General features: G+C 68.8%; 423 protein-coding genes, 6 tRNA genes, 8 pseudogenes and 2 riboswitches (1 of these 439 only partly in view). Of the genes and pseudogenes, 266 read left to right on the forward strand and 171 right to left on the reverse strand.

Translation table 11 applies throughout. The annotated features are described in order from the left end of the window. From ACQ5DX_RS07370 to ACQ5DX_RS07400, 7 genes are all read right to left on the reverse strand, one after another. Positions 1-125 carry the 5' portion of a nuclear transport factor 2 family protein gene (locus ACQ5DX_RS07370; protein WP_430332009.1) on the reverse strand. Its footprint begins 676 nt before the window's first position, so only the first 125 of its 801 coding nucleotides appear in the window; it begins with the start codon at positions 123-125; its stop codon lies off the left edge, out of view. A gap of 132 nt (positions 126-257) precedes the next feature. Further along, positions 258-1,055: an ABC transporter permease gene (locus tag ACQ5DX_RS07375; RefSeq protein WP_430332010.1), complete on the reverse strand. Its 798-nt coding sequence runs from the start codon at positions 1,053-1,055 to the stop codon at positions 258-260. Then, positions 1,030-1,935 (reverse strand): 2-aminoethylphosphonate ABC transporter permease subunit, encoded by a 906-nt coding sequence (locus tag ACQ5DX_RS07380; protein WP_430332011.1) that lies wholly within the window; start codon positions 1,933-1,935, stop codon positions 1,030-1,032. Before ACQ5DX_RS07380 ends, ACQ5DX_RS07375 begins: the two co-directional genes overlap by 26 nt. Beyond that, positions 1,932-3,125 carry an ABC transporter ATP-binding protein gene (locus ACQ5DX_RS07385; RefSeq protein WP_430332012.1) on the reverse strand — a complete coding sequence of 398 codons (1,194 nt, stop codon included), beginning with the start codon at positions 3,123-3,125 and terminating at the stop codon, positions 1,932-1,934. The genes ACQ5DX_RS07380 and ACQ5DX_RS07385 overlap by 4 nt, the downstream gene beginning before the upstream one ends. A 1-nt stretch (position 3,126) precedes the next feature. After that, entirely contained in the window at positions 3,127-4,188 is a 1,062-nt protein-coding gene (locus tag ACQ5DX_RS07390; protein ID WP_430332013.1) for a 2-aminoethylphosphonate ABC transporter substrate-binding protein, read from the reverse strand. A 46-nt stretch (positions 4,189-4,234) separates the two neighbouring features. Further along, positions 4,235-4,912, reverse strand: coding sequence for a phosphonatase-like hydrolase (locus ACQ5DX_RS07395; RefSeq protein WP_430332014.1), 678 nt, complete (start codon positions 4,910-4,912; stop codon positions 4,235-4,237). Positions 4,913-4,934: 22 nt separating this feature from the next. Further along, entirely contained in the window at positions 4,935-6,062 is a 1,128-nt protein-coding gene (locus ACQ5DX_RS07400) for a TIGR03364 family FAD-dependent oxidoreductase (protein ID WP_430332015.1), read from the reverse strand. 99 nt (positions 6,063-6,161) lie between these two features. Between ACQ5DX_RS07400 and ACQ5DX_RS07405 the strand changes: the two genes are divergently transcribed. Together ACQ5DX_RS07405 and ACQ5DX_RS07410 are read left to right on the forward strand one after the other, a co-directional pair. Further along, positions 6,162-6,692, forward strand: coding sequence for an HD domain-containing protein (locus ACQ5DX_RS07405; protein ID WP_430332016.1), 531 nt, complete (start codon positions 6,162-6,164; stop codon positions 6,690-6,692). After that, positions 6,689-7,390, forward strand: coding sequence for a GntR family transcriptional regulator (locus tag ACQ5DX_RS07410; RefSeq protein ID WP_430332017.1), 702 nt, complete (start codon positions 6,689-6,691; stop codon positions 7,388-7,390). The genes ACQ5DX_RS07405 and ACQ5DX_RS07410 overlap by 4 nt, the downstream gene beginning before the upstream one ends. 19 nt (positions 7,391-7,409) lie before the next feature. Here the strand turns inward: ACQ5DX_RS07410 and ACQ5DX_RS07415 are convergent, their stop codons facing one another. Next, on the reverse strand, positions 7,410-8,249 hold the full coding sequence (locus ACQ5DX_RS07415; protein ID WP_430332018.1) for an IclR family transcriptional regulator: 840 nt from the start codon (positions 8,247-8,249) through the stop codon (positions 7,410-7,412). After that, positions 8,246-9,421, reverse strand: coding sequence for an acyl-CoA dehydrogenase family protein (locus ACQ5DX_RS07420; protein ID WP_430332019.1), 1,176 nt, complete (start codon positions 9,419-9,421; stop codon positions 8,246-8,248). The genes ACQ5DX_RS07415 and ACQ5DX_RS07420 overlap by 4 nt, the downstream gene beginning before the upstream one ends. Before the next feature lie 369 nt (positions 9,422-9,790). Between ACQ5DX_RS07420 and ACQ5DX_RS07425 the strand changes: the two genes are divergently transcribed. The 3 genes from ACQ5DX_RS07425 to ACQ5DX_RS07435 are packed head-to-tail and all read left to right on the forward strand — an operon-like array spanning position 9,791 to position 11,504. Next, positions 9,791-10,249: a nuclear transport factor 2 family protein gene (locus ACQ5DX_RS07425; RefSeq protein ID WP_430332020.1), complete on the forward strand. Its 459-nt coding sequence runs from the start codon at positions 9,791-9,793 to the stop codon at positions 10,247-10,249. 56 nt (positions 10,250-10,305) lie between these two features. Next, entirely contained in the window at positions 10,306-11,079 is a 774-nt protein-coding gene (locus tag ACQ5DX_RS07430; RefSeq protein WP_430332021.1) for an SDR family NAD(P)-dependent oxidoreductase, read from the forward strand. Positions 11,080-11,135: 56 nt separating this feature from the next. Continuing rightward, complete coding sequence (locus tag ACQ5DX_RS07435; protein ID WP_430332022.1) at positions 11,136-11,504, forward strand: nuclear transport factor 2 family protein; 369 nt, start codon at positions 11,136-11,138, stop codon at positions 11,502-11,504. A gap of 1,359 nt (positions 11,505-12,863) precedes the next feature. On the opposite strand, the gene ACQ5DX_RS07440 is transcribed toward ACQ5DX_RS07435, so the two are convergent. After that, a complete protein-coding gene (locus ACQ5DX_RS07440; RefSeq protein ID WP_430332023.1) occupies positions 12,864-13,307 on the reverse strand; it encodes a hypothetical protein in 444 nt (147 codons plus the stop codon). 676 nt (positions 13,308-13,983) lie between these two features. On the opposite strand from ACQ5DX_RS07440, the gene ACQ5DX_RS07445 reads away from it, so the two are divergent. After that, complete coding sequence (locus tag ACQ5DX_RS07445; RefSeq protein ID WP_430332024.1) at positions 13,984-14,136, forward strand: hypothetical protein; 153 nt, start codon at positions 13,984-13,986, stop codon at positions 14,134-14,136. A 7-nt stretch (positions 14,137-14,143) separates the two neighbouring features. After that, complete coding sequence (locus ACQ5DX_RS07450) at positions 14,144-14,584, forward strand: transposase (protein ID WP_430335573.1); 441 nt, start codon at positions 14,144-14,146, stop codon at positions 14,582-14,584. A 29-nt stretch (positions 14,585-14,613) separates the two neighbouring features. Here the strand turns inward: ACQ5DX_RS07450 and ACQ5DX_RS07455 are convergent, their stop codons facing one another. Continuing rightward, the gene (locus ACQ5DX_RS07455; protein ID WP_430332025.1) at positions 14,614-14,931 is read right to left on the reverse strand and encodes a hypothetical protein; all 318 of its coding nucleotides are present in this window, start codon (positions 14,929-14,931) and stop codon (positions 14,614-14,616) included. 112 nt (positions 14,932-15,043) lie between these two features. On the opposite strand from ACQ5DX_RS07455, the gene murJ reads away from it, so the two are divergent. Beyond that, the gene (gene murJ / locus ACQ5DX_RS07460; RefSeq protein WP_430332026.1) at positions 15,044-16,630 is read left to right on the forward strand and encodes a murein biosynthesis integral membrane protein MurJ; all 1,587 of its coding nucleotides are present in this window, start codon (positions 15,044-15,046) and stop codon (positions 16,628-16,630) included. Positions 16,631-16,661: 31 nt separating this feature from the next. Here the strand turns inward: murJ and ACQ5DX_RS07465 are convergent, their stop codons facing one another. Next, entirely contained in the window at positions 16,662-17,678 is a 1,017-nt protein-coding gene (locus ACQ5DX_RS07465) for a zinc-dependent alcohol dehydrogenase family protein (RefSeq protein WP_430332027.1), read from the reverse strand. Positions 17,679-17,810: 132 nt separating this feature from the next. Between ACQ5DX_RS07465 and map the strand changes: the two genes are divergently transcribed. Beyond that, the gene (gene map / locus ACQ5DX_RS07470; protein ID WP_430332028.1) at positions 17,811-18,668 is read left to right on the forward strand and encodes a type I methionyl aminopeptidase; all 858 of its coding nucleotides are present in this window, start codon (positions 17,811-17,813) and stop codon (positions 18,666-18,668) included. Positions 18,669-18,676: 8 nt separating this feature from the next. Next, positions 18,677-20,197 carry a cobyric acid synthase gene (locus tag ACQ5DX_RS07475; protein WP_430335574.1) on the forward strand — a complete coding sequence of 507 codons (1,521 nt, stop codon included), beginning with the start codon at positions 18,677-18,679 and terminating at the stop codon, positions 20,195-20,197. Here ACQ5DX_RS07475 and ACQ5DX_RS07480 read toward each other — a convergent pair. From ACQ5DX_RS07480 to ACQ5DX_RS07490, 3 genes are read right to left on the reverse strand one after another with little or no spacing between them, the layout of a single operon-like run. Further along, the gene (locus ACQ5DX_RS07480; protein WP_430332029.1) at positions 20,178-20,921 is read right to left on the reverse strand and encodes an ABC transporter permease; all 744 of its coding nucleotides are present in this window, start codon (positions 20,919-20,921) and stop codon (positions 20,178-20,180) included. The genes ACQ5DX_RS07475 and ACQ5DX_RS07480 overlap by 20 nt on opposite strands. 2 nt (positions 20,922-20,923) lie before the next feature. Next, positions 20,924-21,853 carry an ABC transporter ATP-binding protein gene (locus ACQ5DX_RS07485; RefSeq protein ID WP_430332030.1) on the reverse strand — a complete coding sequence of 310 codons (930 nt, stop codon included), beginning with the start codon at positions 21,851-21,853 and terminating at the stop codon, positions 20,924-20,926. Further along, on the reverse strand, positions 21,835-22,200 hold the full coding sequence (locus ACQ5DX_RS07490) for a GntR family transcriptional regulator (RefSeq protein WP_430332031.1): 366 nt from the start codon (positions 22,198-22,200) through the stop codon (positions 21,835-21,837). The genes ACQ5DX_RS07485 and ACQ5DX_RS07490 overlap by 19 nt, the downstream gene beginning before the upstream one ends. 242 nt (positions 22,201-22,442) lie before the next feature. Here ACQ5DX_RS07490 and ACQ5DX_RS07495 point away from each other — a divergent pair, with 242 nt between their 5' ends. From ACQ5DX_RS07495 to ACQ5DX_RS07530, 8 genes are all read left to right on the forward strand, one after another. Next, positions 22,443-23,636 (forward strand): serine hydrolase domain-containing protein, encoded by a 1,194-nt coding sequence (locus ACQ5DX_RS07495; protein ID WP_430332032.1) that lies wholly within the window; start codon positions 22,443-22,445, stop codon positions 23,634-23,636. 41 nt (positions 23,637-23,677) lie between these two features. Continuing rightward, entirely contained in the window at positions 23,678-24,244 is a 567-nt protein-coding gene (locus tag ACQ5DX_RS07500; RefSeq protein ID WP_430332033.1) for an alpha/beta fold hydrolase, read from the forward strand. A 55-nt stretch (positions 24,245-24,299) separates the two neighbouring features. Beyond that, positions 24,300-25,796, forward strand: a complete 1,497-nt coding sequence (locus ACQ5DX_RS07505) for a SulP family inorganic anion transporter (protein WP_430332034.1) — start codon at positions 24,300-24,302, stop codon at positions 25,794-25,796. Positions 25,797-25,910: 114 nt separating this feature from the next. Next, entirely contained in the window at positions 25,911-28,649 is a 2,739-nt protein-coding gene (locus tag ACQ5DX_RS07510) for an aminotransferase class I/II-fold pyridoxal phosphate-dependent enzyme (RefSeq protein ID WP_430332035.1), read from the forward strand. A gap of 366 nt (positions 28,650-29,015) precedes the next feature. Next, positions 29,016-30,014 carry an isopenicillin N synthase family dioxygenase gene (locus ACQ5DX_RS07515; RefSeq protein WP_430332036.1) on the forward strand — a complete coding sequence of 333 codons (999 nt, stop codon included), beginning with the start codon at positions 29,016-29,018 and terminating at the stop codon, positions 30,012-30,014. Positions 30,015-30,043: 29 nt separating this feature from the next. Then, positions 30,044-30,877: a MetQ/NlpA family ABC transporter substrate-binding protein gene (locus tag ACQ5DX_RS07520; RefSeq protein ID WP_430332037.1), complete on the forward strand. Its 834-nt coding sequence runs from the start codon at positions 30,044-30,046 to the stop codon at positions 30,875-30,877. Then, entirely contained in the window at positions 30,877-31,911 is a 1,035-nt protein-coding gene (locus ACQ5DX_RS07525) for a methionine ABC transporter ATP-binding protein (RefSeq protein ID WP_430332038.1), read from the forward strand. Before ACQ5DX_RS07520 ends, ACQ5DX_RS07525 begins: the two co-directional genes overlap by 1 nt. Continuing rightward, positions 31,908-32,576 (forward strand): methionine ABC transporter permease, encoded by a 669-nt coding sequence (locus ACQ5DX_RS07530; RefSeq protein ID WP_430332039.1) that lies wholly within the window; start codon positions 31,908-31,910, stop codon positions 32,574-32,576. The genes ACQ5DX_RS07525 and ACQ5DX_RS07530 overlap by 4 nt, the downstream gene beginning before the upstream one ends. A gap of 78 nt (positions 32,577-32,654) precedes the next feature. On the opposite strand, the gene ACQ5DX_RS07535 is transcribed toward ACQ5DX_RS07530, so the two are convergent. After that, positions 32,655-33,929, reverse strand: a complete 1,275-nt coding sequence (locus ACQ5DX_RS07535; protein ID WP_430332040.1) for a lipase family protein — start codon at positions 33,927-33,929, stop codon at positions 32,655-32,657. A 214-nt stretch (positions 33,930-34,143) separates the two neighbouring features. On the opposite strand from ACQ5DX_RS07535, the gene ACQ5DX_RS07540 reads away from it, so the two are divergent. Next, a complete protein-coding gene (locus ACQ5DX_RS07540) occupies positions 34,144-34,563 on the forward strand; it encodes a hypothetical protein (RefSeq protein ID WP_430332041.1) in 420 nt (139 codons plus the stop codon). Positions 34,564-34,579: 16 nt separating this feature from the next. Here ACQ5DX_RS07540 and mtr read toward each other — a convergent pair whose 3' ends face one another. Beyond that, a complete protein-coding gene (gene mtr / locus ACQ5DX_RS07545; protein WP_430332042.1) occupies positions 34,580-35,968 on the reverse strand; it encodes a mycothione reductase in 1,389 nt (462 codons plus the stop codon). Then, complete coding sequence (locus ACQ5DX_RS07550; protein ID WP_430332043.1) at positions 35,965-36,990, reverse strand: alpha/beta hydrolase; 1,026 nt, start codon at positions 36,988-36,990, stop codon at positions 35,965-35,967. The genes mtr and ACQ5DX_RS07550 overlap by 4 nt, the downstream gene beginning before the upstream one ends. Before the next feature lie 221 nt (positions 36,991-37,211). Here ACQ5DX_RS07550 and mqo point away from each other — a divergent pair, with 221 nt between their 5' ends. The 9 genes from mqo (at position 37,212) to ACQ5DX_RS07595 (ending at position 50,150) form a co-directional block, all read left to right on the forward strand. Further along, positions 37,212-38,747, forward strand: coding sequence for a malate dehydrogenase (quinone) (mqo, locus tag ACQ5DX_RS07555; RefSeq protein ID WP_430332044.1), 1,536 nt, complete (start codon positions 37,212-37,214; stop codon positions 38,745-38,747). 128 nt (positions 38,748-38,875) lie between these two features. Continuing rightward, a riboswitch (cobalamin riboswitch) is annotated at positions 38,876-38,948 on the forward strand. Between the two features lie 60 nt (positions 38,949-39,008). Beyond that, positions 39,009-40,931: a VWA domain-containing protein gene (locus tag ACQ5DX_RS07560; RefSeq protein ID WP_430332045.1), complete on the forward strand. Its 1,923-nt coding sequence runs from the start codon at positions 39,009-39,011 to the stop codon at positions 40,929-40,931. Between the two features lie 39 nt (positions 40,932-40,970). Then, a complete protein-coding gene (cobO, locus tag ACQ5DX_RS07565) occupies positions 40,971-41,585 on the forward strand; it encodes a cob(I)yrinic acid a,c-diamide adenosyltransferase (RefSeq protein WP_430332046.1) in 615 nt (204 codons plus the stop codon). Then, entirely contained in the window at positions 41,579-42,970 is a 1,392-nt protein-coding gene (locus ACQ5DX_RS07570; RefSeq protein WP_430332047.1) for a cobyrinate a,c-diamide synthase, read from the forward strand. The genes cobO and ACQ5DX_RS07570 overlap by 7 nt, the downstream gene beginning before the upstream one ends. Further along, positions 42,963-43,409 (forward strand): cobalamin biosynthesis protein, encoded by a 447-nt coding sequence (locus ACQ5DX_RS07575; protein WP_430332048.1) that lies wholly within the window; start codon positions 42,963-42,965, stop codon positions 43,407-43,409. The genes ACQ5DX_RS07570 and ACQ5DX_RS07575 overlap by 8 nt, the downstream gene beginning before the upstream one ends. Positions 43,410-43,442: 33 nt before the next feature. Then, positions 43,443-44,669, forward strand: coding sequence for a uroporphyrinogen-III C-methyltransferase (gene cobA / locus ACQ5DX_RS07580; RefSeq protein ID WP_430332049.1), 1,227 nt, complete (start codon positions 43,443-43,445; stop codon positions 44,667-44,669). An 86-nt stretch (positions 44,670-44,755) separates the two neighbouring features. Beyond that, entirely contained in the window at positions 44,756-46,162 is a 1,407-nt protein-coding gene (locus ACQ5DX_RS07585) for an MFS transporter (protein ID WP_430335575.1), read from the forward strand. A gap of 47 nt (positions 46,163-46,209) precedes the next feature. After that, positions 46,210-47,610: a 3' terminal RNA ribose 2'-O-methyltransferase Hen1 gene (locus ACQ5DX_RS07590; protein ID WP_430332050.1), complete on the forward strand. Its 1,401-nt coding sequence runs from the start codon at positions 46,210-46,212 to the stop codon at positions 47,608-47,610. Beyond that, on the forward strand, positions 47,607-50,150 hold the full coding sequence (locus ACQ5DX_RS07595; protein WP_430332051.1) for a polynucleotide kinase-phosphatase: 2,544 nt from the start codon (positions 47,607-47,609) through the stop codon (positions 50,148-50,150). The genes ACQ5DX_RS07590 and ACQ5DX_RS07595 overlap by 4 nt, the downstream gene beginning before the upstream one ends. A 15-nt stretch (positions 50,151-50,165) precedes the next feature. Here ACQ5DX_RS07595 and ACQ5DX_RS07600 read toward each other — a convergent pair whose 3' ends face one another. Continuing rightward, positions 50,166-51,398, reverse strand: coding sequence for an FAD-dependent oxidoreductase (locus ACQ5DX_RS07600; RefSeq protein ID WP_430332052.1), 1,233 nt, complete (start codon positions 51,396-51,398; stop codon positions 50,166-50,168). A 123-nt stretch (positions 51,399-51,521) separates the two neighbouring features. Between ACQ5DX_RS07600 and ACQ5DX_RS07605 the strand changes: the two genes are divergently transcribed. Together ACQ5DX_RS07605 and ACQ5DX_RS07610 are read left to right on the forward strand one after the other, a co-directional pair. Next, positions 51,522-53,138, forward strand: coding sequence for an FAD-dependent oxidoreductase (locus ACQ5DX_RS07605; RefSeq protein ID WP_430332053.1), 1,617 nt, complete (start codon positions 51,522-51,524; stop codon positions 53,136-53,138). Between the two features lie 23 nt (positions 53,139-53,161). Continuing rightward, positions 53,162-54,400 carry a cytochrome P450 gene (locus tag ACQ5DX_RS07610; RefSeq protein WP_430332054.1) on the forward strand — a complete coding sequence of 413 codons (1,239 nt, stop codon included), beginning with the start codon at positions 53,162-53,164 and terminating at the stop codon, positions 54,398-54,400. A gap of 22 nt (positions 54,401-54,422) precedes the next feature. Here the strand turns inward: ACQ5DX_RS07610 and ACQ5DX_RS07615 are convergent, their stop codons facing one another. The 5 genes from ACQ5DX_RS07615 to ACQ5DX_RS07635 all read right to left on the reverse strand — a co-directional run bounded on the left by ACQ5DX_RS07615 (position 54,423) and on the right by ACQ5DX_RS07635 (position 60,954). Further along, positions 54,423-55,031 (reverse strand): hypothetical protein, encoded by a 609-nt coding sequence (locus ACQ5DX_RS07615; protein WP_430332055.1) that lies wholly within the window; start codon positions 55,029-55,031, stop codon positions 54,423-54,425. Positions 55,032-55,073: 42 nt separating this feature from the next. Further along, positions 55,074-55,817: a peroxide stress protein YaaA gene (gene yaaA / locus ACQ5DX_RS07620; RefSeq protein ID WP_430332056.1), complete on the reverse strand. Its 744-nt coding sequence runs from the start codon at positions 55,815-55,817 to the stop codon at positions 55,074-55,076. Between the two features lie 85 nt (positions 55,818-55,902). Beyond that, positions 55,903-57,270, reverse strand: a complete 1,368-nt coding sequence (locus ACQ5DX_RS07625; RefSeq protein WP_430332057.1) for a hypothetical protein — start codon at positions 57,268-57,270, stop codon at positions 55,903-55,905. A 191-nt stretch (positions 57,271-57,461) separates the two neighbouring features. Next, entirely contained in the window at positions 57,462-59,543 is a 2,082-nt protein-coding gene (locus tag ACQ5DX_RS07630; RefSeq protein WP_430332058.1) for a hypothetical protein, read from the reverse strand. Positions 59,544-59,712: 169 nt separating this feature from the next. Beyond that, positions 59,713-60,954 carry an alpha/beta hydrolase-fold protein gene (locus ACQ5DX_RS07635; RefSeq protein WP_430335576.1) on the reverse strand — a complete coding sequence of 414 codons (1,242 nt, stop codon included), beginning with the start codon at positions 60,952-60,954 and terminating at the stop codon, positions 59,713-59,715. Between the two features lie 323 nt (positions 60,955-61,277). Here ACQ5DX_RS07635 and ACQ5DX_RS07640 point away from each other — a divergent pair, with 323 nt between their 5' ends. From ACQ5DX_RS07640 to ACQ5DX_RS07655, 4 genes are all read left to right on the forward strand, one after another. Continuing rightward, the gene (locus tag ACQ5DX_RS07640; RefSeq protein ID WP_430332059.1) at positions 61,278-63,023 is read left to right on the forward strand and encodes a proline--tRNA ligase; all 1,746 of its coding nucleotides are present in this window, start codon (positions 61,278-61,280) and stop codon (positions 63,021-63,023) included. 162 nt (positions 63,024-63,185) lie between these two features. After that, a complete protein-coding gene (locus ACQ5DX_RS07645; protein WP_430332060.1) occupies positions 63,186-64,910 on the forward strand; it encodes an acyl-CoA dehydrogenase family protein in 1,725 nt (574 codons plus the stop codon). A gap of 8 nt (positions 64,911-64,918) precedes the next feature. Further along, positions 64,919-65,602, forward strand: a complete 684-nt coding sequence (locus tag ACQ5DX_RS07650; RefSeq protein WP_430332061.1) for an O-methyltransferase — start codon at positions 64,919-64,921, stop codon at positions 65,600-65,602. 166 nt (positions 65,603-65,768) lie between these two features. Further along, positions 65,769-66,386: a YdcF family protein gene (locus ACQ5DX_RS07655; protein ID WP_430332062.1), complete on the forward strand. Its 618-nt coding sequence runs from the start codon at positions 65,769-65,771 to the stop codon at positions 66,384-66,386. A 38-nt stretch (positions 66,387-66,424) separates the two neighbouring features. On the opposite strand, the gene ACQ5DX_RS07660 is transcribed toward ACQ5DX_RS07655, so the two are convergent. After that, positions 66,425-66,973: a hypothetical protein gene (locus tag ACQ5DX_RS07660; RefSeq protein WP_430332063.1), complete on the reverse strand. Its 549-nt coding sequence runs from the start codon at positions 66,971-66,973 to the stop codon at positions 66,425-66,427. 69 nt (positions 66,974-67,042) lie between these two features. Between ACQ5DX_RS07660 and ACQ5DX_RS07665 the strand changes: the two genes are divergently transcribed. The 15 genes from ACQ5DX_RS07665 to ACQ5DX_RS07735 all read left to right on the forward strand — a co-directional run bounded on the left by ACQ5DX_RS07665 (position 67,043) and on the right by ACQ5DX_RS07735 (position 85,205). Further along, positions 67,043-67,456, forward strand: coding sequence for a hypothetical protein (locus ACQ5DX_RS07665; RefSeq protein WP_430332064.1), 414 nt, complete (start codon positions 67,043-67,045; stop codon positions 67,454-67,456). 207 nt (positions 67,457-67,663) lie between these two features. Then, positions 67,664-68,035 (forward strand): NADH-quinone oxidoreductase subunit A, encoded by a 372-nt coding sequence (locus tag ACQ5DX_RS07670; protein ID WP_430332065.1) that lies wholly within the window; start codon positions 67,664-67,666, stop codon positions 68,033-68,035. Positions 68,036-68,065: 30 nt separating this feature from the next. Beyond that, complete coding sequence (locus ACQ5DX_RS07675) at positions 68,066-68,650, forward strand: NuoB/complex I 20 kDa subunit family protein (RefSeq protein WP_430332066.1); 585 nt, start codon at positions 68,066-68,068, stop codon at positions 68,648-68,650. Further along, a complete protein-coding gene (locus ACQ5DX_RS07680; RefSeq protein ID WP_430332067.1) occupies positions 68,647-69,408 on the forward strand; it encodes an NADH-quinone oxidoreductase subunit C in 762 nt (253 codons plus the stop codon). Before ACQ5DX_RS07675 ends, ACQ5DX_RS07680 begins: the two co-directional genes overlap by 4 nt. Next, positions 69,405-70,739, forward strand: coding sequence for an NADH dehydrogenase (quinone) subunit D (gene nuoD, locus ACQ5DX_RS07685; protein ID WP_430332068.1), 1,335 nt, complete (start codon positions 69,405-69,407; stop codon positions 70,737-70,739). The genes ACQ5DX_RS07680 and nuoD overlap by 4 nt, the downstream gene beginning before the upstream one ends. Next, positions 70,736-72,841, forward strand: a complete 2,106-nt coding sequence (nuoF, locus tag ACQ5DX_RS07690; protein ID WP_430332069.1) for an NADH-quinone oxidoreductase subunit NuoF — start codon at positions 70,736-70,738, stop codon at positions 72,839-72,841. Before nuoD ends, nuoF begins: the two co-directional genes overlap by 4 nt. Continuing rightward, positions 72,838-75,294: an NADH-quinone oxidoreductase subunit G gene (locus tag ACQ5DX_RS07695; protein ID WP_430332070.1), complete on the forward strand. Its 2,457-nt coding sequence runs from the start codon at positions 72,838-72,840 to the stop codon at positions 75,292-75,294. The genes nuoF and ACQ5DX_RS07695 overlap by 4 nt, the downstream gene beginning before the upstream one ends. Then, the gene (nuoH, locus tag ACQ5DX_RS07700; RefSeq protein ID WP_430332071.1) at positions 75,291-76,592 is read left to right on the forward strand and encodes an NADH-quinone oxidoreductase subunit NuoH; all 1,302 of its coding nucleotides are present in this window, start codon (positions 75,291-75,293) and stop codon (positions 76,590-76,592) included. Before ACQ5DX_RS07695 ends, nuoH begins: the two co-directional genes overlap by 4 nt. Next, positions 76,585-77,130, forward strand: coding sequence for an NADH-quinone oxidoreductase subunit NuoI (gene nuoI, locus ACQ5DX_RS07705; RefSeq protein ID WP_430332072.1), 546 nt, complete (start codon positions 76,585-76,587; stop codon positions 77,128-77,130). The genes nuoH and nuoI overlap by 8 nt, the downstream gene beginning before the upstream one ends. Then, positions 77,130-77,963, forward strand: a complete 834-nt coding sequence (locus tag ACQ5DX_RS07710) for an NADH-quinone oxidoreductase subunit J (protein WP_430332073.1) — start codon at positions 77,130-77,132, stop codon at positions 77,961-77,963. Before nuoI ends, ACQ5DX_RS07710 begins: the two co-directional genes overlap by 1 nt. Continuing rightward, entirely contained in the window at positions 77,960-78,259 is a 300-nt protein-coding gene (gene nuoK, locus ACQ5DX_RS07715) for an NADH-quinone oxidoreductase subunit NuoK (RefSeq protein ID WP_430332074.1), read from the forward strand. Before ACQ5DX_RS07710 ends, nuoK begins: the two co-directional genes overlap by 4 nt. Position 78,260: 1 nt before the next feature. Beyond that, positions 78,261-80,207 (forward strand): NADH-quinone oxidoreductase subunit L, encoded by a 1,947-nt coding sequence (gene nuoL / locus ACQ5DX_RS07720; protein ID WP_430332075.1) that lies wholly within the window; start codon positions 78,261-78,263, stop codon positions 80,205-80,207. After that, the gene (locus ACQ5DX_RS07725) at positions 80,207-81,793 is read left to right on the forward strand and encodes an NADH-quinone oxidoreductase subunit M (protein WP_430332076.1); all 1,587 of its coding nucleotides are present in this window, start codon (positions 80,207-80,209) and stop codon (positions 81,791-81,793) included. The genes nuoL and ACQ5DX_RS07725 overlap by 1 nt, the downstream gene beginning before the upstream one ends. Continuing rightward, complete coding sequence (gene nuoN / locus ACQ5DX_RS07730; RefSeq protein ID WP_430332077.1) at positions 81,790-83,376, forward strand: NADH-quinone oxidoreductase subunit NuoN; 1,587 nt, start codon at positions 81,790-81,792, stop codon at positions 83,374-83,376. The genes ACQ5DX_RS07725 and nuoN overlap by 4 nt, the downstream gene beginning before the upstream one ends. Positions 83,377-83,489: 113 nt before the next feature. Further along, a complete protein-coding gene (locus tag ACQ5DX_RS07735) occupies positions 83,490-85,205 on the forward strand; it encodes an alkaline phosphatase D family protein (protein WP_430332078.1) in 1,716 nt (571 codons plus the stop codon). Between the two features lie 96 nt (positions 85,206-85,301). Here the strand turns inward: ACQ5DX_RS07735 and ACQ5DX_RS07740 are convergent, their stop codons facing one another. The 3 genes from ACQ5DX_RS07740 to ACQ5DX_RS07750 form a co-directional block, all read right to left on the reverse strand. Further along, the gene (locus ACQ5DX_RS07740; RefSeq protein ID WP_430332079.1) at positions 85,302-85,454 is read right to left on the reverse strand and encodes a hypothetical protein; all 153 of its coding nucleotides are present in this window, start codon (positions 85,452-85,454) and stop codon (positions 85,302-85,304) included. Positions 85,455-85,606: 152 nt separating this feature from the next. Next, a complete protein-coding gene (locus ACQ5DX_RS07745) occupies positions 85,607-86,317 on the reverse strand; it encodes a hypothetical protein (RefSeq protein ID WP_430332080.1) in 711 nt (236 codons plus the stop codon). A gap of 29 nt (positions 86,318-86,346) precedes the next feature. After that, positions 86,347-86,958 carry a TetR/AcrR family transcriptional regulator gene (locus ACQ5DX_RS07750; protein WP_430332081.1) on the reverse strand — a complete coding sequence of 204 codons (612 nt, stop codon included), beginning with the start codon at positions 86,956-86,958 and terminating at the stop codon, positions 86,347-86,349. 108 nt (positions 86,959-87,066) lie between these two features. On the opposite strand from ACQ5DX_RS07750, the gene ACQ5DX_RS07755 reads away from it, so the two are divergent. Beyond that, complete coding sequence (locus ACQ5DX_RS07755) at positions 87,067-88,632, forward strand: MFS transporter (RefSeq protein ID WP_430332082.1); 1,566 nt, start codon at positions 87,067-87,069, stop codon at positions 88,630-88,632. On the opposite strand, the gene ACQ5DX_RS07760 is transcribed toward ACQ5DX_RS07755, so the two are convergent. The 3 genes from ACQ5DX_RS07760 to ACQ5DX_RS07770 form a co-directional block, all read right to left on the reverse strand. Then, positions 88,566-89,054, reverse strand: a complete 489-nt coding sequence (locus ACQ5DX_RS07760; protein ID WP_430332083.1) for a nuclear transport factor 2 family protein — start codon at positions 89,052-89,054, stop codon at positions 88,566-88,568. The genes ACQ5DX_RS07755 and ACQ5DX_RS07760 overlap by 67 nt on opposite strands. A gap of 106 nt (positions 89,055-89,160) precedes the next feature. Continuing rightward, complete coding sequence (locus ACQ5DX_RS07765) at positions 89,161-89,607, reverse strand: ferritin-like domain-containing protein (RefSeq protein WP_430332084.1); 447 nt, start codon at positions 89,605-89,607, stop codon at positions 89,161-89,163. Next, entirely contained in the window at positions 89,604-90,101 is a 498-nt protein-coding gene (locus ACQ5DX_RS07770) for a hypothetical protein (protein ID WP_430332085.1), read from the reverse strand. Before ACQ5DX_RS07770 ends, ACQ5DX_RS07765 begins: the two co-directional genes overlap by 4 nt. A gap of 232 nt (positions 90,102-90,333) precedes the next feature. Between ACQ5DX_RS07770 and rimP the strand changes: the two genes are divergently transcribed. The 11 genes from rimP (at position 90,334) to truB (ending at position 101,299) form a co-directional block, all read left to right on the forward strand. Beyond that, positions 90,334-90,903 carry a ribosome maturation factor RimP gene (gene rimP, locus ACQ5DX_RS07775; RefSeq protein ID WP_430332086.1) on the forward strand — a complete coding sequence of 190 codons (570 nt, stop codon included), beginning with the start codon at positions 90,334-90,336 and terminating at the stop codon, positions 90,901-90,903. Continuing rightward, the gene (nusA, locus tag ACQ5DX_RS07780) at positions 90,900-91,931 is read left to right on the forward strand and encodes a transcription termination factor NusA (RefSeq protein ID WP_430332087.1); all 1,032 of its coding nucleotides are present in this window, start codon (positions 90,900-90,902) and stop codon (positions 91,929-91,931) included. Before rimP ends, nusA begins: the two co-directional genes overlap by 4 nt. Positions 91,932-91,975: 44 nt before the next feature. Further along, positions 91,976-92,320 (forward strand): YlxR family protein, encoded by a 345-nt coding sequence (locus tag ACQ5DX_RS07785; protein WP_430332088.1) that lies wholly within the window; start codon positions 91,976-91,978, stop codon positions 92,318-92,320. Between the two features lie 204 nt (positions 92,321-92,524). Beyond that, a complete protein-coding gene (gene infB / locus ACQ5DX_RS07790; protein ID WP_430332089.1) occupies positions 92,525-95,413 on the forward strand; it encodes a translation initiation factor IF-2 in 2,889 nt (962 codons plus the stop codon). 99 nt (positions 95,414-95,512) lie between these two features. Further along, the gene (locus ACQ5DX_RS07795; protein WP_430332090.1) at positions 95,513-95,803 is read left to right on the forward strand and encodes a DUF503 domain-containing protein; all 291 of its coding nucleotides are present in this window, start codon (positions 95,513-95,515) and stop codon (positions 95,801-95,803) included. A 65-nt stretch (positions 95,804-95,868) separates the two neighbouring features. After that, on the forward strand, positions 95,869-96,333 hold the full coding sequence (gene rbfA, locus ACQ5DX_RS07800) for a 30S ribosome-binding factor RbfA (protein ID WP_430332091.1): 465 nt from the start codon (positions 95,869-95,871) through the stop codon (positions 96,331-96,333). 12 nt (positions 96,334-96,345) lie between these two features. Next, positions 96,346-97,347: a DHH family phosphoesterase gene (locus tag ACQ5DX_RS07805; RefSeq protein ID WP_430332092.1), complete on the forward strand. Its 1,002-nt coding sequence runs from the start codon at positions 96,346-96,348 to the stop codon at positions 97,345-97,347. 64 nt (positions 97,348-97,411) lie between these two features. After that, complete coding sequence (locus ACQ5DX_RS07810; RefSeq protein ID WP_430335577.1) at positions 97,412-98,722, forward strand: MATE family efflux transporter; 1,311 nt, start codon at positions 97,412-97,414, stop codon at positions 98,720-98,722. Positions 98,723-98,726: 4 nt separating this feature from the next. Further along, entirely contained in the window at positions 98,727-99,650 is a 924-nt protein-coding gene (locus ACQ5DX_RS07815; protein WP_430332093.1) for a metallophosphoesterase family protein, read from the forward strand. A 13-nt stretch (positions 99,651-99,663) separates the two neighbouring features. Continuing rightward, positions 99,664-100,335: a 4'-phosphopantetheinyl transferase Npt gene (npt, locus tag ACQ5DX_RS07820; protein ID WP_430332094.1), complete on the forward strand. Its 672-nt coding sequence runs from the start codon at positions 99,664-99,666 to the stop codon at positions 100,333-100,335. 25 nt (positions 100,336-100,360) lie between these two features. Next, positions 100,361-101,299, forward strand: a complete 939-nt coding sequence (gene truB, locus ACQ5DX_RS07825; protein WP_430332095.1) for a tRNA pseudouridine(55) synthase TruB — start codon at positions 100,361-100,363, stop codon at positions 101,297-101,299. A 4-nt stretch (positions 101,300-101,303) separates the two neighbouring features. Here truB and ACQ5DX_RS07830 read toward each other — a convergent pair whose 3' ends face one another. Continuing rightward, positions 101,304-101,714: a hypothetical protein gene (locus ACQ5DX_RS07830; protein WP_430332096.1), complete on the reverse strand. Its 411-nt coding sequence runs from the start codon at positions 101,712-101,714 to the stop codon at positions 101,304-101,306. 47 nt (positions 101,715-101,761) lie between these two features. Then, positions 101,762-102,478, reverse strand: a complete 717-nt coding sequence (locus tag ACQ5DX_RS07835; protein WP_430332097.1) for a metal-dependent transcriptional regulator — start codon at positions 102,476-102,478, stop codon at positions 101,762-101,764. Between the two features lie 164 nt (positions 102,479-102,642). On the opposite strand from ACQ5DX_RS07835, the gene ACQ5DX_RS07840 reads away from it, so the two are divergent. The 4 genes from ACQ5DX_RS07840 to ACQ5DX_RS07855 all read left to right on the forward strand — a co-directional run bounded on the left by ACQ5DX_RS07840 (position 102,643) and on the right by ACQ5DX_RS07855 (position 108,012). Continuing rightward, positions 102,643-103,623 (forward strand): bifunctional riboflavin kinase/FAD synthetase, encoded by a 981-nt coding sequence (locus ACQ5DX_RS07840; protein WP_430332098.1) that lies wholly within the window; start codon positions 102,643-102,645, stop codon positions 103,621-103,623. A gap of 132 nt (positions 103,624-103,755) precedes the next feature. Next, complete coding sequence (rpsO, locus tag ACQ5DX_RS07845) at positions 103,756-104,025, forward strand: 30S ribosomal protein S15 (RefSeq protein ID WP_127915894.1); 270 nt, start codon at positions 103,756-103,758, stop codon at positions 104,023-104,025. 272 nt (positions 104,026-104,297) lie between these two features. Further along, positions 104,298-106,556 carry a polyribonucleotide nucleotidyltransferase gene (locus tag ACQ5DX_RS07850; RefSeq protein WP_430332099.1) on the forward strand — a complete coding sequence of 753 codons (2,259 nt, stop codon included), beginning with the start codon at positions 104,298-104,300 and terminating at the stop codon, positions 106,554-106,556. Between the two features lie 115 nt (positions 106,557-106,671). After that, positions 106,672-108,012: a M16 family metallopeptidase gene (locus ACQ5DX_RS07855; RefSeq protein ID WP_430332100.1), complete on the forward strand. Its 1,341-nt coding sequence runs from the start codon at positions 106,672-106,674 to the stop codon at positions 108,010-108,012. Positions 108,013-108,029: 17 nt separating this feature from the next. Here the strand turns inward: ACQ5DX_RS07855 and ACQ5DX_RS07860 are convergent, their stop codons facing one another. Beyond that, the gene (locus ACQ5DX_RS07860; RefSeq protein ID WP_430332101.1) at positions 108,030-110,435 is read right to left on the reverse strand and encodes an arylsulfatase; all 2,406 of its coding nucleotides are present in this window, start codon (positions 110,433-110,435) and stop codon (positions 108,030-108,032) included. 263 nt (positions 110,436-110,698) lie between these two features. Between ACQ5DX_RS07860 and ACQ5DX_RS07865 the strand changes: the two genes are divergently transcribed. The 4 genes from ACQ5DX_RS07865 (at position 110,699) to ACQ5DX_RS07880 (ending at position 113,369) form a co-directional block, all read left to right on the forward strand. Then, positions 110,699-111,571 carry a class I SAM-dependent methyltransferase gene (locus tag ACQ5DX_RS07865; protein ID WP_430332102.1) on the forward strand — a complete coding sequence of 291 codons (873 nt, stop codon included), beginning with the start codon at positions 110,699-110,701 and terminating at the stop codon, positions 111,569-111,571. 84 nt (positions 111,572-111,655) lie between these two features. Next, positions 111,656-112,414, forward strand: a complete 759-nt coding sequence (gene dapB, locus ACQ5DX_RS07870; RefSeq protein WP_430332103.1) for a 4-hydroxy-tetrahydrodipicolinate reductase — start codon at positions 111,656-111,658, stop codon at positions 112,412-112,414. Next, positions 112,411-112,878, forward strand: a complete 468-nt coding sequence (locus ACQ5DX_RS07875) for a hypothetical protein (protein WP_430332104.1) — start codon at positions 112,411-112,413, stop codon at positions 112,876-112,878. The genes dapB and ACQ5DX_RS07875 overlap by 4 nt, the downstream gene beginning before the upstream one ends. A 5-nt stretch (positions 112,879-112,883) precedes the next feature. Then, the gene (locus ACQ5DX_RS07880; RefSeq protein ID WP_430332105.1) at positions 112,884-113,369 is read left to right on the forward strand and encodes a flavodoxin family protein; all 486 of its coding nucleotides are present in this window, start codon (positions 112,884-112,886) and stop codon (positions 113,367-113,369) included. Here the strand turns inward: ACQ5DX_RS07880 and ACQ5DX_RS07885 are convergent, their stop codons facing one another. The 3 genes from ACQ5DX_RS07885 to ACQ5DX_RS07895 form a co-directional block, all read right to left on the reverse strand. Beyond that, the gene (locus ACQ5DX_RS07885; protein WP_430332106.1) at positions 113,370-114,029 is read right to left on the reverse strand and encodes a DUF3105 domain-containing protein; all 660 of its coding nucleotides are present in this window, start codon (positions 114,027-114,029) and stop codon (positions 113,370-113,372) included. Between the two features lie 7 nt (positions 114,030-114,036). Further along, on the reverse strand, positions 114,037-114,471 hold the full coding sequence (locus ACQ5DX_RS07890; RefSeq protein WP_430332107.1) for an SRPBCC family protein: 435 nt from the start codon (positions 114,469-114,471) through the stop codon (positions 114,037-114,039). A 107-nt stretch (positions 114,472-114,578) separates the two neighbouring features. After that, entirely contained in the window at positions 114,579-115,055 is a 477-nt protein-coding gene (locus ACQ5DX_RS07895; protein ID WP_430332108.1) for a hypothetical protein, read from the reverse strand. Positions 115,056-115,312: 257 nt separating this feature from the next. Between ACQ5DX_RS07895 and ftsW (ACQ5DX_RS07900) the strand changes: the two genes are divergently transcribed. Beyond that, entirely contained in the window at positions 115,313-116,626 is a 1,314-nt protein-coding gene (gene ftsW, locus ACQ5DX_RS07900; RefSeq protein WP_430335578.1) for a putative lipid II flippase FtsW, read from the forward strand. A gap of 38 nt (positions 116,627-116,664) precedes the next feature. Further along, the gene (locus tag ACQ5DX_RS07905) at positions 116,665-117,369 is read left to right on the forward strand and encodes a hypothetical protein (protein ID WP_430332109.1); all 705 of its coding nucleotides are present in this window, start codon (positions 116,665-116,667) and stop codon (positions 117,367-117,369) included. An 86-nt stretch (positions 117,370-117,455) separates the two neighbouring features. On the opposite strand, the pseudogene ACQ5DX_RS07910 reads toward ACQ5DX_RS07905, so the two are convergent. From ACQ5DX_RS07910 to ACQ5DX_RS07950, 9 genes and pseudogenes are all read right to left on the reverse strand, one after another. Then, positions 117,456-117,656 (reverse strand): annotated as a pseudogene (locus tag ACQ5DX_RS07910) (HIT family protein); the annotation flags it as partial. 10 nt (positions 117,657-117,666) lie between these two features. Beyond that, positions 117,667-118,573, reverse strand: a pseudogene (locus tag ACQ5DX_RS07915) (IS5 family transposase). Positions 118,574-118,605: 32 nt separating this feature from the next. Beyond that, positions 118,606-118,743: a hypothetical protein gene (locus ACQ5DX_RS07920; protein ID WP_430332110.1), complete on the reverse strand. Its 138-nt coding sequence runs from the start codon at positions 118,741-118,743 to the stop codon at positions 118,606-118,608. An 82-nt stretch (positions 118,744-118,825) separates the two neighbouring features. Further along, the gene (locus ACQ5DX_RS07925; protein ID WP_430332111.1) at positions 118,826-119,176 is read right to left on the reverse strand and encodes a histone-like nucleoid-structuring protein Lsr2; all 351 of its coding nucleotides are present in this window, start codon (positions 119,174-119,176) and stop codon (positions 118,826-118,828) included. 126 nt (positions 119,177-119,302) lie between these two features. Then, positions 119,303-119,437 (reverse strand): hypothetical protein, encoded by a 135-nt coding sequence (locus ACQ5DX_RS07930; RefSeq protein ID WP_430332112.1) that lies wholly within the window; start codon positions 119,435-119,437, stop codon positions 119,303-119,305. Positions 119,438-119,589: 152 nt separating this feature from the next. Further along, entirely contained in the window at positions 119,590-119,712 is a 123-nt protein-coding gene (locus ACQ5DX_RS07935; protein ID WP_430332113.1) for a hypothetical protein, read from the reverse strand. Then, a complete protein-coding gene (locus tag ACQ5DX_RS07940) occupies positions 119,712-119,963 on the reverse strand; it encodes a hypothetical protein (protein WP_430332114.1) in 252 nt (83 codons plus the stop codon). Before ACQ5DX_RS07940 ends, ACQ5DX_RS07935 begins: the two co-directional genes overlap by 1 nt. A 625-nt stretch (positions 119,964-120,588) precedes the next feature. Further along, on the reverse strand, positions 120,589-121,575 hold the full coding sequence (locus ACQ5DX_RS07945) for an NYN domain-containing protein (RefSeq protein WP_430332115.1): 987 nt from the start codon (positions 121,573-121,575) through the stop codon (positions 120,589-120,591). Between the two features lie 254 nt (positions 121,576-121,829). Then, positions 121,830-122,059 (reverse strand): annotated as a pseudogene (locus ACQ5DX_RS07950) (HIT domain-containing protein); the annotation flags it as partial. Between the two features lie 79 nt (positions 122,060-122,138). On the opposite strand from ACQ5DX_RS07950, the gene ACQ5DX_RS07955 reads away from it, so the two are divergent. The 3 genes from ACQ5DX_RS07955 to ACQ5DX_RS07965 all read left to right on the forward strand — a co-directional run bounded on the left by ACQ5DX_RS07955 (position 122,139) and on the right by ACQ5DX_RS07965 (position 124,716). Continuing rightward, complete coding sequence (locus tag ACQ5DX_RS07955) at positions 122,139-122,999, forward strand: alpha/beta fold hydrolase (protein ID WP_430332116.1); 861 nt, start codon at positions 122,139-122,141, stop codon at positions 122,997-122,999. A gap of 100 nt (positions 123,000-123,099) precedes the next feature. Next, entirely contained in the window at positions 123,100-123,786 is a 687-nt protein-coding gene (locus ACQ5DX_RS07960) for a DUF1707 SHOCT-like domain-containing protein (RefSeq protein WP_430332117.1), read from the forward strand. 9 nt (positions 123,787-123,795) lie between these two features. Continuing rightward, positions 123,796-124,716: an alpha/beta hydrolase gene (locus tag ACQ5DX_RS07965; RefSeq protein ID WP_430332118.1), complete on the forward strand. Its 921-nt coding sequence runs from the start codon at positions 123,796-123,798 to the stop codon at positions 124,714-124,716. A 60-nt stretch (positions 124,717-124,776) separates the two neighbouring features. Here ACQ5DX_RS07965 and ACQ5DX_RS07970 read toward each other — a convergent pair whose 3' ends face one another. The 3 genes from ACQ5DX_RS07970 to ACQ5DX_RS07980 form a co-directional block, all read right to left on the reverse strand. Next, positions 124,777-127,095: an ATP-binding protein gene (locus ACQ5DX_RS07970; protein WP_430332119.1), complete on the reverse strand. Its 2,319-nt coding sequence runs from the start codon at positions 127,093-127,095 to the stop codon at positions 124,777-124,779. 153 nt (positions 127,096-127,248) lie between these two features. After that, positions 127,249-128,073, reverse strand: a complete 825-nt coding sequence (locus ACQ5DX_RS07975) for an aldo/keto reductase (protein ID WP_430332120.1) — start codon at positions 128,071-128,073, stop codon at positions 127,249-127,251. Between the two features lie 80 nt (positions 128,074-128,153). Continuing rightward, positions 128,154-129,356 (reverse strand): MFS transporter, encoded by a 1,203-nt coding sequence (locus tag ACQ5DX_RS07980; protein WP_430332121.1) that lies wholly within the window; start codon positions 129,354-129,356, stop codon positions 128,154-128,156. A 165-nt stretch (positions 129,357-129,521) separates the two neighbouring features. Here ACQ5DX_RS07980 and ACQ5DX_RS07985 point away from each other — a divergent pair, with 165 nt between their 5' ends. From ACQ5DX_RS07985 to ACQ5DX_RS08005, 5 genes are all read left to right on the forward strand, one after another. Further along, entirely contained in the window at positions 129,522-129,989 is a 468-nt protein-coding gene (locus tag ACQ5DX_RS07985) for a MarR family winged helix-turn-helix transcriptional regulator (RefSeq protein ID WP_430332122.1), read from the forward strand. Between the two features lie 84 nt (positions 129,990-130,073). Further along, positions 130,074-130,826, forward strand: a complete 753-nt coding sequence (gene thyX, locus ACQ5DX_RS07990) for an FAD-dependent thymidylate synthase (RefSeq protein ID WP_430332123.1) — start codon at positions 130,074-130,076, stop codon at positions 130,824-130,826. Positions 130,827-130,916: 90 nt separating this feature from the next. Beyond that, entirely contained in the window at positions 130,917-131,825 is a 909-nt protein-coding gene (gene dapA / locus ACQ5DX_RS07995) for a 4-hydroxy-tetrahydrodipicolinate synthase (RefSeq protein WP_430332124.1), read from the forward strand. Continuing rightward, positions 131,822-133,723, forward strand: coding sequence for a ribonuclease J (locus tag ACQ5DX_RS08000; protein ID WP_430332125.1), 1,902 nt, complete (start codon positions 131,822-131,824; stop codon positions 133,721-133,723). Before dapA (ACQ5DX_RS07995) ends, ACQ5DX_RS08000 begins: the two co-directional genes overlap by 4 nt. 47 nt (positions 133,724-133,770) lie before the next feature. Beyond that, positions 133,771-134,340, forward strand: a complete 570-nt coding sequence (locus ACQ5DX_RS08005) for a DUF1992 domain-containing protein (RefSeq protein ID WP_430332126.1) — start codon at positions 133,771-133,773, stop codon at positions 134,338-134,340. A gap of 3 nt (positions 134,341-134,343) precedes the next feature. On the opposite strand, the gene ACQ5DX_RS08010 is transcribed toward ACQ5DX_RS08005, so the two are convergent. After that, positions 134,344-134,775: a pyridoxamine 5'-phosphate oxidase family protein gene (locus ACQ5DX_RS08010; RefSeq protein WP_430332127.1), complete on the reverse strand. Its 432-nt coding sequence runs from the start codon at positions 134,773-134,775 to the stop codon at positions 134,344-134,346. Positions 134,776-134,864: 89 nt separating this feature from the next. On the opposite strand from ACQ5DX_RS08010, the gene ACQ5DX_RS08015 reads away from it, so the two are divergent. The 3 genes from ACQ5DX_RS08015 (at position 134,865) to ACQ5DX_RS08025 (ending at position 139,532) form a co-directional block, all read left to right on the forward strand. Beyond that, on the forward strand, positions 134,865-135,488 hold the full coding sequence (locus ACQ5DX_RS08015; RefSeq protein ID WP_430332128.1) for a TIGR03085 family metal-binding protein: 624 nt from the start codon (positions 134,865-134,867) through the stop codon (positions 135,486-135,488). 93 nt (positions 135,489-135,581) lie between these two features. Further along, positions 135,582-138,311, forward strand: coding sequence for a DNA translocase FtsK (locus ACQ5DX_RS08020; protein WP_430332129.1), 2,730 nt, complete (start codon positions 135,582-135,584; stop codon positions 138,309-138,311). A 204-nt stretch (positions 138,312-138,515) separates the two neighbouring features. After that, complete coding sequence (locus ACQ5DX_RS08025) at positions 138,516-139,532, forward strand: TerC family protein (RefSeq protein WP_430332130.1); 1,017 nt, start codon at positions 138,516-138,518, stop codon at positions 139,530-139,532. Between the two features lie 62 nt (positions 139,533-139,594). Here ACQ5DX_RS08025 and ACQ5DX_RS08030 read toward each other — a convergent pair whose 3' ends face one another. Together ACQ5DX_RS08030 and ACQ5DX_RS08035 are read right to left on the reverse strand one after the other, a co-directional pair. Further along, positions 139,595-139,879 carry a YciI family protein gene (locus ACQ5DX_RS08030; RefSeq protein WP_430332131.1) on the reverse strand — a complete coding sequence of 95 codons (285 nt, stop codon included), beginning with the start codon at positions 139,877-139,879 and terminating at the stop codon, positions 139,595-139,597. A 28-nt stretch (positions 139,880-139,907) separates the two neighbouring features. Further along, positions 139,908-140,396, reverse strand: a complete 489-nt coding sequence (locus tag ACQ5DX_RS08035) for an amino-acid N-acetyltransferase (protein ID WP_430335579.1) — start codon at positions 140,394-140,396, stop codon at positions 139,908-139,910. Positions 140,397-140,564: 168 nt separating this feature from the next. Here ACQ5DX_RS08035 and pgsA (ACQ5DX_RS08040) point away from each other — a divergent pair, with 168 nt between their 5' ends. From pgsA (ACQ5DX_RS08040) to pspM, 5 genes are all read left to right on the forward strand, one after another. Next, a complete protein-coding gene (gene pgsA / locus ACQ5DX_RS08040) occupies positions 140,565-141,200 on the forward strand; it encodes a CDP-diacylglycerol--glycerol-3-phosphate 3-phosphatidyltransferase (protein ID WP_430332132.1) in 636 nt (211 codons plus the stop codon). Further along, positions 141,197-141,685, forward strand: a complete 489-nt coding sequence (locus tag ACQ5DX_RS08045; protein ID WP_430332133.1) for a CinA family protein — start codon at positions 141,197-141,199, stop codon at positions 141,683-141,685. The genes pgsA (ACQ5DX_RS08040) and ACQ5DX_RS08045 overlap by 4 nt, the downstream gene beginning before the upstream one ends. A gap of 74 nt (positions 141,686-141,759) precedes the next feature. Further along, positions 141,760-142,134, forward strand: a complete 375-nt coding sequence (locus tag ACQ5DX_RS08050; protein WP_430332134.1) for a helix-turn-helix domain-containing protein — start codon at positions 141,760-141,762, stop codon at positions 142,132-142,134. A gap of 183 nt (positions 142,135-142,317) precedes the next feature. After that, on the forward strand, positions 142,318-143,142 hold the full coding sequence (gene pspA, locus ACQ5DX_RS08055) for a phage shock protein PspA (protein ID WP_430332135.1): 825 nt from the start codon (positions 142,318-142,320) through the stop codon (positions 143,140-143,142). Between the two features lie 127 nt (positions 143,143-143,269). Further along, the gene (gene pspM, locus ACQ5DX_RS08060; protein ID WP_430335580.1) at positions 143,270-144,040 is read left to right on the forward strand and encodes a phage shock envelope stress response protein PspM; all 771 of its coding nucleotides are present in this window, start codon (positions 143,270-143,272) and stop codon (positions 144,038-144,040) included. Positions 144,041-144,043: 3 nt separating this feature from the next. Here pspM and ACQ5DX_RS08065 read toward each other — a convergent pair whose 3' ends face one another. The 3 genes from ACQ5DX_RS08065 to ACQ5DX_RS08075 are packed head-to-tail and all read right to left on the reverse strand — an operon-like array spanning position 144,044 to position 145,953. Continuing rightward, positions 144,044-144,649, reverse strand: coding sequence for an energy-coupling factor transporter transmembrane component T family protein (locus tag ACQ5DX_RS08065; protein ID WP_430332136.1), 606 nt, complete (start codon positions 144,647-144,649; stop codon positions 144,044-144,046). Next, on the reverse strand, positions 144,646-145,326 hold the full coding sequence (locus ACQ5DX_RS08070; protein ID WP_430332137.1) for an energy-coupling factor ABC transporter ATP-binding protein: 681 nt from the start codon (positions 145,324-145,326) through the stop codon (positions 144,646-144,648). The genes ACQ5DX_RS08065 and ACQ5DX_RS08070 overlap by 4 nt, the downstream gene beginning before the upstream one ends. A gap of 15 nt (positions 145,327-145,341) precedes the next feature. Beyond that, the gene (locus ACQ5DX_RS08075; RefSeq protein WP_430335581.1) at positions 145,342-145,953 is read right to left on the reverse strand and encodes a biotin transporter BioY; all 612 of its coding nucleotides are present in this window, start codon (positions 145,951-145,953) and stop codon (positions 145,342-145,344) included. Positions 145,954-146,182: 229 nt separating this feature from the next. Between ACQ5DX_RS08075 and ACQ5DX_RS08080 the strand changes: the two genes are divergently transcribed. Then, positions 146,183-146,359, forward strand: coding sequence for a hypothetical protein (locus tag ACQ5DX_RS08080; protein WP_430332138.1), 177 nt, complete (start codon positions 146,183-146,185; stop codon positions 146,357-146,359). On the opposite strand, the gene ACQ5DX_RS08085 is transcribed toward ACQ5DX_RS08080, so the two are convergent. Then, positions 146,360-147,241, reverse strand: coding sequence for a LysR family transcriptional regulator (locus ACQ5DX_RS08085; RefSeq protein ID WP_430332139.1), 882 nt, complete (start codon positions 147,239-147,241; stop codon positions 146,360-146,362). A gap of 85 nt (positions 147,242-147,326) precedes the next feature. On the opposite strand from ACQ5DX_RS08085, the gene ACQ5DX_RS08090 reads away from it, so the two are divergent. Both ACQ5DX_RS08090 and ACQ5DX_RS08095 read left to right on the forward strand, forming a co-directional pair. Continuing rightward, on the forward strand, positions 147,327-148,559 hold the full coding sequence (locus ACQ5DX_RS08090; RefSeq protein ID WP_430332140.1) for an MFS transporter: 1,233 nt from the start codon (positions 147,327-147,329) through the stop codon (positions 148,557-148,559). A 4-nt stretch (positions 148,560-148,563) separates the two neighbouring features. Beyond that, on the forward strand, positions 148,564-149,277 hold the full coding sequence (locus ACQ5DX_RS08095) for a PIG-L deacetylase family protein (RefSeq protein WP_430332141.1): 714 nt from the start codon (positions 148,564-148,566) through the stop codon (positions 149,275-149,277). 11 nt (positions 149,278-149,288) lie between these two features. On the opposite strand, the gene ACQ5DX_RS08100 is transcribed toward ACQ5DX_RS08095, so the two are convergent. Then, positions 149,289-150,179, reverse strand: coding sequence for a diacylglycerol kinase (locus tag ACQ5DX_RS08100; RefSeq protein WP_430332142.1), 891 nt, complete (start codon positions 150,177-150,179; stop codon positions 149,289-149,291). Then, positions 150,176-151,804, reverse strand: coding sequence for an FAD-binding oxidoreductase (locus ACQ5DX_RS08105; RefSeq protein WP_430332143.1), 1,629 nt, complete (start codon positions 151,802-151,804; stop codon positions 150,176-150,178). The genes ACQ5DX_RS08100 and ACQ5DX_RS08105 overlap by 4 nt, the downstream gene beginning before the upstream one ends. Positions 151,805-151,824: 20 nt before the next feature. Between ACQ5DX_RS08105 and ACQ5DX_RS08110 the strand changes: the two genes are divergently transcribed. Next, positions 151,825-152,412, forward strand: a complete 588-nt coding sequence (locus ACQ5DX_RS08110; RefSeq protein WP_430332144.1) for a TetR/AcrR family transcriptional regulator — start codon at positions 151,825-151,827, stop codon at positions 152,410-152,412. Between the two features lie 24 nt (positions 152,413-152,436). Further along, complete coding sequence (locus ACQ5DX_RS08115) at positions 152,437-153,948, forward strand: glycerol-3-phosphate dehydrogenase/oxidase (RefSeq protein ID WP_430332145.1); 1,512 nt, start codon at positions 152,437-152,439, stop codon at positions 153,946-153,948. A 27-nt stretch (positions 153,949-153,975) separates the two neighbouring features. Here the strand turns inward: ACQ5DX_RS08115 and ACQ5DX_RS08120 are convergent, their stop codons facing one another. Together ACQ5DX_RS08120 and ACQ5DX_RS08125 are read right to left on the reverse strand one after the other, a co-directional pair. Further along, entirely contained in the window at positions 153,976-154,254 is a 279-nt protein-coding gene (locus ACQ5DX_RS08120) for a DUF2804 domain-containing protein (protein WP_430335582.1), read from the reverse strand. Further along, positions 154,146-154,994, reverse strand: a complete 849-nt coding sequence (locus ACQ5DX_RS08125; RefSeq protein ID WP_430332146.1) for an MFS transporter — start codon at positions 154,992-154,994, stop codon at positions 154,146-154,148. The genes ACQ5DX_RS08120 and ACQ5DX_RS08125 overlap by 109 nt, the downstream gene beginning before the upstream one ends. A gap of 106 nt (positions 154,995-155,100) precedes the next feature. Here ACQ5DX_RS08125 and ACQ5DX_RS08130 point away from each other — a divergent pair, with 106 nt between their 5' ends. From ACQ5DX_RS08130 to recX, 5 genes are all read left to right on the forward strand, one after another. Further along, positions 155,101-156,084 carry an LLM class F420-dependent oxidoreductase gene (locus ACQ5DX_RS08130; RefSeq protein WP_430332147.1) on the forward strand — a complete coding sequence of 328 codons (984 nt, stop codon included), beginning with the start codon at positions 155,101-155,103 and terminating at the stop codon, positions 156,082-156,084. A gap of 71 nt (positions 156,085-156,155) precedes the next feature. After that, positions 156,156-157,304: a glycosyltransferase gene (locus ACQ5DX_RS08135; protein ID WP_430332148.1), complete on the forward strand. Its 1,149-nt coding sequence runs from the start codon at positions 156,156-156,158 to the stop codon at positions 157,302-157,304. A gap of 40 nt (positions 157,305-157,344) precedes the next feature. After that, positions 157,345-157,539 carry a DUF3046 domain-containing protein gene (locus ACQ5DX_RS08140; RefSeq protein ID WP_430332149.1) on the forward strand — a complete coding sequence of 65 codons (195 nt, stop codon included), beginning with the start codon at positions 157,345-157,347 and terminating at the stop codon, positions 157,537-157,539. A 185-nt stretch (positions 157,540-157,724) separates the two neighbouring features. After that, positions 157,725-158,762 (forward strand): recombinase RecA, encoded by a 1,038-nt coding sequence (gene recA, locus ACQ5DX_RS08145; protein ID WP_430332150.1) that lies wholly within the window; start codon positions 157,725-157,727, stop codon positions 158,760-158,762. 65 nt (positions 158,763-158,827) lie between these two features. Further along, positions 158,828-159,496 carry a recombination regulator RecX gene (gene recX / locus ACQ5DX_RS08150; protein ID WP_430332151.1) on the forward strand — a complete coding sequence of 223 codons (669 nt, stop codon included), beginning with the start codon at positions 158,828-158,830 and terminating at the stop codon, positions 159,494-159,496. Positions 159,497-159,530: 34 nt separating this feature from the next. On the opposite strand, the gene ACQ5DX_RS08155 is transcribed toward recX, so the two are convergent. The 4 genes from ACQ5DX_RS08155 to ACQ5DX_RS08170 are packed head-to-tail and all read right to left on the reverse strand — an operon-like array spanning position 159,531 to position 162,741. After that, the gene (locus ACQ5DX_RS08155; protein ID WP_430332152.1) at positions 159,531-160,454 is read right to left on the reverse strand and encodes an amino acid ABC transporter permease; all 924 of its coding nucleotides are present in this window, start codon (positions 160,452-160,454) and stop codon (positions 159,531-159,533) included. Beyond that, positions 160,451-161,134 (reverse strand): amino acid ABC transporter permease, encoded by a 684-nt coding sequence (locus ACQ5DX_RS08160; protein WP_430332153.1) that lies wholly within the window; start codon positions 161,132-161,134, stop codon positions 160,451-160,453. Before ACQ5DX_RS08160 ends, ACQ5DX_RS08155 begins: the two co-directional genes overlap by 4 nt. 15 nt (positions 161,135-161,149) lie before the next feature. Beyond that, on the reverse strand, positions 161,150-161,995 hold the full coding sequence (locus ACQ5DX_RS08165) for a glutamate ABC transporter substrate-binding protein (protein WP_430332154.1): 846 nt from the start codon (positions 161,993-161,995) through the stop codon (positions 161,150-161,152). 17 nt (positions 161,996-162,012) lie between these two features. Further along, on the reverse strand, positions 162,013-162,741 hold the full coding sequence (locus ACQ5DX_RS08170; RefSeq protein ID WP_430335583.1) for an amino acid ABC transporter ATP-binding protein: 729 nt from the start codon (positions 162,739-162,741) through the stop codon (positions 162,013-162,015). Between the two features lie 188 nt (positions 162,742-162,929). Here ACQ5DX_RS08170 and miaB point away from each other — a divergent pair, with 188 nt between their 5' ends. Together miaB and ACQ5DX_RS08180 are read left to right on the forward strand one after the other, a co-directional pair. Next, the gene (miaB, locus tag ACQ5DX_RS08175) at positions 162,930-164,447 is read left to right on the forward strand and encodes a tRNA (N6-isopentenyl adenosine(37)-C2)-methylthiotransferase MiaB (protein ID WP_430332155.1); all 1,518 of its coding nucleotides are present in this window, start codon (positions 162,930-162,932) and stop codon (positions 164,445-164,447) included. Further along, complete coding sequence (locus ACQ5DX_RS08180; RefSeq protein WP_430332156.1) at positions 164,435-165,046, forward strand: Rv2732c family membrane protein; 612 nt, start codon at positions 164,435-164,437, stop codon at positions 165,044-165,046. Before miaB ends, ACQ5DX_RS08180 begins: the two co-directional genes overlap by 13 nt. Positions 165,047-165,113: 67 nt before the next feature. On the opposite strand, the gene ACQ5DX_RS08185 is transcribed toward ACQ5DX_RS08180, so the two are convergent. Beyond that, the gene (locus tag ACQ5DX_RS08185; RefSeq protein WP_430332157.1) at positions 165,114-166,466 is read right to left on the reverse strand and encodes a DUF349 domain-containing protein; all 1,353 of its coding nucleotides are present in this window, start codon (positions 166,464-166,466) and stop codon (positions 165,114-165,116) included. Between the two features lie 166 nt (positions 166,467-166,632). On the opposite strand from ACQ5DX_RS08185, the gene ACQ5DX_RS08190 reads away from it, so the two are divergent. From ACQ5DX_RS08190 to ACQ5DX_RS08225, 8 genes are all read left to right on the forward strand, one after another. Then, positions 166,633-167,373: a hypothetical protein gene (locus ACQ5DX_RS08190; protein WP_430332158.1), complete on the forward strand. Its 741-nt coding sequence runs from the start codon at positions 166,633-166,635 to the stop codon at positions 167,371-167,373. Further along, positions 167,370-168,281 carry a tRNA (adenosine(37)-N6)-dimethylallyltransferase MiaA gene (gene miaA, locus ACQ5DX_RS08195; RefSeq protein ID WP_430332159.1) on the forward strand — a complete coding sequence of 304 codons (912 nt, stop codon included), beginning with the start codon at positions 167,370-167,372 and terminating at the stop codon, positions 168,279-168,281. Before ACQ5DX_RS08190 ends, miaA begins: the two co-directional genes overlap by 4 nt. Before the next feature lie 39 nt (positions 168,282-168,320). Further along, entirely contained in the window at positions 168,321-169,190 is an 870-nt protein-coding gene (gene dapF / locus ACQ5DX_RS08200; RefSeq protein WP_430332160.1) for a diaminopimelate epimerase, read from the forward strand. 77 nt (positions 169,191-169,267) lie between these two features. Continuing rightward, positions 169,268-170,758 carry a GTPase HflX gene (gene hflX, locus ACQ5DX_RS08205; protein ID WP_430332161.1) on the forward strand — a complete coding sequence of 497 codons (1,491 nt, stop codon included), beginning with the start codon at positions 169,268-169,270 and terminating at the stop codon, positions 170,756-170,758. Positions 170,759-170,783: 25 nt separating this feature from the next. Then, positions 170,784-171,887 (forward strand): hypothetical protein, encoded by a 1,104-nt coding sequence (locus ACQ5DX_RS08210; protein WP_430335584.1) that lies wholly within the window; start codon positions 170,784-170,786, stop codon positions 171,885-171,887. Positions 171,888-172,078: 191 nt separating this feature from the next. Next, the gene (locus tag ACQ5DX_RS08215; protein ID WP_430332162.1) at positions 172,079-173,677 is read left to right on the forward strand and encodes a hypothetical protein; all 1,599 of its coding nucleotides are present in this window, start codon (positions 172,079-172,081) and stop codon (positions 173,675-173,677) included. A 222-nt stretch (positions 173,678-173,899) separates the two neighbouring features. Next, positions 173,900-175,156 carry a uracil-xanthine permease family protein gene (locus ACQ5DX_RS08220; RefSeq protein ID WP_430335585.1) on the forward strand — a complete coding sequence of 419 codons (1,257 nt, stop codon included), beginning with the start codon at positions 173,900-173,902 and terminating at the stop codon, positions 175,154-175,156. 156 nt (positions 175,157-175,312) lie between these two features. Then, entirely contained in the window at positions 175,313-176,458 is a 1,146-nt protein-coding gene (locus ACQ5DX_RS08225) for an acyl-CoA dehydrogenase family protein (RefSeq protein ID WP_430332163.1), read from the forward strand. Positions 176,459-176,535: 77 nt separating this feature from the next. On the opposite strand, the gene lexA is transcribed toward ACQ5DX_RS08225, so the two are convergent. Continuing rightward, a complete protein-coding gene (lexA, locus tag ACQ5DX_RS08230; RefSeq protein WP_430332164.1) occupies positions 176,536-177,249 on the reverse strand; it encodes a transcriptional repressor LexA in 714 nt (237 codons plus the stop codon). A 280-nt stretch (positions 177,250-177,529) separates the two neighbouring features. On the opposite strand from lexA, the gene ACQ5DX_RS08235 reads away from it, so the two are divergent. Together ACQ5DX_RS08235 and nrdR are read left to right on the forward strand one after the other, a co-directional pair. Then, the gene (locus ACQ5DX_RS08235; RefSeq protein WP_430332165.1) at positions 177,530-178,027 is read left to right on the forward strand and encodes a LysM peptidoglycan-binding domain-containing protein; all 498 of its coding nucleotides are present in this window, start codon (positions 177,530-177,532) and stop codon (positions 178,025-178,027) included. A 252-nt stretch (positions 178,028-178,279) separates the two neighbouring features. Then, on the forward strand, positions 178,280-178,771 hold the full coding sequence (gene nrdR / locus ACQ5DX_RS08240) for a transcriptional regulator NrdR (RefSeq protein WP_430335586.1): 492 nt from the start codon (positions 178,280-178,282) through the stop codon (positions 178,769-178,771). A 40-nt stretch (positions 178,772-178,811) separates the two neighbouring features. On the opposite strand, the gene hrpA is transcribed toward nrdR, so the two are convergent. Further along, positions 178,812-182,759: an ATP-dependent RNA helicase HrpA gene (hrpA, locus tag ACQ5DX_RS08245; protein ID WP_430332166.1), complete on the reverse strand. Its 3,948-nt coding sequence runs from the start codon at positions 182,757-182,759 to the stop codon at positions 178,812-178,814. Positions 182,760-182,912: 153 nt separating this feature from the next. On the opposite strand from hrpA, the gene ACQ5DX_RS08250 reads away from it, so the two are divergent. Then, positions 182,913-184,139, forward strand: a complete 1,227-nt coding sequence (locus ACQ5DX_RS08250) for an aspartate aminotransferase family protein (protein WP_430332167.1) — start codon at positions 182,913-182,915, stop codon at positions 184,137-184,139. Between the two features lie 19 nt (positions 184,140-184,158). On the opposite strand, the gene ACQ5DX_RS08255 is transcribed toward ACQ5DX_RS08250, so the two are convergent. Then, positions 184,159-184,410, reverse strand: a complete 252-nt coding sequence (locus ACQ5DX_RS08255; RefSeq protein ID WP_430332168.1) for a hypothetical protein — start codon at positions 184,408-184,410, stop codon at positions 184,159-184,161. A gap of 17 nt (positions 184,411-184,427) precedes the next feature. On the opposite strand from ACQ5DX_RS08255, the gene ACQ5DX_RS08260 reads away from it, so the two are divergent. Further along, positions 184,428-185,126: a hypothetical protein gene (locus ACQ5DX_RS08260; RefSeq protein WP_430332169.1), complete on the forward strand. Its 699-nt coding sequence runs from the start codon at positions 184,428-184,430 to the stop codon at positions 185,124-185,126. Positions 185,127-185,480: 354 nt separating this feature from the next. After that, a complete protein-coding gene (locus tag ACQ5DX_RS08265) occupies positions 185,481-186,068 on the forward strand; it encodes a transglycosylase family protein (RefSeq protein ID WP_430332170.1) in 588 nt (195 codons plus the stop codon). 80 nt (positions 186,069-186,148) lie between these two features. On the opposite strand, the gene ACQ5DX_RS08270 is transcribed toward ACQ5DX_RS08265, so the two are convergent. Then, a complete protein-coding gene (locus ACQ5DX_RS08270; protein ID WP_430332171.1) occupies positions 186,149-186,730 on the reverse strand; it encodes a dihydrofolate reductase family protein in 582 nt (193 codons plus the stop codon). Between the two features lie 71 nt (positions 186,731-186,801). On the opposite strand from ACQ5DX_RS08270, the gene ACQ5DX_RS08275 reads away from it, so the two are divergent. From ACQ5DX_RS08275 to ACQ5DX_RS08290, 4 genes are all read left to right on the forward strand, one after another. Beyond that, positions 186,802-187,374, forward strand: coding sequence for a TetR/AcrR family transcriptional regulator (locus ACQ5DX_RS08275; protein ID WP_430332172.1), 573 nt, complete (start codon positions 186,802-186,804; stop codon positions 187,372-187,374). Positions 187,375-187,432: 58 nt separating this feature from the next. After that, positions 187,433-188,365 carry a LysR substrate-binding domain-containing protein gene (locus tag ACQ5DX_RS08280; RefSeq protein ID WP_430332173.1) on the forward strand — a complete coding sequence of 311 codons (933 nt, stop codon included), beginning with the start codon at positions 187,433-187,435 and terminating at the stop codon, positions 188,363-188,365. A 67-nt stretch (positions 188,366-188,432) separates the two neighbouring features. Further along, positions 188,433-189,212, forward strand: a complete 780-nt coding sequence (locus ACQ5DX_RS08285) for a lipase family protein (RefSeq protein ID WP_430332174.1) — start codon at positions 188,433-188,435, stop codon at positions 189,210-189,212. 155 nt (positions 189,213-189,367) lie between these two features. Then, on the forward strand, positions 189,368-190,546 hold the full coding sequence (locus tag ACQ5DX_RS08290) for an acetyl-CoA C-acyltransferase (RefSeq protein ID WP_430332175.1): 1,179 nt from the start codon (positions 189,368-189,370) through the stop codon (positions 190,544-190,546). Positions 190,547-190,610: 64 nt separating this feature from the next. On the opposite strand, the gene ACQ5DX_RS08295 is transcribed toward ACQ5DX_RS08290, so the two are convergent. Further along, on the reverse strand, positions 190,611-191,342 hold the full coding sequence (locus tag ACQ5DX_RS08295) for a LysR substrate-binding domain-containing protein (RefSeq protein WP_430332176.1): 732 nt from the start codon (positions 191,340-191,342) through the stop codon (positions 190,611-190,613). 73 nt (positions 191,343-191,415) lie between these two features. On the opposite strand from ACQ5DX_RS08295, the gene ACQ5DX_RS08300 reads away from it, so the two are divergent. After that, positions 191,416-191,847 carry a DUF5997 family protein gene (locus ACQ5DX_RS08300; RefSeq protein ID WP_430332177.1) on the forward strand — a complete coding sequence of 144 codons (432 nt, stop codon included), beginning with the start codon at positions 191,416-191,418 and terminating at the stop codon, positions 191,845-191,847. Positions 191,848-191,925: 78 nt separating this feature from the next. On the opposite strand, the gene ACQ5DX_RS08305 is transcribed toward ACQ5DX_RS08300, so the two are convergent. The 3 genes from ACQ5DX_RS08305 to ACQ5DX_RS08315 form a co-directional block, all read right to left on the reverse strand. Next, positions 191,926-194,445, reverse strand: a complete 2,520-nt coding sequence (locus ACQ5DX_RS08305) for a DEAD/DEAH box helicase (RefSeq protein WP_430332178.1) — start codon at positions 194,443-194,445, stop codon at positions 191,926-191,928. A 61-nt stretch (positions 194,446-194,506) separates the two neighbouring features. Beyond that, positions 194,507-195,544, reverse strand: coding sequence for an alpha/beta fold hydrolase (locus ACQ5DX_RS08310; RefSeq protein WP_430332179.1), 1,038 nt, complete (start codon positions 195,542-195,544; stop codon positions 194,507-194,509). Positions 195,545-195,724: 180 nt separating this feature from the next. After that, complete coding sequence (locus ACQ5DX_RS08315; protein ID WP_430332180.1) at positions 195,725-196,672, reverse strand: proteasome assembly chaperone family protein; 948 nt, start codon at positions 196,670-196,672, stop codon at positions 195,725-195,727. Positions 196,673-196,964: 292 nt separating this feature from the next. On the opposite strand from ACQ5DX_RS08315, the gene ACQ5DX_RS08320 reads away from it, so the two are divergent. Both ACQ5DX_RS08320 and ACQ5DX_RS08325 read left to right on the forward strand, forming a co-directional pair. Next, the gene (locus ACQ5DX_RS08320; protein WP_430332181.1) at positions 196,965-197,654 is read left to right on the forward strand and encodes a sensor domain-containing protein; all 690 of its coding nucleotides are present in this window, start codon (positions 196,965-196,967) and stop codon (positions 197,652-197,654) included. Positions 197,655-197,807: 153 nt separating this feature from the next. Further along, positions 197,808-198,971 (forward strand): DUF4192 domain-containing protein, encoded by a 1,164-nt coding sequence (locus ACQ5DX_RS08325; RefSeq protein ID WP_430332182.1) that lies wholly within the window; start codon positions 197,808-197,810, stop codon positions 198,969-198,971. On the opposite strand, the gene galE is transcribed toward ACQ5DX_RS08325, so the two are convergent. Both galE and ACQ5DX_RS08335 read right to left on the reverse strand, forming a co-directional pair. Beyond that, the gene (gene galE / locus ACQ5DX_RS08330) at positions 198,951-199,946 is read right to left on the reverse strand and encodes a UDP-glucose 4-epimerase GalE (protein WP_430332183.1); all 996 of its coding nucleotides are present in this window, start codon (positions 199,944-199,946) and stop codon (positions 198,951-198,953) included. The two genes, ACQ5DX_RS08325 and galE, sit on opposite strands and share 21 nt — an antisense overlap. Positions 199,947-199,985: 39 nt before the next feature. Next, positions 199,986-200,672 carry an iron dependent repressor, metal binding and dimerization domain protein gene (locus tag ACQ5DX_RS08335; RefSeq protein ID WP_430332184.1) on the reverse strand — a complete coding sequence of 229 codons (687 nt, stop codon included), beginning with the start codon at positions 200,670-200,672 and terminating at the stop codon, positions 199,986-199,988. 210 nt (positions 200,673-200,882) lie between these two features. Between ACQ5DX_RS08335 and ACQ5DX_RS08340 the strand changes: the two genes are divergently transcribed. Then, on the forward strand, positions 200,883-202,169 hold the full coding sequence (locus tag ACQ5DX_RS08340) for an acetoin utilization protein AcuC (RefSeq protein ID WP_430332185.1): 1,287 nt from the start codon (positions 200,883-200,885) through the stop codon (positions 202,167-202,169). Beyond that, positions 202,162-204,849, forward strand: coding sequence for a GNAT family N-acetyltransferase (locus ACQ5DX_RS08345; RefSeq protein WP_430332186.1), 2,688 nt, complete (start codon positions 202,162-202,164; stop codon positions 204,847-204,849). Before ACQ5DX_RS08340 ends, ACQ5DX_RS08345 begins: the two co-directional genes overlap by 8 nt. 95 nt (positions 204,850-204,944) lie before the next feature. Here the strand turns inward: ACQ5DX_RS08345 and ACQ5DX_RS08350 are convergent, their stop codons facing one another. The 3 genes and pseudogenes from ACQ5DX_RS08350 to ACQ5DX_RS08360 form a co-directional block, all read right to left on the reverse strand. Continuing rightward, on the reverse strand, positions 204,945-205,913 hold the full coding sequence (locus tag ACQ5DX_RS08350) for a sigma-70 family RNA polymerase sigma factor (RefSeq protein WP_430332187.1): 969 nt from the start codon (positions 205,911-205,913) through the stop codon (positions 204,945-204,947). Between the two features lie 152 nt (positions 205,914-206,065). Further along, positions 206,066-207,545, reverse strand: a pseudogene (locus ACQ5DX_RS08355) (DUF7059 domain-containing protein). A gap of 46 nt (positions 207,546-207,591) precedes the next feature. Further along, positions 207,592-207,948 (reverse strand): DUF3099 domain-containing protein, encoded by a 357-nt coding sequence (locus ACQ5DX_RS08360; RefSeq protein ID WP_430332188.1) that lies wholly within the window; start codon positions 207,946-207,948, stop codon positions 207,592-207,594. A gap of 59 nt (positions 207,949-208,007) precedes the next feature. Here ACQ5DX_RS08360 and ACQ5DX_RS08365 point away from each other — a divergent pair, with 59 nt between their 5' ends. Continuing rightward, entirely contained in the window at positions 208,008-208,244 is a 237-nt protein-coding gene (locus ACQ5DX_RS08365) for a DUF3039 domain-containing protein (RefSeq protein WP_430332189.1), read from the forward strand. Here the strand turns inward: ACQ5DX_RS08365 and ACQ5DX_RS08370 are convergent. Then, on the reverse strand, positions 208,217-209,344 hold the full coding sequence (locus tag ACQ5DX_RS08370; protein WP_430332190.1) for a YihY/virulence factor BrkB family protein: 1,128 nt from the start codon (positions 209,342-209,344) through the stop codon (positions 208,217-208,219). The two genes, ACQ5DX_RS08365 and ACQ5DX_RS08370, sit on opposite strands and share 28 nt — an antisense overlap. A 274-nt stretch (positions 209,345-209,618) precedes the next feature. On the opposite strand from ACQ5DX_RS08370, the gene ACQ5DX_RS08375 reads away from it, so the two are divergent. Continuing rightward, complete coding sequence (locus ACQ5DX_RS08375; protein ID WP_430332191.1) at positions 209,619-211,355, forward strand: DEAD/DEAH box helicase; 1,737 nt, start codon at positions 209,619-209,621, stop codon at positions 211,353-211,355. Positions 211,356-211,478: 123 nt separating this feature from the next. Here ACQ5DX_RS08375 and ACQ5DX_RS08380 read toward each other — a convergent pair whose 3' ends face one another. Then, on the reverse strand, positions 211,479-211,682 hold the full coding sequence (locus tag ACQ5DX_RS08380) for a DUF7455 domain-containing protein (RefSeq protein WP_430332192.1): 204 nt from the start codon (positions 211,680-211,682) through the stop codon (positions 211,479-211,481). Positions 211,683-211,931: 249 nt separating this feature from the next. On the opposite strand from ACQ5DX_RS08380, the gene ACQ5DX_RS08385 reads away from it, so the two are divergent. The 3 genes from ACQ5DX_RS08385 (at position 211,932) to ACQ5DX_RS08395 (ending at position 214,065) form a co-directional block, all read left to right on the forward strand. After that, positions 211,932-212,288, forward strand: a complete 357-nt coding sequence (locus ACQ5DX_RS08385) for a DUF952 domain-containing protein (RefSeq protein WP_430332193.1) — start codon at positions 211,932-211,934, stop codon at positions 212,286-212,288. A 64-nt stretch (positions 212,289-212,352) separates the two neighbouring features. Next, entirely contained in the window at positions 212,353-212,835 is a 483-nt protein-coding gene (locus ACQ5DX_RS08390; protein ID WP_430332194.1) for a cation:proton antiporter regulatory subunit, read from the forward strand. 24 nt (positions 212,836-212,859) lie between these two features. Further along, on the forward strand, positions 212,860-214,065 hold the full coding sequence (locus ACQ5DX_RS08395) for a cation:proton antiporter (protein WP_430332195.1): 1,206 nt from the start codon (positions 212,860-212,862) through the stop codon (positions 214,063-214,065). Between the two features lie 44 nt (positions 214,066-214,109). Here ACQ5DX_RS08395 and ACQ5DX_RS08400 read toward each other — a convergent pair whose 3' ends face one another. Both ACQ5DX_RS08400 and ppgK read right to left on the reverse strand, forming a co-directional pair. Continuing rightward, a complete protein-coding gene (locus ACQ5DX_RS08400) occupies positions 214,110-215,492 on the reverse strand; it encodes an RNA polymerase sigma factor (protein WP_430332196.1) in 1,383 nt (460 codons plus the stop codon). A 124-nt stretch (positions 215,493-215,616) separates the two neighbouring features. Beyond that, positions 215,617-216,381, reverse strand: a complete 765-nt coding sequence (gene ppgK / locus ACQ5DX_RS08405) for a polyphosphate--glucose phosphotransferase (protein ID WP_430332197.1) — start codon at positions 216,379-216,381, stop codon at positions 215,617-215,619. 113 nt (positions 216,382-216,494) lie between these two features. Here ppgK and ACQ5DX_RS08410 point away from each other — a divergent pair, with 113 nt between their 5' ends. Next, positions 216,495-217,391, forward strand: coding sequence for an inositol monophosphatase family protein (locus ACQ5DX_RS08410; RefSeq protein WP_430332198.1), 897 nt, complete (start codon positions 216,495-216,497; stop codon positions 217,389-217,391). A 15-nt stretch (positions 217,392-217,406) separates the two neighbouring features. Here ACQ5DX_RS08410 and cei read toward each other — a convergent pair whose 3' ends face one another. After that, positions 217,407-218,090: an envelope integrity protein Cei gene (gene cei, locus ACQ5DX_RS08415; RefSeq protein WP_430332199.1), complete on the reverse strand. Its 684-nt coding sequence runs from the start codon at positions 218,088-218,090 to the stop codon at positions 217,407-217,409. Between the two features lie 481 nt (positions 218,091-218,571). On the opposite strand from cei, the gene ACQ5DX_RS08420 reads away from it, so the two are divergent. Beyond that, positions 218,572-218,874, forward strand: a complete 303-nt coding sequence (locus ACQ5DX_RS08420) for a DUF4193 domain-containing protein (RefSeq protein WP_031939713.1) — start codon at positions 218,572-218,574, stop codon at positions 218,872-218,874. A 20-nt stretch (positions 218,875-218,894) separates the two neighbouring features. Here the strand turns inward: ACQ5DX_RS08420 and ACQ5DX_RS08425 are convergent, their stop codons facing one another. Further along, a complete protein-coding gene (locus ACQ5DX_RS08425; RefSeq protein WP_430332200.1) occupies positions 218,895-219,407 on the reverse strand; it encodes a DUF3093 domain-containing protein in 513 nt (170 codons plus the stop codon). Positions 219,408-219,426: 19 nt separating this feature from the next. Here ACQ5DX_RS08425 and dut point away from each other — a divergent pair, with 19 nt between their 5' ends. Beyond that, positions 219,427-219,969: a dUTP diphosphatase gene (gene dut, locus ACQ5DX_RS08430; RefSeq protein WP_430332201.1), complete on the forward strand. Its 543-nt coding sequence runs from the start codon at positions 219,427-219,429 to the stop codon at positions 219,967-219,969. A gap of 4 nt (positions 219,970-219,973) precedes the next feature. After that, positions 219,974-220,813 (forward strand): DUF3710 domain-containing protein, encoded by an 840-nt coding sequence (locus tag ACQ5DX_RS08435; RefSeq protein ID WP_430332202.1) that lies wholly within the window; start codon positions 219,974-219,976, stop codon positions 220,811-220,813. A 13-nt stretch (positions 220,814-220,826) separates the two neighbouring features. On the opposite strand, the gene ACQ5DX_RS08440 is transcribed toward ACQ5DX_RS08435, so the two are convergent. Further along, positions 220,827-221,531, reverse strand: coding sequence for an alpha/beta fold hydrolase (locus ACQ5DX_RS08440; RefSeq protein WP_430332203.1), 705 nt, complete (start codon positions 221,529-221,531; stop codon positions 220,827-220,829). Positions 221,532-221,702: 171 nt separating this feature from the next. On the opposite strand from ACQ5DX_RS08440, the gene ACQ5DX_RS08445 reads away from it, so the two are divergent. Both ACQ5DX_RS08445 and ACQ5DX_RS08450 read left to right on the forward strand, forming a co-directional pair. Next, on the forward strand, positions 221,703-222,080 hold the full coding sequence (locus tag ACQ5DX_RS08445; RefSeq protein ID WP_430332204.1) for an OB-fold nucleic acid binding domain-containing protein: 378 nt from the start codon (positions 221,703-221,705) through the stop codon (positions 222,078-222,080). Between the two features lie 82 nt (positions 222,081-222,162). Beyond that, entirely contained in the window at positions 222,163-222,849 is a 687-nt protein-coding gene (locus ACQ5DX_RS08450) for a DUF3159 domain-containing protein (RefSeq protein WP_430332205.1), read from the forward strand. On the opposite strand, the gene ACQ5DX_RS08455 is transcribed toward ACQ5DX_RS08450, so the two are convergent. Next, positions 222,826-223,482 carry a potassium channel family protein gene (locus ACQ5DX_RS08455; protein ID WP_430332206.1) on the reverse strand — a complete coding sequence of 219 codons (657 nt, stop codon included), beginning with the start codon at positions 223,480-223,482 and terminating at the stop codon, positions 222,826-222,828. The genes ACQ5DX_RS08450 and ACQ5DX_RS08455 overlap by 24 nt on opposite strands. A gap of 54 nt (positions 223,483-223,536) precedes the next feature. Beyond that, entirely contained in the window at positions 223,537-224,202 is a 666-nt protein-coding gene (locus ACQ5DX_RS08460) for a potassium channel family protein (protein ID WP_430332207.1), read from the reverse strand. A gap of 192 nt (positions 224,203-224,394) precedes the next feature. On the opposite strand from ACQ5DX_RS08460, the gene ACQ5DX_RS08465 reads away from it, so the two are divergent. The 4 genes from ACQ5DX_RS08465 (at position 224,395) to ACQ5DX_RS08480 (ending at position 229,926) form a co-directional block, all read left to right on the forward strand. Then, complete coding sequence (locus ACQ5DX_RS08465) at positions 224,395-226,389, forward strand: APC family permease (RefSeq protein WP_430332208.1); 1,995 nt, start codon at positions 224,395-224,397, stop codon at positions 226,387-226,389. Between the two features lie 7 nt (positions 226,390-226,396). Further along, positions 226,397-227,662: a class I SAM-dependent RNA methyltransferase gene (locus tag ACQ5DX_RS08470; RefSeq protein ID WP_430332209.1), complete on the forward strand. Its 1,266-nt coding sequence runs from the start codon at positions 226,397-226,399 to the stop codon at positions 227,660-227,662. Positions 227,663-227,842: 180 nt separating this feature from the next. Continuing rightward, entirely contained in the window at positions 227,843-228,325 is a 483-nt protein-coding gene (locus tag ACQ5DX_RS08475) for a MarR family winged helix-turn-helix transcriptional regulator (RefSeq protein ID WP_430332210.1), read from the forward strand. A gap of 44 nt (positions 228,326-228,369) precedes the next feature. Next, positions 228,370-229,926 carry an MDR family MFS transporter gene (locus tag ACQ5DX_RS08480; RefSeq protein WP_430335587.1) on the forward strand — a complete coding sequence of 519 codons (1,557 nt, stop codon included), beginning with the start codon at positions 228,370-228,372 and terminating at the stop codon, positions 229,924-229,926. A gap of 66 nt (positions 229,927-229,992) precedes the next feature. Here ACQ5DX_RS08480 and ACQ5DX_RS08485 read toward each other — a convergent pair whose 3' ends face one another. The 3 genes from ACQ5DX_RS08485 to glsA all read right to left on the reverse strand — a co-directional run bounded on the left by ACQ5DX_RS08485 (position 229,993) and on the right by glsA (position 233,776). Further along, on the reverse strand, positions 229,993-230,823 hold the full coding sequence (locus tag ACQ5DX_RS08485) for an ABC transporter permease (protein WP_430332211.1): 831 nt from the start codon (positions 230,821-230,823) through the stop codon (positions 229,993-229,995). Then, positions 230,820-231,809: an ATP-binding cassette domain-containing protein gene (locus ACQ5DX_RS08490; protein ID WP_430332212.1), complete on the reverse strand. Its 990-nt coding sequence runs from the start codon at positions 231,807-231,809 to the stop codon at positions 230,820-230,822. Before ACQ5DX_RS08490 ends, ACQ5DX_RS08485 begins: the two co-directional genes overlap by 4 nt. Positions 231,810-231,952: 143 nt before the next feature. Next, positions 231,953-233,776 carry a glutaminase A gene (glsA, locus tag ACQ5DX_RS08495; protein ID WP_430332213.1) on the reverse strand — a complete coding sequence of 608 codons (1,824 nt, stop codon included), beginning with the start codon at positions 233,774-233,776 and terminating at the stop codon, positions 231,953-231,955. A gap of 157 nt (positions 233,777-233,933) precedes the next feature. Between glsA and dxs the strand changes: the two genes are divergently transcribed. Continuing rightward, the gene (dxs, locus tag ACQ5DX_RS08500) at positions 233,934-235,877 is read left to right on the forward strand and encodes a 1-deoxy-D-xylulose-5-phosphate synthase (RefSeq protein ID WP_430335588.1); all 1,944 of its coding nucleotides are present in this window, start codon (positions 233,934-233,936) and stop codon (positions 235,875-235,877) included. A gap of 6 nt (positions 235,878-235,883) precedes the next feature. Here dxs and ACQ5DX_RS08505 read toward each other — a convergent pair whose 3' ends face one another. Next, positions 235,884-237,479 (reverse strand): oleate hydratase, encoded by a 1,596-nt coding sequence (locus ACQ5DX_RS08505; RefSeq protein ID WP_430332214.1) that lies wholly within the window; start codon positions 237,477-237,479, stop codon positions 235,884-235,886. 232 nt (positions 237,480-237,711) lie between these two features. Here ACQ5DX_RS08505 and ACQ5DX_RS08510 point away from each other — a divergent pair, with 232 nt between their 5' ends. Then, a complete protein-coding gene (locus ACQ5DX_RS08510; protein ID WP_430332215.1) occupies positions 237,712-238,533 on the forward strand; it encodes a pentapeptide repeat-containing protein in 822 nt (273 codons plus the stop codon). Between the two features lie 129 nt (positions 238,534-238,662). Here the strand turns inward: ACQ5DX_RS08510 and ACQ5DX_RS08515 are convergent, their stop codons facing one another. After that, complete coding sequence (locus tag ACQ5DX_RS08515) at positions 238,663-238,983, reverse strand: hypothetical protein (protein WP_430332216.1); 321 nt, start codon at positions 238,981-238,983, stop codon at positions 238,663-238,665. A 138-nt stretch (positions 238,984-239,121) separates the two neighbouring features. Then, on the reverse strand, positions 239,122-240,138 hold the full coding sequence (locus ACQ5DX_RS08520) for an iron-siderophore ABC transporter substrate-binding protein (RefSeq protein ID WP_430332217.1): 1,017 nt from the start codon (positions 240,136-240,138) through the stop codon (positions 239,122-239,124). 240 nt (positions 240,139-240,378) lie between these two features. Here ACQ5DX_RS08520 and ACQ5DX_RS08525 point away from each other — a divergent pair, with 240 nt between their 5' ends. The 3 genes from ACQ5DX_RS08525 (at position 240,379) to ACQ5DX_RS08535 (ending at position 245,575) form a co-directional block, all read left to right on the forward strand. Then, positions 240,379-241,662, forward strand: coding sequence for a hypothetical protein (locus ACQ5DX_RS08525; protein ID WP_430332218.1), 1,284 nt, complete (start codon positions 240,379-240,381; stop codon positions 241,660-241,662). Next, positions 241,662-243,056 carry a lipase family protein gene (locus ACQ5DX_RS08530; RefSeq protein WP_430332219.1) on the forward strand — a complete coding sequence of 465 codons (1,395 nt, stop codon included), beginning with the start codon at positions 241,662-241,664 and terminating at the stop codon, positions 243,054-243,056. Before ACQ5DX_RS08525 ends, ACQ5DX_RS08530 begins: the two co-directional genes overlap by 1 nt. A gap of 251 nt (positions 243,057-243,307) precedes the next feature. Next, complete coding sequence (locus ACQ5DX_RS08535) at positions 243,308-245,575, forward strand: MMPL family transporter (RefSeq protein ID WP_430332220.1); 2,268 nt, start codon at positions 243,308-243,310, stop codon at positions 245,573-245,575. 91 nt (positions 245,576-245,666) lie between these two features. Here the strand turns inward: ACQ5DX_RS08535 and ACQ5DX_RS08540 are convergent, their stop codons facing one another. The 3 genes from ACQ5DX_RS08540 to ACQ5DX_RS08550 form a co-directional block, all read right to left on the reverse strand. After that, positions 245,667-247,772 (reverse strand): 3-hydroxyacyl-CoA dehydrogenase NAD-binding domain-containing protein, encoded by a 2,106-nt coding sequence (locus ACQ5DX_RS08540; RefSeq protein ID WP_430332221.1) that lies wholly within the window; start codon positions 247,770-247,772, stop codon positions 245,667-245,669. After that, entirely contained in the window at positions 247,773-248,999 is a 1,227-nt protein-coding gene (locus tag ACQ5DX_RS08545; RefSeq protein WP_430332222.1) for a thiolase family protein, read from the reverse strand. A gap of 121 nt (positions 249,000-249,120) precedes the next feature. After that, positions 249,121-250,365 (reverse strand): HRDC domain-containing protein, encoded by a 1,245-nt coding sequence (locus tag ACQ5DX_RS08550; RefSeq protein WP_430332223.1) that lies wholly within the window; start codon positions 250,363-250,365, stop codon positions 249,121-249,123. 161 nt (positions 250,366-250,526) lie between these two features. Between ACQ5DX_RS08550 and ACQ5DX_RS08555 the strand changes: the two genes are divergently transcribed. Then, entirely contained in the window at positions 250,527-251,378 is an 852-nt protein-coding gene (locus tag ACQ5DX_RS08555) for an alpha/beta fold hydrolase (RefSeq protein WP_430332224.1), read from the forward strand. Here ACQ5DX_RS08555 and ACQ5DX_RS08560 read toward each other — a convergent pair. Next, positions 251,323-252,750, reverse strand: a complete 1,428-nt coding sequence (locus ACQ5DX_RS08560) for a WS/DGAT/MGAT family O-acyltransferase (protein ID WP_430332225.1) — start codon at positions 252,748-252,750, stop codon at positions 251,323-251,325. The two genes, ACQ5DX_RS08555 and ACQ5DX_RS08560, sit on opposite strands and share 56 nt — an antisense overlap. A gap of 68 nt (positions 252,751-252,818) precedes the next feature. On the opposite strand from ACQ5DX_RS08560, the gene ACQ5DX_RS08565 reads away from it, so the two are divergent. After that, on the forward strand, positions 252,819-254,093 hold the full coding sequence (locus ACQ5DX_RS08565) for an alpha/beta hydrolase fold domain-containing protein (protein WP_430332226.1): 1,275 nt from the start codon (positions 252,819-252,821) through the stop codon (positions 254,091-254,093). On the opposite strand, the gene ACQ5DX_RS08570 is transcribed toward ACQ5DX_RS08565, so the two are convergent. After that, positions 254,090-254,683 carry a DUF3000 domain-containing protein gene (locus tag ACQ5DX_RS08570; protein WP_430332227.1) on the reverse strand — a complete coding sequence of 198 codons (594 nt, stop codon included), beginning with the start codon at positions 254,681-254,683 and terminating at the stop codon, positions 254,090-254,092. The genes ACQ5DX_RS08565 and ACQ5DX_RS08570 overlap by 4 nt on opposite strands. 117 nt (positions 254,684-254,800) lie before the next feature. Here ACQ5DX_RS08570 and hemE point away from each other — a divergent pair, with 117 nt between their 5' ends. From hemE to ACQ5DX_RS08595, 5 genes are all read left to right on the forward strand, one after another. After that, positions 254,801-255,868, forward strand: a complete 1,068-nt coding sequence (gene hemE / locus ACQ5DX_RS08575) for a uroporphyrinogen decarboxylase (protein WP_430335589.1) — start codon at positions 254,801-254,803, stop codon at positions 255,866-255,868. Next, on the forward strand, positions 255,865-257,229 hold the full coding sequence (locus ACQ5DX_RS08580) for a protoporphyrinogen oxidase (protein ID WP_430332228.1): 1,365 nt from the start codon (positions 255,865-255,867) through the stop codon (positions 257,227-257,229). Before hemE ends, ACQ5DX_RS08580 begins: the two co-directional genes overlap by 4 nt. Positions 257,230-257,233: 4 nt before the next feature. Beyond that, positions 257,234-257,929 (forward strand): hydrogen peroxide-dependent heme synthase, encoded by a 696-nt coding sequence (gene hemQ / locus ACQ5DX_RS08585; RefSeq protein WP_430332229.1) that lies wholly within the window; start codon positions 257,234-257,236, stop codon positions 257,927-257,929. A gap of 122 nt (positions 257,930-258,051) precedes the next feature. Beyond that, on the forward strand, positions 258,052-258,471 hold the full coding sequence (locus ACQ5DX_RS08590; protein WP_430332230.1) for a hypothetical protein: 420 nt from the start codon (positions 258,052-258,054) through the stop codon (positions 258,469-258,471). A 49-nt stretch (positions 258,472-258,520) separates the two neighbouring features. Further along, positions 258,521-260,785, forward strand: coding sequence for a molybdopterin guanine dinucleotide-containing S/N-oxide reductase (locus ACQ5DX_RS08595; RefSeq protein ID WP_430335590.1), 2,265 nt, complete (start codon positions 258,521-258,523; stop codon positions 260,783-260,785). A 56-nt stretch (positions 260,786-260,841) separates the two neighbouring features. Here the strand turns inward: ACQ5DX_RS08595 and ACQ5DX_RS08600 are convergent, their stop codons facing one another. Further along, the gene (locus ACQ5DX_RS08600; protein WP_430332231.1) at positions 260,842-261,444 is read right to left on the reverse strand and encodes a hypothetical protein; all 603 of its coding nucleotides are present in this window, start codon (positions 261,442-261,444) and stop codon (positions 260,842-260,844) included. Positions 261,445-261,591: 147 nt separating this feature from the next. On the opposite strand from ACQ5DX_RS08600, the gene ACQ5DX_RS08605 reads away from it, so the two are divergent. Together ACQ5DX_RS08605 and ACQ5DX_RS08610 are read left to right on the forward strand one after the other, a co-directional pair. Then, entirely contained in the window at positions 261,592-261,942 is a 351-nt protein-coding gene (locus ACQ5DX_RS08605) for a GntR family transcriptional regulator (protein WP_430332232.1), read from the forward strand. Beyond that, positions 261,939-262,943, forward strand: a complete 1,005-nt coding sequence (locus tag ACQ5DX_RS08610; protein WP_430332233.1) for a DUF1648 domain-containing protein — start codon at positions 261,939-261,941, stop codon at positions 262,941-262,943. The genes ACQ5DX_RS08605 and ACQ5DX_RS08610 overlap by 4 nt, the downstream gene beginning before the upstream one ends. Here the strand turns inward: ACQ5DX_RS08610 and ACQ5DX_RS08615 are convergent. The 6 genes from ACQ5DX_RS08615 to ACQ5DX_RS08640 all read right to left on the reverse strand — a co-directional run bounded on the left by ACQ5DX_RS08615 (position 262,889) and on the right by ACQ5DX_RS08640 (position 268,307). After that, positions 262,889-263,590 carry a hypothetical protein gene (locus ACQ5DX_RS08615; RefSeq protein ID WP_430332234.1) on the reverse strand — a complete coding sequence of 234 codons (702 nt, stop codon included), beginning with the start codon at positions 263,588-263,590 and terminating at the stop codon, positions 262,889-262,891. The genes ACQ5DX_RS08610 and ACQ5DX_RS08615 overlap by 55 nt on opposite strands. After that, entirely contained in the window at positions 263,587-263,949 is a 363-nt protein-coding gene (locus tag ACQ5DX_RS08620; RefSeq protein ID WP_430332235.1) for a PadR family transcriptional regulator, read from the reverse strand. Before ACQ5DX_RS08620 ends, ACQ5DX_RS08615 begins: the two co-directional genes overlap by 4 nt. 222 nt (positions 263,950-264,171) lie before the next feature. Beyond that, complete coding sequence (msrB, locus tag ACQ5DX_RS08625; protein WP_430332236.1) at positions 264,172-264,609, reverse strand: peptide-methionine (R)-S-oxide reductase MsrB; 438 nt, start codon at positions 264,607-264,609, stop codon at positions 264,172-264,174. A gap of 34 nt (positions 264,610-264,643) precedes the next feature. Beyond that, positions 264,644-265,894, reverse strand: coding sequence for a glycosyltransferase family 87 protein (locus tag ACQ5DX_RS08630; RefSeq protein WP_430332237.1), 1,251 nt, complete (start codon positions 265,892-265,894; stop codon positions 264,644-264,646). Between the two features lie 51 nt (positions 265,895-265,945). After that, positions 265,946-267,490 (reverse strand): alpha/beta fold hydrolase, encoded by a 1,545-nt coding sequence (locus ACQ5DX_RS08635; RefSeq protein WP_430332238.1) that lies wholly within the window; start codon positions 267,488-267,490, stop codon positions 265,946-265,948. A 22-nt stretch (positions 267,491-267,512) separates the two neighbouring features. Beyond that, positions 267,513-268,307, reverse strand: coding sequence for a pyrimidine reductase family protein (locus ACQ5DX_RS08640; RefSeq protein ID WP_430332239.1), 795 nt, complete (start codon positions 268,305-268,307; stop codon positions 267,513-267,515). A gap of 22 nt (positions 268,308-268,329) precedes the next feature. On the opposite strand from ACQ5DX_RS08640, the gene zapE reads away from it, so the two are divergent. Beyond that, positions 268,330-269,343, forward strand: coding sequence for a cell division protein ZapE (gene zapE, locus ACQ5DX_RS08645; protein WP_430332240.1), 1,014 nt, complete (start codon positions 268,330-268,332; stop codon positions 269,341-269,343). A 28-nt stretch (positions 269,344-269,371) separates the two neighbouring features. Here zapE and ACQ5DX_RS08650 read toward each other — a convergent pair whose 3' ends face one another. Both ACQ5DX_RS08650 and ACQ5DX_RS08655 read right to left on the reverse strand, forming a co-directional pair. After that, positions 269,372-269,902: an N-acetyltransferase family protein gene (locus tag ACQ5DX_RS08650; RefSeq protein ID WP_430332241.1), complete on the reverse strand. Its 531-nt coding sequence runs from the start codon at positions 269,900-269,902 to the stop codon at positions 269,372-269,374. A 62-nt stretch (positions 269,903-269,964) separates the two neighbouring features. Then, positions 269,965-271,185, reverse strand: a complete 1,221-nt coding sequence (locus tag ACQ5DX_RS08655) for an MFS transporter (protein ID WP_430332242.1) — start codon at positions 271,183-271,185, stop codon at positions 269,965-269,967. A gap of 40 nt (positions 271,186-271,225) precedes the next feature. Here ACQ5DX_RS08655 and ACQ5DX_RS08660 point away from each other — a divergent pair, with 40 nt between their 5' ends. Further along, positions 271,226-272,626, forward strand: coding sequence for a GH1 family beta-glucosidase (locus ACQ5DX_RS08660; protein ID WP_430335591.1), 1,401 nt, complete (start codon positions 271,226-271,228; stop codon positions 272,624-272,626). Between the two features lie 173 nt (positions 272,627-272,799). Here the strand turns inward: ACQ5DX_RS08660 and ACQ5DX_RS08665 are convergent. The 5 genes from ACQ5DX_RS08665 to ACQ5DX_RS08685 form a co-directional block, all read right to left on the reverse strand. Further along, a tRNA-Val gene (locus tag ACQ5DX_RS08665) sits at positions 272,800-272,874 on the reverse strand. Between the two features lie 64 nt (positions 272,875-272,938). Further along, positions 272,939-273,014: transfer RNA gene (locus ACQ5DX_RS08670), tRNA-Gly, on the reverse strand. A gap of 45 nt (positions 273,015-273,059) precedes the next feature. Continuing rightward, positions 273,060-273,134, reverse strand: a tRNA-Val gene (locus tag ACQ5DX_RS08675). A gap of 1 nt (position 273,135) precedes the next feature. Further along, positions 273,136-273,206 (reverse strand) — tRNA-Cys (locus ACQ5DX_RS08680). Positions 273,207-273,231: 25 nt separating this feature from the next. Further along, positions 273,232-273,304 (reverse strand) — tRNA-Gly (locus ACQ5DX_RS08685). A gap of 565 nt (positions 273,305-273,869) precedes the next feature. Between ACQ5DX_RS08685 and ACQ5DX_RS08690 the strand changes: the two genes are divergently transcribed. Next, a tRNA-Val gene (locus ACQ5DX_RS08690) sits at positions 273,870-273,941 on the forward strand. A 69-nt stretch (positions 273,942-274,010) separates the two neighbouring features. Here ACQ5DX_RS08690 and ACQ5DX_RS08695 read toward each other — a convergent pair. Further along, positions 274,011-274,748 (reverse strand): SIMPL domain-containing protein, encoded by a 738-nt coding sequence (locus tag ACQ5DX_RS08695; protein WP_430332243.1) that lies wholly within the window; start codon positions 274,746-274,748, stop codon positions 274,011-274,013. Between the two features lie 327 nt (positions 274,749-275,075). Here ACQ5DX_RS08695 and thrS point away from each other — a divergent pair, with 327 nt between their 5' ends. From thrS to ACQ5DX_RS08735, 8 genes are all read left to right on the forward strand, one after another. After that, a complete protein-coding gene (gene thrS / locus ACQ5DX_RS08700; RefSeq protein ID WP_430332244.1) occupies positions 275,076-277,127 on the forward strand; it encodes a threonine--tRNA ligase in 2,052 nt (683 codons plus the stop codon). Next, on the forward strand, positions 277,124-277,684 hold the full coding sequence (locus ACQ5DX_RS08705) for an HIT family protein (RefSeq protein WP_430332245.1): 561 nt from the start codon (positions 277,124-277,126) through the stop codon (positions 277,682-277,684). Before thrS ends, ACQ5DX_RS08705 begins: the two co-directional genes overlap by 4 nt. Positions 277,685-277,778: 94 nt before the next feature. Continuing rightward, positions 277,779-278,462, forward strand: a complete 684-nt coding sequence (pgsA, locus tag ACQ5DX_RS08710) for a phosphatidylinositol phosphate synthase (protein WP_430332246.1) — start codon at positions 277,779-277,781, stop codon at positions 278,460-278,462. Then, positions 278,459-279,364 carry a phosphatidylinositol mannoside acyltransferase gene (locus ACQ5DX_RS08715; protein WP_430332247.1) on the forward strand — a complete coding sequence of 302 codons (906 nt, stop codon included), beginning with the start codon at positions 278,459-278,461 and terminating at the stop codon, positions 279,362-279,364. Before pgsA (ACQ5DX_RS08710) ends, ACQ5DX_RS08715 begins: the two co-directional genes overlap by 4 nt. Next, entirely contained in the window at positions 279,361-280,488 is a 1,128-nt protein-coding gene (locus ACQ5DX_RS08720; protein WP_430332248.1) for a glycosyltransferase family 4 protein, read from the forward strand. The genes ACQ5DX_RS08715 and ACQ5DX_RS08720 overlap by 4 nt, the downstream gene beginning before the upstream one ends. After that, entirely contained in the window at positions 280,485-281,501 is a 1,017-nt protein-coding gene (locus tag ACQ5DX_RS08725) for an NUDIX hydrolase (RefSeq protein WP_430332249.1), read from the forward strand. The genes ACQ5DX_RS08720 and ACQ5DX_RS08725 overlap by 4 nt, the downstream gene beginning before the upstream one ends. 147 nt (positions 281,502-281,648) lie before the next feature. Continuing rightward, the gene (gene pdxS, locus ACQ5DX_RS08730; RefSeq protein ID WP_430332250.1) at positions 281,649-282,551 is read left to right on the forward strand and encodes a pyridoxal 5'-phosphate synthase lyase subunit PdxS; all 903 of its coding nucleotides are present in this window, start codon (positions 281,649-281,651) and stop codon (positions 282,549-282,551) included. Positions 282,552-282,677: 126 nt separating this feature from the next. After that, on the forward strand, positions 282,678-283,499 hold the full coding sequence (locus ACQ5DX_RS08735) for an acyl-CoA thioesterase (protein ID WP_430332251.1): 822 nt from the start codon (positions 282,678-282,680) through the stop codon (positions 283,497-283,499). Positions 283,500-283,633: 134 nt separating this feature from the next. Here the strand turns inward: ACQ5DX_RS08735 and ACQ5DX_RS08740 are convergent, their stop codons facing one another. Beyond that, positions 283,634-285,175, reverse strand: a complete 1,542-nt coding sequence (locus tag ACQ5DX_RS08740) for an APC family permease (RefSeq protein ID WP_430332252.1) — start codon at positions 285,173-285,175, stop codon at positions 283,634-283,636. A gap of 175 nt (positions 285,176-285,350) precedes the next feature. Here ACQ5DX_RS08740 and pdxT point away from each other — a divergent pair, with 175 nt between their 5' ends. Continuing rightward, positions 285,351-285,956, forward strand: coding sequence for a pyridoxal 5'-phosphate synthase glutaminase subunit PdxT (gene pdxT / locus ACQ5DX_RS08745; protein WP_430332253.1), 606 nt, complete (start codon positions 285,351-285,353; stop codon positions 285,954-285,956). 27 nt (positions 285,957-285,983) lie between these two features. Here the strand turns inward: pdxT and ACQ5DX_RS08750 are convergent, their stop codons facing one another. After that, positions 285,984-286,964, reverse strand: coding sequence for an alpha/beta hydrolase (locus ACQ5DX_RS08750; protein ID WP_430332254.1), 981 nt, complete (start codon positions 286,962-286,964; stop codon positions 285,984-285,986). 293 nt (positions 286,965-287,257) lie between these two features. On the opposite strand from ACQ5DX_RS08750, the gene ACQ5DX_RS08755 reads away from it, so the two are divergent. The 13 genes from ACQ5DX_RS08755 to ACQ5DX_RS08815 all read left to right on the forward strand — a co-directional run bounded on the left by ACQ5DX_RS08755 (position 287,258) and on the right by ACQ5DX_RS08815 (position 302,928). Beyond that, complete coding sequence (locus ACQ5DX_RS08755) at positions 287,258-288,010, forward strand: YebC/PmpR family DNA-binding transcriptional regulator (protein ID WP_430332255.1); 753 nt, start codon at positions 287,258-287,260, stop codon at positions 288,008-288,010. Between the two features lie 220 nt (positions 288,011-288,230). Further along, a complete protein-coding gene (locus ACQ5DX_RS08760; RefSeq protein ID WP_430332256.1) occupies positions 288,231-289,931 on the forward strand; it encodes a 3-ketosteroid-delta-1-dehydrogenase in 1,701 nt (566 codons plus the stop codon). 197 nt (positions 289,932-290,128) lie between these two features. Then, positions 290,129-290,755, forward strand: a complete 627-nt coding sequence (locus ACQ5DX_RS08765) for a TetR/AcrR family transcriptional regulator (RefSeq protein WP_430332257.1) — start codon at positions 290,129-290,131, stop codon at positions 290,753-290,755. A 117-nt stretch (positions 290,756-290,872) separates the two neighbouring features. Next, positions 290,873-292,360 (forward strand): DUF1254 domain-containing protein, encoded by a 1,488-nt coding sequence (locus ACQ5DX_RS08770; RefSeq protein ID WP_430332258.1) that lies wholly within the window; start codon positions 290,873-290,875, stop codon positions 292,358-292,360. Positions 292,361-292,457: 97 nt separating this feature from the next. Next, positions 292,458-293,057 (forward strand): crossover junction endodeoxyribonuclease RuvC, encoded by a 600-nt coding sequence (gene ruvC / locus ACQ5DX_RS08775; protein ID WP_430332259.1) that lies wholly within the window; start codon positions 292,458-292,460, stop codon positions 293,055-293,057. Beyond that, positions 293,054-293,656 (forward strand): Holliday junction branch migration protein RuvA, encoded by a 603-nt coding sequence (ruvA, locus tag ACQ5DX_RS08780; protein ID WP_430332260.1) that lies wholly within the window; start codon positions 293,054-293,056, stop codon positions 293,654-293,656. Before ruvC ends, ruvA begins: the two co-directional genes overlap by 4 nt. Continuing rightward, complete coding sequence (gene ruvB, locus ACQ5DX_RS08785; RefSeq protein ID WP_430332261.1) at positions 293,653-294,798, forward strand: Holliday junction branch migration DNA helicase RuvB; 1,146 nt, start codon at positions 293,653-293,655, stop codon at positions 294,796-294,798. Before ruvA ends, ruvB begins: the two co-directional genes overlap by 4 nt. A gap of 172 nt (positions 294,799-294,970) precedes the next feature. Next, the gene (yajC, locus tag ACQ5DX_RS08790) at positions 294,971-295,303 is read left to right on the forward strand and encodes a preprotein translocase subunit YajC (protein WP_430332262.1); all 333 of its coding nucleotides are present in this window, start codon (positions 294,971-294,973) and stop codon (positions 295,301-295,303) included. Positions 295,304-295,434: 131 nt separating this feature from the next. Further along, complete coding sequence (secD, locus tag ACQ5DX_RS08795) at positions 295,435-296,991, forward strand: protein translocase subunit SecD (protein WP_430332263.1); 1,557 nt, start codon at positions 295,435-295,437, stop codon at positions 296,989-296,991. A 2-nt stretch (positions 296,992-296,993) separates the two neighbouring features. Next, positions 296,994-298,184, forward strand: a complete 1,191-nt coding sequence (secF, locus tag ACQ5DX_RS08800; protein WP_430332264.1) for a protein translocase subunit SecF — start codon at positions 296,994-296,996, stop codon at positions 298,182-298,184. A 1-nt stretch (position 298,185) separates the two neighbouring features. Further along, the gene (locus tag ACQ5DX_RS08805) at positions 298,186-299,934 is read left to right on the forward strand and encodes an ABC transporter substrate-binding protein (RefSeq protein WP_430332265.1); all 1,749 of its coding nucleotides are present in this window, start codon (positions 298,186-298,188) and stop codon (positions 299,932-299,934) included. An 8-nt stretch (positions 299,935-299,942) separates the two neighbouring features. Continuing rightward, entirely contained in the window at positions 299,943-300,509 is a 567-nt protein-coding gene (locus ACQ5DX_RS08810) for an adenine phosphoribosyltransferase (protein WP_430332266.1), read from the forward strand. Positions 300,510-300,591: 82 nt separating this feature from the next. Continuing rightward, the gene (locus tag ACQ5DX_RS08815) at positions 300,592-302,928 is read left to right on the forward strand and encodes a RelA/SpoT family protein (protein ID WP_430332267.1); all 2,337 of its coding nucleotides are present in this window, start codon (positions 300,592-300,594) and stop codon (positions 302,926-302,928) included. Between the two features lie 93 nt (positions 302,929-303,021). Here ACQ5DX_RS08815 and ACQ5DX_RS08820 read toward each other — a convergent pair whose 3' ends face one another. Beyond that, positions 303,022-303,822 carry a peptidylprolyl isomerase gene (locus ACQ5DX_RS08820; protein WP_430332268.1) on the reverse strand — a complete coding sequence of 267 codons (801 nt, stop codon included), beginning with the start codon at positions 303,820-303,822 and terminating at the stop codon, positions 303,022-303,024. Further along, positions 303,822-304,679: a peptidylprolyl isomerase gene (locus tag ACQ5DX_RS08825; protein ID WP_430332269.1), complete on the reverse strand. Its 858-nt coding sequence runs from the start codon at positions 304,677-304,679 to the stop codon at positions 303,822-303,824. The genes ACQ5DX_RS08820 and ACQ5DX_RS08825 overlap by 1 nt, the downstream gene beginning before the upstream one ends. A 194-nt stretch (positions 304,680-304,873) precedes the next feature. On the opposite strand from ACQ5DX_RS08825, the gene ACQ5DX_RS08830 reads away from it, so the two are divergent. The 5 genes from ACQ5DX_RS08830 to ACQ5DX_RS08850 all read left to right on the forward strand — a co-directional run bounded on the left by ACQ5DX_RS08830 (position 304,874) and on the right by ACQ5DX_RS08850 (position 311,118). Beyond that, positions 304,874-305,554 (forward strand): MBL fold metallo-hydrolase, encoded by a 681-nt coding sequence (locus tag ACQ5DX_RS08830; RefSeq protein ID WP_430332270.1) that lies wholly within the window; start codon positions 304,874-304,876, stop codon positions 305,552-305,554. A gap of 15 nt (positions 305,555-305,569) precedes the next feature. Beyond that, positions 305,570-306,850, forward strand: coding sequence for a histidine--tRNA ligase (gene hisS / locus ACQ5DX_RS08835; RefSeq protein WP_430332271.1), 1,281 nt, complete (start codon positions 305,570-305,572; stop codon positions 306,848-306,850). Positions 306,851-306,890: 40 nt separating this feature from the next. Continuing rightward, positions 306,891-307,472, forward strand: coding sequence for a hypothetical protein (locus ACQ5DX_RS08840; protein WP_430335592.1), 582 nt, complete (start codon positions 306,891-306,893; stop codon positions 307,470-307,472). 84 nt (positions 307,473-307,556) lie between these two features. Continuing rightward, a complete protein-coding gene (locus tag ACQ5DX_RS08845) occupies positions 307,557-310,160 on the forward strand; it encodes a LuxR C-terminal-related transcriptional regulator (protein ID WP_430332272.1) in 2,604 nt (867 codons plus the stop codon). 106 nt (positions 310,161-310,266) lie between these two features. Further along, positions 310,267-311,118, forward strand: coding sequence for a malate dehydrogenase (locus ACQ5DX_RS08850; protein ID WP_430332273.1), 852 nt, complete (start codon positions 310,267-310,269; stop codon positions 311,116-311,118). A gap of 46 nt (positions 311,119-311,164) precedes the next feature. Here ACQ5DX_RS08850 and ACQ5DX_RS08855 read toward each other — a convergent pair whose 3' ends face one another. The 3 genes from ACQ5DX_RS08855 to ACQ5DX_RS08865 all read right to left on the reverse strand — a co-directional run bounded on the left by ACQ5DX_RS08855 (position 311,165) and on the right by ACQ5DX_RS08865 (position 313,613). After that, positions 311,165-312,511 (reverse strand): hypothetical protein, encoded by a 1,347-nt coding sequence (locus ACQ5DX_RS08855; protein WP_430332274.1) that lies wholly within the window; start codon positions 312,509-312,511, stop codon positions 311,165-311,167. Then, positions 312,508-312,837, reverse strand: a complete 330-nt coding sequence (locus tag ACQ5DX_RS08860) for an ESX-1 secretion-associated protein (RefSeq protein WP_430332275.1) — start codon at positions 312,835-312,837, stop codon at positions 312,508-312,510. Before ACQ5DX_RS08860 ends, ACQ5DX_RS08855 begins: the two co-directional genes overlap by 4 nt. Positions 312,838-312,914: 77 nt before the next feature. Further along, complete coding sequence (locus tag ACQ5DX_RS08865; RefSeq protein ID WP_430332276.1) at positions 312,915-313,613, reverse strand: TetR/AcrR family transcriptional regulator; 699 nt, start codon at positions 313,611-313,613, stop codon at positions 312,915-312,917. A 239-nt stretch (positions 313,614-313,852) separates the two neighbouring features. On the opposite strand from ACQ5DX_RS08865, the gene ACQ5DX_RS08870 reads away from it, so the two are divergent. From ACQ5DX_RS08870 to ACQ5DX_RS08905, 8 genes and pseudogenes are all read left to right on the forward strand, one after another. Beyond that, positions 313,853-315,172 (forward strand): amino acid permease, encoded by a 1,320-nt coding sequence (locus tag ACQ5DX_RS08870; protein WP_430332277.1) that lies wholly within the window; start codon positions 313,853-313,855, stop codon positions 315,170-315,172. A 1-nt stretch (position 315,173) separates the two neighbouring features. Beyond that, positions 315,174-316,084: pseudogene (locus tag ACQ5DX_RS08875) on the forward strand (urea amidolyase associated protein UAAP1). Further along, positions 316,081-316,746 (forward strand): urea amidolyase associated protein UAAP2, encoded by a 666-nt coding sequence (locus ACQ5DX_RS08880; protein WP_430332278.1) that lies wholly within the window; start codon positions 316,081-316,083, stop codon positions 316,744-316,746. The pseudogene ACQ5DX_RS08875 and the gene ACQ5DX_RS08880 overlap by 4 nt, the downstream one beginning before the upstream one ends. Continuing rightward, positions 316,743-318,729: pseudogene (locus ACQ5DX_RS08885) on the forward strand (5-oxoprolinase/urea amidolyase family protein). Before ACQ5DX_RS08880 ends, ACQ5DX_RS08885 begins: the two are co-directional and overlap by 4 nt. 131 nt (positions 318,730-318,860) lie before the next feature. Then, complete coding sequence (locus ACQ5DX_RS08890; protein ID WP_430335593.1) at positions 318,861-320,363, forward strand: MFS transporter; 1,503 nt, start codon at positions 318,861-318,863, stop codon at positions 320,361-320,363. Between the two features lie 23 nt (positions 320,364-320,386). Next, positions 320,387-320,944, forward strand: a complete 558-nt coding sequence (locus ACQ5DX_RS08895; RefSeq protein WP_430332279.1) for a TetR family transcriptional regulator — start codon at positions 320,387-320,389, stop codon at positions 320,942-320,944. A gap of 142 nt (positions 320,945-321,086) precedes the next feature. Then, a complete protein-coding gene (locus ACQ5DX_RS08900; RefSeq protein WP_430335594.1) occupies positions 321,087-321,506 on the forward strand; it encodes a hypothetical protein in 420 nt (139 codons plus the stop codon). 236 nt (positions 321,507-321,742) lie between these two features. Further along, the gene (locus tag ACQ5DX_RS08905) at positions 321,743-322,687 is read left to right on the forward strand and encodes a LysR substrate-binding domain-containing protein (RefSeq protein ID WP_430332280.1); all 945 of its coding nucleotides are present in this window, start codon (positions 321,743-321,745) and stop codon (positions 322,685-322,687) included. On the opposite strand, the gene ACQ5DX_RS08910 is transcribed toward ACQ5DX_RS08905, so the two are convergent. The 7 genes from ACQ5DX_RS08910 to ACQ5DX_RS08940 form a co-directional block, all read right to left on the reverse strand. Then, entirely contained in the window at positions 322,663-323,502 is an 840-nt protein-coding gene (locus ACQ5DX_RS08910; protein ID WP_430332281.1) for an MBL fold metallo-hydrolase, read from the reverse strand. The genes ACQ5DX_RS08905 and ACQ5DX_RS08910 overlap by 25 nt on opposite strands. Before the next feature lie 21 nt (positions 323,503-323,523). Continuing rightward, positions 323,524-323,850 carry a hypothetical protein gene (locus ACQ5DX_RS08915; protein ID WP_430332282.1) on the reverse strand — a complete coding sequence of 109 codons (327 nt, stop codon included), beginning with the start codon at positions 323,848-323,850 and terminating at the stop codon, positions 323,524-323,526. A gap of 6 nt (positions 323,851-323,856) precedes the next feature. Further along, the gene (locus ACQ5DX_RS08920; RefSeq protein ID WP_430332283.1) at positions 323,857-324,402 is read right to left on the reverse strand and encodes a hypothetical protein; all 546 of its coding nucleotides are present in this window, start codon (positions 324,400-324,402) and stop codon (positions 323,857-323,859) included. A 265-nt stretch (positions 324,403-324,667) separates the two neighbouring features. Beyond that, the gene (locus ACQ5DX_RS08925; RefSeq protein ID WP_430332284.1) at positions 324,668-325,501 is read right to left on the reverse strand and encodes a F510_1955 family glycosylhydrolase; all 834 of its coding nucleotides are present in this window, start codon (positions 325,499-325,501) and stop codon (positions 324,668-324,670) included. A 179-nt stretch (positions 325,502-325,680) separates the two neighbouring features. Further along, a complete protein-coding gene (locus tag ACQ5DX_RS08930) occupies positions 325,681-326,007 on the reverse strand; it encodes a hypothetical protein (RefSeq protein WP_430332285.1) in 327 nt (108 codons plus the stop codon). 96 nt (positions 326,008-326,103) lie between these two features. Continuing rightward, positions 326,104-326,634 carry a hypothetical protein gene (locus ACQ5DX_RS08935; RefSeq protein WP_430332286.1) on the reverse strand — a complete coding sequence of 177 codons (531 nt, stop codon included), beginning with the start codon at positions 326,632-326,634 and terminating at the stop codon, positions 326,104-326,106. After that, positions 326,631-327,008, reverse strand: coding sequence for a BlaI/MecI/CopY family transcriptional regulator (locus tag ACQ5DX_RS08940; protein ID WP_430332287.1), 378 nt, complete (start codon positions 327,006-327,008; stop codon positions 326,631-326,633). The genes ACQ5DX_RS08935 and ACQ5DX_RS08940 overlap by 4 nt, the downstream gene beginning before the upstream one ends. 765 nt (positions 327,009-327,773) lie before the next feature. On the opposite strand from ACQ5DX_RS08940, the pseudogene ACQ5DX_RS08945 reads away from it, so the two are divergent. Then, a pseudogene (locus tag ACQ5DX_RS08945) lies at positions 327,774-328,142 on the forward strand (M23 family metallopeptidase); the annotation flags it as partial. Between the two features lie 675 nt (positions 328,143-328,817). Continuing rightward, positions 328,818-329,159, forward strand: coding sequence for a hypothetical protein (locus ACQ5DX_RS08950; RefSeq protein ID WP_430332288.1), 342 nt, complete (start codon positions 328,818-328,820; stop codon positions 329,157-329,159). A 271-nt stretch (positions 329,160-329,430) separates the two neighbouring features. Here ACQ5DX_RS08950 and ACQ5DX_RS08955 read toward each other — a convergent pair whose 3' ends face one another. From ACQ5DX_RS08955 to ACQ5DX_RS08965, 3 genes are all read right to left on the reverse strand, one after another. Then, the gene (locus tag ACQ5DX_RS08955; protein WP_430332289.1) at positions 329,431-329,796 is read right to left on the reverse strand and encodes a hypothetical protein; all 366 of its coding nucleotides are present in this window, start codon (positions 329,794-329,796) and stop codon (positions 329,431-329,433) included. A 66-nt stretch (positions 329,797-329,862) separates the two neighbouring features. Beyond that, positions 329,863-330,618 (reverse strand): hypothetical protein, encoded by a 756-nt coding sequence (locus tag ACQ5DX_RS08960; protein WP_430332290.1) that lies wholly within the window; start codon positions 330,616-330,618, stop codon positions 329,863-329,865. Positions 330,619-330,649: 31 nt separating this feature from the next. Further along, positions 330,650-331,015 carry a RidA family protein gene (locus ACQ5DX_RS08965; protein WP_430332291.1) on the reverse strand — a complete coding sequence of 122 codons (366 nt, stop codon included), beginning with the start codon at positions 331,013-331,015 and terminating at the stop codon, positions 330,650-330,652. Positions 331,016-331,120: 105 nt separating this feature from the next. On the opposite strand from ACQ5DX_RS08965, the gene ACQ5DX_RS08970 reads away from it, so the two are divergent. Next, positions 331,121-332,146: an Rv2578c family radical SAM protein gene (locus ACQ5DX_RS08970; protein WP_430332292.1), complete on the forward strand. Its 1,026-nt coding sequence runs from the start codon at positions 331,121-331,123 to the stop codon at positions 332,144-332,146. A 6-nt stretch (positions 332,147-332,152) separates the two neighbouring features. Here the strand turns inward: ACQ5DX_RS08970 and ACQ5DX_RS08975 are convergent, their stop codons facing one another. Beyond that, on the reverse strand, positions 332,153-333,304 hold the full coding sequence (locus ACQ5DX_RS08975) for an acetyl-CoA C-acetyltransferase (protein WP_430332293.1): 1,152 nt from the start codon (positions 333,302-333,304) through the stop codon (positions 332,153-332,155). A gap of 174 nt (positions 333,305-333,478) precedes the next feature. Between ACQ5DX_RS08975 and ACQ5DX_RS08980 the strand changes: the two genes are divergently transcribed. Beyond that, positions 333,479-334,621 (forward strand): AI-2E family transporter, encoded by a 1,143-nt coding sequence (locus ACQ5DX_RS08980; RefSeq protein WP_430332294.1) that lies wholly within the window; start codon positions 333,479-333,481, stop codon positions 334,619-334,621. Positions 334,622-334,681: 60 nt separating this feature from the next. Here the strand turns inward: ACQ5DX_RS08980 and ACQ5DX_RS08985 are convergent, their stop codons facing one another. Next, positions 334,682-336,214 carry an AMP-binding protein gene (locus tag ACQ5DX_RS08985; RefSeq protein WP_430335595.1) on the reverse strand — a complete coding sequence of 511 codons (1,533 nt, stop codon included), beginning with the start codon at positions 336,212-336,214 and terminating at the stop codon, positions 334,682-334,684. A gap of 79 nt (positions 336,215-336,293) precedes the next feature. Further along, positions 336,294-337,235 (reverse strand): KPN_02809 family neutral zinc metallopeptidase, encoded by a 942-nt coding sequence (gene ypfJ, locus ACQ5DX_RS08990; RefSeq protein WP_430332295.1) that lies wholly within the window; start codon positions 337,233-337,235, stop codon positions 336,294-336,296. A 168-nt stretch (positions 337,236-337,403) separates the two neighbouring features. Here ypfJ and aspS point away from each other — a divergent pair, with 168 nt between their 5' ends. Genes aspS through ACQ5DX_RS09005 form a run of 3 tightly spaced genes read left to right on the forward strand, consistent with a single transcriptional unit; the run spans position 337,404 to position 341,424 of the window. After that, the gene (aspS, locus tag ACQ5DX_RS08995; protein WP_430332296.1) at positions 337,404-339,182 is read left to right on the forward strand and encodes an aspartate--tRNA ligase; all 1,779 of its coding nucleotides are present in this window, start codon (positions 337,404-337,406) and stop codon (positions 339,180-339,182) included. Positions 339,183-339,234: 52 nt separating this feature from the next. Then, entirely contained in the window at positions 339,235-340,200 is a 966-nt protein-coding gene (locus ACQ5DX_RS09000) for a DUF389 domain-containing protein (protein WP_430332297.1), read from the forward strand. A 48-nt stretch (positions 340,201-340,248) separates the two neighbouring features. Next, on the forward strand, positions 340,249-341,424 hold the full coding sequence (locus ACQ5DX_RS09005) for a kinase (RefSeq protein WP_430332298.1): 1,176 nt from the start codon (positions 340,249-340,251) through the stop codon (positions 341,422-341,424). 7 nt (positions 341,425-341,431) lie between these two features. Here ACQ5DX_RS09005 and ACQ5DX_RS09010 read toward each other — a convergent pair whose 3' ends face one another. Further along, on the reverse strand, positions 341,432-342,214 hold the full coding sequence (locus tag ACQ5DX_RS09010; protein WP_430332299.1) for a TetR/AcrR family transcriptional regulator: 783 nt from the start codon (positions 342,212-342,214) through the stop codon (positions 341,432-341,434). A 168-nt stretch (positions 342,215-342,382) separates the two neighbouring features. Here ACQ5DX_RS09010 and ACQ5DX_RS09015 point away from each other — a divergent pair, with 168 nt between their 5' ends. The 12 genes from ACQ5DX_RS09015 (at position 342,383) to aroQ (ending at position 354,632) form a co-directional block, all read left to right on the forward strand. After that, entirely contained in the window at positions 342,383-343,039 is a 657-nt protein-coding gene (locus ACQ5DX_RS09015; RefSeq protein ID WP_430335596.1) for a PIG-L family deacetylase, read from the forward strand. A gap of 96 nt (positions 343,040-343,135) precedes the next feature. Continuing rightward, positions 343,136-343,294 carry a hypothetical protein gene (locus tag ACQ5DX_RS09020; RefSeq protein WP_430332300.1) on the forward strand — a complete coding sequence of 53 codons (159 nt, stop codon included), beginning with the start codon at positions 343,136-343,138 and terminating at the stop codon, positions 343,292-343,294. A gap of 52 nt (positions 343,295-343,346) precedes the next feature. Next, complete coding sequence (locus ACQ5DX_RS09025) at positions 343,347-344,756, forward strand: replication-associated recombination protein A (protein WP_430332301.1); 1,410 nt, start codon at positions 343,347-343,349, stop codon at positions 344,754-344,756. Positions 344,757-344,948: 192 nt separating this feature from the next. Continuing rightward, positions 344,949-347,633, forward strand: coding sequence for an alanine--tRNA ligase (gene alaS, locus ACQ5DX_RS09030; protein ID WP_430332302.1), 2,685 nt, complete (start codon positions 344,949-344,951; stop codon positions 347,631-347,633). A gap of 2 nt (positions 347,634-347,635) precedes the next feature. Further along, positions 347,636-348,175, forward strand: coding sequence for a Holliday junction resolvase RuvX (gene ruvX / locus ACQ5DX_RS09035; RefSeq protein WP_430332303.1), 540 nt, complete (start codon positions 347,636-347,638; stop codon positions 348,173-348,175). Further along, positions 348,172-349,743, forward strand: coding sequence for an endolytic transglycosylase MltG (mltG, locus tag ACQ5DX_RS09040; RefSeq protein ID WP_430332304.1), 1,572 nt, complete (start codon positions 348,172-348,174; stop codon positions 349,741-349,743). The genes ruvX and mltG overlap by 4 nt, the downstream gene beginning before the upstream one ends. Then, on the forward strand, positions 349,740-350,570 hold the full coding sequence (locus ACQ5DX_RS09045; protein WP_430332305.1) for a shikimate dehydrogenase: 831 nt from the start codon (positions 349,740-349,742) through the stop codon (positions 350,568-350,570). The genes mltG and ACQ5DX_RS09045 overlap by 4 nt, the downstream gene beginning before the upstream one ends. 93 nt (positions 350,571-350,663) lie before the next feature. Then, positions 350,664-351,260 carry a prepilin peptidase gene (locus ACQ5DX_RS09050; protein WP_430332306.1) on the forward strand — a complete coding sequence of 199 codons (597 nt, stop codon included), beginning with the start codon at positions 350,664-350,666 and terminating at the stop codon, positions 351,258-351,260. A gap of 71 nt (positions 351,261-351,331) precedes the next feature. Beyond that, the gene (aroC, locus tag ACQ5DX_RS09055) at positions 351,332-352,519 is read left to right on the forward strand and encodes a chorismate synthase (RefSeq protein ID WP_430335597.1); all 1,188 of its coding nucleotides are present in this window, start codon (positions 351,332-351,334) and stop codon (positions 352,517-352,519) included. A gap of 4 nt (positions 352,520-352,523) precedes the next feature. Further along, entirely contained in the window at positions 352,524-353,093 is a 570-nt protein-coding gene (locus ACQ5DX_RS09060) for a shikimate kinase (protein WP_430332307.1), read from the forward strand. A 4-nt stretch (positions 353,094-353,097) separates the two neighbouring features. Further along, on the forward strand, positions 353,098-354,207 hold the full coding sequence (gene aroB / locus ACQ5DX_RS09065; RefSeq protein WP_430332308.1) for a 3-dehydroquinate synthase: 1,110 nt from the start codon (positions 353,098-353,100) through the stop codon (positions 354,205-354,207). Then, positions 354,204-354,632, forward strand: a complete 429-nt coding sequence (gene aroQ, locus ACQ5DX_RS09070; protein WP_430332309.1) for a type II 3-dehydroquinate dehydratase — start codon at positions 354,204-354,206, stop codon at positions 354,630-354,632. The genes aroB and aroQ overlap by 4 nt, the downstream gene beginning before the upstream one ends. Before the next feature lie 101 nt (positions 354,633-354,733). Here aroQ and ACQ5DX_RS09075 read toward each other — a convergent pair whose 3' ends face one another. Continuing rightward, on the reverse strand, positions 354,734-355,381 hold the full coding sequence (locus ACQ5DX_RS09075) for a B-4DMT family transporter (RefSeq protein WP_430332310.1): 648 nt from the start codon (positions 355,379-355,381) through the stop codon (positions 354,734-354,736). A gap of 147 nt (positions 355,382-355,528) precedes the next feature. Between ACQ5DX_RS09075 and ACQ5DX_RS09080 the strand changes: the two genes are divergently transcribed. From ACQ5DX_RS09080 to ACQ5DX_RS09155, 16 genes are all read left to right on the forward strand, one after another. Beyond that, the gene (locus ACQ5DX_RS09080; protein ID WP_430332311.1) at positions 355,529-356,647 is read left to right on the forward strand and encodes a M24 family metallopeptidase; all 1,119 of its coding nucleotides are present in this window, start codon (positions 355,529-355,531) and stop codon (positions 356,645-356,647) included. 17 nt (positions 356,648-356,664) lie between these two features. Further along, positions 356,665-357,228, forward strand: a complete 564-nt coding sequence (gene efp / locus ACQ5DX_RS09085; RefSeq protein WP_430332312.1) for an elongation factor P — start codon at positions 356,665-356,667, stop codon at positions 357,226-357,228. Then, positions 357,229-357,759, forward strand: a complete 531-nt coding sequence (gene nusB / locus ACQ5DX_RS09090) for a transcription antitermination factor NusB (protein ID WP_430332313.1) — start codon at positions 357,229-357,231, stop codon at positions 357,757-357,759. A gap of 170 nt (positions 357,760-357,929) precedes the next feature. Continuing rightward, positions 357,930-358,562 carry a bifunctional pyr operon transcriptional regulator/uracil phosphoribosyltransferase PyrR gene (pyrR, locus tag ACQ5DX_RS09095; protein WP_430332314.1) on the forward strand — a complete coding sequence of 211 codons (633 nt, stop codon included), beginning with the start codon at positions 357,930-357,932 and terminating at the stop codon, positions 358,560-358,562. Continuing rightward, on the forward strand, positions 358,559-359,500 hold the full coding sequence (locus ACQ5DX_RS09100) for an aspartate carbamoyltransferase catalytic subunit (RefSeq protein WP_430332315.1): 942 nt from the start codon (positions 358,559-358,561) through the stop codon (positions 359,498-359,500). The genes pyrR and ACQ5DX_RS09100 overlap by 4 nt, the downstream gene beginning before the upstream one ends. 41 nt (positions 359,501-359,541) lie before the next feature. Continuing rightward, positions 359,542-360,861: a dihydroorotase gene (locus tag ACQ5DX_RS09105; protein WP_430332316.1), complete on the forward strand. Its 1,320-nt coding sequence runs from the start codon at positions 359,542-359,544 to the stop codon at positions 360,859-360,861. A gap of 2 nt (positions 360,862-360,863) precedes the next feature. Further along, positions 360,864-361,415 carry a transporter gene (locus tag ACQ5DX_RS09110; RefSeq protein ID WP_430332317.1) on the forward strand — a complete coding sequence of 184 codons (552 nt, stop codon included), beginning with the start codon at positions 360,864-360,866 and terminating at the stop codon, positions 361,413-361,415. Then, positions 361,412-362,572: a glutamine-hydrolyzing carbamoyl-phosphate synthase small subunit gene (gene carA, locus ACQ5DX_RS09115; RefSeq protein ID WP_430332318.1), complete on the forward strand. Its 1,161-nt coding sequence runs from the start codon at positions 361,412-361,414 to the stop codon at positions 362,570-362,572. The genes ACQ5DX_RS09110 and carA overlap by 4 nt, the downstream gene beginning before the upstream one ends. Continuing rightward, a complete protein-coding gene (gene carB / locus ACQ5DX_RS09120) occupies positions 362,572-365,907 on the forward strand; it encodes a carbamoyl-phosphate synthase large subunit (RefSeq protein WP_430332319.1) in 3,336 nt (1,111 codons plus the stop codon). The genes carA and carB overlap by 1 nt, the downstream gene beginning before the upstream one ends. Further along, positions 365,904-366,737 carry an orotidine-5'-phosphate decarboxylase gene (pyrF, locus tag ACQ5DX_RS09125; RefSeq protein WP_430332320.1) on the forward strand — a complete coding sequence of 278 codons (834 nt, stop codon included), beginning with the start codon at positions 365,904-365,906 and terminating at the stop codon, positions 366,735-366,737. Before carB ends, pyrF begins: the two co-directional genes overlap by 4 nt. A gap of 494 nt (positions 366,738-367,231) precedes the next feature. Continuing rightward, on the forward strand, positions 367,232-367,552 hold the full coding sequence (gene mihF, locus ACQ5DX_RS09130) for an integration host factor, actinobacterial type (RefSeq protein ID WP_007535578.1): 321 nt from the start codon (positions 367,232-367,234) through the stop codon (positions 367,550-367,552). Positions 367,553-367,630: 78 nt separating this feature from the next. Continuing rightward, positions 367,631-368,197 carry a guanylate kinase gene (gene gmk, locus ACQ5DX_RS09135; RefSeq protein WP_430335598.1) on the forward strand — a complete coding sequence of 189 codons (567 nt, stop codon included), beginning with the start codon at positions 367,631-367,633 and terminating at the stop codon, positions 368,195-368,197. A gap of 86 nt (positions 368,198-368,283) precedes the next feature. Continuing rightward, complete coding sequence (rpoZ, locus tag ACQ5DX_RS09140; RefSeq protein ID WP_207390550.1) at positions 368,284-368,568, forward strand: DNA-directed RNA polymerase subunit omega; 285 nt, start codon at positions 368,284-368,286, stop codon at positions 368,566-368,568. A gap of 14 nt (positions 368,569-368,582) precedes the next feature. Beyond that, entirely contained in the window at positions 368,583-369,875 is a 1,293-nt protein-coding gene (coaBC, locus tag ACQ5DX_RS09145; protein WP_430332321.1) for a bifunctional phosphopantothenoylcysteine decarboxylase/phosphopantothenate--cysteine ligase CoaBC, read from the forward strand. Between the two features lie 174 nt (positions 369,876-370,049). After that, the gene (gene metK / locus ACQ5DX_RS09150) at positions 370,050-371,261 is read left to right on the forward strand and encodes a methionine adenosyltransferase (RefSeq protein WP_430332322.1); all 1,212 of its coding nucleotides are present in this window, start codon (positions 370,050-370,052) and stop codon (positions 371,259-371,261) included. A 22-nt stretch (positions 371,262-371,283) separates the two neighbouring features. Continuing rightward, entirely contained in the window at positions 371,284-373,305 is a 2,022-nt protein-coding gene (locus tag ACQ5DX_RS09155) for a primosomal protein N' (RefSeq protein WP_430335599.1), read from the forward strand. 35 nt (positions 373,306-373,340) lie between these two features. Here ACQ5DX_RS09155 and ACQ5DX_RS09160 read toward each other — a convergent pair whose 3' ends face one another. The 5 genes from ACQ5DX_RS09160 to corA all read right to left on the reverse strand — a co-directional run bounded on the left by ACQ5DX_RS09160 (position 373,341) and on the right by corA (position 378,132). Beyond that, a complete protein-coding gene (locus ACQ5DX_RS09160) occupies positions 373,341-373,961 on the reverse strand; it encodes a DJ-1/PfpI family protein (RefSeq protein ID WP_430332323.1) in 621 nt (206 codons plus the stop codon). Between the two features lie 160 nt (positions 373,962-374,121). Continuing rightward, entirely contained in the window at positions 374,122-374,469 is a 348-nt protein-coding gene (locus ACQ5DX_RS09165) for an EthD domain-containing protein (protein ID WP_430332324.1), read from the reverse strand. Beyond that, a complete protein-coding gene (gene ftsW, locus ACQ5DX_RS09170; RefSeq protein WP_430332325.1) occupies positions 374,466-375,884 on the reverse strand; it encodes a putative lipid II flippase FtsW in 1,419 nt (472 codons plus the stop codon). The genes ACQ5DX_RS09165 and ftsW (ACQ5DX_RS09170) overlap by 4 nt, the downstream gene beginning before the upstream one ends. Further along, positions 375,881-376,612 carry an MgtC/SapB family protein gene (locus ACQ5DX_RS09175; protein ID WP_430332326.1) on the reverse strand — a complete coding sequence of 244 codons (732 nt, stop codon included), beginning with the start codon at positions 376,610-376,612 and terminating at the stop codon, positions 375,881-375,883. The genes ftsW (ACQ5DX_RS09170) and ACQ5DX_RS09175 overlap by 4 nt, the downstream gene beginning before the upstream one ends. Positions 376,613-376,895: 283 nt before the next feature. After that, positions 376,896-377,067, reverse strand: a riboswitch (M-box (ykoK) riboswitch). Positions 377,068-377,115: 48 nt separating this feature from the next. Continuing rightward, a complete protein-coding gene (corA, locus tag ACQ5DX_RS09180; RefSeq protein ID WP_430332327.1) occupies positions 377,116-378,132 on the reverse strand; it encodes a magnesium/cobalt transporter CorA in 1,017 nt (338 codons plus the stop codon). 176 nt (positions 378,133-378,308) lie between these two features. Between corA and ACQ5DX_RS09185 the strand changes: the two genes are divergently transcribed. The 3 genes from ACQ5DX_RS09185 to ACQ5DX_RS09195 all read left to right on the forward strand — a co-directional run bounded on the left by ACQ5DX_RS09185 (position 378,309) and on the right by ACQ5DX_RS09195 (position 381,062). After that, positions 378,309-378,761, forward strand: coding sequence for a hypothetical protein (locus ACQ5DX_RS09185; RefSeq protein ID WP_430332328.1), 453 nt, complete (start codon positions 378,309-378,311; stop codon positions 378,759-378,761). Positions 378,762-378,912: 151 nt separating this feature from the next. Next, complete coding sequence (locus ACQ5DX_RS09190) at positions 378,913-379,875, forward strand: esterase/lipase family protein (protein WP_430335600.1); 963 nt, start codon at positions 378,913-378,915, stop codon at positions 379,873-379,875. A 515-nt stretch (positions 379,876-380,390) separates the two neighbouring features. Next, positions 380,391-381,062, forward strand: a complete 672-nt coding sequence (locus ACQ5DX_RS09195; RefSeq protein ID WP_430332329.1) for a GAF and ANTAR domain-containing protein — start codon at positions 380,391-380,393, stop codon at positions 381,060-381,062. 98 nt (positions 381,063-381,160) lie between these two features. On the opposite strand, the gene ACQ5DX_RS09200 is transcribed toward ACQ5DX_RS09195, so the two are convergent. From ACQ5DX_RS09200 to ACQ5DX_RS09245, 10 genes are all read right to left on the reverse strand, one after another. Beyond that, positions 381,161-381,799, reverse strand: a complete 639-nt coding sequence (locus ACQ5DX_RS09200) for an MspA family porin (protein WP_430332330.1) — start codon at positions 381,797-381,799, stop codon at positions 381,161-381,163. A gap of 11 nt (positions 381,800-381,810) precedes the next feature. Further along, complete coding sequence (locus ACQ5DX_RS09205) at positions 381,811-383,166, reverse strand: glycosyltransferase (protein ID WP_430332331.1); 1,356 nt, start codon at positions 383,164-383,166, stop codon at positions 381,811-381,813. 49 nt (positions 383,167-383,215) lie between these two features. Continuing rightward, the gene (locus ACQ5DX_RS09210) at positions 383,216-383,968 is read right to left on the reverse strand and encodes a hypothetical protein (RefSeq protein ID WP_430332332.1); all 753 of its coding nucleotides are present in this window, start codon (positions 383,966-383,968) and stop codon (positions 383,216-383,218) included. 104 nt (positions 383,969-384,072) lie between these two features. Continuing rightward, the gene (locus ACQ5DX_RS09215) at positions 384,073-385,605 is read right to left on the reverse strand and encodes a polysaccharide deacetylase family protein (protein WP_430332333.1); all 1,533 of its coding nucleotides are present in this window, start codon (positions 385,603-385,605) and stop codon (positions 384,073-384,075) included. 143 nt (positions 385,606-385,748) lie between these two features. Further along, positions 385,749-387,536 carry a glutamine--fructose-6-phosphate transaminase (isomerizing) gene (glmS, locus tag ACQ5DX_RS09220; protein WP_430332334.1) on the reverse strand — a complete coding sequence of 596 codons (1,788 nt, stop codon included), beginning with the start codon at positions 387,534-387,536 and terminating at the stop codon, positions 385,749-385,751. Between the two features lie 61 nt (positions 387,537-387,597). Then, a complete protein-coding gene (locus tag ACQ5DX_RS09225; protein WP_430332335.1) occupies positions 387,598-388,620 on the reverse strand; it encodes a glycosyl hydrolase family 18 protein in 1,023 nt (340 codons plus the stop codon). A 38-nt stretch (positions 388,621-388,658) separates the two neighbouring features. Then, positions 388,659-389,660 (reverse strand): NAD-dependent epimerase/dehydratase family protein, encoded by a 1,002-nt coding sequence (locus ACQ5DX_RS09230; protein ID WP_430332336.1) that lies wholly within the window; start codon positions 389,658-389,660, stop codon positions 388,659-388,661. Positions 389,661-389,709: 49 nt separating this feature from the next. Next, positions 389,710-391,047, reverse strand: a complete 1,338-nt coding sequence (locus ACQ5DX_RS09235; RefSeq protein WP_430332337.1) for a nucleotide sugar dehydrogenase — start codon at positions 391,045-391,047, stop codon at positions 389,710-389,712. A gap of 485 nt (positions 391,048-391,532) precedes the next feature. Next, the gene (locus ACQ5DX_RS09240; RefSeq protein ID WP_430332338.1) at positions 391,533-391,739 is read right to left on the reverse strand and encodes a hypothetical protein; all 207 of its coding nucleotides are present in this window, start codon (positions 391,737-391,739) and stop codon (positions 391,533-391,535) included. Positions 391,740-391,881: 142 nt separating this feature from the next. Then, positions 391,882-392,259 (reverse strand): cupin domain-containing protein, encoded by a 378-nt coding sequence (locus ACQ5DX_RS09245; protein WP_430332339.1) that lies wholly within the window; start codon positions 392,257-392,259, stop codon positions 391,882-391,884. A gap of 75 nt (positions 392,260-392,334) precedes the next feature. On the opposite strand from ACQ5DX_RS09245, the gene ACQ5DX_RS09250 reads away from it, so the two are divergent. The 5 genes from ACQ5DX_RS09250 (at position 392,335) to ACQ5DX_RS09270 (ending at position 398,086) form a co-directional block, all read left to right on the forward strand. Next, positions 392,335-392,790 (forward strand): MarR family winged helix-turn-helix transcriptional regulator, encoded by a 456-nt coding sequence (locus ACQ5DX_RS09250; protein WP_430332340.1) that lies wholly within the window; start codon positions 392,335-392,337, stop codon positions 392,788-392,790. Positions 392,791-392,880: 90 nt separating this feature from the next. Continuing rightward, positions 392,881-394,596: an alpha/beta hydrolase gene (locus ACQ5DX_RS09255; protein ID WP_430332341.1), complete on the forward strand. Its 1,716-nt coding sequence runs from the start codon at positions 392,881-392,883 to the stop codon at positions 394,594-394,596. A 119-nt stretch (positions 394,597-394,715) separates the two neighbouring features. Then, positions 394,716-395,639, forward strand: coding sequence for a methionyl-tRNA formyltransferase (fmt, locus tag ACQ5DX_RS09260; RefSeq protein WP_430332342.1), 924 nt, complete (start codon positions 394,716-394,718; stop codon positions 395,637-395,639). Next, complete coding sequence (locus ACQ5DX_RS09265) at positions 395,636-397,126, forward strand: RsmB/NOP family class I SAM-dependent RNA methyltransferase (RefSeq protein ID WP_430332343.1); 1,491 nt, start codon at positions 395,636-395,638, stop codon at positions 397,124-397,126. The genes fmt and ACQ5DX_RS09265 overlap by 4 nt, the downstream gene beginning before the upstream one ends. Before the next feature lie 102 nt (positions 397,127-397,228). After that, positions 397,229-398,086, forward strand: coding sequence for a mycofactocin-coupled SDR family oxidoreductase (locus tag ACQ5DX_RS09270; protein ID WP_430332344.1), 858 nt, complete (start codon positions 397,229-397,231; stop codon positions 398,084-398,086). 31 nt (positions 398,087-398,117) lie between these two features. Here ACQ5DX_RS09270 and ACQ5DX_RS09275 read toward each other — a convergent pair whose 3' ends face one another. Next, on the reverse strand, positions 398,118-400,481 hold the full coding sequence (locus tag ACQ5DX_RS09275; protein ID WP_430335601.1) for a phosphoketolase family protein: 2,364 nt from the start codon (positions 400,479-400,481) through the stop codon (positions 398,118-398,120). 245 nt (positions 400,482-400,726) lie between these two features. Here ACQ5DX_RS09275 and ACQ5DX_RS09280 point away from each other — a divergent pair, with 245 nt between their 5' ends. The 15 genes from ACQ5DX_RS09280 (at position 400,727) to tpiA (ending at position 417,258) form a co-directional block, all read left to right on the forward strand. Continuing rightward, positions 400,727-401,737 carry a zinc-binding alcohol dehydrogenase family protein gene (locus tag ACQ5DX_RS09280; RefSeq protein ID WP_430335602.1) on the forward strand — a complete coding sequence of 337 codons (1,011 nt, stop codon included), beginning with the start codon at positions 400,727-400,729 and terminating at the stop codon, positions 401,735-401,737. A gap of 73 nt (positions 401,738-401,810) precedes the next feature. Beyond that, positions 401,811-404,186, forward strand: coding sequence for a glycoside hydrolase family 65 protein (locus ACQ5DX_RS09285; RefSeq protein ID WP_430332345.1), 2,376 nt, complete (start codon positions 401,811-401,813; stop codon positions 404,184-404,186). 10 nt (positions 404,187-404,196) lie between these two features. Then, positions 404,197-404,880, forward strand: coding sequence for a ribulose-phosphate 3-epimerase (rpe, locus tag ACQ5DX_RS09290; protein WP_430332346.1), 684 nt, complete (start codon positions 404,197-404,199; stop codon positions 404,878-404,880). 43 nt (positions 404,881-404,923) lie between these two features. Beyond that, positions 404,924-405,940 carry a bifunctional diaminohydroxyphosphoribosylaminopyrimidine deaminase/5-amino-6-(5-phosphoribosylamino)uracil reductase RibD gene (gene ribD, locus ACQ5DX_RS09295; protein ID WP_430335603.1) on the forward strand — a complete coding sequence of 339 codons (1,017 nt, stop codon included), beginning with the start codon at positions 404,924-404,926 and terminating at the stop codon, positions 405,938-405,940. A gap of 64 nt (positions 405,941-406,004) precedes the next feature. After that, positions 406,005-406,625, forward strand: a complete 621-nt coding sequence (locus tag ACQ5DX_RS09300) for a riboflavin synthase (protein ID WP_430332347.1) — start codon at positions 406,005-406,007, stop codon at positions 406,623-406,625. Between the two features lie 98 nt (positions 406,626-406,723). Then, positions 406,724-407,971, forward strand: a complete 1,248-nt coding sequence (locus ACQ5DX_RS09305) for a bifunctional 3,4-dihydroxy-2-butanone-4-phosphate synthase/GTP cyclohydrolase II (protein ID WP_430332348.1) — start codon at positions 406,724-406,726, stop codon at positions 407,969-407,971. Further along, entirely contained in the window at positions 407,968-408,465 is a 498-nt protein-coding gene (ribH, locus tag ACQ5DX_RS09310; protein ID WP_430332349.1) for a 6,7-dimethyl-8-ribityllumazine synthase, read from the forward strand. The genes ACQ5DX_RS09305 and ribH overlap by 4 nt, the downstream gene beginning before the upstream one ends. Further along, entirely contained in the window at positions 408,462-408,920 is a 459-nt protein-coding gene (locus ACQ5DX_RS09315; RefSeq protein WP_430332350.1) for a PH domain-containing protein, read from the forward strand. Before ribH ends, ACQ5DX_RS09315 begins: the two co-directional genes overlap by 4 nt. Before the next feature lie 45 nt (positions 408,921-408,965). Then, positions 408,966-411,086 carry an excinuclease ABC subunit UvrC gene (gene uvrC, locus ACQ5DX_RS09320; protein WP_430332351.1) on the forward strand — a complete coding sequence of 707 codons (2,121 nt, stop codon included), beginning with the start codon at positions 408,966-408,968 and terminating at the stop codon, positions 411,084-411,086. Further along, positions 411,083-411,982: an RNase adapter RapZ gene (gene rapZ / locus ACQ5DX_RS09325; protein WP_430332352.1), complete on the forward strand. Its 900-nt coding sequence runs from the start codon at positions 411,083-411,085 to the stop codon at positions 411,980-411,982. The genes uvrC and rapZ overlap by 4 nt, the downstream gene beginning before the upstream one ends. Beyond that, positions 411,979-413,043: a gluconeogenesis factor YvcK family protein gene (locus ACQ5DX_RS09330; protein ID WP_430332353.1), complete on the forward strand. Its 1,065-nt coding sequence runs from the start codon at positions 411,979-411,981 to the stop codon at positions 413,041-413,043. Before rapZ ends, ACQ5DX_RS09330 begins: the two co-directional genes overlap by 4 nt. After that, complete coding sequence (gene whiA, locus ACQ5DX_RS09335) at positions 413,040-414,017, forward strand: DNA-binding protein WhiA (protein ID WP_430335604.1); 978 nt, start codon at positions 413,040-413,042, stop codon at positions 414,015-414,017. Before ACQ5DX_RS09330 ends, whiA begins: the two co-directional genes overlap by 4 nt. A 216-nt stretch (positions 414,018-414,233) precedes the next feature. Continuing rightward, positions 414,234-415,253, forward strand: a complete 1,020-nt coding sequence (gene gap, locus ACQ5DX_RS09340; RefSeq protein WP_430332354.1) for a type I glyceraldehyde-3-phosphate dehydrogenase — start codon at positions 414,234-414,236, stop codon at positions 415,251-415,253. 4 nt (positions 415,254-415,257) lie between these two features. Further along, the gene (locus tag ACQ5DX_RS09345) at positions 415,258-416,469 is read left to right on the forward strand and encodes a phosphoglycerate kinase (protein ID WP_430332355.1); all 1,212 of its coding nucleotides are present in this window, start codon (positions 415,258-415,260) and stop codon (positions 416,467-416,469) included. A gap of 3 nt (positions 416,470-416,472) precedes the next feature. Then, positions 416,473-417,258 carry a triose-phosphate isomerase gene (gene tpiA, locus ACQ5DX_RS09350; RefSeq protein WP_430332356.1) on the forward strand — a complete coding sequence of 262 codons (786 nt, stop codon included), beginning with the start codon at positions 416,473-416,475 and terminating at the stop codon, positions 417,256-417,258. A gap of 75 nt (positions 417,259-417,333) precedes the next feature. On the opposite strand, the gene ACQ5DX_RS09355 is transcribed toward tpiA, so the two are convergent. Both ACQ5DX_RS09355 and ACQ5DX_RS09360 read right to left on the reverse strand, forming a co-directional pair. Next, entirely contained in the window at positions 417,334-418,242 is a 909-nt protein-coding gene (locus tag ACQ5DX_RS09355; RefSeq protein ID WP_430335605.1) for a tyrosine-protein phosphatase, read from the reverse strand. Between the two features lie 168 nt (positions 418,243-418,410). After that, positions 418,411-419,331 (reverse strand): tyrosine-protein phosphatase, encoded by a 921-nt coding sequence (locus ACQ5DX_RS09360; RefSeq protein ID WP_430332357.1) that lies wholly within the window; start codon positions 419,329-419,331, stop codon positions 418,411-418,413. A 409-nt stretch (positions 419,332-419,740) separates the two neighbouring features. On the opposite strand from ACQ5DX_RS09360, the gene secG reads away from it, so the two are divergent. The 6 genes and pseudogenes from secG (at position 419,741) to ACQ5DX_RS09390 (ending at position 424,534) form a co-directional block, all read left to right on the forward strand. After that, positions 419,741-419,974: a preprotein translocase subunit SecG gene (secG, locus tag ACQ5DX_RS09365; protein WP_430332358.1), complete on the forward strand. Its 234-nt coding sequence runs from the start codon at positions 419,741-419,743 to the stop codon at positions 419,972-419,974. Between the two features lie 2 nt (positions 419,975-419,976). Beyond that, positions 419,977-420,387 (forward strand): PPOX class F420-dependent oxidoreductase, encoded by a 411-nt coding sequence (locus ACQ5DX_RS09370; protein WP_430332359.1) that lies wholly within the window; start codon positions 419,977-419,979, stop codon positions 420,385-420,387. A 52-nt stretch (positions 420,388-420,439) separates the two neighbouring features. Continuing rightward, on the forward strand, positions 420,440-423,244 hold the full coding sequence (gene ppc / locus ACQ5DX_RS09375) for a phosphoenolpyruvate carboxylase (RefSeq protein ID WP_430332360.1): 2,805 nt from the start codon (positions 420,440-420,442) through the stop codon (positions 423,242-423,244). Positions 423,245-423,280: 36 nt separating this feature from the next. After that, positions 423,281-423,757, forward strand: coding sequence for a DUF1772 domain-containing protein (locus ACQ5DX_RS09380; protein WP_430332361.1), 477 nt, complete (start codon positions 423,281-423,283; stop codon positions 423,755-423,757). Positions 423,758-423,814: 57 nt separating this feature from the next. Further along, a complete protein-coding gene (locus tag ACQ5DX_RS09385; protein WP_430332362.1) occupies positions 423,815-424,132 on the forward strand; it encodes an NIPSNAP family protein in 318 nt (105 codons plus the stop codon). Positions 424,133-424,154: 22 nt separating this feature from the next. Further along, a pseudogene (locus tag ACQ5DX_RS09390) lies at positions 424,155-424,534 on the forward strand (DUF4267 domain-containing protein). Positions 424,535-424,597: 63 nt separating this feature from the next. Here ACQ5DX_RS09390 and ACQ5DX_RS09395 read toward each other — a convergent pair. Further along, positions 424,598-425,509, reverse strand: a complete 912-nt coding sequence (locus ACQ5DX_RS09395) for a LysR family transcriptional regulator (RefSeq protein ID WP_430332363.1) — start codon at positions 425,507-425,509, stop codon at positions 424,598-424,600. Positions 425,510-425,579: 70 nt separating this feature from the next. Here ACQ5DX_RS09395 and dapA (ACQ5DX_RS09400) point away from each other — a divergent pair, with 70 nt between their 5' ends. Next, positions 425,580-426,491 carry a 4-hydroxy-tetrahydrodipicolinate synthase gene (gene dapA / locus ACQ5DX_RS09400; RefSeq protein ID WP_430332364.1) on the forward strand — a complete coding sequence of 304 codons (912 nt, stop codon included), beginning with the start codon at positions 425,580-425,582 and terminating at the stop codon, positions 426,489-426,491. 91 nt (positions 426,492-426,582) lie between these two features. Beyond that, positions 426,583-426,897: a YciI family protein gene (locus ACQ5DX_RS09405; protein WP_430332365.1), complete on the forward strand. Its 315-nt coding sequence runs from the start codon at positions 426,583-426,585 to the stop codon at positions 426,895-426,897. Between the two features lie 51 nt (positions 426,898-426,948). On the opposite strand, the gene ACQ5DX_RS09410 is transcribed toward ACQ5DX_RS09405, so the two are convergent. The 3 genes from ACQ5DX_RS09410 to ACQ5DX_RS09420 form a co-directional block, all read right to left on the reverse strand. Next, complete coding sequence (locus ACQ5DX_RS09410; protein ID WP_430332366.1) at positions 426,949-427,473, reverse strand: hypothetical protein; 525 nt, start codon at positions 427,471-427,473, stop codon at positions 426,949-426,951. A 4-nt stretch (positions 427,474-427,477) separates the two neighbouring features. After that, the gene (locus tag ACQ5DX_RS09415) at positions 427,478-427,792 is read right to left on the reverse strand and encodes a hypothetical protein (RefSeq protein ID WP_430332367.1); all 315 of its coding nucleotides are present in this window, start codon (positions 427,790-427,792) and stop codon (positions 427,478-427,480) included. A 367-nt stretch (positions 427,793-428,159) separates the two neighbouring features. After that, on the reverse strand, positions 428,160-428,636 hold the full coding sequence (locus ACQ5DX_RS09420; RefSeq protein WP_430332368.1) for a MarR family winged helix-turn-helix transcriptional regulator: 477 nt from the start codon (positions 428,634-428,636) through the stop codon (positions 428,160-428,162). 75 nt (positions 428,637-428,711) lie between these two features. Between ACQ5DX_RS09420 and ACQ5DX_RS09425 the strand changes: the two genes are divergently transcribed. Continuing rightward, on the forward strand, positions 428,712-429,584 hold the full coding sequence (locus tag ACQ5DX_RS09425) for an alpha/beta fold hydrolase (protein ID WP_430332369.1): 873 nt from the start codon (positions 428,712-428,714) through the stop codon (positions 429,582-429,584). 19 nt (positions 429,585-429,603) lie between these two features. On the opposite strand, the gene ACQ5DX_RS09430 is transcribed toward ACQ5DX_RS09425, so the two are convergent. From ACQ5DX_RS09430 to tkt, 6 genes are all read right to left on the reverse strand, one after another. Then, complete coding sequence (locus ACQ5DX_RS09430) at positions 429,604-430,062, reverse strand: DUF6389 family protein (RefSeq protein ID WP_430332370.1); 459 nt, start codon at positions 430,060-430,062, stop codon at positions 429,604-429,606. Positions 430,063-430,354: 292 nt separating this feature from the next. Further along, entirely contained in the window at positions 430,355-431,113 is a 759-nt protein-coding gene (gene pgl, locus ACQ5DX_RS09435; RefSeq protein WP_430332371.1) for a 6-phosphogluconolactonase, read from the reverse strand. Next, the gene (opcA, locus tag ACQ5DX_RS09440; protein ID WP_430332372.1) at positions 431,106-432,017 is read right to left on the reverse strand and encodes a glucose-6-phosphate dehydrogenase assembly protein OpcA; all 912 of its coding nucleotides are present in this window, start codon (positions 432,015-432,017) and stop codon (positions 431,106-431,108) included. Before opcA ends, pgl begins: the two co-directional genes overlap by 8 nt. Then, positions 432,014-433,555 carry a glucose-6-phosphate dehydrogenase gene (gene zwf / locus ACQ5DX_RS09445; protein WP_430332373.1) on the reverse strand — a complete coding sequence of 514 codons (1,542 nt, stop codon included), beginning with the start codon at positions 433,553-433,555 and terminating at the stop codon, positions 432,014-432,016. The genes opcA and zwf overlap by 4 nt, the downstream gene beginning before the upstream one ends. 3 nt (positions 433,556-433,558) lie before the next feature. Further along, positions 433,559-434,692, reverse strand: coding sequence for a transaldolase (tal, locus tag ACQ5DX_RS09450; protein ID WP_430332374.1), 1,134 nt, complete (start codon positions 434,690-434,692; stop codon positions 433,559-433,561). Between the two features lie 6 nt (positions 434,693-434,698). Continuing rightward, entirely contained in the window at positions 434,699-436,801 is a 2,103-nt protein-coding gene (gene tkt, locus ACQ5DX_RS09455; RefSeq protein ID WP_430332375.1) for a transketolase, read from the reverse strand. A gap of 195 nt (positions 436,802-436,996) precedes the next feature. Here tkt and ACQ5DX_RS09460 point away from each other — a divergent pair, with 195 nt between their 5' ends. Beyond that, complete coding sequence (locus tag ACQ5DX_RS09460) at positions 436,997-437,992, forward strand: heme o synthase (protein WP_430332376.1); 996 nt, start codon at positions 436,997-436,999, stop codon at positions 437,990-437,992. A gap of 58 nt (positions 437,993-438,050) precedes the next feature. Here the strand turns inward: ACQ5DX_RS09460 and ACQ5DX_RS09465 are convergent, their stop codons facing one another. Continuing rightward, positions 438,051-439,463, reverse strand: coding sequence for a PLP-dependent aminotransferase family protein (locus tag ACQ5DX_RS09465; RefSeq protein ID WP_430332377.1), 1,413 nt, complete (start codon positions 439,461-439,463; stop codon positions 438,051-438,053). On the opposite strand from ACQ5DX_RS09465, the gene ACQ5DX_RS09470 reads away from it, so the two are divergent. Continuing rightward, complete coding sequence (locus ACQ5DX_RS09470; RefSeq protein ID WP_430332378.1) at positions 439,462-440,418, forward strand: DMT family transporter; 957 nt, start codon at positions 439,462-439,464, stop codon at positions 440,416-440,418. The two genes, ACQ5DX_RS09465 and ACQ5DX_RS09470, sit on opposite strands and share 2 nt — an antisense overlap. A gap of 57 nt (positions 440,419-440,475) precedes the next feature. Here the strand turns inward: ACQ5DX_RS09470 and ACQ5DX_RS09475 are convergent, their stop codons facing one another. Beyond that, positions 440,476-441,441, reverse strand: coding sequence for a quinone oxidoreductase family protein (locus ACQ5DX_RS09475; RefSeq protein ID WP_430332379.1), 966 nt, complete (start codon positions 441,439-441,441; stop codon positions 440,476-440,478). Positions 441,442-441,511: 70 nt separating this feature from the next. On the opposite strand from ACQ5DX_RS09475, the gene ACQ5DX_RS09480 reads away from it, so the two are divergent. Further along, positions 441,512-441,865, forward strand: coding sequence for a hypothetical protein (locus tag ACQ5DX_RS09480; protein ID WP_430332380.1), 354 nt, complete (start codon positions 441,512-441,514; stop codon positions 441,863-441,865). A 72-nt stretch (positions 441,866-441,937) separates the two neighbouring features. Here the strand turns inward: ACQ5DX_RS09480 and ACQ5DX_RS09485 are convergent, their stop codons facing one another. The 5 genes from ACQ5DX_RS09485 to mptB form a co-directional block, all read right to left on the reverse strand. Further along, entirely contained in the window at positions 441,938-442,906 is a 969-nt protein-coding gene (locus ACQ5DX_RS09485; protein ID WP_430332381.1) for a COX15/CtaA family protein, read from the reverse strand. A 128-nt stretch (positions 442,907-443,034) separates the two neighbouring features. Beyond that, positions 443,035-444,627 (reverse strand): hypothetical protein, encoded by a 1,593-nt coding sequence (locus ACQ5DX_RS09490; RefSeq protein WP_430332382.1) that lies wholly within the window; start codon positions 444,625-444,627, stop codon positions 443,035-443,037. Positions 444,628-444,694: 67 nt separating this feature from the next. After that, positions 444,695-445,492, reverse strand: coding sequence for an ABC transporter permease (locus ACQ5DX_RS09495; RefSeq protein WP_430332383.1), 798 nt, complete (start codon positions 445,490-445,492; stop codon positions 444,695-444,697). Further along, on the reverse strand, positions 445,489-446,379 hold the full coding sequence (locus ACQ5DX_RS09500) for an ABC transporter ATP-binding protein (protein ID WP_430332384.1): 891 nt from the start codon (positions 446,377-446,379) through the stop codon (positions 445,489-445,491). Before ACQ5DX_RS09500 ends, ACQ5DX_RS09495 begins: the two co-directional genes overlap by 4 nt. Positions 446,380-446,456: 77 nt before the next feature. Continuing rightward, positions 446,457-448,145, reverse strand: a complete 1,689-nt coding sequence (gene mptB, locus ACQ5DX_RS09505) for a polyprenol phosphomannose-dependent alpha 1,6 mannosyltransferase MptB (protein WP_430335606.1) — start codon at positions 448,143-448,145, stop codon at positions 446,457-446,459. Positions 448,146-448,291: 146 nt separating this feature from the next. Here mptB and ACQ5DX_RS09510 point away from each other — a divergent pair, with 146 nt between their 5' ends. Genes ACQ5DX_RS09510 through ACQ5DX_RS09545 form a run of 8 tightly spaced genes read left to right on the forward strand, consistent with a single transcriptional unit; the run spans position 448,292 to position 455,214 of the window. After that, positions 448,292-449,038 carry a helix-turn-helix transcriptional regulator gene (locus ACQ5DX_RS09510; protein ID WP_430332385.1) on the forward strand — a complete coding sequence of 249 codons (747 nt, stop codon included), beginning with the start codon at positions 448,292-448,294 and terminating at the stop codon, positions 449,036-449,038. 59 nt (positions 449,039-449,097) lie between these two features. Next, positions 449,098-450,543, forward strand: a complete 1,446-nt coding sequence (sufB, locus tag ACQ5DX_RS09515) for a Fe-S cluster assembly protein SufB (protein WP_430332386.1) — start codon at positions 449,098-449,100, stop codon at positions 450,541-450,543. Then, a complete protein-coding gene (gene sufD, locus ACQ5DX_RS09520; protein WP_430332387.1) occupies positions 450,543-451,727 on the forward strand; it encodes a Fe-S cluster assembly protein SufD in 1,185 nt (394 codons plus the stop codon). Before sufB ends, sufD begins: the two co-directional genes overlap by 1 nt. Positions 451,728-451,781: 54 nt before the next feature. Beyond that, positions 451,782-452,558, forward strand: a complete 777-nt coding sequence (gene sufC, locus ACQ5DX_RS09525) for a Fe-S cluster assembly ATPase SufC (protein WP_430332388.1) — start codon at positions 451,782-451,784, stop codon at positions 452,556-452,558. Positions 452,559-452,563: 5 nt separating this feature from the next. Then, positions 452,564-453,826: a cysteine desulfurase gene (locus ACQ5DX_RS09530; protein WP_430332389.1), complete on the forward strand. Its 1,263-nt coding sequence runs from the start codon at positions 452,564-452,566 to the stop codon at positions 453,824-453,826. A gap of 2 nt (positions 453,827-453,828) precedes the next feature. Next, complete coding sequence (gene sufU, locus ACQ5DX_RS09535) at positions 453,829-454,317, forward strand: Fe-S cluster assembly sulfur transfer protein SufU (RefSeq protein WP_430332390.1); 489 nt, start codon at positions 453,829-453,831, stop codon at positions 454,315-454,317. Beyond that, on the forward strand, positions 454,314-454,718 hold the full coding sequence (locus ACQ5DX_RS09540; RefSeq protein ID WP_430332391.1) for a metal-sulfur cluster assembly factor: 405 nt from the start codon (positions 454,314-454,316) through the stop codon (positions 454,716-454,718). Before sufU ends, ACQ5DX_RS09540 begins: the two co-directional genes overlap by 4 nt. A 1-nt stretch (position 454,719) precedes the next feature. Beyond that, positions 454,720-455,214, forward strand: a complete 495-nt coding sequence (locus ACQ5DX_RS09545; RefSeq protein WP_430332392.1) for a DUF1990 domain-containing protein — start codon at positions 454,720-454,722, stop codon at positions 455,212-455,214. A gap of 3 nt (positions 455,215-455,217) precedes the next feature. Here ACQ5DX_RS09545 and ACQ5DX_RS09550 read toward each other — a convergent pair whose 3' ends face one another. Continuing rightward, a complete protein-coding gene (locus ACQ5DX_RS09550) occupies positions 455,218-456,048 on the reverse strand; it encodes a Ku protein (protein WP_430332393.1) in 831 nt (276 codons plus the stop codon). Positions 456,049-456,076: the final 28 nt, after the last annotated feature.

Below are 456,076 nucleotides of genomic sequence, written 5' to 3' on the forward strand. Positions count from 1 at the left end.
AGCCCCAGCCAGGCCTGTTTGTCGTGGACCGCGACCGCCGCGGGGGATCCGAGGACGAGATCGAGCAGTTCGCGGGCGGTGGCCGTGCGGGTCACAGCGGCCGCGTCGGTCGGTGTCACTGACATGGCCGCGAGTATGGCACACAGGTGGAACGTGTTCCAGAAGTTCCGCGGCATCGGCCTGAGCGCCCATTCCTTGCCGGTGTCGGCGGATTCCCGCGCGTGGGCGTGAGGAACGGGCGCTCAGGCCGACATGAGTCAGCGCGCGGCGCCGCGCCCGCGGATGCGTCCGAGCACCAGCAGGGCCAGCAGGGTGACGAGCATCAGCAGGGTGGTGTTCGCGGCGGCCTGGAACACCTGGCCGCGGTCGGTGAGCCCGAAGATGGCCACCGGCAACGTCTTCCATGTCGCCGGGTACACCATGACGGTGGCTCCCAGCTCACCCATCGACAGTGCGACGGAGAGGCCGGCCGCGGCGCCGAGGGCGGGGACCAGCAGCGGCAGGGTGATCCGGAGCAGCACCCGCACCGGTCCGGCGCCGAGCGATTCGGCGGCCTGCCGGTAGGCGGGATCGAGGCGGTCGAGCGCCGCGGACACCGAACTGAACGCGAACGCCAGCACCAGCACCGTGTGGGCGAGGATCACAATCCACTTGGTGCCGCCGAGCAGCAACGGCCGCTCGTTGAACGCGATGAGCAGGCCCAGACCGATCGCGACCGACGGCAATGCGACCGGGAGATGGAACACCGCGTCGGTGACCTTGCGCAGCCAGGCCGGAGCCTCGCGGGCGGCCAGCGCCGCCCACGTCCCGACGATCAGCGCGAGGCCGCCGGCGATGATCGCGGTCTGCAGGCTGACGATCATGCTGGCGAGATTGTCGTCGGACAGCGCGGTTACGAGATTCTTCGTTCCGAGGTGCGACGGCAACGGCCCGTTCCATGCGCCCGCGAGGGCGGCGGCGATCACGGTCGTGATCGGTGCGACGAACACGACCGCGACCACCGCGGCGAAGACGGCGAGCGTCAGGTATCTAGCGCGTCGGGTCCACAGCAGCACGGCTGCCTCCCATCAGTCGGACGAACACGAATCGGTAGCCGCCGTACAGCGCGAGCGACAGCGCCACCTGCACGGTGGCGATCACCGCGGCGCCGGGCAGGTCGAACGTGACGATGCCGTGGGTGTAGATCAGCACCGGCAGCGTCAGGACGTCCTTGGCGCCGGTGAAGAGCACGATGCCGAACTCGTTGAGCGTCAACAGCAGTACGAGCGATCCGCCGGCCATCATCGCCGGCCACGCCTCGGGCAGTACCACCTGGCGCAGCACCCGCAGCGGTGACGCACCCAGGCTGGCGGCGACGTCGAGTTGGTCACGCGGGATCTGCGAGAACGCCGCAAGCAGGGGCCGCACGACGAACGGGGTGAAGAACGTGATCTCGGCGGCGATCACGCCGAGCGGGGTGTTGAGGAAGTTCAGCGGGCCCTGCTCGGCGCCGGTGATGCGGGTGATGAGCGCATTGACGGCGCCGGCCGTGCCGTAGAGGAACGTGAACGCGAGTGTGACGAGGAACGACGGCAGCGACAGGATCGTGTCGATCAACCGGCCCACGATCCTCGAGCCTGGGAACGGGACGAACGCGAGCACGAGGGCAAGGAAGGTGCCGAGGACGAGGCAGCCGCCGGTGGACGCCACTGCTATTTCTATGGTGCGCCACAGCGCGTTGCGGAACGAGGCCGAGCCGAGCACCTCGGTCCAGGTGGACCAGCCGCGGCCGGTATCGGTGACCGTCGACTCGGCGAGCACGCGGGCCATGGGATACACCGCGAACCCGACGACGAGCAGCAGCGGCGGCAGCACCCACAACCCGGACCTCCAGCGGGAACGCGGCGCACGGGCGGGGGCCTCGTCGACGACGGGAGGTTCGAGAACCGCGGTCACGACGCAGCCCTCGGAACCGGCACCAGCACCGCGCCGCGCTCGGGGAACCGCATGCCCACCTCGGTGCCGACCGGGCGTTCGTCGTGGCCCGGGACGTCGACGTCGATCGGTGTCTCGGGCAGGCTCGGCAGCGCGATGGTCACGCGGGTCGACGAGCCCCGCCACACGCTGGCGACGATCCGGCCGGGGAGCACCCCGCGCTCGGCGGGAGAGGCGAGGGTGATCGCGTGCGGGCGCAGGCACAGCAGCGCGCCGGCGTCGGATTCCCACTCGGTGCGCCCGATCTCGGGTTGCGGCGCGTGTGCGGTGACGGGCGTGCCGCCCACCGACACCAGTGCCGACGTCCCGATCACGCGGGTCACCGTGCACGGCAACAGGTTCGCTCCGCCCAGGAACGCGGCGGTGAAGCTGCTGGGCGGCCGCTTCCACAGGTTCTCGGTGGTGTCGACGTCCACCAGGCGGGCGTCACGCATGACGGCGATCCGGTCGGCGAGCGCGAGGGCCTCGGACTGGTCGTGGGTCACGTAGAGCATCGCGGTGTCGGGCAGGGCTGCGCGCAGTTCCTGCAGCTCGGTGAGCATGTTCTGACGGAGCTGCGCGTCGAGGGCCGCGAGCGGCTCGTCGAGCAGCAGTACCTTGGGCCGGATCGCCAGCGCGCGGGCGATCGCGACGCGCTGCTGCTGACCGCCCGACAGCTCGCGCGGGAAGCGCTTGCCGTATGCGGACATCCCGACCATCGCGAGGGCGTCGGAGACGCGGCCGCCGATCTCCGACCGCGGAACCCGGTGCGCCCGAAGCCCGAACGCGACGTTCTCGGCGACCCGCATGTGGGGGAACAGCGCGTACGACTGCACGACGACGCCGATGCCGCGCTTGGCGGGCGGCAGGTCGGTGACGTCGTCGGCCCCCAGGCGGACGGTGCCCGACGTCGGTCGGGTGAAGCCGGCCAGGGCCTTGAGCGCGGTCGACTTGCCCGACCCGCTGGGGCCGAGCAGGGCGACGGTCTCCCCGCGGGCGACGCGGAGATTGAAGTCGATCAGGGCCCGGGTGGCCCCGCGGCCGCGTCCGTACGCGACGTTGACCCGGTCGAAGGTGATGGCCGGAAGGGACGAGTCGGCGTCGCGGGGCGCGCGGTCGCGCACCCTGCCGATCGTGGTGCGGAGGGACCGCCCGGGCTCGAATCGAGGCATGTCAGTTACCGGTTGCCTTCTGGTAGGCGGCGACGTCGGCGTCCAGGGACGCTAGGACGTCGTTCCAGTTGGGGGTCCACACCTCGACGCCGTTGACCAGGCCCGTGGGCGTCGACGGGTCGGTCGAGGTGCCGGCGGCCGCGCGGACATCGGTGCGCACCGAGACTCCGAGAGCGTCGGTGGCCACCGTCTGCTGGGCCTTCTCGGACAGCAGGTACTCCAAAAGCTTCTTGGCCTCGTCGGAGTGCGGGGCGCCCTTGGCCAGACCCATCACGTACGGCAGTGCGACGGTGGTGCGCTTGCCGTCGGCCTCGGCGGGGAAGAAGATCTGGAACTTCGACCCGTCGTCCTTGATCGACGCGAGATTCATCTGGACGTCACCGTTGGCGACGAGCAGTTCGCCGTTGCTGACCTTGGGCTGCAGCTTGCCGGTGGACGACGACGGTCCGACGTTGTTGGCCTGCAGCTTGGTGAGGTAGTCGAGCGCGCCGGCGTCGCCCTTGAGGTGCTGGAGCAGCAGCAGGACGGCGGTGCCGTCACCGGCCTGGCCGGGGGTGGAGTACTGCAACTTGCCCTTGAACTGGTCGGAGAGCAGGTCTTCCCAGGTCTTGGGGGCCGGGTTCGCGCCGGGATTCGCGATGAACGACAGGTAGTTGTCGACGACTGGGACGTACTTGCCGGCCGGGTCCTGGACGTCGGCGGGCACGGCGGAGGTGTCGATGCCGCTGGGCTGCAGCAGGCCCTGCGCGTCGGCCTTCTGGATGAACGGCGGCAGGGTGACGACGACGTCGGCCTGCGGGTTGGACTGCTCCTTCTCCACGCGGGAGACCACCTCGCCGGAGCCGGCCTCGACGAGGTTGACGGCGATGCCGGTCTCCTCGGTGAACGCCGCGAACTGGGTCTTGTACCAGCCGGCCAGGCCGTCGGCGCTGTATACGGTGACGGTCTCGCCGCCGGTGCCGGCCGCCGAGCCGGTGCCACCGCACGCGGTGAGGGTGAGGGCCGCGGTGGTCATGGCGAGCGCCGCGATGCCGGCGCGGAAACGCTTGGTGTTCCTGCTCATTCGGATGTCCTGTCTGGGTGAGGGATTCGAACGGTGACGGAAGAACTCAGTGGGAGAGAACAAGATCGGTGAACTCGCGAACCGACGGCACCACGTGCGTCGGGTCGGCGGCGCGCAGTTGCTGCTCGTCGTGTGCGCCGGTGAGGGCGCCGGCGACGACGCTCGCGCCGGCCCGCCGGCCGCTGGTGATGTCGTTTGCGGTATCACCCAGGACGGCAACGTCTTTCACGTCGTCGACGCCCAGTCGCATGAGGGCGGTGAGGATCAGGTCGGGGTAGGGACGTCCGCGCCCGGCCTCGGCGGGGGAGAGCGTGAGGTCGGCGAGGGTCTGCCAGCCGAGCGCGGCCAGCAGCTTGTCTTGCGTGGTGCGGCTGAATCCGGTGGTCAGCGCCACCCGGATGCCGGCGTCGCGCAGCGCGGTGATCGACTCCGCCGCACCGGGAATCACGGTGGCGCCGCCGTCGTCGACGAGGCGGTCGTACTCGGTCTCGAACGCGCGGTTGGCGGCCTGGGCGCGGTCCTCGTCGCCGAACAGTGCACGGAACACGACGATCTTGGACTGCCCCATGGTGTCGAGGACGTACTGACGGGCGGCGTCGGCCTCCGGCCCGGTCGCCGGGAGCCCGGCGGCGGCACCGGCGGCGTCGAACGCGCGCAGCACGAGTCCGTCGTCGGCGACGGTGGTGCCGGCCATGTCGAGGACGGCGAGCTTGATGGTGGTCACGATGTCTCCTCGGGGATCGGGGCTACAGGCCCAGCTGGTCGGCGGTCTGCTCGGCGAGGGCGGGGCCCAGGGTCATGCCGCGTCCGCCCGGACCGGCGACGACCCACACGCCGTCGGCGGCCTGGGCGCGGTGCACGAGCTGGGCGGGATCGAGGCACTGGCTGTAGACGCCGGCCCAGCGCTTGACGATCGGCGGCAGGTGGCGGCCGAGGAGTTCCTCGACGACGCTGGTCAGGTGCCGGTACGGGGCCTCATCGACGTCGAAGTCGAACGGCTCGTCGTACTCGTGGGTGTCGCCGATGGTCAGGCCGCCGTGCAAGCGCTGCACGCACAGCAGCTGCATGCGGTGCTCGGCCGCGGTGGGCTCCTGCGGCAGGGCGTCGCGCAGCGCATCGAGGGCGGACCCGGCGAACGCGGGGTAGTAGCGCATGCTGTCGCCGTCGGCGATCGCGGTGGTCAGGGCCTCGCCCAGCGGTGCGGTCTGCATCATCTGCAGGCGCACCCGGCGCAGCGGGAGGTCCCCGGCCAGATCCCGCGCGAGCCCGCCGAGCGTCGCGCCGGGGCACACGATGACCAGGTCGGCGTCGAACATGCGGTCGTGGTCGTCGCGGACGTGGACGCCCGTTGCGGTGGTGGTGATCTCGCGCGCCTCGGTCCCGGCGTGGAAGGTGTAGCGACCGGTCGCCTCGAGGTGGCGGCGGATCGCGGGCAGTGCGACCCGGGACTCGACCGCGCCGTCACGGGTGCAGTGCAGGCCGGCCAGGTACTTGCCGCGCAGGGCGGGGTTGACGGCGCGCACCGCCTCGGGCTCGAGGAGGTGGAAGCCGCGGACGTCGGCGTCGGCGCGGGAGGCCATGTCCTCGGCGACCGCGACCTCCTCGGGGGTGCGCAGCAGGGTCATCGATCCGGCGGCGCGGAATCCGATCTCGGGGATGCGTCGGGCCAGGTCGGCCCACAGTTCCCGGGAGCGCAGAGAGGCGTCTAGTTCGTGCGGGGCACGCCCGGAGACCCAGACCAATCCGAAGTTGCGTACGGTGGCACCGCGCGCTTCGAGCTCGCGTTCGAGATGGATGACGTCGTGTCCGCGTCGGATGGCCTCGTCGGCGTGCGCCGTGCCGAGGATTCCTCCGCCCACAATTGCAATTCGCATGGGACACAGCTTGCGCATTGGTCTAGACCAACTGGGGGACGTTCGGGAAACGCTGGATGAACAATTGGTATAGACCGAAATCTGTGTACGCTGAGCGTCATGAACGACGACTCGGCCGTGCTCGAAGAGGCTGCTGCGCTGTTGAATTCGCTTCGTGGAGTGTTCGACGGCGAGGCGGTGGACGAACTCGATCACGCGCTGCAGACGGCCGGTCACGCGATCGCGGACGGGGCCGACGACGAACTGGTGCTCGCGTCCGCGCTGCACGACCTCGCGCGCAGTCCGCTGATCGGGGAGGGGGTCGACGCTGCGCACGATCGTGTCGCCCGGGAGTGGCTCGCGCCGCGTTTCGGGAAGCGGGTCGGCTGGCTGGCCGGCGCCCACGTTGCCGCCAAGCGCTACCTCGTGGCCACCGACCCGACGTACGACGGGAACCTGTCGTCGGAATCGGTTGCGACCCTGCGGCGCCAGGGTGGCCCGGCGGTCGACGAGGCGTGGGTGTCGCACCCGTGGTGGGCGGACGCCATCCGGCTGCGTCGCTACGACGATCGCGCGAAAGTTCCGGGCGCGCAGGCGCCGTCGATCGACGACGTCCTTGCTGTCGCACGTCGCGTGGTGATCTCGCAATGACCGCCGAGAGCCTGCCCAAGCACTACGTCGTGCGGACGCACGTCGAGGACCTGCTCGCGGACCTGTCGGAGGGCGATCCGGTGCCGGCCGAGCGTGAACTCGCGGCGCGCTGCGGCGTCTCCCGCGAGACGGTGCGCCAGGCGTTGCACGAACTGCTGGTCGCGGGGCGCGTCGAACGCCGGGGGAGGGGCACCGTGGTCGCCCGGCCGAAGCTGGTGCAGCCGCTCTCGCTCGGCTCGTACACGGAGGGCGCGCTCAGTCAGGGCCGCGAACCGGGTCGAATCCTGGTGCGGTGGGAGGAGATCGACGCGCACGAGAAGCTCGCGGAGATCCTGGAGATCAGGGTCGGCGACCCCGTGATCCACCTCGAGCGTGTGCTGCTGGCCGACGGCGAACGCATCGGCCTGGAGAGCACGTACCTGCCGCGGGACCGGTTTCCGGACCTGGCGGACACCTTCGATCCCGAGACGTCGCTGTACGCGGCGATCCGCTCCCAGGGCATCGTGTTCACCACCGCCACCGAGCGGATCGAGACGGCGCTGCCCACCCCGCGGGAGGCGGGGTTGGTCGAGTCGAGCACCGCGATGCCGATGCTGAAGCTGCACCGCGTCTCCCGCGACGCCGACGGGGTTCCGATCGAGCGTGTGCGGTCGCTGTACCGGGGCGACCGGATGGCGTTCGTGACCGAACTGCGCTGATCGCCGGCAGGTTCCGGGTTCAGAGCCAGTCGTGCGCGTCGACGGTGTTGAGCACGCGCAGCATCGTCAGGTCGGCCCCGACGTCGGACTCCACGAAGTCGGACGGAGGGTGCGACAGTCGGTGTCGGCCCAGGCGCAGTTCGACGCGCCGCGCTGCCGCCCGCAGCAAGGGGGCCATTCTGACCAAGGCCTCGGGCGACGTGCGGCCGCTGAGCGAGAGGGCGCAGTGTCCCGCGCTCGGGGACCGAATGGGAACTCCGACGCAGTTGACCGCCAACGAGTACTCCTCGTTGTCGTAGGAAACACCTTGGCGTGACCGAACATTGGCGAGTTCGGCGTGCAGCGTCGTTCTGCTGGTGATCGTTCTGGCGGTCCGGTGGCCCAACGTCGCCGGGACGAGTGCGTCGGCGTCCTCAGGCGTCACCGTCGCCAGGATCGCTTTCCCGATTGCCGTTGCATGGACGGGCAGGCGATCTCCGACGTTGGTCGGAACCGCCGTGGCATGTCGGCTCGATACCTTGTCGAGAATCTGAACGTGGTCGCCGCGGAGGACGCCGAGGTGCGCCACGGCGCCGGTCTCGTCGTGCAGGGCCTGGAGCAGCGGAGCGGCGGCGGTGCGTAGGGTCAGGTGATCGGGTTCGACCGACGTGCGTGCCACCTGCGGACCGAGGCCGTAGCCGTGCTGTGTCCGCACGATCCACCCCAACTGGATGAGTTGATCGACCAGTCGGTGCGCGGTCGAGCGGGGCAGACCGGACCGGTCGGCGATCGTTCCGATCTGGAGATATGATGCCTGGCCGTCGAAGGCGGCGATGATCGCCGTCGCGCGCTCGAGGATCGAGGACCGTCCGGTGGTCATATCACCGGCCGCGCTTCGGAGTGTTCGATGTCGAAACCGAGGGCTGCACGGGTCGAGATCGCAACGGCATCGACTTCCCGGTTCGCCCGATTGGATGCGCCGGTGTGGATGTCCCGCCACACCCGCTGGACCGGGTGGTCCATGGTCACGCCTTCCCGCCCGGCGACCTTGACCAGTCGATCGACGGCTACCTCGGCGAGGCGGACGGAGAGCACCTGGTTTCTGCGCACTCGCGTGAATGTTTCGATCGGCACCCTCTTGGCGCTCCTCGCCAAACTCTGGAGTTCTGCGAAGTCTCGCTCGAGGTGCAGTACGGCCGTGTCGATCTCGAAGGCCGCGCGGCCGATCTCGGCGTGAACAGCCTCGGCCTCGATCATCATTCGGCCCGATTGGGTGAGCTGGTTTGCGACATTCCACTGGTCCAGCACGGCGCGATAAGCCCCCTGTGCGGCTCCGATGAGGGGGACCGCGGCGGCTGCGCAGTACATCGTGGTGACGGAGTGTCGGTACACCGTCGGAATCGAGCGCAGGTGTCGCGCTTGTTCGGTCGCGGATCGGTGGCGCTGGGAGGAGACCCGCCAGGGTGGTATCAGCACATCCTCGACGGCGACGTCGTGGCACCCGACCGCGGCGAGACCGACCGTCCGCGAGCTGTCCGCGAATCGGACGTCGTTGCGTGGCACCAGAACCTGTGCGTGTTCCACCGGCACGCCGTCGGCGTTGAGAACCAAGGCGCCGAGGATGAGCCACTCGCACTGTGTGCAGCCGGTTACCGATCGCCACTGGCCGGACAGGCGCAGTCCCGTCCGGTCCTGCCGCAGTTGGCCTGTCGGCATGACCGCCGCGGCGACGAGGGCGTCGGGTGTCGCCTCCCAGACATCGCGGGCTGCGGCGTCGCCGAATCCGACGAGCAGCCACGCACTCACGTTCGTCGCTGCGACGATCCATCCCGTCGAGGTGCACGCCGAGGAGATCTCCCGAACTGTGGAGAACAACTCGAGCGGTGTCGACTCGCTGCCGCCGAATGCCCGCGGTTGCATCATGCGAAAGACGCCGGCGTCGACCAGGGATGTAATCACGGTGCCCGACGGGGTCCGCGTCCGCTCGGTCTCCACCGCGGCACCCGCGATGTCGGGCATCAGGTGGGCGACGGTCAGCGGGGTCGACGGCACTTTCGCGGCCTCCGTTCGACGATGGTGGTGATGTCATCCCTGTCGCGTCGCCGGGTCGGAACGCGCGGAACGAGGCTATCGGCCGGGTCGCGCCTGCTCGGACGCGGATCCCGCGGAGGGGGAAATGATGATCCGAGTGTCCCGAGGAATGAGAGAGGGGGTCGATTGAACTGCGTCGATGTGGCGGCACTCCTTGCGGTCGAGCCGGACGCGTCGGCCACGGGTCTGTGGTGTCTCGAAAATTGAGACAGCGCGCCGTCCCGCGGATTGCCGTGAACCACTATGAGGCGTGTCACACGGGCGGCCGAGACGCGGCAGTTCGGCCTCCTGTCAGCCGCCTACCAACGAGATTCCGAGGGAGAACTTCGAATGCCTACGATTCACGACGACGAACGCGAGATCTATCGGAGCATTGTGCGATTCGCGCGTGCCATGGACGAACGTGACTGGGCGGAGATCGAGACGATCGCCGCTGAGGACATGGAAGCCGACCTCGGCACCGGCATGCTGAGGAGCCGCAGCGAGATGATCGCGCTCACGCGCACCTTCCTCGACGACTGCGGGCCCACTCAGCACATGGTCGGGAACGTGCTGATCGACGTCGACGGCGACACCGCTCGCAGTCGCGCTTACGTGGCCGACATGCATCTCGGTACCGGCGAGCTCGAGGGCAGGTTCTTCCGGACGATCGGCGACTACCACGACGAGTGGCGCCGCACCGTCGACGGATGGCGGATGGTCCGCCGGTCCAAGCACAATCGCGGGCATCTCGGCGACTACGCCGTTCTCGGTCCGGGGCCGTCCGATTGGTCTGCGCCGCAGGACTAGTCGCGTCCCGCAACCGGATGGCAACCGTGATCGAACGAACCGAAGAAGGGGTCAGGATGGGCAGGCTGCAAGGCAAGGTGGCGATCGTCACCGGCGGCGCACAGGGAATGGGTGCCGCGACCGCACGGGTCATGGCCGCCGAGGGTGCTCGAGTGGTGGTGGCTGACGTTGCCGACGACCAGGGGAGATCTGTTGCCTCGGACATAGGTGAAGCGGCGCGCTACAAGAGACTCGACGTCACCAGCGAAGGTGACTGGCGCGAGGTGGTGTCGGCGACGGTACGGGAGCTCGGCACCGTCGACATCCTGGTCAACAATGCGGGGATCCAGTACTTTGCCGGCGTGGAGGACGTCGAATCCGATCGGATCGCCACGATTCTCGCCGTCAACGTGATGGGCCCGATGCTCGGCGTCAAGGCTGTGGCACCGGTCATGAGGGATGCGGGCTCCGGCGTGGTCGTGAACATTTCGTCGGTCGACGGGCTGCGCGGTGTCAACGGGCTCAGCGCATACGTCGCCAGCAAGTGGGCGATTCGTGGCATCACGAAGGCGCAGGCTCTCGAGCTCGGGCCGACCATTCGGGTGTGTTCGGTCCACCCGGGAGGTGTCGACACCCGACTCGGCAACCCGGCGGGTGAGACCGGTGCGGACCTCGAGCGCCACTACCACAACGTCCCACTGCGGCGGATCGGGTTGCCCGACGAAATCGCCCGCGTGACCGCCTTTGTCGCGAGCGACGAGGCCAGCTACATGACCGGTGCGGAGCTAGCGGTGGACGGCGGTTGGGCGTCGGGCATCTACCACGCAGGTCTGCCGGGAGCGCCCGTGTAGGCGGAGCCTGGTGCTCGCTGGTTCCGACGTTCACCCACCATCGAAAGGACGCCAGAATGACTCCGGACGACATCGCGCGAGCGGTCCACCGATACATCGAACTTGCTTCTGCCGCTGAAGGAGCCGACGTCGCCGCGCTGTATGCAGAGGATGCGACGGTCGAGGACCCCGTCGGTTCGACGCCGCACGTCGGGATCGCCGCGATCGCTGCGTTCTACGACTCGGTGAGATCCCCGAACCGAACCATCGACCTGATCACACTGCGGGTATCCGGTGATACCGCGGCTTTCCACTTCCGGGTGGTCACGGCCGTTGACGGTCGGACGATCACCGTCGAACCCATCGACGTCATGTCGTTCGATCGCCGCGGACGGATTACCAGTATGCGTGCGATCTGGGCTCCTGAGGACCTCGTCGTCGGTTAGGGCGTGTCTGACAAATGTCGGGTCCAGGCGATGACGGCGTTCAAGATCACCGCGGCTCGGTAGACGATGACGAGCTTGTCGAAGCGGGTCGCGATTGCGCGCCACGGTTTGAGGTGACAGAACCGGCGTTCGACCACATTGCGGCCGCGGTAGTCGACCGGGTCGGACGCCGGCGGTCGGCCGCGACGCGAGCTGCTGCGGCGCCGATGTCCGGCCTGATCGTCTGTTCGGCGGTCACCGCGCCGAACCCGCGGCGCTGCAGCGACTCCCGGCGAGCGCAGGAGGAATTGGACTTGTCACCGCGGACCCGATCCGGGCGGGTGCGTCGTCGCCCACCGTCGGCGCGCGGAACCCTCAGATGGTCAAGCAGATGCGGGAATGCGGGTGAATCGCCCGACTGGCCCGGGCTGACGAGCACCACCACTGGTAGTCGGTGTCTCTCACCAGATTCGATTCGATCTCCATCAAGATCATCTATGAAAGATGCTGGATGCAACATAGATCCGGCTGTGGCTGATTACCCAGAAGTGCACTTCCGAGTCAAGCCGCCATCTCGTGACTGCTGCACGGATAGATGACACTTGCCAACCCCCGCCCCGCTGCCACCCCCCCGTCGGTTCCTCGACCCGACGGGGCGCAGCAGTTGACCGTCCTGAACGCACACCAGCGTTGGCCCACAGGACCCAATCATCCTGCGTGCCAACGCTGACGAGCGACTCAGAGACTTTGGAGGCCGCCCCCCTCGGACGACGCCGTGTAGAGGCCTAGCATGAGGACGTTGCCCAAGCCCTTGAACATGTCGAGCGAGCCAGCGAAGTAGTTTCCGAGCATGTGTCGTCTCCTTACGAGAGTGCCTTGAGGAAGTCCGGAAGCAACGAGTTGCTCCCCGTGTAGTCGTCACCGAACCATGACCCGACCCCGACCAGGAGCAGGTCCATCAGGAATTTCTTGATATCCATGGACATCCTTTCTGTTGTGCGTGGCGGTCAGACCCGGACGCCGAGGGATAAGGACACGGCCGGCGCGATCAGCGCGCCGTAAAGCGTCGGAAGCATCTGTTCGACAGTCTGACCGAGCGAGCTGGTCACATTCTGAATCGAGAGCATAGGAACTCCATTCCTGCGGGTTGAACCACTACGAGTAGTCGGTGCCGGACATCGTGTTCAGTCCGGTCAGCGAACCTCCCAGAACCGGGGCAAGCCCGTTCACGAGGACCCTGAGGGCCTTGAAGAAATCGACAGACATTCGCGATCCTCTCAGTTGAGCTTTGACTTACGTGGGGAGTCAGGAATATGCGCTCTGAACGTCACGTCACCCTGGCGGCGACACCGCCAAGGGTGACGTTCATCAGACGTCAGATCACACAGTGCCGTTGAACTTGTTTGCGGACTGAGTGATTGACGGAAGCTTTATGTAGATGTGGTTGAAGAAGTCGCTCTCGTGGATGCCCGACGTCTCCCACGTGCCGAAGCTGCCACCGGCCGCGTGCAGCTTGACGTAGCCGCCACCGGTGACGGTGGAAACCATCCCGCTCGTTCCCTGGAGGCAGTAGCCGCCGTCGGCGTTCGTCGTGGTCAAAGCAATGGCACCGGGCACCAGGTTGTTGCCCACGTCGTAGAGCTCTCCGCTCACAGTCACACCCGAGACACCAGCGCTCGAGCTGTTGAGGACGTTTCCACACACCTGGTAGTTCCCGGTGGGCAATTCCGGATTGCCGGCCTGAGCGATGCCGGTACCGAGGTAGGCCATGGCCGCAACGCCGGCGAGTGCACCAGTGACCGAGAGCGTGTTCCGAACGCGCATACAGATTCCCCTTTTCCATATGGCAGCCCCTATGCGCAGAGAAGTCGCGGGGCCGGGACCGTCGGAAGAACCCCATGACGCTAATCACCATAGGAGGCGGGCGATTGACGTGTTTTCGTTTTCGCCCAATTGCGAAAACTGTGTTTGTCCGCACCTTAGTGGAAGGGCAGCCCCCATGGCCTCAACCAGGAGAAACGGCCAATCCAGCCTGTACCACCCCTGAGGCTCGCGTGCCATCCTGAGCAGTTTCGGACCATCGCGGGAAACCTTGCAAAGTTTGAACTGGAGTACAATTAGAAACTGATGGTCGACAACCTTCTGAACGTTTGCCTAACATCATCAAATAAGTGCATGAAAATGTGCTACATAGAGCGAGTGTTCTCGACACTGAGGGTGTTCGGGTCGACGTGCGCCAAGTCGGGCCACGGTCCCCCCGCCTCCTTTGCAGGTTTCGCAAAGGCCTCATATGGGCCCAGTCTCCGTCTTATGGCACCTCACCGCCCGCGTTCGTCGCCGTTAGATCACCATCCAAGACGATGGCTCCAGTTCAACACGTCACCTTCGTGTACCGGTACCGGTGTGGAGTCGCGTGGCGGGACGTGCCGGGGTGTTTGGCCGGTGGCAGACGATCTGGACCTGGCGCCGGCGATTGGCTGGCGACGGTACGTGAGATCGGATGCTGCAGCGTCTGCTGACGGTTGCGGACGCGGCCAGAATGATCGACTGGGCGGTGTCCGTGGACTCGACCATCGCCCGCGCCCACCAGTACGCCACCCGCCACACAGGGGGCTGGGTCGAACTACACGAATCCACCGATCGAGCCGCCTGACCACGCGATCGGCCGCTCCCGCGGCGGGCTGCCGACGAAGATCCATCACCTCGTCGACGGACGCCGACTACCAGGCGTGGTGCTCGTCAGCCCGGGCCAGTCGGGCGATTCACCCGCATTCCCGCATCTGCTTGACCATCTGAGGGTTCCGCGCGCCGACGGTGGGCGACGACGCACCCGCCCGGATCGGGTCCGCGGTGACAAGTCCAATTCCTCCTGCGCTCACCGGGAGTCGCTGCGGCGCCGCAGCAGCTCGCGTCGCGGCCGACCGCCGGCGTCCGACCCGGTCGACTACCGCGGCCGCAATGTGGTCGAACGCCGGTTCTGTCACCTCAAACCGTGGCGCGCAATCGCGACCCGCTTCGACAAGCTCGTCATCGTCTACCGAGCCGCGGTGGTCTTGAACGCCGTCATCGTCTGGACCCGACATTTGTCAGACACGCCCTAGGTGGAGCTGGGCCTGCGGGTACGACATGTTCAGGTGCCGACGAGCTCGAGCGTGAGTCGCACGTACAGGTTCACTTCCTCGACCGCGTACAGGACGACGATCTCGGCGGTGTCGCCGTGGTCGCTCCTGGCTGTGAGTGTGATGCGTGGTGGTTGGGCGTCGGCGTGAAGCGTCAGGCTGCTCTGCCGGCTCCTGCTCATTCGTTCGAACGCCTGAGCCCACTCCGGGCGGACATCGCCGTCGAGTTCGGCGTCGATGTGGACGACGTCGCCGGAACGGGTCGAGACGACCTTGCTGACCTTGACCGGAGCCCACCGACGTTCGGTGGCCCGCGACTGCTGGCCCATTGTCACCCTCGCTTCTGACCAGGTTGACCGCTCACCATACCCATTTCGGCGGAAAGCGCATCCGTGCCGTCGAAGGAGCTACTGCATAGTCGATCTGAGGCACCATGGTCGGATGGGGGATTTTCGGAACACGCTCGCACGGTCGACCGGTGCTGTTGCCTTGGCGACAGCGACGAGTCGCGTGACGGGCTTTGCCCGCAGCATTACGTTGGCCGCGGTATTGGGTGCCGCGGCCGTCGGAGACGCGTACAACGGCGCGAACAGCCTGCCGAACATGGTCTACGAGTTGCTGATCGGTGGCGTCATGGCGAGCGTCCTCGTGCCGGTCCTGGTGCGGGCCCGGCTGCGGGGCCGCGACCACTCGGTACTCTTCACCCAGCGGTTGCTGCTCGCGATGGCCATCGTCAGCGCGCTCGCCACCGTCGTCGCGGTGCTCAGCGCGCCCTTGTTCGTCGCCGTTCTGGTTCCCGACGCCGACCAGTCGCGGCTGGCAACGTTTCTGGCCTACCTGCTGTTGCCCGAAATCTTCTTCTATGCGGTCACGGCGACGGCCACGGCCGTTCTGAACATCCGCGAGAGCTATGCGCCCGCGGCGTGGGGACCGGTCGTGAACAACGTCGTCGTGCTGGCGACGGTCGGCGTCTTCGTGCTGGTCCCGGGACCGGTGACGTTGACGCCGTCGTCGATGACCACCGCGCAGGTGCTCGTGCTCGGTCTCGGCACCACAGTGGGGATCGTCCTGCAGGCGGTGTGGACCATCGGGGCATTGCGCCGGACGGGATTCCGCTGGAGTTGGCGTGTCCGTCCGGTCCCGTACACGTTGAGGCCGGTCCGGTCCGGCGCCCGCATGCTCGCGTGGATCGGTCTGTACGTCGCGGTGAGCCAGTTGGGTGTGATGTTCGTCCTCCGGGTCGCATTCAGCCACGGCGGGGTATCGACCTACATGTATGCCGACCTGTTGTTCCAGGTTCCGTACGGCATCCTCGGAGTCTCGCTGCTGACCGTGCTCATGCCCCGGGTTGCGAGTGCGGTGGCCTCGGGCGATCGGACCGCGCTGGTCTCGGACATGGGCCGCGCCGCGCGGTATTCGGTGGTCGCGCTGGTCCCGGCGTCGGTGGCAATGATGCTGTTGGGGCCGATGCTCACGACCGTCGTCTTCGTCGGGCGAGTCGACGTCGACGCCGCCCGACTCATCGGAGAGGCATTGGCGCTCGCGGCGTTCGGGCTCGCGCCGTTCGCGCTGGTGATGCTCCAACTGCGAGTGTTCTACGCCGGCAACGACATGCGCACCCCCGCCCTGATCAATGTCGTGATGGTGTCCACCAAGGTCGTGGTGGTAGCAGCCTGCGCCGCGGTGCTTCCGGGTGAGATGGTGGTGGCCACGCTGCCGGCCGCGGGTTCGCTGTCCTACGTCGTCGGGGCCGCGTGCGGGCACCTGGTCCTCCGGAGGCGCTACGGGCTGCTCGGATTCCACGCGGTCCTCGAGACACTCTCTCGCGTGCTGTGGGCGTCGGTGATCGCCGGAGTGTTCTGTGTGGCGGCGGTGGGCGGCGCGTACCTGCTTCTCGACGATCCGCGTGAGGCTGCCGCGGCTGCGCTGTTGCTGGCAGCGGCGGCAGGTGTGCCGGCGTTCCTGCTCGCGGCACGGACGATCGAGATACCCGAGATCGGACACGCCAGGACGCTGATTCGCTCCTGACGCCCTCTGACCGCTCGGGGTCAGCGAGGGATCACGGCCACAGCAGCGCCTTGATCGCGCGCCGCTCGTCCATGGCCCGGTATGCCTCGGCAACCTGATCGAGCGGCAGCACCAGGTCGAAGACCTTGCCCGGTTCGATGCGGCCGTCCAGCACGCGATCGACGAGGTCGGGCAGGAAGCGGCGCACCGGTGCCGAGCCGCCGCGGACACCGATGTGTGATTCGAACAACTCCCGGGTGGGTAGTTCCGCGCCGTGCGGCACACCGACGAAGCCGACATTTCCGCCAGGGCGGGTGCAGCGCAGTGCCTGCGACATCGACTCGTTCGTGCCGACGCATTCGAGGACGGCGTCGGCGCCGACACCCCCGGTGAGCTCGGCGATTCGGGCGATGCCCTCCTCGCCGCGTTCGGTGACGATGTCGGTGGCGCCGAACTCGAGCGCAAGCTTCTGCCGGGGAGCGTGCCGGCTCATCGCGATGATCCGCTCGGCGCCGAGTTCTCGGGCGGCGAGGACGCCGGACAGCCCGACGGCGCCGTCACCGACGACGGCCACGGTCGAGCCGGGACGGACTTCGGCGGCCACGGCCGCGTACCAGCCCGTGCCCATGACGTCGGAGAGCGCGAGCAGGCTGGGGATCAGCGACTCGTCGGGTCGGTCCGGCATCGCGACCAGGGTGCCGTCGGCCAGCGGTACGCGGACGAATTCGGCCTGGCAACCGTTGACGAATTCGCCTTTCCGGCAAGATGATTGGTATCCGTAGCTGCAGTGTGGACACGTGTTGTCGGAGGCGAGGAAGGACCCGATGACGAACTGTCCGGGCCGGACGGTGGAGACCGCGCCGCCGATCTCCTCGACGATGCCGACGTACTCGTGCCCGATCGGGCGGGGTTCGGGAACGGGCGTGATGCCGCGGTAGCGCCACAGATCCGACCCGCACACGCACGTGGCGACGGTGCGGACGACCGCATCGGTGGGCTCGACGATCTCGGGGTCGGGCAGGTCCTCGAACCGGATGTCGCGCGGCGCGTGGATGACGGTTCCTCGCATGGGGATGCTCCTTCGGCGGTCGTCGGGCACGCGGGGGACAGGCGGTGTCGAGCGCGGTCACCGGACGGTGCTGTCACCCTATGCCCGCACACACGCGGACATCGCGGCGGTGCGGCGGTCTACCCTGGACCCATGTCTGTTCGCACCGCTCTCGTTCCCGGAACCGTCTCGCCCACCCTCGCCGTCCCGAAGGACATCGAGCGCCCCGAGTACGTGTGGAAGGCGACGGCCCGTGAGGGCAAGGAGCCCTGGGTGCAGACGCCGGAGACCATCGAGAAGATGCGGGTGGCAAGCAAGATCGCCGCGCAGGCGCTGCAGGAAGCCGGCAAGGCCGTCGCTCCCGGCGTCACCACCGACGAGTTGGACCGCATCGCCCACGAGTACATGTGCGACCACGGCGCCTACCCGTCGACGCTCGGCTACCGCGGGTTCCCGAAGTCCTGCTGCACGTCGCTCAACGAGGTCATCTGCCATGGCATCCCCGACTCGACCGTCATCCAGGACGGCGACATCGTCAACATCGACGTCACCGCCTACATCGACGGCGTGCACGGCGACACCAACGCGACGTTCCTCGCCGGCGACGTCTCCGAGGAGAACCTCCTGCTGGTCGAGCGCACCCGCGAGGCCACGATGCGCGCGATCAAGGCCGTCAAGCCGGGCCGCGAACTCAACGTCATCGGCCGCGTCATCGAGTCGTACGCGAACCGCTTCGGCTACGGCGTGGTGCGCGACTTCACCGGCCACGGCATCGGCGAGACCTTCCACAACGGCCTGGTGATCCTGCACTACGACCAGCCGAACGTCGACACCGTCATCGAGCCGGGCATGGTGTTCACGATCGAGCCGATGATCAACCTGGGCACCGTCGACTACGACATCTGGGAGGACGGCTGGACGGTCGTCACCAAGGACCGCAAGTGGACCGCCCAGTTCGAGCACACCATCGTCGTCACCGACGAGGGCAACGAGATCCTCACGCTGCCGTGACGGCCGCGCTGACTGGCGCGCTGCTGGTCGCCGGCACCACGTCCGACGCCGGCAAGAGCGTTCTCGTCGCCGGTCTGTGCCGGATGCTTGCGCGCCGCGGGGTGCGGGTGGCGCCGTTCAAGGCGCAGAACATGTCCAACAACTCCGTCGTCACGCTCGACGGCGGGGAGATCGGCCGCGCGCAGGCCCTGCAGGCGCGCGCGTGCGGGCTCGAGCCGAGCGTGCGTTTCAACCCGGTGCTGCTCAAGCCCGGTGGCGACCGCACGTCGCAACTCGTGGTCCGCGGCAAGGCCGTCACCAATGTGGGCGCCCGCGACTACATCACCCACCGCGAGTGGCTGCGCGAGCTCGTCGCCGACGAGTTGGCGGCGCTGCGCGACGAGTTCGACGTCGTGATCTGCGAGGGCGCCGGCTCGCCCGCGGAGATCAACCTGCGGGCCACCGATCTGGCGAACATGGGCCTCGCGCAGGCGGCGCAGCTGCCGGTGCTCGTGGTCGGAGACATCGACCGCGGGGGAGTGCTGGCCCACCTCTTCGGCACCGTCGCCGTCCTCTCGCCCGAGGACCAGGCCCTGATCGCCGGATTCGTCATCAACAAGTTCCGCGGCGACGTCAGCCTCCTCGAACCCGGACTGGACCAGCTGCAGGCGCTCACCAGACGCCCCACCCTCGGCGTGATCCCGTTCGCCGAGGACCTGTGGCTCGACGCGGAGGACTCGCTCGGCGTCGTCGGCGACGCGCCCGTCGGCCGGCCCGCGACGCCCGTCGGCGACGAGTGGCTGCGCGTCGCGGCGATCCGGTTGCCGCGCATTTCCAATTCCACCGACGTCGAGGCCCTCGCGTGCGAGCCCGGGGTATCGGTGCACTGGGTGAGCGAGCCGTCCCGCCTGGCCGATGCCGACCTGGTCGTGCTGCCGGGCAGCAAATCCACCGTGACCGACCTGGAGTGGTTGCGGCGCAGCGGAATCGCCGACGCCCTCGCCCGCCGAGCCGCGAATGGGGGCGCAATCCTCGGCGTCTGCGGTGGCTACCAGATGCTCGGCACCGTGATCGACGACGGCGTCGAGTCCGCCGCCGGCGAGGTCGCCGGGCTGGGCCTGCTGGACCTCGAGATCGAGTTCGCCCCCGACAAGGTGCTCGCGCAGGTGGACGGCGACGCTGACGGAATCCCGGTGCGCGGCTACGAGATCCACCACGGGCGGGTCCGCCGCACTGGCGACGCTCCGCTGCTGACGGCGTCGGACGGCGTCAAGGAGGGCAGTGTCCGCGGGAGTGTGCGCGGCACTCATTGGCACGGGCTGCTCGAGAACGACGAGTACCGCCGACGGTTGCTCACCGACATCGCGGACGCGTCCGGGCGCCGAGGCTTCCGTGTGGCCCCCGACACCGCCGTCGCGCAGGTCCGGGAGGCCCAATTGGATCTGCTCGCCGACCTGGTGGAACGGCACCTCGACGTGGACGCGATCGGCGCGCTGCTGAGCGGCGGCGCGCCGACCGGGCTTCCCACGATCAGGTCGTCGCTCGCCTGAGGACCGCCCACGTCAGGGCCAGCATGGCTGCCGCGACCCCGGCCGGAAGTGCCGCGATCACCAGCACCCGAGGCGCATCGACGAGCCATGTGGCGATCGCCGGCCACCACCGGGCCCACGCCGCGAGGATCGACGCGCCGCCGAGCACCGTGACCGCGCCGATGCCCGCGATCAGGAAGCCCGGGGTCCTCCAGCGCTGGTACACCGCGCCCAACAGCATCGAGATCGATGTGGTGAGCATGAGGCTCACGAACAGGGTGACGAACTGCAGCGCCGACGAATCCGTCACGTAGCGCAGGATTCCGAACATGCGCATGCCGACACCCCAGCCGCCGGTCGCCTCCTCGATCACCGACAACGCCTGGAGGACCACCGCGAACCCGAGGGACTGTAGGAGCGCGACGACGACCGTCGAGGCCAAGAACTGGCGCCGCGTCACCCCGAGTCCCAGTGCGAACGGGAAGGTCTGCGTCATCGCCTGCGCATAGAAGGCGACGACGAAACCGAACAGCGAGAGGACCGAACCGGTGCCGCGGGTCTCGCCGCCCGAGTCGACCAGCGCGAAGATCGTGAAGTTGATCGCGAAAGTGAGGGCGAGGATGGCCGCGGGCGCGGCCAGCAGCAGGGGCCAGGCCACGACATGAAGGCGGCACACCGCGAAGATTCGCCGGATCCCGTTGTGTGATGGACGCGCTACGGCGACGGTCGGATCGATGACGGTCATGACTACGCCTCCTCGCCCTGACGGGCCTTGCTGTCGAGTGCACTGCTGATCGTGATCTGCTGCAGGGAAACCGGTGACAGATCGAGGCCGAGGCGCGACGCCTCTGCGCGGTCCGACTCGGTGACGGCGCCCAGCACGGTCGCCCGCGCGAAGGCGCCCATGTCGTCCCGGTGCAGGACCGTCCGGCCCGCGACGAAGGCGTCCACGGCGTCGGATCGGCCGCTGGCCACGACGTGTCGGCTGCGCAGTGAGTCCGAGTCCTCGTCGGTCACCACCCGACCGCCGTCGATCACGATGACGTGTTCGAGGAGATCGGCGACCTCGTCGATGAGGTGCGTGGACAGCACGACAGTGCGCGGATGCTCAACGTAGTCGGCGAGCAGTCGGTCGTAGAACAAGTGCCGGGCCACCGCGTCGAGACCCAGATAGGGCTCGTCGAAGAGCGTCAGGGGTGCGCGGGACGCCAGGCCGATGACGATGCCCAGAGCCGAGGTCATTCCGCGCGAGAGCTTCTTGACGCGCCGGCAGTCGGGGAGTTGGAAGTCGTCGAGCAGACGCCCGGCGAACTCGGTATCCCATTCCGGCAGAAGAAGTTCCGCGGCCGTAACCACGTGCTTGACCCGCAGGTCGTCCGGATACTTCTGCGACTCCTTCACGAAGCAGAGGTTCCGAAGGACATCGGGATTCTCGAACGGGGCGCCACCGAATACGTCGACCTCGCCGACGGTGGGCAGTTCCTGACCGGTCAGGATCTTCATCAACGTTGTCTTTCCGGCACCGTTGCGTCCGAGCAGTCCGTAGATCTTCCCGGCCGCGAGGTCGAACGAGACGTCGTCGAGCGCGGCGACGTTCCCGTACCGCCTTCCGACGCCGCGCACCGACGCGATCGTGTCCCGGCCGATATCGGTGATGGTCATGGACGTTCCTCCCATTGGTCCAGCATGGATTTGAGTTCGGCGACGCTCATCCCGAGCTTGTCGGCCTCACGGACGAGCGGGGCGAGGTACTGCGCGGCGAACTGCTCGCGTCTCCGGAACCGGAGCGCGTCGCGCGCGCCCGTCGTGACGAACATTCCGATACCCCTTCTCTTGTAGAGGATTCCGTCGGCGACGAGCTGATTGAGCCCCTTCGCTGCGGTCGCCGGGTTGATCCGGTGGAAGGCGGCCAGTTCGTTGGTCGACGGCGCCTGTGACTCCTCCGGCAGTGAGCCGTCGATGATCGCGTTCTCCACGAGCTCGGCGATCTGCTGGAAGAGGGGCTTGCCCTCTTCGCTCAGCATCACGGCACCTCGACCGCAAGGCTGGTTGGTTCATTACTCATGTAATGAACCATAGAAGCCGGGCCCGGATTCGGTCAACCCCACCGCCGGTTCCGGTTTCACGGATCGCCCCCGGCGTGTGTTCGGCGCGCCTAGGCTGCGGAACGACGTGAGAGGTTCCGAAACCGCGATGGTGAGGAAGTGTCGACGTGCGAAGAAGCCTCGGTATCGGGACGACCATTCGGATCGCGTGTGGAGCACTCGTGGCCGCGCTGGTTCTCGCCGGATGCTCCTCGAACGAGTCCGCCACGGAATCCTCGACATCGACCACGACCACCGGCGCGGCGTCGTCGACGGCACTGCGGAAGATCGATGCCGCCACGCTGAACGACGTCGTGGCGGGTGTCGCGCAGGAGCTGCAGGTTCCCGGGGCCGTCGCGATTCTCCAGACTCCGGACGGCGTTCTCACGGTCGAGTACGGCACCGGGACTCGCGGGCAGAACGACCCCGTCGACACCGTCGAGCACATCCGCATCGGCTCCAACACCAAGACCATGACCGGGACCGTGATCCTCCAGCTCGCGCAGGAAGGCAAGCTCGCACTGACGGATCCGGTGTCGAAGTACCGCCCGGACGTGCCGAACGGCGACAACATCACCATCGAGCAGCTGCTGGACATGCGCAGCGGCCTGTTCAACTACACCGAGACGCCGCAGCTCAACGAGGCGCTCGACAACGATCCGCAGAAGCAGTGGAAGTCCGACGAACTGCTCGCCCTCGGGTTCGCCAATCCGCCGTACTTCCCTCCGGGACAGGGCTACCACTACTCCAACACCAACATCGTGCTGCTCGGCCTCATCGCCGAGAGCCTGGACGGCAAGCCGCTGCAGCAGATCTTCCAGTCACGGTTGTTCGGTCCGCTGGGGCTGACCGGTACGTCGTTCCCCGACATCGCCGACAACACGATCGCGGCACCGCACCCGCAGGGCTACGTGTACGGGACCAACATGGAGACGCTGACCGATCCGGCACTGCCGCCGGACAGCCAGGCCGCGGCGAAGGACGGCACTCTCCAGCCGAACGACGTCACCGACGTCAACCCGTCGTGGGCATGGGCGGCCGGCGCCGGCATCTCCACCGCGAACGATCTCGTCACCTGGGTGCAGGCACTCGTCGGCGGACACTTGCTGGACCCCGACATGCAGGCCCACCGGCTCGCCAGCGTGCAACCCACGAGCCCGGACCCCGGATCCGCCCAATACGGTTGGGGCATAGCGAAAATGGGCCCGATGTTCGGGCACACCGGAGAGCTGCCCGGTTTCAATTCGTTCATGGGGCACGATCCCGTCGACAAGGTGACTCTGGTGGTGTGGGCCAACCTCGCGCCCGCCGCGAACGGGCAGGACCCGGCGACCACCATGGCCAAGGAGATCATCGGCAAGGTCTACCCCGCATAGGCGTCCAGTTCTGTGATCTGGATCGCGTACCGTTTTCATTCATGGAGTCGACGAGCGTTGCCGTGGGAAGTGGGACCGTGACGGTCCGTATCGGGGGACCGGAGAGCCGGCACACGGTGTTGCTGTTGCCCGATGCTGGCGCCCCCGTCGACGTCTTCGACGCGGTCTGCGCACGCCTGCACGATTCGGATCTGCGGACCGTGGTTCCCGAGAGCATCGCCGGGCTCGACGAGCCCTCCGTGATCGCGATGCTCGACGAGTTGAAGCTGCCGTGGGTCAACCTCGTCGGCGCCGGTGCGGGAGCCGAACTCGCGTGGCGGCTGGCCGCCAAGACGTTCGGGCGCTTCGCGAGCCTCATCGTGGCCGACCGCGGACATCCGGCCGTGCCGGGCGTGGACGGGGCCGTGCTCGACGCCGCCTGCCCCGCCGTCGAGTTGCCGACCACCGTCGTCGTCGGCAGCTCGCTCGGCCGCGCGTGCGCCGACGCGAGCGGGCGGTACGCGTACTCGGAGTTCCGGATCGTCCAGCTCGACGGCGTCGACGACGTTCCGGCGAAGGCGTCCGCCGAACTGGCGAGCGAGATCGTGCTGCGCACCGGGTCCTGGTAGGCGGGCTCCACTTCCGGGATTACAGCTCCGGTGCGGGGGTCTCTAGAATCCTGCGGTGCACGACACTCTCTCCACCCCGGCCGCCGGCTCGTCCGTGCGGGCCGCATTCCGTTCTCCCCGGCTGCTCACGACCGAGGTCCTCGCCGGACTCGTGACCTCGCTGGCGCTGATCCCCGAGGTCATCTCGTTCGCGGTCATCGCGGGCGTCGATCCCAAGGTCGCGCTCTACACGTCGTGCATCATGGCCATCACCATCGCGTTCGTCGGCGGTCGCCCTGCGATGGTCTCGGCGGCGGCGGGCGCGACGGCGCTCGTGATTGCCCCACTGGTGGCGTCACATGGCATCGACTACCTCATCGCGGCGGTGTGGCTGGCCGGTGCGCTGCAGATCCTGTTCGCCGTCGCCGGTCTGGCGCGGCTGGTGCGGTTCATCCCGCGGTCCGTGATGATCGGCTTCGTCAACGCGCTCGCCGTGCTGATCTTCAGCGCGCAGATCCGGCACCTGGTCGACGTCCCGTGGCTGGTGTACCCGCTCGTGGCGGCGGGCCTCGCGATGATCGTCCTCGTACCGAAACTCACCACGTCGGTGCCGGCGCCGCTGATCGCGATCGTCGTGCTCACCGCCGCGGTCGCGCTGTTCCACCTCGACGTGCCCGACGTCGCCGACCAGGGCGAACTGCCGTCGGGCCTGCCGACCTGGATGATCCCGGACGTGCCCCTCACGTGGGAGACGTTGACGATCATCGCGCCGTTCGCGGTGGGGCTCGCGCTCGTGGGCCTGCTCGAATCGCTGCTCACCGCGAAACTCGTCGACGACATCACCGACACCCCGTCCGACAAGACCCGTGAGGCGTGGGGCCAGGGCGTCGCCAACATCGCGGGCGCGGTCTTCGGTGGCATGGGCGGCTGCGCCATGATCGGCCAGACGATGATCAACGTGAAGGAGGGTCGCGCCCGCACCCGCATCTCCACGTTCCTCGCCGGAGCGTTCCTGCTCGTGCTGTGCGTGACGGTCGGCGACGTCGTCGGCGCCATCCCGATGGCCGCGCTGGTCGCGGTGATGCTCGTGATCGCGGTGACGACCTTCGACTGGCGCAGCATCGCCCCGCGCACCCTGCGGTTGATGCCGCGCAGCGAGACCCTCGTCATGGTGGTCACCGTCGTCGGCACCCTCGCGACCCACAACCTCGCCGTCGGTGTCGTGCTCGGCGTGCTGACCGCGATGGTCGCGTTCGCGCGCCGCGTCGCCCACATGACGCGGATCGACGTCGTCGACGGTGAGTGCGACGGCGTCGCCGAACGCACCTACCGGGTGTCGGGGGAACTGTTCTGGGCGTCGAGCAACGACCTGATCCACCGGTTCGACTACGCCGACGACCCGGACTCGGTGGTGATCGACCTGTCGGGCGCCGACGTGTGGGACGCGTCCACCGTCGCGACCCTCGATGCGGTGCAACACAAGTACGCGGTGCGCGGGAAGGACGTTCGTATCGTCGGCCTCGACGGCTCGAGCCTGAACCGACTGGAGAGGCTGTCCGGGCGGCTCGGCTGAGCAGCGGCCGCTTGCCTGTCCGGACGTGTGGGGGCAGGCTGAAATTGCTCGGCACGACGGCGCCGTCGTCGACCGACCTCGGTTGTCGGTCGTGACCGTGCGCTGGAGGCTGTGATGGCTGAGGTCAATCCGCGGGCCTACAACAGTATGTGGCAGTTCCGCGCGGACTCGTGGTGCCGATTGGAAGGGACCAGTGCGCACCTGGCGGGTGCGGCCGCGCGCGGGGCGTCGATCGGTCCGCTGCTCGAAAATGTCGAGGAGTTGCTCGACCAGCTGCGCCCGCTCGAGCGGTACTGGGCCTTCCCGGGGCCGCAGGTGTTCGCGCAGACGCAGCGGCTGTTCACGACCGGCGTGTACGACAAGTTCTTCCGCACCGTCGCCCGGATCAACCGGGCGCTGGTCACCGGCTCCTACCGAAGTGGCACGCCGGTCTCCCCGCTCGACGGCGACGTCGAGGCCATCGGCGCCGACTCGTCTCGCCGCGACGAGGCCGGTGCGGACCGATCCCGGCCCCACTACTTCGAGGTGCTGGTGGTCGAGGCCATGACCGAAGCGCAGGAGCGTGCGCTGCGCCGGGAACTGCGCGCCTGGCGTCGACCGGACGACCAATTTATCTACGAACTGGTCGTCGTGGCCAGCGGCGACGACGCGGTCATCGCGGCGCGCCTGAACGTGAACCTGCAGGCGTGCGTGATCCGCCGCCGGTTCTCCCACAAGTCCCGGCGGGACCTGTCGACCCTGGAGGACTTCATCTACACGGGTGTCGCCGACAGGCTTGCCGGGCACACGCCGGAGGAGCGGACGCGGATCCTGGCCGACGAACTCACCGACACCCGCCCGGAGCTCGACCTGTACCTGATGACCGAGATTGCGGTCGAGGACCTCGCCGGCCAGCTCGGCCAGTACTTCCGCCGCGTCTTCCACGCCGGGGAAGGCTCACTCGATCTGCACCTGAGCCTGATCGAGGGGATCGCGGCCCGGTACCGGACCCCGTTCTTCAGCGCACTGCGCGAATACAGCCACCGCCCGACCGGTGTGTTCCACGCGTTGCCGATCTCGCAGGGCAAGTCGATCGTCAACTCGCACTGGATTTCCGACATGGTCGACTTCTACGGCCTGGACGTGTTCCTGGCGGAGACGTCGGCCACGTGTGGCGGACTGGACTCGCTGCTCGAGCCGACCGGTCCGCTGCGTGAGGCGCAGCAATTGGCGGCGAAGACGTTCGGGGCGCGGCAGACCTACTTCGTGACCAACGGCACCTCCACGGCCAACAAGATCGTCGTCCAGGCGCTCATCGCGCCGGGCGACATCGTCCTGGTCGACCGCAACTGTCACCAGTCTCATCACTACGGTCTGATGCTCGCCGGTGCCCAGGTCACCTACCTGGACGCGTATCCGCTCAACCAGTACTCGATGTACGGCGCGGTGCCGCTGCGGGAGATCAAGTCGAAGCTGCTCGAGCTGCGCGCGGCCGGCAAGCTCGACCGCGTCAAGCTGTTGATGCTGACGAACTGCACCTTCGACGGGGTCATCTACGACGTCGAGCGTGTCGTCGAGGAATGCCTGGCGATCAAGCCGGACCTGGTGTTCCTGTGGGACGAGGCGTGGTTCGCCTTCGCCCGGTTCCACCCAGTCTATCGCACCCGCACGGCGATGCATGCAGCGCATGCGGTGCGCGAGCGGTTGCGCGATCCCGAGTACCGGGCCGACTACGCCGACTACGCCGAGAAGTTGCACGGCGCCGACGACGAGACACTGCTCGAGCGGCGACTGATGCCCGACCCCGTCCGCGCCAAGGTGCGGGTCTACGCCACCCAGTCCACCCACAAGACTCTGACCGCGCTGCGTCAGGGTTCGATGATCCACGTCTTCGACCAGGAGTTCGACCAGAAGGTCGAGGAGACCTTCCACGAGGCCTACATGGCCCACACGTCCACCTCGCCCAACTATCAGATCCTCGCCTCTCTCGACATCGGCCGGCGGCAGGCCGAACTCGAGGGCGCCGAGTTGGTCCAGAAGCAGGTCGAGAACGCGATGCGGTTGCGCGACGCGGTCGACCACCACCCGCTGCTGAGCAAGTACATGCACTGCCTGTCGACGGCGGAGATGATTCCCGAGGAGTTCCGGCCGACACACATCGATCAGCCGCTGCGCGGCGGTCTGCGCGCCATGGTCGCGGCGTGGGGGCGCGACGAGTTCGTGCTCGACCCGTCGCGGGTCACGCTCTACATCGGGTCGACCGGTATCGACGGGGACACCTTCAAACGGGCCGAGCTGATGGACCGCTACGGCGTCCAGATCAACAAGACCTCCCGCAACACGGTCCTGTTCATGACCAACATCGGCACCACCCGTAGCTCGGTCGCCTACCTCGTCGAGGTGCTGGTCAAGTTCGCCCACCAGCTCGACGACCGGCTCACCGACATGAGCACCACCGAACGCGCGTACCACGAGGCGGCGGTGACTCGGCTGACGAGCCCCACCGCGCCGCTCCCGGACTTCAGTGGATTCCATCCGATCTTCCTCGAAAAGGACGGTGCTCCAACGACGCCCGACGGGGATGTACGACGGGCCTTCTTCCTCGCCTACGACGACACCCGCTGCGAATACCTCACGGCAGACGAGGTCGAGGAGGCGATCGAGTCCGGACGGCCGGTGGTCTCGGCGACCTTCGTCACCCCGTATCCGCCGGGCTTTCCGGTGCTCGTCCCCGGGCAGGAGTTCAGCCGACAGATCCTCTCGTTCATCCGCAGCCTCGACACACCCGAGATCCACGGCTACCGCCCGCATCGCGGCTACCGCGTGTTCACCACCAAGGCCCTCGAGATGGCCGACACGTCGACGGGGGAGTGATCGCGGGTTCGGACGGGTTGGTTCCGACCGTTCGTCTCACAAATGTCGCCGTTCGTCGCCGTGCGTATACGGTCGATTTGAACTGTCCGCCGTGGTCGCGTTAGCCTCCTGTGACGGCACGCTCGAACGGGCGCGCCGATTCACGATCTCGTCCGGGAAGGACTCCGATGCGCGGCCCTGCAGCAACTGTCGCCACGACGCTCATGCGTGGTGGTTGTTGTTGCATGCGCCAGCGCTGAGACGAGAAATCCTGCGCGACGGCACTTTTCGTACCGTCTCGCCTTCCCGCGCAATGTCCTCCCATCGGGCACCCACTCGTCGCAGCGCCGATCTTCCGCAGGTGCCCGTGGGGAAAGGACCAGTTCCATGCCCGCACAGTCGCTCCCGATCATCGATCTGGAGAACCTCGACGTCGACGCGCTGCGTGAGGTCACGCACGAGATCGGGTTCTTCTACCTGACCGGTCACGGCATCGACCAGCAGCTCACCGACGACCTGATCGCCGCGGCGCGCGAGTTCTTCGCGCTGCCCGAGGCCGACAAGCTCGAGATCGAGAACAGCAACTCGCCGCACTTCCGCGGCTACACCCGTGTCGGCGGCGAGCGCACCCAGGGCTACATCGACTGGCGTGAGCAGCTCGACATCGGCCCCGAGCGCGCTGCTGTCGACCCGATCGACCCGGCCCGCCCGTGGGACGTGCTGCACGGACCCAACCTGTGGCCGTCCGCCGTCCCGCGGCTGCGTGACCTGGCGCTCGAGTGGTCGAGTCAGGCTCAGGACGCGGGCCTGCGTCTGATCCGTGGCTGGGCGCAGTCCCTCGGCGCGCCGTCCGACTTCTTCGACACCGCCTTCGCCGATCCCGACCCGCTGCTCAAGATCGCGCGCTATCCCGGCCACGACGGCTCGGTCACCGACCAGGGCGTGGGCAGCCACAAGGACGTCGGCGCGCTGACCCTGCTCTATCCCGAGCCGACCAGCGGCGGCTTCCAGGTCGAGACCGCCGACGGCTGGCTGGACGTCGACCCGATCCCCGGCCACTTCCTGGTCAACATCGGCGAACTGCTCGAGGTCGCCACCGGTGGCTACCTCAAGGCCACCGTGCACCGCGTCCTGCCGCCGGCCGCGGGCGCCGACCGGGTCTCGCTGCCGTTCTTCCTCAACCCCGGCTACGACCAGGCGCTGCCCACCGTGGCGCTGCCGCCCGAACTCGCCGCCGAGGCCGCGGGCGTCGGGCCCGACCAGCACGGCGGCACCCTGCACGCCCGCTACGGGCTCAACGCCCTCAAGTCGCGCCTGCGTGCGCATCCCAACGTCACCGAGCGGTACCACCGCGACCTGCTCGACCTGCCCGCCCTGCGCGGCTGACCATCTCCACACCCGGAAGGTACTTCTCAATGTTCTTGCGCCGCACCGCTGTTCTCTCTGCTGCCGCCCTGCTCACCGTGGGTCTGGCCGCCTGCTCGTCGGGCAACGACGGGGAGAAGCTGGTGGTCTCCGCCTCCAGCACCCCGCACGTGGAGATCCTCGAGCACATCGCCGACTCCGGCGTCCTCGGTGACGTCAAGCTCGACATCAAGCCGGTCACCGGCGAGATCGACCCCAACGAGCTGCTCGTCGCCGGCGACGTGAAGGCCAACTACTTCCAGCACGCCCCGTACCTCGCCGACTGGCAGAAGCAGAAGGGCGTGGACGACCTCGTCTCCGTCGCCGACGTGCACCTCGAGCCGATGGGCCTGTACTCGCAGAAGATCACCGCCGTCGACCAGCTCGCCGACGGTTCGACCATCGCGCTGCCCAAGGACACCACCAACTTCGCGCGCGGCCTCTACCTGCTCGAGTCGGCCGGGCTGATCCAGATGGACAAGCCGTTCACCGAGGCCGACCTGTCCATCGTCACGCAGAAGAACATCAAGGCCAACCCGAAGAACCTGAAGTTCGTCGAGATCGAGCGCTCGCAGATCGCCCGCAACCTCGGTGACCCGCAGATCACCGCCGCGGTCATCAACTCCAACTACGCGATCGAGGCCGGTCTGAGCCCGGCGAAGGACGCCCTGCTGTCGGAGAAGGTCGAGAACAACCCGTTCGCGAACCTGCTCGTCGTCCGTGCCGCCGACGCGAACGATCCCGGCGTCCAGGCGCTCGCTGCTGCGCTCGAGTCGCCGGAGACCGCCAACTGGATCCAGGAGAACTACTCCGGCTCCGTCGTCCCGGTCCACGCGGCCAGCTGATGATCACCGTCGAGAACCTGGTCAAGACCTTCCCCGCTGCCGGTGGCGCGGGGGAGGTCTCGGCCCTGCGTGGCATCGACCTCGAGATCGCCGAGGGCGAGATCTTCGGCATCGTCGGTCCGTCGGGCGCCGGTAAGTCGACGCTCCTGCGCTGCCTGAACCTGCTCGAGCAGCCCACGAGCGGCCGCATCGTGCTCCACGGCGACGACCTGTCGAAGCTCTCCGGTGCGGGGCTGCGTAAGGCTCGCCGTCGCATCGGCACCGTGTTCCAGCAGTTCAACCTGCTGCACTCGCGGACCGTGCGGGCCAATGTCGAGTTCCCGCTCGAGCTCGCCGGGCTGGACCGCAAGCAGCGTCGGGCCCGCGCCGACGAGCTGATCGAGCTCGTCGGACTCGGTGGCAAGGAGAAGGCGTTCCCGTCGCAGCTGTCGGGCGGTCAGCAGCAGCGCGTCGGCATCGCCCGCGCACTCGCGTCCGAGCCGGACGTGCTGCTGTGCGACGAGGCGACCAGCGCGCTCGATCCCGACACCACCGACCAGGTGCTCGACCTGCTGGCAGAGCTCAACCGCTCGATCGGGGTCACCGTCGTGCTCATCACGCACGAGCTGGGCGTGCTGCGACGCATCTGCACGTCCGCGGCCCGCCTCGAGGACGGACGGATCGCCGAGAGCGGCCGGATCCTCGATCTGGTCGGCACCCCCGGCTCGGTGCTGGGCGGGGCGATCGTCCCGGTGGGGGACGACCCGTCCACCGGCGACGGCGCCGACACCGCGCTCGTCACCACGATCGGCGACGAGGCTCACGGGCCGTGGCTCGCACAGCTCGTCCGCAAGCTCGACGTCGACATCTCCGTGGTCGGCGGCAGCGTCGAACAGGTCGCCGGCGTCACCGTGGGTCGCCTGCGGCTGCGGTTCGGGCCCGATGTGAACCGAGCCGACGTCGAGGCGTTCGTGGACGCGCAGCCCGGCACCACCCTGGCCTGGGGTGGAGGACCTGAACAGACCGGCGCACTGGCGCAGGGGGTAACCGCATGAACAAGCTGTCCTGGAAGGACTCGCTCCCCGAGGTGTGGGAGGCGACGCAGGAAACCCTCTACATGGTGGGAATCTCGTTCGTGCTCACCGTGATCGGCGGTGTGCTGCTCGGCGTGGTGCTCCACGTCACCTCGCCGAACGGGTTGTGGCCGCAGCGCGCCGTCAACTCGGTGCTGGGCGCGATCGTCAACGTCTTCCGGTCGCTGCCGTTCCTCATCCTGATGATCGCGCTGATCGGTGTGACCCGGATGATCGTCGGCACCGCGATCGGCCCGACGGCCGCGATCGTGCCGTTGACGATCGGTGCGATCCCGTTCTACGCGCGCGTGGTCGAGTCCGCGCTGCGTGAGGTACCGGTCGGCCGTGTCGAGGCCGCACAGGCGATGGGTGCGAGCAACGGCCAGATCGTCCGGAAGGTGCTGCTGCCCGAATCGGTCTCGGCGCTGGTCGCGGGTGCGACGCTGACCGTGGTGCTGCTGGTCGGCTACTCGGCGATGGCCGGCGTGATCGGCGGCGGGGGACTGGGCGACTTCGCGATCGTCTACGGCTACCAGCGGTTCAACACACCGGTGCTGTTGGTCGCGGTCGTCGTGCTCATCGTCCTGGTGCAGATCCTGCAGTCGATCGGTGACGGCGTCGTCCGGGCGCTGAAGCATCGGAAGTAGTATCGCGGCCCAATCGTGCAGGATTCCTCCCGGGTTCCGAGAGGAATCCTGCATGAGTCGGCAGTCCCGGCGCGGCAATCAGGACCCGAGCAGCCCGAGCGACCCGAGCAATTCGAGCGACCCGACCGGCCCGATCGACGCGAGTGAGCCTCCCGAGGTCGGCCCGCATGCACGTTCGTCCGATCCGGGGTCGCACTGGAACACCTTGTCGACGAAGGTGACCGCGTCAGACTCGTTGGCGTACATGCTGCCGATGTGATCGGCGGGATAGACCTTGAACTCCGGGAAGGTACCGGACAGGTTCATCTCCGCGATGAGTTCGAGCGTCAACGGCATCGGCACAGTCGGGTCCTCGGACCCCTGCGCAATCATCAGTGGCCGGTCGTATCCGGACGTCGGCACCTGCAAGTAGTTGCGCAACGCAGCCTGCAGGGCCGGATCGTTCAGCGACCGCGACAGCATCTGGGCCACAGAGACATTCGCGGCAAGTGGGGCGAACTCCCGGTAGGGCAGCTCCGGCGCCGCATCGACGAGCGTCCGGCCGATCGGCGTCAGGTAGCTGTTGACGTCGAGCTCGGGATGGACGTCGCGGAGCCCGGCGATCACGAAGGTCATGAAGTTCGTCAGCCCGGCCAGGCCCTGCGGCGGGAAGTTCGGTCCGGCCAGCGGGGCGAGCGTCTCGATGTTCGACGGCACACCGACGGCGACCGCGCCGCGGTAGTCCAATTCGGGCGCGTACCCGGTGGCGGCGTGCGCGGTGAACACCGAGGCCTGCCCGCCCTCGGACAGGCCGACGACCGCCCACCGCGGCGAGAGGCTGGCATCGACGGAGCGGGCCGCACGCACCGAGTCGATCACGCTGTGCGCAGCGGCCTTTCCGTCCAGATACGGCGGGACACCGGGGGTGCCCAGGCCGATGTAGTCGGTGGCTGCGATCGCGTAGCCGCGAGCCAACCAGTTCGCCACGTAGCGGCTGGTATCGGCGTCGACGCCGTTGCGCGACGGGGCATCCGCGTCGGAGTCACCGATGGTTCCGTGGGCCCAGGCTATGACCGGCCAGCCACCCGGCGGCGGTGAGCCGGTCGGGACGAACACCATGCCGGTGCAGGGGGTGCGGCCGTTCGGACCCGTGGTCACATAGGTGATCCGATACGCCGCACCGGTGCCCGGCAGCCAGAACGCTTGGGGCAGCGGGGCGGACTCGAGAACGACCCCAGGCTCGTCCGCGGTCGGCGTGACGACCGGTGCGACGGGGGCAGCTTGCGCTGCGGGAGTGAGGATCTGCGGTGCGCCCATGAGTAGGGCGACGGCGATCGCGGTGACGATCCGGCGGCCGAGTCGGGTACCCGTCATCCGCCGAATCTAGCTCAGCGCCAACGCTCGTCGTGGTGGTTTGCGAAACCCGTCCCGTGGGAGGGAGTTGCCCGGCGCGGAAAACGATGTGTCGCAATGACGTTCCACGGTGATCCGCACTGGACGGGGACATCCGGCGAGCGGAGTGTCGTAACCGGTCATTCCACCCGCGCCTCGTACCGTCGTCGTACACGTGGATCGAGGAGGGGTAAGCGTGCTGAACGCGATTCGGGCGGGGTGGATCGTGCTGGCGTGGATCTGCGCCGGGCTGGGGGTTCTCGCCGCGACGAGTCCGATGCTCCAGATCACCTCGTGTGAGCTGGGGTATCCCGACGCCGGTGTCATGCCAGGCGAGCAATGCGAGATGTCGATCGCGCGGTACTACGGACCACCGATCGTGGCCGCGCTGATCGTGCCGGCGCTGCTGTGCCTGCTTCCCGCGGTGATCGCTCGGCGCTGGGCCGCGGGAGTCGTCGCCGCCGTCCTCACGCTCGGCTCGTTCGGGGTCTTCTTCCGGCCCGCCCCGCAGTTCACATTCGTCTACTTCGTCCCCGCGGCGGTGCTCGCGGTGCTCCTGGCGGGATGGCCGGCCTGGCTGCCGGATTCGGCCGAGCGACGCGCGCCGGTCGGGTGACCGGCGCGCGCACGACTCAGATGTCGAGACCGAGCAGCGCGTTCTCGACCACTTCGGGCAGCGCCGGGTGGATCCAATACTGCCCGGTGGCCATGTCCTGCGCCGACAGCCCGAAGCTCATCGCCTGGATCAGCGGCTGGATCACCGTGGGTGCCTGGGCGCCGATGACGTGCGCGCCCAGCAGGCGTCCGGTGCCGCGTTCGGCGATCACCTTGCAGAAGCCCTCGTCGTCCTCCATGGCCCAGCCGTAGGCGACGTCACAGTAGTTCTGCATCTTGACGGTGATGTCGAGGCCGGCCTCGCGGGCCTGTTCCTCGGTCATCCCGACACTGGCGATCTGCGGGTCGGTGAACACTGCGGCCGGCACGAACCGGTGGTCCGTGCGCCGCAACTTGGCGATGGACTTCTCGCTGGCATTCCAGGCGTCCTGCAGCAGGTTGTGCTGCACCACGCGCATCTCGTGGTTCGCGACGTGCTTGAGCTGGTACGGCGACGAGACGTCCCCGAGCGCGAACACGCCCTCCGCCGTGGTGCGCTGAAACTCGTCGACGATCACCCGTCCCGACTCGTCGACCGCGACCCCACCGAGTGCGGCGTCGAGCCGGTCGCCGTTCGGGGTGCGGCCGACCGCAACCAGCAATTCGTCGCCGGCGACGACCGTCCCGTCGGACAGCTCGATCTCGATGCCGTTGCCTGCCGAGCGGGCCGCGACCATCGGGTGGCACAGGTGCACGTCCCACTTGCGCCCAGCCAGCTCGGTGAACCAATCGGAGACGCCGCGGTCGAGGTGACGAAGCAGGCGGTCGCTGCGGCCGATGATCGACACGTGCACGCCCAGCGCCGAGAACACGTGCGCGAACTCGGCGGCGATGAAGCCCGAGCCGAGGATGACGAGACGCTCGGGCAGCTCCGGTAGCCGCATGATGTCGTCGTTGGTGTGGAAGCGGACGCCGCCGTCGAGGATCTCGTCCGGGATCGTCGGGCGCGAACCGGCCGCGATCACCACCTGGTCCGCGGTGATCACCTCACCGGTTCCGGTGTCGATCGTCCTGGGGCCGACGAACCGGGCGTGACCGCGGAAGACCGTGACGTTCGCGCAGTCCTCGGTACGGTACCGCTCGCCGCCCGCCGAGATCGGGTCGATCCGGCCGAACACCCGCTTGACGATGTCGTGCCAGCGCACGTCGTCGAGCGTCGCGTCGATGCCGAGCTTCGACGCCTCCTCGATCGTGCGGGCCACCTCGGCCGTGTAGACGAACATCTTGGTGGGAATGCAGCCGACGTTGAGGCAGGTGCCACCGAAGGTGCCCTCCTCGAGGATCGCGACCTTCTTGCCGTCGTAACGCTGGTCGAGGATCGAATTGCCCGATCCGGTACCGATGATCGCGATGTCGAAATGGGTCACGCGGGGGCTCCAGTCTCTCGATCCGTCGAGGTGAGGTGGTGTGCGTCGAGCCATGCCAGCCACAGGTCCACCTCGTGGAAAGCGGTGGCGAGCGGCGTCGCGGTGGACAGGAACACGTCGTGCCGGGCGCCCTCGATCGGGACGATCGTGGTGCGGTTGCCCAGGCAGCCGGCCCACTTGGCGATCTGGTCGACGTCGAGGACGGCGTCCGCGGCGTCCACGCTGGGGTTGTAGCGGGACGCGAACACGGTGACCTTCGAGCGCAGGATCAGCGACGGCACCCCGATGTCGAGTCCGCGGTGCAGTCGCGCGTGACCGCGGCGGACGGCGCGCAGCCAGCCGAACGTGACCGGGAACCCGGTGAGCGGCTTCCAGCCGAGGTCGTACTCCCACTCGCCGTTCGCGCCGATGTGCAGGCTCGACCCGTACGTGTCGAGCTTCTGCCCGGGAATCGGGGTCTTGCTCGACACCCGGCCGAGAGCGTCGATCGCGGCGGTGGTCCCGGCGCTGCGCAGCATGGCAGGGCCCTGCAAGTCGAACCACGGGCTGTTGAGGATGAGACCCACGACACCCGCGCCCGCGGATCCGCCCGGCCGCCGCTCGACCCGGTCGAGCCACAGCGGCACGATCAGTCCGCCGGTCGAGTGGGCGACCAGGAGGACCTGCCCGCCGCCGACCTGTTCACGTACCAGGCGCAGCGCCTCGTCCAGTTCTTGGTCGTAGTACTTCAGGTCGGTCACGTAGTGCGGCGTCTGCCCCGGGCGCCGCGACCGGCCGCATTTACGCAGGTCGAGGGCGAAGAACGCGTACCCTTCCGCGGCGAAGTGCTCGGCAAGATGGCGCTGGAAGAAGTAGTCGGTGAACCCGTGGACGTACAGCACCGCCCGCGTGCCGGGCGTCGTCGACGGCTGATAGCGGACCAATGTGGCCTCTACTTCGCCCTCTCCGTCCGGATCCGCACCCAAAGGGATTGTCAGCTGCTGGTATCCGTCGCCCAGAATGTCGGGAGCCCAAGTAGTCACGATCACACTCTATTGGCACAACAGAGTCGTTTGCGAGGGGCACAATTGGGGAAGGTGACGCACAGGTAACCTAAGCGCCACAGGCGCGCGAAATGCGGTCTGTGCACGTAATGTCTCGAATGGATGCGGCTGGTGTCGCAAGGCCGGTGAACTCGTGGGATCCGGGCGGGCGATGCGTGCAGAACAGGTCGCGTGTAACAGACAAGGAAGTCGATTCTCCAGTGTCAGACCAGAACGTAGTGGCGAAGACCGATGTAGTGCTCGTGGGTGCGGGCATCATGAGCGCAACGCTCGGCGCGATCCTGCGTCAGCTGCAGCCCGACTGGTCGATCACCACCTTCGAACGCCTTGATGCGGCTGCCGCCGAGAGCAGCGACCCGTGGAACAACGCCGGCACCGGCCACTCCGCCCTGTGTGAGCTGAACTACACGCCCGCCAAGGGCGACGGCGTCGATATCAGCAAGGCAGTCAACGTCAACGAGCAGTTCCAGGTCTCCCGGCAGTTCTGGGCGTACGCCGTCGACAACGGGATCCTCACCGATCCCAAGGAGTTCATCAACCCCATCCCGCACGTGAGCTTCGTGCACGGCGCCGACAACGTGAAGTACCTGCGCGCCCGGTACGACGCCCTCGCCGGCCACCCCCTGTTCGCCGGCATGGAGTACTCGGAGTCCGAGGACTTCTTCACCGACCGCCTGCCGCTCATGGCCAAGGGCCGCGACTTCGCCGACCCGGTCGCGCTCAACTGGACCGACTCGGGCACCGACGTCGACTTCGGCGCCCTCACCAAGCAGCTGCTGAGCTACGTCGGCTCCTCCGGCGGCCAGGTGTACTTCGGCCACGAGGTCCGCAACCTCACCAAGCAGTCGGACGGCAGCTGGCTGGTCAAGGTCGAGAACCTGCGCACCGGTGCCAAGAAGACCGTGAACGCCAAGTTCGTGTTCATCGGCGCCGGCGGCGGTGCGCTGCATCTGCTGCAGAAGTCCGGCATCAAGGAGGCCAAGGGCTTCGGCGGCTTCCCGGTCAGCGGTCAGTTCCTGCGCTGCACCAACCCCGAGCTCATCGCGCAGCATCGCGCCAAGGTGTACGGCAAGGCCGCCGTCGGTGCGCCCCCGATGTCGGTTCCCCACCTCGACACCCGCGTCATCAACGGCCAGCAGGGCCTGCTGTTCGGCCCCTACGCCGGCTGGTCGCCCAAGTTCCTCAAGAACGGCAAGGTCACCGACCTGCCCGGTTCGGTCAAGCCCAACAACCTTTCCTCGATGCTCGGCGTCGGCCTCACGGAGATGGGCCTCACCAAGTACCTCATCGGTGAGCTGATGCAGGGGCCGTCCGACCGTATCCAGACGCTGCGCGAGTTCGTGCCCCGCGCCACGGGCGGCGATTGGGAGCTCATCACCGCCGGCCAGCGTGTCCAGGTCATCCGCAAGAAGGGTAAGGGCGGCGTCCTCGAGTTCGGCACCGCCGTCGTCAACGCCGAGGACGGCACCGTCGCCGGCCTGCTGGGTGCCTCCCCGGGCGCGTCGACCGCCGTGCCGGCGATGCTCGACGTCCTGGAGCGCTGCTTCCCGCGCGAGTTCGAGTCCTGGAAGCCGAAGCTGCAGCAGATGGTCCCGTCGCTGGGCCAGAAGCTCTCGGACAACACGGCCCTGTTCCAGCAGGTGTGGGACTGGAGCACTCGCGCGCTCGAGCTCGGCGACACCGCCGACACCGCGGTGCCCGAGGTGGACCAGGTGATCGAGTCCGCCTCGGTCTGAGCTTCGTTCGCTGTTCGCACTGCCGCGGCCAGGGGATCTTCCCCGGGCCGCGGCAGTGTGCTGTCGGGGCGCCGGAGGGTGCCGCCGACGCAGCACGGTAGGGTGCTGAAACTGAAGGAACGTCTGCGGGGAAGCCTGTGCGAATCAGGCGCGGTCCCGCCACTGTGAGGGTCGATTCGATCGGCCCTGAGCCAGAATGCCGCGACGTTCCGTACCGCCAAGCTCTCGGCGCGGAAACCGAGGCGTGAAGGGATTCGATCGTTGCGTCACAGTCATCAGGCCGGCTCGGAACCGTCGGGGTTCCCGTTCAGTGCAATCGTCGGGCAGGACCGGCTGCGTCTGGCGTTGATCCTGTGCGCCGTGCATCCCGGGATCGGTGGTGTGCTGGTGCGAGGCGAGAAGGGCACCGCGAAGTCCACGGTCGTGCGGGCGCTCACCGCGCTGCTGCCCGAGGTGGGTGAGGGGCGCCGCGCCCGGCTCGTCGAGCTGCCGGTCGGCGCGACCGAGGACCGCGTCGTCGGCTCGATCGATCTCGAGAAGGTGCTCCGCGACGGCGAGCGCGCCTTCCAGCCCGGACTCCTCGCCGACGCGCACGACGGCGTGCTCTACGTCGACGAGGTCAACCTCCTGCACGACCACCTGGTGGACGTGCTGCTCGACGCCGCCGCCATGGGCCGCGTCCACATCGAGCGGGACGGCGTCTCCCATTCGCACCCGGCGCGGTTCGTGCTGGTGGGCACCATGAACCCGGAGGAGGGCGAGCTGCGTCCGCAGCTGCTCGACCGGTTCGGTCTGGCCGTCGACGTCGCTGCGTCCCGCGACGTCGACGTGCGCATGCAGGTCGTCCGGCGCCGCCTCGACTACGAGCGCGACCCCGACGCCTTCGCGGCACGCTACGCCGACGCGGACGCCGACCTCGCGCAGCGGATCGTCGAAGCCCGCGCCGTGGTCGATGCGGTCGAGCTGTCCGACACCGAACTGCGGCGGATCGCGTCGGTGTGCGCGTCGTTCGACGTCGAGGGCATGCGTGCCGATCTGGTCCTTGCCCGCACCGCGACCGCACACGCGGCGTGGCGTGGGGCCGACGCCGTCACGGAAGAGGATGTGCGCGTGGCGGCGGAACTGACACTGCCGCACCGTCGTCGGCGCGATCCGTTCGACGAGCCCGGACTCGATCCGCAGCAGCTCGACGACGCGATGGACAAGGCCGACGCCGACGCCCGCGCCCACGAGGAACCCGAGCCCGAGCCCGATCCGGACGGGCCGGACACGGACGGGCCCGGCGGTGGTGAGTCGCCCGCCGATTCGGCCGGTGACGCGCCGACGAGCGAATCGGGGGAACGGGATTCACCGACGGCGGGTGGGGGATCGGAACGTCGCGCCGACGCTCCCGGCCCCCAGTTCCGGGCGCGGCTGCTCGAGATCCCCGGCGTCGGCGACGGTGCCCCCGGTCGGCGGTCGCGCTCGCGCTCGACCCGTGGACGTACCGTGCGGTCGACCACCGAACCGGGCAGCGGCCTGCACCTGGTGGGCACGCTGTTCGCCGCCGCCGAACATCAGGCGGACCGCGGGCGGGTGAGTGGCCGGATGCGGCTGGCGCCCAGCGACATTCGCGGCGCGGTCCGTGAGGGGCGCGAGGGCAACCTGGTGCTGTTCGTGGTGGACGCCTCCGGCTCGATGGCCGCACGGGACCGGCTCTCCGCCGTGACCGGCGCCGTCGTGTCGCTGCTGCGCGACGCCTACCAGCGCCGGGACAAGGTCGCGGTCATCACGGTGCGCGGTCGCGACGCGGAACTCGTGCTGCCGCCCACGTCGTCGGTGGATGTCGCGGTGCGGCGCCTGCGGGCGATGAAGACCGGCGGGCGTACGCCGCTGGCCGAGGGGTTCCTGCGCGCCCACGACGTCGTGCTGCGCGAGCGGGTGCGGGACCCGCGGCGCCGGGCACTGGTGGTGGCCCTCACCGACGGCCGCGCCACCGGCGGCAAGGACGCCGTCGCGCGCGCCAAGCGGGCCGCCGGCATGCTCGCCGACACAGGGGCGGCTGCGATCGTCGTGGACTGCGAGACCGGCATGGTCCGGCTCGGCCTGGCCGCCGAACTGGCCCGGGACCTGCGCGGCGCCAGCGTGCGCCTCTCGGAGTTGTCCGCCCAGCAGGTCGCCGGCGTCGTCCGCGCAGCTGCCTGACCGTCGAACGAAAAGACAAGCCCGAGAAAGGGATTGCACATGCCTCAGGGCGTACCCGAGAACGTGCCCGCCGACGGGCTCACCACCCGCCAGCGCCGCAACCAGCCGGTCCTCGCCGTCCACACCGGCCCCGGGAAGGGCAAGTCGACGGCCGCCTTCGGGATGGCGCTGCGCGCCTGGAACCAGGGCTTCGACATCGGCGTCTTCCAGTTCGTCAAGAGCGCGAAGTGGAAGGTGGGCGAGGAGGCCGCGTTCCGCGCGCTCGGCGAACTGCACGCGACCAGCGGCGTCGGTGGCGCGGTGGAGTGGCACAAGATGGGCGAGGGCTGGTCCTGGACTCGCAAGCACGGCACCGAGGAGGACCACGCCGCGGCCGCGGCGGAGGGCTGGCAGGAGATCGCCCGTCGGCTCGCTGCCGAGACGCACCGCTTCTACGTCCTCGACGAGTTCACCTACCCCCTCAAGTGGGGCTGGGTGGATGTCGACGAGGTGGTCGAGGTGCTCCGCAACCGGCCCGGCAACCAGCACGTGGTCATCACCGGCCGCGACGCGCCGCAGGCGCTGATCGACGCCGCCGACCTGGTCACCGAGATGACCAAGATCAAGCACCCGATGGACGCCGGCCGCAAGGGTCAGCGCGGAATCGAGTGGTGAGCACCCCCAGTACACCGGCGGTCGTCGTCGCGGCGCCCGCGTCGGGCAGTGGGAAGACGACCGTTGCCACCGGGCTCGTCGGCGCGCTGCGCGCCGCCGGTGACCGGGTGGCGCCGTTCAAGGTGGGCCCCGACTACATCGACCCCGGCTACCACGCGCTCGCCGCGGGCCGACCGGGACGCAATCTCGACACCGTGCTGGTCGGCGCCGACCGGATCGGCCCGCTGTTCCGGCACGGCAGCGACGGCTGCGACATCGCCGTCGTCGAGGGCGTCATGGGCTTGTTCGACGGCAGGATCGACCCCGGATCGACGGCACCGTCGGCGGAGGGGTCGACCGCGCAGATCGCCGCGACACTCGGGGCGCCGGTAGTCCTCGTCGTCGACGCGCGCGGCCACAGCCAGAGCCTCGCCGCCGTCCTGCACGGCTTCTCGACCTACGACTCGGCCGTGCGCATCGGCGGGGTGATCCTCAACCGGGTCGGCAGCGCGCGCCACGAGCAGGTCCTGCGGCAGGCGTGCGAGCGGGTGGGGTTGCCCGTGCTCGGGTCGGTGCCGCGTCTGGCCGAACTCGAGGTGCCGTCCCGGCACCTCGGTCTGGTGCCGGCTGTCGAGCACGGCCGCGCGGCCACCGACGCCGTCAGCGCGATGACCGAACTGGCCGCCGCGCACCTGGACCTGCCGGCGATTCGAGCGCTCGCAGCGTCCGCCGTGGACCCCGCCGCCTGGGATCCGGTCGCCGAGGTCGGCCCCGCACCGACCGGACCGCGGCCGGTGATCGCGCTCGCCGGCGGCGTGGCGTTCACGTTCGGATACGCCGAGCACCGCGAACTTCTCGAGGCCGCGGGCGCCGACGTCGTCGCGTTCGATCCGTTGCAGGACGAGTTGCCTGCCGGCACAACGGGGCTGGTGTTGCCCGGCGGGTTCCCGGAGGAACATGCCGTGGCACTGTCGTCGAACAACGCTCTGCTGCAGCAGGTTCGACAGCTCGCTGCCGACGGCGCCCCCATCCACGCCGAGTGCGCCGGACTGCTGTACCTCACCCGCAGCCTCGACGGGCACCCGATGGCCGGCGTGATCGACGTCGACGCCCGCTTCGGCTCACGGCTGACCCTGGGATACCGGGACGCCGTCGCGGTGTCCGACTCGGTGCTGTTCGACGCCGGAACCCGTGTGACCGGCCACGAATTCCACCGCACCGCCGTGCTCGCCGACACCGCCGACGGCCATGCGCCCGCATGGGGATGGCGGGCCTGGGACGCCGGCGCCACCCGCGAGGGCTTCGTCGGCGGAAGCGACGGATCGGTGCACGCGTCGTACCTGCACACCCACCCGGCCGGGAACCCGGAGTCCGTACGACGTTTCGTGGATGCCGCCCGTGGGTGAACTGTGCGTGGGGGTGGGCGCGGGTAGCCGCGTGCGCGCCGGCGAGATCGTCGCCGCGGTCCGCGCGGTGTGCGGCGACGCGCCGGTGAGCATCCTGGCGACGCTGGACCGGAAGGTGTCCCAGCCGGCGTTCGTGGAGGCGGCCGAGATCCTCGGCACCCGCGTCGTCGGATACACGCCTCGAGAACTGGCCGCGGTGCCGGTGCCCAATCCGGCCGGCGCGATCACCGCCGCGGTCGGGACCCCCAGCGTCGCCGAGGCCGCCGCGATCCTCGCCGCCGGCGGCGCACCGCTGGTCGTGGCCAAGACGGTCACGAACGGCGTCACCGCCGCTGCCTCCATTGGCGGCACCGCCGCTGCCTCCATTGGCGGCACCGCCGCCGACTCCATTGGCGGCACCGCCGCCGTCGCCCGTAGTGTTTCGGAATCTGTCGAGTGAGTATCCGCATGGATAGGGAGAACGGGGAGACGAGTGTCTGCTTCCGCCGGTGACGAGACCAGCTACCTGGTCGGACTCAACCTGACGGACCGTCGTGTCGTGGTGATCGGTGGCGGCACCGTCGCGCAGCGCCGGCTCGGCCTGCTGGTCGCGTCCGGCGCCCAGGTCCACCTGATCGCCCGCGAGGTGACCCCCGCCGTCGAGGGCATGGCCACGTCCGGGCAGATCACGCTGGAACTGCGCGACTACCGCGACGGCGACCTGGACGGCGCCTGGTACGCGATCGCCTGCACCGACGAACCCGGCACCAACGCGGCGATCGTCGCCGAGGCCGAGCGCAACCGGATCTTCTGCGTCCGCGCCGACAGCGCCCGCGAGGGCACCGCCGTCACCCCGGCCACCGGCACCTACGAGGGCCTGAGCATCGGCGTGCTCGCGGGCGGTGCGCACCGCCGCTCCGCCACCGTCCGCACCGCACTGCTCGAGGCGTTGCAGTCCGGCGCCGTCACCGACACCGACGAGGCGCCCGCACCCGGTGTCGCGCTCGTCGGCGGCGGCCCGGGCGACCCGGACCTCATCACCGTCCGCGGTCGACGCCTGCTGGCCCGAGCCGACGTCGTCGTCGCCGACCGCCTCGCGCCCCCGGAACTGCTGGCCGAACTCGGCCCGCACGTCGAGGTGATCGACGCCGCGAAGATCCCGTACGGCCGCGCGATGGCGCAGGAGGCGATCAACGCCGCGCTCATCGACGGCGCGAAGGCAGGCAAGTTCGTCGTCCGCCTCAAGGGCGGCGACCCGTACGTGTTCGGTCGCGGCTTCGAGGAACTCGAGGCGTGCGCGGCCGCCGGCGTCCCGGTGACCGTTGTGCCCGGCATCACCAGCGCGATCTCGGTGCCGTCGGCCGCCGGGATCCCCGTCACCCATCGCGGCGTGACGCACGAGTTCGTGGTCGTCAGCGGACACGTGGCGCCCGACCACCCGGACTCGCTCGTCGACTGGGCCGCCCTGGCGAAGCTGCGCGGCACCATCGTGCTCCTCATGGCCGTGGAACGGATCGAGCAGTTCGCGGCCGTCCTCGCCGAGGGCGGACGCCCCGCGGACACCCCCGTCACCGTGATCCAGGAGGGCACGCTGCGGACGCAGCGGGTGCTGCGGGCCGACCTCGCGACCGTCGCGGCCCGCGTGCGGGAGGAGAACATCCGCCCGCCCGCGATCGTCGTGATCGGCAGTGTGGCCGGATTCTCCGCGGACTCTCGGTAACGTGAACTCTCGTGTCTGACTCCACCGCCGTGAAGTACCCCGTGACCACGCGGGCGTTCGGCCTCGCGATCATCGTCCTCAGCGGCATGCAGCTGATGATGGTGCTCGACGGCACCGTCGCCTCGCTCGCGCTCGCCAAGATCCAGGAGGACCTGGGACTCAGCGATTCCGGCCGCAACTGGGTGATCACGTCGTACGCCCTCACGTTCGGTGGCCTGATGCTGCTCGGCGGTCGCGTCGGCGACGCGTTCGGGCGCAAACGGGTCTTCATCGGGGGCGTGGCACTGTTCACGATCGCGTCGCTGCTGTGCGGGCTCGCGGTCAACGAAGCCACCCTCGTCGCGGCGCGGGCGCTGCAGGGCGTCGGTGCGGCGATCGCGTCGCCGACCGCGCTCGCTCTCGTCGCGACGACGTTCGCGCCCGGCCCGGTGCGCAACCAGGCCATCGCGATCTTCGCGGCCATGACCGGCATCGGCTCGGTGACCGGCCTGATCATCGGCGGTGCGCTCACCGAGGTGTCGTGGCGGTGGATATTCCTCATCAACGTGCCGATCGGCCTGGTCATCCTGCTGCTCGCATTCGCCGCGCTGACGGAGACCGGTGCCGAACGGCTCAAGCTCGACGTGCCGGGCGCGATCCTGGCGACGCTCGGCTGCACCGGCGTCGTCTTCGGATTCACCGAGGGGCCGGAGAAGGGCTGGGGCAGCCCACTCGTGCTCGCCGGACTCATCGGCGGCTTCGTGCTGCTGGCAGCGTTCCTGGCGGTCGAGCGCCGCGCCGAGAATCCGCTGTTGCCGTTCTCGCTGTTCCGCAACCGCAGCCGCGTCGCGACGTTCATCTCACTGGCCCTCGTCGGCATGGTGATGTTCTCGCTCGCCCCGTTCGTGGCGCTGTTCGTCCAGGACATCCTCGAGTACACGCCGCTGCGCGCCGGCCTGGCGTTCGTGCCGTTCGCGTTCGGTCTCGGCACGGCCGCATTTGTGGCGTCCAAGGTCGCGGTGAAGGTCCAGCCCCGATGGCTCGTCGTGACCGGCACGCTGATCACGTTCGTGGGCCTGCTGTACGGGTCAACGCTCGATGCGTCCGCGACTTACGTCGGAAACCTGTTCATGCTCGTCGTCGGTGTCGGGTTCGGTGTCGGACTCGCCGTCGTTCCGCTGCCGCTGTGCGCCATCGCCGGTGTCGGGCCGCAGGAGATCGGTCCGCTCGCGGCGATCGCACAGGTGGCGCAGACGCTGTTCGGGCCCGTCGGCCTCGCGGTCGTCGGCGCCATGGCGACGTCGAAGACGCTGTCGCTCGGCGGCGTGTCGGGTGTTGCCGCGTCGGACATGACCCCGTCCCAGCTCGACGCCCTGTCCAGCGGATACACGTTCGCGCTGCTCGGCTGCGCGATCCTCGCGGCGCTCGCAGCGCTGGCGGCCCTGTTCATCCGGTTCACGCCGGAGCAGGTCGCGCAGGCCCAGGCCGCGGAGAAGGCCGCACAGCAGGCCTGAGCCGAAAATGTCGTGATTGGTCCGGGACGCCCTGATACGTTCCGGGAATGCTGCTCACACTGACAGCGGAGGCCGGGGGGAACTGGTCCGACGCGTCCGATCTCGGATACCTGCTGCACAAGCACCCGGACAAGGTGCAGGAGTTCGACCTTTCCGTCGGAACGGCGACGGTGATGTACCCCGAGGTCGCCGAGGCGCGATGCACCGTCGCGCTGATGCTCGACGTCGATCCCATCGAGCTGGTCCGCAGCCGGATGCGGAGGGGCCGGGACGGATTCGCGCTAGGGCAGTACGTCAACGATCGTCCGTACGCCGCGTCGTCGATGCTCGCGGTTGCGCTCGGACGCGTGTTCACCACGGCACTCGCCGGGACCTGTCGGTCACATCCGGAACTGGTCGATCGTCCCGCGAGGCTGACGATCCGGGTCCCCGTGCTGCCGTCGCGAGGTGGACCGGACCTGCCCGCTCGGCTGTTCGGGCCGTTGGGGTGGACTGTGACCGCGGTGCCCGTTCCGCTCGACGTGGAACTGCCGGAATGGGGTGCCTCCGAGTACGTCGACCTCACGATGTTGGCGACCCTGACGGTGTCGGAGGCACTCCGGCACCTGTACGTCCTCCTGCCGGTGCTCGACGACGTGAAGCACTACTGGGTCGGCGTAGAGGAGACCGAGAAACTCGTCCGGACGGCGGGCGAGTGGCTGCCCGAGCACCCGGAGGCGGAGCTGATCAGCGCGCGCTACCTGGCGCATCAGCGTGAACTGGTCCAGACCGTCGCGGATTTGCTGTCGGACGGCACCGACGCCGGCCGCGACGACCCGGTCCGGCCGCGCGACCCGCGGCTCGCCGACCTCCGAGCCGATGCGGTGCTGGCCGTGCTCGCCGAGGCCGGTGCGGCGCGCGTCGTCGACGTCGGCTGCGGAGACGGCCGGCTGCTGCGCGAACTGCTCGCCAGACCGCAGTTCACCAGGATCGTCGGCGTCGACGTCAGCGAAGGGGAACTCCAGCGTGCTCGGCGCCGGCTGCGCGCCGACGAGCTCTCCGACGCGGGGCGGGAACGTCTCTCGCTGCTGCAGTCGTCGGTCCTCTACCGCGACAGCCGTCTGACCGGGTTCGACGCGGCCGTATTGATGGAGGTGATCGAGCACGTCGACCTCGCGCGGCTGCCCGCGCTCGAGCGGTCCGTCTTCGGTGAGATCCGTCCCCGGACCGTCGTGGTGACGACGCCGAACTCCGAGTACAACGGCCTGTATCCGACTCTGGCGGTGGGTGAGTTCCGGCACTCCGACCACCGGTTCGAGTTCGATCGCAGCCAGTTCCGCGAGTGGGCCGAGACTGCCGCGTCCACATATGGGTACACGGTCGAGCTTGCCGGCGTCGGACCCCTCGACGAGAGCGTCGGAGCGCCAACGCAACTGGCCGCATTCACGCGCGAAGGAGCGAACGAATGAGCGTGCTGGAGATTCCGGACCCGAGTCTCGTCGTGCTGATCGGGGTCAGCGGATCGGGCAAGTCCACCTTCGCGGCCGACCACTTCGGCCCGTTCGAGACCATCTCCAGTGACTTCTGTCGCGGACTGGTCAGCAACGACCCGAACTCCCAGGAAGCCACCACCGACGCGTTCGAGGTACTGAACCTGGTGGTGAGCAAGCGACTCCGCGCCGGCCGCCTCACCGTGGTCGACGCCACCAACGTGCAGCCGGCCGCCCGGAAGGCTCTGATCGAACTCGCGCGGCGCAGCGATCTGCTGCCGGTTGCCATCGTGCTCGACGTGCCCGAATCGGTCTGTGCCGAACGCACTCTGGCGCGGCCCGACCGCTCCTTCGGTCGCGACGTGGTGCGCCGGCAGCATCGCGTTCTATCGCGGTCGCTGAAAGGCCTGGCGCGCGAGGGCTTCCGGTCCGTGCATGTGCTGCGCGGTGTCGAGGAGGTCCGTGACGCCGTCGTCGAACGCGTGCCACTGCGGAGCGACCGCCGGGACCTGACCGGACCGTTCGATGTGATCGGCGACATCCACGGCTGCCGCCGAGAGCTCGAAACACTGCTCGGCCGAATGGGATACGTGATCGAGCGGGACGACCAGGGGAAGGCGGTCGATGCCCGCCACCCGGACGGCCGGACGGTGGTGTTCCTCGGCGACTACGTCGACCGCGGGCCCGACGCACCCGGCGTGCTGAGACTGGTGATGGGCATGGTCGCCGCCGGTCACGCTCTCGCGATACCGGGCAACCACGAGAACAAGCTGGTGAAGGCGCTGCGTGGTCACAAGGTCACGACATCGCACGGTCTGGCGGAGACACTCGACCAGTTGGCGGGGGAGAGCGAGGAGTTCCGGAAGCAGGTCGCGTCCTTCTGCGACGGTCTCGTCGCGCACCTGGTGCTCGACGGTGGCCGCCTGGTCGTCGCGCACGCCGGGCTGAAGGAGGAGTACCACAACCGCGCATCCGGGCGAGTGCGGTCGTTCGCGTTGTACGGCGAGACCACCGGGGAGACCGACGAATTCGGCCTCCCGGTCCGGTACCCGTGGGCGCAGGACTACCGCGGTGCGGCGATGGTCCTGTACGGCCACACGCCCACGCCGGAGCTGCGTTGGGTCAACAACACGTTGTGCCTGGACACGGGGTGCGTGTTCGGCGGCGAACTGTCCGCGCTGCGGTACCCGGAGAAGGAAGCGGTGTCGGTGCCGGCCGAACGTGTCCACTACGAGCCGGTAGTCCCGCTGCATCGTCGGAACCCTGACCCGCACGACCTGGACCTGGATGACGTCGTCGGGGTCGGCGGCGTGGAGACGGCTCTGCGTGGGCGTGTGTCGGTGCGCCCCGAGAATGCGGCCGGCGCGCTCGAGGTGATGAGCCGGTTCGCGGTCCCGCCGCAGTGGCTGTTCTACCTGCCGCCCACGATGTCGCCGTGCGCGACGTCCGCGCTGCCGGGCATGCTCGAGCATGCGGCGGAGGCGTTCGCCGACTACCGGCGCGTCGGGCTCGAGACGGTCATCTGCGAGGAGAAGCACATGGGCTCGCGGGCGGTGGCGCTCGTGTGCCGGGACGCGGAGGCCGCGCAGAAGCGATTCGGCGTCGGAGACGAACTCTCCGGCATCGTCCACACCCGGACCGGGCGGCGCGTGTTCGACGAGGGACTGACTGAGAAGCTGGTGCGCAAGCTCGCCGACGCGGTGGACCGGGCCGGGCTGTGGGACGACCTCGGCACCGACTGGATCCTGTTCGATGCCGAGTTGTTGCCATGGTCGGCGAAGGCCGAGCCGTTGCTCAAATCCCAGTACGCGGCGGTAGGGGCCGCTGCGACAACGGATCTGACGGCACGGGCCGCGGTGTTGGCGCAGGCGGCGGGGCGTGGCCTCGATGTCGGCGACGCGGAGCGGCGGACGCGCTCGAGGCGCTCGGACGTCGACGGCTACGTCGCGGCCTACCGCCGGTACGTGTGGCCGACCGACGGGCTGGACGGTGTGCGGTTGGCGCCGTTCCAGATCCTCGCCACCGAGGGACGCACGTACGGGGAACATGACCACGAATGGCACCTGGGCGTGGCCGATCGACTCGCGCAGGCGGCGCCCGAGCTGGTGACCACGACTCGTCGTCTGCAGGTGGACCTGAACTCCGAGACGTCGACGGCGGCAGCGACGGCATGGTGGGAGGACCTCACGGCGTCGGGTGGTGAAGGGATGGTGGTGAAGCCGGCCGGGAATCAGGTGCACGGATCCGGTGGTGTCGACCGTCGAGTGCAGCCCGGCATCAAGGTGCGCGGACGCGAGTACCTGCGGCTCATCTACGGACCGCACTACACCGAACCCGCGAACCTGGAGCGCCTGCGCGCGCGTTCCCTCGACCGCAAGCGTTCGATGGCCCTGCGGGAGTACGCCCTCGGGGTCGAGGCCCTCGATCGCCTGGTGAAGGCAGAGCCGTTGTGGAGGATCCATCAGGCGGTGTTCGCGGTGCTGGCGCTCGAATCCGAGCCGGTCGATCCGAGGCTGTAGTGCCGGGAGCGGAGGTCAACGCCTCGCGGCGGCCGGTGGACGCTCGCGGACCGCGCCGTACGCGAGGAAGTACGCCGGCAGTCGCCGGACACCCCGCGTCGAGACGATCCGCCGAGCCACCATCGAGACGTTCGTGCGTGGGGCGCCTGCCAGCGCGGGGGTGATGACCCGGTCCTGGGCGAGTCGCTGTAGTGCCTGCGCGGCCGCTGCGGTCGGCCAACGTCGGTACTGGATCCGGCGCAGTACGTGTTCGGGAAGGGCGTCGGACGGGAGACGGTCGGCGAGGTGCCGGGCGGCGGCGACGGCGTCCTGCACGGCCAGATTGATCCCGATCCCGAAGATCGGCGACATGGCGTGCGCGGCGTCCCCGATGCACAGCAGCCCCGGTCGGTGCCACCGCCGCAGCCGGTCGAGCCGGACGTCGAGCAGCTTCACCTGGTCCCACGACCGCAGGGTGTGCACGCGGTCACCGAGCCACGGTGCGGTGGCGAGGAATTGCTGCGCGAACCGATCCACGCCGGCCGCACGCCGCTCGGCGTCCGACCCCTTGGGGATCATCGCCCCGCACTGCCAGTAGTCACCCCGGTCGATCATCGCCGACAGGAAGCGGTCGCCGACGTTGCCGACCAACCCGACCGGGTCCCCGGGCCGGCGGGGAAGCCGGAACCACCAGGCGTCCATCGGACACGGGAAGGTCCGCAGCCCCAGCTCCGGGAGCTCGCGAGCGAGGGACGTGCGACCGTCGCACGCCACCGTGAGCGTTGCGCGCAGCGTGCCGGTCCCGCCGTCCGCCGTCCGGTACCGGACCCCGCAGATGCGGCGACCGTCGTCGAGGAACGACACGGCCTCGGTGTTCATCCGGAGCGTGAACGTCGGCTCGGTCCCCGCCTCGTCCGCCAGCAGATCGAGCAGATCCCACTGCGGCACCATCGCGATGTAGTTGAACTTCACCGGTAGCGCCTCGAGATGCCCGATGGTCAGGGGGGTGCCGCCCGGGCCGATCGGCAGCTGAACGGACGAGACGTGGCGTTGCGGAAGCTGTGCGAACCGCGCACCGAGGCCGAGATCGTCGAGCAGAGCCAACGTCGACGGGTGGACGGTGTCGCCACGGAAATCGCGCAGAAAGTCGCCGTGCTTCTCGAGGACCGTCACCGGTACACCGCACCGCGCCAGCAGCAGCCCGAGCACCATTCCCGCGGGGCCGCCACCCACGATGCAGCACGAGGTGTGTTCCGAGGTCTGTTCCATTGGCAGCGCTCCCTGTCCTCAGTGTGCGCCCACCGACCGGCCGGTGCGAGTGATGGTGGTCGGCCCACCTACGGCGGTAGGCTCGGACCATCCCCACGGGCGTCGAAACCCCGAGGAGCGCATATGCGAGTGGTTGTCGATCTGACGCGCTGCCAGGGATACGCGCAGTGTGCATTTCTCGCCCCGGATGTCTTCGAGATCCGCGGCGACGAGGCCCTCCTGTACGACCCCGAACCCGACGACGGGCAACGCCGGAACGTGTTGCGCGCCGCGGCGGCCTGCCCGGTGCAGGCGCTTCTCGTCGAGGGCGCCGACGGCGACCGTCCCCAGCGGGTGACCGTGCCGTCCATCGACCGCCCGGAATCCGCGGCTGTCGAGGACTTTCGGCGACACGGCCGCATCGTCGTCGTGGGCTGTTCGCTCGCGGGCCTGCGCGCTGCGGAGGCATTGCGGGCCGGGGGATTCACGGGTTCGCTGACGATGATCGGCGACGAACCGTACGAACCCTACGATCGACCGCCGCTGTCCAAACAGGTCCTCTCCGGCAAAGCCGGCGCCGACCGCACGCGCTTGCCCCGCTGCGGCGAGACCGACGCGCAGTGGCGGCTGGGAATCGCCGCGACCGGGTTGGATCTGGCCGGTCGCGCCGTCGAACTCGCCGACGGCGACCGCGTCCCGTTCGACAAAGTGCTGATCAGCACGGGTGTTCGCGCCCGTGTGTGGCCGGAACCGGAGGAAGCGGCGCTGGACGGCGTCTGCGTGCTGCATTCCCGGGACGACGCCGCCGAACTGCGGCGAAGGCTCGAGGCGCGGCCACGACGCGTGCTGGTGATCGGAGCGGGATTCACCGGGTCCGAGGTCGCGTCGGTGTGCCGGGACCTCGACCTCGCGGTCACCGTCGTGGCACCCAGTCCGGCGCCGCTGTCGGGGGTGTTGGGCACCGTGATCGGCGACGTGGCGGCGCAGATCCAGCGCGACCACGGTGTCGATCTGCGCTGTGGGACATCGGTGGTCGAGCTCGAAGGAGACGACCGGGGGCGGCTACGCGCGGCCCGGTTGTCGACCGGCGAGGTCGTCGAGGCCGACGTCGCGGTGGTGGCGATCGGCGGGCTGCGCAACGTCGACTGGCTCGAGGGGGCCGGCCTCGCCTGCAACAAGTGGGGAATTGCGTGCGATGCGGGATGCCGGGCATTCGACGCGAACGGCCTGGTCACCGATCGCGTGTTCGTCGCCGGAGATGTCGCGCGTGCACCGCACCCGATGTTCGGGTACCAGTTCCTCGCGCTCGAACACTGGAGCAGCGCGGTCGCGGAGGCGGAGATCGCGGCCCACAACATGATCAGCGATGAAACTCACCGCTGGCCGAACCTGCATGTCCCGTCGTTCTGGTCCATCCAGTTCGACCACGACATCCGATCGGTCGGCGTCCCGCCGATGGCCGATCAGGTGATGGTGGTCGACGGCTCCGTCGAGGAGCGGCGGTTCGTCGCCGCGTACGGGTACAAGGGACGTCTGGTGGCGGCGGTGGCGTTCGATGCCGCCAAGTGGCTCGACTTCTACCGCGAGGGCATCGAGGCCGCGGCGCCGTTCCCGCCGCAGCGCCGCGCGACGGCGACGGGCGACCCCGCGGTGCCGGTGACGCCGGGACTTCCACCCCAGCAGTTCCCGGCTCGCGACGCGACGGTCGTGGTGACCGGTCACGACCCGAGTGAGCGTCGCGCGACGCTGATCGACCGCTGACGCGCGGGTGAGGAGATCCGAAGATGGCCGACGCGAGCCTCTTTCAGCAGATTCTCGATTACCGCAACCGCGCCGACCCGTACCCGCTCTATGCCCGGATGCGCGCGGAACCCGTCATCACTGAAGCAGACGGCTCGTTCGTGGTCACCACGTACCGGGAGATCGTCTCCCTGCTGCACGACCCCCGGATGAGTTCGGACATGAGCAACCGCGCGGACCGGTTCGCGACCGGCCAGGACCAGGAGTCCGACGAGGTGCCGGGCCTGCCCCCGGCGTTCCTTCGCAGCGATCCGCCCAGCCACGATCGGGTGCGGCGGCTGGCGATGCGGCGGTTCGGTCCACCGCACGCACCCGGACTGGTCTCGGGGCTGGAACCCCAGCTGCGCGGTATCGCGGCGGCCCTCGTGGACGGGGTCGTCGGGCGTGACCGCATCGATGTGGTCGACGACATCGCCTACCCGCTTCCCGTTGCGGTCATCTGCAAGCTGCTGGGTGTGCCGCGGGAGGACGAGCCCCGCTTCCGGGGATGGGTGGACGCCATCGTGGGCACCATGATGATCACGTCACCCGAGCAGCACCGGGTCCGCCACGACGCCGGCGTCGCCCTGCGCGAGTACCTGGGAGCGCTGGTCGAGACACGGCGCGAGACGCCCGGCACCGACCTGCTGTCGGGGCTCGCCGCCGACGACGGCCCCGACCACTGGGCGGGGGACGACGAACTGCTCGCGACGGCGGCGCTGCTGCTGGTCGCCGGGCACGAGACGACGGTCAACCTGATCGCGAACGGAATGCTCACCCTGCTCCGGCATCCGGACGCGCTCGAGAGACTGCGGTCGGAGCCGGACTTCGCGATTCGCATGGTCGAGGAGCTACTGCGCTACGAACCTCCGGTGCAACTGGTGTCCTGGCGCACGTCGCTCGAGGATCTGGAGGTCGCGGGCGTGCCGATACCCGCGGGGGTGCCGGTGACGTTGCTGCTCGCGTCCGGTAACCGCGACCCCGCGCACATCGACGACCCGGATCGATTCGTCCCGGACCGTCCGACGATCGAGCACCTCGGCTTCGGTGGCGGCATCCACTACTGCCTCGGTGCGCCGCTCGCGCGGCTCGAGGCCCAGATCGCGCTCACCGAGATGGCACGCCGGTTCGACCGTCCGCGGCTGGTCGTCGATCCACCGCCGTACCGGCCCAGCCCTGTGCTGCGCGGTCCGTTGCACCTGCTCGTCGACGTCGATGGCGTCGGACCGCCCGTGGACGTGTGAGCTTCGGCCGGACGGGGTTGCGCTACAGCGGTGGAACCCGGCTCGTCAGGCCGAACGGAGTAACGTCGGCGCCGGTGGCGTCGACGATCGGTGCCGTTGTGATGACCTTGTCGGAGTGGAGTGCGACTCCGGTGTCGTACTCGGCGAATGTCGGCGCATTCGGCCCGGAGACATCGTCGATGTAGCGGTCCCGGTCGCAGCCCGGCCCTCCGGGCGTGTCCCGGAGGGCTGCGGTGACGAGTACATCCTGGATTCCCGACACACGGACCGCGACCTGGCACCTCTCCTCGTAGTCACTCGAACTGGCAATGCGGTAGTGGACGACGAGGGTGCCGGCGGGGGAGACGGTGTAACCGAGGACGGGCAATGACTTGTCGGCGGTCGCCCGGGCAGGCGCAACCGCCGGGGACTCGTTCCGGGGTGGTAACTCTCCGGCCGCCACCAGGCCGACGCCAGCCGTCGCGATCCCGGCCAGGAACAGTGCGACGCCACGTCGGACCGCCCGCCTCTCGGCGGGGGCCGCGGGAATGCTGCGCCGGGCGGGCGAGTGCAAGCGGTCGAAGGTGCGGAGCGTCGAGGCACCGAAGACTGCCGCCAAGGCGCCGATGACTATAAGAATCTTGCCGAACACGTTTCCCCCCGTTGTTCGATTTGCGGACCGACTTGATCCGCGTCAGGTCAGGATGATCAACTCCGAGTCCGATGCCGTTTCCACCCGCAGGCCCGCCTTGGCCGCGACGCGGGCGACTCCCTTGATGTCGGTGGGCTCGGCGCGGGTCACTGTGAGTGCACGCGCGAGCAGGCCCTTGTGGTGCTTGTTGAAGTGGCTGACGACTTTTCGCGAGCCGTCGGGCTGCTCGGTGAGGACCGTGGCGATCATTGCGCCCGGCACCGGACCCAGTTGCTGGTAGGTGCCCGAGCGCAGGTCCACCACCAGACCGCCGTCGGCCTCGGCGACCAGCGCGTCGGTCAGCTCCGGCCTCCACAGTGCCTGTAGTGTGCCGAATCCGGGCAGCTTGGAGCCGCCGGAAAGCCGGTACGCGGGGATCGGATCGCCGGCCCGTACCGCCCCGAACAGGGCCGAACCCATCGCGAGTCGACGAAAGGCCTTCTCCCGCTGCACCTTCGTGAACGACTTGGCGTCCAGCGCGTCGAACAGCACCCCGGTGTAGCGCTCGAGCGCGGGGCGCGTCGGGGAGACCCACAGCTTCGCGTTGCGTTCGATCTCGTCGGCCTGCTTGGGGCCGAGGCCGAGCGCGAGGTTCGACGCCTCGGTGTCCTCGGCGAGGTCGACGAGCGCCTGGACGAGCATCTCCCGGGTCTCGGTCAGCTGCGGCATCGACAGCTCGCCCAGATCCAGCGGCGTCCCCTTGCCGCCGTCGGACTTCGTTTCGGAGGGAGGAAGCAGCACCAGCACGGTAGGTAACCGTACCGGGGTCGTACCCGGAAACAGGTCCGGCCTCCGCCCCTGGGGCGAAGGTCGGACCGTTACGGATTTCGGATCAGGCGCGGCGACGCAGCGCCAGCGCGGTCAGGCCGAGCGCGATGACGCCTCCGACCGCGAGCGGAGCGATCGGCAGGCTCTTACCGGCGTCGGACTCGACACTGGCGACGTTCTGGATCTCCGGAGCGTCGATCACTGCGTTGGCCGCAACGACCGGGGCGAAGGTGATCGGGGTCTGGGTGTCCTGGCTGCGGTCGGCGGAGCCGTGAGCCATGACGGTGTAGATCGAGCACGCGTTGGCGGCACAGTCCGCGCCGCCCTGGATTGCCTTGATGTTCAGCGTGGTGCTCCAGGCGCCGCCGACGATCTGGGTCGGGCGGACGAAGGTCTGTGCGCCCCATGCGCCGGCGTTGGTGGGCGACCACTCGTCGTCCTGGATGACGCCGACGTAGAGGCCGGTGCCGGCCGCGGCGCCTTCGAAGCCGGTGCCCGAAATGGTGATGTCCTCACCGGCGGCGGCGATGTTCGCGGTCTTCGACGCGGTCACTGCGGGCCCGGTGGGCACGACGACCGGCGGGGCGAACGTGACCGGCGTCTGGGTGTCCTGGCTGCGATCGCTCAGCGAGTAGTGGTCGGCGAGAGTGTAGATCGCGCACGCGTTCTCGAAGCAGTTCCCGTCGCCCTTGATCGCGGTGGCCTTCAGCGTGGTGGTGAAGCCGCCGTCGACGATCTGTGCGGCCTTGATCCACGCGGTGGAGTTGAAGGCGCTGCTGTTGCTCGGGGAGTACTTGTCGACCTGGGCGAGGCCGACGTAGATGCCCTGGCCGCCCAGCCCGAACCCGGTACCGGTGATGGTGAGGGTCTCGTCGTTCGTCAGGCCGGTGGTCTTCGAGACGGTCACCGCAGGCCCGGCCGGCACGACGACGGGCGGCGCAAAGGTGATGGGCGTCTTGGTGTCCTGGCTGCGGTCGGTGGAGCCGTGTGCCATGACGGTGTAGATCGAGCACGCGTTGGCGGCACAGTCCGCGCCACCCTCGATGGCCTTGATGTCGAGCGCGGTGCTCCAGGCGCCGCCGACGATCTGGGCCGGGCGGACGAAAGCCTGTGCGCCCCAAGCGCTGGCGTCGGAGTAGGACCACTTGTTGTCCTGGATGACGCCGACGTACAGGCCGGTGCCCGTCGCGGCGCCGCCGAAGCCGGTTCCCGAGATGGTGATGCTCTCGCCGGCGGCGGCGATGCCCGTCGACTTCGACAGCGTGACCTGGGGTGTGTCGGGGTTTTCGGTGCCGGGGTCGCTGGAGCCGAGGCTACCCAGTGAGCCCAATGAACCGAACGGGCTGGTCTGCGCAGCCGCGACGCCCAGCGGGAGCGTGCAGGCGATTGTGGCGGCAACCGCCACGATCGCGGACTTGGTGAACGCGCGCATGTTCCTACTTTCTGGTGTGGGTCGCCGCAATGTGAGGCGATGTATTAGGTAAAGCTAACCTTAGTTGCGTGGGACGTAAAGACGTTGGCGCGAGTGGTCTTGCGACCGAAATGCAGTGCACGACAGCTGATGTGCGCATGTCGAGGTGAGGGGCATCCGATTCGGATGCCCCTCACCTGTAGCCGGTGGTGTTAGTTGCTGCGACGAAGGGCGAAGGTGGTTCCCACCGCGAATCCGGCACCGATCACACAGCCGATGAGCAGCGGAATGATCCACGCGGTCCCGTCGGCGATGGCGTCGGACAGGTTGCGGAACGCGGAGGCGACCGACTTCGTGTCGCCCGCCGTCGACCCGCCGTCGCCGTTGGATCCGTCGGCCGCCGCCAACGCCACGTCCTCGGCCTTGTCTGCGTTGGGCGCGTTCGGGTCGTCGCCGAAGCTGACCGGCGTCTGGGTGTCCTGACTGCGGTCACTCGAGCCGTGTGCGGCGATGGTGTAGATCGAGCAGGCGTTCTTGGTGCAGTCCGAGTCGCCCTTGACCGCCTGGACCTTCATGGTCGTCGACCACGCGCCGTCCTTGATCCTGGCCGGAGTGATGAAGGCAGTGGTCATCCACGCGCCCGCGTCGGTGGTGGAGAACTTGTTCTCCTGGATGAGGCCGACGTAGATGCCGGGCTGCTCACCCGAGAAGCCGGTGCCCGAGATCGTGATCTCGTCGCCGTCGACCTTCAGCCCCTTCGCCTTCGAGAGGGTCACGGCCGCGGTCTTCGCCGCGCCCGGGGCACCGGCACCGGCCAACGCGGGCGGGGCCGTGACCGTGCCCGGAGCGACACCGCCGACGAAGCTCACCGGCGTCTTGGTGTCCTGGCTGCGGTCCGAGGAGCCGTGCGCCATGACGGTGTAGATCGAGCACGCGTTCTTGACGCAGTCGAAGGCACCCGACGTGGCGACGAGTTCCGCCGAGATCGACCAGTTGCCACCGGAGATCTGCTCCGGCTTGACGAACGCGGAGGTCATCCACACCGACGCGTCCGCGGAGGAGAAGACGTTGTCCTGCACGAGGCCGACGTAGAGGCCGGGTGCGGCGCCGGAGAAGCCCGACCCCGAAATCGTGACGGTCTCGCCGGATGGGTTGATATCGCTCGCCTTCGACAACGACACCGACAGGCTGCTGTTCGCCGTGAACGTGGTGCCGGGTGCAGCGCCGGCCGCGCCTTCGCCCGTCGTCGTGCCGCCGCCGGTGGTCCCGCCGCCACCCTGAGTGACCGGGGGCGCGGTGCCGACGAAGCTGATGGGCGTGACGGTGTCCTGGCTGCGGTCGGACGAGCCGTGGGCCGCGAAGGTATAGATCGCACACTTGTTGGCGACGCAGTCGCCGGCGGCGAAGGCGCCGACGACCTCGATGGTCGTCGAGAAGGAGCCGCCGGGCATCTCGGTCGGCTTGATGAACGTCGGGTTGTGGAAGACCGAGGCGTCGGTGTATGAGTAGCGATTCATCTGCGCGACGCCGACGTAGATGCCCGGGCCCGCTGTCGAGAAGCCGCTGCCGCGCACGGTGATCCTGTCGCCGGCCGCGTTGAGTCCACTGGTCTTGCTCACGTTGATCTTCGGGCCGTTACTCGTCGCAGGCGGTGTCGTGGTGGTGGTCGTCGGCGGTGTCGTGGTCGGCTTGGTCGTGGGCGGCTTGGTGGTGGTCGTGGTCGGCGGCGCGGTGGTGGTCGTGGGCGGTGCCGTGGTGGTTGTGGGCGGTGCGGTCGTCGTGGTCGTCGGCGGTGTGGTCGTCGGTACCGTGGCCGCGAACGTCACCGGGGTCTTGGTGTCCTGGGTGCGGTCCGACGAACCGTGTGCCGCGACGGTGTAGATCGAGCAGGCGTTCGCCGCGCAGTCCGAGTCACCCGCGACTGCCATGACGTCGACGGTGGTCGACCACGCACCGCCGGTGATCTGACTCGGCCGGACGAACACGGTCGATATCCAGGCGTCGGCGTTGGTGGTCGAGAATTTGTCGTCCTGGACGAGGCCGACGTAGATGCCGGGGCCGCTGCTGGAGAAGCCGGTGCCCGAGACGGTGACGGTCTCGCCCGCGGCCTTCAGCCCCGTCGTCTTGGAGACGGTCGTGACCGGAGTGGCGGAAACGGCTGCGGTAGCAGCCTGGACGGCCCCCATTCCGTCGCCTGACGAGGTGTCGGGGTTGGCAATGGCGACGCCCACCGGTGTCGTCAATGCGACGGCGACCGCCACGGTCGCGATAGCAGCCCTGCTGAACGCGCGCATCTTCCTTCTTCTTCCTGGTCACAGCCGGCGGTCGCGGCATCCTGCGGAAACCGCGACCGTCGAATGAGGTGAGCCTAAACAAGCTCAGGTGAGCCTAAGCTACAGCAATGCCAGTCGGTTTTGGGAAGTTTCGGATGCGCTGTCCGACAGCGAGGCGCGCTCGGCGCGGTCAGGGTGCTGCGGGCGTGTGAATCTGCGCGGCCAGCCACGGCAGTGCGTCGGCGAATCCCTGTGCGGCGAACTGCCAGGTGTGACGGCCGTTGGACGTGTGCACGCTGCACGTGATCCCGACCGATTGCGCCGTCGCGCACAACTGTTCCGCAGCGCCGGTCTCGCCCGTGTCGTGTGTGCCGTCCTGCCCGCCGAGACCGTCGCGACCCGAACTCGGCGGCGGCGTGGACGTCGACGGACCACCGGGTCGGGGCGGGACGTCACTGTCCTGGAACCAGCCCGTCACGCCCTGGTACGGGTCGTGCCCGATCATCACCTTCGTCGGGTCGAACCGGTCGCGCAGCGCGGCGTCGCCGCCGTAGAGCCGGTCGAGCGTCTGCTCGTCCGTACCCGCCGTGGGTCCGATGTCGCCGGCGATGTCCTCGAACGTCGTGAACAAGTCGGGGTGCATGACCGTCAGATCGACCGCGCACGTGCCGCCCATGGACCAGCCGACCACACCCCAGTTCGTGGGATCGGCGGACGCCCCGAACGTCGAGACCACGTACGGGCGGACGTCGTCGACGAGATGGGACGCCGAGTTGCCGCGAGGCCCGTCCACACACTCGGTGTCGTTGTTGAAACTGCCGCCGGCGTCGACGAACACCAGGATCGGGGCCTGCCCGCCGTGCGCCTGCGCGTAGTCGTCGACGGTCTGGATTGCGTTGCCGGTGCGCAGCCAGTCCGCGGCCGTATTGAACTCGCCACCGACCATCATCAGGGCCGGCAGCTTCGGTGGGGTGTCCCCGGCGAACCATGCCGGCGGCAGGTACACGTACTCGGTGCGGTGCTTGAAGCCGCTCGCGTTGTCGGGGACATCGACCGCGACGACCTTGCCGGTCGACATCTCCGTGCCCCGCAGGCCGGGCAGGTCCGACGCATCCACCTGGTCCGGAACCGGTCCGGCCGTCGCGGCGGCCCACGCCACCTGCACGGTGGGGTAGTAGCCGACCCACTGGTTCAGCGTCAGGGCCACGCAGGTGAACGTCAGCGGGACCAGCACGATCGACAGGACGCGCCGCCACCAGCGGGTGCCCCGCCATCCCAGGACCGCGACGGCGAGCGACCCGACGAACACCGCCGACCACAGCCACAGCTGGACAGGTGCCGGATCCGACGCCAGGCCCTGCTGATTCACGAACCAGTGCGCGATCACCGCGGCAGCCACCCCGAGTGCCGCCGCCACCGGCACCCACAACATCCACCAGCGTCGACTGCCCCGCACGAGCACCGCGATCAACACCACGACCGTGACGATCTCGATCGTCAACGGCAGCCACCCGCCCAGCAGCGAGATCCCGGAGGGGCCGCCGTGGTAGCCGCCCGCAGGCGCCGCGAGCGGGGTCAGTGACGAAGTGATCGCAGCCACGCCTCCAGTGTGGTGCGCGAACCTGACACTCCGCTGTGAACTTCCTCCCCGATCGGTCTCGCACGCTCGACCACTGCGCCCTCGATCGGTCTCGCGAGCTCGACCACTGCGCCCTCGATCGGTCTCGCGAGCTCGACCGACTAGGCTGCTACAACGTGATCACCCGCATGTCGCACCTGTTCCTCCGAACCCTCCGCGACGACCCGGCCGACGCCGAGGTCGCCAGCCACAAGCTGCTGGTCCGTGCCGGCTACGTGCGGCGCATCGCGCCAGGCGTCTACTCGTGGCTGCCACTGGGCCTGCGGGTGCTGCGCGAGGTGGAGCGGGTGGTCCGCGAGGAGATGAACGCGATGGGCGCGCAGGAGATCCTGCTGCCCGCACTGCTGCCGCGCGAGCCGTACGAGACATCGAACCGCTGGACCGAGTACGGCGCCGGCCTGTTCCGCCTCAAGGACCGCAAGGGCAACGACATGATGCTCGGTCCGACGCACGAGGAGCTGTTCGCGCTCACCGTCAAGGGTGAGTACAACTCGTACAAGGACTTCCCGGTCACCCTGTACCAGGTGCAGACCAAGTACCGCGACGAGGAGCGGCCCCGCGCGGGCATCCTGCGCGGCCGCGAGTTCGTGATGAAGGACTCGTACTCGTTCGACCTCACCGACGAGGGTCTGACGGCGTCCTACCAGGCGCACCGCGACACCTACGAGCGGATCCTCGCTCGTCTCGGCGTCAAGTACGTCATCGTGTCCGCGACGTCGGGTGCGATGGGCGGCAGCGCGTCCGAGGAGTTCCTGGCCGAGAGCGAGATCGGTGAGGACACCTACGTCCGTTGCCTCGAGTCCGGCTACGCCGCCAACGTCGAGGCCGTAAAGACGCTCGCCCCCGAACCGATCCCGTTCGACGGGCTGCCGGCCGCCGAGGTGCGCGACACTCCCGGCACCGAGACGATCGACACCCTCGTCGACTGGGCCAACGGCGCAGACCTGGGCAAGACCGTCACCGCCGCGGACACGCTGAAGAACATCATGGTGAAGACCCGCGTGCCCGGCGGCGAGTGGGAGCTGCTCGCGATCGGTATCCCCGGCGACCGTGAGGTGGACGAGAAGCGCCTCGAGGCCGCGCTCGAGCCGGCCGAATACGTGCTCATCACCGAGACCGATTTCAAGAACAATCCGTTCCTCGTCAAGGGCTACATCGGTCCGAGGGCGCTGCAGGAGAACGGTATCCGCTACCTCGTCGACCCGCGCGTCGTGGACGGCACGAGCTGGATCACCGGCGCCGACGAGGAAGGCAAGCACTACGTGGGTCTGGTCGCGGGACGCGACTTCACCCCGGACGGCACCATCGAGGCAGCCGAGGTGCGCGACGGTGATCCGTCGCCCGACGGTGCCGGCGCCCTGGTCGCCGCCCGCGGCATCGAGGTCGGTCACGTGTTCCAGCTGGGCCGCAAGTACACCGACGTGTTCGACGTCGACGTACTCGGCGAGAACGGCAAGCCGGTGCGCCCGACCATGGGCTCGTACGGCATCGGCGTCTCCCGCCTGGTCGCGGTCATCGCCGAGCAGCACCACGACGACAAGGGCCTGCGCTGGCCGTCCGAGGTCGCCCCGTTCGACGTGCACCTGGTGATCGCGAACAAGGACGACGCCGCCCGCGAGGGAGCCGAGGCCCTGGCCGCCGAGCTCGACAAGGCCGGCATCGAGGTCCTGTTCGACGACCGCAAGGCGTCGCCGGGCGTCAAGTTCAAGGACTCCGAGCTGATCGGTGTCCCGCTGGTCGTGGTCGTCGGCCGCGGCTACTCCGAGGGCAAGGTGGAGCTGCGCGACCGCTTCAGCGGCGAATCGCGCGAGGTCGTCGTCGACGGCGCGCTCTCCGAGATCCTCACGGCCGTCCGGGGCTGAGCAATCTCCTGACCCCGCGTTTTGCGCACTTTCGGTTCCGATCGGGTGACCGGGACCGCGGCAAGTGCGCAAAACGCGGGGTAGCCCGATTCGATCCGGAGGACAGTGGAGGCCAAGACCCGTAGATCGGGTGCCCCATAGCCACTGTGGAGGTCGAGGACATTGGGCGAGCTCCTGCTGAACCCGCACGACTACGACCCGACGGTGTTCGACCCGAACACTCGCCGGTTGCTGCGCGCGACGATCGACTGGTTCGAGGCTCGCGGCAAGCTTCGACTCCTGCAGGACGACCTGCATGCGGTGTGGACGCGCGACTTCCTGGACTTCGTCGGGCGCGAGAAGCTGTTCGCGACGTTCCTGACTCCCGCCGCCGAATCCTGCGGTGACCCCCACAAGCGATGGGACGCGGCCCGCAACGCGGCGCTCAGCGAGATCCTCGGCTTCTACGGCCTCGCCTACTGGTACGTGTGGCAGGTGACGGTGCTCGGGCTCGGCCCGATCTGGATGAGCTCCAACGCGGCGGCCCGCGCGCGGGCCGCCGAGCAACTCGACGCCGGCGGCGTCATGGCGTTCGGGTTGTCCGAGCGCGAGCACGGCGCGGACGTGTACTCCACCGACATGCTGCTGACGCCGACCGAGGACGGCACCGCGGCATTCCGCGCGAACGGCACGAAGTACTACATCGGCAACGGCAACGTGGCCGGCATGGTGTCGGTGTTCGGTCGCCGCACCGACGTCGAGGGTGCCGACGGGTACGTATTCTTCGTCGTCGACAGCCGGCACCTGCACTACCGGCTGATCGACAACGTCGTGCACGGGCAGATGTACGTGAGCACGTTCGCGCTGCGCGACTACCCGGTGCACGAGGAGGACATCCTGCACACCGGTGCGGACGCGTTCTCGGCGGCCCTCAACACGGTCAACGTCGGCAAGTTCAACTTGTGTACGGCCTCGATCGGCATGTGCGAGCACGCCTTCTTCGAAGCGATCACGCACGCGCACAACAGGATTCTCTACGGCAAGCGGGTCACCGACTTCCCGCACGTGCGCTCGAACTTCGTCGACGCCTATGCCCGCCTGGTCGCGATGAAACTGTTCAGCGCCCGCGCCGTCGACTACTTCCGCAGCGCCGGTCCGGAGGACCGCCGCTACCTCCTGTTCAACCCGATGACCAAGGCGAAGGTCACTTCCGAGGGCGAGGCCGTGGTGGCGCTGCTGCACGACGTGATCGCCGCGAAGGGATACGAGAAGGACACCTACTTCCGGGAGGCCGCCGAGCTGATCGGCACGCTGCCCAAGCTCGAAGGCACGGTGCACGTCAATGTGGGACTGATCCTCAAGTTCATGCCGAACTACCTGTTCAACCCCGTCGACTACCCGGCGGTCGGCACCCGCGACGACGCCACCGACGACGGATTCTTCTGGGAGCAGGGACCCGCCCGCGGCGCGGCCAAGGTGCAGTTCCACGACTGGACCCGCGTCTACACCGAGCACTCCGACATCCCCAACGTCGCGCGTTTCCTCGAACAGGCGCTGGCGCTGCGCGAACTGTTGGCGACGGCGGGACCCGACGACGCGCAGCGCGAGGACCTCGATTTCCTGCTCACCGTCGGGCACCTGTTCGAACTGGTGGTGTACGGGCAGCTCATCCTCGAACAGGCCGACGAGGTGGGCCTGGACCGCGACCTGCTCGAGCAGATCTTCGACGTCCAGATCCGCGACTTCTCACGGTATGCCGTTGCGCTGCACGGAAAACCGTCGTCCACGGACGCGCAGCAGCAGTGGGCGCTCGACGCGATCCGCAAGCCTGTTGTCGACCCGGAGCGCTTCGTGCGGGTGTGGGAGCAGGTCGCCGGTTACGACGGCGCCTACGAGATGCACGGTTAGGTGGGGGTATGGCCGACGAACGAGGCGAGCAGGCACGCTGGGCCGCGGTCGACGACTATCTCGTCGAGACGATGGTCGGGGTGGACGACGACCTCTCTGCTGCACTGAGCGCGAATGCCGCGGCCGAACTACCTCCGATCGACGTGTCTCCACCGCAGGGCAAGTTGCTGAACCTGTTGGCGCGCATTGTCGGCGCGACCCGGGTGCTCGAGATCGGCACCCTCGGCGGCTACAGCACCATCTGGCTCGCGCGCGCCGTCGGCGAGTCCGGCCGCGTCGTGACGCTCGAGTTCGAACCGAAACATGCCGCGGTCGCCCGGGAGAATCTCGACCGCGCCGGCGTCGGGAGCCGGGTGGACATCCGGATCGGGGCCGCACTCGACACCCTGCCGGGCGTCGAGGCCGACGGCATGGGGCCGTTCGACCTCGTCTTCATCGACGCCGACAAGGTCAACAACTCCAACTACGTGCGCTGGGCGCTGCGGCTGTCCCGGCCCGGCACCGTGATCGTGGTCGACAACGTCGTCCGTGGCGGCGCGGTGTCGAACCCCGATCCGGACGACGAGGCGGTGCGGGCCAGCCGTGAGGTGCTGGGTTTGCTCGCCGCAGAACCCAGACTCGATGCGACCGCGCTACAGACCGTCGGGTCCAAAGGGTGGGACGGGTTCGCCCTCGCGCTCGTCGTCAACTGACGCGGGAATCCCCGCGAAATGCCTGGTCTCCGCCGGTGCGGGCCGTCGGCCCCGACGTCGGACCGGTTCCCGCGCCGCCGTATCCCCTGACGCGCGGGCGTTCCCCACGTAGGGTGTGACGCGCGTTACTGGACATCGACCGCCGAACCTGGAGAGACACAGGCGAATGCAGAAGTTGAGAACCACAGTTGTCGCGGCCGGCTTGGCCCTCCTCCCGGTCCTCGCGGCGGCTCCCGCCGGGGCCGCCTCGCTCAACATTCCGGGCCTCATCGATCAGGGGATCGACACCGTCGTACACACCGCGGCCGGCGGAATCGGTGACACCGTCGCGTCGTTGGGGCAGTACGGCGCGGCGCACGCCTACCTCACCGGCGATCCGGCCTCCCGGTACATCGTGGTGCTCGGTGCCCGCCTGAATCCCGACGGACTGCTGCCCGGCGTCCTCAACGCGCGCCTCGACGCCGCGGCCGCGATCGCACGTCTGCATCCGCAGAACAAGGTGATCGTCTCGGGCGGGCCGACTCAGCCGCTGCCGTACACCGAGGCGCAGGCGATGCTCGTCGGGCTCACGCTGCGGGGTGTCAATCCCGCCAACATCATTCTCGAGAACGACTCGTACTCGACGGTCGACAACGCCCGCAACACCACCCAGATCCTGTCCGGCGCCGGCGCGGACGGAGCTGTGCTGGTCACCTCGGCGTCCCATATCGATCGTGCGCTCGCGACCTTCCAATCCGCGTCCGGGCGGTTCCACTACGTGCCGGTGTCCGTCCCGGGCTGGTGACGACTCGCAGCGGGCTCGCACCGGCTGTGGAGTGACGATCAGTCCCACCACGGCGACAGTGAGGCCTGCGGTGCGACGGCGAGTCGGGTGCCGTTCGACGATTGGCCGCACGGCTCCCACGACTCGATGGTCACCGACGGCCGGTCCGCGTATTCGAACGTGGCGTAGACGATCGACGTGGGCGGGAATCCGAGGCCGCACGCTCTCGGATTTGCCGGCTCGCCTGCGTTGAGGGCTGAGACGACGCGCGCGAGGTCGTCTCCCTCCAGCCGGCCTGATCGGGTCAGCGGTGGCATCACCGGTTCGGTCGGTGCGGGATCCGCCTCCTGTCCGGCCGGGGCGTCGTACCTGCAGATGGTTGCGCTCACTGGCGTGCCGGGAACCATTTCGTCTGCCGGACCGGCATGCGCCGGATCGAATTCGATCCCCGTGGTCGGGCAGTCGACCCCATCTGTCGCTGCGGCCGCGGTCGCGGTTTCCGGCGCGGACGTGGATCCGGCGTCGGTGGAGTCGGCGCCGCAAGCCGACAGTGTCGCGGTCACGAGTAGTGCGGCGGCGACTACCGCCGCGTTCGATGTTTCCCCCATCCGGCGGACGATACATGTCGGCCGCGTCGATCCGGGCCTCGATGCACGTGCGGCCGTAGCATCGGCCCCGTGGCCAATCCGACCGTCCGCTCCGAGGATTCCGTTCCGCTGCGTGTGCTCGTCTACAGCAGCGACGCGGCGACACGAGATCAGGTGATGCGCGCCCTGGGCACGCGTCCGCACCCCGACGTGGCCGAGATCGAGTACGTGGAGGTCGCGACGGAGCCCGTGGTGATCCGCACGATGGACGCGGGCGGCATCGATCTGGCGATCCTCGACGGCGAGGCGACCCCGGCCGGCGGCATGGGAATTGCCAAGCAGCTCAAGGACGAGCTCGACGCGTGCCCGCCGATCGTGGTCCTCGTCGGGCGCGCCGACGATCGGTGGCTCGCGGACTGGTCGCGGGCGGAGGCGGTGGTGGAGCATCCGATCGAGCCGTTCCGCCTGGCAGAGGCCGTCGTCTCGCTCCTGCGACGGGCGTGATCGAGCCGCATCACCGTCGATGCTCGCTCGGAATCCGAAAGACTTGCGGGTAAAACCGAAGCCAAGCGTGGGGACTGGACCGGTACGCTGAGCTGTAGATCACATTCGGCGGGTGGGTTTTCCTGATTGCGTGATTGTGCGTCTCTCGTGGCTACCCGCCGCGCGTGGTCACCCTGGTGGGCTCGCGTGGAGAGGAGCTGAGGCGCAGTGAACGCGTACGTGCCGATTCTCGTGCTCGGGGCCATCGCGGTGGCGTTCGCGTTGTTCTCGGTCTTCGTCGCCTCCGCGGTCGGGCCCCGGCGGCTCAACCGCGCCAAGCTCGAGGCCTACGAGTGCGGCATCGAGCCCAGCCCGCAGTCGCCGACCGGTCGGGCCGGTGGGCAACGGATCCCGGTGAAGTACTACCTGACGGCGATGCTGTTCATCATCTTCGACATCGAGATCGTGTTCCTGTACCCGTGGGCGGTGCACTTCGACGCCCTCGGGCTGTTCGGGCTGGCCGCGATGGCCGTGTTCGTGTTCAACGTGTCCGTCGCCTACGTGTACGAGTGGCGGCGTGGGGGATTGAGCTGGGACTAGGCGGTACCGCGAGGAGGAGGTGAACCTGGCATGGGTCTCGAGGAGAAAGTCCCGAGCGGCTTCCTGCTGAGCACTGTCGAGACCGTCGCCGGCTACGCCCGCAAGGGTTCCCTGTGGCCGGCCACGTTCGGTCTCGCGTGCTGCGCGATCGAGATGATGGCGGCCACGTCGGGCCGCTACGATCTCGCCCGGTTCGGCATGGAGGCCTTCCGCGCGTCTCCGCGGCAGGCGGACCTCATGATCGTGGCCGGTCGGGTGAGCCAGAAGATGGCACCGGTGCTGCGGCAGGTGTACGACCAGATGGTCGAGCCCAAGTGGGTGCTGGCGATGGGGGTGTGCGCGTCCTCCGGTGGGATGTTCAACAACTACGCGATCGTGCAGGGCGTCGACCACGTCGTCCCGGTCGACATCTACCTGCCCGGCTGCCCGCCCCGGCCGGAGATGCTCCTCAACGCAATCCTGGAGCTGCACGCGAAGATTCAACAGATGCCGCTGGGCGTCAACCGCGAACAGGCGGTCCGGGCGGCGGAGGCGGCGGCGCTCGCGGCACGACCGGCGCAGCCCACGATCGACCTGGGGATGCCCGGGCGAGATGCCGGCAGGGCGTTGCGATGACGAACGACCGCGACCGGAATCCGCACGGAACCGACCCGGAGGCCACGGCCGGTCCGGAGGGCACGGTGCCGCCGGAACGCGTCGCGGGTGGCGAGATGATCGGCCTGCGCCAGGGCATGTTCGGCGTCGCCGGAACCGGTGACACCTCCGGCTACGGGCGACTGGTGCGACCGGTCACGTTGCCGGGCGGCACCCCGCGGCCGTACGGCGGCTGGTTCGACGAGGTGGTGGACGCTCTCGCCGGCGCGCTCGACGCGTCGGACGACGCGGGCGTCCTGTTCGACGACGCGGTCGAGAAGGTCGTCGTCTTCCGCGGCGAGCTCACCCTCCACGTGCGCCGCGAGTACCTGCCGCTGCTCGCCCGCCTGCTGCGTGACGTCCCGGAACTGCGGTTCGAACTGTGCCTCGGGGTGAGCGGGGTGCACTACCCGCAGGACTCGGGGCGGGAACTGCATGCGGTGTACCCGCTGATGTCGATCACCCACGGCCGTCGGCTGCGTCTGGAGGTGGCCGTACCGGACGCCGATTCGCGTATCCCGTCGCTGTGCCGGGTGTACCCGACCACCGACTGGCACGAGCGCGAAACCTTCGACTTCTTCGGGATCGTGTTCGACGGCCACCCGGCGCTCACCCGGATCGAGATGCCCGACGACTGGGTGGGTCATCCGCAGCGCAAGGACTACCCGCTCGGTGGCGTCCCCGTCGAGTACAAGGGGGCGAAGATCCCGCCACCGGACGAGAGGAGGGCCTACCAGTGAACCATCCTCGCGACCTCGACGACGGGAACGGCGGTGGCGGTACGGAGTTCACCGTCTCCGGTCAGGATTGGGACGAGATCGCCGACGCGGCCACCGCGGCCCGCGAGTCCGGTGCCGAACGCATCGTCGTCAACATGGGCCCGCAGCACCCGTCCACCCACGGGGTGCTGCGGTTGATCCTGGAGATCGAGGGCGAGACGGTCACCGAGGCCCGATGCGGTATCGGCTACCTGCACACCGGGATCGAGAAGAACCTCGAGTACCGCAACTGGACGCAGGGCGTCACGTTCGTCACCCGCATGGACTACCTGGCACCGTTCTTCAACGAGGTGGCGTACTGCCTGGGCGTCGAGAGATTGCTCGACATCACCGACCAGATCCCCGAGCGCGCCACCGTCGTGCGGGTATTGCTGATGGAGCTCAACCGGATCTCCTCGCACCTCGTGGCGCTCGCGACCGGCGGCATGGAACTGGGCGCGATCACGCCGATGCTCTTCGGGTTCCGCGAACGCGAACTGGTCCTCGACATCTTCGAGATGGTCACGGGCCTGCGCATGAACCACGCGTACATCCGGCCGGGCGGCATCTCGCAGGACCTGCCGGACGGCACAGACGGCAAGGTCCGCGAACTGCTCGACCTGATGCCGCGCCGACTGCGGGACCTCGAGAACCTCTTGAACGAGAACCCGATCTGGAAGGCCCGCACGCAGGGGATCGGCTACCTCGACCTGACCGGCTGCATGGCGCTCGGCGTCACCGGCCCGATCCTGCGCGCGACTGGACTGCCGCACGACGTGCGCCGATCGGACCCCTACTGCGGCTACGAGACCTACGACTTCGACGTCGTCACTGCCACCGGATCGGACTGCTACGGGCGCTATCTCATCCGCGTCCGGGAGATGGCGGAGTCGCTGAAGATCGTCGAACAGTGCCTGGACCGGCTGCGGCCCGGCCCGGTCATGGTCGCGGATCGCAAGATCGCCTGGCCCGCCGATCTCGCGCTCGGGCCGGACGGTCTCGGTAACTCCCTCGAACACATCCGCCGGATCATGGGCACCTCGATGGAGGAGCTGATCCACCACTTCAAGCTCGTCACCGAGGGGTTCCGCGTACCTCCCGGCCAGGTGTACGTGGCGGTCGAATCGCCGCGCGGTGAGTTGGGAGTGCACATGGTGAGCGACGGCGGGACGCGACCGTTCCGCGTGCACTACCGCGATCCGTCGTTCACGAATCTCCAGGCGGTGTCGGCGATGTGCGAGGGCGGGATGGTGGCCGACGTGATCGCGTCGGTGGCCAGCATCGACCCCGTCATGGGGGGAGTGGACCGATGACCGAACCACGAAGCACGCGACCGGTGTTCGTGGCGCTGGGGCCACGCCCGCAGGAGCGGCCGTCGTATCCGCCCGACGTCGCGGCCCGGCTCGCCGCCGACGCCGAGGAGATCGTGGCCCGCTACCACAGTCGCGCGGACGAGCCCGAGCCCGCGGGCACCGCGCGGTCGGCGCTGCTGCCGCTGCTGCACCTCGTCCAGGCAGAGGACGGATACGTCTCGCCCGCCGGAATCGAGTTCTGTGCGCGGCAACTCGGGCTGACCACCGCCGAGGTCACCGCGGTCGCCACCTTCTACACGATGTACCGCCGTGACCCGACCGGCAGATACCACGTGGGCGTGTGCACCAACAGCCTGTGCGCGGTGATGGGCGGCGACGCGATCTACGCGGCCCTGCGTGAGCACCTCGGAATCGAGAACGGGGAGACCACCGCGGACGGCGCCCTCACGCTCGAGCACATCGAGTGCAACGCGGCCTGCGACTTCGCGCCCGTGATGATGGTGAACTGGGAGTTCTTCGACAACCAGACACCGGCGTCGGCCACCGAGGTGGTCGACGCGTTGCGCGCCGGGCAACCCGTGACGCCGACCCGCGGCGCGCCGCTGTGCTCGTTCCGTGAGACCGCCCGCATCCTCGCCGGTTTCCCCGATCGACGACCCGGTGCGCTCGAGGCGGGCGGCGGCGCGGGACCGGCCACGCTCGCCGGGCTGCGAGTGTCCCGCGAGGACGGCGCCGACACCGCCGACGGCCCCGCACTGACGCCGGTCCTGAGCCGGCACTGGGACGACGCCCGATCGTGGACCCTCGACACCTACGAGCGCCACGACGGGTACACCGCACTGCGCAAGGCGTTGCGAATGAACCCCGACGAGGTGATCCAGACCGTCAAGGACGCGGGGCTGCGTGGCCGGGGCGGGGCCGGATTCCCGACCGGCATGAAGTGGTCGTACATCCCGCAGGACCCGGTCAGCAGCACTGCCACCGGAACCGCGAAGCCGCACTATCTGGTGGTCAACGCCGACGAGTCGGAACCGGGCACCTGCAAGGACATTCCGCTGATGCTCGCCACGCCGCACGCCCTCATCGAAGGCGTGGTCATCGCGGCCTTCGCGATCCGGGCGTCGCGGGCGTTCATCTACCTGCGCGGCGAGGTGGTGCCGGTGCTGCGGCGCCTGCAGGCCGCGGTCGCCGAAGCCTACGACGCCGGCTACCTGGGGCGGGACATCCTCGGATCGGGCTTCGATCTCGACATCGTGGTCCACGCCGGGGCCGGCGCCTACATCTGCGGCGAGGAGACCGCACTGCTGGACTCGCTCGAGGGCCGACGCGGACAGCCGCGGCTGCGGCCGCCGTTCCCGGCGGTCGAGGGTCTGTACGCGTGCCCCACCGTGGTCAACAACGTCGAATCGATCGCGAGTGTCCCGCCGATCATCCTGCGTGGGCCGGAGTGGTTCCGGAGCATGGGCAGCGAGGCGTCGCCGGGATTCACCCTGTTTTCGATCTCGGGCCACGTCGTGCGACCCGGTCAGTACGAGGCGCCGCTGGGAATCACGTTGCGGCAGTTGCTCGATCGTGCCGGTGGAGTCCGCACCGGCCATCGGCTCAAGTTCTGGACCCCGGGCGGTTCGTCGACGCCGATCTTCACCGACGAACATCTCGACGTGCCGCTGGACTACGAGGCCGTGGCGGGGGCGGGGTCGATGCTCGGCACCAAGGCGCTGCAGATCTTCGACGAGACCACGTGCGTCGTGCGAGTGGTGTTGCGGTGGACGGAGTTCTACGCCCACGAGTCGTGCGGCAAGTGCACCCCGTGCCGGGAGGGCACGTACTGGCTGGTGCAGATCCTCGAGCGGCTCGAGCGCGGGGAGGGCACCGAGGAGGACCTCACCAAGCTGCTCGACATCTCCGACACCGTCCTGGGCAAGTCCTTCTGTGCGCTCGGGGACGGCGCGACGAGTCCGATCACGTCCTCGCTGCAGTACTTCCGCGACGAGTACCTCGCACACTTCGAGCACGGCGGTTGTCCCTTCGACCCGGACGAGTCGGCGCTGGTCGCGCCGGTGTCCGGGGTGACGGCCCGACCGGAAGGGAGGAACACATGACCGTGATCGCAGGCGCGGACGCGTCGGGTCAGCCGGTTCCGTCGGACCGCGTCACCCTCACGATCGACGGCGTCGAGGTGACCGTGCCCAAGGGGACGCTGGTGATCCGTGCGGCCGAGGGCATCGGCATCCAGATTCCCCGGTTCTGCGACCATCCGCTGCTCGACCCGGTCGGTGCCTGCCGGCAGTGCATCGTCGAGGTCGAGGGGCAGCGCAAGCCGTTGGCGTCGTGTACGACCGTCGCGACCGACGGCATGGTGGTCCACACGCAGGTCACCTCCGAGGTGGCGGACCGGGCGCAGAAGGGCGTCATGGAGCTGCTGCTCATCAACCACCCGCTGGACTGCCCGGTCTGCGACAAGGGCGGCGAGTGCCCGCTGCAGAACCAGGCGATGTCCAGCGGCCGCTCCGAATCCCGCTTCGGCGGCGTCAAACGCACCTTCCCCAAACCGATTCCGCTGTCCAGTGAGGTGCTGCTCGACCGCGAACGCTGCGTGCTGTGTGCGCGGTGCACCCGCTTCTCGCGGCAGATCGCGGGCGACCCGATGATCGAACTCCTCGAACGCGGCGCCCTGCAGCAGGTCGGCATCGGCGAGGGGGAGCCGTTCGACTCCTACTTCTCCGGCAACACCGTGCAGATCTGTCCGGTCGGCGCGCTCACCGGCGCCGCGTACCGGTTCCGGGCCCGGCCGTTCGACCTGGTGTCGAGCCCGAGCGTGTGCGAGCACTGCGCGAGCGGCTGCGCACAACGCACCGACCACCGCCGCGGCGTGGTGATGCGCCGCCTCGCCGGCGACGACCCACAGGTCAACGAGGAATGGAACTGCGACAAGGGACGCTGGGCGTTCACCTACGCCACCCAGCCGGACCGGATCGAGACCCCGCTGGTGCGGGACGACTCCGGCGACCTGGTGCCGGCATCGTGGCCGCAGGCCGTCGCGGTCGCCGCGCGCGGACTCGCGGCCGCTGCCGGCGGTGCGGGTGTCCTGGTGGGCGGCCGGGCCACCGTGGAGGACGCGTACGCGTACGCGAAGTTCGCCCGAATGGTGCTCGGTACCAACGACATCGACTTCCGATCCCGGGTGCACTCCGCCGAGGAGGCCGGGTTCCTGACGGCCCGGGTCGTCGGCCGTGTCCTCGGCGCCGATCCCGCCGCGGTCAAGTACGAAGACGTCGAGCGTGCGCCGGCGGTCCTGCTCGTCGCGTTCGAGCCGGAGGAGGAGTCACCGATGGTGTTCCTCCGGCTGCGCAAGGCCGTGCGAACCCGCGGGGCCGTCGTGATGTCGGTCGCGCCGTACGCGACCCGCGGCCTCGAGAAGATGTCCGGCCGGTTGCTACGGGCGGTCCCCGGTGACGAACCGGCGATCCTCGACGAGCTGACCACATCGGAGTTCCTACGCGGCGCCGGTTCGGTGATCCTGGTCGGGGAGCGGGCCGCCGGCATTCCGGGAACCCTGTCGGCCGTCGCGCGTCTGGCCGACGCGACGGGCGCACGGATCGCATGGATCCCGCGGCGGGCCGGTGAACGCGGTGCGCTGGAGGTCGGGGCGACCCCGGTGGTGCTGCCGGGCGGGCGGCCCGCCGCCGACCCCGTCGCGCGGCGGGAGATCGCGACACTCTGGGGAACCGGCAGCCTGCCCGCCGGACCGGGGCGCGACACCTCGCTGATGCTCTCGGCGGCCGCGACCGGCGCAGTGGGGGCGCTCGTGGTGGGTGGCGTCGAACTCGACGACCTCCCCGATCCCGCGGGCGCGACGGCGGCCCTCGACGCCGCCGGTTTCGTCGTCAGCCTGGAGCTGCGCCGCAGTGCCGTCACCGATCGCGCGGACGTCGTGTTCCCGGTCGCGCCGGTCGCGGAGAAGCCCGGCGCCTTCGTCGACTGGGAAGGCCGGGTGCGGCCGTTCGAGGCCGCGCTGCGCGACACCGGGGCGGTACCGGACCAGAAGGTGCTCCACGCGCTGGCCGCCGAGATGGGCGTCGCGCTCGGGTTGCCCGACGTCGCGGCCGCGCGCATCGAGATCGCGCGGCTGGGCACGTGGTACGGCGTCCGGCCGCCGTCCTGGGAGGTCGCGCCGCAGCCGGTGCCAGAGCCCGGACCCGGAGAAGCCGTCCTGGCCAGCTGGCGGACGCTCCTCGACGCCGGACGCATGCAGGACGGCGAACCGTACCTCGCCGGGACGGCCCGCCCACCCGTCGTCCGTCTGTCGGCCGACTGCGCCGCGGAGATCGGTGTGCGCGACGGGGATCCGGTGACCGTCGAGACCGAACGAGGAGCGGTCACGCTGCCGCTCGCGATCACCGATCTGCCCTACCGGGTGGTGTGGCTGCCGATGAACTCGCCGGGGTCGGCGGTGCACCGACAACTCGGCCGACCCGGTGACGTGGTGCGCGTTCGACGTGCCGAGCCGGACGGCGTCGCGGGGTCGGCCGCCCGAGGGGAGGTCGTGCGATGACACCCCTTGCCGCCGCCGACCTGTCGATGTTCGGCCACGACCCGTGGTGGCTCGTGATCGTGAAGGCGTTGGCCATCTTCGTGTTCCTGGTGCTGACGGTCCTCATAGCGATCTACGCCGAACGGAAGGTGCTGGCGTGGATGCAGATGCGCGTCGGACCGGACCGCGTCGGGCCCCGCGGCATTCTGCAGACCCTCGCCGACGGCATCAAACTCGCGCTCAAGGAGGGGATCGTCCCGGCGGGCGTGGACAAGCCCGTCTACCTGCTCGCGCCGATCATCGCCACCGTCCCGGCGTTCATGGCGTTCGCGGTCATCCCCTTCGGCCCCGAGGTCTCGATCCTCGGCCATCGAACTCCGTTGCAGCTGACCGACCTTCCGGTGGCGGTGCTCTACATCCTCGCGGTGACGTCGGTGGGTGTCTACGGCATCGTGCTGGCCGGTTGGGCGTCGGGTTCGACGTATCCGCTGCTCGGCGGGCTCCGGTCCACCGCGCAGGTCATCTCGTACGAGGTCGCGATGGGGCTGACGTTCGCCGCGGTCTTCCTCGACGCCGGCACCATGTCGACGTCGGGAATCGTTGCCGCGCAGGAGGGCACGTGGTACGTCTTCCTGCTGCTGCCGTCGTTCCTGATCTACGTCACGTCGATGGTCGGCGAGACCAACCGGGCGCCGTTCGACCTGCCCGAGGCCGAGGGCGAACTCGTCGGCGGCTTCCACACCGAATACTCGTCGCTGCGGTTCGCGATGTTCATGCTGTCCGAGTACGTGAACATGGTGACCGTCTCGGCGCTGGCGGCGACCATGTTCCTCGGCGGCTGGCACGCGCCGTGGCCGCTGAACATGTGGTCGGGTGCGAACTCGGGGTGGTGGCCGCTGCTGTGGTTCGTCGCGAAGGTGTGGGCGTTCCTGTTCGTGTTCATCTGGCTGCGGGGCACCCTGCCACGGTTGCGCTACGACCAGTTCATGAACCTGGGCTGGAAGATTCTGATCCCCGTCGCGCTCGTGTGGGTCATGGTGGTCGCGACGGTTCGGGTACTGCGCAACGAAGGGCACGACACGCGCTGGATCGTCCTGGTTGTCGGCGGCGTGATCGTGGCACTGGCGCTGCTCGTCCTGCTGTGGCGCCGCCTCTCGGCCGCGCGAGTGGCACCGCCCGGTGCTCCGCCGGTCGCCGCCGACCAGTTCGACCCGATGGCCGGTGGCTTCCCCGTCCCGCCGCTACCGACGCCCGCACAGCGGACCGAGCCGGCGCTCGCGGCGTCGCGGCACTCCGGAAAGGAGGAGTTCGATGCCTGAATTCCTGGACTCCATCGCGGGTTTCGGCGTGACCTTCTCGACGATGTTCAAGAAACCCGTCACCGAGTTCTATCCCGAAGAGAAGGCGCCGACAGCCCAGCGCTTCCACGGCCGGCACCAACTCAACCGGCACCCCGACGGGCTCGAGAAGTGCATCGGCTGCGAGTTGTGTGCGTGGGCGTGCCCGGCCGACGCGATCTACGTCGTGGGAGCCGACAACACCGACGAGGAGCGGTATTCGCCGGGGGAGCGGTACGGCCGGACCTACCAGATCAACTACCTGCGGTGCATCGGCTGCGGACTGTGCGTCGAGGCGTGCCCCACCCGGGCGCTGACGATGATCAACGACTACGAGATGGCCGACGACAACCGCACCGATCTGATCTACGAGAAGGACCGCCTGCTGGCCCCGCTGGAACCGGGGATGGAGGCGCCGCCGCACCCGATGGCGCCGGGTACCACCGACGAGGACTACTACCGCGGAACGGTGTCCGGCACGGTGACCGAGCCTTCGCCGCGATCCGGGGAGGTGACCTAGTGGAACCCGGGACCCTGCACGCGACGACACTGCTGGCCGCGGAGACCTTCACCCGCACCTCCACCGGGGAGGGCGTGCAGTTCTGGATCCTCGGCACTGTCGCCGTGCTCGGCGCGCTCGGGGTGGTGTGCGCACCGAAGGCCGTGTACTCGGCGGTCTTCCTGGCGATGACGATGATCGTCCTCGCGGTGTTCTACATCGCGCAGGGCGCGCTGTTCCTCGGCGTCGTGCAGGTGGTGGTCTACACGGGGGCGGTGATGATGCTGTTCCTGTTCGTGCTGATGCTCGTCGGTGTCGACTCGTCGGACTCCCTCGTGGAAACCCTGCGTGGACAGCGCATTGCGGCGGTGGTGGCCGGACTCGGCTTCGGACTGCTGCTGATCGGTGCCCTCGGCAACGCCACCATCGGCGTCGCGCGCACCGGCGAGGTCGGGTTCGTCGGACTCGACCAGGCCAACGCCGGCGGCAACGTCGAGGGCATCGCCGAGATCGTCTTCATCCGCTACGTGTGGGTGTTCGAACTCACCGGCGCCCTGCTCATCACCGCGACGATCGGTGCGATGGTGCTCGCCCACCGCGAACGTTTCGAGCGTCGCCTCAGTCAGCGGGAGATGTCGCAGCAGCGTTTCCGCGACTGGGGTGCGGGCGAGCCCGACGCCACCGCCCGCGTCACACCGCTGCCCAGTCCCGGCGTCTACGCGCGCAGCAACGCGGTCGACATGCCGGCCCGGTTGCCCGACGGGTCGTACTCGCGCGAATCGGTTGCCCGCGTTCTCGATCCACGTGGGATCCCGCCGTCGTCCGCGGCACCGAACGGGGAGGAAGCGCCGTGAATCCCGACAACTACCTGTACCTGGCCGCGCTGCTGTTCACCATCGGTGCCGCCGGGGTGCTGCTGCGGCGCAACGCGATCGTCGTGTTCATGTGCATCGAGTTGATGCTCAACGCCTCCAACCTCGCGTTCGTCACGTTCGCCCGGATGCACGGCAACCTCGACGGTCAGGTGTTCGCGTTCTTCACGATGGTCGTCGCCGCGGCCGAGGTCGTCGTCGGCCTCGCGATCATCATGACCATCTTCCGCACCCGTCGCTCGGCCTCCGTCGACGACGCCGACCTGCTCAAGTACTGACATGAACGGGGGGAATGGGATCAACGCGCTCATCTGGCTGCTGCCGGTACTTCCGCTCGCCGGTGCGGCCATCCTCCTGCTGGCCGGGCGGCGCAGCGACCCGTGGGGGCATCTGCTCGGCTGCGCCGCGGCGCTCGCGTCCTTCGTGCTCGCGGCGGCGCTGTTCGTCGACATGGTCGGACGCGATCCGGCCGACCGGGTAGCGGTCCAGGACCTGTTCACGTGGTTGCCGGTGGCAGGGCTCCAGGTGGACGTCGGGCTCAGGCTCGACCCGCTGTCGATGTGCTTCGCGCTGCTGATCACCGGCGTCGGGTCGCTCATCCACATCTACTCGGTCGGGTACATGCGCGAGGATCCCGATCGCAGGCGCTTCTTCGCCTACCTCAACCTGTTCCTCGCCGCGATGCTGCTGCTGGTCCTCGCCGACAACTACCTCGGGTTGTACGTCGGCTGGGAAGGCGTCGGCCTCGCCTCGTACCTGCTGATCGGGTTCTGGCAGTACAAGCCGACAGCGGCGACCGCCGCGAAGAAGGCGTTCGTCGTCAACCGCGTCGGCGACATGGGGTTGGTCGTCGCGCTGATGATCATGTTTGCGACGTTCGGTTCCGTCTCGTTCTCCGACGTCCTCGGCGGCGCCGACGCCGCCGGCGAGGGCACGCTCACCGCGATCGGCCTGGCGTTGCTGCTCGCGGCGTGCGGCAAGTCGGCGCAGGTACCGCTCCAGTCGTGGCTCGGGGACGCGATGGAGGGTCCGACGCCGGTGTCCGCGCTCATCCACGCCGCGACGATGGTCACCGCCGGCGTCTACCTGATCGTCCGATCGGGCCCGATCTTCGAGGCGGCCCCAGGTGCGCAGGTCGTGGTCGTGACCGTCGGTGCGGTGACGCTGCTGTTCGGCGCGATCATCGGTTGCGCGAAGGACGACATCAAGAAGGCGCTCGCCGCGTCGACGATGAGCCAGATCGGCTACATGGTGATGGCCGCCGGACTCGGCCCTGCCGGCTACGCGTTCGCGATCATGTTGCTGCTCGCACACGGTTTCTTCAAGGCCGGGCTGTTCCTCGGCGCCGGGTCGGTCATGCACGGGATGGACGACGAGACCGACATGCGGCGGTACGGCGGGCTGCGCACCTTCATGCCGGTCACCTTCGCGACGTTCGGTCTCGGCTACCTCGCGATCATCGGGATCCCGCCGTTCTCCGGGTTCTTCTCGAAGGACAAGATCATCGAGGCCGCGTTCGGTTCCGGAGGGGCCGGGGGCGCCGTCCTCGGCACCGTCGCGGTGCTCGGCGCCGGCATCACCGCGTTCTACATGACCCGCGTGATGCTGATGACGTTCTTCGGCGAGCGCCGGTGGGGGACAGGAGCGGAGCCTGCGGAGCGACCGGAGGACACCGGACCGCGCCCGCACGAGGCGCCGGGTGTGATGACGGTGCCGATGATCCTGCTGGCCATCGGATCGGTCGCGGCGGGCGGACTGCTGGCGATCGGCGGCACCCTCGAGCACTGGCTCGCTCCCGTCTGGACCGAATTCGGCGCCGGGGCCGAGATCGCCGAGACCGCAGTGCCGGTGTGGGCGATCACCGTCGCGACACTGGTCGTGGTGCTCGTCGGTGTCGGGATCGCGTGGCGGCAGTACGGCACGCGTCCGGTCCCGGTCGTCGCGCCCGCCGATGTCTCCGGCCTCACCGTCGCCGCCCGCCGTGACCTGTACGGCGACGACGTCGACGAGGCGGTGTTCATGCGGCCCGGGCAACGGCTGGTCGCGGGTCTGAAGGTGCTCGAGGACAAGGGAATCGACGGCGTCGTGCGGGCAGTCCCCGCGCTGCTCGGTGCGGCGTCCGTGGGACTGCGCCGACTGCAGACCGGATTCGTCCGCTCGTACGCGCTGTACATGTTCGTCGGCGCGGTCGTCGTGGTCGCGGCTGTCCTGGCGGGGAGGGTGTGATGACCGGCTTTCCCTGGTTGACGGTGCTGTGGCTGCTGCCGCTGGCGGGCGCGGTGGCGGCGGTGGCCGTCCCGGCCCGCCGACGTGCTGCCGCCCGGTGGGTCGCGCTGACGGCGGCGGTGGCGACGCTCGCGGTGGCCGTCGTCCTCGCGATCCGTTTCGACCCCGCGGGCGCGCAGTACCAGTTCGTCGAATCGCATTCGTGGATACCGTCGTTCGGTACCCGCTACGAACTCGGTGTCGACGGCATCGCGTTGGCGCTGATCCTGCTGACCGTCGTTCTCGTGCCGCTGTTGCTGCTCGCCGGCTGGCGGGACGTCGCGGCCGACGAGCCACGGCCGCGCGCGACGCAGTCGTACGTCGCGCTGATCCTGGTGGTCGAGTCGATGGTGCTGATGTCGTTCCTCGCGCTCGACATCCTGCTGTTCTACGTGTTCTTCGAGGCGATGCTGATCCCGATGTACTTCCTCATCGGCGGGTTCGGGCAACCCGGACCGGATCGGTCGCGGGCCGCGGTGAAGTTCCTGCTGTACAACCTCTTCGGCGGTCTGATCATGCTCGCCGCCGTCATCGGCCTCTACGTCGTCACGGCCGGCTCGAGCGGCCCGGACAGCCCCTTCACCTCCGGGACGTTCGACTTCCAGGCGATCGTCGCGGCCGTGTCGTCCGGGGACCTGGCGATCGACGCGCCGGTGGCGAACGCGCTCTTCCTCGGGTTCATGTTCGCGTTCGCAGTCAAGGCTCCGCTGTGGCCGCTGCACAGTTGGCTGCCGGATGCCGCGGTGCAGGCCACCCCGGTGAGCGCGGTGCTGATGATGGCGGTGGTCGACAAGGTCGGCACGTTCGCGATGCTGCGGTACTGCCTGCAGTTGTTCCCCGACGCGGCACAGTATTTCGCGCCGCTCGTGATCACGTTGTCGGTGATCAGCATCGTGTACGGCGCGCTGCTCGCGATCGCCCAGACCGACGTCATGCGGCTCATCGCGTACACCTCGATCTCGCACTTCGGGTTCATCGTGCTGGGCGTGTTCGCGATGACCAGCCAGGGGCAGAGCGGCGGGGTGCTGTACATGGTCAACCACGGGATCTCGACGGCGGCGCTGATGCTGATCGCCGGATTCCTGGTGTCGCGGCGCGGAACCCGTGCGATCACCGACTACGGCGGCGTCCAGAAGGTGGCGCCGGTGCTGGCCGGGACCTTCCTGATCGCGGGCCTGGCGACGCTGTCGCTGCCGGGGTTGGCGCCTTTCGTCAGCGAGTTCCTGGTCCTGGTCGGGGCCTACACGCGCTACCCGGTCGCGGCGGTGCTCGCGACGATCGCACTGGTCCTGGCCGCGCTGTACGTGCTGTGGCTCTACCAGCGGATGATGACCGGCCCGGTCGTGGCCGGCAACGAGCACGTCCGTGATCTCCGGCGCCGCGAACTGGTGGTCGTGGCGCCGCTCATCGCGCTGCTGCTGGTGCTCGGGCTGTACCCCAAGCCGATCCTCGACGTCATCACGCCGGCCGTCACCGGGACGCTCACGACCATCGACCGGCCCGATCCCGCACCGACGGTCGCCGAGCAGGACGGGGGCACCCGATGAACGCCGACACGGTTCTGCAGGCCCCGAGCATCGAGTACAGCCAACTGGCGCCGATGCTCATCGTGTTCGCGGTCGCGGTCGTGGGTGTGCTGGTCGAGGCGTTCGCGCCGCGGCGGGCCCGGTACACGACCCACGTGGTCCTGGCGCTCGGCGGCCTCGCCGCGGCGTTCGTCGCGGTCCTGCTGCTGGCCGGGACCCGCAACCTCGCCGCGGTCGGAGCCGTCGCGATCGACGGGCCGACGCTGTTTCTGCAGGGCACGATCCTGCTCGTGTCGATCCTGGCGGTGCTGCTGATGGCCGATCGTGGCCTCGACCGCGCGGCGGTCACCGCGGAGACGGTCGCGGCCGGAGCCCGGGTGGTGAACGCGTTCACTCCGCGGGCATCGGCGGTGCCGGGCAGTGCCGCCGAGAAGGAGGCGGCGAAGGCGGGCGTGACGCAGACCGAGGTCTTTCCGCTGGCGCTGTTCGCGGTCGGCGGGATGCTGCTGTTCCCGGCGGCCGACGATCTGCTGACGATGTTCGTCGCGCTCGAGGTCCTGTCGCTGCCGCTGTACCTGCTGTGCGGCCTCGCTCGTCGGCGCCGTCTGCTCTCCCAGGAAGCGGCGCTCAAGTACTTCCTGCTCGGCGCGTTCTCGTCGGCGTTCTTCCTGTTCGGGGTGGCCATGCTGTACGGCTACGCCGGCACCGTGCAGCTCCCCGGAATCGGTCAGTCGATCGAACGGGGTTCCGGCGATATCGTTCTCGCGCAGATCGGTCTGGCGATGCTGTCGGTCGGGCTGCTCTTCAAGGTCGGTGCGGTGCCGTTCCATTCCTGGATCCCGGACGTCTACCAGGGCGCCCCGACCCCGATCACCGCGTTCATGGCGTCCGCCACCAAGATCGCCGCCTTCGGTGCGGCGCTGCGCGTCTTCTATGTCGCGGTGCCCGGGCTCAGCGTCGACTGGCGGCCGGTGCTGTGGGCGGTCGCCATCGCGACGATGCTCGTCGGCGCGGTCCTCGCGATCACACAGACCGACGTCAAGCGCATGCTCGCGTACTCGTCGGTGGCGCATGCCGGGTTCATCCTCACCGGGGTGATCGCCGGCAACGACGCCGGTGTCTCCTCGACGCTGTTCTATCTGCTCGCCTACGGGTTCAGCACCCTCGGCGCGTTCGCGGTCGTGAGTCTCGTGCGCGATCCCACGGGGACCGAGGTGACGGAGCTGGCGCGGTGGGCGGGCCTGGGGCGCACTTCTCCGATCGTCGGTGCGGCGTTCGCCCTGTTTCTGCTGGCGTTCGCCGGAATCCCGCTCACCAGCGGTTTCGTCAGCAAGTTCGCGGTGTTCCAGGCGGCCGCGGCCGGGGGTGCGGTGCCACTGGTGATCGTCGGCGTGATCAGTAGCGCGATCGCCGCGATCTTCTACGTACGGGTGATCGTGCTGATGTTCTTCGCGGACCCGCCGGAGGGCACGCCCACCGTGGTGGTCACGAGCGCGCCGACGGTCGTGGCCGTCGTCGTCGCGGCCGTCGTGACCGTGGTGTTGGGCGTGGTGCCGCAGCCGGTGCTCGATCTCGCGGACCGGGCGGCGAGCTTCCTGACCTGACGGTCAGCGGGCCGGACACCGGGGGTTCACCCAGGTTACGCAAAACCGGTACATGGGTGAACGGACGCCGTATGGTCATCGCCACCCGTGTCCCGACGCACCCGAGGTGGCCCATGCCCTTTCCGTACCGGAACGTCTCTCGCCGCGCCTTTCTCACCGGCCTGTCGGTGGTCGGCGCCGCCGCGGTGCTGCCCGCCGCGGCGCACGCGACGCCGGTCCTGCGCCAGGCCCCGGATGTGGGACCGGGGCTGATCCGGAACCCGGAGTTCGCGAACGGCGTCATGGCCGGTGTGCCGCGCACCGACGGCGCGACGTTGTGGACGCGGGTCGGTGCGGCGGGCGGTACCGGCAGTCTCGGCGGGAGTCTCGGCGGGAGTCTCGGCGGGAGCCTCGGCGGGAGCCTCGGCGGGAGCCTCGGCGGGAGCCTCGGCGGCGCCGCGGGCGGCGACCTGGCGCTGATCGTGTCGACCCGTGAGGACCTGTCCGCGCCGGTGCTGGCCGAGCGTGTCCCGGTGCGCGAGGATGCCGACGGCACAGCGCATTTCGATGCGACCGGGCTGGCTCCCGGTGAGACGTACTACTACCAGTTCCGTGGCGACGGGGGAGAGTCGCCGGTGGGCCGGTTCCGCACACTGCGCCCGGCCGACTCCAACGAACCGGTCCGCATCGGTTGGTTCACGTGCCAGGGCTTCGAGGAGGGCTATTACGCGGCGCATCGCCACCTCGCCGACGAGGACTTGGACTTCGTCGTGTGCCTCGGCGACTACGTGTACGAATTCACCATGCCCGGGGTTCGGGGCATCGAGACCAACCCGTTCCCGCAAGCACTCGACGCCATGCGGGACAAGTACCGCCGGTACCGGTCGGATGCCGACCTGCGACTGATGCACAGCCGGCACGCCTTCCTCCCGCTCTGGGACGACCACGAGTTCCGCAACAACTACAGCAAGGACGGGTGGACGTTCCCGGTGATCTCGCCGGTGGACACCGCGATCGGGTTCCAGCAGAAGAAGCAGTGGGCGTGGCAGGCGTGGTTCGAGCACATGCCGGTGCCGCGATTCGCCGACGACCCGCTGCGCACGTACCGGTCGCTGCGGGTGGGACGGACCGTGGAGTTGTTCGCACCGGACACCCGGCAGTACCGCGACCGGCAGGCGTGCGGCGACTCGCTCGATCACATCGTGTGCGCCGACGCCGATGCGCCGGGTCGCACGATGCTGGGGGCGCCGCAGAAGCAGTGGCTCCTGGACGGTCTGACCCGGTCGGACGCGACGTGGAAGGTGGTCGCGAACCCGAACATGATGATGGGCATGGTGGTGGCGGACAACGGCACCCGGGCCTACATGGACACCTGGGACGGATACGGCGCCGAGCGGGCCGAGATCCTGTCGACCGCGGCGCAGTCGGTCGAGAACATGGTCCTGGTGACCGGCGACGACCACGACGGGTGGGCGGGCGAGTTGTGGGATACCGGCTTCGCGCCGGGCACGTCGACCGGTGAGCAGTCGAACGTGCCCGGCACCCGGCGGGCCGGCGTCGAGTTCGTGGTCCCCTCTGTCACGTCCACGAACACGGGCGACGGCGGGTACACCGGCAGCAGCGGCGATCCGGTCGGTGATGCACGGGCCGAGGAAGTCAACCGGCGCGCGCACAACCCGCACGTCAAGCACGTCGACATGGTCAGCCACGGCTACGGGTTGCTCGACGTCGATGCGGGGGAGGCCCGTTTCCGGTTCCGCGCGGTCGACAAGTTGAACCCGAATTCCGATGTGACGACGTCGAAGTCGTTCCGCACGCCCGCCGGTCAGTCGGTGATCGAGCCGACCTGACGGTGGTCGTCCCGCACCGTACGGGTCGCCCGGCAGCACCGCCGACCGGAGGCCCCACTGTGCCAGCGGGGCCTCCGGCAGTTCCCGGGTCGGGCGTCAGGATCCGAAGTTGAACCCGCCGGTGCCACCGCCGTTGGCGCCGCCGTTCGCCCCTGCAGTGGAGCCGGCCGAACCGCCGTCCGAACCGAAGCCGAAGTTGCCGCCGAACATGGCGGACATCAGGGCCGAGAAGATCGCGGAGATGGACATGTGTGCTCCTGTGTGTCACTCGATCCAGGTCGACACCGGTTGGTGTCAGGAGTAATTGGACCGTGCAGACGGTGGCGACGGAACGGATCGGCGGCAGGTTAGGGGGCAGATAGGGGGAACTCCCGCATCCCCTATGTCGCCGGCGAATCCCCCTATCCGTGGCCCTGATTCGCTCCGTCGAAGCCCGTGTCGACCATCCGCACCCACCCGCTCGATCGGTCCGGGAGAGCGGCGATCGGGTCGTTCCAGCCGACCCAGTGGGTGCCGGCGATCTCGGCGAGCAGGAATGGGCCGGATCGCCAGAAGCTGTGGGTGGGCTCGTCGAAGACGTACCAACCCTGCAGCCACAACGGCGTGGCGCGAGCGACCATGGCAGATGCCGCCGGCGCGACCCTGTCGTCGACGACTCCGAGGTGGCGGCACCCCATCACCGTCTCCTGCAGGACGAACGACGTCAGGAAATGCTCCAGCGGCGGGGCGAGCTCGACATGGTCGTCGGTGCCGGCGTCGTCCCACATCCAGTGCGCATTGCCGAACACCGCGGACGAATCGGCACTCGCCGGGACCCGGCACGTCCAGCCGTCCTGGTTCTCGCGGAGGAACTCGATCGTCCCTTCGCTCACGGAGAGATCGCTCGCGCGTAGGAGGGCGTCCTGGCGCTGGAGTATCGCGGGCGACTCGGGCAGATGCTGCTCGGCATCCCAGCTCGGCCAGCGACCGGCGAACGTGTACAACTCCCGCAACGCCGACGGGAGCGCCACCGGAAGTTCATCGTCGGGGACGCCATACTCGGGCTTCCAATCTCCGTGCCAGTCGGTGAGGAAGTCCCTCAGCCACGCTACCGTCCCGTCCGAAATGTGCATCCTCCCAGCCTATTCGGTGGTCCGCGATCTCAGTCCGTGTCGGCGGCGGCCGCGGTCAGGCTGTTCCCGAATGCGCAAACCGCGAGTTCGGCGAGCGCGGGATCGGTTTCGGCGTGCTGGGGTGCCTCCATCGCGAGGAGCGTGTTCAGCAGCATGCCGTTCGCGATGAACGTCCGCGCATGTTCTGGCGTGCACCCCGTGCGCGTGCGGATCTGGGTGTAGATCTTCGACATCCAGTCGCGGGCCTGCGCACCGATCTCGGGCGTCGAACCGGCCGCGAAGCCGTGCATCATCACCAGCAGCAGGTCCCGGTCGGCCAGCAGGTCGCTGTACGCCGCGCCCATCTGCGCCCAGAGTTCCTCGTTCTCGGGATCCTCGGCGACCTCGTCGAGTGCGGGTTCGAAGGCGTCCATGATCCGGCCCACCGCGTGCGCGAACACCTCGCGGAACAGATTCGCCTTCGATCCGAACATTCGCACCACGTACGGCTGTGAGACCCCGGCTTCCTTCGCGACGGCGTCGGTGCTGGTGCCGTGGAATCCGCCTCGTGCAAACGCCTTGGTCGCGGCGGTGAGGACGAGTTCGCGGCGAGCCTCCGCGCTCATACGCGTCTGCTTCTCCGATTTTTCTGCCGTCGACATGTTGACAGGTTATCACTCGATAACTAGCGTCGGACCGCATAAGTAATCATTCGATGCTTACAAGTGGGTAGTTCCCGACATTTCCGTCCTCAGGCCTCAGGAGCCGACATGACGAGCCTTACCGATCAACTCGATCCGCAATCCTCGGAAGCGACATCCGGGCCGCCGCCCGGGCGCTCCGTGCCGGTCTGGCTGGCCATCGTGGCCGCCTCGATTCCGATGTTCATGGCCACGCTCGACAACCTCGTGATGACCAGCGCGCTCCCGGTCATCCGTGCCGACCTGAACGCGTCGGTGGGGCAGCTGCAGTGGTTCATGAATGCGTACACGCTCGCGTTCGCGACGCTCATGCTGTCCCTGTCGACGCTCGGTGACCGGCTCGGCCGTCGGCGCGTATTCCTCTGGGGCATAGCGGTGTTCACCGCCGCATCGATCGCCTCCGCGCTGTCGACGACCCCGGCGATGCTGATCGGCGCCCGCGCGGTCCAGGGTGTGGGTGCGGCGGCGATCATGCCGCTCTCGCTGACCTTGCTGGCCGGCGCGGTTCCGCTCGCCAAGCGCGCCCTCGCGATCGGCATCTGGGGTGGCGTGTCCGGACTCGGCGTCGCTCTCGGGCCCGTCGTCGGCGGCGCGGTGGTCGACGGAGTGTCGTGGCAGGCGGTGTTCTGGCTGAACGTGCCGGTGGCGGCCCTCGCGGTGCCGTTGGTGCTGTATGCGCTGCGCGAATCCACCGGTCGACGTCAGCCGCTCGATCCCATCGGTGTGCTGTTCTCCGGCGGTGCTGTGTTCCTCGGCGTGTGGGGGATCGTGCACGGCAACGACGACGGCTGGACCAGTGTGTCCGTGCTCGGCGCGCTGGGCGCCGCGGTGCTTCTGCTGATCGCGTTCCTGATCCGCGAGTCGCGTGCCGATTTCCCGGTGATGCCGCTGCGGCTGTTCCGGTCCCGGCAGTTCACGCTCGCGAACGTCATCGCGTTGACGTTCACGCTCGGCATGATGGGTGCGGTGTTCCTGCTGTCCCAGTACCTGCAGATCGTGTCCGGGTACAGCCCGTTCGCGGCGGGGGTGCGGACGCTGCCGTGGACGGCGGCGCCGATGATCGTCGCGCCCATCGCCGGCCTCCTCGCCCCGCGGGTGGGGCTGCGGGCGCTGCTCGTGAGCGGCCTGGTGCTCCAGGGTCTGTCGCTGGTGTGGATGGCGTCGCTGATCCAGCCCGACGTCGAGTACTCGAGTCTCGTGCCGTCGTTCGTGATGGCCGGTGTCGGAATGGGATTGACGTTCGCGCCCAACGCGACCGCGGTGCTCGCCGACATGAAGGAGGCCGACCACGCGACGGCCAGTTCGATCAATGCGACGCTGCGTGAGATCGGTGTCGCGCTCGGTATCGCGGTGTTGACGGCCGTGTTCCTCGGCGCGGGCGGCAGCCTCACCCCGACCGGGTACACGGACGCGCTGGCGCCGGCGCTGTATGTGGGGGCCGGGTTCGTGGCCGTGGCGGTCGCCGCGGCGGCACTGATGCCACCGCGGCGAGCCGCGAAATCGTCACCGCGGCGAGCCGCGAAGAGTGCCCCGCGGCGACTCGTGAAGGCGAAGTCCGAAGCGGCGGATCAGCCCTCGGTGACGACGGTGCCCTCGGCGAGCGGCCGGGTCATCGACCACAGCGTGATCGACTGACACTTCGACATCTTCCATTCGCCGTTCTCGATGACGTATTCGTCGACGTACTCGATGGAGCGAACGGTCTCGGTGTTGTCGATGAGGTTGACCTGGCGGAAGGCGAGTGTCCACTGGCCCGACGCCAGGTCTTCGCCGTGAAGGGTGATGCTGGGGTGGAAGGCGTGGTGCATGTCGAGGATGACGTGCTTGCCGTCGACCTTCTGCAGGGCGATGTTCCGGAAGACCTCGGCGATCGGGTCGGCGTCGTCGAACTTGCCGAGCGGGCCGTAGTCGATCTCGGCGCCGCGGTCGATGAAGCAGGCGCGGAAGGTGTCGGCGTCCTTGGCGTCGCACGCGCGCAGGTACCGATGCTTGAGCGCCTTGATCGCCTCGATCCGCTCGATGTCGGCGATGCGCTGCTCGATGGTGCGTTCGGTCATGGGTGGTCCTCTCGGTCTGGCGAGCATCACGGGATGTCGTGGATGTTGTCGAAGAACTTAGGTCCCGCAACACATTCCGTGAGAGGCTTTCCCATTCAATGGGTGATCAGGGCTGCCCCGGGAAGGCGGTCGTCGGCGGTGCGACGCCGAGGATTGCGTGCCAGTTCGCTGCCCGCACGGCCGCTTCGGTGAGGGCGGTCATGCCGACTTCGCGGGTGTGTTCGGACTGGCTGCGTTCGATCACCGACCGCCATGCGACGGCCGTGTCCGCCTCCACCTGGGCTGCCAGCTGCGCCGCGGACGTCGGATCGGTCACCGGGAACGGCACCGAGTATCCGGCCTCCGGTTGCGGCGGCTCGACGCTCGCGGCGGTGAGCGCGTCGATCGTCGCGTCGCGGCGGGCGCGATGGGCCGCGGTGTTCGTGGAGACGAGGTCGGCTCGGCTCGGGTTGGAGAACGCCGCCACCAATCCGTACGCGAAGATCGCGGCGTACTCGGCGCGGAGCGCGTCGATCAACGCCTGCTGCTCGGGACCGGGAGTCTGATTGCTCATGTCAGCAACACCGCCTGCTGCGCGGCACATGCCGCGCTGATCGAACCGAGCAGACCTGCGCGGTAACCGGATTGGGTGCGTGCCAGGCGCGCGGCTTCCTTCTGGGAGTCGGCGAGATCGGCGCGCAGTTGGTCGAGCGTCGGCGGTGCCGTCGCCGGTGTCGTGGTCGGCGTGGTGCTCGACGGCGTGGCGGTCGCGGCCCGGGCGATCTCGGCGTCGAGGGCATCGGCGTGCGCGGTCCGTTCGGCCGCGACGACTCCGAGCGCCCCCGCCCGATCCGGGAGGACGGCGATCGCTGCGGTGGCGCTCGCCGCGTCTCGTCGGGCACGCTCCGCCTGGGCGGTGAGCGCGTCGATCTCGGCCGGGGCATCGGCCTGCCCGGAATCCGAGCACGCGGCCGTCAGCGCCAGTGCGGATGCGCCGAGTACTGCGCTGCCCGCGACCCGCAGCGCAGCGCGGCGGGAGAGTGGATGGGTGAGGAAGGGCGTTCGCACGTGATCATGGTGCCAGGAGTGTGCCGAATCCTCGGCACCGAGCGGTCCGTGGCGGGGCCCGCCGGCGGCCGGAGGGGACCGGTTGGTCACGGTCGGTCGCGATCCGCGATACCCTGAAGGCTCCACAGTCCACCTCGTGGTGCGTCGAGTCCTGCGTCGATGAAGTCGGCGGAGCGGGACCGCGGCAGCCACACGTCAGTCTTGACCACAACTGAAGCGAGGAGCGTCCCAGATGCCGGTGCCGTCGAGGGAGAGGGTGATCGAGCTTCTCGCCGATCCCATCGAGCGCGAGGGCTACGACCTCGAAGACGTGACCATCACGCTCGCGGGTCGCCACAGTTCGGTGCGCGTCATGGTCGACAGTAACAACGGTCTCGAACTGGACGAGGTGGCTCGGCTGAGCCATGTCATCTCGGACGTCTTCGATTCGGTGTCCGATTTCGGTGAGTCCCCGTACACGCTCGAGGTGACGTCGCCGGGGATCGACCGTCCGCTGACCGAGGATCGCCACTGGCGTCGCGCGCAGGGCCGCAAGGCGCTGATCGAGCTCGAGGCCGAGTCGCTCACGGGGCGCATCGGCCGCCTCGCCGACGGTGCGGTCGACGTGGTCGTCAAGGCCAAGGGTGGTCCGGTGGTACGCCGGGTGGAACTGAAGGATGTCAGGAAAGCTGTTGTGCAGGTCGAGTTCTCGCGCCCTGACGCGAAAGAACTCGAACTCGCGGGAGGAATCCCGGAGGGCCGTGTGGCTCCTGCGGACGCGGAAGCGTCGAACGAAGAAGATGTAGAAGGGTCGGACAAGTGAATATCGACATCGCAGCGCTGCGCGCAATCGAAGCGGACAAGGGAATCTCCGCGGGGACGATCATCGCGGCGATCGAGACCGCTCTGCTGACGGCCTACCGGCACACCGAGGGACATCAGCCCCACGCGCGGATCGACGTGGACACCAAGACCGGTGTCGTCCGGGTCATGGCGCACGAGGTCGACGCCGACGGCAATCGGGTCGGCGAGGAGTGGGACGACACCCCCGAGGGGTTCGGCCGGATCGCGGCGACGACCGCCCGTCAGGTGATCCTCCAGCGCCTGCGCGATGCCGAGCACGAGCGCAGCTTCGGTGAGTTCGCGACCCACGAGGGCGAGATCGTCGGCGGCGTCATCCAGCGGGACACCCGCGCCAACGCGCGCGGCATGGTGGTCGTGCGCATCGGTAGCGAGGCCAACGGTGCCGAGGGACTGATCCCGCCGGCCGAGCAGGTGCCGGGGGAGACCTACGAGCACGGCGACCGGATCAAGTGCTTCGTCGTGGGTGTGTCCCGCGGCCAGCGTGGCCCGCAGATCACGCTTTCGCGTACCCACCCGAACCTCGTACGCAAGCTGTTCGCGCTCGAGGTTCCGGAGATCGCCGACGGGTCGGTCGAGATCGTCGCGGTGGCGCGCGAGGCCGGACACCGCTCGAAGATCGCGGTCCACTCCCGGGTTCCGGGCCTGAACGCGAAGGGCGCGTGCATCGGTCCGATGGGGCAGCGCGTGCGCAACGTCATGAGCGAGTTGGCCGGCGAGAAGATCGACATCATCGATTACGACGACGATCCGGCGAAGTTCGTGGGCAATGCCCTGTCGCCTTCCAAAGTGGTGTCGGTCACTGTCGTGGACCCCGAAGCTCGTGCGGCGCGGGTCGTCGTCCCGGACTTCCAGTTGTCGCTGGCTATCGGCAAGGAAGGGCAAAATGCCCGTCTGGCTGCGCGGTTGACCGGGTGGCGTATCGACATCCGCAGCGATGCCGCGCCCGGTCCGGAGTCACAGGTCGGTCGCGAAACGACAGGTGCTTAGGAACGGAATGCGGAGATCACGGCGATACAGCGGTAGAGTGGTCGATGGTTCAGCGTGAACTGTCTGTGTCGACGCGTGCCCGGGCCGGTGAACCGGTGCGAACATGCGTCGGTTGCAGGCAGAAAGGGCTGGCCGCCGACCTGCTCAGGGTCGTAGCGTACGAGGCGGAATCCGGTGGGTTCGTCCTCACGCCCGATCCGAAGCGAAGGCTCCCCGGGCGAGGTGCGTGGTTGCACCTCGATCGGAAGTGTCTGAGCGAGGCGGGCCGGCGCCGAGCATTCGGTAGAGCACTGCGGGTGTCCGGAAGTCTGGATTCCTCGGAACTCGACCGGCTGATCGAAGCGGCCGAGATGTCCGAGACATCGAAGGCGGATCGCTCGAACCTGTGAGAACAGGACAGTGATCACGCGTGACGCAGTACCACTCGAGACCTCTCGGGTTGCACCAAACTCGGGAACGACGAGCAGTACCTCAGAGAACAGGCACAAGCACTCATGAGCACACCGTGAAGCACCAGCGATGAACGTCCATCGGAGATAACCGAGGTCGTGCGGGCATCAGTCGCTCGCTCGACCTCTCAGTAGAGGAGAGCAGTGGCAGGCAAAGCCCGCGTGCACGAGTTGGCGAAAGAACTCGGTGTCACAAGCAAGGAACTACTCGCGCGGCTCAAGGAGCAGGGCGAGTTCGTGAAGTCGGCGTCCTCGACGGTCGAGGCGCCCGTTGCGCGTCGTCTGCGGGAGTCGTTCCCGTCGGCGAAGACGAAGTCCGAAGGCAAGCCGGAAGGTGCGGAGACCGCTCCGCGTCCGGCTGCGAAGCCCGGTGTCCCCGGCGCCTCCGCGCCGAAGCCCGGTGCTCCGCGCCCCGGCCCCAAGCCCGCTCCGGCCGCACCCGCGGCTCCTGCGGCAGCGGCACCCGCTGCGCCGGCCGCGCCCAGCGCTCCGGCTGCACCCAGCGCTCCGGCTGCGCCCAGCGCACCGGCCGCCGCGGGTCCGCGTCCCGGCCCGGCACCCGTGCCCGGCCCGAAGCCGGCGCCGCAGGCACCTGCAGCGCCGGCTGCCAAGGCCCCGTCCGCACCCGCGGCACCGGGACCGAAGCCCGGTGGCCCGCGCCCCGGCCCGAAGCCGCCGCGCGTCGGTAACAACCCGTACTCGACGGCTCCGGCTGAGCGTCCCGCGCCGCGACCGGCACCCGGTGCCCCGCGTCCGGGTGCCCCGCGTCCCGGCCCGCAGGGCGGCGCTCCGCGTCCCGGTGCGCCGCGTCCGGCCGCCGGCCCCGGCGGTCCGCGTCCGGCTCCCGGCCAAGGCGGACCTCGTCCCAGCCCCGGCTCGATGCCCCCGCGCCCGAGCCCGGGTGCGATGCCGCAGCGTGCGGCGCGCCCCGCGCCCGGCGCAGGTCGTCCGGGTCGCCCCGGTGCACCCGGCGGTCGTCCCGGCGGCGGTGGCGGCGGCTACCGCGGTGGCGGCGCTCCCGGTGCCGGTGCAGGCGCAGGCGGCGGAGCGGGCGCGCCCGGTGGATTCCGCGGTCGCCCGGGTGGCGGCGGTGGCGGCGGACGTGGTCGCGGCGGTGCCGCGGGTGCATTCGGTCGTCCCGGTGGTGCTCCGCGTCGCGGTCGCAAGTCGAAGCGGCAGAAGCGTCAGGAATACGATTCGATGCAGGCGCCCGCCGTCGGCGGCGTGCGGTTGCCTCGTGGCAACGGTGAGACCATCCGTCTCGCTCGTGGTGCATCGCTCTCCGACTTCGCGGAGAAGATCGACGCGAACCCGTCGGCACTGGTCCAGGCGCTGTTCAACCTCGGCGAGATGGTCACGGCCACTCAGTCGGTGAACGACGAGACCCTCGAGCTGCTCGGCGGCGAGATGAACTACGTCGTCCAGGTCGTCAGCCCGGAGGACGAGGACCGCGAGCTGCTCGAGTCGTTCGACCTCACCTACGGCGAGGACGCCGGCGACGAGGAGGACCTCGAGTCGCGTCCGCCGGTGGTCACCGTCATGGGTCACGTCGACCACGGCAAGACCCGCCTGCTCGACACGATCCGCAAGGCCAACGTCCGCGAGGGCGAGGCCGGCGGCATCACGCAGCACATCGGTGCCTACCAGGTGCTGACCGAGCTGGACGGCAACGAGCGCCTGGTGACGTTCATCGACACCCCGGGTCACGAGGCCTTCACGGCCATGCGTGCGCGCGGTGCCAAGGCCACCGACCTCGCGATTCTGGTGGTCGCAGCCGACGACGGCGTCATGCCGCAGACGGTGGAAGCGATCAACCACGCTCAGGCGGCCGACGTGCCGATCGTGGTCGCGGTGAACAAGATCGACAAGGAAGGCGCGAACCCGGACAAGATCCGTCAGCAGCTGACCGAGTACGGGCTGGTCACCGAGGAGTACGGCGGCGACACCATGTTCGTCGACATCTCTGCCAAGCAGGGCACCAACATCGATGCCCTCCTGGAAGCGGTGCTGTTGACCGCGGATGCCTCCCTGGATCTGCGCGCCAACCCGGACATGGACGCCCAGGGTGTCGCGATCGAGGCGCACCTCGACCGTGGCCGTGGCCCCGTCGCGACCGTGCTAATCCAGCGCGGAACGCTGCGGGTCGGCGACTCGATCGTCGCGGGCGATGCCTATGGCCGCGTCCGTCGCATGATCGACGAGCACGGCGACGATGTCGAGGAGGCTCTGCCTTCGCGTCCCGTCCAGGTCGTCGGCTTCACGTCGGTCCCCGGCGCAGGCGACAACCTGCTCGTGGTCGACGAGGACCGGATCGCCCGCCAGATCGCGGACCGGCGTAACGCACGCAAGCGCAATGCGCTCGCTGCCCGCAGCCGCAAGCGCATCAGCCTGGAAGATCTGGATGCCGCGCTCAAGGAGCACAACGAGCTCAACCTCATCCTCAAGGGCGACAACTCCGGCACCGTCGAGGCGCTGGAAGAGGCCCTCATGGGGATCGAGATCGACGACGAGGTGCAGCTGCGCGTGATCGACCGCGGTGTCGGTGGCATCACCGAGACCAACGTCAACCTGGCGTCCGCGTCCAACGCGATCATCATCGGCTTCAACGTCCGTGCTGAGGGCAAGGCGACGGAGCTGGCGAACCGCGAGGGTGTCGACATCCGGTACTACTCGGTGATCTACCAGGCCATCGACGAGGTCGAGAAGGCCCTCAAGGGCATGCTCAAGCCGGTCTACGAGGAGGTCGTTCTCGGCAAGGCGGAGATCCGTGCCATGTTCCGCTCCTCGAAGGTCGGAAACATCGCGGGCTGCCTCGTCACGGACGGCATCGTTCGCCGCAACGCGAAGGCTCGCCTGATCCGCGACAACGCGGTGATTGCGGAGACGATGACCATCTCGTCGCTCAAGCGCGAGAAGGACGACGCGACCGAGGTCCGCGAGGGCTACGAGTGCGGTCTGACCGTCACGTACTCCGACATCAAGGTCGGCGACGTGATCGAGGCGTACGAGCTGCGCGAGAAGCCGCGCGACTGAGTCGCACCGCTTCAGTCCCTCCCCGGCGGCTTCGGCCGCCGGGGAGGGACAACCCGGCTGTGCCGGGAATCGACTCGTCTCACACCGGAGGGAGGACTGGTGTATCTCGGCGCGCTCGAGATGGACATCCTGTTCGGCGATGTGCGGTCACTGAAGGAAAAGCGGTCGCTGGTGCGGCCGATTCTGACAGAACTGCGTCGATACGGTGTGTCCGCTGCTGAGACAGGCGAACACGACCGCTACCGGCGGACCCTGCTGGGAGTCGCGGTGGCGAGTTCGGGGGTCGACCACGTCCACGAGGTGCTCGATCAGTGCGAGCGGCACGTCGCTGGACGACCAGAACTGCAGTTGCTTGCAGTTCGACGAAGAATTTTCGGCCCCGAGGACTAGCACCGACTAGCACCGAGCTAGCGCGGGCTGACGCTGGAGACATCCCAGAGAGGAGACTGATTGCCATGGCAGATCCTGCACGCGCACGCAGGCTCGCGAAGCGCATCAGCACGATCGTCGCGACGGCGATCGACCACGAGATCAAGGACCCGCGTCTGGCCTTCGTGACCATCACCGACGCCAAGGTGACGGCCGACCTGCACGACGCCACCGTCTACTACACGGTGATGGGTTCGGACCTCGAGTCCGAACCGGACCTGGCCGGTGCTGCGGCAGGCCTCGAGAAGGCCAAGGGTGTGCTGCGCTCCAAGGTGGGCGCGGGAACCGGCGTCCGCTTCACCCCGACGCTGACGTTCGTGGCCGACACCGTGCCCGACACGGCACGGCACATGGAGGAGCTGCTGGCGCGGGCGCGCGCCGCGGACGATGCGGTTGCCCGGGCGCGGGAGAGCGCGACGCCGGCGGGCGACGCGGATCCCTACAAGGAGCCGCGGGTGGCGTCCGACGACGCCTCGCCCGAGGACGACTGACTCGGTGCGCGCATGACTCACTGTCCGGACACCGCGCGGCAGGTGCTCGCGCAGCAGGACCTGCAGCTGCAGGATGCGGTCGACATGCTGGACGCAGCCACATCGGTGACGATCCTGTGCCACGTCCAGCCCGACGCCGACACCGTCGGTAGCGGACTTGCACTCGGAATCGTATTCGCGCGCAAGGGGATTCCGGTGCAGGTCGCATTCGCTTCGCCGGCCGAGTTGCCGGTGTCGATGGATGGCCTGCCGGGGACGGATCTGCTGACGCGGGTCGACGACGTCGCCGACGAGGTGGACCTGCTCGTCACGGTGGACTGCGGTAGCGCCGGGCGGCTCGGCTCGCTGGCGTCCCGGCTCGACGGGGCACGGCAGTCGCTGGTGATCGACCATCATCGATCGAACACCCGCTACGGCATGCTCAACGTGATCGACGACTCGGCCGAGTCGACGACCGCGGTGCTGGCGAAGATGTTCGACCTGTGGGGCGTGACGATCGACGCGGATCTGGCGCACTGCCTCTACGCGGGACTGGTCACCGACACCGGATCGTTCCGGTGGGGGCAGGCGGGCACCCATACGCTCGCCGAACGCCTGTTGGGCACCGGTATCGACGGTGCCGCGATCACGCGGCGTCTGCTCGACACCCACCCGTTCGGGTGGTTGCCGATGCTCGGATCGGTGCTCAGCTCCGCGGTCCTCGTTCCCGACGCGGTCGGTGGTCGGGGCCTGGTCCACGCCGTGATCCGGTGCTCCGACTCGGCCGGCCTCGGTGCCGAGGAAGTCGAGAGCGTCATCGACATCGTCCGCACCACCGCCGAGGCGGAGGTGGCCGCGGTGTTCAAGGAGTCGACGCCGGATTCGTGGTCGGTGTCGCTGCGCTCGAAGCAAGCGGTGGACGTCGCCGCGGTCGCCGAACGCCTCGGGGGCGGTGGGCACCGCTTCGCGGCGGGATACACGGCGTGCGGCCCGAGTGACGCCGTCGTCGCCGCGCTGCGCGAGGTTCTCGGCTGAGTTGACGGAAACCGCCGCCGACGAGGAATTCCGGGCAGCAGAGGCCGACGCGGGTCCGCGCCGGATCCTCGGGCTGGCGCTGCCGGCGCTCGGGGTCCTGGCCGCCGAACCGCTATACCTCCTGCTCGACATCGCCGTGGTCGGACATCTGGGCGCGCTCGCCCTGGCAGGGCTCGCGGTCGGTGGGCTGATTCTCGCTCAGGTCAGCACGCAGCTCACGTTCCTGTCGTACGGCACCACCGCGCGCGCGTCGCGGATGTTCGGCGCCGGACGGAAGCGTGACGCGGTGGGCGAGGGGGTGCAGGCGACGTGGCTCGCGCTGGGGATCGGTGTGCTGCTCGTCGTCGCGGTCCAATTGCTCGCCGGCCCGATCACGCGGCTGATCGCCGGATCCGGCGACATCGCCGCCGAGGCGGAACGCTGGCTGCGGATCGCCGTGTTCGGCGCGCCGCTGATCCTGGTGGCGATGGCCGGCAACGGCTGGATGCGGGGCGTGCAAAACACGCTGAGGCCGCTGCAGTTCGTGCTCGTCGGTCAGGTGCTCTCGGCGGTGCTGTGCGTGCTCCTCGTGCACGGCGTGGCCGGTGCACCGCGCTGGGAACTCGCGGGTTCGGCGGTGGCAAACGTCGCGGGCCAGACGACGTCGGCAGTGCTGTTCGTGGCCGCGCTGCTGCGCTCGGGTGTGCCGCTGCGTCCGCGTCCGGCGGTCATGCGCGCGCAGCTGGTTCTGGGACGAGACCTGATCCTGCGCAGCCTGGCGTTCCAGGCCTGTTTCCTGTCCGCCGCTGCCGTCGCCTCGCGTTTCGGTGCGGCGTCCGTCGCCGCGCACCAGGTGGTGCTTCAGCTGTGGAACTTCGTCGCGCTCACCCTCGATTCGCTCGCGATCGCCGCGCAGACCCTGGTCGGGGCCGCGCTCGGTCGCGGCCAGGTCCGTGGGGCCAACCGACTCGCGTGGCGTCTGACGCGGTGGTCCGCGGTGTTCGCGACCGTGCTGGCGCTCGTCTTCGCCGCCGCTCACGCGCTGGTCCCGTCGGTGTTCACCGACGATCCGGCGGTGCTCGGGCAGGTGTCGATCGCGTGGTGGTTCTTCGTCTGCATCATGCCGGTCGCCGGGGTGGTGTTCGCGCTCGACGGCGTCCTGCTCGGGGCCGGCGACGCGGCGTTCCTGCGGACCGCGACGCTGGGGTGTGCGCTGGTCGGTTTCCTCCCGCTGATCTGGTCGTCGCTCGTGTGGTACTGGGGGCTGGCCGGAATCTGGGCGGGGCTTACCGTGTTCATGGCTCTGCGGATGTTGGCCGTGCTGTGGCGCACGGTGTCGGGTCGGTGGGCGATCGCCGGGTCCGATCTCCAGGCGTGGTGGGAGACGAAAGGGTAGGGGTGTGGCAGGCAAGTTGATGGCGGTGAGCGACACGCACGTCGGGCACCGGGGTAATCGCCCGATCACGGAGGAGATCTTCCCGGACTCGCCCGACGACTGGCTGATCGTCGCGGGTGACGTGTCTGAGAAGACCGACGACATCCGCTGGGCGCTGACGCTGCTGAAGAGTCGCTTCGCGAAGGTGATCTGGGTGCCGGGCAACCACGAGTTGTGGACCACGGCGAAGGATCCCGTGCAGATGCACGGCAAGGCCCGCTACGACTACCTGGTCGACATGTGTCGCGAGATCGGCGTGCTCACCCCCGAGGACCCGTACCCGGTGTGGGAGGGCGAGGGCGGTCCCGCCACGATCGTCCCGATGTTCCTGCTCTACGACTACAGCTTCCTGCCCGCCGGGGCGGTCGACAAGGCCGACGGGCTGCGGATTGCGCGGGACCGGAACGTCGTCGCCACCGACGAGTTCCTGCTGTCGTCGGAGCCGTACGCGACCCGGGAGGCGTGGTGCCGGGCGCGCGTCGAGCAGACCCGGAGCCGCCTGGACGCACTCGACCTGTCGATACCGACGGTCCTGATCAACCACTTCCCGCTGGTGCGCCAGCCCACCGAGGTGCTGTACTACCCCGAGTTCGCACTGTGGTGCGGAACCGTGGAGACCGCGGACTGGCACACCCGCTACAACGCCGCGTGCTGCGTCTACGGGCATCTGCACATTCCGCGCACCACCTACTACGACGGTGTGCGGTTCGAGGAGGTCTCGATCGGCTACCCGCGGGAGTGGCAGCGGCGCGGGCTCCCCGACAAGCTGTTGCGGCAGATCCTGCCGGTGCCCGAGTACGCACCGGGGACGCTGAACAAGTTCGGTGGGCACTTCCGGATCACGGCGGAGCAGGAAGCGGAGTACGAGCGCATGCGAGCGCAGCGATGACAGGGGAATCGGTTTGATCGAGCGCATTCTGCCCACCGGTGTGGCTTCGGCCGAGCTGTTCGAGGACCCGCCGGGGCTGCAGCCGCACCCGCAGGAGGAGTCGCTGATCGCCCGCGCGGTCGAGAAGCGCCGCCGCGAGTTCATCGGGGCCCGCCACTGCGCGCGAGTGGCGATGGCCGATCTCGGTGTGGAGCCGGGCCCGATTCTGCGGGGCGACAAGGGATCTCCCGTCTGGCCGCGGGGCGTTGTGGGGAGCCTGACGCACTGCGACGGCTACCGGGCCGCGGTGCTCGGATATGCGATGCAGGTGCGGTCGCTCGGCATCGACGCCGAACCGAACGGCCCACTCCCCGACGGTGTGCTCGACGCCGTCAGCCTGCCGGAGGAGCGTGCCTGGCTGGCCGCGGTCGAGCCGTCGCCGGTGCACCGGGACCGACTGCTGTTCTGCGCCAAGGAAACGACCTACAAGGCGTGGTTCCCGCTGACCGGGCGCTGGCTCGGCTTCGAGGACGCCCACATCACGTTCGACGACGGCGTCGAGACCGACGACGGAATCATCGGGTCGTTTCACTCGCGCTTGCTCGTGCCCGGTGACACCACCGACGGTGGCGCGCCGCTGGCGAGCTTCGACGGCCGCTGGATCGTCTCGGACGGCCTGATCGTCACGGCCATTTCCATGAGCTGAGCAGCGACTGGCAGAATCGGACCACGTGCCCAAGTCTGAGAAACCGTCCTCCGGCCTCGTCGGCGCCGGTCTGCTGATCGTCGACAAGGATCCCGGGATGACCAGCCACGACGTCGTCGCTCGGTGCCGGAAACTGCTGAACACCCGAAAGGTGGGGCACGCAGGCACTCTCGATCCGATGGCGACCGGGGTACTGATTCTCGGTGTGGAGCGGGCGACCAAGCTGCTCGGCCTGCTGGCGCTGACCACCAAGTCGTACAGCGCCACCATTCGGCTCGGGCAGAGCACGACGACCGACGACGCCGAGGGTGAGACGCTGGCGGTGGTGGACGCCTCCGCGGTGACCGACGAGCAGATCGCGGCCGAGATCGCCGCGCTCACCGGCGACATCCAGCAGGTGCCGGCGACGGTGAGTGCGATCAAGGTCGACGGCAAGCGGGCCCACGCGATGGTTAGGGACGGGGAGGAAGTGAAGCTGGCCGCGCGGCCGGTCACCGTCTCCCGCTTCGACGTCCTGGCGCGGCGCGACGTGCCCGGCGGTGTCGGCGCGGATGCCGGAGCCTTCGTGGACCTCGACGTGGAGGTGGACTGCTCGTCGGGCACGTACATCCGCGCGCTTGCCCGAGACCTCGGCGCGGCGCTCGGCGTCGGGGGACATCTGACTGCGCTGCGGCGCACCGCCGTCGGTCCGTTCACGCTCGAGCACGCCCGCACCCTGGAGCAGCTCGCCGAGAATCCCGGCGTCAGCCTCGACATCGACGAGGCCGCTCAGACCGCGTTCCCACACCGGCAGATCAGCGCCGACGAGGCCGAATCGATCAGCCAGGGTCGCTGGCTCGAACCGATCGGCCGTAAGGAGATCTACGCGGCGATCGACCCGAGCGGGCACACGATCGCGCTGATCCAGGAACGCGGCAAGCGGGCCAGTTCGGTGATGGTGGTGCGGCCGGCGACGCTGCGGTAGCGCGTCAGCTCCCGGGGACGAGGTCCGGATAGACGAAGTGGCCGGGCCCGCCGCCGGGCATATTCGAGCCCATCGAGCCTGGAAAGTCGAGCGGTAGCTGCACCAGCTTGTGCGGATTGCCCTGCAGATCCGCCTGCCAGCATTCGAGTAGCACGCCGTGGAACCCGGTGCACACGATGCGGGTGCTGGTGCCGAACGGTGACGTCAGGCGGTTGCTGCTGACGAACGGGTTCCAGTAGTCCAGGTCGGTGGGCGTGAGGAAGCCGTTGTAATCGAACGGCGCCACGGGACTGGGGTAGGGCGGCGGTGTGGGCCACTCGTCCGCCGCCGCGACTCCCGCGCCGGCGACGGCGACGGTGGCTGCGGCGCACACCGCCGCCGCGAATCGTGTGACACGTCGAACGGTCGTGTTCATCGCGGGCCTCGTCTCGTCGGAGCGGAAGGGTGCGCTGAATCCAGAGCCTAGACGAGCCAGATGGCTTGTGCTGCAGGGTTGCCGAGGTCGACGGCCCCGGCGTTCGGATCGGTGCCGAGCCGGATCGAGACGGTGCCGGCGTAGTCGCGGCGTTCGACGACCGTGATCTCGGTGTCGAGCGCGATGCCGACCGAATCGAAGTAGCGCAGCATCGCCGGATCAGAGTCGGAGATCCGGGCGACCCGGCCGGACTCCCCGTCCTGGAAGTCGCTGAGCTGCCGGGCCGGCGGGGTGGGAATGGAGCCGTCCGCCGCCGGGATGGGGTCGCCGTGCGGATCGCGTTCGGGGAACCCGAGCTTGGCATCCATGCGGTCGATCATGCGGTCGGAGACCGCGTGCTCGAGCACCTCGGCCTCGTCGTGCACCTCGTCCCACCCGTAGCCGAGCTCGTTCACCAGGAACGTCTCGATCAGCCGGTGGCGACGCACCATCGACACCGCGGCCGCCCGACCGGCGTCGGTGAGCGCGATCGACCCGTACCGGGCGTGATCGACGAGTCCCTGGTCGGACAGCTTGCGGATCGCCTCGGAGACGGTGGACGCCGAGACGCCGATGCGCTCGGAGAGCAGCTTGGTGGAGACGCGTTCGCGCGACCACTCCTGGACGGTCCAGATGACCTTGAGATAGTCCTGCGCCACCGACGACAAGGTGTCCGGGCGGGGCACCTCGGTCGGAGGGTTCACGTCTGACTTCTGAGTGGCCACGGTTACGAGCTTAGGCAACCATCACCCAGTACACACATCAACTCCCGGTGTGCAGACCGCACTCCTCGTCCGTCCAGGCACGTCACATCTCGTCCGTCCCGGACAGTGACACCTTGTCCGTCCCGAACGTGACCGGTGTCGGTCGTGGCCGTAGGCTGCCACCTGTGCAGAGATGGCGAGGTCTGGACGATGTGCCGGCGGACTGGGGGCGTTGCGTCCTGACGATCGGCGTTTTCGACGGCGTGCATCGCGGGCACGCGCAGCTGATCTCGCGGGCGGTCGACGCCGCCCGCGAGCGTGGAATCCCCAGTGTTCTCATGACATTCGATCCGCATCCGGCGGAGGTGGTGCGCCCGGGCAGCCACCCCGCCCAGCTGACGACGTTGCCGCGGCGGGCCGAGTTGGTCGAGGAGTTGGGTATCGACGTCTTCTGCGTCATCCCGTTCACTGCCGAATTCATGAGGCTCTCCCCGGAGCGTTACGTCCACGAGATCCTGGTCGAGCGACTCCACGTCGCTGAGGTCGTGGTCGGTGAGAACTTCACATTCGGACGCAAGGCGGCCGGCAACGTCGATCTGCTGCGCGAGACGGGGGCTCGGTTCGGATTCGCGGTCGACGGCGTCAGCCTGCTCGCCGAGCATGCGGTGACGTTCTCGTCGACGTACATCCGTTCGTGCGTGGACGCCGGCGACGTCGCCGCGGCCGCGGAGGCGCTCGGCCGACCGCACCGGGTCGAGGGCGTCGTGGTCCACGGCGACGGGCGCGGCCGCGGACTGGGCTTCCCGACCGCGAACATCGCCCCGCCGATCTACTCGGCGATTCCCGCCGACGGGGTCTACGCGGCCTGGTTCACGGTGCTCGGTCCGGGACCGGTGGAGGGCACGGTCGAACCGGGGCAGCGTTACAAGGCGGCGGTGTCGGTGGGAACCAACCCGACGTTCTCCGGGCGTGCCCGCACCGTCGAGGCGTTCGTGCTCGACCGGGAGGCGGACCTGTACGGCCAGCACGTCGCGGTGGATTTCGTCGAGCGCGTCCGGGGCATGGAGAAGTTCGATTCGGTCGAGGCGCTCATCGAGGAGATGGGCCGCGACGCGGAGAAGGCGCGGAAGATCCTCACCGAGGACGCCCGGACCGCCCCGAGCTGAGCGGTGCAGGGCACCTGGTAGGATTTCCTGCTGGTGTGCGCTGCGGTTCGCGGCGGCCGCACCGTCGGACGTCCGGCTTCGGCCGGGTTCCGGTTTCCTTTCACGCGGACGTCAGTTACAGGAGTGCACCAAGTGGCATTGACCACCGAGCAGAAGAAGCAGATCCTCGGCGAGTACGGACTGCACGAGACCGACACCGGTTCGCCGGAGGCGCAGGTGGCCATGCTCACCAAGCGCATCGTCGATCTCACCGAGCACCTGAAGCAGCACAAGCACGACCACCACTCGCGTCGTGGCCTGCTGCTGCTGGTCGGACGCCGTCGTCGTCTGCTGAAGTACGTCCAGAAGGTCGACATCGCCCGCTACCGCTCGCTCATCGAGCGTCTGGGCCTGCGCCGATAAGACGCGCTCACGGCGAGTCACTTCGCCGACATCATCGATAGCCAGCGAGGCAATGCTTAGACTGAGCCTCGTTGGCTATCGGTGTTTGCAACACCACCGCCGCCCGCCCCGACAGTTGTGGCGTCGGTCTTCGGTAGTGGCCCTCCGGATGTAGTCCGGCAGGCTTCGATCGACGGCCGCCTCCGCCCTGTGAGGGGAGCGCAGCCGCGACCAGGAGGGTCGTGGCGCCCGTGCGGGTACGGCAAAAGACGAGAGGGAAGAGAAGAAAAGCAATGACAGTCAATTCTGCGATCGAGGTCGAAGAGGGCGTGTTCGAGTCCTCCGCCGTCATCGACAACGGGAGCTACGGCACCCGCACCATTCGTTTCGAGACCGGTCGCCTCGCGCAGCAGGCCGCCGGCTCCGTCGTCGCCTACCTGGACGACGAGACCATGCTGCTGTCGGCCACCACGGCCAGCAAGCAGCCCAAGGAGCACTTCGACTTCTTCCCGCTGACGGTGGACGTCGAGGAGCGCATGTACGCCGCGGGCCGCATCCCCGGCTCGTTCTTCCGTCGTGAGGGCCGCCCGTCCACCGACGCGATCCTCACCTGCCGTCTGATCGACCGGCCGCTGCGCCCGTCGTTCGTCGACGGTCTCCGCAACGAGATCCAGGTCGTCGTGACGGTCCTGAGCCTCGACCCCAAGGATCTGTACGACGTCGTCGCGATCAACGCCGCGTCCGCGTCCACCCAGATCGCGGGCCTGCCGTTCTCCGGTCCCGTCGGTGGCGTGCGCGTCGCGCTCATCACGTCGGAGGAGAACAAGAAGGGCCAGTGGGTCGCGTTCCCGACCGTCGAGCAGCTCGAGGGCGCCGTCTTCGACATGGTCGTCGCGGGTCGCGTCGTCGAGTCCGGTGACGTCGCCATCATGATGGTCGAGGCCGAGGCCACCGAGAACGTCATCAGCCTGATCGACGGCGGCGCGCAGGCTCCGACCGAGGCGATCGTGGCCGAGGGCCTCGAGGCTGCCAAGCCGTTCATCGCGAGCCTGTGCGCCGCGCAGCAGTCGCTCGCCGAGAAGGCTGCCAAGCCCACCGGTGAGTACCCGGTCTTCCCGGCCTACCAGGGCGACGTGTACGCCGCGGTCGAGGCCGCCGCCACCGAGAAGCTGTCGGCCGCGCTGTCGATCGCCGGCAAGCAGGAGCGCGACGACAAGACCGACGAGGTCAAGGTCGAGGTGCTCGAGCAGGTCGCCCCGCAGTTCGAGGGTCGCGAGAAGGAGATCGGCGCAGCTTTCCGCTCGCTGACGAAGAAGCTTGTGCGCCAGCGCATCCTGCGCGACCAGTTCCGCATCGACGGCCGTGGCATCACCGACATCCGGTCGCTGTCCGCCGAGGTCGCCGTGATCCCGCGCGCACACGGTTCGGCACTGTTCGAGCGTGGCGAGACCCAGATCATGGGCGTCACCACCCTCGACATGGTCAAGATGGCGCAGCAGATCGATTCGCTGGGCCCCGAGACCAGCAAGCGCTACATGCATCACTACAACTTCCCGCCGTACTCCACCGGTGAGACGGGCCGCGTCGGTTCGCCGAAGCGTCGCGAGATCGGCCACGGCGCTCTCGCCGAGCGCGCCCTCGTGCCGGTGCTGCCGAGCCAGGAAGAGTTCCCCTACGCGATCCGTCAGGTCTCGGAGGCGTTGGGCTCCAACGGTTCCACCTCGATGGGCTCGGTGTGCGCCTCGACCCTGTCGCTGCTGAACGCCGGTGTGCCGCTGAAGGCTCCGGTCGCCGGCATCGCCATGGGCCTGGTCTCCGACGAGGTCGACGGCGAGACCCGCTACGTCGCGCTGACCGACATCCTCGGCGCCGAGGATGCCTTCGGTGACATGGACTTCAAGGTCGCCGGCACGAAGAACTTCGTGACGGCCCTGCAGCTCGACACCAAGCTCGACGGCATTCCGTCGCAGGTGCTGGCCGGCGCGCTGAGCCAGGCACACGACGCCCGCACCACGATCCTCGAGGTCATGGCCGAGGCGATCGAGAGCCCGGACGAGATGAGCCCGTACGCACCGCGCATCACGACCATCAAGGTCCCCGTGGACAAGATCGGCGAGGTCATCGGCCCCAAGGGCAAGATGATCAACTCGATCACCGAGGAGACCGGTGCCAACATCTCCATCGAGGATGACGGCACGGTGTACGTCGGTGCAGCGGACGGCCCGTCCGCGCAGGCCGCGATCGACAAGATCAACGCCATCGCCAACCCGCAGCTGCCCAAGGTGGGCGAGCGTTTCCTCGGCACGGTCGTCAAGACCACGGCCTTCGGTGCGTTCGTCTCGCTGCTCCCGGGCCGCGACGGACTGGTGCACATCTCGAAGCTGGGCAACGGCAAGCGCATCGCCAAGGTCGAGGACGTCGTCAACGTCGGCAGCAAGATCCGCGTCGAGATCGCGGACATCGACAACCGCGGCAAGATCTCGCTGATCCCGGTCGAGGACGACGCGGCGGGCGCTTCCGCCGAGTCGGGCTCGGAGCCCGCAGCGGAGTAGTCCGCCGCTCGGTACCACCCGCTTCCGGCCCCGCACGGTTCGTCCGTGCGGGGCCGGAGCATTGTCCCGGTGTATCGTGGATCGACGTTCAACGCAAGGAAAAACGAACCGCCACATGGCTCAATCCCTCCGCGAGAAGCCGCAACGCGGCTCCGCACTCGATACGCATCCCCGGACCGGTGTGCAACGCGCCACGCTGCCAGGCGGCCTCCGGGTGGTGACCGAACACGTCCCCGGCGTCCGCTCGGCCTCGGTCGGCATCTGGGTGGGCGTCGGTTCGCGCGACGAGCAGCCCACCGTCGCGGGCGCCGCACACTTTCTCGAGCACCTGCTGTTCAAGTCCACCCCGACGCGATCCGCGCTCGACATCGCGCAGGTGATGGACGGCGTCGGAGGCGAACTCAACGCCTTCACGTCGAAGGAGCACACGTGCTTCTACGCGCACGTCCTCGACGAGGACCTACCGCTCGCCGTTGACCTGGTCAGCGACGTCGTCCTGCGCGGCCGCTGCCGATCCGTCGACGTCGACGTCGAACGCCAGGTGGTGCTCGAGGAGATCTCGATGCGCGACGACGATCCGGAGGATCTCCTGGGCGACGCGTTCCTGACCGCGCTGTTCGGTGATCATCCCGTGGGTCGTCCGGTGATCGGGAGCATCGACTCGATCGAGGCGATGACCCGCACCCAGCTGCACTCCTTCCACGTGCGCCGCTACACCCCGGACCGGATGGTGGTCGCGGTGGCCGGCAACGTCGAGCACGAGCACACGGTGGAGTTGGTCCGGCGGGCGTTCGCCGGGCACCTCGACCGCGTCGCCGATCCGGCACCGCGGCGTGAGGGCGCGATCCGGGTGCGGACGGCGCCGACGCTGAGCCTGACCAAGCGCGACAGTGAGCAGGCGCACCTCGCGCTGGGCGTGCGGGCGTTCGGTCGGCACGAGGGTCATCGTTGGCCGTTGTCGGTCCTCAACGCGGCGGTCGGTGGTGGGCTGAGTTCCCGCCTGTTCCAGGAGATCCGGGAGGAACGGGGACTGGCGTACTCGGTCTATTCGGGGGTGGACACCTTCGCCGACACCGGTGCGTTCTCCGTCTACGCGGGATGCCAGCCCGAGAATCTCGGCGAGGTCGCGACGCTGGTCCGTGAGGTGCTCGCCAACGTCGCGTCCGACGGCATCACGGACGCCGAGTGCGCCCGCGCGAAGGGATCGCTGCGCGGAGCGCTCGTGCTCGGTCTCGAGGACTCCGGCTCACGGATGAACCGGATCGGTCGCAGCGAGCTCAATTACGGCGACCATCAGTCGATTTCGGAGACGCTCGCACGCATCGACGAGGTCACCACCGAGGAGGTGCGGGAAGTGGCGCGGGTGCTCCTGCAGCGACCGTTCGCGGCCGCCGTCGTCGGCCCGTACCGGCGCAAGCGCGACCTGCCGGCCTCGGTGCGGGGAATCGTCCGGTAACAGTCGCCTACGCGCGTTCACTGCCGGTACATCGCCACCCGCACGACATCGGCGGGATCGACCAGGTGGCCGTGGTCGTCGTCGCCGACGTCGATCTGCACCCAGTCGATCCGCCCGGTGAAGGCGTTGTCGCCGCGCGGATAGTCGGGCGTGACGGTCGACTGGGCGTCCCGGCCGACGTCGGTGAACTCGTATCCGAAGCCGATGGGTTCGGTCCGCTCGAGCCGACCCGAGCCCACCGGCTGCCCGTCGCAGAACAGCGTGACGGTCCCGCCCTTGCCGAGTCCGCCGCCGTCGTACGCGAACTCGACCCGGACCTGCCGCGTGCCGGAAAGCACCGGAAGGTCGGCACGCACGTGGGTGCGCTCGAGACCGAAGAGGTTGTAGCAGAACGTGGGTCGACCGTCCTTGAAGTAGAAGGCCCAGCCGCCGGCGTGACCACCGAGGGTGAGGATCACCCCGTTCGTGCCCACCGCGTCTCCGGCGCCGGCTCCGTCTTCTTCCGGGATGCCGACCTGCGCGGTCAGTGACCACGATCGGTTGCGCCAGTTGACGATGTGCATCTCGAGCAGGCCGCCCGTCCCGGGCAGCAGGACCTGCCGGTTGCCCGGGGCGAGACTCGGTTTGCCCGAGATCTGCGGCAGCACCCGTTCGAATACGCGGTCGTCGAGGGGGAAGACGCGGTTGCGCGCGGCCTCGATCAGGAACAGCCGTTGCAACTCGTGCAGTCGATCGGGGTGCTGCGCCGACAGGTCGCGCGACTGCGTCCAGTCGGACGTGCAGTCGTACAACTCCCACACGTCGTCGTCGAACGCGACCCCGGCGCTGCCGACGGTCTGCCACGGAGTCCGGTGCCTGGTGACGGCCGTCCAACCGCGGTGGTAGATCCCGCGGTTGCCGAACATCTCGAAGTACTGCGTGACGTGGCGGTCGGGTGCGGCGGCGTCGTCGAAGGAGTACGTCATGTCGACGCCGTCGAACGTGTCCTGCTGGACTCCCTTCACCGTCGTCGGCGCCGGGAGGTGCGCGGCCTCGAGGACGGTGGGGAGGATGTCGATGACGTGATGGAATTGGTGCCGCAGCTCGCCGCGCGCGTCGAACCCGTGCGGCCAGTGCACGATGGTCCCGTTGCGGGTGCCGCCCCAGTGCGACGCGACCTGCTTGGTCCACTGGTACGGGGTGTCCATCGCGTGCGCCCATCCGACCGCGTAGTGCGGGGAGGAGTCGGGACCGCCGAGCTCGTCGAGCTTGCCGGCGAGGAACTCGGGGGTCTCGAGCGCGGACATCCCGTTGAGGTTGATCAGCTCGTTGAACGTGCCCTGCAGCGTCCCCTCCGCGGAGGCGCCGTTGTCGCCGATGATGTAGAAGACCAGCGTGTCGTCCAGCGCGCCGAGGTCGCCGATCGCGTCGACGACCCGGCCGACCTGGTGGTCGGTGTGCTCGAGGAAACCGGCGTAGTTCTCCATCTGCCGGCGCAGCACCGGCAACAGCGCTTCGTCCATGTCCTCCCAGGCCGGGATGACGGCGTGGCGAGGGGTGAGCTCGGCGTCCGCCGGCACCACCCCGAGCTGCTTCTGCCGCGCGAACGTCCGCTCCCGCAACGCGTCCCACCCGTCGTCGAACCGGCCGCGGTACTTGTCGGCCCACTCCTTCGGCACGTGGTGCGGGGCGTGGGTCGCACCCGGCGCGAAGTACAGGAAGAAGGGCTTGTCGGGCGTGAGTGCCTTCTGCTGCCGCACCCAGGAGATCGCCCGGTCCGCGAGATCCTCGGTCAGGTGATAGCCCTCCTCCGGAGTGCCCCACGGTTCGACACGGCGGGTGCCCTCGTGCAGCGTCGGGAACCACTGGTCGGTCTCGCCGCCGACGAAACCGTAGAAGTACTCGAACCCGTTCCCGGGAGAGGGCCACCGGTCGAACGGACCGGCCGGACTGGTCTCCCAGATCGGGACCTCGTGGCACTTGCCGACATGCGCTGACGCGTAGCCGTTGAGGGTGAGGATCTGCGCGAGCGGCGCGCACGTGTCCGGCCGGACCGACGTGTACCCGGGCGCGGAGGTCGCCATCTCGGTGATCCCGCCCATTCCGACCCGGTGGTGGTTGCGGCCGGTGAGCAGCGCGGCGCGGGTAGGGGAGCACAACGCGGTGGTGTGGAAACGGGTGTACTTCAGGCCGCCACCGGCCAACCGCTCCGCGGTCGGCGTGTCGACGGGGCCGCCGAAGGCGCTGGACGCCCCGAACCCGACGTCGTCGAGCAGGACGATCAGCACGTTCGGCGCACCGGTGGGTGGCCGCAGCGGGCGGATCGGGGGGAACGACGCGTCCGGGTCCTTCGCGTCGTACAGGATCGTGCCCGGGAACGCCTCCGGGGGAATCGGAAGGATCTGCCGACCGGTCTCCCGGCGGTAACGGTCGTTCGAATCCATTGCCGACGACCTCCCTCGTGACCCGCACGCTGTCGGCGTCCGGCGCCGAGCGAAGGGCCCACCTGGTTCGACGGTACGTTCCCGGCGAGCGCTTTCGCAGGGAAATTTCAGCTTCGCGTACGCGGCCGGGAGTAGCCTGGAACTGGCGTCGGTCGGGGCGGCGAGTTCGGAACCCGGCCCGCGCGTCGGTGCCGGAACGGGATCGAATCACGTTGCACGGCAACCTTCTCCATTCGGATGATCGCGTCCCTGTGAGGTGCGAAATGAACGAACTGGCGGAATGGGACATCGTCACCGGTGTCGGGATCACGGCGCTTGGTGTGGCCGCCGGGCGGGCCATGGAGACCCATCGGGAGGACGGCCTGGTCTCGGACCCGTACGCGGAAGCGTTCGTGGAGGCGGCGGCCCCGCCGGTGCCGATGCCGACACGGCTCGATGCTGCGGACGACATCGAGATCCCGTGGGGGTCGATGGCGGACTACATGGGGGTGCGTTCGCGGTACTTCGACGACTACTTCGCCGAGGCCGGCCGGGCGGGAATCGACCAGGTGGTGCTGCTCGCGGCGGGGCTCGACGTCCGGGCCTACCGGTTGGACTGGCCGGCGGGGACCACGGTGTACGAACTGGATGCGCCCAAGGTGCTGGCGTTCAAGGACGGCGTCCTGACCGCCCAGGATGCGCACCCGCGCGCCGATCGCCGCGTGGTGGCGGTGGATCTGCGCGAGGATTGGCAGGTTCCGTTGCGGGGTAAGGGGTTCGACCCCACCCGGCCGACCGCGTGGCTGGCCGAGGGGTTGCTCCCGTTCCTTCCGAATGTGGCTAAGGAACGTCTGTTCCGGTTCGTCACCGATCTGTCGGCGCCCGGCAGCCGCATCGAGGTCGAGCACGTCGACGACGTCCGCAGCATGTTGCAGGAGGACCAGTTCCGCCACATGAGTGAACGCTTCGGCATCGACATGGCAGCACTGTGGCCCGACGAGGACGACTTCGGGCCGGCCGCGTGGCTGGCCGAGCACGGTTGGGACGTCGAGGTGGTGCGTTCCGCGGAAGTGGCCGAGGGCCTCGGGCGCACGCTCGAGAACCCGGACCAGGACCCCATGCGGTCGAGTGTGTTCATCACCGCCGTCCGTCCCTGACCACGAGCGTCGGATGCGTGCGGAGAAGGCGCGCACCGTAGGCTTACGTCGAGCACATTCAGGGATCTCGGACGGAGCGTGTACGTGACTTCAGCAGCACCCATCAGGGTCGGTGTTCTCGGTGCGAAGGGCAAGGTGGGCCGCGCGATGTGCGAGGCCGTCGAGCAGGCCGACGACCTCGAACTGGTGGCCGGCGTCGACCAGGGTGAGCGCATCGAGCACTTCGTCGATCAGCGCACGCAGGTCGTCATCGACTTCACGCACCCCGACGTGGTGATGGACAACCTCCGGTTCCTCATCTCGAACGGCATCCACGCGGTCGTGGGCACCACCGGCTTCGACGACGCCCGCCTCGCCCAGGTTCAGGCCTGGCTCGACGAGAAGCCGGGCGTCGGTGTGCTGATCGCGCCCAACTTCGCGATCGGCGCCGTCCTGTCGATGCGTTTCGCCGCGGCCGCGGCCCGCTTCTTCGACTCGGTCGAGGTCATCGAGCTGCATCACCCGAACAAGGCCGATGCGCCGTCGGGCACCGCGTACCGGACCGCGGCGCTGATCGCGGAGGCGCGCGAGAAGGCCGGTCGTGGACCGAGCCCCGACGCGACCACCACCGAACTCGAGGGCGCGCGCGGTGCGGACGTGAACGGCGTGCGGGTGCACTCGGTGCGCCTCGCCGGCCTGGTCGCGCACCAGGAGGTGCTTCTCGGCACGCAGGGCGAGACCCTCACCATCCGGCACGACTCGATCGACCGGAACTCCTTCGCGCCCGGCGTGCTGCTGGGCGTGCGCGAGATCGGGCAGCGCCCGGGCCTCACTGTTGGCATCGACCCCCTGCTGGACCTGTGAAGAACCAGTCCACCCGCGTCGTCGTCGCGATCGCGGCGATCGTCGTCGCGCTAGCGTTCTACTTCGTGCTCCTCGGCCAGCGCGGCATCGCGCTGATCCAGGACGGCCGCGCCGTCCCGGTCGTGCTGGGAATCGCGGTCCTGGTGCTGCCGTTGCTGGGCGTGTGGATGGTCGTCGCGACCATCCGGTCCGGCCTGGCACACCAGCACCTCGCGCACCGCATCCACGACGAGGGTCTCGAACTCGACGTGTCCGACCTGCCGCGCCGTCCGTCCGGTCGCATCGAACGTGACGCCGCCGACGCGTTGTTCGCACAGGTCAAGCAGGAGTGGGAGGCCGATCCCGACAACTGGCGCAACTCCTACCGGCTCGCGCGCGCGTACGACTACGCGGGCGACCGCGGGCGAGCCCGCGAGACCATGCGCCGCGCCGTCGCGCTCGAGAAGGTCGAGCGGGAGGGCTGACCACGATGGCCGACGGGTCGCCGGAGACGGATGTGAAGACGCTGCTGGTGGTGCACCACACGTCGTCACCGGCGACCCGCGAGCTACTCGAAGCCGTGCTGGCCGGCGCACACGACCCCGAAATCACCGGTGTCGCAGTGCGTTCCGTTCCCGCCCTGCATGCAACCCCGGTCGACGTCCTCGGTGCCGACGGCTATCTGTTCGGGACGTCGGCGAACTTCGGATACATGTCCGGGGCCCTCAAGCACTTCTTCGACACGGTCTACTACCCGTGCCTCGACGCCGTGGCCGGACGGCCGTTCGGGCTGTGGGTGCACGGCAACAACGACACCGCCGGCGCGGTGAAGTCGGTCCAGAAGATCGTCACGGGTATGGAACTGGTGCAGTCGGCGCAGATCGTCGAGGTCACCGGTCCGATCGACGCGGCCGTGCGCGAGAGCTGCTACGAGCTCGGTGCCACGATCGCAGTCACCGTCGCGGGCGACATCTGATCAGTTCATCGGGACCGTGTCGGGCGAACGCGGATCCGGCGGACCGGCCTGGAACGGCGGCGGATGTGCGGTGTCGAATGCGCCGGGCAGCGTCGAACACGTCGCGCCCGGTTCCGGAAACGTGTTGCGGTTCAGGCGAAGCGCCTCGATGAAGTGTTCCACCCGGGGGTCCTCCGGGCCGTCGACCGCCAGCTGGTGCCCCCACGACTGCAGCGACACCGGAGCCGACAGGCCCGGATACGGCGACATCAGCAGGTAGGGCTGCCCCTCGACGATCTGGACCAGGAGATCCAGGTCACTGCCGGTGACGAGCTTGGGGTCGTAGGTGATCCAGACGGCGCCGTGCTCGAGCGAATGCACCGCGTTCTCGCTGCGAATCGGCTGGTCGTACACCGTTCCCGTGCATGTCGCCCACGCCGCATCGTGTGGCCCTCCGAACGGGGGAGTGCGGTCGTAGGCGACGCGCTGGGTCGGGCTGACATGCCGACCCGCCGGGTACTCGACGACGGTGATGCCCTCGATCCGGCGCGCCGGATCCGGTTCTGCGGTGGTCGGGGCGAACGGATCGGCCACCGCCGCACCGTCGATGCTGTCACTGCAGGCGGCGGCCGCCAGCACGATCACCGCGGCCGCCCCCGCGACCCGAACCAATCCCCCCACCTGTCGGCTACTTCCCGTCGACGAACTTGGTCAGGCCCTTGCTGGCGGTGTCGAGCGCCATGTTGCGCGCCTTCTTCAGCATGAATCCGGGCAACGGGATCTTCGGGTCCACGGTCAGTTCGAACCGGACAAGCGTGCCGTCGCCCTTGGGAGTGAGGGTGTACGACCCGTCCTGGCTGTTCTGCTGGGTGCTCTCGACCAGCGTCCACGACATGTGGTTGTCACCGTCCCACGAGTAGTCGACGACCTGCTCGTCGTTGATCCCCATGATGGACACCGTCATTCGCACGCGGCTGGCGCGGCCGTCCGGATGGGTGCTCTCGACGATGACCTTCTTGTGGGCGGACGACCACTCCGGCAGGCGGTCGACGGCGGCGATCGCCGCCATCACGTCGGCCGGTGCGGCCTTGACCTCGAACTCCTTCGCCCCGGAAACCGCCATGCTCTCCACTCCTCTTCCCCACGAACGATGAGACGCAATTAGACCATTTCGCGGCCGGGGATTTCGGTAAGTGGACAACCACCGGTGTGGAGCGAGGGTGCGGCCGGTCAGAGGTCGTCGGATCGGCTCTGGCGCATCTGGTCGCGCAGGGCGCCCTGAACCGCTTGCGACACCCACGAATTGAGCGACATTCCGTCCTGCATCGCCGCCTCCTCCGCGCGCGACTTGATCTGGTCGACCAGACGCAACGTCACCCGACTGATGTCGCCGGTGACGTCCTCGATGGTGCGGTACGGATCGGTGGTATCGCGCTGGTGCCCCGACGCGGAGTCGGACTCGCGTCGGCGCCGCGTCGCCTCGACGGCCACGTCGGTGCCATCGAACCGGACGTGGAGGGTGCGATCGCCCAATTCCTCGGACGCTTGGTGGGCCAGGTCGGACAGCGCGGACACGAGCATGAGCTGTGCCGAACGCTCGACAGCCCCGGCCAGGGCCTCGGCGATTCGTTGGGTGTCCGCGTCGCCGAGGGCCGCCGCCGCGGCCAGGTCGTCGCGCAGTCGGGCTGTGTACTCGGTGAGATCCATGACGCCATTGTGACGCCATCGTGGCGTCAGTTCAAGGTGGATCTGACGTCGGGCTCTGTTCGAGCGGCGCCATGCCCTGTGATTCCTGGGGCTCATGGGAACATCGGGGTGTGAGAGCACAGTCGGAGACGGATCTGGCGGGGGAGCGGGCTCGAACCCGTCCACGTGACTCGGTGTTCGAGTCGTCGCGCACCGCGAACACGAGCCGAGGGGCAGCGCGCCGTGGGGTGTCGACGTCGCCGAGAACTCGGTTCGGGGTGTGGTCGTCACGACCGTTGTTCGATTTCCACGTGATCCTCAGCGTGACCGCGCTGCTGGTGACCGTCGGGCTCGTCATGGTGTTGTCGTCGTCGAGTGTGGAGTCCTTCGTCTCGTCGGGCTCGCCGTATGCGCGCTTCCTCCCGCAGGCGATGTACGCGGCCATCGGTGCCGTCGTCTTCGTCGCGACAGTGCGGGTGAGCACGCAGACGATGCGCGCGCTTGCGCCGTGGCTCCTCGGGATTGCCGGTGTGCTGCTGGTGCTGGTGCTCATCCCGGGGATCGGCGTCGAGCAGATGGGCGCCCGCAGCTGGTTCGTCGTTGCCGGAATCTCCTTCCAGCCATCGGAGTTCGCGAAGGTCGCGCTCGTCGTCTGGTGCGCGCATCTGTTGGCGACGTATCTGTCGGCCGGTGTCGATGTGAACAACGCACTCAAACCGCTGGCGTTGGTGAGCGTGATCGTCATGGCGCTGGTCGTCCTTCAGCGCGACCTGGGGACGATGATCACGATCGGCATCATCGTGATGTCGGTGCTGTGGTTCGGCGGCTTCCGTGGTCGGTACGTCGCGGCGATCACGATCACAGGTGTCGTCGCCTCGCTCGTGCTCGGCCTGACCGCGGGGTATCGCTCGGACCGGATCAAGGCGTTCATGAATCCGGAGCTGGACCCGCAGGGCCTGAACTACCAGACCATCCAAGCCAAGTACGCCCTCGCGAACGGTGGAGTGTTCGGCACCGGGCTGGGGCAGTCGGATGCGAAATGGAGCTATCTGCCGCAGTCGCACAACGACTTCATCTTCGCCGTCATCGGCGAGGAGCTGGGGTTCGTCGGGGCGTTCCTGCTGATCGCCCTTTTCGCGATTGTGCTGCTGATCGGTATGCGGATCTCGCAGCGCTCGACCGACCCGTTCCTGCGCATCCTCGCGGCCACGTCGACCACGTGGATCGTGCTCCAGGCCTTCATCAACATGGCCTACGTTGTCGGGCTGATCCCCGTCACCGGTCTTCAGCTGCCGCTCATTTCTGCGGGTGGCACCTCGATGATCACCACGATGATGATGTTCGGCTTCATCGCTCATGCCGCGCTTCGCGAGCCGGAAGCGCTCGCCTCCCTCCACAGTGGCGCCGGCCGCTGGATGCGAACGCTATTCGGCCGACCGGCAGAGCACCGTCCGGCGCCGCGTGCCCGCGCCGAGCGACGCCCGGCCGACTCCCGACAGGCCACGCGACGGCCCTCGCGAGAACCGGCCCGCACCAGCCGGCGTACCGCCGAGCAGAAGATGCACTCGTCGTCGCGGCGAGCGCGACGGTAGAGCTCGTCGAAAACACCGGATGGACGACAGGGGGAGAAATGCACAAGGTGACCGTGAACCGGGACGGCTCGATCGGCCCGTTCGCAGACACCACGGCGGCCGAGGAATGGCTCGCGAATCGGCTCGACCTGTTGTGCATGCACACCCGCCAGAAGGGCGCACCGGAAGCGCGGATCCTCGCCGTCGATACCAGCGGCCACGAATGCGTATATCCGGCCGTCTACGACAGCAGCACCGACAGCGTGCGCCTGCACTACACCCCAACCGAGAACGACGTTTTCGACGTCGCCGCCGTCGACGGCATGCTCTTGCACGCGCTCGGCCACCGCGCCCGCCGCGCGCGGTCGCGGGCGCTGCGTTGGTGTGGATGGGCCCTCGCGGCCGCAGCCCTCGCGTTCGCATGCGTGGCCGCGTTCCGGGAAGACCTCACCCCGGCACTGGCGACCGTGCTCGCCGCGCTCGCCGTGCTGGCAGTGCTCCACATCGCCGCGCTGGCTCATGCCCATTGGACAGCGGAAGCGGCAGCGGACGACTACGCGCTCGACCACGGGGGACCGCGACCGATACTGGCGTTCCTGCGCCGCATGGACGGCGACCCGGTCTCCGAATCGGCGATTCCCCGAGCCCGGCCGGGGCGCCGCATCATGCGCCTCCAATCCCGGATGTGGGCGTACTCGACCCTCGACACCGACCAACCCGTCCTGCGGCCGATAGCCGAGCCTGGTTTCGGGCGGCCCCAGTGAGTGCAGAAGTCAGCGGCCGGTGGCGCCGTCGATCAGTTCGCGGAGGATGTCGGCGTGGGCTCACCGGTCCCGGCTCGGGCGTGCAATCAATCCAGGGCGACCGAGAGTCGATGCCCCAGTGCAGTGATCGTGTCCACACTGCCCGCGACGCCTGGTTGCCAAGGCAGGACCAGTCGATCCTTCGCCTCGTCGACGTACCGCGGCACCACATGCAGGTGAAAGTGGAACACCGTCTGCCACGCATCGGCGCCGCAGCAGTTCAGGAGATTCACCCCCTCGGCCCCTAGAGCATGTCTCCTATTTGGTGAGGTGTCTCAGCCAGGTGCATATTGCTGAAAGAACTACTCCGGCCCGGTACGTGAGCGCGAGTTTGTCGTAGCGGGTGGCCAGTCCGCGCCACTGTTTGAGGGTCACGAAGGATCGTTCGACGACGTTGCGGCGCTTGTACTTCTCGGCGTCGAACCCGGCGGGGCGACCACCGCGGCTGCCCCGCCGGAAGCGGTGGCGCTTCTGATCGTCCGGTTCGGCGATGACCGCTTCGATCCCTCGCGATCGGAGGTGGGTGCGGATCGCTCTCGACGAGTAGGCCTTGTCACCGAGAACGGCGTCCGGTCGGGTCCGAGGCCTTCCCGGTCCGATCCGGGGCACCGACAACGCGTTCATGAGGATGGGGAACATCGGCGAGTCGCCAGCCTGGCCGGGCCCGATCAGCAGGACGAGAGGGCGGCCGTGGCCGTCGGCGAGCTGGTGGATCTTCGTGCCGAGCCCACCCCGTGAACGTCCGAGAGCATGGTCGGCCGGTTCGAGGAGGAGGTTCGTGTAATTCGACAGATCCCCCTGTGTGACGTGCGAGGTTGGTGCCGTGCTGGTGGGCCCGGCAGATGGTCGAGTCCACGGACACCGTCCAGTCGACCATCCCATTCGCGTCGGCGTGCGCCAGCAGGGACTCGAGGATCTTGTCCCAGGTCCCGTCGCCGGCGTAGCGGCGGTGACGTTTCCAGATCGTCTGCCACGGACCGAAATCCGTGGGCACGTCCCTCCACGCGACTCCGGCTCGGTAGCGGTAGATGATGCCCTCGACGACTCGACGATTGTCCCGGAACGGACGGCCCCGGCATCCGTCGGAGGAGGGAAGTAGCGGCTCGATCAGCGACCACTGCTCATCGGTCAGGTACTCGGTGCGCGACACACCGAACAGTGTCACGCACCGACTACACGGGTTGGGGAGACCGTCCCTCAGCGGCCTCGGTTGACGCCGTCGCCGTGCCGTCGTGCCGATCGACCGGACGCGCCCAGTGTGCGCGAGTTGATCCGCTGGTTGTCGCGTCCGGTGAGTAGCTCGGTGATCGTGTAATGCTGCTGGACTACGCGCACGGGTTCGTGAGAACGCCGCCGTTCAGATCCGTGCCATACATCTCGAAACCGGCAACGCCCAGCAGGTGACGCACGCGGGGCCTCATACCTTTTTTTGGGCGGGGTGTGCGGCGGCGTAGTCCGCGAGGATGGCGTGGGGGACGCGGGCAGTGTGTGGTGCGATGGGGTAGCCGTGAGTGCAGGCCCATTCACGGACGTCGTGCATCCCGTTGTCGGATGCCGCGATCATCCCTGTCCACCGCTTGTGCCCGCCGACACGGCGGGCATGGCGGATGTAGTTGCCGAATAGGCGGCGGAACTGTGCTGCGTTCTCGTCACGCAGGTCGATCGAATACTCGACACCATCGATCGAGAAGTCGATCGTTTCTCCTCCGGATTCGATCGTCTTCCCGTCGAGATCGTCGAGGGTCTCCACGACCACCTTGAACATCATGCCCCCTGCACGTGTCGTTGGACGCGAAAACCGCCCCCGCGCAGTGTTCGGGGACGGTGACGGGCGGTGGAGCCCACGGCGCCGTGGTCGATCGGCTCCACCGCCCACTCTGGCAGCACCCGAAGGTCAGCTGCCCGAGGTCATCGATTCGAGGCTTGCCCAGCCTCCACCCTGTTGTGAGGCGGTGTACAGCCCCATGGACCCGACGGTGGTGAAGGCCGTTAACAGGTTCACCAAGGCGTGCCAGTAGTTGGACGACATACGTTTGATCTCCTTCTAGGAAAGTCCGCTAAGGAACGCATTAAGCGGTCCTGCCAGATTCAGCCATAGTTGAAACAGCGTGACGTGGAGCAGGTCGGTGCTGATCGCGTTGAGTGACATTCACAGACTCCTTGGGGCGGTCAGGGGCGTCATCACGGGTAGGTGTTCCCGAAAGACAGCTGTATGGGCAAGTCGATCAGAAAGGCGAACAGCATGGGGAGCATCTGTGTGACGGTCTGTCCGAGCGACGCGGTCTCTGCCTGAATCGATCCCATCAGCTTGCTCCTCCGCTCGAGTAGGCAGTGGTCGACATGGCGTTGAGCCCGTCGAGGGAACCGCCCAAGGCGGTGGCAAATGCCGGGACGAAATCCCGCAGCAGGGCCATGAACTGACCTAGCATTATTGACTCCATTTTCGGTCGATGGTTGTATTGCGGCCACGTGTCTTGCTGATTGGCAATGTCGTACAGCTGACCAGTGATCTTGACACCTCCGACGGCCTTGGCGTCAGCCGGCGGCGCGCTCACGTGGGTGTCGGCGCCGACGTAGGCGGTGCCACATACCTGCATTCTTCAGGAAATGCGGTGACGGCCCGAGGGCAAGTTTTCTTTCATCGAGATAGCTGATTCGATTTTCCGAATCGCATGCGCGGATCGGACCCGTGAAGGTCCAGTTTGCGCCCCCCCTCGAGCTCGAACGAAGGGCCACCAGGGGGCCCTCGCCTCCATGCTCGAGGCCAGCACCAGGCACGCTATTACGAACCGATTGCGGCCGTTAACGGTTTCGCATACCTACCCACCAGTAACTTGTCGGGCGGTGAGCTTAGGGAGAATCCGGCCCGAGTGTTCACCTTGACTAAATCCGAGATTATGATAATTTTGAACTGCAGTGCAATTCAGTCGATACCGAGGAATGCGTATTGTACGTTTGTTCAACATTGGTCGGTATGCGCAGGCAGTGACCTGGGGTCGGATTGTCACCTGAGCAACCGGGATCTTTCCGGGCAGGCACCGGAGGCCGCAGGCAGCAGCACTCCTGCTCTTAGCAGGCTTCGCACAGTCCGATGCGGACCGCCTGTGGACCAATGACTTTCAGTGGCAGATGGCACGGGATTCGGCACTCGAATCCGCACCCCTCGTCCACGTCGTTGGTTCAGGCCTGGTCGTACTTGTCCCAGAAGCGTGCCCGCAACCGATACCGGATCCCCTCGTCCAGGTCGTACCTCTCCATCACGTCGGAGGCGTCGAGCAGCAGGGCACGGTCGATGTCGCGGGGGATCGACGGCCTCGCGCGCTGGAGTTCCAGTCTGTCGTCGGGTGTAGCGCTCTCCTGGAACGATGCGAGGACGCGCGCCACGACCTCGTCGATCAGTTGATCCTGCTCGCCGCCTTCGTCGTATCCGGGTAGCACACGGCCTGGGGAGCCAGTCGAGACGCTGTACGCAAGCACGCTCGTCGAGCGTGGAGCGGCCGGGCCGTGCGGAATGGACGCGAGGTCGAGAGGGGTCCGGACGGCCGGCCGCGCCGCCGCGGCTGGGGGCCGAGCAGGCTCCGGTGTCGGTTCCTGGGTGATCGGCTCGAGCGCCGGCTGTCGGTCGACCTTCATCACGGCAGCATCGACCGCCGCTCCATCGATGCTGTCGAGTTCGTCGGCGGCCCGGATCAGGTGCCGGCTCACGCCATGAGGTTTGCCGTCGACGGTCGGCACGGCGAGCAGCACGACCTGGACCCCGTGGACCTGAGCCTCTTCGACTGCTTCGGTGAGGTCGTCGTCGCCCGAGACGAGGAAGAACACGTCCGATGCACGGTTGCGGGCGTGGGCGACGAGGTCGAGGCCGATGCGAAGGTCGACCCCCTTCTGGTCGCCATTGACACCGAACCGGCCGAGCCGGAGCTTGACCTTGGACAGCTCGCCGATGCGCTCCTGTCGCGCATCGGGGACACCGTTGCGGGCAGAGTCGTACCAGTGCACCCGCAGCACCGGCAGGCCCGACCTGGCTTCCGCGGTGTCCACCAATGAGCTGATCAACGTGGCGTAGTCGACGTAGATACCGCTCCGCAGCGAAGTGCCGGTCACGCGGGTCGCAGCCGCAGCGAGCAAGTACCCCGCATCGACATACAGAGAACAGGTCGACCGCATGCGCTCACTATGGCATGGCACGGTTGACAGTAATGGGCGCTTGACCAGCAACCACTCTGTCGGCGAGCCACACCCTGGTGTAGTAGAAGCGGGCGGCGTACCGACACGGAATACACGGCTTCAGCCCCGCCATCCTCAAGCAATGGCGCGGGCTGGCCACCCGCGAGGACTCACTCGCCCTCGCATACCGCGCGCGCGTGGTCCCATCGGCGGCCCGCACCTGGTGAGTCCCTCACCAAATAGGAGACACGCTCTAGGTCCTCCATGGCCACCTTGGCGATCCGCTGGGCAGACAGCGTGACGGCGGTGAGGTCATCCGCCGGTATCTCCAACAGATCTTTGCTGTGCCGCTTGGGAATGACGAGCAGTGGCCGTCGGAAACAGGATTGATGTCCATGAAGGCGTACGTGGTGTCGTCCTCGGACACCTTGGTGTGCGGAACCTCGCCGGCGACGATTCCGCAGAACAGGCGCTGATCGGTCATAGCCGGCGACGCTAGTCGGTGTTCCGGGGCCGAGAAAACAGGTCGAAGGTCGGTTCGTCCTCGGACTACTCTTCGCCGGGTGACGTCGAACCCGCGTACGCAGTTGTCCGTGCCGCTTCCCTCTGGGCGAGTGCTCACGGGAGCGTCGTTCGGTCCACCGGAAGGCCGTCCCGTCCTCTTCGTCGCGGGGGCCGCCACGGGCAAGAGCATGTCCTTCGGGGACGACTGCCTGGAACGCCTGGGGATCCGTCTGCTGACGATGGATCGCCCTGGCATGGGCGGCTCGTCACCCGACCCGGATCGCACCGTCGCCTCGACGGCGGAGGACTACCGCGCGTTCGTCTCCGCCGCGATTCGCGACGAGTCCCCGGTCGTTGCAGTCGTGGCGAATTCGCAGGGCGCCCTCTTCGGCCTGGCGATCGCCGCGGCCGGATGGGCTTCGTCGCTCGTCCTCGTGTCACCAGCTGACGAGATCGCCCATCCGGTGATTCACGACATGTTGCCGCCGCAGGCAACTCAACTGGCCGACATGGTGCGCGATGCCCCGGAGGCGGCACGAAAGATGCTCTCCTCGTTCACGCCGGAGGCCATGGAGGAGATGGTCCTGTCCGGTTCCGGTGAGGAGGATCGGGCGTTCTACAGCGCGGCGCCGTTCTTGGCGAGGTACCGCACGGCACTGGAAGAGGGGTTCGCCAACGGCGCGGCCGGATACGTTCAAGACACCCTCATGGCCATGCGCACGTGGCCGATCGACCCGACGAGCGTGACCTGTCCCGTACGGATTCTCTTCGGGGAGAAGGACCGGACACACTCCCCGGACCTCGGCGCGACATTGACATCGCGTTTCCCGTCGGCGACTCGCGACGTCATCGTGGGCGCCGGCGGCGCGCTCCTCTGGACGCACTCGGCGCACATCCTGTCATCTTTGTTGCCGCACTGAAGGATTGGCGGACTACCGGTGCGGGCGCATGCGGGCCGAGGGGACAATTTACGTCGAGCGGCAACCGTCGGGTGAAGCTGGGGTTTCCTAGGATTGGCGGGTGCCCAACCTGAGATCACCCGCGACCCGCGCACGAGACGTCGACCGTGCGCAGAGCTGCACGTTGCTCGACGCCGCATACAGCGACGGCCAGCTCGGCGTCGACGAGTACGAGGCCCGCACCGCGACCGCAATGCGCGCGGCCATGCTCGGTGATCTGAACAACCTGACCGCCGACCTGCAGATCCCCGCACACTTTGTCGGGTCCGCGAGCACCCCGGACGCACCGGCTCGCCGCCCGGGCCTGCGTACTCGCGCACGGACCGCCGCGGCGATGGTCCGCGGCGGCGCCAACTATCTGCTGTTCGGCCGCGGCGCCGACGGCGATCAGTCCGGCGCGTCGGAATCGCTTCCCGCCCAACCTACGACGTGCGGTGAGCCGGCCGAGCCCATCGACACCCACACCGCCGACGGTATCCGTGTGTTCGTGCGTCGATTCCAGCAGAAGTTCCGTGATGCGATCGCCGACGACGTCGACCTGTACCGCAACGATGCCGTCGTCACCAGAATGGTTCCCGGACAGCCGCACCGCTCGCATCGGTATCCGCGCCTCGGACGCCGGCCCTCGCGTCACGGTGTACGTCGAAGACAGCGACGCCAACAAGGGGAACGCGACAGCGACGTTCGCCGGCGAGATCATCGACGTCCAGACCGCCTGACACGGTGGCGATCCGCGAATGCTGGGTAGGGTGCCTTCGTGACGTTACGACGACCTCTGCCGCCCGCCACCCGACGCACCCGGACACTGCTCCTCGCCGCGATCATCGCGATGCCGATTGCGACCGGAGTCTCGGCACCGGCCCTCGCATCGGTTCCCGCATCAGGCCCCACGGCGCAGGCCGCGCCCGATATTCCGGAACGGCAATCCGTCAGCGAGCGCTATGCCGCCACCGGCATCCACGCCGTCACATCGGTTGCGATGCCCGGATACCAGCTGTTCTACCCCGCCGACATCGACACGAGCCCCGACCGCCATCCGGTGGTCACCTTCGGTAACGGAAGCTACGCGACCTACGAGCAGTACGAGGAGTTGCTGCGGCACCTGGCCTCGTGGGGCTTCGTCGTCGTGGTCGCCGACAGCAGCGTCACCGGCGACGGGACCGAGATCCTGGCAGCAGCGCGCTACGTCGTGGCGCGGAACGACAACCCGGAGAGCGTCTTTCACGATCGCATCGACGTCGCTCACGTCGCTGCAGTCGGGCATTCGCAGGGTGCCGGGGGATCGATCAACGCCAGCACCCAATCCGACGGCCTCATCACGTCGACCGCCGTGCTCGACCTGCCCGATCCCTGGTGGGCCAGTCGGCCCGTCGACGTGATCGACGTGACCCGATTGACAGGTCCGGTGTTCTACCTGACCGGGGCCGAGGATCCGGTCTCGACGGCCATACCGCAGGCCGCCTATCACGCCGTGAGCCCGGGGCCCGCGGCCCGCGGCCGCCTGCTGGGGGTGGGCCACAACTGGCCCACCGACGGAGGTGGATTCCGCGGATACCTCACCGCGTGGCTGCGCTTCACCCTCGAGGGCGACACCGACGCCGCACGCGCCTTCGTCGGTCCGGCACCTGAGTTGTTGGCCGATCCAGGGTGGGACGGGACTGCGGTCAAGGGCTGGTGAATCGACGGCTCCGGGGGTGAGGCGCCACCGCGTCTCCGAACCGGGTGTACTCCCGCGCGGTCAGCCCCGGTTCTGTTCGACCACCCACGCGGCGATCTGCGTCCGTTTGGTGAAGCCGAGCTTGGTGAGCACATGCTGGACGTGCCCCTGCACCGTACGGGGCGAGACGACCAATTTGGCCGCGACCGCCTTGTCCGTCAGACCCTCCGCCACCAGGTCCGCGACCTGCCGTTCGCGGGGGGTGAGAATGTCGGTGGGTGAGGGCGGACCCGACGGCACCACCCGTTCCTCGCCGAGTGCATATCCGGCGGCTTCTTCGAAGGACAGGTTGGCGCCGCGCTGAAAATCGGTGGTGAAGGCGCGATCGCCGAGTGCGCGGCGGGCTCGCTGTTCGGCCTCGCGGTGGTACCCCTGCAGCGTCGGGGCCACGACACCGGTGCTGCCCACAGCCAGCCACCGCGTCTGCACCGCCCCCAACAGCACCGCCGCGCGGTGATCGCGGTGGTCGGCGGCCGCAATCCACGCCAGTGCTTCCACACACATGGCGGCGGACAACTTGTCGTCCACCTGATCGGCCAGCCTCAGGGCTTCTTCGAGCAATCCGGTCGCGCGGTGCGGCTCGGCCTTCCACAGCCCCAACCCGAGCGCGCAGTGGGCGTAGCCCTTGTACATGGATTCGCCGCTGGCTTCGGTGATTTCGAGTCCCTGCCGGTAGTAGTCCTCGGCCTCCGCCGTATGCCCGAGAAACCCATGGGCCAGCGAGAGACCGAGCACCGTCGAGATCTGCCGAACAACGCTGCGTTCGGACCGGAACACCTCGAGGGCGCGCTCGAGACAATCGACGGCGCGCGGGATGTCGCCCGCGAACGCGGCCAGGTATCCCATGGCGTGCAGGACCAGGGCCTCCGATGTTGCGTCCCCGAGGCGTTCTGCGAGGTCGCGCCCTCGTGCGGCGAATTCCTCTCCCGCCGCGACGTCGCCCTGGTACCCGGCGAGCAGGCACGCCCCGGACAGCGCCTTGACCTTCCCGACGGTGGGTATTCCTCCCTGTAGGTTCAGTGTTCGGTCGAGCCAGTACCGACCCTCTCCGAGCAGCCCGTCGGAGAGCCAGAACGGGAAAAGGGCGACGGCGAGCCGCAGCCCGTGGTCGGCTTCGCCGGGGGTGGACAGGCAGAACTCGATCGCCTCGCGCAGGTTCGGCTGCTCCCGTTCCAGCCGGACCTTGGCCTCCGCCTGCTGAGGGCTGATCCAGTTGCGGCGCAGCTCCGACACCAGCTGCTCGTACCAGTCCCGATGCCGTCGACGCATCACGGCGTACTCGTCCATCTCCTGCAGGCGGTCGAGTCCGTACTCGCGCAGCGTGTCGAGTAGCCGGTACCGGACCACCCCTCCCACGTCTTCGCAGGTCAGGATGGACTTGTCGACCAAGGAGGTCGCCACCTCGAGCAGGTCGATCGTGTCCGTGCCGCAGATGCCTTCGGCGGCACCGAGTTCGAATGCGCCGGCGAACACCGCCAGCCGAGCCCACGTCTGCCGTTCCTCGTGCGTGCACAGCTCGTAGCTCCAGTCGATGCACAGCCGCATGGTCTGCTGCCTGGTGGGAACGTTCCGGGTGCTGGCGGTCAGCAGCGCATACCGGTCGATCAGGCGCTCGAGGACCTGGTGCACGGACATCGCCCGCAGCCGCGCTGCCGCCAGCTCGATCGGCAGCGGTAGACCGTCCACCCGCCGACAGATCTGGACGATCTCGCCCTCGTTCGCCGCGGTGAGCTCGAAACCGGGCACCGCCGCGCGGGCCCGCTCCACGAAGAGCGCTACCCCGTCGTATCGGCTCGGTTCGCGCCCCGGCTCCCGACCGTCCGGCTCGGGCAGTTCCAGGGGCGGCACCCGCAGCAGGTATTCGCCCTGAATGCGCAGCGGTTGACGGCTCGTGGCGAGGATGTGCAGTTGTGCGCACGACCTGAGCAGCATCGCGACGAGCCGCGCAACTGCCCCGACCAGGTGCGCACAGTTGTCGAGCACCAGGAGCAGATGGCGGTCCGCCAGGTGCTCGATCAGCAGATCTGTCACCGGCCGGCTCGAGAGCACCTGGATGCCGAGCGCGGCCGCCACCGTGTCCGGCACCAGATCGGGATCCTGCAGTTCAGCCAGGTCCACGAGCCAGACCCCGGCGCTGAAGGCCCGCTGCGAGTCCCCGGCAACGCGCAGCGCGAGCCGGGTCTTGCCGACGCCACCGACCCCCGTCAGTGTCACCAGACGCGAGACGCTCAGCAGTCCCTTCACCTCCGCGACGTCGTCGCGGCGGCCGACGAAGCTCGTCAGATCGAGGGGAAGGTTCCCCGCTCGCGCGGTGGGCATCAGGCCTGTCTTCTCGTTCACCCGGGTGAGCCGTCCCGGCGGCACCGGCTGCCGGGTCGGGATGGGACGTGGCACAGTATCCCGCGCCGTGGACGGCCTCGTCCATGCTCGAGGAGCAGTTTCCTGCCGGCGCCGGGGTGCCCGTCATCCGTCGACGGGCACCCCGGGATGGCGTCAGCTGAAGACGTCGGGATCCGGGCCGGTGCGCAGGCCCCGGTCGAGGCCCGTCAGGGTGGACATGTCGGCGTCGGTGAGCTCGAATCCGAAGACGTCGAGGTTTGCCCGGATGCGGCCGGGGGTGACCGACTTGGGGATCACGATGTTGCCGGTCTGAATATGCCAGCGCAGCACCACCTGTGCGGGAGTGACCCCGTGCGCGGCCGCGATCGCGCCGATCGCTTCATCCCCGAGGACCGCGCCCTGGGCCAGCGGGCTCCACGCCTCCGTGGCGATACCGTGCGCGGCGTGGAAGGCGCGCAGCTCGGTCTGCTGCAGGGCGGGATGCAACTCGACCTGATTGACCGCCGGGGTGATGCCGGTGTGCTCCAGGAGTTGCTCCAGATGGGAGATCTGGAAGTTGGACACACCGATGGCGCGCACACGCCCGTCGGCGAGGATCTTCTCGAGTGCCCGGTAGCTCTCCACGAACGAATTCCGGGCGGGGGCCGGCCAGTGGACGAGGTAGAGGTCGACGTAGTCGAGTCCCAGGTTGTCGAGAGAGGTGTCGAACGCGGCCAGGGTCCGGTCGTACCCCTGATCCTCGTTCCACAGCTTGGTCGTGACGAACAGCTCGTCGCGGGTGAGGCCGGAGGCGGCGATCGCCCTGCCGACACCACGCTCGTTACCGTAGATCGCGGCGGTGTCGATGCTGCGATAGCCGGCCTCCAAGGCGCTGGTGACCGCGGCGGCGGTCTCGTCGTCCGGGACCTGGAAAACGCCGAAGCCCAACTGCGGCATGGTTACACCGTTGTCGAGTGTCACGTTCGGTACGGAAGTCATCAGGGTTCCTTTCATGGTGCTTACGTCGTGGGAGAAACGGAGAAACGGAGAAACGGGGGCTGTTGCGCGACCGAGATCGGTCAGGCGTGGACGGAAGCGGTCGCGGAGTTCGGGTCGGCCGTGACGACGGTGGTGCGCGTCGGGTGCTTCTCGAGTCGATGTGAGACGACTGCCAGCGCCAGCGCGGCGGCAGCCAGGACGGCACCGATCGCATTGGGCGCGGTGTAGCCGAGGCCGGCGGAGATCACCAGGCCGCCGAGCCAGGCGGACAGCGCGTTGCCCAGGTTGAAGGCGCCGATGTTTGCGGCCGAGGCCAGCGTCGGAGCGCCGTGGGCGTGGTCCAGGACGCGCTTCTGCAGCGGTGGGACGGTGGCGAAACCGAGCGCGCCGATGAGGAAGACGGCGACGACGGAGAAGACCTTGTCGGAGGCCAGGAAGGTGAAGAGTCCCAGGACCAGCGCGAGGCCTCCCAGCGCGGTGTAGAGCATCGGCATGAGCCTGCGGTCGGCGTAACGGCCGCCAACGAGGTTGCCGATCACCATGCCCAGGCCGAAAACGACCATCAGCCAGGTGACGGAGGATTCGGCGAACCCGCTCACCTCGGTCACCATCGGCGCGATGTAGGTGATTGCCGCGAACACGCCACCGAATCCGAGAACCGTCATGGCCATGGCCAGAACGACCTGGGTGTTCTTGAAGGCGGCGAGCTCGTGTCGCAGCTGGACACCGTCCGGCTTCGGCACGTCGGGTACGAGCTTGGCGACGCCGGCCAGGCCGAGGACGCCGAGGGCGGCGACGATCAGGAAGGTCACGCGCCAGCCGGCGGTCTGGCCCACGAAGGTGCCCATGGGCACGCCGACGACGTTGGCCACGGTCAGGCCGGTGAACATCATGGCGATGGCGCCGGCCTTCTTCTCGGGAGCGACCAGTTCGGCGGCGACGACGGAGCCGATGCCGAAGAAGGCGCCATGGGCCAACGAGGCCACGACGCGCCCGATCAGCACGACGGCGAAGACCGGGGCGACGGCGGTGACCAGGTTGCCGAGGATGAACAGGCCCATGAGCAGCATGAGCATGTTCTTGCGAGAGATCTTGGTGCCGAGGATGGTCATGAGTGGTGCGCCGATCATGACGCCCAGGGCGTAGCCGGTGACCAGGAAGCCGGCCGTCGGCACGGACACACCCAGGTCGTCGCCCATCTGGGGCAGCAGGCCCATGACGACGAATTCTGTGGTGCCGATTCCGAAGGCTCCCATTGCCAGTGCCAGGAGTGCGAGCGGCATGAGGACGATCCTTTGTGCAAGGTGAAAGTACGCGAACGCGTCTTACAAGCGACGACAATAATTGCAGACGCCGACTATTCGCAAGCGCGGGTATAGTGAGGTATGCAATAGCCGGGCTTCTGCCGGCGCCAACCGTTCGCACCGTCCGACCGAGGGAGCTCGACCATGACCGCCACCGATCCAGCGATGACCGCACTCGCGCACAGTTGGTCGGCGCTCTCGTTGCTGCACGGGCGTATCGAGGGTCGGGTCGAACGCGCACTGCAGGCCGGTCACCAGTTGAGTGCGCGCGAGTACGCGCTCCTGGACGTCCTGAGTCGCCAGCACGACGGCGACGGCGGACATCTGCAGATGCGGCAGGTCGCGGACTCCGTCGTCCTCAGTCAGAGCGCCACCACACGCCTGGTGACCCGACTGGAAGACCGCGGGCTGCTCTCGCGTTACCTGTGTCCTACCGACCGTCGAGGCATCTACACCGACGTCACCGACGAGGGGCGGCGTTTGCTCGACGAGGCGCGTCCCACCCACAACAGCGCCCTGCGCGAGGCGCTCGACCAGGCAGCGGCCGAACCCGAGCTCGCCCCGCTGGTCCGAGCCGTCGAACAGTTGCAGGGCAGCGTCGAGCCGGCATGACGGGATGTGTTGCACCGGTGACCGCGACTGTGTGGCGATAGGGTCGGTCGAGGTGAATCGACGACCATCCCGGGAGGGTGAGCGGTGCGGAATGCGGTGTCCCTGAAGGTGCAGCTCGTCGCGAAGACGGAGTTCGTCCCGCCCTCCGACGTGCCGTGGGAGACCGACGCCGACGGTGGCGAGGCGCTCGCGGAATTCGCCGGGCGCGCGTGCTACCAGAGTTGGTCCAAGCCGAACCCGCGCACCGCGACGAACGCCGGGTACCTGCGCCACCTGCTCGAGGTGGGTCACCTGTCGGTTCTCGAACACGGCAGCGTCAGCTTCTACATCACCGGCATCTCGCGCTCGTGCACGCACGAGCTGATCCGGCACCGGCACTTCTCGTACTCGCAACTGTCGCAGCGATTCGTCCGCGAGAACGACGCCAACGTCGTGATCCCACCCGCGATCGCCGGCGACGCGCACCTCGAGGCGCTGTTCGCCAAGGCCACCGAGGCGAGCCGCGACGCCTACGCGGAACTGCTCGACGCTCTCGAGGAAAAGCTCGCCGACGTGCCGAGCGGCCCAGTCCGTAACAAGCAGGCGCGCCAGGCCGCCCGCGCGGTGCTGCCCAACGCCACAGAGACCCGAGTCGTCGTCACCGGCAACTACCGAGCGTGGCGGCATTTCGTCGAGATGCGGGCCACCGAACACGCCGACGTCGAGATCCGTCAGGTCGCCGTCGAGTGCCTGCGGCAACTGCGCCGCGCCGCGCCGAATGTGTTCGGGGACTTCGAAATCGTTGCTCTACCGGACGGTTCCGAGGTCGCGACGAGCGAGTTCGGTACTGTCGGCTGAGCGGACGGAGGCTGCCGCTCGGTGCAGGCTACGCCCGCAGGGGTGCCGTCGTGTTCAGGTCTGCAGCGCCGACCGGGTAGCCTTCTGACCATGACCTACGGTGATTCAGCTGCTTCCGTCGAGCGTCCGTTCGGCACCGTCCTCACTGCGATGGTGACCCCGTTCACCAAGGACGGAAAGCTGGACGTAGACGCCGGCGTTCGGCTGGCCACCCACCTCGTCGACAACGGTTGTGACGGACTGGTGCTGGCCGGCACGACGGGTGAGTCGCCCACCACCACCGAGAACGAGAAGCTCGAACTCCTGCGTGCCGTCGTCGAGGCCGTCGGCGACCGCGCCCGGATCGTCGCCGGCGCCGGCAGCAACGACACCGCGCACAGCGTCGAGCTCGCGCGCGACGCCGCCCGCGCCGGTGCACACGGACTGCTCGTCGTGACGCCGTACTACTCGCGTCCGCCGCAGGCCGGTCTGTACGCACACTTCACCGCCGTCGCCGACGCCACCGACCTGCCGGTGATGCTTTACGACATTCCGCCACGCTCCGTGGTCCCGATCGAGACCGAGACCATCCGGCGCCTCGCCGACCATCCGCGCATTCTCGCGGTCAAGGACGCCAAGGGCGATCTGAATGCCGGCGCCGAGCTGATCGGCACCACCGACCTCGACTTCTTCTCGGGTGACGACCCGCTGAACCTGCCCTGGCTGTCCGTCGGCGCGATCGGCTTCGTCAGCGTCATCGGACACCTCGTCCCGCAGCGCCTGCGCGCGCTGCACACCGCCTTCATGGAGGGCGACCTCGCGAAGGCCCGCGAGATCAACCTCAGCCTCGTGCCGGTCAATCGTTCGGTGGCGCGCCTCGGTGGCGTCAGCGCCTCCAAGGCCGGACTGCGGCTCATGGGCCTCGACGTCGGCGAGCCCCGCCTGCCGCAGGTCGCCCCCACCACCGAGCAGATCGACATCCTGGCGGCGGATCTGCACGCCGCGGGGGTGCTCGCATGACCCGTCCCGCACGTCGCCGCAGCGCCTCCCGCCAGGCGGGCCCGCCGACCACCGCCGCCGAGCGCGCGGAGCGAGTCGAAGCACCCGCACCGGCCGCGGAGGCCGGTGAGCGCCGCGCTGCGACACAGCCGGAGTCGGCTCCCAAGAGCGGCACCAGAAGGTCCCAGTCGCGTCGGTCCGGACGGTCGAAGCCGCCCGCACCTGCAGTGGTCGATCCGACCGATCGGCTCGGACTTCCGCCCAAGGCGCCCGCGAAGGGTCTGCGGGTGGTCGCGCTCGGCGGCATCGGTGAGATCGGTCGCAACATGACCGTCTTCGAACACCAGGGCAAGCTGCTCATTGTCGACTGCGGCGTGCTCTTCCCCGAGGACCAGCAGCCCGGCGTCGACCTGATCCTCCCGGACTTCCGGCACATCGAGGACCGGATGGACGACGTCGAGGCGATCATCCTCACGCACGGCCACGAGGACCACATCGGTGCCGTGCCGTTCCTGCTGCGGCTGCGCCCGGACATCCCGGTCGTCGGCGCCAAGTTCACGCTCGCGCTCGTCGCCGCCAAGTGCCGTGAGCACCGTCAGCGCCCCAACCTCGTCGAGGTCGTCGAGGGCGACAAGACCAGCCACGGCCCGTTCGACTGCGAGTACTTCGCGGTCAACCACTCGATCCCCGACGCGATCGCCGTCGCGATCCGCACGTCGGCCGGTCTGGTGCTGCACACCGGCGACATCAAGCTCGACCAGCTGCCGCTCGACGGCCGCCTCACCGACCTCGCCGGGTTCTCCCGGCTCGGCGACGAGGGCGTCGACCTGTTCCTCGTCGACTCCACCAACGCCGAGGTGCCGGGCTTCGTCACCCCCGAACGCGAGATCGGCGGCGTGCTCGACAACGTCATCGGCAAGGCCACCCAGCGGGTGATCGTCGCGTCGTTCGCGAGCCACGTGCACCGCATCCAGCAGGTCGTCGACGTCGCGGTGCGCTACAACCGCCGCGTCGCGTTCGTGGGCCGCTCCATGGTCCGCAACATGCAGATCGCGCAGGACCTCGGCTACCTGTCGGTGCCCGACGGCCTCGTCGTCGACATCGACACCGCCGCGAACCTGCCCGACGACAAGCTCGTGCTGGTGTCCACCGGTTCGCAGGGCGAGCCGCTGTCGGCGCTGTCGCGGATGGCGCGCGGCGAGCACCGCCAGATCAACATCCGGGCCAACGACCTCGTCGTGCTGGCGTCGTCGCTGATCCCCGGCAACGAGAACTCGGTGTTCGCGGTGGTCAACGGTCTCGCCAAGCGCGGCGCCACCGTCGTCACGCAGCAGAACGCCAAGGTGCACGTCTCCGGGCACGCGTCTGCCGGCGAGCTGCTGTACCTGTACAACGCGGTCCGGCCCACCAACGCCATGCCCGTGCACGGCGAGTGGCGGCACCTGCGCGCCAACGCCGCGCTGGCCAGGGCCACCGGTGTCCCGGAGGACCGGATCGTGCTCGCCGAGGACGGTGTGGTGGTCGACATGGTCGACGGGCTCGCCGAGATCGTCGGCCGCGTCCCGGTCGGACACGTGTACGTCGACGGCAACTCGGTCGGCGACGTCGGCGACTCGACGCTGTCGGACCGTCTCATCCTCGGTGAGGGCGGCTTCATCTCGATCTCGCTGGCGGTGGACTCCGCGACCGGCCGCGCCGTGAGCACGCCAGAGGTGTCGGGCCGCGGCTTCTCCGACGACCCGGCCGCGCTCAAGGAAGCGGCGAAGCTGGTCGAGTCGGAACTCGTGCGGCTGGCCGGCGAGGGTATCAACGACACCCACCGGATCGCGCAGGCCGTGCGCCGGGTCGTGGGCCGCTGGGTGGCGGAGAAGTACCGCCGTCGGCCGATGATCGTGCCGACCGTCATCGGGGTGCCGTAGCCCGAACCGGAACGGTCGCACGCGACGGGTGAGGAGGTTGTCCCGTCATGACCGAGCGCAAGCCGCCCCGTGCCACGTTCGAGTCGTGGGTCGAGACGCAGATCCGCTGCGCGTACGAGCGCGGTGAGTTCGAGAACCTCGCGGGAGCCGGCAAACCGATTCCCGGGTACGGCGGTGACGACTGGTGGGTGCGCGGTTACCTCGAGCGCGAAGGGCTGTCCGCGGACGACCTGCTGCCCGAACCGCTGCGGCTGCGCAAGGACATCGAACGGTTGCCCGAGACGGTGCGCTCGGCCCGCACCGAACGTGAGGTGCGGGACGAGGTCGCCCGCCTCAACCGGCGGGTCGCCGTGTGGCTGCGCAACCCGACCGGCCCACAGGTGCCGATCCGCCGGGTCGACCCGGACGAGGTGGTGGAACGGTGGCGGACCGACCGGGCCTCGGCACCGATCATGGACCCGGTCGTCCGCGATCAGGAACAGTGCCGGGCCCGTCGGGCACTCGCCAGTGCAGCGCTCGCGGAGGCCGGCTACGCCGAGATCCGTCGGGGCGAGGTGCGTTTCGAACGGCGACGCCGGTTCACATGGCCGTTCCGTAGACGGCGCTCGCCGGCGTGACCGTCACGACTCGAGCTTCCCGTAGTCGACCGTGAACCACCGTTCCGGGCGCATGCGGATGACGACGGCGGCATCGTTGAACGACTCGCCGACGAATGCCTCCGCCTCGGCGTCGGGCAGGTACCGGCGCACCAGGGGCCGCACGTCGTCGGCGGTGACGTCGTCCTGGAACGTCGCCGGGCCCTCGACGCTGACATAGCGGTATGGCGGCGCCTCCTGTTGTGCGCACAGACTGAATCGGCCGCTGGCCCGGATCAACCGCTCCTTGACCGTCCCGCGTTCGGTCCACACCATGACCTCGCCGCCGGGGGAGTAGGCGTACCAGACCGGGACCGCCAGCGGAGCCCGGCCGTCGCGTTCGGCGGCGATCACACCGACGTGCAGGTCGGCGAGGAACTCCTCGCGTTCGCTTTCGGACATCGTGGTCTTCGACATGCGTCGCTCCTCTCCGGTGTCTTCTCTCACGGTAGAAGTCCGGAGCGACAACTTCACGTGCTCGAGTCCCGCTCCGGTTACCGTGTGGTGTGCCTTACGCCCGTGACGAACGCCACGCCCTGGTCGAGACGATGCGCACCGTCGGACCGGACGCGCCCACGCTGTGCGGTGACTGGACGGCCCGTGACCTCGCCGCACACTTGGTGCTGCGCGAGCGTCGGATGGACGCGTCGCCCGGGATCCTGGTCCCGGCGCTGGCCGGCCATACCGAACGCGTCCAGCGCGGCATTGCTCGCAAGGAGTGGAACTCCCTGCTCGACGACGTGCGATCGGGCCCACCCGTCTGGTCCCCGTTCCGCCTGGTGGACGAGCAGGCGAACCTGTCCGAGATGTTCATCCATCACGAGGACGTCCGGCGGGCACAGTCCGACTGGACGGTGCGGACGCTGCCGGACGGTATGCAGGACAAGCTCTGGCGGATGGCGACCGGAATCGGGCGTCGCAGCTACCGCAAGTCCCCGGTCGGCGTGATCCTGGAACGCCCCGACGGCATGCGCGCGACGGTGCGCAAGGCGGGATCGAGGTCGGTGACGTTGCGCGGCGAGCCCGGCGAGCTGCTGATGCATGCGTTCGGGCGCGACGAAGTACGCGTCGCATTCGACGGAACCGCGGAGGACATCGCGGCGGTGACTGCCCTCGATCGCAGCATGTGACCCACTGCCCGGTCGTGGTGGCGAGGCACACACACGGGTGAGGCGTGTGTTGCGGATGGTCCGGATGGGGCCGTAGCGACTAACCTGACCCGTATGGCAGGTAAGACGAGCGCCCGCGGATCGAGTTCGACAGCATCGACATCGCGGACCCGTGCGCGCTCGACCTCTGCTGCCCGGGGCTCGGCCACGTCGGGAAACCGGACGTCGGCCACGCGTAAACCCGCAGGTCAGCGCAAGCCCGCGGCGTCCCGTGGATCCTCGGCCCGTAAGCCGGCGTCCCGTGGCGGCACCGGTGGGCGTCGCCCCGCAGCGAAGTCCTCGCGCGGCACCAGTGCGTTGTCCTCGGTTGGCCGGGGCATCGGCGCCGGCTGGTCGATGGTGGCCAAGGGTGTGGGTGCGACTACTCGGACGATGAGCAAGGCCACCGAGATCGAACACGGTCACCGGCGCGACGGCATCGCCCTCGGGCTGATCGCGGTCAGTGTCGTCATCGCCGGCGGCATGTGGTTCTCGGCCGGCGGACCGGTTGGGGAGTGGATCGAGTCGGCGGTGCGCGCGGTCGTGGGCGCCGTCGCGGCGGTGCTGCCGATCGTGGGCGTGGCGATCGCCGTCGTGCTGATGCGCACCGAACCCAAGCCGGAGATCCGCCCGCGCCTGATCCTGGGCTCGCTGCTGGTCGGGCTGCCCGCCGTCGGTCTGTGGCACATCGCCTCCGGATCGCCGGCCACCTCGAATGGATGGCCCGCGGGTGCCGGCGTCGTCGGATACGTCGTCGCCGGTCCGCTCACCGACGGTGTGACCGAGTGGCTGTCGGTTCCGCTGCTGCTCATGGCGATGTTCTTCGGCATCCTGCTGCTCACGGGGACCACCGTGCGCGAGGTGCCCGAGCGGCTGCGGTCGTACTTCGGCACCTCGTACGACGACGACTACGCGTACGACCACGCCGACGACCCCGACTTCCACGACGATGACGACGGTTACGGGGCCGACGACAACGACCCGAGCCTGTTCGACGCGGACGGTTACCCGGTCGACGGCGGCGCCCCGACCAAGCCGTCGCGGCGTACGCCCCGCGGCCGGCGCGGTACTCCGGAGCAGAACTACCCGACCGACGAGGTCCACGTCGACACCGCCACCGAGGTGCTCGGGCTGTGGGACCCGGGCGATCCGGACCACGCGCCTGCCGCGCCGGAACCCGCCCCCGAACCGGAACCGGAGCCCGCTCCGCCCGCCCGGCCGAAGCCCCGCGCGCGCGTCGCGCCGAAGCCCGCGCCCGAACCGGCCCCGGCTGTCGAGGAGGACGCGTTCGTCCCCGACCGGGTCGTCGAGGGCGACTATGCGCTCCCGCCGCTGTCGTTGCTGATCGAGGGCGATCCGCCCAAGCTCGGCAGCAAGGCCAACGACGCGATGATCGAGGCGATCACCGAGGTCCTGCAGCAGTTCAAGATCGACGCTGCCGTCACCGGCTACACCCGCGGCCCGACGGTCACCCGCTACGAGGTGGAACTCGGTCCGGGTGTGAAGGTCGAGAAGATCACCGCGCTGGCCCGCAACATCGCCTATGCGGTCGCGACAGACAACGTCCGGTTGCTTGCACCGATCCCCGGCAAGTCGGCCGTCGGCATCGAGGTGCCGAACTCCGACCGCGAAATGGTGCGGCTGTCGGACGTCCTCGGGGCGCCGTCCACCCGCAAGGACCACCACCCGCTGGTGATCGGGCTCGGCAAGGACATCGAGGGCGACTTCGTGAGCGCCAACCTCGCGAAGATGCCGCACCTTCTGGTCGCCGGTTCCACCGGTTCCGGTAAGTCGAGCTTCGTCAACTCGATGCTCGTGTCGCTGCTCACCCGCGCGACGCCGGACGAGGTGCGGATGATCCTGATCGACCCGAAGATGGTCGAACTCACCCCGTACGAGGGCATCCCGCACCTGATCACGCCGATCATCACGCAGCCCAAGAAGGCCGCTGCGGCGCTCGCCTGGCTCGTCGAAGAGATGGAGCAGCGCTACCAGGACATGCAGGCCAGCCGTGTCCGGCACATCGACGACTTCAACGCGAAGGTCAAGTCGGGGGAGATCACCGCTCCGCTCGGCAGCGAGCGCGTGTACCGGCCGTACCCGTACATCCTCGCGATCGTCGACGAGCTCGCCGACCTGATGATGACCGCGCCGCGCGACGTCGAGGAGGCGATCGTCCGGATCACGCAGAAGGCGCGTGCGGCGGGCATCCACCTCGTGCTGGCGACGCAGCGGCCGTCGGTCGACGTCGTCACCGGTCTGATCAAGACCAACGTGCCGTCGCGCCTCGCGTTCGCGACGTCGTCGCTCACCGACTCCCGGGTCATCCTCGACCAGCCGGGCGCCGAGAAGCTCATCGGTATGGGCGATGGACTCTTCCTGCCGATGGGCGCCGGCAAGCCCATCCGCATGCAGGGCGCCTTCATCACCGACGAGGAGATCGCGGGCGTCGTCGACTTCACCAAGAACCAGGCCGAGCCGGAGTACACCGAGGGCGTCACGGCCGCGAAGGCGGGCGAGAAGAAGGACGTCGATCCGGACATCGGCGACGACATGGACGTGTTCCTGCAGGCTGTCGAGCTCGTCGTCTCGAGCCAGTTCGGGTCGACGTCGATGCTCCAGCGCAAGCTGCGCGTCGGATTCGCGAAGGCGGGACGCCTGATGGACCTGATGGAGACCCGCGAGATCGTCGGGCCCAGTGAGGGGTCGAAGGCCCGCGAGGTGCTGGTGAAGCCGGACGAGCTCGACGGGCTGCTGTGGACGATCCGGGGCGGCGACCCGAACGCGGAGCCGTCGTCGGACTGACCGTTTTGTCCGGCCCGTTCGGGCCGAGGCGCGCTCATGTGGTTGAATGGGAAGCGCTTTGGAGGGGAGTATCCCCATTCCTGCGACAGACTCGTCAACACGAGCGGCACCGTTGCCGCTCCGGTTCTGTCGACCGGCCAGCCTCGGCGGATCGGTGGGAGAGACCTCCGGTAGTGAAACGTACCTACCGGAGGATTATCGCCGATGCATGTCTCCCCGCTCGTCTGGATCATCACGTGTCTGGTGATTCTCGGACTGTTCATCTTCGACTTCTTCGCACACGTGCGTACCCCGCATGCGCCGACGTTCCGTGAATCGGCGTTCTGGTCGGTGGTCTACATCGGTCTCGCGATCGTCTTCGGCATCTTCGTGATGGCGGTCTGGGGAACCACGTTCGGCGGCGAGTACTTCGCCGGCTTCGTCACGGAGAAGGCACTGTCGGTAGACAACCTGTTCGTCTTCGTGATCGTCATGTCGACGTTCTCGGTGCCTCGTGAGTACCAGCAGAAGGTGCTGTTGATCGGCATCGTTCTCGCGCTCGTGATGCGCGGCGCGTTCATCGCGGTCGGCGCCGCGGCGATCAACACCTACAGCTGGGTGTTCTACCTGTTCGGCGCGTTCCTCATCTACACCGCGGCCAAGCTCATCAAGGACGCCGGCCACGGACCGGAATCCGAGCAGGAACGCGAGAACAAACTGGTCCGTGCGGTCAAGCGATTCCTGCCGACGACAGAGGAATACGACGGCGACAAGCTGGTCACCAAGGTCGACGGCAAGCGGATGGTGACGCCGCTGCTGCTCGCGCTGGTCGTCATCGGGTTCACCGATGTGCTGTTCGCGCTCGACTCGATCCCCGCGATCTACGGGCTCACGCAGGAGCCCTACCTGGTGTTCACCGCAAACGCGTTCGCCCTCATGGGCCTGCGGCAGCTGTTCTTCCTGATCGGTGGCCTGCTCGAGCGCCTGGTCTACCTGTCGTACGGGCTGTCGATCATCCTCGCGTTCATCGGCGTGAAGCTGGTGCTGCACGCCCTGCACGAGAACACCCTGCCGTTCATCAACGGTGGTGAGCACGTCTCGGTGCCCGAGATCTCGACGGTGATGTCGCTGAGCGTCATCATCGGTGTCCTCGTGGTGACGGCGGTTGCGAGCCTGATCAAGACCCGAAACAGCACGCACGACAAGGACGCCGCCGACGCCGAGGCGCTCGTGGAGAAGTAGGCGGAAGACGACGGAACCCGCGGCACCGGCGTCATCGTCGATGCCGCGGGTTCGCGGGTTCGTTACTTGACGAAGACCCCGAAGACCGGGATCCACTCGCGAACGGTACGGTGCTCGACCAGGTCGCGCTTGGCGAACGGATCCTGGTCGAACAGATCGTGCACCTCGGCGGCGGTGGCCGCCTCGACCATCATGAGCGCACCGCCGCCGTCGGCGAACGGCCCGGACGAGTGGACGATGCCGCGGCGGACCAGATCGGCCAGCCACGCCCGGTGGTCGGTCCGGTGGTCGTCACGAAGTGCGGACTTCTCGGGAACGTAGGTGTACTGGACGGCGAAGAGCGGCATGATTCCTCGATCCCGGGTCTGTAAGTCGTCAGAGCGTCAGCAGCATACGGGTATTACCCAGCGTATTCGGCTTCACGTAGCTCAGGTCGAGGAACTCGGCGACACCGGTGTCGTAGGAGCGGCACATCTCGGCGTACACCTCGGCGGTGACGGGCGTGCCCTCGATCTCGGCGAAACCGTGCTTGGCGAAGAAGTTCACCTCGAAGGTGAGGACGAACAGCCGCTCGAGTTCGAGTTCGCGGGCCACCTCGACGAGCTTCGCGACAACCAGGTGGCCGGCGCCGCGGCCCTTGACCTGAGGGTCCACCGCGACGGTGCGGACCTCGCCCAGGTCGGACCACAGCACGTGCATGGCACCGCATCCGATCACCGCGCCGGCCTCTTCGACGACCCAGAACTCCTGCACCGCTTCGTACAGCGTGACGAGGTTCTTCTCGAGCAGGATCTTGCCGGAGTAGATGTCGATCAGCCGCTTGATCTCCGGTACGTCCGAGGTGCGCGCACGGCGCACCTTCATCCCTTCAGCCTTGTCCGTGCCAGCTGTCGGAGTCCCAGATGTCATGTGGTGCACAGTAGTCATAGGCGCAACGGATATTGTGAGCAGTGTGCCGCCCCGATCCATCGCCCCACGCCACGTCCCGTTCGTCTCGGGTGTGCCTGGGCGTACCGCCGGATCGGTTCGGTCATGAGCGCGCCGCGCCGCGATGTGGCCGCCGCCGCTGACACCCGTCCCGGCGAGGGGGTCGCGCCGCACACTCCGGTTCCCCTGGTCAATATCGCCAATATCCTCACGGTTCTGCGCATCGTGCTGGTGCCGGTGTTCCTCGTTGCGCTGTTCGCCGACGGCGGCCACTCGACGGTATGGCGGATCGTGGCGGCGTCGATCTTCGCGATCGCGGCGGTGACCGATCGCATCGACGGACAGTTGGCCCGCAAACACGGCCTCGTCACCGACTTCGGGAAGATGGCCGATCCGATCGCCGACAAGGCTCTCATCGGGGCCGCGCTGGTCGGCCTGTCGATGCTGGGCGACCTGTCGTGGTGGGTGACCGGCATCATCGCGGCCCGCGAACTGGGCATCACGCTGATGCGTTTCGCGGTGCTGCGGCACGGTGTCATACCTGCGGGTCGCGGCGGCAAGCTCAAGACCCTCGTCCAGACGTTGGCGATCGGCCTCTACCTGATCCCGCTCCCGGACGGTTTCGCGCCGTTCAGCGCGACCCTGATGGGCATCGCGGTGGTGCTCACCGTGGCGACCGGCCTCGACTACGTGGTCCAGGCGGTGCGGCTGCGGGCCGGGGTGAGGCGTGCGGGCGCATGACCGACCCGTTGACGGCTGCGGTTCCCGCCCGTGACGTCATCGAGGCGCTGACGCGGCGCGGCGAGACGGTCGCGACCGCCGAATCCCTCACCGCCGGGCTGCTCGCCGCGACACTGGCCGGTGTACCCGGGGCGAGTGTCGTACTGCGCGGTGGGTTGATCGTCTACGCGACCGACCTCAAGGGCACCCTGGGCGACGTCGACGCCGACGTCCTGGCCGCCGACGGCCCGGTGGCGCGCCGGACCGCGGCGCAACTGGCGGAGGGCGCGGCGCGGCGATGCGGCGCGGACTGGGGCGTCGGGCTCACCGGCGTGGCCGGACCGGATTCGCAGGACGGACATCCTCCGGGGACGGTGTTCCTGGGCGTGGCCGGACCCGACGGGACCGAGGTCACGCGCCTGGAGTTGAGTGGTGATCGGTGGGAAATTCGACTCGGCAGCGTCCGTGCGGCGGTGTCGAGTTTGCTCGAACGTCTAGCGCGATAGGGTTTCGGGAACCAGGAACATGCATTCGTGCGTTTGTAATCACGAGTGGGGTTATCGGATGAAGGAGGAGCGAGATGGCGCTGCTATTGCGTGAGGCAATCGGTGACAGTCTTCGGCGCACACGCGTTTCGCAAAGCCGAACCCTGCGCGAGGTGTCGAACAGCGCCCGGGTCAGTCTCGGATATCTGTCCGAGATCGAACGGGGACGCAAGGAAGCATCGAGTGAACTGCTGGCGGCGATCTGCGACGCGCTCGACGTCCCCCTGTCCGAGGTGTTGGTCGACGTGAGCGAGTCGCTGGCCGTCGGTGGTGTGCCGGCCGTCGGGTCGCGCGCGACCACCGATCGCGCGAGCGCCGGCGGCGACGCGTCGCCGGTGAGCGGACGCATCGCGCAGGACACGCGGGTCGTCATCCCGGCACCCTCCGCGCAGGCGCTGGCGGCCGCGTAAGCGGTGTCGGCGGTCCGCGGAAACCGATAGATTCGAAAGAAGCGATCACGAATGCACCGAACATGCCGATCGGTGACGGCGTGATCGGGCGAGCAGGTAGGGGTAGTACCCCAATTCGGTGCGTGACGGTCGCGCACCGGGTCGCGCGTCGCGCGGCGCAGCAGATGGAGGCAGGATCAACCCATGGCTAATCCTTTCGTCAAGGGATGGAAGTACCTGATGGCGCTCTTCAATTCCAAGATTGATGAGAAGGCCGACCCCAAGGTTCAGATTCAGCAGGCGATCGAGGACGCTCAGCGTCAGCACCAGGCCCTGTCCCAGCAGGCTGCGTCGGTCATCGGCAACCAGCGTCAGCTCGAGATGAAGCTGAGCCGCCAGCTCGACGAGGTCGAGAAGCTAAACGCCAACGCGCGTCAGGCCGTCACGCTCGCCGACCAGGCCGCCGCCGCCGGCGACAACGAGAAGGCGATCCAGTACACCAACGCTGCCGAGGCGTTCGCGGCGCAGCTGGTGACGGCCGAGCAGTCGGTCGAGGACCTGAAGGTGCTGCACGATCAGGCGCTGCAGGCCGCGGCTCAGGCCAAGAAGGCCGTCGAGCAGAACGCGATGACGCTCCAGTCGAAGGTCGCCGAGCGCACCAAGCTGCTGAGCCAGCTCGAGCAGGCCAAGATGCAGGAGCGCGTCTCCGACTCGCTGCGCTCGATGGACCAGACGCTCGCGGCGCCGGGCAACACGCCCAGCCTCGACGCGGTGCGCGAGAAGATCGAGCAGCGCTACGCCAACGCCCTCGGCGCTGCGGAGCTCGCCCAGAACTCCGTTCAGGGCCGCATGATGGAGGTCCAGCAGGCCAGCGTCCAGATGGCCGGTCACAGCCGTCTCGAGCAGATCCGCGCCTCGATGAAGGGCGACGCCCTGCCGTCCGGCGGAGCGGCTGCAGCCCCGGCGAAGCCCGTTGCCGCGCCGGAGACCCCTGCGGCCTCGCCGAACGGCGAGACCTCCGCGCAGTAGCACGCTCCGCGGCGAACACGAAGACGGTTCGATGAGCAACACGAGAGACGGCCGGCCCGGGAGGAAGTCCCGGCCGGCCGGCTCCGTTTTCGGTGACGGCGGGCTCTCCGCGAGCGCGGCGTCGGCCATCGACACCGCGCAGAGCGTGCTGCGGGATGTCGGCGGAACCGTCGCCGACACGATGCGGCGCCTGTCCGACCCGCGTGAGCGGATGCTCCGCAAGCGTCGTCGCGCCCGCAAGCGCGCCACTCGCTTCGGGATCGCGTCGGGGGCGGGTGTCGTGGGCACGGCGTCACTGGCGGTCGCGTCGGCACCCGACTGGACGATGGTCGCGACCGGAGGGGCCGCGGCCCTGTTCGCGATCCCCGCCGTCGTGGCGGTCGACTCCTACCGCCGACTCAAGGCCACTCCACTGCCGCCCGCCGCCGTGTCGCGGCGACCGCTCCCACCTGTGGGTTCGGCAGCGCGGGCGCCGATGGAGCGTCTGGCGCGGGCCGAGGGCAGCCTGCAGCAACTGCTGGGCGTGCTGGGCAAATCCGCGGTCGTCGACGTCGAGGAACTCGATCACACCGGGGAAACCGCCCGATCCGCGTCCGAGGCGCTGCGGTCGGTCGCGGCCGACGTCGTCGCGATGGAGAGCGCCGGTCGGTCGACGGCCGCTGCGGCCGCTCATCTGGAACAGTCGATCCGATCGGCCGCCGGGCAACTCGACGTCGGCGTCGCGCAGTACGAGGGTCTCGTCACGGCCGCGGCGAAGATGACCGCGCCGGCGCAGTCGGCGTCCTACACGGTGCTGGGACAGCAGCGCGAGGAACTGCTGTCGGCGTCCGAGCGGCTGGAGGGCTGGGCCGAGGCGCTCGGCGAGGTCGACGAGATCGACCGTCGCTTCCGCTCCTGACGTTCAGTCGTCGACACCGCGGGCGGCAAGTGCGTCGCCCATCGCCTCGGCCGTCATCAGCGCCGACACCACCACCGGGACCGCCAGCGCGCGCAGCGAGAACCCCAGTCCGCGGGCCTTCCGGGCGTCGGACACCTGCTGGACGATGCCGGTCAGGAGCGGAATGCACCGCAGCGTCATGGCGAGCACCAGACCCGCGCGTTCCGGGTTCACCCCCACGCGCCGCAGCGGGCGCAGGGCGCGACTGATCGTGTCGAGCATGTCGGTCACCCGCGTGGTGAGCGTGACGAGTGAGGCCAATGCGACCGCGATCACGATCGTGCCGCACACCACCACCGCGCGCGCCCAGCCGGTGAAGATCACCTGGAAGGCGCCGATGAACAGCAGCGCCCACAGCAGGGGCCGCAGCTGCGACAGCGCGACCCGGGCGGGGATGCGGGCGGCGGCGTAGCACGCAGCGACCATCGCGAGCGCGACGAGGAGCTGCCACGGCTGACGAACCAGGACCGTCACGGCGACGATGGCGGCCACCATCGCGAGCAGTTTCGGCCCCGGCGACATCCGGTGCAGCAGCGACGAACCGGGGGTGTAGAGGCCGAGCGTCGTCATCCGATCAGCTCGCGGTACCGGCCGATCGCGTCGGCCGGCGTGCCGTCCGCGGCGACGCGTCCGCCGTCGATCACGATCACGCGATCGAAGTCGTCGAGCAGGTCCAGGTGGTGTGTGACGACGACGAGCTGCTGCGGCAGGCCCGCCAGCGTCGAGCGCATCAACCGTGCGTTGCGCAGGTCCAGGAGCGTCGTGGGCTCGTCGGCGACGATGACGTCGGGTTCGGTCACCATGACGGCCGCGAGCGCCAGCAGCTGCTTCTGGCCGCCCGAGAGCAGATGGGTGGGATGGTCCGCGTGCCCCGACAGCCCGAAGTCGGCGAGCACCTGGGCGACGCGGTCGGCGCGTTCGGCCTTGCCCAGTGAGCTGCGGCGCAACGAGAAGGCGATGTCCTCCGACACCGTCGGCATCACGATCTGATGATCCGGGTCGGTGAAGACGAACCCGACCTGCCGGCGCACCTGTCGGCCCTTGCGGGCGGTGTCGAGGCCGTCCACGGTCACCGTCCCGGACGTCGGGGTGACCAGGCCGTTGATCATCCGGGCCAGGGTCGACTTGCCGCTGCCGTTGGCGCCGATGATGCCGACGCGGGCTTCGGTGAGCGCGAGATCGATCCCGGCGAGCACCGTGCGCTCACCGTACGAATGGTGGACGGCCTCGAACCGGATCTCGCTCATCGTGCGGGGAGGGGTCTACGCGGCGTCGACGCGGATCGGGACCGCGGGAATCCGGGATGCTGCGAGAGCGGGGTAGGCGCGGTGCACCTGGGCCGCGACCGCGGCGGCGACGACCGCCTTGAGGACGTCGCCGGGCAGGAAGGTGACGTTGGCCGCGAACGCCGCCGACACCGTCATGTCGGTCTTGATCAGCATGCCGGCGATGCCGAATGCGTACAGCACGACGATGCCGCCGAGCAGATTGATCGCGACGCCCGCCAGCACGTTGTACTTGGGCAGCATCCGGTAGCTGAGCCAGCCGATGAGCGCGGCGGTCGGCAGCCAGCCGATCAGGAAGCCGGCGGTCGGGCTGGACAGGGACACCAGCGACGTACGCCCACCGGCCAGGACCGGCAGCGCCAGGCCGAGGACGATGACCGTCAGCACCGCGAGCGTGCCCTTGCGCGGGCCGAGGAGCGCGCCCGCCAGCATGACGCCGAGGGTCTGGAGCGTGATCGGAACGGCGGAGCCGCCGATGTTGATCGTGCCGGGAAGTCCCAGTGCAATGATGAGGGCTGCGAATACCGCGATCTGGGCAAGATCGCGAGCGGTATTGCGGGGAGTGCCCTTGGGGGATGTCGGCGGCACGGCTATCGACTTCTCCTCGTGTGTCGCGGAGGGGACGGGTTTGTCCAACCTGCCGAGCTTATGTCAACCGGACTCCGGGGACCTATCCCCGTCCCACTCGGCGTATCAGGGTGAACCCCCATCTTTCCCTGATCTTGCCGATGAGCTGGTGATTTCCGAATCCGCGCATGCCACGATCTAGGGGCCGCGATCGTAGGATCGACGGTGAAGAACAAGCAGGAGGCACATCGTGTTCTGGAAGATTGTCGGCATCGTGGCGCTGGTCTGGATCGCGTTCGCGTTGATCGGAGCGGTGGTCAAGGGGCTGTTCTGGATCCTCGCGGTGAGCGCAATCGTCTTCGGGCTCTACATGCTGTTCAAGGCCATGTCGGGCAGCTCGGACACCGCCGGTAAGACCAGGCTGTAGTCAGTGGCCGCGCAGGTGGTGCTCGACGAGGTCCGCGAAAGCGCGGCCGGGTGGCGTCACCAGGCTCGGCTTACTGATCATGTGCACCGTCCGGATCGGGGCGTCGGCGATCCGGAGCATGTGCAGCGAGGGTCTGGTGACGGCGTCGGACTCGGGTAGGAATCCGACGCCGACGCCGGCCGCGGCGAGTTCGGCGACCAGCGTTGCGGACCCGGCGCGGGCGACGACCGTTCGGGGGAGACCGGCCATCGCGAAGGCGTCGTCGCTCTGCCGGCGGGCGCCGGTCCCCTCGGGGAAGTCGACGGTGGGCACCTCCGCGAGGTCGCGCAGGGTCACCGTGGTGCGACCGGCCCAGAGGTGGTCGTGGCCGACGACGGCGACGAGCTGCTCGGTCCCCAGGACGCGGGCCGTCAGATCCGCGTGGGGGCGGGTGTGCCACAGGCCGATGAATCCGAGGTCGAGGTCCCCGTTCTCGACCTGTTCGACGATCGTTTCGCTCATCGACGACGCGACGTGGACGTCGACGCCGGGGTGGGCGTCCAGGAACGCCCGGATCAGGGCGGCGAGGTCGATCTGGGTGAGGGTCGTGATCGTCCCGATCCGCAGGGTGCCGGTGACGGCGCGGCCGGTCTCCGACACCTCGCCGCGCAGTCGGTCGGCCGCCGCGAGGACCTCCCGGGCGTGGAGGACGAACGATTCGCCCGCTGCGGTGAGTTCGACCCGTCGACTGGTCCGGGTGAACAGGGGAGTGCCGAGTTCGTGCTCGAGTTGCTGAACCTGGTGGCTGAGCGCCGACTGCGCGACGTGCAGCCGGGCGGCGGCCCGCGTGAAGTGCCGTTCTTCGGCCACGGTGAGCGCGTAGCGCAGTTGTCGCAGTTCCATGCACCATCCTTGATCGTGAATCACGATTGGTTCGATCGTATTCATATGTTGGACAGATGATTAGTCGGGGTAAAGAATTTGCCGGGTGAGAGTCACCGAAACCCGAACACCGTCGTCCCCTCCCGCTCGTCCGGCACTGTCACCCGGGCTGCTTCTCGTCATGGCCGTCGCCACGGGGTTGTGCGTCGGCGGCAACTACTTCAATCAGCCACTGCTGGATTCGATCGCCACAGCGCTCGGCGTCGACCAGTCGACGGCCGCGGTGACGGTGACGCTCTCGCAGGTGTTCTACGGCCTCGGTCTCCTGTTCCTGGTCCCGCTGGGTGACCTCGTCGACCGCCGGGTCCTCAGCGTCGGGCTGATGGTGCTCGCGGCGGTCGGGCAGGCGGTGTGCGGCCTCGCGCCGTCGATCGGATGGCTGATGGTCGGCACGGCGATGGCGGGTCTGTTCTCGGTGGCCGCCCAGGTGCTCGTGCCGTTCGCGGCCGCGCTGGCCGAACCCGGACGGGCTGCGACCGCCGTCGGCACGGTGATGAGCGGTCTCATGGTCGGAATCCTGCTGGCCCGCAGCGTCGCCGGACTGCTCACGCCGTTCGGCGGGTGGCAGACCGTCTACCGCGTCAACGCGGTCCTGATGCTCCTCATCGCCGTCGTGCTGTGGCGGGCCCTGCCGAGTTCTCGGGACCGGCACGGCCTCGGCTACGGCGCGATCCTCGCCTCGATGGGTGGGCTGCTGCGCGATCAGCCGCGGTTGCGCACCGCGACGGCGATGAGCGCCCTCAGTTTCGCGGCGGCCAGCACCGTCTTCGCGGCCATGGCATTCGTGCTCGCGGCCGAGCCCTTCAACCTCGACGACGTCGCGATCGGGCTCGTCGGACTCGCGGGTGTCGCGGGCGCCGTCATGGCGAACGTCGCAGGACGCCTCGCCGACCGGGGCCTCGCAAGGGCCACCGCGGGCGTCGGCGCCCTCGTGCTGCTGGCGTCGTGGGCGCTGTTCGGGCTGGGTGCGCACAGTCTGATCGCGTTCGTCCTGGCTGTCCTGATCTCGGACGTCGCACTCAAGTGTGTCCACGTGAGCAACCAGGGGGTCATCTACGCCCTTGCGCCGCAGGCGCGTTCGCGTGTGACCGCCGTGTACATGACCGGGTACTTCGTCGGCGGGGCCGCGGGATCCGCGCTCGGATCCCTCGTGTGGGCCACGCACGGCTGGGCCGGAGTGTGCTGGGCGGGCGCGGCCCTGTCGGCGGCCGTGCTGGTGGTGTGGTGGATCGATATCCGCGTTTCGGGGCGCGCGACCGCGGCGGCCGGGGCATCCTGATTTCATGGAGCCGATTCCCGAGGACTGGCAGCGCGGGTTGGTGATCGTCGCCCACCCCGACGATATCGAGTACGGCGCCGCCGCTGCGGTGGCGCGGTGGACGGACCAGGGCAAGGACATCAGATACGTCCTGGTCACCAGTGGTGAGGCAGGGATCGAGGGGCTGCACCCGCAACGATGCGGTCCGCTGCGGGAGGAAGAGGAGCGGCGGTCGGCCGCCGTGGTGGGGGTGACCAAGGTCGAGTTCCTCGGCTACCCCGACGGCCGGATCGAGTACGGGCCCGATCTGCGCCGCGACCTCGCGCGGGCCATCCGCCTGCACCGGCCCGAGATGGTTGTCACGGCGAACCACCGCGAGACGTGGGGGCCGGGGTTCCTCAACAGTGCCGATCACCGTGCGGTCGGACTCGCGGCGCTCGACGCCGTCGCGGACGCCGCGAACGAGTGGATCTTCCCGGAACTCACCGAGCCGCAGTGGACGGGTGTGCGGTGGGCGGCCGTGAACGCGATGGTCGGCATCACGCACGCCGTCGACGTAACCGCGACCGTCGAGCGGGCCGTCGCGTCGCTGTGCGAGCACCACGCCTACCTCGAAGCGCTCAGCGTCGAACCCGTCCTGGACCAGGCGGCGCGGCAGATCGAGATGTCCACCGGGCCCAAGCCGGGATTCGACGCCGAGCGTGCCGTCGGCTTCGAGTTGTACGTCTTCGGCGGCTGACCGCCCGGTCGTCAGTGCAGCGGCGCCCCGACGATGACGCGGCCCGCGCCCGGCACCGCCTCGATGTCGATCGGCAACTGTCCGACGAACTCGCCGTCGGCGTACGACGTCACCGGGATGCCCGTCTCCAGCCGGAGCTTGCGGGTGCGGAACGTCTGGACCTCGTCGAGGTCGACGTGGGTGCCCTTGTAGACGGTGGGGAACAGCCGGACCAGCCTGAAGCGTCCGCCGGCCGCGACGACCGTGACGTCGAGCAGTCCGTCGTCGAGCACCGCATGCGGCGTGATGAGCATGCCGCCGCCGTAGGAGGTTCCGTTGCCCACCGACACCATGGTGGCGTCGAGCTCGACGGTGCGGTCGTCGAGGACGATCCGGTAGGGGATCGGCTTCAGCTGCGCCAACTCGACCAGCATCGCGAGGTTGTAGCGCATCGGACCGCGGGGCCAGCGCATCCGGTTGGCGCGGTCGGTGACGAGCGCGTCGAAACCGCTCGACAGCACCGTGCCGAACCAGCGCTCGCCGACCCTGGCCAGGTCGATGGTGGCCACCTCGCCGTCGGCGACGATGTCGGCGGCGGCGACCGCGTCGTCGACCGGCACGTGGAACAGGCGCGCGTGGTCGTTGCCGGTGCCGCCGGGAATGATGCCGAGCGGAGTTCCGGTCTGCGCCAACGCCTGCCAGGCGATGCTGACGAGCCCGTCGCCGCCGGCCGCGACGAGCGCGTCGGTGCCGTCGGCCACGGCCTTGCGGGCCAACTCGAGTGCCTCGTCGGCGGTCCGGCCCTCGATCTCGGTGACGGTGATGCCGCGTTCCCGCAGTCGGCTCACCGCGGCGGCCGCCGCCAAGGGGGCGTGACCGCCGCCGGCGGTGGGATTCGTCAGGACGGTGACCGACCTCGTCATGGGATCAGCTTGCCAGGGTTGAGGATTCCGGCGGGGTCGATTGCGTCCTTGACCGCGCGCAGAATCTGCGCCCCGAGCGGGCCCACCTCGCTGCCCATCCACGCGAGGTGGTCGCGGCCGACGGCGTGGTGGTGCGTGATCGTGCCTCCGGCGGCGACGATCGCGTCACCCGCGGTGCGCTTGGCTGCCGCCCACTGCGACAGCGGATCGGCGGCCTGTGCGCACACGACCGTGAAGTACAGCGATGCGCCGGTCGGGTAGGTGTGCGAGATGTGGCACATCACGAGCGCCGGAGTGCCCTGGGCGGCAAGCGATTCGGTGAGAGCGGTGGTGACAGCGGTCCGCAGGTTCGCGAGATTGGACCAGCGCGTGGCGGTTTCGAGCGTCTCGGCGATGGCACCGGCGTTGAGCAGGGCGTCACGCAGGTACGGGGCGTCGAATCGGCCGTGCTCCCAGGACTGCGCGGGACCCTCGCCCAACGCGGTGCCACCGGCTGCGGCGAGCAGCGCGGTCGCCTCGGTGTAGCGCGCGTCGACGTGGGCGTCGGTGCCCTCGAACGTGGTGATCGCCAGGCACCCGGACGTCGGGCTGTCGCCGCCGATGTCGCCGGAGAGGGCCAGGTTGATGCCGGTCTCCGCCTCGTCCGACAGCCGCATCACGGTGGGCGCGGACCCGGACTGCGCGACGGTGCGCAGCGCGGCCGCGCCGGTCTCGAAGTCGGGGAACGACCAGGCCTGGTACGCGGTCCGCTGCGGGACCGGGTGCACCCGCAGGCCTACCTCGGTGATGATGCCGAGCGTGCCCTCGGAGCCGACGAACAGCTCGCGCAGGTCCGGCCCGGCAGCCGACGCGGGACCGCGGCCGAGGTCGAGCGTGCCCGACGGGGTCGCCACACGCATCCACTCGACCATGTCGTCGAAGCGGCCGTAGCCGGCCGACGCCTGGCCGGACGACCTCGTGGCCGCGAATCCGCCGATGGTCGCGTACTGGAAGCTCTGCGGGAAGTGTCCGAGCGAGAAGCCGTGCTTGCCGAGGAGCTGCTCGGCCTGCGGGCCCGTCACGCCCGCCTGGAGCGTCGCGACACCGGAGACCGGGTCGAGGTCGACGAGGGCGTCCAGCCGGCGCAGGTCCAGCGCGACGACCGAGCCGAAGCGGCCGCGGGTGGGGTCGACGCCGCCGACGACGCTGGTGCCGCCGCCGAACGGCACCACCGCGACGCCCTCGGCCGCGCAGAACCGCAGCAGCGCCAGCACCTCGTCGTGCGTGCCGGGTAGCAGCACCGCGTCGGGTGCGTCCTGCTCGCCGGTGGACTTGCGGCGCAACAGGTCCGGGGTGCTCTTGCCGCCCGCGTGGCGCAACCGCGTCGCGGTGTCGGTGCGCACGTTGTCGGGGCCGAGAAGGTCCTCGAGGGCGTGGAGGAGCGCGGTGCCGAGCGCGGACTCGCGCACGGTCGCGTCGGTCTCGGCGGGCGGCGGGGACTGCTCGGCGGACACCCCGAGTGCCTGCTGCAGCAGGGCCGTGATCTGCGGCGACAGGTGGCGGCGGGATTCGGCGACGCCCCAGGCGTCCCACTCCATGGTGGGCGCTGCGGTCGCGGGGAACTCGGGGACGAAGTCTTCGGGCATGCGTTACAGTGTTACACACGATGTCTATCTGTAACGAGGTTTCCGAGTCGCCCACCGTCGAGGACCAGATCCTGGACGCGACGCGCTCGTGCGTGCTCGACTTCGGGCTGCGGCGCACCACGCTCGCCGAGGTGGCGCGCCGCGCCGGCGTCAGCCGACCGACCGTGTACCGGCGCTGGCCCGACACCCGGGCGGTCGTCGCCGACCTGCTGACCCGTGAGATTCGCGTCGTGATCCCGGACATGGACGGTGACGAACCGGCGCGCGTCCAGTTGGTGCGGGCGGTGGTCGATGTGGCGACCGGGATGCGTCAGCACCCGCTGTTCGTGAAGATCCTGCGGTCGGACCCCGATTTGTTGATGACCTACATCGTCGACCGGCTCGGCACGAGCCAGCGGGCGATCGTCGAGCGTGTGTCGCAGGCGGTCGCGGCGGGACAGGTCGACGGTTCCGTCCGCGTCGGCGACCCCGTCCACATCGCGACGATGGTGCTGCTGATCGCGCAGTCGGCGGTCCAGTCGGCCGGCATGGTCGCCGAGGTGCTGCCCGCGGACGAGCTCACCGCCGAACTGCAGAGCGCCGTCGACGCGTACCTCGCGCCCCGCTGACGGCCGAACAACCCAGGAGGAACAGTGCAGGACAATCCGCAGTCGGCGCTCAACGCGGACCGGCGTCGTCGCGAACTCTCGGACCTCGGCGAGCGCCCGGAGATCGACGTCCTCGTGATCGGTGGCGGCATCACCGGCGTCGGCACGGCGCTCGACGCGGCGTCGCGCGGCTTGCGGACCGTCCTTGTCGACAAACACGACCTCGCGTTCGGGACCAGCCGCTGGAGCTCCAAGCTGGCGCACGGCGGGCTGCGCTACCTGGCCTCGGGGAATGTCGGCATCGCGCGCGAGAGCGCGGTCGAACGCGGCATCCTGATGACCCGAACGGCCCCGCATCTCGTGCGTGCGCTGCCGCAGCTGGTCCCGCTGCTGCCTTCGGTGAGCCTGTTCGAGAAGACGCTGGTCCGGATCGGATTCCTCGCTGGCGACGCGCTGCGCGCGACGGCGCGGACACCGTCGTCGGTGCTGCCGCGCTCACGGCGAATCGGGGCCGGCAAGACCACCGAACTCGCGCCCACCGTCCGTCGCGCAGGGCTGCGCGGCGGTCTGCTCGCGTACGACGGTCAACTCGTGGACGACGCGCGCCTGGTGGTCGCGCTCGCCCGCACGGCGGCCGCGCACGGCGCCTCGGTCCTCACCCGCGTCGGCGCGTACGACGTGACCGGGGATTCGGCCCGGCTGCGCGACGAGCTGACCGGCGAGGAGATGACGATCCGGGCCCGCGCCGTCGTGAACGCCGCCGGTGTCTGGGCCGGTCAGGTCGACCCAGACATCCGGCTCAAGCCGAGCCGCGGCACCCACCTGGTGCTGCCCGCGCAGCTGCTCGGCAACCCGACGGCGGCGTTGACCGTGCCGATCCCGGGGGAGACCAACCGCTTCGTGTTCGCGCTACCGGCGCAGCTCGGCCGTGTCTACCTGGGGCTGACCGACGAGGCCGTCGACGGACCCGTCCCGGACGTACCGGTGGCGTCGGACGGCGAGATCGACTTCCTGCTCGACACCGTCAACACCGCGCTCGCGACCCCGCTCACGCGCTCCGACGTGCTCGGCACCTTCGCGGGCCTGCGCCCGCTGCTCGACACCGGTGAGGGCAAGACCGCCGACCTGTCCCGCAATCACGCGGTGCTGCGTTCGTCGAATGGGGTCGTCAGTGTGGTGGGCGGCAAGCTCACCACCTATCGGAAGATGGCGCAGGACGCCGTCGACGCCGCCGTCGAGGCCGGCGGGCTGACCGCCCGGGCGTGTACGACGACGAATCTGCCGGCGGTCGGAGCGTCTACGGTCGCGCCGCGCAATCTGCCGGCGTCGCTGGTCGCGCGCTACGGCAGCGAGGCCGGGCTGGTTGCCGAGGCCGGTGAGCTGACGCCGATCGCGGACGGCATCGACGTCACCCACGCCGAGCTGGCGTTCGCGGTCAGCCACGAGGGCGCGCTCGACGTCGACGACCTGCTCGACCGGCGCACCCGGATCGGCCTCGTGCCCGCCGACCGGGCGTCGGCGGTCGCGGCAGCCGAACGGGCGTTGAGCGGGCGGTGATCGGCCGGAGTCGCAGGGCGGCTCCGCTCACCACCGGTTGTGGACGTCCTCGGCCCAGCCGACGACGTCCTCGACCCGCACCCAGGCGCCGCTGTCGTCCTGCACCTTCCCGGACCAGTGACCGAAGCACTGGTGGGTCTTCGAGGCGAAGACCTTGACGTCGGTGACGGACTTCTTCAGGTGGAACGGCGTGAAGGTCAGATCGACGGTGTCGCCGGTGATCCGCCACGGCGCCATCCAGTTGTCGCGGTCGTAGTCCCAGACCAGTTCCTCGCTGATCTTCGACAGGTGCCCGTCGACGAGCAGTGAGTTCTCCACCGATCCGGTGCCGTCGGTCCACTGTACAGCCGCGGGTGCTCGCGCACGGTGCTCGGCCGCAGCCCGTGCACGACCGAGGACAGGTAGGTGCCACCCGGCCGCGGCCGGCGCGGCTCGCGGAGTCCGAACCACGCGACGATGCCGACCAGCGCGGTGACGCCACCGATGATCGAGAAGAACAGGGTCCAGTGGCCGTCCTTGGTGAGCGGGTCGAGTGCGCCGAAGACCAGCAGCATCGCGAGCAGTGGCATCGTGGCGAGCACGCCGTCGACACGGCCGCGGTTTCCGGGGTGAGTCGAGTCGGTGACCCACGCGTTGAACGCGGCGTCGTTGGCGGAGGAGCCGAAGACACTCATCACGCAGTCGAGTACGACGATGGCGACGACGGCGATCGTGACCGCATCGAGCATCGGCAGCGCCGACGCAGCGGTGTCGACACTGACCAGGCCGAACCCGGCCGTGCAGGCGCCCCACAGCACATACCCGGCGGCGATGAACTCGCGTCGCCGCCCGGTGCGGTCCGACGCGGCTCCGGCGAGCAGCGTGGCGATCGTGGCGGCTGCGGCACTCGTCGCGACAAGGGTCGCCAGCGCCGTCGGCGAGTCCGTGATCGTGTCGTAGACGAACACGTTGAGGTACATGTTCTCGACCGTCCAGGCCAACTGGCCCGTCAGGCCGAGGATGACCACCCAGGTCCAGAGGCGTCTGTCCGCCGGTCGCTCACGCATGACGAGAAGATAACGGCCGCAACGACATGGCGGGTCCGGATTTCGTCGTGCGTGCGGTGAACATTTGCGCGCCGCGACCGAGTGCATCGGCGTAGCGTCGGGGGCCATGAGTATTCGACTGGGCTACCAGATTCCGAATTTCAGCTACTCGACTCCCGTGCGTGACCTGTTTCCAACTGTCATCGCCCAAGCTCGGGAGGCGGAGGCGGCCGGTTTCGACGCCGTCTTCGTGATGGACCACTTCTATCAGTTGCCCGGCATCGGCAAACCCGACGAGCCGATGCTCGAGTCCTACACGGCGCTCGCCGGGATCGCCTCGGCCACCGAGTCGATCCAGCTGTCGGCACTCGTCACCGGCAACACGTACCGCAATCCGGCGATGCTCGCCAAGACCGTGTCCACGCTCGACGTCGTGAGCGGCGGCCGCGCGGTACTAGGTATCGGCGCCGGCTGGTTCGAGCTCGAACACCGGCAGCTCGGGTTCGATTTCGGCACGTTCACCGAACGGTTCGAGCGGCTCACCGAGGCCCTGCAGATCATTGCCCCGATGCTGCACGGCGAGCGGCCCACGTTCGACGGCAAGTGGTACCACGTCGAGAACGCCATCAACGAGCCGCGGTTCCGCGACGATCTGCCGATCATGCTCGGCGGCGGCGGTGAGAAGAAGACGTTCGGGCTGGCGGCCCGCTATGCCGACCATCTCAACGTGATCGCCAACGCCGTCGAACTGCCGCGCAAGCTCGAGGCGCTGGCGCAGCGCTGCGAAGAGGTCGGCCGCGACCGGTCGACTCTCGAGACGAGCTTCCTCGCATCGGTCATCCTCGACGAGGACGGTGACAAGGCGCGCGAGTTGCAACGCGAGTTCCTGTTGTCGCAGGGCGTCGACCTGTCGGCGCTGTCGCCGGCCGAGCGGACGGCCGCGACGGACCGCCAGTTCGTCGGGAGCCCCGACGAGGTGGCCGAGCAGATCAAGACCCGCGTCCTCGACCCCGGAATCGACGGCGTCATCGTCAACCTCGTCCTGAACGGACATCAGCCGGGAATCGTCGAACTCGCCGGACGCACCCTCGGGCCGCTCGTGCGCAGCTGAGAACGCCGGGCGGCGCCGTGATCGGTACCGGTGCGGCGTGACGGCTCGCCGCCGTATGGCACGCTGTCCGGATGCGAGTAGCTGTCGTCGCCGGGCCCGAGGCCGGTCACGCCGTCCCGGCCCTGGCGTTGTGTCGGAAACTCGTTGCCGCGGGCGACGATCCGGTGTTCTTCTCCGACGGGCGCTGGCTCGACGTCGCCCGCGACATCGGGATCGAGGCGCGCAAGCTCGGCGGGCTCGCGCCGCGGGCTACCGACGACGACGACGACACCGGCGCCAAGATCCACGGGCGGGCCGCGCACGTCTCCACGGCGCTGCTGCCCGACATGCGTGCCATCGCACCGGATCTCGTGGTGTCCGACGTCATCACCGTCGGCGGTGGCATGGCGGCCGAGCGACTCGGGGTGCCGTGGGTCGAGTTGTCGCCACACCCGCTGTATCTGCCGTCGAAGGGGTTGCCGCCCATAGGATCCGGACTCGCGTCCGGGACCGGTGTGCGAGGACGCATGCGGGACGCGGTGCTGCGTGCCATGACCGCGCCGGCAATCCGGAAGGGCAAGGCGCAGCGCGGTGAGGCGCGTGTGAGCATCGGCCTCCCGGCCGACGATCCCGGCCCTGCGGCCCGGCTTATCGCGACACTGCCGGCGCTCGAGGTGCCGCGGCCGGACTGGCCGTCGAACGCGCACGTCGTCGGCCCGCTCGTGTGGGAACCCGCCGACAACGTGCTGGCGCCGCCACCGGGGGACGACCCGCTGATCGTGCTGGCGCCGTCCACCGCGGCCATCGGCGCCGGCGGCATGCTCGACACCGTGATCCGTGCGCTCGACGGCCTGGGCGTGCGACTGCTCGTGACGCTGTTCGAGACGCCCGACATCGACCTGCCCGACTGGGTGCGCGCCGGATACGGACGCCAGGACGAGATGCTGCGGGGCGCGTCGGCTCTGGTGTGCGGTGCCGGACACGGTGTGCTCGCGAAGGGCCTGCTCGCCGGGGTGCCGCTGGTGACCGTGCCCGGCGGCGGCGATCAGTGGGAGGTGGCGAACCGCGTCGCCCGGCAGGGCAGTGGCGTGCTGATCCGGCCGCTGACGGTGGACGCCCTGCGCGACGGGGTGCGACGCGTCCTCGACGATCCGTCGTTCGCTGCGGCCGCGCGGAAGGCCGCCGACGGCGTCGCCGACGTCGAGGATCCGGTCGCGGTGTGCCGCGCGGTGCTGGGATGAGGGTCCGGGCCGGGTGCCGGGCTCCGCTACCGTGGCAGATGTGCGACTGACCGAATTCCATGATCTCGTCCGGGAAGAGTTCGGACAGGTCCGTGGCGACTCCCTGCTCGTCGACCACGTGATCCCCAGCCTGGGCGGAAAGACCGCCGTCGACGCGATCGAGGCCGGCATCGACCCCCGCGCCGTCTGGCGGGCGCTGTGCGACGAATTCGACGTCCCGCCGCAGCGGAGATAGTGGTCACGGACACCGCTCGCTGATCGACTTCGAACACATGTTCGCCTATGCTGGGGCTATCCGTTGCTGTCCATGAGTTACCGCTGGGTGCGGCAGTGTCGGGTCGTTCGGGTCGGCGAAGTTGTCGGTACCGGGCTCTAACCTGAACCTCAGATCGCTGACGAGACTTCGAAAAGGGGACCACGATGGCACCACAGGCACACGACCGCGACAAGGCGCTCGAGCTCGCCCTTGCCCAGATCGACAAGAGCTTCGGCAAGGGCTCGGTGATGCGTCTCGGCGAGGAGGCTCGTCAGCCCATCGCCGTGATCCCCACCGGCTCGATTGCGCTGGACGTGGCCCTGGGCATCGGCGGTCTGCCGCGCGGCCGTGTCGTCGAGATCTACGGTCCGGAGTCCTCGGGTAAGACGACGGTCGCGCTGCACGCGGTGGCGAACGCGCAGGCTGCGGGCGGCGTCGCTGCCTTCATCGATGCCGAGCACGCGCTCGATCCCGAGTACGCCCGCAAGCTGGGCGTCGACACCGACGCGCTGCTGGTCTCCCAGCCGGACACCGGTGAGCAGGCCCTCGAGATCGCCGACATGCTGATCCGTTCCGGTGCGCTCGACATCATCGTGGTCGACTCGGTCGCGGCCCTGGTGCCCCGCGCCGAGATCGAGGGCGAGATGGGCGACAGTCACGTCGGTCTGCAGGCGCGCCTGATGAGCCAGGCGCTGCGCAAGATGACCGGTGCCCTCAACAACTCCGGCACCACCGCGATCTTCATCAACCAGCTGCGCGAGAAGATCGGCGTGATGTTCGGCTCGCCCGAGACCACGACCGGTGGTAAGGCACTCAAGTTCTACTCCTCGGTCCGCCTGGACGTCCGGCGCATCGAGACCCTCAAGGACGGCACCGACGCGGTCGGCAACCGCACCCGCGTCAAGGTCGTCAAGAACAAGGTGTCGCCGCCGTTCAAGCAGGCCGAGTTCGACATCCTCTACGGCCAGGGCATCAGCAAGGAGGGCTCGCTGATCGACATGGGTGTCGAGCACGGGTTCATCCGCAAGTCCGGCTCCTGGTACACGTACGAGGGCGATCAGCTGGGCCAGGGCAAGGAGAACGCCCGCAAGTTCCTGCTCGAGAACACCGACATCCGCGACGAGATCGAGAAGAAGATCAAGGAGAAGCTCGGCATCGGCGCGGTCCTCACCGCCGAGGACACCGAACAGGCCGACTTCTAGGTCCGACGAGCATCGCGTCCGGCTCGGTCCGACACCCGGTCCGGGCCGGACGCGACTGATCGACCATGAGCGACGACAACAGTCACGACGACAACAGCCACTACGACCGCTACGGCAGCGACGACGTCGCAACCGGCTGGCGCCGTACCTCTAACCGGGGGCAGGGTAGGGGCAGGCCCGGCGGTGAGGACGGCAAACCGTTCGAGCTGAAGGGCAGCCCGGAGACGCTCGCGGCGCGGGCCAAGGACGTGTGCCTGCGCCTGCTGACCGACCGTGCCCGCAGTCGGGCGGAACTCGAGCAGAAGCTGGCGCAGAAGGGCTATCCGCAGGCCGTGGTCGAGGGTGTCCTCGACCGGCTCGCCGAGGTGGGGCTCGTCGACGATGCCGCCTTCGCGGAGCAGTGGGTGCATTCACGGCACACCTACTCCGGACGGGGTCGGCGCGCCCTCGCGACCGAACTGCGCCGCAAGGGAATCGACCAGCAGACGTCCTCCGAGGCGCTGTCGCAGATCAGTTCCGACGATGAGCGCGAGCGGGCGGCCGAACTGGTCCGCAGGAAGCTGGCGCGGACGACGGCCGACGACATCGCGGACCGTGACGACCGGGAACGGTTGATGCGACGGCTCGTCGGCATGCTTGCGCGGCGGGGTTATCCGTCGTCGCTGTCGTTCAGTGTCGTGAAGACCGAACTGGCGAACCTGGGCGCAGACACCGACGGGCTCGCGGAGGACTGAGGTCCGCCGCGAGCCCGTCGGCTCACTCGTGTCGTCAGCGAGGCGGCTGCGGTTCCATTGTGGTGCCGAAGTCGTCGATGCCCGGGGCGCCGTCGAGTTCGTTGGTGTCGATCGGGACCACATCCGGGCGCCGGCCCTTCTTGCCGCCGGTGCGCAGGCGCTTCTCCAGCCACGTCGCGAACGACGTCAGCGCGAAGTTGATGACCACCATGATCACACCGACCACGACCAACGCCGCGAAGAAGTTGCGGTAGTACGACGCCGCCTGCTGGCCGCTGCGGATCAACTCGACGTAGCCGATCTGGTAGCCGAGCGCCGAATCCTTCAGCGCGACAACCATCTGCGACACCAGTGCCGGCAGCATCGTGGTGATCGCCTGCGGAAGCAGGATCAGTCGCATCATCTGGCTCTTGCGCATGCCGAGCGCCGACGCCGCCTCCGTCTGCCCCTTCGGCAGCGACAGGATGCCCGCCCGGAGGATCTCGGCGATCACTGAGCCGTTGTACAGCGTCAGGCCCACCACGACCGCAGCGAGTGCCAACTGGCTCGACGGGAAGATGCCGTACTGCGCGAAGGCCTGGTAGGCGAAGATCATCAGGATCAGCACCGGAATCGCGCGGAAGAACTCGACGAACGCTCCACTGAGCCAGCGGACCCAGCGGTGATCCGACAGGCGGCCGATACCGAGAACGGCGCCGAGGATCAGCGCGAACACGATCGACAGGGACGCCGCCAGCAGCGTGCCCTTCAGGCCGGGGAGCAGGTAGGTGGTCCACGTGAAGTGATCCAGGAACGGTGACCACTTGGCGGCCTCGAGCTGACCGTTGTCGGCCAGCACGTTGATCACGTAGACCGCGATTGCGACCAGGACGATGCCGAACACGATCGCGATCAGCCGGTTGCGCAGCCGGGCGCGGGGCCCGGGGGCGTCGAAGAGAACGCTCGCCTGCTGGGTCATCGCTTCACCGCCAACCGCTTGCCGAGATAACCGAACAGGAAGCCGACCGGCAGCGTCAGGATCATGAAGCCGATCGCGAAGATTCCGAAGACGAGGAACAGCTTGTCCGCCTCGTTCTCGATCATCGTCTTCATGAGGAGCGATGCCTCGGCCACGCCGATCGCGGATGCGATCGTCGTGTTCTTCGTCAGCGCGATCAGCACACTGCCCAGCGGTGCGATGACCGCGCGGAAGGCCTGGGGGAGCACGATCATTCGGAGGCTCTGGCCGAACGTGAGCCCCAGCGACCGGGCCGCCTCGGCCTGTCCCATCGGGACGGTGTTGATGCCCGACCGCAACGACTCGCACACGAAAGCGGCCGTGTAGACGATGAACCCGAGCACCGCGAGGCGGAAGTTGTTCTGGTCGATGAACTGTGAGGAATTCTCGGGTGCGAAGTGCACGCCGAGGTTCTGGTACAGACCCACCGAGCAGAACACGATGATGAGGGTCAGCGGCGTGTTCCGGAAGATGTTGACGTACCAGGTCGCGAAGACCCGCAGGATCGGTACGGGGGAGACCCGCATGCCCGCCAGGATCGTGCCCCAGATCAGGGCGCCGAGCGCGGACCAGAACGTCAGCTGCACCGTCGTCCAGAATGCGCTGACGAGTTGGTTGCCGTAGGTGTCGATCAGTCCCATGTCACCTCCTCCGCATCAGTACCGGTCGACGGTCGGCGGCGCGGGCAGTGCGTAGCCGGATTCGCCCATGGTCTCTTCGAGTGCGCGCTGCCACGCGCCGGTGGCGATCATGTCCTCGATCGCGTCGTTGATCTTCATGCGTGCCGCGGTATCGCCTTTCGGTAGGCCGACCCCGTACAGCTCGGTGGTGAACGGCTGGCCGGCCAGCTTGAATTCGCCCGGGTACTGGGCTGCGTAGCCCGCCAGGATGATGTCGTCGGTGGTGAGGGCGTCGACCTTGCCGCGGTGCAGCGCCTCGACGCACGACGAGTAGCTGTCGAACTGCTGCAGCTGGACGCCCGGGTACGACTTCTTGATCTTCTGTGCGGGAGTCGAGCCCGACACCGAGCACAGCTTCTTGCCGCCCTCGAGCGACTCGGCTCCGGTGATCGAGTCGTCGTCGGCGCGCACCAGCAGCGACTGTCCTGCGACGTAGTACGGACCCGCGAAGTCGACGACCTTCTTGCGGTTGTCGGTGATCGAGTACGTGCCCACCACGAAGTCGACCTCGCCGTTCTTGATCAGGTTCTCGCGCTGGGCCGACGGCGCCTCGCGCCACGTGATGCCGCTCGCGGGCACACCCAGGTAGTTGGCGATGTACTTGGCGACCTCGACGTCGAAGCCGGTCATCGTCTTGTCCGGCTCGCGCAACGCCAGCCCGGGCTGGTCGTACTTGGTGCCGATCGTGAGGTGCCCGTCGGCGGCGTCGGCGAGGACGTCACGTGGCTCGCTGCTGCCGCACGCGGACGCGGTGAGCACCACCGTGGTCAACGCCGCGACGACGCCCAGCAGTCGGGTCGATCTGATTCGAATGCGTCTCATGATGTTTGCGCCCCCGCTCAGTGGCCGAGGATCTTGCCGAGGAAGTCCTTGGCGCGATCGGACTTCGGGGCGGTGAAGAAGGTGTCCGGTGCGGTGTCCTCGAGGATCTGGCCGTCGGCCATGAAGATGATCCGATCGGCAGCCTTGCGGGCGAACCCCATCTCGTGGGTCACGACGATCATCGTCATGCCCTCCTTGGCGAGGTTCACCATGACGTCGAGGACCTCGTTGACCATCTCGGGGTCGAGCGCGGACGTCGGCTCGTCGAACAGCATGACCTTGGGGTCCATCGCGAGCGAGCGGGCGATGGCCACGCGCTGCTGCTGGCCGCCGGACAGCTGGGCCGGGTACTTGTCGGCCTGGGTCCGGATGCCGACGCGGTCGAGCAGCGCCAGCGCGCGCTCCTTGGCCTGAGCCTTGTCGATCCGACGCACCTTGACCGGCGCGAGCATGACGTTCTCGAGCACCGTCTTGTGGGCGAAGAGATTGAAGCTCTGGAACACCATCCCGACGTCGGAACGCAGACGCGCGAGCGCGCGCCCCTCGGCCGGGACCGGCACGCCGTCGATCGTGATGGTGCCCTGATCGATGGGTTCGAGGCGGTTGATGGTCCGGCAGAGGGTCGACTTTCCCGACCCGGAAGGGCCGAGCATCACGACGACCTGTCCGGCGGGGATCTCCAGGTCGATGTTCTTGAGAACGTGCAGGTCGCCGTAGTGCTTGTCGACCGCCTTCATGGAGATCATCGACTTGGTTCCGGTAGCCGCTCCGGTGGTCTCAGGCTGGGTCATATCGGGTAACCCTAGCTGGACTTATTCCGTACCTCGCGGTCCAGCACGCCATGATCTTGAACGATACAGATCAGGGGCTTCGCGCCGATCGGGTGATGCGTGGCCCCGACAGGCGGTTTTGCAAGGGGCCGTACCCTGGATGCGTGGAGACGATCGACCAGAACGCGGGACGCAGTTACGAGGTCCGCACGTACGGCTGCCAGATGAACGTGCACGACTCCGAGCGGCTCTCGGGCCTGCTCGAGGACGCCGGCTACACCAAGGCCGAGCCGGGGGCGCAAGCGGACCTGGTCGTCTTCAACACGTGCGCGGTGCGCGAGAACGCGGACAACAAGCTGTACGGCAACCTCAGCCACCTGGCCCCCGTCAAGGAGGACCGCCCCGGCATGCAGATCGCCGTCGGCGGTTGTCTGGCCCAGAAGGACCGCGACACCGTCGTGAAGAAGGCGCCGTGGGTCGACGTCGTGTTCGGCACCCATAACATCGGGTCGCTGCCCGCGCTGCTCGAACGCGCCCGCCACAACAAGAAGGCCGAGGTCGAGATCCTCGAATCGCTCGAGGCGTTCCCGTCGACGCTGCCGGCCAAGCGCGAGTCCGCCTACGCGGGCTGGGTGTCGATCTCGGTCGGCTGCAACAACACGTGCACGTTCTGCATCGTGCCGTCGCTGCGCGGCAAGGAGGTCGACCGCCGGCCCGGTGACATCCTCGCCGAGGTGCAGGCGCTCGTGGACGAGGGTGTGCTCGAGGTGACGCTGCTGGGTCAGAACGTCAACTCGTACGGCGTCTCGTTCGCCGACCCGGAGCTTCCGCGTGATCGCGGTGCCTTCGCGAAGCTGCTCGAGGCGTGCGGTCGGATCGAGGGACTCGAGCGCGTGCGGTTCACCTCGCCGCACCCGGCCGAGTTCACCGACGACGTGATCGAGGCGATGGCGGCCACTCCGAACGTGTGCCCGCAGCTGCACATGCCGCTGCAGTCCGGTTCGGATCGCGTCCTCAAGGCGATGCGCCGCTCGTACCGCAGCGCCAAGTTCCTCGGCATCATCGAGAAGGTGCGCGCCGCGATGCCGCACGCCGCCATCACCACCGACATCATCGTCGGCTTCCCCGGCGAGACCGAGGAGGACTTCCAGGCCACGCTCGACGTCGTCCGGCAGGCCCGTTTCACGAGCGCGTTCACGTTCCAGTACTCCAAGCGTCCCGGAACGCCCGCCGCCGAGATGGAGGGCCAGCTTCCGAAAGCCGTTGTGCAGGAACGCTACGACCGTCTGATCGCGCTCCAGGAGGAGATCACCCTCGCGGAGAATCGCAAGCTGGTCGGGACCGAGGTGGAGTTGCTGATCACCGCCGGTGACGGTCGCAAGAACGCCGAGACCGCACGCATGAGCGGCCGCGCACGCGACGGCCGGCTCGTCCACTTCCGACCCGAGGGCAACGTCGACGGCGACCTGCGCCCCGGTGACGTGATCACTGTCGTGGTCACCGGCGCCGCGCCGCACCACCTCGTCGCCGACGACCCGATCCTCACCCACCGGCGCACCCGCGCCGGGGACTCGTTCGAACGCGGGATTACCCCCAAGACCCCGCCGATCGGTGTGGGACTGGGACTGCCCCAGGTGGGTGTCCCCGCTCCGCTGCCAGTACAGATGGGATGCAACGCATGAGCGCGCGCGGCGACGCTGACGGTGACGAGAACCGGCAGGCCGACAACACTCCGGACCCGATAACGGAGTACCAGAAGGACTTCGAGGCCGCCGAGAAGAAGATCGCCGGCGAGATCGACCCCGGCATCCGGGCGGTCGTGGTCGCGGTGTGCGTGCTGGTGCTGCTGCTGTCGTTCACGCTGCCGCACGCCGGATCGGCGAACGGCTGGGACGTCCTGGTCTACGCCCAGCCCGCGGTCGACGAGCACATCAAGATCACGTCGCGGATCTTCGTGTGGCTCGCGCTCGTCTTCGGTGGTGTCTTCTCGATCCTCGCGCTCGTCACCCGCCGCTGGGTGCTCGCGTGGATCGCGTTGGCCGGCACGGCGGTGTCCGCGGTGTTCGGCATGCTTGCGATCTGGTCGCGGCAGACCCTTCCGCTGGGGGAGCACGGAGCCGGACCGGGGATCGGTCTGATCCTGGGCTGGATCACCGTCATGGTCCTGACGTTCCACTGGCTCAAGGTGGTGTGGAGCAGGACGGCGATGCAGCTTGCGGCGGAGGAGGAGCGGCGCCGGGCGGCGGAGGACCACCCCGAGCGTGGCGACTGGACCGTCTGAGTCGTTCATACGAATGAGGGGTGCGACGCCTTGTGGCGTCGCACCCCTCATTCGTATGCGGGTCGAATCAGCGTTCGTTCACGGCGCCCTCGGCGGCATCGGCCCACTCGCGCCACTGCTTCGCCTGGGCGAGGGCCTTCTCGGCATCCTTGGTGCGGCCGGCGGCGCTTGCCTTCGCGGCCTGCTCCTCGAACTGGGCGACGCGCTCGCGGAACTGAGCGGCACGCGCCAGTGCCTCGGGATCGCTTCGGCGCCACTCGGAGTCCGCCGCGTCGCGAACCCGCTTCTCGATCGTGCGCAGCTTGCCCTCGAGGTCGTGCATGCGCTCGCGGGGGACCTTGCCGATCTCGTCCCACTTCTCCTGCAGGTCGCGCAGCGCCGCGCGCGCCGCGTCGAGATCCTTCTCGGGATCGATACCCTCGGCGCCCTTGAGCAACTCCTCCTTGGCGAGCGCGTGCTGCGCGAACTCGGCGTCGCGTTCGGAGGCCGCGGCGTTGCGGGCCGCGAAGAAGACGTCCTGCGCCTCCTTGAACTGCCGCCACAGTGCGTCGTCCGCCTCGCGGGGTGCGCGTCCGGCAGCCTTCCACTCGGCCAGCAGATCCCGGAACTGCGCCGCGGTCGGCCCCCAGTCGGTGGCGGTGGACAGTGCCTGCGCCTGGGCGACCAGTTCCTCCTTGCGGGACTTGGCGGTCGCGCGTTCGCGGTCCAGCTCGGCGAAGTGCGTGCCGCGGCGGCGGTTGAACGCCTCACGCGCCTTCGCGAACCGGCGCCACAGTGCGTCGTCGGTCTTGCGGTCGAGACCGCGGATGGTCTTCCACTCGTCGAGGATCTCGCGCAGTCGATCGCCGGCGGCCTTCCACTGCGTGGACTCGGTGCCGATCTGCTCGGCCTCCGCCGCCAGCGCCTCCTTGCGGGCGGTCTGCTCCTTGCGGCTCTGTTCCTTGTCGTGTCGGGCCTGCTCCTCGGCCTGCTCCGACCCCTCGATGATCGCGGTCAGCCGGATGCTGAGGGCGTCGATGTCGCCGATCACCGTGGCGGTCGGAAGCGAATCCGCGATCGCGCGGGCGGCCGCCCGGGTCTTCTTCGCGTCGCCCGCGCCGGACGCCAGGCGGGTCTCGAGGAGTGTCACCTCGGTCGCGAGATCGTCGTAGCGTCGCCCGAAGTGGGCCAGCCCCTCGGCCGCGTCGCCGGCCTGCCACGAACCGATCTGACGCTCACCCTCGGCGGTCTTCACCCACGCGGTGCCGTCCTCGTCGACCCGGCCGAACAGGCTCGGGTCGCTGGCGGCGACGGCTGGAACGGCGTGGCTCGGAGCCGGACCGGGCTTGGGTGAGCCGGATTTCACAGCACCGGGCTTGGCGCCGGGCTTCGGGACACCCGGCTTGGGGGTACCCGGCTTGGGTGCGTTGCTCTCGGTCATAGCTCCTCGTCTCTGCCGCGCGTCACGGCTGCCTGTTCGCACTGTCGCCTCCCGTTCGTGCCCGACCGGTCGTTCGGTTCGGGCGGGAGCCTGCGACTGTTCACCACTATTGAAACAGGTATGACCCCGGGAAGGCGTCACCTCGGGTCGACTACCGTTGCCCAGTGTGTTGACCGCCGCCGCTTTCGTGCCCTCGCCGCCGCTGCTCGTGCCCCAGTTGGCCGGTGCCGCAGCACCGGAAACCGACCGGTTGCGCAGAGCCGCGCTCGATGTGGCGACACGCCTGGGGGGCTCGTGCGCGGAGTGGACGGTAGTCGGTGTCGCCGAACCCGGGATGCCGCTCGTCGCCGACATCGACCCCGAAACGTGCGGCACGTTCGCGGGATTCGGTGTGGACGTGCGAGTCTGCTTGTCGCCGGACGCATCCGACCACGACGTCGACCGGTCGATGCCCCTCGCGGCGCTGATCGCGGGCTGGTTGCGCGGACAGTCCGCACCCGAATCCCGGTTGCGGGTGCGGATGCTGGCCTCCGACACTCCGGCCGACGAGTGTGCGCGGCTGGGGGAGTCGCTGCGGCGTGAACTCGACGCACGTCCCACCCCGCAGGCGCTCCTGGTCGTCGCCGACGGGGCGAACACTCTGACCGACAAGGCGCCCGGCGCGTTCGACGCACGGTCCGCCGAGGTGCAGGCGGCACTGGACGCGGCGCTCGCCGACGGCGACTGCGGCGTGCTGGGCCGGCTGGACCCCGCGCTGTGCAGCTCGATCGGGTTACCGGGGCGTGCTGCGTGGCAGACGCTTTCGGCCGTCTTCGGCGGCGGGGACGGTGGCCCGAGCAAGTCCGAATCGCTCTACACGGGCGCGCCGTACGGCGTCGGGTACCACGTCGGGATGTGGCTGCCGTGACGGCACGGACCCCGATCGCCGTCGTCGGACCCACCGCCACCGGCAAGTCGGATCTCGGCCTCGACCTCGCGGAGCGACTCGGCGGCGAGATCGTCAACATCGACGCGATGCAGCTGTACCGCGGGATGGACGTCGGTACCGCCAAGCTGTCGATGGTGGAGCGGCGCGGCATCGTCCACCACCAGCTCGACGTGCTCGACGTGACCGAGACCGCCACCGTGGCCCGGTACCAGGAATCGGCCTCGCGCGACGTCGAGGACATCCGGGCGCGCGGCGCGGTGCCGATCATCGTCGGCGGCTCGATGATGTACGTGCAGTCGCTGCTCGACGAGTGGTCGTTCCCGGCAACCGATCCGCAGATCCGGGCGCGCTGGGAATCCGTGCTCGCCGAACGGGGCGTCGCGGCCGTGCACGCCGAACTCGCGCGCGTCGACCCCGATGCGGCGGCCTCGATCCTGCCGACCGACGGCCGTCGCATCGTGCGAGCGCTCGAGGTCGTCGAGCTCACCGGACGGCCGTTCGCGGCGTCGGCGCCGAAGATCGGCGAGCCCCGTTGGGGCACAGTCATCATCGGTGTCGATCGGGAGACCGAGGCGCTCGACGCGCGGATCCGGCTACGGACGGAGCTGATGTTCGACAAGGGACTCGTCGGCGAGGTTCGGGGACTGGTGGACGTCGGGCTGCGAGAGGGCGTGACGGCGCAGCGGGCCATCGGCTACGCACAGGTGCTGGCGTTGTTCGACGGCGAATACGACCGCGCGGAAGCGCTCGAGCGCACGTTCATCGGCACCCGACGCTACGTGCGTCGACAGCGGTCCTGGTTCCGCCGCGATCCTCGGGTGCACTGGCTCGACGGGGCCGACCCGAACCTCGTCGAGGCGGCACTGCGGATGGTCGCGGGCGACTGACGAATCGGGTCGCGGGCGCCCCTCGCTAGAGTGGGCGCCATGGAATTCAGCAAGGGCCACGGCACCGAGAACGACTTCGTGATCCTCCCGGATCCCGACGCCGACCTTGCCCTCCCCGAACACCGAATCGCGGCCCTGTGCGACCGCCGTCGAGGACTCGGCGCCGACGGCCTTCTGCGGGTCGCGCGGGCCGGCGCGCTGATGGCCGTCGGCGTGCTCCGCGATCTTCCCGAGGGTGTCGCCGCCGACGACTGGTTCATGGACTACCGCAACGCCGACGGATCCATTGCGGAGATGTGCGGCAACGGCGTTCGGGTGTTCGCGCACTACCTGCGCGCCACCGGCCTGGAACTGCACGACGAGTTCGTCGTCGGCAGCCGGGCCGGCGCCCGTCCGGTCACCGTCCACGCCGCCGACCACGTGAACGGCGACGTCACCGTCGACATGGGAGTCGTCCGCGAACTCGGCACCTCGACGGCGACCGTCGGCGGCCGGGTCCTCGAGGGCATCGGTATCGACGTCGGCAACCCGCACCTCGCGTGCGTGGACCCGGACCTGACGGCGGCCGCGCTCGCCGGGCTGGACCTCACCGTCTCGCCGGGATTCGATCCCGGGTTCTTCCCCGAGGGCGTCAACATCGAGATCCTCACCGCCCTCGACGGTGGATCGGTCGACATGCGCGTCCACGAACGCGGCGTCGGCGAGACCCGCTCGTGCGGCACCGGCACCGTCGCCGCGGCCGCCGCCGCGCTGCGCGCCCACGGCGACACCGACGGCAAGGTCGAGGTGCGGGTGCCCGGAGGCCGGGTGCACGTCTCGGTCGACGGCGGACGCGCGGCGCTGCGGGGGCCGTCCGTGCTGGTCGCGGCCGGCCGGATCGACGATCGCTGGTGGACCGAGCTGGGGTGAATGCCCGGCACGGGTCCTGTTCGCCCTGGGGAAATCCGTGTGCACGCCCGTCGCGCTTCGTGGGACCATGAACGTGTATGACGAAATCACATCGCACCAAGTTCCCGTCCGCCCCGGAGTCCGCCGACTTCGCCGGCGAATCGACAGCGTCCGATTCGGCTGACCGCTACGAGGACTCCGCCGCGCCGTCCGTCGGCGAGATGCAGCTCGACGAACGCAGCGCACTGCGCCGAATCGCGGGGCTGTCCACCGAACTCACCGACGTCACCGAGGTCGAATACCGGCAGCTGCGACTCGAGCGCGTGGTCCTGGTCGGTGTGTGGACCTCCGGTACCGCCGCGCAGGCCGACGCCAGCCTCGCCGAGCTGGCCGCCCTCGCCGAGACCGCCGGTTCGGAGGTTCTCGAGGGCCTCGTCCAGCGCCGCGACAAGCCGGACGCGGCAACCTACATCGGCTCCGGCAAGGCCGACGAGCTCCGCCAGGTCGTCCTCGCGACCGGCGCCGACACCGTCATCTGCGACGGTGAGCTCACCCCCGCGCAGCTGACCGCGCTGGAGAAGGTCGTCAAGGTCAAGGTCATCGACCGGACGGCGCTGATCCTCGACATCTTCGCCCAGCACGCCACCTCCCGGGAAGGTAAGGCGCAGGTGGCGCTCGCGCAGATGGAGTACATGCTGCCGCGCCTGCGTGGCTGGGGTGAGTCGATGTCCCGGCAGGCCGGTGGCCGTGCGGGCAGCAACGGCGGCGTCGGTCTTCGCGGTCCCGGTGAGACCAAGATCGAGACGGACCGTCGCCGGATCCGCGAGCGGATGGCGAAGCTGCGTCGCGAGATCAAGGAGATGAAGTCGGCCCGCGACACCAAGCGCAGCCACCGCCTCCGCAGCGAGATCCCGTCGGTCGCCATCGTGGGCTACACCAACGCCGGCAAGTCGAGCCTGCTCAACGCCCTCACCGGGTCGGGCGTGCTCGTACAGAACGCGCTGTTCGCGACTCTCGACCCGACCACCCGGCGCGCGACGTTCGAGGACGGTCGCGAGTTCGTCCTCACCGACACCGTGGGATTCGTCCGGCACCTGCCGACCCAGCTGGTCGAGGCATTCCGCTCGACGCTCGAGGAAGTGACCGACGCCGACCTCCTGCTCCACGTCGTCGACGGATCCGATCCGCTGCCGACCGACCAGATCAAGGCTGTGCGCGAGGTCATCACCGAGGTGATCCGCGAGAACGATACGGCCGCGCCGCCCGAATTGATCGTGGTAAACAAGATCGATGCGGCGGACCCGGTGGTCCTGACTCAGCTGCGCGGGCTCCTGCCCGGTGCGGTGTTCGTGTCCGCCCGAACCGGGGAGGGCATCGATGAACTGCGTGCACGGCTGTCCGAGATCGTCCGACGTCCGGAGGTCGAGGTAGATGTCCTCGTGCCGTACACCCGAGGCGACCTCGTCGCGCGGATCCACTCGGACGGTCAGATCCTCGATTCGACGCACGAGGAGACCGGAACCCGGATGCGCGTCCGTGTACCGGAGTCCCTGGCGTCGGCTCTCGTCGACTACGCGGGGCGTGCGTAACGTCCGCGGTTCGGCCGGGTTGGCGTTGGCCGGTGTCGTAGCGCTCGGGCCGGCACTGCTCGCCGGAGTTCCCGCGACCGCCCAGAGCGCGGGCTCGAGTGGTTCGAGTGGGTCGGGTGTCCTGCTGACCGGTGCGCAGTTCGAGCATCTGTGCACGCCCACCGATCCGGCGCTCGAGGAACTTTCCGGCCTCGCGGTCCTCGGCGGCAAGATGTACGGCATCGGCGACAGCGGCACCGACGATTTCGTCACCGTCATGGGCGACGACTGCGCGACGGTCGGCACACTGCCCGTCCCGGTGGAGCCGTACGACATCGAGGACATGGGCGTCGGAGCCGACGGCCGACTGTGGCTGTCCGACACCGGCGACAATCTGCGGGAGCGGCAGACGGTCGCCCTGATCAGCCTCGATCCGGCGTCCGGTGACGGGCAGTTGCACCGCCTCACGTATCCGGACGGACCGCACGACGCCGAGACTCTGCTGATCCAGCGCGACGGGGTGCCGCTGATCGTGACCAAGGAAGTGCTCGTCGCCAACGGGATCTACCGCCCCGCCGGCGGGGCTTCGCTCGACGGGCTGGCGTCACCCGGGCCGACCGCGCTCGAGCGGGTCGGCCAGGTGCGCCTCGGGCCCACCGGCACGCCGGGCGGTCCGGTGCCGATCGGCGGATCCACCTTGGTGACCGGCGGCGCGGTCAGCGCCGACGGAACGGTTGCCGCGGTCCGCACCTACACCGACGTCTACCTGTTCTCGGCCCCGGACGGAGACCTGGGCCGCGCGCTGACCACGACCACCCCGGTGCGGGTGGCTCTGCCGAACGAGCCGCAGGGCGAGGCGCTCGCGTTCACGCCGGACGGCGACCTGCTCGCCGGATCGGAATCCGCCGGCGGACCGTTGCCACCGCTGCAGGTGCTGCACGGTGCAGTCGATCTGGCCCGCGACGCTTCGTGGGCCGGTGGATCGGTATCGCTGTCGGCGTCGGTGGGAGAGTCCGTCACCACGGACGCGTCCGGCGAGGACGCCGGTGTCTCGCGGTGGTCGACGCCGGCCCTTCTCGGCGGCGCGCTCGTGGCCGGACTCGCGACGTTCGGCCTGGTGCTGCGGCGGTCGCGGTCGCGCGGGCACTGACCGAGTTCGCCGTCACCCGACTCTCTCGGCGCTGAGCCCTCTTCGGGGACAGCGCGTCTCGCGACACCGGAGGTGCCGCGACCCGTCCTGGAGTGAACCGGATTATCACCTGAATTCGGGCACCGATCCGCTAGTGTCGCCTGATGCTGGATTCGATTGTCCAGCACCGAAAATGACATAGGGGAGGTACGGTGCGTCGGGGCTACCTATCGGTTTTCATCGCTCTGCTTCTGTTGGCGTTCTCTGCGCCTGCGGGCGCAGCGCCACTGTCGGAGTTTCTCGGGTCGAGTGGTTCGCTGGGTTCATCCGGCGACGAGGAGTCGTACGTCGCGGTCGATCCGACGTCGGGCACGCTGATCGCGACCAGCGGATTCGAGGTGAAGCGTGACGGGTTCTCGTTCGAGAACTGGGGCGAGTCCTCACAGGAGCACCGGCGGGGACTGACCCCCGCCGTGATGCGGTCTCTGTACGGAGATCGGATCTGCGCTCGAATCGTCGACGGTGGGTGCGTCCTCACCGCGACCGGCCAGGCACTCCAGGCGGATCTGAACGACACATGGAGCGGTGGGCACTGCTTCGGCTTTGCGGCGCTCTCCGGTCTCTTCTCCACAGACCAACTCGACAGGACAGCGAATCTTCCATCGGGAGGCGACGTCTACGCGGAGCCGCCATCGGACCGACTCGACGGGCTGATCTCGCGGTACGCCAGCACCCAGATTTCCCTTCCGACGAGCGGTACGATCTCGGAATCCTCGGTTGCCGACACGCTCGGCACACTCTCGGCCGGATGGGCCCGGGGTGACAACTACGTCCTGTCGATCTTCGGGGATATCGGCGGCCACGCGATAACGCCGATCGCGTTGCGCGACCTTGGCAACGGCAAGACCGGAATCGTCGTGTACGACAACAACTACCCCGGCGTCGAGAAGATGGTCGTGGCCGACGCCGCCGCCGACCGCTGGTACTACACAACGGCTTTGAACCCGGCCGACAAGAGCTACCTGTTCGTCGGTTCGCCGCGCAATCGGATGCACTTGACCGAGCTGTCGCAGACGACGGAGGTGCACGAGTGCCCGACCTGCCGCGACTCGGGCGACGATTCTGTCCTCGTCCTGGTCAAGGACAAGGCCGAGAATCCCGATGGAACGATCCTCGACTGGCTTATGAAGGTCACCGCGCCCGGCGGCGGTGACGTCGCGGGAATCGAGATGCTCCCGGTCATCAACGACCAGCAGTCCCAGCTGTTCAGCGTTCCCGCCGGCGTCGCTTTCGAGATGACGATCGGCGACGTTCCTGTGGGTCGGGCCGCGGACATCGACATCTCGCTCTACGGTGACGGCTGGATCAACGAATTCGACGGCATCAAACTGTTGCCGGGCGCCACCACCTCGGTGAAGGTCGATCAGAGTCAGCGCAAACTTGGCCTCAGCAGCAACTTCCCGGTCGCGCCGACCGTGATGCTCGCCAGCGAGGAGGCGGATTGGTCGGTGTCGACCCGAGGAACCGGATTGCGATTGTTGCCGGGTAGCTCCCTCTCGGTGGAACGCGACACCGACGGTGACTACGTGTATGCCCTCGCCGGCATCGGGGTTCCCGGATCGATGACCCTCGACGTCCGGCGCCGGGACGGCGTGGGCGATCAGAACGTGACCACCGGCTCTCCGGTGAGCATCCCGGTCAACTCGTCCGCATCGGTGGCCGCGCATGCGTGGAACGGAGCGACGCCGCTCACCGTCCGGGTTGTGGGCACCGGGGTGGATCGGGTCTACCCGATGATTCCCACGAGTTAGCGGACCTGATCGAAGGCTGCGGCCACCCACCGTCCGGTGGGTGGCCGCAGCCGTTCGGGTTCGGCCACTCGATCGAACCAGGTGCCCGGTATCTACGTGATTCGGGCAGCGAGTCCCGGTGCGGTGGTGTATCGCTGCAGGCGGTGGCCCTAGTATTGGCCAACTGTGACGAGTACAGAGGACCACGCGCAGCGCGCGCCCGAACGGGAAGCCGGCACCGGGATGTTCGGATGGGCGCTGCACGGCGACGGTCGACGCATCAGCGACGGCGCGGTGGTTGCGCCGCACGAGCGGCTCTCGTGGCCGCGGACTGTCGGCATCGGTATGCAGCACGTGATCGCGATGTTCGGCGCGACGTTGCTGGTTCCGACCATCACCGGGTTCCCGGTCACCACCACGCTGTTGTTCTCCGGAATCGGCACCGCGCTGTTCCTCATCATCACTCGCGGTCGAATCCCCAGCTACCTCGGCTCGTCCTTCGCGTTCATCGCGCCGTTGAGTGCCTCCGCCGGCGAGGGGCCCGCAGCCCAGCTCGGCGGCGTCGTCGCGGCGGGCGTGGTGCTCATGCTGGTCGGTGCGCTGGTCAAGGCAATCGGCGCCCGCGTGATCGACGCCGTGATGCCTCCGGTGGTCACCGGCGCCGTGGTCGCGCTGATCGGCCTCAACCTCGCCCCTGCGGCCGTGGGGTCCTTCGAGGCGCAGCCGCTGATCGCCGCCGTGACGCTGCTGGGCATCCTGCTCGCCACCGTGATCGGCCCGGGCATCATGGGCCGGCTCGGCATCCTGGTCGGTGTCGTCGTCGGCTGGGTGTTCGCCGCGCTGACCGGCGGCCTCGCCGACGAGCGCGTCGACGCCCTGCGGGAGGCGGCGTGGTTCGGCGTGCCCCACCTGCGCGCGCCGACGTTCGAACTATCGGTGATCCTGCTGGCGCTGCCGGTCGTCATCGTGCTCATCGCCGAGAACGTCGGACACGTCAAGGCTGTGTCCGCCATGACCGGGCGTCCGCTCGACGACCTCGCCGGCAACGCGCTGTTCGCCGACGGTCTCGCGACCACAATCGCGGGCATCGGCGGTGGCTCCGGCACCACGACCTACGCCGAGAACATCGGCGTCATGGCCGCGACCCGCGTCTACTCGACCGCGGCCTACTGGGTCGCCGCGGCCACCGCGATCGTGCTGTCCTTCTCTCCGAAGTTCGGGGCACTTGTGTTCACGGTGCCCGACGGCGTGATCGGCGGCGCGACGCTCGTGCTGTACGGCCTCATCGGTGTGCTGGGTGTACGGATCTGGATGGAGGCCAAGGTCGACTTCACCGATCCCGTCAACCTCACCGTGGTGGCGACCGCACTCGTCGCCGGTATCGGCAACCTCACCCTGTCGATCGGTTCCGTCGAACTGGGCGGCATCGCCTGGGGCTCGGTCGGCATCCTGGTCGCCTACCCGGTGATGCGCTGGCTCGATACCCTGCGTCGCCGCTGACCACCGCTCGAGCACGGTTCGTGATCCGCCCCAAACGGTCACGAATCGTGCTCGTCTCGGTCATGGATCGGTCCTGATCCGCGTCCTACGGTCGAATCGAGGCAGCACGTCCGCCGCGCGGGCGGCTGTCGATCTGTGGAGACAAGAGGAGACGGCGTGGAGCGCACCCTGTTCGAACCGGAACACGATCTCTTCCGGGAGTCCTACCGCAAGTTCCTCGACCAGCACGTCGCGCCCTTCCACGATCAGTGGGAAGAGCAGAACATCGTCGATCGATCGGTGTGGGTCGAAGCCGGTAAGCAGGGCTTCCTCGGAATGGCCGTCCCGGAGGAGTACGGCGGCGGGGGAGTCGACGACTTCCGCTACAACATGATCGTCACCGAGGAGACGACCCGCGGCGGCTACAGCGGCATCGGGTTCATGCTGCACAACGACGTTGTCGCGCCGTACCTGATCAAGCTCGCCAACGAGGAGCAGGAGCAGCGCTGGCTGCCGGGCTTCTGTTCGGGTGAGCTCATCACCGCGATCGCGATGACCGAGCCCGGCACCGGCAGCGACCTGCAGAACATCAAGACCCGCGCCGTGCGGGACGGCGATCACTGGATCCTCAACGGCGCCAAGACCTTCATCACCAACGGCATCAACGCCGATCTCGTGATCGTCGTCGCGTGCACGGACCCGGACAAGGGTGCCCAGGGCTTCTCGCTGTTCGCAGTCGAGCGCGGCATGGAGGGCTTCGAGCGGGGACGCAACCTCGACAAGATCGGCCTCAAGGCCCAGGACACCGCGGAGCTCAGCTTCACGGACGTCCGGGTGCCGGCCGAGAACCTCCTCGGCGAGGAGGGGATGGGCTTCATCTACCTGATGCAGAACCTGCCGCAGGAGCGCATGTCGATCGCCGTCGTCGCCGCGGCCGCCATGGAGTCGTGCCTGGACATTACGATCCAGTACTGCCGCGACCGCAAGGCGTTCGGCAAGTCGATCGGCAGTTTCCAGAACACCCGATTCGTCCTCGCGGAACTGGCGACCGAGACAACCGCGGTGCGGGTGCTGGTCGACCGGTTCGTTGAGCAGCTGAACGCCGGCAAGCTCACGGTGCAGGACGCCGCGATGGCCAAGTGGTGGACGACGGAGGCACAGGTCAAGCTCATCGACCGCTGCCTGCAGTTGCACGGCGGCTACGGCTACATGCGCGAGTACCCGATCGCCAAGGCGTACATGGACTCCCGCGTCCAGACCCTCTACGGCGGCACCACGGAGATCATGAAGGAGATCATCGGTCGAGGCCTCGACCTGAGCTGATCACCCTCGGTCGATCACCCGGAATCGGAAGGGCGGGCCCGCGGCAACGTGCCGCGGGCCCGCCCTTCGCGTTCGTGTCAGAGCTTGCGCATGACCGTGACGACCTTGCCCAGGATCGCCGCGTCGTTGCCGGGAATCGGGTCGAACAGCGGGTTGTGCGGCATGAGCCAGACGTCCTTGCCGGTGCGCTTGAACGTCTTCACCGTGGCCTCGCCGTCGATCATGGCCGCGACGATGTCGCCGTTCTCGGCGACGTTCTGCTGGCGCACCACCACCCAGTCGCCGTCGCAGATCGCGGCGTCGATCATCGACTCGCCCACGACCTTGAGTAGGAACAGCGAACCCTGCCCGACCAGCTCACGCGGCAGCGGGAACACGTCCTCGACCGCCTCCTCGGCGAGGATCGGTCCACCGGCCGCGATCCGGCCGAGGACCGGCACGAACGTCGGGGGCGGCAGCTCGTCGGCCGGCGTGAATGCCGCCGACGCGGCCTCGGTGCGACTCCGGCTCGCCGGCGTGTCGAGCCCGCGCACGTCCACGGCGCGGGGGCGGTTCGGGTCGCGCCGCAGGAAACCCTTGCGTTCGAGCGTGCGCAGCTGGTGTGCGACCGACGACGTCGAGGTCAGGCCCACCGCGTCGCCGATCTCGCGGATGCTCGGCGGATAGCCACGATCGGCGACGGACGCGCGGATGACTTCGAGGACCTTGCGCTGCCGATCCGTGAGCTTCCCGGCGTCGACGGACGGCTCGCGTCCGCCCTCGCTGGAGGTACCCGAGTTGTCGTCCTTCATGCCGTTCGCCTCCCTGACAGCCCTTGACGACACAGCCGCGTTCGCCGCGGTGTCGTCGGTGCCGGTCTTCCGCCCGCCTGTATGTACTGCCACAAATCTATCCCGATCACTCCTCGACTTCAAACATCTGTTCGAGATTTGTCGGAGAAGGTGCTGACTTTGTCGTGGCCGCGTGGTAGAAATCGAATATGTGTTCTATCGAACACGTGATCGAACAACTTGGGTTCGGACGACTCGTGATGTGTCCGACGAGCGAATACGACTCGCTGGGAGGGTTCGGATGGGGACTGCACTTTCGGGAGATGGCTCGGCCGGTCTGATCGGTGACGGCACGGTGCGGCGGGTCCGGCCGACGCGCGCCCGTCGCGCGGAATCGGTGGGACCGCGTGCGGGAACCGTGCGCTTCGACGCCGTCCCGCGCCACGGATCTCGCGGTTCGCGCGTGTCGAGGGCGTCGTCTCCATCGCACGACCAGGTGCGGCCGCAGGCGCGGTTCGCGGGCCTGCGGAACGTGGCTGCCGCGGTCGTCGTCACGGCGTGTGCCGTCCTCGGCCTGGGTGCCCTCGCGAATCTGACCGGGGCCGCGGGAGCGGTGCCGACGGAGACCGCGGCCGTGCGGGTGCAGAGCGGCGAGACGCTCAGTGACGTCGCGTCGCGTGTCGCTCCCGGCGCGCCGGTGGGCCAGGTGGTCGATCGGATCATGAAGCTGAACGAGATGTCGAGCGCGGCCGTGCAGGCGGGGCAGACTCTGCTCGCGCCGGTAGCGCTCGACCGCTGAACCCCGTCGCACGACGGGGGATGGAGGAGGCGTTCGAGCATGACGTCGGGAAGGGCTGGCCACGCGCCCATCCGCCTCGGTACCCGGGAGTCGCTGCCGGTCTGGGAGAGGCGGGTATCCTCGAATCCTGTCAGTCACACCACATCGCGTGGTCGCGTCGATTTCGTTCCTGTTCTGCGTGCGCCGGTCCTGCTGGAACCGGCATCGGTCGAGATGCGGCGCAGCGGCCACGATGGCTACGAAGGATTCACCATGCACTGCCCGTTCTGTAGGCACCCTGATTCGCGCGTGGTCGATTCCCGTGAGGCCGACGAGGGCGCGGCGATCCGCCGTCGACGCTCGTGTCCCGAGTGCGGTCGCCGGTTCACGACCGTCGAGACCGCCGTCCTCGCGGTGGTCAAGCGTAGCGGTGTCACCGAGCCGTTCAGCCGCGAGAAGGTCGTGCGCGGTGTCCAGCGTGCGTGCCAGGGCCGGCAGGTCGACAACGATGCGCTGTACAAGCTGGCCCAGCAGGTCGAGGACACCGTGCGCGCGTCGGGGTCCCCCGAGATCCCCAGCCACGAGGTGGGGTTGGCGATCCTCGGGCCGTTGCGCGACCTGGACGAGGTGGCCTACCTGCGATTCGCGTCGGTGTACCGGTCGTTCAGTTCTGCGGAGGACTTCGAGCGGGAGATCAAGGATCTGCGGGCGCACCGCGAGAGCCGCACGGCCGAACTCGCCGAGGCCGACACGGCGGCCGAGTAGGCCGGCCACCCCGACACGCGACCGACGGCGCCCCTGGGGACTACCGCCGGATCGCGTCGATCGTCTTGAGGACGCGCTTCTCCGACACCGGGATCGCGGTCCCGAGGGTCTGCGCGAACAGGCTCACGCGCAGCTCCTCGATCTTCCAGAGGATCTCGTTGACGTCGTCGTCACCGCGACGCTCCTCCGGTAGGGCCGAGAGCATGCGATCGTAGGCGGCGTATACGCGGTCCAGTGAGTCCATCCCGACCTGGTCGCGCTGCGCGCTGGCGGGCAACGATTCGAGTCGCATCGACGCTGCCGCCAGATAGCGCGGCAGGTCCTTCAGGCGCTTCGAACCGAGTTCGGTCACGAACCCAGGGAACAGCAACGACTCCCGCTGCTCGCGCACGTCGTCGGCGGCCTCGCCGCTCGCCCGATCGAGGAGCACGGCCAGCCGGTGCGCTTCCGCGAGCGCCGGCAGCAGCAGGCGCAGCAGCCGTGCCACCCGCGTGGCGAGCTGTGCGCGCACCGTGGCGGTCAGCTTCTCGAACTCGGCCGGATCCTGCACCGGGCCACCGTTGTCGGCGATCAGCTCGTCGACGGCACAGGCCCGGCAGTCTTCGAGTAGTGCGTCGAAGCTGCCGTCCGGGTTCTGCCCGAGCGCCAGCCGGTCGGCGTTGCTCATGCCGTTGGTCACCGACTTGGCCTGGGTGGGAACCGCGTTCAGCAGCAGCTGGCGGGTGCCGGCCCGCATCGCGGCGCGCTGGGCGGCGGGGGTGGTGAGCACCCGCACCGCGACGCCGGAATCCTCGGCGACCAGCGCCGGATAGCCGGTGACCTTCTGGCCGCCGATCGTGCGGGTGACCGACTCGGGCAGCGTGCCGAGGGTCTGCGCGGTCCACACCAGCGCGGGCTTTCGCTCGGTGTTCGAGGTCGCCTTGGCGACCTCGACCTCGACCCGCGGTGCGAGCGTGCGGCGCAGCGCGGTCAGGCTCTTGTCCTTACCGAGGACCTTGCCCTTCTCGTCCACCGCGGCGAACGTCATCCGCAGGTGTGGGGGGAGTGAGGCGACGTCGAAGTCGGTCGGCTCGATCCGGCAGTTCCCCAGCCGGGACAGTTCCCGGGCCATCGCGTGGACGAGTGACTCCGAGCGCGGCTTCACGGCGGACAGCGCCGCGGCGGCGAAGTCCGGCGCCGGAACCACCTGTCGTCGAAGTTGCTTCGGCAGCGTCTTGATCAGCGCGGTCACCAGTTCGGTGCGTATGCCCGGCACCAGCCAGTCGAAGCCGACCGGGCGCACCGCGGCGAGCAGCGCGACGGGGATCCTGGCGGTAACGCCGTCGTCCTCCTTGCCGGGCTCGAATTGGTAGGTGAGCGGGAACTGGACGTCGCCCTGACGCCAGGCGTCCGGGTAGTCGCCCTCGAGCACGGCGGCCGAATCGGCGTTGACGACCGTGGAGGTCGTGAAGTTCAGCAGATTCGGGTTCTCTCGCCGCGCCTTCTTCCACCACGTGTCGAAGTGCTTGGCGGACACGGCCTCCGGACCGACGCGCTGGTCGTAGAACTCGAACAGTGTCTCGTCGTCGACGAGGATGTCGCGGCGGCGTGCGCGGTGCTCGAGTTCCTCGACATCGTCGAGCAGCACCCGGTTCGCGTGGAAGAACTTGTGCTGGGTCTGCCATTCGCCCTGCACCAGTGCGTGCCGGATGAACAGGTCGCGCGAGGCCTCCGGGTCGATCGAGCTGTAGGTGACGGGTCGGTCGGCGACGAGCGGGACGCCGTAGAGCGTCACGCGCTCGTACGCCATCGCGCACGCGCGCTTCGTCGACCAGTGCGGCTCGGAATAAGTGCGCTTGACCAGGTGCGGCGCCAACTTCTCGGCCCATTCGGGCTCGATGCGGGCAGCCATGCGGGCCCACAGCCGCGAGGTCTCGACCAGTTCGGCGGCCATCACCCAGCGCGGTGGCTTCTTGAACAAACCCGAGCCGGGGAAGATCGCGAACCGGCTCCCGCGGGCGCCGAGGAAGTCCCGCTTCTCGCCCTCACGCAGGCCGATGTGCGAGAGCAGCCCCGCCAGCAGCGACTGGTGGATCAGGGACTCGGCCGACTCCGACGCTTTGGCATCGGAATCGGACGTCTCCCACCCGAGCCCCCGGGTGATCTGGCGGAGCTGGCCGTGCAGGTCCTGCCATTCGCGGATGCGCAACCAGTGCAGGAACTCGTTGCGACACATCTTGCGGAACTGGTTGGAGCTGAGCTCCTTTCGCTGCTCGCGCAGGTACTCCCACAGCTTCAGATAAGCGAGGAAGTCGGAGTTCTCCACGTTGAAGCGGGCGTGCTTCTCGTCAGCGGCCTGCTGAAACTCGGCCGGACGCTCGCGCACGTCCTGGATCGACAGTGCCGCGACGATGACCAGGACCTCACGCAGACAGCCGTTGCGGTGTGCCTCCACCAGCATGCGTGCCATGCGCGGATCGACCGGAAGTTGCGCGAGTTCGCGTCCGGTTGCCGTGAGTTGCGGGCCCGCGGGAGCCTGGCCGTCACCCTTCGGAACCTGCTTAACCGATGCGATCGCGCCGAGTTCCTCGAGTAGCGCGACGCCGTCACGGATGGCGCGCGGATCGGGTACCTCGACGAACGGGAACGCCTCGATGTCACCGAGCCCGAGGGCCGTCATCTGCAGGACCACCGACGCGAGGTTGGTGCGCAGGATCTCGGGTTCGGTGAACTGCGGCCGCGCCTCGAAGTCGTCCTCCGCGTACAGCCGGATGCAGATGCCGTCGGCGACACGGCCGCATCGACCGGCGCGCTGACGCGCCGACGCCTGCGAGATCGGTTCGATCGGCAGTCGCTGCACCTTCGTCCGCACCGAGTAGCGCGAGATGCGTGCGGTACCGGGGTCGATGACGTAGCGGATACCCGGCACCGTCAGCGACGTCTCGGCGACGTTGGTGGACAGCACGACGCGGCGACCGGTGTGCGGGGTGAAGACCTTGTGCTGCTCGGCCGCCGACAGCCGCGCGTACAGCGGCACGATCTCGGTGTTCCGGAGTTTGCGGTCGCGCAGTGCGTCGGCGGTGTCGCGGATCTCACGCTCGCCCGACAGGAAGACGAGGATGTCGCCGTTGCCCTCCGCGCACAACTCGTCGACGGCCTCACACACCGCGTCCACCGGGTCGCGGTCGAAGGTCTGCTCGCCGACCTCGACGGTGAGTGGCCGGTACCGCATCTCGACGGGGAACGTGCGCCCGGACACCTCGACGATCGGGGCGGGCACGCCGTCGACCGCGAAGTGCTCCGCGAAGCGCTCGGGGTCGATGGTCGCCGACGTGATGATGACCTTGAGGTCGGGTCGGCGCGGCAGCAGCTGCTTGAGGTATCCGAGGATGAAGTCGATGTTGAGGCTGCGCTCATGGGCCTCGTCGATGATCAGCGTGTCGTAACGGCGCAGCATCCGGTCGCGCTGGATCTCCGCGAGGAGGATGCCGTCGGTCATCAGCTTGACCAGCGTGGAGTCGGAGACCTGGTCGGTGAACCGGACGGTGTACCCGACGGTGTCACCGAGTTCGCGTCCCACCTCCTCGGCGATGCGCTCGGCGACGGTGCGGGCGGCGAGCCGGCGGGGCTGGGTGTGCCCGATCATGCCGCGGATGCCGCGTCCGAGGTCGAGGCAGATCTTGGGGATCTGGGTGGTCTTTCCCGAGCCGGTCTCACCCGCGACGATCACCACCTGATGGGATTCGATCGCGGCGGCGATGTCGTCTCGGCGCTGCGTGACCGGGAGCGATTCCGGGTACGTGATCGACGGGACCTGGGCCCGGCGTCCCGCGATCCGCAACTCGGCCGCGGTGATCTCCTCGCCCAACGCGGCGAACGCGGACGGAGACTTGGCGCGGTCGAGGCGTCGGCGCAGACGGTGCTCGTCACGGAGGGTGAGTGCGCCGAGTCGCTTCCTCGCCTCGCGGCGATCGAGCCCGACGTCGGCTGCTGATGGTGGTGTCGACATGCTCCGGACAGCCTATCGAAGCGCGCAACGACAATTCCGGCTCGGCCGGTGCTGCGCGGAGCCGGACATCGACCGCGGCGGCGGCGAGGAGGGTGACGACATTTCCGTGGCATAGTCGCGGGGGAGACAACTCGACTGGACGAGGGGATTTCCATGGGTGCAGCGCTTTGGCACGGGTTCGCGGATATGGGTGCGGTGCAGCGCGACGGCGCGTTCGTCGTCACGCGCGGTGACGGCGCGTACATCTGGGACGACGGCGGCAAGCGCTACCTCGATGCGACGGCCGGACTGTGGTTCACCAACGTCGGGCACGGACGCACCGAGATCGCCGACGCGGTCGCCGCGCAACTGTCGAAGATTGCGCACTACTCGAACTTCGGCGACCTCACCTCCGACGTCACGGTCGCGCTCGCCGAGCGGCTGGCCGAGATCGCCCCGGTGCCCGGATCGAAGGTCTTCTTCACGTCGGGTGGGTCCGACTCGGTCGACTCCGCCGCGAAGCTCGCCCGCCGCTACTGGATGGAGGTCGGACGCCCGTCGAAGAAACTCGTCGTCGCGCGCGAGAAGGCGTATCACGGCATGCACGTCGGCGGCACCGCCCTCGCCGGCATCCCCGCCAACCGCGAGGGCTACGGCGAACTGATGGCCGACACCCGCACCGTTGCGTGGGACGACGCAAAGAGCCTGCTCGCGCTGATCGAGAAGGAGGGCGCAGACGCGATCGCTGCCTTCTTCTGCGAGCCGATCATCGGTGCCGGCGGCGTCTATCTGCCGCCGGAGGGCTACCTGACCGAGGTGCGCGACATCTGCCGCGAGCACGACATCCTGTTCGTGGTCGACGAGGTCGTCACCGGCTTCGGCCGGATCGGTGGTTCGTGGTTCGCGTCGACCCGCTTCGACCTGCAACCCGACATGGTGACCACCGCGAAGGGCCTCACCTCGGGCTACGTTCCGATGGGGGCGGTCTTCGTCGCCCCGCGCGTCGCCGAGCCGTTCTTCTCCACGGGCGTGTGGTGGCGGCACGGCTACACCTACGGCGGTCATGCCGGCGCCGCGGCAGCGGCGATGGCGAACCTCGACATCATCGAGCGCGAGAACCTGCTCGCGGACTCCAAGCGGCTCGAGGCGTCGCTGCACGAGCACCTGTCCCCGCTCGCCGCACACCCGCGGGTCGCCGAGGTACGCAGCGGCCTCGGTGCGGTCGCGGCGTTGCAGTTGGTCGATCCGGCGGAGGCGCTGCCGTTCGTGAAGACGTTGCGCGTGTTCGGGATCTCGGGTCGTGCCGCCGGCCAGGGCGCGATGCAGTTCTCGCCGGCGTTCGTCATGACCGACGAGCAGGTCGCCGAGATGGCGGCGGGAGTGGCCGCGGCACTGGGGTGATCCCCGCGCCGGTGGCCGGTCAGCGGCGTCGGCGCAGGCGACGTGACAGGCATTGCCACAGGGACCGTTTCACCTCGACGAGTTCGACGGTGGTCCGGTCGGCCGCGGCGGACGCCTGCGCGTAGCGGGTGTGAAGGCGGTCGCGGACCTCGTCGGGTGTGTAGGCGCGGCGCTGCCGCTCGGCCCGCGCCACGAGGACGCCACCGGCCGCCACCCCGACCGCACCGGCCAGGCCGAGGGCCTTCCACACATGTCTACCGTTCCACCGCATCGCTCTAGGCTAAGTGGATGATTCGGCGACCGCATCCATCGCAGATCGACCTGGACGAGGCGGTGGATGTCACCCGCACGGGTGACATCTGGATCTTCCGGGGCCACACCGGGGCGGATCGCGCCATCCAGACCTTGACGAACAGCCCCGTCAACCACGTCGGCATGTCGGTGGTGCTCGAGGACATGCCACCGCTGATGTGGCATGCCGAGCTGGGGCGCTCGCTGCCGGACATGTGGACCGGCAAGTTCCAGCGCGGCGTCCAGTTGCACGACCTGCGCGCGGCGGTCCAGGTGTGGGGTGCGCGCTACGGCCAGCGGGCCTGGCTGCGGCAACTCGTCGAGCCGGTGACCCGCGAGCAGGAGGACGCACTGATGCGCACGATCGCGCGTCTGGACGGGACGCCGTTTCCTTCGACCGCGACGCTCGCGTCCCGGTGGTTCGGTGGGCGCCTGCCGGCGTGGCGGGGCCGTCGGCGCCGGGACGACGGCGGGGAGCGCGCCAGTGTCGAGAGCGCGTACTGCGCGGAGGTGGTCGCGTCGACGTATGCGGCCATGGGGCTGTTGACGTCGGAGCGTAAGACCAACTGGTACGACCCGGGTCGCTTCTGGAGTGGGGATCGCCTGCCCCTCGCTCGGGGTGTCGCGTTGGGGGACGAGATCGCCGTCCTCCTCGGCCCCGAGGATCTGGCCGCGGGCGCCGCTCCGCGCCCGTGAACGAGTGACCCACGCCACTGAAATTGTGTGTTGGTTGTCACATAACGGGTAGATAACAACCGGTATGGCGGCTTGCGGACACGCCGAACGCAACTGCGTAAACATGATCGAGTCGCGCCGAATCTCGTACGTCCGTGCCGAAAATTCGCGTCGTGACCTTTCCGTGACCGTCGCCTACGGTCATTCCCGGCCCGAGACGAGCGGGCCACGCCGGATCGCCGCTGCACCGACCTGCCCCGCGAACCGGACACCCGAATCTTCGAGGGGGCAGCGGTGAGGCGGATGGGAACTCCGCCCGACACGGTCGGCGCGTGAGCGCCGTCTCGCCGGCAGGAGTGGAGAGGATCTACCCGAATGACCAGCTTCACCATCAAGCGCGCCCTGGGCGCAGTCGTTGCCACCGGCGCCGTCATCGCGATCCCGCTGACCGTCGGCACCGCCACCGCCTCCGCCGCCGGCGGCCATGACTGGTCCGGCGTCGCCGAGTGCGAGTCGTCCGGCAACTGGGCGGCCAACACCGGCAACGGTTTCTACGGTGGCCTGCAGTTCACGCAGAGCACGTGGGAGGCCTACGGCGGCACCGGCAGCGCCAACAATGCGAGCCAGGCCGAGCAGATCCGTGTCGCCGAGAACGTCCTCGACGGACAGGGTGTCGGCGCGTGGCCGGTGTGCGGCCAGTACCTGAAGGGTGGCAGCACCCCCGGCGCTGCGGCATCCGTCGCTCAGCCGGTCGTCGAGTCGGCTCCGGTCGCGCAGGATTCCGTCTACCCGGAGGCGGCCGCGCCGGCGCAGGCCGTCGCCGCCGGCATCGGCACCTACGTCGTCCAGCTCGGTGACACCCTCTCGGAGATTGCCGAGGCGCACGGTGTCTCGCTCACGAATCTCGTTGCCCAGGTCCAGAACCCTGACCTGATCTTCCCCGGGCAGACCCTGTCCCTCTGATTCGGTTCACGACCGACACAGCTCACAGCCCCGCCGGTGATCCGCTCCCGGCGGGGCTGTGTCGTGTCGGGTCGTCGCGCTCAGGAGTCCGCGGCGCGGGCGAACCACGTGACCGTGGCTCCGCTGTCGAACGACGTGGCGTCGGTGCGTTCGAACCGGCTCGGCTCGAACGCGCCGTCGAACACGGGCCGTCCGGTCCCCGCGACCACGGGGTAGCTCTTGATGATCAGTTCGTCGATCTCCGGCAGAAGTGCGCCGGCGAGCCGACCGCCACCGGCCAGCCAGATGTCGAGGCCGTCCTCCTCCTTGAGCTTTCGGACCGCCTCGAGCGGATCGGCGGTGATCAGTTCGACGTCCGGGTCCGGGCTGGTCCCGAGCGTCGACGACACCACCAACTGGCGTAGGTGCGTGTAGGGGCTGGTGATGCCGACGGTGAGCGCGGGCTCGTAGGTGCCGCGGCCCATCACGATCGTGTCGAAGGATCGGTTCGGTTGATCGCCGAGTCCGAGTGCGGGACGGAGGTGCGTCGGCACCGTCTCCGGGTACCGCTCGTTGATCCATGCCGCCATGGCGTCGGACAGGGGATAGAAGTCGACCTCGCCGCCGGGGCCGGCGATGTAGCCGTCCACGGTGAGTCCCACGTAGTACACGAGCTTTCGCATTTACCACTCCGTTCGTAGTACTCTGCATGAAGTGGTTTGGAAGTTAGTACTACGGATGGAGTGGTGTCAAGGTGCGGCGGAATGCTGAGAGGCGCGTGGCGCTCGTCGACGGTGCGATCGAGGTGCTGGCGCGCGAGGGGGCGCGCGGTCTCACCTTCCGGGCGGTCGACACCGAGGCTGCGGTACCGCCTGGGACCGCGTCGAACTACTTCGTCAACCGCGACGACCTGCTGACGCAGGCGGGCATGCGCGTGTACGAGCGGCTGAAGCCCGACGACGCGACGCTGGACCTCAGCCTGAGCGGCGCGCACGACAGGGAGCACCTCGCCGCGGTGATGCGCGAGACCGTCGGCCGCGTCGCCGCATTCCGCACCGGATATCTCGCGCTGCTCGAGCTCCGACTCGAAGCGACCCGGCGGCCCGAACTGCGGGCTGTCCTGACCGAGCGGGTGCGGCAGGATCTGGACTTCAACATCACCAATCACGTGCAGTCGGGGATGCCGGGGGATCCGACCACCGTGACGCTTCTCTACATGGCGATGAACTGGCTGATCGTCGACCGCCTGACGCTGCCCGGCCTGTTCGCGGACGAGGAGATCGACGCGCTCGTCGACGCCGCGGTCGAGCGCGTCCTGCCGGGCTGACCTGCCGCCCACGGCCATCCGAAAGGTAAAGGTGATAGGTGGCACTATACTGATAGGCATGGCTGATGGGACCTATCAACCGACGCTGTCGCAGCTGCGCGCCTTCGTTGCGGTGGCCGAATATCGCCACTTCGGAACCGCCGCCGCGCGTTTGAGTGTGAGCCAACCTACGCTCTCGCAGGCGCTCGCGTCGCTCGAGAACGGCCTGGGTGTGCAGTTGATCGAACGCAGTACCCGGCGCGTCCTGGTCACGGCGGCCGGTGAGCAACTGCTCACGCAGGCCAAGCTGATCCTCGACGCCGCAGACGGTTTCGTCGCCGCCGCGGCCGGGGTGGGTGACAAGCTCGTCGGACCGCTGCGTATCGGATTGATCCCGACCGTCGCGCCCTACGTGCTGCCGGCGCTGCTGCCCGCGTTGCGACGGGAGATGCCCGCGCTGGTTCCGCAGGTCATCGAGGACCAGACGGCGCGCCTGCTGGAGTCGCTGCGGACCGGTGCGATCGACGTCGCGGTCATCGCATTGCCCTCCGAGGCGCCCGGACTCATCGAGATGCCCTTGTACAAAGAGGACTTCGTGGTCGTACTGCCGAAGGATCATGCGTTCGCCGGCCGAAACGACCTGCCGCTCGACGCGCTCGACGAGCTGCCCCTGCTGCTGCTCGACGAGGGGCACTGTCTGCGCGACCAGACATTGGATCTGTGCCGGTCGGTCGACGCGCACCCGCTGTCCGGCGACACCCGGGCCACCTCGTTGGCGACCGTCGTGCAGTGCGTCGCAGGGGGGTTGGGGGTGACCCTGGTTCCGGATTCCGCGGTGCCGGTCGAGACCCGGCGCGGCGATCTGGCCACCGCCCGGTTCTCGGATCCCGCGCCGGGGCGCACGATCGGATTGGTGTTCCGGGCGTCGAGTGGTCGAGCCGAGGGGTACGGGCAGCTCGCCGACCTGCTGCGTGGGGTCGCGCCGGGGAGAGTCGTCGCGGAACGAACCTGACCGTTCAGGTCTCGGGACACGGTGAGGCGGGGGACAATCGGACGGGTCACGAGGAGGCGAGATTCCGATGGACACCACTGTCGCCGCTGGCTGGGGGCCTTTCGTGCAGGCTGCCTACGACCAGTTCTACGCTGCCCCGGGCGTGGTCGATCCGACCTCGGTGGCACTTCCGGCCGGCTTCTCGCTCGTTCGCACCATCCAGATGACCGACCTGTCCGGAACGGCCCCGGTGTTCTTCGGCTACCTGGCGGCGGGCGGATCCCCGAGGGTTCAGGTGGTCGCGCTCCGCGGAACCGCCACCGCCTCCGAATGGGTGGACGACCTGCATTGGGCGCCCGTCCCATTCACGCAGGTAAGCGGCGGGGGGAGGGTAGCCGAAGGCTTCCTCGATCTCTACGAGACCTTCGCCACGATGGTGCCGGGGCAGTCCGGGGCCTTCACCGGCACAGGTGGCCTCGTGTCGGCGATCGATCCGGCGGTACCGCTCGTCGTGACCGGACACAGCCTCGGCAGCGCCCTCTCGACGCTCCTGGTTGCCGATCTCGCGGCCAACTCCGCGCTGAAGCCCCAGGCGTGGACGTTCGCGTCGCCGAAGGTGGGCGACGCGAACTTCGCGGCACGCTACGGGCAGCTCAGCACCGTGTCGTGGCGGATCTACAACATCGTCGATCCGGTTCCGTACTTTCCGCTCGACCCGCTCGACGACTTCCAACACGTCAACACCGGCTATGCGATCGATTCGCTGAGCTATGCCAGGTGGAGCCTGGGCTGCGCGCATTCGCTCAATACGTACCTGTACGGGCTCTCGCCCGCGACCGTCACGCTGGACATCGCCTGCCGCAAGTGACTCGGCCTCCGCGGACGCTGCGGGGATGGTGCTGACGGCCGGTGCTGACCGAGACGTCGGCGGGCGCGGGTGCGAGGATTCACAGGTGCGAGCCGCGTCACGATTCGGTGGGCGTGCTCGCACGGGATCCAAGAGAGACGAAGGAGTGAGCTGGCTTGAGCACCAGTGTCATCATTGCGGGGGCCCGGACCCCGATCGGCAAGCTGTCGGGGGCGTTCGCCTCCCTGACCGCGGTAGACCTCGGCGCGCACGCCATCGCGGCGGCGGTCGAGCGGGCCGGGGTGGGTACCGACGGCGTCGACGCCGTGGTGATGGGGACCGTCGTGCAGGCCGGCGTCGGCCCGAACCCGGCCCGCCAGGCCGCGGTCGCGGCGGGTCTGCCGATGACCGTGCCGGCGACCACCGTCAACAACCTGTGCCTGTCCGGCCTCGAAGCGATCATGCAAGCCGACCGGTTGATCGCCACCGGCGCCGCCGACGTCGTGGTTGCGGGCGGTATGGAGTCGATGACGGCAGCGCCCTACGTGGTGCGCGGCGCCCGCCAGGGTCTGAAGTACGGTTCGACCGGCTTCGAGGACGCTCTCGATCGCGACGCGCTGACGTGTGCGTTCGACGGCATCTCGATGGGTGCCTCCACCGAGCGCTACCAGGCCGGGGAGAACATCACCCGCGCCGAACAGGACGAGTTCGCCGCCCGCTCGCACCGCCTGGCGGCTGCTGCGACCGAGTCCGGCGCGTTTGCCGCGGAGATCGCACCCGTCGAAATCTCTTCCCGCAAGGGCACTGCCACCGTGTCCGAGGACGAGGGGATCCGCGCGCAGACCACCGTGGAGTCGCTCGGAAAGCTACGTCCCGCGTTCGCCAAGGACGGCACCATCACCGCGGGCGCGTCCTCGCAGCTGTCGGACGGTGGGGCTGCGGTCGTCGTGATGCGCAAGGACCTCGCGATCGAGCGTGGCATCGAGTGGATCGCCGAGATCCGGTCGCACGCACTCGTTGCGGGACCGGACACCTCGCTGCTGCACCAGCCCGCGAACGCGATCGAGGCCGCGCTGAAGCGCGACGGCGACACCACCGTTGCCGATCTCGACCTGCTGGAGATCAACGAGGCGTTCGCCGGTGTCGCGATCGCGTCGGTGCGTCAGCTCGGTGTCGACGCGGAGAAGGTCAACATCAACGGCGGCGCGATCGCGGTCGGCCATCCGGTCGGCATGTCCGGCGCGCGGATCGTGCTGTCGCTGGCGCATTCGCTCAAGGCGCGTTGCGGCGGCAAGGGTGCGGCCGCGCTGTGCGGCGGCGGCGGTCAGGGCATCGCCATGATCCTCGAGGTGTGACGACAGCTGCGTCGTCCGTGCGCGGTGGTCGAGTCAGCGGACTCGGCGACCGCGCACGGGCGTGTCAGCGCTTGCCGCGCCGGGGTTTCCGCGGTGGCGGCGGCACCTTGCCTGCCTCCACGCGGGCCGCACGTTTGGCCGCCGCCTTCTGAGAAGCGGTGCGCTTGGGCGCCGGTTCGGGCGCACCGCGCCCGCGCGAGCTGTTGACGCTGCGCCCCCGCACGATGCCGACGAACTCCTCCACCAGATCGGTGGTCGTCCCGGCCGGCCAGGCGAGGGCGACGGGGGAGAGCGGGCCGTCGGTGACGGTCCGGTAGGTCAGGTCCTTGCGGTGGTGCAATCGTGCAAGGGATTGCGGCACCACCAGCACCCCCACCCCGGCCGCGACGAGTTCGACGGCGTCGCCGGTGGTGTCGGGGCGGTGCAATGCCGGCTTGCCCGGTCGGGTCGACCACTCGAGGGTGTCGTCGTGCGGGTCCAGCACGATCTCGTCCGCCAGATCGGCAGCGGACACGTCGTCGGCGGCGGTGACAACGTGGTCCTTCGGCACCACCACCACCGGAATTTCCTCGTACAGCGCGATGACGCTCAGCTCGTCGCGTTCGATCGGCAGCCGCACCAGTCCGGCGTCCGCGCCGCCCGTGCGCAACAGCCCGGGGGCCTCGGCCGCGGTGGTGCTGACGAGCTCGAGTGGGACGTCCGGCATGCGTTCGCCCCAGATCCGCACCCACTTGGCGGGCGTCACGCCGGGAACGTACGCGAGCCGGAACGGTCGGGATTCGGGCGCCTCGGTCACCCGGTCAGGCTACCCGCCGCCCGTCGGGAGCCGCCGATGCGGCCGCTCGGGGCACGCTCGTTACCCTTGACGTATGACGTCGCAGAAGACCCCCCAGACGATGAAGCCGGCCACCGCCGCGAAGAAGCTGGGTGTGTACCTCCAGGCCACCCCCGCCGAGTTCCAGGACGGTGTGGTCTCGCGCGACGAGCTGAACGAATGGCAGACCAACCCGCCGGAGTGGCTCGTTGCGCTCCGCAAGGACGGTCCGCACCCGAAGGACGTCGTCGCCGCCAAGCTTGGTGTGTCGATCTCGGGTCTCGCCCGCGGCGGCGTGGAAGAGGCGCTCACCACGGCACAGATCGAGGCGCTGCTCGCCGACCAGCCCGACTGGCTCGTCGCCGAGCGCGCCAACCTCGTCGAGGTCCGCAAGGAGGAGAAGCGGATTCGCGAGATGCAGGCGACCAAGCGAGAGGAGTCCAACCGCAAGCCGCGCAACGCCGGTCCGTTCAAGCCGTCGGCGTAGGACCCCCTGGCTCGGGCGGTTGCTGCCTTCGGTTCTCCACCGATCCCGCAGTAACCGCCCGCGCCGGCGGCCGTGGGCTCAGCCCTCGGCCACCTCGAACTCGTCGAAGATCACCTCGCCGGCCGCGTCGGACTCGGCGAGGTTGACCTCGCCGAGCAGGGCCCAGCCGTGGTCGCCCGCGGGGTCGTCGAGGACCTGCCGGACGCGCCACAGGGTCGGCTCGACCGTGACCTGGAACAGTAGCGGGCCTCGGGCGGCCGGGCCGGTGCCGATCTCGTCGTACTCGTCGAAGTACAGCTCCATCAGGTCGGCCCAGTCGTCGGCGTCGAGGCCGTCGCCCAGTTCGGCGAGCTCGACCCAGCGCTGCCTGGAGGCCAGGTCGACGCGCCGGAACATCGCGTTGCGGACCATCACCTTGAACGCGCGGGTGTTCGCGGTGATCGGCCGCGGCGTGTCGGCGCCGAACGCGACCTGCTGGTCGTCGGACTCCACGCCCGGGTTCGTCAACTGCTCCCACTCGTCGAGCAGGCTCGAGTCCACCTGGCGGATGAGCTCACCCAGCCATTCGATGAGGTCCTCGAGTTCCTCGGTACGCGCCTCGGCCGGAACCGTCTGCCGCAGAGCGCGGTACGCGTCGGCCAGGTAGCGCAGGACCAACCCTTCCGACCGGGCGAGGCCGTAGTGGCTGACCAGCTCGGCGAACGTCATGGACCGCTCCACCATGTCGCGCACGACCGACTTGGGGGAGAGCGCGAACTCGTTCATCCACGGGTGGCCGGCGCGGTAGGTCTCGAATGCGGGGAACAGAATGTCCGCCAGCGGCTTCGGCCACGTGATCTCTTCGAGGAGCTCCATGCGCTCCTCGTACTCGATGCCGTCGGCCTTCATCTCGGCCACCGCTTCGCCGCGCGCCGCGTGCTGCTGCGCCATGAGGATCTGCCGCGGATCGTCGAGCGTGGACTCGATCACCGACACGACGTCGAGTGCGTAGCTGGGGGATTCGGGGTCGAGCAGTTCGAGCGAGGCCAGCGCGAACGGCGACAACGGCTGGTTGAGCGCGAAGTCGCGCTGCAGGTCCACCGTCAGGCGCGCCATGCGGCCGTACTCGTCGGGCTCGTCGAGCTGCTGGACGATGCCGGCCTGCAACAGGCCGCGGTACAGCCGGATTGCCTTGAGGATGTGTCGGCGCTGCGCGGGCCGCGGTTCGTGGTTGTCCTCGAGCAGGTGCCGCATGGCCTGGAAGCAGTTGCCGGGTCGGGCGATCACGTTGAGCAGCATCGAGTTGCTCACCGAGAACCGGGAGACCAGCGGCTCCGGGGAGGCCGCGATCAGTTTGTCGAACGTCCCCTCACCCCACGACACGAAGCCCTCGGGCGCCTTCTTGCGCTGCACCTTCCGTCGCTTCTTCGGGTCGTCGCCCGCCTTCGCCAGGGCCCGCACGTTCTCGATCTCGTGCTCGGGTGCCTGCACGACGACCGTGCCCATCGTGTCGTAGCCGGCCCGGCCCGCACGCCCGGCGATCTGGTGGAACTCGCGGGCCCGCAACTGGCGGGTGCGGGTGCCGTCGAACTTCGTCAGACCCGTCAGCAGCACGGTGCGGATCGGCACGTTGATGCCGACGCCGAGGGTGTCGGTGCCGCAGATGACCTTGAGCAGTCCGTCCTGCGCCAACCGCTCGATGAGACGCCGGTACTTGGGCAGCATGCCGGCGTGGTGGACGCCGATGCCGTGCCGGACCAGGCGCGACAACGTCTTTCCGAAGCCGGTGGTGAAGCGGAAGGCGCCGATGGCCTCGGCGATCGCGTCCTTCTCGGCGCGGCTGCACAGATTGACGCTGGTCAGCGCCTGCGCGCGTTCGAGCGCGGCGGCCTGCGTGAAATGCACGACGTACACCGGCGCCTGGTGGGTCGTGACGAGTTCCTCGATCTCCTCGCCGATCGGGGTCTGCGAGTACGAGAAGTGCAGCGGCACCGGACGTTCGGACCCGGAGACCTCGGTCGTCGGGCGTCCGGTCCGGCGGGTGATGTCGTCGCGAAGATGCGTGACGTCGCCGAGCGTCGCCGACATCAACAGGAACTGCGCCTGCGGCAATTCGATCAGCGGCACCTGCCACGCCCACCCGCGGTCGGGCTCGGAGTAGAAGTGGAACTCGTCCATCACGACCTGGCCGATGTCGGAGCCTGCACCCTCGCGCAGCGCGAGATTCGCGACGATCTCGGCTGTCGCGCAGATGATCGGCGCCGACGAGTTCACCGACGCGTCGCCGGTCATCATGCCGACGTTGTCGGCCCCGAACACGTCGCACAGTGCGAAGAACTTCTCGCTGACCAGTGCCTTGATCGGCGCGGTGTAGAACGTGCGCCGGCCCTCCGCCATGGCGAAGAAGTGCGCGCCGAGGGCCACCATCGACTTCCCGGACCCGGTGGGTGTGGCCAGGATGACATTCGCCCCGGAGACCAGCTCCATGAGCGCCTCCTCCTGCGCCGGATACAGCTGCAGGCCACGATCGCTCGTCCACGACGCGAACGCGTCGAAGAGGGCGTCGGCATCGGCGCCGTCGGGGTCGACGGACTCGGGAAGCAGATCGGGAAGCAGCACCGTTACAGGCTAGAGCCTCGCTGGGAAACTCCGGCATCCCGCACCCGCGGCGCGGCGGTCCTCAGGTGGCGCTGCGTTCGTCCGAGCCCATCGCGTCGAGCACCGCCATGCGGGTCTCGGGCGCACCCGAGATGGTGCCCTCGCCGACACCGTTCATCAGCAGGTTGCGCCACCGACTCTCGTCGAACTCGAGAGGGGCCGTCGACGAGAAGAAGTTCTCGAGGACGGTGAGGAAGCGCAGCGGGTCGTCGCGGAAGGGGAAGTGGCCGGCGTGCTCGAAGATCTCGAGTCGCGAGCCCGGCATCGCGGAGTGCGCGAGGTGGGCGTGGCTGACCGGGATCACCGAGTCGCGCTCACCCCAGATCAACTGCACCGGGAGATTCTCGGTGAGATAACAGCGGTCGAGCATGGTCACCACCTGGCCGCGCCAGTCGACGACGGAGCGCAGCGTCCGCAAGTAGGCCTCGTACGCGGTGGGATCGGGCAGCGCGCCGAGGACGCGCACCAGGTCCGGGGTGTCGTGCAGCATCGTGCCCGGCCGCAGCGGCGACCCGTGGACCCGCGAGACCACCTCGCCGACGGCGCGGACCGCCGTCATCGCGCCGGGAATCCGCAGCAGCTTGAGCGCCTCGTTGACCACCGGCATCGAGATGAGCCGGAGAAGCGGGTGGACGTCCTTGGTCACCCCGCCCGCGGACACCAACACCAGTCGATCGACCATGTGCGGGAACTGGTAGGCGAACTGCATCGCGACGCCGCCGCCGAGCGAATGCCCGACCACCGTGACCTCGTCGATGTCGAGCACCGACAGCAGATCGCGCATGCCGTTCGCGTAGGCGGCTACCGAGTAGTCGGCGCGCGGCTTGTCCGAGCGGCCGTGCCCGAGCAGATCCGGAGCGATCACCGTGTAGTTCTGCGCGAGGTGCGGAATGATCTCGTTCCACGTCGACGAGTTGTCGCCGATGCCGTGCAGCAGCAGGACGGCCGGGCCCTCGCCTGCCATGCGGAACGCCCGCCGGTATCCGTGGATCGTGCGGAACAGTAGCCGCGGCTCGGTGTCGGGCACCGGTCGGAGCATCCGCGTGCGCGAGTCGCTCATATCGCCTCCTGAAGCCGCCGCCCTGGAATCGGGCACCGCTCAGATATCGATCGTCCGAGTATATCCGTGCACCGCGATGGTAAGCGTCCAACTTGTCGTGGGAATGACCTCGGGTGACGAACAGGTTTCGTCGTCGACCATACCTGGACAGACGACCAAACGACCGGCCGATTCGCTAACTCAATTGTCCTTTTCGTCCCCGTGCTCGTCGTCGAGGCGCGCCTGCTCGGCCAGGAACCGCTCGAACTCCGCGCCCAGTTCCTCGCCGCTCGGCAGGTCGTCGTCGGTGGCGAGGAGCGTCGACTGCTGCTCCTGAGCTGCCACGTACGAGTCGTACTGGTTTTCGAGCGCACGCACCACGGCCTGGACTTCCTCGTTGGCCGCGATGTGCTCGTCGATCTGCTCGCGCACCCGCGCCGACGCCTCGCCGAGGGCGGCCAGCGGCAGCTCGAGGTCGGCGATCTCCATGACGTTCTCGAGCAGCGTCTCCGCAGCGGCGGGGTAGTCGGTCTGTGCCAGGTAGTGCGGAACGTGGACGGAGAAGCCCACCGATTCGTGCCCGTGCTGGCTCATCCGAAGTTCGAGCAGCGACGAGGCACTGCCCGGCACCTGGAGCTCACCCGACCAGCGGTGGTGATCCTTGATCAAGTCCTTGTTCGTCGAGTGCGCGGTCACACTCAGCGGGCGGGTGTGTGGGATCGCCATGGGAATGGCGTTGATCCCGACGGTCCGGCGCACGCCGAGTTGCTCGGCGAGCAGTCGCACGGCGGTCGTGAAGCGCTCCCAGCGCAGATCCGGCTCCATGCCTGCGAGCAGCAGGAACGGGGTCCCGGCGGTGTCCCGAAGCGCATACAGATTGAGCTCCGGCGTCTCGAAGTCCGAGAAGTGGTCGGCCTTGAACGTCATGGTGGGCCGGCGCGACCGGTAGTCGATCAGCTCGTCGACGGCGAAGGAGGCGACGAGCTCGGTTTCGAGGCTCTCGCGCAGGTGCTTGGTGGCCAGTTTCACGGCGTGCCCGGCGTCGGAGAAGCCCTCGAGGCCGTGAACCAGAACCGGCCCCAGGCCGTCGGCGGAGGACAGATGCGGTGCCGGGAACTCCAGCTCGTACATCTTCGACTGCTCGTCCATGACGGCTCCTTTTCCTTCGAACGTCTGCTTCCAGTGTCCCTCACCACCTCCCGCGTATCGAAACGGGAGGGCGGGGCGGGTCGATCGGCACCGATCAAGATCACCGGACGTCGCCCTGAGCAGTCCAACGCCCGGCGGGCATGGTCGATTCCCGATGCCTCAGCAGATTTTCGGCGGCAGTCTCACGGATGCTGCGTGATCGCGGCGGATCCCGCGGCCCGTGTGACAGGCTGTGCGGGCAGGTGGGAACGCCCGGCGGCGATACGGATTTCGGATGGCGGGAGGCTCGAGCATGCGGATACGCAACAGTGCTGCCCTGGTGCTGGGGTCGTCGCTGCTCGGTGCCGCCACGTTCGTGTCGGGATGCTCGACGTCGGTAACTGGATCCGCGCAGTCGATCGGAGGTTCCGGGGACGGGAGCCGACCCTTGGCCGAGTTGCTCCTCGATCCCGCCGAGTTCCCGGCGAACTATCCGGCGGTCGTGCTTCCCCCGCAGGCGGTTTCGCAGGCAGCCCCCGACCTGACCGGCATCGCGCCGGGCGCCAGGGTCGATCCCGCAGGATGCAAGCCCCCACCCCAGGACTACGGCCCCGACGGCACCGCCATGGTCGTGGGCACCGACGGCACGGACCGATCGACGATCACCGTCGAACTGGTCCGGGTGAGCACGCCGTTGTCGGAGTTCGGCTCAGAGGTCGTCGACTGCCCCGAGGTGACCGCGACCCGGAACGGGGTAAACGCCGTCGTGCGAACCACGCTCACCCCGCCGCCCCGGCTCGATGCCGACGAGACGCTCGCCCTGTCGCGAACGGTGAGTTCGGGGCAGGGGGATCAGGCCGTAACGCAGACGATGATTACGCTCGTCGCGCAGATCGACGCGGTGCGGGTGCAGGCGACGTCGATGTCGTTCGGGGACATCACCAACACCGCGGCGCTCGCCGCCCTCTTCACGTCGGCGGTGGAGAAGGTACGGACGGCGTGAAGCGCCGAACCTAGCACGGGATAACGACACCGATCCGCGCCGTCCGGTCCCGGCCGGGGTGGTTGTGCACAGTCACATACGCCATCCACAGGGCCAGGAAGACACCTGGTCGCGCCCAGTTCGGTGGTCGCGCCGCGCGGCAAGGTCGAACGCATGACGACATCAGCCTTCTCGCACGACCCGCACCTTCCCTCGGGAGCGCACGGCACGGGCCCCGACTTCGGCCCCGGCCACGCCGTACGGATCTCCGACCCCGGCACGCTCATCAGCGCGGTGCCCGCCCTGCTCGGGTTCCATCCCCGCCGCTCCCTCGTCGCGATCTGTCTCACCGGAACGAGTGTCGGCGCCGTGATGCGACACGACCTGGTCCTCGACGAGGGGCACCCCGGCGGGGTCATGAACTTGGTTCTCGACCAGTTCGCCGCGGTCGCCGTCCGCGAGGGTGCCGACCGGATGCTGGTGGTCGTCGTCGACGACCGGATCCCGCCCCGCGCCCGGGCTGCGGACCTGGCCGGGCATACGGCCATCGTGGGGCGATTCCGGGAGTTGTTGCGTCGCAGTGGAATCGAACTGTCCGCAGTCCACGTGTGCGCGCGGATCCAGGTCGGGGCGCCGTGGCAGGATCTGACCGGGACAAAGCACGGGGTTCTGCCCGACCCCACCTCGTCGGCGGTCGCGGCCGCCCAGGTTCTCGGGGGGCGGGCGATCCGTGGCTCTCGGGAGGAACTCGAGGCAGTGCTCGACCCTGCCCCGGCGGACGTGCAGGCGCGGATCGCCGACCTGATCGACACCGCGCGGGAGGACGGCACGCGCGGCGCCGCGCTCACCCGCGCCGCCGCCGATCCGGCGCGAGCCGACCGCGAGGGCCTCGAATACGTACTGACGCGGATCGCGCAGTACGACTCGGGCGACGAGATCGCCCCTGAGGAATGCGCCGACCTGGCCCTCGCGCTCGAAAACCTCGCGGTCCGGGACTCGCTCCTCGCCCTGTCTGCAGGTGCGCAGGCCGATGCCGCCGAGCAGCTGTGGGTGCTTCTCGGCCGCACCCTGCCCGATCCCGAACGCGCCGAGCCGCTCGCCCTGCTCGGATACAGCGCGTATCTACGTGGCGACGGGCCGATGGCAGGTGTCGCGCTGTGCGCCGCACTCGCGGCCGACCCCTGTCACCGGCTGGCCGGGCTGCTCGATGACGCCTTGCAGGCCGGCGTGCGGCCCGCCGCACTTCGAGACCTCGCGGCCGTGGGCCACCGGATCGCGCAGGACCTCGGGGTGCTGTTGCCTCCGCTCGGCCCGCTGCTACCGCCTGGCGGCGTGTGACCGATCGCCCAGAGCTTGCAGGTACGTCCACGCATCGGCGACGATCTCGTCGAGATCGGTGTGGGCCGGCCGCCAACCGAGTTCGGCGATCGCGCGCTCACTCGACGCGATGAGGACGGCCGGGTCGCCCGCCCGGCGCGGCGCATCCTCGGCCGCGATCGGCAGCCCCGTCACCCGCTCGCAGGCTGAAATGACCTCACGGACAGTGAATCCGGCGCCGCTTCCCAGGTTGTAGATCTTGTGCCGACCCGGCTCGGACGATTCGAGGGCCAGCAGGTGGGCCTCGGCGAGATCGAGCACATGGATGTAGTCGCGGACCGCGGTGCCGTCCTTGGTCGGCCAGTCGGTTCCGAACACGGAGATCTTCTCGCGCTGACCGAGCGCGACCTGGAGCACGAGGGGGATGAGGTGCGTTTCCACGACACGGTTCTCGCCGGCGCCCTTGTACGCGCCCGCGACGTTGAAGTAGCGCAGACTGGTCGCCGCGAGGGAATGCGCGTTCGCGTACGACGTGATGGCGTGATCGATCGCCAGCTTGGTGGCGCCGTACGGATTGGTGGGTCGAGTGGGATCGTCCTCGGTGATCGGAGTCCGTTCGGGCTCACCGTAGGTCGCGGCCGTCGACGAGAACACCAGGCGCGGCGTGCCGGACACCCGCATCGCCTCGAGCAGTGACAGCGTCGTGACCACGTTGCCCTGCCAGTACTGCTCAGGCTTCTCGACCGACTCGCCGACGAGAGATTGTGCGGCGAAGTGCAGCACACCGTCGAAACGTGGTGCGCCGTCGCCGGACCCGAGAACGGATCCGGCGACGGCGGCGATGTCACCCTCGATGAACTCCGCGCCGGCGGGCACCGCGTCGGCGTTACCGGTCGACAGGTCGTCGACGACGACGACATCGTGGCCACGCTCGAGCAGGACAGTGCTGCACACGCTGCCGACGTAGCCGGCGCCGCCGGTAACCAGAAGTTTCACCGCTTGTCTCCTCACCCGCCGAACCCGGCGAAGCGAGGATCAGACCTGCTTCACCTGGACGGCGTGGGCCATTTCCTCGGGAAGTTCGAATTCGTCGTGACCGGAAACGGTGATCGTCACCGAGCCGGGCCTGGTCTCGACTGTAACCCGAGCGTCCGGGACCACGCCCGCCTCGCGAAGCTGTCCGATCAGTTCGGGATCGGACTGCACGTGCTCGGCCAGTCGGCGGACGACGACAGCCGTCGGCTTGCCCGACGGAACGTCGGTGAGCCGGATCAGCGTCTCCGCGTTTGCCGACGGCCGATCCAGACCGAGCTCGGCGAGGCCCGGGATGGGGTTGCCGTACGGCGACGTCGTCGGATTGTTCAGCACCTCGACGAGGCGCCGCTCCACGTCCTCGCTCATCACGTGCTCCCACCGGCAGGCCTCGGCATGCACCTGGTCCCAGTCGAGCCCGATGATGTCGACGAGCAGACGCTCGGCGAGTCGATGCTTCCGCATCACCGAGACCGCGAGGTTGCGGCCCTTGTCGGTGAGCTCCAGGTGGCGGTCGCCGGCCACCTGCAGCAGGCCGTCGCGCTCCATCCGAGCAACCGTCTGGCTCACCGTCGGCCCGCTCTGATCGAGCCGCTCGGCGATCCGTGCACGGAGCGGGACGACGCCCTCTTCTTCCAAGTCGTAGATCGTCCGGAGATACATCTCCGTGGTGTCGACCAGATCCTTCACTCTCACACCCCTTCGTCTGAAGAGATTCTACCGGGCAAACCGCATTCCAGGTTCCGGTCCGCGCTCGCGCGCGTTCGGGCCCCGACCGCCCGGACGACCGCCCCGCGACAACCACGCCGTGGCGCCCCGCGACAGCCACACCGCGGCGCCTCGCGGCAGCCACACCGCGGCGCCTCGCGCCGGGTGCCCCGTGGGAAGTAACTTGAGTCCATGACCGCGCCGACAGGTCCCGCCCCGGGCACCCGAGCTTCCGGAACCGAACACGTCGTGGTGTGGAGCCCGGACTATCTCAGCTACCGGTGGAGTCCGCAGCACCCGATGAACCCCACCCGGCTCGAGCTGACCATGGACCTCGCACGGGGACTCGGGCTCGTCGAGGGCGCGGAACTGATCCGGCCCGACGCGGCGCCCGACGCCGAGCTGCTCCGGATCCACACCCCGGCCTACATCGACGCGGTCAAGCGCGCCGGCTCCACGCCGAGTGACGGACCGGGCAGCGGCCTGTCGCCCGAGATCGAGACCCGACACGGACTGGGAACCGACGACAACCCGGTGTTCCCGCGCATGCACGAGGCCAGCGCGATCCTCGCCGGGGGCACCCTCGCCGCGGCAAAGGAGATCGCGTCCGGTCGGGCGCGCCGTGCCGTCAGCATCGGTGGCGGGATGCACCACGCGATGGCGGACTGGGCTTCGGGCTTCTGTGTCTACAACGACGCCGCGATCGCGATCTCCTGGTTGCTCGACAACGGATTCGACCGCATCGCCTACATCGACATCGACGCCCACCACGGCGACGGTGTGCAGCACGCCTTCATCGGTGACCCACGCGTACTGACGATCTCGATCCACCAGCATCCGGCGACGCTCTGGCCGAACACCGGATGGTCGAGCGAGGTCGGCGCCGGTGCCGCCGAGGGCACAGCGGTCAACCTCCCGGTGCTCCCCGGTACGTCCGATGCCTTGTGGCTGAGGGGATTCCACGCGGTGGTGCCCGCCGCCGTCGCGGCGTTCCGTCCGCAGATCGTCGTCAGCCAGTGCGGTGCCGACAACCATCGCGAGGACCCTCTCGCCGACCTCGCGCTCACCGTCGACGGACAGCGTGCGGCATACCTGGCGATGCGCGACCTCGCGGACCGGTACGCGGAGGGCCGCTGGCTCGCCGTCGGTGGCGGCGGGTACGGGCTGGTACGGGTGGTGCCGCGGTCGTGGACGCACTTGATCGCGACAGCCCTCGATCGCGAGATCGACCCCGCCACTGCAACACCCGAGCCGTGGCGTGAGAAGGCACACAGTATCGCTCCCAGCGTCGATCTCCCGACGACGATGGGGGAGGGCGGCGACACGTCGTACCTGCCGTGGGACGGCCCCGGCGGCACGCCGGAGACCGGGGTCGCGTCGATGGATCGGGCGTTGACCCGGATCGACTCGGCGATCATCGCGACCCGCCGCGCCACGTTCCCACTGCTCGGACTCGATCCGGAGGACCCCCGTGACTGACGGCAGCTCGAAGGAAGCCGATCTCGATCGCGCGCGTAACTTCCCGCGCCACTGGCTCGCCGACGTGCTCGCCTCCGACGGTGGGGTCGTGCACCTGAGGCCGATCGTGCCGGAGGACGCCGAGAAACTCGTCGCGTTCCACGGCAAGCTGTCCGAGCGCACGCGCTACCTGCGCTACTTCGGCCCCTACCCGACGATGTCGAAGCGCGACATCGTCAACTTCACCACTGTCGACCACCGCAATCGGGTCGCGTTCGTGGCCGTCCTCGGTGACGAGATCATCGCTGTCGGACGGTACGAGCGACTTCTCGACGTCGGGGACGGGCGGTCGGCCGAGGTCGCATTCGTCGTCGCCGACGCGCACCAGGGCCGGGGTCTGGGGCCGATCCTGCTCGAGCATCTCGCCGGCGCGGCCGCCGAGAACGGGCTGAACATGTTCGTCGCCGAGGTGCTCGCCGAGAACCGCAACATGGTGTCGGTGTTCCGGGAGGCCGGGTACCAGGTCAGCCGCAGCTTCGACGGCGGCGTGCTCCGGCTGGAGTTCGCGATCGATCCCACCGAGGCGCTTCTGACCGTTCGGAATTCGCGGGAGCGGGCGGCGGAGGCGCGCAGCGTGCGCAACGTGCTCAGCCCGCGTTCGGTCGCGGTGATCGGCGCGTCTACCGACAGCTCCAAGGTCGGCAACGCGGTCCTGGTGAACCTGCTGCGCGGCAACTTCTCCGGGCCGGTGTACCCGGTCAACGCGGAGCACCGCTCGGTTCGCGGTGTGCGCGCCTACTCCACCGTGCGGGACATCCCCGACGACGTCGACCTCGCGGTGGTCGCGGTGCCGGCCGAGTCGATCGACGCGGTTCTCGACGACTGCCTCGCCAAGGGCGTCAAGGCGCTGGTCGTGGTGTCCGCCGGATTCAGCGAGACGGGCCCGCACGGCCGCGATTCCGAGCGCCGTCTCGTCCACGCGGCCCGCGCGCACGGGATGCGGCTCATCGGCCCCAACGCGCTCGGTGTCGCGAACAACGACGTCGCCGTGTCGCTCAACGCCACCCTGGCTCCGGTACTGCCGACGCCCGGCAAGGTGGGGTTCTTCTGCCAGTCGGGCGCGCTCGGCATCGCGATTCTCGACCAGGCCGCGAAGCGCAAGCTGGGGCTGTCGACGTTCGTCTCCGCCGGTAACCGCGCCGACGTGTCCGGCAACGACCTGCTCCAGTACTGGGACACCGACCCGGACACCGAGGTCGTCCTGCTCTACCTCGAGAGTTTCGGCAATCCCCGCAAGTTCTCCCGCATCGCCCGGCGCGTGGCCCGCAACAAGCCGATCGTCGCCGTCAAGAGCGGTCGACACGCGGTGCCGCCGGCGCTCGCCGCGACCGGAGTCGAGATGGACGACTCGATCGTGCGCGCACTGTTCGAGCAGGCCGGCGTGGTGCAGGTCGGGTCGATCTCGCAGCTCTTCGACTGCGCGATGCTGTTCGGGTACCAGCCGCTGCCGGCCGGTCCGCGCGTGGCGGTGGTCGGCAACTCGACCGCCCTCGGCGTGCTGGCCGCCGACGCGGCGCGCCGCGAGGGGCTGCAGGTGGGGGAGCCGGTCGATCTCGGGGCGCAGGCGACCCCCGAGGTGTTCGCGGACGCGGTGTCGACCGCGCTCGCATCGTTCGACGTGGACGCCGTGATCGCGGTGTTCGCGCCGCCGGTCGCCGTCCCCGTCGAACCGTACGCGCAGGCCCTGCGGGAGGCGGTGCTCGACGCCGACAAGCCGATCCTGACGACGTTCCTCGCGACCGAGGGCATCCCCGACGTCCTGGCGGTGCGCGGGCCCGACGGGCATCCCACGCGCGGGTCGGTGCCGTCGTTCCCGGGACCGGAACGCGCCGCGCTGGCCCTCGCGCGTGCCTGGCGGTACGCGGCGTGGCGCGGGCGTCCGGTGTCGAAGGTGGTGCGTCCCAACGGAATCGACCCGGATCGGGCGCGACAGCTCGTCGAAGGTTGGCTGGGTGAGTCGAACGGGCGCTGGCTCTCGGACTTCGAGGCGGCGCAGCTGCTCGAGTGCTACGGAGTCCATGTCGTCGAGTTCCGCGCGGCCACCACCGAGGAGGAGGCCGTCGAGGCCGCGAACGAGCTGGGCTATCCGGTGGCGGTGAAGGCGACCGGCGAGTCGTGGCGGCACCGACCCGATCTCAGTGGGGTCCGCCTCGACCTGCTCGGACCCGACGCGGTGCGCGTCGCCTACCGCGACCTGGCCGCCGCTTCGGGGGAGCCGCTGCTGCACGTGCAGAAGATGGCGACCAAGGGCATCGGGTGTGTCGTCGGAGTCCAGGACGACCCGTCGTTCGGTTCGCTGATCTCCTTCGGCCTGGCCGGGGTGATCTCGGACCTACTCGGCGACCGGGCCTACCGGGTGTTGCCGCTGACCGAGGACGAGGCGGCCGAGCTGATCGACGCGCCGAAGGCGGCCCCACTGCTGTCCGGATACCGCAGCGCGGTCCCGGTCAACAAGAAGGCCCTCGTCGACCTGGTACAGAGGGTGTCGGCGCTGGCCGACGACCTGCCCGAGGTGCGCAACCTCGCGTGCGAGCCGGTCCTGGCGTCGTCGGAAGGGGCGCAGATCACCGACGCTCGGGTGCGGATCGGACCGGAGCCGAGCATGGCCGACCTGGGGCCGCGGCGGCTCCGGGAGTGGTGACCACGGCAGATCGGGTCCCGAAAGACGAAAACCCGGCCGGAAGCGGATCCCGAGGGGGAGGAATCCGCTTCCGGCCGGGGGCCGGGGGGCGTTCGTCAGCTGGCGTACGCGCGCAGGCGGTCGGCGCGCTCGCCCTGACGGAGCTTGCCCATGACCTCGCGTTCGATCTGGCGGACGCGCTCGCGCGAGAGACCGAACAGCTTGCCGATCTGATCGAGGGTGCGCGGCTGACCGTCGTCGAGCCCGTAGCGCAGGCGGATCACCTGCTGCTCGCGCTCGTCGAGCGTCGCGAGCACGCTGCGCACGTCGCTGTGCAGCAGACCCGCGATGACGGCGTTCTCCGCCGAAGTGGCCTCCGAGTCCTCGATGAAGTCGCCGAGCGGAGCTTCCTCGTCGTTGCCCACGGGCATGTCCAGACTCACCGGATCACGGCTGTGGTCCAGCAGATCCGCGATCTTGTGCTCCGGGATGCCCGACTCCTGCGACAGCTCCTCGTCGGTCGCCTCGCGGCCCAACTGCTGATGCAGTTCGCGCTTGATCCGGGCCAGCTTGTTGACCTGCTCGACGAGGTGGACGGGCAGCCGGATCGTGCGGCTCTGGTCCGCCATGCCGCGGGTGATGGCCTGACGGATCCACCACGTCGCGTAGGTCGAGAACTTGAAGCCCTTCGCGTAATCGAACTTCTCCATCGCGCGGATCAGGCCGAGGTTGCCCTCCTGGATGAGATCCAGCAGCGGCATACCGCGCCCGGTGTAGCGCTTGGCCAGCGACACCACGAGGCGCAGGTTGGCCTCGAGGAGGTGACGCCTCGCGGCCTCGCCGTCGCGGACGATCGTCGCGAGGTCGCGCTTCTTCACGGCCGAGAGACGCTTCTTCGTCTCCAGCACGTGAGCCGCGTACAGCCCAGCCTCGATCCGCCGCGCCAGATCCACCTCGTCAGCTGCGGTCAGCAGGGCGGTGCGGCCGATCCCGTTCAGGTAGACGCGAACGAGATCCGCAGCCGGGCTCTGGCCATCCAGATCGGAGTCGGCGGTGCGGGGTCGAGTAGTGCTGGGGCTTGTCATGACGGGCCTCCTCGTCGGGGTGTCTCATATGCCTCAACGCTCCGACGACCCGGGAAAGTTCCCGAGTTGTTTCGACCCGATGGTCCGTGACCTGCGGATTCCCGTCGGCACCCCTGAGAAGTTCCTGAGAAGCCGCGAAACGGGAACACGCCTCAAATCGGTGCGATCAAACCGTGGCGCATCAACGAATGGACCAGGGGCACTGCTGTCGCCGCGAGCGCATCCTCGTCCTCGTCGTGCGCGAACGCGAGGAGCGTGACGAGTTCTTCCAACGGCAACCCGTCCTCGCGCATTCCCGCGAGCAGCGCCGCGGCGAGGTCGTCGACCTCGTGCTGCCACTGCGGCCCGTCGCCGCGGTGCACCCGCGCCACCACCTGACGCCAGCCGTCCTCGCCCGGCAGGTACACCCGCTCCAGCGCGGTCTCCGGGCGCACCGTGAACCGCGCCGACAGCACGTCGTGCTCGCGCAGCCAGGCCAGGCGCTCGAAGTAGTCCAGCGCCTCGTCGCCCAGCGGATCGTCGAAGCCGTGGCGCAGGTCCTCGCACAGGATGTCCGACGGTGCGTCCGTCCGCCGCAGGTACACGAACCCGAACCCGACGCCCTCGACCTCGGCCTGCTCGAGGTGATCGAGCCACGCGTGCGCGCGGGCCGAGGTGGCCGGATCACGGGGGTCGGCGCCGCCGTCCCGCAGCCACGTCCCGACGTACAGCGCGGGATCGGCGACGTCCCGTTGGACGATCCACGCGTCGATGCCGTGCGCCGGCCAGCCACGACGCCACCCGGTGACGCCAGTCCTCGCCCTCGACGTGCAGCCACGACGCGAGCAGCGCCGCCGTCCCGCCCGGATTCAGGTAGTCGGCGGAGTTGGAGATCATCAACTGGCTGGCACCGTCCAGGTCGAGCCCGGAGTCCCGGTAGCTGTTCGTGACGCGGGCCTCGCCGACGACGAACGGGGGATTGGCCACCACCTGGTCGAACCGGCGTCCCTCGACCGGTTCGAACCACGAGCCGTCGAGGATCTCGAAGTCGAGTCCGTTGAGCGCCGCGGTGGCCGCGGTCAGCATCAGTGCGCGCGGGTTGATGTCGGTCACCGTGACCTTGCCCGCGTAGTCGGCGGCGCGGATCGCCTGGACGCCGCAGCCGGTGCCGACGTCGAGGACCGTGCCGACGGGGCGCGTCGGCGTGCCGCGCAGCAGCGACAGCGACGCCTGCCCGACACCGATGACATGGTCGTCGGCGGTGGCGCGCGGACGCATCGAACCGTCGAGGTCGGATACGACCCACCGGTTGCCGGTGCCGAGGTCGAGGGGGCGGAGGTCGATTTCGGCGCGCACCGTGTCACCGGTGCGCAAGAGCAAGCCGGCGGCGACGGCGTCGTCGAGGCTCACGGGCTTCAGTGCCGCCGCGATCTCGCCGGCGGGGCAGTCGTCGCCCAACAGGAACAGGCGGATCAACCAGCCGAGATCCCCGCCGTTCTCGGTCGCCCGACGGGCCGGAACGGGCTCGTGCCGTCCGAGCGCGGCGTGCGCATCGACGCCGAGCAGGTCGACGATCGAGTCGATGTCGTACTGGGCGCGGATGAGCGCCTCGCGCAGCGGGCCACAGACGGACAGCAGGAGATCTCGATTCACCCCAGCATTGTTGCAGCCTTCGGCGCCGGATCACCTGCGGCGCGGGTCACTCCTCGATGGTGCGGTGCTGCTGGGCTTCGAGCTGGCGGGCGGCGTCGCGGTGGTCGTACCTGCTGGGCTCGTCCTTCGACCGCGGCGGCCGGTCGTTCGCGATGAGCACGGCGATCCACGGCAGCGGAATGGACAGGGCGATGATGCCCACCGAGATCCAGGCGTTGCTGAACGCTGCGTACGCGATCGCCGCGAGAACCAGCGCCGGGACTCGGAACGACATGATGGTCAGGTACTTCCTGACACGCGCCCGGTGCTGATCGTCGATCGACTGTGCTGCCTCGGTGATCAGTGCCGGGTTGCGGGGCGTACCGCTCTCGGCATGCTCGCCGAACCCCGATGTTCTTGCCATAGGTCCACTGTTGCACTCTCGAGCGGCAAATGCACACGCGTGTGCGGCATCATTGACCTGTGAGCACTTTGACCAAGGAACGCCCCGACACCACCACCGACGAGACCACCGACGACGACACACCCAAGTTCTTCCACTATGTGAAAAAGAACAAGATCGCGGAGAGTGCCGTGATGGGCACCCACGTCGTCGCGCTGTGCGGCGAGGTCTTCCCGGTCACGCGGTCCGCGAAGCCCGGCTCGCCGGTGTGCCCGGAGTGCAAGAAGGTCTACGACGGGTTGCGCAAGGGCGACTGAACCGGGCGGTCTTCGTCTCCGTCGGTGGACGTGGTGCACTCGCACGCGTCCACCTCGTCGTCCCAGTCGTCGTTCGCCGACTGTGACCGATCAGACGTGAAGCGGATCGGTCCGGTCGCCAACCGGCGTGTGAGGCTCGTCATCGGTCCCGCGTCCTCGGACGCATCGACCGCCGCCTGCGCGGCGATCCAGTCGCGGACCTGTTCGATGCGGGTGGCGCGGGCCGGCCAGAACTCCTGGATGGTCGCGTTGAACTCGGCACCGAGCACGATCGCGAATCCGAGGAAGAACGTGAACAGCAGGAACGCGATCGGTGTGGCCAGCGCGCCGTAGGTATAGCCGGTGCCGGTCACCCAGCTCAGGTACCAGCGCAGAACAGTGCTGGCCGCCATGAAGAAGACGCCGGCGACCAGCGCCCCGCCCAGCAGACGGTGCCACGGCAGCGACTTGGGCAGCGCCGCCTTGTACAGCGTGGTCAGGCCGACGATGAGCAACAGGCCGACGGCGGGGTAGTAGAAGGCGTCGATCATCTCGGTCCCGATCGTGTGCCAGGACTCCGGCAGCGCCCGTCCGATCATCGTCGGACCCAGTGCGACCAGCGGGAGCGTGAACACCGCGAGCACGAGGAAAGTGACGTAGAGCAGGAGCGCGAAGACCCGCTGCCACACCGGGTGGCGGGCATCCTTCTGGCCGTGCGCCTCGACGATCGAGTCCACGAACGTCGAGATCGCCGACGACCCCGCCCACAGCGACAACAGGAAGCCGGCAGACACGATCTCGGGTCGCCCCCGTCCGAGGACGTCGCTCACGGTCGGCTGGATGATCTGGTCGACGACGTTCTCGCTGAACGCGGTGTGGCTGAAGGTGATGATCTTCGACTGGATGATCTCCACGGTGTTCGGGCCGAACCATCCGCCGACGTAGCCGAGACTGCCGAGCAGCCCGAGCAGCAGCGGCGGCAGCGACAACGTCTGCCAGAACGCCGCGGTGGCCGATTTCCCGAAGATCGAGTCGTTCCATGCCTTGACCGCCGTGCGGCCGATCACCTGCCCGCACCGGCGGAACGGGCGGGCTCTCGTGACGGTCGGCGTCTTACTCATGGTTCTTCCAGGATTCCTGACGATGCGCCGGGACGCGCGGTGGGGCGCCCGCCGTGTCGCGACCGATTCTGCCATCACGGGCGTCTCGCACTCGGGCGGGCGGTCGGCCCAGGACACCCCGGCGTGTCCGCGGCTGATGCGGAGCCGGTCGGTCCCGGGCGCTAGGCTCCTCGGGGGTCGTCGCCGGAGATGGTGCCGGATTCGAGCGGCCGAGTGCCCCGTCAGCGAAGCAAGGAGTGGGACCGACTGTGCGAAGCCTGTGGCGAGGTGCGATGTGAGCGCTGAACCCGGAAGTGTCGAACGTGCACCTGCTCCCACCGGCTCCCTCCGAGCGTGGCAGCGCCGTGCGCTGACCAAGTACCTGGCGACCAAGCCGCGGGACTTCCTGGCCGTCGCGACGCCTGGTGCCGGCAAGACCACGTTCGCACTGCGCGTTGCGTACGAGCTGTTGCAGGACCGCACGGTGGACCAGGTCACCGTGGTTGCTCCGACCGAGCACCTCAAGCACCAGTGGGCCGAGTCGGCGGCGCGCAACGGCATCGCGCTCGACTCGAACTTCTCCAACTCGACGGGGCAGACGTCGTCGGACTACCACGGCGTGGTCGTCACGTACGCCCAGATCGCGTCGCACCCGTTCAAGCACCGCGCCCGCACCGAGGCGCGTCGCACGCTGGTCATCCTCGACGAGATCCACCACGGCGGCGACGCCAAGAGCTGGGGCGACGCGATCCGTGAGGCGTACGGCGACGCCACCCGCCGCCTGGCGCTGACCGGTACGCCGTTCCGCAGCGACGACAGCCCCATTCCGTTCGTGACATACGAACCGGACAACGAGGGGCACCAGCGGTCGAAGGCCGATCACACCTACGGCTACTCCGACGCGCTCGCCGACGGCGTCGTCCGGCCCGTCGTGTTCCTCGCGTACTCGGGCGAGGCACGGTGGCGCAACAGCGCCGGTGAGGAGTTCTCCGCCCGGCTCGGTGAGCCGCTCAGCGCCGAGCAGACGGCCCGGGCGTGGCGCACCGCCCTCGATCCCGCGGGCGACTGGATCCCATCGGTGCTCACGGCGGCGAACACCCGTCTGGGCCAGCTGCGCAACGGCGGCATGCCGGACGCCGGCGGACTCGTCATCGCGACCGACCAGACCGTGGCCCGGGCCTACGCCAAGCAACTTCAGGCGATCACCGGTGAGGCGCCCGCGCTGATCCTCTCCGACGACCCCACCGCGTCGAAGCGGATCGCCGAGTTCTCCAAGAGCAATCAGGCCTGGATGGTCGCGGTGCGCATGGTGTCCGAGGGCGTCGACGTGCCCAGGCTCGCCGTCGGCGTCTACGCCACGAGCGCGTCGACCCCGCTGTTCTTCGCGCAGGCGATCGGGCGTTTCGTGCGTTCGCGGACCAAGGGGGAGACGGCGAGCGTGTTCCTGCCGTCGGTGCCCGTCCTGCTCGACCTCGCGAGCCAGCTCGAGGCGCAGCGCGACCACATCCTCGGCAAGCCGCACCGCGAGAAGGACGGGCTCGACGACGACCTTCTCGCCGACGCGAACAAGCAGAAGGACGAGCCCGGCGAGGAGGAGAAGGCGTTCACCTCGCTCGGCGCGGACGCCGAGCTCGACCAGGTGATCTACGACGGCTCGTCCTTCGGGACCGCGACGTTCTCCGGCTCCGACGAGGAGGCCGACTACCTCGGCCTGCCCGGGCTGCTCGACGCCGAACAGATGCGTGCCCTGCTGCGCCAGCGGCAACAGAAGCAGCTCGACAAGGGCGGAGCCGAGCCGGAACCCGTGCCCGCGCCCGCGCCGCAGGTGGTCACCGAGCGCGTCGCTGCAGCCGGCCAGCTGGCGAATCTTCGCCGCGAACTCAACTCCCTCGTCGCGATGCACCACCATCGCACCGGCAAGCCGCACGGCGTCATCCACGGCGAGCTGCGCCGCACCTGCGGTGGTCCGCCGACGGCGATCGCCACCGTCGAGCAGCTCACCGACCGGATCGCGACGCTGCGACAGTGGTAGCCCCCGCTGGCAGCCGATCGCGTGCTCGGAGTGGTCCGGAAACGCCGAAGCGGGTGACCACCGTGGTGGTCACCCGCTTCGGAAACGGTGGACGGATGTGTGTCCGCCCGGAGGGCTGACGCGTCAGATTGTCGCCGCAGATGATTCGGAGTCGCTCACGATGGTCGCGTTCATCTCACGAAGACGATCCGCATGCTCGTTGGCGTGATGCTGGCAGAAGAGAAGCTCTCCTCCGCTCGCGAGCACGGCGCGCACGCGGGCTCCTGCGCTGCACCGGTCGCACCGGTCGGCAGCGGTCAACGGGGGGCTGGTCAGTGTTCCGGGCATGACTCCTCCGAACTGGCTGTGGGCTTGCACCCACTGCCTGGGGTCTTCCGCCGCGTCGGGGGTGACGCGGTAGGTCCACTCTGTCAGACGTTCGACTTGATCGGGTTGTTCCCGATGGACCTTCGGTGTGTCCTCTCTAACACCGACCACCCTGAGCTCGGACAATGCGCTCCGGGGCGGTTCGGCGTTCGCTGACAGCTGAGCGTCGGCCTAGGGTTCGGGGGTGACGCGCGGCCGAAAGGAGCATCGATGACGGACGCCGAGCAGGTGTTGGTGCACATGTGCACCCGCGACGAGTGGGCGATTGCGCAGCGCGATGGGCAGCGCGTCCCGGACGGGTTCGCCGCCGACGGCTTCGTGCATCTGTCCACGCCCGAACAGGTTCATCTGCCCGCCAACCGGCTGTTCGCGGGCCGCCGCGACCTCGTGCTGCTGCGCCTCGACCCGCGCAGTCTCGGTGCCGAGGTCCGGTGGGAGCCGGGCGTCCCGTCGGACCCTGCATCGATGCTGTTCCCGCATCTGTACGGCCCGTTGCCGGCGGCGGCCGTCGTCGAGGTGACCGAGTACCTGCCGGACGCGAGCGGGTCGTTTCCACCGATCGCGTGACACGACGAGCGCGAGCGGCGGAGCTTCGTGGTCGTCCGTCGGTACGTGGCGCTACCGTTGACCCATGAACGTGGAAGTGACGCCGCTGCCGGGTATCGGAGTCCGCAAGGACTTCGCACTCGCGACGGGTCGACGTATCGGGGTGGTCACCCACCGCGACGGACGCACCGATCTCATCGTCTCCAAGCTCGACGATCCCGACGCCTGCATGGCGTCGATTCCGCTCGAGTCGGACGAGGCGTCGGTGCTCGCGAATCTCCTGGGCGCGCCGCAACTCGTCGCGCAGCTGCAGGAGGAACACCGGGATCTGCCCGGGATCAGTACCCGCCAGCTTCCGATCACCGAGAATTCGCCGTGGGACGGCCGCACACTCGGTGAGACCGCGCTGCGCACCCGCACCGGCGTCTCGGTGGTCGCCGTGATGCGAGCCGGGCAGGTCGCCGCCTCACCCAATCCGGACTTCACCTTCACCGAGGGCGATCTCCTGGTCGCGGTCGGGACCCAGGAAGGCCTCGACCACGCCGCCAAGATCCTTGCCCACGGCTGATCCCCGCCCGGCGAATACGTGACGATGACCGGCACTGCACTGGCACTCGTCGAACTCGGCGCTGTCTTCTTCGCGCTCGGCGTGCTCGGCCGACTTGCCGGACGCATCGGCATGTCACCGATCCCGCTGTATCTGATCGGTGGCCTCTGCTTCGGCAAGGGCGGCATCTTCCAGCTCGGCGACATCGGAGAGTTCAGCCACCTCGCGAGCGAGATCGGCGTCGTCCTGCTGCTGTTGCTGCTCGGCCTGGAGTACACGGCGTCCGAACTCGTCACGGGCCTGCGACGGTCGTGGTTCGCGGGCGTCGTCGACATCGTGCTCAACGCGGCGCCGGGCGCGATCATGGCGCTCATGCTCGGGTGGGGTCCGGTGGGCGCGCTCACGCTCGGCGGCGTGACGTACATCTCGTCGTCCGGCATCATCGCGAAGGTGCTCGGCGACCTCGGCCGCCTGGGTAACCGCGAAACGCCGGTGATCCTGTCGATCCTGGTGTTCGAGGATCTCGCGATGGCGGTGTACCTGCCGATCCTCACCGCCGTCCTCGCGGGAGTGAGCTTCCTCGGTGGGCTCCAGGCCGTCGCGATCTCGTTCGCCGTCATCACCGTCGTGCTCGTCGTCGCACTGCGCTACGGCAGCGTCGTCTCGGCGATCGTCGACAGCACCGACCGCGAGGTGTTCCTGCTGAAGCTGCTCGGGGCGGCGCTGTTGGTCGCCGGCCTCGCCTCGTCGCTGCAGGTCTCCGCGGCGGTGGGCGCGTTCCTGCTGGGCATCGCGATCTCCGGCTCCACCGCCCGGAACGCGACGCGGATGCTCGAGCCGCTGCGCGACCTGTTCGCCGCGATGTTCTTCGTAGTCTTCGGGCTCAACACCGATCCGACGACCATCCCGCCGGTGCTGCTGCCGGCGATCGCGCTGGCGGTCGTCACGACAGCCACCAAGGTGCTCACGGGATGGTGGGCCGCGGGCCGGCAGGGTATGGGTCTGATGGGCCGCGCCCGCGCGGGAGCCGCGCTCATCGCGCGCGGAGAGTTCTCGATCGTCATCGCCGGACTGGCCGTCTCCGCCGGTGCCGTCGAAGGCGAGCTCGCGGCGCTGGCCACCGCGTACGTGCTGCTGATGGCCGTGCTGGGCCCGGTCGGGGCCCGCGTCGCCGAACCGCTCGTCCGGCTGTTCCAGCGGTCCCGACCAAATGAGGAAGGGGCCCCGAAGGACCCCTTCCTCACCAGCTGACCGGACCGGCCGGTCGTATGCAGTTCAGGTAGTGCTGGACCGTGTTAGTCCAGGTAGTCGCGCAGCACCTGCGAACGCGACGGGTGACGCAGCTTGGACATCGTCTTCGATTCGATCTGGCGGATACGCTCGCGCGTGACGCCGTAGACCTGGCCGATTTCGTCTAAAGTGCGCGGCTGGCCGTCGGTCAGACCGAAGCGCAGACGCACGACGCCGGCTTCGCGCTCGGACAGCGTCTCGAGCACCGACTGCAGCTGATCCTGCAGCAGAGTGAAGCTCACGGCGTCCACGGCCACGACGGCCTCGGAGTCCTCGATGAAGTCGCCGAGCTGGCTGTCGCCCTCGTCGCCGATCGTCTGGTCGAGGGAGATGGGCTCACGCGCGTACTGCTGGATCTCCAGCACCTTCTCCGGCGTGATGTCCATTTCCTTCGCGAGCTCCTCCGGGGTGGGCTCGCGGCCCAGGTCCTGCAGCAGCTCACGCTGGATACGACCCAGCTTGTTGATGACCTCGACCATGTGGACCGGGATACGGATGGTGCGGGCCTGGTCGGCCATCGCGCGAGTGATCGCCTGGCGGATCCACCACGTGGCGTACGTCGAGAACTTGTAGCCCTTGGTGTAGTCGAACTTCTCGACCGCGCGGATGAGGCCCAGGTTGCCTTCCTGGATCAGGTCCAGGAACGCCATGCCGCGGCCGGTGTAGCGCTTGGCGAGCGAGACGACGAGGCGGAGATTGGCCTCGAGGAGGTGGTTCTTGGCGCGGTTGCCGTCGCGAGTGATCCAGTTCAGGTTCCGGCGATCGGCGGGGGAGGGCTTCTCGCCCTTCTCGGCCATCTCCGTCATCTTGAAGGTCGCGAACAGGCCGGCTTCGATGCGCTTGGCGAGCTCGACCTCCTCCTCGGCGTTGAGGAGCGCGACCTTGCCGATCTGCTTGAGGTACGCGCGCACCGAGTCGGCGGACGCGGTGAGCTCAGCGTCCTTGCGGGCCTGACGGAGAGCCTCGGACTCCTCTTCGTCCCAGACGAAGTCGCCCGACGCCTTGTCCTTCTCGGACGGCTCGGCGGTCTCCTCCTCGTCCTCCTCGACCTCCTCGACGACGACTTCCTCTTCGACGAGGTCGCCGTCCGCGACGTCGAGATCGGCCATGTCGATGTCTTCGTCCTCGCCGATGTCATCGCCGGCCTTGGCCGCCTTGGTGGTGGCCTTCTTGGTGGTCTTCTTCGCGGCCGTCTTCTTGGCGGCGGCCTTCTTCGCCGGTGCCTTCTTGGCCACGGCCTTCTTGGCGGGTGCCTTCTTGGCGGCGGCCTTCTTCGCAGGGGCCTTCTTGGCGGCGGGCGCGCTACCGGTAGTCGCCTCGGCAGTGGGTGCAGCGGTCGCTGACTCGGGTGTGGAATCGGCGGTCTGACGCGTATCGGTGGCTGCCACGTACGCCCTTTCGTGACGGTGTCGTGCGGCGTCACGCCAGAGTGGATTTCCGGCGGAGAGGTCTGTCGGGTTTTCGCCGACTCACAGTCGGCCGCCATCCATTGTAACGACAGCTTCGAAATTGTTACGGAGCGATGCCCGTTTCCTGCCGCTTCGTGGCGCACAGGGCGGCGCCGACGATGCCCGCGGTGTTGAGCAGTGCTGCGGGAACGACCGGGGTGCGGTTCTCCAGTCGGGGAATCCATTTCTCGTGCTTGCGGCTGATTCCGCCGCCCGCGATGAACAGGTCGGGCCACAGCAGATCCTCGAAGCGGCACAGGACTTTCGTCACCTCGGCCGCCCACTCCTTGTACGACAGGCCCTTCGTGTCCTTCACCGACGACGCCGCCCGGTGCTCGGCCTCCATGGCGTCGACCTCCATGTGCCCGAACTCGGTGTTCGGGAGCAGGACGCCGTTGTGGATGACCGCGGACCCGATCCCCGTGCCGAACGTGAGCAGCACGACGACGCCGTCGACGTCCTTGCCCGCCCCGTAGCGGTCCTCGGCCAGTCCCGCGGCGTCGGCGTCGTTGAGAACGGTGACGTCCCGGCCGCCGAGGGCCTGCGAGAACGCCGCCCGGGCGTCGGTCCCGATCCACGACTTGTCGATGTTCGCGGCGGTGCGCGCGATTCCCGACGTGACCACACTCGGGAGCGTGATGCCGACCGGGCCCTCCCACTCCGCCTGGGAGACGATCTCCGCGACTGTCGCTGCGATCGCGTCGGGAGTCGCGGGGCGTGGCGTCTCGATCTTGATCCGATCCACGACGAGTTCACCGGTGTCGAGGTCGACGATGGCACCTTTGACGCCGCTGCCGCCGACGTCCACACCGAATCCGAGTGCACCCACAATCGGCTCCTTCCACGAGATGACCGCCTGCGCCGAAACAGTAGTGGGTTTCGGGCCGCTCAGCTTTGCGATACCGGTGGTGTGGGGTCGTCCGGTTGTGGTGCGATACACACATGCGCGCCACTGACATCCCCGCCTCCGACCCTTCCACCTCCACCGACCCGCGTGTGCTCCGCGACATCGCGGTCACCGTCGCGGAAGCGGCCGCCGCCCTCGTTCGGGCGCGGCGCCCGGAGGTGTTCGGAGTCATGGGTGCCGAGGTGCACGCCGCGGACGGCGGGTCCGTGCAGGCCAAGAGCACCCCAACCGACCCGGTGACCGTCGTCGACACGGAGGCCGAGCACCTCATCCGGGCTCGGCTGGCCGGATTACGTCCGCACGACGCCGTGCTGGGCGAGGAGGGTGGCGGGGAGGCCGGCGTCGCGGGGATCCGCTGGATCGTCGATCCGATCGACGGAACCGTGAACTTCCTGTACGGGATCCCCGCCTACTCGGTCTCGGTGGCCGCCCAGATCGACGGTGTCTCGGTCGCGGGGGCAGTCGTCGACGTCGCCGCGGGCGTCACCTACTCGGCCGTCCAGGGCGGCGGCGCCGGCTTCACCGACGCGGAGGGCAACACCGGTGTGCTGTCGTGCAATCCGGTGACCGACGCGTCCTTCACGCTGCTCGCGACCGGCTTCGGCTACAGCGCACAGCGTCGCCGCGCGCAGGGACGGCTCATCGGCGAATTGCTGCCGCACGTGCGGGACATCCGACGGGTCGGTTCGGCGGCGCTGGACCTGTGCATGGTCGCATCGGGGCGAGTGGACGCGCATTTCGAGCACGGCCTCAATCCGTGGGACTGGGCGGCGGGCGCGCTCATCGCGACGGAGGCAGGCGCTCGCGTGCACCTGCCCGCGCCCGACACGCGCAGTGCCGCAGGAGAGGTCGTGATCGCGATGGCACCGGGAATCGCCGACGAACTCGATGCCGTGTTCCGGGCCGCGGGTGTGTTCGACCCGGTTCCGTGAGAACCGACCGCGCGCTCAGCAGCGCGCAGTGCGGGCGGCGCTCAGCAGGCCGGGGTCGAGGGGCGCCGGGGTAGTCCCCGGAACGGGGTCCTTGAGCGCGTTGAGGACCTCTTCGGCGTCCGCGTTGGGCGTGATGCTCTTCGCGAAGTAGGTGCCCAGCGCGAGGTCGACGGTGTCGTCGGTCCGGCCGTCCTGGATGAGTTCGGCGCAGGGCGCCACCAGCCACAGCGCGCTGGCGGCGGACAGCCCGTTCGGTCCGAAACGGATCTGGCCGTGGCACTGCAGGTTCTGGTCGACGTAGACCGGGTCGTTGCCGACCTGGACGTCGGGTGCGCTCGCGAAGCCGTAGTCGCGCAGTTCGTTCGCGACATCGGCCGCCTGCCCGCGTTCGCCGTTCGCGTTGAACACGCGGATTTGGGTCGCCGACAGCGGCGCGGGCTCGACGTCGAGGAGGGTGCTGCGGCCCACCTTCTGGCCGAGCGGTTGCGGAGCGGGGGCGTCGGGAGCCTTCGGCTTCACCGGCGGATTGCAGTCCACGGTGGTCGCGTAGACCTCGGGCTCGGTGAGGATGCGCGTCCACAGCACGATCCCGAGCAGCGCCAGGACGGAGATCAGGGCGATCACCGGGACGGCGCGGCGGCGGCGGAAGGGCCGGCCTTGCTCGTCGGTCGATTTGCCATCGGTGATCAGTGAAACCACGGTGTGTCGACCTCTCCGTTGCCGGGCGTGCGGCGGTGATCCGCTGGAAAAGAGTTGGTGTGGTTCCGGCCACGTGCGCGTGCCCGCCGCCGTTCCGATGCCAACTGTAGATCGCTGCCCTGTCACCGTCCCGCACATGCCCGTCGAGGAATGTCTCGGCTTGCTGTGTGGTTGGTGACGATTGGCGGACAGTTTCCGACTGTGTCCGGTTCGGTTGCCACTTTTCCTGACGCGTCGGCTATTGTCTGGCGGCCCCAGTCGTGAGAACACACGATTTCGACAGGGTCCGAAGGGAATCGAAAGTGAGGTGTAGGTCATGTTTTCCGGAGGGTGTTTCGGGCACTTCCGGGCCACCTACGGCGTTGTTACAGCCACAGGAATGGATCTACATCACTGACGGTTTCCCATGGATCGCCGTAACCGAGGGGTTTCGGCGGCCCGGGCACCGGGGATACACGCAAGAGGACGAGGGGAAGAGGAAATGGCAACCGACTACGACGCACCGAGGCGATCGGAAACCGACGAGGTTTCCGAGGATTCGCTCGAAGAACTGAAGGCACGACGTAACGAGGCGCAGTCGGCGGTCGTCGACGTGGACGAGTCCGACACCGCGGAGTCGTTCGAACTCCCCGGAGCGGACCTTTCCGGCGAGGAACTGTCGGTGCGGGTGGTGCCCAAGCAGGCGGACGAGTTCACCTGCTCGAGCTGCTTCCTGGTTCACCACCGCAGCCGCCTCGCCAGCGAGGAGAACGGCGTCATGATCTGCATGGATTGCGCCGCCTGACCCGGCTGGGCAGAAACGGATCAGCCCTTCGGGGCGGTCCCTCGGCCGATGGCGGCCAGCAGTTCGGCTGGCCGCCTCGTGCTGACCAACCAGTACGGCGTGGGGTCTTCGGGATCGTCGAGCACGATCAGGACGGTGTCCTTCACCCACGACCGATTCTGAACGAAAGCCGCTGGATCGAGCTGACGACCCAGTGCGGCGCTCTTCGCCGACGGCGGAATCGCTGCCGTGCGCGAGATGACGGACAGTGGCAGATGGGCCCGGCCGACCCTGAGCTCGGCGTTCGGTCCGTCGAACACCTCGACCCGGTGCCGTGACACCCACAACAGGGCCCACACCGGGAACGGGAACAACAGGACGTACGGAAGCCAGGCGCGGATACCCGGGGAACCCATGTGGATCTCCGCGGCGAGCAGGCCGGCGATGAGCAATCCGGCGGGCCACCACCAGAGCGGAACCCACAGGCGCTCCGAATAGATCGGCACTCGGGTGCTGTCGGGCGAGGTCGCTGCGGGCTGAGACGATTCGGACACGCATTCCAGAGTAGTCTCGGTGCACGTGAGCGATCTTCCTGCCGTCGCGCTGAAGCGACTGGACCCCGGTATTCCGCTGCCGCAGCGGGCCCACGACGGTGACGCCGGCGTCGACCTCTGCACTACCACCGATGTCACGATCGAGCCCGGACGCCGGGTTCTCGTCGGCACCGGTATCGCGATCGCCCTGCCGATCGGCACGGTCGGTCTGATCCACCCGCGTTCCGGACTGGCCGCCAAGACCGGCCTGTCCGTCGTGAACACCCCCGGCACGATCGATGCCGGCTACCGCGGCGAGATCAAGGTCTGCCTGATCAACCACGACCTCGAGACCCCGATCGAACTGCGCCGCGGCGACCGCATCGCGCAGCTGGTGGTCCAGCGGGTCGAGCTCGTCGACTTCGTCGAGGTCGACTCGCTCGACGAAACTGTCCGTGGCGCAGGTGGTTACGGATCCAGTGGGGGTCACGCCAGTCTCGTGACGCACAATGCCGATCAGGATTTCGTTGGTACGGAAGGCCGCCCGCACGAGTTGACGAGGCTGCCGAGGGAAGGGGCCTGATCGCATGTTCGGACGTCGTAAGAAGAAGGACGAGGCTCCCGTCGAGGAGACGGAGTTCGTCGAGGTCGACACCGACGAAGTCGTCGACGAGGACGACTTCGACATTCCCGCCGGGGAGGTCGAGGGTGGGCCGTTCGACATGAGCGAGCTCGCCGAAGGGGAGGAGCCGGCGGCGACCCGGCTGGACCTCGGTTCGGTGCTGCTGCCGATGCCCGACGGTGCCCAGCTCCAGGTCGAGATGTCGCCGGAGGGCGCCCCGCAGGCCGTGCACCTGGTGACCCAGTTCGGCCGGGTGACCGTGTCGGCGTACGCCGCCCCCAAGTCTCCGGGCCAGTGGCGCGAGGTGGCGTCGGAGCTGGCCGAATCGCTGCGCGGTGACAACGCGGAGGTGAGCATCGAGACCGGGCCGTGGGGCCGGGAGGTCATCGGAGTCACCCCGAACGCTGACCTGCGATTCATCGGTGTGGACGGTCCCCGCTGGATGATCCGCTGCGTCGTCGCGGGACCGTCGGGCAACGTCGCGGCGGGGTCACCGCTGGTCGAGACCGCCCGCGCCGTCCTGAGCGAGACGGTCGTCAATCGCGGCAGCGACCCGCACCCGGTGCGGACCCCGCTTCCGGTGGTGCTGCCGCCGGCGCTCGTCGAGCAGCTCGTGGCCGCGCAACAGCAGCAGCTCGCCGCGCAGCAGCAGGCGGTGCAGGAGCAGATCGCCGCTCAGCAGCAGGCCGCTCAGCAGGCTCAGCAGGCGCCGCCGTCCCAGCCGCAGCAGGGGCCGTCGGGGAACGGGTCCGAGCCGCCGCGTCGCGGCGAGTCGGGCTCGGCCATGCAGCAGCTCGGTCTCTAGGCCGGGCGACCCGTCAGGCGATCCGGTCGAGCGCGCTCAGGCACGCTCGACCGAGGACGCCGGGGTCATGTCCGATCTCGTCGAGTGTGAGTTCGGACACCTGTGCCTTCGGTAGCGTCGCGGCCCACTCCTTGGCGACCGTGAAGGGGTGGACGGCGTCGTCGACGGCCGCGGCGATACCGACGGGGGCCTGAATGCCGGCCAGCGTCGCCGCGTCCGGCCCGTGGTAGCTCGCGGCCTCCTCGAGCGCCGACGGCAGATGAGGCCACTGCGCACGCCAGGAGCGTGCCAGTTCGTCGGAGAGCCACGGTGGGCTCGACGCGGTCATCTCCGCCGTCACCGCGTCCAGTCCGTGGGCACGCAACTGCGATGCGGTGAAGGTGGCGCTGGCGGCCGCGGGCGCGTGCTCGGGCGAACCCGTCCACGCGGGCAGCGCCGCGAGCACCGCCTCGACGCGATCGGGGTTCGCGGCGGCCCACTCGAGTGCGACGGCGGCACCGATCGACACGCCGCCGACGAGGATCCGGCCGTGCGCGTCCGCGGCTCGGTCCATCGCGTCGCGATAACTGCCGACGACCCGTCGCGGGTCCGGCTCGACGGCTGTCGTCCGCACGCCCACCTGCGTCAATGCAGACCGGAAGGCACGATCGGCGAAGTCCGCGTCGGACCCGGTGCCGGGGAGGACGACGGCCACTGCGGGCCACGTACGTTGCTGCATGAGTCGATCTTGCACTGCCGCGTCCCGACCAGTGCCACGCGGCTGTGGTTGTCAGGTCACTTTGGGGTTACAGTGGCGATCAGAAACCCGAGTGGGGCCCGACTTGGGCCCTCGCACAAAGCCTTTTCGTGCGGCGCAAGACCTGCGCCGCCGTTTGTCCAGGAGCGCGCTATGGCCCCCGCCGCGGCAGATTACTTTCGCCGGCTGACTCGCCGACTCACCGAAGATCTCGAGCAGCTGGACGCCGAGGAGATGGTTGAAACCGCGCAGGCATCGGGCGCCACCCGCGCCTGTGACTGCTCGCGCGGTGAGGAGGTCACGATGTTCGGCCGCCTCCGCAGTGTCGAAGCCTGTCCCAAGTCCGCCAACGCGTCGGTTCAGGCCGAGTTCTTCGACGGAACCGATCCGGTCACGCTGGTCTGGATCGGACGCCGTCGGATTCCCGGCATCGAGCCCGGGAAGACGCTGATGGTGCGTGGGCGCATCGGTGACCGCGGTGGCCAGAAGGTCATCTTCAATCCGTACTACGAGCTCCGCGGCGATTCGTGATCGGTGACTCGGTCGGTACCGTCGTGACGGCTGATCGGGTCGGCCTTGACGGCTCGCCGTCGGAGTATGGCAATCTCGTCGAGTGACCGAATCGAAGCAGCAGACGATCCTCGAACAGCTCGGTGGACTGAGTGGGCTGGTCTACTCGACGCTGCCGATCATTGCCTTCGTGCCGGCGAACAGCCTCTGGGGACTGGGACCGGCCGTGTGGATCGCCCTGGGCGTGGCTGCGGCCATCCTGGTGTGGCGCATCATCCGCCGTGGCCCCATCCAGCCGGCGATCTCCGGGTTCCTCGGCGTCGGCGTCTGTGCCTTCATCGCCTATCGCACCGGTGACGCGAAGGGCTACTTCCTGTTCGGCATCTACACGAGCCTGCTGTACGCAGCGGTCTTCGTGGTGTCGATCCTCGTCCGGTGGCCGCTGGTCGGTGTCGTCTGGGGCTATCTGAACGGCCACAAGAATGCGTGGCGGGCCCACAAGGGTGCGGTGCGCGCCTACGACATCGCGACGGTCGCGTGGGCGTTGGTGTTCGGCGCCCGCTACCTGGTCCAGTCCCAGCTCTACGACGCCGACCAGACCGGGTGGCTCGCGGTGGCCCGCATCGGTATGGGGTGGCCGCTCACCGGACTGGTGTTGCTCGTGACGATCTGGGCCGTCCGGCGTGCCGATCGGGTCGTCGAGCCGGCCCCGGCCCCCACCGACCTCGAGCAGATCGAGGGTGCGGGGGACGGTGACCGGTCCGAATCAGATGTTGATCGCGGCGCGTAGTTCGTCCTCGACCTCGACCGCTGCGACGAACAGCAGCTCGTCGCCACCCTCGACCGGGTCGTCCGGCTGGGGGACGATGACCCGGCCCCCGCGAATGATCGTCACGAGCGCTGCGTCACGCGGCAGCTGGATCTTGCGGACGGGCTTCCCTGCGAGAGCTGTGTCGTCCGGCAGCGTGATCTCGACGAGATTCGCCTGACCCTGGCGGAAGGTCATCAGGCGGACCAGGTCACCGACCGTCACCGCCTCCTCGACGAGCGAGGCCAGCATGCGGGGTGTCGACACCGCGACGTCCACGCCCCAGGACTCGTCGAACAGCCACTCGTTGCGGGGATCGTTGACGCGGGCCACGACTCGACCCACTCCGAATTCGGTCTTCGCGAGCAGGCTCACCACGATGTTGGCCTTGTCGTCGCCGGTCGCGGCGATCACGACGTCGTAGGTCTCGAGGTTTGCCGCCTCGAGCAGGCTCAGCTCGCACGCGTCGGCATGCACCCACTCGGCCTGGGGGATCGTGTCGGGTTCGACGTGTTCGAGTTTGCGCTCGAGCAGCATGACGTGGTGGTCGCTGCGGACGAGTTCACGGGCGATGGAGCGGCCTACGGCGCCGGCTCCTGCGATGGCCACTCTCATCGGAGGCATCCAATCGGGTAGTCGATCGAGAAGGGGGTCATGACCGGTGCGATGTCAGTCGTCGGACGGGGGCGGGTTGCCCGCCAGCGCGACGGCCTCGGCGACGGTCCCGGACACTGCAGCGACGTACACCAGGTCCTGGGACTGGATCACGGTCTTGCGGTCCGGGAGAATTCCGGTCCCGAATCGGATGATGAACGACACCCGCGACGACGTCGCTTCCTCGAGTTCAGTGATGCTGCGGCCCACCCAGTCCTCGTGCAGCGACAGCTCGGTGACGACCACCGTGCCCGACGGATCGCGCCACTTCGAAATCTGGTCGTCCTGTTGAAGGGCGAGCATGAAGCGATCGGTGGTCCACGGCACGGTCGCAATGGTCGGGATGCCGAGGCGCTCGTAGACGGCGGCACGCTTGGCGTCGTAGATGCGTGCGACCACCCGCTCGACACCGAACGTCTCCCGGGCGACGCGCGCGGAGATGATGTTCGAGTTGTCGCCGGACGACACGGCCGCGAAGGCCTCGGCGCGCTCGATCCCCGCCCGAACCAGCACGTCCCGGTCGAAGCCCATGCCGACGACGGTCTTGCCGGTGAAGTCCGGGCCGAGGCGGAGGAACGAGCTCGCGTCGCGGTCGATGACGGCCACCTCGTGGCCGATCCGGCTCAGTGCTGTAGCGAGGGACGAGCCGACTCGGCCACATCCCATGACGACTACGTACACCCGTCCACTCCGTTCATTGCTCAGCGGCCGACGGTGTGCCGCCGGCATCGAATCGAACCGTACAGCGCCCACACGGAAGAGCAAGCATCTGCCGCCGCACGGCCCACCTCCCGGTGCGGGCCGACATCCGGAAAAACACAGTGCAGGCTGCCCCGCTGACGAATCGGCGCCCCGACGGCTTACGCTTTGGCGGTGTCGAAGGTTTCCACCGCTGCGAAGCGGCTGATTCTGGGCCGACCGTTCCGAAGCGACAAGCTCGGACACACGCTCCTGCCCAAGCGAATCGCGCTACCCGTTTTCGCGTCGGACGCGATGTCGTCGGTGGCGTACGCGCCGGAAGAGATTTATCTCGTGCTGTCGGTGGCGGGCCTTTCCGCATACGCCTTCGCACCGTGGATCGGTCTGGCGGTCGCTCTCGTGATGGCGGTCGTCGTCGCCAGCTACCGGCAGAACGTGCACGCGTACCCGTCCGGCGGCGGCGACTACGAGGTCGCGACCGTCAACCTGGGGCCCAATGCCGGCCTGACCGTCGGTAGCGCGCTGATGGTCGACTACGTCCTCACCGTCGCGGTGTCGATCTCCTCGGCCGCGTCGAACATCGGGTCGGCGGTACCGTTCGTCGCCGAGCACAAGGTGCTGTTCGCGATCGCGGCGATCGTGTTGCTGACCGCCATGAACCTGCGCGGCATCCGGGAATCCGGTAGCGCGTTCGCGATCCCGACCTACGCGTTCATTGTCGGAATGATCGTGATGCTCGCGTGGGGCTTCATTCGTATCTATGTCCTCGGTGACAACGTCCAGGCCGAGTCCGCCGGGTTCACGCTCAATGCGGAGGATGCGCAGCTGCACGGCATCGCCTTCGCGTTCCTCATCGCACGCGCCTTCTCGTCCGGATGCGCGGCGCTGACCGGCGTCGAGGCGATCAGCAACGGTGTGCCCGCATTCCGGAAGCCGAAGTCGCGCAACGCCGCCACGACGTTGCTGCTGCTCGGTACCTTCGCCATCACGCTGCTGATGGGCATCATCATCCTCGCCCAGAAGATCGGTGTCGTGTACGCGCACGATCCGGCGATGCAGTTGGACGGTGCCCCCGAGGGCTACCAGCAGAAGACTCTCATCGCGCAGCTCGCCGAGGCGGTCTTCTCCGGCTTCCCGGTCGGCTTCTACTTCATTGCAACGGTGACGGCGCTCATCCTGGTGCTCGCCGCGAACACCGCGTTCAACGGATTCCCGGTGCTCGGGTCGGTCCTGGCACAGGACCGCTACCTGCCGCGCCAGCTGCACACCCGCGGCGACCGCCTCGCATTCAGCAACGGCATCCTGTTCCTCTCGGGTGCGGCGATCGCGTTCGTCGTGGTGTTCGGAGCCGAGGTCACCAAACTGATCCAGCTCTACATCGTCGGCGTGTTCGTCTCGTTCGTGCTGAGCCAGACCGGCATGATCCGGCACTGGACCCGACACCTGAAGGCCGAGACCGATCCGGCGCAGCGCAGCCGCATGAAGCGCTCCCGGGTGATCAACTCGATCGGTCTCGCGATGACCGGTGCGGTGCTGGTCATCGTGCTGCTCACCAAGTTCGCGGCCGGTGCGTGGATCGCGATAGTCGCGATGATCGCGATCTTCATCCTGATGAAGTCGATCCGGCGCCACTACGACAGCGTCGCGGACGAGCTCGACGAGCAGGAATGGGACGGCGTGCTGCCGAGCCGGACCCACTCGATCGTGCTCGTGTCGAAGATGCACATGCCGACGATGCGTGCCCTCGCCTACGCGCGGGCCACGCGCCCGGACACGCTCGAGGCCGTCACGGTCAACGTCGACGAGCCCGACACGCGGGCCTTGGTCCGGGAGTGGGAGAACAGCGACATCACGGTGCCACTCAAGGTGATCGAGTCGCCGTACCGCGAGATCACCAAGCCCGTGCTCGACTACGTGCGCCGGGTCAGACGGGATTCGCCGCGCGACGTCGTGACGGTGTTCATCCCCGAGTACGTCGTGGGTCACTGGTGGGAGCAGTTGCTGCACAACCAGAGTGCGCTGCGTCTGAAGAGCCGGCTGCTGTTCCAGCCCGGTGTGATGGTCACGAGCGTGCCGTGGCAGTTGAGTTCGTCGGAGAAGGTCAAGCGTGAGCGCGTCGACAACGCGCCCGGCGCGATCCGGCGCGGTTTCGATGTGGAAGGCAAGTGACCTGCAAGTGAGCGAGAAGTGGGTCGGACGCCGGTTCGAGGTCGAACTGGGCAATCCCGGCCACACCGGGTTCTGCGTTGCCCGGCACGAGGGCCGGGTGCTGTTCGTTCGGCACGGGCTGCCCGGGGAGAAGGTGATCGCGCAGGTCACCGAGGACCGCGGCGGATCGTTCTGCCGGGCCGACGTCGTCGAGATCGTCGAGGCGTCCCCCGACCGCATCGCGCCGCTGTGCCCCATCTCCGGCCCGGGCGGTGCCGGGTGCTGTGACTACTCGCATGCCACCCTCGACGCGCAGCGGCGGATGAAGTCCGCCGTCGTCGCCGAGCAGTTGCGTCGCATCGCGGGCGTGGACACGGACATCGCCGTCGAGTCGTTGCCGGGCACCGGGGACGGCACGGGGTGGCGTACCCGGGTCCGGTTGGCGGTGGACTCGTCGGGACGCCCCGGCTTCCATCGCTTCCGCAGTCTCGACCTGGAGACCTTCCTGGCCTGCCCGCAGATCGATCCCACCGCCTACGCGGGGCTCGCCGAGCGGTCGTGGCAGCCGGGTGCGGAGATCCAGCTCGTGCTGGACGCGGCCGGGGAGCGCCACGTGGTCGAGATCGCGCCGCCCAAGGTGTCGCGCACCGGTCGGCACAGCCCCGGGCGACGAGGGGCCGCGGCCCGACGGGCCGCCTCGGCGGCGCGCCGCGCGGAACGCGTCGTCATCGGCTCCGGTAGACCTGTCGAGCGGGTCGGGGAGCGGACGTGGACCCTGTCGGCGACAGGCTTCTGGCAGGCGCATCGCAGCGCCGCCGACACGTACTCGTCGGTGGTCGGGGAGTGGGCACAGGCGTCGAACGGCGCGAACGTGTGGGATCTCTACGGCGGCGTCGGGGTCTTCGCGGCCGCTCTGGCCGATCAGGTGGGCCCGGTGGGCCGGGTCGACTCGGTGGAGTACTCGCGGCAGGCCGTCGCCGACGGCGGCGCCGCGCTGGTGGATCTGCCGCAGGTGTACCTGCACGCCGCCCGGGTCGAGCGGGCGCTGTCCGACCTGCCGGCTCCCGAGGTCGTGGTCCTCGATCCGCCGCGCGCGGGGGCGGGCAAAGACGTCGTGGCCGCCGTGACGGCGGCCGGTCCGCAGCGCGTCGTGCACATCGGGTGCGACCCGGCATCGTTCGCGCGTGACGTCGCGCTCTACCGCGAGCACGGCTTCCGGTTGGCGGACGTCCGGGCGTTCGACGCCTTCCCGCTCACGCACCACGTCGAGAGTCTGGCGCTGCTCACGCGCTGAGCCGGGCGTCAGTGGTTCTCGACACACGCCGACTCCAGTCTGGTTCATAAAACTGCAGGTCAAAGGCCTCGAAGTGAGGTATGTCGGGTTTGTGAAGTAATTGCTTGACGCACGCAACTATGTTTATGGTTGCGTTCTGCAAGTAATTCACTAGGTCCATTCGAGGATTCGGGGTATCCGATGGCTGTTCAGGCCGATACCGCGCAGGCCCTGGTCGATGCGATCTTCCTCTTCGGTCGCTCGCTGAAGAACGCGATCGCGAGTGCGACGGACGATCCGATCGCTCCGGCTCTCGTGGCGGTGCTCGTGGCGCTGTCGGCACGTGGCTCGTGCCGACAGAACGAGCTCGCCTCGGCCCTGTGTGTCAGCCAATCGGCGCTGAGCCGGCAGATGACCGAATTGGTCGATGCCGGTCTCGTCGAACGGCATCCGGACCCGGACGACAAGCGGGCATTCCGCGTCCAGGTTTCGGAGAAGGGGCACGAGGTTCTGCACACCACCAAGGAGATCCGGTCCGCGCGTTTGCGGGACCGGCTCGGTGGGTGGAGCCAGGAGGAGGCGGCGGTCGCACTGAAGACGATCGAACGTCTCACCGACACGCTGACCGCGCGCCCCGAATCCTCACCTCTAGCAGCCGATCAATGTGGGAGAGCACTTCGATGACGACATCAGTGGGGGAGAGCCGGGCCGGCACCGGCCAGGAGGCGATGACCCATCGCCAGATTCTCGAGGTCCTTGCGGGCCTGATCGCGGCGCTGTTCACTGCGCTGCTCAGTTCGACGATCGTCTCGACGGCGCTGCCGACGATCATCGGTGACCTGAAGGGCAACCAGACGCAGTACGCGTGGGTCATCACGACCGCGCTGCTCGCGAACGCGGCGTCCACCCCGATCTGGGGCAAGCTCGCGGACCTGTTCAACAAGAAGATCCTGGTCCAGTCCTCGATCGTGATCTTCGTGATCGGTTCGGCGATCGCCGGCTTCGCGCACAACGTGCCGGTCCTGCTGGCGGCGCGCGTCGTGCAGGGCGTCGGTATGGGCGGCCTGACCGCGCTGGTCGTCGCCATCATCGGCAGCATCATCCCGCCCCGCGATCGCGGTCGCTACTCCGGCTACATGGGTGCCGCCATGGCGGTCTCGATGTCGGGCGGCCCGATCCTCGGTGGCGTGATCGTCGACAGCCCGCTGGGCTGGCGCTGGTGCTTCTTCGTCTGCGTTCCGATCGCCGTGGTCGCGCTGTTCCTGCTGCAGCGCACGCTTCACATCGCGACCGAGCGCAAGGAGGACGTCTCCATCGACTGGTGGGGTGCTGCGCTGCTCACCGCCGGTGTGAGTGTCCTGCTGATCTGGGTGTCGTTCGCGGGCAAGGCCGACTACTACGACTGGATCTCGACGGAATCGGCGATCTACGTCGGAGTCGGCGTGCTGCTGCTGATCGCGACCGTGATCGTGGAATCGAAGGTCAAGTCGCCGATCATCCCGCTGGACATCATCACCGAGAAGACCACCGGTCTCGCGATCGTCGCGTCGATCGCCGTCGGCGTCGGCATGTTCGGAGCCACCACGTTCCTCGGCCAGTACTTCCAGACCGCGCGTGGCCACACCCCGACCATTGCCGGTGTCCTGACCATTCCGATGGTGGTGGGCATGCTGGTCTCCTCGGTGGTCTCCGGCCAGCTCATCTCGCGGTTCGGCAAGTGGAAGCCGTTCATCGTCGGTGGCGCCGTCCTGCTGGTCATCGGGTTCGCACTGCTCGGCACGATCGATCACGAGACGAGCCTGTGGCTGATCGGCGTGTACATCGCGATCGTCGGCGTCGGCGTGGGCAGCCTCATGCAGAACCTCGTGCTCGCGGTCCAGAACACGGTGAGCGTGAACAACATCGGTGCGGCGAGTAGTTCGGTCGCGTTCTTCCGGACCTTCGGCGGTGCGATCGGCGTGTCGGTGCTCGGATCGGTGCTCGCGACGCGGGTGACGACGCTGTCGGCGGAGGGCTTCGCGAAGCTCGGGATCGACACGCATTCGCCCGGCAGCGGCGGAAACCTCGACCTCAACGCGCTGCCGGCGCCCATCGCCGAGATCATTCGCGCCGCGTACGGCGATGCGACGGGTCTGCTGTTCACCATCGCCGCGGTGGTCGCGCTGATCACGCTGGCCTGCGTGATTCTCATCCCGAACACTCCGCTGCGGAAGACGATCGACATCCAGAAGCCCGCCGAAGACGGGGAGACGGCCGCCGCGGCCGCCGAGGACGCCTCGGCGTAAGCGACACGCTCGAAGACGACAGTGGCCCGCAACCGGCGACGGTTGCGGGCCACTGTGTTCGTCGGGCTACGTCTTGCGGTTGTAGAGGCGCATCGTCAGCGGGCCGAAGATGACGATGAATCCGGCACACCAGAGCAGCACCACCGACAGCTGGCCGAACTCGAACGAGCCCGCGGACAGGTCCCGCAGTGCCGTGACGAGGTGGCTGATCGGGTTGACGTCGACGAACGCCTGCAGCCAGCCCGGCATCGTCGACGGGTCGACGAAGATGTTGCTCGCGAAGGTGAGCGGGAACAGGATGAACATCGACACGCCCATCACGGCTTGCTCGGTGCGCATCAGCATCGCGAACATCGTCCACACCCAGGACAGACTGAACGAGAACAGCAACAGCAGCAGCACCGAGGCCACCACGCCGATCACGCCGCCGGCGGGCCGGAATCCGAGGATCACGCCCAGCACGAGCACGATGATCGACGCGATCGTGTAGCGCACGATGTCGCCGAACAGGGCGCCGACCAGTGGTGAGGGACGCCAGATCGGCAGTGACCGGAAGCGGTCGAAGACGCCCTTCTCGATGTCCTTGTTCAGGGTCAGACCCGTGTACATCGTGATCATGACGACCGTCTGCACGAGAATGCCGGGAATGAGGAACTGGACGTAGGCACTGGTCGATCCCGCCAGAGCGCCACCGAACAGGAACGTGAACATCAGCGTGAACATGATCGGGAACATGGTCACGTCGAACAACTGCTCGGGGACGTGCTTGATCTTGAGCAGGGCCCGCCAGCCGAACGACAACGACGTCGAGAGCGCGCTCGGGCGGGCGGGGCGCGGGCCGGGCATCCGGAGGACGTCCCCGACCGCCTTCGCCGAGGTGGTGACGGTGTCGGTCATGACGTGGTCTCCTCGAATTCGGCGGTGTCCTCGGTCGGTTCGGCGCTGTGCCCGGTGAGGGCGAGAAACACCTCGTCCAGGCTGGGCTGGCCGAGGGCGAACGTCGTGACGGCGAGGTTCTCGTCGTCGAGGGCGGCGAGGGCCCGCGCCACCCGCTGCGGGTCGTCGATCCGCGCGGTCAGTGCGGCCGGGTCCGATTCGAGCGTGACGGGGACGCCGAGGACGGGTTCGAGGACCGCGGCGGCCTCGTGGCGCCGCGAGGGTTCGGCGACGCGGACGTGCAGCGCGCCCGACCCCACCGACGCCTTGAGCTCGCCGGTGGTGCCCTCGGCGATGACCTTGCCGTGGTCGATGACGGCGATCCGGTCCGCCAGCTGGTCGGCCTCGTCGAGGTACTGGGTCGTCAGCAGCACGGTGGTGCCACCCGCGACGAGGGCGCGGACGATCTCCCACACCTGGTTGCGGCTGCGGGGGTCGAGACCGGTGGTCGGCTCGTCGAGGAAGATCAGCTCGGGGGTCACGATGATGCTCGCGGCGATGTCGATGCGCCGCCGCATGCCTCCCGAATAGGTCTTGACCTGGCGGCCGCCTGCCTCCTCGAGCCCGAAGGCGTCGAGCAGCTGTTCGCATCGCGACCGCGCCGCCGCCCGCGAGTACCCGTACAGCCTGCCGAGCAGCATCAGGTTCTCGGTGCCGGTGAGGTCTTCGTCGAGCGATGCGAACTGCCCGGTCAGCGACACCTTGCTGCGGACCGTCTCGGCCTCGCCGGTCACGTCGTGCCCGAGGACGCGAGCCGAGCCGCCGTCGATCGGGAGGAGCGTCGCGAGCATGCGGATGGTGGTCGTCTTGCCGGCTCCGTTGGGGCCCAGGACGCCGTAGACGCCGCCGGACGGCACCGCGAGGTCGACCCCTGCGACTGCGGTGTTGGAGCCGAAACGCTTGACCAATCCGGTCGTTTCGATGGCCAGTGCGGTGTCAGGTTTCATCTGGTCCCCGTCGTCTGGTGTGGTCGTCCCGTGTGAGTGATGTCGCAAACTAGACCGTCTCAGCCTGTCGGATCGTCGGAGTCGGCGCAATCGCTTTACGGTCGACCCGAGAGGGCGGCTCGTCCCACCGGATGGGCGGTGCGTCAGAGCCGCCCGTGCCGTTCGAAGGTGCGCAGCAGCATCTCGAGCTGTCCGTATGCGGCCATGGCCAGCCGCTCGAGCAGCGCCGATTTGATCTCGGGGGCATCGGCGGTCAGGCGGAGGAGACTCTCGCGCGGCAGGAGCGCGAGGGTGACGGTGCTGTCGGCGTGCACGTCGTTCAGCAGCGTCGAATCCAGGAGCGTCGGCATCTCGCCGAAGGTCATCCCCGCCGCCAGCGTGGTGATCCGGTGGATGGCGCCGTCGGTAGAGGTGACGGTGGTGCTCGCGCGCCCCGACAGGATGAGGAAGATCCCGGGGGCGCGGTCGCCGCGCCGCGCGATCGTCTCGCCGCGGGCCGCGGTCCGTCGCTCGAGTTCGCCGGTGAACCGCTCGAACTGCTCGGGCGTGAGGTCGGCCGACAGGGGGTGCTGCTCGAGGTCGATCGAATCCGGTTGCCTGCCGATCCCGCAGTGCCGGGACAGCAGGACCTCCTCGCACCACTGGCTCGCCGCATCCAGGTCGGCGAACACCCGTCCGTCCGGACTCTCCGGGGTCAGGCTCGACGTGGTGTGGCCGAACAGCCCTTCCGGGTCCACCAGTGCCGTCTGGCAGCCGCTGCGGGCCAGATCGGCCCGCAGAGCCTCGATCATCCGCCGCGCGACCGCGCTGACGTCGTCGACGCGGCGGACGTCGACCACGACTGCCTCGAGTTCGGCGCGTTCGCCGTCGATCTCCCGGACCGCGGTCTCGGCGCCGGTGAACAGCAGGTCCCCGTGCAGTTCGTAGATGCGGCCGTGGTTGCCGACCTCGTCGAGGGCGGCCCGCTCGGCGTCGGTGCGGCGGGTCCGTGAGGGCGCCGAGCCGATGCTGTAGCGGGCGCGGATCGACGACCGGGCCGCGCGGGTGACGCGCAGGAAGTGCAGTTCGAGGTCGCGGGAGAGTTCCTTGCAGGCCCGCACGCCGCGGACGCTGTTGCCGTGCCGGTCCAGGCGCGGCGAGTACACCGCGATCCCCAACTGCCCGGGTAGGACGGCCAGCACGCCGCCCCCGACACCGCTCTTGGCGGGCATGCCGACCTCGGTGACCCATTCGCCGGCCGCGTCGTACATCCCGCACGTGGTCATGACGCTGAGGACGCGTTCGACGAGCGCCGGGTCGAGCACCCGATCCCGGGTGCGCGGGTTGATGCCGTTGTTGGCGAGCGTGGCCGCCATCAGCGCCAGATCCCGGCAGGTGACTTCGATCGAGCACTGCCGGAAGTACAGGTCGACGGCCTCGTCGGGGTCGTCGGTGATGACCCCGAACGAGCGCAGCATGTAGCCGATCGCGCGGTTGCGGTGACCGGTCTTCGCTTCGGACGCGTAGACGGCGGCGTCGAGTGGCAGCTGCCGGCCGGCGCACCGCGAGTACAGCGACCGGATCCGGCCGAACCGCTCCGCCGGGCTCGCACCGGCGACCAGCGACGCCGACGTGATGGCACCGGCGTTGATCATCGGGTTGCGTGGCCGCTCGGTGTCGGGGTCGAGGCTGATCTCGTTGAACGGCTCGCCGGACGGTTCGACGTCGATCTTCTCGGCGACCGCGTCGACGCCGCGATCGGCGAGCGCGAGCGCGTACGTGAACGGCTTGGAGATCGACTGGATCGTGAACGGCACCGCGGTGTCGCCCACCTCGTACACGTGGCCGTCGCTGGTGGCGACGGCGATCCCGAACCGGTCGGGGTCGACGGCCGCGAGCTCGGGAATGTAGTCGGCGACCGCGCCGCCGTGATCGGTGCGGACCGCGTCGAACACTCGCGTGATGAACTCGTCGACAACGTTGCCCATGGACCAACAGTAGGATGAGCGAACAGTCTGCGATGTGCGATCGGTCACGCACGAGTGTGCTCGGATCCGATGCCGAGAGGCTTCGTTTCCGGTCGCTCCGTAGACTTGTCGGGCTGTCGCGTGACAGCCCGTGAATCTGCTGGAGGGAGCGATCTCGTTGGGTGTCCTTGCCCGTATCCAGACGCCTGACGACCTGCGTCAGCTCGATCCTGAGGAAATGAGGGAACTCGCCTCGGAGATCCGTGAGTTCCTGGTGCAGAAGGTTTCCGCCACCGGCGGCCATCTCGGTCCCAACCTCGGTGTCGTCGAACTGACGCTCGCGCTGCACCGGGTGTTCGATTCCCCCTCCGATCCGATCATCTTCGACACCGGCCACCAGGCCTATGTCCACAAGATCCTCACCGGCCGCAAGGACGAATTCGATTCGCTCCGTAAGCAGGGTGGGCTGTCCGGCTACCCGTCGCGCGCCGAGAGCGAGCACGACTGGGTCGAGTCCTCGCACGCGTCGGCCGCGCTCTCGTACGCCGACGGCATGGCCAAGGCCTTCGAGCTGTCCGGGCAGCGGGGCCGCCACGTCGTCGCCGTGGTGGGCGACGGCGCGCTGACCGGCGGCATGTGCTGGGAGGCGCTCAACAACATCGCGGCCGGCAGGGACCGGTCGGTCGTCATCGTCGTCAACGACAACGGTCGCTCGTACGCGCCCACCATCGGCGGCCTGGCCGACCACCTCGCGTCGCTCCGCCTGCAGCCCGGCTACGAGCGGATGCTCGACAGCGGCCGTCGCATGGTCAAGAAGATGCCGTGGGTGGGCCGTGCCGCCTACCAGCTGCTGCACGGGATGAAGGCCGGCCTCAAGGACGCCGTCAGCCCGCAGGTGATGTTCACCGATCTCGGCATCAAGTACCTCGGCCCGGTCGACGGGCACGACGAGGTGGCGATGGAGTCGGCGCTGCGCCGTGCGAAGGCGTTCGGCGGACCGGTGATCGTGCACGCCGTGACCCGCAAGGGCATGGGCTACGCGCCCGCCGAGAACCACGTCGCCGACCAGATGCACGCGACCGGTGTGATCGACCCGCTCACCGGCCTCTCTCGCGGCACGTCGGCGCCGGACTGGACGTCGGTGTTCTCGGCCGAACTGATCGAGCAGGCCGAGCAGCGCGACGACGTCGTCGCGATCACCGCCGCGATGCCGGGCCCCACCGGGCTCGCCGCGTTCGGTGAGCGGTTCCCGGAGCGGATGTTCGATGTCGGCATCGCCGAGCAGCACGCGGTGACGTCCGCGGCGGGGCTCGCGCTCGGCGGCATGCACCCGGTGGTCGCGATCTACTCGACGTTCCTCAACCGCGCCTTCGACCAGCTGCTCATGGACGTCGCGCTGTTGAAGCAGCCCGTCACGATCGTGCTGGACCGGTCGGGTATCACCGGCGTGGACGGCGCGAGCCACAACGGCATGTGGGACCTGTCGCTGCTCGGCATCATCCCGGGCATCCGGGTGGCGGCGCCGCGCGACGCCACGACGCTGCGCGAGGAGCTGCAGGAGGCGCTGGCGGTCGACGACGGCCCGACGGTGATCCGTTTCCCCAAGGGCGCGGTCGGCGACGACATCCCGGCGGCCCGGCGGCTCGACGGCGTCGTCGACGTGCTGCAGATGCCGGAGGGCGATCGCGGCGACGTACTGTTCGTGGCGGTGGGCTCGTTCGCGAGTGTCGCACTCGAGGCTGCGGAGCGGCTCGCCCAGCACGGCATCACGTCCGCGGTGGTCGACCCGCGGTGGGTCCTGCCGGTGCCCGAGTCGGTGGTCAAGCTGGCCGAGAACTTCCGGATGGTCGTCACGATCGAGGACAACGGGCTGCACGGCGGCATCGGTTCGTCGGTGTCGGCGGCGCTGCGCGCGGCCGGTGTCGACGTCCCGTGCCGGGATCTCGGTGTGCCGCAGCAGTTCCTGGACCACGCGTCGCGCGACCAGCTGCATCGTGACCTGGGGCTGACCGCGCAGGACATAACGCGGCAGGTCACCGGCTGGGTGGTCGGCCTGGACCGCGCGGACACCGGCGGCGGCCTGGACAAGGGTCTCGACAAGTCGAATCCGAGCGTCGGATAGCGGTTCCTAGCGGAACGCCGCTTCGAGCGCCTTGACCCCGACCTTCGGGTCGAGCAGCCCGTGGTAGATCGGCGGGATCGGCTTGTCGACGGCGAAGAGGCTGTAGACGGCGTGCATCGCGCCGTGCACCGAGTACTCGACGGTGAACACGACGTCCTCGGGCAGGTTCGTGAACTGCCCGAGGAAGGCGAAGTTCTCGGCGCCGTCGGGCACGACCTTCGGGCGGTCCTCGGGGACACGGCGACTGAAGAGCGCCGACGCGTACGGCATCATCACCGTCGTCACGTCGGTGGTGGCCAGGGCTTCGTCGAGCATGTCCTCGAACCCGTACTGGTGGATCAGCTCGGTGAGGATCTCCTTGCCGGTGGCGTGGGACATCTTCTTCTTGACGTAGTCGCCGTCGTTGTCGATGTCGAAGCCGTACCCCCACAGCGTGTAGATGCCCTTCGGTTGGGCGGGGAAGTGGGGCTGGTAGGGGATCACCGTGGACAGGTGCCAACCAGATTCGAACCAGGTCGACAGTGCACCGGTTCCGGGTTCGTTGCCGGTGTACTCGGTGATGCGGCGCAGGAGGTCGTCGGTGCGCATCGTGAGCGTGAACGATTCCCACTTGTTCTCGTCGATGTTGCCGTAGAAGGTATTGGGCCGCCCGAAGTCCGGGGCCTTCTTGGCGATCTCCTCCCACAGTGACCAGCCGTGGTCGACGCGGTCGCGGATCAGCGCCGGCACGTCGTCGTTTCCGCCGTATGTCGAGTCCGAGGTGATGGAGCCGAGCGTGACGAACGCGTAGTCGTGCTCGCCCAGTTCGATCGTGGAGCGCCCGTCCGGGCCGTCGACGTGCAATCGCCGCGCCCGCCGCGGCTGTCCGGCCTGCGCGAAGTCGACGTCGACCACCCGGGTCGCGAACCGGACGTCGACGGCCCGGGCCCACATCCACCGTTGCAGTGGCACGACCATCGAGTCGTACTGGTTGTAGACGGTGCGCCGGACCCCGGACAGCGTGTGGATGCGCGGGAACTCCTGGACGAATCGCAGGAAGTACCGGCGTAGTTCGGCCGCCGAATGCCACTTCTGGAACGCGAACGTGGTGCGCCACATCTGCCAGAAGTTGGTGGTGAAGAAGTGCTCACCGAAGATCTCGTCGATCCGCCGGGCACCGAGCGCGTGTTCGGGAAGGCCGAGCAGTCGCATCATCTCGAGCCGGTCGCGGTTGTCGAGTCCCAGCTTCGAGGCGTCGATGATGTTGTGACGTGCATCGATCAGTCGCGCCTTGTCGTTCGTCTTGATCTTCGCGTTGAAATCCAGGATCTCCTGGTGGACGCTGATGTCGGGGTTCTCGAGTGACGGGATCGACTCGAACAGGTTCCACGTGCACTGGTAGGCCTCCTCCTCGAGCATCCGTCCGCCCCGGGTGACCCAGCCGTCGGTGACGGCGGGGGACCGGGCGCCGTCGAGCGAACCGCCTTCGACGTCGAGTTCCTCGAGGATGTGCACGTTCTCGCCGGGCATCCCGGCATCGCGGATTGCGAAGGCCGCAGCGGCCATTCCAGCGATGCCGCCGCCGACGATCCAGAGGTGGGCCTGTTTCGGGTCGAAGCTCATGGGGTTCCTCCCACCGCGGCGGCACCCCGACACCACACGCCCGAGCGACGCCGGGTGCCGCGGTTTGCGGCGTCGCGAGGACCCACGACCAGTGTCGGCCCGTGCGTTCGCGGTCGTCAACCGATGATGTTGTGCGGCAACCGATTTGTGACTGCCGTCCGAAACGTACGGAATTGATTGGCTGCAGGCGGTGCCCGTCGGGCAGGATGGTTGCGATCAGTGGGAGGTCTCGGTGTCGGAACCGGTTGTCAGCGTGTCGTCCGAACTCGTCTCGGACTGCTCGAGCTGTTTCGGCCTGTGCTGCGTCGCGCTGCCGTTCGCGGCGTCGAGCGACTTCGCGGTCGACAAGGACGGCGGGACGCCGTGCCGGAATCTGCTCGCGGACTTTCGGTGCGGCATCCACACCCAGCTGCGGGAGCGCGGTTTCCCGGGTTGCACCGTGTACGACTGTTTCGGTGCGGGCCAGAAGGTGTCGCAGGTGACGTTCGGCGGTCGCGACTGGCGCGCCGCCCCCGACACCGCCCGCCCGATGTTCGATGTCTTTCCGGTGATGCGCCAGCTGCACGAACTGCTGTGGTACATCGACGAGTCGCTGCGGATCGGTGCCGCGGCGCGCCTGCACGACGACCTCGCGCGGCTGCGGGCGGAGACCGTCGCGCTCACCGAGTCCGACGCCACGGTGCTCGCCGGCCTCGACGTCGCGGGGCACCGGGAGCGGGTCAACGTGCTGCTGCTCGAGACGAGCGAGCTGGCGCGGGCGGCGGCGCCCGGGCGTCGGCGCAATCATCGCGGCGCGGACCTGATGGGTGCCAAGCTCTCCGGCAAGGACCTGCGCGGGGCGAACCTGCGCGGCGCCTGGTTGATCGGCGCCGACCTGCGGAAGGCGGACCTGCGGACCGCGGACCTCATCGGTGCCGATCTGCGCGGCGCCGACCTTGGCGGCGCGGACCTGTCGGAGGCGTTGTTCCTCACGCAGTTCCAGGTGAACGCCGCGCGCGGCGACGGCCGGACCCGGCTGCCGTCGGTGTTGTCGCGACCCCTGCACTGGGCGTAGACCGCCGGCCGGTGACGGTCGGTCGGCGTCGGGACCGGCCCGCACTCTTCGTTGCACGTGGTCGTTGCCGAATGGAAACAGGTGTCGCCGATGGCTCGGATGGGCTGCATCCCGCTGGGCCACCGGCTGTCAGGACCGCAATCTTCGGTCGTGAACCACGGTGACCAGCAGCGTCGGTAGCCCGTTGACCAGGACGAGTACGGTCACGGCGATCGCGATGCTCAGACCAGGTCGCGAATTCCACAGCGCGCCGGGGATCGCGAGGGCGCCGACAATGCTCGCCAACCATCCGGCGGTGTGGAGGAGACGAGCGACCTGCGATGGACTGACCGGATCCCGCGTCCAGACTGTCAGCCACAGTGGTCGGCCGCGGTCGTCGCCGACCGGACGACAGGAACCGGCGACGTGGAACACGATACCGAGTAGTGCGGCGCAGATTCCGATCAGCACATTGCCCCCTTTGGTTGATCGAACTGCCGCGACCGTACACCGAGGATCAGCCGCCGACGCCCGACCGGGACCGCCGGTACCGGCCGTGGCCGGATCGTGCGCTCACGACCCGGTCGAGCACCGAGGCGCAGTCGGCCGTCAAGCGGCCTTCTTCGCGGCCTCCGACAGCTGCGGGGTGATCTGGTCGAGCACCCACGGGGTGGCGACGACGCCCGTGCGGCTCAGGCCGGCAACGATCTTGGTGTCGGACAGGGGCACCGCGCTCCCGCGCTTGACGGCGCCGAGCGAGGTGTAGGTGGGGTTCTTGCTCGCCTCGGCGTCGTCCGAGACGAACACTACGACGACGTCCGCGCCCACCTCGTTGATTCGCTCGGCGGAGATGCTGGCGAAGAAGCTGTCGGGATCGCTTTCGGTCGCGATCTTCTCGACGCCGGGCGAGTCGACGAAACCGAGCTGGGTGAGGACCTGTACGCGCGGATCGGTCGGCTTGTAGACGTTGACTTGGCCGTTCGTGGTGTCGAGGTTGATCACCGAGAGCGTCTTGCCGGCGAACTCGGGGTGGGCGGCCGCGGTCTCGGCGAGCATCGTGTTCATGCCGTCGATCAGCTCGGTGGCCTCGTCGGCCTTGCCCATCGCCTTGCCGACGAGCGTGGTCTGGTCCTGCCACGTCGTCTGCCACGCCTTGCCGGGGTACGCGACGGTGGGGGCGAGGCTGGACAGCTGACCGTACGCGGCCTGATCGAAGCCCTCGTAGGGTGCCAGGATCGCGTCGGGCGCGAGGGCGGCGATCGCCTCGACAGGGGTGGACGAGGTGGTGTCGAGGAGTGTGGTCTTGCTCGCGTCGAACTTGTCCGACAGCCACGGCATGACGCCGTTCTCGTCGGCACCGTAGGAGTTCTTCGGCATGCCCACCGGGGTGCCGCCGAGGGCGTAGACGATGTCCTCCGCGTTCCAGCCGAGCGTGACGATCCGCTGGGGCTCGGACTCAATGGTCGTGGAGCCGAACGTGTTCGCGATCGTCACCGGGAAAGCGCCGTCCGACGACGACGCTGCCGTGGCGTCCGAGTCGGTCGACGAGCACGACGCCAGCAGTGCCGTGGCGCTGAGGGCTACGACGGCCGTCGCAACCTTGCGGCGGGTGGTGAGAGCGAACACGGAGCACTCCTTCGGAGACGATTGCAAGGTGAGCCTAACCTACGCATCCGGGGCTCCTCGAGCGAGGTGCTCAGGGGTGCCCGGCGGTATCGAGTGGGGCGAGCGTCCTGTTTGTCGCAATCCACAAGTGACCGGTGGCGATATAGACGATTTCCTACAAATCGAGACGGGTCGGTCAGTATCGTCTGGCGGGATCGAGCATGTCGGGGTGGCCATTTCCGAGTGAGCCGTGGGGGCGACATGAGTGCTGGATTGAGGGAACGCTGGACTGCGCGTGCGTCGATCGCGGGTGTGGTGGGGGTGCTGGCGGCAACGGCGATCACGATCGGGGGAGCGGTGTCGACACCGGCGGTCGCGTCCGAGTCGGGCATCGACCAGTACCTGAACCTGCCGATGATCAACCGCGACGCGGCGAACGGCCCCGGCGGGGTGAATCCGGCCTTGCCGACCGATCACGCCGAGCTCACCCGACTCGTCGATGAGGCCCGAGCGAGCGGCGTCGCGCCACACGAGTACCAGGCGCTGCTGTTCCAATACTGGCTGGTCGAGGCCACCGACGCCGCCGGGATCGACCTGGCCTGTTGGGACCCGCGGGCGGGGGTGGCGGCGAACCGGGACAACCTGATCAAGTCGTACCGGTACTACGAGGACCTGCAGCTCGCGCGCCGCGAACTGCAATGGGCGGGAATGGGCGGCATGGTCGGGGCCGACTTCGGCGGCGGTCTCATCGACTTCGAACTCGTCACCGACGTCTACGGTCTCCCGCAGATCCAGCAGTCCGCGCGGGCCGTCGTCGGGGCCGTCGCGGACGCCGCCGGCCCGGGAATGGTCGACTCGCTCCCCGAGGGGCTACGGGCGTTGGCGGAGGCTGGGAGTGAAATCACCAGCGAGGACCTGCATTTCATCCTGGGAATGATCCTGGTGATGCAGAAGAACATCTTCTCGGACCTGATGCCGATGCACCGCGCCTACGTCACTGCGGGGCTCCCCGCCCTCGAGGAGATGCAGCGCGCGGGGCTGTTCGGCGACGACATCATGACGGCGTGGCGGGATGTCGCGTCGAACGATCCGGATCGGATCGCGCGGGGCAACGCTGCGCTGCTGCAGCGTGAGCAGGGTGTGATCATTCGGGAGCAGTGGGACACCGTGCGGAACTACAAGGGCACCGTCGGCCAGGCGGTTACGTATCTGTCCACGGTGGCCGGCTCGCCGTCCGTTGCCGGTGTACTGCCGCCGCGCTCGTTCGAGCCGATCGAGATCAGCACGCGCCTGCCCGACGGGCGCACGGCCACGCTGACCAGTCCGCTGCCGGCCTGGAATTGGTCGGTCTACGACGATCGATGGGACTACATCACCACCCAGCTCCTGCCGAAGTACAAGGACATGGTCGAAAACAATTGGGCGCAGCTCGAATCCGAGCTGCGGGTGCCTTACGAGACGCAACTCGAAACGCACCGACCGCTGTTCAGCATTCCCCAGATCATGCAGGCTGCGATGAGCAACACGAGAGTGACGGTGTCGTGATGGCTGCCGCGATCCGTCGTTGTCTCCGTCCTGTGGTCACGCGATTCCTGTGCTGTGCTGTGGCGGCGACCGCGGCGACGACGGCCGCCGCTGGGGCCGTGGCCGCCGAATCGTCGTCCGGGTCGTCGTCGGCGCACGATCGGACCGCGGTGCGGACTCCCGGCCTGGACGAGGTGTTCAACGGATTCGTCGTCGGCGCACTCGACGACGGGACGTCGGCTACCGGCGCCGAGGCATTCAGGGCGTTGACGGCGCACGACCCGTTCTACGACGAACCCCCGCTGACCGGGACGGAACGACCGGGCACGATGCTCGAGATCAAGCCGGTCGACGTGATGTTCCTCGGCTACCGACCGGGCAGGATCGACGCGTACAAGATCATGTACGTGACGACCGGCCTCGACGGGACCACACCCGAGGTCAGCACCGGCATCGTGATGATCCCCGTCGACGGCACGCCCGCGTCGACCAAGAAGGTGATCAGCTATCAGGAGGCCAACGACAGCGTCGGTGCCTACTGCCATCCGAGTACGCAATGGACAGGCAAGAATCCGCTCGACGGCTCCGCCTGGTCGGCGCTCGGACCGCTGGCATTGATGTTCGGCAAGGGCTACGCGGTCGTCATCTCCGACGTCGGCAACGACAGCGATCGTGCCCCGCACGGAGTGTTCGCCGGTAGGTACGCCGGCCACGCCCAACTGGACGCGGTCCGCGCCGCCCTGTCGGCCCCGAGCACAAGGCTCAGTGCGCACGCCCCGATCTCGTTGTTCGGCATCGCAGGCGGCGGCGTCGGTGCCGGCTTCGCGGCCGAGGCGCACGCGCAGTACGCGCCGGAGTTGAACGTCCGGTCCACCGTCCTCGAGGGCATGGTGGTCAACCAGCGGAACTTCATGCGCTCGGCCGACAGTTCCATCGGTTCCGGGTTCGCCTTCGCCACCCTGCTCGGTCTGGAGGCGAAGTATCCGGAGATGCGAATCGACGAGAAGCTGAACCCCGTCGGCAAGGCGCTGGCCCATGCGTACCGAACGCAGTGTCAGACACCGGCGTACTTCACGGCGCCGTTCGTTCCCCTCGAGACGCTGTTCGTCGGCGGACGGAGCCCGGCCGACATTCCCGAGTTCCAGCACGTCTACGACGACAACCTCCTCGGGACCGAGGCTCCGAAGTCCAAGGTCCTCGTCACGTCGTGCGCGAAGGACGACTCGCCGATGTCCCTTGTGCCGGCACAGGATTCGCGCGACCTCGTAGCCAGGTACCGGGCCGGTGGCACCGATGTCACGTACGCGCCGAGTGACTGCTCCATGTCGCGGATGCTCACCGACCTCTACGGATGGGGCACCGACCTGTTCGGCATGCAGACCATCGACTGGATCGAACGGAGCTTCGCCGAATGAGCCATATGAAGGGAAGGGGGTGACTGCCGTGGTCGACGCCGCCCTCACCGGGAGCAGCTACATGCTCTCGTTCGGACCGGTTGCTTTTCTCGAAGCCGTCGGACGCGTCTTCGGTAGCTGACCGAGGTTCTCGGTTGCCCCCCGCGGCGCACCGTCGGACCGTGTTGCGACGGTCTGCGCTCGATACGGCGATGGGGCAGCCGCTTTCGTTCACAGTCTGCGCTGATCGTCGGGCGCTGAGGAGTCGATACGTGTTTGCTCGCTGGGGAGATCTCGTTTATCGGGCCCGCTTCACCGTCATCGCGGTGATGGTGGCCGGACTGTTGGCGCTGGGCGCCTACGGTTCCGGTCTCGGGCCACACCTCAGTCAGAGTGGATTGGAGGATCCGGGGTCGGAGTCCGTGGCCGCCGCGAGACTGACGGACAGCACGTTCGGCCGTGACACGACGGGCGATGTCGTCGCGATGTACACCGCGCCCGAGGGCGCAACGGTCGACGATCCGGCGTTCGGCGCGAAGGTGTCCGACAGCCTGCAACGGCTGTTGGCCGAGCACCCCGACCAGGTTGCGAAGGTCAACGTGAGCTACTTCGCGCTGCCGAACACTCCGCGCCTACCCGCACTCGCCGACAAGGAGAAACAGCACGCGATAGTCAGCGTCGCGCTGCGGGGCGACAACGACACCGCGATCACGAACAACTTCCGGGAGATCCGGGACGCGTTCGCCATCGACGGAGTCGAGGTGCAGCTCGCCGGCATGCAGCCGGTGGCCAGCGCGATCAACGACACGATCGCGAGCGACATCCATCGGATGGAGATCCTCGCGATCCCAGCGGTCGCGGTGCTGTTGTTCTTCGTCTTCGGCGGCGTCATCGCCGCGGCGCTGCCACTGATCGTCGGCGGTCTGACGATTCTGAGCGCCAACGGCATCGTGCGCATCTTCACGCACTTCACCGACGTCAACTCGTTCGTCGTCTCGGTCGTCTCGCTGATCGGTTTGGGTCTGGCGATCGACTACGGCCTGTTCATCGTGAGCCGCTTCCGCGAGGAACTCGGCGACGGCTACGACACTCGCGCGGCCGTCCGCCGGACAGTGATGACGGCGGGCCGGACCGTGCTCTTCTCGGCGACCATGATCACCGCGAGTCTCGGTGGACTCCTGCTGTTCCCGCAGGGCTTCCTGAAATCGATGGCGTACGGCGCGATCGCGACGGTGTTGTTGGCGGCGTTCACGTCGGTGACGGTGCTGCCGGCGATCCTCGGCATCCTGGGCCGTCGGATCGACAAGTTCGGGCTCGAGCGGTTCGGCCAGATCAAGTCGACCGAACAGATCGAGGCCGGCATGTGGGGGAGGCTGACGCGCTGGGTGATGCGCAACCCGCTCAAGGTGACGATCCCGATCGTGATCGGGCTGCTGCTGCTGATGATCCCGCTGACGGGCATCAAGTTCGGTGGGATCAACGAGGAGTATCTGCCGACGGACAACCCGACCCGGGTGGCGCAGGAGCAGTTCGACGAGCTGTTCCCGGGCCAGCGCACCGAGCCGGTCAAGCTGGTGGTCACCGGTGCCGAGGGCGCGCAGGTGGGCCAGATCATCAAGACCGCGAACGAGGCCCCCGGCCTGGTCGAGAAGTTCACGCTCACCGGCCCCGCGAAGGACGGCGTCCAGGTCGTCAAGGCCGGCCTGGTCGATCGCAACGACTCCGCCGCGACCATCGACTACCTGCGGTCGATGGACGTCCCCGACGGCGTCCAGGTCCTGGTCGGCGGTACGCCCGCGATCGAACGGGACAGCATCGATGCGTTGCTCGACAACCTCCCGCTGATGGTGGTCACGGTCGTGGCCCTGACGACCTTGTTGATGTTCCTGGCGTTCGGGTCGCTCGTGCTGCCGATCAAGGCGGTGCTGATGAGCGCGTTGGGCCTGGGCGCGACGCTCGGCATCCTGACGTGGATCTTCATCGACGGCCTCGGCGCCGGCATGTTGGACTTCACCCCGGGGCCGATCACGTCGCCGATGCTGGTGCTGATCGTGGCGATCATCTACGGCCTGTCGATCGACTACGAGGTGTTCCTGCTCTCCCGCATGGTCGAGGCCAGATCCCAGGGCGCCAGCACCCCCGAGGCCATCCGGATCGGCACCGCCCATACGGGCCGGATCATCACGGCGGCCGCTCTGATCCTGATCGTCGTCACCGGCGCGTTCGGATTCTCCGATCTCGTGATGATGAAGTACATCGCCTACGGCATGATCGCGGCGCTGATCATCGACGCGACGCTGATCCGGATGTTCCTGGTGCCCGCGGTGATGACTCTCCTCGGCGACGACTGCTGGTGGGCACCGGCGTGGATGAAACGGATCCAGCAGAAGATCGGGCTGGGTGAGTCGGTCCTCGAGTGCGAACAGGTGGAGGACGACGAGCCCGATCCCGCGGCCGTCGACACGGCCGTCGCCGCGGATTCCTCGGAGCCGGAAGCCGGCCGGGCCCGGGAGCCGCTCTCGGAGGATGCAGTCTCCTGACGGGTAGTCCGTCCCAGTGAAGTCGCAGTGAAAAGGAGCGCGCCCCCCGGATTCCGGGGACGCGCTCCTTTCACGGATCGACGGGGTCGCGCTAGACGCTCGCGACGCCCTTGGCCAGGAACGTCTTGCCGTTCACGGCCTCCGACGTGCCGCTGCGGTCCAGGTACGGAGTGATGCCGCCGTTCCAGAAGCCGAAACCGCCGCCCAGGATCAGGCACAGATCGATGTCCTCGGGGCCGGCGACGACGCCCTCCTCGAGCATGATCCGGATCTCCTCGGCGAACGCGCGACGGGTGCGCTCGAGCACCTCCTCCGCGGTCGACGGCTGGTCACCCTGCTGCCACAGCGCCGCGACCTCGGGGTCGACGACCTGGCCCTTATCGGTCCAGGTCCACACGCCGGGCTTGCGGGCCTCGACGATCGCCTCGAGCCCCGGCGACGGCTTGAACCGCTCCGGGTAGGCGGCGTTGAGCGTCTCACCGGTGTGCAGCGCGATGGCCGGACCCACCAGGGCGAGCAGCGTGAACGGCGTCATCGGCATGCCGAGTTCGGCGATCGCGTTGTCGGCGACATCGAACGGGGTGCCCTCGTCCACCGCGTTCATGACCTCGCCGAGGGCGCGGATGAGCAGTCGGTTGAACACGAAGCCCGGCAGGTCGGCGGAGCCGACGGCCGACTTCCTGAGCGCCTTCGCGGTGGCGAATGCCGTTGCGAGGGTGGCATCGTCGGTCTGCTCGCCCTTGATGACCTCGAGCAGAGGAAGCACGGCCACGGGGTTGAAGAAGTGGAAGCCCACCACCCGCTCGGGGTGCTTCAGGTCCGCGGCCATCTCGGTGATCGACAGCGACGAGGTGTTGGTCGCCAGCACCGTCTCGGGGGAGATGTGCTCCTCGAGTTCGGCGAAGACGTTCTTCTTGACGTCCATGTTCTCGAAGACGGCCTCGATGACGAAGTCGGTCTTCGCGAACGCGGCCTTGTCGAGCGAGCCGGTGACGAGCGCCTTGAGACGGTTCGCGCCGTCGGGCGACAGGCGGCCCTTGGCGAGCAGCTTGTCGATCTCGCCGTGGACGTAGCCGACGCCCTTGTCGATGCGCTCCTGGTCGATGTCGGTGAGGATCACCGGCACCTTGAGCTGCTTGACGAACAGCATCGCGAGCTGGCTGGCCATCAGGCCCGCGCCGACGATGCCGACGCCGGTGATCTTGCGCGCCAACGACTTGTCGGGCGCGCCCGCCGGCCGCTTGGCCCGCTTGTTCACCAGGTCGAAGGCGTACAGGCCCGCGCGCAGCTCGTCGGTCATGAGCAGGTCTGCCAGTGCGTCGTCCTCGGCCGCGAAGCCCGCGTCGAGGGACGTCGAATCGGTGAGGTCGGTGGTGCGGGCCAGCTCGAGCAGTTCGACCGTGCGCTCCGCGCCGGGCGCGTTGTTCTTGGTCTTGCCCTCGACGATCGCCTTGGCGCGGGCGATGGCCTCGTCCCAGCCGGCGCCGCGGTCGATTTCGGGGCGGGCCGGGGTGATGTCCCCGGCGAGAACCTTCGCGGCCCACGCGAGGGACTGCTCGATGAAGTCGGCCGAGCCGAGCACGACGTCGGCGATCCCGAGCTCGAGCGCCTTCTTCGAGTTGATGACCTTGCCGTTGTTGAGCGGGTTCTCCACCGCGACGGTGACCGCGTTGGACGGCCCGATCAGGTTGGGCAGCAACTGCGTTCCACCCCAGCCGGGGACCAGACCGAGCATCGCCTCGGGCAGGCCCAGCGCACCGACGTTGTCCGCGTAGGTGCGGTAGTGGCAGTGCAGCCCCACCTCGAGGCCGCCGCCGAGCGCGACGCCGTTGACGAACGCGAACGTCGGCACCTCGGACTCACGCAGGCGGCGGAACACCTTGTGGCCCAGACGGCCGAGCTCGAGGCCCTGCTCGCGGGAGGAGATCGACGGGACGCCCTTGAGGTCGGCGCCGGCCGCGAAGATGAACGGCTTGCCGGTGACCGCGATCGCGGCCGGCTTGGCGGCGAAGGCCTCGTCGAGCGCCTTGTCGAACGCCAGCAGACCACGCGGACCGAAGGAGTTCGGCTTGGTGTGGTCGAAGCCGTTGTCGAGCGTGATCAGTGCGACCGGCCCGTCGATGCCGGGAACCGAGACCAGCTTGGTGTACGCGTTCGTCACGACCTCGTCGGCGAAAGCGTTTGCGATGTCGGTCATTTACTTGGCTCCCGCTTCGTACGCTGCGTAGTCCTTGTGATTCGGGTTCTCCCAGATGACGCTGCCGCCCATGCCGAGTCCGATGCACATGGTGGTCAGGCCGTAGCGGACGCCCGGGTTCTGCGCGAACTGGCGCGACAGCTGCGTCATGAGACGCACGCCGGACGACGCGAGCGGGTGCCCGCACGCGATGGCGCCGCCCCACTGGTTGACGCGGGGGTCGTCGTCGGCGATGCCGAAGTGCTCGAGGAACGCCAGCACCTGCACCGCGAACGCCTCGTTGATCTCGAACAGTCCGATGTCGTCGATCGACAGACCGGTGCGCGCGAGCAGCTTCTCGGTGGCCGGCACCGGGCCGATGCCCATGACGGCGGGGTCGACGCCCTGGAAGGCGAAGCCGACCATGCGCATCCCGATCGGCAGGCCCAGCTCGGTGGCGGTGTCCTCGCCCGCGAGGATTGCGGCGGTGGCGCCGTCGTTGAGGCCCGCAGCGTTACCGGCGGTGATGCGGCCGGCGGGACGGAACGGGGTCTTGAGCTTGGCGAGATCCTCGAGCGTGGTGCCCGGGCGGGGCGGCTCGTCCTCGGTGGCCAGGCCCCAGCCCGCCTCGGAGCGGGTCGCGACCGGGACGAGGGTGTCGGCGATGTAGCCGGCCTTCTTGGCGGCCTCGTACTTGTTCTGCGACGTGACGGCGTAGGCGTCGGTGCGCTCCTTGGTGATCGACGGGAACCGGTCGTGCAGGTTCTCGGCGGTGTTGCCCATCACCAGCGCGCTCGGGTCGACCAGGCGGTCGGCGAGGAAGCGCGGGTTCGGGTCGGCGCCCTGGCCCATCGGGTGGTGGCCCATGTGCTCGACGCCGCCCGCGATGACGACGTCGTACTGGCCGAAGCCGATGCCCGACGCGGTGGTGGTGACGGCGGTCATCGCGCCGGCGCACATGCGGTCGATCGCGAAGCCGGGAACCGTCTCGGGCAGGCCCGCGAGGATCGCGGACGTGCGGCCGATGGTCAGACCCTGGTCGCCGGTCTGTGTGGTCGCGGCGATTGCGACCTCGTCGACCCGCGCCGGATCGAGCTGAGGGTTGCGGCGCAGCAACTCGCGAATGGCCTTGACGACCAGGTCGTCGGCGCGGGTCTCGGCGTAGATGCCCTTCGGGCCGGCCTTGCCGAACGGCGTGCGGATGCCGTCGACGAAGACGACATTTCTCTGATTAGCGGAAGCAGCCACGCTGGATTCCTCCTGGCGGGAGTGATGCGGTCACTGCGGGTGCGATGACCCGACACGCACCACTGTAGCGCTAATTACTCGCCGGTAACATACGAGGCCCGGGTTGGGGAGTTTCCGCTGATCAGGGCTCTGTGCGAACGGCCTGCGTGAGGACGGGCACGGTCAGTTCGCGCTGCCACGGACGCGCGCCGGCCCGCGTGAGTGCGGCGTCGATCGCCGCCGCCGTCTCGGCGTCGGAGGCGGACGCGGGAGCCGGTGGCTCCCAGCACACCCGCCGCACGAGTTCCGGGCTCAGCAGGTTCTCGACCGGCACGTGGACCCGCTCGCTCAGGTCAGCAATGCCCGCCTTCGCCGCAGCCAGGCGGGCGGCGGCCTCGGGGTCGCGCCGGGCCCAGCGGCTCGGCGGCGGCGGGCCGGTGAACGGCTGGGTGACCGGCGGGAGTTCGCTCTGGGGAAGCGTGCGGGCGCGCTCGAGCGCCGAGAGCCACAACCGCGACGACCGGCGCTGCCGCGGTCCGCCGAAGACCGGCAGTGCCTGCAGCGTGTCGATGCTCTTGGGGTCGGCACTCGCGGCCGCCACGATCGCCGAGTCGGGCAGGATCCGGCTGGGCGAGATGTCGCGCTTACGGGCCACCTCGTCGCGCGCGGTCCACAGTTCACGCACGGCGGCGAGCTGGCGGGGGCTCTTCAGGCTGTGGATCTGCGACGTGCGACGCCACCGATCGGACTTGGGCTGCGGCGGCCCGGCGAGCCGGACGTGCTCGAACTCCTGCTCGGCCCACTCGGTCTTGCCCTGCGCGGCAAGTTCCTTCGCCATCTCGGCGCGCAACTCGAGGAGCACCTCGACGTCCAGGGCCGCGTAGTTGAGCCACGCATCGGGCAGGGGGCGCGTGGACCAGTCGGCGGCGCCGTGGCCCTTGCGGAGCTCCAGCCCGAGGGTGCGTTCGACGATCGCCGCCAGTCCGACCCGCTCGAAGCCGGCCAGACGTCCGGCAAGCTCGGTGTCGAACAGCCGCGCGGGCGCGAGTTCGAGCTCGGCCAGGCACGGCAGGTCCTGGTCGGCCGAGTGCAGCACCCATTCGAGGTCGTTGATCGCCTCCCGGAGCGGCGCGAGGTCCTCGGCCGTCGGGATCGGATCGAGCAGGAACGAGCCCGACCCGGCGCGGCGCAGCTGGACCAGATAGGCGCGCGACGAGTAACGGAAACCCGACGCGCGTTCGGCGTCGACCGCGAGGGGGCCGCTGCCCGCTGCAAGTCGCTCCGCGGCGTCACGCACTCCCGCGGCCGTCTCGATCACCGGCGGAACACCGTCGGCCGGGACCAGGAGGGGAACGGGGGCGGACGCAGGCTCGGGGGTAACTGGCATAGGGGGCAACTTTACTGGTGGCGATCGGGTGTGGGCGCGATCTTGCGTTGACAACTGGGTGATTTCCGGCAATTGTGTCAAATGTTGGACAAGTGACCAAGACCACAGTGCGGCCCACTGGGTCGCCGTCTCGGCCACCGAAACGGATATGGGGGGAATCGATGCTCAACCTCGCAGCCGCCGTGGCGCCCGTCGGCGCGGTCCCGGTCGGAACGATGGTGGACCTGCCCGGTCGGGGATCGACGTACGTCATCGACACCGGCGACTCCGTCGAGCACGACGGCAAGCCGACGCTCGTGCTCCTGCACGCGCTGGCCTGTACCGGCACGCTGACGTGGTACCCGGTGATCGAGAGGCTCGCCCGGAAATCGCGGGTGGTGATCCTCGACCAGCGGTGGCACGGGCGGGGGATCCGGTCACCCCGGTTTACCCTCGAGGACTGCGCCGACGACGTCGTCGCCCTCGCCGACGTGTTGGGCATCGACCGGGTGGTGCCGGTCGGGTATTCGATGGGCTCGCTCGTCTCGCAGTTGGTCTGGAAGCGGCACCGCGACCGGGTGGCCGGCCTGGTCCTCTGCGCGGGCGCGGCCCACTTCAAGCGGAATTCGCGTGAGCGCGTCGCGCTCGAGTCGCTGAGCGCCGGACTGGGAGCGCTCAAGCCGCGCCCCGGGCCCGTCCCGGTCGGCAGTCCCCGCCTCGGCGGTGACCGGGTGTGGGCGTACTCGCAGTTCCGGGAAACCAGTTACGGCGCGATCGGCCGGGCCACCGCCGAGATCGGCAAGTTCGACTCGACCGCGTGGGTGGGCGACATCGACGTCCCGACCGCTGTCGTGGTGCCCACGCGCGACATGATCATCCCGCCGCGGCGCCAGCGCTGGCTCGCCCGCCAGATCGCCGGCGCCGCGACGTACGAGGTGGACTGCGGTCACTCGTCGTGCGTCATGAACGCGGGACCGTTCACCGAGGGGCTGCTGGCTGCTTCTTCTTCCGTGCTTGCGCGCGTGCGGCCTTGACCAGCTCGGCCAGCGCCTCGGGGAACGCGTCCGCGAGACCCCAGAGGTGCGGAGCGAGTTCCTTGCACGAGACGAGGCCCACGTCGACCCGGTCCTCCAGCGACATCACTGTCACGTTGAGGCCGGCGCCGTGGAACACCGGTCCGAGCGGATACATCTGCGTGATGCGCGCGCCGAGGAAGTACAGCGGCATCGGCGGACCCGGCACGTTCGAGACCACCAGGTTGTGCACCACGGGGTGACGCTCGGCCAGCTTCAGCTTGGAGTACACCCGCATCGCGCTGCCGAACGTCGCCGGCGCCGCGAACTGTGCCCAGTCCTGTAGCAGGGTCGCGCCCAGCGCCTCGTTGTGGTGATCCTTGTTGATCGCGTTCCGTTCGGCGACGGTGTGCAGCCGTTCGACCGGGTCGGCGACGTCGGTGCCGAGCTGGGTGAACATGACCGAGATCTGATTGGTGCCGGGGCGATCGGACTTGTCGTGGACGGAGACCGGCACGGTCGCGACCAGCGAGGTGTCGGGCAGCTCGTCGCGGTCCTCGAGGTACCTGCGGAGCGCACCGGCGCACAAGGTCAGCACGACGTCGTTGACCTTGACTCCGAACGCGTTCTTGACGAGCTTGACGTCGGCGAGGCTCAGCTCCGTGTACGCGATGGTCCGGCGGCCGGTGATCGCACCGTTGAAGGACGTGCGCGGTGCGGTGAACGGGGTCGGCATCGCCTCGCCCTTGCGGGCCCGCCCGATCCAGCGGGGGAGCAGCGTGACGCTGTCGGGGATCAACTTGGCCATCTTGAGCGGTCGCGACGCGAACTCCATCAGTCCGTTGACGGCGATGTCGAGCGAGCTCGCCCGACCGGCGCCCTCGGGAAGCTGATCGAATTCGGGTCGGGGGGCGTCGGGCTCGAGGCCGCAGAGCTGGGACATGAGATTCGAGCCGGTGACGCCGTCGACGTTCGCGTGGTGCATCTTCGACATCACCGCGACGGATCCGTCCTCGAGGCCCTCGATGACGAACATCTCCCAGAGCGGACGCGAGCGATCCATCGGCTGGCTCGCGATGGAGCTGCACAGCTCCGACAGCTCGTCGCGGCCGCCCGGCGCGGGGACGGCGATCCGATGGAAGTGGCGCTCGATGTCGAAATCGGTGTCGTCGACCCACACCGGGTGGTCGAGGTTGAACCGGGTGTCCTTGAGGCGTCGCTTGAAACTCGGCATCGCCTTCACGCGAATCGCGAGTTCGTCGCGCAGTTTTGCGAAAGAATAGCCACCGGGGATTGTCGACCCGTCGAGGATGATCAGGCCGCACACGTGGAGCATCTGGGTGGGGGTCTCGAGGTAGAGGAAGCTGGCATCCATTCCACTTAATCTCTCCATGCAGCTAACTTAGAACCTGTTCTAGATTGACGTGGGCGATGTGACAAAAGTCATGCTTGAATGGGTGAATGGTGAACGGAAACAAGTTCCTGTTACGGCAATTGGCAAATGCGGCATTTACGGCGAATGCGCTACGACCGGTCCCCGGTATGCCGCTCTCGGTGCCGACGTTCCTGTCCGGTTGGCTCACCGCCGAGCTTGCTCCGCAGTTGCTCGCGGCCACCGTGGCCGACGCGGCAATCCACGTGGCGCGCCGGGGGATCCACACGCGCGCCGACGCCGCGGGACTGGCGGCAGCGGGGCTGTCCACCGCGGGGCTGGCCGCGGTGATCGCGGCCGGTCGCGGGGCGCGGTCGGAGGTCGAGTCGGCGCTGACGGCGGCGCTCGGGTCCGGGTACCGCTCCGTCGCGGGCCGCTCGACCCCCGTCGCCGGGGTCCCCTGGCGCCAGCTGGCGCTGCCGTTCCGGATGCGCCACGCCGACGTCGTGCGGGTTCCGAATCTCGCCTATGCGCCCGGTGGGGCCCGGTTCCGGGTCGACATCTACCACCGCCGCGACATCCCGGTGGGCGCGCCGATCCTCCTGCAGATCCACGGCGGTGGATGGGTCTTCGGCAGCAAGGACCACCAGGGGATCCCGCTGATGCTGGAGATGGCCTCGCGCGGGTGGGTGTGCGCCGCGATCAACTACCCGCTCTCCCCGAAAGCGGTGTGGCCGGCGCACCTGATCGCGATCAAGCGGGCGGTGGCGTGGCTGCGCGCGAACGCGGCGACCTACGGCGGCGATCCCGGGTTCGTCGCAGTCACCGGAGGATCGGCGGGTGGTCACCTGGCGGCGATGCTCGCGCTCACCGAGGGCGACCCGGCGCTGCAACCGGGGTTCGAGGACGCCGACACGTCGGTCCAGGCCTGCGCCCCGCACTACGGCGTCTACGACTTCGCCGGGGAGACGGGCATCAAGGCGACGCGTCAGCGGGTGGAATCCGGGTTGATGCCGATGGTGCTCGGCAAGAAGGCGAAGTACCCCGAGGACTACGAGGCGGCGTCGCCGCTGAACCGCCTGCGGCCCGACGCGCCGCCGTTCTTCGTCGTCCACGGAATCAGCGATTCGTTCATCCCGGTCGGCGAGGCACGCGAGTTCGTCCGGAGACTGCGGGAGGTGTCGGAGAATCCCGTCGCCTACGCGGAGCTGCGTGGGGCGCAGCACGCGTTCGACATCTTCCCGTCGATCCGCAGCACCGCGGTGGCGCAGGGCGTCGCCGACTTCCTCGACTGGACGCGGGCCCGCCACCGCGAGGCGCGCACCGCGCCGGGCGTCGACGTCTCCGTGGAAGGGGTGGGCTAACGCCCCCGTCGACCGAGCTTGGTCACACCGGCCGGCGGAAGTCCCGCGGCGTGCTCGAGTACATCGCAGAACGCCTCGACGTGCGAGGCCAGCGCCGTCGACGTCGCGGTCCACGAAGCCCGCAGCTCGAGTTGGTGCGCGTGCGGCGGGCCCGCGATGTCGCCGTACCGCACCGAACTGGTGGCGGTGACGGTGCCGCCCAGCGCGACGATCTCGTCGGCCTTCTCGTCGAGCGCGTCGACCAGCCAACTCCACGCCACCTCCGGGAGCAGCGGGTCGCCGGCGAGCGCGGGTTCGAGGTCGGCCTGGATGTATGCGACCAGTCGCATGGTGCCGTTCCACGCCTCGTCGCCGTCCGGGTCGTACAGCAGGATCAGGCGGCCGAACGCGTCCCCCTCGGAGAACACAGCATGCTCGTCGCCGGTGTCGGGGTGACGCACCTCGGCGCCGATCGCGTAGCTGTAGGGCGCGAGCCGCTGCGGCGGGCGGATCGGACCGAGTTCGATATCCGGGTGAACCGCAGCCGAGTTCATCGCGTCGACGGCGGCGCGGAACGGGGCGGGTTCGTTGGGTAATCCCGGGGTCGTCACACCGCGGACGTTAGACGCCACACCTGGTAGCGCGGTGGAGGCGCGCCGATTCTGCACCGGCGCCGCGTCATGGCAGCATGGAGCCCGATGAGCGGCTTGGAAGATACGAATGCAGGGATGACCGGGCGCGCCGAATACCCCGCTCGGCGGGTGCTCGACGACGCACCGTTGTTGGCGGCGGCCACCGGCCGTCCGGCGAAGCATCGACCCGTGTGGTTCATGCGTCAGGCCGGACGCTCGTTGCCGGAGTATCGGGAGATCCGGGCGGGGATCGGGATGCTCGAATCCTGCTTCGACCCGGAGCTGGTCTGCGAGATCACGATGCAGCCCGTGCGGCGGCACAAGGTCGACGCGGCGATCCTGTTCTCCGACATCGTCGTTCCACTCAAGGCGGCGGGCATCGACCTCGACATCGTCGCGGGCGTCGGCCCCGTCGTGGCGAATCCGGTCCGGACGACGGCCGACGTCGCCGCGCTGCCGCGGCTGGTGCCCGACGAGGTGGGCGCCGTGGCGCAGGCCGTGCGCCTGCTCACTACCGAGCTCGGCGACACGCCGCTGATCGGCTTCGCCGGCGCGCCGTTCACGCTCGCGTCGTACCTCGTCGAGGGCGGTCCGAGCCGCAACCACGAGCGCACCAAGGCGCTCATGCACGCCGACCCGGAGACGTGGCACACGCTCCTCGGCCGCATCACCGACATCACCATCGCGTTCCTGCAGGCGCAGTTGCACGCCGGCGTCGACGCGCTGCAGCTGTTCGACTCGTGGGCCGGTGCGCTGTCGCTGGCCGAGTACCGCGAGTTCGTGCTGCCGCACTCCGAGCGCGTGTTCATCGAGGTCGAGTCCGCCGGTGTTCCGCGCATCCACTTCGGTGTCGGTACCGGCGAGCTGCTCGGCGCGATGGGTGAGGCCGGCGCCGACGTCGTCGGCGTCGACTGGCGCATCCCGCTGGACGTGGCGGCGCGGCGGGTCGGACCGGGCAAGGGGCTGCAGGGCAACCTGGATCCGGCCGTGCTGTTCGCCGGCTGGGACGCGATCGAGAAGCAGGTACGTCGCATCTGCCGCGAGGCGGACCTCGCGCTGGCGGCCGGGGCGACGGGGCACATCTTCAACCTCGGGCACGGGGTTCTGCCGGAGACCGATCCCGCGGTCCTGACCGACGTCGTGGAGCTGGTGCATTCGCTGTGACCTCTCGGCGCGCGTCGGTAGCGGTCGTCGGCGGCGGAGTCGCCGGCCTGGTCGCGGCGTACCGGCTGCGCCGGCAGCTCGGTGACGACGCCGACATCACCGTCGTCGAGGCGGGTGCCCGGTTCGGCGGCAAACTGCGGACCGTGCCCCTCGGCGGCGGCCCGGTGGACGTCGGCGCCGAGGCGTTCATCGCCCGACGACCCGAGGTCGCGGAGCTGATCGTCGAGTTGGGCCTCGAGGACCAGCTGGTCCACCCGGCCGGCCGTCAGCCGCTCATCTGGTCGCAGGGTGCCCTGCATCCGCTGCCGACACGCACCCTGATGGGCATCCCGTCGGATCCGCAGTCGGTGGCCGGCCTCGTCGACGCCGACACCCTCGCCCGTATCGTCGCCGAACCGTCGGTGCCGTTCGAGTGGGATCCGGCGGCGGACACCGACGTCGCGTCGCTGGTGAGCGGCCGGTTCGGCGAGCAGGTGGTGCGCCGGAGCGTCGATCCGCTGCTCGGCGGCGTGTATTCGGGGCTGTCCGACTCGATCGGCGTGCGGGCCGCGCTGCCGACGCTCGCAGCCGCGCTCGACTCGGGTGCGACAAGCCTCACGGCCGCGGTGGCCGCGGCACTGCCGACACCGTCGCCCGGGCCCGTGTTCGGGACCCTGCGCGACGGCTACGGAGCGCTGCTCGAGGCGCTGCGCGCCGCCGCCCGCCCCCGCACGCTGCTCGACGCCGCCGCGACCGGACTGCGCCGCGACGGCGACGGCTGGTGGCTCGACCCGCTCGGCCACGTCGACGGTGTCGTCCTCGCGGTCCCCGCACCGGACATGGTGCGCCTGGTCGCGGATGCCGCGCCGCAGGTCGCCGATGCCGCGCGTGGGATCGAGCTCGCGTCGTCCGCGGTCGTGGCGCTCGCGCTGCCGGACGATGCGGGTGTCCCGGAGAACTCGGGCATCCTCGTCGCGACGGGGGAGTCGTTGGGCGCGAAGGCGTTCACGCTGTCGAGCCGCAAGTGGCCGCACCTCGCCGAGCGGAACGTGACGCTGGTGCGGGCGTCGTACGGACGGTTCGGGGACGCCGCCGTGGTGGACGCTCCCGACGCCGACCTGATCGCGATGGCGCGCGCCGACCTGGAGACGGTCACCGGTGTGCGATCCGAACCTGTGGACGTGTTCGTCCAGCGCTGGCACGGCGGCCTGCCGCAGTACGCGCCCGGCCACCTCGACCGGGTCGCCGCGATCGAGGACGCGGTCTCCGAGGTGGACGGGCTCGAGGTCGCGGGCGCCTACCTGCACGGGGTCGGGGTTCCGGCGTGCGTCGCCGCCGCGACGACGGCCGCGACACGGCTCTCCGCACGAGTGGCAGGATGAGGCCATGGCACGCCTCGATTTCGACAAGCTCAACTCCACCCTTCGTTACGCGATGTTCTCGGTCTTCCAGGCTCAGCCCGGCGTCCTCGGTGACGACCGCGCCGCCGCGGTGAAGAACGCGCAGGACTTCTTCGACTCCTTCGAGGACACCGACGTCGTGGTGCGCGGCATCTACGACGTCGCCGGTGTCCGCGCCGACGCCGACTTCATGATCTGGACGCACGCGGAGCGGCTCGAGGACCTGCAGAAGCTGTACGCGGACTTCCGTCGCACCACCGATCTCGGTCAGGCCAGCGACCCCGTGTGGTCCAACGTCGCGCTGCACCGGCCCGCCGAGTTCAACAAGAGCCACGTCCCGGCGTTCATCGCCGGTGAGGATCCGGGCAACTACCTCTGCGTGTACCCGTTCGTCCGCTCGTACGAGTGGTACCTGCTGCCGGATGCTGATCGTCGCAAGATGCTCGCCGATCACGGCAAGGCCGGGCGCGGCTACCCGGATGTGCGCGCCAACACGATTCCCGCATTCGCGCTCGGCGACTACGAGTGGATCCTCGCGTTCGAGGCTCCCGAGCTGGACCGCATCGTCGACCTGATGCGCGACCTGCGCGCCACCGAGGCCCGCATGCACGTCCGCGAGGAGACCCCGTTCTTCACCGGTCCTCGCGTCAGCGTCGAGCAGCTGGTCAACTCGCTGCCCTGATCCGACACGAAAACACCCCGCACCGGACAGGTGCGGGGTGTTTTCGTCTGTACCTCGACGCGAGGCGGGTCCGGCTTCGTATCCTGACCACACACTTGCGGGCCCACGAGAGGGGCATTGCGATGCAGAGTGCTCGACGGCTGCTCGGTGTGGGAGCTTTGACGGCCGGAGTTGTGGCAGGCCTCGCGGTGGGCCCTGTTCCGCAGGCGTCGGCCGCACCCACCGTGAATACCTTCCAGATTCCGCTCGTCACGCCCAACAGCATCTGGTCGTGCGGCCTTTCGCTCTACTGCACGTACCCCGTCACCGCGATAACGGGGGAGGCGCCCGGCACCGTCACGTTCCCTGTCCGGTCACCCGGAGCCCACATCAACTGGACCTACCGGATGGCCTGGAGAAATCTGGGAACCGGCGCCTCGGGGGTGCTGACAATTCCGTACAGCCAGTCAGTGAGCGTGTTCACTGGGGCGGGACTGGTGACCGCATCGATGACGAACGGTTCCGAGACGATCGCCGGCACGGGCGTGTTCTTCGTGCCCTGAGTCCCGCTGGCAAACTGAGGCCGTGAGTTCTGCGGGCCGGTACCAGCACATGGCGCACTGGGGCATGTTCGATGTCGAGTCCGCCGACGGCGACGTGCGCGCTGTGCATCCGTACTCCCGGGACGCCGATCCGTCTCCCATCCTGGGCAACCTGCCCGGATCGGTGCGGCACCGCTCGCGCATCACCGGGCCTGCGGTCCGGCGCGGGTGGCTCGAGCACGGCCCGGGCCCGTCCGACGTGCGCGGCGCCGACGAGTTCGTGTCGGTGTCGTGGGACGAGTTGCTCGACCTGCTCGCCCGAGAGCTGCGCCGGGTAGTCGACGAGCACGGCAACCGCGCGATCTTCGGCGGCTCCTACGGCTGGGCCAGCGCGGGCCGGTTCCACCACGCGCAGAGCCAGGTCCACCGGTTCCTCAACATGCTCGGCGGCTACACCCGCTCGGTGCACAGCTACTCGCTCGGCGCGACCGGCGTCATCATGCCGCGGGTCGTCGGAACGCACTGGAAGCTGTTCGCCCGCTCCACCAACTGGGACGTCATCGCCGACCACACGGATCTGATGGTGTGCTTCGGTGGAGTGCCGCTGAAGAACACGGCCGTCAACAGCGGCGGGACCAGCGAGCATCCCACCCGCGCCGCGCTGGATCGGCTGCGTGATCGCGGCGGCGAGGTGGTCTCGATCAGCCCGCTGCGCGACGATCTGCACGGCCGCTGCCAGTGGATAGCGCCAGTTCCCGGAACCGACGTCGCGATCATGCTGGGCCTCGCGTACGTGCTGGCGACCGAGGGGCTGCACGACAAGGACTTTCTCGAGCGGTACTGCGTCGGCTACGACCGTTTCGAGGGCTACCTGCTCGGCGCTGACGACGGCATCCCCAAGACCCCGGACTGGGCGTCGGCGCTGTCGGGGATGCCGGCCGACGACATCGTTGCGCTCGCCCGCCGCATGGCCGCCGGCCGCACGATGGTCACCGTCACATGGTCGCTGCAGCGCGTCCGCTACGGCGAGCAGGCGCCGTGGATGGGCGTCACGCTCGCATCGATGCTCGGCCAGATCGGCCTGCCCGGCGGCGGTTTCGGGCACGGCTACGGTTCCATGAACGAGCCCGGCCTGGCCCCGGTGCCGTACCCGCTCCCCACGCTGTTCCAGGGGACCAACCCGGTCGCGGACTTCATCCCGGTCGCGGCGATCGCGGATCTGCTGCTGCACCCGGGCGAGGAGTTCGACTACGACGGCCGACGCCTGACGTACCCGGACACCCGGCTGGTCTACTGGGCGGGCGGCAACCCGTTCCACCACCACCAGGACCTGGCCCGACTTCGCCGGGCACTGGCTCGGCCCGACACGATCGTCGTGCACGAGCCGTACTGGACTCCCATGGCCCGGCACGCCGACATCGTGGTCCCGTCCACCACCTCACTCGAGCGAAACGACCTGGCGTGCACCCGCAACGACCCGCTGCTGGTCGCGATGCAGCGGGCGGTGCCCCGGTACGCGGACGCCCGCGACGACTACGACAGCTTCTCGGCGCTCGCGTGCCGGTTGGGCTTCGGCGAGCGGTTCACCGAAGGGCGGTCGGCCCAGCAGTGGATCGAGCACCTGTACGAGCAGTGGCGTGGGTTCGTGCTCGCCGATGGGGGAGAGGCGCCCGAGTTCGACGAGTTCTGGCGGCGCGGGCACGTGCGCATGCGCACCGAGGACGGGCTGTCGCTGTTCTCCGAGTTCCGGAACGACCCGGAGAAGAGCCCGCTCACCACGCCGAGCGGCCGGATCGAGATCTTCTCCGCCGACATCGACGGCTTCGGCTACGCCGACTGCGCGGGCCATCCGCGGTGGTACGAGCCCGACGAGTGGCTGGGCGGTGAACGCGCGCAGCAGTTTCCGCTGCACCTGATCGCCAACCAGCCTCGGACTCGTCTGCACGGGCAACTCGACCACGGCGCAGCGAGTCAGGCGTCGAAAATCCGGGGGCGCGAACCGATCCGAGTGCACCCGGCCGACGCCGTCGCGCGCGGACTCGGGGCGGGGGAGGTGGTCCGGGTGTTCAACGACCGTGGATCGTGCCTCGCCGGCGTCGTGCTCGACGACGGGGTCCGGCCCGGGGTGGTGCAACTGTCGACGGGCGCCTGGTACGACCCGCTCGACCCGGCGGACCCCGACTCGATGTGTGTGCACGGCAACCCCAACGTCCTCACCGCCGACGTGGGTAGTTCGCGCCTGTCGCACGGTTGCACGGGGCAGCACGTCCTGGTGCAGATCGAGCGGTTCGAGGGGCCGCTGCCGCCGATCCGGGCGTTCGACCCGCCGATCTGACGTGTTCTGTTCGAACTAGAAGAAACGAGCCCCTTCGCGGGCGGTACCGCGCAGTGTCATCGGGCGAGGCCGTCGAAGACCTCTGCCCAGTTTCCCCCAGCGGCACTCATCGCATTCCGGGTCTCGCGGAGAACGTCCCGCGCGATCTGCTCGAGCGTGTTCCCTTCGGACGGGCTCTCTGTGCCTTTGATGGCCCTGATGCCCTCTGCCGTCGCGGTGAATTGCTCTTTCCATTGCCCGGCGGAGGACAAGAGGAATCTGAGGTGATACGGGTAGATGAAGTCGGGCGCCGGTACTCCGGTTTCCGCAATCTTCTCCAGCGAGGTGATGATCGACCGCAGTTGTTCGGACTCGAAGGAGCACGATTCCGGCTCCGCCAACTCGGACGATTCGAGTGATCCGTCTACGAGCTCTCGCCAGTACTTGCGATCGTGACGGCCGTCCCGTTGCTCCATGTGGGTCTCCGCGAAGACCGACATGAGTTCGTTGTCGCTGATGAGTGGGGAAACGACCAGATCTTCGCTGAAGTCGTAACCGAAGAAGTACCGAGTGCCGTCAACCTCGATCGATTCGATTCCTCCGATGTGGCGGTAGTCCCGAACCAGCGGTGCGGGAATGCGCGTCGCCGCTGCATCTCCACCGTCGGGGGTTGCGTTCACGCCGCATCCTTGGATACCCATCGTCGCTCCATTCATCCGCGAGTCCGACCTTGTTTGCAGTCGGTTGGAGGATCGCGGGTTTGTGGCGACAAAGCTAGCATCCGTCCCGGACTTGTTCTACTTGAACTAGAACAATATGGTGGGTGTGTGCTCATCCGCATCGATCAGTCGTCCGCCGTACCGCTGTACGAGCAGTTCGCCGCGTCCGTGCGCGGCGCGATCGCCGACGGTTCGGTCGCACCCGGCGAGCGGTTGCCCTCCGCCCGCGACCTCGCGGCGTCGCTGGACGTCAACATCCACACCGTGCTCCGCGGCTACCAGTTGCTACGCGACGAGGGGCTGATCGAGCTGCGGCGTGGTCGTGGTGCGGTGGTCGCCGCGGACGCGTCGGCCCGGAGCCGGCTGCTCGATGCGGTCCGCGGACTCGTCACCGAGGCCCGTCGGCACGGCATGAACGCCACTGATCTGCTCGACCTCGTGAAAAGGGAGATGGCATGACCGACTCGATTCCGACGCAGAGTGTTTCGTGGCTGCGAGGCCTCGCCGGCGCGTCGACCGTGCCGGTCGTCGCGGCTGCGGCGGCGATCGTCGGGCTGACGGCGTGGTCCAGTGACCTTCCCGACCCGGTCGCCGTCCACTTCGGGCCCGGTGGCGCCGCGGACGGCTTCGCCTCGCGCGCGGTGGCGCAGTGGTCGCCGCTCCTGGGTCTCGCCTTCGCGGCGCTTCTCGCAGGAATCCTGTTGCTGCTCACGCGCCGAGACGTGCGTGCGGCCCGCATGGGTGCCGCTGTCGCGTCGGGCACCGGAACCGCCGTGGCGATCCTGCCGCTGGGCGTGCTCGCCTCGCAGCGTGGGCTGGCCGACGCGTCCGAGGCCACGTTCGGTGGGTGGTGGCTCGTGCCCGCCGTCCTACTCGGAATCGTCGCAGCCATGATCGGTTCCGCCCTGGTCGGCCGCCCCGGTTCGGTTGCGGCAGGCTCCGCCCCGCCGTCGGATGCACCCCACATGGAACTCGCCCTCACGGAGTCCGTCGTGTGGACCGGGACGGCCGCGATGCCCCGATGGCTCGCTGCGGTGCTCGCGCTGGTGCCCGTCGTGATCGTCGTGGCGGTCGCCTGCGCGACCTCGGAGGCGGCGGTGCCGATGCTGCTCGGTGCGGCAGTTGTCGGCGCACTGCTGATGGGACTCGCCCTGGCGCCCGTCCACGTCGTGGTGGACGGGCGCGGCCTCGAGACGCGGTACGTGCTCACCGGCGGGCGGCGGCGGATCCCGCTCGAAGAGATCGCTCGTGCCGACGAGGTGCGGATCGGGCTGATCAACCGGTACGGCGGAATCGGCTACCGCGTCGGCCCCGACGGTGTCGGCCTGCTGGTTCGCCCGGGCGCGGCCCTGCGCATCACCCGCGGCGACGGGTCGAAGTTCACCGTGACCGTCGACGGCGCGGATCAGGCTGCGGCCGTGCTGAACTCGCTTGCGGCACGCGGGCGCGTGGCCAAGTAGCGGGCGCCGGCCGACGTCGCGACGAGGACGAGGCAGACGACGGCGATCACCGCGACGAACGTTCTCGGTTCGGTGGTGAACCCGAGGATCCATGCCACCCCGACACCCGCCCCTGTCGCCGCAGCGGCGCCGACGGGCAGGGTGGCTGCGAGCCAGCGGGCGGTACTTCCCGAGCGCGGATCGCGGAGTTGCCGCAAGGTCACGAACGTGCCGACGACGGCGAGGAGGTAGGCGAGCAGGCCGGTCACGGCGTACAGGCCGAGTATCAGGTAGACGGACCCGAGTTCGATCCGCAGATCCTTCTCCGTGAATCCGATGTACAGCATCACTGCCAGTAGCGCGAACCCGATGGCGATCCCGATCAGGGTCACCGGCACGACGATTCCGAGGCGCTGTGCCCGTCCGGACAGCCCGCGCTCGTCAGCCCAGGCCCGCAGCGTCTGCTCGGGGTCGTCGCCGACCACCGCGCTCGCGGGCAGTCCGTCGGCCTCGGCAGCGCTGAGTTCGTCCGACAACTCGGCGAGCAGGGCGCGGCGGTCCGAGCGTCGCACGGCCGCTTTGCGCCAGATGCGGGTCGCCTGTCGCAGGACCAGCGGATCGGCCCCCGGTTCCGACGGTGCTGTTTGTTCCTGGCTGTTCTCGTTCATGAATGTTCCTCCCCTGATGTGGTTTCCGAGACCGGACCCAGTAGTGCGGTGACACTCTTGGCCACCGTGGACCATTCGGCGGTTCCCTCTGCGAGCGCCGTCCGGCCGTTCGCGGTCAGCGAGTAGTACTTCCGCGGCGGCCCCGACTCGGATCGGCGACTCTCGGACTCGACCAGTCCGGCCTTCTCGAGGCGCGCGAGCAGCGGGTAGGACGAACCCCCAGCCACCAGAAGGTCGTGCTCGGCCAACCTCTCGGTGAGTTCGTAACCGTAGACAGGCTGTTCGCGAAGGAGGGCGAGCAGGCAGAGGTCCAGCACTCCCCGCAATACCAGGCTGCGCCGTTCGACCGAAGGACTCATGCACGGCAAGGTAGCAGTACCCTGGTGAGCAAGGTAGCGATTTCTCCGAATACGGGAATCCGCGCCGATACGGCGCGGACGGCCTGGCACTGGTCGGTGAGCAACAGGGGTATCCCGTCGGCGACGGCCTGTTCGCCACGAGGATTCCACGTGCCGGCGGTGGTGCTCACCGAGCCGGGATGGCCGGACGGCCCGTAGCGGACCGTCCGGCCATCGGCGGCGCTAGGCGCCGTCGGCCGGCTGGAGCCTGAGCGAGATGCTGTTGATGCAGTACCGCTGATCGGTCGGGGTGGGGTAGCCCTCGCCCTCGAAGACGTGGCCGAGGTGGCTGTGGCAGTTGCTGCACAGGACCTCGACGCGGCGCATCCCGAGCGAGTCGTCGGCGCGCAGGATCACCGCGTCCGAGTCGGCCGGGTCGAAGAACGACGGCCACCCGCAGTGGGAATCGAACTTCTCGGTGCTGCGGAACAACTCGGCGCCGCACGCCCGGCACGTGTACACGCCCTCGGTCTTGGTGTTCGTGTACTCGCCGACGTGCGGCGGCTCCGTCCCGGCCTGCCGCAGCACGTGGTATTCCTCGGGCGTCAGGTGCGCCCGCCACTCACCGTCGTTTCGACGGAACTTCGGTTCGGGGAGACCGGGATCGTGTGTGGAACTCATGCCACCACGCTAATACGGCGCGGCCGGGGGCGTGTCACACCTTGGCGGGTGCGGGAGCCGGCGCGGCCCGGTCGACAACGAGGAAGCCCGGGTCGATGCCGCGATCCAGGCGGCCCTCCCGCTTCGCGGTCAGGTATCGGTTGACCAGAACCGCGAAGATCACGATGAGCAACAGACTCCAGCCCATCGTGGGCTTGAGGTACTCCGCGGCGCGGCCTGCCCCCTGGAATCGGTGCGAAATCCAATCGTCGGCGCTGAGGCAACCGTAGAGCGCGAGCCACGCCGGCCAATTACGTATCACCGAGTTCCGCAGCACCACCGTCATGACGAGCGGGAACAGCATCATCGAGTAGTACATCTGGCCGAGCGACAGCAGCAGGAACGACGCCGCCATCAACACACCGGACGCGGTCGCGACGAAGAACAGTTCGTCCTGGCGGTAGTACCGGTACAGCAACCACAGCGACACCGCGACCATGGCGGCGAAGGCAATTCGCAACGCCCAGATCAGGGCGACGGGCAGACCGTAGTAGGTGCCGTTGCCGACGATCGAGCTGTTGAAGTAGTCGCGGGACTCCGACAGGTACGGGACCGTGTGGTTGATGAACTCCATCGGATCCGCCGACAGCGGCCACGCGATGGCCATCAGGACGACAGGGATGCCGATCGCGGTGACGAACACTTTCCACTGACCGCGAACCAGGGGCAGCAACAGCAGGGGCGCGAGAATGGGCTTCACCGCGAGCGTCAGTCCGATTGCGGCACCGGACCACAGGTCCTTCCGGCGCAGCAGCAGGAGCAGGAACGAGACCTCGCCCAGCAGCACCAGGCCGTTGATGTTCGAGAAGACGAGCGTGTTCGACACCGTCTCCGTCGAGAACGCCGCGAACAACAGGATCGGCGCGGCGATCGAGTTCAGCGTCAGGTTGAACATCTTCAGCAGCAGGTACAGCGCGATGATGACGGCAATCGCGTTCGCCAGGATGAACAACCAGCGCGACTTCTCGGGGTCGATCAGCGCGATCGGTGACAGCAGCAGCGTGCCACTCGGCTGGTACAGGTAGTGCGGGTCCACCGAATTGAAGTTCGCGGTGTAGACCTCACGACGATTGAGGAACGCCAACGCGGCCTGGTACACGGGGGAGAAGTCGTCGGTGACGGATCCGTTGACCGCCTTGACGACTACCCGGTGGATCACCGTCATCACGGCGAGGGGCCAGAGCGCGAAGTTGATGACCTCGGCGGTGGTGCGGCCGGTACGCGGCTCGAATCGTCGAAGGAACACTACGGCACGGTACACCGCGCGGGCGTCGGGACGGGTCGGCCACCCCGAGGGTCACGCCGGACAGGCGCCCCCGTTGGGCGGCAGTGCCGCCGATTCGAGATAGCGGACGAGTGATCGACGCGCACAGTCGGAATGCGTCGTGACCGGATGTCCGTACCCTGCCCACATCAGGTTCGACCAGGTGGTGTGCGCGCTCGTGAGGGTTCCGGTGACCGTGGCGACTCCGGCATTGCCGACCACGGGGTCGGCGGCGCCGCTGAGGACGAGCACGGGAACCGGCACGGTGCTCGGGAGCGGCGGCGGCGACATCGTCGGCCACGCGGAGCACCGCATGAGCCCGACGGCGGCGTCGGCGCCGAACACCGGATATCGCGTGGCCCACGACTGTTGGAGTTCTTTCGCGCGGCCGGGTCCCGGCCACTGCTGGCCGTCACTGCAGCGCGCCACGAATTGGCCGTCGGTGTCGACCGCGGCCTGCGTCTCGGAGACCAGGCCCTTCAGCGGCGCGACGTCGCCGCGCCCGGCCGCCGCCAGCACGTCCGACAACTCGCGGACCCGGCCCACCTGATCGCCGCGGGGCGATCCGAGGAACGACGAGACGGCGTCCAGCAGCGCGCTCGCGGACACCGTCCCGAGGTCGCCCGCCGCCGCCCGGTCACGCAACGCCACGATTGCGGCTGTCGGGTCCGGGCCCAGTGAGCAGTTCAGCGCGGCGCAGCGTCGGCTGAAGTCCGCGAGGGCGGCCTCCTGGCCCTGGACGCGCTGCTCGGCGGCGGTCGCCGCGTCCGCCGTGGTCGCGGCCGGCGAGTCCAGCACCAGTCGGCCCACGCGGGTCGGGTACTTCGCGGCGTACGCCAGCGCGACCGCGGCGCCGTTCCCGGTGCCGAGCAGGCCCAGTCCGTCCACCTGCCACAGCTTCCGGAGCTGCTCGAGGTCGTCCGCGGCGTGCGCGGTGTCGAACGCCAACTCGTGCGGCTGCAGCGAATCGGTGCACGCCACGGTCACGTCGCGGCTCAGCGCGGCCACCGCGTCGACACCGGGCTGCGCGCCGGGCGTGAACTGCGCGAGATCGTCGAGACCGAGTCGGTCGACCGTCGGGCCGCAGTCGATCGGTGTGGACGCACCGAGACCGCGTCGGTCGACCGCGATGAGGGGCTGCCGCTCGAGCAGATCCGAACTCGGGCCTGTCGCCAGCGCGGCGAGCGTGGTCGTCGACGTGACGTCGGAGCCCGACGTGACGACGAGCGGTGCCGCGTCGGGCGGGGTCTGCGCCAGACGGGCCCGCGCGGCGCCGACCTCGAGTGCGCCGGTCACACTGCCGGTGCTGTCCACCGGCGCGGTGAAGTACGCACACTCGAACGACAATCCGTCGGGGCCCGGTCCGAGCCCGAGCGCGCCGAGGGTGGCGTCCTTGCAGTCCGTCCAGCCGAGATCCCGCACAGGCGTCTGCAACTGCGGGACCGGGGCTGCCGAGTCGGACGTCGACGCGGAGCCACCGCCGTGCTCGACCACCGCGATGTCCGGTCGGTCCGACGGTCCGGCGCCGCACGCCGTGCACACGGCCAGGACGATCGCGGCGACCCCGATTCTGCGCATGCCGGACAGCCTGCCAGGTCGGTCACTCACCGCGGCGCACCCACCGCGTGAGCAGGGTCCCGTCGTCGTCGCCGAGGACATGCGCGCGGGTCATCGGTGTCGGATGCGCGCCGGGGGAGATCGCGATTCGCCCGGCCGCGCCGGCCACCAGCTGAGGCGACGTCGTCAGGCACAACTCGTCGACCACACCGTCCGCGGTCAGCGTGCCGAACAACCCCGGCCCGCCCTCGCACAGGACCCGGCGCAGACCCCGCCGTTGCAGTGCCGCGACGACCGCCTGTCCGGTGACGTCCCCGTCGGAGACGACCTCGACGCGAGCGCCCGCGGTATGGAGTCGGCCGAGGTTGTCGCTGTCGGCGCGGGCCGAGGTCAACACGAGCGGCGGCACGACGGTGTCGGTCAGCAGCCGCGACGTCGGGTCGACGCGCCCGCTCGCGGTCACCACCGCGATCGGCGGAACCTCGGAGAGCCCGGCCACGACGCGGCGCCGGGCCAGGTCGGGGTCGGTGCGGGCGCCACCGTAGTTCTCGGTGCGGGCCGTGCCGGCGCCCACGACGACGACGTCCGCGAGCTCGCGCAGCACCGCGAACACCCGCTTGTCGGCGGGTGTGCCGAGGCCCGCGCTGGCGCCCTCGACGGTCACCGCGCCGTCGATGCTGGAGACGAAGTTGACCCGCACCCACGGCCGGTCGAGTCGTGCGGGATAGCCGTACAGTGAACGCAGGTCGTCGTCGCCGAGCTCAGGCGGCCGAGCGGTGCTGCCTTCGTCGCGTGTGAAGTAGGTCGCAATATCCAGACGGTGCACGTGTTCGATCACAGCACGTCGATACCCTCAGTGCATGCATGCACGTCTTGTCGATCGCAATCCGGTGGTGCCGGCCGATCAATTGGTTGCTCAAATGGTGCCCCCGGCGATGTTCGACGAGGTCAGCTTCGCGTCCTACATTCCCGACCCCAAGGAGCCCAGCCAGGCGGCTGCGGTGCGCAAGGCCGAGGAGTTCTCCCAGAAGGTGGCGAAGATCCGTGGCGGCGGGCGTCGTGGCCTGTTCGGCAAGAAGGCGCCGTCCACCGGTGCCGGTCTGTACCTCGACGGCGGCTTCGGTGTCGGCAAGACCCACCTGCTCGCGTCGATCTTCCACAGCTCGCCGTCGCCCAAGGCGTTCGGCACGTTCGTCGAGCTCACGCACGTCGTCGGCGCGCTGGGCTTCAACCGCGCGGTCGAGGAGCTGTCGAACCACAGCGTGCTCTGCATCGACGAGTTCGAGCTGGACGACCCGGGCGACACCATGCTGGTGTCCCGCCTGCTGACCGAGCTGTCGGCGCGCGGCGTGTCCATTGTCGCGACGTCGAATACGCTGCCCGGTCAGCTCGGCGAGGGCCGCTTCGCTGCCCAGGACTTCCTGCGCGAGATCAAGAAGCTCGGGTCGATCTTCGAGACGATCCGCGTCGACGGCCCCGACTACCGGCACCGCGATCTGCCGCCGGCCCCGGAGCCCACCGACGACGCCGACCTGCTCGAGCGGGCCGACGCGGTCGAGGGTGCCACGCTCGACGACTTCGACGAGCTGTGCACGCACCTGAGCACCCTGCACCCGTCGCGCTACGGCAAGCTGGTCGAGGGCATCCCGGCCGTGTTCATCAAGGGCGTCCACCCCGCGCAGGACCAGTCCGTGGCGCTGCGTCTCGTGGTCCTCGCCGACCGTCTGTACGACGCCAGCATCCCGGTGACCGTGTCAGGCGCGAAGCTCGACGAGATCTTCACCCCGGAGATGCTCGCGGGCGGCTACCGCAAGAAGTACCTGCGCGCCACGTCGCGCCTGCTCGCGCTCTCGCGCTTCGAGGTCGCGGCCTGATTCGACCCGCGTGATGCAGCGCGGCCGGTCAGAGGCTGCGCTGCATCACGAAGTCGTGGTGGGTCTGGGCGCCCACCCGGAAGGTCTTGGTGCCGACCTTCTCGAAGCCGTTCTTGACGTAGAACCGCTGCGCTCTCTCGTTCTCCTGATTGACGCCGAGCCACACGCCGGCGCAGTTCGCACTGCGCGCGTGGTCCACCGCCGCATTCATCAGCGCTGCCGAGACCCCCGAACCGTGCCGGTCGGGCAGCACGTACAGCTTGCTGATCTCCGTGGTCGGATGCAGCGAGACCGCCGACCGGACCTGTTCGTCGTCGGGGGTGCCGTCGACGAGCATCACGTAGCCCACGATCTCGCCGTTGCTGGTCGCCTTGAGGACCGTCCGCGTCGGATCCGTGAGGTACTCGCTGAACTTCTCCGCGGAGAGCACGTCGTCGATGAACGCGGCGATGTCCTCCTTCGTCGCGTGCGGCGGGCACGCGAGCGGGAAGGTCACCGCCGCGACGTCGGCGAGCGCCTCGGCATCCCACAGTCCGGCGCGGTCCACGGAAATGGTCACAGCTTCACCTCGCGTACGTCGGGTCCGTCCCGTAAGTACACCACTGTCCGGGACAGTGCCGGTCACGCACTGGTGGGTGCCGACTCCGTCTCGGTGGTACCCGACCAGGTCTTCCGCGGGGCGAAAGCGGGCGCGAGCAGGAACAACGCCACTGCGAACAACAACGGGGCGATGAATCCGATACGCAGATCGGTGGCCCATGCGATGCCGCCGATCACCGCGCCGCCGATCACCGTGCCGGCGTAGTTGAACAGGTTGATCCGCGCGATGACGGCGTCGGTCTGGTCCGGCGGTGCGAGTCGTCCGGCCGCACTGAAACACATCGGTGCGACGACCGGCGCACCGAGACCGACCACGAAGAAGCCGGCGATGGCCACCGCCGGGGTCTGCGCGAGTACCACCACCAGCAGTCCGACCACGCTGATTGCCGCGCCGACACGGACCACGGCGATCTCACCGAACCGGCGGACCCAGTAGTCGCCGGTCAACCGGGAGATCAGCGCGGTGATCTGGTAGGCGGCCATGGCGAGGGCGGCGGTGCCGGCGTCGGCCAGCAGCACCTCCTTGAGGTACAGCGCCGACCAGTTGCCGATCCCGAAGTCGATGGCATAGAACAGCACCATCGCGATGCCGAGCGCGAGGAACGGCCACAGCGGAACCGACAGCGGAGCCGCCGCGGTCTCCGCGGTCTGCTGGTGACCGGTGTGCAGCAGGCGCGGTCCGATCGCCGCACATCCGATTGCGACGACGGCCGCAGCGATCAGGACGCACACCTTGACCGACAGACCCAGACCCGAGCACGCGGATACGAACAGTGCACCGATGATCGCGCCGACACTCCAGGCGGCGTGGAACGACGACAGGATCACGCGACCGTAGGCGTGCTGGATCGATACTGCCTGCATGTTGGCCGTGGCGTCGACCATGCCGAGCCCGATCCCGTAGAACGCGAACGCGCCGAGGAAGGCCGGTGTGGACGTCGAGAGGGCGATGATGACCGCGGCCGCAGCGATCACGAACAGGCCCGTGCGGAGCGTCGTCCGACTCGATGTGGCCTTCGCGAGTTGTTCCGCGAGAACGCTTCCTACGCCGGCTACGACGGAGACGCCGACGACGGCGGCGACCACCAGGCTGTCGCTGAAGCCCAGGTCGTCCTTGAACTGCGGAAGCTGAGTGAGCAGCACGGCAAGCATGAATCCTTGCAGGCCGAAGGCGACGGCCGCCGAGACCCGCGCCCCGCTAAGGGTTTTCGTGTTTCGAATCACTGGACGAGTGTCCAACATTCTGCTCCGTTTCGTGGCATTCTCTGCTTCACTGCTCATCATGGCGGTACAGCGATCGATTCCCGAGTTCCCTGACGATTTCCTTTTCGGTGTCGCGGCTGCGGCCTACCAGATCGAGGGGGCGGTGACCGAGGACGGCAAGGGCCGATCGATCTGGGACGAATTCTGTTCGGTCCCCGGCAAGGTCGTCGGTGGGGAGACCGGCGACGTCGCGATCGACCACTACCACCGCTATCCCGAGGACGTCGCGCTGATGCGGGACCTCGGCATCGATTCCTACCGGCTCTCGGTGGCCTGGCCGCGGATCCAGCCCGACGGCAAGGGCGCCGTCAATGCCGCCGGACTCGACTTCTACGACCGGCTGATCGACGAACTGTGTTCCGCCGGCATCACTCCGGCGGTCACGCTGTTCCACTGGGACCTGCCGCAGGCGCTGCAGGACGACGGCGGCTGGCTGAACCGGGAGACCGCCCACCGTCTGGCGGAGTACGCGGCGGTCGTGGGGGAGCGGTTGGGCGACCGGGTCGGGATGTGGATGCCGCTCAACGAACCGGTCGTCCACACGCTCTACGGCCATGCGCTGGGTGTCCACGCCCCCGGACTCTCGCTCGGGTTCGGCGCGCTGCAGGCCGCCCATCACCAGTTGCTCGGGCACGGGCTGTCGGTGCAGGCGCTCCGCTCCGCGGGCTGCGGCAACATCGGCATCGCCTCGAATCACGCGCCGGTGCACGCCGCGAGTGACGCCGAGACGGATGTCGAGGCCGCGGACATCTACGACCACATCGTGAACTGGACCTTTGCGGACCCGGTTCTGCTCGGCAAGTACCCGGCGGACGAACTCGCCGCGCTGCTGACCGGCCCGGTCGACGACGACCTGCGGGTGATCGCGCAGCCGCTCGACTGGTTCGGCATCAACTACTACGAACCGACCGTCATCGCCGCGCCACGAGACGGCGAAGGGACTGCCGGGGTTCTCGAGGTCGACCTGCCGCCGGGGATGCCGTTCGCCCCGGTCCCCTTGGAGGGATACCCGACGACCGACTTCGGCTGGCCGATCGTCCCGGACGGCCTGCGTGAAATCCTCACGATCTTCCATGACCGGTTCGGTGCGGCGCTGCCGCCGGTCTACATCACCGAGAGCGGATGCTCGTTCCACGACCCGAACCCGGACGCGTCCGGACGGATCCGTGACGAGCGCCGCATCGCCTACCACGCCGACCATCTCGCCGCCGTTCGTGCCGCGATGGACGCCGGCGTGGATGTTCGCGGGTACTTCGTGTGGTCGATTCTCGACAACTTCGAATGGGCGGCCGGATACCAGGAACGGTTCGGCCTCGTCCACGTGGACTACGACACACTCGTGCGCACACCGAAGGATTCGTATCGGTGGTTCCAGGAGGCACTCGCCGCGAGAAGGCAGGCCTCGGCAGTGCAGAAGTAGGGAAATTAGACGAGCCCCAGCCGTGGATGGGGGGTCATGGCTGGGGCTCCGCACCATCGGGGGATGGTGGATAGGACGATACCTGAGGGGTCCCTCATGTTCGAATCGAACGGTGGGGTGAATTCACCCCGCAACGCAAGAAGGGCACCTCCGTGTGGAGGTGCCCTTCTTGGTGGTGCGCGATACTGGGATTGAACCAGTGACCTCTTCCGTGTCAGGGAAGCGCTCTCCCGCTGAGCTAATCGCGCGGGCCTTCAAAGCGGAAACCCCGAGAGAACCCGGGGCTTCCAGGCCGGCCACAAGGACCGACCGTGGAGCGGATGACGGGATTCGAACCCGCGACCCTCACCTTGGCAAGGTGATGCGCTACCAGCTGCGCTACATCCGCATGTTGTAACACTCAAGCTCCTTGGCAGCGTACTGCCTCGAAACTTGGTGCGCGATACTGGGATTGAACCAGTGACCTCTTCCGTGTCAGGGAAGCGCTCTCCCGCTGAGCTAATCGCGCGAGGTGGAGACGGGAATCGAACCCGTGTGCACGGCTTTGCAGGCCGTTGCCTCACCACTCGGCCACTCCACCATAAAAGGTCGAGTCCAACCTCTCGAGCGGATGACGGGATTCGAACCCGCGACCCTCACCTTGGCAAGGTGATGCGCTACCAGCTGCGCTACATCCGCATTTGCTCCGGCGGGGCGTTTCCGCTTCCCCGGTGCGGTGAGAACATTAGCGGACCATTCGAGAAAGGCACAAATCGCGAGGTCAGAGCCGAAAATCAAGATCTCCTGCGGTGCTGTTCAGGGGTGTTTCGGGGGAACTGTTCGCGATAACCGGCCCATCCGGCCGAAAACTGCCGTTTCGGAGGCGTCGGGGCCGGTGCGGAGAGGACGCGCCGACCGGGGGTGCGGGCGACGGTTCGCCCCGCACGCATCGCGTGTAGAGGTCGTGGCCGTCCACCACCGCGCCTGAAGGCTCCTACAAGGGGAGTGTTCGACCGACGTCACCCGGCGCCGGCTCCGCCCGCGTGGCCGGGACCCCATCTCCGTGACGGTCACGAAGAGGGGCATCACGGGACTCGGGGTGTCGAGAGGCGTCGGACGTAGATCGAGTGCCGCCTCCGGTCTGGCGCGCCGGCTCCTCAGGGCAGTCGTGCACCGGAAACGAATGACAACCAGCGGATTCGTGTTCGGCGCAGGTGCGTGTTAGTGTTTCGTCTCGTTCGACCGCAAGCATTCAGTGCGGTTCGGTCCCGTGGCTCAGTGGAAGAGCGTCCCGTTCACACCGGGGAGGTCGCTGGTTCGATCCCAGCCGGGACCACTCGAGAAGAGGCCCCATCCGAGAAATCGGATGGGGCCTCTTCTGTTTGCTTCCTGTGTCTGCTCCGAGTCAGCCGATGTCGTAGGTGACGGTGACGTTCACCGACAGTTCCTGGGTGCCGGCCTCGATCGGTGTCGACGCCGCCACTACCTGGTCGAATGCCATCGGTGAGCGCATGAGCGGTGCCGGCTGGTTCGCAGGCTCCTCGACGATCGACCGAACCGCCCCGAGCTTCACGCCGGCCGCATCGGCAATCTGCTTCGCCTGATCCTGGGCCTGCCGCACAGCCGCGGCGCGAGCCTGCGCACGCAGTTCACTGTCGTCGGAGATCGAGAACGTGGTCTGCTCGACGCGGATCGCGTCGCCTGCTGCCGCGGCCGCCGCGTCGATCAAGGTGCCGGCCGCAGCGACGTCGTGCAGGGTCGCGGTCACCCGATTCGTCACCTGATACCCGGTGATCCGGCCCGATCCGCCCTCGAAGGTCGGCGAGACTGACAACCCGCTGGTCTGGATGCCGTCGGCCGCCACACCTCGGCCCTTCAGGGTGTCGATCAGGGCTGCGGTCTTCTGGGCGTTCGATTCGAGTGCCGACGTCGCGTCCGGCGCCTGCGTCTGTACTCCCAGGCCGACGGTGAGGGTGTCGGGTGTTCCCGTCGCGGTGCCGGTGGCGTGGGTGTCGATTCCTGTCGTGTCGCCGGGCGCCGACCCACTGGAGGTGCCGGACGAGCACCCCGTGAGAACGAGCGCGCAGAGCGTGGTTGCCCCGATCGCCGCCGACAGTCGTTTCCCCCTGCTGGTTCTGTGCATCGGGTCACTATCGTGCAATCGGCTCGCTCGTGTGTCCGATTCATCCGAGAAGTTCGGTGCGCGCGGATCGCCGCAGACGAGCCGCCGACGCCGCATGCGGACAGCTTCCATCCGATCGGAGCACTCGGGGCCCACAGGAAGGACGTGCTCGGGACGTTCGGTCTGATCGGATCTCGGCTGGGGCTCGAGCAGGCGCGGCTGGAAAGCCCGCTGTAGCTGCGGGGCGACCGGACGTCGGGACGGCTCCACGAATGGTGACGGGGTGCCGGATAACATGGGATCGCCCCTTATCCCGGGGCATACCCTCATACCTAGGAGCGCATCGCCGTGACCACGCCCGCATCCGTTACCCCAGCCGCACGTGTCCAAGTGCCCGCCGGGACTACTGCGGGCACGGCGGTGCGGGAGGCCGGGCTGCCCGGCAAGGGCTCCGACGCCGTCGTCGTTGTCCGTGACGCCGAAGGCCAGCTCCGGGATCTGTCCTGGATTCCGGACGTCGACGTCGAGGTGGAGGCGGTGGCCGCCGACACCGAAGACGGTCGCAGCGTGATCCGGCACTCGGCCGCGCACGTCCTGGCGCAGGCCGTCCAGCAGGAGTTTCCCGAGGCCAAGCTCGGCATCGGCCCCCCGATCAAGGACGGCTTCTACTACGACTTCCAGGTGGACCGTCCGTTCACGCCGGAGGATCTCGCCAAGCTCGAGAAGCGCATGAAGAAGATCGTCAAGGACGCGCAGCGCTTCTCGCGTCGCGTCGTCGAGGATCTCGACGACGCCCGGACGGAACTGGCGAGCGAGCCGTTCAAGCTCGAGCTCATCGACGACAAGTCCGGTATCGACGACCCGGAGGTCATGGAGGTCGGCGGCGGTGAGCTGACCATCTACGACAACCTGAACCCGCGTACGGGCGAGGTGATCTGGAAGGACCTGTGCCGCGGCCCTCACATCCCCACCACCAAGTACATCCCGGCATTCAAGATCACACGCAGCTCGGCCGCGTACTGGCGTGGCGATCAGAGCCGTGAGGACCTGCAGCGCATCTACGGCACCGCGTGGGAGTCGAGCGAGGCGCTCGACAAGCACCTCGAGCTGCTCGCCGAGGCCGAGCGCCGCGACCACCGCAAGCTGGGCGCCGAACTGGATCTGTTCTCGTTCCCCGACGAGCTGGGTTCGGGCCTGCCGGTGTTCCACCCCAAGGGCGGCATCATCCGCCAGGAGATGGAGAACTACTCGCGCAAGCGGCACGTCGAGGAGGGCTACGAGTTCGTCTACTCGCCGCACATCACCAAGGGCCATCTGTACGAGGTCTCCGGTCACCTCGACTGGTACCGGGACGGCATGTTCCCGGCGATGCACATCGACGAGGAACTGAACGAGGACGGCACCGTCCGCAAGCCCGGCCAGGACTACTACCTCAAGCCGATGAACTGCCCGATGCACAACCTGGTGTTCGGGTCGCGTGGTCGTTCGTACCGGGAGCTGCCGCTGCGCCTGTTCGAGTTCGGTTCGGTGTACCGCTACGAGAAGTCCGGCGTCGTGCACGGTCTGACCCGTGTCCGCGGCATGACGCAGGACGACGCGCACATCTACTGCACCAAGGAGCAGATGCGCGACGAGCTGACCACCACGCTGCAGTTCGTGCTGGGCCTGCTCAAGGACTACGGACTCGACGACTTCTACCTCGAGCTGTCGACCAAGAACCCCGACAAGTTCGTCGGCGACGACGCGCTGTGGGAGGAGGCGACCAACACGCTCGCCGAGGTCGGTACGGCCTCCGGCCTGAACCTGGTGCCGGATCCGGGTGGAGCCGCGTTCTACGGTCCCAAGATCTCCGTGCAGGTGCAGGACGCACTCGGCCGCAGCTGGCAGATGTCGACGATTCAGCTCGACTTCAACCTGCCCGAGCGCTTCGATCTCGAGTTCACGGGCTCCGACGGCACCAAGCAGCGTCCGGTGATGATCCATCGCGCCCTGTTCGGCTCCATCGAGCGCTTCTTCGGTGTCCTCACCGAGCATTACGCGGGCGCCTTCCCGGCGTGGCTCGCGCCCGTCCAGGTCGTGGGCATCCCGGTTGCCGAGGCGCACGAGGACCACCTGTTCGACGTCGTCAAGCAGCTGAAGGCGATCGGTGTGCGTGCCGAGGTCGACGCGAGTGACGACCGGATGCAGAAGAAGATCCGCACCCACACCACGCAGAAGGTGCCGTTCATGCTGCTCGCCGGCGAGCGTGACGTCGAGGCCGGCGCGGTCAGTTTCCGCTTCCGCGACGGCACCCAGGTCAACGGTGTGCCGGTGAAGGACGCCGTGGAGGCGATCGGGTCGTGGATCGCGCGGCGTGAGAACGCTTCGCCCACGGCCGAACTGCTCGGCGGTGCCCAGTGACCGATCAGCCGAACGGCAACACCGACAACGGAACTCTCGTCGACACCGGTCCGGGCGATCCCGACCGGCTGCAGCGGCTGTGGTCGCCGCACCGCATGTCGTACATCGCGGAGGCGCCCAAGACGTCGAGCTCGAGCGAGGGTCCGTTCAGCGAGATCCCGAAGATGAGCGACGAGGAGGGGCTGATCGTCGCGCGCGGCGAGTCGGTGTACGCGGTGCTCAACCTGTACCCGTACAACCCCGGTCACCTGATGGTGGTGCCGTACCGGCGGGTCGCGGCGCTCGAGGACCTGACGCCGGAGGAGAGCGCCGAGTTGATGGCGTTCACGCAGCAGGCAATCCGCGTCATCAAGCGGGTCTCGCGGCCGGACGGCTTCAACGTCGGCCTCAACCTCGGGGCGGCGGCCGGCGGTTCACTGGCCGAGCACCTGCATCAGCACATCGTTCCGCGGTGGGGCGGTGACGCGAACTTCATCACCGTCCTCGGGGGAGCGAAGGTGATGCCGCAGCTGCTCCGCGAGACGCGTGCACTGCTCGCGGGGGCCTGGAACGAGTGATTCACCGACGTCGTCGGGGGCACACCATGGAAGGATCGGATTCCGGAGCCGACAGGGCCCGGCGCCACGACCGGATGCGGGAGGGGGGAGCGGGATGCTGAGTTTCTTCGGGCGCGCCTCGGTGTCCAAGGTGACGGCGCCGATGGGCCGGGCCTTGGTGAAGACGGGGCTGACTCCGGACGCGGTCACGGTGATCGGCACGGTCGCGAGCATCGCGGGCGCGTTGACGCTCTTCCCGTCCGGGCACCTGTTCTGGGGAACCATGCTGATCTGGTTCTTCGTCATGTTCGACATGCTCGACGGCGCCATGGCGCGGGCCCGCGGGGGCGGGACGCGGTACGGCGCAGTGCTCGACGCCACCTGTGATCGACTCGCGGACGGTGCGATCTTCGCGGGGCTCGCGTGGTGGGCCGTCTACCACGAGGACAGCAAGAGCCTGCTGATCGCGACGCTCATCTGTCTGGTGACCTCGCAGGTGATCTCGTACGCGAAGGCCCGTGCGGAGGCCAGCGGCCTGTCTGCGGACGGTGGCCTCATCGAGCGTCCGGATCGGTTGATCATCGTTCTGGTCGGTGCCGGATTCACTGGTATCGCAGGGCATTTCGACATCGGGTGGCTGCACTGGGCCGTGTACGTCGCGATGTGGATTCTCGCCGTCGCGAGCATCATCACGGTGTTCCAGCGGGTGCTCGCCGTCCGCGGCTCGGCCGGTGCCCGTGACCTGCTGCCGATCGCGCCGCACGCCACGGAGAACGACGGCGCGGGGGAGGTCTCGTGAGTTTCTCGGAATGGGCGACCGACCTCGGGTACGCGACGGGGTGGCGTGTCGTGCGCGCACTTCCCGAAGGACTGGCCACCAAGCTGTTCGACGCCGGAGCGGACTTTGCCGCGCGTCGTGGTGGTGGTCCGCAGCAGTTGCGCCGCAACCTCGCTCGGGTCCTCGGGGTGCCACCGGAACAGGTCCCGGACGAACTGATCCGCGATTCCCTGCGCTCCTACGCGCGGTACTGGCGTGAGGCGTTCCGCTTGCCGTCGATGGATCTGGCGGAGACGCAGGCGAAGGTCGAGCGCACCGTCGTCGGAACCGAATACCTCGAGACGGCGATGGCCGAGGGCAAGGGCGCCATCCTCGCGCTGCCGCACACCGGCAACTGGGACATGGCCGGCGTGTGGTGCACGCGGACGTGGGGTGGGCTGTCCACCGTCGCCGAACGCCTCGAGCCGGAGTCGTTGTACCAGCGGTTCGTCGCCTACCGGGAGAGCCTCGGCTTCGAGATCTTCCCGCTCAGCGGCGGTGAGAGTCCGCCGTTCGGCGAACTGGCGAAGCGCCTGCGCGCCAACAAGGTCGTGTGCCTGCTCGGCGAGCGTGACCTGGCGGCCAAGGGTGTCCCGGTCACGTTCTTCGGGGAACCGACCCGGATGCCCGCCGGCCCGGCGAAACTCGCGATCGAGACCGGCGCCGCACTGCTGCCCGTCCACTGCTGGTTCACCGACGGCGGGTGGGGATTCTCGATCGACCCGCCGATCGACGTCTCGGTCGGCGTCGAGGGTGCGACGCAGGCGCTGGCCGACCGGTTCGCGGTGAACATCGCGGCCCACCCGGCGGACTGGCACATGCTCCAGCCGTTGTGGCTCGACGACCTGTCCGAGGCCCGTCGCGCACGCATGGAGTCGCGATGAAGATCGGCATGGTCTGCCCGTACTCCTTCGACGTGCCGGGCGGCGTGCAGGCGCACGTCGTCGAGCTCGCCGAGGTGTTCATCGAGCGGGGGCACAAGGTCAGCGTCCTGGCGCCGGCGTCGGACGGCACCGAGCTGCCGGACTTCGTGGTGTCGGCCGGCCGGGCCGTCGCCATCCCCTACAACGGGTCGGTGGCGCGCCTGACGTTCGGCCCGGTGTCGTACGCGCGCACCCGGCGCTGGATCGCGGAGAACGACTTCGACGTCCTGCACATCCACGAGCCCAACGCGCCGAGCCTGTCGATGCTCGCGATGAAGATCGCCGAGGGCCCCATCGTCGCGACGTTCCACACGTCGACCACGAAGTCGTTGGTGCTCAGCACGTTCCAGGGGGTGCTGCAGCCGTACCTGGAGAAGATCAGCGGACGGATCGCGGTGTCCGAGCTGGCGCGACGGTGGCAGGTCGAATCGCTCGGCTCGGACGCGGTCGAGATCCCCAACGGGGTCGACGTACCGGCGTTCGCGACCGCGGCGCCGCTGCCCGGGTATCCGCGTCCGGGGAAGACGGTGCTCTTCCTGGGCCGCTACGACGAGCCGCGTAAGGGCATGGCGGTGCTCCTCGGAGCGCTGCCGACGCTGGTGGAGAAGTACCCGGACCTCGAGGTCCTGGTGGTCGGTCGCGGCGACGAGGACAAGCTCCGCAAGGAAGCCGGCCGCTACGCCCGCCACCTGCGCCTGCTCGGGCAGGTGAGTGACGAGGAGAAGGCGTCGGCGCTGCGCAGTGCCGACGTGTACTGCGCGCCCAACCTCGGCGGCGAGAGCTTCGGCATCGTGCTGGTCGAGGCGATGGCGGCGGGAGCGCCCGTGGTTGCCAGTGAACTCGACGCGTTCCGGCGGGTGCTGCGGGACGGCACCGCCGGGCTGCTCGTGCCGATCGGGGACTCGGCCGCGCTCGCGGCAGCGATCGACACCGTGCTCGGCGACGAGGACCGTCGGCGTGCGCTGACGGACGTGGCCAGCGCCGTGGTGGCCGAGTACGACTGGCCGGTCGTCGCCGAGCAGATCCTGCGGGTCTACGAGACGGTGACGGTCGGGTCCACCGGTGTGCGTGAGGTGCGTTCGTGACCTTCTCCGCGATGACGATTCTGATCGTCGCGTTGGTCGCCGCGGTGATCGCGACGATCGGCGCCTGGGCGTACGGCACCGCGAACCGGCTCGACCGGCTGCACGTGCGCTCCGACCTGTCGTGGCAGGCGCTCGACGCCGCACTCGCGCGCCGCGCGGTGGTGGTGCGGGCGATCGCGGCGGCGATGACGACCACCTCGATGGAGGGCAAGCGCCTGTCGGTCCTCGCCGGCCAGGCGGAGCGGGCCGACCGCGCACACCGCGAGGCGGCCGAGAATGCGCTGTCGGGTGCGTTGACGACACTCGACACCCACACGCTCCCACCGCAATTGGTGGCCGAGTTGGCCGACGCCGAGGCGCGGGTGCTGATCGCTCGACGCTTCCACAACGACGCCGTGCGCGACACCCTGGCGCTGCGGACCCGGCGTCCGGTCCGGTGGCTCCACCTGGGCGGCACCGCACCGCTGCCGACGTACTTCGAGATCGCGGAGCGGACGGAGCCGTCCGGGCTGCAACTCGACGAGGTGCGGACGTCGGCCCGCGTCGTGCTGCTCGACGAGCGCGGCCGAGTCCTGCTGATGCGCGGACACGATCCGGCGACGCCCGAGACGACGTTCTGGTTCACGATCGGCGGCGGCGTCGAAACCGGCGAGACGCTCCGGGCCGCGGCAGTGCGCGAGGTTCGGGAGGAGACCGGGAGGACGTTGTCGCCCGACGCGCTCCGTGGCCCGCTGTGGCGCCGGGTCGCGATCTTCCCGTTCGCCGGCGAGCTGATCCGCTCCGAGGAGTTGTTCTTCGCTGCACGGACCGAGGAGTTCGCCCCGCACGGTGGCGGATTCACGGACCTCGAACAGCACATGATCACCGAGCACCGCTGGTGCACCGCATCGGACATTCGGGTGATCCAGCAGCGCGGTGAGGCGGTGTATCCGCAGGATCTGCCGGATCTGCTCGAGGAAGCGAACTTGGCGGTGGTCCGCGTCGAGGATCCCGAGGTCCGCGCGATCCGCTGATATGACGGGTGCCACAGCAGGCCAGCTATCGGGCACTGGATATCGGGCATTCCGCGGACTCGTCCTAGAATTGCGAATGCGCCGCGGTGCCGTGAGGCTCGCGTGCCCAGAAATCCACCCAAGCCGGCGAGAACCCAGGAGTTTGCTGTGAGCACCCCCGACACCACCCCCACTACCGGCACTGCACGCGTCAAGCGGGGCATGGCCGAGATGCTCAAGGGCGGCGTCATCATGGACGTGGTCACCCCCGAGCAGGCCAAGATCGCCGAGGACGCCGGCGCCGTCGCGGTCATGGCCCTCGAGCGTGTGCCCGCCGACATCCGCGCCCAGGGCGGCGTCTCGCGCATGTCCGACCCGGACATGATCGACGGCATCATCGAGGCCGTGTCGATCCCGGTCATGGCCAAGGCCCGCATCGGTCACTTCGTCGAGGCGCAGATCCTGCAGTCGTTGGGCGTGGACTACATCGACGAGTCCGAGGTCCTCACCCCCGCCGACTACGAGAACCACATCGACAAGTTCGCCTTCACCGTCCCGTTCGTCTGTGGCGCCACCAACCTCGGTGAGGCCCTGCGCCGCATCAACGAGGGCGCCGCGATGATCCGCTCGAAGGGCGAGGCCGGCACCGGTGACGTCTCCAACGCCACCACCCACATGCGCAAGATCCGCCAGGAGATCCGCCGCCTGACCTCCCTGCCCGAGGACGAGCTGTACGTCGCCGCCAAGGAACTGCAGGCCCCGTACGATCTGGTCGTCGAGGTCGCCAAGGCCGGCAAGCTGCCGGTCACCCTGTTCACCGCCGGTGGCATCGCGACCCCCGCGGACGCGGCGATGATGATGCAGCTCGGCGCCGAGGGCGTGTTCGTCGGCTCGGGCATCTTCAAGTCCGGCAACCCGGCCGAGCGGGCCGCCGCGATCGTCAAGGCCACCACCTTCTTCGACGACCCGGACGTCCTGGCGAAGGTCTCCCGCGGCCTGGGCGAGGCCATGGTCGGCATCAACGTCGACGACATCCCCCAGCCCCACCGCCTCGCCGAGCGCGGCTGGTGACCTGAACCAGTTCGATCTTCGGGACCCGTTCACGAAGGCGGACGCGGTGAGGACCGTTACGGTCCTCACCGCGTCCGCCTTTTCGCATTGCTAGCCTGATCGGGCGTCCCTGGAAGGAGACCCGACATGGCGAAGATCGAACAGATCTTGGAACTCGAGCGGCTCGAGAAGGACATCTTCCGGGGGATCGCCACCGAGACGATGCTCCCGCGCACCTTCGGTGGCCAGGTCGCCGGTCAGGCTCTGGTGTCGGCGGTGCGGACCGTCGACGAGCACTTCCACGTCCATTCGCTGCACGGGTACTTCCTGCGTCCGGGCAACCCGGTCATGCCGATCGTGTACCTGGTCGATCGGATTCGCGACGGCCGCTCGTTCGCGACCCGGCGGGTCACCGCGGTGCAGGACGGGCAGGCGATCTTCACGATGTCGGCGTCGTTCCACGTTCTCGACGAGGGCATCGAGCACGAGGACGAGATGCCGCAGGTGCCGAACCCGGAAGACCTGCCCGACGCCTCGACCCTCACGTCGGAGGAGATGTCGTGGGAGTTCCGTGAATGGGCGGACTGGGACCTGCGGTACGTGCCCGCCGAACAGATCCAGCGCCGACGCGGTGTCCCCGTGCAGCAGCAGGTCTGGTTCCGCTCCCGCGAGGCATTGCCGGACGATCCGGTCTTCCACATCTGCACACTCGCGTACATGAGCGACATGACGTTGCTCGCGTCGGCCAGCACCATTCACCCCGACACCGCGATCCAGAGCGCCTCACTCGACCACGCGCTGTGGTTCATGCGGCCGTTCCGCGCCGACGACTGGCTCCTCTACGACCAGACGTCGCCGTCGGCCGGGTTCGGTCGTGCGCTCACCCAGGGCCGCATCTTCGACCGTCGCGGCAACCTCGCCGCGGCCGTCGTGCAGGAGGGGCTGACCCGACTGCTGCGGGCGGACTGACCGCGGGGCCAACTGAACCCGGCACACGACGGTGTCGGGGCGTCCGCCCAGCGCCCGCTGCAGTTCCGCGGCGTGCGGGCCGGGGATGAGACTCTGCCAGCGGGAGACGGGCGCGATCTCGCCGACGACCACGATCACACGGATCGGTCGGGTTCGGTGACGTGCACCGCGACGACGTCACGGCCGAGTGATGTTGCCATCGAAAGGGTTTCACGGATGGCCTCGGACACCTCGGCGACCGGAACGACAACGAGGGGATCGGCGGGGTCGGGGTCGCTGTCGGCCTCGGGCGGACGGCGCAGCACCGCGCTGGACCGGTAGGTGCGGTGCACCCACTCCATCGCCGCCACGAGCGCGGGCAGGGTCAGTGTGACGAGCCATGCGCCTTCGGTGAACTTCATCGCGGTGGTGACCACCGCTGCGATGGCGGTGAGGGCGGCGCCGCAGCCGTTGAGGGTGGCACGCCACTTCCAGCCGGGGGAGCGGACTTCGCGCCAGTGCCGGACGAGGCCGGCCTGCGCGAGGGTGAAGCCCACGAACACGCCGATCGCGAACAGCGGAACCAGGGCATTCATGCTGCCGCCCGAACCCACGAGGAGCAGGGCGGCGGTTCCGGCGAGGCACAGCACGCCGAAGCGGTACACCTCGCGTCCGGAGCGCGCCGCGAAGCGGTGCGGGAGGCAGTCGTCGTCGGCGAGCAGTCGCAGCAGCGTCGGTAGCCCTCCGAAGGAGGTGTTCGCGGCGAGCGCGAGGAGCACCACGGTCGCGCCCTGCACCAGGTAGTAGCCGACACCGCCGCCCAGCGCGGCCTCGGTGACCTGGGACAACACCGTCGTGCCCTCGATCGGATGCACCTCGAACTTCTCGATCAGGACGGCGAGCCCGAGGAGCATGACGCCCAGCAGCGCACCGAGCGCGACCTCCGTCCGCTGCGCCGTCCGGACCCGCGGCCGGCGGAAACTCGGGACCGCGTTCGCGATCGCCTCGACCCCGGTCAGGGCGGCGCACCCGCTCGAGAACGCCTTGAGCAGCAGCAGGGCGCCGACCGTGGTGACGTTGGTGGAGATCGCCTCGCCCTGCGCGACGGTGGCGGGTGCGGACCGCAGCAACCCGACGACGATCACGGTGAGGATGCTGATCACGAATGCCGCCGTGGGGAGCATGAATGTGCGTGCGCTGTAGGCGATTCCGAGCAGATTGAGGGCAGTGACGGCGGCGAGGACGAGTAGACAGATCCACAGCGTCCAGGGGAGCAGGGCCGGTATCGCCGAGGTCAGCGCGGCGACGCCGGCAGCGATCGAGACCGCGACGTTGAGGACGTAGTCGAGGACGAGCGACGCGGCGGCGGTCAGTCCCGCGCGGCGGCCGAGATGTGTCTTGGCGACCGCGTACGCGCCGCCGCCCTCGGGGAACACGGCGATCACCTGGCGGTACGACGCCACCAGGAACGCGAGTAGGACCGCGATCGCCAGGGTCACGGGCAGCGTCATGCCCAGGCCTGCGCCGCCCGCCGCGGCCAGGACCAGCACCACGGCCTCGGGGCCGTATGCGACGGACGCCAGGGCATCGAGCGACAGCCCGGCCAGGCCGGTGGCGACGGTGAGCTTGTTCCGGTCGGCCCGCTCGTTCCGTCCTCGGGCCGTGGCACCGCCCGCGGGGAATCGTGTATCGATCACATCGCCCATGGTGGGAGCCATGGTGGGGAAGTGACGGCCGCCTTGACACGGGTTTGACGCCGCCGGCGGCGTTTCTGACACCGTCCGGTCGGACCGGGCGCTCGATCGGCCGGAATCGCCCGACTGATAGCGTTTCCGGAGTCAGACAGCGTCGAACAGTGCAGGACAATCACTCGTGGCAAATCAACCGACGATCGGCGTGCTCGCTTTGCAGGGCGACGTTCGCGAGCATCTCGCGGCAATCGAATCCTGCGGGGCCCGTGGCATCGGCGTCCGGCGACTCTCGGAACTCGAATCCGTGGACGGACTGGTCATTCCGGGTGGTGAGTCGACGACGATGAGCCGCCTGCTCTCCGTGTTCGAACTGCTCGAGCCGCTCCGTGCCCGACTGAAGGCCGGGATGCCCGCCTACGGCTCGTGCGCCGGCATGATCCTGCTCGCGAGCGAGATCCTCGACACGCGGCCCGATGCCGAGCACCTCAACGGGCTCGACATCACGGTGCGCCGCAACGCCTTCGGCCGTCAGGTGGATTCCTTCGAGTCCGATCTCGACTTCGTCGGCATCGACGGCGACCCGGTGCGTGCGGTGTTCATCCGTGCGCCGTGGGTCGAGCGCGTCGGACCGGGTGTCGAGGTGCTCGCGACCGTGCCCGAGGGCCCCGCCGCCGGGCACATCGTCGCCGTGCGGCAGGGCGCCGTCCTGGCCACCTCGTTCCATCCGGAGGTCACCGGCGACCGCCGGGTCCACGGCCTGTTCGTGGACATGGTGCGGGGGAACTGAAGCCCCCGCACCGTCAGCGTCCGTCGGTCACCAGGCGTTCATGGTGTCGAGGATCTGTGGGCGTGACTTCCACAGCTCCTCGGACCAGTAGGCCCACGAGTGTGTGCCGGAGCTGGTGAAGTCGAACGTCGCCGGGATCCCCAGGGAGTTCAGCCGCACCTGGAACGCCCGCGTGTTCGCGAGGGCGAGTGCCTCGAGACCCATCGCGTTGGATGTGTTGAAGGAGCCGACCGAGCCGACCGGCCGGTCGAACTCGCCCATCAGTCCGTTGCCCGACGAGATGTACAGCGACAGGCCCTTCAGCAGCGGCGCGAACACGAACGGATCGTTCCGCAGCCATGCCGGGCTCCACGGCGGACCCCACATCGAGTCGACGTTGTAGCCGCCCGCGTCGAGCATCGCGATGCGGATGCCCTCGCGCATGCCGGGCGCGGAGATGTTCAGGTAGCCGGAGAAGGAGCCCGCGTACTTGAACTGGTCGCGGTGGTACGCGGCCAGCGTCAGTGCGGCCGAGCCGCCCATCGACAGGCCGGAGACCGCGTTGTTGGACCGGGAGACGCCGCGGGTCGCGAGATAGGCAGGGAGATCCTGCGTCAGGAAGGTCTCCCACTTGTAGGTGACCTTCTGGCCGTTGAAGTTACTGGGTGCGTACCAGTCCGTGTAGAAGCTCGACTGGCCGCCGACGGGCATCACCAGGGTGAGGTTGTCGTTCCGGAACTGGTCGAGCGCATTCGTCTCGAACGACCACGCGTTGCGATCGTCCCGGGCCCGCAACCCGTCGAGCAGGTACAGCGCGGCGTTGCCACCGCGGGCCGCCCACTGGATCTGGACCTTGATCGGGCCCATCGCCGAGTTGACGAAGACCTCTTCGTAACCGCCGGCCGGCGCCGCCGCCGCGGTCGACGTCCCGGCGACCACCGCGAAGGCGGGTAGCACGAGAGCCGCTGCGGCCATGCCGACCAGACGTTGCTTGAGCCGCTTGGTGAATCGCGGTCTCTGAATGCGCATTCGTTCGCCTTTCCCCCAACGATTCCGGCATCCTTCCGGCCCGCGCCCCCGCGCGAGACGCCGTCCCGTCGTATCGATGTCTGCGTCTTTGATGTCACTGGAAGGCTCCACGGGAACGGACCGAGTGTCCCGGGAACGGGGCAACTTCAACCGGATCGTGACCTTTCGGGGGAGGCGGCGTATCCGGGGTGGCGAGGTATGCAGGTAGCATCGAACCTCCGACAAGTGTGCAGTCGAGTGCCGTGGGATTTGTCGTATCTGCCACGGTGCGCTGCAGGAAGGGGCTCCCACGAATGAGCGGCCACTCCAAATGGGCCACCACCAAGCACAAGAAGGCCGTGATCGACGCCAAGCGCGGCAAGATGTTCGCGAAGCTGATCAAGAACATCGAGGTGGCAGCTCGTACGGGTGGCGGCGATCCGGCTGGTAACCCCACCCTCTTCGACGCCATCCAGAAGGCCAAGAAGAGCTCGGTCCCCAACGACAACATCGAGCGTGCGCGCAAGCGTGGCGGCGGCGAAGAGGCCGGCGGCGCCGACTGGCAGACCATCATGTACGAGGGCTACGGCCCCAACGGTGTCGCCGTGCTCATCGAGTGCCTCACCGACAACCGCAACCGGGCCGCCGGTGAGGTCCGCACCGCGATGACCCGCAACGGCGGCAACATGGCCGACCCGGGTTCGGTCTCGTACCTGTTCACCCGCAAGGGCGTCGTGCTGCTCGAGAAGAACGGCCGCACCGAGGACGACCTCCTGGAGATCGTGCTCGAGGCCGGTGCCGAGGAGATCAACGACCTGGGCGACACCTTCGAGATCGTGTGCGAGGCCGGTGACCTGATCCCCGTCCGCACCGCGCTCGTCGACGCCGGTGTCGACTACGAGTCGGCCGACCCCGACTTCCGTGCGTCCGTCGAGGTGCCGGTCGACGCCGAGGGCGCCCGCAAGGTGTTCAAGCTCGTCGACGCGCTCGAGGACTCCGACGACGTGCAGAACGTCTACACCAACGTCGACGTCTCGGACGAGGTGCTCGCCGAACTCGACGCATAGTCGCAGAGCGAGAAACTCCCGCGCGTGAAGCCGGTCGCCTCGGCGACCGGCTTCACGCGCGGGAGTTCTGCGTTGTGCACACCGACGCGATCGTCACGACCGATCGGTTGGTTCGGTGGTCGGAATCACACGTACTCCCGCCCCGCGGGAACTGCTGTGGCGATGTGTCCGTTCCGGATCTAGCGTTCACCGCACTATCCCGAGGAACAGGAGAGTGCCCGTGAGCAATAGCCGAGAGTTGACTCCCACCCCAGCGCGCGACATCACCGTCGATCTGCTCGTCGTCGGAGCCGGGACGGGGATGGCTGCCGCCCTCGCCGCGAACGAGTTGGGTCTGTCGACGCTGGTGGTCGAGAAGACGAAGTACGTGGGCGGATCGACTGCGCGGTCCGGCGGTGCGTTCTGGATTCCCGCCAACCCGGTCCTGCAGGAAGCCCGCTCCGGGGACACCCTCGATCGGGCCCGGACGTACGTGAGTTCCGTGGTCGACGGTTCGGCACCGGCCGAACGCGGCACTGCGTTTCTCGATCACGGCGCCGCTACCGTCGACATGCTGCGTCGTACCACCCCGATGCGATTCTTCTGGGCCAAGGAGTACTCCGACTACCATCCCGAGCTGCCCGGTGGATCCGCGGCGGGCCGGACCTGTGAGTGCCTGCCCTTCGACGCCTCCGTGCTCGGCGCCGAGCGGCCCAGGCTGCGCCCCGGCGTGATGGAGGCCCCGGTCCCGATGCCGACCACCGGCGCGGACTACAAGTGGATGAACCTCGTCGCCCGGGTGCCGTCCAAGGGCGTGCCGCGCATCGCCAAGCGGGTCGCTCAGGGCCTCGGTGGCCTCGCCCTGAAGCGCGAGTACATGGCAGGTGGACAGGCCCTCGCCGCCGGGTTGTTCGCGGGCATCCTGGACGCCAAGATCCCGGTCTGGACCGAGACGTCCATCGTCAGCCTGATCAACGACGGGGACGCTGTCACCGGCGCGGTCGTCGAACAGAACGGCCGTGAGTTCACCGTGACGGCGCGGCGCGGCGTGGTCCTCGCGACCGGTGGCTTCGACCACGACATGGACATGCGTCACAAGTTCCAGTCGGAGAGCCTCGCCGATCACGAGAGCCTCGGCGCGGAGGGCAACACCGGCGACGGAATCCGGATCGCACAGGAGGCCGGTGCGGACATCGGTCTGATGGATCAGGCCTGGTGGTTCCCGGCGGTCGCGGCGCTGCCCGGTCGCGATCCGCTGGTCATGCTGGCGGAGCGGTCGCTGCCCGGCTCGTTCATCGTCGACCACACCGGCCGTCGGTTCGTCAACGAGTCCACCGACTACATGTCGTTCGGCCAGCGCATTCTCGAGCGTGAGCGCGCCGGCGACCCGGTCGAGTCGATGTGGATCGTCTTCGACCAGGCGTACCGCAACAGCTACATCTTCGCGGCGGGGCTGTTCCCGCGGCAGCCGCTCCCGCAGTCGTGGTACGACGCCGGGATCGCGCACCAGTCGTCCGACCCCGTCGAACTCGCGCGCTCGGCCGGTCTACCCGAAGGCGCGTTCGCGGACACGTTCCGGCGGTTCAACGAGGCCGCGGCCGCCGGTGTCGACGCGGACTTCCAGCGCGGTGCCAGCGCCTACGACCGCTACTACGGCGACCCGACGATCACTCCGAACCCGAACCTGCGGCCGCTGAACCGCGGGCCGTTCTACGCCGTCAAGATGACGCTCAGCGACCTCGGCACCTGCGGCGGCGTCACGGCCGACGACCGCGGCCGTGTCGTTCGCGAGGACGGCAGCACGGTCCCCGGTCTCTACGCCATCGGCAACACGGCGGCCAACGCGTTCGGTAACACCTACCCGGGTGCCGGCGCGACGATCGGACAGGGACTCGTCTACGGGTACATCGCGGCACACGACGCCGCGCAGCGCTCGATCTGACGTAGCTTGCAGGGTCGTCCGCAGCGCCGGGGAACCGGCACTGCGGACGACCAGGCGGTCGGGGCACCGGATCGGTGTTCCATTGGGTGGAATCTCGTGTGGTTTGCGGGATTCCCAACTACGAACATCGTTTAAGACAGTTCGACTTACTCGATGCCGCGAGATATGCGTGGCGTGACGACGGAGGGGAGGCCACGATGGCAACTGCGGACCTGGACGTCGCGGCCCTGTCCGACGTCCAACGGAAGATTCTGGTCTCCGCCGAGCGTCTGTTCGCTCAGCGCGGTGTGGCGAACGTGTCGCTGCGGGAGATCGGATCGGCCGCGGGGCAGCGCAACAACTCCGCGGTGCAGTACCACTTCAAGACCAAGCAGGCCCTGATCCTCGCGCTGTACGACTTCCGGCTGATCCCGTTGAACGAGCACCGGTTGGCGATGCTCGCCGCGCGGAGCGAGCATTCACTGGCCGACCTCGTCGAAGCGTACGTTCGGCCGCTGGGGTCGGCGGTGGTCGAGGCGGCCGGCGCCAACTCGTACGCCCGATTCATCCATCGGTACCTCGGTGAGGGTTCGGGTGATTTCGAGCCCTTCCACCAGCGCCACAATCGTGGCGTCAAAGCCATCTCGGGCGAGCTCGAGACTCGGCTCGACCACCTGCCGGAGACGGTGCGCCCCGAGCGCATCCGGCAGATGAGCCAGTTGGTCACGGCGGTCCTGGCGGACGTCGAACGCCGGCTCGAGTACAAGCAGATGACGCGGTCGGCGGCGATCGCGTCGGTCGACGGACTGATCAGCGGGACGCTCGCCTTCCTCGCGGCGCCCTGATTCCACCCTCGTGAGCGGGTGGTTGTCGCGCGCCCGCCGTTTAAGACACATCGTATTAATCAAGCGCTCGAATGCGCATGCACAAGGAGAACCTGGATGCACACGACGAGAAGATCGATGGTGGGAATTGCGGCACTGCTGTCCGCCCTCACTCTGGTGAGTGGGTGCGGTTCGGCGGCGTCATCGGAAGCGCAGGCAGGACCGATCGACTCCTCGCTGTCCGCGGACGAGGTGGCCGACCTGACGGAGGAGGCGTTCTACTGGGGCCTGAACATTGCCGGCTACTACGAGCTCCGGCACGTGTACACCCAGATGGAGGGGCAACCCGCCTACCGCGGTGTCAATCGCATGCAGCCGCAGATGAACCTGTTCGACGCCAAGACCCGGTTCGCCACGACGGTCAACGCGTCGACCCTGTACTCCGGCGGCACCTTCGACACCTCGCAGGAGCCGATCGTGATCGAGATCCCGGCGGTCACCGACGGCCGGTACTGGAGCCTGCAGGCCGGCGATCAGAACGCGGACTACTTCTTCAAGGCGGGATCTCAGTTCACCGGCAATGCGCCGCAGCGGTACGTGATCGTCGGCCCGTCGTGGCACGGCAATCTCCCCGCAGGCTTCAAGGGAACCGAGATCATCCGCGCGACCTCCGATTCGTTCACCCTCGCGGTCCGGGTCGCGGTGACGACCCGCGACGACGCCGACATGGCGGCCGCGCGGGCCACGGTGGCCGGGGTCCACGCCGCGCCGCTGAGCCTGTGGACGGCGAACGGGGGACGGGTGCCGCCACTGGCCGAGCAGCCGGTCGTCAAGGGTGACTACCGCAGCTTCCCCCGGATGGATCAGATCTCGGACATCGGCAAGTCGATGACTGCGATCGACTACCTGCAGTTGCTGAGCCTGTCGATCAACGACCCGTCGCTCACCCGGCGTACGGATTCGGCGAAGGAGACCGAAACCCTCGGGCGCCTGTCGCGTCTCGGCCTCGAGGAGGGCACAATCTTCGACCCGGCCCAGGTCACCGATGAGCAGAAGGCGAGCATCGACGAAGGATTCGCCCGCGCACGCAAGGCTGCCAAGAGTGCATTCGAGAACACCCAGATCGACATGAACGGATGGAGACTGCAGTCGAGCCTGTTCTTCGACGACCTCGACTACGTTGCCAAGGCCGGCGCCGACGACGTCGCGTGGGGGACGCCCGTTCCGTACGACTCTCACACCATCGCATACGTTTTCGACGACAGTGCGGGGCGCCCGCTCGACGGGAAGAACGACTACACCCTCACCTTCGACATGAACAACCTGCCGCCGACGACGGAGTTCTGGGAGCTACCGGTCTACGACTCGGCCGGGTACTTCATCGACAACCCGATCAACCGGTACAGCACGACCAGTGAGCTGTTGAAGGCCGGCCAGTACTCGGTCGTCGACGGCAAGGTCACCTTCTATCTCCAGCCCGACCCGCCGGCCGATCCCGAGCAGGCCCGCAACTGGCTGCCCACGTCGCGCGACGGCGGATTCCAGCTGGCCGCCCGGTTCTACGGTCCGACCACCGGTCTGATCGACGGCACCTACCCGATGCCCGGAATCGTGCGCGTCCAGTAGCTGGACTCGCCCGCCGGCTGCGTGTTGGTTCACAGTCCCGCGCCCACCTCCCGTTATGATCGAACAGCTGTTCGGAAATTGTGCGAGAGGTGGGCGCGTGCGTGTTCTTGGTGTCGACCCCGGTCTGACGCGGTGCGGTTTCGGTGTCGTCGACGCCGGACGCGGTCGCGAAGTGAAACCGGTGGCGGTCGACGTCGTGCGCACCCCGCCGGATATGGAACTGGCGTCACGTCTCCTGCGGATCTCGGAGGCGGCCGACGAGTGGCTCGACCGCTACCGGCCCACCGTGGTCGCGGTCGAGCGGGTGTTCTCGCAGCACAACGTGCGGACCGCGATGGGCACTGCCCAGGCGGGCGGGGTTGTGGCGCTGGCCGCGGCCAAGCGCGGTATCCCTGTGTGCTTCCACACGCCGAGCCAGGTGAAGGCGGCGGTCACCGGTAGCGGTACCGCCGACAAGAAGCAGGTCACCGCAATGGTCACGAAGATTCTCGGACTCGACACTCCACCCAAGCCGGCCGACGCGGCCGACGCGCTCGCACTGGCGATCTGCCATTGTTGGCGCGCGCCGATGCTCGATCGGATGGCCGCCGCGGAGGCCGCGGCGGCCGAGCAGAAGCGACGATACGAGATGCGGCTCAAGGACATCGCTGCGGTGCAGCGCAAAGACACGTCGGCCGGGAAGGCAGGAACACGGTGATCGCTTCGGTGCGCGGTGAGGTTCTCGAGATCGGGCTCGACCACGTGGTTATCGAGGCCGCGGGCGTCGGCTACCGCCTGAACGCGACGCCGGCGACATTGGCGACGCTGCGGCGGGGCGACGAGTCGCGCCTGTTGACCGCGATGATCGTCCGCGAGGACTCGATGACGCTGTACGGGTTCGCCGACGCCGAATCCCGGGACCTGTTCGGACTCCTGCAGACGGTGTCGGGTGTCGGCCCGCGACTGGCGATGGCCATCCTCGCGGTCCTCGAGCCGGAGGCGCTGCGCAAGGCGCTGGCCGAGGGCAACGTCACCGCCTTGACGAGGGTGCCGGGGATCGGCAAGCGGGGCGCCGAACGCATGGTCGTCGAGCTGCGCGACAAGGTCGAGGCGGTCCCCGCGACCGGTGACGCGCCCGGTGTGGTGCCGGGAGCGTCGACCGCGGTGCGGGACCAGGTCGTCGAGGCGCTGACGGGTCTCGGCTTCCGACTCGATCAGGCGGAGAAGGCCACCGACAGCGTCCTCGCAGCCGATCCGGAGGCTGCGACGTCGACTGTGCTGCGATCGGCGCTCGCGCTGCTGGGTAAGACGCGATGAACGCAGCGATCGAGCCCGACGGCCCCGACGACTTCGGTGCCTCCGTCGACGAGTCCGCGGTGACCGCGGACTTCGTTCCGTCGGACGGCGAGATCGAGGCGAGCCTGCGGCCGAAGAGCCTCGACGACTTCATCGGGCAACCGCGCGTCCTCGAGCAGCTGCAACTTGTCCTGGCCGGCGCCAAGAAGCGCGGCGGGACGCCCGATCACGTCCTGCTCTCCGGGCCGCCGGGGCTGGGCAAGACCAGCATGGCGATGATCATCGCCACCGAACTCGGGACGTCGCTGCGGCTCACGTCCGGCCCGGCGCTCGAGCGCGCGGGCGATCTGGCGGCTATGCTCAGCAACCTGGTCGAGGGCGACGTGCTGTTCATCGACGAGATCCACCGGATGGCCCGCCCCGCCGAGGAGATGCTGTACCTCGCGATGGAGGACTTCCGCGTCGACGTCGTCGTCGGCAAGGGTCCGGGCGCGACGTCGATCCCGCTCGAGATCGCGCCCTTCACCCTGGTGGGTGCCACGACGCGGTCAGGTGCCCTCACCGGTCCGCTGCGCGACCGGTTCGGGTTCACCGCCCACATGGACTTCTACGAGCCCGACGAGCTGCAGCGGATCCTGTTGCGCTCCGCCGGCATCCTCGGCGTCGACCTCGGGGAGGAGGCGAGCGCGGAGATCGCGAGCCGCTCGCGGGGCACGCCGCGTATCGCCAACCGCCTGCTGCGGCGCGTGCGCGACTACGCCGAGGTTCGCGAGGACGGCGTCGTCACCCGCGACGTCGCGAAGGCCGCCCTCGCGGTCTACGACGTGGACCCGCTGGGCTTGGACCGCCTGGACCGGGCCGTCCTGGGTGCGCTGGTGCGGAGCTTCGGCGGCGGACCGGTCGGTGTCTCGACGCTCGCGGTCGCGGTGGGGGAGGAGCCGAACACCGTCGAGGAGGTGTGCGAGCCGTTTCTCGTCCGGGCCGGGATGATCGCGCGAACGCCCCGGGGCCGGGTCGCGACCGCGGCAGCGTGGGCCCAGCTGGGGCTCACTCCGCCACCCGATGCCGCGATCGGCGGAATCGAGGTGCGGGCCCGGGAACCGCAACTGGACCTGTTCGACGAGGGCGTGCGGGGAACCGCGGAACGAGCCGCAGAACACTGACGGCGCGGAACGGCGGAGCGGGTGTTCGATATGAGCAGAATGCGATCGGTGACGAATACCCGTTGGATCGACTCGGTAATGGCACACTGGGAAGAGCGCGGCACCTACCTGGGCCCGTGCGCGTAGCTCTGTGCAACACCCGATGTGAACGAAACCGAGGACTGACTTCCCGATGGAATTGATCTTTCCGCTTCTGATCCTTGCTCTGCTGGTGCCGATGTTCCTCGGCATTCGGCGGCAGAAGAAGGAGATGCAGAAGACGACCGAGCTTCAGGACGCACTGAAGATCGGTGACCGTGTGATGACGACGGCCGGTCTCCATGCCACCGTCGCCGGCCTCGACGACGATGGAACCATCGATCTCGAGATCGCTCCCGGCGTCGTGACGACGTGGTCCCGCATGGTCGTCCGCGAGCGCCTCGTCGACGAGGACGACATCGACGACACCGTCGAGCACGCCGACGAGACTCCGGACGAGACGCAGCGCCGTCTGAACGGCGAGTAGCGCGAAGCCGCCCTCCTCGGCAGGTTCGCCGACCTGCCGACGAGGGCGTGCGCGCGCCTGGTCCGCGCCCCGCCTCGTCATCACTTTTGCGTCACCACCCGAACCGCACGTATCGAGGAGACAGACAGACCGTGGCACCTTCGACAGGATCGGTGCATCCCGTGCGCTCGCTCACCGCTTTCGCGGTGATCGTCGCGGCACTGTATGCGCTGGTCTTCTTCACCGGAGACAAATCCCCGACCCCGGAGCTGGGGATCGACCTGCAAGGTGGGACACGCGTCACCCTCACTGCGCGTACGCCGGACGGCAGCACTCCCAGCCAGGACAGTCTGCGTCAGGCTCAGCAGATCATCGAGACCCGCGTCAACGGGCTCGGTGTGTCGGGCTCGGAGGTCGTGATCGACGGTGACAATCTCGTCATCACCGTCCCCGGCGACGACAGCGCGCAGGCCCGCTCGCTGGGCCAGACGGCTCGTCTGTACATCCGCCCGGTCGTCGGTTCGCAGGCGGCAGCCGCGCCCACCGGGCAGCCCGCGCCCGAGGCCCCCGTAGCGGACACGCCGGAGGCCGCGGCCGCCGAGATCGCCAAGGCCAAGGAGACCCGGCAGAGCGAGGACCCGACGGTCCAGCAGCAGGCCATGGCGACGCTCGACTGCTCGGTGCCCGACCCGCTGCAGGGCAACGACGACCCGAATCTGCCGCTCGTCGCGTGCTCGACGGACGGCACCGCGGTTTACGTGCTGGCGCCGAGCATCATCGACGGCCAGGAGATCTCCGACGCGAGTTCCGGCTTCAACTCGCAGCAGTCGCGCTACGAGGTCAGCCTGAGCTTCAAGTCCAGCGGCAGCTCGACGTGGGCGCAGTTCACGGCGTCGAACATCGGCAAGCAGGCCGCCTTCACCCTCGACTCGAAGGTCGTGAGCGCGCCCGTCGTGCAGGGCGCCACCCCGGTCGGCAGCTCCACGTCGATCACCGGTCAGTTCACGCAGAGCCAGGCGCAGGAGCTGGCGAACACGCTCAAGTACGGTTCGCTGCCGCTGTCGTTCTCGGCATCGGAGGCCGAGACCGTGTCAGCGACCCTGGGCCTCGCGTCGCTCGAGGCCGGTCTCATCGCCGGTGCCGTCGGCCTCGTCCTCGTGCTGGTCTACTGCCTGATCTACTACCGCATGCTCGGACTGCTCACCGCGCTGTCGCTGATCCTGTCCGGTGTGATGGTGTATGCGGTTCTGGTGCTGCTGGGCCGCTACATCGGCTTCACGCTAGACCTCGCGGGTATCGCCGGTCTGATCATCGGTATCGGCATGACTGCCGACTCGTTCGTCGTGTTCTTCGAGCGCATCAAGGACGAGATGCGGGAGGGCCGCAGTTTCCGCTCGGCGGTGCCGCGCGGCTGGGCACGTGCCCGTCGCACCATCCTGTCCGGTAACGCGGTCAGCTTCATCGCAGCCGCTGTGCTGTACGTGCTGGCGATCGGTCAGGTCCGCGGCTTCGCGTTCACGCTGGGTCTGACGACGATCCTCGACGTGGTCGTGGTGTTCCTGGTGACGTGGCCGCTGGTGTACATGGCATCGAAGTCCCGCTTCTGGTCGAAGCCGGGCATCAACGGTCTCGGTGCCGTCCAGCAGGTCGCCCGCGAACGCAAGATGGTGGCGGCGTCGAGCTCGGCATCGTCCGACATGGAGGCATGAGCATGACCGAGTCGAACACCTCCGCAACCAAGCAGGACGCCGCGATGACGGACGCCGGCGTCGATCAGACCGTGCTCCCGCATCACAGCTGGCTGCAGCGGCTGTACACCGGCACCGGCGGCTTCGAGGTCATCGGTCGGCGCAAGTTCTACTACTGGCTGACCGGTACGATCGTCGCGCTGTCGCTGCTGAGCATCGTGTTCCGCGGATTCACGCTGGGCATCGAGTTCGAGGGCGGCACCCGCATCCAGTTCCCCGCATCGTCCGGGGTGAGCACCGAGCAGGTCGAGAAGGTCTACTCCGACACCCTCGGCATCGAACCGGTGTCGGTCCAGACGGTCGGCTCGGGTTCCAGCTCGTCGATCGAGATCCGGTCGGAGGCGCTCGACACCGGGCAGGTCGCTTCGCTGCAGAACGCACTCTTCGATCAGTTCCACCCCGAGGACAAGAACGGGACCCCCTCGAAGAACGCGATCAGCGTCGCCGACGTCAGCGAGACGTGGGGCGGCCAGATCACCAAGAAGGCGCTGATTGCGCTGGTGGTCTTCCTGGTCATCGTCAGCGTCTACATCGCGATCCGATTCGAACGCGACATGGCGGTCGCGGCGATCATCTCGCTGTTCTTCGACATGATCGTCACCGCCGGTGTGTACTCGATGGTCGGCTTCGAGGTGACCCCCGCGACCGTCATCGGCCTGCTGACGATCCTCGGCTTCTCGCTGTACGACACCGTGGTCGTGTACGACAAGGTCGAGGAGAACACCCGCGGCGTTCTCCACCTGAACCGGCGCACCTACGCCGAGCAGGCGAATCTGGCGGTGAATCAGACGCTGATGCGGTCGATCAACACCACCGTCATCTCGATCCTGCCCGTGCTGGGCCTGATGGTGGTCGCGGTGTGGCTGCTCGGCGTCGGCACCCTCAAGGATCTCGCGTTGGTGCAGCTGGTCGGCATCATCGTCGGCGCCTACTCGTCGATCTTCTACGCGACCCCACTGCTGGTGTCGATCAAGGAGCGGTGGGGCCCCGTGGCCGCACACACCAAGAAGGTGCTCGCCAAGCGCGAGGCGGCCGCGTCCGGCGGCAAGCCGGTGGCGACCGAGCGTCCGGAGCCTCGCGTGCGGTCCGCCGCGGGCACGACGCCGCGACCGGGGGCACAGCCGACGGGGAAGCGCAACAAGAAGAGGCACTGACATGCCGGGTACGAACACCCCTCGCGGATCCCGTCGGAGGGTGGTCAGGGCCGTCGGTGCCCTGACCGCCGCGGGCGTGATCGGTGCGACCGTCGCAGCGTGCGGCGAGCCTGCCGACCAGGTGCCGTCGCTGGGATTCGCGATCGACAACATCGTGACGACGTACAACGCGAACACCGTGGAAGGGGCCGCGACCGGTGCGGCTGCCGCCTTCGGACGCGTCCTGACCGGCACGAACTACATCGGACCGTCCGGCGGCCCGGTGGCGGACACCGATTTCGCCACGGCGAGCGTCCTTCCGGGCGACACGCTCACGGTGCAGTACCGGATCAACCCGGCGGCGGTGTACTCGGACGGGGTGCCGATCGCGTGCGACGACCTCGTCCTCGCGTGGGCGGCCGGCAGCGGGCGATTCACCCGCTCCGCGGACGACGGGCATGCTCCCATGTTCGACGCCGCGACCCGCGCCGGCTACGCCGACATCGACCGCGTGGACTGCCAGCCCGGGTCGAAGGAAGCGACGGTGGTGTTCAAGCCCGGTCGGTCGTACCTGGACTGGCGGTCGCTGTTCGGGGCGACCGAACTGATGCCGGCGCACGTGGCCGCGCAGGCGGCCGGGGTGCCGGATCTCGTCGGTGCGATCCATTCGGGCGACACCGACGCGGTGCGGCGCATCGCGGAGTTCTGGAACACCGGTTGGCGCCTCGTCCCGGGCCAGCTGGACGTGACCAAGCTGCCGTCCTCGGGGCCGTACAAGATCGACTCGTTCACCGAGGACGGCGGTCTGGTGCTCGTCGAGAACGAGCGCTGGTGGGGCACCAAGCCTGCGACGTCCCGAATCGTGGTGTGGCCCAAGGATTCGGATGTGCAGTCCCGAATCGGCGATGGTGACGTCGAGGTCGTCGACGTCGGCTCGGGGTCGATCTCGGGCCTGGACCTGAGCCGTGGCTTCGAGGTCGTGAACGAGCCCTCGCGCAGCGTCGAGCAGTTGGTGCTGGCGAACCACGGCGTGTTCGGTTCCGTCGACGCCCGGCGGGCGTTCGCGCTGTGCCTGCCTCGACAGCAGCTGTACGACGAGCTGGGCCACCCGGGTTTCGACCCGGGCGCGGGCCTGGGCTCGGGGGTCGTCGACTCCCGGATCACCGCACCGGACACGCTGTTCTTCCAGTCGGCGGTCGCGGCCGAAGGCGGCATGTACACAGATCCGGACATCCCGGGCGCGAAGGCGGCGCGTGAGGAGTCCGGGCAGTCGCACCTGACCGTGCGGGTCGGATACCTCGGCCCCGACGAGCGGCGCGCGCAGACGGTCCGCACGATCGCGGCGTCGTGCCAGGCGGCGGGGATCACCATCGAGGACGTCAGTTCCCCGACGTTCGCCCCGTCCGCGCTCGGCGCGGGGCAGGCCGACGCGGTCCTCGCGGGCACGGCGTCGGCGGCCGGCGCGGCCGGGTCGAGCGTGCCGACCGATTCGTCGTTCGCGCTGCGATCCGGCAACGGCGACAACTTCGGCGGGTTCTCCAACGGGCGGTTCGACCAGGTCGTCGATCAACTTGCGGTCGACGGGTCGCTGTCCGCGCGCATGTCGCTGTCGGGTGAGGCCGAGGCGATCCTGTGGAACGAGATGCCGACGATCCCGCTGTTCGATCAGCCTCGGACGATTGCGCACTCGAATGGGATGCACGCGGTGGTTCCGAACCCGACGAGGTCAGGTGCAGGCTGGAACATGGACCGGTGGATACTTCTCAGGTGATTTCTGCGATGGAAGCCCCCGAAGCTGTGACTCCCGATCTCGCCGCCGCGTTGGAGCGGGCCGGGACGGCGGTGTCGCGACTCACGCGCTGGTGTGACGACTTCCCGACGCCGGGTGTTCGTTTCGCCGACCTGACGCCGGTGTTCGCGGACGGTTCCGGATACCGCGCCGTGATCGAGGGTCTCGCGGCGGCCGGTGCCGGTGCCGACATCGTTGCCGGCGTCGACGCCCGCGGCTTCCTGCTCGGCGGCGGTGTGGCGATGGAACTCGGGTGCGGGGTCCTGGCGGTGCGCAAGGCCGGCAAGCTCCCTCCGCCGGTGCATTCGCAGAGCTACTCGCTCGAGTACGGCGCCGCCACGCTGGAGATTCCGTGCGACGCGCCCGACCTGAACGGTCGGCGGGTTTTCGTGATCGACGACGTGCTCGCGACCGGAGGGACCCTGTCGGCGGCGGCCGAACTGCTCGCCCGCGCGGGTGCGGACGTCGTCGGCGTGGCGGTCGTGCTCGAGATCGAGGAGCTGGGCGGTCGGGAGCGGTTCGAGCAGTACCCACTGACGTCGCTCGTCAGGGTCTGAGGACTACAGTTGTGCCTGGTGGTGTAGCAGCACCGCCGGGTCCCGAGGGGCCGCCCGCAGCGCGGTGGCAGGAGGTGACGGCATGACCCAGCATCTTGATCGGTCCCAGAACACAGGTGCGAAGAGCACAGGCGCAACGCCTCCCGCCGACAAGCCAGCGCCGGTGCCGACGTCCGCGTCGCGCCGGGTGCGCGCCAGGCTGGCCCGGCGCATCACCGGTCAGCGCAACGCGCCGATTCGGCCGGTGCTCGAGCCGCTGGTCGCCGTGCACCGCGAGCTGTACCCCAAGGCGGACTTCTCCCTGCTGCAGCGCGCCTACGACGTTGCCGAGCAGCGGCACGCCACGCAGTTCCGCAAGTCGGGCGACCCGTACATCACGCACCCGCTCGCGGTGGCGAACATCCTCGCCGAGTTGGGCATGGACACCACGACGCTGGTGGCCGCGCTGCTGCACGACACCGTCGAGGACACCGGGTACTCGCTCGAGGAGTTGACGGCGGAGTTCGGCGAGGAGGTGGCGCATCTCGTCGACGGCGTCACCAAGCTGGACAAGGTGGTGCTGGGATCGGCCGCCGAGGGCGAGACGATCCGGAAGATGATCATCGCGATGGCCCGGGATCCGCGGGTGCTGGTGATCAAGGTCGCGGACCGTCTGCACAACATGCGGACGATGCGGTTCCTGCCGCCCGAGAAGCAGGCCCGCAAGGCGCGCGAGACGCTGGAAGTGATTGCGCCGCTTGCGCATCGGCTCGGCATGGCGACGGTCAAGTGGGAGCTCGAGGACCTGGCGTTCGCGATCCTGCACCCGAAGAAGTACGAGGAGATCGTGCGCCTGGTCGCCGACCGGGCGCCGTCGCGCGACACGTATCTGGCGAAGGTGCGGGCGGAGATCAACGCGACGCTGTCGGCGTCGCGGATCAACGCGACCGTCGAGGGTCGGCCCAAGCACTACTGGTCGATCTACCAGAAGATGATCGTCAAGGGCCGCGACTTCGACGACATCCACGACCTGGTGGGCGTGCGGATCCTGTGCGACGAGATCCGCGACTGCTACGCGGCGGTCGGCGTCGTGCACTCGCTGTGGCAGCCGATGGCGGGTCGGTTCAAGGACTACATCGCGCAGCCGCGGTACGGCGTCTACCAGTCGCTGCACACGACGGTGATCGGCCCGGAGGGCAAGCCGCTGGAGGTGCAGATCCGCACCCGCGACATGCACCGCACGGCGGAGTTCGGCATCGCCGCGCACTGGCGGTACAAGGAGACCAAGGGGCGGCACTCCGGTGACGTCGCCGAGGTCGACGACATGGCGTGGATGCGCCAGTTGCTCGACTGGCAGCGTGAGGCCGCGGACCCAGGGGAGTTCCTCGAATCGCTGCGCTACGACCTCGCGGTCAAGGAGATCTTCGTCTTCACCCCGAAGGGCGACGTGATCACGCTGCCGTCGGGGTCGACGCCGGTCGACTTCGCGTACGCGGTCCACACCGAGGTGGGGCACCGCTGCATCGGCGCGCGTGTCAACGGTCGCCTGGTCGCGCTCGAGCGGACGCTCGAGAACGGCGAGGTGGTGGAGGTCTTCACATCGAAGGCGGCCAACGCGGGCCCGAGCCGGGACTGGCAGTCGTTCGTGGTCTCGCCGCGGGCCAAGGCCAAGATCCGGCAGTGGTTCGCGAAGGAACGCCGTGAGGAAGCCCTCGAGGCAGGCAAGGATGCAATCGCGAAGGAGGTTCGCCGCGGCGGACTTCCGTTGCAGCGCTTGATGAATGCCGAGTCGATGGCGGCGATCGCGCACGAGCTGCGGTACACCGACGTCTCGGCGCTGTACACCGCGGTCGGCGAGCACAACGTGTCCGCCCAGCACGTGGTGCAGCGACTGGTCGCGCACCTCGGCGGGGTCGGCGCGGTCGAGGAGGAACTGGCCGAGCGGTCGACGCCCTCGACCATCCCGACCAACCGGCCGCGGACGGGCGACGTCGGTGTCCTGGTGCCGGGTGCGCCGGGGACGGTCGCGAAGCTCGCGAAGTGCTGTACCCCGGTCCCGGGCGACGAGATCATGGGCTTCGTGACCCGCGGCGGCGCGGTGAGTGTCCACCGCACTGACTGCACCAACGCGAGTTCCCTTCGCGAGCAGTCGGAACGGATCATCGACGTGCAGTGGGCGCCGTCGCCGTCGTCGGTGTTCCTGGTGGCGATCCAGATCGAGGCGCTCGACCGGCACCGGTTGCTGTCGGACGTGACGAAGGCGCTGGCCGACGAGAAGGTGAACATCCTCTCGGCGTCGGTCACGACGTCGGGTGACCGCGTCGCGATCAGCAAGTTCACGTTCGAGATGGGCGATCCCAAGCATCTGGGACACGTGCTGAACGTGGTGCGCAACGTGGAGGGCGTCTACGACGTCTACCGCGTCACCTCTGCCGCGTAGCCTGCGTGCTGCCGTAGGCCTCCGAACAAGCTGAAGGGTCCCTTCACACGCTCACAGCGTGTGAAGGGACCCTTCAGCTTTCGCAGGTGTGGGTCAGCCGACCTTGGCGGTCTGGATGGTGACGGGGGTGTTGGGCGCGCCGCCACCGGCGGACATGGAGCCGTCGTCGCCCGCTGCGGCGATCTTCTCGATGGTGGACAGGCCCTCGTCGGAGATCGTGCCGAACGCCGTGTACTGCGGCGGCAGCACGGAATCGGCGTAGACGAGGAAGAACTGGCTGCCGTTGGTGTCCGCGCCGGCGTTGGCCATCGCGATGGTGCCGCGCGGGTACACGAGCGGCTGCTGGGCCGCCGGGTCCGACGGGGCGTAGGCGGTGGTGGGGTACTCGTTGGCGTACTCGTAGCCCGGTCCGCCGGTGCCCTTGCCCGTCGGGTCACCGCACTGCAGGATCTGCAGTCCCGGCGTGGTGGAGAGTCGGTGGCAGGGCGTGCCGTCGAAGTAGCCCTGGTCTGTCAGGCTGACGAAGCTGTTGACGGTGCACGGCGCGGCGGCACGGTCGAGCGTCAGCCCGATCGGGCCCTCGTTGGTGGTCAGCGTGAGCGAGGCGGTGCCCTCGGCGGCGACGCCCGTTGCGTTGGGCGCCTGGACCGGCTTGGCGGCCGGACCGGCGGCGGGGTAGCTGCAGTCGACGGTGGGCGCGGTGGGGGCGGGGACGGCCGGCAGGGCGCCGAACCGCGACATGTCGATGGTCGGGGCCGCCGGGGTGGTCCACGTGCCCGACGAGCTCGCGGAGGCCGCGCCGTCGGACGAGTTGTCGTTGTCGTTGGAGCAGCCGGTCAGGACCAGTGCGGCCCCGATGCCGACGGCCAGAATTGCCGTGCGCTTCTTCATCATCAGTCCAACCTCACGCTCGTGATGTCGACGGGGGTGGCGGGCTTGCCGTCGGCGGCACCGCCCTCGGCCCCCGCTGCGGCGATCTTGTCCAGTGTTGCGAGTCCGGTCTCGTCGATCGTGCCGAAGACCGTGTACTGCGGCGGCAGCTGCGAGTCGCCGTAGACGAGGAAGAACTGGCTGCCGTTGGTGCCGGGGCCCGCGTTGGCCATGGCGAGGGTGCCGCGCTTGTAGTTCACCGGCATCTGCGCCATCGGATCGTCGGCCGCGTACTGGTCGGTGGGGAACTCGTTGGCGAACTGGTAGCCCGGCCCGCCGGTGCCGGTACCCGTCGGGTCGCCGCACTGCAGGACCTTGAGCGAGTCGCTGGTGGTGAGCCGATGGCAGGTAGTTCCGTCGAAGTAGCTCTGCCCGGCCAGGCTCGCGAAGCTGTTGACCGTGCAGGGGGAGTCCGCGTTCTCCAGCGTCAGGCCGATGTTGCCCTGCGTGGTCTCCATGCTGGCACTGACTGTCTTGACGGTGGTGTCGATTCCCTCGGCGTGGGGCGGGTTGTTCGGCTTGGCCGCCGCCCCGGACGGGGTGTACGTGCAGTTCACGAGGTTCGGCAGGGCCTCGGCGCGGCTCGCGGGCATCGCCCCCGCGGTGGGCGTCTCGGAGGCCGCGGTGTTCTCCGCCCCGGTGCCGTCGTCCTTGCCTGACAGCGTCACGACGACAGCGCCGATGGCGACCACGACGATCACACCGACGATCGATCCGCCGATCGTCAGCTGCCTACGCTTGCGTGCGCGTTCGGCGCGTCGTTCGAGCTGGCGTTCCAGCTTCCGTTTCGCCGCCTCCCGGCGCTGCTGATTGCTCGGCACTGCAGTCGTCCTCCCTTACGTCTCGCTCGGTCTTTTCCGCACTCTACGCAGTGGGTCGTGCGGGCACGCCATCGTCTGCGGGCGGCACAGAGTCTGCCACCGAATCCTGAGAGGATCCTGGAGGTACGACCGCCTAGGCTGTATTCGATTCGTCTTCGGTCGAGCAGTCGACCCGAACCCTAGGAGCTGACGCCGTGCTCGTCACCGGATTCCCGGCCGGGATGTTCCAGACCAACTGTTACATCCTCGCGCAGGACGACGCGAAGGAGTGTGTGGTCGTCGATCCCGGGCAGGATGCGACCGAGCCGCTGGTGGAGTTCCTCACGCAGTCCGACCTCGAGCCGCGCGCGGTGTTGCTCACCCACGGCCACCTCGACCACACGTGGTCGGTGGCGCCGGTCTGCGAGCGGTACGGGATCCCGGCGTACATCCATCCCGAGGACCGGTACATGCTCACCGATCCGGGCCGCGGAATCGGGCCCTCGATGAACCAGTTCATCGCCGGCGTCGAGTTCCGCGAGCCCGCCGAAGTGATCGAACTGGCCGACGGCGACGAGTTCATCTTCGCCGGGATCGAATTCGTCGTCGACCACACCCCGGGCCACACGCAGGGCTCGGTGGTGCTGCGGACCGTGATCGGCACCGACGACGGCCCGCTCCAGGTGGCTCTGACCGGCGACACCCTGTTCCAGGGGTCGATCGGCCGCAGCGACCTGCCCGGTGGCAATCACGAGCAGTTGCTCCAGTCGATTGCTCGCAAGCTGCTCGTGCTGGACGACACCACCGCGATCCTGCCCGGACACGGCGGTGCGAGTTCGATCGGCCAGGAACGCACCGCCAATCCGTTCCTCGTTGGACTGACGGCCTCCCAGTAAGGAAAAGTAAGCACAGTGAGTAAGTCAGGCGCCAGCACCTTCTCGGCCCCCAAGGGCATTCCCGACTACGTCCCGCCGCAGTCCGCGGAGTTCGTCGCCGTCCGCGACGGGCTGACCCGCGCGGCCCGGCTCGCCGGTTACGGGCACATCGAGCTGCCGATCTTCGAGGACACCGCTCTGTTCGCGCGTGGTGTCGGCGAGTCGACCGACGTCGTCTCGAAGGAGATGTACACCTTCGCCGATCGTGGCGACCGCTCGGTGACCCTTCGCCCCGAGGGCACCGCCGGTGTGATGCGTGCCGTGATCGAGCACGGCCTCGATCGCGGCCAACTGCCGGTGAAGCTCAGCTACGCCGGCCCGTTCTTCCGCTACGAGCGCCCCCAGGCCGGCCGCTACCGGCAGCTGCAGCAGGTGGGTGTCGAGGCGATCGGCGTCGACGATCCGGCGCTCGACGCCGAGGTCATCGCGATCGCCGATTCCGGCTTCCGCAGCCTCGGGCTCGACGGTTTCCGGCTCGAGATCACCTCGCTCGGCGACGACACCTGCCGCCCGCAGTACCGGGAGCGCTTGCAGGAGTTCCTGTTCGGGCTGGACCTCGACGAGGACACCCGCCGGCGCGCCGAGATCAACCCGCTGCGTGTGCTCGACGACAAGCGCAAGGAAGTCCGGGAGATGACGGCCGACGCGCCGCTCATGCTCGACCACCTCTCGGAGAGCGCGAAGGCGCACTTCGACCAGGTGCTCGCGCACCTCGACGCGCTCGGTGTCCCGTACGTCATCAACCCCCGGATGGTGCGGGGCCTCGACTACTACACCAAGACCACGTTCGAGTTCGTGCACGACGGGCTGGGCGCTCAGTCGGGCATCGGCGGCGGTGGACGCTACGACGGCCTGATGGCCCAGCTCGGCGGTCAGCCGCTGTCGGGCATCGGCTTCGGCCTGGGTGTGGACCGCACGGTCCTGGCGCTCGCGGCCGAGGGCAAGTCGGCGTCCACCCCGGCTCGCTGCGACGTGTTCGGCGTGCCGCTCGGTGACGCCGCGAAGGCCCGGATGGTGAAGATCGCCCACGAGTTGCGGACGGCAGGGATCCGCGTCGACATGGTGTACGGCGACCGCGGCATCAAGGGTTCGATGAAGGCGGCGGACCGGTCCGGTGCGCAGTTCGCGCTCGTGCTGGGTGACCAGGATCTCGAAGCGGGCACGATCGGCGTCAAGAACCTGAGCACCGGCGACCAGATCTCGGTTCCCCTGGACGACGTTGTCGCGCAGACGGGTTCGCTTCTTGGCGGCGCCTGACGGTCGGGAGGAGTACTCGCTCGACCTGATCCCGGCGTCGATGCTGGCGCCCCGCATGCGTCGCGTCGCGATCGTTTCGATCGCCATCGGGGTCGTCGTCGGGGGGATCGTCGCGGTCTTCGCGCCCGCGCTGGTCGCGCTTGCAGTCGGCGCCGTGATCGGTCTGCCCACCGCGGTGTCGGCGCTGCTGGCGACACGGCGTCGAATCTGGTTGGAGGGCACCACGCTTCATTCCTCCAACGGGTTGCGTCGGCGCCGGGTGGAGGTCGCGCAGGCGGCCACGGTCGAGTTCGTGGTGCGTTCGGCGCGGATCAGCCAGGTTGCGATCCGCGTCGGCGATACCCGCGCGACGCAGACCGTGCCGCTCGCGATCTACGCCACGGGCGGGGGACGCGAGCTCGACGTCCTGGCGCTGCGCAAGCTCGCCGACGCGCTGTCGGCGAGCGAGTTGGTGCCCGCGGCGGCGGCCGCGTCCGTCCTGATCGAGCAGTTGCGGGCCGAGGCGCGCGGTGCCGGGCTCGAGGAACGGCCGCTGTACCGGGCGGTCGAGTTGATTCGTGACGCCGGTCGCGTCCCGCAGACCACGCTCACCGATCAGGAAGTAGCCTCGCTCTCGACCTGATCCGGACCGACCGGGCGGTAACTCCCTGGTTGCGGGATCCGCGATCGTTTCGCAGTGTCGCCCCGGAGGATTATCGTTCGAAGCATGGTCGGTCTCTGGCCCGTCCTGGATCGCAGGACTGCGTTCCGGGGCGCAGAGGAAATGCTCCGCGACGGCACCTCGTGCGGGGTGGTGCTGGTCGGTACCGCGGGAGTGGGCAAGACGACCATGGCCCGGGAACTGGTGGGATCGCTCACCGGCGACGCCCGGTGGATCGCCGGCACCGAATCCACACAGAACATCCCCCTCGGGGCATTCGCCCCGCACCTCGCGCGCACGACGTCACGCGACCCCGTCGTCGCCCTGCGGGCCGTGCGCGACGTGCTCGCCGAGGACGGTCAGGCCCCGGACGGCGGGGTGGGCATCGTCGGGGTCGACGACGCCCATCTGCTCGACGAGTTTTCCGCGGGCCTGGTCCATCAGTTGGCCGTCGGTCGCGACGCCCGCCTGGTCGTGACGGTCCGCAGCGGAGCCCCCGTGCCGGCCGCCATCGAGGCGCTCTGGAAGGACGGCCTGCTCACACCGTTCGTAGTGCCGCCGTTCACCCGCGACGAGATGGACGAGGAGCTCTCCTCGGTCCTCGGGGCGCCGGTCGAGCGCTTCAGCGCCGACGCGATCTGGTCGGAGTCGGAGGGCAATCCGCTGTTCCTGCGGCACCTCGTGGAGGGCGCGCTCGACGGTGGGACGCTCCGCAAGTCCGGCGGGGTGTGGCAGCTGCGCGGACGCCCCGGCATTTCGCCCGCCCTGGCGTCGCTGCTCGAGTCGCGTTTCGCGCGCACCCCCAAGGACGCCCTCGACGTGGTCGACTACCTCGCGTTCTGCGAGCCGCTCGAACTCGAGGTGCTCAGCGAACTGGTGAGCCGGCGGTCCATCGAGGAGGCCGAGCGGATGGACCTCGTGCGGGTGCGCGCCGTGGGCCACTCCCACGTCGTGCGGCTCGCGCATCCGCTGTTCGGCGAGGTGATCCGTGACCGTGCGGGAGTGCTCGCGTCGCAGCGGATCAAGCGACGCCTCGTCGAGGTCCTCCGCGAGTCGCCCGACCCCGGTGTCGTGACGTCGATGCGGATCGCCGAACTGGCGATGGAGTCGGGCGTCGAACCCGACCCCGAGTTGCTGGTGCGCGGTGCCGAGGACGCGATCGCGATGTGCAGCCTCGAGCAGGGCGCGCGGTTGGCGACCGCGGCGGTGCGGCTCGGCGCCGGGTTCGACGCATCCTTCGCGTTGGGGCGGGCGCTGATGTGGCAGGGGATGGGCGACGAGGCCGAATCGGTGTTCGCCGCGGTCGATCCCGACAAACTGTGCGAGTACGACGTCGCACGGTGGTTACTCACCCGCGTCGCGAGCCTGTATCTCGAGGCGGGCCGTCCCCGCGAGGCCGTCGAGTTGTTCAGACGCGAACGCGGCCGGATCACCGATCCGGTGCTGCAAGTCTCGGTGGTCGCGCTGGATGCGGTCCTGCACCTGTACGACCGCGATCCCGGCACGGCCATCGCGCTCGCCCGGGAAGTGGAGGCGGCGCCCGAGGCGCACCCGTGGGCCCGCGCGAGCGGGGTGTTCGCCGGCGTCGCGGCGCTGACCGTGTCCGGACGCGGTCTCGAGGTGGGGGCGCTCGCGTCGTCGGCTTGGGAGGCGATCTCGCACGGCGACGGACTGCTGCGCTTCCACATCGGGTACTTCGAGGTGCAGGCGCTGACCCTCGTGGGACGGCTCGCGGCGGCCCAGGCAACCGCTGCCCGCTACCGCGACCTCGCCGCCGGCCAACCCAACAGCGCGGCCCTGGCCGACGTCGCGTCCGGGGTGGTCGAGCTGACCTGCGGTCGACTCGACGACGCCGCCGAACACCTGACGGAGGCGTTGGCGGTCCTCGACCGCGATACCCGCTCGGAGTGGATGCTGCTCGCCGCGGTCAGCCTGTGCCAGGTGCGCGCCGCGCAGGGCCGACCCGAGGACGCCGCCGCCGCGCTCGCGATCGCCGAACGGCACTCGGGTCCCGAACTTGCCTTCTTCGATCCGCTGGTCGACATCGCGCGCGCGTGGGTCGCCGGAGCCGACGGTGAGGTGTCCGCCGCCGTGGCGGCCGCCCGCCGCGGCGCCGATCTGGCGGCCGAGTCGGGTCAGTTCGCGGTGGAGGTACTCGCGCTCGACGTCGCGACGACATTCGGTGACTACTCGACCGTCGAGCGGCTCGGTGCGCTCGAGACCGTCGTCGACGGGCCGTTCGCGGAGGCGGCTGCTGCGCGGGCCCGAGCGCTGGCCAAGGCCGATGGTCCGGCCCTCGATGCGCTCGCCGCCGATTTCGAGCGGTCGGGCGCGCTGCTCGCCGCGGCCGACATGTACGCGCAGGCCGCGACCGCGTACTCGCGGTCGAACGACCGACGGGGCGAGTTGTCCGCGGCGGCGAAGGCCCACTGGTTGGCTTCGCGCTGCGACGGTGCGACCACACCCGCACTGGCGAAGGCGGCGCGCCCGCTCCCGCTCACCGACCGCGAGCGGGAGGTTGCCGTGCTGGTGGGGCGCGGACTGTCGAACAAGGACATCGCCCGTCGGCTGGTGCTGTCGGTGCGGACCGTCGAGGGGCACATCTACCGCGCCTGCGAGAAGCTTGCGCTCAGTCACCGGAGCGACCTCGCGAAACTCGTCCAGGTGTGAGTGATCGCACGTCCCCTTGCTCCTGTGGTGTGTGACCGACGTCCTTCTCCCGCCGTGCAATTCGTGACTAGCGTGGGGGCTGCCGACTACGACGCGAGGAGGCGGTATGAGTACTGCAGCTGTCGGTAATTCACCGGTCACGGTCACCGTCACGGGGGCATCGGGTCAGATCGCCTACGGTCTGCTCTTCCGGATCGCGGCAGGCGACATGCTCGGCCCCGACACCCCGGTTCGATTGCGTCTGCTGGAGATTCCCGCGGCCGTCCGCATCGCCGAGGGGGTCGCGATGGAACTCGAGGACGGCGCGTTCCCGCTCCTCGACGGCGTCGAGATCACCGACGACCCGCTCGTCGGCTTCGACGGCTCGAGCGTCGCCCTGCTGGTCGGGGCGCGACCCCGCACCCAGGGCATGGAGCGCTCGGACCTCCTGGCGGCGAACGGTGCGATCTTCACCGACCAGGGGCGTGCGATCCAGGCGCGGGCCGCGGACGACATCAAGGTGCTGGTGGTGGGCAATCCCGCCAACACCAATGCGCTGATCGCGATGAACAACGCGCCGGAGGTGCCGCGTACTCGTTTCTCGGCTCTGACCCGGCTCGACCACAACCGGGCGATCGCGCAGCTCGCGCGCAGGACCGGTGAGGCCGCCGCCGACATCCGGCGGATGACGATCTGGGGCAACCACTCCGCTACCCAATATCCGGATCTGACCCACGCGCTCGTCGGCGACAAGCCCGCCGAGGACGCCGTGTCGGACCGGGCGTGGGTGGAGCACGAGTTCGTCCCCACGGTCCAGCAACGCGGAACCGCGATCATCGCGGCCCGGGGATCGTCGTCCGCGGCGAGCGCGGCCAGCGCCGCGATCGATCACGTGCGCGACTGGGTTCGCGGCACCACCGACGGGGACTGGGTGTCGAACTCGAGCAGGAACGGGACGCGGTTCGGGCGCTCGGCCTGATCTGACGCGACCGGCCACGCCGCCCCGATGCGGGGCGGCGCCGGGCTCAGTCGTCGAAGCCGAAGTCGTCCGGGTCCACGGCCCCGATGACGGCCGGTGCCACGAGCGGCAGGTCGCCGACCACGGTGTTGCTCGGTCCGGCTCCGAGGAGATATCCCGGCGTCGAGCGATCGACGGTGTCGTCGTAGCCGTGTCGCGCGGCCGGTGACATCATTCCGGGGGACGCCATCCCGCCCGGCGTGGTGGTAGCCGCTGTCGATCCTGTTGTGGTCGTTGCCGATTGGCCGGTCAGTGCGGACGTCGGTGTTCCCGCGGACAGTTGCGCCGCCGAGGAACCGCGCGCGGGGGAACCGGCCGCGGCGAGTCCTCCGCCGAAACTGCCACCGAAAGCGCCGCCGCCGGCCGAGGAGATCGCGGAACCGGCCGAGCCTGCGACGTGTCCGCCGCCGACGGCCGCCGCCGCGGTGCGGGGCGCGTAGTCCACGCGATCGGCGGAGGTCACGCTCGCGGCGTAGGTCTGTTCCGGCAGCTCCCGAGCTGCCGACTGGACCATGGGTTTGCCGACGGCCTCGAGCAGCGAGGCCGCGACCGCGATCGGGGACGGGCCGCCGCCGGTCCCGAGTCCCGGTGCCGGGATCGGTGCCGGCGGAACCGGGATCGGGGTGCCGAGCGCCGCCAGCGCGGTCTGCTGACCGGCCAGTTCGGCGCGCGTCTTCGCCACCACGGACAGCGCGCGTTGCAGGTGGTCGGCCGCGGCGGCGATGAGCATCGTCTGCCCGGGAGGCGTCAGGGCCACCGGGGCCGCGGCGACGGCGGTCGCGACGAACGACTCGGCGACAGCTACGAGTTCGGCGTTGCCGCGCGCGACCGTGCCGGCCGCTTCCTGGGTGACCGACGCGATCTCGTTGCCGCGCCGGCTGAGCTGCTCGCCGGAGATCTGCGTCTGCTGTCCCTGCGTCTGCGCGGCGACCGCCGCCTCCCCGTCCCACGCCCCGTCGAGGGCACGCAGCCCCGAGATCCCCATCGACAGCGCGGTGTCGATGATCGACGACGACTGGCGCAGCAGTGCCGTCGGATCGAAACTGCCGATGGAGCCGATACCGAAGGTGCTCGCGAGGTCGGTCACTGGCTGCAGTAGCTGATCGATCCCGGGCAGCGGCGGAAGCTGCGGAAACGGTGGCAGTGCCGGCAGCGCCGGTAACGGGGGTAGCGCCCCCGCTGCAATGTCGGTGAACGGCGTGTCCAGCACCGGTCCGAGGGGAGACGCTTGGAGCGCTTCCATCGGGGTGCGGGGGACCGGCATGTCCAGGACGGGGCCGACGGGTGACGCTTGCAGCAGGTCGAGCACCGTCGGAGCGCCGGCTCCCGGAGCGTTCGGGTCGGGCGTCGTCATGCGTTCTCCCCCAGAGCGGTTCCTGCGGAGCCCAATACAGCGCCGGTCGCCTGATCCGCGGCGTCGTACGCGGCCGCGATCGCGTGCGCGACCGATCCGGTCCCGGCGTACACGTTCGCCAGCGCGGCGACCGATCCCGCGTGTGTCGCCTGCGTGGTGGCGTACGTCGCGAGGAAGTCGGCGCCGATCAAGCCGAACACCGGTGTCAGGGCCGCGACGTCGGCCGCGACGTCCAACCCCTCCGTCGCGGCGATGTGCGCGGCGGCTCCCGCCGCGACGTTCCCGTATGCGCGAATCTCATCGGGCGCAGCCCGAAATCCGTTCAAGATGACCCCCCAGTCGTCGAATCGGATGACCGATTTCGGATGACACTGTAGCCGACCGGCGGTGGCGTGCGCGGACGTCACTTGTCCGGCTGTGGACAACTCGCGGCGATCCGGTCGAGCGCCTCCGCGGCCCGGGTGGCGATCGGCTCGGTGGGGTCGGTCCAGCCGAGCGTGCGCAGCGCGGCGGCGGCGATGGTGTGGCGGGTCAGAGCGGACGTCGTCGCGTGCGCAGCGGCGTCCGACCGCGCACTGATCGTGGCCTCCACGAGTCGGAACGGCAGTTCGGCGGTGCCGGGCCCGCAGTCGGTTCCACCGATCGCGTCGACCGCGTCCCGGGCGAAGGCGGCGTAGTGGGCCATGAGGTCGTCGCGGAGGGCTCGGAACTCGGTGAAGCGTTCGGTAGTGACCTCGGGCAGGAGGTAGAGGGCGCCGAGATTCCAGCGGGAGTCGGCGAGTTGGCCGGTGTCGAACAGCACGAGGGCGTAGATGCGCACGATCGCGTCGTCGCAGGTCTGACGCAACTGCTCGGCGCGTTGGACCGGCGCCGTGACGGTGCCGAGCAGCAGCGTCGCGAGGATGTCGTCCTTGGTCGCGAAGTGGTGGTACATCGACGCCTGCCGGATCCCGACGGCGTCGGCGATCATTCGCGTGGACGTGCCGGTGAACCCGCGCGTCGTGAACAGTTCGGCCGCGGCGTCGAGGATCTCCTCCCGCGCGGTCGCGCCCGGTCGCTTGCGCGTCGACAGCCGTGGTCGACCGGCACCCGTCGTGGTCATGGCTCCCATCCTTCCAGGAAAGTGGCGCAGCGCGATTCGCTCGACCTGCGGTTGTGAGCGGCCGGTCACCCGCGCGTAATCGGTGACACGCGTCGGTTACCGGGGCGGGCGGTCCGGACCCACGATCGCAACCTGCACGACATCGGCCGTGTCGTTCCGCTCTGAAAACTGTCGAGTGACAGAAACCAGCGTCCCGGGATGCCCGAAGGTGACGATCTCCATCTCCCGCAGGAGGATTCATGACTGCTACCGTGACGACGGCGTCGAGCGACCGTGGCGACCTGGCCGAGTTCGGCTACGAACAGCAATTGCATCGCTCCCTCGGGAAGTTCGGCTCCTTCGCTGCCGGTTTCTCGTTCGTCTCGATCCTCACCACCATCTTCCAATTGTTCGGGCTGGGTTTCGGTTTCGCGGGCCCGGCCTTCTTCTGGACCTGGCCCGTCGTCTTCCTCGGGCAGTTCATAGTCGCGCTGTGCTTTGCGGAACTCGCGGCCCGCTACCCGATCTCCGGCGCGATCTACCAGTGGTCGCGGCGCCTGGGCGGGGAGATCGTCGGCTGGTTCGCCGGCTGGTTCATGATCATCGCGCAGATCGTCACCGCGGCCGCCGCGGCGATCGCGCTCCAGGTGGTACTGCCGTCGATCTGGGGCGGCTTCCAGGTGATCGGCGACGATTCCGCGCTCACGTCGCCGAGCGGCGCCGCGAACGCCGTCCTACTCGGCTCGGTCCTGCTGGTCTCGACCACCACGATCAACTGCATCGGCGTGAACTGGATGTCGCGCATCAACAGCATCGGCGTGACCTGCGAGATCGTCGGCGTCGTCGCGGTGATCGGGATGTTCTTCACGCACGCCCAGCGCGGCCCCGACGTCGTCTTCGACACCGGCGCCGCCGGCTCTCAGCCCGGTTACATCTGGGCCTGGGGGCTGCCCTACGTGTTGACCTCGATCCTGAGCTCGCCGTGGGGGACCGTGCTGCTGGTCGACGTCGCGATCGCGGTGTTCGTCTGCACTCTCGCGATCCAGACCGCCGCGTCGCGCCTGATGTTCTCGATGGCCCGCGACGGCCGGCTACCCGCGAGCGACGTGCTCTCGAAGGTGAACCGCCGCACCGGCACACCCATCGCGCCGAGCGTGCTGATCGGCCTGCTGTGCATCGGCGTTCTCGCGGTCAACGTCGGCAACTCGGCGATCTTCGCGACCCTCTCGAGCGTGTGCATCGTGCTGATCTACCTCGCCTACCTCATGGTGACGGTTCCGCTTCTCGTCCGGCGACTGAGCGGCCGGCCGCTCGGGGGACCCGACGTCGATGCCGAAGGGCGAGAGCTGTTCTCGCTCGGCGTGTTCGGAATCCCGGTCAATGTCGCCGCAGTCGCCTACGGCGCGCTGATGGTGGTCAACCTGTCCTGGCCCCGCGCCGAGATCTTCAACCCGACCGGCGAATACCCGATCCTGCAGTGGGCCGCGCCGCTCACGGTCCTCGCCGTGGTGATCGCCGGCGCCGCCTGCTACTCCTCCCGCGCCGAGCGCGTCCCGAACCCCGTCACGATTGGAGCCTGATGTGACCACCCGCAAACTCGCCGACCCGTCGAACGACACCTCCACCACCGCGGCCGCCCGCGCGCACGCCCGGGCCCAGGCCGGAACCCGAACCGACGCGATGCCAGTGCTGCCCGCCTCGGACTGGCCCACCCCGCCCGCCGGCGTCACCGCCGACCGTCTCGTCTGGGCGGAAGCCGTTCCCGGCGGTCGGTACACGTCGAAGGTCCTGGCCCGCGGCACCCGCCTGCGGCTGCGCGACCTGGACGGCAATGCGTGCGCGCACCTGCTGCTCCACCGCGCCGACGCGCCGTGGGAACGGCTCAACGTCGCCGACACCGTCAGGTTCCGTGGCAGGCGTACCTGGGGGCCGGGCACCCGTTGCTCTCCGACGCCGGGCGGGTCCTCGCGACCGTCGTCGCCGACACCTCCGGCCACCACGATGCGCTGTGCGGAACCACCAGCGCGACCACGAATCGGGAGAAGTACGGGGCGGGGGCGCTGCACTCCGCCTCGCCCGCCGGTCGAGAGCTGTTCACCGTCGCCGCCGCCAAGCACGACCTGCAGCCGCGGGACCTGCCGCCGTCGCTGTCGTGCTTCCACGGCGTGCTGGTCGAGCCCGACGGGTCCCTGACCAGCACCGGAACCGCGGGCCCGGGGGTCCACGTGGACCTGCTGCTGCACCTGCCGGTGATCGTGCAGATCGCGAACACGGCCCACCCGCTCGATCCCTCACCCGAGTTCGGGACCACGCCGCTCGAGGTACTCGCGTGGCCCGCACCCGACGACCTCGCCGTCCTGCCGAACGACGATCCCGAATACCGCCGCGCCGTCCTCAACACCGAGGACGCCTGGGCCGCACTGCACGGTGCGGCACTGCACGGTGCGGCACTGCACGGTGCGGCACCCCGAGAAGGAAAGGACGCCCGATGACCACCCTGCTCCCCGCCGCCGAAGAGCTGGCGCTCGTGCCCGGTGACGTCGTCCTCGACCAGACGGTGGCCCCGCGCTGCCCCTGGTCGGCGGTGATCGCCGTCGGCGACGTCCTGACGATCGTCGACCTGCACGGCAACCAGGCCGTCGACACCCTGATCTACGCCGCCGGGGGCCGTTCCCGGCGGTACTCCGCCGCCGCGACGGTCGTCGGGCAGCGAAACCTGTTCCTCACCACCGGCAGCGTGTTGCGGGCCGACGACGGCGGTCCGCTCATGACGATCGTCGCCGACGAGGTCGGCAACCACGACACCGTCGGTGGTGCGTGCTCGCAGGAATCGAACACGCTGCGCTACGGGCACCACACCGGACACCAGCACGCGTGCGTCGAGAACTTCCTGGCCGAGGGCACGCGGTGGGGCCTCGGCAAGCGGGACCTCGTCTCGAACATCAACTTCTTCATGAACGTGCCCGTCGACGCGGACGGGTCACTCGGGATCGTCGACGGGCTGTCCGCACCCGGCAAGCGTCTGGCGCTCCGTGCGGACGTCGACGCGCTGATGCTGGTGTCGAACTGTCCGCAGATCAACAACCCCTGCAACGGTTTCGACCCCACCGCGGTCCGCATGATCGTCACCCGACCGGTGGAGGTGCGGCCATGACCGCCAAGTGCACCGTCCTGCGGCCCGGCATGGGCACCACCGTCCAGGACTACCCGGGCCGGGCCGGCTACTGGCAGATCGGGGTGCCGCCGTCGGGGCCGATGGACGACCTGTCCTTCCGCCTCGGCAACGTGGCGCTCGGAAATCCGGAGGGCGCCGCGGGATTCGAGGCCCTCATGGGCGGACCGGCGCTGCGCTTCGACGAGCCCACCTACGTGTGCGTCACCGGGGCACCGACCCGGGTCACCGTCGACGGCGCCGTGGCCCAGCAGTGGCGTCCGGTCCGGGTTCCGGCCGGGGGAGTACTCGACGTAGGCGCCGTCGCGGGTCCCGGGCTGCGGGTCTACGTGCTGGTCGCCGGCGGACTCGATGTGCCCGAATTCCTCGGCAGCGCTTCGACGTTCACGCTGGGACGATTCGGCGGTCACGAGGGGCGAACGCTGCGGGAGGGCGACGTGCTCGCTCTCGGCGATGCGCCGGGGTCCGCACCGTGGCCGGTCCCGTCCGAGGCGGTTCCGGCACTGTCGCAGCACTGGGACATCGCGGTGACGGAGGGGCCGCACGGGGCCCCCGAATTCTTCACCCGCGCCGACATCGACGTGCTGTACGGCACCGACTACGAGGTGCACTTCAACTCCGACCGCACCGGGGTGCGGCTGAACGGGCCCAAACCGGACTGGGCTCGGCCGGACGGTGACGAGGCTGGGCTGCACCCGTCCAACATCCACGACAACGCGTACTCCGTCGGCACGCTCGACTTCACCGGCGACACGCCGATCCTGCTGGGACCCGACGGGCCCAGCCTCGGCGGCTTCGTGTGCCCCGTGACGGTGGTGGCGGCCGATCGTTGGAAACTCGGCCAGCTGGCCCCCGGCAACACGGTGCGGTTCGTGCCCGTGCGGTCGGCGCGGGCGGCGTCCAAGCGTGAGCTCGGTGTCGGACGGCGCGCGGCGCTGCCGGCCGTGCTCTCCACCGGAGGCGACGGCGACGACGGTGTCCTCGCTCGCCGCGACGGCGACACCCCCGTCACCTACCGGCGCTCCGGCGACGACAACGTCCTGGTCGAGTACGGGGACATGACGCTGGACCTGGGGCTGCGGGCCCGCGTGCACGCACTGCACCAGCGGCTCGAGGCCGAACGTCCGGCCGGGCTGCTCGACCTGACACCGGGCATCCGATCCCTGCAGGTGCGCGTCGACCCCGACGTCCTGCCGGTCGCGACCCTGCTCGGGCTCCTCGCCGAGGCGGAGGACCGGATCCCGGCGGCGAACGAGCTGGTGGTGCCCAGCCGGACGGTGCGGATGCCGCTGTCGTGGGACGACCCGGCGACCCGGGAGGCCATTGCGCGTTACATGCACGGTGTGCGTGCCGACGCGCCGTGGTGCCCGTGGAACATCGAGTTCATCCGCCGCATGAACGGGTTGGGCTCCGTGAACGACGTCTTCGACACGGTCTTCGGCGCCGACTACATGGTCCTCGGACTCGGTGACGTCTACCTGGGCGCTCCGGTCGCCACCCCGCTCGACCCGCGGCACCGGCTGGTGACCACCAAGTACAACCCAGCTCGCACGTGGACACCGGAGAACGCCGTGGGTATCGGCGGGGCGTACCTGTGCATCTACGGCATGGAGGGTCCCGGCGGCTACCAGTTCGTCGGCCGCACCACGCCGGTGTGGAACCACCGACACCCGCAGCAGGCGGGGCCGTTCGAGGACGGGACGCCGTGGCTGCTGCGCTTCTTCGACCGGATCTCGTGGTACCCGGTCGGCCCCGACGAACTCCTGGACCTGCGGGCCGATCTCGCCGCGGGCCGCGGGTCGGGCGGGGTCGAGATCGCCGACGGAAGACTTCTCGCTCGCCGATCACGAGCGGTTCCTCGCCGACCACGCCGGTTCGATCGAGGCGTTCCGGGCGAAGCAGGCGGTCGCGTTCGGAGCCGAGCGCCGGCGGTGGGCCGACGCGGGCGAGTTCGCGCGGCGCTGACGCATCGGTCACATCTCCCTCGGAGTGGGACGGCGATTTGCCCGCGCGTGGTGAATGGGTGTTCACTCTCGGGTGAACGCTCATTCACCATGTTGCGGTGGCCGTCCTTCGACAGCCGCCGACCGCTCCAGATGTTCGGAGATGATCCATTGGCCGCACGTCCCGTCGCCGCTCCGCTCCCGCAGGAGGAGACCGCCCCACGCCGATCGAGCGCGCTGATCACGGCCGTTCTCTGCCTGTGCGGCACGCTCGTCTCCCTGCAGCAGACGCTTGTGGTGCCCCTGCTCCCGGACCTGCGGCACATCCTGAACGTGAGCGCCGACAACGCGTTCTGGCTGGTCACGGTCACGCTGCTGACCGCGGCGGTGGCCACCCCGATCGTCTCCCGCCTGGCCGACATGGTCGGCAAGAAGCGCATGATGCTGGTGTCGATGGCGACCATGGTCAGCGGCTCGTTGCTCGCCGCGATCGGCGGCACGTTCGTCACGGTGCTGATCGGCCGCGGCATGCAGGGATTCGCGTCGTCGCTCATCGCGGTCGGTATCGGAATCCTGCGGGACGAACTGCCCCGCGAGAAGGTGCCCGCCGCAACGGCACTGATGAGCGCGACCCTCGGCATGGGCAGCGCGCTGGGCCTGCCGCTGGCCGGCGTGATCTACCCCCACCTGGGGTGGCATGCGATCTTCTGGATCTCGGCGGCCGCCGGCGCAGTGATGCTCACCGCGGTCGCGATCGTCGTCCCCGAGTCGAAGGTCCGCTCGCCGGGGCGATTCGACGTCCTCGGTGCGATCATCCTGTCCGTCGCACTCGCGGGCCTGCTGCTGGGCATCTCGAAGGGCGGCGCCTGGGGTTGGAGCAGCGGGCGCACCCTGGGCTGCTTCGCGCTCGCCGTGGTGGTGCTCGCGATCTGGGTTCCCTACCAGCTTCGGGTGACCGATCCGATGGTGAACCTGCGGACGTCTGCGCGGCGTCCGGTGCTGCTGACCAACATGGCGTCGATGATCGTCGGATTCGCGATGTTCGCGAACATGCTCGCAACCACGCAGCAGTTGCAGATGCCGCAGAGTACCGGCTACGGCTTCGGGCTCAGCGTGCTGACCGCCGGGCTGTGCATGGTGCCGGCGGGCCTGTCGATGGTGGTGTTCTCGCCGCTGTCGGCGAAGATCACCACCCGGTTCGGTGCGCGCATCACGCTCATCACCGGCGCGCTCATCCTCGCAGTCGCGTACGTGATCCGGTTCTCCTTCAACGGGTCCGTCGCGTTGATCATCCTGGGCGCCATGGTGGTCAACATCGGCACCGCGATCACATACTCGGCCATGCCGATCCTGATCATGCAGGCGGTGCCGATCACCGAGACCGCCGCGTCGAACGGCCTCAACTCGCTGCTGCGCTCGATCGGAACGTCGACGTCGAGCGCCGTCGTCACCGCGCTCCTGACCGCGATGACGGTGGAGATCGCCGGTGTCCCGCTGCCCACGTTGGGTGCGTTCCGCACGGTGTTCGCCGTCGCCGGATGCATGGCACTGCTCGCGGCCGTGGTGGCGTGGTTCATTCCCCGCATGCCCCGCACCGTGCGCACGTCCACCGTCGTCGAGGCCGCGGCGGGGGCCCAGGTCGAGACGGCGTCGTGACTGCCGTGACTAGGGTTGGTCGGGTGAGCGGAAAGTCCACGCGGGACAACATCATCGACGCCGCCCGTCGGCTGTTCGCCGAACGCGGCTACACGGCCACCACGATCAAGGACGTCGCCGAACTGGCGGGCTACTCGCCGGCGATGGTGATGAAGATGATGGGCAGCAAGGCCGAGTTGTACAAGGCGGCGGCGCCGACGCTGCCGTCGGCCGCCGACGATCCGCACGTCTGCGAGGACGAGGCGCCGGGCTACCGCCTGGTGCGCAACATCGTCGAACGGCGTGACGCCGACGAGTCGGAGCCCTGGGTGATGATGCCCCTGCTCATCCACGAGGCACCCGACCGGGAGGCGGCGCAGACCGACGCCCGCGAGCGGTACATCCGCGGCATCTCCGGCAAGATCGGCGACACGTCCGACGACAAGCTGCCCACCCAGATGGTCGTGGCCGTGCTTCTCGGACTCGCCAGTGGCATCCGCACCGTCGGACTCCTGCCCGCCGAGTCGATCGACACCGAGGACCTCGTGCGGCGGTACGGCGCCGTGGTCCAGTCGATCATCGACAGGATCGCGACGTCGTAGCTGCTGCACCGACATCGGTGGGGACCGGCGCCGCCCAATCGGTCTCACGCCGAGATTCCTCGGTGCATCTCGACAGCGGCGACGGCGCTCCCAGGGGAGGATGGGCAGCATGCCTCGTTCCGGACCACAGGAGATCGCCGTGATGAATCTCGTTCGCAGATCGGCCGTCTGCGCGGCTATCGTCGCCGGACCGGTTCTGGCGCCGGTGGCGGTGGCCTCCGCGGCGGTGACGGTTCCCTTCCAGATCGACCCGGCCCCCTTCGGGAACCCGAACGGCAGCTTCGATGCGCCCGCGGTCCGCTGTGCGGCCGTGGTCGGCGAACAACCCGGCGCGGTGACGATCACCGGCGACAAGGAGGGGCGGTGGGGATGTCCGCTCTCGTCCGAGGTGCGCTGGCTGAACCTGTCGACCGGCGCGTCCGGCTCCGCCCGGCTGTCCGACGGGCTGGGCGGAATCCCGGCCGAGACGACCTTGCCGACGGGGGCAGGGCAACTGGCCGTCGCCGTCCTGCCCGCGGCAGGCACGATCACCCCGGGCTTCGCGGTCTTCTACGTTCCGTAGGTCCCGTCAACTGCGTCGAGCTACCGGTGGTGGGGAACGTGCCGCGTGTCGAGCCGCCGAGTGTGGTGCCGAACGTGGTGGCCGCTGCTGACTACGAACGTCATGCCACCGCCCACTGGGCCGTCTACCTTGACCATGAATCAAGGCAAGATGACCCAGCGCCACGAAACAGCCGTTGCCATCGCACAGTTGAGAGCCTCTTGTTTACAATAGGTCAAGCCTCGAGGAGGGCGCCTATGCCGGCTAGACAGATCCCCAGCACCTCGACGTTGTTGGCCTTCGAGGCTGCGGCACGCCATAGCAGCTTTTCGCTGGCAGCCCAGGAGCTGGTCGTCACCGACGGGGCGATCAGCCGCCAGGTTGCGCGGTTGGAGGCGTTCCTGGGGGTGTCGCTGTTTCTTCGAGGCGGTAACCGCGTGGAGCTGACAGCGCACGGGGAGCGCTATGCAGAAGAGCTGGGGCGGTTGCTCGTGTCGTTGGAGCAGTCGACGTTTCAGGTGATGACCACACCGCCGCAGCAGCGAGTGCTCGAGCTCGCATCGATCGGGACCTTCGCCACCAGATGGCTGATACCGCGACTTCCGTTGTTCTTGCAGGAGCATCCAGACGTGGTCGTGAATCTCAGCACACGAAATGATCCGTTTGTGCTGAACGGCAGCGTTTTCGATGCCGCGATCACATTCGCCCATCCCGCTTGGGCCGGCGCCGAATCACGGCACTTGTTCCGAAGCTCCCTGATCCCGGTGTGCGGACCTGCTCTGCTGCAGGGCTACAGCGCGGATTCCGCGATATTTCCGGGACTGCCGTTGCTGCACAAGACCACGACGCCCGAGAGCTGGCGCGACTACTCGCGTGAGTTCGGGATTGATCTTCAGGACGCGACGGCCGGAAGCCGCTTCGAGCAGTTCTCGATGCTGATCGAGGCGGCTCTTGCCGGTCTTGGTGTGGCGCTCGTCCCTTATCTCTACGTCGCCGACGAAATCCGCACCGGGAGACTCGTTTCAGTTGGGCCACCCGGACAGCAGGTAGGCAAGGACTTCATCCTCGTCACCAACTCGCGGAGCTCCCGCACCGAACTGCTCGACGAGTTCTCCGATTGGATGGTGGAACAAGCCGAGCCGGATTCGTCCCTCGCTGCGTCGGAAGCTACAGCCACTCAGCCCTCGTCACTGATCGAGTAGCCGGTATTCGACCGCTCGACCCGGGCGAATCCCCGATCATTCAGATGCGGACCAGCAACAAGCAGGTGCTCGGTGCTGACCATCTCGAGCACCTGGGAGCGTGTATCGGCGGCACGGGCTGGATCGTTGTCCAGCGTGACCGATGCATCGGGCCGCGCTACTTGGACGGCCGGAAAGTGCACAGTGTCGCCCCAAAAGAACACACTCTGATCTTCGGAGTTGACGAGGTAGCCCGTGTGGCCATCTGTGTGGCCGGGAAGCGGAACTGCCGAAATGCCGGGCAAGACTTCGCCCTCCTTGAATGTGCGCAGCCTGCTGCCATAGGCGTCGAGGGCTCGGCGGGCGATCTGGAAGTTGCCGCGAGCCCGTTCGTTCGCGCGTGCAAGGTTTCCGTCGTCCTGCCAGAAGGCAGCCTCGCGCTGGTGAATCAGTAGTTCCGCGTTGGGGAAGACGACTTGTCCCGACCCGTCGAGGAGGCCACCGACGTGATCGGGGTGTGCATGCGTGAGAAGAATCGTGTCTATCTCCGAAGGCTGCACCCCTGCCAGCGGCAGGCAGGCCGTCAAACGGCCACCCCAGTGCTTGATGCCGCCCGCCCCGGCGTCCACCAGGACGGTGCGGCCGGCGCCACGCACCAGATAGCTGTTGATATGCATGGGGGACTGATCGTTCAGCCCACCTCGCTGCTGCAACTCGGATGCCTCGTCGTGATCGACGTTCAGGAGAAGGTCCAGACTCGCCGGCAGGTATCCGTCGCTGATGGCGGTGACGGTGTATTCGCTGATCTTCTCGGTGGGAAATGAAATGTCTGTCATGTTCAGCCTCGCTCAGTTTCGCTAGTTGCGTGCGTGAATGTGCTGCTTCGCGAAGCTGAAGCAGCGGATGCGGGCGGTAAGGCCCGCGGTGTCGGTGATCGCGTCATCGATCTGTTGCATGAAGCGGTCCATGACCGCGGGCGGACGAAACAGCTCCTCGCGGAACAAGATTTCGGCGAATACCGGGTGACCTCGGCCCGGTCGCACGGGCAGGTAGACGATGTGCACGTTCTCGAGCGCAGCCTGCAACGTGCCCGTGCAGAGCTCGGTGCACTGTTCGGTGAGCCGTTCCAGTGTCTCGTCCGACGGCATGGCTCCGGAGTCGATATACAGCGTCAGGTTCGGCATGCCGGACTACCTCTTCTCGGATGCCGCCAGAGACGATGCAGTCCTGAGCTGGGGAGTCAGGGCCACATAGACGTCGACGTCCTTCGGCAGGCTTTGCAGGAGCGGGAAATCAGTGCTCGCCGTCGTGGCCAGCCAGCGCTGTTCCGGGTTCTTCTCCATCGCGACGGCATACATGGCATGTGGCGCGAGTCCGAGCTGCGTCAGACCCTCCGGGCCGGTCGAGCTCAGTACCAGGTACTCGCCTGCGGCCACGTCGGGTGCGCGGTCGAGTCCGTCATAGAGGTTGCGGTGCCAGTCGGTGATGTCGGGCTGCCAGCGAGCGAAGTTTCCGCCGCCCTTCTCCCTGTACTCGTCCCCGTTCAGGAGCTCGAGGCCGTCGATGGTGTGAAGGGCAAGGTAGACCGGACATCCGGTGCTGATCGCCTTGAACCGCTGCGAGGTGTGGAACCCGGTGACGGAGATGAGTGCCGGCAGCTTGCGGTCGGAGTAGAACTCGTTCCACTCGTCCTCTCGTGTCGGCTCGGCAAAGCTGCACTCAACGGTGTAGATCATCTGAAACACGCTCCTGCTATGACTGATGCTCAAATCATAGGTCGGAAAGTGGCTCAAAAAGGGGCGGTCAGCGCGATAGTTTGGCAGTTGAGATTGACCATAAATCAATCCAAGCGTAGTCGTGTGATTTCGACATCCGACATTGTCACCGGGCTTCGGAGGCTATCGAGGGCCGTCAGTGGCGCATCCATTGTGCCGCTCCGCGTTCCCGTGGACGGAACGGTCGGCGCGGTCGGTCCAGGCGGTGCCGGCTCGGTCGGCGCGATCAGCGCAAGGTGTGCAGTACCTGCGCGGTTGCCGCGTAGGCGGTGTCGTAGTCGAGCGGGGTCAGCGCCTCCACCTCGCCGACCCGGGTGAACTCCTCCCAGGCGCGGCCGTCGCGGCTGCGCCACGCATTGCCGTCGACGTCGATTCCCCACAGCGCACCGTCCCGCCCGGCCGCGAGGAGATCCAGATGTGGAGCGCCGGCGACGGGCGTGAACGTCACCGCCGCGTCGACGCTGAGCTGCAGCCCCTCCGGCGTGGCCGCCCACACTCCGCCGGCGTTGACCGCCAGCGCCCACGTGGTCAGGGGTGCGCCCGGAGTCCACGTGCGGCCGTCGTCGGTCGACACCCGCAGGCCTGACGACGTGTCGACCCCGACGAGCAGTTCGCCGTCCGTGGCGAGGGCGTGGAAGTCGACCTCGCCGACCTGCGAGCGCGGCTCCCATGTCACGCCGCCGTCGCTGCTCAGGGCGAGCCCCAACGGGTCGGGCGCATCGCTCGACGGGCCGGGATGGCCGGACGAGAACAGCGTGTCGGTGCCCGGGACGCCGGTGAGCCCCATCAGGTCGTCGTCGGATGTGCCCACGCGAGTGGTGTTCCCGGACGGGGCGAGCGCCAGCAGGCCCGAGTGCGTTCCGGCGAGAACCGAACCGTCGGCGTCCACGTGCAGACCGTGCAGGTGGTCGAGTTCGGGGTTGAGCGCAATCGTCGCGCGGCGCGGATCGATCGGAGGTGTCGAGGTTTCCGCCTCGGACTGCGGCTCGCTGGTGCAGCCACCGACCAGCAGGGCCGCAGCGGTGATGAAAGGCAGAGCGACACTTCGGAATCGGATCATCGGGTTCTCTCGTCATCGGGGGAGTGAAGGGCGTCGGTCGATGTGTGGGGGCGGTCGTCATTCCGCGCTCGTCGTGATGGATGTGTGCCGGGGCGCCGTGACTACGTACCTACGTAGTAGGTTAGTAGATAATGCATCGGAGTGCCCGCGGCGTGCGGAAGCGCCTGGTCACGGACGAATTACACGAGTGCGGTGAGGCACAGCATCCGCCCCGCGAGCATGAGCACCGAGGCGGCGAGCGGAAGGCCGGTCAGCGCGACGATCGTCGCGGAGAGGACGGCGCGGGTGCGGGCGCGGTCGAGCGCGCCCGGCGGCGACGCGAGCCGGTCCGCCCGGTCGAGCACCGCGACGTTTCCGGCGCCCAGCGCCCCTGCAGGTGACGGTCCCGTGAGTGCGATCAGGCCCCGCAGCAGGGCGTGCGGGCTGTGAGTGCGTGTCGCCCGGTCGTCGGCGCACATCTCGAGCAGGCGCGCGACTTCCGTTGCCCCGGTGGTGAACAGCCTCACCCGGGGGACGCTCGCAGCCAGCGCGCGCACGACGGCGAGAACCTGCGGGTGTCGACCCGCGAGGTGGGCGCGCTCGTGCGCGAGAACCGCACCGAGCTAGCGGTCGTCGAGGACGTCGAGGGCGGCGCTGGTGACGACGATCGCGTGCGGGCGACCGGCGACGCAGTATGCCGCGCGCTGCGGTGCGTCGAGCACGACGGCGTCGCGTCCGACGATCGGCCGGCCTACGAGGCGGGCGGTACGGGCGTGGCCGTGAGTGCTGCGGCGGCTGGCGGACAGGTTGCGGGCGAGGCGGATTCCCGCGACGCCGGTGGCGACCACCGCGGCGGTCGCCACCGCCGCGGTGCCGTATCGCGCGGGGGATCCGGGGTGGTCGCCGAGAAGTAGATTCGCGAGGTGCTCGCACGCCTCGGTCAACGGGTTGCCCGGTCGGGCGGCTCGGGCGAGATCGACAGCGGCGATTGCGGCGGCGGCAATCGTGACCGCCACGACCGATCCGATCGCCGCGAGCCAGGCGACGACGCCCAGGCGGGGCGCGGTGCCCCGGCGAGTGAGCCTGGTCAGCACGCGCGGCGCCACGACGGCGACAGCCGCCGCGTAGCCGAGCAGGCAGATTGCCGCACTCATCGACGGTCCCCGGGCGGCGTCAGCCGCTCGAGAGCCGTCCGCAGGCTCGCGGACTCCTCCTCGGTCATCTGCTCGATGAAATGTGTGAGCACCACATCGGATCGACCACCGTCGTCGAAGGCGTCGCGCATCAGGCGTGCGGTGTGTTGTTCCCGGGTGAGCGTGGGCCAGTAGCTGAACGCCTTGCCGACGCGTTCGCGCTCGAGCCAGCCCTTCCGGTGCAGGTTGTCCATCGTGGACATCACGGTCGTGTAGGCGATCTCGCGTTCCTGGACGAGTTCGTCGAACACCTGCCGGACGGTCGCGGCACCGTCCCGGCTCCAGAGGCGGTCCATCACGACGGCTTCGAGCTCGCCGAATCCGCGTACGCGCACGCTTGCCTCCCGATATGGTCGCTTCTCAGGATACGACGCCGGGTTTGCCCGGGCCGCCGCTCGAACCAGGGGTCGCAATCCGGCCACGGAATTCCGACGCTTTGTTACGTTCTACGTACCTAGATAGTAGATGGGGTGCGGTGCGGTGCACCGCCATCCAAGTCGAAAGGCGGATCCGACTAGATGCCGTTCCTTCGTGTCGCGTCCCGGCCGAACCGGTCCGTGACGATTCCGGTGCGCGGCGGCGGGTGCGCGGGCGGCAGTTTCGGTCGGTTTTGTTCTCGGGTCCGTGTCAATCGTGGCGACCCGGTAAACGTGCTGGTCGCGGCGTTGTCCGCCGTTGATTCGGGTCACCGGGGGAGTCGCCGCCAGCGCTGTTCGAGTTGCGCGCAACGCCCGGATATGGAAGTTGTTCCTCTCAGCGATTCGTAGCGAGTTCTGTCCGATGCGGTTCTTCCGAACCGATCAAACGCTCGACGAAAGGGTGTGGGAATGGGACGTTCGAAGTGGCAGTTGGGAATCCGGCGGATAGCCGCCGGAGCCGTGTCGGCCGCGGGGTTGACCGCCGCCCTCGTGATCGGTTCCGGATCGACGGCGGCCGCGCAGCCCGCGCTCCCGCCGATCGGTTCGGCGGACGTTGCGCAGTTCTTGAACGATGCCGCCGGAATGGTGGAGAACGTCGCGGGAGCCGTCCGGAGCCTGCAGAGCCTCGACTTCGGATCGAGTTCCGGACTGCCGTTCGGCAGCCTCGGGTTGGGTGGCGTGGTCCGCCCTGCATCGGGACCCATCACGACGCGTTTCGGCGGTGGGCACCAGGGCATCGACATCGCCGCCCCGATGGGCGCGCCGATCCTCGCCGCGGCCGACGGCACCGTCATCAACGCCGGCCCGGCATCCGGGTTCGGTCTGTGGATCCGGATCCGTCACAACGACGGCACCGTCACCACCTACGGCCACAACGACGTCAACTTCGTCTCGGTGGGGCAGCGAGTGTCCGCCGGACAGCGGATCGCGAACGTGGGCAACCGCGGCAACTCGACCGGTCCGCACCTGCACTTCGAGGTCGATCTGCCCGGCGGCATCAAGACCGACCCGATCCCGTGGCTGGCGGCGCGCGGCGTGTTCATGTTCTGACCCACGGGTGCTCGTGATCGAACGGCGCGGGACGCCCGTCGAGTGGCACTCGGCGGGCGGCCGGCCCGCGGCCGGTCACGTCGTGGTCCCAGTTGGGTGGAGTCGTCGCTAGACTGTCGGGCGCTATGGCGTTGTTTGTTCATGTCACCTCGGAGCGGATCGCGCAGCGCGTCCGCCGAGTGGGTTTGAAGGCGTTGAGCGCAGCGCCTCGGATGAAGGCCGCTGGTGGAAATGCCGGCAGCGCTGATCTGCTCGCCAGAATCGATGGACGTGGTGTTTATGCGTTCCCGCGGGTCGAGTCGTACGTGCTTACGCATCAATGGGTACGCGAGATCGCACGGTTTCATGTGCGTCAGCCGCTTGTGGCGGTGACCTTCCGAATCCCGGACGACGAGTTGGTTGCGGTCGGCCGCTACGGCGACCGGGCTCGTCCCCGCAGTGCGGCGGAGGCTGTGGCTGCTGTGCGGCGCTTGGACGATGCTCGTGGCTGGGAGGTGTTCGTGCCCAGGGGCATCGACGCCAGCGAGATCAGTCGGATCCGCCCGGCGCCGCGTAATACGGGGTGGCGATACTCTCCCGATGCACATGGGACGGTGCCATGTACGTGTGAGGGATGCGCGCCGTACGGCGGGTACGGGGCGGCCCGGTTGCGTGAGCGTAGGCCGCATGCGCTGGATGGCCCGTTCGAACCGCGACACGTCCTTCTGGCTCAGCTTGCCGATGCAGCAGCGGCCGGACACCATGCGGCGGTCGCCGAATCGATCCGCCGAATCGATCCGCCGGATCGGACTCGCCGGCGGCCGTCAACGTTGGCACGGCCCCATCCGCGAACTCTCCGCGTACGCGACCTACCCGGATGTCTCTGTGCGGCATGAACTCGTCTACGCCATCGCCAATTGGCGTACGCCCGGCGTCGATGATCTCCTCACCCGGCTTGCCGCAGACGTCGACGTCGGTGAATCGGCAGCGTGGATCCTCTCCAGGCGCCGCCAGACGGGTCGAACGCAGGCGCAATAGCTTCCGGTGGACTGTTTTCAGCTCGATCCGTGGTGGCAGACGCATCAGGTCCCGCTCTCGCAGAACTTGCAAATCATCAATCCGGTTCCGACCGCGCCGGGGCAGCTTCGGGGCTCGGTGTCCATGGGCTCGTCCTGACACGCATCCGCCACGTCAACCCCACGCCGGCCGGTCATCTTCGGTCATCGGAAACCGTGCCATTCACCCACCCTGTTCGACGAAAAGTCAATGGGGCGTTGGCGATCGACAAGTCGTCAGGACCGTGTGGGAGTTACGGGGCTCCCAGAATTCCGTAGCTGACATACCGGTTGCCCCATTCGAGGTAGGCGTCCGACGTGGCGTGGCCGCGGTTTACGTCGCTCTGCCACTGGTAGATCGGGTGGTCGGGCAGAAGTGTGCCGACACGTTCGAAGGTGTTGTACCTCGTGAAGCTCGGCGACCGCCTATCGCTCAGCTCGTCGAGACTGAGCTGTGGAGTGTTGCTCAACATGTAGGTCCGCCCCAGGGACTTGATCCGCTCGGGCGGCGTGAAGATGTTGAGGCTGTGATAGACGAACGCCACGGACAGATAGGCTGCCACGACGACGGCAAGCGCCGACGTGCCAACCCTGCGTGCGCGACGGAGCGGAAATGTCATGGCGCACCGTAACAAACTGGGCATTGCGCCCTGTCCGAAACCAAATGGGGACTACCACTTTCATCATCATCGACCGGACGAGGCTGGAACATTCAGACTGTGTTGGACGCTGCCGACGATCGGCAGGCGGGCGATGGCGTAGTGGGCCTCGGCTTTCGATGCTCCGGACCGGGTGAGCGGAATCGATGGGCGGATGGCGCGTCCATCGCGGTCGACCAGCCACAGTAGCGGGCATGTCGTTCCGGGGGTGCAGTGGCCGGACGGCGGTCGGCGAGTCTTTCCGAACCAGGCCTCGATCCACCATCCCTGCGGATCCGAGTGCTCGGATAGTGCGGTCAGCAGTTCACGAAGGTCACCCTCGCGGTGTACTTCTTCCACTACCTCTGTTGTTCCGGCGGGTTGCTGCCCGTCTGCGGCGAAGTACGTTCTGCCCGAACCGCCGGCGCACGTCACGACGGCCACCGGATCGAAACCTTCTGGGACGACACCGGGTTCAGGTGGTGTGAAGGTTTGCGGCGCCGGTGGCGGGAAGTGACCCGGGAACATGCCTGGATCCAGACAGGTCACCTCTGCGGCCACCTGCGCCGCGTCGGGACGTTTCGGTGGCCGTTCGTGCAGATAGATCACTCCGGCACCCGCAAGGCCTGCTGCCAGGGCAACTACGCCGACATCCCGAGCCTTCATCGGGCTCACGATATCGACGACGAACGCTCGCGTGAGGACATTGCGACCACAAGAAGCTGGGATCGGCGCGACGGCGGCGTCGAAGCCAAGGTGAGTCACGAGGGATCGTCGAAACGACTCGGACCGTCCGTCGGACACTGCTCGACGGACGGTCCGAGAATCGGAAGGCTCAGTCGGCGACGACGGCGTCGGCCTCGATCTCGATGAGCAGGTCGGAGTCGATCAGGGCGCTGACCTCGAGGATCGTCGTGGCGGGACGGATCTCGCCGAACACCTCACCGTGTGCGAGCGCGGCCTCCTCCCACTTCGACATGTCCCGCAGGTACATCCGGGTGCGGATGACGTCGGACAGCGACGCGCCGGCGTCGGTGAGGGACGCGGCGATGGTTGCGAGGGCGCCACGGGTCTGCTCCTCGAGGGTGGCGCCGGGCGACGTCGTGCCGGACACGGCGACCTGGTTGCCGATGCGCACCGCGCGCGAGTAGCCGATCTTGGGCTCCCACTCGGAACCGGACGAGATGTTCTTTCTGGTCATGGGCAGATTCTGTCAGGCGGGTGGGGGCGTCTTTCGCGCGCACCGTTCGAACACGATTTCGAGGATTCTGTTGACACGGGTTCGCACGCGTGTTCGACTGGGTTCATGAGGTGGCAGGGGCAGACGCTCGACGCGACGGACGACGCGCTCCCGGGACTGGAACGGGCCGGGCTGATGCGTAGTGTCCGGACGCCCGAGTTCGACGGGATCACGTTCCACGAGGTGCTGTGCAAGAGCGCGCTCAACAAGGTGCCCGAGGAATCATCGCTGCCGTTCCGCTTCACGGTCAACACTTTTCGTGGATGCACCCATGCGTGTCGGTACTGTTTCGCGCGTCCCACGCACGAGTACCTGGACCTCGATTCCGGGCGCGACTTCGACACCCAGGTCGTGGTCAAGATGAACGTCGCGGCGGTGCTGCGCAAGGAGTTGGCGCGCCGATCGTGGAAGCGCGAGCACGTGGCGCTGGGAACCAACACCGACCCGTACCAGCGCGCTGAGGGGCGCTACCGGCTCATGCCCGCGATCATCGGGGCGCTCGCGGAATCGCGCACGCCGTTCTCGATCCTCACCAAGGGCACTCTGCTGCAACGGGATCTACCGCTGTTGCGTCAGGCGGCCGAGCAGGTGTCGGTCGGCATCGGGGTGTCGCTCGCGATCCACGATCCCGAACTGCAGAAGGCCGTCGAGCCCGGTACCCCGTCTCCGAAGGCGCGCCTCGACCTGATCCGGTCCGTCACCGACGCGGGTCTGCCGTGCAATGTCATGGTCGCGCCGGTCATTCCGTACCTCACCGACTCGACCGCGCACCTCGACAACCTGCTGTCGGCGATCGCCGACGCCGGAGCCACCGGCGTGACGATCTTCCCGATGCACCTGCGCGGCAGCACCCGAGGCTGGTTCCTGAACTGGCTTGCGTCCGAACACCCGGCGCTGGTGCGGCGGTACCGGCAGCTGTACGGCCGGGGTGCGTACGTCACCCCGGAGTACAAGACGTGGCTCAAGGCGCGGGTCGAGCCGATGGTCGAGAAGTACGGGCTGGGCGGGCGTTCCGAACACCGCGACACGCCCGCCCCCGAGCGGCGCGAGCTCGTGGGGGCCGGCGCCGCGCCCGACCCCACGCTGTTCTGAGCGGGCTCAGCCGAGTCGCTCGACGATGAGCACGTTCGCGGTGCCGCCGCCCTCGCACATCGTCTGCAGCCCGTACCGTCCGTTGGTCCGCTCGAGCTCGTTCAGCAGGGTCGAGAACAGCTTGGTTCCCGTGGCGCCCAGGGGATGTCCGAGTGCGATGCCGCCGCCGTTGACGTTGACCCTCGCGGGGTCGGCGCCGGTCTCGGCCAGCCACGACAGCACCACCGACGCGAACGCCTCGTTGATCTCGATGGCGTCGAAATCGTCGATGGACATGCCGGTCTTCGCGAGCGCGTACGCGGTCGCCGGAATGGGCGCGCTGAGCATGAAGATCGGATCGGCGCCGCGCACGCTCATGTGGTGAATGCGTGCGCGGGGAACCAGATTGTGCGTCTTCGCCGCCGATTCGGAGGCCACGAGCACAGCGCTGGCGCCGTCGGCGATCTGGCTGGCCAGCGCCGCGGTGAGGCGCCCGCCCGGCCGCAGTGGCTGCAGCCGCGCCATCGCCTCGAGGCTGGTCTCGCGCGGACCCTCGTCCACCGCGACGTCGCCGACCGGCGCGATCTCCCGCGCGAACCGGCCCTCCGCGATTGCCGCATGCGCCCGTTCGTGGCTGCGAAGCGCCCAGCGCTCCATGTCCTCCCGGCTGACGCCCCACTTCTCGGCGATCAGTTCGGCGGCGCGGAACTGCGACACCTCCTGATCGCCGTACCGGCGGGCCCACTCGGTCGATCCCGAGAACGGGTCGTCGAACCCGAATTCGCGGCCCACGGTCATCGCCGCCGAAATCGGGATCCGGCTCATGTTCTGCACACCGCCCGCGAGGATCAGGTCCGAGGTCCCGCTCATCACCGCCTGTGCCGCGAAGTGCAGCGCCTGCTGGCTCGATCCGCACTGCCGATCGACCGTGGTGCCGGGGACCTCCTCGGGAAGTCCCGCCGCCAGCCACGACGTCCGGGCGATGTTGCCCGCCTGGCCGCCGATCGCGTCGACACAGCCGAAGACGACGTCGTCGACGGCGGCCGGATCGAGATCCGTGCGGCTCATCGCGGATCGAATGATGTGCGCGCCCAGGTCGATCGGGTGGATCGAGGACAACGCGCCGTTTTTCCTACCGACGGGGGTGCGGACTGCATCGATGATGTACGCCTCGGTCATGACACGCTCCTCGCTGCGATTAATCAGTTAGATGATTTATCTATACCGCAGGAAGGTGGGTACGTCCAGACATGGCGACGTTCGATCGGTCGGCTGCGTGAACCTCCACTGAATCCCGCTGCCGGGGGTAGGTTCCCGCGGTAGGGCAGCAACCGTCACGGGGTGGAGGGTGCGATGAGCGGCGACGACTCGCAGGCCGGCCCGGACGGGTCGGCCTCGGTCGCCGACGACAACCGCAGGGCGAATCTGCGCTCGTTGCGGGTGGCGCTCGTCTACGTCCTACTGGCGGTTGCGGCGTACCAGATATCGGGGTGGCTGTTCCATCACATTCGTGGATTCCTCGGCATCCTGTTCCTCGCGTGGCTGGCCAGTGTCACCATCGAACCGGTCGTCGACCGCCTCGAGCGCGCCGGTCTGCGGCGCGGAGTCGGAACCGGGTTGGTGCTCGTCGGGACGATCGTCTTCGGGATCGGATTCATCGCGATCTTCGGTGCACTGCTCGTGGAGCAACTCGCACAGTTGCTGGGCGCCCTGCCGGACGCACTCACCCGCATCACGGACTGGTCGAATCGCAAGTTCGGCACCGATTTCGCCACCGGCAAGGACCTGATCAACATCACGCCCGAGACGGTCCGGGACCTCGCCGAGAAGTACACCCCCGGTGTCCTGGGCGTCGTGTCGACATTGGTCGGCGGTGTGTTCCAGGCGGCGACGGTGCTGCTGTTCGTCTTCTACATGTCCGCCCAGGGGCCGCAGCTGCGGCGCACCATCTCGAGCTGGTTCCCGGCGCGGCAGCAGAAGATCATCGCGACGGTGTGGGAAATCTCGGTCGACAAGGCCGGCGGATACGTCGTGTCCAGGCTGATACTCGCCGCGATCAGTGCGGTCGTCACAGGACTCTTCTTCCTGGTGATCGGCGTGCCGTACTGGCTGCCGCTCGCGATCTGGACCGGCGTCGTATCCCAGTTCATCCCGACTCTCGGCACGTATCTGGCGATCGGGCTACCGGCGATCATCGCCGCGGCCGCGCAACCCCTCGACGGGTTGTGGGTGGTGCTGTTCGGAACCGCGTACCAGCAGATCGAGAACTACCTCCTGCACCCGCGCGTCACCTCGCGCACCGTGTCGATCCATCCGGCGGTCGCCTTCGGGTCGGTCATCGTCGGGGCGTCGCTTTTCGGCGCGATCGGTGCGCTGGTATCGGTGCCGGTGGTGGCTGTGATCCAGGCACTCGTCGAAACCTACGGCCGCCGTTACGAACTCGTCCAGCAAGCGGAGACCGAGCCGGAAACCGGGCAGGCGGACGAATCCGACTGATCGCGTCAGTGGCCAGTCAGCGGCCAGTCAGCGGCCAGTCAGTGGCCAGTCAGTGGGCCGTCAGTGGGCCGTCAGGTACGGCGCCCGCAGCACACGCTTGCTGAGCTTGCCCATCGTGCTGCGACCCAGGTCGTCGCGGAACTCGATCGCGCGCGGCACCTTGTAGCCGGCGAGGGCGGTGCGGCAGAACTCGACGAGGTCGGCTGCCGCGGGCGCGCGGTCGGGGGAGCGGGGGACCACCAGTGCCAGCACCGATTCGCCCATGTCGTCGTCGGGCACCCCGATCACCGCGACGTCCGCGACGTCGGGGTGGGTGAGCAGGGCGTGCTCGATCTCCGCCGGGTAGATGTTCACGCCGCCCGAGATGATCATGTCGGTCTCGCGGTCGGTGATGAACACGAAACCCTCGTCGTCGACGTAGCCGCCGTCGCCGAGGGTGAACAGTCCGGGACGGATCAGAGCCTCCGACGTCTTGCGTGCCGCGCCCAGGTAGGCGACCGATCGGCCGGAACGCTCCTCGAACGCGAGCCTGCCCTCGGCGCCCGGCGGCAGTTCCGTCCCGTCCGCATCCACGGCGACGGCCCGGACGAACGGCGGCCGCACCCGCCCGACGCTGCCCGGTCGAATCAGCCAGTCCGCCGACGAGATGCCGCAGAGCGGACCGGATTCGCTGCCGCCGTAGGAATCGAACAGCACCGGCCCGAACCAGTCGATCATCGCGCGCTTGACGTCGTGTGGGCACGGCGCGCCGGTGTGGGTGACCAGCCGCAGCGAGCCCACGTCGTAGCGGGCACGGACGTCGTCGGGCAGCGACAGCAGCCGGTGGAAGTGCGTCGGCACCATCAGCGATGTCGCGATCCGGTGCCGGTCGATCGTCGCGAGCACCGCCTCGGCGTCGAACTTCTCGAGCACCGTGACCGGCATTCCGCACCCGACCAGGCGCACACCCCCGAGCGGCCCGGTGTGATGGAGTGGGCCGACAACCAGGTGACCGGGCCACTGCGCGAGCGGCAGCGATCGCATCGAGCGCACGTACTCGTCGACCGTTGCGCCCGGATCGGGGCTTCCCGCAAGCGCGTTGACGCCCTTTGGGGTTCCGGTGGTGCCCGACGTGTACGACAGGAAGGGCAGCGCCGGGACGTCGGACGGCGGATCGTCCTCGGGCGCCGCGTCCAGCCACTCGTCCCACCGCGTCACACCGTCGGGCGTGCCGTTGTCCGCGCAGCGCCAACCCACCACCAGCGGCACACCCGCCAGTCGTGCCGCCTCGGCGCCGACGGCGGCGTTCTCCGGCCCGACGAACAGTGCCGCGGACCGCGAGTCGTCGAGGATGTACGCGAGTTCCGGGGCGGTCAGGTGGAAGCTCGCCGGGACGGGGGAGCAGCCGGCATGGATGATGCCGACGTGCGCCAGGATCGTCTCCGCCGAGTTGCGTGCGAACACCGCGACCCTACGGTCGGGGCCGAGCGCGACCCCGCGCAACGCGTTGGCCACACGATTCACCGTCGCGTCCACGTCCGTCCACGACAACTCGACGCGGCTGTCGCGCAGCGCGATCTCGTCGGGCGCCTCGACTGCGCGCTCGCGATGCATTCTCGCCACAGCTGGCCTCCTGGAAGTGTCGTTGGAACAGCGCTCGGCGACTGCTGTCGGACAGGCTATGTGGGACCGCTCAGCGCAGTGCGATGGGATTGTTCAGATCGCGCGCCGAGTAGGTGTTGCACGCGCTGACCTTCCCGGTCTTGTAGCCGGTGAGAAACCACCGCTGCCGCTGGTCCGACGAGCCGTGTGTCCAGCCCTCCGGGTTGACGCGCGCGCCGGCGGAGCGCTGGATCCGGTCGTCGCCGACGGCCGACGCGGCCGACAGCGCGTCGCGGATGTCGACCTCGGTGAGCGGGTTCAGCAGGGGCACACCGCTGTCCGGGCGGGGCTGGGAGGACGCGTAGTGCGCCCAGACCCCGGCGTAGCAGTCCGCCTGCAACTCGGTGCGCACGGCCTGCGAGGTCGCACCCCGCGGATCCTGCTGCGCGCGACCGATGTCGCCGAGCTCGTTCTGGATGTGGTGCCCGAACTCGTGGGCCACTACGTACTCCTGCGCGAGCGCGCCGTCGTTGGCACCGAACCGGTCGGTGAGGAGTTGGAAGAAGCTGGTGTCGAAGTAGGCCGTCGAGTCGGCCGGGCAGTAGAACGGGCCCACGTCGCTGGTCGCGTTGCCGCATCCGGTGCTCACCGCACCCGAGAAGAGGCGCACCTGCGGCGCCACGTACTCGACCCCGGTCTGGGTGGGCAGCTGCGCGCCCCAGACGTCGTCGAGGCTGTGGACGGTGTAGAGCACGCGGCAGTCGACGTCCCGGTTGGCGTCCACGCCGCTCTTGCACTTCTCGGCGAGGCTTCCGCTGACGGCACTGGTCCCGGCGTCGATCGGCGTTCCCGTCGCCCCGGACAGTCCGCCGAGGATCGAGCCGGGATCGCCGCCGAGGAGCAGCGCGAGGATCAGCACGACCAGGCCGCCGGCGCCGCCGCCCAGTACGAACTTGCCGCCGCGTCCGCCCCCGCCACCACCACCGACGGAGACCCGTCCCGCATCGACATGTGCGCCGTCGTTGAATGTCATCGCGGTTGTTCCCTCATCCGAATCTGGCTGTGCTGGTCGTTACAGCCTTTCAGTAATCCGGGATGCGTTTCCGATAACACGCGGTGCGTCCGTAGGATCGCAGCAGACAGAAGACCGTGCTGGAAGCACGAATCGACAATTGTGCTGGAAGTTTGTGAAAGGATTCCCGTGCTGCGCACCCACCTGGCCGGCTCGCTACGACCCGAGCACGCTGAGCAGACCGTCACCCTCACCGGTTGGGTGGCCCGGCGGCGCGATCATGGCGGGGTGATCTTCATCGACCTCCGCAACGCGTCCGGTGTGTCCCAGGTCGTGTTCCGCGCGGGTGACGTGCTCGAGCAGGCGCACCGGCTGCGCGCCGAGTACTGCGTCAAGGTCACCGGTGTCGTCGAGGTGCGTCCCGAGGGCAACCAGAACTTCGAGATCCCGACCGGTGCCATCGAGGTCAACGCGGTCGAGCTCGAGGTGCTCAACGAGAGCGCCCCGCTGCCGTTCCAGCTCGACGACCAGGTGGGCGAGGAAGCCCGCCTGAAGTACCGCTACCTGGACCTGCGCCGCGAGGGCCCGGGCCACGCCATCCGACTGCGGTCCAAGGTCAACGCCGCTGCACGTTCCGTGCTCGCGCATCACGAGTTCGTCGAGGTCGAGACGCCGACCCTCACGCGGTCGACCCCCGAGGGTGCCCGCGACTTCCTGGTTCCCGCCCGTCTGCAGCCGGGCAGCTTCTACGCGCTGCCGCAGAGCCCCCAGCTGTTCAAGCAGCTGCTCATGGTCGGCGGCATCGAGCGCTACTACCAGATCGCGCGTTGCTACCGCGACGAGGACTTCCGCGCCGACCGTCAGCCCGAGTTCACGCAGCTCGACATCGAGATGAGCTTCGTGAACCAGGAGGACGTGATCCTGCTGGCCGAGGAGATCCTGCACGCGGTGTGGAAGCTCATCGGCCACGAGATCACCACCCCGATCCCGCGCATGACCTACGCCGAGGCGATGCGCCGGTACGGCTCCGACAAGCCCGACCTGCGCTTCGGCATCGAGCTTGTCGAGTGCATGGACTTCTTCAAGGACACCACGTTCCGGGTGTTCCAGGCCGAGTACGTCGGCGCCGTCGTGATGCCGGGCGGCGCGAGCCAGCCCCGCAAGCAGCTCGACGCGTGGCAGGAATGGGCCAAGCAGCGCGGCGCCAAGGGCCTCGCCTACGTCCTGGTGGGCGAGGACGGCACCCTCGGCGGCCCGGTCGCCAAGAACCTCACCGACGCCGAGCGCGACGGTCTGGCCGCGCACGTCGGCGCGAAGCCCGGCGACTGCATCTTCTTCGCCGCCGGTGCGACCAAGCCGATGCGCGCGCTGCTGGGTGCGGCCCGCGGCGAGATCGCCCGCAAGCAGAACCTCATCGACCCCGACGCCTGGGAGTTCGTCTGGATCGTCGACGCGCCGCTGTTCGAGCCCACCGCCGACGCGACCGCGAGCGGTGACGTCGCCCTCGGCTACAGCGCGTGGACCGCGGTGCACCACGCGTTCACCTCGCCCAAGCCGGAGTCGATCGACACGTTCGACACCGATCCGGGTTCGGCGCTGGCCTACGCCTACGACATCGTCTGCAACGGCAACGAGATCGGTGGCGGCAGCATCCGTATCCACCGCAAGGACATCCAGGAACGCGTCTTCAAGGTGATGGGCATCTCCCACGAGGAGGCCGAGGACAAGTTCGGCTTCCTGCTCGACGCCTTCGCCTTCGGCGCACCGCCGCACGGCGGCATCGCGTTCGGCTGGGACCGCATCACCGCGCTGCTCGCGGGCCTCGACTCGATCCGCGAGGTCATCGCGTTCCCGAAGTCCGGTGGCGGCGTGGACCCGCTCACCGACGCCCCCGCACCGATCACCGAGCTGCAGCGCAAGGAATCGGGCATCGACGTCAAGCCGGAGCCGGCCGCCGTCTCCGAGTAGGACCGAGTCGGACCCCCGGACGGGGAGACCGCACAGAACGGGGGAGCCGCACGTGCTGCATCTGCGCGTGATCTGTCCGGTGGACTGCACCGACGAGGTGCTCGCACTGCTCGAGGAGGAGCCCGGCGCCACGCACATCACCGTGGCGCGGGGCTCCGCCGTCGAGCCCGACGGCGACGTCGTTCAATCCGACATCGCCCGGGAGTCCGCCAACGAGGTCCTGACCCAGCTGCACGAGCTCGGCATCGAGCGCACGGGTGCCATCACGCTCGTGCCGATCGAGACGGTGCTGTCGGCGTCGGCTCGGGCGGCGGAGCGGGCCGCGCCCGGCGACCCGAGCGATTCCGTGGTGTGGGAGGAACTGATCTCCCGCACCCGGGAGGAGTCCACGCTCAACATCACCTTCCTGGCGTTCCTGACCATCGCCTGCCTGCTCGCGGCGGTCGGTATCGTCACCGACTCACCGGTCACGATCGTCGGCGCGATGGTCGTAGGCCCCGAGTTCGGTCCGCTGGCCGCGCTCGCGGTCGCGCTGACCCGCCGGAAGTTCGGCCTGGCCCGCAGGTCACTGATCGCGCTCGTGGTCGGGTTCCCCTTCGCGATCGTCGTCACCGTGTTTGCCACGATGCTCGCCGAACTGTTCGGGTGGGTGAACCTGGAGACCATCCAGGACCTCCACGAGGTCGACTTCATCTACCAGGTGGGCCCGTCGTCGTTCGTCGTCGCTCTGTTGGCGGGCGCGGCCGGCATGCTCGCGCTCGTGTCCGCGAAATCGGCGGCCCTCGTGGGCGTGTTCATCTCGGTCACGACCGTGCCGGCGGCGGGGTTCGTGGCGGTGGCCGCGACCGTGGGGGAATGGCGCGTGGCCCTCATGTCGGCGGTGCAGCTCGGTGTCAATCTCACCGGCATCGTGATCGCCGCGATCGCCGTCCTGATGCTGCAGCGCACAACCCCGGCCCGTGACCGAGCTGCAACCCGTGGTTTGCCCAGGTCAGCGGGCTTCGTACCGCGCGGCTGATCCCGATTGCCCGGTCCTCGCAGGCTCGGGAAGGTAGGTTGGTGACCGATGACCGCAATATTGGCGGAACCCCTCTCCGAGGTCGTTGCCGCAGCAGAGAAGTTGCTCACCCGTCGGACCGGGGCACCGGTCCGTCTCGTCGATCCCGTCGACCTCGGGGGAAGCGGCCGCACCATCGTGCTCCGGGTGCGGGTCGCGGAGAATCCGTTCTCGCTTCCGCGCACGCTGGTGGTCAAGCAGGTCCGGGAGACGTCGAAGAAGCCCGGAGCGCGGCGGATCGACTTCGACGTCCGTGACCATTCGACGGTCGACGTCGCCTTCCTCCGTGAGGCGGTCTCGTACCAGTTCGCGACCGCGCTGGCGACCGAGAGCCGTCCCGGCGCGGAGCTGTTGGCGTACGACTTCGAGGCCCGACTGCTCGTGCTCGGCGACCTCGGCGATTCGACCCCGTTCGCGTCGCTGCTCAAGAACGCGGACCCCGACACCGTCACCAACTCGCTGATGGCGATGGCGCAGGCGCTGGGCCGCATGCATGCGGCGACCGTCGGCCGCGAGGAGGATTTCACCGCGCTGCTGCGGCGCGCGGAGGTGGCGCACTGCGGCGACGTGGTGGCCGAGCAGGCCGCGGCCTCGCTCGAGACCGTCCCGAACCTGCTCGTCGAACACCTGGGCGTCGACGTCGCCCCGGAGGTGCTCGAGATTGCCACTCGCGCCGGAAAGCTGTTCGGCGGCGGCCGGTTCAGGGCGTTCAGTCCGTCGGATCTGTGTCCCGACAACATCATCGTCAACGACGAGGGCGTGCGGTTCCTCGACTACGAGTGGGGTGGCTTCCGCGACGCCACCCTGGACCTCGCGTACGCGCTGGTGTCGTTCCCGGCGTGCCTGTGCAGCATCGACCTGTCCTACGAGCGCGCCCGCGCGATGACCGAGGCCTGGCGTGCCGAGGTCGTCGGAATGTGGCCGGCCCTCGCGGACGACGACTTCCTCACCGAGCGGGTCCTCGACGCCCAGCTCGCCTGGGTGTGGCTCAGCACCTACCTGTTCCTGCCGGAGGACTACTCGCGGATCGCGGCGGTGCGCGGACATCAGCTTTCCGCGCCGCGCGCGGACGCCCTCCGCGCCCGGTGGGAGAGCCTGGCGACATTCGCCGAGCAGTCTGGCCACGACGTGATCGCCGAGCACGCCTCGCTCGTCGTCGCGCGGCTGCGCGAACGCATCCAGTAGCGGTCCGCTAGTCCGACGGCAGCCGGTCGGCGCCGGCGAGCAGCAATTCGACCGACCGGTGCAGGTTTTCCCTCGCCGCACGCTCCATGACCGGGACGCCGCCCGGGCCCGCCGTCTCGGGGGTCAGCCGGTCGTCGGCGCCCATCAGGGCGGTGGACAGCGGAAATCGATCGGCGAAGTCCGGTGCCGCGGTGGCCAGGGCGTCCATGCGCTCCGCCCAGCGCTGCTCGTCGTCCGAACCCGGTCCGTCCGGGGTCCGGCGGGCATCGACGATCGTCCGGGCCGCCGCGGCCGTGAGCGAGAACGCGGACGACGCGATCGCCGCCACGTCGCGGTGGGCGATGCCGGTCGGCAGCAGTGTCCCCAGCAACGATTCGAAGACCGCCTGCTGGTGCGGCCCCAGCACCGGCCGCGTGTGGGCGAGATCGAGCATCCAGGGATGCGCGACGTACAGGTCGACCAGGCGGTCCGTCCAGGCGGTCACGGTCGTAGGTGCGCTCGTCGCGAAGCCGGCATGGACGCGGTCGTACATGACGTCGAGCAGTTCGTCCTTGCCGCCCACGTACGTGTACAGCGCCATCGCCGTGCAGCCGAGGCGTTCACCGATCGCGCGCAACGGGACCGCCGCGGTGCCGCGCTCGTCGGCCAGGGCGGTCGCCGTGTCCACGATCGCGTCGAGCGTCAAGGCCGGCCGGTCGGCGGTGTCGGTGGCGTCGTCGTTGCTGAGCGGCGCTGTCCACAACAGGGTCATCGTGCGGTCGGCGTCGCCGTGTTCGGCAAGCGATCCCATCGCTCTCCTTACGTTGTAAAGATCCGCGGCTCCGATCGACTATACGGTGTAAGAGCTCCAGGTGGCCCGTGGTTTCCTGCGATCGCGTCCGGCGGCCCGGCAGGTCCGGGAAACTGGGGTGGGACGGAAGAAGGGGCGATCGACGTGAACGAGAACTCCGGAGAGACGATGTTGCGGGACGTGGCCTCTCGGGGCCCGGTGCTGGCGGTGGTGGCGCATCCCGACGACGAGAGTTTCGGTCTCGGCGCGGTGCTCGCAGCGCTCGCCGCATCCGGTACGGACGTGCGCGTGCTGTGCCTGACCCGCGGTGAGGCCAGCACGATCGGTGCAGGTGTCGACCTCGTCGAGATGCGCCGCGCCGAGCTGGCGAGCGCCGCGCGGCGACTGGGCGTCGGTGGCGTGGAACTGCGCGATTTTCCCGATGCCGGGCTGCACGAGGTGGACCCGGCGCTACTCGACGCCGCCGTGCTCGACACCCTCGGTTCGGCGTCGACGCTCGTGGTCTTCGAATCGGGTGGTGTCACCGGTCACCCGGACCATCGGGCGGCCACCGCGGCCGCGTTCCGGGTCGCGGCGGCGGAGGCGCTGCACGTGCTCGAGTGGGGCGTCGGCCCCGCCGTGGCGGATGCGCTGAACGACGAGTTCGGCACCGGTTTCGGCGCCCTCGACGGCGACGGCGTGATCGACGTCGAGGTCGATCGCGGCGTGCAGCTCGAGGCGATCGCGTGTCACGAGAGTCAGGCGACGGACAACCCCGTCGTGGCGCGGCGCCTCGAGCTGTCCGGCCCTGTCGATCGCGTCCGGCTGCACACCCCGAACCGCTGATCCCGGCTCGTTCCGCTGTGGGGACGAGCACATTGAATCGAATACCCCAGGGGGTATGGTGGTGGAAACCGAAGACCGCTCCCGAGGAGATTCATCGTGTGCTACCCCGTCACCTGCAAGACCTGCTCCAAGACCACGTGGGGAGGCTGCGGCCAGCACGTCGACAGCGTCATGCGGTCGGTGCCGGCGGCGCAGCGCTGCAAGTGCGAGCAGCCGGCCAAGCCGGGCTTCTTCGCCTCGCTGTTCGGCCGCTGACGTCCCGCGAGCGGCTCCGGTCGGCGTCGGCGTCGGCTAGTAGCGTCGGGGTGTGACTGATTTCTTCGGCGACACCGACACGGCCGGCGACGCGGCAGGCCTGTTCGAGGCCCCCGCCACCGAGTCGGAGCCCGAACCGCTCACCTCCGTTCCGCCGCGGACGTCGACGCCGAACCCGGGCGCCCCGCTCGCGGTGCGGATGCGGCCCGCGACCCTGTCGGAGGTCGTCGGCCAGCAGCACCTGTTGGCGCCCGGCGCGCCGCTGCGACGGCTGGTCGAGGGTTCCGGTGCGTCGTCGGTGCTGCTCTACGGTCCACCCGGGACCGGCAAGACAACGCTCGCGTCGCTCATTTCCGGCGCTACCGGCCGCAAGTTCGAGGCTCTGTCCGCGCTGTCGGCCGGCGTCAAGGAGGTGCGCGGCGTCATCGAACTGGCCCGACGCCGTCTGCTGCAGGGCGAGCAGACCGTGCTGTTCATCGACGAGGTCCACCGCTTCTCCAAGACGCAGCAGGACGCGCTCCTGGCCGCGGTCGAGAACCGCATCGTGCTGCTGGTCGCGGCCACCACCGAGAATCCGTCGTTCTCGGTGGTATCGCCGTTGCTCTCGCGTTCGCTCGTGCTGCAGTTGCAGTCACTCACCACCGACGACATCCGCCTCGTCATCGAGCGCGCCCGCACCGACGAGCGCGGTCTGGGCGGGTCCGTCGAGATCGAGGACGACGCCCTCGAACACCTGGTCCGCCTCGCCGCCGGCGACGCGCGCCGCGCGCTCACGGCGCTGGAGGCTGCCGCCGGGACGGCCCTCGACCGCACCGACGAGCGCCCGGCGGTCCTCGACCTCGAGACCGTCGAGGCGAGCGTCGACAAGGCCGCCGTCCGGTACGACCGCGACGGCGACCAGCACTACGACGTCATCAGCGCGTTCATCAAGTCGATTCGCGGCTCGGACGTCGACGCCGCGCTGCACTACCTCGCCCGGATGCTCACCGCGGGCGAGGACCCGCGGTTCATCGCCCGTCGGCTCGTCGTGCACGCCAGTGAAGACATCGGCATGGCCGACCCCACCGCGTTGCAGACCGCCACCGCGGCCGCGCAGGCGGTGCAGCTCATCGGGATGCCCGAGGCTCGGCTCGCGTTGGCGCAGGCCACCATCCATCTCGCCACCGCACCCAAGTCGGGGGCCGTCATCGCCGCGCTGGGGGCCGCGATGGCCGACGTCGCGGCCGGCAAGTCGGGACTCGTGCCGCCCCATCTGCGGGACGGGCACTACGCCGGTGCCGCGCAACTGGGCAACGCCGTCGGCTACCGGTACCCCCACGACCACCCGGACGGCGTCCTACCGCAGCAGTATCCGCCGGACGAACTCGTCGGCACCGACTACTACGAACCCACCACGCACGGCGCCGAGCGGGAGATCGCCGCGCGGGTGGGGAAGCTGCGGCGGATCGTGCGCGGGCGCTGAGATCCGCGTCGGGATCGGGTGCCGGGTGATCGGGGCCCACCACCGGGGAAGCGGACGAGCGGCCGCCACATGCGCCGAAGAAACGGTTCGCGTGAGGGCGTTAAGCTTGCCAATGGCCGATTCGCACCTCGGTGCCGATATCGGTGGCCGAACACTGTTTCATTAGACGGACATACGTTAGGACGAACCCAGGTGCAGACCCACGAGATCCGTAGGCGCTTCCTCGACCATTTCGTCAAGGCGGGCCACACCGAGGTGCCCAGTGCCTCGCTGATCTTCGACGATCCGAACCTGCTGTTCGTCAACGCCGGCATGGTGCAGTTCAAGCCGTTCTTCCTCGGCCAGCAGACCCCGTCGTACGACACCGCGACCAGCGTGCAGAAGTGCGTGCGCACCGGTGACATCGAGAACGTCGGCGTCACCACCCGTCACAACACGTTCTTCCAGATGGCCGGCAACTTCAGCTTCGGCGACTACTTCAAGCGCGGAGCGATCAAGCACGCGTGGGCGCTGCTGACCAACAGCGTCGAGGACGGCGGCTACGGCTTCGACCCCGAGCGCCTGTGGGTCACCGTCTACCTCGACGACGACGAGGCCCGCGACATCTGGAAGGAAGAGGCCGGCATCCCGGACGAGCGCATCCAGCGCCGCGGCATGGCCGACAACTACTGGTCGATGGGCGTCCCCGGCCCGTGCGGCCCGTGCTCGGAGATCTACTACGACCGCGGCCCCGAGTACGGCGTCGAGGGCGGCCCCGAGGCCGACGAGGATCGCTACCTCGAGATCTGGAACCTCGTGTTCATGCAGAACGAGCGGGGCGAGGGCACCGGCAAGGACAGCTTCGAGATCCTCGGCCCGCTGCCGAAACAGAACATCGACACCGGCATGGGCGTCGAGCGCGTCGCGTTCCTGCTGCAGGGCGTCGACAACGTGTACGAGACCGACCTGGTCCGCCCCGTGATCACCAAGGCCGAGGAGCTCTCCGGCCGCACTTACGGCGCCGAGGGGCCGGACGGGTCCGCTGCTGACACACGTTTCAGAGTCATCGCCGACCACGCTCGCACCGCCGTCATGCTGATCGCCGACGGCGTGAACCCGGGCAACGAGGGCCGCGGCTACGTGCTGCGTCGCCTGCTGCGCCGCATCATCCGTTCGGCGAAGCTGCTGGGCGCCGAGAAGCCGAGCATGCGCGAGTTCGTCACGGTGGTACGCGACACCATGGCGCCGTCGTACCCGGAGCTGGCCACCGACTTCGATCGCATCGTCGGTGTCGCGGTGGGCGAGGAGACCGCGTTCCTGCGCACCATCGCCGCCGGCTCCAAGATGTTCGAGGCCGAGGCAGACGAGGTGAAGGCGGCTGGCAAGAAGGTCTTCGGCGGCAACGAGGCGTTCGTGCTGCACGACACCTACGGCTTCCCGATCGACCTGACGCTCGAGATGGCCGCCGAGGCCGGCCTGAGCGTCGACGAGGACGGCTTCCGCTCTCTCATGGCCGAGCAGCGCAAGCGTGCCAAGGAGGACGCGCAGGCACGCAAGCACGCGCATGCCGACCTGACGGTCTACAAGGAGTTCGTCGACCGCGGCGCCACCGAGTTCACGGGCTTCAACGAACTGGTGTCCGAGGCGCACGTGCTGGCGCTGATCTCGAACGGTGTACGGGTGCCCACCGCGACGGCGGGCCAGGACGTCGAGGTCATCCTCGACCGCAGCCCGCTGTACGCGGAAGCCGGCGGCCAGATCGCCGACGTCGGCACGATCACCGCCGCGGGCCTGCGGGTGCAGGTCAACGACGTGCAGAAGATCGCCAAGAAGGTGTGGGTCCACAAGGTCACCGTCAAGGAGGGCCAGATCACCGAGGGCGACATCGTCCTCGCGCAGGTCGACGCCGAGTGGCGCAAGGGCGCGACGCAGGGCCACTCCGGCACCCACATGGTGCACGCCGCGCTGCGACAGGTGCTGGGCCCCAACGCCGTTCAGGCCGGCTCGCTCAACAAGCCGGGCTACCTGCGCTTCGACTTCAACTGGCAGGGCCAGCTGTCGGAGGCGCAGAAGCAGGAGATCGAGGTCGTCACCAACGAGGCCGTCGCCGCCAACCACACGGTGAACACCTTCGTCACCGACCTGGACAAGGCGAAGAAGATGGGCGCGATGGCGCTCTTCGGCGAGAACTACGGCGACGAGGTCCGGGTCGTCGAGATCGGCGGGCCGTTCTCGATGGAGCTGTGCGGCGGCACCCACGTGCAGACGTCGGCGCAGATCGGTCCGGTCACGCTGCTCGGCGAGTCGTCCGTCGGCTCCGGTGTGCGCCGCGTCGAGGCCTTCGTCGGCCTCGACTCGTACCGCTACCTGGCGAAGGAGCGCGCGCTGCTCGCCGGTGTCGCGTCGTCGCTGAAGGTGCCGTCCGAGGAGGTCCCGGGCCGTGTCGAGGCGCTCGTCGAGCGTCTGAAGGCGGCCGAGAAGGAACTCGAGGCCACCAAGGCCGCCGCGGTCCTCGCGTCCGCGGGCACGTTCGTCGACAAGGCCCACCGGATCGGTGAGGTGCTGCTGGTCGCCGAGCAGGCACCCGAGGGCGTCGCCGGCAACGACCTGCGCGGTCTCGTCAGCGACATCCGCGGCCGCTTCGGCACGCAGCCCGCGGTCGTGGTGCTGCTCGGCAACACCGACGGCAAGGTCCCGTTCGTCGTCGCGGCGACCAAGGCCGCCCAGGATCTCGGCATCAAGGCCGGCGAGCTGGTGTCGAGCTTCGGCCCGCAGATCGGCGGCCGCGGCGGTGGCAAGGCCGACATGGCGCAGGGCTCCGGTTCGGATGTCTCCGGCATCGCCGCTGCGCTCGAGGGCGTGCGGGGCCGGGTCGCCGAGCTGGCAGGAAACTCCTAGCGGTGCCCCCGGCTCTGTCGGGTCCCGATCGGCCCGGGGTCGACGACCCCGGGCGTGGACGTCGGATCGCCGTCGACGTCGGCAGTGTGCGGATCGGGGTCGCGTCGTGCGATCCCGACTGCATCCTCGCGACGCCGGTGGAGACCGTCCCTAGGTCCAGGGAGAAGGGGCCCGACGCGCCGGACATCCGGCGGATTGTCGCGCTTGTCGAGGAGTACGAGGCCGTCGAGGTTATCGTCGGTCTGCCGCAGACCCTGCGTGGCGAACGTGGCAAGGCCGCGGCCCTCGCGTCCACATTCGCGCAGCGGTTGCGCCGCAGCATCGATCCGATCCCGGTGCGCATGGCCGACGAGCGACTGACGACTGTCACCGCGTCGCGGGCCCTCCGCGAGAGCGGAGTCCGCGCGAAAGGTCAACGGCCGATGATCGATCAGGCCGCGGCAGTGGCGATCTTGCAGGGATGGTTGGACGAGCGGAGCAGAGCGGTGAACGTGACGGACTCGGACAGTAGTAGTGGCCGGCCCACGGAGGGCGGCCTGTGAACGATCATCGCCAGCCGCCGGGCCGTCCCGAGTTCGAGTCGACCCCCGGTTACGCGGGTGATCACGGCTACTACGACTACGACCGATCCGCCGACCAGTCCGGGAACGGGTACGCGACCGATCGCGAGTACGAGCACTACGCGACCCAGGATTACGGGTCGCAGGGTTACGAGACCCAGGATTACGCAACCCAGGGTTACGAGACCCACGGCTACGAGTCCCACGACTACGGGGCGCAAGGTTACGAGCCTCAGGATTACGGGACACAAGGCTACGAGTCCCAGGACTACGGCACCGAATACGGCTACGAACCGGAGTACGACGAGTACCAGTACTCCGACGAGCGCCGGCGGGCCCTGCCGACCGCGGTCGGCGCCCAGCCGGTCAGCCGTGAAGAGGTCCGGCGCATACGTGAGGCGGCCCGCCGCAAGCGCCGCGGCCGCATCATCAGCGTCCTCGCCGGCGCAGTGCTCCTCGGCGGTATGGGTGCCGCCGCGGTCGCCGTGTTCGACCGGATGACCGGCCGCGACGTGGCCGACTACGCCGGGCCGGGCGGGCCGGATGTGGTCGTGCAGGTGCACTCCGGTGACACCGCCGAACAGATCGCGGACGAGATGGCCGCCAAGGACGTCGTCAAGAGCGAGGCGGCGTTCTACCGCGCCGCACTCCGCAACGACGCCATGAACTCCGTGCAGCCGGGCTACTACTCGATCGCGACCCAGATCTCGGGCGACGACGCGGTGAAGTCGCTGGTCTCGCCGAACGCACGTGTCGGCGCGTTGGTGATCTCCGAGGGCCGGCAGTTGCACGACACCCGCGATGTCCAGACCGGTGCGGTCAAGAAGGGCATCTACACCCTGATCTCCGAGGCCAGCTGTGTCGGTTCGGCGAACGCCCCGAAGTGCATCAGCTACGACCAGCTCAACCAGGCGGGCGCCGGCGCCGACCTCGCCGCGCTCGGCGTGCCGGATTGGGCGCGCGCCCAGGTTGCCAACGTCCCGGACCGGGATCGCCAGCTCGAGGGGCTGATCGCCGCCGGTAGCTGGGACTTCGACCCCACCCAGACGCCGGCGCAGATCCTGCACCAGCTGGTGAACGCGAGTGCCCAGAGCTACGAGGAGACCGGGCTCGAGACCGCCGGTGCGAACGTGGGGCTGGGCCCGTACCAGATGCTGATCGTTGCGTCGCTCGTCGAACGTGAGGGACTGCCCGCAGATTTCGACAAGGTCGCGCGGGTGGTCGTCAACCGTCTGGCGGTGAACCAGCCGCTGCAGTTCGACTCGACCGTGAACTACGCGCTCGACACCACCGAGGTCGCCACCACCGACGCCGACCGCGCCCGGGTCACTCCGTGGAACACGTACGCCATGCCGGGCCTGCCCGCCACGCCGATCTCGTCGCCGAGCATCAATGCGCTTCGCGCAACGGAGAATCCGGCTCCCGGTGACTACCTGTACTTCGTGACGATCGACAAGAAGGGCACCACGCTCTTCACCCGCAGCTACGACGAGCACCTCGCGAACATCGAGTTGGCTCAGAAGAGCGGCATTCTCGACAGTGGAAGGTGATCGACGTGTCGGCGCATGAGGCCAGGAAGGCCGCGGTTCTGGGCAGCCCGATCGCACACTCGAAGTCCCCGCTGCTGCACCTGGCGGCGTATCGGGCGCTGGGCCTGACCGACTGGACGTACGAGCGGATCGAGTGCACCGGCGAGCAGTTGCCCGCCCTGGTGTCCGGGCTCGGACCCGAATGGGTGGGGCTGTCGGTGACGATGCCGGGCAAGGTCGCCGCGCTCGAGTTCGCGACCGAGCGCACCGCGCGGGCCGTGACGATCGGGTCGGCCAACACCCTCGTCCGTATCGACGACGGCTGGCGGGCCGACTGCACCGACGTCGACGGTGTCCGTGGGGCACTCGTCGACGGCGGCGTCGGTGATCTCGCCGGTGCCGCGGCGGTGGTGGTGGGGGCGGGCGGCACCGCCCGCCCGGCGCTCGTCGCGCTCGCCGACCTGGGCGTCGCGTCGGTGACCGTCGTCGCGCGCGACGCCGACCGTGCCCGGCCCACCCTCGATTGCGCGGAGGCAGTGGGGTTGCGCGTGCAGCACGTGACCTTCGACAGCGACCGCCTCGGCGACCTGTGCGCCGACTCCGCAGCCCTGGTCAGCACCGTGCCCGCGTCGGGTGCCGCGCCCTACGCCGAGGTGATCGGCCGGGCCCGGTTCGTCCTCGACGCCATCTACGATCCGTGGCCGACGCCGCTGGCCGACGCCGTCGAGCGCGCAGGCGGCACGGTCATCGGGGGACTGGCGATGCTGCTCAACCAGGCGTTCGGGCAGGTCGAGCAGTTCACCGGGATGTCCGCGCCGCGCGAGGCGATGGCGGCGGCGATCCGGTAGTCGGGCTCGGACGAGCGTCTGTTCGTCCACAGCCCTCCGTCCATCCACAGACTTGTTCTGCGGCACCGTCGTCGGGGGCTTCGCGTCCGGAAGGTGCGCGATCCTCGCCGCATGTGGTGGATCGTCGTGATTGCACTCGCCGGTGTCGCGGCCGGGTACGGGACCCGTCGGCTGCTGGCCGGCTTCACGCGGGACGCGCCGATCCCGACCGGCTGGTGCGAGATCGCGTGCGCCGTCGGGTTCGCCGCCGTCACCCTCCGGTCGGGGTGGTCGGTCGCGGTGGTGCCGATGCTCGGGTTCGTGTGGTGGATGGTCGCGTCGAGCATCGTCGACCTGCGTGTGCACCGGTTACCGAACGTGCTCACCCTTCCCGGCGGCGCGGCGATCGTCGGGTTCGCGCTCGGTGCGGGGGAGGCGCGCGGCGCGGTGGCCGGTGCCCTGATGCTGGCCGGCTCGTACCTGATGCTGCACCTCGTGGCGCCGTCCGGCATGGGGGCCGGCGACGTCAAACTCGCCATCGGGCTGGGCGCGGCGACCGGTGTGGCGGGCGCGTCCGCCTGGCTGGCCGCCGCTGCACTCGCCCCGTTATTCACAGCGCTCGTCGGCGTGGCACGACGGCGCGTGGGCACGGCGATCGCGCACGGGCCGTCGATGTGTGCAGCGACCGCGGTGGCCCTGTGGTGCCTGTGACGGGTGCGATCGAAGCGTCGCCGACGGCCCACTGTCGAAGGGGACGCTACGGACGTGGAAAGATGCAGGATGTGTTGCGCTGGATAACTGCTGGAGAGTCCCATGGTCCCGCCCTCGTAGCCATGCTCGAGGGTATGGTCGCCGGCGTCGAGGTGACGTCCGACGACATCGCGGCGCAGCTTGCGCGCCGCCGCCTCGGCTACGGTCGCGGCGCCCGCATGAAGTTCGAGGCCGACAAGGTCACGATCATCGGTGGCGTCCGACACGGCCGCACGCTCGGTGGCCCGATCGCCGTCGAGATCGGCAACACCGAATGGCCCAAGTGGGAGACGATCATGTCCGCCGACCCGGTGGACGAGGCCGAACTCGCAGGTCAGGCGCGCAATGCGCCGCTCACCCGTCCCCGCCCCGGCCACGCCGACTACTCCGGCATGCTCAAGTACGGCTTCGACGACGCCCGCCCGGTGCTCGAGCGCGCCAGCGCCCGCGAGACCGCGGCCCGCGTCGCGGCCGGCACCGTCGCCCGCCAGTTCCTGCGTCAGGTCTTCGGCGTCGAGGTCCTCTCGCACGTCATCTCCATCGGCGCGTCCGAGCCGTACGTCGGCTCGGGCCCCGAGGCGGGTGACCTCGAGGCGATCGACGCCAGCCCGGTGCGGGCGTTCGATGAAGACGCAGAGAAGTCCATGATCGCCGAGATCGAGGCCGCCAAGAAGGACGGCGACACCCTCGGTGGCGTCGTCGAGGTGGTCGTCCACGGTCTGCCCGTCGGACTCGGCTCGTTCATCAGCGGTGCCGACCGCCTCGACTCCAAGCTCGCCGCCGCCCTCATGGGCATCCAGGCGATCAAGGGCGTCGAGGTCGGCGACGGCTTCGAGACCGCCCGCCGCCGCGGCAGCGCCGCGCACGACGAGATGCGTCCGGGCCCCGACGGCGTCCTGCGCTCGACCAACCGCGCCGGCGGCCTCGAGGGCGGCATGACCAACGGCGAGGCCCTGCGGGTCCGTGCCGCGATGAAGCCGATCTCGACGGTCCCGCGGGCGCTGTCGACCATCGACATGGCGACGGGCGAGGAAGCCGTCGCGATCCACCAGCGCTCCGACGTGTGCGCGGTGCCCGCCGCCGGCGTGGTGGCCGAGGCGATGGTCGCGCTCGTCGTGGCGCAGGCCGCGCTGGACAAGTTCGGCGGCGACTCGATCGCCGAGACCCGCTCGAATTTCCAGCGCTACGTCGACGGCATCGCGGCTCGTCCGCCGCGGTGATCGGATGACACCGCGCGCAGTCCTGGTCGGGCCGCCCGGCGCGGGTAAGTCGACCATCGGTCGGCGGCTCGCGCAGGCGCTCGATCTCGAGCTGCTCGACACCGACGTCGAGATCGAACGGCGCACCGGCCGCACCATCCCGGAGATCTTCGCGGCGGACGGGGAACCGTACTTCCGCGAGATCGAGGAGCAGGTGGTCGGGGAGGCGCTGGAATCGCACGACGGGATCCTGTCCCTCGGCGGCGGCGCGATCCTCTCCGAACACACCCGATCCCGGCTGGCCGGGCATACCGTGGTCTATCTGGAAATCAGCGTCGCGGAGGGCCTCAAGCGGACCGGTGCCAACACCGGACGGCCGCTGCTGACCGGGGGTGACCCGAAGGCGAAGTACCACGCGCTGATGCGTCGACGCCGACCGCTGTACCGGCAGGTGGCGACCATCCGGGTGCGGACCGATGGCCGAAGCCCCAGCCGGGTGGTCCAGCAGTTGGTGACGAAGCTGACCGGTGAGTCCGTCGCGGGCGCCCCGGTGAGAGACGACCTGGCAATAGACGACACAGAAGCGGAGCAGTAGAGAAGTGACCGAACCGGTACGCGTCGAGGTGGCAACGGCCGATCCCTACCCGGTGATCATCGGGCGGGGTCTGCTCGGTGAGCTCGTCGAGGAGCTCGAGGGCACCCGCACGGTGGCGATCTTCCACCAGCCGCCGCTCGCCGAGACCGCGGAAGCGGTGCGGGCGGCTCTGGCGGAGAAGGGAATCGATGCACACCGCATCGAGATCCCGGACGCCGAAGAAGGCAAGGACCTCGCGGTCGCGGGCTTCTGCTGGGAGGTGCTCGGCCGCATCGGGCTGACCCGCAGCGACGCGATCGTCAGCCTCGGCGGCGGCGCCGCGACCGACCTGGCCGGATTCGTCGCGGCCACCTGGATGCGCGGCGTGCGGATCGTGCATGTCCCCACGACGCTGCTGGCGATGGTCGATGCCGCGGTCGGCGGCAAGACCGGGATCAACACCGAGGCCGGCAAGAACCTGGTCGGTGCGTTCCACGAGCCGTCGGCGGTGCTCATCGATCTCGCGACGCTCGAGACGGTGCCGCGCAACGAGATCATCGCGGGCATGGCGGAGGTCATCAAGACCGGTTTCATCGCCGACCCGGTGATCCTGGACCTCATCGAGGCCGACCCCGAGGCCGCGCTCGACCCGACCGGGACAGTGCTGCCCGAGCTGATCCGCCGCTCGGTCGAGGTCAAGGCCAAGGTCGTCGCCGCGGACCTGCGCGAGTCGAGCCTCCGCGAGATCCTCAACTACGGCCACACCCTCGGTCACGCGATCGAGCGCCGCGAGCGTTACCGCTGGCGTCACGGCGCCGCAGTGTCCGTCGGTCTGGTCTTCGCCGCCGAACTGGGCCGGCTCGCCGGACGCCTCGACGACGCCACCGCCGACCGCCACCGGTCGATCCTCGAACTCGTCGGCCTGCCCACCACCTACGACGGTGACGCGTTCGCGCAGCTGCTCGAGGGCATGCAGACCGACAAGAAGAACCGTGCCGGCATGCTCCGCTTCGTGGTGCTCGACGGTCTCGCCAAGCCGGGCCGCCTCGAGGGCCCGGACCCGTCGCTGCTCGTCGCCGCCTACGGTGCGATCGCGCGCGATGCGAGCCCGAGCGGCGGGACGGTGCTGCTGTGAGGGTCCAGGTCGTCAACGGCCCCAACCTGGGGCGGCTGGGTAAGCGTCAGCCCGAGGTGTACGGCTCGACGACGCACGACGACCTCGTCGCGCTGTGCGAGCGGACCGCTGCCGAACTCGGGATCGAGGTCGTGGTCCGGCAGTCCGACAGCGAGGCCGAGATCCTCGGCTGGATCCACGACGCCGCCGACGCGCGCGAGCCCGTGATCCTCAACGCCGGGGGGCTGACCCACACGTCCGTCATCCTGCGTGACGCGTGCGCGGAGCTCACTGCCGGCCTGGTGGAGTTGCACATCTCCAACGTCCATGCGCGGGAGGAGTTCCGGCACCACTCGTACCTGAGTGCGGTGGCGACGGGCTCCATCGTGGGGCTCGGTGTCGCCGGGTATGCGCTGGCGTTGCGCTTCCTGGCGGAACGAGGCTGATCGCACCGCTCGCGGAGCGATATCGACCGCATCGACTGCGGTGCGAACAACGAAGGGGCCGAGGCGGATTCACCGCCTCGGCCCCTCTTTCGTGTCTGTCCCTAGTGTTCGGCTCGGTGTGCGCCGCCACCCTTGCCGTCCGGATCGACCGGCGCGAAGACCTCAGTGTCGGTGTTGTCGGCGTCCGGGGAGACGCCGTCGTAGCTGTCACTCCCGGAGCCGTGCTCGTACGACCATTCGGTGCCCGCGTAGGCCTCGGCGGCCTGGTCCTCGACCTCGAGCTCGGCTTCGCTCGGGTACCCGGCATGGCCGGTCTCGGCGCCGACGGAGCCACGACCTGCGAGGTAGCGCCCGAGGGCCACGGCGATCATCGCCGGCACGAAGACGAGCAGCACCGTGAACGCCGCACCCGACGTCACCTCGAAGAACAGTCCGCTGTTGGTGACGGCAATGTCGAAGATGACGCCGACCAGCCACGACGCGGCGCCGGCGAGGATGCCCGCGACGAATGCCGCCTTGAGCCACATCATCGTCAGGTCGGCTCCGTCGTCGGGGTCCGGATGTGCGCGCCGGTCACGGATTCCGTCGAGCGCCCCCCACAGGAACGCCGCGAGGATCACGACGATCAGCGAGAACCAGCGCATGATGCTGCCTTGCTGCGGCCACTGCGTCACCGCAGCCCCCAGGAAGGTGCGCACTACGACATGTACCAATGCGAGACCGAGACCACGGACGACCCACCCATTCATGTGACACAGCGTAACCAGCAGGATTCGGAGCTTGTGTCCTAACCCACACAAACGGCTCGAAGAGGTGTCGGACACGTTTTGCAGCGAGGCGGAGCGACACGTGCCGCGGGCCGCGTACGGGGCGGCGGAGAACGGTAGTTTCGAGGTATGTCGATCGAATCGGTGACCGCCCCGACTGCCGCCCGACGTGCGAATCTTCGCGGGCATCTGCGTGAGCGCGGCCTCGACGCGCTGCTGGTGACCGATCTGCTGAACATCCGCTACCTGACGGGATTCACCGGATCGAACGCGGCGCTGCTGGTGTCCGCGACGGACGATCCGGGTGCCGAGGACCGCACCGTGATCTGTACCGACGGCCGCTACCTGGTCCAGGTCGCCGAGCAGGTGCCCGACCTGCACGCCGAGATCGCCCGCGCGAGCGCGCCGCGGCTGCTCGAACTCGCGGTTGCGTGGGGGGCCGAGAAGTTGGGATTCGAGAGCCACGTGGTGACGTTCGACCAGCACGCTGCGTGGTCGGACGCTGCTCCGGGCATCGACTTGGTGCGCGCGCCCGGACTCGTCGAGCAGTTGCGAACTGTCAAGGACGAGGGCGAGATCGCGCTGCTGCGCCGCGCGTGCGCCGCGGCGGATGCCGCGCTCGCCACGCTGATCGATCGCGGCGGACTCCGCCCGGGCCGAACCGAACGCGAGGTGGGGCGCGAGCTGGAATGGCTGATGTTCGAACACGGCGCCGACGGCATCTCGTTCGAGACGATCGTGGCGGCCGGTCCCAACTCCGCGGTGCCGCACCACCGGCCGACCGACGCGGTGCTGCAGTCCGGTGACTTCGTCAAGCTGGATTTCGGCGCACAGATCGGCGGATACCACTCGGACATGACGCGCACCTACGTTCTGGAGAAGGCTGAGTCCTGGCAGCGTGACCTCTACGACCTGGTTGCGCAGGCGCAGGCCGCGGGCCGTGCCGCACTCGCACCGGGGGTCGTGGTCGGTTCCGTCGACGCGGCGGCGCGGTCGGTGATCGACGACGCCGGATACGGAGAGCTGTTCCTGCACGGACTCGGCCACGGCGTCGGGCTCGAGATCCACGAAGCGCCCGGGATCGGCAAGCTCGGCACCGGTACACTGCTAGCCGGTGCGGTGGTGACCGTCGAGCCGGGTGTGTACTTCTCCGGACGCGGTGGCGTCAGGATCGAGGACACGCTCGTCGTTCGCGAGCAGGAGCCCGAACTCCTCACTCTCACCAGCAAGGACCTCACGATCGTCTGAAGGAGACGCGAAACCAAGTGGCAGATACCAGTGATTTCAAGAACGGGCTCGTACTGAAGATCGAGGGCCAGCTCTGGCAGATCATCGAGTTCCAGCACGTCAAGCCGGGCAAGGGCCCCGCGTTCGTTCGCACGAAGATGAAGAACGTCCTGTCCGGTAAGACCGTCGACAAGACCTTCAACGCCGGTGTCAAGGTCGAGACCGCGACGGTCGACCGCCGCGACATGACCTACCTCTACCACGACGGTAGCGACTACATCTTCATGGACGGCGACACCTACGACCAGATTCCGATCGGTGAGGACACCGTCGGTGACGGCGCGCGCTTCCTGCTCGAGAACATGCAGGTCCAGGTCGCCACCCACGAGGGCGCGCCGCTGTTCGTCGAGCTCCCCGTCACCGTCGAGCTCGAGGTCAAGCACACCGACCCGGGTCTGCAGGGCGACCGCTCCACCGGTGGCACCAAGCCGGCGACGCTCGAAACGGGTGCCGAGATCCAGGTGCCGCTGTTCATCAACACCGGCGACAAGCTCAAGGTCGACTCGCGTGACGGCAACTACCTCGGGCGTGTGAATTCCTGAGTGTCGGGCACGCATAAGAAACTCGGAGCACGTCACAAGGCCCGCAAGCGGGCCGTCGACTTCCTGTTCGAGGCCGAGGCGCGCGACGTCGACCCGGTGGACCTCGCCGACGAGCGGTCGGTGCTCGCGGGCCGCGACGATTCCGTCGCACCGGTGGCCCCGTACACCGTCACGGTGGTCGCGGGTGTCGCCGAGAACCTGGATCGGATCGACCAGGTGATCGAGTCCCATCTGCAGGACTGGACCCTCGACCGGCTGCCCGCGGTGGATCGCGCGATCCTGCGCATCGCCGTGTGGGAGCTGTTCCACGCGACCGACGTACCGCCGGTCGTCGCCGTGGACGAGGCTGTCGAGCTCGCGAAGGAGTTGTCCACCGACGACTCGCCCGGGTTCGTCAACGGTGTGCTGGGCCAGGTCGTCCTGGTCGCCCCGCAGGTGCGGGCCGCCGCCGCCGCGACCTCGCAGCGCGCGAAGTCGGACGACGCCGCCGACGGAGCCGAAGTCGCCGGTACCGAAGATTCCGAGTCCTGAAGTGATCCTGCTGCCGCCCACCCCTGAATCGGGGTGGGCGGCAGCACGTTCTGGTCGCCTTCCGGACTCGGCCTACCCGGAGTCTGGCGCGAAGCCGGCCGCTGATAGGCTGAGCCGCGTCAGACATCCTTTAACGATCCGTCCAGAGAGGCGGAGAAGGAGGTCGCTGAATGCGTATGCCCGAAGGGCCCTCATCCGGTCTTCCCGCGAACGCTCGCGAACTGCTGTCCCCGGCCGACGTCGGTAGGACCATCGCCCGTATCGCCCATCAAATCATCGAGAAGACCGCTCTCGACTCGTCCGAAGCAACGGACGGCTCCGCCGCCGTCGGTTCGACACCGCGCGTCGTCCTGATCGGTATTCCCACCCGCGGCACCACGCTCGCCACCCGCCTCGCCGACAAGATCGAGGAGTTCGCGGGTGTCCGGCCGCCGGTCGGTTCCCTCGACATCACGCTCTACCGCGACGACCTGCGCACCAAGCCGCACCGTCCGCTCGAGCGGACGTCCGTGCCCGACGGCGGCGTCGACAACGCACTCGTCGTCCTCGTCGACGACGTCCTGTTCTCCGGTCGCACGGTCCGCGCCGCCCTCGATGCGCTGCGCGACCTCGGCCGCCCGCGCGCGGTCCAGCTGGCGGTCCTCGTCGACCGCGGACATCGCGAGTTGCCGCTGCGCGCCGACTACGTAGGCAAGAACGTGCCCACCGCACGCACCGAGGATGTTGCCGTGCTCCTCGCCGAGCACGATGGCAGGGACGGTGTCGTGTTGTCGAGCGGGCACGCAGAGGAGAACGAGAAGTGAAGCACCTGCTCTCCATCGCGGACCTGAACCGGGATTCCGCGACCGAGCTACTCGACGAGGCGGAGCGTTTCGAGCAGGCCCTGCTCGGCCGTGAGGTCAAGAAGCTGCCGACTCTGCGCGGCCGGACCGTGATGACGGTCTTCTTCGAGAACTCCACCCGCACCCGGGTGTCGTTCGAGGTCGCCGGCAAGTGGATGAGCGCCGACGTCATCAACGTCAGCGCGTCCAGTTCGTCGGTGTCGAAGGGCGAGTCGCTGCGCGACACCGCCATGACGCTGCGGGCGGCCGGCGCGGACGCGCTGATCGTGCGGCATCCGGCTTCCGGTGCGGCGCACCAGATCGCGGCGTGGACCGGCGCGGCGGAGGACGGCGGCCCGGCCGTCATCAACGCCGGCGACGGCACGCACGAGCACCCGACGCAGGCGCTGCTCGACGCGCTGACGCTGCGCCAGCGGCTCGGCGACATCGAGGGCCGCCGCATCGTGATCGTCGGCGACATCCTGCACAGCCGGGTGGCGCGCTCGAATGCGCTGCTGCTGTCGATGCTGGGCGCCGAGGTGGTCCTGGTCGCACCGCGCACGCTGCTGCCCGCCGGGGTCGAGACGTGGCCGGTGCGGGTGTCGCACTCGCTCGACGCCGAACTGCCCGGCGCCGACGCGGTGCTGATGCTGCGGGTGCAGGCCGAGCGGATGAACGGCGGGTTCTTCCCGTCGCCGCGCGAGTACTCGATCACCTACGGCCTGTCCGAGAAGCGACTGGGGCTGCTCGACGATCACGCGGTGGTCCTGCATCCGGGTCCGATGCTGCGCGGTATGGAGATCGCGTCGGCGGTCGCGGATTCGCCGAAGGCAGCTGTGCTGCAACAGGTTACGAACGGTGTGCACGTCCGGATGGCGGTGCTGTTCCGCCTACTGGTCGGCACGGAAGAGGTCGCGTGAGCGACCGGAACACAACGAGAAACGAGAAGGTGACGCCGCAGATGTCCGCGAGCAGGAACGTGTTGATCAAGGACGTTCTGGTGTACGGCGAGGGTGAGCCGACCGACCTGCTGCTGGGCGACGGCCAGATCCTCGAGATCGGGAGCGGGCTCACGGCGGGCGACGACACCGAGGTCGTCGACGGCGCGGGGCAGATCCTGCTGCCCGGTTTCGTCGACATGCACACGCACCTGCGTGAGCCGGGCCGCGAGGACACCGAGACCATCGACAGCGGTTCGGCGGCCGCCGCGCTCGGCGGCTACACCGCCGTGTTCGCGATGGCCAACACCAGCCCGGTCGCCGACACCGCCGTGATCACCGACCACGTGTGGCGGCGCGGCCAGGAGGTCGGCCTCGTCGACGTCCATCCCGTCGGCGCGGTCACGGTCGGGCTCGAAGGCAAGCAGCTCGCCGAGATGGCGACGATGGCTGCCGGTGTCGGCCGGGTCAAGATGTTCTCCGACGACGGTCACTGCGTCGCGGATCCGCTGATCATGCGCCGCGCGCTCGAGTACTCGGCCTCGCTGGGTGTCCTGATCGCGCAGCACGCGGAGGAGCCGCGCCTGACGGTCGGGTCGGTCGCGCACGAGGGCCCCACCGCGGCCCGGCTCGGTCTGACCGGCTGGCCGCGCGCCGCCGAGGAGTCGATCGTCGCTCGCGACGCGCTGCTCGCCCGCGACGCCGGTGCCCGCGTGCACATCTGCCACGCGTCGACCGCGGGTTCGGTCGAGCTCGTGAAGTGGGCACGCACCCAGGGCATCTCCATCACGGCCGAGGTCACCCCGCATCACCTGCTGCTCGACGACTCGCGCCTCGAGACGTACGACGCGGTCAACAAGGTCAACCCGCCGCTGCGCGAGGCGTCGGACGTCGCGGCCCTGCGTAAGGGGCTGGCCGAGGGGATCATCGACTGCGTGGCCACCGATCACGCTCCGCATGCCGAGCAGGACAAGTGCTGCGAGTTCTCGCAGGCTCGCCCCGGCATGCTCGGGCTCGAAACGGCCCTGTCGATCGTCGTCGAGACGATGGTCCGACCGGGCCTGCTCGACTGGCGCGGCGTGGCGCGCGTGATGAGCGAGCGTCCCGCCGAGATCGTCGGACTGGACGACCAGGGCCGCCCGATCGCGGTGGGGGAGCCGGCCAACCTGGTGCTCGTCGACCCCGACGCGGAGTGGACCGTGCACGGGCCGGACCTGGCCAGTGTCGCGAACAACACGCCGTACGAAGCCATGACCCTGCCGGCGAAGGTGACCGCCACCGTGTTGCGCGGCCGCGTCACCTCCCGGGACGGGAAGGTCCGGCCGCTCGGAGAGGAGCGCTGACGATGGAGCGACTTCTATGGGTCGTCGGATGCCTTGCAGTGTGGGCGCTGCTGGTGTTCCTGATGTACCGCGGGTGGAAGGGCCGGGCCAAGCGCCAGGCGGATCGGATCGGCGAGCTGCCGCAGGTTCCCTCGGATCTCGGTGAGCAGTTGATCGCCCCCAGCACCGGCCTGTACGTGGGCAGCACGATCGCCCCGAGCTGGCAGGACCGCATCGCGGTCGGCGACATCGGGTACCGCGCGACCGGCGAGCTCAGCCGGTGGTCGCGCGGCGTCCTGCTCGAGCGCAACGGCGCCTCGGCGATCTGGATCCCGGACGAGTCCATCCGGGCGATTCGGACCGAACGCGGCCTGGCCGGAAAAGTGATGACAAAGGACGGAGTCCTGGTGATCCGGTGGGAGCTGCCCACCGGCACCGAGATCGATACGGGATTCCGTGGCGACGACAAGTCGGTGTACCCGGTGTGGGTGCGTGAGACAGACAGCACGGACAAGACAGACACAGCGAATGCGGCGGGCTCTGGTGAGGTCGAGCAGAACGGAGAAGACGCATGAGCGGCTTTGACACCAATACGGCGGTCCTGGTTCTCGAGGACGGTCGAGTCTTCCGAGGAACCACTTTCGGTGCTGTGGGGCAGACGCTCGGTGAAGCGGTCTTCAGCACCGGCATGACCGGTTACCAGGAGACCCTGACCGACCCCAGCTACCACCGCCAGATCGTGGTGTCGACGGCACCGCAGATCGGCAACACCGGCTGGAACGACGAGGACAACGAGTCCGTGGGTCCGACCGGCAAGTCGTCGGAGTCGAAGATCTGGGTCGCCGGGTACGTCGTGCGCGACCCCTCGCGCCGCACGTCCAGCTGGCGTGCGACCGGCTCGCTGCAGGACGAGCTCGAGCGTCAGGGCATCGTCGGCATCGCCGGCATCGACACCCGCGCGCTGGTCCGCCACCTGCGCACCCGCGGCTCGATGCGCGCCGGCGTCTTCTCGGGCGACGCGCTCGCTGATGTGGATGTCCTGCTGGATCGGGTCAAGAGCCAGCCGACGATGCTCGGCGCCGACCTGGCCGGCGAGGTGTCCACCCCGAACGGCTACATCGTCGAGCCCGCCGGCGGCGAGGCGCGCTTCACCGTCGCGGCCATCGACCTCGGTATCAAGACCAACACGCCGCGGATGTTCGCCGAGCGCGGCATGCGGGTGCACGTGCTGCCGTCCACCGCGACGCTGCACGACATCCTCGATGTCAAGGCCGACGGCGTGTTCCTGTCCAACGGCCCGGGCGACCCGGCCACCGCGGACGGCGCCGTGCACCTCACCAAGGAGGTGCTGGGCCAGGGGCTGCCGCTGTTCGGCATCTGCTTCGGCAACCAGATCCTCGGCCGCGCGCTGGGCCTGAACACGTACAAGATGAAGTTCGGTCACCGTGGCATCAACATCCCGGTCGTCGAGCACGAGACCGGCCGCATCGCGATCACCGCGCAGAACCACGGCTTCGCCCTCGAGGGTGAGGCCGGCCAGGAGTTCGACACCCCGTTCGGTCGCGCCGTGGTGAGCCACACCTGCGCCAACGACGGCGCCGTCGAGGGTGTGCGCCTGATGGACGGCTCGGCGTTCTCAGTGCAGTACCACCCCGAGGCCGCGGCCGGCCCGCACGACGCCGCCTACCTGTTCGACCGTTTCGCCACCATGCTCGAGGGAGTCAAGAAGTAATGCCACGTCGTACAGATCTCGAGCACATCCTGGTCATCGGCTCCGGCCCGATCGTCATCGGACAGGCCTGCGAGTTCGACTACTCGGGCACGCAGGCGTGCCGCGTCCTCCGCGAGGAGGGCCTGCGCGTGAGCCTGGTCAACTCGAACCCGGCCACGATCATGACCGACCCCGAGTTCGCCGACTCCACGTACGTCGAGCCGATCACGGCCGAGTTCGTGGAGAAGGTCATCGCGCGTGAGGCCGCGAACGGCAACAAGATCGATGCCGTCCTCGCGACGCTCGGCGGCCAGACGGCGCTGAACACCGCCGTCGCGCTGCACGAGCAGGGGATTCTGGAGAAGTACGACGTCGAGCTGATCGGCGCCGACTTCGACGCGATCCAGCGCGGCGAGGACCGCCAGAAGTTCAAGGACATCGTCGAGAAGTGCGGCGGCGAGTCCGCGCGTTCGCGGGTCTGCTACACGATGGAGGAGGTCAAGGCCACCGTCGCGGAGCTCGGCTACCCGGTGGTCGTGCGCCCGTCCTTCACGATGGGCGGCCTGGGCTCGGGCATGGCGTACGACGAGGTCGACCTCGAGCGCATCGCCGGCGGCGGCTTGGCCGCGTCGCCCACCGCGAACGTCCTGATCGAGGAGTCCATCCTCGGTTGGAAGGAATACGAGCTCGAGCTGATGCGCGACGGCCGCGACAACGTCGTGATCGTCTGCTCGATCGAGAACGTCGACCCGGTCGGCGTCCACACCGGCGACTCGGTCACCGTGGCGCCCGCGATGACGCTCACCGACCGCGAGTACCAGGAGATGCGCGATCTCTCGATCGCGATCCTGCGCGAGGTCGGCGTCGACACCGGCGGCTGCAACATCCAGTTCGCGATGGACCCGACGGACGGCCGCCTGGTCGTCATCGAGATGAACCCGCGCGTGTCGCGCTCGTCGGCGCTGGCGTCGAAGGCCACCGGCTACCCGATCGCGAAGATGGCGGCCAAGCTGGCCATCGGCTACACGCTCGACGAGATCGTCAATGACATCACGAAGGAGACGCCGGCCTGCTTCGAGCCGACGCTCGACTACGTCGTCGTCAAGGCCCCGCGCTTCGCGTTCGAGAAGTTCCCCGGCGCCGACGGCACGCTGACCACCACGATGAAGTCGGTCGGCGAGGCCATGTCGATCGGCCGCAACTTCACCGAGGCATTCGGCAAGGTCCTGCGCTCGCTCGAGACCAAGCGGGCCGGCTACTGGACCGGACCCGAGGTCGAGGGCACGCTCGAGGAGCTGCTCGAGGCGATCAAGACCCCGACCGACGGCCGCATGTACCAGATCGCGCAGGCCTTCGAGCTGGGCGCGACGCTCGAGCAGCTGTTCGACGCCACCGCGATCGATCCGTGGTTCCTCGATCAGATGCAGCAGATCGTGGAGCTGGGTGAGAAGGTGCGTTCCGCCGAGACCTTCGGCGAGACCGAGCTGCGGTTTACCAAGCACCACGGCTTCTCCGACCGCCAGATCGCGGCGCTGCGCCCGCAGCAGTTCGCCGACGACGACGCGGTTCGCGCGCTGCGTAACGAGCTGAACGTGCACCCGGTGTACAAGACCGTCGACACGTGCGCGGCCGAGTTCGAGGCCAAGACGCCGTACCACTACTCGACGTACGAGCTCGATCCCGAGGCCGAGACCGAGGTCGCGCCCCAGGCCGAGCGCCCGAAGGTCCTGATCCTCGGTTCGGGCCCGAACCGCATCGGCCAGGGCATCGAGTTCGACTACTCGTGCGTCCACGCCGCGCAGACGCTGTCCGAGGCCGGCTACGAGACCGTCATGGTCAACTGCAACCCCGAGACCGTGTCGACCGACTACGACACCGCCGACCGCCTGTACTTCGAGCCGCTGACGTTCGAGGACGTGCTCGAGGTGTACCGCGCCGAGTGCCTGTCCGGCACCGTCGCCGGCGTCATCGTCCAGCTCGGCGGGCAGACGCCGCTGGGCCTGGCCAAGCGCCTCAAGGCCGCCGGTGTGCCGATCGTGGGCACGAGCCCCGAGGCCATCGACCTCGCCGAGGACCGCGGCGAGTTCGGCCGCGTGCTCACCGAGGCCGGCCTGCCGGCGCCGAAGTTCGGCACCGCCACCACCTTCGAGGGTGCGCGCGACATCGCGTCCGGCATCGGCTACCCCGTGCTGGTGCGTCCGTCGTACGTGCTCGGTGGCCGCGGCATGGAGATCGTGTACGACGAGAAGTCGCTCGAGAACTACATCTCCCGGGCCACCGAGATCTCCGACGACCGGCCGGTGCTGGTCGACCGCTTCCTGGAGGACGCGGTGGAGATCGACGTCGACGCGCTGTGCGACGGCACCGAGGTGTACCTGGGCGGCGTGATGGAGCACATCGAGGAGGCCGGTATCCACTCCGGTGACTCGGCGTGCGCGCTACCGCCGATCACCCTCGGCCGCGCCGATCTGGAGAACGTGCGCCGCTCCACCGAGGCGCTCGCGAAGGGCATCGGCGTCAAGGGCCTGCTCAACGTCCAGTACGCGCTCAAGGACGACATCCTGTACGTCCTCGAGGCCAACCCGCGCGCGTCGCGGACCGTGCCGTTCGTCTCCAAGGCCACCGCGGTCCAGCTCGCGAAGGCATGCGCCCGCGTGATGATGGGCGAGACCATCGCCGAGCTGCGGGCCACCGGCATCCTCCCGGCCGAGGGCGACGGCGGTGCTGCACCGGTCGACGCGCCGGTCGCGGTCAAGGAGGCGGTGCTGCCGTTCAACCGGTTCCGTCGCGCCGACGGCACCGGCATCGACACGCTGCTGAGCCCCGAGATGAAGTCCACCGGCGAGGTCATGGGCATCGACGCGGACTTCGGTACCGCGTTCGCCAAGAGCCAGACCGCCGCGTACGGCTCGCTGCCGACCAGCGGTTCGGTGTTCGTGTCGGTCGCCAACAAGGACAAGCGCTCGCTGATCTTCCCGGTCAAGCGGCTCGCCGACCTCGGCTTCCGGATCCTGGCCACCGAGGGCACCGCCGACGTCCTGCGTCGCAACGGCATCACCTGCGAGCAGGTCCACAAGCAGTCCGGGGAAGCACTGCCCGACGGCGCCCGCACCATCGTCGAGCAGATCAAGGACGGCGAGGTCGACATGGTGATCAACACGCCGTACGGCAACTCCGGCCCGCGCGTCGACGGCTACGAGATCCGCAGCGCCGCGGTCTCGAAGAACATCCCGTGCATCACCACCGTGCAGGGTGCTTCCGCGGCCGTGCAGGGCATCGAGGCCGCCATCCGCGGTGACATCGGCGTCCAGTCGCTGCAGGACCTGCACTCGCGGTTGCGGGACGCTCAGCAGTGACGGCGGAGACCTTCGGGGCGCGGCTCCACGCGGCACTGGGCCATCACGGTCCGCTGTGCGTCGGCGTGGACCCGCACCCCGAGCTGCTACAGGCGTGGGGGCTGCCCGAGACCGTCGAGGGCCTCGAACGGTTCGGTGAGCTCTGCGTCGAGGCGTTCGTCGGCCGCGTCGCTCTGGTCAAGCCGCAGGTCGCGTTCTTCGAGGCCTACGGCTCGGGCGGCATCGCGGTGCTCGAACGGACCATCACGGTGCTCCGGGAGGCCGGCACGCTCGTCGTCGCCGACGCCAAGCGTGGCGACATCGGCTCCACGATGAGCGCCTACGCGCGGGCCTGGCTGGGGGAGGGCTCGCCGCTCGCGTCGGACGCGGTGACGGTGTCGCCGTATCTCGGCTTCGGCTCCCTCGACCCGGTGCTCGAGCTCGCGGAGCGCAACCACGGCGGACTGTTCGTGCTCGCCGCGACCTCCAATCCGGAGGGCGCGCAGGTGCAGCTGTCCACCGGGGCGGACGGCCGCAAGATCAGCCAGGTGATGGTCGACGAGGCCGCCGCCCGCAACGCCGGCGCCGACGTCCTCGGCTCGGTCGGCGTGGTGGTCGGTGCGACGCTGACCGACGCCCCCGACCTGAGTGCGTTGCACGGGCCCATCCTGATGCCCGGTGTAGGCCATCAGGGCGGCACCGCCGACGACGTGCGCCGCCTGGCGGGCGATTGTCTGCGCTCGGTGGTGCCCAGCGTCTCGCGTGAGGTGTTGCGGGCCGGGCCGTCGGTGTCGGCGCTCCAGGAGGCCGTTGCGCGCTCTGTGGAGGCGTTCAGGTTCCTGCAGGACTAGTCGATCGTTCGATTCGAGCGACAGGTTCCGGCGAGGCCGGGTTCGGGGATTCCCCGGACCCGGCCTTCGTCGTCGGAGCGGGTCGTCGAAGATCGGCAGGTCCACGCACGACACGCACTGAATCAGGGAAGTTTTCGCGATTTTTTCTGCGCCGACCACCGCTGTTCGATCAACTGTGTGCCACGCCACGTCGAATTGAGGCGCAAGTCCGGTTCCCGCGGACTGGAAATGCCTATCTACCAGCGAAGATATCGGGGTGTGAGGTGATCGTGGCGTTCTTCGGCGCCGTTGGGGAGGTTGCTGCGAGTCGCCTTCGAACGCACCGTCGAATGAACACATAACCCACCCGAATCGGGCGGTGACGTCGGGGGGTGGGTTAGCAATCGGCGCTCAGCGTGAGTACGGTCGCTATCGCCCCTGGTTATCCGGGCGTTGTAGACGCCCCGGCTGTGCCGGGAGTTGTTGGAGTTTGCACACGACGAGACGGAGGAACCGTGGCCCTTCCCCAGTTGACCGATGAGCAGCGCGCTGCTGCTTTGGAGAAGGCGGCTGCCGCCCGCAAGGCCCGGGCTGAGCTCAAGGAGCGCCTCAAGCGCGGCGGCACCGACCTGAAGCAGGTCCTGAAGGATGCCGAAGAGGACGAGATCCTCGGCAAGATGAAGGTGTCGGCTCTGCTCGAGGCCCTGCCCAAGGTTGGCAAGGTCAAGGCGCAGGAGATCATGACCGAGCTGGAGATCGCCCCGACCCGTCGCCTTCGTGGCCTCGGCGATCGGCAGCGTAAGGCTCTGCTCGCGCGGTTCGATTTCGAGGCCTGAGCGCGACAAGTGATTGCTGACGCACAAAAGGTGTCAGGCAGCGAGACCGCGACGGCTCCGGCCGAGAGTGGTGACGCAGTGCGGAGGGGCCGGCTGGTTGTTCTGGCCGGCCCCTCGGCCGTCGGTAAGTCCAGCGTCGTCCGTCTGCTGCGTGAACGTATGCCCGAGGTCGTCTTCAGTGTCTCGGTGACCACCCGGGACCCGCGACCCGGCGAAGTGGACGGTCAGGACTACCACTTCATCTCGCGAGACGAGTTCGATCGCATGATCGGCGCCGGTGATCTGCTCGAATGGGCGGAGATCCACGGTGGCCTGCAGCGGTCCGGCACGCCGGCCGAGCCGGTACGCCAGGCCCTCGAGAGCGGCAAGCCCGTCCTGCTCGAGGTCGACCTGGTGGGCGCGCGGTCGGTTCGGGCGGCGATGCCCGAGGCGGTCCTCGTCTTCATGGCACCGCCCAGTTGGGAGGTGCTGGTGTCCCGCCTGACCGGGCGCGGCACCGAACCCGCGGACGTCGTGGAGCGGCGACTGCAGACGGCGAAGGTCGAACTTGCCGCTCAGGACGAGTTCGACACCGTCATCGTCAACGAGGATGTCAGCCAGGCCTGCGATGAGTTGGTATCCTTGTTGGCTGGACGACAGCCCTGAGCGCCGTCGCCCCTGATTCCGGCATTCAATTTGGCACTTTTCAAGTCCAGTTCAGGAGAAACCGAGTGAGCAGCACCGATGCAGTAGTGTCCGACACCGCCGGTCGTGGCGCCCTGCCTGCCTACGACACCCCGCTCGGCATCACCAACCCGCCGATCGACGAGCTGCTCGAGCGCACGTCGTCCAAGTACGCCCTGGTGATCTACTCGGCCAAGCGCGCGCGTCAGATCAACGACTACTACAACCAGCTCGGCGACGGCATCCTCGAGTACGTCGGCCCGCTCGTCGAGCCGGGTCTGCAGGAGAAGCCGCTGTCGATCGCGCTGCGTGAGATCCACGCCGACCTGCTCGAGCACACCGAAGGCGAGTGAGCGGAGAAACGCCCGTGTCAGATCGGGGATCCGGTCCGGCGACAGCGGGGTCCGGGGGGGCCGAAGGCTCCCGCGCGCCCAAGCGGATCGTCGTCGGCGTCGGCGGCGGTATCGCCGCCTACAAGAGCTGCGCGCTGGTCCGCAGTTTCACCGAGAACGGTCACCGCGTTCGGGTGATCCCCACCGAGTCGGCGCTGCAGTTCGTCGGCCGGGCCACGTTCGAGGCACTGTCCGGCAACCCGGTGCAGACCGGTGTCTTCGCCGACGTGCCCGAGGTGGCGCACGTGCGCCTCGGACAGGAGGCGGACCTCGTCGTCATTGCCCCCGCCACCGCCGACCTGATGGCTCGCGCGGTGGCCGGGCGGGCGGACGACCTGCTGACCGCCACGCTCCTCACGGCGCGATGCCCGGTGGTGTTCGCTCCCGCGATGCACACCGAGATGTGGGAGCACCCCGCCACCGTCGCAAACGTCGCGACGCTGCGCGAGCGCGGCAACATCGTCATCGAGCCGGCGTCGGGCCGGTTGACCGGCAAGGACACCGGTGCGGGCCGGATGCCGGAGCCCGAGGAGATCTACGCCCTCGCGGCCCTGCTGCTCGAGCGGTCGTCGGCGCTGCCGCGCGACCTCGAGGGTCGACGCCTGGTGATCTCGGCCGGTGGTACCCGCGAGCCCCTCGATCCGGTCCGCTACCTCGGCAACCGCAGTTCCGGCAAGCAGGGGTACGCGATCGCGCGCCTCGCCGCGCAGCGTGGCGCCGAAGTGACGCTGGTCGCGGGCGCGACGGCGGACCTGGCCGACCCGGCCGCGGTCGATGTCGTGAACGTGCGTACCGCCGAACAGATGCGCGAGGCGGTCATGAAGCACGCCGTCGACGCCGATGCGGTGATCATGTCGGCCGCGGTCGCGGACTTCCGCCCGGCCACCGTCGCGACGAACAAGATCAAGAAGGGTGCGGGCGAACCCGACTCGATTCCGCTGATCAAAAACGATGACATTCTCGCCGGACTCGTGCAGGCTCGGCGGGACGGCACGCTCGCTCCCGAAACCGCGATCGTGGGATTCGCGGCCGAGACGGGTGACGAGTCGGGAAGCGTCCTCGACCATGCGCGCGCGAAGTTGGCGCGCAAGGGCTGCGACCTTCTCGTCGTGAATGCCGTCGGTGACGGCAAGGCGTTCGAGGTGGACCACAACGACGGTTGGCTGCTCGGGGCCGACGGAACCGAGTCGGCGATCGAACTGGGCTCCAAGGCACTGATGGCCAGCCGGGTGCTCGATGCGGTTGCCGGACTACTGTCGCCGAAGTAGCACAAACGTATTTGCGGCGTGGCGCGGGGACAGGCTCCTGGCACTGGCGTCGCCTGCGGTATTGAATACAAGGTAGAAACGAAAATCAGCTCAGGTGTCGTATCGGGCCACGCAGTGTCGAGAATTCGAATCGGTGTTGTGTGGGCCTCGGACTGAACGTCGAGAGGGAGATCTGTGAGCACGACCGGCAAGCGGCTATTCACCAGTGAGTCCGTGACCGAAGGTCACCCCGACAAGATCTGTGACGCCATCAGCGACGCCATCCTCGATGCGATGCTCGAGGCGGATCCGCGCAGCCGTGTCGCCGTCGAGACCCTGGTGACGACCGGACAGGTCCACGTCGCCGGTGAGGTGACGACGTCCGCTTACGTCGACATCCCCAAGATCGTCCGCGACAAGGTCCTAGAGATCGGATACGACTCGTCGGCGAAGGGCTTCGACGGCAATTCGTGCGGCGTCAACATCGCCATCGGCGCGCAGTCGCCCGAGATCGCGCAGGGCGTCGATCACTCGCACGAGGCCCGCGTCGACGGCGTGACCGACGACGACATCGACCGTCAGGGCGCCGGCGACCAGGGCCTGATGTTCGGCTACGCGTGCACCGACACCCCGGAACTGATGCCGCTGCCGATCGCGCTCGCGCACCGGCTCTCGCGTCGCCTCACCGAGGTCCGCAAGACGGGCGTGCTGCCGTACCTGCGCCCGGACGGCAAGACCCAGGTCACCATCGAGTACGACGGCGACCGTCCGGTCCGCCTCGACACCGTGGTCATCTCGACGCAGCACGCGGCCGACATCGACCTCGACAACCTGCTCACCCCGGATCTGCGGGAGAAGGTTCTCGGTTTCGTCCTGGCGGAGCTCGACATCGAGCTCGACACCTCCAACGTCCGTCTGCTGGTCAACCCGACCGGCAAGTTCGTTCTCGGTGGGCCGATGGGTGACGCCGGCCTGACCGGCCGCAAGATCATCGTCGACACCTACGGCGGCATGGCTCGCCACGGTGGCGGCGCGTTCTCCGGCAAGGATCCGTCGAAGGTGGACCGTTCCGCGGCGTACGCGATGCGCTGGGTGGCCAAGAACGCCGTCGCGGCCGGCCTCGCCGACCGCATCGAGGTCCAGGTCGCGTACGCGATCGGCAAGGCCGCACCGGTGGGCCTGTTCGTCGAGACCTTCGGCACCGAGAAGGTCGACGTGGTGAAGATCCAGCAGGCGATCAGCGAGGTCTTCGACCTGCGTCCGGGCGCGATCATCCGCGATCTGGACCTGCTGCGCCCGATCTACGGAGCGACCGCCGCGTACGGCCACTTCGGTCGCACCGACGTGGACCTGCCCTGGGAGCGCACCGACCGCGCCGAGAAGCTGCGCGCGGCCGCCGGTCTCTGACCGCGACCGAGAGGTCGGTTCGCTGACCGGCACGGACAAGACAGCGGCAGCACACGCGCCTGTGGCGCGAGTGCTGCCGCTGCTTCCTGTTGCACACCTGGACCGGGAGTTCGACTACCTGGTCCCGGCTGATCTGGACGATCAGGCTCGCCCGGGCGTACGCGTGCGCGTCCGGTTCTCGGGTCGGCTCGTGGACGGATTCCTCCTCGAGCGCATCGAGTCCAGCGACCATGGCGGCAAACTCGCGTGGCTCGACAAGGTGGTGTCCGCCGAACCGGTCCTCACCCCCGAGGTGCGGCGCCTGGTCGACGCGGTGGCCCACCGGTACGCAGGCACCCGAGCGGACGTGCTGCGGCTGGCGATCCCGCCGCGGCACGCGAAGGTGGAATCCGAGGAGAGCCAACCGGTTGCGGCGCCCGATGCGCCGACCGTCGACGCGACCGCGTGGTCCGCGTACACGCACGGCGCGAACTTCGTCGAGGCGCTGGGCGCCGGACGGGGCCCGCGGGCGGTGTGGCAGGCGCTGCCCGGCGAGGACTGGTGTGCACGGCTCGCCGAGCTGGCCGGTGTCGTGGCCGCTTCCGGTCGTGGCGTGGTGCTCGTGGTGCCCGACCAGCGCGACCTCGACAGACTCGTGCGGGCGTGCGAAAGTCTGCTCGGTACAGAGCATGTCGTGGGTCTCGCGGCGGGGCTGGGGCCGTCGGCGCGGTACCGGCGCTGGCTGGCGGCGCTGCGGGGGACGGCGCGGGTGGTGGTCGGGACACGGGCGTCGGTGTTCGCGCCGGCCCCGGATCTGGGCCTGATGGTGGTGTGGGACGACGGCGACAGCAGCCTGTCCGAACCGCGGTCGCCGTACCCGCACGCGCGGGAGGTCGCGCTGCTGCGCGCCCACGGCACCGGGTGTGCGGTGGTGCTCGGCGGTCACGCGCGGACCGCGGAGGCGCAGGCGCTCGTCGATTCGGGGTGGGCGCACGATCTGGTTGCCGCGCGCGACGTGGTGCGCGCACGTGCGCCGATGATCACCGCACTCGCCGACAGCGACCACGCGCTGGCCCGCGATCCCGGTGCCCGCGCGGCTCGCCTCCCCGCGATCGCGTTCGCCGCCGCCCGTCAGGCCCTGGCCGCGGGAGCCGGTGTGCTCGTTCAGGTGCCGCGTCGCGGCTACGTTCCCTCGCTGGCGTGCGCCAAGTGCCGGGCGCCGGCGCGGTGCCGTCGGTGCAACGGCCCGCTCGCGTTGCCCGCGGCAGCCGGACCCGACGGCGCCGGTTCCCCCACGTGCAAATGGTGCGGCATCGCCGACACGAACCACCGGTGTCACGCGTGCGGGGCGCGGGCGCTGCGGGCTGTCGTCGTCGGGGCAGGTCGCACCGCGGAGGAACTCGGTCGAGCGTTTCCGGGATGCGCGGTGCACACGTCGGGCGGGTCGGACGTGAAGGCCGAGATCTCGCCCGGCCCCAAGCTCGTGGTGTCGACGGTGGGCGCCGAACCGGTGATGCCCGGCGGCTACGGCGCGGCGCTGCTGCTCGACGGCTGGGCGCTGCTCGGTCGCGCCGACCTGCGCGCCGCCGAGGAGACGTTGCGGCGATGGATGACCGCATCGGCGCTGGTGCGCTCGCACACCGACGGCGGTCAGGTCGTGGTCGTCGCCGACTCGGGGATCCCCACCGTGCAGGCGCTGGTGCGCTGGGATCCGGTGTGGCACGCCTGGGCTCAGCTCGCGGAGCGCACGGAGGTCGGATTCCCGCCGGCGCTGCACATGGCAGCCGTCGACGGCACCGCGGCGTCGATCGGCGAACTGCTCGACATTGCGGCACTTCCGGATTCGGCGGAGGTGCTGGGACCGGTGCCGCTGCCGCCGGGGGAGCGGTTGCCGTTCTCGAGCGAGGAACCGGAACCGGAGGACGTGGAACGCATGCTCGTCCGGGTGCCGCGCGGGGACGGCCGGGCACTGGCGAAGGGCCTGGCCGAGGCGCAGGCAGTCCGCAGCGCCCGGCGTTCGGCCGGACCCGTCCGGGTGCAGATCGATCCGCTCCGGATCGGTTAGGCGCAGCCGGACGACCCGTCCCCGCCGTCGGCCGTTCAGTCCAGGCCGTAGTGGGCCGCAAAGGGGTCCCAGTCGGGGTCGGTGTGGAGTTCCAGCTCGATCTCCCGGGCGGCGGTCGCCCCCACTTCGGTGCCCGAGAGGTGCCCGATCAGGGCCGCCGTCATGTCCATACCGGCCGCGACCCCGGACGACGTCCACCGGTCCCTGTCGTGGACCCATCGAGCCCGTGGCACCCACGTGACGTCCCTGCCATGGCCGGACGCCCAGGCGAAGGCCGCCTTGTTGGATGTGGCGCGGTACCCCTCGAGGAGGCCCGCCGCTGCGAGGAGCGCCGACCCGGTGCAGACCGAGGTGATCAGGGGAGCGGTCGTCGCCCAGTGGGACAGCTGCCGGAGGAACGTCGCGTCACCGACCAGCGGTCGAGTGCCCATTCCTCCGGGCACCATCACGATGTCGGGGGTGGCAGCGTCCGTGAACGAGGCGTCAGCGATGATCTCGGCGCCTTGGCCGCTGCGCACCGGGCCGTCCTGTGGTGCGACGTAGGTGATCGGATACTCCTCGGGGAGACGACTCAGCAGCTCGACCGGCCCGAACACGTCGAGCAACTCGAAACCGTCGAACAACACCACGCCGACACTGCGCTGCTTTCGGTCCATGCCCCATTCTCGCGGCCGGCTCTCCTACACGGTGAGTTCCGGGTCGTGTGGGCGTGTTCCGCTACGGGGAAGCCCGCTCGCTGCGAAAGTGACACGGCGTTGCGCTCGCGGACATCGGTGACCCGGAACGCTGAAGGCGACGGGTACTGCCGGAGTTGCCCTAGCTCTCCCGCAGATCGACCACGTACATCCGGGTGCGCGAGCGGTCGAGGAAGTTCTTCTCGTCGGCCTCGATCGCGGCGGCCACCTCGGGCTGCGCGTGGGTGGCGAGCATGCCCTCGTAGCCGGCCATGTCGTCGAAGACGAACTCGCTGATGACGTCGAAGTCCGGGTCCGCGGCGCCGTCCGCGCCGATCGCGCTGCCGCGGTCGAGGTAGTTCCGTCGGTATTCCACGATCTGCGGCAGCAGGCTGCGGATCAGCTTCGAGTGGTTGTTCTCGTAGTAGTCGACGAACTCGGCATGCGACAGCCCGGGCTTGCGGGCCAGCAGTGCGACGGCCTTGATCACGACGGTCTCCTCCCAGTGGTACGCGTGGAGCGCGACCGTACCTCGACGTCGCGGTGCTCGGGCACCGGCGGTCCCGATCTTCGGGAAGACCTCTGGCTGCGGGTTGTGTTCGCGGACTGCGTGTTCGGATTGCGGCCGCGGGACTGCTCGACGGCGCCGCCGGACAGTTGCGGCACCGGCAGCCGGAGCAGTCGGGAGATCCGTCCGCCGCCGGTCTTCTCGATCGCGGCGATCGCTCGGGGCTCGTGTCTGGCCGCGTTCGCGACGAGTCCGAACACGAACAGCATCAGCGCCGTCGAGGTACCACCGTAGGAGATCAGCGGTAGCTGCAGTCCGGTCACGGGAAGCAGCCCGATGACGTAGCCGATGTTGATGGTCGCCTGTGCGCCGATCCACGTCGTGGCGACGGCGGCGACCAGGCCGAGGAACGGATCGGCGCACCGGCGGGCGATGCGGATCCCCAAGACGACAACGGCTGCGAAAAGTGCGATGACCGACATCGATCCGAGGATCCCCAGTTCGTCGCCGATGATCGCGAAGATGAAGTCGTTGTACGAGTTGGGCAGGTAGCTCCACTTGCTCGTCGACTGCCCGAGTCCCTCGCCGAACCAGCCGCCGCTCGCCAGCGCGTACTTGGCCTGTCGCGACTGGTAGCCGAGTCCCTGCGGATCGTCGCCGGGATTGAACAGCACCCGCACCCGGTTGACCCGGTAGCCGGCCGTGAAGGTGAGGACGACCGCGGTCGCGACGCCGGCCCCGACGATCGCGCCGAGGATCCGCAGGTCGAACCCGATGTACCACAGCAGCGACATCAGAATGATCGCGAGTGTGATTGCCGTGCTCAGGTTCGGCTGGAGAACCACCAGCACACACATGACGAGCGCACCGGGAACCACCGGAACGAGCAGTTCGCGCGTGGATCGCGCCGGACCGGCGCGCAGCGTGAGCATGTGCGCGCCCCACAGCACGAGAGCAACCTTCGCGAGTTCGGACGGCTGGAACGAGATGCCCGCGACGTCGAACCATCGCCGCGACCCCTGGATCTCGGTGCCGATCCCGGGGATCAGGACGAGGATCAGCATCACCACCGCGGCTACGAACGCCGGGAACGAGAGCATCCGAATGGTCCTTACCGGCAAGCGCATCGCGAGGTAGAACGCGAACAGTCCGAGAATCACGCCCAGCAGCTGCTGGACGAAGAACGTGTACGCAGACCCGCCGCCGACGTACGACTCGACCGCCGACGCCGACAGCACCATCGCGAGCCCGAACGTCGTCAGCAGCGCCGTGAGGCCGAGGACCAGGTGCAACGACCACAGCGGTCGCTCGGCCCACTCGGCGATGCGCCGGCGACCCGAAGTGCGGCGGGCGGTTTCGCCGGACCGCGTGGCTCCGGGACGCGGACGCGCGCTCACCGCTCGACCTCGAACATCGACTCCGAGACCCGACCGGCCACCGTCCAGCGGACGCTGGTGACCAGCGGCTCGAGGCTCGTTCGGCTGACGGCCGACTCGAGGAGTGCGTCGTCGCGGCGTCGTGCGGTGAGTTCCGCGACCACCCGGACCTGCCCGGGATCGGCGGTGTCGCGCGACTGCACGGACCGCAACCGGAACTCGGGGCGTGAGATCGCCTCCACGGTGAGCCTGCGGACGTGCGCCTCGGCCTCCTCGTGGCAGGTGACCTCGAATCGGTATTCGACGGGTGGTTCCTCGCGTCCGGCCTTGGCCGGCTGGTGGTCCATCAGCCGACCGACCGGCCGCAGGATGGTGTTGGCCCCCATGATGGCGACCGCGCCGATCACTGCGGCCCAGTACATCCCACCGCCGGCCAGGGCTCCGACCGCTGCGGTCGCCCATAGCGTCGCCGCGGTGTTCAGCCCCGTCACGGACGCGCCTTGCTTCATGATGACGCCAGCTCCGAGGAAACCGATCCCCGAGACGATCTGAGCGGCGACGCGGGTGGGATCGGCGTCCGGGCCGTGGAACCCGTAGGCGCTGAGGATCACGAACAGCGTCGCCCCCAGGCTGACGAGTGCGTTGGTGCGCAGCCCGGCCATGCGTGCGCGCCATTGCCGTTCGATGCCGACCATGGCGCCGAGACCCAGGCCGAGGGCGACGCGAAGGATGATGATCGTGGTGTCCATGTCGGATACCTCCGGAAGTGACCCGCAACGAGCACACCGGACTGGACCCACGACATCGTCGTGAGTCCAGCGGGATGTGCGTTGCGTAGGAAGGGTTTTGCCGCGTCAGCCGGGCAGGATGCGTCGGCGGATGCGATCGGGGTGTTTCGGGAACGCCTGATGTCGACTGGGCGGTTCGTCCACGACGATCACCTCCTCCGTGCCGGGACTCGCGGTCCGATGCCTCTTTCGGGTGCAACGTAGGAGGTTCACGGCGATCACGTCACGTAGTCACGTGGTTGTCGGAACACCTCCACGTAAGAGCTTCGGCACTGCACGACGTGTCCCGCATCCACGGGAAGCCACTTGGGATCACCCCTTAATCCGGGGAAATCTGTCCTGATCTTGGGCGTCTCTCGACGTCGTGAGATCAGTGGCCTGTGTTCGTGCAGGAGCCTCGCCTAACGAGGTGCTGCACAACGAGGGTGCCAGCGGGTCCGGGTGCTGTCAACCTCGGCTGACGTTCACAGCCAGTGCTGGCGTTTGAAGACGTAGAACAGTGTGAGCGAGGTCGCGATCATGAGCAGCAACGCCAGCGGGTAACCGAACGCCCATCCCAGTTCGGGCATGTCGTTGAAGTTCATCCCGTACACGGTCCCGACCAGTGTGGGTGCGAAAAGAATTGCAGCCCAGGCGGATATCTTCTTCACTTCCTCGCTCTGGTTGAGGCTGGTGACCGTCAGCCGGCGCATCTCCTCGTTCTGTTGCTGGGCGACCAGCGTGGCGTGTACCGACAGCGCGGTCTGCAGGTGTGCGCGGCACGAGTCGGCGCGCTCGACGACCCGCAGTGTGTGGTCGAGTACGTCGCGCAGGTGGCGTCGGAGTTCGAGGTCGACGTGGTACTTGTCCGAGCCGCGTTCGAGGGCCTCGAGGATGGACACCAGCGGATGCGTCGCGCGCTGGAAGTCGATGACCTCGCTCGACAGGTCGTAGATGCGCCTGGCGACGGCGGGGTCGCCGGTGAACACCTGGTTCTCGATCTCGTCGATGTCGTTCTCGAGGCCCGCAGCGACCGGTAGGTATTCGTCGACGACCTGGTCGAGGATTGCGTACAGCACGGCCTCGGGGCCGAGGCGCAGCAGCGTGGGGTTGCCCTCCAGTCGGTGCCGCACCTGAGCGAGATCCGGGGACTCGGCGTGCCGGATGGTGACGACGAAGTCCGACCCGACGAACACGTGTACCTCACCGAACTCGACCTTCTCGACGTCGTCGAGATAACGGGCGGGCCGCAGCACCACGAACAGGGTCTCGTCGTATCGCTCGAGTTTGGGGCGCTGGTGCGCGGCGATGGTGTCCTCGACCGCGAGGTGGTGGAGGTCGAATTCGCGAGCCAGGGAATGGACTTCGTCGGCGTCGGGTCGGTAGAGGCCGATCCATGCCATCCCGTGGAGTCGGTTCATCGTCTCGTAGGTGCAGTCGAGCGTGCTCGGGGTGTCGACGCGAATTCCGTCGACGTAGACGGCATTGTCCACGATGGTCATGCGTGCCCCGTTCCTATCCGGTTCGCCATATTCCATCACGCATCCGCCCCGGTGGGCGGGATTCCGACGCGGGGTCAACAGGGCGTCAAAGCTGGAGGTCGGTACGTCAGGACCGCGTCATGGCGCGTGCTCGCCGACGAGTCGGCGGCGTAGGTGTGGAAGGGAACGAGGAGGCCATGATGACACTTCGGCACTTCCGGTCGAATTTCCGGGCGGCCGCACTCCAGAACGTCTTCGCACACATCGACAGCCGCGAACTCGCGACCGAGTACGCGTACGTCTCGATTCGCGAAATTGCAGCATCGCCGGGCCTCCGCCTGGTCGGGTTGTGCTGCGCACTCCCGCCGCGTGCGTCCGCGGCAGACGTGCGTTCCGCCGTCCACGAATCCGTGTTGCTGATGGAACGTTTCCACACCGACTGCGACATCGTCCTGACCCAACTGGTCCTGGAGGAATCCGAGGCCGACCTCGGCGTTCGGTCGGTCCCGCTACAGCATCGGCACGACCTTCTGGAGATGGTGGACGACGCCCTCGAAAGCGACTGTGAGCGAACGCGTTTCCCGCGTCCGAGCCTGACGCTCATGGCAGACGTGCACTCGCGGGTCGAGAGCAGGGCCGGCGCCCGCTGAGTTTCGTTCCTCGATCGTTATCCCGCGCACCGGCTGCGGAGTCGACCCTGCGTCGTCGATCTTGATAGACACGGCTCAGGGTTCCGAGGAGCCGCGGGAGGTGCGTGTGCGTCTGTCGATGCGAGCAGGTGTGGTCGTGGCGGTCACGGCAATGGCCACCGCTTTCGGTTCGTCGGTGTCGATCGCGGGCGCGGCCCCGGTGAACTCCCGATCGTCTCCCGAATCGGGCGCGGCCTCGTACGTCGTCCCGACCGTGCCCGGTCCGATCCAGATCCGGCACGCCGCTGCGCTGCACTACGCCGAGCGGCACCTGGACTCCGCGCCGCCGGGGGCGAACGACTTCGGGTGCCGACCGGCGCCCGACCACCCGAATCCCGTCATCCTCGTGCACGGCAGCGACTCCGACGCCTACACGGACTGGTCCGCCCTCGCTCCGATCCTCAGTTCAAGGGGATTCTGTGTGTTCGCGCTGAACTACGGGTCGGACGGCAAGCCCGGCAAGTACGCGCGCGGCGACATGGCCCGCAGTGCCGGTGAGCTCGCCGACTTCGTGGATCGGGTCCGGGCGTCGACCGGGGCGCCCTGGGTGGATCTCGTCGGCTACTCGCAGGGCGCGACCGTCGCGCGGTACTTCGTCAACCGACTCGGCGGCGCCGACGTCGTGGGGCGCTGGGTCGGCGTGGCGTCGCCTACCTACGGCGGCGTGATGTTCGGGGTGGTGCCGGCGCTGCGCCTGTTGCCGTACCCCGACCGGATCGCCGAGGCTCTCACCTCCAAGGCGATCAGCCAGCAGATGCAGGGATCGCCGTTCCTGGCCGCGCTCAACGCGGGCGGCGACACCGTCCCGGGCGTCGAGTACACGACCATCGGGTCGCGCTACGACGAGATGATCCAGCCCTACACCAACATCGCGCTGCGTGGTGCCGGCGCGACGAACATCCTGGTGCAGGATCTGTGTCCCGAGAACCTCGGCGGGCACTTCAACATGGTGTACGACCCCTTCGCGCTCGGACTGGCCGTGCGAGCGCTCGACCCGCCGGCGTCGATGCCGGTGTGTGCGCCGGTTCCGCTCGGTACGGGGATCGCCGAGATGGTCTACGAAAGCAATTCATGACAGCGCGTAATGGACTTTTCGGTCTTCGCCAGGTGCGCGCATGCATCGCTGAAGGTGGACTGCCGGAAACTACGCGGTTGTCATTTATATTTGTGATCAAGGCCGGATAAATACAATTCGAGCCACCGCGTCGAATCTTCGGTGCGGGACGGGGATTCCGCGCAATTGGTGCAGGTCTCGCGGATCGCTGGGCCAGGGGTGAACGGCCGGGTGAACGTCCGTCTCCGCCGGCCGATCCGATTCGACGTCGGTGCTGCGTCCGATAGCATTCGGTCGGCAGTTTCTCGCATCGACGAACGCAATCACACAGGCCGTACCGGGGGAGCGGCCGCGCTCGAAGAACGGAAGAGACGACAGAAAATATGGGGATCTCGAATGAATCACGAATTGCCCGGGAGTGTGTAAACGTCCCTGCGGGTGTTGGTGGGTATCGAAATCTTGGAAAGTCGGGGGAACCTCATTACTCGCACGACGGCGACTGCCGGACGTGTGATCACACGCGCTTCGCATATGCCGTGGAGAGCTTCACGAGGCTGCAGGCGGAATCGTGCGACGCGGATGTGGTGCTGAAGGGTCTGGTCGACCTGATTTCGGAGCTGCTCGACCTCGCCGGCGGTGGCGTCGTGGCCGACATCGAAGGGTTGTCGGCGCAGACGACATCGACGACGGGGCCAGGAGTGGTTCTCGACCGCCTGCCGCACCTGCTCTCGGACGGCCCGTGTGCCGACGCGATCGCTCGCGGGAGCATCCTGCACATCGCCGCGGTAGACGATCACCGCGAAGCCTGGCCGCAGTTCGTCGCGGAGGCGCGTCGATCGGGCCTGGTGTCGTTGGCGGTTTTTCCACTCGGACACGGCCCACGCGCTGTCGGTGCACTCGTGCTCGTCTCGGATCGGCCGCGGCGTTGGCTGGAAGACGAGATGGGCATGGTCGGATGTCTTGCCGAGATGGCATCGGTCTATCTGAGTCAGAGGTCGGCGTTGACTCACTTCCAGCAACTGTCCGGACAGCTCGAGCAGGCGCTCACCAGTCGCATCGTCGTGGAACAGGCGAAGGGCATCATCTCGAACGCGAACGGAATCGGCGTCGATGCCGCATACCAGTTGATCCGTCGTCACGCACGCTCGCACAATGCGAGCGTGCAAGCCGTCGCAGAAGCGATAGTCACGCTCGCACTGCGCGTATGACCGATCCGTCCCGCCTCTACGGGCAGGTCTGCGGGCAGGGCGACTCCTGACCGACGAAATCTCGCCCGCACCCTAGGGTGCGGGCGAGGGATGTTCGATCAGAGTGCGCGTGGGGTCCCGTAGGTCGCAACCGAATGGCTTCCCCCTGCGGTCGTCACGGTGTAGACGGCGTACGGGCGAACCGTCACTCCGCCGAGGCATCCGTCGACCTTGACGTGGACTGCGTCGAACGAGACGGTGGCGTCGGGCCCGTTCACCACCTGCTTGCCCAGTGAAACGTCCTGGCTGACGCCGGGCTTCGGATTGATCAGAATCGACGGCGTCATGCCGAAGTTCATCCCCATGCCTGGTGTCGGGAAGAGGGTGAGCGTCGGACCGGCCAACGTCTCGATCGCGAGTTGCATGCCACCGGAGATGTCGACGGCGCAGCCGACCTGGTAGCCGACGTCGAGCGTGCCGCTCGTGACGTCCTGCGCGCCCGCTCCCGTCGCGGTTCCGACGGCGGACGCCGACACGAAGCCCTCGCTCGACGTCGGCATCATGGTGAGACTCGGAACCGACTCGACGACGTCGTTCGTCAGCGTCACGGTCAGCCCGCCGGCGGGCGTCGATGCGGTTCGTTCGGCCGCCGTCGCCGTGCCGGCGGTGGCGAAGAGCACCATTCCGGTCGTAGTCAGGATTGTGGCCGCGGGCCTGACGGCTCGGCGGCGGTGTGCGTTCTGCGATTTCGCGTTCATTTCGAAGGTTCCTAACCTGTAGCGCGGACGGGGGGTGTTGTCGTGTGTCGGGTGTTCGACCCGGCTACCACCGCAGGTGGTAGCGCCGGGGCATCGTCGGTCGGCGTCTCGGATCTCGAACGGCGTGCGGGACTTCGCCAGACGCCGGTGTCGCGACTACGCCACGCGAGCGGAAGCGTTCGCAGACACACGGCCGCGTCGACGATGCGCATGACGGGGAACGCGAGTCCGTAGAGCAGGTAGTGAGGGCGACGACTGACGACGGCGGCCAACACGGTCAGCAGGAAGTCGGGGACGAGTACGCCCAGAAGCAGGGCCTGGGGCGGAAGCACGTGGGCCAGATCTCCGGTCCCGACGCCGAGGTTCTCTGCGAACTGTGCACCGAGTGAGACGAGCAGCACCGGCAGGAGAAGGACGAACAGAAGACTGCTGGTCACCAGTTCGACGACGTAGGCTGCCAGCGCCACCCAGAACCCGCCGACGTGGAGTCGGTGGCGCCGCAGGGTCTGCCAGAACCCGAGTGCCCAGCGCCGGATCTGTTTGACGTAGTCGTGGAAGCTGTCGGGGTCCTGGGTGTACGCGATGGCGGCACGAGGATGGAAGGCAATGCGACCCAACTTCTTCGCGTGAACCTCGAACGTCATGTTGAAGTCTTCGATGACCAGGCCGGGTGCGCTCACGTCGATGTGTTCGAGAGCCTCGGTGCGGTACATGCTGGCGAACCCGGGCACGATCGTCACAGCGTTCGCCCAGCGGGCGGCCTGACCGTATTTGAACAGGTACTGCACCGCGATGTACACCCGTTCCCGGTATGCCACCAGCAATCGCCCCATGCGCGTCGGCGGTTCGGGCGTGGCGATCGTGGCCGCCCGGCCGGCGACAGCCACGACTCCGGGCTCCGACAACTCGGCGAGCCCGGTGGTCAGGTAGTCCGGTGCCAGATGGGTGTCGGCGTCGAGGAGCATCACCACCTGGAATCGATCGCACAAGTCGAAGTGCTCGATTCCCGCGGCGAGCGCCCCGGCCTTACCTCTGTTCGGGTTCAGTTCGAGGACTCGCGCGCCCGCGGCGCGGACGATCTCGGCGGTCCCGTCGGACGATCCGTCGGAAACGACGAAGATGTTCTCGACGGGCACCAGTGAGGCCGCAGAGGCGATCGTCTCGGCTATCACCAGCTCCTCGTTGTGGGCGGCGACGAGCACGGCGACGTCGGCCGGCGCCAGCTGCGCGTGTGCGGACCGGTCGACGAAGTGTTTCCCGCGGCGCCGATTCCACCGGGAATTCACCGCTCTCCCGATGCCGACCGAGGTCCAGAAGATGGTGTTGAGGCCGAACACCAGCAGCATGATCAGGAGTAATGCCGTCATCGGAACCCCTTGCCTTCGAGGATGATCGGACCGGGCAGGGCGGGCGCGGTCACTCCTGGACCCCGCTGGTGGTGACGATCGTGCGCCACGGCCCCGGCGGGACGTCGCCCTCGTCGACGAACTGCCAGTCGACGTGGTCGTCCTCGCCGTCGAGTTCGCTGAACCCGAGACAGCCGTTCAGCGCCGGAGAAACGTCGAGACCTGCACCGTTGAATTCGGTGTTCGCGGGTCTCGCGTCGTTCCCGCCGAAGACGTAGGCGGAATCGTGGTAGGTCCCCGGTCCGGCATCCTGGATCTGTCCGTAGCACGTCTGGTCGCCGCTGCGCAGCCGAACCCAGCGGTTCTTCATCAAGCTGAACGAAGGGTCAGTCAGATGGTCGCTGTAGGGGGCCTCGTCGGCCCAGGGGACCACCGAACCTCGCTGCTTGAATGCGACCTTGTCGTTGACGTCGTCGAAAGGCAGATCGAGATAGAAGGGATTCTCGCGCGGTGTCATCTGCGTGGGGAAGTAGCCGTTCGCGGCAGTTCGGGGCTCGGTCCGGCAGGCGCCGCCGACCGTGACGCCGTCGCATCCGCCGTAATTCTCGAGCCAGTTCGCGTCGTAGGTCGACATCTCCTGGCTGCCGTCTTCGGCTGTGGGGTCGAAGATCTCTCCGACCCAGAAAGTGGTCGACACGATGTCGGTGTGCCACGGGTACTCGGTGTCGGCAGCTTGGGCCGTATCCGCGGCGCACCCCGTGGCGGCGATACCCATGCCCACGGCCACGACGCCCAGCAGACTACCGATGGTGTTGATTGCCATGCGCTGCTCCTCCATCTGGATTCCCGTCGAGCTGAAAACTCCCGCCGTGCCGACCGGGCCGAGATCGCGACCTCGGCCCGGTCGGCCTTGGTTGGACGCCGCGGCTACTCGCCGAGCTGGCCGGCGTCTGGCAGGAACGTCTGGCCGGGCTTCAGCTCCTGCGGTCCCGGCACGTAGTGGACGCTGGGTGCGGCCGGGCCGCGCCGGCTGTTCCGGTCCACGTTGTGGTTCGGCTTCTTGTTCGGCTGCTGGGCCGTCGCGGCCATCGGCTGCGGCTCGCTGGTCGGCTGCTGTTCGGTGGTCGGCTGCGGCGACGGCTGATCCGCGACCGACCAGGACCCGGTGGTCGGCTGCGCCGCGGCGGTGTCGTGGAGTTCGTAGTCATCGGTGTGCAACTGCCCGTCGCCGAACAGGTTGAGCCCGAAACTGATTCCGGTCGCACCTGCCGGTACCGGCGGCGTGGTCCACTCCGCAGCGGTGTATTCGGGTGCCGCCGCGAACCAGGGGCTCGAGGTCCAGTACGCCCATGTTCCGATTGCGGTCCGGTAGTACAACGCGAACTGCGTCGGGGCGGTGGAGTTGTACCAGGCCTTGAGCGCGTAGGTGTGGCCGGGCGTGGCCGCCGGCGAGCATTCACCGAGATCCAGCCTGGGCAGCAGTTTCGCGTCGCCGTCCACGTAGCCGGCCATCGTCAGTCGCTCGGCGATATTTCCGCCGTGCGCTTCGGGCGTCGTGGCGAACGTCGGCGAGTTGGTGCCGTAGCCACCGGCCATCCAGCACTGCGGCAGTCCTGTGGCGGCGTCGACGGTCTCGAGACCGGGGTTCGGTGCGCCGTTGGCTCCGGGCGTTGGGGCGGGCGGCACGGGACCGGACACGGCGGGGGCGACGGCGCCGCCGATCACCTCGTCCACGGTCTGCACCACCGTGTTGTTGCTCGAGCGTGCGGCGAGCCATCCCGCGAACTGGTCGAGCAGTGCGGGCGAGGTCGACAGTCCACCGGGGTCGCAGTTGTCGGCACATACGTGGTGGAAGGTGATCTGGATCCACCCGCCCTTGTTCTCCGCTTTCGTGACGACGTTCTGCAGGTCGGCGAGGGTCCAGGTGTTGTCCACCTGGTCGGGTGCCTTCGTGTAGTACGGGTCCGCGGGCGGAATGCTCTCGGCCAGATCACAGCCCGTGCATCCGAATCGCGTTTGGATGTCTCCGAGGCCGCGCGCGCTGTTGTAACCGCACTGCCGTGCGATCGCCTCGGTGTCAGCGCTCGCCGCGGCGAACGGGTACGCCAGCGACGTGACCTTGTACCCCCAGTTGGTGAGGTTCACACGGTCGTTGCACAGCTGTCGGGTCGCCTCGTCGTGCGACAACGTGGTCAGGTCCGGATGCGTCACGGAATGGCCGCCGATTTCGTTGCCTGCGGCGGCGATACCGCGAAGATCGGCTTGTGACAGGTACCCGGGTTGGTCGACGTAACCCGACGGGACGAAGAAGGTCCCACGGAGGCCGTGAGCCTGCAGTGTCTGTGCCGCCACGGTCGCATCCGCATTGCCGTCGTCGAAGGTCAGGCTCACGACGGTGCGCTTGCCGGCGGCACCGGCGGGCGCGCTGACCCCGACCGCGATCAAGGCGGGTGCGATCACGAGGGCCAGGACGCTGATCAGCCCGAGTATGCGGGTCCGCCGGGACCGCGTGGGTGGTCGGTGCCGACGTGGGCGGGGAGATCCGGGGCGGGATGGGCGGGTCCAGTCGCGACTGCTCATAGCGTTCCTTCCGGTTCGGTTGATCATTCGACGGTCACTGACTTGGCGAGGTTGCGGGGCTTGTCGACGTCCCGGCCGAGTGCGAGCGCCAGTGCGCGCGCGAGGACCTGCATCGGGACGACGGATTCGAGCGGTCCGCACGGGGCCGGACCCGGGTGCAGCACCGGAACGGTGGCTCCTTCGGTGCCGATGCTGATGATTCGTCCGCCACGGGCGCGGACCTCGGCGATGTTCGCGGCGATCCTCGGGTCGCCGTGGTCCACGACGACCACCGGGGTTCCCGGCTCGATCACTGCGAGGGGACCGTGTTTCAGTTCGCCGGCCGGATGGTGCTCTGCCCACCGGTAGGTGAGTTCCTTGAGCTTGAGGGCACCCTCGGCGGCGTAGGGAACTCCCGCGCCGCGGCCGAGGAACACGAAGCCTGTCGCCGACGACAACTCGTCCACGAGTGGCGGGATCAGCTGTTGGGCCGCCTCGGTGGCGGCAGCGAGCCGTGCTGGGGCGCCGTTCAGCGCCCGCATCAGACCAGCCGCGGCATCCGGAGCGAGTCGTTCGTCGGCGACCATCGCCGACATCACTACTGCGACACCGGAGATGACCTGGCATACGAAGGTCTTCGTCGCGGCCACGCCGATCTCGGGCCCGGCCGAGCAGGGAAGGACCGCGTCGGCGCGTCGAGCGAGCGTGGAATGGGAGGAATTGGTCAGTGCCAGGACCGGACCGTCGCTGGGGTCGTGAAGGTCCAGCGCGCGCAGCACGTCCGCGGTTTCGCCGGACTGGCTGATCGCGAGGGTGAGCGTGCCGGGTTCGATCGATTCCCGGAGGGTTTCGCTGGCGACCGTCGTGGTGAGGCGGATCCCGCCGATCCCGCGGGCACAGTTGCCGATCACCTGACCGGCGTGCAACGAGGTGCCGCACGCGATCACCCGCAGCCGGTCGAAACGGGGGAGACCGAGCCCCGCCCAGAGCGTTCCGTCGGCGACTCCGCCACCGATCTGACCGAGCAGACGCGCCGCGACCTGGGGTTGCTCGGCGATCTCCTTGCTCATGTAGTCGGTGTGCAGACCGAGACTCATGTCGGTGCGGTTCCAGGTGTGCCGGGTCAGCGGCGGCGGCGAACACCGCTGCCCGCGGCGACTCCACGTGAACGTTTCGCCGAGCTCCACGACGTCGCCGTCCTCGAGGGGCTGGAACTCTTCCACCCAGTCGGAGATCGCGGCCGCGTCGCTCGTGGCGAAGTCGCCTCCGTGGGCGCGAGCGATCAGCAGTGGCGAGCGGTGCGCGGCGGCGACGAGACGCCCGGTGCCCCGCTCGAGGACCGCGAGTGCCCACGACCCCGCCAGGCGCTCCACCGTCTGCTGGACGGCTGTGAGCAGGTCACCCGACAGTGCGAGATTGTCCTCCACGAGGTGCGCCACGACTTCGCTGTCCACCTCGGAGGAGAATCGGTGTCCGGTCGCGCGGAGTTCGGTCTCGAGCTCGTCCGCGTTGGTGATGATCCCGTTGTGGACCAGTGCGATTCGTCCGCCGCAGTCGACGTGCGGGTGGGTGTTGGCCTCGTCGACGCCGCCGTGCGTGGCCCAGCGGGTGTGCCCGATGCCCAGTCCGTCGAGTTCGGGGCCGGTCCACTGCGTGACCTGCTGTTCGAGCGCGCCGATTCGTCCGGTCGTCCGGATCCGGGCGAGGTCCCCGTCACCGGTCCTGACGGCGACGCCGACCGAGTCGTAGCCGCGGTACTCGAGTCGCTTCAGGGCCGGCAGCAGATAGTCGAGCGCGGGACCGTTGGTCCGGCAGGCGATAATTCCGCACATTGCTGATCCTTCGATGCCAGAGGGAACGTTGTCGGGGTGGATCGACAGGTCGGTGGGAGGGTCACGGGCCGAGTCGCCAGATCGACGGGTCCTCGCCGCCGAGTCGCCACAGCGCGACGCCCGCGAGCCCGTGCCGTCGCGCGAGTGCCACCTTGGCCTCGACACTGCGAGCGTTCTCGAACCACACCTCGTGGACGACCCCGTCGACGCTGTACGTGAAGTGGTTCGAACTAGTGGTCTCGTCCCAGGTCGTCACCGATTTCTGGGTCGCGGCCACCGACATCACCTCGGTCCACGTGAGGGGGGTGGCGGTGGAGCCGACCCAGTCGTAGCCGTAGAGCGCGACGCCGAGGACGAGCTTCGCGCGCGGCACCACGGTGAGCGCATACCGGATGACGTCGTCGACCCAGTCGTACGGGGCGATGGGCCCGGCTGTGCTCGTCGCCCAGTGCCGGTCGTACGCCATCACGATCACCTTGTCTGCGCCGCGGGCGATGGCGGCGTAGTCCTGCGCCTCGTTCTGCGGGCCGTACCCGGCATCGTCCGGCTTGGCATGAACCGCGACGTGGAGGACCCTGCCGATCCCGTGCAGCGCGACGCCCAACTCGCCGATGAACGCCGAGAATCCGGCTCGGTCCGTGGACAGCAGGTTCTCGTAGTCGATCTGTACCCCTCCGAAACCATGTGCGCGGACGAGTTCGGTCAGCGCGTCGACATGCGCGCGACGCAGGGACGGATCCGCCAGGACTCGCGCGACGGTGTCTCGGTCCCATTGGCCGGCGGTCGTGTTCGTGATCGCCGGTATCGTTCGGATGTTGTTGTTGCCCAAGCGCTTCGCGAGGAGTGAGTCGTCGCGCAGGCCGGGGCCGTCAGCTGCATTCACCGTGCCGTCGACGGCCACCGAGTACGACCAGGGACTGACGACGTCGATGTGGCGGGCGTGCGCGTACGTCGACGTCAACGCCGCGTCGCGGTCCCAGTACGGAACTGCGCCGATCACCAGCGGCAGCTCGGGCCACTGCGCGGCACTGACGTCCGAGTTGAGCTGAGTAAGCGCGGCCGTGGCCACAAGCGCGACGGTCATGCACGTCCGGTGACCGCCCCGGCGGGCGCGTCGATGTTTCATCGGCGTGCGACCGCCTGGCCGTCCCGCGCGTGCGGATCCGTCGCCGACAGTCCGGCGGCGACCCGCACGATGATGTCGTCGAGGGGAGTGGCGGGCTCGAAGCCCACCAGCTCTCGGGCCCGCCGGTTGTCGGGCACCCGACGGCGCATGTCCTCGTATCCCGCCGCGTATGCCTGCTCGTACGGGACCAGGGTGACCGGGCTGTCGGAGCCGAGCACCTCGATCACGCGCTCAGCGAGTTCGACGATCGAGATCTCCCGTGCCCCACCGAGGTTGAACGCCTGGCCGTATGCGGCAGGCTCCTCGGCGATCGCGACCATCGCCGGCACCACGTCCTCGACGTACGAGAAGCATCGGGTCTGGAGTCCGTCCCCGAACACAGTGAGCGGTTCCCCTCGCAGTGCCTGTCCGACGAGCGTCGGAACCACCATCCCGTATCGACCCGTCTGGCGGGGTCCGACGGTGTTGAACAGGCGAACCGTCGCCACCTGCAATCCGAACTCGCGCCAGTACGCATGTGCGAAGGCCTCGTCGATCCCCTTCGCGGCGGCGTACGTCCAGCGGGCGGTGAGAGGGGAGCCGAGGATGCGATCGGACTCCTCGGACAGCGCATCGGAGGTGTTCTTGCCGTAGATCTCGCTGGTCGACGCGAGCAGCAGAACGGATCCCGACTCACGGCACGCATCCAGGACGTTCTCGGTGCCGTGGATGTTCGTGCGCAGGCCGTCGAGCGGGCGGTCGACGATCAACCGCACGCCGACGGCCGCCGCCAGGTGGAACACCCGGTCCGCCTGGGCGATCACGCTGTCCACCGTGTCGCGGTCGAGGATCGACCCCTCCACGAAACGGAGTCCGGCGGCGCCGGCGACGGCGTCGAGGTTGGAGAGTCGGCCGGTCGACAGGTCGTCGAGCACGACCACCTCGTCGCCCTGTCGGAGGAGATACTCCACCAGGTGACTGCCGATGAATCCGGCACCTCCGGTGACTGTGGTTCTCATCGTGCGCATTCCCTTCGTTCGTCCGTTCGTCGCGGCTTCGGGTCGATCGCTAGAGCGGGACCCGTCGGGGGACGCGGTCCAGCCGGTAGGTGGTGTCCAGCACCGCCGATGCGGTGTCGAGCCAGGCGAGGTCGACCTCGTCGTGCGCGGTGTGGACGATCACCAGATCGGCGTGGAACGCTCCCGGATCGGTCACATCGGCGAGGACGGTGCCGTCGCGCAGGGGCAGGACCGGGAAGTTCGGGTCGTGGTACGCCACGTCGGCGCCCATCTCGACGAGATCGGCGATGATCTCGAGCGCCGGCGATTCCCGGAGATCCTCCACGTTCGGCTTGTAGGCGACGCCGACGACGAGGACACGAGCGCCGACGATGCCGAAGCCGTGTTCGGAGAGCGTCTGCCGCGCGCGTTCGGCGACCTGGTGGGGCCGGGCGGCGATCCCGATCATCGCCTGCTCGATCAGCGGCGTGCTCAGCCGCTTCTTGCGCAACTGCCACAGCAGGTAGTGCGGGTCGCACGGGATGCAATGGCCCCCCACCCCCGGGCCGGGGAAGAACGGCATGAATCCGTAGGGCTTCGTCGCCGCGGCCTCGATCACGTCCATCACGTCCAGGCGCAGCGACCGACAGATCTCGGCGAACTCGTTCGCGAGCGCGATGTTCACCGCTCGGAAGGTGTTCTCGACGAGCTTCGTCATCTCGGCGGCGTCCGTCGATTCGACCCCGTGGACGTTCTTCGTGTAGCGATGCAGCACCGCGGTAGCAGCCGCCGTGCACGCCGGCGTGACGCCTCCGACGACGCGCGGCACCTCCTCGTGGGCGAACCGATCGTTCCCCGGGTCGATGCGCTCCGGGCTGAAGGCGACGAACACGTCGGTGCCTGCTTCGAGGCCTCGCGCGCTCAACTCCGTGGCGAGCAGGTCCCTCGTGCTGCCCACGTACGTCGTGGACGTCAGGATGAGGGCCTGGCCGGCAACGGCATGCTCGACGACGGATCGGCACGCACCGCGCAGGATTCCCAATTCGGGTGTGAGGTGTTCGTCGACCGGGGTCGGTACGCACACGATCACCGCGGCCGCCTCGGACAGGCGCGCCGTGTCGCTGGTCGTCTCGTATCCGTTGTCTTCCAGTGCATTTGCGAGTCGACGGCGATCGGCATCGACGAGATCGGCGCACTGTCGGCGAACAACGTCGAGGCGATCGTCGCTGACGTCGATGCCGAGGACGCGGCATCCGGCGGCATGGAACGCCAACGACGTCGGAAGTCCGACGTATCCCAATCCGACGATTGCGACGTCGAACGCGAATCCCTGCGTGGTTGCGGCCTCTTCGCTCAGACCCGGGTGGGCCGTGTCGGCGTGGCCGTGTTTCGTATCCCCCAATAGCATTGCGATACCCCTAACCGAGAGGACGAGTGTGCTCGGACCGGTGGTGGAGCGGCCGGCTCGCGGCGTTGCGGGCGGACTGCTCGCGAACGAGGATCGAACTCGGAACATATTGGTGTGCAAGAGCTTTCGTTGTTCCGAGGATCCGTGGCCGGACTCGCTCCACGGTCCGGAACGCGCGGACGGTCCGCGGAGTTGGTCCGAGATGGAAGAAGCCGCCGGTTTTCCGGGGCGGCTCTCGAGATGCCCGATACTGCCGGGGGCTGGGGCAGCGGGTGACTCGAAAGCTACCTCGAGTGATTCATCCGCGACGAGTAATCGAACGAATTCGGCGAACGGAAAACGGCGTGGCGCAGGGGATTGCGGGCGAATCCGTGGTACGGGACGTTCCTCGGAGATGCCCTGGATATGGCATACCCGGGCCGTCGATGGCCGCCTCGTCGCCTCGGTCCGCGACCCGGTGTCGGCTCGGTCGGTCGGGTGGACGGCTAGTCGGCCAGTCGGGCGATTGCCTGCGCCCAGAGGAAGAACTTGTTCGTGCCGAGATCTCGTACCGTGGTGATTCCGAACGCGGCGTGCAGGTGCTCGGCGTCGGACTCGCTCAGGCCCCGCAGCGCGGTCACCGGCGCGTCGGCCAAGTCGTCGACCGACCGGGACTCGAATGCCTTGTCGAACTTGCTCGCGATGCCGGACATGTCCACCTCCGAACGGTGCAGCAGGAGTGGCCCGTGGCTCCGGTGTACACCCTGGAGCGGGGTCGGGTCCAGCTGCTCTGACCCGGGAGGTTGGCCGAGCGCATGACCGGTTTCGCTGCGACGGTGGATTCGACCTCGCTGCCTACTGGGCCCAGGGTGGCGCGATCTGGTCGCCGCCGGCGTGCATGGCCGCCTTCATGCCGATGAGGGATGTAACCCATGCGCTGGCGGGCTCGGGAGTGGCGTTGGTGACGCGAAGGACTGCGCCCTTCGGGACGAGCACGCAGTCGCCGGCTCTCGCGGTGAAACTCTCGTCGTCGATCTCGACATCGAGGGCGCCGCCGAGGACGTACAGCACCTCTTCCTCGGTCATCGTGTGTGCCTGTCCGGGGGTGTCGGGGGAGAAGTCGGCGCGCCACGCCGCGAGTGTCCGAGCTCCGCTCGCCCCAGCGGCGAACGAGTTGAACGTGACCCCGTGCATCTGGAACACACGAGCTTCTTCGTCGGTCAGATGAGCCATGATTCCTCCTCGATAGACAACCATGTTGACTATATATGGTCAATCGCGTTGTCCACGCCGTTCTAGGGTGGATCCATGGAGCCGGCCGACGACCTTGCAATGCCCTTCCTGCTGATGAGCGCCTTCAGGGCGCTGGTAGATGCCGTCCACGAGCAATTGGCGCACGACGGTTTCCCGGGCATCCGCGCTCACCACGGCTTCGCCCTGCAGGCGATCGGGGCCGGATGCACCAGCGTGGAGCTCGGCGATCGCCTGGGGGTGTCCAAGCAGGCGGCAGCGAAGACCGCCAAGACCTTGGAAGCGATGGGCCTGGTCGAGCGTCGGACGAATGACCGCGACAGGCGTGAGCGCACCTTGGTCGTCACCCGAAGAGGGCGAACGCTGCTCGAGTTGTCGGCGGCCGCCTTCCGGAAGGAGATATCGGCCTGGCGGGCGACGGCGGGCGACGAGCACGTCGACGCCACCCTGACCACCCTGGCGACCGTCGGCAGCGGCGGTCGGAGCCACACGGACCTGTCCGACTGGTCCTGACGTGCGCCACGTCGCGGCGTCGACGTGCCGACCGATGTTCCCGGTCGGAATTTCTGGCAAACGTGCCTTGTGGCACATATCGTTCGGCGCATGACCACAGCTCCCGAGCGAGTCGACGACGGACCCGCCGAACCCGCCGACGCGAACCCCCGTCGCTGGAACCGACTGCGCGCCTACGGGCGACGCGCGAACCCGGTCGGCCTCGCCGTGGCTCTCGTTTTCTTCACGTGGTCGATCAGCCCGTCGCTCCTGCCGCGGGCGTGGTACTTGCAGGGAGTCGCGACAGGCATCTCGGTGGCGGCCGGGTACGGCGTCGGCTGCCTGGCGGCCTGGGTGATCCGTTCGTGCGGGGTGCGGCCGGAATGGTCGGCGCGGACCCGGCGGATCGGTTGGTGGGTGCTGGCCGCGGCCGCGGTCGTCGTGGTTCCTGTCTTCCTCGTACTCGGGGCGGTCTGGCAGAACTACGTCCGCGACCTCGTCGGCATCGAGCACTCGAACGAGGCGAACGTGCTGCTCGTGTTCCTCATCGCGGCGGTGGTGTGGTTCGTGCTGCTCGAGGCCGCGCGGGGGATCCGGGTGGGGACGCGCAAGCTCTCCGACCTGGCCAGGCGTGTGATCCCGCGGCCCGCGGCGAACGTCGCGGGGCTGCTGGTGGTCGCCGTGATCGCGGTCCTGATCGTCAACGGCGCGCTGTACAACGGCCTGATCGCGTTCGCGAACTGGAGCTTCTCGGGGGCCGACACCGCCACCGCTCCCGGTGTCGTGCAGCCGACCGTGCCCGAACGCAGCGGGTCACCGGCGTCCGCGCAGGCCTGGGACACGCTCGGGCAGGAGGGGCGTACGTTCGTCGGCCGCGGGCCGGGGGCGGCCGAGATCACCGCGGTCACCGGACGTCCCGCGAAGGAGCCGATCCGGGTCTACGCCGGACGGGAGTCGGCGGATTCCGTGGCCTCGGTCGCGAATCTGGTCGTGGCCGAACTGGACCGGACGAAAGCCTGGGAGCGAAAGGTCCTGGCCGTCAACACGACCACGGGACGCGGCTGGGTGAATCAGAACGTGGCGTCGTCGCTCGAGTACATCGAGGCCGGCGACACCGCGATCGCATCCATGCAGTACTCGTTCCTGCCGAGCCCGCTGGCGTTCATCGCCGACCGGGAGAGCCCGCAGATCGCCGGGCGCGCACTTTTCAACGCGGTGTTCTCCCGGTGGATCGACCTCCCGGTGGAGACGCGGCCCAAACTCGTCGTGTTCGGCGAGAGTCTCGGATCCTACGGTGGTCAGAACGCCTTCGCGGGCTTCCAGGACATGGCCGCCCGCGTCGACGGCGGATTGTGGGTCGGAACCCCGAACTTCACTCCGCAGTGGCAGGAAGTGACTGCGGCCCGAGATCCCGGCTCGCCCGAGATCCTGCCCGTCGTGGGGGACGGCGCTTCGGTGCGGTTCGCGTCCGATCCCGAGGACCTCGATCTCGGCACGCCGTGGAAGCCGCGGCGGATCGTGTACTGGCAGCACGCGAGCGACCCCATCGTGTGGTGGTCGCCGAGCCTGCTGTTCCACGAGCCCGACTGGTTGAAGGAACCGCGGGGCCGCGACGTGGACCCCAACATGACGTGGATGCCGTTCGTGACCTTCTGGCAGGTGACGCTCGACATGGTGTTCTCCGCGGACGTCCCGGACGGGCACGGTCATTCGTACGGGCCCGAGGCGGCCGGAATGTGGGCGCGAGTTCTGCAGCCCGAGGGGTGGTCGGAGGCCGAGACCGCGCGGGTGCAGGCGGCGCTGACCGGGGAGGGCGGCGCTCCGTAGAATCTCGAGGTGAACCCTCTTCCGGCACCGCCGGGATTCGATGCTCCTGGAGCCGCCCTCGTGAACTGTGTGATCACCCGCCGGACCACTCCTCCTTCTCGAGTGGAGGTCCGGCGCTGATGCGGATCGTCTTCGCGGGGACGCCCGAACCGGCCGTGCCGTCGCTGCAGAGGCTCATCGATTCCGACCGGCACGAGGTGGTCGCCGTCGTCACCCGGCCCGACGCCGTCGCCGGCCGGGGCCGCAAGCTCGTGCGCTCGCCGATCGGGCAACTCGCCGACGATCACGGCATCGAGGTGCTCACGCCGAAGTCGGCGTCCGAACCCGAGTTCCTGGCCCGGCTGGAGGAGATCGCGCCCGACGCCTGCCCCGTCGTCGCGTACGGGAACCTGTTGCCGCGACCGGTCCTCGACGTGCCGCGGCACGGGTGGATGAATCTGCACTTCTCGCTGCTGCCGGCGTGGCGTGGCGCCGCCCCGGTCCAGGCCGCGATCAACGCTGGTGACGAGACGACCGGTGCGACGGTGTTCGCTCTCGACGAGGGTATGGACACCGGACCGGTGTACGGGGTGGTGACCGAGTCGATCCGCACCACCGACACGGCGGGCGAGTTGCTGGGCCGCCTCGCCGAGGGCGGTGCGATCCTGCTCGAGAGCGTGCTCGACGGTGTCGAGGACGGCGCGCTGCAGGCAGTGCCGCAGCCGCGGGACGGCATCTCGCACGCCCCGAAGGTGACGGTCGAGTCGGCCCGGATCCGTTGGGGCCAGCCGGCACTCGCGGTGCACCGCCACATCCGGTCGGTGACGCCCGCACCGGGTGCATGGACGATGATCGGCGACCTGCGCGTGAAGGTCGGGCCGGTGACCCTGGTGGAGGAGACGCTGCCGCCGGGGCGGATCGAGATCCGCAAGGACGGCTTCTACGTCGGCACGTCGACGACGGCGGTTCGACTCGGACAGATCCAGCCGCAGGGCAAGAAGCAGATGGCGGCGTTGGACTGGGCGCGCGGTGCGCGTCTCGATGGAGAGGTGCGAGCACAGTGAGCGACGCGCAGCGACCGGCACGGCGATCCGGCGGCTCGGGACGGCAGGGCGGACGCCCCGGCGGCCAGGGACGTCGCGGCGATCGCAACAGTCGTCCCCGGCAGGCGAACCGACCCGATCCCGCGCAGGCAGGGATCGACCAGCCGCGGAGCGCAGCCCGCGACGTGTTGCGGGCCGTCCGTGAACGGGACGCGTACGCGAATCTCGTTCTGCCGGGCCTTCTTCGGGACCGTCGGCTGGACGGCCGCGACGCCGCGCTGGCAACCGAACTGGCGTACGGCGCGGCGCGGGCCCGCGGTCTGCTCGACGCCGTCATCGAGCGGTGCGCGGGACGGCCGATCGAGGAGATCGACGGCCCGCTGCTCGACGTCCTGCAGCTCGGCGCCTACCAGCTGTTGCGCACGCGCGTCGCGCCGCATGCCGCGGTCGCGACGTCGGTGGACCTGGTGCGGGCCGAGGCCGGCCCGGGCAAGGCGGGGTTCGTCAACGCGGTGCTGCGCCGGGTGTCGGAGAAGACCGAGGACCAGTGGGTGACGGAGCTGGCGCCCGACGCCACCGCCGACCCGGTGGGGCACCTCGCGTTCCGGTACGCGCATCCGACGTGGATCGCCCAGGCGTTCGCCGACGCGCTCGGCGCGGACGCGGGCGAGCTCGAGGACGTCCTGAAGGCGGACGACGCGCGCCCGGCGGTGCACCTGGTGGCCCGCCCCGGCGAGATCTCGGCGGAGGAACTGGCGTTGGTCACCGGCGGTGAGGTGGGCCCGTACTCGCCCTACGCGGTGCACCTCGACGGCGGCGATCCCGGCCTGCTCGACGCGGTCCGGCAGGGGCTGGCGGGTGTCCAGGACGAGGGCAGCCAGCTGGTGGCCCGCGCGCTGACGCTCGCGCCGCTCGACGGTCCCGACACCGGCCGCTGGCTCGACCTGTGTGCCGGCCCGGGCGGCAAGGCCGCGCTGCTGGGTGCGCTCGCCGACATCGAGGGCGGACGGCTCGACGCGGTGGAGCCGTCCGAGCACCGTGCCGACCTGATCCGCAAGACCACCCGCGAACTGCCCGTCGACGTCCACGTCGCGGACGGGCGTGACCCGGGGCTCGAGGGCGGCTTCGACCGGATCCTGGTCGACGCGCCGTGCACGGGCCTCGGCGCGCTGCGTCGGCGACCCGAGGCGCGCTGGCGGCGGCAGCCGTCGGACGTGGCGGGGTTGGCGAAGCTGCAGCGGGAGCTGCTCGGCTCGGCGCTGAAGCTGGTCCGGCCGGGTGGCGTGGTGCTCTATTCGACGTGCTCGCCGCACGTCGCGGAGACGGTCGCGGTGGTGGCGGACGCGGTGCGCCGGCACGGCGTGGTCCCGCTCGACACCCGCGAGTTGGTCCCGGGCGTCCCGGGCGTCCCGGGCGTCGGCGATGGTCCCGGTGTCCAGCTGTGGCCGCACCGGCATGGCACCGATGCCATGTTCATGGCGGCGTTGAAGCGGCCGCTCGAGGGCTGAATCCGGCCCGGAAAATGTGGCCTGGCGCACAGTGGTACGTGTTCTAATTCACTGTGGGCGGTGATGGCGCCGCCCACAGTGGACTGGAACGGAGGACATCTGATGAATCGGGTTGCCGGGAAAGTCGTTCTGATCACGGGCGCGGCGCGCGGGCAGGGTCGCAGTCACGCCGTCCACCTCGCCGACGAGGGCGCCGACATCATCGCGTTCGATCTGTGCGCTGACATCGCGAGCAATGAGTACCCGCTCGCCACTCAGGCCGATCTCGACGAGACCGGGCGGCTGGTCGAGAAGGCGGGCCGGCGGGTCGTCACCGCGAAGGTCGACGTGCGGGACCGGGCAGCGCTCGAGCGGGCACTCGCGGATGCGGTCGCCGCCCTCGGGCGCCTCGACGTCGTCGTCGCCAACGCAGGAATCTGCCCCCTCGGCAACCACGTTCCGCCGCAGGGATTCGTCGACGCGTTCGATGTCGACTTCGTCGGAGTCGTCAATACGATCCACGCGGCCATGCCGCATCTGAAGGCCGGGGCGTCGATCATCGCCACCGGTTCGGTCGCCGGCCTGGTCCCGCAGACGGGCATCAACGGCCAGCAGGCGATGCAGGGGCCCGGCGGTGACGGCTACGGGCTCGCGAAGAAGATGATCGGCACCTACGTCGAGTCGCTCGCGCTCACGTTGGGGCCCACCTCGATTCGAGTGAACGCGATCCACCCCACGAACGTGAACACCGACATGCTGCAGAGCGCGCCGATGTACAGGACGTTCCGTCCCGACCTCGAGAACCCCACCGCCGAGGATGCGAAGGTCACGTTCCCGTTCATGCAGGCGATGCCCACCCCGTGGGTGGAACCCGACGACATCTCACACGCGGTGGTGTACCTCGCGTCGGACGAGTCCCGCTTCGTGACCGGTCAGCAGTTGCGCGTCGACGCCGGCGCCGGTCTGAAGCTCGGCATCTGAGCTCGGTATCCGACCGGGCCGGCCGGACCGGTCACACCGGTTCCGGCCACACCCAGCCCCGTACCTCCGGCATGTCCTCGAGGTGTTCGCGGACGTAGGAGTGGTGGCGTTCGAGCATCCGCTGGCAGTAGCCGGTCAGTTCGGCGGCGCCGTCGGGCGTACGACGGGTGCGGCGCAGCGCCTCGATCGCGAGGTGGAAGCGGCTCATGTGGTTGAGCACCACCATGTCGAACGGTGTCGTGGTCGTGCCCTGCTCGGTGTAGCCGCGAACGTGGAAGCGATCTGGGTTCGTTCGCCCGTGCAGCAGTTGATGGAAGGACCGGGCGTAGCCGTGCCACGCGACGACGACGTCGACGTCCGCAGTGAAGAGTTCCTCGAAGGCGTCGTGAGGGCGTCCGTGCGGGTGGATGTCGGCCGGCGCCATCGACATCAGATCGACGACGTTGACCACCCGGACCCGTAGATCGGGCACATGTCCGCGCAGCAGCGCCGCGGCCGCCAGCGTCTCCTCGGTGGGGACGTCACCGACGCACGCGAGCACGATGTCGGGTTCGCCGTCGCCGCTCTCGGTCCCCGCCCAGTCCCACACCGACGCACCGGCCGCGACATGCTTGCGTGCCTGCTCGAGCGTCAGGTACTGCGGGTGGGACTGCTTGTCGACGACCAGCAGATTGACGCAGTCCCGCGACGCGAACTCCCGTTCGGCGACCACGAGCAGCGAGTTCGCGTCGGGTGGCAGGTACACCCGGGTGACGCCACCCGACAGCGACAGCACGGTGTCGATCAGCCCGGGGCCCTGGTGGGAGAACCCGTTGTGGTCGTTGCGCCAGCACGTCGACGTCAGCAGGATGTTCAGGCTCGCCACCGGGGCGCGCCAGTCGATGGAGCGCGACCGCTCGAGCCACTTGGCGTGCTGGATGGTCATCGAGGCGCTGACCATCGCGAACGCCTCGTACGTCGCGAACAGCCCGTGACGGCCGGTCAGGAGATAGCCCTCGAGCCAGCCCTGACACAGGTGCTCGGAGAGCACCTCCATCACCCGTCCGTGATGGCCGACGTGGTCGTCGCCCGGGATCAGGGTGCCCACGAAACAGCGGTCGGTCACGTCGAACACCGCGCCCAGGCGGTTGCTGTTGGTCTCGTCGGGACAGAACAGCCGGAAGTTGTCGGGATTGGCGACGTAGACGTCGCGGAGGAACTCGCCCAGCGGGCGCGTCGTCTCGTGGTGGATCGCACCCGGCGCGGGCACGTCGACGGCGTACCGGTCGGCCGCGGGCAGGTCGAGCGGCCGCAGCCGCAGACCGCCGTTCGCGTGCGGATTCGCGCCCATCCGTCGGTCACCGTCCGGGGCGAGCGCCGCCAGCTCGGGCACCAGCCGACCCTGCGGATCGAACTGCTCCTCGGGCCGATACGACAGCATCCACTGTTCGAGCAGCCTCAGGTGAGCCGGGTCGTCGCGCACGTCGGCGACCGGCACCTGGTGCGCCCGGAACGTGCCCTCGACCTCGAGACCGTCCACGATGTCCGGGCCGGTCCAGCCCTTGGGGGTGCGCAGGACGATCGCGGGCCAGCGGGGACGCTCCGTGAACCCCGATTCGCGGGCGTCGCGCTGGATCCGGGTGATCGCGGTGTGCGCGCGGTCGAGGGTCTCGGCCAGGTCCCGGTGGACCTGCGCCGGATCCTCGCCGGCGACCAGCGCGGAATCCCAGCCGAACGCGTCCAGCAGCGCCAGCACCTCGTCGTCGGATCGGCGGCCGAGCACCGTCGGGCCCGAGATCTTGTACCCGTTGAGGTGCAGGATCGGCAGCACGGCACCGTCGTGGGTCGGGTCGAGGAAGAACGGGGCCTTCCACGACGCCGACAGCGGCCCGGTCTCGGCCTCGCCGTCGCCGACGACGCACGCGACGATCAGGTCGGGGTTGTCCATCGCTGCTCCCGCGGCGTGCGCGAGCGAATACCCGAGTTCGCCGCCCTCGTTGATCGACCCCGGCGTCTCGACCCCGGAATGGCTCGGGATCCCGCCCGGCGTCGAGAACTGCCGCGCCAGCCGGCGCAGCCCCGCCTCGTCCGGCGTGACGTCCGGGTACAGCTGCGAGTACGTGCCCTCGAGGTAGGTGTTCGCGACGACGGCGGGGCCGCCGTGACCGGGGCCGGCGATGAACAGCACGTCCGCGTCGGTGCGGCGGATCAGCCGGTTGAGGTGCGCGTACACGAGCGACAGCCCCGGACTGGTGCCCCAGTGGCCGAGCAGACGCGGCTTGATGTCGGGCGGCACGAGGGGCTGGCGCAGCAGGACGTTGTCGCGCAGGTAGATCTGCGCCACCGTCAGGTAGTTGGCCGCCATCCAATAGCGGTGGAGCCCTTCGAGATCGTCGTCGGGGGTGGTGTCCACGATGTCGACTCCTCCGTTCGGGCGAAGGTGCTTCCATCCTGACCGGAGCGGGCGTCCGCCGCCAGGGCTTTGCGCGACGAGACCGGTTCCTCCGATTCCCCCTGTTGCCAAGGCGCCGAACAAGGCATTCTGGAGAAGACGGCTGCGGCACCTCCGACGATGCCGCGCACGGGCTGTGACCATCGCCGATGACGAAGTGCGGATCCGGGATGCGTAGCGAAACCTCACGAACCACGCCGACGACGACGATGCGCGCCTGGCGGACCACCAGACCAGGGCCGCTGGCGGATCGCCCGCTGCGGTCGGATCGCGAACTGCTTCCGCGGCCCACCAGCAAGGACCTGCTCGTCAAGGTCCTCGCGTGCGGCGTGTGCCGGACCGACCTGCACGTCGTCGAGGGCGAGTTGCCACCCCACCGGCTCAACGTGATTCCCGGCCACGAGATCGTCGGCGAGGTCGTCGACGTGGGGGAGGACGTGGGCGAACACGCCGACCGGTTCGCGGTGGGGCAGCGGGTCGGAATCGCTTGGCTGCGGGGTACCTGCGGGCACTGCCGCTACTGCGTACGCGGCGACGAGAACCTGTGCCCCTACTCGACGTACACGGGGTGGGACGCCGACGGCGGTTACGCCGAGTACACGACGGTGCCCGCCGACTATGCGCTCGAACTCCCCACCGGGTATCCGACCGTGGAGATCGCGCCGCTGCTGTGCGCGGGCATCATCGGGTACCGATCGCTGCAGCGTGCGGACCTGCCCGACGGTGGCCGCCTCGGGATCTACGGATTCGGCGGCAGCGCCCACCTCACCGCGCAGGTCGCGTTGGCGCGCGGCGCCCGCGTCCACGTGATGACCCGTGGCGAGGAGGCGCGCGAGTTGGCCTTCAGCCTGGGTGCGGCGTCGGTGCAGGGCGCGGCCGACCCGCCGCCGGAACCGCTGGACTCGGCGATCCTGTTCGCCCCCGCGGGGGATCTCGTGCCGCCCGCGCTCGAGGCGCTCGACGCCGGCGGCACGCTCGCGCTCGCCGGCATCCATCTCAGCGACATCCCGCCGCTGAACTACCAGCGGGACCTGTTCCGGGAACGCCAGGTTCGCAGCGTCACTGCGAACACGCGGCAGGACGCCAAGGAGTTCCTCGCGTTCGCGCAGCAGCACCGCCTACGGGTCAGTGCCCACCGCTATCCGCTCGACGCCGCCGACAAGGCGCTCGCGGACCTCGCCGGCGGGGTGTTCGGCGGTGCAGCCGTTCTCGTGCCGTGACGGCGCGGGTGTCCTAGCGTGAACTGACGGGTCGGTCTCGAGGACCCGCACGCGACTGGGAGGTTCGGATGCCGTGATTACTCATCCCGCCTTTCCGGTCGAGCCCTGGAGCCTGCGCGCAACCAGCCTGGATCTCGAGGTCCTTGCGCAGACCGAGTCGCTGTTCGCCGTCGCCAACGGACACCTCGGCTGGCGGGGCAACCTCGACGAGGGCGATCCGCACGGACTGCCGGGCAGCTACCTGTCGGGCGTCTACGAGGTCCGCCCCATGCCGTACGCCGAGCCGGGCTACGGCTACCCGAATTTCGGCGAGACCATCATCAACATCACCGACGGCAAGATCGTGCGGCTGCTCGTCGACGACGAACCGTTCGACGTCCGGCGCGGGCACCTCCTGAAACACGAGCAGGAACTGGACCTGCGGGCCGGGGTGCTGCGGCGAACCGTGGAGTGGCGCTCTCCGGCGGGCCGCACCGTCCGGGTGCGCACCACCCGGATCGCGTCGTTCACGCAGCGCGCGATCGGCGCCGTCGACTACCGGGTCGAGCCGCTCGACGGTCCGGCCCGGGTGGTGCTGCAGTCCGAGTTGGTCGCCAACGAGCCGATGCCCGAACCTGAGGCGGACCCGCGCGCGGCCGCGGTCCTGGCCGAGCCCCTGGTCGCCGAGGAGAACTTCGGTCACGACGCGCGGGTGCAGCTCATCCACACGACCGGCGAGAGCGGCCTGCGCGTGGCCGTCGGCATGGATCACGAGGTGTCCGGTCCGCACGTGCACGTCGAATCCGAGTGGTACCCCGACCAGGGGCGGGTGACGATTGCGTCGGAGCTCGCACAGGGCGAGCACGTGCGGATGGTCAAGTACGTCGCCCACGCGTGGTCGTCCCGGCGGACGGCGCCGGCCATGCGCGACGAGGTGGCCGGTGAGCTCACCCTCGCGCGGGAAAGTGGTTGGGACGGACTGATCTCTGAACAGCGGACGTTCCTCGACACGTTCTGGGAGCACGCCGACGTCGTCGTCGACGGTGACCCGGAGGTCCAGCAGGCGGTGCGGTTCGCGCTGTTCCACATCCTGCAGGCATCGGCCCGTGCCGAGGGTGTCGCGATCGCGTCGAAGGGCCTCACCGGGCGCGGCTACGACGGGCACGCGTTCTGGGACACCGAGATGTTCGTCCTCCCGGTGCTGACGTCGGTGTATCCGAAGGCCGTCGCCCACGCACTGGGCTGGCGGCACTCGACGCTGCCGACGAACCGTGTCCGGGCCCGCCAGCTGGGGCTCGACGGCGCGGCCTTCCCGTGGCGGACCATCACCGGCAAGGAATGCAGCGGGTACTGGCCGGCCGGGGCCGCGGCCTTCCACGTCAACGCCGCGATCGCCCGGGCGGTGATCGGATACCTGCGGTCCGACGGCGACAGCGAGTTCGAGCACACGGTGGCCCTGGACCTGCTGGTGGAGACGGCACGCCTGTGGCGATCCCTCGGCTACTTCGACGAGGACGGACGTTTCCGCATCGACGGCGTCACCGGCCCCGACGAGTACAGCGCGCTGGTCCGCAACAACCTCTACACCAACCTGATGGCGCGCGAGAACCTCACCGCCGCAGTGGCTGTCGTCGAACGGTACCGCGATCGCATGCCGGATCTGGGCATCACCGACGAGGAACTCGGCGGGTGGCGCACCGCAGCCGACCGCATGTTTCTGCCGTACGACGAGCGCCGCGGCGTGCACCCGCAGTCGTCGGGGTTCACCGACCGCGAGGTGTGGGACTTCGCTACGACCCCGCCCGATCACTACCCGCTGCTGCTGCACTACCCGTACTTCGATCTCTACCGCAAGCAGGTGGTCAAGCAGGCCGACGTCGTGCTGGCCGTGCAGTGGGTGCCCGACGCGTTCACCCCCGAACAGAAGGCACGCAACTTCGCGTACTACGAGCGGCTGACCGTGCGGGACTCGTCGCTGTCGGCGTGCAGCCAGGCGGTGGTGGCCGCGGACGTCGGAGCGATGGATCTCGCATACGACTACCTGGGGGAGACGGCGCTGATCGACCTGCTCGACCTGGAGCACAACACGAGCGACGGTCTGCACCTGGCGTCGCTGGCCGGCATCTGGCTCGCGCTCGTCCAGGGTTTCGGTGGTGTGCGACGCCGGCGATCGGGGCTGACGCTCCGGCCGGCGCTGCCACGCGGCATCGACCGGCTCGAGTTCGGGGTCGAAGCGGCGGGGTGCAGGCTGCGGGTCGAGGTCGACCGGACGGAGACGCGGTACCGGCTCGTGCGCGGCGACGAATTGACGATTCAGCACGACGGAGCGTCGGTAACGTTGCGTGGCAACGAGATCCGGGTGATGCCGACGATCCGTCCACCCACGGGCCCGGTCGTGACTCAACCACCCGGGCGGGAGCCGGCTCGGCGCTACCCCGGCAGCGACGGGAGACCGGCCGCTGCCTACTAAACTCGCCCCCGTGGCAACCCCGATGATCGCTCCGTCCATTCTCTCCGCCGACTTCGCCCGGCTCGCCGAGGAGGCCGACGCCGTAGCCGGCGCCGACTGGCTGCACGTGGACGTCATGGACGCCCATTTCGTGCCGAATCTGACGCTCGGCCTGCCGGTCGTGCAGAGCCTGCTGAAGGCCACCGACATTCCGCTGGACTGCCACCTGATGATCGACGACCCGGGCCGCTGGGCGCCGCCGTACGCGGAGGCCGGCGCGTACAACGTCACGTTCCACGCCGAGGCCACCGACGATCCGGTGGCGGTGGCCCGCGACATTCGCGCCGCCGGCGCCAAGGCGGGGCTGAGCATCAAGCCGAACACCCCGATCGAGCCGTACCTCGAGATCCTGCGGAACTTCGACACGCTGCTCGTGATGAGCGTCGAGCCGGGGTTTGGTGGACAGTCGTTCATCCCCACCGTGCTGGAGAAGGCGCGCGCGGTCCGCAAACTGGTCGACGCGGGCGAGCTGCGCCTGCTGGTCGAGATCGACGGCGGGATCAACGCCGACACCGTCGAGCAGGCCGCTGAGGCGGGCGTCGACTGCTTCGTCGCCGGGTCGGCCGTCTACGGCGCCGCCGATCCCGCGCTGGCGGTGCGCTCGCTGCGTGAGCAGGCCGCGAAGGCGTCACCGCACCTGACGCTGTCGATCTGACGGGCCGATCGTGACGACGTCCGCGCGAGCCCTCGAGGCCGCGATGCGCCTGGCGATCGACGCCGCGCACAGTGTCCGGGGCGCCACGAGCCCCAATCCGCCGGTGGGGGCGGTGATCCTCGACGCGTCCGGTGAGGTCGTCGGCATCGGCGCCACCCGTCCGCCCGGCGGACCGCACGCCGAGGTCGTGGCGCTCGCCGAGGCCGGTGAGCGGGCCCGCGGCGGCACCGCCGTGGTGACGCTCGAGCCGTGCAACCACTACGGACGTACCGGACCGTGCTCGCAGGCGTTGGTCGACGCCGGCGTCGCGGCGGTGCACTATGCCGTCGCCGACCCCAACCCGGCGGCGTCGGGCGGTGCCGACACGCTGCGCGGGGCCGGTGTCGCGGTGTCAGCGGGCACCCTCGTCGAGGACGTCGAACGCGGACCGCTGCGCGCCTGGCTGCACCGGCAGCGCACCGGCCGCCCGCACGTGACGTGGAAGTTCGCCGCCACCCTCGACGGCCGCAGCGCCGCGGCGGACGGCACCAGCCAGTGGATCACCGGGCCGGCCGCGCGGGCCCGCGTGCACGCCGACCGGGCCCGGTTGGACGCGATCGTCGTCGGCACCGGGACCGTGCTCGCGGACGATCCGTGGCTGACTGCCCGCCTGCCCGACGGCTCGCTGGCCCCGCACCAACCGCTGCGCGTCGTGGTGGGGAATCGACCGATCCCATCCACCGCGAAGGTCCTCGACGACGCGGCGCCCACGCTGGTACTGCGCACCCACGACGTCTCCGAGGTCCTCGCCGCGCTCGCTGATCAGGACGACGTCCTGGTCGAGGGTGGGCCGCGGCTGGCCGGGGTGTTCCTCGCGGCCGATCGGATCGACCGGATCCAGGCGTACATCGCCCCGGTCGTGTTGGGGGCAGGGTCCCACGCAGTGGAAGGCGCGGGGGTCCGGACCATCGCCGAAGCGTTACGGTTTCGGCGAGAGAGCGTCGAGACTATCGGCGACGACGTGTTGTTGAACCTGATCCCGGAGCAGTCGGGCCGCACCGCGGCACGGGATCGTCAGTGACGTGGTCCCGTTCGGGATCATCGCCGAACCGATCCCGCCGGGATCCGAAGGAGAGAGCGAAGACATGTTCACCGGAATCGTCGAAGAACTCGGTGAGATCGTCGCCAAGGAGGACCTGGCGGACGCGGCCCGGTTCACCGTGCGCGGCCCGGTCGTCACGGCCGACGCCGCCCACGGCGACTCGATCGCGGTCAACGGCGTCTGCCTGACGGTGGTCGACGTCCTCGACGGCGACGCGTTCACGGCCGACGTGATGCGCGAGACCCTCGTGCGGTCGAGCCTCGGGGCGCTGGAGGTCGGCAGTCGCGTCAATCTCGAGCGGGCCGCCGCGGTGAACAGCCGACTGGGCGGTCACATCGTCCAGGGGCATGTCGACGGCACGGGCGCGGTCATCAGCCGCAGCCCGTCCGAGCATTGGACGGTGGTGCGGATCTCGCTGCCGTCGACCATCTCGCGATACGTCGTGGAGAAGGGGTCGATCACGGTCGACGGGGTGTCCCTGACCGTGTCGGCGCTCGGCGGCGAACCCGGTGACGAGTACTTCGAGATCTCGCTCATCCCGACGACGCTCGCCCTGACCACCCTCGGATCGGCGGAACCGGGAACCCCGGTGAACCTCGAGGTCGACGTCATCGCCAAGTACGTCGAACGCCTGACCACCGCGGGCGCCCGACAGCCGGAATAACGACCTCGCATCGGAAGGTCGTACTGTTGAGGTGCATCTGAAGCGATGCACCGGGACATACTCGAGCACACCAGTTCAAGATTTTGGAGCCCAAGCACGTGACCAGGTTCGACAGCATCGAGCGCGCAGTCGCCGACATCGCCGCAGGTAAGGCGGTCGTGGTCGTCGACGACGAGGACCGCGAGAACGAGGGCGACCTCATCTTTGCGGCCGAGAAGGCCACCCCGGAACTCGTGGCGTTCATGGTGCGCTACACCTCCGGCTACCTGTGTGTTCCGCTCGACGGCGAGGACTGTGACCGACTCGGTCTCCCGCCGATGTACGCGACCAACCAGGACAAGCACGGCACCGCGTACACCGTCACGGTCGACGCCCGCGAGGGCATCGGAACCGGCATCTCGGCGTCCGACCGGGCTGCGACGATGCGCCTGCTGGCCGACCCGGACAGCGGCGCCGGTGACTTCACCCGCCCGGGCCACGTGGTGCCGCTGCGCGCCAAGGAGGGCGGCGTGCTCCGTCGCCCCGGTCACACCGAGGCCGCCGTCGACCTCGCCCGCATGGCCGACCTGCGTCCCGCCGGTGTGATCTGCGAGATCGTCAGCCAGAAGGACGAGGGCCACATGGCCAAGACCGACGAGCTGCGGGTCTTCGCCGACGACCACGATCTGGCGTTGATCTCGATCGCGGACCTGATCGCGTGGCGCCGCAAGCACGAGAAGCACGTCGTGCGCGTCGCCGAGGCCCGGATCCCCACCCGCCACGGCGACTTCACCGCCGTCGGCTACAAGAGCATCTACGACGAGGTCGAGCACGTCGCGCTGGTGCGCGGCGACATCAGCGACGACGACGGCGGCGACGTCCTCGTCCGCGTGCACTCCGAGTGCCTCACCGGTGACGTGTTCGGCTCGCTGCGCTGCGACTGCGGCCCGCAGCTCGACGCCGCGCTCGACATGATCGCGCAGGAGGGCCGCGGTGTGGTCCTGTACATGCGCGGTCACGAGGGCCGCGGCATCGGCCTGATGCACAAGCTGCAGGCCTACCAGCTGCAGGACGCCGGCTCCGACACCGTCGACGCGAACCTCCAGCTCGGGCTGCCGGCCGACGCCCGCGACTACGGCATCGGCGCGCAGATCCTCGTCGACCTCGGCATCAAGTCGATGCGCCTGCTCACCAACAACCCGGCCAAGCGGGTCGGTCTCGACGGCTACGGCCTGCAGATCACCGAACGGGTGCCGATGCCGCTGCGCGCGAACGCCGAGAACCTGACGTACCTGCGCACCAAGCGCGACCGCATGGGTCACGACCTCATCGGACTCGACGAGTTCGAGGCCGGTGACGCCCTGTGAGCGGTGAGGGACGTCCCGACCTGCAGCTCGGGATGGCGAAGGACCTCAAGCTCGCGATCGTCGCCGGTCAGTGGCACCCGGAGATCAGCGAGGCGCTGATCTCCGGCGCCAAGCGGGTGGCGAAGCAGGCGCAGATCGAGGAGCCGACGCTGATCCGGGTCGCCGGTGCGATCGAACTGCCGGTCGTCGCGCAGGAACTCGCCAAGTCGCACGACGCGGTCGTCGCGCTCGGTGTCGTGATCCGCGGCGGCACACCGCACTTCGAGTACGTGTGCGACGCCGTGACGGCCGGCCTCACGCGGGTCTCGCTCGACGAGGGGACTCCGGTCGGCAACGGCGTGCTCACCACCGACAACGAGCAGCAGGCGCTGGACCGTTCGGGTCTGCCCGGCTCGCTCGAGGACAAGGGCGGTGAGGCGTGCGCCGCAGCGATCGACACCGCGGTGACGCTGGCACTGCTACGACGCAAGCGGACGGGGTCGACGTCGCGATGAGCGATTCGCACGGTCAGTGGGATTTCGAGGTCCGGTCGAAGAAGTCGGCGCGGTACGCGTGGATCGCGGCGGGTGTGTTGGTGCTGGTGCACGTCACGCTGGCGATCCTGCTGCGGACGTCGGCGACCGGCGTGTACTTCCGGCTCGTCGATCAGTTCGCGATGGCCGGCATCGGACTCCTGCTGGCGTGCGGTGTGCTGCTGCTCACGCGTCCGCGCCTGCGGGTCGGGCCCAGCGGCATCGCGGTCCGCAACGTCCTCGGTGAGCGGTTCGTCGAGTGGGACCTCGAGCAGGGGCTGTCGTTCCCCGATGGCGCGTCGTGGGCCCGGGTCGAGTTGCCCGACGACGAGTACGTGCCGGTGATGGCGATCCAGGCGAACGACGGCGACCACGCCGTCCACGCCGTCCGCAAGTTCCGCGAGCTCGAGGCGAAGTACACGGGTTCGCGCACGTAGTGAGCTCGCGCGAATACCGTCGGTACTCCCGACTAGCCTTGAATCGTGCCTGATCCCTCGACGTATCGTCCCGCGCCCGGAACCATCCCGGTGGAGCCGGGGGTGTACAAGTTCCGCGATCCGCACGGCCGCGTCATCTACGTCGGCAAGGCGAAGAGTCTGCGCTCGCGGCTCAATTCGTACTTCGCCGACGTCTCGTCGCTGCACCCGCGGACCCGGCAGATGGTCACCACCGCGGGCAGCGTCGAGTGGACGGTCGTCAGCACCGAGGTGGAGGCACTCCAGCTCGAGTACAACTGGATCAAGGAGTTCGATCCGCGGTTCAACGTCCGCTACCGGGACGACAAGACGTACCCGGTGCTCGCGGTGACGTTGAACGAGGAGTTCCCGCGGCTGTTCGTCTATCGCGGACCGCGGCGCAAGGGCGTGCGCTACTTCGGGCCGTACGCGCACGCGTGGGCCATCCGCGAGACGCTCGACCTGCTGCTGCGGGTGTTCCCGGCGCGCACCTGCTCGGCCGGAGTCTTCAAGCGGCACAACCAGATCGGTCGGCCGTGCCTGCTCGGCTACATCGACAAGTGCTCGGCGCCGTGCGTCGGCCGGGTCTCGGCCGAGGAGCACCGCCAGATCGTCGAGGACTTCTGCGACTTCCTGTCCGGCCGCACCGACCGGCTCGTCCGGCAGCTCGAGACGCGGATGCAGGAGGCCGCCGAGGACCTGGACTTCGAGACCGCGGCCCGGCTGCGGGACGACGTCGGGGCGCTGAAGAAGGCACTCGAGAAGCAGGCCGTCGTCCTCGGCGACGGCACCGACGCCGACCTGGTGGCGTTCGCGACCGACGAACTCGAGGTCGCGGTGCAGGTGTTCCACGTCCGCGGCGGCCGCGTGCGCGGTCAGCGGGGCTGGGTCGTCGAGAAGGCGGGCGACGTCATCGAGCGCGAAGCCGTCGCCGCCGACGGCGGGGACTCCGGTGCGGAGTCCGAACAGGCGATCCTGGTCGGGCAGTTCCTGACCCAGTTCTACGGCGAGCAGGCCGCGATCGGCGACGGCGGAACCCCGGCCGACCAGCCCGCCAACGTCGTGCCCCGCGAGGTCCTGGTGCCGGTGCTGCCGCCGGACGCCGACGAGGTCCAGAAGTGGCTGAGCACCCTGCGCGGGTCGGCCGTCAAGCTGCGGGTCCCGCAGCGCGGCGACAAGAAGGCGCTCGCGGAGACCGTCGAGCGCAACGCGAAGGAAGCGCTGGCGCAGCACAAGCTCAAGCGGGCCGGCGACTTCACGTCGCGCTCGGCGGCGCTGCAGGGCATCCAGGAGGCGCTGGACCTGGACTCGGCGCCGCTGCGGATCGAGTGCGTCGACATCAGCCACGTGCAGGGCACCGACGTCGTGGCGTCACTGGTCGTCTTCGAGGACGGGCTGCCACGCAAGTCCGACTACCGGCACTACGCGATCAAGGAAGCGGCCGGCGACGGACGTTCCGACGACGTGGCGAGCATCGCGGAGGTCACGAGGCGGCGGTTCCTGCGCCACAACCGGGATGCGGCTGCCGGAGCGGCGGACGCGAGCGGTGGTGATCTCGCGCCCGAGGCGGCGTTGGACCCGCAGACTGGCCGTCCCCGGAAGTTTGCGTACCCGCCGAACCTGTTCGTCGTCGACGGCGGCGCCCCGCAGGTCGCGGCGGCCGCGGAGGTGCTCGACGAACTCGGTATCACCGACGTCGCCGTCGTCGGGCTGGCGAAGCGGCTCGAGGAGGTGTGGGTGCCGGGCGAGGAGGATCCGGTGATCCTGCCCCGCACCAGCGAATCGCTGTACCTGCTGCAGCGGGTGCGTGACGAGGCCCACCGCTTCGCGATCACGTTCCACCGCAGCAAGCGGTCGCGGCGGATGACGGCGTCGGCGCTGGATTCGGTGCGCGGTCTGGGGGAGACGCGCCGGACGGCGCTCGTCAAGCACTTCGGGTCGGTGGCGCGGCTGCGCGACGCGACCGTCGAGGAGATCACCGAGGTGCCCGGGATCGGCGTCACGACGGCGCGAGCGGTCCTGGCGGCGCTCGGCGGGGCCGACGCAGACCAGGGCGCGGGGTCGGATGTCACTGCAGGAGTGCCGGCGGTGGGGGATGATGTGTCGGACATCGACGTATCGGAACGAACAGGACAGAGGCTCGAGTGAACGACCAGCAGGAACGCGACGGTGGCGGCATGGAGGTCGCGCTCGTCACGGGGCTGTCCGGGGCGGGGCTGAGCACTGCGGCCAAGGTTCTCGAGGACCTCGGCTGGTACGTCGTCGACAATCTGCCGCCCGAGTTGATCACCCGGATGGTCGACCTCGGTGTCGAATCGGATCCGCCGATCCGGCGCCTCGCGGTGGTCCTCGACGTCCGCAGCCGCCCGTTCTCGGGTGATCTCGTCCGCGTGATCGACGCGCTCGAACAGATGCCCGTGCAGATGCGGGTGCTGTACCTGGAGGCCAACGACTCGGTGCTCATCCGGCGGTTCGAGCACGTGCGACGCAGCCACCCGCTGCAGAGCGACAGCAAGGAAGGCACGCTGTCCGACGGGATCGCAGCCGAGCGCGCCAAGCTGGCCCACGTGAAGGCGGCGGCCGACCTGGTGGTCGACACGTCGTCGCTCGCGGTTCGTGAGCTGCGCGAGAAGATCGAGACCGCCTTCGGGGGCGAGGGCAGCAGCGAGATCCAGGTGACCGTGCAGTCCTTCGGGTTCAAGCACGGCCTGCCGATGGACGCGGACATGGTGTGCGACGTCCGGTTCCTGCCGAATCCGCACTGGATTCCGGAACTGCGCGAACACACCGGACTGGAGGACGCGGTGCGCGACTACGTGCTGTCCCGGGACGGGGCCGAGGAGTACCTCGACACGTATCTGCGCCTGCTGGAATTGACGACGGCGGGATACCGCCGGGAGGGAAAGCGCTACATGACGATCGCGGTCGGGTGCACCGGCGGCAAGCATCGCAGCGTGGCCATGTCGGAGGCGCTCGCGGCTCTTCTGCGGAAGGAAGACGGTCTCGCCGTCCGTGTCGTCCACCGCGATGTGGGGCGCGAATGAGCGACGATCGACAGCGCGGCGACGGCCGCGCGCCTCGGATCGTCGCGTTCGGCGGCGGACACGGCCTGTACGCGACGCTCAGCGCTGCGCGGAGACTGAGCTCCGACGTCACCGCGGTCGTGACGGTCGCCGACGACGGCGGGTCCTCGGGTCGGCTCCGCGGCGAACTGGGCGTGATCCCGCCCGGTGACCTGCGGATGGCGCTGGCCGCGCTGGCGGCCCGGGAACCGCACGTCCAGCCGTGGACGGACACCGTCCAGCACCGTTTCGGTGGCACCGGTGCGCTCGCCGGGCACTCCGTCGGCAATCTGATCCTCGCCGGACTCACCGAGGTCCTCGGCGACACCGTCGCCGCCCTGGACACCGTCGCGCGGCTGCTCGAGATCGACGGGCGGGTGCTGCCGATGTCCTGCGTCGCGCTGGAGATCGAGGCCGACGTCGTCGGGCTCGAGACCGATCCTCGGGTCAGCCGCTGCATCCGCGGCCAGGTCGCGGTCGCGACGACGCCGGGGAAGGTCCGGCGGGTCCGCCTCCGCCCGGCCAATCCGCCGGCGTGCCCCGAGGCCCTCGCCGCGATCGACCGGGCCGACCTCGTCGTGCTCGGCCCGGGATCGTGGTTCTCGAGCGTCATTCCGCACGTCCTGGTCCCGGAGCTGCGCGACGCGGTGCGGCGTTCGGTAGCGCGCAAGGTGCTGATCCTGAATCTCGCGCCGGAGCCGGGGGAGACCGCCGGATTCTCCGCCGAACGCCACCTGCACGTACTCTGCCAACACGCACCGGACCTGCGCGTGGACCACATCGTCGTCGACTCGGCGTCGGTTCCCCCGGGCCGGGAACGCGAACACCTGTGCCGAGCCGCGCAGCAGCTCGGTGCCGATGTCGTGTACGCGGACGTCGCCGAAGACGGGACCCACAAGCATCACGCGGGCAAGCTCGCAGCCGTGCTCGACCGGCTCTCCGTGCCGGCACCAGTTGGTGCCCGCACCGAGACCGCGCACGACGTGAACGAACAGGCCGCCGAACAGGCAGCTGGGGGAAGGGAGAGCGCCACGTGGCGATGACAGCCGAGGTCAAGGACGAGCTCAGCCGGCTCACGCTGACGCAGGTCAGCTGCCGCAAGGCGGAGGTGTCGTCGCTGCTGCGCTTCGCGGGCGGACTTCACATCGTGGGCGGCCGTGTCGTCGTGGAGGCCGAGGTGGACATGGGCTCGATCGCGCGCCGGTTGCGCGGCGAGATCCTCGACCTGTACGGGTACCACTCGGACGTGCACGTCCTCAGCGCCGGCGGCTTGCGCAAGGGCTCCCGGTACGTCGTCCGCGTCGCCAAGGACGGCGAGGCCCTGGCCCGCCGGACCGGGCTGCTCGACATGCGGGGCCGACCGGTGCGCGGACTTCCCGCGCAGGTGGTGGGCGGCAGCGTCGGTGACGCCGAATCGGCGTGGCGCGGCGCCTTCCTGGCACACGGGTCGCTGACCGAGCCCGGTCGCTCGTCGGCGCTCGAGGTGAGCTGCCCGGGCCCGGAGGCGGCGCTCGCGCTCGTCGGTGCCGCCCGCCGGCTGGGGATCACCGCCAAGGCCCGCGAGGTCCGCGGCACCGATCGGGTGGTGGTTCGCGACGGCGAGGCGATCGGCGCGCTGCTCACCCGGATGGGCGCGCAGGACACGCGCCTGACGTGGGAGGAACGCCGCATGCGCCGTGAGGTGCGGGCGACGGCGAACCGCCTGGCCAACTTCGACGACGCCAACCTGCGCCGCTCGGCGCGGGCGGCTGTCGCTGCCGCGGCGCGGGTGGAGCGGGCCCTCGAGATCCTCGCCGAGGACGTGCCCGACCATCTCGCGGCCGCCGGCACGCTGCGCGTCAAGCACCGGCAGGCGTCACTCGAGGAACTCGGCCAGCTGGCCGACCCGCCGATGACCAAGGACGCGGTGGCAGGACGGATCCGCCGACTGCTGTCGATGGCCGATCGTCGGGCCAAGGAGCTGGGCATCCCCGACACCGAGTCGGCGGTCACCCCGGAGTTGCTCGAAGAGGCCTGACGTAGACGGAACAGACACGAATCGATCTCGCCCGGCTTGCCCCGGTTCCGGTGACCGGGGCAGATGCGCGCCCGTTCGGGTGCGCGCACTAGGGTGGGACACACATCGACCGATGAGTCCCACGCGTTTCGGTTTCGATCGGCGTGGGTACGTGCCCGCGAGGTTCATGCGGGCGACAAACTGGCACACCAGAGTAGATGGGCAAAGGAGCTAACTGTGACGGTCCGGGTAGGCATCAACGGCTTCGGTCGTATCGGACGTAACTTCTTCAGGGCGGTCGATGCGCAGAAGGCGCTCGGCACCACCGACATCGAGATCGTGGCGGTCAACGACCTCACGGACAACGCGACGCTGGCTCACCTGCTCAAGTACGACTCGATCCTGGGTCGTCTGCCGCACGACGTCTCGCTCGAGGGCGACGACACCATCGTCGTCGGCGACACCAAGATCAAGGCGCTGGCGCACCGCGGCCCGCTGAACGAGCTCCCCTGGGGCGAGCTGGGCGTCGACGTCGTCGTCGAGTCCACGGGCATCTTCACGGACGCCGAGAAGGCCAAGGGCCACCTCGAGGCCGGCGCCAAGAAGGTCATCATCTCCGCGCCCGCCAAGGGCGAGGACATCACCATCGTCATGGGCGTCAACGACGACAAGTACGACGGCAGCCAGGACATCATCTCCAACGCGTCCTGCACCACCAACTGCCTCGGCCCGATCGCCAAGGTCCTGGACGACGAGTTCGGCATCGTCAAGGGCCTGATGACGACGGTCCACGCGTACACGCAGGACCAGAACCTGCAGGACGGCCCGCACAGCGACCTGCGTCGCGCCCGCGCCGCCGCGCTGAACGTCGTTCCGACCGGCACGGGTGCCGCCAAGGCCATCGGCCTGGTCCTCCCGCAGCTGCTCGGCAAGCTGGACGGCTACGCGCTGCGCGTGCCGATCCCGACCGGCTCGGTCACCGACCTCACCGTCAACCTGGCGAAGCCGGCCACGATCGCCGAGATCAACGCCGCGATGAAGGCTGCCGCCGAGGGCCCGCTGAAGGGCATCCTGAAGTACACCGAGGCTCCGATCGTGTCGTCGGACATCGTCACCGACCCGCACTCCTCGATCTTCGACGCCGGCCTGACCAAGGTCATCGACGATCAGGTCAAGATCGTGTCCTGGTACGACAACGAGTGGGGCTACTCGAACCGCCTCGCGGACCTCATCGGTCTCGTCGCGAAGTCCCTCTGACGCCGTGGCTGTCAAGACTCTGAAGGACCTGCTGGACGAGGGGGTCGAGGGCCGTACCGTGCTGGTGCGCTCCGACCTCAACGTCCCGCTGGACAACGGAACCATCACCGACGCGGGCCGCATCGTCGCGTCCGCGCCGACCATCTCGGCGCTGGCCGAGGCGGGCGCCAAGGTCATCGTGATGGCGCACCTCGGTCGCCCCAAGGGTGCGGTCGATCCCGCGCTGTCGCTGGCCCCGGTCGCCGCCAAGCTCGGTGAGGTGCTGGGTCGAAACGTCCAGCTCGCCGGTGACGTCGTCGGCCAGGACGCGCTCGCGCGTTCCGAGGGCCTGACGGACGGCGATGTCCTCCTGCTGGAGAACATCCGCTTCGATCCGCGTGAGACCAGCAAGGACGACGCCGAGCGCGAGGCACTCGCCAAGGCACTCGTCGACCTGGTCGACGGTGAGGGCGCGTTCGTCTCCGACGGTTTCGGTGTCGTGCACCGCAAGCAGGCGTCGGTCTACGACATCGCCAAGCTGCTCCCGCACTACGCGGGCAACCTGGTCGCGGCCGAGGTCGAGGTCCTGCAGAAGCTCACCCAGGACTCCGAGCGCCCGTACGCGGTCGTGCTCGGCGGTTCGAAGGTGTCGGACAAGCTCGCCGTGATCGAGGCGTTGGCCCCCAAGGTCGACACGCTCGTCATCGGCGGCGGCATGTACTACACCTTCCTTGCGGCGCAGGGCATCTCGGTCGGCAACTCGCTGTGCCAGGAAGAGATGATCGGCACCTGCAAGGAGCTGCTCGAGCGCTACGCGGACGTCATCCACATCCCGCAGGACGTGGTGATCGCCGACTCGTTCTCGGCGGACGCCGAGTCGAAGACGGTCTCCGTGCTGGAGATTCCGGACGGCTGGATGGGCCTGGACATCGGACCGCAGTCGGTGGAGCGCTTCGCGGCGATCCTCTCGGGTGCCAAGACGGTGTTCTGGAACGGCCCGATGGGCGTGTTCGAGTTCGCGAAGTTCTCGGCCGGCACCAAGGGTGTCGCCGAGGCGATCATCGAGGCCACCGGCAAGGGCGCGTTCAGCGTCGTCGGCGGCGGCGATTCCGCGGCGGCCGTGCGTCAGCTCGGTCTGCCGGAGGACGGCTTCTCGCACATCTCGACCGGCGGTGGCGCCTCCCTCGAATACCTCGAGGGCAAGACGCTTCCCGGCATCGCGGCGCTGGAGGACTGAGGCATGGCACGTAAGCCTTTGATCGCCGGCAACTGGAAGATGAACCTCAACCACCTCGAGGCCATCGCTCTGGTGCAGAAGATCGCGTTCTCGCTGCCCGCGAAGTACTTCGAGAAGGTCGACGTGACGGTGATCCCGCCGTTCACCGACATCCGCAGCGTGCAGACGCTGGTCGAGGGCGACAAGCTGCTGCTCACCTACGGTGCGCAGGATCTGTCCGCCCACGAGTCCGGTGCCTACACCGGCGAGATCAGCGGCTCGATGCTGGCCAAGCTGGGCTGCACGTTCGTCGTCGTCGGTCACTCCGAGCGGCGCACGCTGCACGGCGAGACCGACGAGACGGTCCTCGCGAAGACCAAGGCCGCGCTGGCGAACGGGCTCACCCCGATCGTCTGCATCGGTGAGGGTCTGAACATCCGCGAGGCCGGCGAGCACGTGGCGTACAACGTTGCGCAACTGAAGGGCTCGTTGGCGGGCCTGTCGGCCGACGAGATCTCCAAGATCGTCGTCGCGTACGAGCCCGTGTGGGCCATCGGCACCGGCAAGGTGGCCTCGGCCGCCGACGCCCAGGAGGTGTGCGCCGCGGTGCGTGCCACCCTCGCCGAGCTGGCCTCGGCCGAGGTCGCACAGGCCGTGCGGGTCCTCTACGGCGGATCGGTCAACGCCAAGAACGTCGGCGAGCTGGTTGCTCAGCCCGACGTCGACGGCGGCCTCGTCGGCGGAGCCTCGCTCAAGTCGGACGAGTTCGCGACCCTGGCGGCCATCGCGGCCGGCGGGCCGCTGCCGTGATGCGGTAGCAATCGAACGAGCGCGGGGCGCGTGACCGGAAAGGTCACGCGCCCCGCGTTTTTCGTCGGTCGCGGCTCAGACGAGCAGCTTCAGTCGCAGCTTCGCGATGGTGGCCGGTGTGAGCCCGAGGCCGTCGGTCAGGTAGTGCTCGAGCGAGCCGTAGTTGCGGTCGACCTCCTCGAAGGACGCGGCGAGATAGCTGGCGTCGACGCCGATGAGCTGGCGGTAGATCTCCGCGGCCTCAGGTCCCTTGACTGCGGTGATCTGGGCGAGGGTGGCCGCGATGGTGCCGGCCGAGTAGTCGTTGGACAGCAGGTAGTCGGCCGTAACGGTCTCCCGCGACACGCCGGCGATCCCGAGGAGCAGCGCTGTCGCCCATCCGGTCCGGTCCTTGCCGGCGGTGCAGTGGAACACCTGCGGTCCGGGTGTGTCGGCGAGTGCGGTCAACAGTTCGGCGTAGCCGCGGCGGGCAGTCGCGTCGTTCACGGTCGAGCGATAGCCGTCCTGGACGTAGGCGCGCGCCTCTTCCGGGGTGCGGAGCGCTGCGATGTCGGCGCTCGGATCGGCTGCCAGGACCTGGATCTGGGAGTACCGCACTCCGGTGGGCAGGACGTCCGGCTTGGCGGCGATCTCCTGGCCGGTGCGCAGGTCGTAGACGGCGGTGAGCCCGAGTGACTGCAGGGTCGCGAGGTCGGCGGCGTTCGGCGTCAGCGCGTTCGCGCGGTAGAACACGCCCCGGTTCACGTGCAGGCCACCGAATCCGAGGTAGCCGTCGCCGGTCCCGGCGATATCGCGGAAATTGTCGACTGACGCGAGTCTGGGTGTGGGGGCGGGCTCGGCAACGCTCGACCCGAACCCTGAGGAACCGAACGGCAGCGAGGTAACCGGGGAGGCGTCGGCGATGGCGGTACCGCCGAGCATGAGCGCACCCGTCAGGCCGAGCACGGCGACCGTGCGTCGCCGTCGAGTGGGCGTTTCGTACATCTGGTGGATCACGAGAACTCCTTCCGCGGGTGAGTGTTTCGTCGGGGAAGGTAGCGCGGACGATTGTCCCGGAAAGTGACCTGTCTCACTGAACGGGTGAGGTGGGGTGCACCCGAACGCGCTGGGCGCGTGACGCCATCGCCACGCGCCCAGCGGGATTCGGGTCGATCAGGCGAGCAGCTTCAGGGTGAGCTTGCCGATCGTCCCCTGCGACAGACCGAGGCCGGAGCGCAGGTAGTTCTCGACGGTGCCGTACTGGGACTTCAACTCGTCCAGGCCGGCCTGCAGGTAGCTGGCGTCGACGCCGAGCAGGGGACGGTAGACGTCGGCGACGGCCTGGCCCTGGGTTGCGGCGATGCCCTGGTAGGTCCGCTCCATGGACGCGGCCGTGTACTCGTTGGTGAGCAGGTAGTCGTCCATCACGGTCTGGCGCGACACGCCGGCGAGCGACAGGAGCAGCGCCGACGTCCAACCGGTGCGGTCCTTGCCGGCGGTGCAGTGGTAGACCTGCGGGCCGGAGGTGTTCGCGAGGTCGGTGAGCAGTTTCGCGAACCCGGCACGGGCCGCGGGATCGGTGACGAACGTGCGGTTCATGTCCTGCATGAAGTTCCGGGCATCGTCGGGGGTCTTCAGCTTCGCGACACCGGCCGCGAGGTCACCCGACAGGATCGGGATGCGCACGTATTCGGGGCCCTGCGGGAGGTGGTCGGGCTTCTGCGCGACCTCCTCGTCGGTGCGCAGGTCGTAAATTGCGGACAGTCCGAGCGATCCGAGCGTCGCGAGGTCGGCGTCGGTCGGGGTGATGGCGTTGGCTCGGTAGAAGACGCCGGTGTTCAGGCGCATTCCCAGGGTGTTGGTGTAGCCGGGTCCGGCGACATCTCGGAAGTTGTCGACCGACGCGAGACGGGGGGTCTCGACGGCGATCGGGGCGCTCGAACCGAATCCGGAGCCGAGGGAGCCGAGGGATCCGAGATCGAGAGATCCCTCCGCCGTGGCGGCAGCGGTTCCCGCGAACAGGAACGATCCCGAGACTGCCAGTGTCAGCGCGGTGCGGGCGGAACGGCGCAGGGCCGTGGGGCGGTGCGTCATGAGTGAGGCCTTCCTCGCAGGGTGAGTCGGACTGCTCGGAAGGTAGTGCGGCACGTTGTGCCACATAAGTGAGCTGTCTCACCAGGCGGGAGGAATTGTGTCGCCGGTCATGAATGCTGCTACTCGCTCGACCGACCTCTGGGTGGCGCTACCTGGGCGGACGACGCCGAATGGTGTGATGGCGCGAAACCGAAACAGGTCCGAGGAGGGAACGTGAACCGGCTGCGAGTGCCTACTGGCCGCGCGTGGTGCGTTGGCCTCACGGCATTCGCCCGGGCGATGTGAACGCCGACGGAGTGTTCGGAAGTTCGCCACGTCGACGGGATTGCGGTCGATTGTCCTTGTTGCAGGTAAGCTGGGCGCGCTAGTGACCGAATTCCGTGGCGTGTGAAGGGCAGCGAAGACCGACATGGCAATGTTTCTGGACATTCTGCTGGTGATCACCAGCTTGCTGCTGATCCTGCTGGTGCTTCTGCACCGGGGTAAGGGTGGTGGCCTGTCCAGCCTCTTCGGTGGCGGTGTCCAGTCCAGCCTCGCCGGGTCGAGTGTCGTCGAGAAGAACCTCGACCGGCTCACGGTCTTCACCGCGGCGATCTGGTTGATCGCGATCATCGGCATCGGGCTCGAGATCAAGTTCGGCTGACGGTGGCCGGATACCAGAGTTCCACGGTGATCCCGGAGGTCGCGGCGGCGCTGATCGACGCGCCCGAGTTCGCCACGCTGGCGACCGTCGAACCGGACGGGCAGCCCCAACTGTCCGTCGTCTGGCTCGAGCGTGACGGCGACGAGGTGCTCATCTCCACGGTGCGTGGACGACGCAAGACCGACAATCTGCTGCGTGACCCGCGCGCCACAGTGCTGATCTACCCCGCGAGCGGCCCGTACAGCTACGTCGAGATCCGCGGCACCACCAGCATCACGGACGATCCGGGTGGTTCGCTGATCCACAAGCTGGCCCAGAAGTACACGGGTGCGGAGCGGTGGGAGCACGACACCCCGGACACCCCGCGTGTCATCGTTCGCCTGAAGCCGTCGAAGGTGATCTGGAAGGGCTGACCGCCCGCCGCGTTGCCGTGCGACCGCCGGGTCTGCGGCCGATAATCGGGTGATGACCGGCATCTCTGCGTCGTCGTCCGAGCCCACGTCCGTGCCCCAGCCGGAGGCCGGGTCGCGCGCGGCCACCGAACCGCTGCGGGAGGACATCCGTCTGCTCGGCGGCATCCTCGGCGAGATCGTGCGCGAACAGTCCGGTGAGGACATCTTCGGGCTCGTCGAACGCGCCCGCGTCGAATCGTTCCGCGTCCGCAGGTCCGAGATCGACCGCGCGCAGCTCGCGGAGATGTTCGCGCAGGTCGACACCGCGGACGCGATCCCGGTCATCCGCGCGTTCAGTCACTTCGCATTGCTGGCGAACGTGGCCGAGGACATCCACCGCGAGCGCCGGCGCGCAATCCATGTCCGGGCGGGGGAGCCGCCGCAGGACAGCAGTCTGGCCGCCACCTACGCCAAACTCGATGCGGCGGACGTCGCCCCGACATCGGCCGCCCGCGCCCTCGCCGGGGCGCTCGTGGCGCCGGTGATCACCGCACACCCCACGGAGACCCGGCGGCGGACGGTGTTCGAGACACAGCACCGGATCATGGAGTTGATGCGGCGGCGTGAGTGGGTGGCGGGGGAACCGGCCGAGGTCGAGGCGGTGGACGTCCAGTTGCGCCGCCAGATCCTGACACTGTGGCAGACCGCGCTGATCCGGCTGTCCCGCTTGCGGATCCAGGACGAGATCGAGGTCGGTCTGCGCTACTACGACGCCTCGCTGTTCGAGGTGGTTCCGCGGATCAACGCGGACCTGCGCGACGCGCTGCGGGCGCGGTGGCCGGATACCGGTGTTCTCGCGGAACCGATGCTGCGGCCCGGGTCGTGGATCGGCGGCGACCGCGACGGCAACCCGTTCGTCACCGCCGACGTGGTGGGACGGGCGACGCACCGGGCTGCGGAGACGGCGATCGAACGTCACCTGGCCGAACTGGAGGTGCTCGAGCGGGAGTTGTCGATGTCGGCCCGGTTGGTCACGGTGACACCGGAAGTCGACAGGCTTGCCGACGAATCCGGCGACGAGTCGGCATTCCGCGCCGACGAGCCCTACCGCCGGGCGATTCGCGGACTGCGGATCCGCCTCACGGCCACCGCGTCGCGGATCCTCGGGCACCGGGCCGTGCACGCCCTCGACGGTGACCTGCCCGGGTACGAGACTCCGACTGATCTGCTGCGAGACCTCGAGTCCCTGGACGTGTCGCTGCGCTCGCACGGCGACGGTACCGTCGCCGACGATCGGCTGTCCCGTCTACGAAACTCGGTGGAAGTCTTCGGGTTCCACCTGTGCGGCCTCGACATGCGGCAGAACTCCGAGATCCACGAGACGGTCGTCGCCGAACTGTTCGCGTGGGCCGGCGTACACCCGGACTACCGCTCGCTGCCCGAGGACGAGCGGGTGCGGTTGCTCGCCGGTGAGCTCGCGACCCGGCGACCGCTCGCCGGCCCGCACGCCGCTTTCAGCGACCTGACCACCAAGGAACTGGGCATCCTGCGCGCGGTCGCCGACGCGGTGTCGCGCATCGGACCCGAGGCGGTGCCGAACTACGTCATCAGCATGTGCGACTCCGTCAGCGACATGCTAGAGGCGGCCCTCCTGCTCGCCGAGGTCGGGCTTTTCGACCCCGACGGCGACGACGGCCCGCGCTGCCCGGTGGGCATCGTGCCGCTGTTCGAGACCATCGACGATCTCCGGCGCGGTGCGGAAACCCTCACGGCCACCCTGGAGGTGCCCATCTACCGGGCTCTGGTCGCCAACCGCGGCGACAGCCAGGAAGTGATGCTCGGGTACTCCGATTCGAACAAGGACGGCGGTTACCTCGCGGCCAACTGGGCCCTCTACCGAGCCGAACTGGACCTGGTGCGTGCGGCCCGGAAGAGCGGAATTCGGCTGCGGCTCTTCCACGGCCGCGGTGGAACCGTCGGCCGTGGCGGCGGCCCCAGCTACGACGCGATCCTCGCGCAGCCGCCCGGTGCGGTCGAGGGTGCGCTGCGGATCACCGAGCAGGGCGAGATCATCGCCGCGAAGTACGCTGAGCCGCGGCTCGCGCGCCGGAACCTCGAGGCACTGGTGTCGGCGACGCTCGAATCGACGCTTCTCGACGTCGAGGGGCTGGGGGACGACGCGGCACCGGCGTACGCGGTTCTCGACGAACTCGCCGAACTGGCGCGCGTCGCGTACGCCGACCTGGTCCACGACACACCGGGATTCGTCGAATACTTCAAGGCGTCGACGCCGGTGGCCGAGATCGGGGCGCTCAACATCGGGAGCCGTCCGGCGTCCCGCAAGCCGACCGAGTCGATCTCCGACCTGCGGGCGATCCCGTGGGTGCTGTCGTGGAGCCAGTCGCGGGTGATGCTGCCCGGCTGGTACGGCACCGGAACCGCGTTCGAGAGCTGGGTGGGCGGTGACGCGGATCGCCTTGCGACGCTGACCGATCTGTACGAGCGGTGGCCGTTCTTCCGGACGGTGCTGTCGAACATGGCGCAGGTGATGTCGAAGTCTGACATGGGTTTGGCCGCACGGTATTCCGAGCTGGCCCCCGACGTCGCGCTGCGTGAGGAGGTCTTCGGCAAGATCGCCGCCGAGCACGCCCGCACAATCGCGATGTACCGGGCCATCACCGGACACGACAATCTGCTGTGGGACAACCCCGCTCTCGACCGGTCGGTGCACAACCGCTTCCCGTACCTCGAACCGCTCAACCACCTGCAGGTGGAGCTGCTGCGGCGCTACCGTGCCGGCGACGACTCCGACGGCGTCCGGCGCGGAATCCAGCTGACGATGAACGGGCTGGCGACGGCGCTGCGCAACAGCGGATAGTCCCGCATCAGAGAAGCGACTGACGGGAGCTACACAATGGGCTTGGATCTCATCACCCGTGTCGCCGCACTGATCGCCGTGCTGGGTACCGCGGTGGTCTACGGCACCGACGTGTTCTGCGCGATCGTCCTGCGACCGGCCCTGGCATCGGTCGACGACCGTGCCCTGGTCGCGGTGATCGGAAGCGTGCATCGATACGGAGACCGGCGAATGCCCGCGCCCGGGGTGCTCGGGGTTCTGGCCACCGCGGCAAGCGCGGTGCTGGCCACGGTGGCCGCACACTGGGCACAGGCGATCGTGGCGGGCGTCGCGCTGGTCCTGCTGTTGGTCTGGATTGTGCTCTACACGCAGGTGAGTGCGCCCATCAATCGACAACTGACAGCTGCCGCCGACGCCGGGGAGGTGCCGACGAATGCGCGTGTGCTGCAGGCAAAGTGGGACAGCATCATCGGCGCTCGCGCGTTGCTTCAAGGCCTGGCACTGGCTGCCCTGTGCGTGGTGTTGATGATCTGACACGCCGCGCCGGCAGATCCACACCAGCCGACGTCAACCGAAGGAGCCCGCCGTTCGATGTTTCAGCTCAGGATCTACACCCTGCGATCGCCCGAAGCTCTGCTGCAGTATGCGATGGTTCACTGGGACCGCCACTCGGCAACGTTCAAGACATTCGGGGTCACCACGCACGGTGTGTGGACAGAACGACGCGGCGGCGCGAATCGACTCGTCGCGCTGATCCGCTACCCACAGGGCGCCGATCCCGAAGAACTTACGCGGCAGGTCATGGCCAGCCCGGAATTCGCCGCCGATATGGCTGGATTCGATGCCGACGAGATCGTCGACGTTCAGTCGATACTGCTTGACCCGGCGTCATACTCGCCGATTCATTGACAAGACCCCAGGGGTGCTCGACGTGATTGTCACCACCGTCGGCTACACGCTCGCGGGACTCATTGCTGCGGGCATCATCTTCATCGGCGCACGGTTCATTGTCGCGCCGCGCGTTGCCGCCGCGGACTACGGTGTGCCGGCAGAGCCCGGCCAGCCATCTCCTGGCGCCTATCTGACCGCCAAGGGCGTCCGCGACATCGCGTCGGGGCTGGTCGTCTTGATTCTCATGGCGGCGGGCGCGACGCACTTGCTCGGTTGGGTGATACTGGCTGCCACGATCATTCCGCTCGCCGATGCGGCCATCGTGCTCGGCAACGGCGGCCCCAGGTCGATCGCGCTGGGCGTCCATGGCCTCACCGCCGTCGTCATGCTCGGACGTCTGCGCTTTTGCTCATTTCCTAAGCCACGGCAATCCCATCGGCACCCGCAGGCTGTGTCACCACACCTTCCCGACCTGACAAAGTGCTACCAACTGTCGCGGGCCATCACGTCGAGGTCGCGGGCCGCGCGATGCAGCTCGGCCCGCACTGCGGCGAATGCGGGCTGCGACCGGCTCCCGCGGCGGTACGCGATCCGGGTCCGCCTGCCCATCGGGAGGGCGGTGAGGACCACCCCGGCCGGGACCTCGGTCGCCCCGAGTTGGGGAACCAATGCCACGCCGGCGCCCGCGGCGACGAGGCGCAGTACGGTCGCGAAGTCGTCGACCTGATGGGCGACGCGCGGTTCGAAGCCCTGGGACTGACAGGTGCGTACGGCCATGGTGTGGCAGAGAGTTCCGGGGTTGCCGACGATCCAGCGGCTTCGCGAATGGCCGCGGACAACTGCGGTGCCATCTTCGTCCGGTGGTGTCGGCGAGGCCAGGTAGACGACCTCGTCGAGCAACGGTTCCAGCTCGATTCCCCCTCCCACGGTCGAGGGAACGTTGTCGTATTCGTGGACCAGCGCGAGGTCCAACCGACCTCCGCGGAGTCGGTCCGGCACCTCGGCGGGATCGACCTCGGTCACCGTCAGCTCGAGGTCCGGTTCGGTGCGAGCGATCTCCAGCATGGCTGGTAGCACGACAGTGCGGAGGGCGGTCGGAAACGCCCCCAGGCGAACCGATCCCGACAGTCCAGCTTCAGCTACGGCGAGTGCGGCTTCGGCTCGTTCCACATCCGCAAGAATCGCCTCGGTGTGCTCGACCAGCACGGCCCCGGCCGGCGTGAGGCTGACGCGACGTCCGGTCCGCGTCAACAGGGACCGGCCCGCCTCTCTCTCGAGTGCCGCAAGCTGCTGCGACACGGCCGACGGCGTGTACGAGAGCGCTTCCGCGACCGCCGCAATGGTTCCGCGGTGGGCCAGTTCGCGAAGAAGTCTGAGCTTGCGAATGTCGAGCATCAGATCAGCTTACGGATGGCATCAGAAAGAGTAACTGGATCTTGATCATGCTGCCGGTGAGACTGGGCGCATGACCTTCCATCCGTCAGGAATATTCGTCCCACTCGTCACGCCGTTCACGGAGAACGGCGCCCTCGCAGCCACCGATCTGGAACGCCTCGCGCACAGTGTGATCGAGGAGGGCGCGGCCGGAATCGTCGCGTTGGGGACCACCGCGGAGCCGTCCACGCTGAGCCCGCAGGAGCGCCGATCCGTTCTGGAGATCTGCGGCAGGGTCTGTCGTGAGCACGGTGTTCCACTGGTCGTCGGGGCGGGGTCCAACGACACGGCCGGCACGGTGCACGCCATCGAGGAGGTGAGCGCGTACGCCGACGTCGCGGGCGTGCTGGTGGTGGTCCCGTACTACACGCGTCCGTCCGAGGCGGGCGTCGTGGCACATTTCGAATACGTCGCCGAACGTAGCCCGCTCCCACTGATTCTGTACAACGTTCCGTATCGCACTGGGCAGCAACTGGGTTGGGAGTCCATTGTGCGGCTTTCGGAGCATCCGCGGATCGTCGGGATCAAGCAGGCGGTCGGCTCGGTGGATACCGATACCGCGCGGCTACTCGCCGCGATTGCCTCATCGCCTCGGTCCGCCCCGCTCGACTCGTTCTCGGTCCTCGCAGGCGAAGACGCCCTTGTCTCGCCACTGCTGGCGATGGGTGCGGCGGGAGCGATCCTGGCGACGGCGAACGTGTGCACGCGTGAGTTCGTCGAACTGTTCCAGCTGTGGCGCAGCGGAAAGTCCGAGCACGCACGAGTTCTGGGTAACCGACTCGTGGACCCCGCCTGCGCGCTCATGTCCGAGCCCAATCCCACCGTCATCAAAGCCGTGCTTCACGCCCAGGGCCGGATCTCGAGCGCGAACGTCCGGCTGCCCTTGCTGCCGGCCGGAGACGCTTCGTCGATTGTCGGTGCGCTCGAGACCATCTGCCGGTAGGTCGTGTCGATCAAGGAACTCCTCTACCTCGTCGACCCGGTCGCCGGATAGACTGATCGCGGCCGACAACCAAGTCCTGGAGTGGGTTCGAATGGCGGCGCAGCCGGTGTGGGTTCCCCACGTCGTTCTCCTGTACTACTCCGACGAAGCAGCTCGCACCCGGATCCCCGAGGTCTTTCCAGCGCACAGCGCATATGCGGCCAAATTCCGAATCGACCGGCCGGGCGCACTCGTCATGATCGGGCCGTTCGCCGAAACCTCGGAAGGACAGGCCGCAGCGATGTCGATCTTCACCTCGATGGAGGCTGCGGAAGCTTTTGCAGCCGATGATCCGTTCGTCGTGGAGGGCATCGCAACCGAGAAGATCTTCCGGTCCTGGCTCGTTTCGCCCGGTCCAGACCTCTGACCCGGGCCGTTCGATGAATGGGCGGGAGACCGCCGTTTGCGTAGCAGCGGCTCAGTTCAACGAGTCCGTCTCCTCGGGTGGCCACAGCTGTACGACACCCGCGGCGGCCTCGAGGATTGTGGAACCGTCGAGGATCAGCCGGTGCTCGCCGATTTCGGCCTCGGGGAGTGCGAACGCGATGGTGAGCGGTCCGGGTGGCGGAAGTGGGCTGAGGAAGTACCGGGCGTACGCGGCAGCTTCTCCGCCGATCGCGCTGCCCGAAGACAGGTACGCATGGTTCGGATCGTGTGGTGGTGAACGGAAGTCGACCGTGTTGGTCGCGAGGCGGCCGTCCGGGTACGCGACGGCGAGATGGAGACGTGCGCCGTTCGTGTGCGGGTGGGTATAGGGCCCGAGGCCGAAGACCTCGATCGGCGCTGCGGATCGATAGCGCGCCCGAATTGTGAACTCGATGCCGGTCGAGAACACATGAAGGGTGTCGATCCAGAGTGCGACGTCGTCGGTTCGGGCCGGAATGCAGCCGCTGGGGAGGACGACGGGAATTTCGTCTCGCGGTGCGGATGTTCGGCGCTGCACGGTCTCACTCCTCCGGCCAGAGCTGCGTGACGCGAGTGGAGGCGTCCAGGATTGCGTCGGCCTCGATCTCGATCCGGGACGGTGGAATGTCGAACTCGGGGTAGGCAATCGCGATGACGAGCAAGCCTGGTGGCGGCAGCGGACTCAGGTAGTAGTCTGCGCCCGAGGATCCGCGGCCGGCCTCGAGCCAATGAGCTGCGTCATCGTTCGGGAATTCCTGTCGGGGAGTGGAATTCGACAGTGCGGTGCCGTCCGAGAGTGCAACCGTCAGTCGGACGGGTGTGTTCTCGCCTGGGCAGGCGTGACCCGCGAGGCACATCCGCGGGCTCCTGTGCGGCTTCGGCTCGCGGTCGGATCGGTGGCGGCCCTGCAGAGTGAAGGCCACCCCGCTGCTGTACACGGCCAGGTCGCAGAGCCAGACCGCCACATCATCTGTCGTGGCGAGGGGAACGACAAGGGGGAGTGTTGCGGGGATCTCGTTGTCAGGCGGCATCCGCACCGGTCGATTCGATCGGCGGTGAGGTCGCGCAGGTGTGGTGTGCTCGACCTTCGCCGCATCGTCCGAGGCATTCGCTACGAACGCGAAGTTGACCCGATGCTTTTCGTCGGAGTCGCCGGATCGCTCCATTTCGTCAGCCTCCACGCGCGCAGAGGCTATGGCAAGCACACGATCGAGCGCAGTGGGTTCAGGGCGCGAATTCGGCGCGCGTCGCGGTAGCCGCTGCAGTCATCTGCACGAGGAACTGTTCGATGACGCTCCGTTCGTCCGCGGTGAAGCGCTCGATCGTTTCCCCCGCCGCACCGATGAGCGGGCCGAAGAACGACCATCCCAGTTTCATTGCGGACGGCGTGACCTCGAGCAGTACGCGACGGCGATCGGCGGTGTCCCGGCTGCGCCGGATGTGTCCGGCCTTTTCGAGTCGATCCACCAATGCGGTGGTCGACGCCGAGGTGAGTGCGAGTTTCTCGGCGAGCAGTCCGGGCGTGGCGGGGACCCCGGAGCGATCGGCGTCGAGCAGGCAGATCAGGGCGCGAAGATCGGTGGTGTGCAACTGGTTACGCGCAGCAAACTCCGCCCCGAGCAGATGCAGCTCGACCGTCAGCGCCCGGAGGCTGTGCACGATCGGGTGCGCTTCGTCGTCCTGCGTCGTCGGTTCCGGCAACTGCTACTCCCTCTGGACTCTGGTATCTCGTCAGCCTAGTATCTCGATCATCGAGATAATAGGCTGGGGGTTCACATGGTTGACGGCAATGTCTCGGACTTCGCCGACACGGCGTCAGGCCGCGAATTCTGCGACCTGTACGACCGCATGCGGGCAAAATGGGGCGTTCCGGTCGACGCCGTCGACGCCGAGACTGCGCACGGCACGACCCGGGTGAACGTGTGCGGTTCGGCCGACGCACCACCGGTGCTGCTGCTACCGGGCGGCGGAGCGACCTCGATGTCGTGGTTCGCGGCAGCAGGGGAGTTGGCGGCCTCGCACCGCGTGTTCGCGGTCGACATTCCCGGTGACGTCGGGCGTAGCGTGATCCGCGAGCGACTCCGCAGTGTCGATCAACTGATGGCGTGGCTCGCGGACATCCTCGACGCCCTCGGCTCGGAACGAGTTGCGGTGGTCGGGCATTCGTACGGAGCGATGGTGGGACTCGCGTTCACCATCCGGAACCCGGCCCGGGTCGATCGGCTGGTGCTGCTCGACCCGAACTCGTGTTTCGCCGGATTTCGCCCCGGCTACCTCCTGCGCGCGATGCCGCTGCTGTTGCGCCCCACCGCGGACCGCGAACGCGCCCTTATCGGCTGGGAGGCGGCCGGAACAGCGGTCGATCCCGACTGGCTCGACCTGGTCGCATACGGCGCCGAACGGTTTCCGGCGCACCGCCCGGTCGTGCCGCGGCGACCCCGGCCGCACGACCTCGGAAACGTGCGCGCCCCCGTGACCGTCGTGCTGGCGGAGCGCAGTCGGGTGCACGACGTCGCGCGGGTCCGAGAGCGGGTGCAGATGTCGATGCCACAGGCCGAGGTGCACGTGATGCCCGGTGAGACCCACTACACGCTGCCGATGAGCTCGTCGCCGGAACTGCGCGCGGTGCTGCGAACCGCGCTCGGCTAGGGATCGGGGACCTCAGCCCCTAACGGCTCGACGGCGTGAACAGCAACGGCGTGACGGTGCCGTAGCCGTCCTCGCCCTCGACGAGCCACGGCAGCGTCGAGTGGGCCTCGCCGACCCGGGACCACAGTTCCGTCAGCCACGTCGCGGCGGCGTCGACGACCGCGTCCTGGACGCAGAAGGGCGTATCACTGCTCGGCCAGAGGGGGACGTCGGGCTCGAGTCCGTCCTCGGTGTAGACGACGCCGAACAGGTGGCGGTGCTCGTCGACGGCCTTGTTGAGTACGAACGAGTCCGGGCCCTCGAGCCGAGCCCACACGTCGAAGGTGCCCTCGCCGTCCTGGTCGGGGAACACGTCGAAACACAGCTCGGTCGCCTCTGCCGGGCAGGCGGCGAGGATTGCCGATATCTTCTCCGCCGCAGTCGCCGTGTAGCGGCCGAGGACGGCTTCCAGCTCCGAAAGGTATTCCGCGCGATCCACGCCGGAGATCGTATCGCCGGATACGGCCGGCGGCGGTGAGGGAACCGATCCGCGACTGCCCGCGTCCTACTGAGCGAACGGAACAGATGCCGGGAGTGACAGGGGAGGGGCGAATGGATCGGTGCCCGTGGGAGACCACGTATCGGCGGGTCGGATCGCGCGTGGCGAGTGGGCCCCGCAGCAGTGCCCGTCTGGCGACCGGGTGTCGGCCACGACAGATCGTGGCCGACACCGGTGAGCCTCAGCGGCCGGGGAACTCGGGCCAATCCGTCGAGGATCCGCCCGAATGAGGTCAGGCCTGCGGAAGCCTGCTTGCCGCGGCCTCGTCGAGCAGCCACACCGTGCGCTCGATACCGCGCGCACCCGCGGAGGGGATCTCCTCGGGCGCGGCACCGTCGACCGCCGCGGCGACCGCGTCGGCCTTCGCCTCACCCGACACGATCAGCCACACCTCGCGGGCGGACTGGACAGCGGGCAGCGTGAGCGTGACCCGCACCGACGGCGGCTTCGGGGAGTCGGTCACCGCGACGACGAGCTGCTCGGGTTCCCGGACCGCATCCGTGTCGGGGAACAGCGAATTGATGTGGCCCTCGCCGCCCATGCCGAGGAGATGGACGTCGAAGAGGGGGCCTTCGCGGTCGGCCGCGAACGCGTCGAGGACCTCGGCGTACGCGGCGGCCGCGGTCACCGGGTCGCTGCCGTAGGCGCCGTCGGACGCCGCCATGACGTGCACCCGGGCGGGATCGACCGGAACGTGATCGAGCAGCGCCTGGTGCGCCTGCACCTCATTGCGCTCCGGATCGCCCGCCGGCAGGAAACGCTCGTCGCCGAAGAACACGTCCAGAGCCGCCCAGTCGATCGCGCCCGGATTCTCACGGACATGCTCGAGCAGGGCGATGCCGGTGCCACCGCCCGTGAGCACCACCGCGGCGGAACCGCGGGCCTGCTGTGCCGCGACGACCGCGTCGACGAAACGATCGGCCGTCGCGCGCACCAGCGCGTCGGTATCGGCGAAACGGCGGATCTCCTGCTGGGCGTTCACGTCAGACATATTCCACCTTCGACAGTCCGGTCAGTGCGGCTTCGTACATCTGGTCGGGATCGAGTCGGCGGAGCTCCTCGGCCAGGCAGTCGCGGGTCTCGCGCCGAGCGAGCGCGACCAGAGCGTCCGGCTGACCCGTGCGGCTCAGTGTCGCGGTGGTCTCGGTCTGCGGTCGGCTGATCGCGAGGCGGTCGCCGTTGGCGAGCTGCAGTTCGACGAACAACGGTCCGGTCTGCCGTCGGACCGGACCCTCGATCCGGTCGGCCAGCCACCCTGCGAGGACGTCCAAGGCAGGCTCAGTTGCCAGGCCCGACACCGTCGCGGCGGCGATCTGCTCGTGCGGCGGCTGATCCAGCGCCGACGTCAGCAGCGCCCGCCAGTACGTGATGCGGCTCCACGCGAGGTCGGTGTCGCCGGCGGTGTACGAACCGAGGCGACTCTTGATGGTCGCGGTCGGATCGTGGGCGCCCGTCGCGTCGGTGATCCGGCGGATCGCCAACCGTCCCACCGGGTCCAGGGCAGGGATCGTCGGCGTGTCGTCCGGCCACCACGCCACCACGGGGGTGTCGGGCAGCAGGAACGGGACCACGACGCTCGCCTCGTGATCGGCGAGCTCGCCGAACACACGCAGAATCACGACCTCCGACGCACCAGCGTCGCCGCCCACACGGATCTCGGCGTCGAGATGGGTATCCTCCGAACGAGACCCGCGGGCGACGACAATGACGCGACACGGATGCTCGCGGCTGGCCTCGTTCGCGGCGTCGATGACGTCCTCGGAGTTCTTGCTCTCGCGGGTGCACACCACGAGCGTGAGCACCCGGCCGAGAGTGACCGCGCCACCGGTCTCGCGCAGCTCGACGAGCTTCTTGTTGATCGCGCCGGTCGTGGTCGACGGCAGCTCGATGATCACGGTCTTCTCCATTCACGCCCGGTGCGGCGCATCATCTCCTGCGCCGACGGCGGTCCCCACGTTCCGGCCTCGTACGGCTCCGGCTTGCCCTGCTTCGCCCAGTGGTCGAGTACGGGATCGAGGATCTTCCACGACAACTCGACCTCTGCGTTCACCGGGAACAGCGACGGCTCACCGAGCAGGACGTCGAGGATCAGGCGCTCGTACGCCTCGGGCGATGACTCGGTGAACGCCTGCCCGTAGCTGAAGTCCATGTTGACGTCGCGGACCTCCATGCTCGAGCCCGGGACCTTGGACCCAAAGCGCATGGTGACGCCCTCGTCCGGCTGGACGCGGATCACCAGCGCGTTCTGGCCGAGCTCCTCGGTCATCGTCGCGTCGAACGGCAGGTGCGGTGCGCGCTTGAAGACGACGGCGATCTCGGTGACCCTGCGGCCCAATCGCTTCCCGGTCCGCAGATAGAACGGGACCCCGGCCCAGCGGCGGGTGTCCACCTCTAGGGTGATCGCCGCGTAGGTCTCGGTGGTCGAGTCCTGCGCGAACCCTTCTTCCTCGTGCAGGCCCACGACCTTGAGCCCGCCCTGCCAGCCGCCCGCGTACTGGCCGCGCGCGGTGGTCTCGTCGAGCGGCTCGGCGAGCCGGGTCGCGGACAGGACCTTGATCTTCTCGGCCTGCAGTTCGGACGGCTCGAAGCTCACCGGCTCCTCCATCGCGGTGAATGCGAGCAGCTGGAGCAGGTGATTCTGGATGACGTCGCGGGCGGCGCCGATTCCGTCGTAGTACCCGGCGCGGCCACCGAGGCCGATGTCCTCGGCCATCGTGATCTGCACGTGGTCGACGTAGTGGGCGTTCCAGATCGGGTCGAACAGCTGGTTCGCGAACCGCAGCGCCAGGATGTTCTGGACCGTTTCCTTGCCCAGGTAGTGGTCGATGCGGAACACCATGTCCTCGGGGAACACGTTGTTCACCACCGCGTTGAGCTCACGAGCACTCTCGAGGTCGTGGCCGAACGGCTTCTCGATGACGACGCGCCGCCACTGGCCGTCCACTGACTTCGCCAGACCCGACCTCGACAGCTGCTCGCAGACCGTCGGGAACTGCGCCGGCGGAATCGACAGGTAGAACGCGTGGTTGCCGCGGGTGCCGCGCTCACGTTCCAGCGTGTCGAGCGTGTCCGAGAGCCTGGTGAACGCAGACTCGTCGTCGAAGCTGCCGTGCACGAAGCGGATGCCCTTCGCGAGCTGCTCCCACACGTCCTCGCGGAACGGGGTGCGCGCGTGCTCGCGGACCGCGTCGTGGACGACCTGACTGAAGTCCTGATCCGCCCAGTCACGCCGGGCGAAACCGACGAGAGCGAACCCGGGCGGCAACAATCCTCGGTTGGCGAGGTCGTAGACCGCCGGCATGAGTTTCTTGCGTGCCAGGTCGCCGGTGACGCCGAAGATCACTAGGGCGCACGGGCCGGCGATGCGAGGCAGTCGCCGATCCCTGCTGTCCCGAAGGGGGTTGATCCAACGGTCCGCCGCGGGTTCGCTCACGGATCAGCTCTCTCGAGCAGCTGCGAGCTGCTCCGTGATCGCGTCGAGGAGTTCGTTCCACGAGACCTCGAACTTGTCGACGCCCTCGGTCTCGAGCTTGTCGAACACGGCCGGGATGTCGATGCCGACCGCGGCCAGCTGGTCGAACACGGCCTGCGACGCCACGGCGGTCCCGGAGATGGTGTCCCCGGAGACGGTGCCGTGGTCGGCCACCGCCTCGAGGGTCTTCTCCGGCATCGTGTTGACGGTGTTCGGGGCGACGAGCTCCGTGACGTACAGCGTGTCCGGGTACTCCGGGTTCTTCACGCCGGTCGACGCCCACAGCGGACGCTGGACGCGCGCGTCGGCGGCCGCGAGGGCCGCCCACCGCTCGCCGCCCTCGAAGACCTTCTGGTACGACGCGTACGCGAGACGCGCGTTGGCCAGACCGGCCTTGCCGCGCAGCGCGAGCGCCGCATCCGAGCCGATCTTCTCGAGCTGCGCATCGATCTCGGTGTCCACGCGGGAGACGAAGAACGACGCCACCGAGTGGATTTTCGACAGGTCGTGCCCGGCGGCCTTCGCGGCCTCGAGCCCGGCGAGGTACGCGTCGATGACGGCCTCGTAGCGCTCGACCGAGAAGATCAGCGTGACGTTGACGCTGATGCCCTCCGCGATCACGCGGGTGATCGCCGGCAGGCCCGCCTTGGTGGCCGGGATCTTGATGAAGAGGTTGTCGCGGTCGACGAGCTTCCACAGTTCGATCGCCTGCGCGACGGTCGCGTCGGTCTCGTGTGCCAGCCGCGGGTCGACCTCGATCGAGACGCGCCCGTCGACCCCGGAGCTGGCCTGGGCCTGCGGGGCCAGGACGTCGCAGGCGTTGCGGACGTCGTCCGTGGTGACGGTGCGCACGGTCTCGTCGACGTCGGCGCCCTGCTTCACCAGCTCGTGCAGCTGCGCGTCGTAGGCGTTGCCCTTGGTGATGGCACCCTGGAAGATCGTCGGGTTCGTGGTGACGCCGACGACACTGCGCGTCGCGATCAGTTCCGCGAGATTGCCGCTCTCGAGCCGCGTGCGGGACAGGTCGTCGAGCCACACGGACACGCCCGCCGAGGACAGCGCCGCGAGGTTGGCGTTCTGGGTTGCACTGTCAGTCATGATGATTCATCCCTTCACACGTGCGAGCGTGCGGCGCGCCGCATCGGTGACCGCTTCGGCCGTGAAGCCGAACTCACGGAAAAGCGTCTTGTGGTCGGCGGAGGCGCCGTAGTGCTCGATCGACACGGCCTCGCCGTCGCTGCCGAGGATCTTGTACCACGGCATCGCGATGCCGGCCTCGACGGAGACGCGGGCGCGCACCGACGACGGCAGGACCTCGTCGCGGTACGCCTGGTCCTGCTGCTCGAACCAGTCGAGGCAGGGGACCGACACGACGCGGGTTGCGATGCCGTCCGCCTCGAGCGCCTCGCGGGCGGCGACCGCCAGCTGCAGCTCCGAACCGGTGCCCAGCAGGATGACGTCGGGGGCGCCGGTGGATGCCTCGGCCAGTACGTACGCGCCGAGCTTGACGCCCTTCACAGCCTTCTCGCGGGTGCCCTCGAGGACCGGGATGTCCTGACGGGTCAGCGCCAGCGCGGTGGGTCCGGTCTTGTGCTCGAGGGCGGCCTTCCAGGCCTGGGCCGTCTCGTTGGCATCACCCGGACGGATCACCGACATGTTCGGGATCGCCCGCAGCGAAGCGAGGTGCTCGATCGGCTGGTGCGTCGGGCCGTCCTCGCCGAGGCCGATGGAGTCGTGCGTCCACACGTACAGCGCGGGGGTCTTCATCAGCGAAGCGAGGCGAACCGCCGGACGCATGTAGTCGCTGAAGACCAGGAACGTGCCGCCGTAGGCGCGGGTCGGGCCGTGCAGGACGATGCCGTTGAGGATCGAACCCATCGCGTGCTCGCGGACGCCGAAGTGCAGCGTCCGACCGTACGGCTGGGCGTTCCAGTCCTTCGTCGAGATCGACGTCGGGCCGAACGAGTCGGAACCGTCGATCGTGGTGTTGTTGCTGCCGGCCAGGTCGGCCGAGCCACCCCACAGCTCCGGCAGGATCGGGCCGAGCGCGTTCAGGACCTTGCTCGACGCCTTGCGGGTCGCGACGCCCTTCGCGTCGGCATCCCACGTCGGCAGGGTGTCGGCCCAGCCCTCCGGGAACTCGCCGGCGTGCAGACGGTCGAACAGCGCCTTGCGCGCGGGCTCACGCGTCGCCCATGCGTCGAAGTCGGCCTGCCACTGTGAATGGGCCGCTGCGCCTCGATCCACGATCTTGCGCGCGTGTGCGAGCGCATCCGCGTCGACCTCGAAGCTCTTCTCCGGATCGAAGCCGAGCGCGCGCTTGACCCCGGCGACCTCGTCGGCACCGAGTGCGGCACCGTGCACGTCGCCGGTGTTCATCTTGGTCGGAGCCGGGTAGCCGATGATCGTGCGCAGCAGGATCATCGACGGCTTGTCGGTGACGGCCTTCGCGGCCTCGACGGCGTCGAGGATCGCCGAGACGTTCTCGCCGCCCTCGACGGTCTGCACGTGCCAGCCGTACGCCTCGTAACGCTTCGCGGTGTCCTCGCCGAGGGCGATCGCGGTGTCGTGCTCGATCGAGATCTTGTTGTCGTCGTAGAAGACGATCAGGTTGCCCAGTTCCTGGACACCCGCGATCGACGACGCCTCGGAGGTGACGCCCTCCTCGATGTCACCGTCGGAGGCGATGACGTAGACGTAGTGGTCGAACGGGCTGGTGCCGGCCGCGGCGTCCGGATCGAACAGGCCGCGCTCGCGACGGGCCGCCATCGCCATGCCGACCGACGACGCCAGACCCTGACCCAGCGGACCGGTCGTCATCTCGACGCCGACCGTGTGGCCGTACTCCGGGTGGCCCGGGGTGAGCGAACCCCACGTGCGCAGCGACTCGATGTCGGAGAGTTCCAGGCCGTAGCCCGACAGGTACAGCTGCAGGTACAGCGTCAGGCTGCTGTGGCCGCACGAGAGGATGAACCGGTCGCGGCCGACCCACTCCGGGTTCTTCGGGTCGTGGCGCAGCACCCGCTGGAACAGGGTGTAGGCGAGGGGTGCGAGGCTCATCGCGGTGCCGGGGTGGCCGTTGCCGACCTTCTGGACCGCGTCCGCGGCGAGGACTCGTACGGTGTCGACGGCCTTGGTGTCCAGGTCCGTCCAGTCGGTGGGGTGGACCGGGTGCGTGAGGACGCGGATCTCGTCTGTGATCGACACGGGCAGATGTCTCCTGACATGGTTGTGCGTGGAGCCGTGAGGGGTGCTGTGAGCGGCGGCGGGCCTCTTGTGCGCCTCCAGCCTAATGTGCGGCCTTGATCGGGTCGATTCGGTCGCCGGGTATCCGGCGTCTACCATCGTCTGTAGTAGTGCAGTAGTCAGCAAGGATGTAGTCGCGTGGGGCAAGGAGACAGCGTGCGTACAGGGCATAGGCCGAGCGGACACGGCTTCGGCAGCCCCGGCGGCGCTTCCGCTTCCGATTCGAATGTCGTGCGGGAACCGACCACGCTGTGGGGACGTGTGACTTCCACGATCCTGGCCTACGTGGCGCTGACGAAGCCGCGGGTGATCGAACTCCTGCTCGTCGCAACGATTCCGGCGATGCTGCTCGCGGACCGCGGGCACATCGACCTGGTCCTCATCCTCAGCACGCTGTTCGGCGGCTGGATGGGTGCGGCGAGCGCCAACTCGCTCAACTGCGTCGTCGACGCCGACATCGACAAGGTGATGAAGCGCACAGCGCTGCGTCCGCTGGCTCGTCAGGCCGTGCCGACGAAGCACGCGTTCGTGTTCGGCATGACGCTCGGCGTCGCGTCGTTCCTGTGGTTGTGGTGGCGGGCGAACCTGCTCGCCGGCTTCCTCGTCGTCCTGACGATCGCGTTCTACGTGCTCGTCTACACGATGGTGCTCAAGCGTCGCACCTGGCAGAACGTGATCTGGGGCGGCGCCGCCGGCTGCATGCCGGTCATGGTCGGCTGGGCCGCGGTCACCGGGTCGCTGAGCTGGGAGCCAGTCGTCCTGTTCCTGATCATCTTCTTCTGGACGCCGCCGCACACCTGGGCGCTCGCGATGCGCTACAAGGAGGACTACAAGGCCGCCGGCGTGCCGATGCTTCCGGTCATCGCCTCCGAGAAGCACGTCACCAAGCAGATCGTGATCTACACGTGGGCCACCGTGCTGGCGTCGCTGGCGCTGGTCCCGGCCGCCGGCTGGATCTACGCGGTCGTCACGCTGCTCGCGGGTGCGTGGTTCCTGTTCGTCGCGCACCAGCTGTACAACAGCGTCCGCGGCGGCACCCCCATCAAGCCGCTCAAGCTGTTCCTGCAGTCGAACAACTACCTGGCCGTCGTGTGCTGCGGCCTGGCGGTGGACTCGGTCCTGGGCTGGAACACGATCGCCAGCTACTTCTGACACAGACGGAAGACGAGGGCCCCGGTCGATTTCGGCCGGGGCCCTCGTCTTCCGGACGTCAGGCGGCCAGGGCGTCGAACGTATCCGCGAGAGTGCGTACCGCGTCCGGGAATGCCGAAGGGTCGGGGCCCGCGAAGTTGAGCCGGACGAACGGGCTCGTGGGTTCGGCCGGGAACCACTCCGCGCCCGGGGCGATCGTCACTCCGGCGGCCGCACAGTCCCGGATCAACCGGGGCACGTCGGTGCCGTCGGGTAGACGTGCCCACAGGTTCAGCCCGCCGCGCGGCACGTGCGCGACATGCGCCCACGGGGCCTGCTCACGCAAGCTGGCGAGCAGCAGGTCCCGGCGTTCCCGCAGATGCCCGCGCAGCGCCCGCAGGTGCGTCCGCCAACCCGGTTGGGTGACGACGTCCAGGGCGGCGGCCTGAAGCAGTCCGCTGACGTACATCGACTCCGCAGCGCGGTCGGCCAGGATGCGAGCCCGCGAGGGCCCGCGGGCGACAACCGCCGCAACCCGGATCGCCGGCGACACACTCTTGGTCAGGGACCGCAGGTAGACGACATGTCCGGAGTCGTCCTGTGCTGCCAGCGGCGTCGGGACTGTGGTGATACCGAAGTCGTGCGCCCAATCGTCCTCGATGAGGAATGCGCCGTGTGCGCGGACAACGTCGAGGATCTTCCTGCCCCGCTCCGGCGACCACTGCGCGCCGGTCGGATTCGCGTAGTTCGGTTGAGCGTAGAAGGTCCGTGCCCCGGTATCGGAGAACGCCCGGGCGAGTTCCTCAGGGTCGGGCCCTTCCGGGCCCGTCGGGACCGGGACCACCCGGACACCGGATTGGGCCGCGGCCCGGATGGCGCCCCAGTACGTCGGTGACTCCATGATCACCGGTTGCCCGGCGCCCGCGAGTGCGCGGAAGACCGAACTGAGTCCGCTCTGGCTGCCCGGCAGCACGACGACGTCGCGCGCGGTCGGCGCGGTGACACCGGCGGGTGTGTCGGCGCGGAGTTCGTGCGCGAACCAAGCCTGCAGTTCGGGCAACCCGTCGACCGGTGGTCGTGCCAGCGCAGCGTCGCTGCGTGCGGCGCGGGCGAGTGCCGTGCGCACCAGTCGCTCCGGCAGCAGCTCGCGGGCTGGATAGCCCGAATGGAACGCCACGACGTCGCTGGTCGTGCTCTGCAGTGCCGCGGACACGGATCGGATCGGCACGTGCGGCGCACGTAATGCCGCCGTCTGCCAGCTGTAGTCCGGTGGACGGGCGACACCCACCGACCGGACGAAGGTGCCGACGCCGGGACGCGTCTCCACCAACCCCTCGGTGGCGAGAACTCGCAGCACCTTCTGGACGGTCACGGGGCTGGCCTGGTAGCGGGCGACGAGGCTCCGCGTGGAGGGCAGTCGCGATCCGGGTGACGCCGCGGCGATCCACCGGCGGAGTTCTGCGACGATTCGAGAACTGCTATCGTCCGACATGAGTGACAATAGTAGCGCTACTCCAAATTTGACGCCCGTGCTATCGGATCCGCGGTCCTCGGGAGTTCTGTGGGGACTTCTCGGGGTCACGGCGTTTTCCTTCACCGTTCCCTTCACGAAGGTTGCGGTCTCTGGGCTCGACCCGCTGTTCATCGGTGCGGCCCGCGCCGTCGTCGCCGCAGCGCTGGCCGCCGTTGCACTGGCCGCGACCCGTCAGCGCCTGCCGCGGAAATCGCAGTGGGTTCGTCTCGCGGTGGTTGCCGCCGGCGTCGTTGCCGGGTTCCCGCTGCTGACGTCGTTCGCTCTGACCGCTGCCCCGGCGAGCCACGGCGCCGTGGTCATCGCACTGCTGCCCGCCGCCACCGCTGTCATGGCCGTGCTGCGCGGACGCGAGCGCACCGCTCGGGCGTTCTGGACCGCGACGGCGGCGGGGGCCGTGACGGCTATCGCCTTCTCGTCGGTGCAGTCCGGTGGTCTGGGGCAGCTGCACTGGGCGGACCTGCTGCTGTTCGGCGCTGTCGTCGCGGCGGCCGTCGGCTATGCCGAGGGCGGGATGCTCGCGCGCGAAATCGGTGCGTGGCAGACGATCTCGTGGTCTCTGGTTCTCGCGTCGCCGCTCATGGTCGTCCTGACGGTGTTCTCGGTGGTCCGGCAGTCACCTGAAGGAACGCCGAATCAGTGGGCCGCCTTCGCGTACCTCGGTGTCGTGAGCATGTTCCTGGGATTCTTCGCGTGGTACCGGGGCTTGGCGATCGGCCCGATGGCGCGGGTCAGCCAGGTACAGCTCGTTCAGCCGGTCCTCAGCATCTGCTGGGCCTGGCTCCTTCTCGGCGAGGGCTTGTCGGTGCCGACCGTCGCCGGGGGAGTGCTCGTCGTCTTCTGCGCGGGGTGGGCTGTCCGGACGCGGCGCGATCCCGCGCCGAACCCGCGGTCTCGGGGTGTCCGCGTGCCGTGACAGAGCGACACCCGACGGGTCCGCGTGGCGTGGTCGCCACGCGGACCCGTCTCGGCGCTACGGCACCAGCACGATCGAGCCGGTGGTCTTGCGTCCCTCCAGATCCCGGTGTGCCTGCTCGGCTTCGTCCAGCGGGTAACTCCCGCCGACCCGCAGCTTCAGGGTGCCCGCGGCGATGGCGTCGAGCACGGCGCCCGCGCGCCACGTGAGCTCCTCGCGGTCGCGCACGTAGTGGGCCAGGGTCGGCCGGGTCACGTACAGCGATCCGCCGGCGTTGAGGCGTTGCAGATCCAACGGCGGAACCGGTCCGCTCGCCGCGCCGAACAACACGAGAGTGCCCCGGATCCGCAGCGACTCGAGGCTCGCGTCGAACGTGTCCTTGCCGACGCCGTCGTAGACCGCGGCGACACCCTCCCCGCCGGTCAGTTCGAGGACCTTCTCGGCGAGCCCGTCGCCGTACCGCAGGACCCGCCAGGCGCCCGCCTCCCGCGACAGCGCCTCCTTCTCGTCCGTCGACACCGTCGAGATGACCTTGACGCCCTTCGCGGCCGCCATCTGCGTCAGCAGCAGACCCACGCCGCCGGCGCCGGCGTGGACGAGCACCGTCTCGCCCGAGCGGGCCGGATACGCCGACTCGATCAGGTAGTGCGCCGTCATGCCCTGCAGCAGCGCCGACGCGGCCTGCCTGGGAGCGACGCCGTCGGGCACGTCGACGGCCACGGCGGCCGGCACGACGACCTTCTCCGCGTAGCTGCCCGGCCCCGCCGCCCACGCCACCCGGTCGCCGACCCCGAACTCGGTGACGTCGGATCCGACCGCAAGCACCACGCCGGTGCCCTCGTCGCCCGGGACGTAGGGGAGATCCCGCGCGTAGGTGCCGGTCCGGAAGTAGGTATCGATGAAGTTGATGCCGATCGCCTCGGTGGCGACCAGCAGGTCGCCGGGACCCGGCGCCGGATCGGGCACCTCGGTGGGGGTGAGGACCTCGGGACCGCCGTTCTCGGACACCACGATTGCACGCATGCTCTCGTTCTACACCCCGGCGCTGGACGGCCGTGGTGGTTGTCCGGCTACCGCACAGTAGTCTGACCTCATGAGCACCGATACCCAGAGCACCGCTGCGGCCCCGGTCCTGCCCTCGGGCACGGTCGCAGCCATCCGCAAGTTCCTCTCCGAGCACGGTGGATCCGCGAGTGCGGTCATCCAGCCGGTGGGTCGCGCCGGCATGCGCATCACGCTGGTCGGAGCCGACGGCATCCTCGGCGACCAGGTGGTCGACACCGTCGCGATCGCGAACGCGGTGGTCGCCTCGTTCGACGAGATCACGGTCTCCGAGTGGGATCGCGCCCTGACCAGCGTCGTGACGCCGCGCCAGGGCCACTTCGCGAAGATGGCGGGCTGGGTGGCCCACCAGACGCGCTTCCCGAAGGCGCGCAACGAGCGCTGACACGATCGAAGGCCGGGGTCCCGCGAGCTGCGGGACCCCGGCCTTCGGCGTTCGTGGGGAGTCGACTCGGCGTCAGGCCGACGCGACGGCCTCGGCGCGCTCGGTGACCGGCACCCGAATGCGTCCGGCGGCGTAGAGAGCGGCGGTTGCGGCGGTGCAGGTACCGGCGAGCGCGACGTGGATGGTCACCAGTGCGGCCGGTACATGCGTCCAGAACTGCACGAGCCCGACGCACGCCTGCGCGACGACCAGCGCGACCACGACCTTCAGTCGCAGCTTCACCGCGGCGCTCGCGCCGACGGCGTACAGGGCGAAGCCGAGGCCGATCAGCAGCGCCAGGTAGCCGACGAGCAGCTCGGCGTGCAGGTGGACGAGGTTGGTGATGTCGAGGTCGAGACGCTCGACCGTGCGCTCCGGGTTCTTGTCACCGGCGTGCGGGCCGGCGCCCGTCACCATGGTGCCGGCCACCAGCGTGCCGGCCAGCGCGACTCCGGTGAGCGCGGTCAGCCAGCTCAGCTGCTTGGGCAGGGTGGTGACCTCGACGCCGTCGTCGGGCTGGTCGATCTTGTGGTACAGCATGACGGACAGCCACACCATCGCCATCGACACCACCAGGTGCAGCGCCACCGTCCACCAGAGCAGCCCGGTGAGTACGGTGATGCCGCCCAGGACCGCCTGCGCGACGGTGGACAGCGGCATCAGCCACGCGTAGAAGAGCACCTCGCGGCGCCGCGCCGCGCGGGTGACGGCGAGCACCACGGCCGCGGCGGTCGCGATCACCAGGAACGTGAGCAGCCGGTTACCGAACTCGATGAACTGGTGGAACCAGGGCGCCGTCGACGACGACGTGGGCACGAAACTGCCCGGGTAGCACTGCGGCCAGGTGGTGCAGCCGAGGCCGGAGGCTGTCACGCGCACCACCGATCCGGTGACCGCGATCCCGCCCTGGCTCAGGATCACTGCGATCGCGATCCACTTCTGGACCGCGAGGGACGGCAGCGGCAGACGGTTGACCAGGTTCACAAACCCGCGATACAGCACGCCCCGATGGTAGAGGGCCGTCCACTACACGCTGTCGTTGGGGTGGGCCTGCCCGTCGGAAACGTGCAGGTAGTCCGACCCGTAGCGGGCGTCACCGTGTGGTGGAACTCGCTCTGAGCGGTGCGCGATCAGGAACCGGACGAGCCGGACGAGCCGGACGAGCCGCTCGATCCGCCGCTGCCCGGGTTGACCGAGACGATGCCCGAGATCGTGCCCTGCATGTAGCGGCCGTCGTGGGTGATCAGCGCCGACATCTGCAAGGTGTCGCCGAGCATCGTTCCCGTCACGGTGCGGGTGGTCCGGACCTCGCCGGTGTCGGGATCGATCACCGCATAGGCGAACCCGTCGAGCGGCGTCGTCGTGTCCAGCCCCTGCCGAACCATCGTGTAGATGTTGCCGTCGGCGGTCGACAGGTGCGGTACCGCCGAGCTGCGGACCTGGTTCTGCCAGATCGTGGTGCAGCCCTGGCCGTCGGCGTCGACGTCGACCCGGGTCATGCCGCCGCGGAACGGCGCGGACGCCGGCACGGCTTCCCCGGCGCCGGCCGGGACCGTGGGGTAGGGGTAGCCGTAGGTGCTCGCGACGAACACCGACCGTCCGACGCCGATCGGCGAGTTCTCGCTGCCGCTGCCTGAGCCGGTGCTGCCGCCGACGCTGCCGGACAGGCTGCCACCGGAGCCGCCGATGCTGCCGGCGCTGCCCAGGCTGCCGCTGTCGTCGCCGGGCGGGAGGACCGGCTCCTTGCAGACCTCGTCGCCGGTGGACGAGCGGTACACGAGCAGGTTCACCTGGCCGTCGGCGTTGTCGACGATCGTCAGGTACTCCGATCCGGTGGTCGGCCCGAAGTAGGTGGGGGTGGATCCGGTGCCCCAGCTGAGCTGTCCGGGCTTGCGGGCCGAACCGCGGTCGTACGGCCGGCGCCAGTCGATGTGGGGCTGGGCGTCCGGTCCGGCGCTCAGCTGGTACGTCGCATGCGTGGACGCGACGGCGGTGCCGAGGACCGACGTCGAGATGCTGTTCTGCACCTGCTCGCCCGCCGGCAGCGCGACCGTGCGCGCGGTCCCGGCGGCGTCGACGGTCCCGACGATGCCGCCGCCTGTCGCGAACCAGACGTTGCCGTTCCAGTCGGGGGCGAGGCCCGTGACGTTGTCGCCGTCCGGGATCGCCGACGTCAGATCGACGCTCGTGTCCACGCTCAGGGTCCACTTGCCGTCGGTCTGGGCGTGCCCGATCCGCAGCAGGTGCCGGGTGCCGTCGACGACGACCAGGCGGTTGGCGGAGTCGAGGTAGGCGTACACCCCGCCGAGCAGGCTGCCCTTGGTGAGCTGCAGTTGGGTCAGCGTGCCGCCCACTGGGACCGTCGAGGCCGTCGGATCGAGCAGGTGCACGGTCGGGTTCTGCCCGATCATCGTCGTGCACAGCGCGACCACCAGGCCGTCCGAGCCCTGCAGCAGCGTCGGGCACGCCGAGGCGAGCGGGTACTGCGCGATCGACACGTCGCCGGTCCCCGGGCCCGCCAGCGCGGTGGCATCCGACGATCCGGCATCGCCGTGCATCGTCGAGGTCCCGTCGGGCCCGAGGTGTGGATTGGGCGGCGCCAGCGGCCCCCACACGGGTGCCGCGGAGGCGGTCATCGGGGCCAGCGCCAGCGCGAGTGCGCCGCAGGCGGCGAGCGAGGTCCGTCGGAGTCCGTTGATCAGCGAGGCGGTCACGACGGACATTGTGGTACTGGACGGTCGGTCGCGGGACGGTTTCGCCCCACACGCACCGAATGAACGAATATTCGTGTCAGGTGAACTTGAACGTGCGGGTCGCGATGAATCCGGTCACGACCGCCCACACCGCCAGGATCGCCACGCACAGGACGTTGATGCTGCCCGAGGTGGCGTCCTCGAGGGCCTGGGCGAGCGCGCCGGACGGGACCAGCTCGGCGGCGACCCGGACGCCGGTGTGCAACTGGTCGGCGAAGATGACGCTGCCGATGCCGGCCATCGCGAACCAGAGGATGTTCGCGAGCGCGAGGACGATCTCGGCGCGCAGCGTGCCGCCCAGCAACAGGCCCATCGCTGCGAAGGTGACGGTGCCGAGTGCGATCACGACCGCGCCGAGGAGCAGGCCGACCACGCTCGGGCGCCACCCCAGCGCGAACCCGATGGCACCGAGTAGCAGTGTCTGCATCGCCACGACGATCACGACGGCGGCGCTCTTGCCGGCGATGATGCCCCACTTCGGGAGCGGGGTGGCCCCGAGGCGTTTGAGTGCGCCGTAGCGGCGATCGAAACCGACGGCGATCGCCTGACCGGTGAACGCCGTCGACATGATCGCGACCATCATCACGGCGGGGACGATCGTGTCGACACGGTCGTTGCCGAAGTCCCCGATCGGCAGCAGCGTCAGGCCGATCAAGAGCGTGATCGGGATGAACATCGTGATCAGCAGCTGTTCGCCGTTGCGCAGCAGCAGCGTCAGCTCGAGCTTGGTCTGTGCGGCCAGCATCCGTGCGGCCGGCGCGGGCTGGGGCCGCGGGGTGAACGTGCCGTCGGCGAATCGGTTGTCGGCCAGGCGGTCGTGGTGCGTCACGCTCATCCCCTCAGATCCCGTCCCGTGAGTTCGAGGAAGACGTCCTCGAGGCGGCGTTGGTCGACTCGGATCTCCGTGGCCAGCGCGTTCTGTCCCGCGCACCACGAGGTGACCGCCGCGACCACGTGCGGGTCGATCTCGCCGCGCACGACGTACTCACCGGCCGACACCTCCTGCACCTGGAAGTCGGCGGGCAGCGCGGCGCGCAGCGGGGCGAGGTCCAGCCCGGACGGTGCTGTCAGACTGAGCAGGCCCTCGGCACCAGTGCGGGTGATCTCCGACGGTGTTCCGGACGCGACGATCCGACCGTGGTCGATGATGACGAGCTCGTCGGCCAGTTCCTCGGCCTCGTCCATCAGGTGTGTGGTGAGCAGGACGCTGACGCCGTCCCGGCGCAGGGCATCGATCAGTTCCCACACCAGCAGGCGCGCCTGCGCGTCCAGGCCCGCGGTCGGCTCGTCGAGGAAGACCAGTTCGGGTCGGCCGACGAGCGCGCACGCGAGCGACAGCCGCTGCTGCTGGCCGCCCGACAGGCGGCGGTAGGGGGTGCGGCGGGCGTCCTGCAGGCCGAGGCTCCGCAGGAGCCACTCGGGGTCGAGCGGGTCCGCCGAGTACGACGCGACCAGGTCGAGCATCTCGCCGGCCTTCGAGCCGGGGTACGCGCCGCCACCCTGGAGCATGACGCCGATCCGGGGCCGCAGGGCCGCGGAGTCGGCGATCGGATCGAGGCCGAGGACCCGGACGGATCCGGCGTCGGGGGAGACGAAGCCCTCGCACATCTCGACCGTCGTGGTCTTGCCGGCGCCGTTCGGGCCGAGCAGGGCCAGCACCTGTGCCTGCTCGAGGACGAGGTCGAGCCCGTTGACGGCGCGGACGCTGCCGAACGCCTTCACGACGCCTTGGAGACACACTGCCGGCGCACTCGTACCCGACGCCGTTTCCGACGTTCTGACAATCACGAGGAACCAGCCTAGGCCCCGGCCCGATCAGGCTGCCCGGTGGTCCCGGGCTGGGCGCGCCAGAGCAGTTGTTTGCGGGTGAGGAGCATCAGCGTGATGCTGGCGATCGCGGTGGCGATGGCCGCCTGGACGATCATGAACGGCTCGTACTCGGCGCCGTTGGGCATCAGGATCACACTCACGAACGACGAGAACGCGATCGTCGGGATCCGGAACACCGGGCGGGTGGCCCACGCGGCGAGCGGGATGACCGCCCACAGCAGGTACCACGGCTGCACGACCGGGAAGAGCAGGACGATCGCGCCGAGGGACACGCCCAGAGCCCCGACCGGGTGGATCCTCCCGACCAACACGGCGATCAGCATGCGCAGCGCGACGAATGCCGCGATCACCGATGCGATCGGCCGCGTGAGGCTCAGCACCGCGGTGGTGTGATCGCCGAGGCCGAGTAGCACCCCGACCAGGCCGGTTCCGAGCCCCAACAGCGTCGGGATCGACATCCAGCTGCGGACCTCGGTCGCGGTGCCGAGTGTATGTATCCAGCCCATCCCGAGCCCGCTCGCGACGCTGACGAAGACCGTCACGCCGATCGCGACCGACCCGAGCAGGGCCGCCGCCGACACGAGTGCCTTCAGATTCGCCCCCCACTTGCGCGCGAGCGCCATGCCCACGAACCCGAGCGCGAGCAGCGAAGGGATCTTGATCGTCGACGACAGGGCGATCAGAGTCGCGCCCGCCAGCAGCAGGACCAGCGTTCGGCCGCGGATCGGGTCGGTGCCCTCGACGGCGCGCAGCGCCAGTTCCACGCCGGCGAGCATCAGGCCGATCATGAGGGCCTCGTTGTGGATCCCGGCGACCAGGTGGAAGAGCACCAACGGGTTCGCGGCGCCGAGCCAGAGGGCGCTGACGGCCGAGACTCCGCAGCGTCGGGCGAGCCGGGGGAGCGCCCACACGACCAACGCGACCCCGGCAAGTGCGAGGAGCCGGTGCAGGAAGATCCCGGCCATGATGTTGTCGCCGGTCAGCCACGTGATTCCGCGGCCCATCCACAGGAACAGTGGACCGTACGGAGCGGGCGTGTCACGCCAGATGTTCGGGACGGTCCGGGTCAGGACGTGGTCGACGCCCAGGGCGCCCGCGGGGCCGATCTCGTACGGATCCAGCCCGCGCGCCGTGATCTCGCTCTGCGCGAGGTACGAGTAGACGTCCCGGCTGAACATCGGCGGCGCAACTGTGAGAGGAATCACCCACAGCAGCAGGGTTCGGTCCAACTGCGATCGGCTCAACTGCCGCGGGGGGCGTCCACCGCGGAGGCTGCCGACCGCGAAGCGGCCGAGCAGCAGCCACGCGAGGACCACCATCACGGTGCCGGTCATGGCCATGCTCAACGTCGCGCTCGGCATGCGGGCGGGCAGTCCGAGCACGCGCAGGCCCTGCACGGGATTCTGCAGAACCGGTTGCGCGCCGGCGCCCAGGGCGCCGATCGCCATGAGCACTGCACCGGTCGCGCCGAACAGGCGGATCCAGTGCAGTTGACGGGTTTCGGCGGCGTCGAGGCTCGGGGCCTCGCTCTCGTCGCCGTGGAGCGCGTCGGCTACCGACGGGCGGTGTGTGCGCCCGTCGATTCCGAGCACACGCTTGGCGAAGGTCGTCGCGCGTTCGACCCGGGACCGGGCCGGGGCATCCGACTCGGGATCCATCTCGGTCTGCTGCACACGGTGCAGCGTAGCGGTGCGAACGAGGTGCTCCGGCCGGCGCCGATTCGACCCGCGCGACGGTGGTGTGGCGTCGATTACACAGGGCACCCTTCGTGGACCGGCGGATCGAATTCCGTCACACTGGTGTTGTGAAATCGGAAGCGGCCCGGCGTTCGAGTGGAGAAAGTGCAGGTCACGCGCCTGTTCAGGTCTCCGCGGGTTCGTCGCTGCCCGTGCCCGGCGCGCACGAAGGACATACCCGCGCGGCGGTGGTGCAACTGCTCGTCGAGGAGGGGCCGATCTCGGCCACCGACATCGGTGGTCGCCTGGGCCTCAGCGCGGCCGGTGTTCGACGGCATCTGGATGCGCTCATCGAGGCGGGCGAAGCGCAGGAAGCCAGCTCGGCCAGCTGGCGGCAACGGGGCCGCGGGCGGCCCGCGAAGCTGTTCCAGATCACCGCGGTCGGTCGGGGGAAGCTCGGCCACACCTACGACGACCTCGCGGGTGCGGCGATGCGCCAGCTGCGCGAGATCGGCGGCGACGCGGCCATCGAGGACTTCGCCCGACGTCGGGTGCAGTCCATCGTGGGCAAGGTCGAACCGGTGCACGCGGACGCGCCTGAGGCCGTCGAGTCCACGGCGGAGGAGATCGCGGACGCGTTCACCTCGGCGGGATTCGCGGCGTCGATCCGCCCGGTCGGCAACGGCGTGCAGATCTGCCAGCACCACTGCCCGGTGTCGCACGTCGCGGAGGAGTTCCCCGAACTCTGCGAGGCGGAGCAGGCGGCGTTCGCCGAACTGCTCGGACGTCACGTGCAACGGCTGGCGACGATCGCGAACGGGGACTGCGCCTGCACGACCCACGTTCCGCTCGCATTACCCCGTAAGACCCCATAGATGTTCTCCCCGGTGGACAGCTCACACCGTTACGTAACAAGACTCCGGAAGGAGCTCGCATGACCGTCACACCAGACCAGGTGACACCCGAGGCGCCACTCTCCCAGGAAGAGACGATCGCTTCGCTCGGCAGCTACGAGTACGGCTGGGCCGACTCCGACGTCGCCGGTGCCAGCGCGCAGCGCGGGTTGTCCGAGGACGTCGTGCGTGACATTTCCGGGAAGAAGAACGAGCCCGACTGGATGCTCGACATCCGACTCAAGGCGCTGCGCACCTTCGACAAGAAGCCGATGCCGCACTGGGGTTCGAATCTCGACGGGATCGACTTCGACAACATCAAGTACTTCGTGCGGTCCACGGAGAAGCAGGCCGAGAGCTGGGAAGACCTGCCCGAGGACATCAAGAACACGTATGACAAGCTGGGCATCCCGGAGGCCGAGAAGCAGCGGCTGATCGCCGGTGTCGCGGCGCAGTACGAGTCCGAGGTGGTCTACCACCAGATCCGCGAGGATCTCGAGGCGCAGGGCGTCATCTTCCTCGACACCGACTCGGGTTTGCGTGAGCATCCGGAGATCTTCCGCGAGTACTTCGGTTCGGTCATTCCGGCCGGCGACAACAAGTTCTCCGCGCTGAACACCGCTGTCTGGTCGGGTGGATCGTTCATCTACGTGCCGCCGGGCGTGCACGTCGACATCCCGCTGCAGGCCTACTTCCGGATCAACACCGAGAACATGGGCCAGTTCGAGCGGACGCTGATCATCGTCGACGAGGGCGCCTCGGTGCACTACGTCGAGGGCTGCACCGCCCCGATCTACAAGTCCGACTCGCTGCACTCCGCGGTCGTCGAGATCATCGTCAAGAAGGGCGGCCACTGCCGCTACACGACGATCCAGAACTGGTCGAACAACGTCTACAACCTGGTGACCAAGCGCACCAAGGTCGAGGCGGGCGGTTCGATGGAGTGGATCGACGGCAATATCGGCTCCAAGGTGACGATGAAGTACCCGGCCGTGTGGATGATGGGCGAGCACGCCCGCGGCGAGGTGCTCTCCGTGGCGTTCGCCGGCGAGGGCCAGCACCAGGACACCGGTGCGAAGATGCTGCACCTCGCGCCGCACACGTCGTCGACCATCGTGTCGAAGTCGGTGGCCCGCGGTGGCGGTCGCGCGTCGTACCGCGGCCTGGTCCAGGTCAACAAGGGCGCCCACGGGTCGAAGGCGACCGTCAAGTGTGATGCCCTGCTGGTCGACCAGATCAGCCGCTCGGACACCTACCCGTACGTGGACGTCCGCGAGGACGACGTGACGATGGGCCACGAGGCGACGGTGTCGAAGGTCAGCGATGACCAGTTGTTCTACCTCATGAGCCGCGGTCTGACCGAGGACGAGGCCATGGCCATGGTGGTGCGAGGGTTCGTCGAGCCCATCGCCAAGGAGCTGCCGATGGAGTACGCCCTCGAGCTCAACCGCCTGATCGAACTGCAGATGGAAGGGGCGGTGGGCTAGTGAGCACCCCCGTGACGGGAGTACAGGGCGCGGCGGCCGGCGAGAATGCCGTCCCCGCAACCAACAAGGGTGAGGTCTTCACCTCGTTCGACGTGAATGCGTTCGAGGTTCCCGGTGGCCGCGACGAGGCGTGGCGGTTCACCCCGCTGCGTCGTCTGCGCGGCCTGCACGACGGCACCGCCGTCGCGTCCGGCAAGGCGACCGTCGAGGTCGGCGGTGACGTCACCGTCGAGACCGTCGGCCGCGACGACGCCCGGCTGGGCCAGGGTGGTGTTCCGTTCGATCGTGTTGCCGCGCAGGCGTACTCGTCGTTCGAGTCGGCCAAGGTCGTGACCGTCGGTCGCGAGACCGAGGTTGCCGCACCGGTGCACATCAAGGTCACCGGCCCCGGCGAGGGCAATGTCGCGTTCGGTCACCTGCAGATCCGGCTCGAGGAGTTCGCGAAGGCCACCGTCGTGCTCGATCAGAAGGGCAGCGGAACCTACGCGGAGAACGTCGAATTCGTGCTCGGCGACAGCGCGTCGCTGACCGTGGTCGCGGTCCAGGACTGGGCCGACGACGCAGTCCACACCGCCGCGCACCACGCGATGCTCGGTCGCGACGCGGTGCTGCGGCACACGTCGGTGAGCCTCGGCGGCGACCTCGTCCGCATCACTCCGACGGTGAAGTTCGCGGGCCCGGGCGGCGACGCCGAATTGCTCGGCCTCTACTTCGCCGATGCCGGCCAGCACTTCGAGCACCGTCTCCTCGTGGATCATTCGCAGCCGCACTGCAAGTCCAACGTCGTGTACAAGGGCGCACTGCAGGGTGATCCGGAGTCGGGCAAGCCCGACGCACACACCGTGTGGATCGGCGACGTGCTGATCCGTGCCGAGGCGGAGGGCACCGACACGTTCGAGCTCAACCGCAACCTGGTGCTCACCGACGGCGCGCGCGCCGACTCGGTGCCGAACCTAGAGATCGAGACCGGCGAGATTGTCGGCGCCGGACATGCCAGCGCCACGGGACGTTTCGACGACGAGCAGCTGTTCTACCTGCGGGCCCGGGGCATCCCCGAGGACCAGGCCCGGCGGCTGGTCGTGCGTGGCTTCTTCCACGAGATCATCAACCGCATCGCCGTCCCGGAGGTGCGTGAGCGCCTCGAGGCCGCCGTCGAGGCCGAATTGGCCGCGGTCGGCGCCTGATCCGACTCGCTGCCTTTCCACCGATACTTCGCAGATACCCGCATAGGAAATCGAATGTCTACGCTTGAAATCCGCGACCTGCACGTCAACGTCGCCAACTCGGACGAGAACGCCGAGCCGATCAACATCCTCAAGGGTGTGAACCTGACCGTCAGCTCGGGCGAGACCCACGCCATCATGGGCCCCAACGGCTCCGGCAAGTCCACCCTGTCGTACGCGATCGCCGGTCACCCCAAGTACGAGGTGACCTCGGGCTCGATCACCCTCGACGGCGAGAACGTCCTCGAGATGAGCGTCGACGAGCGCGCTCGCGCCGGCCTCTTCCTGGCGATGCAGTACCCGGTCGAGGTGCCCGGCGTCTCGATGTCGAACTTCCTGCGCACCGCGGCCACCTCGGTCCGTGGCGAGGCCCCCAAGCTGCGCCACTGGGTCAAGGAAGTCAAGGAGGCGATGAGCGAGCTCGAGATCGACCCGACCTTCGGCGAGCGCAGCGTCAACGAGGGCTTCTCGGGCGGCGAGAAGAAGCGTCACGAGATCCTGCAGCTGGGCCTGCTCAAGCCGAAGATCGCGATCCTCGACGAGACCGACTCCGGCCTCGACGTCGACGCGCTGCGCGTGGTGTCCGAGGGCGTCAACCGCTACAAGGAGCGGGAGGACGGCGGCATCCTGCTCATCACGCACTACACCCGCATCCTGCGCTACATCAAGCCGGAGTTCGTGCATGTGTTCGTCAACGGCCAGATCGTCGAGTCCGGCGGTGCCGAGCTCGCCGACGAGCTCGAGGCCAACGGCTACGTGCGCTTCACGCAGGCTGCCGGGGCAGGGGCGTAGCCCGGATGACCACCACGGCGGCGGCGCTGGACGTCACCAGGATCCGGGAAGACTTCCCGATCCTGGGACGGACCGTGCGCGACGGAAAGCCCTTGGTGTACCTGGATTCCGGTGCCACCTCGCAGCGTCCGGTCCAGGTGCTCGACGCCGAGCGGGAGTTCCTGACCACGTGCAACGCAGCGGTGCACCGCGGAGCGCATCAGCTGGCCGAGGAGGCCACCGACGCGTACGAGGGTGCGCGTGCCGCGATCGCGTCGTTCGTCGGCGTCGATTCGGACGAGCTGGTGTTCACCAAGAACGCCACCGAGTCGCTCAACCTGGTCGCCTACGTGTTCGGCGACGACCGCTTCGACAAGGTCGTCGGACCCGGTGACGAGATCGTCGTCACCGAACTCGAACACCACGCGAATCTCGTTCCGTGGCAGGAGCTTGCGCGCCGCACGGGTGCGACGCTGCGCTGGTACGGGATCACCGACGACGGTCGCATCGACCTGGATTCGCTCGAGCTGACCGACAAGGTCAAGGTCGTCGCGTTCACCCACCAGTCGAACGTGACGGGCGCGATCTCCCCGGTCGCCGAACTGGTCCGCCGCGCGCAGGCCGTCGGCGCGATCACGGTGCTCGACGCGTGCCAGTCGGTTCCGCACATCGCGGTCGACTTCCGTTCGCTCGGTGTCGATTTCGCGGCGTTCTCGGGACACAAGATGCTCGGTCCGTCCGGTGTCGGTGTGCTCTACGGCCGTCGTGAGTTGCTGTCGTCGATGCCGCCGTTCATCACGGGCGGCTCGATGATCGAGACGGTCACGATGGAGGTCAGCACCTACGCGCCGCCGCCGCAGCGGTTCGAGGCCGGCGTCCCGATGACCTCTCAGGTCGTCGGGCTCGGTGCGGCCGTGAAGTACCTCGAGAACATCGGCATGGATGCCGTTGCGGAGCACGAGCACCTGCTCGTGACCGCGGCACTCGAGGGCCTCGCGGGCATCGACGGCGTGCGGATCGTCGGCCCCACCGACGGTATCGACCGCGGCTCGGCCGTGTCCTTCCTCGTCGACGGCATCCACGCGCACGACCTCGGCCAGGTTCTCGACGACGACGGCGTCGCCGTGCGCGTCGGGCACCACTGCGCGTGGCCGATGCACCAGCGGTTCGGGATCGCCGCGACCGCGCGGGCGTCGTTCGCGCTGTACAACACCCTCGACGAGGTCGATGCGCTCATCGCCGGAATCCGGCGGGCGCAGGACTTCTTCGGCGTAGGCGGAGGTGCCTGATCGTGCGTCTCGAGCAGATGTACCAGGAAGTGATCCTGGACCACTACAAGCACCCGCACGGCCGTGGTCTGCGTGACCCGTTCGGCGCCGAGGTGCATCACGTCAACCCGACCTGCGGCGACGAGATCACGCTGCGGGCGCAGCTGACCGACGGCGAGGACGGCCGGCCGGTCGTCGCGGACATCTCGTACGACGGTCAGGGCTGCTCGATCAGCCAGGCGTCGACGTCGGTGCTCTTCGACCAGATCGTCGGGATGCCGCTCGACGAGGCGCTGCGCACGGTCGACGCGTTCAACGAGATGGTCAGCAGCCGCGGCACCGTCGAGGGCGACGAGGACGTGCTCGGCGACGGCATCGCGTTCAGCGGTGTGTCGAAGTACCCGGCGCGCGTCAAGTGCGCGCTGCTGGGATGGATGGCTTTCAAGGACGCCGTTGTTCGAATAGTCGACGACGAGAACGACCTGGCTCGAACCGGAGGACAGACATCATGACGGACACCCAGGCCGAGCAGGCCCAGAACGACTCGGCCGCGGCCGAACCGACCGCCGAGTACGGCGCGAGCCTCGCTCCGGAGCGCCTCGACGAGCTGGAGGAGGCGATGCGTGACGTCGTCGACCCCGAGCTGGGCATCAACGTCGTGGACCTCGGCCTGGTCTACGACTTCAAGGGCGGCGACGAGAACGGCATCGACGTCGTCACGCTCGACATGACGCTGACGTCCGCGGCGTGCCCGCTGACCGACGTGATCGAGGAGCAGTCCAAGCGGGCCCTGGTCAACAGCGGGCTGTGCGACGAGCTGCGGATCAACTGGGTCTGGATGCCGCCGTGGGGCCCGGACAAGATCACCGACGACGGCCGCGAGCAGCTGCGCGCCCTCGGATTCACGGTCTAGCTTGGCCGCCCGGCACGCCCGGGAACTGACCTATCGGGAGGTCGGTGCCACCGCCGGAGAGCTGCCGGCGGGGTACCGGCACATTCGCGAGTCATCCGACATCGGACGCGGTGAGGACACGTTCCTCGCCGCGTCCGATGCGTTGATGCGCTGGGACGTCCACCGTCGCGCGGGCCTGCGGGTGGAGGCGACCACATCGACGGTGATGCCGGGCAGTGACGTGGTGCTGCGGTGGTTCGGGTTCACGATCCCGTGCCGCGTCGTCTATGTCGTCGACGAACCGGACCGGCGGGGCTTCGCGTACGGGACTCTGACCGGGCATCCGGAGTCGGGGGAAGAACGCTTCTGCGTCGAGCGCGGCCCCGACGGTTCGGTGCGGGCCACGGTCACTGCGTTCTCCCGTCCGGGTCGCTGGTTCACCCGACTCGGCGACCCGGCCGCTCGCGCGGTCCAGCACCACATGACGCGGCGCTATCTGCGGGCGTTCGCCCGCTGACGCTCACGCGCGCTTGCGCCGCGGCTTCTTCGCGGTGGCCGGTTCCACCTGCTCGCCGGCCGCCTCCAGGCTGCGTTGGAGAGCGGCGACCAGGTCGACCACCTCGGCGTCGGCGCCGACCTCGGCCCGTTCGGCGGCGGGGATCACCTTCTTGCCGCCGCTCGCGATCGCCTCGTCCAGCAGCTGACGCAGCTGGATCTGGTAGTCGTCGGTGAACTCGGTCGGATCGAAGTCCTCGGCCATGCTCTCGACGAGCGTGCCGGCCATCGCCAGCTCCTTCGGCTTGGGCTCGTCGGCGTCCTCGAGCGACGGGAACTCCGCCGCGCGGACCTCGTCGGGCCACAGCAGCGTCTGGATCACCAACACGCCGTCGCGCTCGCGCAGCGCCGCCAGCCGGGTCTTCTGCCGCAGCGTGAAGTGGACGAGAGCGGTGCGGTCGGCCTTCTCGAGTGTCTTCGCCAACAGCACGTAGGCCTTGGGCGACGACGAGTCCGGCTCGAGGTAGTAGCTCTTCTCGAACAGGATCGGGTCGATCTGCTCGGTGGGGACGAACTGCAGCACCGGGATCTCGTGTCTCTCGGCGGCGGGAAGCTTCTCGAAGTCCTCGTCGGTGAGGATGACGCGGTCGCCCTCCTCGGAGTCGTACGCCTTGTCGATGTCCGCGAACTGCACCGTCTGGCCGCACTCGCTGCACACGCGGTTGTACTTGATCCGCCCACCGTCCTTGGCGTGGACCTGATGGAAGCGGATGTCGTGGTCCTCCGTCGCGGAGTACACCTTGACCGGCACGTTGACCAGCCCGAACGCGATGGAACCCTTCCAGATTGATCGCATGCACCCCACTATCACCCAGATCGGTGCG

Origin of the sequence: Rhodococcus sp. ACT016 (assembly GCF_050477185.1) — a bacterium.
Lineage (GTDB): Bacteria > Actinomycetota > Actinomycetes > Mycobacteriales > Mycobacteriaceae > Prescottella.

Excerpts from the sequence above, each read along its gene's own strand:
- cobO (WP_430332046.1), top strand. The coding sequence starts at position 40,971 with ATGCCTCAGGGCGTACCCGAGAACGTGCCCGCCGACGGGCTCACCACC.
- mptB (WP_430335606.1), bottom strand. The coding sequence starts at position 448,145 with ATGGATCCCGAGTCGGATGCCCCGGCCCGGTCCCGGGTCGAACGCGCG.
- ACQ5DX_RS08925 (WP_430332284.1), bottom strand. The coding sequence starts at position 325,501 with ATGATCCGATTCCGAAGTGTCGCTCTGCCTTTCATCACCGCTGCGGCC.
- ACQ5DX_RS08030 (WP_430332131.1), bottom strand. The coding sequence starts at position 139,879 with ATGCCGCTCTTCGCCGTCCAGTACACCTACGTTCCCGAGAAGTCCGCA.
- pspA (WP_430332135.1), top strand. The coding sequence starts at position 142,318 with ATGGCTAATCCTTTCGTCAAGGGATGGAAGTACCTGATGGCGCTCTTC.
- ACQ5DX_RS07725 (WP_430332076.1), top strand. The coding sequence starts at position 80,207 with ATGACCGGCTTTCCCTGGTTGACGGTGCTGTGGCTGCTGCCGCTGGCG.
- ACQ5DX_RS08310 (WP_430332179.1), bottom strand. The coding sequence starts at position 195,544 with ATGAGCGACTCGCGCACGCGGATGCTCCGACCGGTGCCCGACACCGAG.
- ACQ5DX_RS07985 (WP_430332122.1), top strand. The coding sequence starts at position 129,522 with ATGACCGCCACCGATCCAGCGATGACCGCACTCGCGCACAGTTGGTCG.
- ACQ5DX_RS08155 (WP_430332152.1), bottom strand. The coding sequence starts at position 160,454 with ATGACCCAGCAGGCGAGCGTTCTCTTCGACGCCCCCGGGCCCCGCGCC.
- ACQ5DX_RS08085 (WP_430332139.1), bottom strand. The coding sequence starts at position 147,241 with ATGGAACTGCGACAACTGCGCTACGCGCTCACCGTGGCCGAAGAACGG.
- ACQ5DX_RS09225 (WP_430332335.1), bottom strand. The coding sequence starts at position 388,620 with ATGACCGTCGCGCTTGTGGCCACGGCCGCGCTTACTCAGCTCAACTCG.
- ACQ5DX_RS07600 (WP_430332052.1), bottom strand. The coding sequence starts at position 51,398 with ATGGAACAGACCTCGGAACACACCTCGTGCTGCATCGTGGGTGGCGGC.
- ACQ5DX_RS07740 (WP_430332079.1), bottom strand. The coding sequence starts at position 85,454 with ATGTCCATCTCCGCGATCTTCTCGGCCCTGATGTCCGCCATGTTCGGC.
- ACQ5DX_RS08555 (WP_430332224.1), top strand. The coding sequence starts at position 250,527 with ATGCTCAACCTCGCAGCCGCCGTGGCGCCCGTCGGCGCGGTCCCGGTC.
- dapF (WP_430332160.1), top strand. The coding sequence starts at position 168,321 with ATGGAATTCAGCAAGGGCCACGGCACCGAGAACGACTTCGTGATCCTC.
- ACQ5DX_RS08320 (WP_430332181.1), top strand. The coding sequence starts at position 196,965 with ATGCGGATACGCAACAGTGCTGCCCTGGTGCTGGGGTCGTCGCTGCTC.
- ACQ5DX_RS07595 (WP_430332051.1), top strand. The coding sequence starts at position 47,607 with ATGAGCGTGCTGGAGATTCCGGACCCGAGTCTCGTCGTGCTGATCGGG.
- ACQ5DX_RS08880 (WP_430332278.1), top strand. The coding sequence starts at position 316,081 with ATGACCACCCTGCTCCCCGCCGCCGAAGAGCTGGCGCTCGTGCCCGGT.
- ACQ5DX_RS07855 (WP_430332100.1), top strand. The coding sequence starts at position 106,672 with ATGGCTCAATCCCTCCGCGAGAAGCCGCAACGCGGCTCCGCACTCGAT.
- ACQ5DX_RS08950 (WP_430332288.1), top strand. The coding sequence starts at position 328,818 with ATGGCCCGTTCGAACCGCGACACGTCCTTCTGGCTCAGCTTGCCGATG.
- ACQ5DX_RS08660 (WP_430335591.1), top strand. The coding sequence starts at position 271,226 with ATGGCGGTACAGCGATCGATTCCCGAGTTCCCTGACGATTTCCTTTTC.
- murJ (WP_430332026.1), top strand. The coding sequence starts at position 15,044 with ATGGGGGATTTTCGGAACACGCTCGCACGGTCGACCGGTGCTGTTGCC.
- ACQ5DX_RS07785 (WP_430332088.1), top strand. The coding sequence starts at position 91,976 with ATGGTTCAGCGTGAACTGTCTGTGTCGACGCGTGCCCGGGCCGGTGAA.
- ACQ5DX_RS07650 (WP_430332061.1), top strand. The coding sequence starts at position 64,919 with ATGGCCGACGAACGAGGCGAGCAGGCACGCTGGGCCGCGGTCGACGAC.
- recX (WP_430332151.1), top strand. The coding sequence starts at position 158,828 with ATGAGCGACGACAACAGTCACGACGACAACAGCCACTACGACCGCTAC.
- ACQ5DX_RS08805 (WP_430332265.1), top strand. The coding sequence starts at position 298,186 with ATGCCGGGTACGAACACCCCTCGCGGATCCCGTCGGAGGGTGGTCAGG.
- ACQ5DX_RS07805 (WP_430332092.1), top strand. The coding sequence starts at position 96,346 with ATGACTCACTGTCCGGACACCGCGCGGCAGGTGCTCGCGCAGCAGGAC.
- ACQ5DX_RS08455 (WP_430332206.1), bottom strand. The coding sequence starts at position 223,482 with ATGAGAGTGGCCATCGCAGGAGCCGGCGCCGTAGGCCGCTCCATCGCC.
- ACQ5DX_RS08220 (WP_430335585.1), top strand. The coding sequence starts at position 173,900 with ATGTTCGGATGGGCGCTGCACGGCGACGGTCGACGCATCAGCGACGGC.
- ACQ5DX_RS07865 (WP_430332102.1), top strand. The coding sequence starts at position 110,699 with ATGAACGAACTGGCGGAATGGGACATCGTCACCGGTGTCGGGATCACG.
- ACQ5DX_RS08970 (WP_430332292.1), top strand. The coding sequence starts at position 331,121 with ATGAGGTGGCAGGGGCAGACGCTCGACGCGACGGACGACGCGCTCCCG.
- ACQ5DX_RS07680 (WP_430332067.1), top strand. The coding sequence starts at position 68,647 with ATGACGAACGACCGCGACCGGAATCCGCACGGAACCGACCCGGAGGCC.
- ACQ5DX_RS07755 (WP_430332082.1), top strand. The coding sequence starts at position 87,067 with ATGACGAGCCTTACCGATCAACTCGATCCGCAATCCTCGGAAGCGACA.
- ACQ5DX_RS08265 (WP_430332170.1), top strand. The coding sequence starts at position 185,481 with ATGACCAGCTTCACCATCAAGCGCGCCCTGGGCGCAGTCGTTGCCACC.
- ACQ5DX_RS09495 (WP_430332383.1), bottom strand. The coding sequence starts at position 445,492 with ATGAGCGTGACGCACCACGACCGCCTGGCCGACAACCGATTCGCCGAC.
- ACQ5DX_RS07980 (WP_430332121.1), bottom strand. The coding sequence starts at position 129,356 with ATGCCGCTCGCACTCCTGGCACTGGCAATGGGAGCCTTCGGAATCGGC.
- ACQ5DX_RS08900 (WP_430335594.1), top strand. The coding sequence starts at position 321,087 with ATGAATCTCGTTCGCAGATCGGCCGTCTGCGCGGCTATCGTCGCCGGA.
- ACQ5DX_RS08765 (WP_430332257.1), top strand. The coding sequence starts at position 290,129 with ATGGCAACTGCGGACCTGGACGTCGCGGCCCTGTCCGACGTCCAACGG.
- ypfJ (WP_430332295.1), bottom strand. The coding sequence starts at position 337,235 with ATGACATTCAACGACGGCGCACATGTCGATGCGGGACGGGTCTCCGTC.
- ruvB (WP_430332261.1), top strand. The coding sequence starts at position 293,653 with ATGAACGCAGCGATCGAGCCCGACGGCCCCGACGACTTCGGTGCCTCC.
- corA (WP_430332327.1), bottom strand. The coding sequence starts at position 378,132 with ATGACCATCGTGGACAATGCCGTCTACGTCGACGGAATTCGCGTCGAC.
- ACQ5DX_RS08590 (WP_430332230.1), top strand. The coding sequence starts at position 258,052 with ATGCAGAGTGCTCGACGGCTGCTCGGTGTGGGAGCTTTGACGGCCGGA.
- ACQ5DX_RS09105 (WP_430332316.1), top strand. The coding sequence starts at position 359,542 with ATGTCCGCGAGCAGGAACGTGTTGATCAAGGACGTTCTGGTGTACGGC.
- ACQ5DX_RS09360 (WP_430332357.1), bottom strand. The coding sequence starts at position 419,331 with ATGACGCACCGCCCCACGGCCCTGCGCCGTTCCGCCCGCACCGCGCTG.
- secG (WP_430332358.1), top strand. The coding sequence starts at position 419,741 with ATGGCAATGTTTCTGGACATTCTGCTGGTGATCACCAGCTTGCTGCTG.
- ribD (WP_430335603.1), top strand. The coding sequence starts at position 404,924 with ATGCGCCTGGCGATCGACGCCGCGCACAGTGTCCGGGGCGCCACGAGC.
- ACQ5DX_RS07390 (WP_430332013.1), bottom strand. The coding sequence starts at position 4,188 with ATGAGCAGGAACACCAAGCGTTTCCGCGCCGGCATCGCGGCGCTCGCC.
- ACQ5DX_RS08910 (WP_430332281.1), bottom strand. The coding sequence starts at position 323,502 with ATGACAGACATTTCATTTCCCACCGAGAAGATCAGCGAATACACCGTC.
- ACQ5DX_RS08165 (WP_430332154.1), bottom strand. The coding sequence starts at position 161,995 with ATGAGACGCATTCGAATCAGATCGACCCGACTGCTGGGCGTCGTCGCG.
- ACQ5DX_RS09185 (WP_430332328.1), top strand. The coding sequence starts at position 378,309 with ATGATGACACTTCGGCACTTCCGGTCGAATTTCCGGGCGGCCGCACTC.
- ACQ5DX_RS08020 (WP_430332129.1), top strand. The coding sequence starts at position 135,582 with ATGGCAGGTAAGACGAGCGCCCGCGGATCGAGTTCGACAGCATCGACA.
- nrdR (WP_430335586.1), top strand. The coding sequence starts at position 178,280 with ATGCACTGCCCGTTCTGTAGGCACCCTGATTCGCGCGTGGTCGATTCC.
- ACQ5DX_RS09160 (WP_430332323.1), bottom strand. The coding sequence starts at position 373,961 with ATGGACCGAAAGCAGCGCAGTGTCGGCGTGGTGTTGTTCGACGGTTTC.
- ACQ5DX_RS09425 (WP_430332369.1), top strand. The coding sequence starts at position 428,712 with ATGGTTGACGGCAATGTCTCGGACTTCGCCGACACGGCGTCAGGCCGC.
- ACQ5DX_RS08235 (WP_430332165.1), top strand. The coding sequence starts at position 177,530 with ATGGGGACTGCACTTTCGGGAGATGGCTCGGCCGGTCTGATCGGTGAC.
- ACQ5DX_RS09355 (WP_430335605.1), bottom strand. The coding sequence starts at position 418,242 with ATGTACGAAACGCCCACTCGACGGCGACGCACGGTCGCCGTGCTCGGC.
- ACQ5DX_RS07605 (WP_430332053.1), top strand. The coding sequence starts at position 51,522 with ATGCGAGTGGTTGTCGATCTGACGCGCTGCCAGGGATACGCGCAGTGT.
- ACQ5DX_RS07830 (WP_430332096.1), bottom strand. The coding sequence starts at position 101,714 with ATGAACACGACCGTTCGACGTGTCACACGATTCGCGGCGGCGGTGTGC.
- nuoF (WP_430332069.1), top strand. The coding sequence starts at position 70,736 with ATGACCGAACCACGAAGCACGCGACCGGTGTTCGTGGCGCTGGGGCCA.
- ACQ5DX_RS07405 (WP_430332016.1), top strand. The coding sequence starts at position 6,162 with ATGAACGACGACTCGGCCGTGCTCGAAGAGGCTGCTGCGCTGTTGAAT.
- ACQ5DX_RS08270 (WP_430332171.1), bottom strand. The coding sequence starts at position 186,730 with ATGCGAAAGCTCGTGTACTACGTGGGACTCACCGTGGACGGCTACATC.
- ACQ5DX_RS07530 (WP_430332039.1), top strand. The coding sequence starts at position 31,908 with ATGAACAAGCTGTCCTGGAAGGACTCGCTCCCCGAGGTGTGGGAGGCG.
- ACQ5DX_RS07535 (WP_430332040.1), bottom strand. The coding sequence starts at position 33,929 with ATGACGGGTACCCGACTCGGCCGCCGGATCGTCACCGCGATCGCCGTC.
- ACQ5DX_RS07385 (WP_430332012.1), bottom strand. The coding sequence starts at position 3,125 with ATGCCTCGATTCGAGCCCGGGCGGTCCCTCCGCACCACGATCGGCAGG.
- dapA (WP_430332124.1), top strand. The coding sequence starts at position 130,917 with ATGACCTACGGTGATTCAGCTGCTTCCGTCGAGCGTCCGTTCGGCACC.
- ACQ5DX_RS08280 (WP_430332173.1), top strand. The coding sequence starts at position 187,433 with ATGGCTGATGGGACCTATCAACCGACGCTGTCGCAGCTGCGCGCCTTC.
- nuoL (WP_430332075.1), top strand. The coding sequence starts at position 78,261 with ATGAACGGGGGGAATGGGATCAACGCGCTCATCTGGCTGCTGCCGGTA.
- ACQ5DX_RS08185 (WP_430332157.1), bottom strand. The coding sequence starts at position 166,466 with ATGACCGAGAGCAACGCACCCAAGCCGGGTACCCCCAAGCCGGGTGTC.
- nuoH (WP_430332071.1), top strand. The coding sequence starts at position 75,291 with ATGACACCCCTTGCCGCCGCCGACCTGTCGATGTTCGGCCACGACCCG.
- ACQ5DX_RS08480 (WP_430335587.1), top strand. The coding sequence starts at position 228,370 with ATGACCCATCGCCAGATTCTCGAGGTCCTTGCGGGCCTGATCGCGGCG.
- ACQ5DX_RS07585 (WP_430335575.1), top strand. The coding sequence starts at position 44,756 with ATGCAGCTGATGATGGTGCTCGACGGCACCGTCGCCTCGCTCGCGCTC.
- ACQ5DX_RS08870 (WP_430332277.1), top strand. The coding sequence starts at position 313,853 with ATGACTGCTACCGTGACGACGGCGTCGAGCGACCGTGGCGACCTGGCC.
- ACQ5DX_RS08390 (WP_430332194.1), top strand. The coding sequence starts at position 212,353 with ATGAACGTGGAAGTGACGCCGCTGCCGGGTATCGGAGTCCGCAAGGAC.
- ACQ5DX_RS08620 (WP_430332235.1), bottom strand. The coding sequence starts at position 263,949 with ATGAGTCCTTCGGTCGAACGGCGCAGCCTGGTATTGCGGGGAGTGCTG.
- ACQ5DX_RS07850 (WP_430332099.1), top strand. The coding sequence starts at position 104,298 with ATGACAGTCAATTCTGCGATCGAGGTCGAAGAGGGCGTGTTCGAGTCC.
- ACQ5DX_RS08340 (WP_430332185.1), top strand. The coding sequence starts at position 200,883 with ATGACCGCGCCGACAGGTCCCGCCCCGGGCACCCGAGCTTCCGGAACC.
- ACQ5DX_RS08110 (WP_430332144.1), top strand. The coding sequence starts at position 151,825 with ATGTCTATCTGTAACGAGGTTTCCGAGTCGCCCACCGTCGAGGACCAG.
- ACQ5DX_RS09280 (WP_430335602.1), top strand. The coding sequence starts at position 400,727 with ATGCGCGCCTGGCGGACCACCAGACCAGGGCCGCTGGCGGATCGCCCG.
- ACQ5DX_RS09490 (WP_430332382.1), bottom strand. The coding sequence starts at position 444,627 with ATGTCCGTCGTGACCGCCTCGCTGATCAACGGACTCCGACGGACCTCG.
- ACQ5DX_RS07695 (WP_430332070.1), top strand. The coding sequence starts at position 72,838 with ATGACCGTGATCGCAGGCGCGGACGCGTCGGGTCAGCCGGTTCCGTCG.
- sufC (WP_430332388.1), top strand. The coding sequence starts at position 451,782 with ATGTCTACGCTTGAAATCCGCGACCTGCACGTCAACGTCGCCAACTCG.
- ACQ5DX_RS07490 (WP_430332031.1), bottom strand. The coding sequence starts at position 22,200 with ATGCTGAGCGAAGAGGGCAAGCCCCTCTTCCAGCAGATCGCCGAGCTC.
- ACQ5DX_RS09300 (WP_430332347.1), top strand. The coding sequence starts at position 406,005 with ATGTTCACCGGAATCGTCGAAGAACTCGGTGAGATCGTCGCCAAGGAG.
- ACQ5DX_RS07745 (WP_430332080.1), bottom strand. The coding sequence starts at position 86,317 with ATGCACATTTCGGACGGGACGGTAGCGTGGCTGAGGGACTTCCTCACC.
- ACQ5DX_RS08095 (WP_430332141.1), top strand. The coding sequence starts at position 148,564 with ATGGAGCCGATTCCCGAGGACTGGCAGCGCGGGTTGGTGATCGTCGCC.
- ACQ5DX_RS08440 (WP_430332203.1), bottom strand. The coding sequence starts at position 221,531 with ATGCAGCAACGTACGTGGCCCGCAGTGGCCGTCGTCCTCCCCGGCACC.
- ACQ5DX_RS07425 (WP_430332020.1), top strand. The coding sequence starts at position 9,791 with ATGCCTACGATTCACGACGACGAACGCGAGATCTATCGGAGCATTGTG.
- ACQ5DX_RS08045 (WP_430332133.1), top strand. The coding sequence starts at position 141,197 with ATGACCGACCCGTTGACGGCTGCGGTTCCCGCCCGTGACGTCATCGAG.
- sufB (WP_430332386.1), top strand. The coding sequence starts at position 449,098 with ATGACCGTCACACCAGACCAGGTGACACCCGAGGCGCCACTCTCCCAG.
- ACQ5DX_RS07410 (WP_430332017.1), top strand. The coding sequence starts at position 6,689 with ATGACCGCCGAGAGCCTGCCCAAGCACTACGTCGTGCGGACGCACGTC.
- ACQ5DX_RS08160 (WP_430332153.1), bottom strand. The coding sequence starts at position 161,134 with ATGGGACTGATCGACACCTACGGCAACCAACTCGTCAGCGCATTCTGG.
- ACQ5DX_RS07500 (WP_430332033.1), top strand. The coding sequence starts at position 23,678 with ATGGAGTCGACGAGCGTTGCCGTGGGAAGTGGGACCGTGACGGTCCGT.
- ACQ5DX_RS08965 (WP_430332291.1), bottom strand. The coding sequence starts at position 331,015 with ATGACCAGAAAGAACATCTCGTCCGGTTCCGAGTGGGAGCCCAAGATC.
- ACQ5DX_RS09530 (WP_430332389.1), top strand. The coding sequence starts at position 452,564 with ATGACCACCACGGCGGCGGCGCTGGACGTCACCAGGATCCGGGAAGAC.
- ACQ5DX_RS09250 (WP_430332340.1), top strand. The coding sequence starts at position 392,335 with ATGGAGCCGGCCGACGACCTTGCAATGCCCTTCCTGCTGATGAGCGCC.
- ACQ5DX_RS08985 (WP_430335595.1), bottom strand. The coding sequence starts at position 336,214 with ATGCATCGCGAGCGCGCAGTCGAGGCGCCCGACGAGATCGCGCTGCGC.
- ACQ5DX_RS07400 (WP_430332015.1), bottom strand. The coding sequence starts at position 6,062 with ATGCGAATTGCAATTGTGGGCGGAGGAATCCTCGGCACGGCGCACGCC.
- ACQ5DX_RS08350 (WP_430332187.1), bottom strand. The coding sequence starts at position 205,913 with ATGACAAGCCCCAGCACTACTCGACCCCGCACCGCCGACTCCGATCTG.
- ACQ5DX_RS08025 (WP_430332130.1), top strand. The coding sequence starts at position 138,516 with ATGCATGTCTCCCCGCTCGTCTGGATCATCACGTGTCTGGTGATTCTC.
- ACQ5DX_RS09060 (WP_430332307.1), top strand. The coding sequence starts at position 352,524 with ATGACACCGCGCGCAGTCCTGGTCGGGCCGCCCGGCGCGGGTAAGTCG.
- ACQ5DX_RS07625 (WP_430332057.1), bottom strand. The coding sequence starts at position 57,270 with ATGCGCGCGTTCACCAAGTCCGCGATCGTGGCGGTTGCCGCCACAATC.
- pyrR (WP_430332314.1), top strand. The coding sequence starts at position 357,930 with ATGCGTATGCCCGAAGGGCCCTCATCCGGTCTTCCCGCGAACGCTCGC.
- ACQ5DX_RS07860 (WP_430332101.1), bottom strand. The coding sequence starts at position 110,435 with ATGGATTCGAACGACCGTTACCGCCGGGAGACCGGTCGGCAGATCCTT.
- ACQ5DX_RS08255 (WP_430332168.1), bottom strand. The coding sequence starts at position 184,410 with ATGCGGTGGAACGGTAGACATGTGTGGAAGGCCCTCGGCCTGGCCGGT.
- ACQ5DX_RS08850 (WP_430332273.1), top strand. The coding sequence starts at position 310,267 with ATGAGTACTGCAGCTGTCGGTAATTCACCGGTCACGGTCACCGTCACG.
- ACQ5DX_RS07760 (WP_430332083.1), bottom strand. The coding sequence starts at position 89,054 with ATGACCGAACGCACCATCGAGCAGCGCATCGCCGACATCGAGCGGATC.
- pgl (WP_430332371.1), bottom strand. The coding sequence starts at position 431,113 with ATGTCTGACGTGAACGCCCAGCAGGAGATCCGCCGTTTCGCCGATACC.
- ACQ5DX_RS08915 (WP_430332282.1), bottom strand. The coding sequence starts at position 323,850 with ATGCCGAACCTGACGCTGTATATCGACTCCGGAGCCATGCCGTCGGAC.
- fmt (WP_430332342.1), top strand. The coding sequence starts at position 394,716 with ATGCGGATCGTCTTCGCGGGGACGCCCGAACCGGCCGTGCCGTCGCTG.
- hemQ (WP_430332229.1), top strand. The coding sequence starts at position 257,234 with ATGGCACGCCTCGATTTCGACAAGCTCAACTCCACCCTTCGTTACGCG.
- ACQ5DX_RS08300 (WP_430332177.1), top strand. The coding sequence starts at position 191,416 with ATGACGTCGCAGAAGACCCCCCAGACGATGAAGCCGGCCACCGCCGCG.
- ACQ5DX_RS08595 (WP_430335590.1), top strand. The coding sequence starts at position 258,521 with ATGGCGCACTGGGGCATGTTCGATGTCGAGTCCGCCGACGGCGACGTG.
- ACQ5DX_RS08005 (WP_430332126.1), top strand. The coding sequence starts at position 133,771 with ATGACCGAGCGCAAGCCGCCCCGTGCCACGTTCGAGTCGTGGGTCGAG.
- ACQ5DX_RS08385 (WP_430332193.1), top strand. The coding sequence starts at position 211,932 with ATGACGGACGCCGAGCAGGTGTTGGTGCACATGTGCACCCGCGACGAG.
- ACQ5DX_RS08505 (WP_430332214.1), bottom strand. The coding sequence starts at position 237,479 with ATGAGCTTCGACCCGAAACAGGCCCACCTCTGGATCGTCGGCGGCGGC.
- ACQ5DX_RS09270 (WP_430332344.1), top strand. The coding sequence starts at position 397,229 with ATGAATCGGGTTGCCGGGAAAGTCGTTCTGATCACGGGCGCGGCGCGC.
- glsA (WP_430332213.1), bottom strand. The coding sequence starts at position 233,776 with ATGGGCAACGTTGTCGACGAGTTCATCACGCGAGTGTTCGACGCGGTC.
- ACQ5DX_RS07635 (WP_430335576.1), bottom strand. The coding sequence starts at position 60,954 with ATGTTGTGGGTGCCGGTGGCGGCGGCACTCGGGGTGGCTGCCGCGGTG.
- ACQ5DX_RS09315 (WP_430332350.1), top strand. The coding sequence starts at position 408,462 with ATGAGCGATTCGCACGGTCAGTGGGATTTCGAGGTCCGGTCGAAGAAG.
- ACQ5DX_RS07895 (WP_430332108.1), bottom strand. The coding sequence starts at position 115,055 with ATGGATCTCACCGAGTACACAGCCCGACTGCGCGACGACCTGGCCGCG.
- ACQ5DX_RS08135 (WP_430332148.1), top strand. The coding sequence starts at position 156,156 with ATGCGAGTAGCTGTCGTCGCCGGGCCCGAGGCCGGTCACGCCGTCCCG.
- ACQ5DX_RS08445 (WP_430332204.1), top strand. The coding sequence starts at position 221,703 with ATGGCCCCCGCCGCGGCAGATTACTTTCGCCGGCTGACTCGCCGACTC.
- ACQ5DX_RS09240 (WP_430332338.1), bottom strand. The coding sequence starts at position 391,739 with ATGTCCGGCATCGCGAGCAAGTTCGACAAGGCATTCGAGTCCCGGTCG.
- ACQ5DX_RS09110 (WP_430332317.1), top strand. The coding sequence starts at position 360,864 with ATGGAGCGACTTCTATGGGTCGTCGGATGCCTTGCAGTGTGGGCGCTG.
- ACQ5DX_RS08560 (WP_430332225.1), bottom strand. The coding sequence starts at position 252,750 with ATGGAGAGATTAAGTGGAATGGATGCCAGCTTCCTCTACCTCGAGACC.
- ACQ5DX_RS07440 (WP_430332023.1), bottom strand. The coding sequence starts at position 13,307 with ATGCGCGTTCGGAACACGCTCTCGGTCACTGGTGCACTCGCCGGCGTT.
- ACQ5DX_RS08865 (WP_430332276.1), bottom strand. The coding sequence starts at position 313,613 with ATGACCACGACGGGTGCCGGTCGACCACGGCTGTCGACGCGCAAGCGA.
- ACQ5DX_RS07765 (WP_430332084.1), bottom strand. The coding sequence starts at position 89,607 with ATGAGCAATCAGACTCCCGGTCCCGAGCAGCAGGCGTTGATCGACGCG.
- hflX (WP_430332161.1), top strand. The coding sequence starts at position 169,268 with ATGACGAAATCACATCGCACCAAGTTCCCGTCCGCCCCGGAGTCCGCC.
- ACQ5DX_RS07945 (WP_430332115.1), bottom strand. The coding sequence starts at position 121,575 with ATGCGGTCGACCTGTTCTCTGTATGTCGATGCGGGGTACTTGCTCGCT.
- ACQ5DX_RS08905 (WP_430332280.1), top strand. The coding sequence starts at position 321,743 with ATGCCGGCTAGACAGATCCCCAGCACCTCGACGTTGTTGGCCTTCGAG.
- ACQ5DX_RS07660 (WP_430332063.1), bottom strand. The coding sequence starts at position 66,973 with ATGGGGGAAACATCGAACGCGGCGGTAGTCGCCGCCGCACTACTCGTG.
- hemE (WP_430335589.1), top strand. The coding sequence starts at position 254,801 with ATGACCGGGCGCGCCGAATACCCCGCTCGGCGGGTGCTCGACGACGCA.
- ACQ5DX_RS08935 (WP_430332286.1), bottom strand. The coding sequence starts at position 326,634 with ATGAGTGCGGCAATCTGCCTGCTCGGCTACGCGGCGGCTGTCGCCGTC.
- ACQ5DX_RS07610 (WP_430332054.1), top strand. The coding sequence starts at position 53,162 with ATGGCCGACGCGAGCCTCTTTCAGCAGATTCTCGATTACCGCAACCGC.
- ACQ5DX_RS08380 (WP_430332192.1), bottom strand. The coding sequence starts at position 211,682 with ATGCCCGGAACACTGACCAGCCCCCCGTTGACCGCTGCCGACCGGTGC.
- ACQ5DX_RS07750 (WP_430332081.1), bottom strand. The coding sequence starts at position 86,958 with ATGTCGACGGCAGAAAAATCGGAGAAGCAGACGCGTATGAGCGCGGAG.
- ACQ5DX_RS08485 (WP_430332211.1), bottom strand. The coding sequence starts at position 230,823 with ATGACCGACACCGTCACCACCTCGGCGAAGGCGGTCGGGGACGTCCTC.
- ACQ5DX_RS09245 (WP_430332339.1), bottom strand. The coding sequence starts at position 392,259 with ATGGCTCATCTGACCGACGAAGAAGCTCGTGTGTTCCAGATGCACGGG.
- glmS (WP_430332334.1), bottom strand. The coding sequence starts at position 387,536 with ATGTGCGGAATTATCGCCTGCCGGACCAACGGTCCCGCGCTCGACTAT.
- ACQ5DX_RS08315 (WP_430332180.1), bottom strand. The coding sequence starts at position 196,672 with ATGGACGAGCAGTCGAAGATGTACGAGCTGGAGTTCCCGGCACCGCAT.
- ACQ5DX_RS08000 (WP_430332125.1), top strand. The coding sequence starts at position 131,822 with ATGACCCGTCCCGCACGTCGCCGCAGCGCCTCCCGCCAGGCGGGCCCG.
- ACQ5DX_RS08540 (WP_430332221.1), bottom strand. The coding sequence starts at position 247,772 with ATGACCGACATCGCAAACGCTTTCGCCGACGAGGTCGTGACGAACGCG.
- ACQ5DX_RS08755 (WP_430332255.1), top strand. The coding sequence starts at position 287,258 with ATGAGCGGCCACTCCAAATGGGCCACCACCAAGCACAAGAAGGCCGTG.
- ACQ5DX_RS07520 (WP_430332037.1), top strand. The coding sequence starts at position 30,044 with ATGTTCTTGCGCCGCACCGCTGTTCTCTCTGCTGCCGCCCTGCTCACC.
- ACQ5DX_RS09405 (WP_430332365.1), top strand. The coding sequence starts at position 426,583 with ATGGCGGCGCAGCCGGTGTGGGTTCCCCACGTCGTTCTCCTGTACTAC.
- ACQ5DX_RS09550 (WP_430332393.1), bottom strand. The coding sequence starts at position 456,048 with ATGCGATCAATCTGGAAGGGTTCCATCGCGTTCGGGCTGGTCAACGTG.
- ACQ5DX_RS08360 (WP_430332188.1), bottom strand. The coding sequence starts at position 207,948 with ATGGCAAGAACATCGGGGTTCGGCGAGCATGCCGAGAGCGGTACGCCC.
- ACQ5DX_RS07515 (WP_430332036.1), top strand. The coding sequence starts at position 29,016 with ATGCCCGCACAGTCGCTCCCGATCATCGATCTGGAGAACCTCGACGTC.
- pgsA (WP_430332246.1), top strand. The coding sequence starts at position 277,779 with ATGCTGAGTTTCTTCGGGCGCGCCTCGGTGTCCAAGGTGACGGCGCCG.
- ACQ5DX_RS08420 (WP_031939713.1), top strand. The coding sequence starts at position 218,572 with ATGGCAACCGACTACGACGCACCGAGGCGATCGGAAACCGACGAGGTT.
- ACQ5DX_RS08370 (WP_430332190.1), bottom strand. The coding sequence starts at position 209,344 with ATGAGTAAGACGCCGACCGTCACGAGAGCCCGCCCGTTCCGCCGGTGC.
- yajC (WP_430332262.1), top strand. The coding sequence starts at position 294,971 with ATGGAATTGATCTTTCCGCTTCTGATCCTTGCTCTGCTGGTGCCGATG.
- ACQ5DX_RS07935 (WP_430332113.1), bottom strand. The coding sequence starts at position 119,712 with ATGGGATCGATTCAGGCAGAGACCGCGTCGCTCGGACAGACCGTCACA.
- ACQ5DX_RS07435 (WP_430332022.1), top strand. The coding sequence starts at position 11,136 with ATGACTCCGGACGACATCGCGCGAGCGGTCCACCGATACATCGAACTT.
- ACQ5DX_RS07485 (WP_430332030.1), bottom strand. The coding sequence starts at position 21,853 with ATGGGAGGAACGTCCATGACCATCACCGATATCGGCCGGGACACGATC.
- recA (WP_430332150.1), top strand. The coding sequence starts at position 157,725 with ATGGCACCACAGGCACACGACCGCGACAAGGCGCTCGAGCTCGCCCTT.
- ACQ5DX_RS08395 (WP_430332195.1), top strand. The coding sequence starts at position 212,860 with ATGACCGGCACTGCACTGGCACTCGTCGAACTCGGCGCTGTCTTCTTC.
- ACQ5DX_RS09395 (WP_430332363.1), bottom strand. The coding sequence starts at position 425,509 with ATGCTCGACATTCGCAAGCTCAGACTTCTTCGCGAACTGGCCCACCGC.
- ACQ5DX_RS08070 (WP_430332137.1), bottom strand. The coding sequence starts at position 145,326 with ATGAGCGAGATCCGGTTCGAGGCCGTCCACCATTCGTACGGTGAGCGC.
- nuoN (WP_430332077.1), top strand. The coding sequence starts at position 81,790 with ATGAACGCCGACACGGTTCTGCAGGCCCCGAGCATCGAGTACAGCCAA.
- ACQ5DX_RS09005 (WP_430332298.1), top strand. The coding sequence starts at position 340,249 with ATGACCGCAATATTGGCGGAACCCCTCTCCGAGGTCGTTGCCGCAGCA.
- ACQ5DX_RS09480 (WP_430332380.1), top strand. The coding sequence starts at position 441,512 with ATGAGCACCGATACCCAGAGCACCGCTGCGGCCCCGGTCCTGCCCTCG.
- tal (WP_430332374.1), bottom strand. The coding sequence starts at position 434,692 with ATGACTGACAGTGCAACCCAGAACGCCAACCTCGCGGCGCTGTCCTCG.
- ACQ5DX_RS07905 (WP_430332109.1), top strand. The coding sequence starts at position 116,665 with ATGCACAAGGTGACCGTGAACCGGGACGGCTCGATCGGCCCGTTCGCA.
- ACQ5DX_RS09540 (WP_430332391.1), top strand. The coding sequence starts at position 454,314 with ATGACGGACACCCAGGCCGAGCAGGCCCAGAACGACTCGGCCGCGGCC.
- ACQ5DX_RS07510 (WP_430332035.1), top strand. The coding sequence starts at position 25,911 with ATGGCTGAGGTCAATCCGCGGGCCTACAACAGTATGTGGCAGTTCCGC.
- ACQ5DX_RS08130 (WP_430332147.1), top strand. The coding sequence starts at position 155,101 with ATGAGTATTCGACTGGGCTACCAGATTCCGAATTTCAGCTACTCGACT.
- secF (WP_430332264.1), top strand. The coding sequence starts at position 296,994 with ATGACCGAGTCGAACACCTCCGCAACCAAGCAGGACGCCGCGATGACG.
- ACQ5DX_RS08810 (WP_430332266.1), top strand. The coding sequence starts at position 299,943 with ATGGAAGCCCCCGAAGCTGTGACTCCCGATCTCGCCGCCGCGTTGGAG.
- ACQ5DX_RS09205 (WP_430332331.1), bottom strand. The coding sequence starts at position 383,166 with ATGACGGCATTACTCCTGATCATGCTGCTGGTGTTCGGCCTCAACACC.
- ACQ5DX_RS08035 (WP_430335579.1), bottom strand. The coding sequence starts at position 140,396 with ATGAAGGTGCGCCGTGCGCGCACCTCGGACGTACCGGAGATCAAGCGG.
- ACQ5DX_RS09200 (WP_430332330.1), bottom strand. The coding sequence starts at position 381,799 with ATGAACGCGAAATCGCAGAACGCACACCGCCGCCGAGCCGTCAGGCCC.
- ACQ5DX_RS09330 (WP_430332353.1), top strand. The coding sequence starts at position 411,979 with ATGAGCGACGATCGACAGCGCGGCGACGGCCGCGCGCCTCGGATCGTC.
- ACQ5DX_RS07430 (WP_430332021.1), top strand. The coding sequence starts at position 10,306 with ATGGGCAGGCTGCAAGGCAAGGTGGCGATCGTCACCGGCGGCGCACAG.
- ACQ5DX_RS07415 (WP_430332018.1), bottom strand. The coding sequence starts at position 8,249 with ATGACCACCGGACGGTCCTCGATCCTCGAGCGCGCGACGGCGATCATC.
- ACQ5DX_RS08050 (WP_430332134.1), top strand. The coding sequence starts at position 141,760 with ATGGCGCTGCTATTGCGTGAGGCAATCGGTGACAGTCTTCGGCGCACA.
- ACQ5DX_RS08610 (WP_430332233.1), top strand. The coding sequence starts at position 261,939 with ATGACCGACTCGATTCCGACGCAGAGTGTTTCGTGGCTGCGAGGCCTC.
- ACQ5DX_RS07480 (WP_430332029.1), bottom strand. The coding sequence starts at position 20,921 with ATGACCGTCATCGATCCGACCGTCGCCGTAGCGCGTCCATCACACAAC.
- ACQ5DX_RS07975 (WP_430332120.1), bottom strand. The coding sequence starts at position 128,073 with ATGACTTCCGTACCGAACGTGACACTCGACAACGGTGTAACCATGCCG.
- pgsA (WP_430332132.1), top strand. The coding sequence starts at position 140,565 with ATGAGCGCGCCGCGCCGCGATGTGGCCGCCGCCGCTGACACCCGTCCC.
- ACQ5DX_RS07890 (WP_430332107.1), bottom strand. The coding sequence starts at position 114,471 with ATGGCGGTTTCCGGGGCGAAGGAGTTCGAGGTCAAGGCCGCACCGGCC.
- ACQ5DX_RS08285 (WP_430332174.1), top strand. The coding sequence starts at position 188,433 with ATGGACACCACTGTCGCCGCTGGCTGGGGGCCTTTCGTGCAGGCTGCC.
- lexA (WP_430332164.1), bottom strand. The coding sequence starts at position 177,249 with ATGAAGGACGACAACTCGGGTACCTCCAGCGAGGGCGGACGCGAGCCG.
- ACQ5DX_RS09415 (WP_430332367.1), bottom strand. The coding sequence starts at position 427,792 with ATGTGCCTCGCGGGTCACGCCTGCCCAGGCGAGAACACACCCGTCCGA.
- ACQ5DX_RS09015 (WP_430335596.1), top strand. The coding sequence starts at position 342,383 with ATGTTGCGGGACGTGGCCTCTCGGGGCCCGGTGCTGGCGGTGGTGGCG.
- ACQ5DX_RS08475 (WP_430332210.1), top strand. The coding sequence starts at position 227,843 with ATGGCTGTTCAGGCCGATACCGCGCAGGCCCTGGTCGATGCGATCTTC.
- ACQ5DX_RS08260 (WP_430332169.1), top strand. The coding sequence starts at position 184,428 with ATGATTCGGCGACCGCATCCATCGCAGATCGACCTGGACGAGGCGGTG.
- ACQ5DX_RS08325 (WP_430332182.1), top strand. The coding sequence starts at position 197,808 with ATGACGACATCAGCCTTCTCGCACGACCCGCACCTTCCCTCGGGAGCG.
- ACQ5DX_RS08890 (WP_430335593.1), top strand. The coding sequence starts at position 318,861 with ATGTTCGGAGATGATCCATTGGCCGCACGTCCCGTCGCCGCTCCGCTC.
- rbfA (WP_430332091.1), top strand. The coding sequence starts at position 95,869 with ATGGCAGATCCTGCACGCGCACGCAGGCTCGCGAAGCGCATCAGCACG.
- ACQ5DX_RS08435 (WP_430332202.1), top strand. The coding sequence starts at position 219,974 with ATGTTCGGACGTCGTAAGAAGAAGGACGAGGCTCCCGTCGAGGAGACG.
- ACQ5DX_RS07930 (WP_430332112.1), bottom strand. The coding sequence starts at position 119,437 with ATGTCGTCCAACTACTGGCACGCCTTGGTGAACCTGTTAACGGCCTTC.
- dapA (WP_430332364.1), top strand. The coding sequence starts at position 425,580 with ATGACCTTCCATCCGTCAGGAATATTCGTCCCACTCGTCACGCCGTTC.
- ACQ5DX_RS07445 (WP_430332024.1), top strand. The coding sequence starts at position 13,984 with ATGCTGCAGCGTCTGCTGACGGTTGCGGACGCGGCCAGAATGATCGAC.
- whiA (WP_430335604.1), top strand. The coding sequence starts at position 413,040 with ATGACAGCCGAGGTCAAGGACGAGCTCAGCCGGCTCACGCTGACGCAG.
- ACQ5DX_RS08770 (WP_430332258.1), top strand. The coding sequence starts at position 290,873 with ATGGTGGGAATTGCGGCACTGCTGTCCGCCCTCACTCTGGTGAGTGGG.
- ACQ5DX_RS09210 (WP_430332332.1), bottom strand. The coding sequence starts at position 383,968 with ATGGCAATCAACACCATCGGTAGTCTGCTGGGCGTCGTGGCCGTGGGC.
- ACQ5DX_RS09470 (WP_430332378.1), top strand. The coding sequence starts at position 439,462 with ATGAGTGACAATAGTAGCGCTACTCCAAATTTGACGCCCGTGCTATCG.
- ACQ5DX_RS08975 (WP_430332293.1), bottom strand. The coding sequence starts at position 333,304 with ATGACCGAGGCGTACATCATCGATGCAGTCCGCACCCCCGTCGGTAGG.
- ACQ5DX_RS07735 (WP_430332078.1), top strand. The coding sequence starts at position 83,490 with ATGCCCTTTCCGTACCGGAACGTCTCTCGCCGCGCCTTTCTCACCGGC.
- ACQ5DX_RS08525 (WP_430332218.1), top strand. The coding sequence starts at position 240,379 with ATGAGTGCTGGATTGAGGGAACGCTGGACTGCGCGTGCGTCGATCGCG.
- ACQ5DX_RS08720 (WP_430332248.1), top strand. The coding sequence starts at position 279,361 with ATGAAGATCGGCATGGTCTGCCCGTACTCCTTCGACGTGCCGGGCGGC.
- rimP (WP_430332086.1), top strand. The coding sequence starts at position 90,334 with ATGCCGGTGCCGTCGAGGGAGAGGGTGATCGAGCTTCTCGCCGATCCC.
- msrB (WP_430332236.1), bottom strand. The coding sequence starts at position 264,609 with ATGAGTTCCACACACGATCCCGGTCTCCCCGAACCGAAGTTCCGTCGA.
- ACQ5DX_RS08920 (WP_430332283.1), bottom strand. The coding sequence starts at position 324,402 with ATGATCTACACCGTTGAGTGCAGCTTTGCCGAGCCGACACGAGAGGAC.
- ACQ5DX_RS08180 (WP_430332156.1), top strand. The coding sequence starts at position 164,435 with ATGCAACGCATGAGCGCGCGCGGCGACGCTGACGGTGACGAGAACCGG.
- nuoI (WP_430332072.1), top strand. The coding sequence starts at position 76,585 with ATGCCTGAATTCCTGGACTCCATCGCGGGTTTCGGCGTGACCTTCTCG.
- ACQ5DX_RS08565 (WP_430332226.1), top strand. The coding sequence starts at position 252,819 with ATGGTGAACGGAAACAAGTTCCTGTTACGGCAATTGGCAAATGCGGCA.
- ppc (WP_430332360.1), top strand. The coding sequence starts at position 420,440 with ATGACCGGCATCTCTGCGTCGTCGTCCGAGCCCACGTCCGTGCCCCAG.
- ACQ5DX_RS07925 (WP_430332111.1), bottom strand. The coding sequence starts at position 119,176 with ATGATGTTCAAGGTGGTCGTGGAGACCCTCGACGATCTCGACGGGAAG.
- ACQ5DX_RS08820 (WP_430332268.1), bottom strand. The coding sequence starts at position 303,822 with ATGATGAAGAAGCGCACGGCAATTCTGGCCGTCGGCATCGGGGCCGCA.
- ACQ5DX_RS07465 (WP_430332027.1), bottom strand. The coding sequence starts at position 17,678 with ATGCGAGGAACCGTCATCCACGCGCCGCGCGACATCCGGTTCGAGGAC.
- ACQ5DX_RS08250 (WP_430332167.1), top strand. The coding sequence starts at position 182,913 with ATGGGTGCAGCGCTTTGGCACGGGTTCGCGGATATGGGTGCGGTGCAG.
- carA (WP_430332318.1), top strand. The coding sequence starts at position 361,412 with ATGAGCGGCTTTGACACCAATACGGCGGTCCTGGTTCTCGAGGACGGT.
- ACQ5DX_RS07455 (WP_430332025.1), bottom strand. The coding sequence starts at position 14,931 with ATGGGCCAGCAGTCGCGGGCCACCGAACGTCGGTGGGCTCCGGTCAAG.
- ACQ5DX_RS08855 (WP_430332274.1), bottom strand. The coding sequence starts at position 312,511 with ATGACGACGCCCGACCCGAACGCTCCGGGAGCCGGCGCTCCGACGGTG.
- ACQ5DX_RS08750 (WP_430332254.1), bottom strand. The coding sequence starts at position 286,964 with ATGCGCATTCAGAGACCGCGATTCACCAAGCGGCTCAAGCAACGTCTG.
- ACQ5DX_RS09385 (WP_430332362.1), top strand. The coding sequence starts at position 423,815 with ATGTTTCAGCTCAGGATCTACACCCTGCGATCGCCCGAAGCTCTGCTG.
- ACQ5DX_RS08615 (WP_430332234.1), bottom strand. The coding sequence starts at position 263,590 with ATGAACGAGAACAGCCAGGAACAAACAGCACCGTCGGAACCGGGGGCC.
- ACQ5DX_RS07655 (WP_430332062.1), top strand. The coding sequence starts at position 65,769 with ATGCAGAAGTTGAGAACCACAGTTGTCGCGGCCGGCTTGGCCCTCCTC.
- ACQ5DX_RS08100 (WP_430332142.1), bottom strand. The coding sequence starts at position 150,179 with ATGACGAGGTCGGTCACCGTCCTGACGAATCCCACCGCCGGCGGCGGT.
- zapE (WP_430332240.1), top strand. The coding sequence starts at position 268,330 with ATGCATGCACGTCTTGTCGATCGCAATCCGGTGGTGCCGGCCGATCAA.
- ACQ5DX_RS08490 (WP_430332212.1), bottom strand. The coding sequence starts at position 231,809 with ATGAAACCTGACACCGCACTGGCCATCGAAACGACCGGATTGGTCAAG.
- ACQ5DX_RS08530 (WP_430332219.1), top strand. The coding sequence starts at position 241,662 with ATGGCTGCCGCGATCCGTCGTTGTCTCCGTCCTGTGGTCACGCGATTC.
- ACQ5DX_RS09230 (WP_430332336.1), bottom strand. The coding sequence starts at position 389,660 with ATGAGAACCACAGTCACCGGAGGTGCCGGATTCATCGGCAGTCACCTG.
- ACQ5DX_RS09175 (WP_430332326.1), bottom strand. The coding sequence starts at position 376,612 with ATGGACACCACGATCATCATCCTTCGCGTCGCCCTCGGCCTGGGTCTC.
- ACQ5DX_RS08815 (WP_430332267.1), top strand. The coding sequence starts at position 300,592 with ATGACCCAGCATCTTGATCGGTCCCAGAACACAGGTGCGAAGAGCACA.
- ACQ5DX_RS07675 (WP_430332066.1), top strand. The coding sequence starts at position 68,066 with ATGGGTCTCGAGGAGAAAGTCCCGAGCGGCTTCCTGCTGAGCACTGTC.
- ACQ5DX_RS09190 (WP_430335600.1), top strand. The coding sequence starts at position 378,913 with ATGGCCACCGCTTTCGGTTCGTCGGTGTCGATCGCGGGCGCGGCCCCG.
- ACQ5DX_RS08010 (WP_430332127.1), bottom strand. The coding sequence starts at position 134,775 with ATGTCGAAGACCACGATGTCCGAAAGCGAACGCGAGGAGTTCCTCGCC.
- ACQ5DX_RS07590 (WP_430332050.1), top strand. The coding sequence starts at position 46,210 with ATGCTGCTCACACTGACAGCGGAGGCCGGGGGGAACTGGTCCGACGCG.
- ACQ5DX_RS07525 (WP_430332038.1), top strand. The coding sequence starts at position 30,877 with ATGATCACCGTCGAGAACCTGGTCAAGACCTTCCCCGCTGCCGGTGGC.
- hrpA (WP_430332166.1), bottom strand. The coding sequence starts at position 182,759 with ATGTCGACACCACCATCAGCAGCCGACGTCGGGCTCGATCGCCGCGAG.
- ACQ5DX_RS08065 (WP_430332136.1), bottom strand. The coding sequence starts at position 144,649 with ATGACGACGCTCGGCCTCTACACCCCCGGTTCGTCGCTGCTGCACCGG.
- ACQ5DX_RS08550 (WP_430332223.1), bottom strand. The coding sequence starts at position 250,365 with ATGCCAGTTACCCCCGAGCCTGCGTCCGCCCCCGTTCCCCTCCTGGTC.
- ACQ5DX_RS08955 (WP_430332289.1), bottom strand. The coding sequence starts at position 329,796 with ATGACATTTCCGCTCCGTCGCGCACGCAGGGTTGGCACGTCGGCGCTT.
- ACQ5DX_RS08410 (WP_430332198.1), top strand. The coding sequence starts at position 216,495 with ATGCGCGCCACTGACATCCCCGCCTCCGACCCTTCCACCTCCACCGAC.
- ACQ5DX_RS08635 (WP_430332238.1), bottom strand. The coding sequence starts at position 267,490 with ATGCGCAGAATCGGGGTCGCCGCGATCGTCCTGGCCGTGTGCACGGCG.
- ACQ5DX_RS08655 (WP_430332242.1), bottom strand. The coding sequence starts at position 271,185 with ATGTTGGACACTCGTCCAGTGATTCGAAACACGAAAACCCTTAGCGGG.
- ACQ5DX_RS07630 (WP_430332058.1), bottom strand. The coding sequence starts at position 59,543 with ATGCGCGCGTTCAGCAGGGCTGCTATCGCGACCGTGGCGGTCGCCGTC.
- ACQ5DX_RS09255 (WP_430332341.1), top strand. The coding sequence starts at position 392,881 with ATGACCACAGCTCCCGAGCGAGTCGACGACGGACCCGCCGAACCCGCC.
- carB (WP_430332319.1), top strand. The coding sequence starts at position 362,572 with ATGCCACGTCGTACAGATCTCGAGCACATCCTGGTCATCGGCTCCGGC.
- ACQ5DX_RS09075 (WP_430332310.1), bottom strand. The coding sequence starts at position 355,381 with ATGAATGGGTGGGTCGTCCGTGGTCTCGGTCTCGCATTGGTACATGTC.
- ACQ5DX_RS09080 (WP_430332311.1), top strand. The coding sequence starts at position 355,529 with ATGTCGATCGAATCGGTGACCGCCCCGACTGCCGCCCGACGTGCGAAT.
- ACQ5DX_RS08125 (WP_430332146.1), bottom strand. The coding sequence starts at position 154,994 with ATGCGTGAGCGACCGGCGGACAGACGCCTCTGGACCTGGGTGGTCATC.
- ACQ5DX_RS08170 (WP_430335583.1), bottom strand. The coding sequence starts at position 162,741 with ATGATCTCCATGAAGGCGGTCGACAAGCACTACGGCGACCTGCACGTT.
- ACQ5DX_RS09465 (WP_430332377.1), bottom strand. The coding sequence starts at position 439,463 with ATGTCGGACGATAGCAGTTCTCGAATCGTCGCAGAACTCCGCCGGTGG.
- ACQ5DX_RS08735 (WP_430332251.1), top strand. The coding sequence starts at position 282,678 with ATGGCGAAGATCGAACAGATCTTGGAACTCGAGCGGCTCGAGAAGGAC.
- ACQ5DX_RS08845 (WP_430332272.1), top strand. The coding sequence starts at position 307,557 with ATGGTCGGTCTCTGGCCCGTCCTGGATCGCAGGACTGCGTTCCGGGGC.
- tpiA (WP_430332356.1), top strand. The coding sequence starts at position 416,473 with ATGGCACGTAAGCCTTTGATCGCCGGCAACTGGAAGATGAACCTCAAC.
- ACQ5DX_RS08980 (WP_430332294.1), top strand. The coding sequence starts at position 333,479 with ATGAGCGGCGACGACTCGCAGGCCGGCCCGGACGGGTCGGCCTCGGTC.
- ACQ5DX_RS09475 (WP_430332379.1), bottom strand. The coding sequence starts at position 441,441 with ATGCGTGCAATCGTGGTGTCCGAGAACGGCGGTCCCGAGGTCCTCACC.
- ACQ5DX_RS08695 (WP_430332243.1), bottom strand. The coding sequence starts at position 274,748 with ATGCACAGAACCAGCAGGGGGAAACGACTGTCGGCGGCGATCGGGGCA.
- ACQ5DX_RS08840 (WP_430335592.1), top strand. The coding sequence starts at position 306,891 with ATGCTGGCGCCCCGCATGCGTCGCGTCGCGATCGTTTCGATCGCCATC.
- ACQ5DX_RS09380 (WP_430332361.1), top strand. The coding sequence starts at position 423,281 with ATGGGCTTGGATCTCATCACCCGTGTCGCCGCACTGATCGCCGTGCTG.
- ACQ5DX_RS08105 (WP_430332143.1), bottom strand. The coding sequence starts at position 151,804 with ATGCCCGAAGACTTCGTCCCCGAGTTCCCCGCGACCGCAGCGCCCACC.
- ACQ5DX_RS09010 (WP_430332299.1), bottom strand. The coding sequence starts at position 342,214 with ATGGGATCGCTTGCCGAACACGGCGACGCCGACCGCACGATGACCCTG.
- map (WP_430332028.1), top strand. The coding sequence starts at position 17,811 with ATGTCTGTTCGCACCGCTCTCGTTCCCGGAACCGTCTCGCCCACCCTC.
- ACQ5DX_RS07880 (WP_430332105.1), top strand. The coding sequence starts at position 112,884 with ATGGCCGACGGGTCGCCGGAGACGGATGTGAAGACGCTGCTGGTGGTG.
- ACQ5DX_RS09235 (WP_430332337.1), bottom strand. The coding sequence starts at position 391,047 with ATGCTATTGGGGGATACGAAACACGGCCACGCCGACACGGCCCACCCG.